Below are 358,508 nucleotides of genomic sequence, written 5' to 3'. Positions count from 1 at the left end.
CGCGAAGCGATTGCCCTCCACATGGGCGATGATCGCCTTGGTGATGGTCCGGTAATTGAGCGCGTGATCGATGTCGTTGTCACGCACCGCTTCCTGAGCGGCGTACAGAATGGTCAGGTTGATCAGCACATCCTGCTTGTTGAGGATTTCGTCTTCGTTGATGCCGATGAAGGTCCGCAGGCACAGGTCCTTGACCCGGATGCGTGCCGTTCCTGGTTGAAGTTGTGGCATTGCTACTTGCTCCGTCCAATCAATTGCAGGAACTCCTGGCGGGTGTTGCTCGACTCGCGGAAGGCGCCGAGCATCACCGAGGTGTTCATGGTCGAATTCTGCTTCTCGACGCCGCGCATCATCATGCACATGTGCTTGGCTTCGATGACCACCGCGACACCTGCCGCGCCGGTCACTTGCTGCACTGCATCGGCGATTTGCCGGGTGAGGTTTTCCTGGATTTGCAGCGACGGGCGAACATGTCCACCAACCGCGCAATCTTCGACAGGCCCAGCACCTTGCCGGTCGGAATATAAGCACATGCGCCTTGCCGATGAAGGGCAACATATGATGTTCGCAGAGTGAGTACAGCTCGATGTTGTCGACGATGATCATTTCATCGTTGTCGGACGCGAACAACGCGCCGTTGACGATCTCTTCGACACTTTGCTCATAGCCATGGCAGAGGTACTGCATGGCCTTGGCCGCGCGAGTCGGGGTGTCTTGCAGTCCTTCGCGGTCGGGGTTTCACCGAGGCCGATGAGGATCTCGCGATAGCTCTGGGACAGGGCATTCTGGTGCAGGGATAACGTCATGGAACATCCTCGCGGGGCCGCTTATTTGATGTGCCGCCCGCCGTTGACGGTCAGGGTCGTGCCGGTGACATAAGGGTTGTCGAGCAAATATCGCAGGCTCTGGTAGATCACGTCGCCGCCGGGCTGATGCCCAGCGCGGATTTGGCCAGCGCCTTGGCGCGGTACGGCCGCGTCATCGTCGGGATTGAACATTAGCAGGGCCGGCGCAATGCCGTTGACCTTGATTGTCCGGCGCGTATTCGCGGCGAAGGACAAGGTCAGGCTATCGAGCCCGGCTTTGCTGGCGCAGTAGCCGATATGTTTGCTGCTGCCCTTGCGGGTCACGTCATCGCTGATGTGCACGATGTCGGCCGGGCTTGAGCTTGAAGCAAGTCAGCACAGTGCAGATTGATCAGGTAAGGCGCCAGCATGTGCACGCTGAACATGCGGGTAAATGCTTCGGCATCGGTGTCAGGGGTTTCAGCCAGCCATTCGGAAGCGTTATGAACGATCGCGCGAAGGACGTCGGTGTGGGTTTTCAGTTCGCTGATGAACGCGAGGATTCCCGCGGTGCTGGAGAAGTCGGCAAACACCGCGATCGCGCCCAGGTCGCGTAATGCCTGCACGCCGGGGCGTTCGCTCGGTAGCTGAAGATCACCGGATGGCCATCTTCGAGCAACCGCTGTGCGCAGTGCAGGCCGATACGCTGGCCGGCACCGGTGATGAGGATCGGAGCTGCGGAAGAGGTCATGAACGGCTCGCGTCGCGGTGAGAGCAAAACTATACCAGCGACGGGAGTCGTACACCTACGTGCCTTTGCAGGAGCGGGCGGTCAGGGGTTTTGAGTGGCGGCAACTTGGCCGGCAGTGGACGTGCCGGTGTGCTGTTCAGCCAGTTGGCCAGCAGTCGGGTCGACAGTGGAATAAAGAAGTAGACCATCAGTGGCGTAAGGCACAAGGTGCTGATGAGCACCCGAGGCAGCAGGCTCAGTTCGCCAAGCAATGGCCCCAGCACAAAGTTGAACAGCAATGACACCGGGAAAAACGCCAGCCAGATCGCCACCGCCTGTTTCCAGCGAGGCGGGGCGTTGGCCGACTGCGCCGAACCAGCCTTCGATGCCGCTGACGCGATGCTCTTTAGGGTGCGCAAACAAATCGCTGCCACGTGCCAGCCATGCCGTGCGCGAAGCAGAATGCCCCAGGCGTGCAGGGTGTGCTCGTTGGCAAAGCGGAAAATGATCTGGAATTCGTTATCGTCGGGTGGCGGAGCGAGCACGCCAGAGCCGAGGTAACCGGGAAAGTCAGTCGCCAGTTGTTCGCCTTCGCGCAACCAGACCATCAGGTCCTGATAACGTCCATCGGCGACGCGGCGTGCAACCATCAAGGTGACGGGGGAAGTAGACATTGTGTATCTCCGTATAACGATCGCGGCCCTCCGGATAGGAGTTTCGCCAGGCGCAGCGCCGGGGTGATGGGCTGCGTCTTGAGACAAGCAAGGATTATTCCTGATTGTGTGGATGACACCAATGACATTCGTCGTTTATTAATGAGTTGAATAGTGACAGGGCAGGAGAGTTAGAATGGGATCCAATTTTAACGCGGACGTCGACTATCAATGCCTGTACTGACTGACGTTGGCTCTGCCTCACAGGCGGATCTTTCCCTTCAGCGGGAGGATCTCTTTCCTATTCGTGAGGTGGCGCGCCTGACGGGGATAAACCCGGTCACGTTGCGCGCTTGGGAGCGACGGTACGGGTTGATCCAGCCCACGCGCACCGAAAGCGGGCATCGGCTGTACTCGATGGCCGATATCGAGAAAGTTCGCAGCATCCTGGACTGGATCGATCGCGGCGTCGCCGTCAGCAAGGTCGGCAAGATACTGGCCAAGAGCGAGCCTCTTCAGGTCTTGTCGCATCTAATCCCCAAGGATCTTGTTCAGGCCGACTACATCCAGTGGCAGCAGCAAGTCCAGGCGGCGGTCACGGCCTTTGACGAGGTGCAACTGGAGCACGTCTATGGGCAGATTTTTTCCAGCTATCCCCTGACGGTCGTATTCCAGGACATTTTGCTGGTGGTCTGGAAACATTTGCTTCAACGCCATGAAACGTTCGGGCAAGCCAGTGAATGGCTTTTTCTCGACGGTTTTCTGCGCTCCAGGGTGTTGCAACGATTGCTGTTGGTGCGTGTCATGCAACCGCGACAGATCATCGTCTGTGCCTTGGCCGATCAAGCCCGTGAGCTGGAAATACTGATCACGGCCCTGTACCTGTGCAGCGTCGATTCGGCGATTCAGTTGTTGGCTATCGGCCAGCCATTCGACGAGTTGGCCCTGGTTTGCCAGCGGATCAAGCCCAAGGCACTGGTGCTGGTGTCCAATCATGCGCCGGCAGCCGAGTTGCCTCGACGTTTGAATCGGCTGGCTATGAGTCTGGACTGTCAGCTATTGCTGGCTGGCGACGCGTCGGACCTGGCACAGGAAAGCCTGGCCGGATCGTCGATCGGATGTCTGGGTAATGAGGGGACGGTGATGCGCCAGCGCATGAAACAGTTCCTGGCAGGAAACCTGGATACCTGAGTTTCAGATGTGCAGCGCAGGGTGTGTCAGACGATGCTGTTGAAGGATGTACTGGCGCAGGCGCTCGGTCTCGTCCTTGTCGGTCTGGCTTAGTTCGTAGGCGTAAAACCCTTGTTCTGTTTCACGCTCGAAGGTGCCGCGCAACGCAATGCGTTCATAGCCTGAAGGGCTGAACCACAACGCAAAGTGCTTGGGCGGTTTGGTCTTGTTACGGACCTCCAGCAACACCCCTTTGAACGATATTTCGTGCACCCACATCGTACCGGGTTGGCCCTTGGCATTCTCAAGCGCAACCGGCTCTTCGAGCGTCAGGCGCCACGGACGGATCATCGGCCCGTCTTCGTAAATACTCGGCACCCCCAGGCGTAAATGCAGCGCATGAAACTCGTCTTCCACCAGGTGCAGCGGAAAGGTCATTTGCTGGTTTTCGAAGTTGGCCTGGATGGTGACCTGCTCATGTGCCGCGAGGCGCGTGAGCAAATCACGGATTTGCGAACCACCGTTAACGAGCAGGCTCGACGTCGCATCCCGCACATTGAGCTGCGGGTTGTGTTGCATGGTCTGGATAAAATCCAGCTCATCCTGGGTCAGGAGTGCGTCGCGATGCATGGCTTGCTCGAAAGAAAAAGATACAAATTCATCGGTGATTGTAGTTAATGACACTTAATTCGCCGTTTTGTTTTTACCGTTCGTCGCTTTTTAACGCGGCTAGTTCGGCCTGCAACTGCGCCACTTGCGCTTCCAATTGCGTAACTCGCTGCTGTGCCTTGACCTGAACGGTGACATCTTTCTGTACGCCGACAAAGTAAGTCTGTCCGTCGCTCGGATTTTTCATTGTAGAAAGGGACAGTTCGTTCCAGAACGGCGTGCCGTCCTTGCGGTAGTTCCTCAGAATCTCCCGGCAGGATCCGCCGCTGCTCACTGCCTCGCGAATCGTCGCCAAGGCGTCTTGATCCCGGTCACCTGACTGCAGAAAGCGGCAATCCTGGTAGAGGATTTCTTCGCTCGTGTAACCCGTGAGGCGTTCGAATGCAGGATTCACGTAAATCAGGATGGTGTCCTGGTCGCCCTCTTTTTCGGCAATCACGATGCCGTCATTGGAAGCGTTGATCACCATTTGCAGCAGTTGAGCGTTGATCATCGGAGAATCCTTTCCGTATTGATATGGATTTGCATTCTAAAAGATCAAACGAGCCTGTGCTGTTAATATCTGTGTTTTTACTCTGCTTCAGGATCGATTGATGAAAGTTGCCATCATTTCCGGCTCGGTGTACGGCACGGCTGAAGAAGTTGCCCGCCACGCCGCGGCTATTTTGAATGCCGCGGGTTTTGAGACCTGGCACAACCCGCGCGCGACGATCGCCGAAGTCCAGGCTTTCGGCCCGCAAGCGTTTTTGGCGGTGACCTCAACCACCGGCATGGGCGAGTTGCCGGACAACCTGCAACCCTTGTATTCAACGATCCGTGACCAGTTGCCTGCCGCCTGGCGCGGTTTGCCCGGCGCAGTCATCGGCCTGGGCGATGCGAGTTATGGCGATACCTTCTGCGGTGGCGGCGAGCAGATGCGTGAATTGTTCAGTGAACTTGGCGTGCGCGAAGTGCTGCCCATGCTGCGTCTGGACGCCAGTGAAAGCGTCACCCCGGAAACCGACGCCGAACCTTGGCTGGCTGAGTTCGTCAGCGCGCTGCGGAGCTGACTGGCCGCTCGCGCAACAGGGCGAGCCAGGCTTGCGCGGCTTTGGACAAGTACGCACCCTCACGCCAGATAAAGGCGATGTCCCAGCGCAAATAGCTCGGGGCCTTCAAGGTCAGGCGCACCACGCCTGGCCGCACCAGCCCGCGCGCCACCACGCTGGGCAACAACACCACGCCTTGACCTGCGGCCACCAATGCCGCCAAAAAATCCGCCTGACCGCTGCGCCCGCCTTCCTTGGGGGTAAATCCCAGTTGATGGCAGGCCTGGAGCAATCGGTCGTTGAGCACGAAGCTGCGCTGATACAGCAGAAACGGGGTGTCGGCCAATTCCTCCAATCCGATCACGGTCTTTGTCGCTAGCGGATGATCGGCCGGTAGCAATGCGTCCAGCGGTTCATCGCAGAAGGGTTGAAAGGCAAACTGCGGATCCTTGGGCAAAAGACTGCCGCCGAGCTCCAGCTCACCGCTCAGTACCGCCTGTTCGATGTTCAGGCTGCCGCCCTCAAGCAACTGAATGCTGATGTTCGGATAGCGACGCCGGTACTCGGCAAACAACTCGGCAAACAGCGCATCGCTGCCCAGTAGCGGCAGCCCCAGACGCAGTTCCCCACGTGCCAGTTGGCTTAAGTCATCCAGTTCGCTGAGCAACTCGTTGCGCAGCCGAAGCATGCCTTCAGCCCGTTGCAGGACCACGCTGCCAGCGGCGGTCAGGCGCAACTGCGATCCCAGGCGCTCGAGCAGCGGGGTGCCCAGGCTCTGTTCCAGTTGCGCGACTTGCTTGCTCACCGCGGATTGGCTGAGGTGCAGGGTTTTGGCGGCTTGAGTGAACCCCCCTTGATGCATCACTTCGACGAAGCTGCGTAGCTGTTTGAATTCCATGGGCCTGATTCCTGATTCCAGATTGGAATGGTATCGAGTCTAACAATTCGTTTTGGTGATGGGGGTATGCTCCGTAAAATGAGCCCTTGAGAGGACCGACATCATGCATGCATCAACCCTGAAAAAACTGGCTCGACTGGTGACTGAATTGGCCGTGCTGCTTGGCATTTATCTGCTCGGCTGCGCAATCAGCGCATGGTTTTCCTGGCCGATCCCGGGCGGCGTCATTGGCATGGCATTGTTGCTGCTGGCCTTCGCCATAGGCGGGGTCAAACCGGCGATGTTGCAAATGGGTGCAGGTTTGTTGATGGCCGAGATGCTGTTGTTCTTTATTCCAGCGCTGATGAGCCTTCTCGATTATGGCGGCCTGATGCGCAATGACGGCTGGCGGATTCTGCTGGTGATCGGCATGAGTACGCTGATGGTGATGCTCGTGACGGCGTTTACCGTGGAAGCGGTAGTGCGTTTGAGGAGGCCCCATGAAGCTTGAGCTGATGCCGATGTTCTGGCTGGCCTTCACGCTGCTGGCTTATGTGTTCAGTCGCTGGATCTATCGACGCACCGGGCGTTATCTGTTATCGCCGCTGATTCTGGTTCCGGCGCTGCTGATGGCGCTCGCGGTACCGCTGCATACCGCCTATTCCGAATATTCGAGCGACACCCATTGGCTGATGTGGGTGCTGGGCCCGGTGACTGTCGCGTTTGCCGTGCCGATCTGGCAACAGCGGCAAATGCTGATGCGGCATTGGTCGGCGTTGCTGCTTGGCATGCTGGCGGGCAGTGCGGCGTCCATCGGCACTTCATTCGGTCTGGCCAAGGCGCTGGCGCTGGACAGTTCCGTGACCCTGTCACTGGTGCCACGCTCAATCACCACGCCGTTTGCCATGCCCCTGGCTCATGAGCTCGGCGGTGTTCCGGAACTGACGGCGGTGTTCGTGATGTTCACCGGCGTATTCGGGGCGATGCTCGGCGGCATACTGCTCAAGTGGCTGCCGCTGCGCAGCGCCTTGGCACGGGGCGCGCTGTTTGGCGTTGGCGCGCACGGTGCCGGTGTCAGCCGGGCCCATGAAGTCGGCGGTGAAGAAGGTTCGGTGGCGGGACTTGTCATGGTGCTGACGGGCCTGCTGAATTTGTTTTGCGCACCATTACTGGCGGCAATCCTTTGACATGGATCCAGGTCTTGGCCTGAACTGACTCGTTGGGCCATCAAGCTGGCTGCCAATGCAACTACACGAAATCCCGGGGCTGACTAGACTGCTGAGACGACAGTAAAACAATAAGAACAGGAGGTCCTTGCCGTGAATGTTGCCCCCGTCCAATCACCCCACAATGTCAAAAACCAGGTCAGTGCCGCCGAGTGGCAGACCCGCGTCGACCTGGCTGCCTGCTACCGTCTGGTTGCCGCGCATGGCTGGGATGATCTGATCTTTACGCACATCTCGGCCAAGGTGCCGGGCACCGAAGATTTCCTGATCAACCCGTTCGGGTTGATGTTTCACGAGATCACCGCCTCAAGCCTGGTCAAGGTCGATCAGGCCGGCAACAAGCTGATGGACAGCCCTTACGAAATCAACCCGGCCGGTTACACCATTCACAGCGCCGTGCATGAAGTGCGTCACGATGTGGTCTGTGTACTGCACACCCACACGGCGTCGGGCGTCGCGGTATCGGCGCAAAAACAGGGCATTCTGCCGATCAGTCAGCAGTCGTTGTTTGTGCTGTCCAGCCTGGCGTACCACGCGTACGAAGGCGTTGCGCTGAACCACGAAGAGAAGGCGCGCCTGCAAGCCGACCTTGGCCAAAACAACTTCCTGATGTTGCATAACCACGGTCTGCTGACCTGTGGCGGCACCATCGCCGATACGTTCCTGATGATGTTCACCTTCCAGCGCGCCTGCGATATCCAGGTCATGGCGCAGGGTGGTGGCGCTGAACTGATTGCCATCGAACCGCAGATTCTGGCGGGCGCCAAGGCGATGATCGCCGGCGTTACTAAAAGTGCTCAAGGAATGGGTGGCGCGCTGGCCTGGCCTGCGCTGCTGCGCAAACTCGATCAACAAGACCCGGGTTATAAACTCTAATGCAACTCGCCGAGATCCCCCTGTGTGTCTGGCGTAAACGCGGCCAGACGTTTGTATTTCGTGGCCAGACCATTCGTTACTGGACAGCGGGGCAGGGTGAGCCGCTGTTGCTCATTCATGGCTTCCCGACAGCCAGTTGGGACTGGCATTACCTGTGGCAGCCGCTGGCGCAGCGCTATCGAGTGATTGCCTGCGACATGCTTGGCTTTGGCGATTCCGCCAAACCGGCCAACCATGAATACAGCTTGCTGGAGCAGGCCGATCTGCAGCAGGCCTTGCTCGCACACTTGAATGTCGAACGGCCGGTGCACCTGTTGGCCCATGATTATGGCGACAGCGTGGCCCAGGAGTTGTTGGCGCGGCATTACGAGACCCGCGTGGATATCGCCAGTTGTGTGTTCCTCAACGGTGGCCTGTTTCCTGAAACCCATCGTCCGGTGCTGATGCAAAAACTCTTGCTCAGCCCCTTGGGCTGGATGATCGGGCGAGCCTTTACCCGCGACGGGCTGGTAAAGAGTTTCCGGCAGATATTCGGCTCGAAAACACACCCCAGCGAAAGTGAGATGGATGATTTCTGGAGCTTGATCGACAGCAATCACGGCCCACGAATCATGCACAAACTCATCGCCTACATTCCCGAGCGGCGTGTCCAGCGCGAGCGCTGGGTCGGCGCCATGCAGCGTGGTGAAGTGCCGTTGCGAGTGATTGACGGTGAGGTCGATCCCATTTCCGGTGCGCACATGGTCAAGCGCTATCGGGAACTGATCCCGGACCCGGACACGGTCCTGTTGCCCGACATCGGTCATTACCCGCAATCGGAGGCCCCGGCCCTGGTACTCAAACATTACCTCGAGTTTCGTGATCGGCTGGTTTCACCACCGCTCAAAGTGGCCTGTTCCTGATTATCCCCCAGCCTTATCGAGCACCATTCAGCCCCACCCTTGTTCATTGTGAGCCGCAGCGCCGTGCCTGACACTCGGGCTTATTGTCCTTGGCCTGCTGGAGTTTCCCCATGAATGAGTCTGTGCGCTTCGAAGATAAAGTCGTGATCGTCACCGGTGCAGGCGGCGGCCTGGGCCGTGCGCACGCGCTGCTGTTCGCCAAACAGGGCGCCAGAGTGCTGGTCAACGATCTGGGCGGCTCGGCGCAAGGTGAAGGCGCCAACGCTTCGGCGGCAGACCGCGTCGTGGCAGAAATTCGCGAGGCCGGCGGTATCGCCGAGGCCAACCACGACTCCGTCACCGACGGCGACAAGATCGTCCAGCACGCCCTCGATGCCTTCGGCCGCATCGATGTGGTGGTCAACAACGCCGGGATCCTGCGCGACAAGACCTTCCACAAAATGGATGACGCCGATTGGGACCTGGTTTACCGCGTCCACGTCGAAGGTGCCTACAAAGTCACCCGCGCCGCCTGGCCGCACATGCGCGAGCAAAACTATGGCCGCGTGATCTTTACCGCCTCGACCTCGGGCATCTATGGCAACTTCGGCCAATCCAACTACGGCATGGCCAAACTCGGCCTCTACGGCCTGACCCGCACACTCGCCATCGAAGGCCGCAAGAACAACATCCTGGTCAATGCCATCGCCCCAACCGGCGGCACCCGCATGACCGAAGGCCTGATTCCGCCGCAAGTGTTCGAGCAACTCAAGCCAGAACTGGTGAGCCCGTTGGTGGTGTACTTGGCCAGCGAAACCTGCCAGGAGACTTCCGGGCTGTTTGAAGTCGGCGGCGGCTGGATGGGCAAAGTGCGTTGGGAGCGTAGCCTGGGCGCCGGGTTTGATCCGCGGGAGGGGTTCTCGCCGGAGGATGTGGCGGCGCATTGGCAGCAGATTTGTGATTTCGAAGGCGCAGCGCATCCGAAGGACAACATCGAGGCGCTGAAGGAAATGATGGCGAATTTGCAGAAGTATTCGATTTGACGTTGATGTGTTGCGCAGGGATTTTCAGAGCCCTGCCATGCCCCGGATTGTTCCCCTCGCCACAAAACCATCGCCCATAAAAAAGGCCGCTGCAAACGCAGCGGCCAAAGCAAGACGTTGAATCAAGGAGCTACAAATCAACGTCAGTGTACTCAGGGCGATCAATCGATAAGCATCGATTCATCTGGATTCTGTCAGCGATGATGTGGATTGATCACACGTCATCGCTGCGTGCTTTCTGGCGGTTCACCTTCAAAGCCCGGCAAGAATAAGCCGTTGAGCCCTAAGGAAAAATAGCGATTCGCGACATGCAGTGTTGCAGCCTGAGCAACAGTCCAAACTTTCCCCCCTTCTTTGTAGCAGCCTTTGGTAGTGACTACAGATCAGCGTCCGATCCGTTCATGCATCTGGCTGATAACCCTCCATCCAGCCCATCCATACCCGGCGCAAACCCGCGTCCCATCTGGGCATTCATACTTAAGAGGTACACCGCGAATACCTCCTTGGTGCGCTTATCGCTCCCAACGTGCGGCAGTAGGGTGGGGCCTTCTGTCACTCACCGGGGAAGACGCATGACAAAAACAACAATGCGCGCCATCTTCACGCCGCAAGCGCTGGCCGCTGCGGTTGCCTTGGGTTGCTGTGCCCAGGCGCAGGCTGTTTCATTCAACATTGGCGAAATCGAGGGGTCGTTTGACTCCTCGCTGTCCGTCGGCGCGAGTTGGGGCATGCGCGATGCTGATAAGTCGTTGGTGGGCACTGTCAACGGCGGGACCGGTCAGTCTTCGACCGGTGACGACGGCCGGCTGAACTTCAAGAAGGGCGAAACCTTCTCCAAGATCTTCAAGGGCCTGCATGACCTCGAACTGAAATATGGCGATACCGGCGTGTTCGTCCGCGGCAAGTACTGGTACGACTTCGAGCTCAAGGACGAAGACCGCGAGTTCAAGCCGATCAGTGACAGTGGCCGCAAGGAAGGCGCCAAGTCTTCCGGGGCGGAGCTTCTCGATGCCTTCGTTTATCACAACTATTCCATCGCCGATTTGCCGGGCACCGTGCGCGCGGGCAAGCAGGTGGTCAGTTGGGGTGAAAGTACCTTCATCGGCAACTCGATCAACAGCATCAACCCGATCGACGTCTCCGCGTTCCGTCGGCCAGGTGCCGAGATCAAGGAAGGGCTGATTCCGGTCAACATGCTGTTCGCCTCCCAAGGCCTGACCGATCAGCTCTCGGTGGAAGGTTTCTATCAACTGGAATGGGACCAGACCGTCGTCGACAACTGCGGCACCTTCTTCGGCAACGACGTGGTGGCGGACGGTTGCAACAACAACTACACGGTCGGCAGTCCGGCGATTGCCCCGTTGGCGCCTTTGGCATCGGCCTTCGGTCAACCGATCCAGGTAACCCGCGAAGGCGTGGTCGTTCCCCGTGGCGGCGACCGCGATGCGCGGGATTCCGGGCAGTGGGGCACGGCGTTGCGCTGGCTCGGTGATGACACCGAGTACGGCCTGTACTTCATGAACTACCACAGCCGCACACCGACGGTCGGCACCACCACTGCCAGCCTGTCGACGCTGGCCAGCCTGCCGGGCATGGTGAGTGTGGCCAACCGTCTGGCGCCGGGCAGCGGTTCGGGGCTGGCGCAAAGCGTGATGCTCGGCCGCGGTCAGTACTACCTCGAATACCCGGAAGACATTCGTCTCTACGGCGCGAGTTTCTCCACCACCTTGCCGACCGGCACCGCGTGGAGCGGCGAGATCAGTTATCGCCCGAATGCTCCGGTGCAGGTCAACACCAACGACCTGACCCTGGCCATGGTCAACCCGATTGCCGGCGGCGCCGCGTCACCGATTGCCACCACGCCTGGCGCTGACAACAAAGGCTATCGCCGCAAGGAAATCACCCAGGTCCAGAGCACCCTCACACAGTTCTTCGATCAGGTGTTGGGCGCTCAGCGCTTGACGCTGGTGGGCGAAGCGGCGGTGGTTCACGTCGGTGGTCTGGAACCGTGTAGCCGTCTGCGTTACGGCCGCGACTCGGTCTACGGCCAATACGGTTTTGGCGGCGATACCGACGGTTTCGTCACCTCGACCTCCTGGGGTTACCGCGCCCGGGCGATTCTCGACTATGCCGACGTCTTTGCCGGCGTCAACCTCAAACCCAACCTGTCCTGGTCCCATGACGTCGCGGGCTATGGCCCCAACGGACTGTTCAACGAAGGCGCCAAGGCGGTCAGCGTCGGCGTCGATGCCGACTACCGCAACACCTATACCGCGAGCCTGAGTTACACCGATTTCTTTGGCGGTAACTACAACACCCTGGAAGACCGTGACTTCCTGGCACTGAGCTTCGGCGTGAACTTCTGATTTGGCTGAGAAGGATGAATTCAATGCGCAAGATGATTCTGCAATGCGGCGCCCTGGCCTTGAGCCTGCTGGCTGCCAACGTGATGGCGGCGGTATCGCCGGAAGAAGCGAACAAACTCGGCACCACGCTCACCCCGCTGGGCGCCGAGAAGGCCGGTAACGCTGACGGCTCGATCCCGGCGTGGACCGGTGGTATCCCGAAAAACGCGGGCGCGGTCGACAGCAAAGGCTTCCTGGCTGACCCTTTCGCCAGCGAAAAACCGCTGTTCGTGATCACTCCCGCCAACGTCGACAAGTACAAGGACGAACTCTCGGAAGGCCAGGTTGCGATGTTCAAGCGCTACCCGGAAACCTACAAGATCCCGGTCTACCCGACTCACCGCACCGTGGCCGTACCGCCGGAAATTTACGAATCGGCCAAACGCAGTGCGCTGAACGTGAACAGCATCAACGACGGTAACGGCCTGGCCAACTTCACCGGTAACCGCTACTACGCGTTTCCAATCCCGAAGAATGGCGTGGAAGTGTTGTGGAACCACATCACCCGTTATCACGGCGGCAACCTGCGCCGCATCATCACTCAGGTGACGCCGCAGACCAACGGCAGCTACACGCCGATCCGCTTCGAAGAAGAGATCGCCGTACCGCAACTGATGAAAGACCTGGACCCGGAGAAGGCCGCCAACGTGCTGACCTTCTTCAAGCAGTCGGTGACCGCGCCGGCGCGTCTGGCCGGTAACGTGCTGCTGGTGCACGAAACCCTCGATCAGGTGAAAGAGCCACGCCTGGCCTGGATCTACAATGCCGGACAACGTCGTGTGCGTCGCGCGCCGCAAGTGGCCTACGACGGGCCGGGCACCGCCGCTGATGGTCTGCGCACCTCCGATAACTTCGACATGTTCTCCGGAGCACCGGATCGCTACGACTGGAAACTGGTCGGCAAGAAGGAAATGTACATCCCGTACAACAGTTACAAACTCGATTCGCCGAGCCTCAAGTACGACGACATCGTCAAGGCCGGCCACATCAACCAGGACCTGACCCGCTACGAACTGCACCGCGTCTGGGAGGTGATCGGCACAGTGAAGCCGAGCGAGCGCCACATCTACGCCAAGCGCCACATGTACCTCGACGAAGACAGCTGGCAAGTCGCGCTGGCTGACCATTACGACGGTCGTGGCCAACTGTGGCGAGTGGCCGAAGGTCACGCCCAGTATTACTACGATCACCAAACTCAGGCCTACACGCTTGAAGCGCTCTACGACATCATCGCCGGTCGCTACATTGCGCTGGGGATGAAGAACGAAGAGAAACACAGTTTCGAGTTCGGCTTTGAGGCCAAGTCTGCCGATTACACGCCATCGGCACTGCGGGCGGAGGGCGTCCGGTAAAGGACTTGATTCACTGGCAATGCAAAAGGTGACCCATGGGTCGCCTTTTTTATGGCTGCCAATCCGCGCCCTGAATACTTCTCAACAAGTGGGCTTCAGAGGGCTAGGGTTGTCGGACAATTATAAATAGGCACGCCGCAATGACCGCCATGACCCCGTGTCTGGACCGTCCTGGATTTCTGCCCCGTCTGTCTTCGCATCACCTGTCGCGTGATCGATTGACCCAGCCTTTGCTGGCTTCGGCGGCGCGGGTGAAATTACTGTGCGCGCCCGCCGGCAGCGGCAAGACGGCGCTGCTCACCGACTGCCTGCTACAGGCACCACCACATTGTCGGGTGTGTTGGCTGCCGCTGTCAGGCGTGGCATTGAGTCCCGCGGATTTTTGCCAGCGTCTGGCGCAGACATTGGGGCTGGCGTCTGCGCAGGAGTCGGACGTGCTCGGTGCGCTGGCTCGATTGCAGGCGCCGACCTGGCTGTTTGTCGATGACTATTGCCGCGTTCCGAATCCGGAACTCGATCACCTGTTGGACCGCATGCTGGCCGCCAGCAGCCCGATGCTGACCTGGTGGCTGGGTGGCCGACGGCGCCCGCAATGCAACTGGCCACGATTGCTGCTTGATGACGAGTTGTACGAATGCGAGCGCGCCACGCTGGCGTTCAATCAAACGGAAATCGCCTCGCTGTTGCGTCACCTGTCACCGGTCGATGCCAGCACCGCTGCCAGCAAAATCATCCAGCGCAGTGGCGGCTGGTGCGCCGGTGTCCGTGTTGCGCTGCTGCAAAAATGCGATTGGTCGCGCAGCGATCCGCAGCACAGTAGACCGGACACGTTACTCGATTACCTCGAACACGAACTGTTCACCAGCCTGACCCCGGAACTGGCGGAAGTCTGGCGGGTGCTCGCGCATTTTCCGCGATTCAATGCACGCCTGTGCGATCACCTGTTTGGGGCGGGTGAAGGTGCGCAGTTTTTGAAAACGTTGCAAGAGTTGGGGTGTTTTATCGAGCCCTGGAGGGAAACGGATGACTGGTTGCAGATATTCCCACCGCTCACGCAATTGATGCGCGCTGAACAATGGCCGGCAGGGCGCTCATGGCATCGTCGTGCCTGCCAGTGGTTTGCGGCCGAACTCGATTGGAAAGCGGCCTTCGAACATGCCTTGCTGGCTGAAGAGTTCGAGGTCGCGGTCAGTCTGTTGCAGCATTTCAATTTCGAGCACTTGTTCGAGGAACAGACGGTCGTGCTGCTGTTGCATTTACATGAACAACAGGGCGAAGAGCTGATGCTCGGGTCATCGCAACTGGTCGGGCTGATCACCGCTGCCTTGTTGTTTGCCGGTCGATTCGGGCAAGCCGCTGATTGCATCGAGCATCTGTCTCGATTCACTCCTCAGCCGTCGGCATTCCTTCAGCGGCAATTGATTGCGCGCTGGCAGGCCCAGCAAGGCTGGCTACTGCATTTGCAGGGGCACATGGAGGGCGCGCGAGCGCACTTTGTCGATGCACTGAGCGTGCTCGGTCCTGACCTATGGCCCGTGCGCTTGATGTGCCTGTCGGGTTTGACGCAACAGGCCTTGCTGCGGGGTGAGCTTGATGTCGCGCAGGCCATCAACCGCGATGCGTTGTGCCTGGCGCGAGCACAAGGCTCGCTGGTGTTCGAAGGGCTGCTGGAACTCGATCACGCGCAATTGCTGGAGCAACGCGGAGCCCCACAACGTGCCGAAAGTTTGCTCGCCAACATCCATGGCCTGCTCACCCGGCAGCATCGAAAAGCTGAGCCTTTGCTGGGGCGGATTGCCTTGCATCGTGGCCGGTTGAGTTTGACTCAGGGCCTGGATGCCGTGGCTGCCGAGTATTTCGAAGCAGGGCTACAGATCTGCCTGCGCAACCATGACAAACGGGTGCTTTATGGCTTCCTTGGATTGGCGCAGTTAGCAGCCAATAAGCGTGACTATGCTCAAGCGTTTGTTCATCTGCGCGATGCCGAACGCTTGATGCAGCAACGGCAGATTCCCGACACCGTTTATCGCGGTGCGTTGTTGCAGGTCAGCAGTCAACTCTGGCTACAGCAGGGGCGCCCCGAACTGGCCCATGAAGCGCTTAGCCGGGTGCTGCGCCACTACCGTAGTCCGTTGGCGCGACAGGCTCCGCCGGCAACATTAATGTTGATTGCACGGAATGAATACTTGCTGGTATTGGCGCAGGTTTATCTTCACCAGTCCAAGGACCCGATGAGTCAACTCGCCCCGCTGCTCGAACAGTCGCAACGGTCGGCCATGTTGGCGCTGGAAGTCGAATTGCTGTTCGCCGGGGCTGAAGTTGCATGGCTGAGCGGTGATTGCGTTATGGCCAGAGAGTCTTTGCAAAGGGGCTTGACCCTGGTTGATCGTTGCGGCCTCCGACAGGCGTTCTGCGAGTTGCAACTGCGTCAGCCCGATCTTCTATCAACGTTGGGCGTTTCCGGCATCTGTCTTGAAAACACAGTACTCGCTAGTGAAGTAAACCCGCTCAGTCAGCGTGAAGTTGAAGTGCTCAAGTTGATTGCGATGGGTAATTCCAATCAGCAGATTGCAGAGCAACTGTTTATTTCGTTACATACAGTCAAAACTCATTCTCGGCGTATCCATGGAAAGTTAGGTGTCGAGCGCAGAACTCAGGCCGTTGCAAAGGCCAAGCGACTGGGTTTGCTGGATTAAAGTCGGGTGTTGGTTTGTTACGGCGCTTTTGTTTTTTTATTGCGATTAAACGTGTGTTGGGTGTAGTTGGGTTGTGCGGTGAGGCCTGTTTAATATGCGGAAAAAAGTTTGATGTTTTTATCTTGGAAAATGAGCATTAGTGTTTGTTGGTAGAGCAATTGGCATAGTGCCATTGATGTTATCAACAAGGATGATTTCGTGAGTTTTAATAACAGCGTGCCTAGTAAGCGAGATAGGCGACTGGATTACTGGCGTCAGAGTTTTTCCGCGCAAAACGTTCAGCATTTTCTGGGGCTTGAAGCAGCGTTGGTTGAAAGTGAAAAGAGTCTGAATGAAGCGTTGGGCCCACGCGCTTCTCTAAAGGCTTATGCACTGAACCGTGCCCGTTCATGGGCACGCAGAGTCGCAGGTGTCGAGTGTGAGCCCGACCAGATTATCGTGACGTCCCGACATACGCTCCGCGTTGCTGGCAAGGAGATCATTCAGGAAGATAAAAGATCGCTGACCGAGTTTGCGATCTTTGGTTTGCAAATTTCGACGCTCCAGGAATTGAGTTTTGCAGGTCCGGTTTTCCCGGGACTTACCAGCACGGGTCTTCAACAATGGCTTTCGTCGGTCGACATTCGTTCTGACTTCGCCGCGATGATGACGACCGATGCAACCGGGGCGATCAATGAAGCGATGCAAGAGCATTTGGCCAGGCAGATAGAATTCACTCTTTTTTGCGCGAGTGTCGAGCGAGCTCACGAACGTCTGGACGACCGCTTGGTGCTGCGATACCTGGCGGGTGATCCGGCCTTGTTTGTCCGTGGTGTGGTGTTGCCGGGCACGGGAGCGGCAATGAAAGATCTGTTTGTCATCAGCGATAGAGGGAATCCGCAGGGGCGCAACATCCTGTATGCACCTGGTGCGCCGGATGAGAAGGTCTGGCACAGTTTTAACAGTGTCGTCGAGATGGGTAACTCAGTCGGTGACTGGGCCAGCAAGTCTTCGGATTTCATTGATGATCAAGTTGATAGCCGTTATCGGGATTCGGCTCACTTGTTTTTTCGTGAACTCGCGGTGAATAAACGCTTCTGGAAAAACGACGATGTAAAACTGCGTGAATTTATCGAGCCAAAGGCGGGGCAGCCTTTGTTTGGTGTGGTGTCTGAAAGAATTCGTCGAGACAAAATTGAAGCCAATGAATTGGCTTCGGCAAATTATCGGAATGCGCCTGTCTTCTGGCGCGAGCAGTTTGCTCGACTCAATACCGAACTCAAGGCGTTGTATACCGTTGAGGCGCGGGATCATACGTTGATCTCGTATCATCAGTTTGCGTATGACTTGATTAAGTACCAAGTCGAGCAGGTGCTGAAATCTCGAGGGGAACATGTCTCAGTTGATCCGGATTTAATCATTATCGAGTTAAGTCCTTCGGAACAATTGTCACTCACTTCCGTAATTGTCAATGAGCGTGTTTTCGACGCCAAGAATGAAGGCGATGCGAAACCTTCGTACTACCCAAGATTCAGCCTGGCGGCGGGACAACCTGAATTCAAGAAACTGGACATATACGAGTTGTCATCGTGGTCCAAGGTATTACGTCCAGGTGAGCAATATATCGATATGCTGCGCTCGGTTTATCTGGACGCTTCCGAGTTGAGTTATGCGTTCAGGCGCGGTGTCCATCAACAGCGTCAGCTGGCGGAAATGAATCGGGCTGCGCTGTCAGAATACTTTCAACAGCGAATGACCTACGCGCAACTCAATGGTCTTTTAAATTTGATCAGTTCACTGGAGCGTGCGCAGACTCGTGATCCGCTGGGCGATTACCCCGCGATGGAAAACAGTGTTTACCAGCTCTCTTGGTCGGCTTCGCCCGGTGGAGGGGGTCTATGTATTCCGGCTCGTGGCCGCGGGCAAAAACGAGGATTGGTTGTATACGCCGCAAGCTCCAGACGGTTTATGGTTTCGCCCGTTCAGTCATTTTGATGCGTCGGTTCGTATCAAAGGATTGAGGGAGTACTACTCCACGCGTGTTCACTTCACCGATCGCCTCGCGGTCAGTAATTACTTTGATGGACTTGAGGCCTCGACGCGTAGCCTGCCTCCGCCTGCATTGGAGCACAACAGTCGGGTCCGAGACTTTGTCAGGTCTTACGACGCCATGGTCTGGCGCGTCATCAGGGATGTGGACGCGCAGACGACCAGTCTGGCCGAGATCATTGCGGGCTTGACGTACAACGCTGTCATCACTGCCGCACAGGTCATCAGCCTGGTTATTCCTCCTCTAGGGCTCGCGGTCGCCGGGATACAAATCACCAAAAACATTCTTGAAGGTGCGCAGGCCTATCACGATGGGGACAAAAACAAAGCCATCACCCATTTCAAGGACGCATTGATTGATCTGGCCTCGTTGGGCTATGGCAAATACAAGGAGCTGGGCAAGGGCGCAATTACCGCCGCGCAAAAAACGCTGATCGACCTCGCGGGTGATGCAAAGACAGTTGCAGGTCTGGTTTCGGCAGCCATTGGGCAAGAGGTTCCGCACAAGGTACTGCTGCAAATTGTTCAGGATGTATTGGCTGACACCCAGGCACGGGGCAGCAAAACCATCGTCCGTTAACCCTGCTGATCAATCGTTGATCGGATTCGCTGCACGGACGGGCTCATGACCCATCCGCCAACTCACGGCCCGCGTCGCCGCCAGCAATCGCTGCGCCGCCGGGCCGTTTTCGTCGGCGTGAAATAACGAGGTCGGGCCGACAATGGTCATGACCGCCGCGACATTCCCTACCGCGTTGAACACCGGTGCAGACAAGGCGTCCACCCCCGGCATGAGCAAACCATGCACATGATGCAGGCCGCGCTCGCGGATCTGTTCGCACAAGGCCGCATAGGCCTGATCGTCCGCCAAGATGTGGTCAGTGGCGTTTTGCAGTTCCTGATCGCGCAGGTCCACGGTTTCGCGCTTCGGTAGATACGCGCCAAACACCAGGCCAGTGGACGAGCTGAGCAACGGCAGCACCGAGCCCAGTTGCGTCACCACCGTCACCGCGCGTACGGCCGGTTCGATGTGCACCACGGTCGCACCCTGATTGCCCCACACCGCCAAAAAACAGGTTTCATTCAGTTCATCGCGCAACTCGGCCAGGGGCAGGGCGCCGACTTTCAGCACGTCCATACTGTTGAGTGCGGCAAGGCCTACGCGCAGTGCTTCACGACCGAGTCCGTAATGGTTGGTGGCCGTGTTCTGCTCGGCAAAACCGCTGGCAATCAAGGCCTGCAAGTAACGATGAACTTTGCTTGCCGGCATCTGCACGTGTTCGGCCAGACGCGACAACGAGGTCGAAGGTGACAACTCGGCCAGCGCCTTGAGGATGTCGGTGCCGACCTCGGCCGAGCGGACTTTCTGTTTATCGTTGTTGCGCGGCGTTTCCATGAAGGCGGTCTGATCCCGGGACGAATGGGCGTCTTTATAGCTTGACGGTCAATACCAATCAAATTACGTTAAGCGTAATCGAATTACGATAAAAATAACCCTGGCGTGCCTAGACTCTCTTGATCGGAGTAACAGGCCATGCCTACTCCCTGTTCAGGAGGCTCCATGAACCTCGATTCAACGACGCCAGCGCTGGCTTATCAGTCAGGCTTCGGCAACGAATTCAGCAGTGAAGCGTTGCCCGGCGCATTGCCCGTCGGCCAGAACTCCCCGCAAAAAGCCCCTTATGGCCTCTACACCGAGCTGTTCTCCGGCACCGCGTTCACCATGGCTCGCAGCGAAGCGCGGCGCACTTGGATGTACCGCATTCAGCCGTCGGCCAATCACCCGGCGTTCGTCAAACTGGATCGGCAACTGGCCGGCGGCCCGCTGGGTGAAGTGACCCCCAATCGCCTGCGCTGGAATCCGTTGGACATCCCGAGCGAGCCGACCGATTTCATCGATGGGCTGGTGAGCATGGCCGCCAACTCGGGCGCGGACAAACCGGCCGGGATCAGCATCTACAGCTACCGCGCCAACCGCTCCATGGAGCGCGTGTTTTTCAATGCCGATGGCGAACTACTGCTGGTGCCTGAGCTTGGACGCCTGCGCATCGCCACCGAACTGGGCGTGCTGGAACTGGAGCCGCTGGAAATCGCCGTGCTGCCGCGCGGATTGAAATTCCGCGTCGAACTGCTCGACCCGCAGGCACGCGGTTACATCGCCGAAAACCACGGCGCGCCGCTGCGCCTGCCAGACCTGGGGCCAATCGGCAGCAACGGTCTGGCCAATGCGCGGGACTTCCTGACGCCGGTCGCGCATTACGAAAACCTCAAGCAACCGACCACCCTGGTGCAGAAATTCCTCGGCCAGTTGTGGGGCTGCGAGCTCGATCATTCACCGCTGAACGTGGTCGCCTGGCACGGCAATAACGTGCCGTACAAATATGACCTGCGCCGTTTCAACACCATCGGCACGGTCAGTTTCGATCATCCGGACCCGTCGATTTTCACCGTTCTGACGTCGCCGACCAGTGTCCACGGCCTGGCCAATCTGGACTTCGTGATCTTCCCGCCGCGCTGGATGGTCGCCGAGAAAACCTTCCGTCCACCCTGGTTCCACCGCAACCTGATGAACGAATTCATGGGCCTGATCAAGGGCGAGTACGACGCCAAGGCCGAAGGTTTCGTGCCCGGCGGCGCGTCGTTGCACAGCTGCATGAGCGCTCACGGCCCGGATGGTGAGACCTGCACCAAAGCGATCAACGCTGAGCTCGCACCGACGAAAATCGACAACACCATGGCCTTCATGTTCGAGACCAGCCAGGTACTGCGCCCGAGCCGGTTCGCCCTTGAGTGCCCGCAACTGCAACCCAACTACGATGCTTGCTGGGCCACGCTGCCCGCCACTTTCGACCCGACCCGGAGATAACCCATGACTCAGACTTCCATCACTCGTAGCTGGGTTGCTTCCGCCAACGGCCACACGGATTTTCCGCTGCAAAACCTGCCGCTGGGTGTGTTCAGCGTAAACGGCTCGGCACCGCGCAGCGGCGTGGCCATTGGCGAGCATATCTTTGATCTGGAAGCGGCACTGGACGCGGGCCTGTTCGACGGCGCCGCTCGTACCGCCGTCGAAGCCACCCGTGGCGGTCAGCTCAATGGGTTTTTCGAACTGGGCCGCGAGGCTCGCGTAGCGCTGCGCGAACGTCTGCTGGAACTGTTCGCCGAAGGCAGCACGCTGCGCGGCAAGATCGAAGCCCAGGGCGCAAAACTGCTGCCTCTGGCAGCGGATTGCGCGATGCACCTGCCGGCGAAAATCAATGACTACACCGACTTCTACGTCGGCATCGAGCACGCGCAAAACGTCGGCAAGCTGTTCCGCCCCGACAACCCGTTGCTGCCCAACTACAAGTACGTGCCGATCGGTTATCACGGCCGTGCCTCGACCATTCGCCCGTCCGGCACCGATGTTCGCCGTCCGAAGGGCCAGACCTTGCCAGCCGGGCAGACCGAGCCAACTTTTGGCCCGTGTGCGCGCCTGGATTACGAACTGGAGCTGGGCATCTGGATCGGTCCGGGCAACGAGATGGGCGAGTCAATCGCCATCGGTGATGCCGCCGATCATATCGCCGGTTTCTGCCTGCTCAACGACTGGTCGGCGCGCGACATCCAGGCCTGGGAATACCAGCCGCTGGGCCCGTTCCTGTCGAAGAGTTTCATCACCAGCATCTCGCCTTGGGTGGTGACGGCCGAAGCGCTGGAGCCATTCCGCCGTGCTCAGCCTGCGCGTCCTGAAGGCGATCCGCAGCCGCTGCCGTATCTGTTCGACAAGCGCGATCAAGCGACGGGCGCATTCGATATCGAACTGGAAGTCCTGCTGCTGACCGAAGGCCTGCGCGAGCAAAAATTGCCCGCCCATCGCCTGACCCTGAGTAACACCCAACACATGTACTGGACCGTGGCGCAAATGGTCGCGCACCACAGCGTCAACGGCTGTCAGTTGCAGTCCGGTGACCTGTTCGGTTCGGGCACGCTGTCGGGGCCAGAGAACGGTCAGTTCGGCAGCCTGCTGGAAATCACCGAAGGCGGGAAAAAGCCGATTGAGCTGGCCTCGGGCGAGGTGCGTAAATTCCTCGAAGACGGCGACGAAATCATCCTGCGTGCCCGTTGCAGCCGTGACGGTTTTGCGTCCATCGGCTTCGGCGAATGCCGTGGCAAAGTCGTGGCGGCGCGCTAAGAGGATCGGGTCATGGAACTCTATACCTATTACCGTTCGACCTCGTCTTACCGGGTGCGCATCGCGTTGGCGCTCAAGGGCCTGGACTATCAGGCGCTGCCGATCAACCTGATCGCGCCGCCAGGCGGTGAACATCGTCAGCCGCGGTACCTGGCCATCAATCCGCAAGGCCGCGTACCGGCCTTGCGCACGGATGAGGGCGAATTGCTGATCCAGTCACCGGCCATCATCGAGTACCTGGAGGAGCGTTATCCACAGGTGCCGCTGCTGTCCAAAGACCTCGCTGCCCGCGCTCATGAGCGCGGTGTGGCGGCGTTGATCGGTTGCGACGTGCATCCGCTGCACAACGTCAGCGTGCTCAACAAGCTGCGGCAATTGGGACACGATGAGCCACAGGTGGTGGAGTGGATCGGCCTCTGGATCAGCCAGGGGCTGGCGGCGGTGGAACAATTGATTGGCGAGGCGGGGTTTTGCCTTGGCGATCATCCGGGGCTGGCGGACGTCTACCTGATCCCGCAACTGTACGCAGCCGAACGCTTCAATATTTCACTTGAAGCGTATCCACGGATCCGCCGAGTGGCGGCGCTGGCGGCGACGCATCCAGCGTTCATAAAAGCTCACCCGGCCAACCAGCCGGACACCCCTTAAACAGCAAGATCTTTTGCTTTTAATGGACGATTGCGTTGGGCGGTAGATGCCCCAGTCGTTCGGTCAGGCGAATCCGCTGGATCGGGTCATCACTGAGCAGCAACGCATGCTCCAGGTCAAAGCGCTCGGCGTTCGGGCAGTCCAGCCGTTGGTAGAGGCTGGCCCGGGCCAGGTAATCGGAGGCGTTGGCGTTGCCCAGCTCAAGCACTCGCTCGGCGTCGATCAATGCGCCGATGTAGTCATCGTGGGAGAGGTGCAACTGGCGCAAGTTGCGCGACAGGCGCTGCAGCATTTGCACCGGGTCCGCGGTCAGCAAGTGGTCGGCGCCGAGTTGCATGTTCGGTCCGTACTGGCGTTGCAGCAGTTCACGGCAATCGTTGGGGTACAACCGACGCCCGCCACACGGGTCCAGCAAGTGATCGGCGCCCGGTACACGTAGCAGGAAATGCCCAGGGAAATTGACCCCAACCAAAGGAATCTCCAGGCGTCTGGCCAACTCCAGGGCAATCAGTCCCAGGGACAACGGCTGGCCGCGTCGCAGTTCCAGCACCTTATGAAGCAACGCCACTTGCGGGCGCAGTGGCGTGAAGTCGTCCTGGGCGAACCCCAGGTCATTCATCCGCCGAAGCAGCGGTTGGGCCAGTTCGCTCACGGGTAACATCGGCAAGCCATAGCTGACCCGCTGTTGCAGGTCGTTGAAGTCTGCCAGGACTTTTTCCGGGTTCAGCGCCTTGTCGTGCTCGGCCGCCATCCACAGCGCCGCCTCGAACAGCGCGGGCGGTGATCGTTGCAGGCAGGCAAAGAAACATTGGCGGGGCGTCATCTAAATCTCCGGGCAATGCCTCGTTTTAGCCCCGTCTCCAGCATTCGTCCAGTGCTGCACACGGGCGGCTTCAGGTTATGTCTGAAAGCGCTGCATCGCAACGCTGCTTATTCCGGCGCGCTCCTGCAATTTTTGGGCGCAAGCCTATACTGGCGACTACAAGAAGTGATTCGGGAGCCTTACGATGTTCGCTCTCATGCAAAGCACTCGCCTTGAATCGCTGCATCTGAGCGTCGACCCGGTGACCGGGTTGAAGGCGGTCATTGCCATTCATAACAGCCGCCTGGGGCCTGCCCTGGGTGGATGTCGTTACCTTGCCTACCCCAGCGACGAGTCAGCGGTCGAGGATGCCATTCGCCTTGCCCAAGGCATGAGTTACAAGGCCGCGCTTGCCGGCCTGGCTCAGGGTGGAGGGGTAGCCGTCATTGTTCGCCCCGCCCACGTGGAAAACCGCGCCGCGTTGTTCGAAGCGTTCGGGCGCTGCATCAATCAGCTCGACGGCCGCTATATCACCGCCATCGACAGCGGCACCTCGGTGGCGGACATGGATTGCATCGCCCAACAGACCCAACACGTCACCAGCACCACCTCGGCGGGCGACCCTGCGCCTCACGCCGCCATGGGCGTCTTCACTGGCATTCGCGCCACCGCGATGGCCCGCCTGGGTAGCGACAACCTCGAAGGCTTGCGAGTGGCCATCCAAGGTCTGGGCAACGTCGGTTATGCCCTGGCGGAACAACTGCACGCCGCCGGCGCCGAACTGCTGGTCAGCGACATCGACCACGGCAAGGTGCAACTGGCGATGGAGCAATTGGGCGCTCATCCAATCGCCAACGATGCGTTGCTCAGTACGCCTTGCGACATTCTCGCGCCCTGCGGCCTGGGCGGCGTGCTCAACAGTCACAGCGTGACGCAATTGCGCTGCTCGGCAGTGGCGGGTTCCGCGAACAATCAGCTGACTCACCTGGAGGTCGCCGATCAACTGGAGCGGCGGGGCATTTTGTATGCCCCGGATTACGTGATCAATTCCGGCGGGCTGATCTACGTGTCGCTCAAACACCGGGGTGAGGAGCTCACGACCATTACTGCGCACCTGTCGAAAATCGCCTCACGGCTGACCGAAGTATTCGCCCATGCGCAGGCGGAAAAACGCTCACCGGCGCGGGTGGCGGACGAGTTGGCGGAGAAAGTCTTGTATCGATAAAGGGGCGAGGGCCTACCCGGCAAACTTGCTCCACAGGCCCGGCGCCACAAGCGTCGGGCCGGTTAACCGCACGCCGACCCCGCGTGCCAGGAGCCCTGTGATGCTTCACAAGGTTGAGCTGCCCTACACCCGGTTTTTATCCCCTGACGGCCAGTTGCTCGGTGAACTTCCAGCCTGGGCCGACGATTTCAATTTGCTGACGCGCCTCTATCGGCAAATGGTCCTGACCCGCCTCTTCGATCAGAAAGCCGTCGCCCTGCAACGCACCGGGCGCATCGGCACCTATGCACCCACCTTGGGCCAGGAAGCCATCGGCGTGGCGATCGGCAGCGCGATGCACGCCGAAGACGTGCTGGTGCCGTATTACCGCGACACCGCCGTGCAATTGATGCGCGGGGTGCGCATGGAAGAAATCCTGTTGTACTGGGGCGGCGATGAGCGCGGCAGCGATTTTGCTGAACCGGCGGTGGCTGAGGACTTTCCGATCTGCGTGCCCATCGCCACGCAAGCCTTGCATGCCTGCGGCGTCGCCAGCGCTTTCAAGATCCGTGGCGAGCATCGGGTCGCGGTCACCACATGCGGCGACGGCGCGACCAGCAAAGGCGATTTCCTCGAAGCCCTCAATGTCGCTGGCGCCTGGCAGTTGCCCGTGGTGTTCGTGGTCAACAACAACCAATGGGCGATCTCGGTTCCGCGACGGATTCAGTGCGGCGCCCCGACCCTGGCGCAGAAAGCCATCGGCGCCGGGTTCCACGGTGAACAGGTCGACGGCAATGACCTGCTCGCCGTTTACGACCGAGTGCAAGCGGCCCTCGAACGCGCGCGCCACGGCAAAGGCCCGGTGTTGCTCGAATGCTTGAGTTATCGCCTGGGCGATCACACCACCGCGGACGACGCCACGCGTTACCGGTCGGCGGAGGAGGTCAGGCACGCCTGGCTCGAAGAACCGGTCAAACGCCTGCAGCGTTTCATGGTCGGGCAAGGCGTGTGGGACGAAGGCCGGGAGCAGGCGTTGATCAGTGAATGCCAGGACCGGGTGCAGCGCGCTGTGGATAACTTCGAAGCGGCGGGTATTCAGGCCCCTGAATCGGTGATGGATCACGTCTACGCGACCTGGCCGGATGCCTTGGCCGAGCAGCGTGACTGGTTGCTTGAGCGGGCGGCGCGGCGGGCAGGAGGTCCGGGCCATGAGTAACGGCAAGTTCACGCTGCTGGAAGCGGTGAATCTCGCCCTGCACCGGGCCATGAGTGAAGACGACAACGTCATCGTTCTGGGCGAGGACGTCGGGGTCAACGGTGGCGTGTTTCGCGCCACCCAAGGGCTGCGCGACAGCTTCGGTTTCAAGCGGGTGATCGACTCGCCGCTGGCCGAAACCATGCTCGGCGGGCTGGTGATCGGCATGGCGGCACAAGGCTTGAAACCGGTGGTGGAAATTCAGTTCATGGGCTTCATCTACGCCGCCATGGAGCACCTGGTGTCCCACGCCAGCCGCATGCGCAATCGCACGCGGGGGCGGATCACCTGCCCGATGGTCATGCGCACGCCGATGGGCGCGGGGATTCGCGCGCCGGAGCATCACAGCGAAAGCACCGAAGCGCTGTTCGCACACATTCCGGGGCTGCGGGTGGTCATTCCATCGTCCCCTGCCCGGGCCTATGGCTTGCTGTTGGCGGCCATCGATAACCCGGACCCGGTGGTGTTTCTGGAGCCGACCCGGCTCTATCGGATGAACCCGCAAACCCTGGTGGACGATGGCAAACGCTTGCCGCTGGACAGCTGTTTCACCCTGCGCGAAGGCAGCGACATCACCCTCATCAGTTGGGGCGCCAGCGTCATGGAAACCCTGCAAGCTGCCACTGCGCTGGCCGAACGGGGTGTCTCGGCGGAGGTGATCGATGTTGCCTGCATCAAACCGCTGGACCTCGACACCCTGGAAGCCTCGGTGCGCAAGACCGGTCGTTGCGTGATCGTCCACGAAGCACCGCGCTCCTGTGGCGTCGGCGCGGAAATCGCCGCAAGCCTTTATGAGCGTGCGTTGCTTGAATTGCAGGCACCGATCCAGCGCGTCACCGCGCCGGACATTCCGCCGCCGTTGTATCGGCTGGAATCGCTGTACATGCCCAACGTCGACGACATTCTTCTGGCTTGCGACAACGTCTTGCTACACCACTTCTAATAAGTCGCCTGACCCCAAGGAGGCCGCGATGAAATATTTCAAACTGCCGGATCTGGGCGAAGGCTTGCAGGAGGCGGAGATCGTCCGCTGGCATGTCAACGTTGGCGACACCGTCAAGACCGATCAACTGCTGGTGTCGGTGGAAACCGCCAAGGCCCTTGTGGACATTCCCGCGCCCTATGACGGCGTGGTGGCAAAACTGTATGGCGGCGAAGGCGACATTATTCACGTCGGAGAACCGCTGCTCGGTTACGAAGGCGAAGCGGACGCGGGCACCGTGGTCGGGCGGCTCGAGGGCGGCGCCAGCAGTCAGGAGGATTCTTTTTTTATCGGCGCGGCACCTTCGACCCGAGAGCATTTGGCGATTCGAGCCACCCCGGCCGTGCGTCAACTGGCCCGGCAACTGGGTGTGGAACTGAGCGAGTTGAAAGGATCCGGCAACGATGGACTGATCATCCGCAGCGATGTGGAAAGCGCTGCCCAGAACGATCGTGAACGGGTCGGCGGTGAGAAGCTGCGCGGCGTACGACGCAGCATGGCGCTGAACATGGCCCGTTCCCACGCCGAAGTGGTGCCGGTGACCATTTTCGGTGACGCCGACCTGCATCGCTGGGGCCAGGCACGGGAGCCGCTGATTCGACTGGCCAAGGCCATGGCGGCGGCTTGCGCGGTGGAACCGGTGCTCAACAGCGCGTTCGACGGCAAGACCCTGTCGCTTAAACAACACGAACGGCTTGACCTCGGCATCGCCGTCGACACCCCGGACGGTTTGTTTGTACCGGTGCTACGTGATGTCGGCCAGCGCTCGGCGGCGGACTTGAAAGAAGGCGTCATGCGTTTGCGCGCCGACGTGCAGGCACGCTCGATTCCGCCCAAGGAAATGATGGGCGCCACCCTGACCCTGTCGAATTTCGGCACATTGTTCGGCCGCTACGCCAACCCGGTGGTGGTGCCGCCCCAAGTGGCAATCCTCGCCGCTGGCGCGATTCGCGACGAGCCGGTGGCCGTCGATGGCGATGTAGTGGTACATCCGGTGTTGCCGCTGTCGCTGACCTTCGATCATCGCGTGGTGACCGGCGGTGAGGCGGCGCGGTTCTTCAAGGCGCTGGTCGATGCCCTGGAGCAACCCGACGCCTGATTTTTCGCCGGCATGAAAAAGGCCCTGAGCCATTTGACTCAGGGCCTATTCAATTCGGGCGTTGCTTACTTTGTTGCCTTGGCCGCTTTGGCGGGCTTGGCGGGTGCAGCTTCTGCTACTTCAACCGGTGCAGGCGCTTCAACCGGTGCAGCCTTTTCAATCACTTCAGCCGGCGCGTTCAGCAGTTCGGACAGTGCGTCCGGCTGGCTCTTGAACGCTTTGGCAAACACATCGCGATTCTTCGCCATGTAGATGCCGGCTTCTTCCACTTGCTGCTCGCTCAGGGACGGAACGGCTTTTTGCAACACTTCAGCCAGCAATTCGGCCAGTTCGAGCATTTTGTCATGACGGTCAGCTTCGGCTTTATCCATGAACAAGCGCTCCAGATCTCGGCTGCTGCGGTATACCACTTCGACGGCCATTCACCACCTCACATGCCTTCACATTAGTTGTCTGTTTCGACCACTGTATTTATATACAGCGAAAAGGATAAGCGAATCCCTGCGCTTTGGGTAGTGGCTTTTTAATGTAGACCGAAATCAGGGTTTGTCAGCTAAACCGTGGTGTTCCCATCGCGGGCAAGCCCGCTCCCACAAAGTCAGCGTTAACCCTGTGGGAGCGGGCTCGCCCGCGATGGCGCCGGTCCAGGCACCACAAAAGTGTCCAGTAGCAGCCCATCGCCATCTCACCCAACAGCCTCTGGCCTTTTTTCTGCATGCAGAACAACCGTCACGTCCAATCCGCATTATCCGGTCGAACCGACCTAAGGAAGCATCATCGTGAAAATCAACTGGGCCGAGAACCTGCGGCAGAACGTGCATCAACTGGCCGAGTCACTGGGTAACCTGTTCGTCGAGACCTTCCATTACATGGCGCTGTTCGCCATTGGTGCCGTGACCGCATGGGCGGCGGTGATGGAGTTTTTGGGGATGATCGAGGCAGGGCACATCAAGATCGATGACATCCTGCTGCTGTTCATCTACCTGGAACTGGGCGCGATGGTCGGGATTTACTTCAAGACCAACCACATGCCGGTGCGTTTCCTGATCTACGTGGCGATCACGGCGCTGACGCGACTGCTGATCTCCAACGTCTCGCACCATAATCCGCCGGACATCGGCATCATCTACCTGTGCGGCGGGATTTTGCTGCTGGCGTTCTCGATTCTGGTGGTGCGCTACGCGTCGTCGCAGTTTCCTTCAGTGAAGATCGCACACCCGCAGCGCAAGATTGGTGCGGGGTCCGGTGAACATCCCGAAGTCGAGAAGGGCGAGCTTTAAAGCCTACTGGCGGGGCGAGCCTGGCCTTTGACGGAGGGCGGCGGCAGGTTGCGATTGTCGCCGTCGGTCATGGCTTCGAGGATGGTCATGGCGCTGTGACCCTGTTCGATGGCGATGCCAAACTGAATGCTTTGCACCAGGCGCTTGAGGCGCTTGGGATCATTGCGCTGCTCGGCGCTGATCATCCGTTTGGCGACAACACGACCGCTATTGGAAAGGGTCAGCATGATGCTGCCGTCCAGACCTTGAATGCTCAAATTGATCTGATAGTCCGGCGCAAAGGCATCGGTAATGAGCTGAAAGGGGTTGTCCATGATGCGTCACCGCCTGATTGAACGTGCAGTAGTTGACCGGCCATGATCGGGTTGGTTCGCCCCACCAGACCATTGGCAGATTGCTCGCCGAGGTTTCAAAAATCCTTTTGCCTCGCAGGTGATGTAGCAAGGGGCATGCCGGAAAAATTGTCGAACAATAAACCCGGCAAAAAACAGGCGGGCACTGAGGCCCGCCTTCTTTTTGCCTGCCCGTTTCAGGGCATGAACGAGTAGATGATCGCTGACAGTGCAATCAAACCGATCAACACCACGAACACATTCGAGGCCTGCCCCGAGTACTGGCGCAAGGCTGGCACACGGCGGATGGCGTACATCGGCATCAGGAACAACAGGCACGCGATGATCGGTCCGCCGAGGGTTTCGATCATGCCCAGGATGCTCGGGTTGAACGTTGCCACGGCCCAGCAACTGAGGATCATGAACAGCGCGGTAATGCGGTTCAGCCAACTGTTCGACATCACCCGGCCACGGCCGCGCAGGCTTTTCACGATCAGGCCCTGGAAGCCTTCGCTGGCGCCGATGTAATGGCCGAGGAAGGATTTGGTGATCGCCACCAGCGCAATCAGTGGCGCGGCATAAGCGATGACCGGGGTCTGGAAGTGGTTGGCCAGGTACGACAGGATCGAAATGTTCTGCGCCTTGGCCGCCGCCAGGTCCGTCGGGGACAGCGCCAGCACGCAGCTGAAGCAGAAGAACATCACCGTCACCACCATCATCGCGTGGGCGATGGCGAGGATGCCGCTGCTCTTGCGCTCAGCCTGCTCGCCATATCGTTGTTTCTGATCGACGGCGAAGGCAGAGATGATCGGCGAGTGATTGAACGAGAACACCATCACCGGGATCGCCAGCCACAGCGTCTTGAAGAACAACGGCAGCGGCATGCCTTCGCTGGCGGTGGCGAAGAATGCCCCGTTCCAGTTCGGGATCAGGCTGAGGCCCAGCAGCAGCAACGCCGCGACGAAGGGGTAAACCAGCACGCTCATGCATTTGACGATCACGCCCTGGCCGCAACGGACGATAGCCATCAGACCGAGGATCAGCACCAGCGACAGGATCGCCCGGGGTGGCGGGGCGATGTGCAACTGATGTTCCATGAAGCTGCTCAGGGTGTTGGTCAGCGCCACGCTGTACACCAGCAGAATCGGAAAGATCGCAAAGAAATACAGGAGCGTGATCAGTTTGCCGGCGCCGATGCCGAAGTGTTCTTCCACCACTTCGGTGATGTCTCCGGAACGACCCGACAGCACGAAGCGGGTCAGGCCTCGGTGAGCAAAGTAGGTCATTGGAAACGCCAGCACGGCCAGAATCAGTAATGGCCAGAAACCGCCCACGCCGGCGTTGATCGGCAGGAACAGCGTGCCCGCCCCAATCGCCGTGCCGTAGAGGCCGAGCATCCAGGTGGTGTCGTGTTTACTCCAGCCCTTGTGGGCAATTTCGGTATGGCGTGTCAGGTCTACAGCGGGATTATCGGCAGCAGGTGTACGTACATCGGTCATCGTTATTGGCCTCGTTATTATTCTTGCTCGGGCTCACGTATTGCGGACGGTCTGGGAGTGCTACTCAGCACTCCACCCAGCTCACCGCCAGGCCGCCCCGTGAAGTCTCTTTGTATTTGTCATGCATATCGGCGCCGGTATCGCGCATGGTGCGGATGACCCGGTCCAGGGAAATGAAGTGTTTGCCGTCGCCGCGCAGGGCCATTTGCGTGGCGTTGATTGCCTTCACGGCGGCAATCGCGTTGCGCTCGATGCACGGCACCTGGACCAGGCCGCCGACCGGATCGCAGGTCAGGCCAAGGTTGTGTTCCAGGCCGATTTCTGCGGCGTTTTCCAGTTGTTCCGGCGTGGCGCCGAGCACATCGGCCAGACCGGCGGCGGCCATCGCGCAGGCGGAACCGACCTCGCCCTGACAGCCCACTTCGGCGCCGGAGATGGATGCGTTTTTCTTGCAGAGAATGCCGACGGCCGCCGCGCCCAGGAAGAACGCCACGACGTCGTCGTCCGACGCATCCGGGTTGAATTTCATGTAGTAGTGCAGCACCGCCGGAATGATCCCTGCCGCACCGTTGGTAGGCGCGGTGACCATTCGTCCGCCGGCCGCGTTTTCTTCGTTCACGGCGAGGGCAAACAGGTTGACCCATTCCATGGCCGACAGGGTGGAGGTGATGACATTGGGCTTGCCGATTTCCAGCAGGCTGCGGTGCAATTTCGCCGCGCGGCGTGGAACATTCAGACCGCCGGGCAGGATGCCTTCGTGGCGCAGGCCTTGCTCGACGCACTCGCGCATCACCGACCAGATGTGCAGCAGGCCCTGACGAATTTCCGCTTCACTGCGCCAGGCCAGTTCGTTGGCCATCATCAGTTCTGAAACCCGCAGGCCGTGCTGATTGCAGAGCTTAAGCAATTCGGCGGCGCTGGAAAAATCGTACGGCAGCACCACGTCGCTGGTCGGCGCGATACCGGACTCGGCTTCGGCTGCTTCAATGATGAAACCGCCGCCGATCGAATAGTAGGTTTGTTCGGACAACTCGCCGTTTTCACCAAAGGCTGTCAGGGACATGGCGTTGGGGTGGTAGGGCAGGCTCTCGTCGAGCAGCAGGAGATCGCGTTGCCAGTTGAAGGCAATGGTGGTTTTGCCGGCCAGAGACAATTCGCCGGTTTCGCGCAGGGCCTGAATTCGGCTTTCGATGGTGATCGGGTCGATGCTGTCCGGCCATTCGCCCATCAGGCCCATGATGCAGGCGCGGTCGGTGGCGTGACCGACGCCTGTGGCCGACAACGAACCGTAGAGACGGATTTCTACCCGACGTACGGCGTCCAGCAAATGCTGGTCAATCAGCGCTTGGGCGAAGGTCGCCGCGGCGCGCATCGGGCCGACGGTGTGGGAGCTGGACGGACCGATGCCGACTTTGAAGAGATCGAAAACACTGATAGCCATGCTAAAGCCTATACAAGCAATGGAAGAGGAATCGCTGCCATTTTTTCTAGGACAAGCGCAATGTCGGCGATACTGCCTCCCTCGGTCCTACGTGACCAACGAAACTTCCTAAGACAGCCTTTAGCAGGACTAAACAATGAGCCGCCAATTGCACGCCCAGACTTACGTCTGGCTGCACGTGTTTTCCTGTGCCGCGCGGCACTTGTCGTTCACCCGCTGCGCCGAAGAACTGCACATCACGCCGGGTGCAGTCAGTCAGCAAATCCGCCAACTGGAAGAGCGGCTGGGTTTTCGACTGTTTCACCGTCGCGCTCGGGGCGTGGAGTTGAGCGCAGAAGGCCAGCGACTGGCCATCACGGTGAATGAGGCTTACGGCAGCATCGATGCGGAATTGCGACGACTGGACGCGGGAATGATCAGCGGAATTCTGCGGCTGCGCTCGATTCCCTCCTTCCTGAGCAAATGGCTGACGCCGCGATTGCCGCGCTTGCAGCAGCGCTTTCCGGACATTCAATTACGTCTGGTGGCCGAGGACAGCAGCGTGCCGCTGCACGAGGGTGATTTCGACCTGGCCATCGATCTGAATGACGGCAGTTACCCCGGCTTGTTATCCACAACCCTGCTCGACGAGCAGATCTTTCCGGTCTGTGCCCCGAGCCTGCTGCGTGGCCGGCCGCCCCTGCACGGCCCGGCGGATCTGGTGCACTTTCCGTTGTTGCACGACATCACCGCCTGGCGCGGCAGTTACGAGTACGCGGAATGGGAGTTTTACCTCAACGCCATCGGTTTCGAGGGCGCGGACGTGCGGCGCGGCCACACCTTCAACCGCAATCACCTGACCATCGAAGCGGCGATTGCCGGGATGGGCGTAGCGATTGCGCGAAGAACACTGCTCAACGATGAGCTGGAGCGGGGGACATTGATTGTGCCGTTTGGCCTGGCGGTGCCCAACCACAAGCGCTACGTGCTGCTCTATGCGCCGGGGGCGCTGAGCCATCCGGGCGTGCGTGCGGTGCATGACTGGCTGGTAGAAGAGGCGGCGGTTTTTCGCAGCTTGCATCCACTGGCGGAGCGGCAGATGTGAGCAATTATGACAAACGAGCGTTGCGACCCAACTCCCGACCTTAACAGCGCTTTTACTCCTTGTCCGGCTTTTTCTGCGAATCCAGAATTATCTTTTTTTAGGGGTTGAAATGTTCTGCGAGCAGACCGATTGTGTAACCAAGAGGTCACGGTGATGACGCCCAAGGGCTAGCCGAAGGGCCTCTCGCGAGCTAGCTGAAATAAGGGAAGAACTATGCAAATCCAAGTCAACAGTGATAACCATATTCAAAGCAGCATCCGACTGGAGGAGTGGGTACGTACTACCATTGAGAGCACGCTCGAACGTTATGAAGAGGACCTGACACGCGTCGAGGTTCATCTGCGGGACGAAAACGGCGACAAGCCTGGTCCCCATGACATGCGCTGCCAGCTGGAAGCGCGGCCAAAAGGCCACCAACCGATTTCTGTCACTCATAAAGCCGACACCCTGGAGCAAGCAATCGACGGTGCGGCCGAAAAACTGGAACATGCGCTGGAACACCTGTTTGGCAAACTGCGGGGCAAACCACGTGCCGCTGTAGTGCCGTTCGAAAGAGCCGCAGCCGATGCGCTGCTGGAAGACGAATTTCTCGAAAACGAACAGGCTGCACAAAACGGCTGAGTCCTGAGTCACCATCTACCTTTCAACTGACAAACGGGTCTGCTTATGCAGGCCCGTTTTTATTTGTGTCGAGAACGATCAGAGGTGCTGCGCAGTACCTTTTGCATTTTGGAGACGCAGGCCGGCATCCGGCAGTTGAATCAGTTTTTGCGCATGAGAAGTTTTATCATTAGTATTGCGGCCTTGTTGACCGTGTGACGTTCACGCGGTCTCACCGTTTCAAGGTCGAAGCATGAAAGGCAAGATCAGCGCGCTATCTGTTTCCTACCGACTGGTCGTCACTTGCCGGGTGCTGGGCGGCTATGGCGTTACGCAGTTGCCGAGCCGATGATCACCAGCCCCCCGGAATTGCGCGACGATGAACACCGGGGTGCCCGCGCGCATTTTCTTCAGGTGTTCCTGTCCCAGCGCTCGCAAATGGAAGCGCTGGTGAACCGGCGTGTCGGCTGCCAGGCGACTGCCGCTGATCTGGTGCAGGACTTGTTCCTGCGCTTCTGGCGTCGACCTTTGGTGCAAGTCGAGGAGCTCAGCACGTACCTGCTGCGGTGCGCCGGCAACATCGCTATCGATCATTTGCGCAGCGAAGGCACGCGGGTGCGGGTCAATGAAGGCTGGGCACCGGACCCACCAGACAGCCAGGGCAGTGAGCCGCAAGCCGCCCTGGAGGCGGGCAACGATTTGCGTCATGTCGAAGCGGCGTTGCGCGCGCTGCCTGAGCGCACCCGGCAGATCTTTCTGCTCAATCGCATCCACGGTCGCAAATACGCCGAGATCGCCAAGGCCATGGGCCTGTCCCAAAGCGCCGTGGAAAAACACATGATGCGCGCTCTCGATGCCTGCAAGGCCAGCCTGCGGGAACCGCCCGCGCGCACGCCAGGGAAAGCACCGTGAACCCATTCGACCGCGTCACTCCGACGCCCGCGCAAGAGCAGGCCGCGTTGGCCTGGCTGTGCCTGCTGCACGACCAGCCCAGCAGCGGCGACCAGCTCACGTTCAGTCATTGGCTGCAAGCCGACCCTGCGCATGCCGAGGCTTATGCTCAGGCGCAAGTACTGTGGGAACTCAGTGAAGGGCCGGCACGAACCCTGGCCGATGAAGACGCGTTTGCCTTGCAGGGTTACCTCAATGCCATTGATTCCTCTCGCCGCAACAACGTGCGGCGCTGGTCGGGGGCGTTGGCCGTGGCGGCGTGTCTGTTGCTGATGATCGGTTTCGGCGTTGGATGGCAGCCGTCGCGTTGGGTCGATGATCTGGGAGCCGACTATGTCTCGGCACCGGGGCAAATCAAAACCGTGACGTTAGCCGATCAGTCGCAAGTCACGCTGGATGCCGACAGCGCCATCGCCGTGGATTTCAGTCGCGGCGAGCGTCACGTTCAATTACGCCGTGGTGCCGGTTTTTTTAGCGTGACGCACACCGGCGATCCATTTGTGGTTGAAGCCGAAAAGGGTCAGGCGCGGGTGTTGGGCACGCAGTTTGAAGTGCGTCTGCAAGCGCACGGCGCGCGGGTCACAGTGCTGTCCGGACGTGTCGGCGTGACCGCGGACAAGCACGCCGAGCCGCAAATCCTGACCGCCGGCCAGCAAGTGGCGTACGGCGAGGGCTCGGCGGAAAAACTGCACGCCGTCGACAGCGAAGCGCAGTTGGCCTGGCGTCAGGGCTGGCTCAATTACTACAAGGCCACGCTGGCCGAGGTGGTGCAGGATCTGCAGCGTTATTACCCGGGACGAATCGTGTTGCTCAACGATGAGCTGGCAGCGCGGCGGCTCAGTGGCAGTTTCCCGAGCAAGGACCCGCAAGCGGTGTTGAATTCGTTGCAGGGCGTGGTGGGGTTTGAGCAGCACAGCGCTTTGGGGCATCTGATTATTTTGCGCTGAGGTGGCTATCCTCATCGCGGGCAAGCCCGGCTCCCACAGAGATTTGTGGTGATCACAAAAAATGTGGCTCAACTCTGATCTCCTGTGGGAGCGGGCTTGCCCGCGATGACGGCAGACCAGACACCACATCTTCCCAGGCAAAAATTATTTTCAACATTTTGATGAGGTAAACCCGAGCCCCATCCGTGTAGTGACTGAAACTGCGAGTCATTCGCATTCCGTAGGTTCTACACAGGTCATTGAGCAATGAAGTCCAGGGCAAAATCGGGTTCGGTCAAACAATGGTTGGGTGCCTCTGCACTGAGCTTTTCGGCGTTGGCATTGCTGCCGTTGAGCATCGCGTCGGCCGCTGAGGCTGCCGGCACGCAGCAGCGCACGCCGTTCAGCTTCGCCATCGCCGCCAAACCGCTGCCCCAGGCCCTGAGCGATTTCAGCCGCCTCACCGGCATCAGCGTCGTCTACACCGATGAAGCGCCTTACGGCCTTACCGCGCCGGCGATCAATGGCCCATTGAGCGCCGAGCAGGCCATGCAGCGTTTGCTCAGCGGTTCGGGTTTGACCTTCCGTCCTACCGATGCTCGCACCTTCGTACTGGAACCGGTGCCCACCGCCGGCACGTTGAATCTGGGCGCGACGACCATTACCTCGGTGGCCGATCAATCCACAAGCTACCAACCGCCGCCGACCAGTTCGGTGATGCGCTCATCGGCCTTGCTCCAGGAAATCCCCCAGACCGTCAACGTGATCCCGGCCCAGGTCATTCGCGATCAGGCGCCGCGCAATCTCGATGATGCGCTGGCCAACGTCAGCGGCATCACTCAGGGCAATACGCTGGCGAGTACCCAGGACTCTGTGATGACTCGCGGTTTCGGCGACAACCGCAACGGCTCGATCATGCGCGACGGCATGCCGATCGTGCAGGGCCGTGGCATGAACGCCAGCGTCGACCGCGTCGAAGTGCTCAAGGGGCCGGCCTCGCTGCTGTATGGCATTCAAGACCCGGGCGGCGTGGTCAACATGGTCAGCAAGAAACCCGAACTCGAGCAATACAACGCCCTGAACTTGCGCGGTTCGACGTACGGCGACGGCAAGAACGGCAGCGGTGGCGGTCTCGACAGCACCGGCGCGCTCGGCACTTCAGGCCTCGCTTACCGCATGGTGCTGGACCATGAAGACGAAGATTACTGGCGCAACTTCGGCACCCACCGCGAGACGCTGGTGGCACCGTCACTGGCCTGGTTCGGCGACAGCACCACGCTGTTGTTCGCCTACGAACACCGTGAGTTCCTGACCCCGTTCGACCGTGGCACCGTCATCGATCCGCGCACCAACCACCCGTTGGACATCTCGCGCAACGAGCGCCTGGACGAGCCGTTCAACAACATGGAGGGCCGTTCGGACTTGTATCACTTCGAAGCCGACCATGAACTCAATGACAACTGGAAAGCCCACTTCGGCTACAGCTGGAACCGTGAAACCTACGACGCCAGTCAGGTGCGCATCACGGCCATCGACACTACAAAAGGCACGCTGACCCGCAGCATGGACGGCACGCAGAATGCGGTCAGCACCGACCGTTTCACCACCGCCAGCCTCGAAGGCAACGTCAATGTGCTGGGCTTGCAACACGACGTGGTGGTCGGCATCGATGACGAATACCGCAAGATTTACCGCGAAGACCTGATCCGCCAGAAAAGCCTGAGCACCTTCAGCTACGTCAACCCGGTCTATGGCCGCGAAGTCGCCGGGACCACTGTCAGCCCGGCCGACAGCGCGCAGACCGATCAGCTGCGCAGCGACTCGATCTTCCTTCAAGACTCGATCCACCTGACGGATCAATGGATTCTGGTGGCTGGCGGGCGCTTCCAGGAATACGACCAGTACGCCGGCAAAGGCGTGCCGTTCCAGGCCAACACCGACGGCAACGGGCAGAAGTGGGTGCCGCGTGCCGGCCTGGTCTATCGCTTCACCGATGAACTGTCGTTCTACGGCAGCTATACCGAATCGTTCAAACCTAACTCGACCATCGCACCGTTGAGCGGGAGCAGCACCGTGCTCGACGGCAGCATCGCGCCGGAAGAAGCCAAGTCCTGGGAAATCGGGGCCAAGCTCGACATGCCAGGGCGCATCACCGGCGACATCGCGCTGTTCGACATCAAGAAACGCAACGTGCTGGTGGCCAACTCCGAAGGCCCGGTGACGATTTACAGCGCCGCCGGTGAAGTGCGTTCCCGTGGTCTGGAAGTGGATGTGAGCGGCCAGCTCAGTGATCGATGGAGCATGATCGGCAGCTATGCCTACACCGACGCCGAAGTCACTGAAGACCCGCTCTACAAGGGCAAGCAATTGCAAAACGTCGCCAAGAACAGTGGCTCGCTGTCGGCGGTCTATGACTTCGGAACGATTGTGGGCGGCGATCAGTTGCGGGTCGGCGCGGGTGCGCGTTATGTCGGTGAGCGAGCAGGTAACGCAGTCAACGATTTCGACCTGCCGAGCTACACCGTGGCCGACGCGTTCGCCACTTACGACACCAAGGTCGAAGGGCAGAAGGTCAAGTTTCAGCTCAACGTGAAGAACCTGTTTGATCGCACTTACTACACGTCTGCGGCGAGCCGGTTCTTTGTGTCGATGGGGGATTCGCGGCAGATTTCACTGTCCAGCACGCTGGAGTTCTGATCGCAGACCGCGTCATCGTTCATCGCGGGCAAGCCCGCTCCCACAGGATTTATGAGCACCACAGATCCCATGTGGGAGCGGGCTTGCCCGCGATGGCGGCCTGACATTCGCTGCAAATTTGAGGGTTACCGCAAAAACGCCTGTCGGTATTCCCCAGGCGTCCCGCCCAAAACCTGCCGAAACCGGTTGGTGAAATGACTCGCACTGGCAAACCCGCACGCCAGTGCAATCTCTCCCAACGGTTGAGACGTTGAGCGCAATAACTCCCGCGCCCGGCTCAGCCTGCGCGCCAAAACATACTGATGCGGCGGCAAGCCAAAGCTTTCTCGAAACATCCGCGCAAAGTGGTATTCGGACAACGCGCACAACGCCGCCAATTGTCCCAGGCTGATGGCCTCGGCCAATTGAGTGTCGATGAACTCCACCAACTGCCGCCGCTGATGCGCCGCCAATCCACCCTTGAGGCGCAACCCCTCGCGCATGCCGACCTGACCGAGCAAGACGTGGCTGAGCATTTCATGGGCCAGGCTGCTGGTGAGCAGGCGTTCGCCGGGTTCGTCCCAGTTGAGTGTGAGCATGTGCCGAAAACGCCGGGCCTGCACCGGATCGTCGAGGAACGTGGCTTCGCGCAATTGCAGTTCGCGCGGTTCGCGGTCCAGCAGCGTGACGCAGCCGAGGGCGAATTGTTCGGGGCTGAAATACAGGTGGGCCAGGCGAATGTCGCCATTGATCACCCAGCCCGATTGATGCTCGGCCGGCAGAATACACAGCTTGTCCGGACCGCCCTTGGTGCCGGGCTGGTCGCGGCGAAATGTTCCGGTGCCGCCTGCGATGTAACAGGACAAGGTGTGATGGCTCGGAGCTTCGTAATCCTGGGCATCGTGATGGTTGTTCCACAAGGCTGCAGCCATGCCGTCACCGAGCTCAGCGCTGTGCTCAAGGCGAGCATTTGGCGAGCGGTTCAGGGCTTGAAAGACTTGCAGTGATTCCAGTGCGGGCATGATCGCTTCTCTCCAACGCCTTGCATCCTACTCCGTAGGCCTTGGCGTGCCAGCCTCCCGGCCGACAAAAGCGCAAGTTTATGCAAGTGCGAAAAAGTCTGGCGCAGGACACTGAACGCCTATTGAGGAGTGTTTGCCATGAACCTGTCGTTGTACTTGCTGACTGTGCTGATCTGGGGTACCACCTGGATTGCCCTGAAATGGCAGTTGGGGGTGGTGGCGATTCCGGTGTCGATCGTCTATCGCTTTGGCCTTGCGGCGTTGGTGCTGTTCGTGATGTTGCTGCTCAGTCGTCGCCTGCAAGTGATGAACCGTCGCGGACACCTGATCTGCCTGGCGCAGGGCTTGTGCCTGTTCTGCGTCAACTTCATGTGCTTCCTGACCGCCAGCCAGTGGATTCCCAGTGGCTTGGTCGCCGTGGTGTTTTCTACCGCGACCCTGTGGAATGCCTTGAATGCGCGGGTGTTCTTCGGTCAGAAAATCGCCCGTAACGTATTGATGGGCGGAGCGCTGGGGTTGTTCGGGTTGGGGCTGTTGTTCTGGCCTGAGCTGGCCGGCCATACCGCCAGCCCGCAAACCTTGCTCGGGCTGGGCCTGGCATTGCTCGGCACCCTGTGTTTCTCGGCCGGCAACATGCTGTCGAGTTTGCAGCAGAAAGCCGGTCTGAAACCGCTGACCACCAACGCCTGGGGCATGGCCTATGGCGCGGCGATGTTGTCGGTGTGGTGCCTGGTCAAAGGCATCCCGTTCGACATCGAATGGAGCGCGCGGTATGTCGGTTCGCTGCTGTACCTGGTGATCCCGGGCTCGGTGATCGGTTTCACCGCTTACCTGACACTGGTCGGGCGCATGGGGCCGGAGCGTGCGGCGTATTGCACCGTGCTTTTCCCGATCGTGGCGCTGAATGTGTCAGCGTTTGCCGAAGGCTACCAATGGACCGCGCCGGCATTGGTGGGGCTGGTGCTGGTGATGCTGGGCAACGTGCTGGTGTTTCGTAAACCCAAGGCACCGCTGGTGCAGGGCAACGGCAAGCTTGCTTGAAGGCTCGGGTCGAGCGCGAAGTTTCAGCGCTCGATCCTCACGGCGATAAATATTAACAATGGAAAGGTGAAATCAACGATATGCCGGGCCCAGTCCTTGGCGTTCCATACTGTTGATTGGTCCATGTTGAACCATTCGACGCCAATAACCTGCAGGCAGATGTAATAGACAAACAGGGCGATCATTAAACCGATGAGTGCAAACTTTTTTGCCTCGTGGAAGTCTTCGGCAGAGCCGTTTAGTTGTCGATAAAGGTGATAGGTGCCTATCAGGCAAAACCCTGTAAAGGTCACTTCCAGGGTCAGGATCAGCCAGTAGATCCGGTGGTGGAGCATGGGCGAAGTGATTGCCCTGTAGCTCAGTTTCAGGTTGTCCCGGATGGTGTCCATGCTCAGGACATGAGCGACGTATTCATAGTTGGATGCATAGTCGGTGAAGTTGCTGTACATCACCAGCAGGCCGAAAAAGCTTATATACATCATTAGCGTGACTTTGATGTATCTGATGAGTCTGTCAGTTGTCAGGTTGTTCAAAGTTAGTGCTCTCCCTCGCTGTTTTTCCGTTGGGTCGGATAAGTGGCGGGGAGTTTATAGCGGTTAACGTATTTAAAGTGGCGGCACTGAATTGCAAGTTGTGTAACTGCCGGGCAGACGTTTAAAAACATCTGCCCGTATTAATCAGCCTTTCCAGACTTGCGGGTTCACCAGGTCTTGCGGTTGCTCGCCCAACAAGGCGCTGCGCAGGTTGGCCAGGGCGCGGTTGGCCATGGCTTCGCGGGTTTCGTGGGTGGCGGAGCCGATGTGCGGCAATGTCACGGCGTTTTTCAGTTGGAACAATGGCGACTCGGCCAGCGGTTCCTTTTCGTAGACGTCGAGGCCGGCGCCGCGAATCCGGTTGTTTTGCAGCGCTTCGATCAATGCGGGTTCGTCCACGACCGGACCGCGGGCGATGTTGACCAGGATGGCGCTGGGTTTCATCAGTGCCAGTTCGCGGTGGCTGATCAGGTGTCGGGTTTTTTCGCTGAGCGGGACGACAAGGCAGACGAAATCGGCTTCGGCCAGGAGTTGGTCGAGTGTGCGGAACTGGGCGCCGAGTTCTTGTTCCAGTTCGGTCTTGCGGCTGTTGCCGCTGTAGATAATCGGCATGTTGAAGCCCAGTCGACCGCGACGGGCGATGGCGGCGCCGATGTTGCCCATGCCGACGATGCCGAGGGTTTTGCCGTGTACGTCGCAACCGAACAGGGGGGCGCCGACGGTGGCTTGCCATTGGCCGGCCTTGGTCCAGGCGTCCAGTTCGGCGACGCGGCGTGCGCTGCTCATGAGTAGGGTGAAGGCGAGGTCGGCGGTGCTTTCGGTGAGGACGTCGGGGGTGTTGGTGAGCATGATGCCGCGTTCGTTGAAGTAGGCGACGTCGTAGTTGTCGTAGCCGACCGAGACGCTGGAGACGACTTCGAGTTGGGTGGCGTTTTGGAGTTGTTCGCGTCCGAGTTTGCGGCCGACGCCGATGAGGCCGTGGGCGTGGGGCAGGGCTTCGTTGAATTGGGCGTTGATGTCGCCGTTTTTCGGGTTGGGGACGATGACGTTGAAGTCTTGTTTTAGGCGCTCGACCATTTCGGGGGTGACGCGGCTGAAGGCTAGGACGGTCTTTTTCATGAGGGGGCTCGTCGGGGCTTTTTTGAATGCTTGGCACGCTAGCATTCTTCTTCGCTTTTGTGCGAGTGGTTGGGGTTGTGTGCGTGGCGGCCTTTGGGCCGACCATGTTTTGGTTTGATTGGGTGTATATCCGTTGCTGCGGTAACGGCGGCTTAGGGTTTCGCCCTTACGGCGACTCACTTTTTTTGACAAACGCCTCAAAAAAAGTAAGCAAAAAAAAGGCTCGCCCCGGCGTCCGGCCCCTCGCTAGGGCTCGGTGTTCCTTCGCTCCGGCATTCATCTGGGGGCATCGCCTCCGGTCTGCTTCGCGACGACCTCCTCTCGATGTGTGCGGCTTCGCCGCACGGCGCTACGCGCCCACCCCCAGATGAACGCCTCCACTCAGCCTTCCGAAGGGGCGGGTAGATCAAAAGCCAGATCAAGATCAAGAGCTGCAGGCGAGCTACCGCTCGGCCTGTTGAGTGGTGAGGGGCGGGCGGTACACCCGATTTACTGTGGGAGCTGGCCTGCCAGCGATGGCGGCCCGCCAGCCGACCAATCTCTTCCTGCCGCCACTTGATCGTTCCCTACGCTCCGCGTGGGAATGCAGCCAGGGACGCTCCGCGTTCCGAAGGGGCGGGTGGATCAAGATCAAGAGCTGCAGGCGAGCTACCGCTCGGCCTGTTGAGTGGTGAGGAGCGAAGCGTGTACGCCGATCTATTGTGGGAGCTGGCTTGCCAGCGATGGCGGCCCGCCAGCCGACCAATCTCTTCCTGCCGCCACTTGATCGTTCCCTACGCTCCGCGTGGGAATGCAGCCAGGGACGCTCCGCGTTCCGAAGGGGCGGGTGGATCAAGATCAAGAGCTGCAGGCGAGCTACCGCTCGGCCTGTTGAGTGGTGAGGAGCGAAGCGTGTACGCCGATCTATTGTGGGAGCTGGCTTGCCAGCGATGGCGCCCCGCCAGCCGACCAGTCTCTTCCTGCCGCCACTTGATCGTTCCCTACGCTCCGCGTGGGAATGCAGCCAGGGACGCTCCGCGTTCCGAAGGGGCGGGTGGATCAAGATCAAGAGCTGCAGGCGAGCTACCGCTCGGCCTGTTGAGTGGTGAGGAGCGAAGCGTGTACGCCGATCTATTGTGGGAGCTGGCTTGCCAGCGATGGCGGCCCGCCAGCCGACCAATCTCTTCCTGCCGCCACTTGATCGTTCCCTACGCTCCGCGTGGGAATGCAGCCAGGGACGCTCTGCGTTCCGAAGGGGCGGGTGGATCAAGATCAAGAGCTGCAGGCGAGCTACCGCTCGGCCTGTTGAGTGGTGAGGAGCGAAGCGTGTACGCCGATCTATTGTGGGAGCTGGCTTGCCAGCGATGGCGGCCCGCCAGCCGACCAATCTCTTCCTGCCGCCACTTGATCGTTCCCTACGCTCCGCGTGGGAATGCAGCCAGGGACGCTCTGCGTTCCGATGGGGCGGGTGGATCAAGATCAAGAGCTGCAGGCGAGCTACAGCTCGGCCTGTTGAGTGGTGAGGGGCGGGCGGTACACCCGATTTACTGTGGGAGCTGGCCTGCCAGCGATGGCGGTGTGTCAGTCAGCATCAATGCTGGATGTCGGACCGCCATCGTCGGAACGCCGCCCGGAGCAGGCATGCTCCCACAAGGGATTAGCGGTTTAGCGCGGGTTTCGGCAGTTCGACGTTATCGAGCATTCGGTTCACCGCCAGTTCGGCCAGCATCACTATCTGCTGAATCGCCATCGCCGTGTGCCGATGCGGGCCTTCCAGATAGCCGGCGAAGTCACTGGCCATGACACTGGCCTGGGCCAGCGACTCGCAGGTGTGGGCCAGCAGGTCTTCGTCTTTGATATCCGGCGCAATCAGGAACATGGTGCTTGGTTTGCGGTTAGCAGGTGATTTGAGGGCGGCGGGTTTGAGGTAGTGATCCAGCGCGCGTTCGGCGGCGTCGTTGAATTTTTTGGAGTCGGCGGATTCGTAGGGGGAAACGTCGTCGGCTTCCGGGGGATTTGGAGTTTCTTTAATCATTGGCAAAGATCCTTAGAGTCGAGGAGCTGCCACTTTTCGTTTTCCAGACGAAGAGGTGGCAGCTGTACGCGGACTGGAAAAACCGAGAAAGGATCAAACCCGGCAGACCCGAAGGTCTCCCACGCACAGCCGCCATAACTCAAATTGCGGAGCTGAAAAAGCGCCGCATTATGTCATGTGCCGTGATCCTTATTCGGGTTTTCCAGACCCGATCGCTGAAAAGCCAGCGACCCACAAAGCCTACCCATTTCCCGTCTGACCCAACAACCGACAGAGTTCGTCGGAAACATCCCGCAAATTCACCGCGTCTGTAGGACCGTGAGATCAGTTCGCCAGCCGAGCCCCACTCAACGTCCCACTCAATTCATACGCCGCCAGTTCCGCTTGATGCGCCGCGAGGATTTCCGGCAACGAACCGCGCAGATACTCGACCCAGGTTTTGATCTTCGCATCCAGGTACTGCCGCGATGGGTAGATCGCGTACAGATTCAATTCCTGCGAGCGGTAGTTCGGCATTACCCGCACCAGTGTGCCGTTGCGCAGGCCTTCAATCGCCGCATACACCGGCAACACGCCCACTCCCATGCCGCTAGTGATGGCCGTTTTCATGGCGTCGGCCGAGTTCACCAGGAACGGTGAGCTGTTAATGGTAACCATCTCCTGGCCTTCAGGTCCGTCGAAGGTCCATTTCTCCAGGGGGATCACCGGGCTCACCAGGCGCAGGCACATGTGATTGAGCAAATCGCTGGGCTTTTGCGCGCAGCCGTTGGCTTTCACGTACGCCGGTGAGGCGCAGACGATGCTGTAGGTGATGCCCAGGCGCTGGGACACGAACCCCGAGTCCGGCAGTTCGCTGGCGAGCACGATGGACACGTCGTAGCCTTCATCGAGCAGGTCCGGCACGCGGTTGGCCATGGTCAGGTCGAAGGTCACGTCGGGATGGGTTTTGCGGTAGCGGGCGATGGCGTCGATCACGAAGTGCTGGCCGATGCCGGTCATGGTGTGCACTTTGAGCTGCCCGGCCGGGCGGGCGTGGGCGTCGCTGGCTTCGGCTTCGGCTTCTTCGACGTAGGCCAGGATCTGCTCGCAGCGCAACAGGTAGCGCTTGCCGGCCTCGGTCAGGGCGATGCGGCGGGTGGTGCGGTTGAGCAGGCGGGTTTGCAGATGGGCTTCCAGATTGGAGACCGCGCGCGAAACGTTGGCCGTGGTGGTGTCCAGTTGCACGGCCGCGGCAGTGAAGCTGCCGGCCTCGGCCACGTAACTGAAGGCGCGCATGTTTTGCAAAGTGTCCATGGGGTGCTCTCGGGTGCGATGGCAAATTGTGACACGAAGTTACGGGGGCGGTGACCCCGACCAACGGATTATCGCGTTAACGGTAACAAAGATTCACAGGATTCCCAGCTTATCGCCAACAAAGCCCACCCCTAGAATTGCGCAACCTCTGTAGGAGCTGTCGAGTGAAACGAGGCTGCGATCTTTTGACGTTGTTTTTAAAGACAGGATCAAAGGATCGCAGCCTCGTTTCACTCGACAGCTCCTACAGGGGATCAAATCTCACCTCAGGAATTTTCAGCAGTGCCGCGTCGCATCAGCAGAGCGCTTCAGACGCTCAGTGTTCTGGCTTTAACCCTGACCATCAGCGGCTGCATCGGAACCGGAGGTATTGCCCCGCAGGGCAAGGCACTGGAGGCCAATTCACTGGCCACCGACGAAGCTATCCAGAGCGCCGCGCAGGACGCTCACTGGCCCACCGCCCGATGGTGGCAGGCCTATGGCGACTCGCAACTCAACCACTGGATCGACCTCGCCGTGCAAGGCAGCCCGAGCATGGCCATGGCCGCCGCTCGTGTGCGTCAGGCCAAGGCCATGGCGGGTGTCGCCGAGTCTGCTGAATCATTGCAGATCAATGGCGAGTCGACTCTCAAGCGCCACCACTGGCCCACCGATCAGTTCTACGGGCCGGGCGAGTTGGCCAACACCACGACCTGGGACAACAACGCCGCGCTGGGCTTCAGCTATGTCCTTGACCTCTGGGGTCGCGAAAGCAACACCACCGAGCGCGCTGTGGACATGGCGCACATGAGCGCCGCCGAAGCGCGCCTGGCCCAGCTCGAATTGCAGAACAACATCGTGCGCTCCTACATCGAACTCTCGTTGCATTACGCACAACGGGACATCGTCGAGGCCACCCTGAAGCAGCAAGAGCAAATCCTCGACCTGGCACAGAAACGCCTGAATGGTGGCATCGGCACCCATTTCGAGGTCAGTAAGGCGCAGGCGCCACTGCCAGAAACCCACCGTCAGATTGACGCCCTGGACGAAGAAATCGCCCTGAGCCGCAATCAACTCGCCGCGTTGGCGGGCAAGGGGCCGGGGGAGGGCGCGCAGTTGCAACGCCCGACGTTGTCGTTGGCCGCGCCGCTGAAACTGCCGTCGTCGTTGCCCGCGCAATTGCTCGGTCAACGTCCGGATGTGGTCGCCAGTCGCTGGCAAGTGGCGGCTCAGGCTCGTGGGATTGACGTCGCTCATGCCGGTTTTTATCCCAACGTCGATCTGGTCGGCAGCCTTGGCTACATGGCCACCGGCGGCGGGGCGCTGGAGTTTTTGACCGGCAAGAAACTCAGCTACAGCGTCGGCCCAGCGATCTCGTTGCCGATTTTTGATGGCGGCCGTTTGCGTTCGGAACTGGGTGAAGCCTCGGCCGGGTTTGATATCGCTGTCGCCAAGTACAACCAGACCCTGGTCAATGCGCTGAAAAACATCTCGGACCAGTTGATCCGTCGCGAATCCATGGACAAGCAGCAAGCCTTCGCCGCCGAGTCGGTGGCGATGGCGCAGAAGACCTACGACATCGCGATGATCGCCTATCAACGCGGGCTCACTGATTACCTCAACGTGCTCAACGCTCAGACCTTGTTGTTCAAGCAGCAGCAAGTCCAGCAGCAGGTGCAGGCCGCTCGGTTGAGCGCCCATGCCGAACTGGTGACGGCGCTCGGCGGTGGACTGGGTGCGGGCGACGATGTGCCCAAGGACAGCCAGACCGTTGCTCCCAAAACCCCGATGCTTCTCAAGTGAACACAAAACCTGTGGGAGCGGGCTTGCCCGCGATGGCGGTGTGTCAGACGCCGTCAATGGTGGATGTGCTGACGCTATCGCGGGCAAGCCCGCTCCTACAGGATCTAGGTTGTAACCGAATATCAATGAGCAGGATTTCATGACCCCCTTGCCCGCACCTTTGCGCTGGCTGTACTCCCTTGAATGGCGCCGGGGTTTGTTCGACTGGGCACGCAGCGACGGCGTGACCTGGGTGTACATTTTCAAGGTGTTGTTCGCCGCGTTCCTGACGCTGTGGCTGGCCATGCGCCTGGAATTGCCGCAGCCGCGCACGGCGATGATCACCGTGTTCATCGTCATGCAGCCGCAAAGCGGCCAGGTGTTCGCCAAGAGTTTCTATCGTTTCCTCGGCACCCTGACCGGGTCGGCGGTGATGGTCGCGCTGATTGCCCTGTTTGCGCAGAACACTGAGCTGTTCCTCGGTTCGCTGGCGATCTGGGTCGGCATCTGCACGGCCGGCGCCGCGCGCTATCGCAACTTTCGCGCCTATGGTTTTGTGCTGGCCGGGTACACCGCCGCGATGGTCGGTCTGCCGGCGCTGGCGCACCCGGATGGCGCGTTCATGGCGGCGGTCTGGCGGGTGCTGGAAATCTCTCTGGGGATTCTCTGCGCCACGGTTGTCAGCGCCGCGATCCTGCCGCAAACCGCCAGCGCGGCGATGCGCAACGCGTTGTATCAACGCTTCGGCGTGTTCGCCTTGTTCGTCACCGATGGCTTGCGCGGTCGCAGTAAACCGGAGGCTTTTGAAGCGAGCAACGTACGCTTTATCGCCGAGGCCGTCGGGCTCGAAGGACTGCGCAGCGTCACCGTATTCGAAGACCCGCACATGCGTCGGCGCAATGGCCGGCTCAGTCGCTTGAACAGCGAATTCATGGGCATCACCACGCGGTTCAACGCCTTGCATCAATTGCTCGAGCGCTTGCGTGGAAGTGGCGCCGATCATGTGGTCGCGGCGATCAAGCCGGGGCTGCAGGACCTCGCCGAGTTACTCGACGGCTTCAGCGGTCGCGCCTTGACCAGCCCCGACGCCGCACGCCTGACGAACGCCTTGGCGAGCTATAAGGAAAACCTGCCGGCCCGGGTCCGCCGCCTGCGGGCGACGTTTCAGGAGAGCGAGCCAAGCGACGCCGAGCAGCTCGATTTCCACACCGCGTACGAGTTGCTCTATCGCTTCGTCGATGAGTTGCACAGTTATGCACAGACCCACGCTTCGCTGGCCGATCACAGCCATGCGCGTGAGCAATGGGACGAGCCGTTCACCCCGCAAACCAACTGGATGGCCTCGGCCGCGTCGGGCATTCGGGCGACGTTCATTCTGGTGGTGCTGGGCAGCTATTGGGTGGCGACGGCGTGGCCGAGCGGGGCGACCATGACCCTGATCGCCGCAGCCACCGTGGGCCTTTCAGCGGCAACGCCGAACCCCAAGCGCATGGCGTTTCAAATGGCATGCGGGACGTTTCTCGGGGCGCTGATCGGCTTCTTCGAGATGTTTTTCATCTTCCCGTTGATCGATGGTTTCCCACTGCTGTGCGTGATGCTCGCGCCAGTGATCGTGCTCGGGTCGTTCCTCACTTCACGGCCGCAATACGTCGGTGTCGGCCTCGGTTTGCTGATCTTCTTCAGCACCGGTTCGGTGCCGGACAATCTCACGGTCTACAACCCTTACGCGTTCATCAACGACTACATCGCCATGGTGATGGGCATGCTGGTGTGCGCGGCGGCCGGGGCGATCATCCTCCCGCCGAACAGCCGCTGGTTGTGGCGGCGACTGGAGCAGGACCTGCGCGGGCAAGTGGTGTACGCCATCAGCGGCAAACTCAAGGGTTTGGCGTCGGGTTTTGAGAGCAGTACGCGGGACTTGTTGCACCAGGCCTACGGTCTCGCGGCGGGACAGCCGCAGGTGCAGCGAAACCTGCTGCGCTGGATGTTCGTGGTGCTGGAAGTCGGTCACGCGATCATCGAGTTGCGCAAGGAGCAAGCGATCCTGCCGGTGCATCCGGCCTATGCCGAATCCCAGCCGTGGCGCCAGTCGATCCGCGTGATGGGGCGCTCGCTGGTGCGGCTGTTCCTGCAGCCGAGCCAGAGCAATCTGGAGCGCGGATTGATCGCGGTCGACCATGCGATCAGCCGCGTGCAAGCCACCGACGAGCCGTTCGCCCCGCACTTCGACACCTCGGCCTTGCGTCGGGTGAAGAGCTACCTGCACTTCATCCGCACCTCGCTGCTCGACCCGCAATCACCGCTCGCCGGCTACCTGAAGGCCAGCGCCACCGCCAAGCCCCAAGGACTTGAACATGCCTCGTGAAATCGCCTTCCACGGCGTGTACATGCCGACCATGACGCTGATGTTTTTCATCGCCGCGGCGCTGGCCTGGGCGCTGGACCGGTTCCTGTCGGGGTTCGACCTGTACCGCTTCTTCTGGCACCCGGCACTGTTGCGCCTGAGTCTGTTTACCTGTCTGTTCGGCGCCCTGGCGTTGACTGTCTATCACTGACTTTTTATCACTGAAGAAGGCCCTGATGAAAAAGCTTTTCAGCCTGCTCGCCACCCTGCTGGTACTGGCCCTCGCGCTATGGATCGGCCGGACCCTGTGGGTGCATTACATGAACACGCCGTGGACCCGCGACGGTCGGGTGCGCGCCGACATCATCAACGTCGCCGCCGACGTCACCGGTGAAGTGGTGGACGTTCCGGTGCGCGACAACCAACAGGTGAAGAAGGGCGATTTGCTGATGCAGATCGACCCCGAGCATTACCGCATCGCGGTCAAACAAGCGCAGGCGCTGGTGGCTTCACGCAAGTCGACGTGGGAGATGCGCAAAGTCAACGCCCATCGCCGCGCCGACATGGACGCCTTGGTGATCTCCAAGGAAAACCGCGACGACGCCAGTAACATCGCCGACTCGGCGCTGGCCGATTATCAGCACGCGCAGGCACAACTTGAAGCGGCCGAACTGAACCTCAAACGCACCGAAGTCCGCGCGGCGGTGGACGGTTACGTCACCAACCTGAACGTGCATCGCGGCGACTACGCGCGCATCGGCGAAGCGAAAATGGCCGTGGTCGATATGAACTCGTTCTGGGTGTATGGCTTCTTCGAAGAAACCAAACTGCCGCATGTGCGGGTGGGCGACAAGGCCGATATGCAGTTGATGAGCGGCGAAGTGTTGAAGGGGCATGTGGAGAGCATTTCACGCGGTATCTATGACCGCGATAACCCGGAAAGTCGCGAGCTGATTGCCGACGTGAACCCGACGTTCAACTGGGTGCGCCTGGCGCAGCGAGTACCGGTGCGGATTCACATTGATGAAGTACCGGAAGGGGTGCTGTTGGCGGCGGGGATCACGTGCACGGTGGTGGTTAACTAGACGTTGGGCCGAGTCGCCGCAATCGCGAGCAGGCTCGCTCCCACAGGCTTTTGTGGTGTTTGCAGAATCTGCGGCGGGCTCGATCAATGTGGGAGCGAGCCTGCTCGCGATCGGCGCGACGCGGTCTTACCCTTTGCAAAACGTCTCATGCAAATGCCGCCAAAGCACTTTGCCGTCGACCTGCTTCTCGAACACCACCGTCGAGCGTCGATCAGAATGCAGGCCGGTTGCATCGGTCTGCTGCTCGCGATAACTCACCACCGCGCCACTGTCGTAGAGCGCAATGCCGCGCAGCTCGCTGAGCTCAATCCTGAACCCGAGTTTCCTGCCGCCCGCCAGCATGAACAACTCGCTCAACGCCTCGAAATCCAGCACCCGGCCCAACGGTGAGATCATGGAAAATTGCGGCGAAAAACGCGTCAGCAGTTGTTCAAGCACAGACTCGTCCAGTTCCAGGGCCAACCATTTTTCGATAGCTATGTGGGCCTGGATGACTTCGTCAAAATATTCGCTGTAGTCGGTCATGTTTTTTCCAGAAATTTTGCTGCGTCTGGTTTGACGTCTTCGCGGGCAAGCCCTCCTACAGAGAGCGCCGCGAAACCTGTGGGAGCGAGCCTGCTCGCGATGGCGTCGACTCGGTTTAAAGTTGCCCCTTCAACCCAAACCGCTTCATCAATCCCGCCTCCAGCAACCCTTTGGGCAACAACCCGGCCAACAGCGGCAAGGCCCGGCTGCCATTGCCCAGGCGAATCAGGCGCGGCGGGTTGCTGTGTTGCACGGCCTTGAGTAAGCCTTCGGCAAATTCCCTGGCCGGCGTCGGTTTGTCCTGAGAGGCCTTGGCGCGTGCGCGAATGCCTTCACGCAGTGGAAACCACGGTGATTGTTCGGTGATCAATTGTTCAGCTTCATGGCCGGCATTCTTGGCGAAACTGGATTCGATGGCGCCCGGCTGGACCTCCATCACGCGAACCCCGAACGGCGCCAGTTCCATGCGCAACGCATCGCTCAATGCATGCACCGCTGCTTTAGAGGCGCAATACGCGCCGGCGAACGGGGTGACCAACACCCCGGAAACACTCCCGATGTTTACCACCAGGCCTTTGGCGCGGCGCAGCACCGGGAACATCGCCCGGGTCACGCCGACAATGGCAAAGACGTTGGTTTCAAACTGCCGCTGCATCGCCGGTACACCGCCGTCGAGCAAGGGACCCATGGCGCCGTAACCGGCGTTGTTGATCAGCACGTCAAGGCCGCCACGTTGTTGATTGATCTGCTCGCTCAGCTGTTCAAGCGCAGCGGCGTCGTTGACGTCCAGTTGCACGGCTGTGAAACCGGCAGCGGCCAGCGCCGCGACGTCATCAGCCTTGCGCGCACTGGCCCAGACTTCGTATCCGGCACTTTTGAACACATCGGCCAGGGCGCGGCCAATGCCGCTGGAACAACCGGTAATCAACGCAACAGGCATGGCGCGGTCCTTGTGCAATAGAAAAAAGGGAAGATTAGTCTGAGAAACTACCTTGCAAATGTTCGGCGCGAAACTCCAGGGTTTGCGGGCGATAACCGGGGCGTAGCGGCGGCAATGGCAGACAGTCTTCCCAATTGGCGCCAGCCTGCAGTTCGCCGGGGCCGCGATAGCGTGGGGCGGCGTATTGATTGTCGGCCAGGTTGACCGTATCGCCCGGGGCATAAGCGGCGATGCGCCAGCGAAGCTCGGTGAGCGGCACGTCGTTGCCGTTGTTCATTTTCAGTTGCAAGGGGCGGTCGGCCGGGCATTGCTCGGGGGCGTAGGTAATGCGCAGTTCAAGAGGCGCCAGTTGCTTGACCTCGCGGTTGTCCATCCAGATCACCCACGTGGCCACCAGGCCCAGCCCGATGGCGGCCGCCACAGAGACCGGCAACGCTTTGGCCGGATAGCGCAGCAACAGGATCAGCCAGGTAATGACCAGCAAGACGCCGATGAACATGTTTTAACGCTCCTTGAACTCATGACCACCATCCTACCGAAGGGCCGCGGGAATGGACATTCGCGGTTCAAGGGGCATCTACCGCTGGTCGCTACTGTAATTTCTGACAGTAGCCACGCCATCTCCGCGACGATTAGATGGCCATTGGCAAAAAAAGGACATCCAGGGCATGCCGGCCTCGACGATGGGAATGCACTACAACACACCCAAAGTGTCTGTCATTGATCCGCGAGGATTGCCCGTCTGTTCGGTTGATTATTGGCGTGAGGTTGAAAACATCTCCGCTCAGGCGCGATTCAATCGCACGCTCTACGATGCCGCGGGTTTCCCGATAAAGCAGTGGGACCCTCGGCTGTGGGAGTTACACAAGGACGACCCCGCGGTTCCCGCCAATCTCACGACACTGCATTCGCTGCTCGGCCATCCCGTTTGCACGAACAGTGTCGATGCCGGCTCGACAGTCAGTCTGTTTGGCCTGGCCGATCAGGTGCTGTTCAGCTGGGACAGTCGCGGGATACGACGCGAGGTTGAATACGACGACTTGCTTCGGCCCTTGGCGGTGTTCGAACACCTGGCCACCGAACCTCGACGTTGTGCTGAACGCATGGAATATGGTCGTGCCGAACCGAGCGCCCAGGATCGTAACCAATGCGGGCAATTGATTCGCCAGGATGGCCCGGGCGGGACCTCGCTGTTTGAGTCGTTCGCGATCACTGGCCCGTGCACAAGGCAGGTTCAACACTTCACGTTGGAGGCCGTTGCACCTGATTGGCCCGAGCCGATTGTCGAGCGTGAGGCATTGGTGGAGCCGGGTGAGGGCGCGATTTCGACGTGGCGCTACAGCCAGCAGGGTAACGTGCTGGAAATGGTCGATGCCCGGCAGAACACCCAGAGGTTTGACTTCACCGTTGATGGTCGGTTGCGCCAGAGCGAACTCAAACTGGCCGGCAAGCTCACGTGGCAAACGCTCGTCCGCGACATCGAGTACAACGCCCAGGGGAAGATCACTCACGAGGTGTCGGGTAAAAACATAAGCACCGCCCTAAAATATGGTCCTGAAGACGGTCGCCTGATGGAGCGGTGCACGCACGGCGAACACACCAACGTGCTGCAACATCTGGTCTACGCCTATGACCGCATGGGCAATGTTCTGAGTATCGAAGACAAGGCGCTGGCAGTGCGGTTTTTCAACAACCAGCGTATTGAGGCTGTCAGTCGTTTTATCTACGACAGCCTTGGCCGATTGATCGAATCGATTGGCTGGGAGGCGGGTGCTCCCAACCAAGGGCCGGCGTCGGTGGGGCGCAACGATCCAGCGGCGCTCAGTAACTACCGCCAGACCTACTGCTATGACAAGGGCGACAACTTGCTGAAGCTGACACACGTCGGCGCACAAAGCCCGGGGCGTCAGCTAGAAGCTGCCCGGCACAGCAATCGCTGTCTTCCCTGGCGCAACGGCGTGCGGCCGTCCGAGGACGACATCGCGGCGGCATTCGATGCCCGGGGTAATTTACTGGAGCTGGATCAGGGGCGGTTTTTGACGTGGGACCTGCGCAATCAATTGCACTCGGTCAGCCCGGTGGAACGCGCCTCACGCAATGACAGCGAATGTTATTTTTATGATGGCACTGGTCAGCGGGTGCGCAAGATTCGTTCATTGCAGACCAATGCCCGAACCGTGAAAGCCGAAGTGCGTTACCTGCCAGGGCTGGAACTGCGCACTGACAGTGGCACTGGAGAAGTGCTGCACGTCATCACCGCGCAGGCCGGACTCAATACGGTTCGGGTGTTGCACTGGGAAAGCGACCCACCGTCCGGGGTCAACGATCAATACCGGTACAGCCTGGTCGATCACCTGAAGTCCTGCACCATGGAACTGGCCGACGATGCACACATCATCAGCCAGGAAGTCTTCTATCCCTTCGGCGAAACTGCATGGTTTACCGGTTCGGACGTCGACTATAAAACCATTCGCTATTCGGGTAAGGAACGCGATGCGACGGGGCTCTATTACTACGGTTTCAGGTACTTCATATCGTGGTTGCAGCGTTGGCTCAGTCCCGATCCGGCAGGCAGTGTGGATGGTTTTAACTATTACGCAATGGTTGCAAACAGCCCGGTTACTTTCATGGATATTGACGGGTATGCCAAGGGAGATGCCAACGATGATGAAACAGAGGCAAGTAGAGTTTCGGTAAGAAGTAGGGCTGCCCTGTTTGGAGGGAGTAGCGTTGCCCCCGTAAATAATGGTCGCAACGTTACGGCAAAGCCGATAGGGAATGTTTTGTCTCCTGCTAATAAACCTGTCCTCCCCGCTGTGGCTGCAAAAAGTTCGCTCAAACAGGTGAGAGAAACAGGCGATACGCAGGAAAGAGATGCACGGGAAACCAGCGAAAACGTAATGCCGGGTGGCAGTGGACTATCCACAAGTGACGTTTCCATGAGTTTCAAAGAAGTGAAGGTTATGAGGAACAGAGAAGAAAAGAACCTGACACGATTGGTCGTGGTTTTTCACCGGCCATTTGATTTGGTCGAAGGAAAGAACGTGCCCAAATGGCCTGAAGGTCACGAAATAGTCCCTAGCCAAGACTGGATCAATAAAGAAGGTATTGAAGAGTATGGAAAATTCAATTCATTGACAGATGTCGAGCGTGAAAAAGCCATTTCTGCAATTAAAGCCAAAGATCCTGCAGCACTTAAAATCGGCTTGGGATCCCCGGTTTTTGCAATCAACAGTGAGGCAAAAATAATTACCCTTCAGGATGGGCATCATCGTTTCATCGCCGCTGCGAAAAGCGGTGGAACCGTCGAGCTTAATAAAGCACAGGGACCCACTTCAATGCTGAAGTGGAGGGATCTGAAATACAGTGGCAAAAGACCGCTGAAGGTCTGACTTATAAAAAAAAGTCCAACCGACTACGGATGGGGATCGCAGTCGGTCGGACGGGGGTTGCTTGTGTTACCGATCAATCACTGCGCGATGGTTTTCACCGACACGCCGCGTTCGACCGGGGTCGAGCGACCGTAGATATCTTCAAAGCGCTCGATATCGTCTTCACCCAGATAGCTGCCCGATTGCACTTCGATGATCTCGAGTGGAATCTTGCCCGGGTTGCGCAGACGGTGAACCGAAGCGATCGGGATGTAGGTCGACTGGTTTTCGCAGAGCAGGAACACGTTTTCGTCGCAGGTCACTTCAGCGGTGCCGCTGACCACGATCCAGTGTTCGGCGCGGTGGTGGTGCATTTGCAGCGACAGGCACGCGCCCGGTTTGACCGAGATGTGCTTGACCTGGAAGCGGCCGCCCATGTCGACCGAATCGTAGGAGCCCCACGGACGATAGACTTCGCAGTGGTTCTGGGTTTCGCTGCGGCCCTGCTCGTTGAGGGTGTTGACCATTTGTTTCACGCCTTGGACCGAGTCCTTGTGGGCGATCATCATGGCGTCCTTGGTTTCGACGACGACGATGTTTTCCAGGCCGATCACCGACACCAGTTTGCCGTTGCCGTGGATCATGCAGTTTTTGCTGTCCTGGATGACCACGTCGCCTTTGGTCACGTTGCCGTTGGCATCTTTTTCATTCACTTCCCACAGCGACGCCCAGCAACCGACATCGCTCCAGCCGGCGGTCAGTGGCACGACGCAGGCGCGCTGGGTTTTTTCCATCACCGAGTAGTCGATGGAATTGTCCGGGCAGCAGGCGAAGGTGGCTTCGTCGATGGTGATGGTGTCGGCATCCTGTTCGCTGCGCTCAAGGGTCAGCAGGCAGGTGTCGTAGATGTCCGGATCGTGCTTTTTCAGTTCTTCCAGGAAGCGGCTGGCGCGGAACAGGAACATGCCGCTGTTCCAGAAGTAGCCGCCGGACTGGACGAATTCGGTGGCGCGTTTGACGTCTGGTTTTTCGACGAAATGCGAGACACGGCTGACGCCTTCCGGCAGCAGCGAATCATTGGTCGACTTGATGTAGCCGTAACCGGTTTCCGGTTTGGTGGCCGGTACGCCGAACAGCACCATTTCGCCGTTTTCGGCAGCGACAGTGGCCAGGGCCAGGGCGCGTTGCAGGGCTTTCTGGTCTTCCAGCACGTGGTCGGCCGGCAGCACCAGCATCAACTCGTCACGGCCTTCATTGATCAGCATCATCGCGGTCAGGGCCACGGCCGGCGCGGTGTTGCGGCCAAACGGTTCCATCAGGATGCGCTGGGTTTCCAGCTTGCGGTTGGTCAGTTGCTCGTTGACGATGAAGCGGTGGTCCTTGTTGCAGACCACGATCGGGGTGTCCATGCCTTCGAACACCAAGCGTTCCAGGGTTTGCTGGAACAGTGTGTGCTCGCCAGTCAAGGCCAGGAATTGCTTAGGAAACTGTTTACGGGAAAGCGGCCAAAGACGTGAGCCACTACCACCTGACAAGATCACTGGAATCATGTTGTTACTCCTTGAAAATCGTATGGGTCAGAGCTACTGCGTTCTGTCGTTTCACTCTTGTTCTTATTCCGTGTCCCGACTGACACCTCTCTCCCGCAGGGAACAGTGTCAGTCGGGCAAAATGCTTAGCGCGTCGAGACCGGGCGTTTTACCCAGACTGGCGACAGGCTGCTGCCGCTGCCGGTGACGTACAGCACGGCGGCTTCACCGCGTTCCAGGGCAACCGGCTTCACGTCGCCGACTTTGGTCGCGCCGTCATACAGCGCCAGGCTGACTTTCACCGGGTTGATTTCACGCTCGCCACGGCTCTTGGCTGCAACGGAGGGAACCACTTCGGTCTTGCCGTCGGCAGTTTTCAGGGTCAGGGCCTTGTCGCTCAGGTTCTGCACGCGAACCAGGGATTTCTGCTTGTTCTTGAACTGCGGTTCTTCGATCAGTTGTGGCGCGCCGCTGGCGTTGTTGACCAGGGTGTAATAGTGATCGCCGGCCAGTTTCACCGGCAGGGTCTGGCTGCCGACCTTGGCGCTGTAGTCGCCGCCCGGCATGAAGCTGAAGTCGCTGCTGGACAACGGCGCGACATCGCTCAGGTTGGTGGTGCCGACGGTGGCGCTGACTTCAGCGTTACCGGCGTTGTAGATACGCACGAAGCTCGAACCTTTCGGTGCGGTCGGGCCGTAGAGTGCGGAGTCGCCACCGGCGAAAGCCTGCATGGACAGCACGCTCATGCCAGCAACCAGAGCAAGAGTCTTGGCGAGACGGCGAGGAGTAGTAGTGAAAGTCATGGTAGTACCTCTCTTTCAGTTTTGCGCCCGGTCGGGCGTCTCGGATTTAGTGTTTGCAGCCAGGTTTTGTTGGCGAACGCCAGCTTCTTTGAGCTCTGCGACCCACTGCGGGTCGGCGTCACCGATTTCGTTGTTCACAGGCAGATAACGTTCAGGAAACTCCCAGATCAGCACCTGAGGCGGGCTGTTCTTGAAAGCGTCGCTTTTCAGATAGCTGAGCATCGGCAGAATCGGGCCGTGGCCGTCTTCGGCGTAATTGACCACGTCGCTGTGCAGCGCTTGTTTCAGCGCACCGACGAAGTTCCAGTTAGGGTTGGCGCTGTAGCTGGTGCCGATCAGGGCCACCGGCACGTCGGTGTTGGCAAACAGCGCATCGTCGCCGGCAGGCTGTGCATCAACTGCAACGGTGTTGCGTTTTTGCAGCGGTTCTTGCGCCGGCATCATGTTTTCGAACAACGGATCCAGTGGCAGGAACAAGCGCAGGTCGCCCTTATGCGTCACGTTCTCCGCAGGTGTCGTCACGAAATTTTGCGGCTCGCCGTTGAGCGGGGCTTTTTCGGTAATCGTTTTGGCCAGGGTCTCGGCGGCGATTTGCGCGCCTTGCGGGGTCCAGTGGGTGTCGGTGCGCAGGAACACTTGCTGACCATCCAGCTTGGCTCTGAGCATCGGGCCAAAGAGGTCGGGCGCGAGGATCTTGTCGGCTGCCACACGAGCGTGGAAGTCTTCATAGAGGTTGGCGTGGATGCTCGAAGGCTTCACTTCACCCAGGTGTTCCGGGTACAGGCGAGTCTTGGCCGGCACAATCGCCATGACCAGTTTCACGCCCTTGGCTTTCAGTTCCTGGCGCACGCCTTCTACGAGTGCGTAGTTGCCTTGCAGGTTCAACTCTTCGTTGACGATCGGGTTGAATTCTTCATCGCTGTACAACCACTGATCGCGACCGAGCACAACGCCCGGACGACCTTCGTTGAACAGTTTGAAATCCAGTGCGGCCCAGAGGTTGGTGCCAAGACGCTTGATCGGGAACTCGGCGTCGTAGTGAGTCTCGACGGCTTTGGTCCAGCGACCGTTGAGCACAGTGGTTTCGGCGGAAGTATTGAAGCCGAAGAAACTGCGCGTGGACCACACGCCCAGCACCAGCAATGTCAACAGGAACAGGGCGATGTAGAGGATGCGTAATGAGCGGGTCATGGTCAGATCCCTCAGAACTGGAAGTAAAGGAACGGCGAGAAGCTTTGCGCCGAGAGTTTGAAAATCGAAGCGATGAACAGCACCAGTACCAGCGTGCGCATCACGTAGCGTGACCAGTCCGCGGTCCAGTAGGCCGGTTGCACAGTCGCTTCAACACCGACGGTGTAGCCAGGCTCGTGGATGCTCGCCGGGTTCTCGCCCGGTGCCGCTTTGATCATTCCAGGTGTCGCGGTGGCCGGGCCGTCGGCCTCGACGTTCACAACAGGCTTGGTCTTCTCAGGCGGCCGATTGGTGTAGAAATCACGGATGCCGAAGAACGCCAGGGTCACGTACGCCACCACCAGGGTTGCGACTTGCAGACCGGTGAGGCTGGCCTGGTTGAGTTCCGACAGCGACCATTCGCCGAAGCTGAACATCGCGCCGTACATGCGACCGGCAACGTGCAGGTTTTCCGAGCGGAAGATCACCCAGCCCATTACCACGAGCAGGAACGTCAGTGCCCAGCGGATGGGGTTGATGCTGCGCGGCGAAGTGTTCAGGCCCAGGGCCTTCTCGATCGCCAGCCACATGCCGTGCCACGCACCCCAGACGATGTAGGTGATGTTCGCGCCGTGCCACAGACCACCGAGAAGCATGGTCAGGAACAGGTTGCGATAGGTCATCAGCGTGCCTTTGCGATTGCCGCCCAGCGTGATGTACAGGTAGTCACGCAACCAGGTGGACAGGCTGATGTGCCAGCGACGCCAGAACTCGGTAATCGACTGGCTGATGTACGGCTGCTTGAAGTTTTCCATGAAGCGGAAACCCATCATCAAGCCCAGGCCGATGGCCATGTCGCTGTAACCGGAGAAGTCGAAATACAGCTGCGCGGTGTAGGCCAGCGCGCCGAGCCAGGCATCGCCCGTGGTCGGGTGTTGCAAGGCGAAGCAATGGTCAGCCACCACCGCGAGGGTGTCGGCGATGAAGACCTTCTTGATGAAACCCTGCATGAACCGCGTGCAGCCCTCGGAGAACTTGTCGAGGGTGTGGGTGCGGTTGTTGAACTGGTCGGCGAGGTCGCGGAAACGCAGGACCGGGCCGGCGATCAGGTGCGGGAAGATCGCCACGAAAGCGGCAAAGTCGATCAGGTTGCGAGTGGCCGGGGTGTCGCCACGGTAAACGTCGATGATGTAGCTGATGGACTCGAAGATGTAGAACGAGATCCCGATCGGCAACAGCACATGGGTCAGGATGAACGGCGACAGACCGACCGAAGTCATCATCGCGTTGATGCTGTCGACGCCGAAGTTGGCGTACTTGAAGTAGCCCAGGATGCACAAGTCGACTGCCACGCCGAGCAGCAGCCAGCGTTGGGCCGGTTTGGTCCGAACGCCCGCGGCACCGACTTTGAGGCCGATCCAGTAGTTCCACAGCGTGACGGCGGCGAACAGCGCAAGGAAGTCCACGCGCCACCAGGCATAGAACACATAGCTGGCGATCAGCAGCAGCAGGTTGCGATAGCGTATTCCGCTCAGATAGTACAAGCCGAGAAAGATCGGCAAGAACAAAAACAGGAATACGTTGGATGAAAATACCATCCCGATCTCTCCGTGTTTAACCAACAGTCAAGGGCCGCAGCCCCCCCAAACCCCCCACCGAAATCCGGAGGGCGTAACACACAAAACTCAAACTTGACGCTGAACCTGTGGGAGCGGGCTTGCCCGCGATAGCGGTGGGTCAGTCGACATCAATGTTGAATGTCAGACCGCCATCGCGGGCAAGCCCACTCCCACAGGTTTTGTATTTTTCCTAGGAACCTTTGTTGCCTTTTTCATTGGCCGGGTCGTAGACCTTGGTCAAGTCACCCCCGAGGCGGAAGGTCTTGAACGGCTGCATCTTGTGCTTCTGTTCCAGCACATCGGCCGGGCAGGTGTAGAGCGTGCAGAACGGTTCGAGCCAGGCAAATTTCGAGTCGATCTTGAGATCGGTCATGTCCTGTTCCTTGCCGTTTTTCTTCTCGAATTCGTCCGGGTCTTTAACCCCGGCCAGCACTCGATCACCCAAGCGTTTCAATGCGCCATTGTTTTCCTGACGCAAGTCCACACCGTTGACCTGGGCGAAACTGGCGATCATCGCCAGCGGCGGCAAGGCATAGTTGTGATAGGCGAGGGCGCGTTGCTGACGCTTGAGTTCGTTGGGCAGGAAACCTTGGGCGTCGATTTGATTGGCGCCGACCTTGAATTCCTTCACCGACCAGTCGAACAGGTCTCGGCGGTTGGTGGCGACCGAAGTTGCCATCACCGACCAGGCAGCCCAGTACGAGTGGTTGTTGGTTTTATCCAGCGGCAGGTTGTCCCAGTCGCTGACCACCTGATCGGCCATTTTGCTGAACCAGGCTTCGATCAACTGAGACTCTTGCTGATGAGTCTCCAACGGATGCGAGTCGGAGAACTTCAGGCGAATGTACGCAGACGCCATGCTGCCCAACGCCCACTTGCGCATGGATTTGCCGGTGTGGTTGAAGTCCTTGGACATCAACGCGTCGGCCTTGGCCCAGGACGTCAGCCAGTTCAGTGTGCATTCGAGCTGTTCCGGGCGACCGTCACGCATGAACTGCATTACGCGCTTGCTGGTGCCGCGCTCCAGTTTGGTGATGTCGGCGGTGCTGTCGCGGAAGGCTTTTTCCGAGACCTCGTTCAGGGTCGAACGGGCCTTGTCGGAGCCTTCGTACTTGCTGCGAAATTGCAGCGAGCCGGTGTACGGCGTCGGCATGGCATCACAGCCTTCGCTCTTGTCGCCGGTTTTGACTTTTTCAATCGGCGCGAAGTAACCCTGTGGCGGACGCAGCGGCGCGGCGGCCTGAGTGGCGCCGGCAAACATCGCCAGTGTCAGCAGGGACGGCGCGAGTAATTTTTTCAAAGTTCGGGTTTGCATATGGACCTCATTGCCCAACCTGAGCGGTACGCTGCCCAGTGCCAGGGAACACGTTGCGTTTGCAGATTTTCGTTTCGACTTTCTGTGGCGCGGTACCTGCTTCAGGGCCCTGGACTTCGATGGCCAGCAGATTCTGCGAGGCCCAGTCATCGTCCGTGCGCAACTCAAAGGCGAAACGCCCGTCGGTGTCGGAGGTTTCCGGTTTTTCGATTTTGATGTCCTCGTGGCGACCGTTCATGTACCAGAGGGTGGCTTGCAGCTTTTTCACCGATGGATCGGCGAAACGGATATCAACCTGGTGACCGCTGTTTTGCAGGTTCAGGTTCGTGCTGTTGACCAACAATTCGTTCTTGCCCGGTTTCAATGTGGTGCTGGCGGTCATCTGTGCATCCTTTCCTTCGCAACCGTTGTCCAGCAGCGCCATCATCTGGCGGTAGATGGTTTCCTGGTCAAGGCGATAGAGCGGCGAGAATTCCCAGATCAGAATCTTGGGTGGCTTGGTCTGGAACTCTTCGCTGCCCAGGTACTGCAGCATCGAACCTTCCAGGCCACCGCCGGGGAACGCCACGTTGAGGATGTCGGCGCCGATGGCCTCTTCGAGGAAACCGGCGAAGTTGTAGTTCTTGCCACTGTGGCTGGTGCCGACCAGGGTGATCTCCGGATTTCCGGAGTCTCCGAACAGGTCGCCATCCGCTGCTTCACCCTTTGGCTCGGTGGTGAATTGATCCATGTACTGGATCGCGTAGCTAGTGCCACAGAGTTGACCGGCCATGTTGTGTAACGTTCCGGTCTTGCCCATGCGACCCGACCTGTGGCTCTCGAATTCGCGTTTTGGAATGCCCGCAAATTCAGGCATTTGCTTGATTTTCTCGCCGACGATTTTTGCCGTGCGTTGGGCGCCATACGGCGTCCAGTGCTGGTCGCCGCGGAAGTAGAAGTCGTGGGCGGGCAAGGTGTCAGGCAGCGACTCGTTGGTCAGCGGCGACAGGTCCGGCACCACGTAGCCCATGGCGGCGAAACGCCCCAGCATGGTCTTGTAGTTCTTCAGGGCCTTGTCGAAATCGTATTTGGCTTTTTCTTCCGGGTTCAGTTTGTTGCGGTTCACCAAGCCACGCGTGGGTTGATAAACAACAACGAGTTCCACGCCTTTGCTCTTGAACGCATCGTGCAGTTCTTTCATGCGTTTGTAGCCGGCGGGGGAGGTGTCGAACTCGGTGCGCAAGTCTTCTTGAGTACGGAACAGCCAATCGCCCTGCGCCTGCACCAGCGTGGTGAAGTTCTGCTGGTAACGCGTGGTGTAGTTTTTCGCGTCGTGGGCTTCAGGGCACAGGTTGCAGCACGGTTCTGCGCTGAACTTCGGTGCCTGGACGTCTTCGGCGCGAACACCGCCACTGGCCGCGAGAATGCCGGCGGTCAGGGCCGACAGGCTGAGTAATTTGATCAAGTGTGAGTGCATAAAATTATCCTCAGTCCCGCATTTCAGTCTGGCGTTCGACAGGGTCGATCAGCACGGCTTTCTGCTGGCGCACCAGCAGGTCGAGAATTTCATCCTGACGCTCGCCGAGAATCCCGTTGAAGCTGATGCCGCTGGATTTGGTCGGTGCGAGCATGGACACGCGATACAACTCGACGCTCAGCGGCGAGTCGATGGACAGCGGGCCACTGCCGTTGCCGGCCAGTTCGCCGCCGACGATGATCAACGACACCTGGGCGTCGAACGGATCGAGCTTGATGTCGCGGTCGGTGTCGCTCAGGTCTTTGATGTGGCCGTAGACGCCGGTCAGGCCGTTGGCCATCGACAGGTTTTCGTAGAGGCGGATGTTCACGCTGTTACGAACCCGGATGCCGTGGCGACGGTTGCTGATCACCTTGTTGCCCCACAGCAGATTGTCGGCACTCTCGTAGAGGGTGATGCCGTCTGTGTGGTTCTTGTAGATCTCGTTGTAGGCGATCAGGTTGTTGACGCTGTTACGGTCGATCACCAGGCCCGAGAGCTTGTTGTCGTAGCTGCGGTTGTTGAAGATGAAGCTGTCGTTGACCTCACGGGAAATGATGATCCCGTGCTTCTTCTTCGTGCCGTGCACCGTGTTGTCGGCAATGATCAGACCGTGGGAACGGTCATGCGGGTCAATGCCGTAGACGATGTTGTCCTTGTAGGTGTTGCCCTTGACCACGAAGTCGCGGGTTTCGTAGCAGTAGAAGCCGTACCACATGTCCGAGAACTCGGAACCGACGATCCAGCCAGTCGGCTCGGGACGCTTGAGCACCTTGGCCATGTTCGGCGTGTACTGGGAAATACTCACGCCGTAGGACTTACTGTTGGCGTAACCGAAACTGGCGATCTTGCTGTTGGCGATGTAGGTCTCGGTGCCGCCCCAGGACAGCAGGAACGGACGGAATTCCTTGGGCGAATTGAACGTCGCCGGACCATTGTCCTTCTCGCGCCAGCCAGTGATTTTGGTGTCGCGCACAAACAGCTGGCCGTCGTTGACCAGGAACGAACCGGCCTCTTGGGACAGGCGCAACTCCTGGGTCTGTTTGTCGATTTCGAGGATGCCGTGACGGCCGACCACGATCGGCAATTTCGCCAGGAACACGCCCGGGGACGTTTCGCTGAAGTACTGTTTAGGCAGCTTCTTCGTCAGGTCCTTGAGGTTCATGTAGCCGTCGTCGATAAAGATCGCCTGCGGGATGCCGTGCTGACGCACCACCCACTCGGCCATCTTGTTGTCGCCACCGATGAAGTCCTTCAAGGTGTCTTCTTGCATCATCCGGCGCACGCTGATCTTGCCGGCCTTGGTGCGCACGATTTTCTTGGCGATCGCTTCGGCGGTGTAGCCGGAAGTGTCCGGCAGTGTCGGTTTAGCCAGCTCCAGCGGCGCGGTTGGCGCGCTGCTGACGGTATAGGTCCTGGCCTGTTGCAGACCTTTGGCCGTTGTGGCCGGTTTCACCACCGGTTCGACGGTGGCGAAGGCTGCGGCGCTGGCCAGCAGCATTGCGCCGGCCAGTAGCGTCAGCGAACCTCGCTTTGCACTGTTCATGTCGGGCACTCCCTTCGCGGTTTGCATCAGAAGCGCCAGATCACGTCGATGAATGCGCGGTGCATGTAGGAATCGACTTCTTTGCCATAGGCATCGCCCGGCTTGAACACGCCGCCACGGAAGCGCACGAGGGCCGATGGCTCATCGATCGACTGGCTCAACGCGGCAGGCAGCAAGCCTTGCTTGAAGTACTTGGTGACGACCAGGTCCATCTCCTGACCGAGGTCTTTTTCGCCATCGTTCAGCGGCAGGGACGTGGTGGAGAGAATCGCGCCGGTAGGGTCGGTGTTGTCCTCGACCGCATTGATGCCGTTGCTGCCAACCGGCTTGTTGCCGTCGACGCGCCAGAATTTGTGGTAGATCAGGCTGGCGTCGTATTCGTCGTTGAGCATCCACGAACCAAACAGGGTGGCGGTCTGCATGTTCTGCATTTCGCCACGGAAGGCTTCGCCGAAACGGTGAACCCGTGAGCGGGTACCGGTGTAGTTCGAGCGGTTGCTTTCCAGGCCGTTCTGTTCGTACTCGGCGCTGGCGCGGGCATAGGCTGCACCGACTTGCCATTGCGGATCGAGGCGCAGACGCACGCCGACATCCGTGGCCCAGCCATTGAGGTCTTGACCACGTTTGGCTTCGGTCGGAGGCGTGCCGTTGGCGTTCAGCGGGTTGACCGTGTCGGTGTCGCCGCTCATGCCGGTGATGCTGCCCCAGTAATTGACGGTGTTGGTGTTGCGCCAGTTGTAGGCGTCACTGTCGGCGGTCAGGCCCAGCCAGGTGAGATCGCCGTTCTGTTTCTTGTCCAGCGAATCGGTGGGTACGCCCGGTTCCGGGTAGTCGAGCTTGCCGTCATCGTGGGTGTGATGAGCGCGAACGCCCGCCCAGTTGCCCGGTGTCCACTGATACTCGGCATCGGCGTAGACGTGCAGGCGATCCTTGTCTTTTGGAGCCAGCTCCGTTAGGTCGGTGCGGTACTCGCTGAAGCGTTCGGCGACACCCATGTTGGCGCGCAACAGGGTGGTGTCGAAGGTCCAGTTCAGGGCTTCGATGTTGGTGTCGCGCCATTGGCCGTCGGCGTTGTGCAGGCGTTGACGGCCGAGCTTCAGCATCTCGCCGGGATACGGCGTGAGGCCGCTGTAGCCGACCCAGAATTCACGCATCGCCAGGTAGTTTTTCTTGGTCTTGCGATCACCGCTGGTGGTCGGCGTGGTGCCGTCGCTGGCGGTCCCTTGCAAGGTGTCCGTTTCGATGATGTCGGTGGCGGTCACGGCCTGGCCCATGGCGTAGGCGCTCCACGCGCCGCTCTCGCCATAGATCCATGGACGCAGGTCGAGGCCGACGCCGTTGACGTCGCCGCCGCTCTGGGTGCCGAGGTCGCTGTCAGCTTCGGACTGGCCGGTAACTTTCACTTCGAGGCCGAAGTTTTTGGTTTCAGTGATCGCGGCCAGTGTCGGGCAAGACCAGATCAGCGCGAACGTCAGGCCGATGCCGGCCTTCATGAATGGATTCAACTTCATAGGGATTCCTCGCCGTCTTCTTCTTGCAGGGCATGCATTTCCAGCGTGTTCTGACTCAAGGAACCACGAACGGCCTGTTCTTGTTTCAACAGGCGTTGGGCCTCGGCGAGCTGGGCAGGCGGCAGTTGGGCTTCAAGTGTTGTTGCAAGCTCGGTGGCTTGCGGGGTGTCCTGAGCCTTGGCCAATTGGCTGAAGACATAGGCGTTAAGCGGGTTGGGCTTGGTGCCACGGCCTTGGGAGAACAATTGGGCAATGGCGAAATCGGCGCTGTTCTGGCCGTTACGCGCGGCCTTGAGCAGGTGGTCCAGCGCTTTTTGCGAATAGACCTTGCCCAGGTAACCACGACGGTAGATCTGGCCGAGGTAGTAATCGGCGGCCACTTCTTTGTCGACGGCTTTCTGGAAATGTTCTTCGGCGACTTTGGCGTCGGCCGGGACCCATTTGCCTTCGTAGTACAACTTGCCGAGCAGCAATTCGGCGCGCGGCTGGTCGGCGGCACGGCCGTTGTTCAGGTACTTCATCATCGTGTCGACGTCGCCCAGTTCCGGGAAGTCGTAAAGCAATTGCGCCAGGCTGACCCAGGAAGCGGGGTAGCCCGGAGCAATGCCTTCGAGCAGCGACTGAGCGGTTTTTTCGTCGGTCTTGCCCAGGGTTGTATCGCCGAGCACGCGAGCGACGCTGTCGACGCGCTGAGCGGAAACGGTGCCATGGGCATGAGCCGCTTGCATCTGCTTGATCAGCTCGGCTTGCTTCTCTGGCTTGGCCTGTTTCTGGTAAACGGTGGCCAGTTCGACGTAGCAGATGTCGGTGGTGTTCAACGCGGCTTTGCAGATGCTTTCGACTTCGTCCAGGTGCTGGTCGTAAGTGCCTTGGGTGCGATAGAGCAGCACTTGGGCCAGACCCGCTTCCGGCTTGCCTTCGGCGCGCCATTGGCTGATCTGCTTTTGTGCGTTGACGTTCGGGAAACTGTGCGGGTATTGCAGGTACAGCATGGCCAGCGGGATCAGCGTATTGCCTTCGCCATTGGCCGAAGCTTTTTTCAACAGGCCTTCGGCTTCGTGCTGTTCGGCCTCGGTGGAACCGGGCTTGGCCACCAGCAGACGGCCGAGGCGAGCCTGGGCCCGCGGCGAGACATCGGCCGCGGCGCGATAAGTCGCCTCGGCCAGCTTGATCTGCGCCGGGTCATGGCTGTCGACCTGGATATCGGCGAGGCCTACTTGAGCTTCGCTGTAGCCCAGGTCGGCCAGTTGCTTGTAGTTCTGCTGCGCCAGCGCGGTGTCGCCGCGCTTGAGGGCTTCATTGGCCAGACGCTGGTCGGGCAGGCCGGCGCAACCGGCCAGGCTCACGGCCAGAGCGATTGCGCACAGTGAACCCATGTGGGAGCGAAGGCCACGGCTCGGTGCATCAGACAAACCGAGGCGACCCTTCCACTGGGTTTGCGGTGTTGTGAGGATAGTCGGAGTCGTCACGGGCATGTCCTCTGCTTAAAGACCGGAAGCCATGGCTTTGTCGATCAGCCAGTTCAGGTTCGGGCCACGATCGCTGTTCACTTCAACCGGGCGACCGGCGAACTTGCTGTCCAGCGGCTCGTCAGGCTGAATCAGGACGCGAATGTCGGACGACAGGTCGGCGCTTTTCAGGCTGGTGCTGCTGACGATCTTGCCGGTGCGGGACTTGTTTTCGCCGGCGATCTGGAAGCGCACCGAGCTGCCTGGCAGCACGTCGCCGAACTGGCGATAGGAGAAGCGGGCTTCTACGTTGGCTTCGCTGTTACGCGGCACCAGTTGGAAGATCACGTCGCCTTTGCTGGCGTACTGACCGTTGGCGACCATTTGTTGCGCCACGGTGCAATCGCACGGCGAGGTCAGGGTGCCGGTCATTTGCTTGCCGAACAGCTCTTCAACCTTGGCCGGTTGCAGCTGGTCTTCGTCCAGATGGCCTTTGAGTACGTCGAGCATGCTGGTGCTGAAGGTCGCCAGTGGCGCGCCTTTGGCAGCAACACCGTCAGCCTTGATCAGGCTTTGCACGGTGCCGTCACGCGGCATGGTGATGTTCATGCCCTGCACGCTGACAAGGCCTGCCTGTGCGTGGCTGATGAAGTACATGCCATACACCGACTTGAAGATGAAACCGAACGCTGCCAGACCGACGAGGAAAATCGCCAGGCTGAAGGTCACTGCACGCAGACGACCGAACGCGGTCATGCCGTGGCCGCCATCCTTGACCTTGCGCGCCTTGGTGAAGTTATCGCGCTGCAGGGTCGCCAGCACTTCACCCATGCTGACGATGTCGCCGGCCAGGTGAGAGGTGATCAGGTGGCGCAGGGTCGAGATGTCTTGCGGTTCCAGGTTCTGGAACTGGCAACCGACACGGCCGGTCGGGCGGTCGATGGAGCGCACTTGCAGCTCCACGTCCATGGCCAGGCCGAGGTTGTCGATGACGAATTGCAGGCGAGCCTTGTACACGTCGCCGATCTTCAGTGGCAGCTGACCGGCGTTGAAAGCCAGGCCGCCAGCGGAGAGGTCGATCACTCGAGCTTCCATCGGGGTCCGGTCAGGACCGAAGAAGCGCAGCTTGGCCGGAATTTTCACTCGGGCGTGTTGGCGCTGGGCTTCTGACTCATGCACTACGTTGGCGTTGACGGCGGTATTCATATGGGCGATTTCCTAGTTAATTCAGGCGAGTTCGGTCAGACCATCATCAGCAGCACGGCAACAAAAATGCTGCCGGCGGAGAAGGTCATGGTCCGAGACGACCAGGTGTTGAACCAACGTTGAAAGCTGGCGAGATCACGGGTCAATTTGGTGTCCTGGCGGGTCCAGGATTGTTGGTCGAGGCGGAAGAACACGTAGATCTTCACCAGTGCGCCGACGATCTGGTTGTAATAGAGAATGGCCGGGTAGGCCGGGCCGATCCGGTGACCGGAGCAGGACAGCAGCAGGGTCAGGATCAGGCGCGTAATGCCGATCCACAGCAGGTAAACCAGGATGAACGCGGTGCCGTACTTGAAGCTGGCAATGATCGCCACCGTCAGGCCCAGCAGCGAGGTCCACATCGACACGCGCTGATCGAACAGCACCACCGAGGTGAACAGGCCGAGACGTTTCATACCCAGGCCCAAGGCGCGGGAGTTCTGGCGCAGGTTGTTGCCGTACCAGCGGAACATCAATTTGCGACTGGCCTTGATGAAGCTTTTTTCCGGCGGGTGTTCCACGGTGTGGATCGCGGCATCCGGCACGTAGAACGTGTCGTAGCCCAGACGCATCAAGCTGAACCAGCTCGACTTGTCGTCACCGGTCAGGAACTTGAAGCGGCCCAGGCGCCAGTGTTGCAGCGAGTCGCTTTCCACGTCGGCGATGAAGTCCGGGTCGGTAACGACCGTCGCGCGAAATACCGACATCCGGCCGGTCATCGTCAGTACGCGTTTGGACAGGGCCATCGAGCACATGTTGATGTGGCGCTGGGCGAATCGCAGTTTGTGCCATTCGGCCATGACGTAGCCGCCGCGCACTTCGCAGAACTCGTTGGTGGTCAGGCCGCCGACGTTGCCGAACAGCTGGAACCACGGCACGGTCTTGAGCACAACGCCGGGGGCGAGCACGGTGTCGCCATCGATCACGGCCACTACAGCGCGGTCATCCGGCAAGTGGCGGGAGATAGCGCGGAAACCGTAGGCCAGGCCATCGCGTTTGCCGGTGCCGGGAATGCGCACGAAATCGAGCTTGACCCGATCCGGTGGATTCATCCGGGCCCAAAGGCTTTTCACCAACAGCTCATCGGACATTTCGACGATGGAGCAGACCATGGTGGCGGGCAGGCCGCAGTCAATCGCTTCGCGGATAACCGAGCTGTACACCTGCGCCGTGGTCAGCGCGTCGATGCGAAAACTGGTCACCATCAAATAGACATGAGACGGGTTTGCCGCTGCACCCAGCTTGCGCACTTTGCGCCGCAGGTGCGGATAAACCACGTACAGAAACAGCATCCCGCGCAGAAAGTGCGTGGCACCCATCGAGTAACGCCAGATCCCGATGAAGCCGATCAGGAAGATAAAGTCCTTCGACTCGGAGTCGAACGTGGACGTAGGCAACACCATGGCGATGCCCATCAGTAAACTTAGGTAAAACAGCCAACCGGCGGCCTGAAGTAGGCCGTGCTTTAGCCTGTGCATAATCTGCATCCGTCTCTATCTCGGGCGAGCCTGTGGGGTGGCCCGATGGGGTTAAGGCAGGCGAAAAAGCCGGGAGGGTTTGCAGTCTCGTCGAGCGCCGCAAACCCTCCCGATACCGCTTGTTACCAGCAGATGCCTTCAGTCCGGCCACTCACGCTGGTGGCTTTGGACATGAAACCGACCAGGTCGACCACTTGCTTGCCGTGTGGAGCTTCCAGCGCCAGGGCGCGGAATTTCTCGTCACGGTTGCCAAGGATGATCACGTCGGAGTTGGCGATCACATCGTCGAAGTCCGAGTTGAGCAAGGACGAGACGTGAGGGATCTTCGACTCGATGTAATCCTTGTTCGCGCCGTGTACACGGGCGTATTCGACGTTGCTGTCGTAGATGCTCAGGTCGTAACCCTTGCCGATCAGCATTTCCGCCAGATCAACCAGCGGGCTTTCGCGCAGGTCATCGGTGCCGGCCTTGAAGCTCAAGCCGAGCAGGGCGACTTTGCGTTTGTCGTGGCTGGAAACGATGTCGAAGGCGTTCTGCACCTGGGACTCGTTACTGCGCATCAGCGAGTTGAGCAGCGGCGATTCCACGTCCAGGGCACCGGCGCGGTAGGTCAGGGCGCGCACGTCTTTGGGCAGGCACGAACCGCCGAACGCGAAACCTGGGCGCATGTAGTACTGGGACAGGTTCAGAGTTTTGTCCTGGCAGACCACTTCCATCACTTCGCGACCGTCGACGCCGCACGCCTTGGCGATGTTGCCGATCTCGTTGGCAAAGGTCACCTTGGTGGCGTGCCACACGTTGCAGGTGTACTTGATCATCTCGGCGACAGCGATGTCCTTGCGGATGATCGGTGCGTCGAGCTCTTCGTACAGCGATTGCAGGACGTCGCCCGAAGCTTTGTCGAACTCGCCGATGACGGTCATTGGCGGCAGGTCGTAGTCGGCGATCGCGGTGCTTTCACGCAGGAACTCAGGGTTCACTGCAACACCGAAGTCGACACCGGCTTTTTTGCCGGAGCAATCTTCGAGGATCGGGATGACAACGTTTGCGACAGTGCCCGGCAGTACGGTGCTGCGAACCACAATGGTGTGGCGGGTGGTTTTGTCACGCAGGACAAAACCGATCTCGCGGCACACGGCTTCGATGTAGTTCAGTTCCAGGTCGCCGTTCTTCTTGCTCGGCGTACCGACGCAGATCATCGACAGGTCGGTGTCACGAATCGCTTCGGCGAAGTTGGTCGTGCCGCGCAGTTTGCCTGTCGCGATACCCTTCTGCAGAAGTTCGCCCAGACCCGGTTCAACGATGGGCGATTTGCCAGCGTTGATCATATCGATTTTGTCTTTGGCAACATCGACGCCAATGACGTCATGGCCCCGTGCAGACAGGCAACCGGCACAGACTGCGCCGACGTAACCCAAACCAAATATGCTGATGCGCATCGCAATTACCTCAGTGTTTTATCAAGCCATTACATGGCCGGAGTTAATGGTGTTCAGCGGTCATAGTGCACGCGCAAGTGCGGCTTATAGGCGCCACAATGCCGCGTGCAGGCATACAAAGTTCCGAGTGTCTAAATAAGAGCACTCAAAGTGTGCGCAACTAGGCCTTATTATTCTGATGTGCCCTGTTATGCAGCCGGTCTTCCAGTCAGAAGACAATGTGCAAAGGTCTTGCGCGCTCAATGCCAGGCTGTGAGGCCCGTAAATCAAGCGGTTGAGTGCTCAGGCGAGCACGTTTATAGGGGCGCAGCCTTGGCCTTGAAAGGGGATAGTCATATGCGTATCTCCTGTCCTTAATACGTTGCTCAAATCAGAGATCAGCCTGCAGAAGTTAATATGACAACTTCGCTACGTGGATCTCTTCTCTGCGTAAGTTATCTCGTACACGTCTTGAGATAATCGTTACCGGTGGTATGAGCTACGCATTTGGACATAGTTCCTGTCCGCCCATCACGATTTCTGAAATTTCTTGAAATATTGAAAAAGATGGCACTGCTTTCACACTGATATCAATGTCGGTTTGGCCCTTTATATATTGGCTAATTCTAGGGTCTGGTAGTTTTGTGCCACTACTGAAAAAAAATTTCAGTGCCACTACTGAAAAAAATCATTGAAGTCGAGTGAAACAAAAGTTAGAAAAGGAAGTGTTGGTTTTTTGGCGTCAAGAGGTCGACGAATAAGGCGGGGGATTGTTAGACGATCAAGCATCGGCGCACGACTGTTTTGCAAGTCGTGCACCGATCAAGTGCTTACTCTGAAGCGTGGTTGCGCAGGAATACCAGATTGTCCGGTTTAGACTGTTCGGCGCTGTACCGATAGCCTTCAATATCAAACTGTTTCAGGTCTGCTGGATCGTTGATCCGCTCTTCAATGACGAAACGGCTCATCATGCCGCGCGCCTTTTTCGCATAGAAGCTGATGATCTTGTATTGGCCGTTCTTCCAGTCCTTGAACTCGGTATTGACGATGCGCGCGTTCAGGGCGCTGCGCTTGACCGCCGAGAAGTACTCGTTGGAGGCCAGGTTCAGCAGCACGTCATCGTCCTGATCGGCCAGGGCTTCGTTCAGCCATTCGCTGATTCGCGTGCCCCAGAAGGCATACAAGTCCTTGCCGCGGGCATTCGCCAGTTTGGTGCCCATTTCCAGACGATACGGTTGCATCAGGTCCAGCGGGCGCAGCAGGCCGTAGAGGCCGGACAACATGCGCAAATGCTGTTGGGCGTAATCGAAATCGGCTTCGCTGAAGGTTTGTGCGTTCAACCCGGTGTAAACATCACCCTTGAAGGCCAGCAATGCCTGTTTGGCGTTGTCCGGGGTGAAGGCCGGGGTCCAGCTGCCGAAACGCGCTGCGTTGAGCCCACCGATCTTGTCGGAGACGTGCATCAACTCGCTGATCTGTGCGGGCGTCAGGTCGCGCAGTTGCAAAATCAGCTCCTGGGAATGATCGAGGTATTGCGGTTGGGTGAAACGCTGGGTGGCCGGCGGTGTTTCGTAATCGAGGGTCTTGGCGGGGGAAATCACCATCAGCATGAAGTCGTCTCCTTTAATCGTGGGGGCGATTCTAGGGGGTTGGGCCGGTTGACTCCAGCTATGGGTGTCATAGGTGATCGGTGGTGTCATGGGACAAGATCGCAGCCTCGTTGCACTCGACAGCTCCTACATGGGGCGGTGTAAGCCTGTAGGAGCTGTCGAGTGCAACGAGGCTGCGATCTTTTGATCCTCCCGCGATATAGTGCCGCGCGGGTTTTGTTATGGAGACATCCCATTGCGTATCGTTTTTCTATTCTCGGCCTGGCTCTTGAGTTTCGGCGCCATGGCGGCACCAGGCGACGTGGCGACACTTGATCGCAGCACCTGGCCTGAACAGCTCAACAACCCGACGCTGTTCGATGTCGCTTCGCGCGCTGAGATCCTCATGTTTGCGCGCGTGCTGCTGGCCAGCGAATCGCTGGATGAACCGGCGCTGGCCCAGCGCCTGGGGCTGCGCACGGTCAACCTCGAATCGGTCAACAACCTGCGCCAGCGCCTGTGGCAGCGCCTGCTCGCCAACTACAACTTCGCCCAGCGCAGTTGCGATCAGGATGCCTCGTTCTGTTTCCTGGTCGAAGACATGGACACCCTGCGCCAGCAAGCGGCCAAGTTCCAGGTCAGCGATGATAGCTATTACATCAAGTGGTCCGAGCCGAGCCGGTTGTTCCATGCCCAGTACCTTGACGAACAGTTGCGCAAGGCGGCGCTGTTCCCACAGGTCAGCAGTGAAGTCGATCGTTTTGGCGACTATGAGCGAAACGGCGACGAGATGCATGATCGCCTGTTTTTGCTGACGTTCGACAGTGCCGCCAATGTCATGCCGGACAACACCGACTGGGTTGCGCAATACCTGCGCAAGGCGAACATGAGCGGTACGTTCTTCGTGCTGGGCAAGGATATTCAGACCCGTCTGGCCGAGCGCTCGGTGGCCGGTCTGCAAGCGACGTACTCCACGCAGTGCATCGGTGTGCAAGGCTGGGAGTTTCGCTCCCACAGCCATTGGCAGGACTGGCAGGATTCCGTGCGTCGTAGCGTCGAACTGGTCAAAAGCAAACTGCCGGAAAACTATGTACCGCTATTCCGCCCACCCGAGGGACAGCGGCGTTCGGATGCCGAAAGCTTCTTCAAGGCTCAGGGCTTGCAGGTGGCCTTATGGGATATCGATGCCCAGGACGGCGCCGGCAAGCTCAAGGGCAGCGCGAGCGCGCAACGCGTGTTGACGCTGATGCTGTTGTGGCGGCACGGGGTGATTAATTTCAATGTGAAGCAGGATGCAGTGAAAACGGCGATGCCCTGGCTCATCACGCAAACGGCGCAGAGCGGGATCGGTTGGGAGGACTGTCAGGACGCGTTTCGCTGAAACCGTAAAAAGCCCGCAATCATTGGGGAAGAGGGCCGGGCGGGGTAAATTTCGAGAAGATTTCGATGCAGGCGGACTTCCGACTTTAACGGGGTGATGGCAATCCGCCTAGTGCTATTGGTCACTCTGAAAAATAAACTTCAAAAAAACGTCAAAGTACTTTTTTCTGTCATGGGTTTTGGAGTATTACGAAGACAGACCGCCGAAACCTGCAGACAGGTGGCGTCTTCCAAGACCCCCATTTGTGTGCAGTTCACTTGAATCCTCGCAGGTGAATTCGGTGGCCACTTCGAGGCGCAGCACTGTCAAGGTATTGCGTCGACTGGCTCCCACAAAGGTGACCGAGTATGGATGATCACGGACGTAGTTCTTCCTCCAACCAGCCTATCCTTTATGTACTCGATACCAACGTATTGATTCACGATCCAAACGCCCTGCTTAACTTCGAAGAACACCACGTTGCCATCCCGATGACCGTGCTTGAGGAGCTGGACAAGCTCAAGAGCGGGCATCACAGCGTGGCCGCGGAATGCCGTCAGGCGATTCGCCTGATCGACAAGACGCTGGGTGATGCCAGCCCTGAAGACGTCGAACTGGGTGTGCCGATTCAGCGTGGCAAAAGTGGGCCCAAGGGTTTGCTGTCAATTCTGATGAGCAAGCGTGCCGAGCCAAACATCATTCTTCCGGAACACCTGAACGACAACATCATCATCAACCAGTTGATTGACCTGCACGCGCGTGAGCCCAATCTGCCCGTGGTGCTGGTCACCAAAGACATCAACATGCGCCTCAAGGCCCGGGCGTGCGGGATCGCGGCCGAGGACTACAGCACCGACCAACTGGTCGACGACGTATCGTTGCTGCCCAATGGTTATCACAACATGGACGGCTCCTTCTGGGATCGCGTGAAGAATGTCGAAACCCGTCAGGACCATGGTCGCACCTGGCATCAGGTGCAGCTGACCGACAACCTGCCGGCTGTGCATATCAATGAGTTCATTATCGACGAACAGGGGTTTGTCGGCTGGATCAAGGAGATTGAAGAAGACCGGCTGCTGATCCTCGACCTGCACCAGGAACCCCTGTTGCATCAGGAAGCCTGGGGCCTGAAACCGCGTGACATCTATCAAAGCCTGGCGCTGTATGCCTTGCTCGATCCGGATATCCACCTGGTCAACCTGACCGGTGCAGCAGGTTCCGGTAAAACCATCCTGGCCCTGGCGGCGGCGATTGAGCAGACCATGGTCAGTAAGCGCTACCGCCGGATCATCGCGACCCGTAGCGTGCAGGGCCTGGACCAGGAGATCGGTTTCCTGCCGGGCACCGAAGCGGAAAAAATGGAGCCTTGGTTGGGCGCCATCACCGATAACCTCGAAGCCTTGCACATGGATGACGAAAACACCCATGGCAGCGTCGATTACATCCTCAGCAAAGTGCCGTTGCAGTTCAAATCCCTCAACTACATTCGAGGACGCAGCTTCCAGCAAAGCCTGATTTTGATCGATGAATGCCAGAACCTGACGCCGCACCAGATGAAAACCATCATCACCCGTGCCGGCGCCGGTTCCAAAGTGGTGTGCCTGGGCAACCTGGCGCAAATCGACACCCCTTACCTGTCCGCGACCAGTTCCGGGCTGACGTACCTGACCGAGCGCTTCAAAGACTTCCCCAACGGTGTCCACATCACCCTGCAAGGGGTGCCTCGTTCGATTCTGGCCGAATACGCAGAGTCACACCTCTGAGCTGTAAGCTTTAAGCTGTAAGCCGCAAGTTTCAAGCGAACCAAGTGAACCTCACTTAGCGCTTGAAGCCTGCGGCTTTTGGCTGCTTAAATGCTTCATTCCATACCCGCAGCTAACGCGCTTTTAACTTGCCGCTTGTTGCTTGCCGCTTGCTGCTGCCTCAAGGAGGCCTAGTGCTGACTCATCTCGATTCCCAAGGTCGCGCCAATATGGTCGACGTCACCGAAAAAGCCGTGACGTTCCGTGAAGCGACGGCCCAAGCGCTGGTGCGCATGCTGCCCGCAACCCTGCAAATGATCGTCAGCGGCGGTCACCCCAAGGGCGATGTGTTCGCCGTGGCGCGCATCGCCGGCATCCAGGCTGCGAAGAAAACCAGCGATCTGATTCCCCTGTGCCATCCGCTGATGCTGACCGGCGTCAAAGTCGAACTCAGTGCCGAAGGCGACGACACCGTGCGCATCGTCGCGCGCTGCAAGTTGTCCGGGCAGACCGGCGTCGAGATGGAAGCGCTGACCGCTGCCAGCGTCGCCGCACTGACGATCTACGACATGTGCAAGGCTGTCGACCGGGGCATGACCATCGAGAGCGTGCGGCTGCTGGAAAAACTCGGCGGCAAGAGCGGCCATTTCCAGGCGGATCAGCCATGAACCTCACCGTGAAGTTTTTTGCCCGTTATCGCGAAGCGCTCGGCGTGGATTCGGTAAAGGTTGAAGGCGATTTCGCCACGGTCGACGACGTGCGCGCATTACTGGCCCAGCGTGACGGTGCCGAGGTGCTGAGCGAGCAGAACCTGATGTGCGCCCGTAACGAGGACCTCTGCCAGCTCGATGAACCGGTGGCTGACGGTGATGAAGTGGCGTTCTTTCCGACCGTGACCGGGGGCTGATCATGGCAATTCGCGTGCAGTCCACGGCATTCGATCCGGGTGCTGAAGTCAATGCGATGCACGCCGCCAATGTCGGCGTCGGCGCGGTGGTGAGTTTTGTCGGTTACGTGCGCGACTTCAATGACGGGCTCGACGTGGCCGGGATGTTCCTTGAGCACTACCCGGGCATGACCGAAAGGGCACTCGCCAAGATTGCCCTTGAGGCCGAGCAGCGTTGGCCGTTGCTCAAGCTTGAAGTGCTGCACCGGATCGGCGCCCTGGAGCCGGGCGAGCCGATCGTCTTCGTCGGCGCCGCCAGCGCCCACCGCCAGGCCGCGTTCGATGCCTGCGCCTTTGTCATGGACTACCTGAAAACCCGTGCGCCGTTCTGGAAGAAAGAAAACACCAGCGATGGCCCGCGTTGGGTTGAGGGGCGTGACAGCGATCATGCGGCAGCGGATCGCTGGAAGCAGTGATTCCTGCGGTGCCTGCAAGTACGTCTTCGCGGGCAAGCCCGCTCCCACAGATTATGTGAACAACGTAAAACCTGTGGGAGCGAGGCTTGCCCGCGAAGAGGCCATCACCAACACCAAACATCCCGATGACCCACCGCCCGACCACCGCCCGACCACCGGCCGGCACATCTTCATTTGCCCCAATTGACGACTTATACATAAAAGTCCAGTATGGAATTATAAGTACAAAAAAGGCATTTCCCGTTTCTGCTCTTTCTTCTGTCTTGCCAAACCAACAACAACCCGCGAGAGAACGAACATGAAGAAATTCCCCCTCATCACCGGTCTGGCGCTGAGTCTGTTGGCGTGCAGCTCTGTGTTCGCCGCTGACAAAACCCTGCGCATCGGCATCGAAGCCGCCTATCCGCCATTTGCCTCCAAAACCGACAAAGGCGAGATCGTGGGTTTCGACTATGACATCGGCAACGCCCTGTGCGCGCAGATGAAGGTCAAATGCGTGTGGGTCGAAGGCGAGTTCGACGGCCTGATTCCTTCGCTGAAAGTGAAGAAAATCGACATGGCGCTGTCGTCCATGACCATCAACGAAGACCGCAAGAAGTCGGTGGATTTCACCCACAAGTACTACTTCACTTCATCGCGCCTGGTGATGAAGGACGGCGCGGTTGTCGATGATCAATACGCCAGCCTCAAAGGCAAGACAGTGGGCGTTCAGCGTGCAACCACCACCGATCGTTACGCGACCGAGGTTTTCGAACCGAAGGGCATCAACGTCAAGCGCTACGGTAACAACGAAGAAATCTACATGGACCTGGCAGCAGGGCGCCTCGACGCCATTTTTGCCGACACCATTCCATTGAGTGACTTCCTGGCGATGCCGCGTGGCAAGGGCTATGCCTTTGTCGGGCCGGAACTCAAGGACCCGAAATACGTCGGTGAAGGTGCGGGGATTGCGGTACGCAAGGGCAATACCGAGTTGGTCAGTGAGCTGAACACCGCCATCGACGGCATTCGCGCGAGTGGTGAATACCAGAAGATTTCCGAGAAGTACTTCAAGTCCGACATCTACGGCGACTGATCAAAAAAGATCGCCGCCTCGCTTCACTCGACAGCTCCTAACAGCTGATGCGGCCCCTGTAGGAGCTGTCGAGTGAAGCGAGGCTGTGATCGTTTGATCTTCAGCCCTTCAATTCCTTCAAATGCTTGTAAACAGTCGCCCGCCCCATGTTCAGCACATTGGCCACATAGTTCGATGCGCTTTTCCCCTTGAAGGCCCCTTCGGCGTGCAGTGCCAGCACCAGTTCGCGTTTGTGGTCGCGTGTCAGCACGTTCAGGCTCAGCTGACGCTCGCGCAGCCAGGCGTGCAGGAACGTATTGATCCGCTCCTGCCAGTCATCGCGAAACAGTGAGTCCGGTTGCGGGATCAGCTTGCTTGGCGACAGGAACAGATCCAGCGCCGCTTTCGCGTTTTCGAACAGCGAAATATTCAGATTGATGCACAGCACCGCCAGCGGATGACCTTCGCTGTCGCGCAGCACGCTGCTCAGACTGCGAATCTTCTGACCATCCCAATTGAGCTTTTCGTACGGCCCGATGTTTCGTTCGCTGATGTCGTCGCTGAGCATGTCTTCCAGCGCGGCGTCATCGCCGACTTCCCGCTTGGACAGGTTGTTGGCGATGTAGTCGATCTTTTGCGTGCGCAGGTCGTGCAGCACCACCTCGGCATGGGGGAAGAACAGGGTGGCGATGGCATCGGCGATCGCCCGGTAATTGTCCAGGGCCAGGTCTTTTTCAGGTGCATTCATACGGTGGAGCTCCAGGCAGCGTCAGCGCCCTGCAAAAAGGGCGCTGGAAGTTTGCCGCAATCGTGCCGGCACGTCACCTGAGGCAAAGATTAGCCCAGGCGAGCGGGGGATAGCATCTGGGCATTCAGACCGAAACGAGCGAGCTGCTCGGGCAAGGCTTCGCCGCGTACCAGCGCCGCGCTGGCCTGGCCCATGGCCGGTGAAGTCTGGATGCCGTAACCGCCTTGTGCCGCAACCCAGAACAGCCCCGGCACTTGCGGATCGAAGCCGCTGATCAAATCGCCATCGCTGACGAAGCTGCGCAGGCCGGCCCAGGTGCGGGTCGGGCGGCGGATGGTCAAGGTGGTGGCTTCTTCGATCTGATAGATGCCCATGGCGATGTCCAGCTCTTCAGGCTGCACGTCGTGGGGCTCGACCGGGTCGGCATTGGCTGGCGAGCCGAGGAACATCCCGGCGTCGGGTTTCATGTAGAAGGATTCATCGAGGCTGACCAGCATCGGCCAATGGTGGATGTCCACGCCCTCGGGACCGGCGAAGATGAACGCCGCGCGCCGTTTCGGTTGCAGGCCCAACGGTTTGGCGCCGGCCAGCTCACCGATCTTGTCGGCCCACGCACCTGCGGCATTGATGATCATCGGCGCGGTGAAGGTCGTGCCGTTGGTTTGAACCTGCCACAGACCTGCAGCATCACGGCTCAGCCCCAGCACTTCGATGTCGGTGTGGACTTCGCCTTTGTTGCGACGGATGCCACGCAGATAACCCTGGTGCAGGGCATCGGTGTCGATGTCGCTGGCGGTCGGGTCGTAAATGGCACCGTGGACTTTTTCCCGGCGCAGGATCGGCAGGCGCGCGCAGGCTTCGTCGGCGTCAAGCAGTTGCATCTCCGGCACCGTGGCTTTGGCGCTCAGGTATTGATTGTTCAGTTCGGCCGGATCGCCGGTGAAGTCCACGGTCATTTCGCCGCGCGGGGTCAGCAGCGGGTGTTCGCAGAACCCGGTCGGCGGCGCGTCGAAGAACTCGCGACTGGCCTGGGTCAGCGCCCGCACCTGCGGAGTGCCATAGGCTGCGGTATAGAGTGCGGCGGAGCGTCCGGTGGAGTGATAGGCCGGGTGGGATTCGCGCTCGAGCACAATCACGCGGGCGTGCTGCGACAACCAGAAACCGGTGGAAGCACCGGCAATCCCGCCGCCGATGATGATGAAGTCTGCCTGGCTCATAAACGTCTCCTGTGGGGCGCAAATGCCAATGATAAAGAGGAACCCTGTGGGAGCCGGGCTTGCCCGCGATTGCATCACCGCGGTTGTGCCTGACAGACCGCGGCGCCTGAATCGCGGGCAAGCCCGCTCCCACAGGGATGGTGTCAGTGCTGTAGACGGTAAATGGCATTCGCCAGCGCGATGTCTTCCAGGCCCAGGCCGATGGAGCGGAAGAACACATGGCGATCGTAGTCGGGGCGTTGCACTTTTTCACTGAGCAAATCGGGCAAGTCGCCGATGATCAAGCGTTTGTCCCAGCCATGTTGTTCGCCGGCGATCAGCATTTCACCCGCCGAGCCTGGGGTGGTCAGGCGATAGTCGCAGAACACCTGCATGTCATTGAGGCTCTGCGGTGGCACTTCATGGGCTCGCGGCGCATTGGTGCTGATGGACGTGATCAGCGCTGGTTTGCTCAGGCTTGCCGGGTCGATCACCGGACCTGCGGACGAGGTGCAGAGCATGATGACATCCGCATCGTGAATGGCGGCTTCACGACTCTCGACGAGGGTGAGGCGTGGATCGAGGTTTTTGAGCTGTGCCAGTGCCTCGGAATCCAGTTCGCTCAATCCTGGCGAATAGAGGCTGATGCTCTGCCATTCACGCAGATCCTTGACGTAGTGCAGATGTGCCTGAGCCACCTTGCCGCTGCCGATAATCGCCAGGCGTTGTGCTTGCAGTGGGGCGAGAGCGTCGATGGCGACGGCGGTCGTCGCGGCCGTGCGAGCGGTGGTCAGCTCACCGGCATCGCACAGCAGCAGGGGTTGACCGGTCTGCATCGACATCAACAACGTCCAGGCAGTCACCAGCGAGCCCTGCTCGCGGACGATGTAAGGCGAAGTCTTGACCCCGTAGACGCCATCTTCGGCCAACACGCCCAAGTAGTTGATGAAATCACCGGCGCCTTGGGGGAACTCCACCAGTTGTTGTGCCGGTTGCACGGCTTGCCCGGCGGCCAGGTCGCGAAACAGTTTGCGCAGGATCTTCGGCACGTCCACCTGTGCCAACAGCTCGCGGGCTTGGGATTGGTTGATCACGTAGGGCGTACTGGACATGGTCGGCTCCGGGCTAAAGTAAACTAATTTGTCCATTATGGACTTTTAGTTGTCTTGAGCAACATCGAGGCGAAAAAAAAGCGCAGTCCGTTTCCGGCTGCGCCTCTTTCGGTAAAGGCCGTGTTATGGGCGCTTACGCTCAACCGCCCGCAATAGATGCGTCGGCGGCGTTTCACAGCTGATTTTGCGCCCCAGCAACGCCTCGATGGACGGTAGCTGGTAGGAGTCATCTTCACCGGCAAAACTGATGGACACGCCATCAGCGCCTGCGCGACCGGTACGACCGATGCGGTGCACGTAATCGTCCGGGACTTCCGGCAGCGTGAAGTTGATCACGTGGCTGATGCCATCGATGTGGATACCGCGACCGGCGACATCGGTGGCGACCAGGACGCGGATCTTGCCTTCGCGGAAACCTTCCAGGGTCTTGATGCGTTTGTGCTGCGGCACATCGCCAGACAGTTGCGCGGCGTTGACGCCATCACGCACCAGGCGTTCTTCAATGCGCCGCACTTCGTCCTTGCGGTTGGCGAAGACCATCACCCGCTCCCAGCCGTTGTCGTTGACCAGGTTGTAGAGCAGTTTGTATTTGTCGGCGCCGGCCACGGCGTAGATGTGTTGCTCGACGTTTTCGCTGGCCACGTTCTGCGACTCGATCTCGACGATCGACGGGTCGGTGGTCCATTGCTTGGCCAGGTTCATCACGTCTTCGGTGAACGTCGCGGAGAACAGCAGCGTCTGACGCTCGTTCTTCGGTGGCGTCTGGCGAATGATCTGACGCACTTGCGGGATGAAACCCATGTCGAGCATCCGGTCGGCTTCGTCGAGCACCATCACTTCGACCATGTCCAGATGCACGTCGCCGCGCTGGTTGAAGTCGAGCAGACGGCCCGGCGTGGCCACGAGGATGTCGCAATGGCGGGCTTCAAGGTGCTTGAGCTGCTTGTCGAAGTCCATGCCACCGACAAACGTCATGACGTTGAGGCCGGTGTACTTGGTCAGGTCGGCGGCGTCCTTGGCGATCTGCACCACCAGTTCCCGGGTGGGCGCGATGATCAACGCGCGGGGCTCACCCATGTAGCGTTCTTTGGGCGGCGGGGTTTCCAGCAGCTGGGTGATGATCGAAATCAGGAACGCAGCGGTTTTGCCGGTGCCGGTCTGGGCGCGACCGATGGCGTCTTTGCCCGCGAGGGTGAAGCCAAGCACCTGTGCCTGGATCGGCGTGCAGTACGGGAAGCCCAGGTCCTGGATGGCGTGCATCAGTTCCGGGGCGAGTTTGAAATCGTGGAAGCGGGTTTTGCCTTCCAGGGGTTCGACGGCGAAGTCTTCGAGTTTCCACGGGATAACCGGTGCCTTTGGCTTGGGTTCGCGACGTGGTTTCGCAGGTTTCTGGACTTCGCTGCTCGGCTGCTCAGAGGCAACGGCCGGGGCGGATGGGGTGGCCGGTGTGGTCATCGGCTCGTGTTTCGGTGCCGCTACGGTTGCGGTCTGGCCAGGCTGAATACCGTCGGTGCGGTGGCTGGGGATGTGAGACGGAGCGCTGGAGACTGGCGCGAGCTGCTCAGCCTCGCTCTTACCGAACATTTTCTTGAGTGCTTTGAGCACGGTCATCTCATCAATTGGTTAAGGAATGTACGCCGGCCAGTGTAATGCAAGAATCGGGCGCGGCGTAGTGGGATGATCAATGGGCGGTTTTTAACGTCAAGGGTTAACGCAAGCGCTCGGCAAGCCAGACGCCGATGTCGCGAATTTCTTCGGGTAACACTTCGTGACCCATTGGGTATTCCTGCCATGTCACGGTGACACCATGTTGCTTCAAATACTCGTAGGCGGTGCGACCCATGGAGTTTTGCACCACGTCATCGTACTGGCCGTGCAAAGACAGCACGGGAATGCGCTGCTGGCTGGCCGAAAGCTCCAGTTCATCGCTGAAGCTCGGCGCATACGTCGAGAGCGCCAGTACGCCGCCCAACGGTCCCTGCCATTTCAGGAAGGCTGCGTGCAATACCACGGCGCCGCCCTGGGAAAATCCGGCGAGAAAGATCCGCGAAGCGTCTATTCCGCAGGCCTTCTGCTCCTCAATCAAATCAATGACCCGTTGCGCGGACTCTTCCAGCTGCTCGCGACTGATCGCGCGTGCCGGGCTCATGGCCAATATGTCGTACCAGCTGGGCATCTCGTAGCCACCATTAATAGTGACAGCGCGGGTCGGTGCCTGAGGCAGAACGAAACGGGTGCTCAGCAAATTTTCCTGCAGCGCTTCGGCCACGGGCAGGAAGTCGTAGCGGTCGGCGCCCAGGCCGTGCAGCCAGATTACGCAGGCGTCTGCGGGCTTGACGGGTTGAAGAATCAAGGGCTCGGTCATGGCTGCTCCAATAGTGTGCATGCGCTCTCATTGAGTGCGAGATGTGAGTGCGCGTCAGGTTGATCAGTTACGAAGATGTCGCAAGGCTACAAGTTTTGCTATTGACCTGTCGCTGAATCGCTTTAGCGAGCGGTCTGGTACGGGCTTTGCTATGGGAAGCCTGTACTAAAAATCCCACGCCTGTCGGTAACACTATCAGGCCATTGTTAGTGGTGGGATAGCAAAAAATCCGGTGATGGATGTTCGCCAGTGGCCGCTACGGGCTTCGCGAACGTGAAAGGGCTACCGCCCGTTCGGCCGATTGGTGAGAAGTGAGTGGTCCATGATGTGGATTTTCTCCTACTAGACTCATAGCGCAGGTCCTACGTCGGTTGACCCCAAAAAAAACCAACACGGGTCAATTACGCCTCATAAGGGTGCGACTGGACTCAAGCTCCGACACAACAAGAGCAAAACTGGAGGTTTGAATGAAGATGTTGAAATCCACCCTGGCTATCGTGACTGCTGCTGCAGTGCTTGGTGTCAGTGGGTTCGCTCAGGCGGGTGCAACCCTGGATGCAGTGCAGAAAAAAGGTTTCGTACAGTGCGGTGTCAGTGATGGTCTGCCGGGCTTCTCGGTTCCAGACGCTACCGGCAAGATTCTGGGGATCGACGCAGACTTCTGCCGCGCCGTGGCCGCAGCCGTTTTCGGCGACGCGACCAAGGTCAAGTTCAGTCAGTTGAACGCCAAGGAGCGCTTCACCGCGCTGCAGTCTGGCGAAATCGACATCCTGTCGCGCAACACCACCATGACCAGCTCCCGTGATGCGGGTATGGGCCTGAAGTTTCCAGGCTTCATCACTTACTATGACGGCATCGGCTTCCTGGTAAACAACAAGCTGGGCGTCAAAAGTGCCAAGGAACTGGACGGTGCAACCATCTGCATCCAGGCCGGTACCACCACCGAGCTGAACGTTTCCGACTACTTCCGCGGCAACGGTCTGAAGTACACCCCGATCACCTTCGACACCTCCGATGAAAGCGCCAAGTCGCTGGAATCCGGTCGTTGCGACGTACTGACCTCCGACAAATCCCAACTGTTCGCCCAGCGCAGCAAGCTGGCGTCGCCGAAGGACTACGTTGTTCTGCCGGAAACCATTTCCAAGGAACCACTGGGCCCGGTCGTGCGTAATGGCGACGACGAGTGGCTGGCCATCGTGCGCTGGACTGGCTACGCCATGCTCAACGCTGAAGAAGCCGGCATCACTTCGAAGAACGTCGAAGCCGAAGCCAAAGCCACCAAAAACCCTGACGTTGCTCGTCTGCTGGGCACTGACGGCGAATACGGCAAAGACCTGAAAGTGAAGAAAGACTGGGTCGTGCAAATCGTCAAGCAAGTCGGTAACTACGGCGAAGTGTTCGATAGAAACCTGGGCAAGAGCACTCCGCTGGAAATCGACCGCGGGCTGAACGCTCTGTGGAACAACGGCGGCATTCAATACGCACCACCAGTGCGCTGATGGTTCTATCACCCGGTGGGCCAACCACCGGGTGATGTTCTGTTCCATTACATCCGGGGCACTTCATGCAAAATTCAATCGGCGCACCAAAGCAGAGGCTCAGCCTCAGCGATCCCAAAGTGCGTGCGTGGCTGTTTCAGATCATCACCGTTGTGGCGGTGGTCTCGATGGGCTGGTATCTGTTCGACAACACGCAGACCAACCTTCAACACCGGGGCATTACTTCCGGTTTCAGCTTTCTGGAGCGCAGTGCCGGATTCGGCATCGCTCAACACCTGATCGACTACACCGAATCGGACACCTATGCCCGAGTGTTTGTCATCGGCCTGCTCAACACGCTGCTGGTGACCTTTATCGGCGTGATCCTGGCGACGATCCTCGGGTTCATCGTTGGCGTTTCACGGTTGTCGAAGAACTGGATCATCAACAAGCTGGCGACTGTCTATGTGGAAGTCTTCCGCAATATTCCGCCGCTGCTGCAAATCCTGTTCTGGTACTTCGCGGTGTTCCTGACCATGCCGGGGCCCCGCAACAGCCACAACTTCGGTGACACCTTCTTCGTCAGCAGCCGTGGCCTGAACATGCCCGCGGCGTTGGTGGCGGACGGTTTCTGGCCGTTTGTGGCCAGCGTCGTCGTGGCCATTGTCGCCATCGTGCTGATGAGTCGCTGGGCCACCAAGCGCTTCGAAGCAACCGGCGTACCGTTCCATAAATTCTGGGTCGGTCTGGCGCTGTTCCTGGTGATCCCGACGCTGTGCGCGCTGATCTTCGGCGCACCCCTGCATTGGGAAATGCCCAAGCTGCAAGGCTTCAACTTTGTCGGTGGCTGGGTACTGATCCCCGAACTGCTGGCGCTGACCCTGGCCCTGACGGTGTACACCGCGGCGTTTATCGCCGAGATCGTGCGCTCGGGCATCAAGTCGGTCAGCCACGGCCAGACCGAAGCGGCGCACTCGCTGGGTTTGCGCAACGGCCCGACCCTGCGCAAGGTGATCATCCCGCAAGCCCTGCGCGTGATCATCCCGCCGCTGACCAGCCAATACCTGAACCTGGCGAAGAACTCCTCGCTGGCGGCCGGTATCGGTTATCCGGAGATGGTGTCGTTGTTTGCCGGCACGGTGCTGAACCAGACCGGGCAGGCGATCGAAGTCATTGCCATCACCATGAGCGTGTACCTGGCGATCAGTATCAGCATTTCCCTGCTGATGAACTGGTACAACAAGCGCATTGCGCTGATCGAGCGGTAAGGAAAAGCGCATGAGTACTCATACTTTCAAGCCTGATATGCCGCCACCGAGCAAAGTCTTCGGGCCGGTGGCGTGGATGCGCGCGAACATGTTCTCCAGCTGGCTCAACACCCTGCTGACCCTGTTCGCGTTCTATCTGATTTACCTGGTGGTTCCGCCGATCCTGCATTGGGCGATCCTGGACGCCAACTGGGTTGGCACCACCCGCGCCGACTGCACGAAGGAGGGCGCCTGCTGGGTGTTCATCGAGCAGCGCTTCGGCCAGTTCATGTACGGCTACTACCCGCCGGAACTGCGCTGGCGCGTGGACCTGACCGTGTGGCTGGCGGTCATCGGCATCGCACCACTGTTCATCTCGCGTTTTCACCGTAAAGCGGTGTACGGGCTGAGCTTCCTGGTGCTGTACCCGATCATTGCCTACTTCCTGTTGCATGGCGGCATCTTTGGTTTGACCAACGTTGCGACCAGCCAATGGGGCGGCTTGATGCTGACCTTGGTGATCGCCACCGTCGGTATTGCCGGTGCATTGCCACTGGGGATCGTCCTGGCCCTGGGCCGTCGTTCGAACATGCCGGCGATTCGAGTGGTCTGCGTGACCTTCATCGAATTCTGGCGCGGCGTGCCGTTGATCACGGTGCTGTTCATGTCCTCGGTAATGCTGCCGCTGTTCCTGCCCGAAGGCATGAACTTCGACAAACTGCTGCGGGCGCTGATCGGCGTGATCCTGTTCCAGTCGGCCTACGTCGCCGAAGTGGTGCGTGGCGGTCTGCAAGCGATCCCCAAAGGTCAGTACGAAGCGGCCGCCGCGATGGGCCTTGGTTACTGGCGCAGCATGGGCCTGGTGATTCTGCCGCAAGCCCTGAAGCTGGTGATCCCTGGCATCGTCAACACCTTCATTGCGCTGTTCAAGGACACAAGCCTGGTGATCATCATCGGCCTGTTCGACCTGCTCAACAGCGTCAAACAAGCCGCCGCCGACCCGAAATGGTTGGGCATGGCCACTGAAGGCTACGTGTTCGCGGCCCTGGTGTTCTGGATTTTCTGTTTTGGTATGTCCCGCTATTCCATGCATTTGGAACGCAAGCTGGACACTGGCCACAAGCGTTAGGAGTTTTGTCATGAGTGAAGCGATCAAAAAGCCTGTGAGCCCTGAAGGCATTATCCAGATGCAGGGCGTGAACAAGTGGTACGGCCAGTTCCACGTGTTGAAAGACATCAACCTGAACGTCAAGCAGGGCGAGCGTATCGTGCTGTGCGGCCCGTCGGGTTCGGGCAAGTCCACCACCATTCGTTGCCTCAACCGTCTGGAAGAACACCAGCAGGGCCGCATCGTGGTCGATGGCGTGGAGCTGACCAACGACCTCAAGCAGATCGAAGCGATCCGCCGTGAAGTCGGCATGGTGTTCCAGCACTTCAACCTGTTCCCGCACCTGACCATCCTGCAGAACTGCACGCTGGCGCCAATGTGGGTGCGCAAGATGCCCAAGCGCCAGGCGGAAGAAATCGCTATGCATTACCTGGAGCGCGTACGCATTCCGGAGCAGGCGCATAAATTCCCGGGGCAACTGTCCGGTGGTCAGCAGCAGCGTGTGGCGATTGCCCGTGCGCTGTGCATGAAACCGAAAATCATGCTGTTCGATGAACCGACTTCAGCACTCGATCCCGAGATGGTGAAAGAGGTGCTCGACACCATGATCGGCCTGGCCGAAGACGGCATGACCATGCTCTGCGTAACCCACGAAATGGGCTTTGCCCGCACCGTGGCCAACCGCGTGATCTTCATGGACAAGGGTGAAATTGTTGAACAGGCTGCGCCGAACGACTTCTTTGACAATCCGCAGAATGAGCGGACGAAGTTGTTCTTGAGCCAGATTTTGCATTGATACCCTGTTGACTGGTTAAACAAACCCGGCCTCGTGCCGGGTTTTTTACGGGTTGTTGGGTACATATCCGTTTCTGCGGTTATGGCGGCTATTGGTTCCGCTTTTACAGCGGGTCACTTGGAGAAGCGCCAAGTAACCAAGCGCTTTTGCCCCTGACGTTCGGTGCCTCGCTAAGGCTCGGCATGCCCTCGCTCCGGTCCTGCTCCGTGGGCCCGCCGCCATCGGCCATCCATGGCCGGGGGCGGCTAACCCGGCATCCATGCCGGGTTGCCCACTGCGCAGAACCTCCACTCGGCCTTACGAGGGGGCGTGCACCGCCAAAGCAAAACGAGGCGGCCTACGGGCCGACCTGTTTGCTCAACGCTTGCGCGTAGTGGTTACTGATCGTTCCCATGCTCCGCGTGGGAGTGCATCCCGTGACGCTCCGCGTCACCTTGCGCAAGACTCAAGCCTGGTGTCGACAGCGGAACGCAGAGCGTCCCCGGCGGCATTCCCACGCGAAGCGTGGGAACGATCAACAGCACCAGCACCAGCACCAGCAACAGCATCGCGAGCAGGCTCACTCCCACATAAAGCAGAGCAGACCGGCGCGCAGCTTTTGCTCCTCACCACTCATCAGGTCGAGCGTTAGCTCGCCTTTAGCTTTTGATCTTGATCTTGATCTGCCCCGTCGGAAGGCCGAACGCAGGTTCTGCGTAGTGGGTAACCCGGCATGGATGCCGGGTTAGCCGCCCCCGGCCATGGATGGCCGATGGCGGCGGGCCCACGGAGCAGGACCGGAGTGAGGGAATGCCGAGCCTAGGCGAGGCACCGTACGTCAGGGGCGCAAGCGCTTGGTTACTTGGCGCTTTTCCAAGTAACCCGCCGTCAGGGCGGAACCAATAGCCGCCGTTACCCCAAAAACGGATATGTACCCAACCCCAACCCCAACCCCAACCAGCCCAACCCCAAAAGTGAACAACATCACGCTCCACTACCGCTTTTTCACCGTAGTCGGTTGCCGTCCCAAGCGAAGCTGACTAACATGTCAGAAAATTCATCCTATGATTGGATGAAAGGGCGAATTCCATGTCAGACATTTCACCATTAGTTAAGCGATCCCTGGTCGATCAAGCGCTGGACCTACTGCGCCGGCGCATCAATGAAGGCATCTGGGTAGTTGGCCAACGCTTGCCCACCGAACCAGAGCTGTCCGCCGAATTGGGCATCAGCCGCAACACCGTGCGTGAAGCCATGCGCGTGTTGGCGTTTTCCGGTTTGATCGAGATCCGCCAGGGCGACGGCAGCTACTTGCGGGCAGTGGTCGATCCGCTGGACACCCTGAAAGCTCTGTCCCGTTGCTCCCATGAGCAGGCCCGTGAAACTCGGCACATCCTCGAAGTCGAAGCCATCGGTCTCGCCGCGCTACGCAGAACTGATGAAGACCTGGTGGCGTTGCGTGAAGCGCTGGGCATCAGTGGCAGTCATTACCACGGCGATCTCGACAGTTACATCGCCTGCGACCTGGTGTTTCACCGTCGCCTGGTGGACGCCGCGCACAACCCGGCCCTCAGCGAACTGTATCGCTATTTCTCCAGCATCATCGGCGCGCAGTTGCGCCAGACACTGAACATCACTCCTCGACGCCAAGAGGTGTTCGACCTTCATATCGAACTGCTTGATGCGGTCGAACAACGCGACCCGGAACGGGCCAAAGCCTTGTCGAGGCAGTTGATCAATGAACCTTGAAACCGAGAATCCCATGTCCAGCCGCAACAGCAACATTCCTGCGCCCAAGCGCACCGCGGAGCTCGAAGAGCTGCTGATCGACTGCGAGGCCGACGACGAAGCGGTCCAGCAAAGTCACCCGATCCTGCGTCGTCCGTGGCTGTTGCTACTGGGGTTGATTCTGGTGGCGCTGAACCTGCGTCCGGCACTGTCGAGCATGGCGCCGATGCTCAGCGAGGTCTCGAAGACCCTCGGTCTATCGGCGGCCCAGGCCGGTTTGCTGACGACGTTGCCCGTGCTGTGTCTGGGCTTGTTTGCTCCGCTGGCACCCTTGCTCGCGCGGCGTTTTGGCGCCGAACGAGTGGTGTTGGGGATTCTGTTGATGCTGGCCGGCGGGATCATCCTGCGCAGTTCGTTCGGTGAGACCGGCCTGTTTGCCGGCAGTGTGTTAGCGGGCGCTAGCATCGGTGTCATCGGCGTTCTGTTGCCGGGCATCGTCAAGCGCGATTTCCCGAAACAGGCCGGGGCCATGACCGGTGTCTACACCATGGCACTGTGCCTGGGCGCTGCGATGGCGGCAGGCGCGACAGTGCCGCTGAGTGAGCATTTCGACAAGAGCTGGGCCTTGGGTCTCGGATTCTGGGTGGTGCCCGCGTTGGTCGCGGCGATTTTCTGGCTGCCGCAAGTGGGTCAAAAACACGGTTCGCACAACGTTGCATATCGGGTCCGCGGGCTGTTGCGTGATCCGTTGGCCTGGCAAGTGACGCTGTATATGGGCCTGCAATCGTCACTGGCCTACATCGTGTTCGGCTGGTTGCCGTCGATCCTGATCGGTCGCGGCCTGACCCCGACACAGGCGGGCCTGGTGTTGTCGGGTTCGGTCATCATCCAGCTGGCCAGTTCACTGGCGGCGCCTTGGCTGGCTACGCGTGGCAAGGATCAACGGCTGGCGATTGTGGTGGTCATGCTGCTGACGCTCGGTGGACTGTTCGGTTGTCTCTACGCGCCGATCGAAGGCCTGTGGGGCTGGGCGATTCTGCTCGGTCTGGGGCAGGGCGGTGCGTTCAGCCTGGCGCTGACCCTGATTGTGCTGCGCTCACGGGATTCTCACGTCGCGGCCAACCTGTCGAGCATGGCTCAGGGCTTCGGCTACACCCTGGCATCGATGGGGCCGTTCGCGGTCGGTATCGTGCATGACTGGACTGGTGGCTGGACGGCCCTGGGCTGGATCTTCGGCGTCATCGGCCTTGGCGCGATCGTCGCCGGCCTCGGTGCCGGGCGCTCGTTGTACGTTCAGGTCGAAAGCGAAAGGATCTGACCGGCATGCACTGTCGGTATTCCGCCCACGAATGCCGATAGTGTTCCGCGCATTTGTTGATTATCGTGCAGGCAATCCTGCAATCGTTCGGAGCTTGTCCATGAGTGATGCCCACAGCGCATTGATCACCCGATTCTACCAAGCCTTCCAGAGGCTGGATGCCGAGGCCATGAGCGCCTGCTATACCGACGACGTGGTGTTCAGTGATCCGGCATTCGGCGAACTTCGCGGTCGTGATGCTGGTGACATGTGGCGCATGCTCACCACCCGGGCGAAAGATTTTTCGCTGACCTTTGATAATGTGCGAGCCGATGATCGCTCCGGCGGCGCGCACTGGGTCGCGACATACCTGTTCAGCCAGACCGGCAACATCGTGGTCAACGATATTCAGGCGCGCTTCGTTTTTCGCGATGGCAAGATCTGCGAACACCATGACAGTTTCGATATGTGGGCCTGGTCCCGGCAAGCGCTGGGGTTCAAGGGATTGCTGCTGGGCTGGACGCCAGCGGTGAGAAACGCCGTTCGCGCCCAGGCCTTGAAGGGGCTGAAGGCATTCCAGGCCAGTCGCTGATAAGATCGCGGCTTGTTTCCTTTCAAGCCTTGATCGTCACGTGAACACCCTCAGCGAAATCCCTGTCGATGCCGATGCGCCGGTGAGCAAACCCTGGTTCGTCTACCTCGTTCGCGCCGCCAATGGTTCGCTCTACTGCGGGATCAGCGATGATCCCGTGCGTCGATTCGCGACCCATCAACGTGGCAAAGGGGCACGATTCTTCCTCTCCAGTCCTGCCGTGGCCCTGGTTTATACCGAGGTCTGCCGTGACAAAAGCGAAGCGTTGCGTCAGGAACGCTTGATAAAAAAACTCAAGAAAAGCGCCAAGGAATGCCTGGTCGCGAGCGCTGCCACTGGCTTATCAACCTGACTGATAAGTTCCCATCAGGCAGATCTGTAGGCTGCCTGCCGATTGCGCGCTAAGCTGCGGATTCCCTATCCGTGCGGCGGAGCCGAGCATGTCCGAGCTGATTCTTCACAATTACCCGACGTCCCCTTTTGCTGAAAAGGCGCGCTTGTTGCTGGGCTTCAAAGGCCTGTCCTGGCGGTCGGTAAAGATCTCGCCGGTGATGCCGAAACCCGATCTGACCGCATTGACCGGTGGCTACCGCAAGACGCCGGTGCTGCAGATTGGCGCGGATATTTATTGCGACACTTCGTTGATCGCCCGTCGACTGGAGCAGGAAAAAGCCTTGCCGGCATTCTTTCCCGAAGGCCAGGAAATGATTGTCGCGAGCTTCGCTGCCTGGGCCGATTCGGTGGTCTTCCAGCACGCGGTGAGCCTGGTGTTTCAGCCGGAATCGGTCGCCGTGCGCTTCGGCCATTTGCCGCCGGAGGCGATCAAGGCGTTCATCGCCGATCGCGCCGGACTGTTCAGCGGCGGTAGCTCTACGAGGTTGTCCGCCGAGCAAGCCAGACACCAATGGCCGACCCTCATGGCGCGTCTGGAGCAGCAGCTTCAGCGCGAGGAGGGCGACTTCCTGTTTGGCGAGCCGTCGATTGCTGACTTTGCCCTGGCTCATCCATTGTGGTTCCTCAAAGCCACGCACGTGACAGCACCCTTGGTTGATGCGTATCCAGCGGTGTCGGCGTGGTTCGGGCGTGTGATGGGTTTCGGGCACGGCGCGTTCAGCGAGATGACTTCCGAGGAAGCATTGGCCGTGGCGCGCGATGCCACGCCAGCTGCGTTACCGGAGGAGCAATTTGATGAGCCCAATGGTTTTGAAGTGGGTCAACAAGTGGTGATTGCCGCAACCGATTACGGGGTTGACCCTGTGACGGGAGAGCTGTTGTTTGCGGGCCGCGAGGAATTGATTTTGCGCCGTGAAGACGAGCGCGCCGGTGTGGTGCATGTGCACTTTCCGCGTTTTGGCTTCCGCATCGAAAAACACTGACGTACGAAAGGTGGGAGCGAGACTGCTCCCGCCGTTATTTCAGTGCGGCGAGAATTTCGTCCGGGTCATAGCCGCGAATCAACGTGCCATTCACATCGATCAGCGGAATCCCGCGTCCGCCCAGCGCTTCATAGGCCTTGCGTGCCTCGGCGTCCTTCTCGATGTCGAACTCCTTGTACGGAATGCCTTTCTGATCGAGAAAACGCCGGGTCAGTTTGCAGTAGCCACACCAGTCGGTGGCGTAGAGCACGACATTGGCCTTGGCCTGGGTCTGCTCGGACACAACCTGCGAAGGATGGAACACCCGCTCGATCTTGCCCCAGTTCTGATAGACCACGACCACCAGCAGGATCAGCAGGAATTTCTTCAGCACGCCGCCCAACATCAGTTGCGTCGCTTGAGCTGGTCGGTCAGCTGCGTCGGCAAGCCTTTGATGATCAGCGTGCCGGCTTCTTCGTCGTATTCGATCTTCGAGCCCAGCAAGTGCGCTTCGAAGCTGATAGACAGGCCTTCAGCGCGCCCGGTGAAGCGACGGAACTGGTTCAGGGTGCGCTTATCTGCCGGAATCTCCGGGGACAGGCCGTAATCCTTGTTGCGGATGTGATCGTAGAAGGCCTTCGGGCGTTCTTCGTCGATCAATTCCGAGAGCTCTTCCAGGCCCATAGGCTCGCCAAGCTTGGCCTGGCTGCTGGCGTAATCGACCAGGGTCTTGGTCTTCTCGCGAGCCGATTCTTCCGGCAAATCTTCGCTTTCGACGAAATCGCTGAAAGCCTTGAGCAGCGTGCGGGTTTCACCGGGGCCGTCGACCCCTTCCTGGCACCCGATAAAGTCCCGGAAATACTCTGAAACTTTTTTCCCGTTCTTGCCTTTGATGAACGAAATGTACTGCTTGGACTGCTTGTTGTTCTGCCACTCGGACACGTTGATCCGTGCCGCCAGGTGCAACTGGCCCAGGTCGAGGTGCCGGGACGGCGTCACGTCCAGCTGATCGGTCACTGCAACGCCTTCACTGTGGTGCAGCAGGGCGATCGCCAGATAGTCGGTCATGCCCTGTTGGTAGTGTGCAAACAGCACGTGGCCGCCCACAGAGAGGTTCGACTCTTCCATCAGCTTTTGCAGATGCTCGACCGCCACCCGACTGAAGGCGGTGAAATCCTTGCCGCCTTCGAAGTATTCCTTCAGCCAGCCACTGAACGGGTGCGCGCCGGATTCGGCGTGGAAGAAACCCCAGGCCTTGCCTTGTTTGGCGTTATAGCTTTCGTTGAGATCGGCAAGCATGTTCTCGATGGCGCTCGACTCGGCCAGTTCCGAGTCGCGAGCATGGAGAACTGCAGGTGTGCCGTCGGGTTTTTTGTCGATCAGGTGGACGATGCAATGACGGATCGGCATGGGCTTCTCGGCTGATTGAAGCGGCTGGTTGGGGAGAGCAGGGCAGGCTCCCGAAAAAGTGCCAAGTGTACCGCAACCACTGGTTTGGCGCGGCGCGAAGGGCAATTCCCGGGTGTCCAGCGGCGCTTATGCAGTTTTTTGCCGTTTTAGAGCAATAAAGCTGACCAAATGGGTAGCTAGAGGCGGATATTTCCCCGTCTCTGTGCTAGTTTTGCCCGGTCTTACGCGAAGTCACTGCGTTAAGCGTGCATTCAGCATTTGTCAGGTCGAACCAAACCCTGATTTCGGTATCTATAACCCCGATCCCGTGGTTATTGGCCGAGGGTGCCAGATCCAGAAGATCGGGCTCGATGGCTGACACTGCACTCTGCAATCCATATGAATTTGATAGGGAAGGAACACTACATGGCTCTTACTAAAGACCAACTGATCGCCGACATCGCTGAAGCTATCGACGCGCCAAAAACCACCGCGCGTAACGCTCTGGACCAACTGGGCCAAATCGTTGCCGATCAGCTGGAAAACGGCGGCGAAATCACTCTGCCAGGTATCGGCAAGCTGAAAGTGACTGAGCGTCCTGCCCGTACCGGCCGTAACCCTTCGACTGGCGCTGCCATCGAAATCGCTGCCAAAAAAGTTATCAAGCTGGTTGTGGCCAAAGGCCTGACCGACGCTGTTAACAAGTAAGACTTGTTAAAAAAAACCGTGCTCCGGAGCGATCCGGGCACGGTTTTTTTGTGTCTGCGATTCAGTGATTGACCTGCAATGCCCCTAAGTCAATGTGGGAGTGAGCCGACTCACTCCCACAGTTGATCTGCGCCGGTCAGTGACTCAGCTTTTTTTAACCCAGCGCTCGCGCCACACTTGCTGCTCGGACTTGGTCTGGAAAGTCCAGGCGACGAAGCGGCTTTGCTTCTGGCCCTGGGACATTTCCACCACCTGGCTTTCCAGCACGCCGGCCTTTTTCAGCGCGGTCTGGATGGCTGGCAGGTTGGAAGCCTTCGACACCAGAGTGCTGAACCACAGCACTTTGTGTTGGAAGTGCGCGCTCTCGGCGATCAATTGCGTGACAAAGCGTGCTTCGCCACCCTCACACCACAGTTCTGCCGATTGGCCACCAAAATTCAGCACCGGCAGTTTGCGTTTCGGGTCGGCGCGGCCCAGTGCGCGCCATTTACGCTCGCTACCCTTGGTCGCTTCGTCCATCGAGGCGTGGAACGGCGGGTTGCACATGGTCAGGTCAAAGCGTTCGCCGGGTTCAAGCAGGCCCAGCAAGATGTGCTTGGGGTTGCTTTGCTGGCGCAACTGGATGGCTTTGTTCAAACCGTTGGACTGCACAATGGCTTTGGCGGCGGCGACGGCTGTCGGGTCGATCTCCGAGCCGAGGAAGTGCCAGCGGTAGTCGCTGTAGCCGATCAACGGATAGACGCAGTTGGCGCCCATGCCGATGTCGAGGACCTTGACCGGCGCGCCACGCGGGATTTCGCCGTCGTTGACGCTGGCCAGCAAGTCGGCCAGGAAGTGCACGTAGTCGGCACGGCCCGGCACCGGTGGGCACAGGTAATCGGCCGGGATGTCCCAATGGGCAATGCCATAAAACGACTTGAGCAACGCCCGGTTGAACACGCGCACCGCGTCGGGGCTGGCGAAGTCGATGCTTTCCTTGCCGTACGGGTTGATGATCACGAACTTCGCCAGTTCCGGCGTGGTTTTGATCAGCGCCGGGAAGTCGTAGCGACCCTGGTGGCGATTGCGCGGGTGCAGGCTGGCCTTTTCACGCGGTTCCACGGCTTTGGCCGGGGTGGCGGGGACAGGCTTCTTACGCGCAGGTTTTGGTGTGCGGGGGGCGTTCATGGGCGTGGTCGATTCGGGTATGGCTAAAAGTGGCGGGTATTGTCCCACATCCAGTCCATGAGCACCCGGTCGCAAGGATTTTCCTTGTAGGAGCTGTCGAGTGAAACGAGGCTGCGATCTTTTGACGTTGTTTTTTAAAGACAGGATCAAAAGATCGCAGCCTCGTTTCACTCGACAGCTCCTACGGGGAAGTTCGAGTGTCTAGTCCTGAAATAGGTTTACACCTGTTTCACCCTAACGCCCGATGCATCGCCTCGGGCGTTTTGTATTTCAACGACAGGTGCGGACGCTCGCGGTTGTAGATCGATACCGACTCGCTCACCATCTTCTTCGCCTGCGTTAAATCCTGTGGTCGCTGGAGCAAAAGCTCCGTCTTCAATATCCCGTTGACCCGCTCTGCCAAGGCATTTTGGTAGCAGTCATAGCCGTCCGTCATCGAACACCTGATGCCGTGTTTCGCGTGCAGTTCCTGGTACATTCCCGAGCAATACTGGCTGCCTCTGTCCGAGTGATGAACCAGTGGCTGCTCCGTTCGACGGTGCTTCACCGCCCGGCGCAGCGCTTGCGCGACCGACTCGGTGTGCAGGCTTTCATGGACGTGATAGCCCACGATCTTTCGCGAAAAAGCATCCGTCACAAGGCTCAGATAGGCCACGCCTTCCTGAGTGGGCAGATAGGTGATGTCAGCCACCCAAACCTGTTCCGGGCCGCTGGGAACAACCTGTTCAGGCCCCGGTTTGAGCAGGTTCGGATGGCGTCGAAAGCGATGATGACTGTCGGTTGTCTTGTGATACGCCCGCTTTCGCGCTACCAATAAACGCCGTTCGCGCAGAATCGAAAACAGGCGATCTCGCCCTACTTGCAGCTCAAGCAGCGGCTGACATTGCAGCAGGTAATGCAGCTTTCTAGTGCCCAACCGCGGCTGCCGCAGGCGCTTTTGCTGAACGAAATCGGCAACTTTCTGATCCAGAATCAGACGAGCAGCATCGGCGCGATTGCGTTTGTAGTAAGCCTGTCGGCTTATCCCCATGAACTGGCAAGCCCTGCTGATGCTCAGGTTTTGGATTCGTTTTTGCGCGAGGACTTGCCGGGACGCTTTTTTACGACAGAGAGACCGTAGTCATTTTTCAAGACGTCCACGACGGCCTCGAAAAACTGCGCTTTCTGATTGGACAGCGCCAACTGCTCTTCAAGCTCTTTGATGCGCTGCTCTGGCGTTAATGGTCGGTTTTTGTCGGGCATAGACCCCATCCTCGGCGAGCCAATGTAGGTGCCGGGGCTCCAATCTTGACGACCGTGCTTGCGTAACCATGTCAGAACGGTCGTTTTGCCTTGAATCCCGTAGCGCTCCTGAGCCTCTTTATAACTCAGCTCGCCTTTTTCGACCTGGTCGACGACCGACAATTTAAAGGTCAGCGTGTAGTCTCGCTGACTACGCCTTTTTGCGGATTCCATTACGTCCTCCTGAAAAACAGATCAGAAGGTGTAAACCTTATTCAGGACGGGACAGAGGCATGAAAAAGGGAGGCCATGTGGCCTCCCTTTTTCATTGCGATGTGCCGTTACAAACTGGCAATCCGCGCATGTTGCTCGGCCAACTTGCCCAAGGCCTGTTCGGCTTCAGCCAGTTTGGCGCGTTCCTTGTCGATGACTTCGGCCGGGGCCTTGTCAACGAACGCGGCGTTGGACAGCTTGCCGCCGACGCGTTGCACTTCGCCTTGCAGACGCAGGATTTCCTTGTCCAGGCGTGCCAGTTCGGCGTCTTTGTCGATCAGGCCGGCCATCGGCACCAGCACTTCCATCTCGCCAACCAGTGCGGTGGCGGACAGCGGTGCTTCTTCGCCGGCAGCCAACACAGTGATCGACTCGAGCTTGGCCAGTTTTTTCAGAAGGGCGTCGTTCTCGGTGAGGCGACGCTGATCTTCGGCACTGACGTTTTTCAGGAACAGGGTCAGGGGCTTGCCCGGGCCGATGTTCATTTCGCCACGAATGTTACGTGTGCCGAGCATCAGGCCTTTGAGCCATTCGATGTCGTTTTCGGCCGCCGGGTCGATGCGTGCTTCATTGGCCACAGGCCAAGGTTGCAGCATGATCGTCTTGCCTTCGATACCGGCCAGCGGCGCGAGGCGCTGCCAGATTTCTTCGGTGATGAATGGCATGAACGGGTGCGCCAGGCGCAGCGCGACTTCCAGCACCCGAACCAGCGTGCGACGGGTGCCACGCTGACGCTCTACCGGGGCGTTTTCGTCCCACAGCACAGGCTTGGACAGTTCCAGGTACCAGTCGCAATACTGGTTCCAGATGAACTCGTACAAGGCTTGCGCCGCCAGGTCGAAGCGGAACTGGTCGAGTTGACGGGTCACTTCGGCTTCGGTGCGTTGCAGCTGCGAAATGATCCAGCGATCCGCCAGTGACAGCTCGTACGCCTCGCCGTTCTGACCGCAGTCTTCGCCCTTGTCCAGAACATAACGCGCGGCGTTCCAGATCTTGTTGCAGAAGTTGCGATAGCCTTCGACGCGGCCCATGTCGAACTTGATGTCGCGGCCGGTGGAGGCCAGCGAGCAGAAGGTGAAGCGCAGGGCGTCGGTGCCATAGCTGGCGATGCCGTCGGCGAACTCGTCGCGGGTCTGCTTCTCGATCTTCTTCGCCAGTTTCGGCTGCATCATGCCGGAGGTGCGTTTCTGCACCAGCTCTTCCAGTTCGATGCCGTCGATGATGTCCAGCGGATCCAGGACGTTGCCCTTGGACTTGGACATCTTCTGGCCCTGGCCATCACGCACCAGACCGTGAACATAAACGGTCTTGAACGGAACCTGCGGCGTGCCGTCTTCGTTTTTCACCAAATGCATGGTGAGCATGATCATCCGGGCGACCCAGAAGAAAATGATGTCGAAGCCGGTCACCAGCACGTCGGTGGAGTGGAACTTCTTCAGAAATTCAGTCTGCTCCGGCCAGCCGAGCGTGGAGAACGTCCACAGCCCCGAACTGAACCAGGTGTCGAGAACGTCATTGTCTTGTTGCAGCGCGACGTCCGGGCCAAGGTTGTTCTTGACGCGTACTTCGGCTTCGTCGCGACCGACATAGACCTTGCCCGACTCGTCGTACCAGGCCGGGATCCGGTGGCCCCACCACAGCTGACGGCTGATGCACCAGTCCTGGATGTCGCGCATCCACGAGAAGTACATGTTTTCGTACTGCTTTGGCACGAACTGGATGCGTCCGTCTTCAACGGCGGCAATCGCAGGTTCGGCCAATGGCTTGGTCGACACGTACCACTGGTCGGTCAGCCAAGGCTCGATGATGGTGCCGGAGCGGTCGCCTTTCGGTACTTTCAGGGCGTGATCGTCGACGCTGACCAGCAGGCCGGCGGCGTCGAACGCGGCAACGATCTGCTTGCGTGCTTCGAAGCGGTCCAGACCGGCGTATTCGGCCGGCAGCTTGCCGTCGATGCTTTCGTTCAGCTTGCCGTCGAGGTTGAACACCTGGGCGGCCGGCAGAATGTGGGCGTTCTTGTCGAAGATGTTCAGCAGCGGCAGGTTATGGCGCTTGCCGACTTCGTAGTCGTTGAAATCGTGGGCCGGGGTGATTTTCACGCAGCCGGTGCCAAACTCGGGGTCGCAGTAATCGTCGGCGATGATCGGGATGCGGCGGCCGACCAGCGGCAGCTCGACAAACTTGCCGACCAGGGCTTTGTAGCGTTCATCGTTCGGGTTCACGGCGACGGCGGCGTCGCCGAGCATGGTTTCCGGGCGAGTGGTCGCGACGATCAGGTAATCCTTGCCTTCAGCGGTCTTGGCGCCGTCGGCCAGCGGGTACTTGAGGTTCCACAGGAAACCTTTCTCGTCGTGGTTTTCCACTTCGAGGTCGGAAATCGCCGTGTGCAGCTTGGTGTCCCAGTTGACCAGGCGCTTGCCGCGATAGATCAGGCCGTCTTCGTGCAAACGAACGAAGGCTTCTTTCACGGCTTCCGAGAGGCCGTCGTCCATGGTGAAGCGCTCACGGCTCCAGTCCACGGACGAGCCGAGGCGACGGATCTGACGGCTGATGTTACCGCCGGACTGATCCTTCCATTCCCAGACCTTCTCAAGGAATTGCTCGCGGCCCAGGTCGTGACGACTCTGGCCCTGGGCTTCAAGTTGGCGCTCCACCAGCATCTGTGTGGCGATACCGGCGTGGTCAGTGCCTGGCTGCCACAGGGTGTTGCGACCCTGCATGCGACGGAAACGGATCAGGGCGTCCATGATCGCGTTATTGAAGCCGTGACCCATGTGCAGGCTGCCGGTGACGTTCGGCGGCGGGATCATGATGGTGTAGGACTCGCCCGCGCCTTGCGGGGCGAAGTAGTTCTCTGACTCCCAGGTGTTGTACCAGGAAGTTTCAATGGCGTGCGGCTGGTAGGTCTTATCCATGCGCGGCGGGACCCTATTGGCATTTATTCAGGAAAAGCCGGGAAGTATAGCCTCGGGGGCAGCGGCAAGCTACCAGCCACAAGCTGCAAGAAGGGCGTGGCTGGCTTGGCTTTTGCTTTGCTTGCGACTTAAAGCTTGCCGCTTGTAGCTGCGGCGAGCAGCCGTTCCATCCGCGCATCAAGCCGACGCTTGATCTCGGTTTCGATGTGCGGGGCGAAGTCGTCGATCACGTCTTGCATGATCAATAGCGCAGCGGCACGCAGTTCGCTGTCCAGGTGCAGCAATGCGTCGGGGCCTTTGCTGGCAGCCGTTTGCGGTGCAGTTGCCGGGGCCGGCGGTGGTGTCGATGCGACCGGCTGCGGCGCGGGGCCGGCAGGTTCGAACAACATCGGAATCTGTTCCTGATCACCATCAATGACCGTGTCGGTCAGCAGCGGTGGTTGCAGGTTGTCGTCGCCAAGCAGTTGGCGGATCGACTCAAGGTCGTCCAACAGGTGCGTGGACTTTTGTTGCGGTTTCGGAGTGTCCATCGGAATGCTCAGAGTCGCTGTAAACGGTGATCTTGCAGAGGATAGCCCTGTTCACGGTAGAAACGGAAACTCTCCCGCGCAGCCGCACGAATCGTCGGATCTTCCACCACCACCTCCGCCACGCGGGCGAATTTGTTGGCGAAGGCCGGCACTTTCAGGTCAAGGTTGACCAGCAGGTCCTGATGCGGACCGCAGTCATCGCCCAGTCCCAGAACAATCAAGCTATCCGGTTCGCTTTCGGCGTGGCCGTGGGGCACAAAGCTTTCGCCCTTGAAGGCCCACAACCGTGCATCGAGGTCATCACGCTGGGCGGCATCGCTGCAATGCAGGTAGATGCGGTGGCCCATGCGCCAGGCCTTTTCGGTGAGCTTGCAGGCGAAATCCAGCCGCGCTGACGGATCGGCGCTGGGCAGGATATAGAAGTCGACTTTGGTCATTGCGGTTCCTGAGCCTCGGGCGGCGTCACCGGAAAGTGACGCAGCCCAGGGTCATCGGTTTCAGGCTTTGGCGCGGTCCAGCAGGTATTGGGTCAGCAGCGGAACCGGACGGCCAGTGGCGCCCTTGTCCTTGCCGCCGCTGGTCCATGCGGTGCCAGCGATGTCCAGGTGTGCCCAGTTCAGGTTCTTGGTGAAGCGCGACAGGAAGCAGGCTGCGGTGATGGTGCCGGCTTTCGGCCCGCCAATGTTGGCGATGTCGGCGAACGGGCTGTCCAGCTGTTCTTGATACTCATCGAACAGCGGCAATTGCCAGGCGCGGTCGTCGGCAGCCTTGCCGGCGCTCAGCAGTTGGCCAATCAGCTCGTCGTTGTTGCCCAGCAGGCCGGACGTGTGGGCGCCCAGCGCGACGACGCAAGCGCCGGTCAGGGTCGCGATGTCGATCACGGCTTGCGGCTTGAAGCGTTCGGAGTAGGTCAGGGCATCGCACAGCACCAAGCGGCCTTCGGCGTCGGTGTTGAGGATCTCCACGGTCTGGCCGCTCATGGTGGTGACAATGTCGCCCGGGCGCGAAGCGTTGCCGCTCGGCATGTTCTCGGCGCACGCCAGGATGCACACCAGGTTGATCGGCAGTTTCAGTTCGAGCACGGCACGCAGGGTGCCGAACACGCTGGCTGCGCCGCCCATGTCGTACTTCATCTCATCCATGCCGGCGCCCGGTTTCAGGCTGATGCCGCCAGTGTCAAAGGTGATGCCCTTGCCGACCAGTGCGTATGGCTTCTCGGATTTCTTGCCGCCGTTGTATTGCATGACGATCAAGCGCGGTGGCTGGGCGCTGCCCTGGCCGACGGCGTAGAACGAGCCCATGCCCAGGTCCTTGATCTTCTTCTCATCAAGGACTTCGACTTTCAGGCTTTTGAATTCCTTGCCCAGGCCCTTGGCCTGTTCGCCGAGGAATGTCGGGTGGCAGATATTCGGTGGCAGGTTGCCCAGGTTACGGGTGAAGGCCATGCCGTTGGCGATGGCAGTAGCGTGAGCCACTGCGCGTTCGACTTCAGCCTGTGCTGCCTTGATGGTCACCAAGGTGATTTTCTTCAGGGCGCGCGGCTCGGCTTTCTGGCTCTTGAACTGATCGAACGTGTATTCGCCGTCCACCAGGGTTTCAGCCAGCAGGCGGGTCTTGCCGTAGCTGTCGCGGCCTTTGACCACGATTTCGTCCAGGGCCAGCACGGCATCGCCGCCGCCCAGGCCTTTGAGGGTATTAAGGAGGCCAGCGACGATTTTACGGAACGGGCGATCGCCCAGTTCTTCGTCCTTGCCTACGCCCACCAGCAAAACGCGTTCGGCTTTGAGGTTGGGCAGGCTGTGCAGCAACAGGCTCTGACCGACTTTGCCAGCCAGATCGCCGCGCTTGAGTACAGCGCTGATGGCGCCGCCGCTCAGGTCATCGAGTTGTTTTGCAGCGGCGCCGAGCTTGCGGCCTTCGCCGACGGCGACCACCAGAGTGGCGGTCTTCAACGTTTCTGGGCTAACGCTTTTTACAACCAGTTCCATGTCCGGGTCCCTGAATTAATGGTCAACGTGCGCGGGCAAAATGGCGGCGCACAGACGCTTGCTTATAAATAGAAAGACGCAGGTCACGGCCCGCGACAAAGGCCGCAGTTTGAACCTCGCTCCCTGCGCCTGACAACCCTCGGTCGTACGATCTTCAACGCATTAACCGCCTGCTTGAGCGTGCGCAGTGACAGGCGCACCCAATCACAGGATAATGCGCCAACTTTTTCGGCGGCCCTGCCTTGCGGGCTGTCTGATACGTTTGCTTGTTTGGCCGCCTTAGCCTGACAACCCTGGAGTGTCTGGTTTGATTGTCTTCCGTTATCTGTCCCGCGAAGTCCTGTTGACCTTGAGCGCCGTCAGCGCCGTGCTGTTGGTCATCATCATGAGCGGTCGCTTCATCAAATACCTTGCCCAGGCGGCCTCGGGCCTGCTGGATCCGGGCTCGCTGTTCCTGATCATGGGTTTTCGCCTGCCTGGCTTTCTGCAACTGATCCTGCCACTGGGCCTGTTTCTCGGGATCCTGCTGGCCTACGGTCGCCTGTACCTCGAAAGCGAAATGACCGTATTGTCGGCTACCGGCATGAGCCAGCAGCGTCTGTTTGTCATGACCCTGTTTCCGGCCACGCTGGTGGCGCTGATCGTGGCCTGGCTGAGTCTGAGCCTGGCGCCACAAGGTGCCAATCAGTTCCAGCTGCTGTTGAACAAGCAGGACGCGCTGACCGAGTTCGATACCCTGGAGCCGGGGCGCTTCCAGGCCCTGCGCGACGGCACCCGGGTGACCTACACCGAGCAACTGTCGGATGACCGCATCAATCTGGGCGGGGTGTTCATTTCGCAAAAGAACGTCAGTTCCGATGAGAAGGATCGCGGGATTACCGTGCTGGTGGCCGAAAAGGGCCGCCAGGAAATCCGCCCTGACGGCAACCGCTACCTGATTCTCGACAACGGCTATCGCTACGACGGTAACCCGGGGCAGGCCGACTATCGGGCCATCAAGTACGACGAGTACGGCGTCTTGCTGCCCAAGCCGGATGTCAGCGACGAAGTCACCGACCGTGACGCCATGACTACCAGTTCCCTGATCGGCAGCGACGACCTGCGCCTTCGTGCCGAATTGCAATGGCGTCTGTCCCTGCCGCTACTGGTATTCATCGTGAGCCTGATGGCGGTGCCGCTGTCGCGGGTCAACCCACGTCAGGGCCGTTTCCTCAAGCTGCTGCCGGCGATTCTTCTTTATATGGCTTACCTGACTATCCTGATTGCCGCTCGCGGTGCCCTCGACAAGGGCAAGATCCCGCCAGCGTTGGGGTTGTGGTGGGTCCACGCGCTTTTCCTGGTCATTGGCCTGGGTCTGCTCTACTGGGAGCCGCTTCGCTTGAAGATGGCGAGTCGCCGCAGTGCGCTGGAGGTGGCCCGTGGTTAAGCTCGATCGCTACATCGGTAGCAGCGTATTCGTAGCCATCCTCGCGGTACTGGGGATTATTCTCGGGCTGGCGACGCTGTTTGCCTTCATCGATGAGATGAGTGAAGTCAGCGACACCTACACCCTGATGGACGTGCTCAGCTACGTCTTGCTGACGGCACCGCGGCGTCTTTACGACATGCTGCCGATGGCGGCGCTGATCGGCTGTCTGATCGGCCTCGGCAGCCTCGCCAGCCACAGTGAACTGACCATCATGCGCGCCGCCGGTGTGTCGATTGGCCGGATCGTCTGGGCGGTCATGAAGCCGATGCTGGTCTTGATGGTGGTGGGTGTGCTGATCGGCGAATACATCGCGCCGGCCACCGAAGTGACCGCGCAGGCCAATCGCTCGCTGGCCCAGGGCAGTGGTGATGCGCAAAGCGCCAAACATGGCCTGTGGCACCGCCAGGGGGAGGAGTTCATTCACGTCAACTCCGTGCAACCCAATGGCCTGCTGTATGGCGTGACCCGTTATCGTTTCGACGATCAACGCCACATGCTGTCCTCAAGCTTCGCCAAGCGTGCAGAGTTCGACAAGGATCACTGGCAGCTTACCGACGTCACCACCACGCTGTTCCATGACAAGAGCACGGAAGTAGTGACCGCGCAGGACGAGCGCTGGGAAATTGCCCTGAGCCCTCAACTGCTGGATACCGTGGTGATGTCGCCTGATTCGCTGTCGATCAGCGGTCTGTGGGGCTACATCCACTACCTGGCTGACCAGGGATTGAGCAATGGCCGTTACTGGCTGGCATTTTGGGTCAAGGTGTTGCAGCCGTTGGTGACCGCCGCGCTGGTACTGATGGCGATTTCCTTTATTTTCGGCCCGTTGCGCTCGGTGACCCTCGGTCAGCGGGTCTTCACTGGCGTGCTGGTCGGCTTCAGCTTCCGTATCGTCCAGGATTTGCTGGGACCTTCGAGTCTGGTATTCGGTTTCTCGCCGCTGTTTGCTGTGCTGATTCCGGCCGGTGTCTGTGCCATTGCCGGTGTCTTTTTGTTGCGTCGGGCTGGCTGATCCGGGGTTTTTCCTGATCTTGCAGGCAAAAAAAACGCCTCGGTCGCAAGACCGGGGCGTTTTTGTAAGCGCCGTCTGACCTGCGAACGTGACGCTTGCGCCGAGGATCAGGTACAATTCCCGGCTATTTTTCGGCGGGCTATGCCTGCAGCCTTTTTGAGTGTTGATCCGTGAGTGATTTGAGTCATATCCGCAATTTCTCCATCATCGCCCACATTGACCATGGCAAGTCGACGCTGGCCGATCGCTTCATCCAGATGTGCGGCGGCCTTGCCGAGCGCGAAATGGAAGCCCAGGTACTGGACTCCATGGACCTGGAACGTGAACGCGGGATCACCATCAAGGCCCACAGCGTCACCCTTTATTACACCGCCCGCGATGGCATCAAGTACCAGCTGAACTTCATTGACACCCCCGGCCACGTTGACTTTACCTATGAAGTCAGCCGGTCGCTTGCGGCTTGTGAAGGTGCGTTGCTGGTGGTTGACGCCGGTCAGGGTGTTGAAGCGCAGTCCGTTGCCAACTGCTACACGGCCATCGAGCAGGGCCTTGAAGTCATGCCGGTGCTGAACAAGATCGACCTGCCTCAGGCCGATCCGGACCGCGTAAAAGAAGAAATCGAAAAAATCATCGGCATCGACGCCACCGACGCGGTCGAGTGCAGTGCCAAGACCGGCCTGGGCGTCGACGAAGTGCTCGAGCGCCTGGTTCACACCATTCCTGCGCCGACCGGCAACTACGAAGATCCGCTGCAAGCGTTGATCATCGACTCCTGGTTCGACAACTACCTGGGTGTTGTTTCCCTGGTTCGCGTGCGTCACGGTCGGGTGAAGAAGGGCGACAAGATCCTGGTCAAGTCCACCGGCAAGATCCACCTGGTGGACAGCGTCGGTGTCTTCAACCCGAAACACACCGCCACCGTTGACCTGAAAGCCGGCGAAGTGGGCTTCATCATCGCCGGTATCAAGGACATTCATGGTGCACCGGTCGGTGACACCCTGACCTTGAGCTCGACGCCTGATGTAGACGTGCTGCCAGGCTTCAAGCGCATTCAGCCACAGGTTTACGCCGGTCTGTTCCCGGTCAGCTCCGACGACTTCGAAGATTTCCGTGAAGCCCTGCAAAAGCTCACGCTCAACGACTCGTCCCTGCAGTACACCCCGGAAAGCTCCGACGCCCTGGGCTTCGGCTTCCGTTGCGGGTTCCTCGGCATGCTGCACATGGAAATCATCCAGGAGCGCCTGGAGCGCGAGTACGACCTGGACCTGATCACCACAGCGCCAACGGTAATTTTCGAGCTGTTGCTGAAAACCGGTGAAACGATTTACGTCGATAACCCGTCGAAGCTCCCGGACGTGTCTTCGATCGAAGACATGCGCGAGCCGATCGTGCGGGCCAATATTCTTGTGCCGCAAGAGCACCTGGGCAACGTCATTACCCTGTGTATCGAGAAGCGTGGCGTGCAGCACGACATGCTGTTCCTCGGGTCCCAGGTCCAGGTGACCTACGATATTCCGATGAACGAAGTGGTCCTGGACTTCTTCGACCGTCTGAAGTCCACCAGTCGCGGCTATGCTTCGCTGGACTACCATTTTGATCGTTACCAATCGGCTAGTCTGGTGAAGCTGGATGTGCTGATCAACGGTGACAAGGTCGATGCCCTGGCGCTGATCGTGCACCGTGACAATGCGCACTACAAAGGTCGCCAGTTGACCGAGAAGATGAAAGAACTGATTCCGCGCCAGATGTTCGACGTCGCGATCCAGGCCGCCATTGGCGGGCAGATCATTGCGCGAACCTCCGTCAAGGCACTCAGAAAGAACGTATTGGCCAAATGCTACGGCGGCGACGTCAGCCGCAAGCGCAAGCTGTTGGAAAAGCAAAAGGCCGGTAAGAAACGCATGAAGCAAGTTGGCAACGTGGAAATTCCACAAGAAGCCTTCCTTGCAGTGCTCAGGTTGGATAGTTAGGTCCTATGTCACTAAATTTCCCGCTGTTGCTGGTCATCGCCGTGTTCGTCTGCGGCCTGTTGGCGTTGCTCGATCTGCTTTTTCTGGCGCCGCGTCGGCGCGCTGCCATTGCCTCCTATCAGGGCAGCGTCAGCCAGCCTGATGTGGTGGTGGTCGAGAAACTGAACAAAGAGCCGCTGCTGGTCGAATACGGCAAGTCGTTCTTCCCGGTTTTGTTCATCGTGCTGGTGCTGCGTTCGTTCCTGGTGGAACCGTTCCAGATTCCGTCCGGCTCGATGAAACCGACCCTGGACGTCGGCGACTTCATTTTGGTGAGCAAGTTTTCTTACGGGATCCGCCTGCCGGTGATCGACACGAAAGTCATCGAAGTGGGTAATCCGCAGCGTGGCGATGTGATGGTGTTCCGCTATCCGAGCGATCCGAACGTCAACTACATCAAGCGTGTAGTCGGCCTGCCGGGTGACCAGATTCGCTATACCGCCGACAAACATCTGTTCGTCAACGGTGAATCAATCGCCGAGCAACTGGTCGGCTCCGAGCCGGGCACGCTGGGCAGTGCCGAGCTCTACAAGGAAAAACTCGGCGCCGCCGAGCACCTGATCCGCAAGGAAATGAGCCGCTACCGCGCGACGCCGGACCATACTTGGACCGTGCCTGCCGGGCACTACTTCATGATGGGCGACAACCGCGACAACTCCAACGACAGTCGCTACTGGGATGATCCGAGCATTCCCAAGGATCTGCTGGGCATGGTTCCCGACAAGAATATCGTCGGCAAGGCCTTCGCAGTCTGGATGAGCTGGCCGGAACCTAAACTCAGTCACCTGCCGAATTTCTCGCGGGTTGGCCTGATCAAGTAATCACAACGGCGCTGTTGAACACAGCGCCGAATGCATTTCTGGAGTCGGCACAATCGGCGGCAGAAGCATGAAAACAATGATATTCAGGACGTTATTTTTGAACACAGCGTTAATTGTCCCAAGCCTGCGCCGTCTTTCAGCCAAGGCAGTGGAATCCAGCCACGAACTCAGCGTGGGTAAACCGTGAGCGTTTCTTTAAGCCGTCTAGAGCGTCAGCTCGGCTACACCTTCAAGGATCAGGAACTGATGGTCCTGGCCCTGACCCACCGCAGCTTTGCCGGGCGCAACAACGAACGCCTGGAATTCCTCGGTGATGCCATCCTCAACTTCGTTGCTGGCGAAGCGCTGTTTGATCGCTTCCCGCTGGCCCGCGAAGGCCAGTTGTCGCGTTTGCGCGCACGCCTGGTGAAAGGTGAGACGCTTGCCGTACTGGCCCGCGGTTTCGACCTCGGCGACTACCTGCGCCTTGGCTCGGGTGAATTGAAAAGCGGCGGTTTCCGTCGCGAGTCGATTCTGGCCGATGCCCTGGAAGCCTTGATTGGTGCGATTTACCTGGACGCCGGCATGGACATGGCGCGCGAGCGCGTTCTCGCCTGGCTGGCCGGCGAGTTCGAAGGCCTGACGCTGGTCGACACCAACAAAGATCCAAAGACCCGCCTGCAGGAATTCCTGCAATCGCGTGGTTGTGAGCTGCCGCGTTACGAAGTGGTGGATATCCAGGGTGAGCCGCATTGCCGGACGTTCTTCGTCGAATGTGAAATCACCTTACTGAATGAAAAAAGCCGAGGTCAGGGTGTGAGTCGTCGTATTGCCGAACAGGTAGCGGCCGCTGCAGCACTGATTGCCCTGGGCGTGGAGAATGGCCATGACTGATTCAACCGCAACACGCTGTGGCTATGTTGCCATCGTCGGCCGTCCGAACGTGGGCAAGTCCACGCTGCTGAACCACATTCTGGGTCAGAAACTGGCGATCACCTCGCGCAAGCCGCAAACCACCCGCCACAACATGCTGGGCATCAAGACCGAAGGCGCCGTGCAGGCGATCTACGTCGATACCCCGGGCATGCACAAGGGCGGCGAAAAGGCCCTGAACCGCTACATGAACAAGACTGCTTCGGCGGCGTTGAAAGACGTCGACGTGGTGATCTTCGTGGTTGACCGCACCAAGTGGACCGATGAAGACCAGATGGTCCTCGAGCGCGTCCAGTACGTGACCGGCCCGCTGATCGTGGCGCTCAACAAGACCGATCGCATCGAAGACAAAGCCGAGTTGATGCCGCACCTGACCTGGTTGCAGGAACAGCTGCCGAACGCGCAGATCATGCCGATTTCGGCCCAGCACGGGCATAACCTGGAAACCCTGGAACGCGTGATTGCCGGTTACTTGCCGGAAAACGATCACTTCTTCCCGGAAGACCAGATCACCGACCGCAGCAGCCGCTTCCTCGCCGCTGAACTGGTGCGTGAGAAAATCATGCGCCAGATGGGCGCCGAGCTGCCGTACCAGATCACCGTCGAAATCGAAGAGTTCAAGCAGCAGGGCAAAACCCTGCACATCCACGCGCTGATCCTCGTCGAACGTGACGGCCAGAAGAAAATCATCATCGGCGACAAGGGCGAGCGCATCAAACGCATCGGCACCGAGGCGCGCAAGGACATGGAGCTGCTGTTCGACTCCAAGATCATGCTCAACCTGTGGGTCAAAGTGAAAGGCGGCTGGTCCGACGACGAGCGAGCCCTGCGTTCGCTGGGTTACGGCGACCTGTAACACCCGGTTCCAGATACACCGGAAAAACCTGTGGGAGCGGGCTTGCCCGCGAAGAGGATGTAACATTCAGCATTAATGTTGACTGTCACACCGTATTCGCGAGCAAGCCCGCTCCCACATTGGTTTTAGGGTGTTTGTAAAACTGCGCTTTGTCATTGAGAACTCTATGTCCCAGCCCCTCGGCCAACCCGCCTACGTCCTCCACTCCCGCGCTTACCGCGAAACCAGTGCCTTGGTGGATTTCCTCACGCCGCAAGGTCGGCTGCGGGCGGTGTTGCGCAGCGCGCGGGGCAAGGCTGGAACGTTGGCGCGGCCGTTCGTGCCGCTGGAAGTCGAATTCCGCGGTCGTGGCGAGTTGAAGAATGTCGGGCGCATGGAAAGTGCCGGTGTTTCAACCTGGCTCAATGGCGAGGCGCTGTTCAGCGGTCTCTACCTTAATGAGCTGTTGATTCGGCTGTTGCCCTCCGAAGACCCGCATCCCGCGGTGTTCGATCACTACGCCGCGACTCTGCTGGCCCTGGCTGAAGGGCGTCCGCTGGAGCCGTTGCTGCGCTCCTTTGAATGGCGCCTGCTGGATGATCTTGGATACGGCTTTGCGCTGAACACCGACATCCACGGCGAGCCCATCGCCCCGGACGGTCTCTACCGTTTGCAAGTGGACGCCGGCCTGGAGCGGGTCTACTTGCTCCAACCCGGTCTGTTCAACGGCACCGAACTGTTGGCCATGGCCGAAGCCGACTGGTCGGCACCGGGTGCGTTGTCCGCTGCCAAGCGCCTGATGCGTCAGGCGCTGGCCGTGCATCTGGGCGGTCGACCGCTGGTTTCCAGAGAGTTGTTTCGAAAGCCGTAAATTCTCCCTGTATGCTGTGCACCGAACTTTCCCCTCTTCAGGAGCGCTTCCGTGACCACCAGCAATCGCATTCTTCTTGGCGTGAACATCGACCACGTTGCCACCCTGCGTCAGGCCCGGGGCACTCGCTATCCGGACCCGGTCAAGGCCGCACTGGACGCGGAAGAGGCGGGCGCTGACGGCATCACCGTGCATTTGCGTGAAGATCGTCGACACATCCAGGAGCGCGACGTGTTGCTGCTCAAGGACGTGCTGCAAACCCGCATGAATTTCGAAATGGGCGTCACCGAGGAAATGATGGCGTTCGCCGAGCGCATTCGTCCGGCGCACATTTGCCTGGTGCCGGAAACCCGTCAGGAACTGACCACCGAAGGTGGCCTGGACGTCGCTGGGCAGGAAGCGCGGATCAAGGCCGCGGTGGATCGGTTGGCGAAGATCGGTTGTGAAGTGTCGCTGTTCATCGACGCGGACGAGCGGCAGATCGAAGCGTCACGTCGCGTCGGCGCCCCAGCCATCGAATTGCACACTGGCCGTTACGCCGATGCCGAGACGCCTACCGAAGTGGCTGAAGAGCTCAAGCGGGTCGCTGACGGTGTGGCCTTTGGTTTGGCCCAGGGGTTGATCGTCAACGCCGGTCACGGTCTGCACTATCACAACGTTGAAGCGGTGGCCGCGATCAAGGGCATTAACGAACTGAACATCGGCCATGCGCTGGTGGCTCATGCGTTGTTTGTCGGGTTCAAGTCGGCAGTGTCGGAAATGAAAGCTCTGATCCTGGCCGCTGCTGCCAAGGCCTGATACAACACAAGACCCTGTGGGAGCGGGCTTGCCCGCGATGGTATAGGTGCATTCGACATCAATGTGTCAGTCACACCGCCATCGCGGGCAAGCCCGCTCCCACATTGGATTTGTATTGGGATTTAAAGCGGCGGGTTTTCCACATTTGGCTTGGTCTTGTCGACCCCAGGCACGTGCAGGTTGCCCTCTGCCACCTGATTGCCTTCAAGCTGCGGCTGTGTGACCCACGTCAGGATGTCGTAGTAGCGACGGATGTTCGCCACGAAGTGCACCGGCTCGCCGCCCCGGGCGTAGCCGTAACGCGTCTTGCTGTACCACTTTTTCTCTGACAGGCGCGGCAGGATCTTCTTCACGTCCAGCCACTTGTCCGGATTCAGTCCTTCCTTGGCCGCCAGTTTGCGCGCGTCATCCAGGTGGCCGCTGCCGACGTTGTAGGCCGCTAGTGCAAACCAGGTGCGATCCGGTTCCTGGATCGATTCATCCAGCTGATCCTTCATGTAGCTCAGGTATTTCGCGCCGCCCATGATGCTTTGTTTAGGGTCGAGGCGATTGGACACGCCCATGGCTTGCGCCGTGTTCTGGGTCAGCATCATCAGCCCGCGCACGCCGGTCTTGGACGTGACTGCCGCTTGCCATAGCGATTCCTGATAACCAATTGCCGCCAGCAGGCGCCAGTCGACTTTCTCTTTCTTGGCGTAGGCCTTGAAGTGCTGTTCGTATTTCGGCAGCCGCTGCTGCAAGTGTTGGGCGAAGGTGGTGGCGCCCATGTAGCCGAGGACGTCGACATGGCCGTAGTAACGGTCCTTGAGGCGTTGCAGGGTGCCGTTTTCCTTCACCTTGTCGAGGTAGGCGTTGATTTCGTTGAGCAGGCTGTTGTCATCGCCGGCCGCCACTGCCCAGCTCTGATTGCTGGCGTCGCCGAGGTCGAAGGCCACGCGCACATTGGGGAAGTAGACCTGGTTCATCGCCACTTCGTTGGAGTCGACCAGGGTCAGGTCGATCTGACCTTCGTCCACCATGCGCAGCAGGTCGACGACTTCAACCGCGTCGGACTCTTCGTATTCAATGCCGGGGAATTTCTTTTTCAGCTGTGCCAGTTGCTCGGCGTGGGTGCTGCCCTTGAGCACCATGATCTTCTTGCCGACCAGGTCTCCCGCATCGGTCGGCCGCGATTGGCCGTTGCGGTAGATGACCTGAGGGGTGACTTCCAGATAAGGGTGGGAAAACCGCACCTGCTTTTTGCGTTCTTCGCTGCTGACCAGGCCGGCAGCGGCGAGCACCGGCCCGTTGGGCTTGCCTACCTGACTGAACAGGTCGTCGAGGTTGTCGGCGGTCTCGATCTTGAGTTTCACCCCCAGATCGTCGGCGAAACGCTTCACCAGCTCGTATTCGAAGCCGGTTTCACCGTTGCGATCCTGAAAGTAGGTGGCGGGGCTGTTTCGGGTAATTACCCGCAGCACGCCATCCTCCTTTACGCGCTCCAGCGTGTTGGGTTTATCAACACAGCCACTGAGCATCAGGAAGAGTCCGGTTGCGATCAGCCATTTGGCGTACCGCGGACGCAAAGCCGTTGGGGAAAACATTTGCGCAGTATACGCAAAGGACCACGAGCGCCATATCTCGACAGAGAAGGGCTTGTCTGATAGGGAGTGAAAAACCCGCTTGGAGCCCACAGGAATGGGCTTCAAGCGTTTTTTGTGACAGCAAAAATATCCGTTGCCAGCCCCCGAATTCAGGTCGGAATACCCGGCCCGACGTTCGGGTACGGCCGTGCGTACCGTTTCGGGTGATGTCGCGGGCGGTTTAGGCTAGAATGCACGGCCTCAAAGCACACCCCTTCCCGAGGCTGTCCCGAAGATGTTGATCCTGCGCGGCGCTCCTGCCCTTTCTGCCTTTCGCCACAGCAAACTCCTTGAGCAACTGAGCCAGAAGGTCCCGGCTGTCAGCGGCTTGTATGCTGAATTCGCTCACTTCGCCGAAGTTACCGGCGTCCTGACCGGCGACGAACAGCAGGTGCTTGCGCGCCTTCTGAAGTACGGCCCAAGTGTTCCGGTACAAGAGCCAGCCGGTCGTCTGTTCCTGGTGTTGCCGCGTTTCGGCACCATTTCGCCGTGGTCCAGCAAGGCCAGCGACATCGCTCGCAACTGCGGCCTGACCAAGATCCAGCGCCTGGAGCGCGGCATCGCGTTCTACGTTGCCGGTCAGTTCAGCGACGCCCAGGCGCAGCTGATCTCGGATGTGCTGCATGACCGCATGACCCAGATCGTCCTTGGCAACCTTGAGCAGGCCGCCGGCCTCTTCAGCCACGCCACGCCGAAGCCGCTGACCGCGATCGACGTGCTCGGTGGCGGCCGCGCCGCGCTGGAAAAAGCCAACACCGAGCTGGGCCTGGCCCTGGCCGAAGACGAGATCGATTACCTGGTCAACGCCTTCATCGGCTTGAAGCGCAACCCGCATGACATCGAACTGATGATGTTCGCCCAGGCGAACTCCGAGCACTGCCGTCACAAGATCTTCAACGCCAGTTGGGACATCGACGGTCAGAGCCAGGAAAAAAGCCTGTTCGGCATGATCAAGAACACCTACGTGATGCACAGCGAAGGCGTTCTGTCGGCTTACAAGGACAACGCTTCGGTGATCGTCGGTAACGTCGCCGGCCGTTTCTTCCCGGACCCTGAAACCCGCCAGTACGGCGCGGTGCAGGAACCGGTGCACATCCTGATGAAAGTCGAAACCCACAACCACCCGACCGCGATTGCCCCGTTCCCGGGCGCATCCACTGGTTCCGGTGGCGAGATTCGTGACGAAGGCGCAACCGGTCGCGGTGCCAAGCCAAAGGCCGGCCTGACCGGTTTCACCGTGTCCAACCTGCAAATCCCGGGCTTTGAACAGCCGTGGGAAGTGCCGTACGGCAAGCCTGAGCGCATCGTTACCGCGCTGGACATCATGATCGAAGGCCCACTGGGTGGCGCCGCGTTCAACAATGAATTCGGTCGTCCGGCCCTGACCGGTTACTTCCGTACCTTCGAACAGTCGATCACCACCCCGCGTGGCGATGAAGTTCGTGGTTACCACAAGCCGATCATGCTGGCCGGCGGCATGGGTAACATCCGTGCCGAACACGTACAGAAAGGCGAGATTACCGTCGGCTCCAAGCTGATCGTCCTCGGCGGCCCTGCGATGCTGATCGGTCTGGGCGGCGGCGCGGCTTCCTCCATGGCCACCGGCACCAGTTCGGCAGACCTGGACTTCGCCTCGGTTCAGCGTGAAAACCCTGAGATGGAACGCCGCTGCCAGGAAGTCATCGACCGTTGCTGGCAACTGGGTGACAAGAACCCGATCAGCTTCATCCACGACGTCGGCGCGGGCGGTCTGTCCAACGCCTTCCCGGAACTGGTCAACGACGGCAACCGTGGTGGTCGCTTCGAACTGCGCAACATTCCAAACGACGAGCCGGGCATGGCCCCGCACGAAATCTGGAGTAACGAATCCCAGGAACGCTACGTTCTGGCGGTCGGCCCGGCCGACTTCGAACGCTTCCAGGCCATCTGCGAACGTGAGCGTTGCCCGTTCGCCGTGGTCGGCGAAGCCACTGCCGAGCCGCAACTGACGGTCACCGACAGCCACTTCGGCAACAGCCCGGTGGACATGCCGCTCGAAGTGCTGCTGGGCAAAGCCCCGCGCATGCACCGTTCGGCCGTTCGTGAAAACGAACTGGGCGACGACTTCGATCCGTCGACACTGGACATTGCCGACTGCGTCGAGCGCGTTCTGCATCACCCGGCCGTCGCGAGCAAAAGCTTCCTGATCACCATCGGCGACCGCACCATCACCGGCCTCGTGGCCCGTGACCAAATGGTCGGTCCGTGGCAGGTTCCGGTGGCCGACGTTGCCGTCACCGCCACCAGCTTCGACGTCTACACCGGTGAAGCCATGGCGATGGGCGAGCGTACTCCGCTGGCACTGCTGGACGCTCCGGCGTCGGGCCGCATGGCCATCGGCGAAACCCTGACCAACATTGCCGCCTCGCGCATCAACAAGATCTCCGACATCAAACTGTCGGCGAACTGGATGTCCGCAGCCGGTCACCCGGGTGAAGACGCGCGTCTGTACGACACCGTGAAAGCGGTCGGCATGGAATTGTGCCCGGACTTGGGCATCACCATTCCGGTGGGCAAGGACTCGATGTCCATGGCCACACGCTGGAACGACGAAGGCGTCGACAAGACCGTGACCTCGCCGATGTCCCTGATCGTGACCGGTTTCGCGCCAGTGGCTGACATCCGTCAGACCCTGACTCCGGAACTGCGCATGGACAAGGGCACCACCGACCTGATCCTGATCGACCTGGGCCGTGGCCAGAACCGCATGGGCGCCTCGATCCTGGCTCAGGTTCACGGAAAGCTCGGCTCGCAAGCGCCGGACGTCGATGATGCCGAAGACCTCAAGGCGTTCTTCGCCGTGATCCAGGGCCTCAACGCTGACGGTCACCTGCTGGCGTACCACGACCGTTCCGACGGTGGTTTGCTGACCAGCACCGTGGAAATGGCCTTCGCCGGCCATTGCGGCCTGAGCCTGAACCTCGACGGGCTGGCAGAAACTTCCGCCGACATCGCCGCGATCCTGTTCAACGAAGAACTGGGCGCCGTGATCCAGGTTCGTCAAGACGCGACCCCGGACATCCTCGCGCAGTTCAGCGCTGCCGGTTTGGGCGAGTGCGTGTCGGTGATCGGTCAGCCAATCAACAATGGCCAGATCAACATCACCTTCAACGGCGAAACCGTGTTTGAAGGTCAGCGTCGTCTGCTGCAACGTACTTGGGCTGAAACCAGCTATCAGATCCAGCGTCTGCGTGACAACGCCGACTGTGCCGAACAAGAGTTCGACGTGTTGCTGGAAGAAGACAATCCGGGCCTGAGCGTCAAGCTCAGCTACGACGTCAACCAGGACGTCGCCGCGCCTTACATCAAGAAAGGCATCCGCCCACAGGTTGCCGTGCTGCGTGAGCAGGGCGTCAACGGTCAGGTGGAAATGGCGGCTGCGTTCGACCGCGCCGGTTTCAACGCAATCGACGTGCACATGAGTGACATTCTGGCCGGCCGTGTCGACCTGAACGAATTCAAGGGTCTGGTCGCTTGCGGTGGTTTCTCCTATGGCGACGTACTCGGCGCCGGTGAAGGCTGGGCCAAGTCCGCGCTGTTCAACAGCCGTGCTCGCGATGCGTTCCAGGGTTTCTTCGAACGTAACGACAGCTTCACCCTCGGCGTGTGCAACGGTTGCCAGATGATGTCCAACCTGCACGAGCTGATCCCGGGCAGCGAGTTCTGGCCGCACTTTGTGCGCAACCGTTCCGAGCAGTTCGAAGCGCGTGTGGCGATGGTTCAGGTTCAGGAGTCGAATTCGATCTTCCTGCAGGGCATGGCCGGTTCGCGTATGCCGATCGCTATCGCTCACGGTGAAGGGCATGCCGAGTTCGCCAGTGAAGAAGCGTTGCTGGAAGCTGATCTGTCGGGTTGTGTAGCGATGCGTTTTGTCGACAACCACGGCAAGGTCACTGAAAACTATCCGGCCAACCCGAACGGCTCGCCGCGTGGGATTACTGGTTTGACCAGTCGCGACGGTCGCGTGACGATCATGATGCCGCACCCGGAACGTGTGTTCCGTGCGGTGCAGAACTCGTGGCGTTCGGAAGACTGGAACGAGGACGCACCTTGGATGCGTATGTTCCGTAACGCACGCGTCTGGGTTAACTAAGCGTCGTGTACAAGCTCTGCTTTTTTGTTCCGGCCAGTCATGTGGAGCAGGTCAAGAGTGCTGTGTTCGCTGCGGGTGGTGGGCGGATCGGTGCTTATGACCATTGCGCGTGGCAGGTGCTTGGGCTTGGTCAGTTTCGCCCACTGGATGGCAGTCAGCCGTTCATTGGTGAGGCGGGGCAGGTCGAGCAGGTTGAGGAATGGAAGGTTGAGCTTGTGGTGGCGGATGAGTTGATTCGTTCTGTGGTGATGGCTCTGAAGCAGAGTCATCCCTATGAGACGCCGGCTTATGAGGTGTGGCGGTTGGAGGATTTTTGATCTTACCGACCGCTGAATGAGAAACCCGTTGAATTAGCGTTCAGCGGGTTTTTTATTGGCCGGGATTTGAGGCTGCCTGGCTCTTTTTGATCGAGTACATATCCGTTGCTGCGGTAACGGCCACCTAGGGTTTCGCCCTTACGGCGACTCACTTTTTTTACAAGCGCCTAAAAAAAGTAAGCAAAAAAACGCTCGCCCCGAGCGTCCGGCCCCTCGCTAGGGCTCGGTGTTCCTTCGCTCCGGCATTCATCTGGGGCATCGCCTCCGGTCTGCTTCGCGACGACCTCCTCTCGATGTGTTCGACTTCGTCGAACGGCGCTGCGCGCCTGCCCCCAGATGAATGCCTCCACTCAGCCTCCCGAAGGGGCGGGTGGATCAAGATCAAAAGCTGCAGGCGAGCTACCGCTCGGCCTGTTGAGTGGTGAAGAGCGAAGCGTGTACGCCGATCTATTGTGGGAGCTGGCCTGCCAGCGATGGCGTCCTGAAAGCCGACGAATCTCTTGCAGGTGCACACCGAACCCTGTGGGAGCTGGCTTGCCAGCGAAGGCGGCCTGCCAGCCGACCAGTCTCTTGCTCGTGTACATCCAACCCTGTGGGAGTGAGCCTGCTCGCGATGACTGCCCCCCAGTCGCCAAACCTCTATACCTTGGCACTCACTTCGCTGCGATTGACCAGCAATTCCAGCGCCTCGCTCAAACTATGTGCTTTTTCACCAATCAATAAATGCCAAACCCCTCCATCGAGTTGGCTGACACCCTGGCAACCCAGCGCCTTCAAATCACATTCCGACAATGCCTTGCCATCTGCCAGTTGCAGGCGGATTCGGGTCATGGCGATGCAGTCCATCTGTAATACGTTTTCGCCGCCACCCAATGCCTTCAGCCATTTATGCGTTTCTGAATGCGTCATTGCTTCTGGTTCAGGCGCTTCGATAACAGCAGGAGGGGAGGACACGAGTGCGCGTCCCAACGCAGGCATCGCCAGTCGAATTTCATCGGCGATGCTGTCCGCCATCGGCCCGACCACTACTTGCAGACTTCCGCCCTTGCCTGGGCGCACCACCGCCATCGCTCCCAGGGCTTTCAGTTCTGCATCGTTTGCCTTATTGCGATCCACCATGTCCAGTCGCAACCGTGTCGTGCATGCCCCCACGGTAATCAGGTTCTGGGCGCCGCCCAGTGCTTTGATGTAAGCCCCGGCACGTTCGTTTTCGGCGATCACGACTTTGTCACCCGTGGGCACTTCTTCACGTCCCGGTGTCTTGAGGTTGAAGCGGCGGATGCAGAAATCGAACACCGCGTAGTAGATCACCGCATACGCAAGCCCGACTGGCACGACCAACCAGCCGTTGGTGGATTTGCCCCAGCCGAGAATCATGTCGATGAAGCCGCCGGAAAAGGTGAAGCCCAAATGGATGTTCAGCGCGTTGGTGATTGCCATCGACAATCCCGTCAACAGCGCATGCACCAGATACAGCAGGGGTGCGAGGAACATGAAGGCGAATTCGATGGGCTCGGTGACGCCGGTCAAGAAGGAGGTCAGCGCCATCGACAGGAAGATCCCGCCCATGACCTTGCGCCGTTCCGGCAGGGCGTTGCGGTACATCGCCAGGCAGGCGGCCGGGAGGCCGAAGATCATCATCGGGAACATCCCGGTCATGAACTGGCCACCTTTCGGGTCGCCGGCGAAGTAGCGCGAGAGGTCGCCGGTGACGATGGCGCCTGTGGTCGGGTCGGTGAAGTTGCCGAAGACGAACCACGCCATATTGTTGAGGATGTGGTGCAGACCGGTGACGATCAGCAGGCGGTTGAATACGCCGAAGACGAAGGCGCCGAAGCTGCCACTTTCCATCATCAACGAACCGAAATCGTTGATGCCGTGCTGGATCGGCGGCCAGATGAAACCGAACACCACGCCCAGGCCGACGGCAGCGAATCCTGTGACGATCGGCACGAAGCGCCGGCCGCCGAAGAAGGCCAAGTACTCCGGCAACTTGATGTCCTTGAAGCGGTTGTACAGCGCGCCGGCCATCAAGCCGCTGACGATCCCGGCGAGCATGCCCATGTTGATGCTCGCATCCAGCACCTTGAGGGTGGAGATCATTACCAGATAACCAATCACGCCCGCGAGGCCTGCGGTGCCGTTGTTGTCCTTGGCGAAGCCGACTGCGATGCCGATGGCGAAGATCATCGCCAGGTTGGCGAAGATGACTTGGCCGGCGTCGTGGATGATCGCGATATTCAGCAGGTCGGTATCGCCCAGGCGCAGCAGCAACCCTGCAATCGGCAGGATCGCGATGGGCAGCATCAGTGCGCGGCCGAGGCGTTGCAGGCCTTCGATGAAGTATTGGTACATGGCGTTTCTCCCTGCGTTCTTTTTGTTTTAGAGCTGTTGTTGTTCAGCTCAGAGGCCAATGCTGGTGACAGGCGTGACGCACCGCGCCGGCGCTGCTCAGCTTGAGCAGGTCGTGGCTGATGCGCCGGCATTGCGCGGCGTCGAGGTGGCGTACGCGGTCTTTGATTTCGCCGATCTGCACCGGGCTCACCGACAGTTCGCTGACGCCCAGGCCGATCAGTACCGGCGTGGCCAGCGGATCGGAGGCGAGTGCGCCGCAGACGCCGACCCAACGGTCATGCACTGCCGCACCGGCACAGGTCTGGGCAATCAGGCGCAGCAGGGCCGGGTGCATCGCATCGACGCGGGAGGCGAGACCGGCGTGGTCGCGGTCCATGGCCAGGGTGTACTGGGATAAATCGTTGGTGCCGATGGACAGGAAATCCGCATGCTCTGCCAGTTGTTCGGCGAGCAAAGCGGCGGCCGGAACTTCGATCATCACCCCCAGCTCCGGGCGTTCACTGACACCGAGTTCAATGCACAGGGCATCAAGACGCTGGCGGATGTGCAGCAGCTCATCGACCTCAGTGACCATCGGCAGCAGGATCCGGCAACGCGACAGCGGGCTGGTGTGCAGCAGTGCGCGCAGTTGCTGATCGAGAATTTCCGGACGCAGCTGAGCCAGGCGAATACCGCGCAGACCGAGCACCGGGTTGGCCTCGACCGGCAATGGCAGGTAATCGAGTTGCTTGTCGCCGCCGACGTCGATGGTGCGGATGATCACCGGCTTGTCGCCCATTGCATCGAGCACAGCTTGATAGGCGAGGCGTTGTTCCTGTTCATCCGGCGCGGTATGGCGGTCCACAAACAGGAATTCGGTGCGCAGCAGGCCCACGCCATCGGCGCCATTGGCATGCGCATCGGCCGCTTCGGCGCTGGAGGCGACATTGGCGGCGACTTCGATGTGCACGCCATCGCGCGTCAGTGCCGGGGTGTGCGCCTGAGATTGCTGAAGCGCGCGACGTTGCTGATTGTCGAGTTGCGCTTGATGCACCTCGGCCAGGCGTTCGGGGGTTGGCACGAGTTCGAGACGACCACCTTCGGCATCCAGCACCACCGCATGGCCTTGCTCCTGATCCAGCAGCGCCGACCCCAGCGCAACCAGACATGGCAGGCCTTTGCCCCGAGCGAGAATCGCCACGTGGGACGTCGCGCCACCTTCGGCCATGCACAAACCGGCCACGCCTTGCTGGCTCAGTTGCAGAAGGTCCGACGGCGTCAGCTCATGGGCGGCGACGATGGCGCCGGCCGGCACATCGTAGTGCCAGGCTTCGCCGAGCAAGGCGCGCAACACGCGTTGCTTGAGGTCGCGCAGATCGTTGGCGCGTTCGGCCAGCAACGGGCTGCCGAGTTGCTGGAGAACCTCGCATTGAGCGTCGATCGATTGGCTCCAGGCGTGGGTCGCCGCTGTGCCCTGTTCGATGGAAGCTTGCGCCGCGTCCAGCAGCGCCGGGTCTTCGAGCAAGGCAAGGTGCGCGGCGAAGATCGCTTCTTCGTCCGTGTTCCTGTGCTTTTGGGCTTGGCAAAGTGTGTGGTCGATTTCGCTGCGCACCACGCTCAACGCGGCATCGAGCGCCTGCAGTTGTTGCAGCGGATCGTGGTGCCCGGCATCCACCGGCAGGCTGATGGCGCTCAAGCGAAACAACGGCCCGGCCACCAAACCGGGTGCTGCGCAAACGCCGTGCAGCACGCCCGCTTCAGCTGCCCGATGGTGCCGGTTCATGGGGGGCGGCGCGGCGGCGTGGTTGTCCTCGGCCAGCGCTGTGGATAACGCAATCAGCAATGCTTGCAGCGCCGCTTCGGCATCCGGCCCCTGGCAAGTGACCTGAACGTCGTCCTGCTCGCCAATGGCCAGGCCCATTAGCCCGATCAGGCTGTTACAGGTGGCCGACTTGCCGGCGAAATGCAGCTGCGATTTGCTCTTGAAGCCTTGCGCGGTCTGGCGAATCAGCGCTGCCGGTCGCGCGTGCAGGCCTCCACGGTGGGCGACACGAACGTGGCCGACACGTTCCTCCCCTGAAAGCTCTACTTCGGCCTGCGCCCCCGAGCCCTGGCGACGAATGATGTGCAGCAATGGATCGCCGACCTTTACCGACTTCAGCGTGATGGGCCGCGCCTGAAAGTCCTGGCTGTTGGTCAGGATCATCAGGCTGACCAGGCTTTTGCATTGCTGCGCCACCTTGTCCAGGTCGTAGCGCAACAGCGGCTGACCATTGCTGACGCGCGCGCCTTCCTTGACCAGGATCGAGAAGCCTTCACCCTGCAATTCGACCGTATCCAGGCCCAGGTGCAACAGTAATTCGGCGCCGTTATCGGCGCGCAAGGTGACGGCGTGACCGGTACGGGCGACGTGCACCACGACCCCCGCGCACGGTGCATGGAGCGTGTCGTTGAGCGGGTCAATGGCGATCCCGTCGCCCATTGCGCCGCTGGCGAACACCGGGTCCGGAACTTTGGCGAGCGTCAGCACCGGGCCGCTGAGCGGGGCGCTGAGGGTCAGCTCTTTATTATTGTTGTGCATGGCTCGGTCTCATCAGAAAAACTACGGTTCGGATCAACTCGCCTCTGTAGGAGCTGTCGAGTGAAACGAGGCTGCGATCTTTTGATCTGGTTTCTTAAAATCTAAAGTCAAAAGATCGCAGCCTCGTTTCACTCGACAGCTCCTACAGGGGGGGCGACTTAATGGGTGCGCGTTACCTTGCTCAAATGGCGCGGCTGATCCGGGTCCAGGCCACGGGCCACCGCCAATCCGGCGGCCATGACGTAGAAACTCTGGATCGCCAGAATTGGATCAAGGGCCGGGTGTTCGGCGCGGGTCAGGGTGAGGTCGCGTTCGGCGATGTCATCCGGCGCGGCGAGCAGAACCCGGGCGCCGCGCTGGCGCATGTCGGCGGCGAGACTCAGCAAACCTGCTTGCTCGGCACCGCGTGGGGCGAAGATCAGCAGCGGGTAGTTTTTGTCGATCAGCGCCATCGGACCATGACGGACCTCAGCGCTGCTGAACGCTTCGGCCTGAATCGCCGAGGTTTCCTTGAACTTCAGCGCCGCCTCCTGGGCGATGGCGAAACCGGCGCCACGGCCGATCACCATCAAGCGTTGGCAATCGCGCAGAGCATCGATGGCCAGGCTCCAGTCCTGTTTCGCCGCCTCGCGCAAACCTTCGGGCAAGGCATCGCCGGCGTCCAGTAACTCCCTATCGTCTTTCCAATGAGCGATCAACCGGGCACTGGCGCTGAGGGTGGCGATAAAACTCTTGGTGGCGGCGACGCTGCTTTCGGTGCCAGCCAGCAGGGGCAAGCTGAATTCACAGGCGGCTTCCAGCGGTGAACTCTCGGCGTTGACCATCGAGATGCTCAGGGCGCCACGCTTGCGCAGCAAACGCAGGCTGTTCACCAGATCGGGGCTTTGTCCGGATTGCGAGAAGGCGAAGGCCACCTGGCCGCTGACCTTCAACGGCGCTTGCAGCATGGTCACCACCGACATTGGCAACGACGCCACCGGAAATCCCAATTGCTGCATGGTCAGGTAGGCGAAGTAACTGGCGGCATGATCGGAGCTCCCGCGAGCGACAGTCATCACCACTTGCGGTGGCTGGCGACGCAGGCGTCCGGCGATCTCGATCATCTGCGGGTCGAGTTGTTGCAGTTGGGCTTGCACGGCCTCGAACGAGGACAGCGCCTCTTCAAGCATTTTTGAAGTCAATGTCTTCTCCTTCGACCATGACGGCGGTCAGTGTGAGTGAGCGATCCAGCCGCACGCAGTCGGCCCAGCTGCCTGGCGCAAGGCGGCCACGCTCTTGAAGGCCGAGGTAGTCGGCGGGGAATTGCGAAAGACGTTGCGAGGCATCGGCCACCGACAACCCGACTTTCACCAGATTGCGCAACGCCTGATCCATGGTCAGCGTGCTGCCGGCCAGCGTGCCATCGGGCAAACGCACGCCACCCAGGCACTTGGTGACCGTGTGGCTGCCGAGCTTGTATTCACCGTCCGGCATGCCGGCGGCAGCGGTGGAATCGGTGACGCAATACAGGCAGGGAATGGCGCGCAGGGCGACGCGGATGGCGCCGGGATGCACGTGCAGCAAGTCCGGGATCAGCTCGGCGTACTTGGCGTGCGCCAGTGCGGCGCCGACGATGCCAGGCTCGCGGTGATGTAATGGACTCATGGCGTTGTAGAGGTGAGTGAAACTACTCGCGCCGGCCGCCAGCGCGGCAACGCCTTCCTCATAACTGCCGAGGGTGTGGCCGATTTGCATGCGGATACCGCGCGCACTGAGGTCGCGGATCAAGGCGTCGTGGCCGGCGATTTCCGGGGCGATGGTGATCACCCGGATCGGCGCCAGGGCCAGATATTCTTCGACTTCGGCCATCAGTGCGGTGTGGGCGAAATTCGGTTGGGCGCCGAGTTTTCCGGGGTTGATGTAGGGACCTTCCAGGTGCACGCCGAGCACGCGGGCGCAGCCTTTCGGACGTTGCTCACAAAACTCGCCGACGGCCTTGAGCACGCTGGAAATCTCTTCGCTCGGCGCAGTCATGGTGGTGGCCAGCAGCGCAGTGGTGCCGAAACGTACGTGGGTTTTGCTGATGGTTTCGAAGGCGCTTGCGCCTTCCATGATGTCTTTGCCGCCACCGCCGTGAACGTGCAGGTCGATGAAGCCGGGCAGCAGGTAGGGCAGGTCGTTGTCGGCCGGATCGCACGGCACGCCTTCAATGGACACGACCTTGCCATGTTCGTGAATCAGCCGGCCGCGAACCCAGCCGTGGGCGGTGAGGATGTTGTCTTCGGACATGATCGGTTCTCGTTGCTCGATGAGCGGCAAAGCCTTTAGCGGCGAAGCCCTTTATCTACGAAGCTCTGCGACAAAGTCGTAGTAGTCGTTGCGGCAATAGGTGTCGGTGACTTCAATCGGCGTGTTGTCTTCCAGGTAGCCGACCCGGGTCATCAGCAGCATGGCGGTGCCGGGGGCGATGCCGACCAGGGCGGCGAATTCGTCCGAGGCGTTGATCGCCTGGATGTGTTGCAGGGCGCGGACGATCGGTTTGCCGATGCCGTCGAGGTATTCGTAGAGGGAGTCGCCCACCGCTTGTGGTTTGGGAATGATCGAGGCGGGCAGGGTGCTCATCTCGATCGCCATGACGGTGTCGTCGGCTTTGCGCAGGCGTTTGAGCCGCGCGACCTTGTCGTTCGGTGAAAGGCCGAGGCGGATCAGTTCTTCGTGGGTCGGCGGGGTGATTTCGCGCTCCAGCCATTGCGAACCGGGGACGAAGCCCTTGAGGCGCAGCATCTCGCTGAACCCGGAAAGACGCGACAGCGGTTGTTCGAGGCGTGGCGTGATGAACGTGCCGGAGCCTTGATTCCGGCGGATCAGGCCTTGCTCGAACAGCACTTCCAGCGCCTTGCGCGCGGTGACCCGCGAAATGCCTAGCACTTCGCTGAGATTGCGCTCTGACGGCATGGCCTGTTCGGCTTTCCACTGACCGGCATGAATCGCCGTTTCCAGATTGCGCGCCAGTTGCAAGTACAGCGGCGTTGGCTGGGTGTCGTCGGGGCGCAAGGCCTGGAGGTCATTCATGTAGGGATGTCCGATGCGGATATTGGAGTGTTGTTTCCCGCGAATGGCCGAAAATTAATACCACTTGAATACCATGTCAATGCCAGTACTTTGCTGCAGGCGCCGCAAAGCCTGGCCTGCCGGATAAGCTGGAGGCTGTTAGGTTTGAAGTGGTATTAGCGGTGGGGATTTTGAATGCAAAGATCGCAGCCTGCGGCAGCGGTTACAGGGGGAATTGGTATCTCCCCGTCAGGCGCTGATGCAGGCTACGATCTTTTGAATTTATTTTTCGAGGGGCGACGGAAGGTCGTCGTTACGGGCGAATCTCGATCATCGTGCCATCGGGCACCAGGCCCCAGACTTCGCGCATGTCCATGTTGCGCATGGCGATGCAGCCGTCGGTCCAGTCCAGCGTGTGGAACAGGTCTTCGGGAGTGTCTTCGGTGTCTGGCGTGCCATGGATCATGATCATGCTCCCCGGCGCGACACCTTCACGCCGGGCGCGGGCAGAGTCGCTAATGTTCGGGTAGGAAATGTGCATCGCCAGATTGAATTTGTCGCTGACCTTGCGCCAGTCCAGCCAATAGAAGCCTTCAGGCGTGCGTTTGTCGCCTTCCATCAACTTCGGCCCCCTGGGGCTTTTGCCCAGGGAGATGCGATAGGTCTTGATCGGCTTGCCGTCGTTGATCAGCTGCAATTGGTGGGCGGATTTCAAAACCAGAACTTTCTCGATGACTCTGCCGTTCAGGGTCTCCGCAACGGAAGCCTGTGACAGGGCAACGAACGACAAACAAAACACGGCAAGCAACCAGCGCATTGAAACGATATCCCTGAAAGGTGTCGCGACTATTTAGTTAGTTATAGGTGATTTTGGAGCCAGGAGCTTTAGGTGTTGGCAGGCTGAGCAAGCGGCGGGATCGATTCGGACCGCACAGGGTAAACCTCTGTCCGCCGGTCAGCGAAGAAGCATTCTAGGGTACGGCCCACCGTGCGGAAAGCCAGCTCGGACCACGGGATGTCGGCTTCGTCGAAAAGCTGCACTTCCAGGCTCTCGGGACCCGCGGAAAAATCCAGGTCCACCAGTTCGGCGCGAAAGAATACATGCACCTGGCTGATGTGCGGTACATCGATCAACGTGTAGATGCTCAGGTTGCGCACCCGTGCGCAGGCCTCTTCGGCCGTTTCGCGAACAGCTGCCTGCTCGATGGTCTCACCGTTCTCCATAAACCCGGCGGGGAGGGTCCAGTATCCGAGCCGAGGCTCGATGGCGCGTCGGCACAGCAACACTTTCGAGCCCCAGGTCGCTACACAGCCGGCAACGATGTTGGGGTTTTGATAGTGAATCGCCTGACAGCTGTCGCAGACGAAACGCAGGCGCGAATCGCCTTCGGGAATGCGCTGGGTGACCGGGTTGCCGCACTGACTGCAAAATTTCATGCTTGGGTTCCTGAATGCTGCGCCTATCTTGGCGTGCGTCGGTGTCTGTCGGCAAGTTGTCGTTTAGCGACATGCAGTGGTTATGGGGTTGGGCGACAGGTTCGATTGGTGCATGATGCAAGGTAGCGAACAAGTCGAGAAGTCTCATGCTGGACGAGCTACTGCATCGAGTAAGCAACCACATCCCACGCACACTGGAAACCGACAAGCGTTTCCCCGAGGCCGCGGTATTGGTGCCCATCACTCGCAGTGACGAACCGGAACTGGTTCTGACCCTGCGCGCCAGCGGGCTCTCGACCCATGGCGGTGAAGTGGCCTTTCCCGGCGGTCGTCGCGACCCCGAAGACCCCGACCTGATTTTCACCGCACTGCGCGAAGCCGAAGAAGAAATCGGCCTGCCGCCAGGGCTGGTCGAAGTCATTGGCCCGTTAAGCCCGTTGATTTCCCTGCATGGCATCAAGGTCACACCGTATGTCGGTGTCATTCCGGACTTTGTCGAATACCTGGCCAACGATGCCGAAATCGCAGCGGTGTTCAGTGTGCCGCTGGAGTTCTTCCGCGAAGATCCTCGGGAACACACTCACCGCATCGATTACCAGGGGCGCAGCTGGTACGTGCCGAGTTATCGTTATGGTGAGTACAAGATCTGGGGCCTGACCGCGATCATGATCGTAGAGTTGATCAACCTGCTTTATGACGCTGACATCAGCCTGCATCACCCACCCAAAAGTTTTATCAATAGTTGAAGCCATCGTTCGTATGGCGAGAAACGCGGCTGCCTGAGCCTTGAGGAAAACAAGATGAAATATCGCCTGGGCGATGCCCGCGTCGAAACCCATCCGCAGAGCTGGGTCGCACCCAATGCCGTGCTGGTGGGCAAGGTCAAGCTGGAAGAGGGCGCCAACGTCTGGTTCAACGCTGTGTTGCGTGGCGACAACGAATTGATCCTGATCGGCAAAAACAGCAACGTCCAGGACGGCACGGTGATGCACACCGACATGGGCTACCCGCTGACCATCGGCACCGGCGTGACCATTGGCCACAACGCCATGCTTCACGGCTGCACCGTGGGCGATTACAGCCTGATCGGCATTAACGCGGTGATTCTCAACGGCGCGAAGATCGGCAAGAACTGCATCATCGGCGCCAACTCGCTGATCGGTGAGGGCAAGGAGATTCCGGACGGCTCGCTGGTCATGGGCTCGCCGGGCAAGGTGGTTCGTGAATTGACCGAGCCGCAGAAAAAGATGCTGGAGGCCAGTGCCGCGCACTATGTGCATAACTCGCAGCGCTATGCCCGTGATCTGGTCGAGCAGGACGAATGAGCGCTAGCGAACGACCGGTCCTGTCGCCCTGCGTGAACATTTGCGCGCTGGACGAGGATGATATTTGCACCGGGTGCCAGCGCACGGTGGAGGAAATCACCCGTTGGAGCCGGATGGACAACGAAGAGCGCCGCAAAGTGTTGGGCTTGTGTAATGAGCGGGCCAAATCCAGCGGCCTGCTCTGGATGCTGGGCAAAACGCCAGACCTGTAGGAGCTGTGTAGCAGCTGTGTAGGAGCTGTCGAGTAAAACGAGGCTGCGATCTTTTGACTTTGTTTTTTACAAGACAAGATCAAAAGATCGCAGCCTCGTTGCACTCCTCAGCTCCTACGCTACTCTGTGCGCCAAATTGACAGGTATCCCACGTTCCCATGTTCTTCCTTATCGCCTACATCAGCAGTGTTGTGCTGATCAACTACGCCTTTTCCACCGCCCCGCACCTGGACATCATCTGGTCGGCCTGGGGCGGGTTGGTGTTTGTCTTGCGCGACATGGTGCAAACCCGCTTCGGCCACGGCGCTCTTGCTGCAATGCTCGCGGCACTGGTCCTGTCATACGTTACGTCCGATCCGTCCATTGCATTGGCCAGCGCCACGGCGTTCGCGGTGTCCGAGTGCATTGACTGGCTGGTATTCAGCATCACCAAGCGGCCCTTGCACGATCGCCTGTGGATAAGTTCGGCCCTGAGCATTCCCCTCGATACCTTCATCTTCTTCGGCATGATCGACGCGTTCACGCCGGGCGTGATCCTCACCGCCATGGCCTCGAAGTTCGCTGGTGTCACGGCCGTGTGGCTGATCATGGCCTGGCGCCTGCGCAAACAGGCCGTCGTCAGCTGAAGCCAAACCCTGCGGTTCATGTAAAATGCCGCGCTTTGGGGACGCGCGCACGTTGCTGCCTCCCTCGATGATCCGCTTCTTGAGGACCTGAGATGACCCGTATCGGAACTCCATTGTCGCCAACCGCGACCCGCGTATTGCTGTGTGGCTGTGGTGAGTTGGGCAAGGAAGTGGTGATCGAGCTGCAACGCCTGGGCGTTGAAGTGATTGCCGTGGATCGCTACGCCAATGCGCCGGCCATGCAGGTCGCGCATCGCAGCCACGTGATCAACATGCTCGACGGCGCCGCCCTGCGTGCGGTGATCGAAGCCGAGAAGCCGCACTTCATCGTGCCGGAAATCGAAGCCATCGCCACCGCGACCCTCGTGGAACTGGAAGCCGAAGGCTTCACCGTGATCCCGACTGCGCGTGCCGCACAGCTGACCATGAACCGCGAAGGCATCCGTCGCCTGGCCGCCGAAGAGCTGGACCTGCCGACCTCGCCTTATCACTTCGCCGACACCTTCGAGGATTACAGCAAGGCCGTCGAGGATCTGGGCTTCCCGTGCGTGGTCAAGCCGGTGATGAGTTCGTCGGGTAAAGGCCAGAGCCTGCTGCGCAGCGCCGATGACGTGAAAACCGCTTGGGATTACGCGCAGGAAGGTGGTCGTGCCGGTAAAGGCCGCGTGATCATCGAAGGCTTCATCGATTTCGATTACGAAATCACCTTGCTGACCGTGCGTCACATTGGCGGCACGACGTTCTGTGCGCCAGTCGGCCATCGTCAGGAGAAGGGCGACTATCAGGAATCCTGGCAGCCACAAGCCATGAGCCCGATTGCCTTGGCTGAATCCGAGCGCGTTGCCAAAGCGGTCACCGAAGCCTTGGGCGGTCGCGGTCTGTTTGGTGTCGAGCTGTTCATCAAAGGTGATCAGGTGTGGTTCAGCGAAGTGTCGCCGCGTCCACATGACACCGGTCTGGTGACCTTGATTTCTCAGGATCTGTCGCAGTTCGCGCTGCACGCACGGGCAATTCTCGGCCTGCCGATTCCGTTGGTCCGTCAGTTCGGACCTTCGGCTTCGGCGGTGATTCTGGTGGAGGGGCAATCGACCCAGACCGCGTTTGCCAATCTGGGGGCTGCATTGAGCGAGCCGGATACGGCGTTGCGCCTGTTCGGCAAGCCTGAAGTGAATGGTCAGCGCCGGATGGGCGTGGCGTTGGCGCGGGATGAGTCGATTGAGGCCGCTCGTGCTAAAGCGACCCGCGCGTCCCAGGCTGTCGTCGTCGAGCTGTAAACGAGGCGCGCCTTTCGCGGGCAAGCCCGCTCCCACATTGGTTTTGCGGTATGCACACAATCTGTGACTAACCGAGAACCCTGTGGGAGCGGGCTTGCCCGCGATGGCGGTCTATCAGGCCACCCGATTCAAATCGTTATTGCGCGTCTCTTTCAGGCACAGCACGGCAATCAAGCTCAGCACCGCCGCCCCCGATACATACCCGCCGACATAACTCAAACCACCCATTGCCACCAGTTTCTGTGCGAAGAACGGCGCCGCCGAGGCTCCGACGATGCCGCCCAGGTTGTAGGCCGCCGATGCACCGGTATAGCGAACGTGGGTCGGAAACAGCTCCGGCAGCAGCGCGCCCATCGGTGCGAACGTCACACCCATCAGAAACAGCTCGATGCACAGGAACAGCGCCACGCCCCAGGTCGAACCCTGAGTCAGCAGCGGTTCCATCAAAAATCCGGACAGAATCGCCAGCACGCCGCCGATGATCAGCACCGGTTTGCGTCCGTAGCGGTCACTGGCCCAGGCCGATAACGGTGTTGCCGCCGCCATGAACAGGACGGCGAAGCACAGCAGGGCGAGAAACGTTTCCCGCGTGTAACCAAGCGTCAACACGCCATAACTCAACGAAAACACCGTCGAGATGTAGAACAGCGCGTAGCACACCACCATCGAACCGGCACCCAGCAGCATCGGCGCCCAGTACTGGCTGAACAACTCGACCAACGGGATTTTCACCCGTTCCTGACGAGCCATGGCGTTGGCGAACACCGGGGTCTCGTGGAGTTTGAGGCGCACGTACAAGCCCACCATCACCAGCACGGCGCTGAGCAGGAACGGAATCCGCCAGCCCCACGAGCGGAACTGCTCGTCATTCAAGGTCATGGCCAATGTCAGGAACAGACCGTTGGCGGCCAGAAAGCCGATGGAAGGGCCGAGCTGCGGAAACATGCCGAACCAGGCACGTTTACCTTTGGGCGCATTCTCCGTCGCCAGCAACGCCGCGCCGCCCCATTCGCCACCGAGCCCAAGGCCTTGGCCAAAACGCAGTACGCACAACAGGATCGGCGCCCAGGCGCCAATGCTGTCGTAACCCGGCAACACGCCGATCAACGTGGTGCACACGCCCATCAACAGCAGGGAGGCAACCAGTGTCGATTTACGTCCGATACGGTCACCGAAGTGACCAAACAGGGCTGAACCCAGCGGTCGGGCAAGAAAAGCGATACCAAAGGTGAGAAATGCCGAGAGCATTTGCGCGGTGCCGGAGGTCTGCGGAAAGAACACCGGACCGATCACCAGCGCAGCGGCTGTGGCGTAAACGTAGAAGTCGTAGAACTCGATGGCAGTGCCGATAAAACTCGCCGTCGCGACGCGGGTGGCGGAGTTGGTCGGTTGCGCAGGCGTGGTGTCGCTGAAAGCGGTGCTGGTCGTCATGCGGTGATCCCTGACAGTCATGCTCCAGTGGAGCGAATTATTATGGTTGAACACCCAGGGATGTGGGTTTAGAGCGATGTGCGGGTAGCACGGGGGTAGGGCGGGGCTTGGGTAAGCGGCTCGATTATAGGAAGGCGCCTAACGATTCAACAAGGGGCTTGGGGCGCAAGCGCGCGCTCACTGGTTCCGGGCCTTGAACAACGGGATTGTGTCAGACCTGGGGGAGGGCCAGAACCGAACTGTTATGCCAGATCAGCACGCGCGTGACGCGGTTGTCCTCGGTTTCCAGAATCTCCAGGCGATAGCGCCCGATTTTCAGGCACACCGCGCAGTCGGGAATCGTCTCCAGCGCTTCGGTGACCAAGCCGTTAAGGGTTTTCGGCCCGTCGCTGGGCAGGTGCCAGCCCAGGGTCTTGTTCAGTTCGCGAATCGACGCCGCGCCTTCGATAACCAGACGCCCGTCAGGCTGCGGATGGATGTGAGGGTTGTCCAGGCTGTGCTGGCTCTCGAACTCACCGACGATTTCTTCAAGAATATCTTCAAGCGTCACGATGCCCAGCACTTCGCCGTATTCGTCGACCACCATGCCCAGGCGCCGTTGCTGCTTGTGGAAATTCAGGAGTTGCAGTTGCAGCGGCGTGCTTTCAGGCACGAAGTACGGTTCGTGACTGGCGGCCAGCAGCGCCTCGAAAGTCAGGCTGCCATCGGGTAGCAAGTGCCGGATCTGTCGGGTATTCAGCACTGCTTCGACCTGGTTGATGTCGCTGTGGAACACCGGCAGGCGCGTGCGCTTGTTATTGCGCAGTTGTTCGATGATTTCTTCAATCGGGTCGTCGAGGTTGATCCCGTCGACGTCACTGCGCGGCACCAGGATGTCGTTGACCGTGATGTTGTCGAGCGCGTGGATGCCCGCGAGCGGGTGTGGGCGGCAGACGGGTTGCTCGTGGTTGTCGTGCCGTTCGTTCGGCAACTCGTCTTCGCTCTGCTGCACGACTTTGGGTTTGCGGCCAAACGGTCGCATCAGCAACTGGGCGATGGCATTGAGCAGCCAGGCGGCCGGGTAGATGATTTTCAACGGCATGCCGAGCAGCGTGTTGCCCAAGGCCAGGATGGCGTCCGGATACCGCACTGCCAGGGTGCGCGGCAGGTAATCGGCGAACACCAGAAGCGCGGCGCCGGCGCCTGTGCAGGCAATCCAGGGGCCGTTTTGCGCCCAGGTGAAGATCGCCAGCAATGTACTGATGACCATGACCAGCGCACGGCACAGCGTATTGCACAAAATCAGGCTATTGATCGGGAAGCTCAGCTTCGCCACCGGTTTGTCGCTCGAGCGCGAGGCGGTGCGCTGGGCCAGCAGGTGTTGGTGTGCCGTTTCGATGGCGGTAAACAACCCAGACCACAAAATCAGCAGGGCCAATACCGCGAGCATCGGCCCTATGGGCAAGTCGTCCATTATTGCCGCCCGTCAGATGTGCAAAATGTATTCACGGACCAGTTTGCTGCCGAAATACGCCAGCATCAGCAGGCAGAAACCGGCTAGGGTCCAGCGAATGGCCTTGTGTCCGCGCCAGCCGAGACGGTTACGGCCCCAGAGCAGCACGCTGAAAACGATCCAGGCCAGGCAGGCCAGCAAGGTTTTGTGCACCAGATGCTGGGCGAACAGGTTCTCGACGAACAGCCAGCCAGAGATCAGCGACAGCGAGAGCAGGGTCCAGCCGGCCCAGAGAAAACCGAACAGCAGGCTTTCCATGGTTTGCAGCGGCGGGAAGTTCTTGATCAGGCCGGACGGATGCTTGTGTTTGAGCTGGTGATCTTGCACCAGCAACAGCAACGCCTGGAACACGGCGATGGTGAACATGCCGTAAGCGAGGATCGACAAGAGGATATGGGCAAGAATGCCCGGCTCTTCGTCGATGATTTGCACCGTGCCAGCAGGGGCGAACTGTGCCAGCAGTACCGTGGCGGCACCGAGCGGGAACAGCAATACGAGCAGGTTCTCCACCGGGATCCGCGAGCAGGCCAGCAGCGTCAGGGCGATGACCGCCGCGGCGATCAGGCTGGCGGCACTGAAAAAGTCCAGGCCCAGGCCAATTGGCGTCAACAGGTGGGTGAACAGGCTGGCGCTGTGAGCCAGCACGGCCAGAACGCCGAGCGTGACCAGCAGACGCTTGTTCGCCTTGGCGCCAGTGGCCAGGCGAGTGCCTTGATAGAGGGTCGCAGCGGCATACAAGCAGGCGGCGGCGAGGGTAGTGAGCAAACTGGGTGACAAGGGGAGCATAAATCCTGTTAGGCAAGCCCGAAAGGCGCTGAGTTTGGCATAGAACCCCCGCAGCACGAAAGTGCGAGGTGTCCGCCAGACGCAGTCTTCGCTATAATCCGCGACCTGCCCACGCCGCAGGCTCGCCGAGCACATGTTTATTCCGGTCTGGGCCGCCATTATCCCGGTCTACACAGGGCCTGAAAGGATCGCGCAATGTTTGAAAACTTAACCGACCGTCTCTCGCAGACGCTGCGCCATGTCACCGGCAAAGCCAAGCTGACCGAGGACAACATCAAAGACACCCTGCGTGAAGTGCGCATGGCGTTGCTCGAGGCCGATGTCGCCTTGCCGGTGGTCAAAGACTTCGTCAATTCGGTCAAGGAACGTGCCGTCGGCACCGAGGTGTCGCGCAGCCTGACGCCGGGCCAGGCCTTCGTGAAGATCGTCCAGGCCGAACTCGAAAGCCTGATGGGCGCGGCCAACGAAGATTTGAACCTGAGCGCCGTTCCGCCTGCCGTCGTACTGATGGCCGGTCTGCAGGGCGCGGGTAAAACCACCACCGCCGGCAAACTCGCGCGCTTCCTTAAAGAACGCAAGAAGAAGTCGGTCATGGTCGTGTCGGCGGACGTTTACCGTCCAGCGGCGATCAAACAGCTGGAAATGCTGGCAGGTGAAGTCGGTGTTACCTTCTTCCCGTCCGACCTGAGCCAGAAGCCGGTCGACATCGCGCAAGCGGCTATTAAAGAAGCAAAACTGAAATTCATCGACGTGGTCATCGTCGATACCGCCGGTCGTCTGCACATCGACGAAGAGATGATGGGCGAAATCAAGGCGCTGCACGCCGCGATCAACCCGGTCGAAACACTGTTCGTGGTTGACGCCATGACCGGCCAGGACGCCGCCAACACGGCCAAGGCCTTTGGCGATGCGCTGCCGCTGACCGGTGTGATTCTGACCAAGGTCGACGGCGACGCCCGTGGTGGTGCCGCATTGTCGGTCCGTGCCATTACCGGCAAGCCGATCAAGTTCATCGGTATGGGCGAGAAGAGCGAAGCGCTCGAGCCGTTCCACCCTGAGCGTATTGCTTCGCGCATCCTCGGCATGGGCGATGTGCTCAGTCTGATCGAACAGGCCGAAGCGACTCTCGACAAGGACAAGGCCGACAAACTGGCCAAGAAGCTGAAGAAGGGCAAGGGCTTCGACCTCGAAGACTTCCGCGATCAGCTGCAACAGATGAAGAACATGGGCGGCCTTGGCGGCCTCATGGACAAACTGCCGAACATCGGCGGTGTGAACCTGGCGCAAATGGGCAACGCCCAGGGTGCGGCAGAGAAACAATTCAAACAGATGGAAGCCATCATCAACTCCATGACCCCGGCCGAGCGCCGCGACCCTGAGCTGATCAGCGGTTCGCGCAAACGCCGGATCGCCATGGGTTCGGGCACTCAGGTGCAGGACATCGGTCGCTTGATCAAGCAACACAAGCAGATGCAGAAGATGATGAAGAAATTCTCCGCCAAAGGCGGGATGGCCAAAATGATGCGCGGCATGGGCGGTATGTTGCCCGGCGGCGGCATGCCGAAAATGTAAAGAATTCGCGCAAGGGCTTGCCCTTGCGCAGCCCACACGGAAGTGGGATCTCCAGCAAACCCGCACTTGGCGGGAGCTGACTGGCCGTTTTCAACGACGGCTCTATAGCAAATCTTGATGGCGGCCGAAAGACCGTCGGAAAAAGTCATTTGCAAAAGTCCGGATATTCCTTAGAATATGCGGCCTTTCGGGCACCTATGCCCGCTGTGCCTTTAGATTTGCAGCACCGACTACAGGAACGATGTTCACATGCTAACAATCCGTCTTGCCCTTGGCGGCTCCAAAAAGCGCCCGTTTTACCACTTGACCGTAACCGACAGCCGCAACCCGCGCGACGGTTCGCACAAGGAACAGGTTGGTTTCTTCAACCCTGTTGCTCGTGGTCAAGAAGTCCGTCTGTCCGTGAACCAAGAGCGCGTAGCCTACTGGCTGAGCGTTGGTGCACAGCCTTCTGAGCGTGTTGCTCAGTTGTTGAAGGACGCTTCTAAGGCTGCGGCCTGAGCAATATGAACGCGACGCCAGCTGTTGCTGATGATTTGATCGTTATCGGCAAGATTTATTCTGTTCATGGCGTTCGCGGCGAAGTGAAGGTTTATTCCTTTACTGATCCGACTGAAAACCTGTTGCAGTACAAAACCTGGACGCTCAAGCGCGAAGGCAATGTGAAACAGGTCGAGCTGGTCAGCGGACGTGGGAACGACAAGTTCCTGGTCGCAAAGCTCAAGGGTCTTGATGATCGTGAAGAAGCTCGTCTTCTGGCCGGTTATGAGATCTGCGTGCCGCGCAACCTGTTCCCTGAATTGACCGACGGCGAGTACTACTGGTACCAGCTGGAAGGTCTGAAGGTTATTGATCAACTCGGGCAACTGCTCGGGAAAATCGACCACCTTCTGGAAACCGGCGCCAATGATGTAATGGTGGTCAAGCCTTGCGCTGGCAGCCTGGATGATCGCGAACGCCTGTTGCCCTATACGGAGCAATGCGTGTTGGCTGTCGACCTTGCCGCAGGCGAGATGAAGGTGGATTGGGACGCGGACTTCTAAGCGTGGCTAACTTGCGCGTAGAAGTGATCAGTTTGTTTCCCGAGATGTTCTCCGCCATCAGCGAGTACGGCATCACCAGTCGTGCGGTGAAACAGGGGCTCTTGCAGCTCACCTGTTGGAATCCGCGAGACTACACGACGGATCGACATCACACTGTGGACGATCGCCCATTTGGCGGTGGCCCGGGCATGGTGATGAAGATCAAGCCCCTGGAAGATGCTCTGGTTCAGGCCAAGGCAGCAGCCGGGGAGGCGGCGAAGGTGATTTACCTGTCCCCCCAAGGCCGTCAACTGAATCAGTCGGCGGTACGCGAGTTGGCGAATCTGGATGCATTGATCCTGATTGCCGGTCGTTATGAAGGCATTGACGAGCGTTTTATTGAAGCTCATGTCGATGAAGAGTGGTCGATTGGCGACTATGTACTGTCTGGCGGCGAGCTGCCGGCGATGGTCCTGATCGATGCGGTTACACGACTGCTGCCTGGAGCTTTAGGGCATGCGGACTCCGCCGAGGAAGATTCCTTTACGGATGGTTTGCTGGATTGCCCGCACTACACCCGACCGGAGGTGTATGCGGATCAGCGTGTTCCCGACGTATTGCTAAGTGGCAATCACGCGCATATCCGGCGTTGGCGTTTACAGCAGTCCCTTGGTAGGACCTTTGAACGACGCGCCGATCTTCTGGAAAGCCGCTCGCTTTCTGGAGAAGAGAAGAAGCTGCTCGAGGAATACATCCGCGAGCGGGACGATAGTTAACAACGTATCGATGGTAAGTCCGTTGATTTACCTTAGGAGCACAGCATGACTAACAAAATCATCCTTGCACTCGAAGCAGAGCAGATGACCAAAGAGATCCCTACCTTTGCCCCGGGCGACACTATTGTCGTTCAGGTGAAAGTGAAGGAAGGCGACCGTTCGCGTCTGCAAGCGTTCGAAGGTGTTGTTATCGCCAAGCGTAACCGCGGCGTAAACAGTGCTTTCACCGTTCGTAAAATCTCCAACGGTGTTGGCGTAGAGCGTACTTTCCAGACCTACAGCCCGCAAATCGACAGCATGGCCGTTAAACGTCGCGGTGACGTACGTAAAGCCAAGCTGTACTACCTGCGTGACCTGTCCGGTAAAGCAGCTCGCATCAAGGAAAAACTGGCTTAAGTCCAGCTTCCGATGCAGAAAAAAGCAGCCTACGGGCTGCTTTTTTGTTGCCTGCGATTTATACGTGCAATGGTTCCGCAGCTGGGCGGGCTATGAAAGACTGTCCCATCGTTACTTGTCTTGCCTGAGCCTTTATGCCCGCCATCGATCACCCGCTGATAGACCAATTCCTTGATGTCCTCTGGCTGGAAAAAGGTCTTTCCGACAATACCCGCGATGCCTATCGCAGCGACCTGGCTTTATTCAATGGCTGGTTGCAGGAAAAAGGCCTGGAGCTGATCAACGCCGGTCGCGAACTGATCCTCGATCATCTGGCCTGGCGTCTGGAGCAAAACTACAAACCCCGATCCACTGCGCGTTTTCTCTCTGGCGTGCGTGGCTTTTATCGTTATTTGCTGCGGGAAAAGCTGATCGCCGTCGATCCGACGTTGCGCGTCGACATGCCCCAGCTCGGTAGGCCGTTGCCCAAATCTTTGTCCGAAGCGGATGTGGAAGCGCTGTTGAAGGCGCCGGACTTGAGCGAAGCCATCGGCCAGCGTGATCGCGCCATGCTTGAGGTGCTTTACGCCTGTGGCTTGCGCGTGACGGAGTTGATCAGCCTGACGCTGGAGCAGGTCAACCTGCGCCAGGGCGTATTGCGAGTGATGGGCAAGGGCAGCAAGGAGCGACTGGTGCCGATGGGGGAGGAGGCGATTGTCTGGGTCGAGCGTTACATGCGCGATGCGCGTGGTGAACTGCTCGGTGGGCGGCCCAGTGATGTGCTGTTCCCCAGCCTGCGGGGGGAGCAGATGACCCGCCAGACCTTCTGGCACCGCATCAAGCACCAGGCCAAGGTCGCCGGGATCGGCAAGTCGCTGTCGCCGCATACCCTGCGTCACGCTTTCGCCACGCACCTGCTCAACCATGGCGCCGACCTGCGCGTGGTGCAAATGCTGCTGGGCCACAGCGATCTTTCGACCACCCAGATCTACACTCACGTTGCCCGCGCACGTTTGCAAGACCTGCACGCCAAGCATCACCCGCGCGGCTGACCGCTCCCACATAAAGCCTGCGATGTCTTGCGTCAGGCGCATTCGGCCACGCGGGCCTTATGTGGTAGGCTTTGCCGGTTTGCACGATGGGCGATTATGACCCGGTGTTTTGGCACTGGCGTTCTGACCGTCCCATTTGTCCGCCTTCAGGAGTTCTCATGCGTCTGACCCAGATTTTCGCCGCCGCAGCCATTGCGTTGGTCAGCACCTTTGCCGTCGCCGATGACGCGGCCGACAAAGCCATCCGTAAAAGCCTGGAAAACCTCCAGCTCGACGTGCCCGTCGAAACCATCACCGCCAGCCCGCTGCCGGGCCTGTACGAAGTCAAACTCAAAGGCAGCCGCGTGCTTTACGCCAGCGCCGACGGCCAGTACGTGGTTCAGGGCTACATGTTCCAGCTCAAGGACGGCAAGCCGGTCAACCTGACCGAGAAGACCGAACGCCTGGGCGTATCCAAACTGATCAATGAGATTCCGGTCGCTGAAACCGTGGTCTATCCGGCCATCGGCGAAACCAAGTCGCACATCACCGTGTTCACCGACACCACGTGCCCGTATTGCCACAAACTGCACGCCGAAGTGCCTGAGCTGAACAAGCGCGGCATCGAAGTACGTTACGTCGCGTTCCCGCGCCAGGGCCTGGGCTCGCCGGGTGACGAACAGCTGCAAGCGGTCTGGTGCTCGAAAGACAAGAAAGCCGCCATGGACAAAATGGTCGATGGCAAGGAAATCAAGGCCGCCAAATGCGATAACCCGGTTTCCAAGCAGTTTGCCCTCGGTCAGTCGATTGGCGTGAACGGCACACCGGCCATCGTTTTGGCTGACGGTCAGGTCATTCCGGGCTACCAGCCTGCGCCACAAGTCGCCAAACTGGCGCTGGGCGCGAAGTAAATTCGCATCGTCACGGCCAGCCTTTGACGATCATGGTCCGGCAGCAACATTTACCGGGTCATTAATAGAGAGCCGCGAACGTGCGGCTGTTTTCACGGCCGGCCTTGAGTCGGCCGTTTTATGGGGAGTTCACAGTGAAACCGGTCAAAGTAGGCATCTGTGGGTTAGGGACCGTCGGTGGCGGTACCTTCAACGTACTTCAGCGTAACGCCGAGGAAATTGCTCGTCGTGCCGGGCGTGGAATCGAAGTGGCACAAATTGCCATGCGCACGCCAAAGCCTCAGTTCCAAACGACCGGTATTGCGATTACCAACGATGTCTTCGAAGTGGCCACGAACCCTGAGATCGACATCGTCATAGAGCTGATGGGCGGCTACACCGTTGCCCGCGAGCTGGTACTCAAGGCCATCGAGAATGGCAAGCATGTGGTCACCGCGAACAAGGCACTGATCGCCGTTCACGGTAATGAGATTTTCGCCAAGGCTCGCGAGAAAGGCGTGATTGTGGCGTTCGAAGCGGCTGTTGCTGGCGGCATTCCGGTGATCAAGGCGATCCGTGAAGGCCTGTCTGCCAACCGTATCAACTGGGTTGCCGGGATCATCAACGGCACCGGCAACTTCATCCTCACCGAGATGCGCGAGAAGGGTCGCACCTTCGAAGACGTACTCGCCGAGGCGCAGGCCCTGGGTTACGCCGAAGCCGATCCGACCTTCGACGTTGAAGGCATCGATGCGGCCCACAAGCTGACGATCCTGGCGTCCATCGCCTTTGGCATCCCGCTGCAGTTCGACAAGGCTTACACCGAAGGCATCACCAAGCTGACTACCGCTGACGTGAACTACGCCGAAGCGCTGGGCTATCGCATCAAGCACCTCGGTGTCGCTCGCAGCACGGCAGCAGGCATCGAACTGCGCGTACACCCGACGCTGATCCCGGCTGATCGCCTGATCGCCAACGTCAACGGCGTGATGAACGCGGTGATGGTCAACGGTGACGCCGCCGGTTCGACGCTGTTCTACGGCGCTGGCGCTGGCATGGAGCCAACGGCTTCGTCGGTGATCGCCGACCTGGTGGACGTGGTTCGCGCCATGACCTCCGACCCGGAAAACCGCGTGCCGCACCTGGCCTTCCAGCCGGATTCGCTGTCGGCGCACCCGATTCTTCCGATCGAAGCCTGCGAAAGCGCGTACTACCTGCGCATCCAGGCCAAGGACCATCCGGGCGTATTGGCCCAGGTGGCGAGCATCCTGTCGGAGCGTGGCATCAACATCGAATCGATCATGCAGAAAGAAGTCGAAGAACATGACGGACTGGTGCCGATGATCCTGCTGACGCACCGTGTGCTGGAACAGCACATGAACGATGCGATCGCCGCTCTGGAAGCCCTGACGGGTGTGGTCGGTCCGGTTGTACGGATCCGAGTCGAACACCTGAATTAACAGCAGCTGCAAGCTTCAGGCTTCAAGCTGCAAGTGAGAGCAAAGCGCCGTTCACTTGTAGCTTGTAGCTTGCGGCTTGAAGCCAAAACCGAAGGTTTGCTCTTATGCGTTATATCAGTACCCGCGGCCAGGCACCGGCCCTGAATTTCGAAGACGTCCTGCTGGCCGGTCTGGCCACTGACGGCGGCCTGTACGTGCCGGAAAACCTGCCACGCTTCACCCAGGAAGAAATCGCTTCCTGGGCCGGCCTGCCGTACCACGAGCTGGCCTTCCGGGTGATGCGCCCGTTCGTGACCGGCAGCATTCCTGACGCCGACTTCAAAAAGATTCTGGAAGAAACCTACGGCGTGTTCTCGCACAACGCCATCGCTCCGTTGCGTCAGCTGAACGGCAATGAATGGGTGCTGGAGCTGTTCCACGGCCCGACCCTGGCGTTCAAGGACTTCGCCCTGCAACTGCTCGGTCGTCTGCTTGACTACGTGCTGGCTAAACGCGGTGAGCGCGTGGTGATCGTTGGCGCTACATCCGGCGATACCGGTTCGGCCGCCATCGAAGGCTGCAAGCACTGCGAAAACGTCGACATCTTCATCCTGCACCCGCACAACCGCGTGTCCGAAGTGCAGCGTCGTCAGATGACCACCATCTTCGGCGAGAACATCCACAACATCGCCATCGAAGGCAACTTCGATGACTGCCAGGAAATGGTCAAGAACAGCTTCGCCGACCAGAGCTTCCTCAAAGGCACGCGTCTGGTCGCGGTGAACTCGATCAACTGGGCGCGGATCATGGCCCAGATCGTTTACTACTTCCACGCAGCCCTGCAGTTGGGTGGCCCGGCGCGCTCGGTGTCGTTCTCGGTGCCGACCGGCAACTTCGGCGACATCTTCGCCGGTTACCTGGCGCGCAACATGGGCCTGCCGATCAACCAGTTGATCGTCGCCACCAACCGCAACGACATCCTGCACCGCTTCATGAGCGGCAACCAGTACGTCAAGGAAACCCTGCACGCCACGCTGTCGCCGTCGATGGACATCATGGTGTCGTCGAACTTCGAACGCCTGCTGTTCGATCTGCACGGTCGCAACGGCGCAGCCATTGCCGGCCTGATGGACACCTTCAAGCAGGGCGGCGGTTTCAGCGTTGAACAGGAACGCTGGACCGAAGCACGCAAGTTGTTCGATTCGCTGGCCGTGGACGACGCGCAAACCTGCGAAACCATCGCTGAAGTCTACGAACAAACCGGTGAGCTGCTGGATCCGCACACCGCCATCGGCGTGAAAGCAGCGCGCGAATGCCGCCGCAGCCTGGATATTCCAATGGTGATCCTGGGCACCGCCCATCCGGTCAAATTCCCGGATGCAGTGGAGAAAGCTGGTGTAGGAAAAGCGCTTGAGCTACCTGCACATCTTTCTGATTTGTTTGAGCGAGACGAGCGTTGCACCGTGTTGCCGAACGATCTGAAAGCCGTGCAGGCCTTTGTCAGCCAGCATGGCAACCGCGGCAAGCCTCTGTAACCGGTAAACGCTGTCACATTTTGAAGCCCGTCTGCTGACGGGCTTTCTCATTTCTGCATGCCACACTTGTCGGGTTTTCGCCCCAGGAAGGACGGGCGATTTGATCGCGAAGGAAGTGGCAATGCTGTTTTTCAGAGGGTTCAAACCAGCCGCGTGCTGGATGTTTTTGATCGCTGCCCTGAGCTTTGCTCATGGGGCGGCGGCAGCGCAACTTACGACTGCCGAGCCCAAGGGCGCGAGAGTCGGTGCAACCATCGAGCTGGATGCCGATGAATTGGCATGGCTCGCCGAGCACCCGCAAGTCATCGTCGCATCGGTGCAGTATCCGTTGTATCTGTTCAAGGATGAGCACGGTCGATGGAGTGGTCTGAACAACGATTTGCTTAATCACATCACGGCCATGACAGGCTTGCGGTTTGTACACGAAGAATCGTTTTCTACTGATCAGATGCTCGGGCGTCTGGAAAGTGGCGAAGCGGACATGAGTACAACCCTGGCAATGAATGACGATCGCAAGACTTTTCTGGATTTCAGTCATGCCTTCGGTGGCGCCGGGTGGGTATTTGTCGGGCGGGCCGATGCGCCAGTCGTGCGTTCGCTCGATCAGTTGACGGAAAAAGTGTTGGTGCTACCCGCGCGCCATGCACTCGAAGACACTATTCGCCGCGACTACCCGGCGATCGAATTGCGCTCGGTCAAAACCTACGCCGAAGCCAGGGCGCTGGTTGAAAGCGGTGACGCTTACGCCACCATCGAAAATGAAATCGGTGCGCAGCTCTATCCCTTGGGGCAACTGAAGGTCGGGCGTGCGGTAGAGGGTAAGTGGGAGGCTGATCACCTTGCGGTCCGCCAGGGTCAGCCGCTGTTGTTGAGCATTCTCAACAAGGCACTTGAGGCGTTTCCTGCGGCCGAATTGCGCGCCATTCGCCTCAAATGGCTTAGAGGGGTAGCCCCCGTCGAGCCTGCCTCTCGCTGGCCGCAGATGTCTCAATGGTTCTGTTGGGGCATGTTCGTCATCAGCCTGTTCGGCCTGCTTTCCTTGCTCTGGAATCGCCGGCTCGCGGCGCTGATCAAACAGCGTACCGTCGCGGAAAAAAACCTCGGTGATCAACTGTCTTTCCAGAATGCCTTGATGGACGCAATGCCCGATCCGATGTTCGTGCGTGATCTGGAAGGGCGTTTGATCATGTGCAACAAGAGCTACGAGGAAGGGCTCGGTACTCGTTTCGATCAGATTCAGGGAAGGCAACTGATTGAACTCGATGTCTTGCCCAAGGCAACCGCAGCGCTGTTGCACGCCGAGTTCATGGCCCAGCTTGAGAATCGAAAGCCGCGCTTCAGTGAGCGCAAATTGATGTTCAACAACGGGGTTCGCGATATTTACCAGTGGACGGTGCCGTTCTATGGCGCCGACGGCCAACTGCGCGGGTTGCTGGGGGGGTGGACCGATATCGGTCGGCGCACGACATCAATGTGACGCGTTGTTTTTGCTCTGTCATCTTTGACGTGCATGCTCTTTCGACCAGAGACGCCGATGCGCCTGCAGTTGGAATTCAGAACTTTCTTCTCGGGCCAGTGGTCACTTATTGTAGACAGGCCCCAGGCACTTTGTTTTCGGACTATTGAGTGGTGATCGAGATGGAAAGTATCAGTCTATTGCTTGGTGAGGCGCTGAGCCCGTATCAGGTCACGCTGACTCCCTCGGGCGTGCATGGCGAATGCCTGGTGACGCTGAAGAGTACGACCGGCGCGATCATGGTCGAACGGCTGTTCAACCAGGCCCAGTTGGCCGATAAACGCCAGCTGACCGATGTGGTCGATGGTTTGCACCGCGATCTGCTGATTGCCGAGGGGCGGCTGGAGCCCTGTGTAATCGCGGCATTGCGCAATGCGGCTCAGGACAAGATCCTGGCCAGCCGCAATTGAATTGTTTTTTTGTGGGAACCTTCCTGCGCTGAGGTCGTCAGACCATGTAACAGCAGGATCAAGCATTGTGCTCCGGTGCTTGTAGCTTGCTGCCACTGGTCTTTATGTAGGCCACGTTTAACCCCGAGTCGTCTCCCCACTTCTCGGGGTTTCTTTTGCCTGCGATTTGTCACTCCCCGGCTTGATGTTCGAAAAACGCCTTGGTTTCCTCCAGGTAATCCTTACGCCTTTGCGGATCGAGCCAGTCGGCATACAACCGGTCCAGTCCCTCGTGAGGCAAGGTGCGCAACAGCTGATTTATTTCGCTGATAGCCTTGCGGCCCTGGGGGGTACTGGAGCAACCGATGTACCCGGACAGGTACTTGCCAGTGCCCTTGATCGGATAAAACGCCAGCTCGTCATCGGCGATGTTCGCTTGATGGGCCTGGTAGCGGATTTCTGGCCAGTAACCCAGCACCACCTGCAATCGGCCCAGACGCTGCATCTGCAACAGACTGCCCAGGGCGTCGTTGCCGTAGTGAGGCGTCAGGGCGCCGTCCGGTGCCTGTTTGAGCAGTGTGTCGAGCACCTCACCGTAACTGCGCTCGGCCACCACGCCGACTTTCTTTTGCCCATTGACCAGCAGCGCCGCCAGATCGACTTCTCCATCTATCAAAAACGGCTCAAGCACAGATCGATCTTCCTTGCGCACGACAAGCCCGTTACTCACGGCACGGAAGGCCGGAATCGAGAACGTAATCCATTGTTCCCGCTCCTTGGTCCAGACCAGGGAGGGATCGCAGGTAAACGATTCTTCGTGGAGCATTTGCATGGCCCGGGCGCGATTGACCCGCATCAGCGTGTGCTCGTATTGCGGCATGCCGGCGATCAACAGCGGCAACATATGATCGATGATCCCCTGACCTTTTTTCGGCCCTTCAAGGATCATCGTTGGCGGCAAATCGCGCAGCAACCAGATCAGCGTCTCTTTAGGCTGTGCCCAGACCGGGGATGCCAACCCGGCCGATAGCCCGACAACCGCCACTGCGCACCAGTGGCGGGTGTTGTGACTGGCTGATGAAAGCAGGCGCTTCAGCTTAGATGGCCCCGTCTTCACGCAGCCTTGCGATCTGTTCCTCGTCATAACCAAGATCGTTCAGTACCTGCGCATTGTGTTCGCCCAACTGCGGCCCGACCCATTCCGATGTGCCGGGTGTCTCTGAGAGTTTCGGCACGATCCCCGGCATCTTGAAGTCTTTGCCATCCGGCAGCTTGGCCTGAAGGAACATTTCACGGGCCAGGTATTGCGGGTCGCTGAACATGTCTTCTGCGCTGAAGATCCGGCTGGCCGGCACATCGGCCTGATTCAACTGGGCAAGTACCGTGTCCAGTGGCAACGAATTGACCCAGCGATCGATCACGCCATAAATCTCGTCACGACGACTGTCGCGCCCGTCATTGCTGGCCAGCACCGGGTCATTGGCCAGGTCTTCACGACCGATGATCAGCATGAAGCGCTTGAAGATTGCGTCGCCATTGGCGCCGATCTGCACATGTTTGCCGTCGGCGCTGGTGTGGATCGAGGAGGGCGTGATGCCCGGCATGATGTTGCCGGTGCGCTCACGGATAAAGCCGAAGACGTCAAACTCCGGGACCATGCTTTCCATCATGGCAAAGATCGCTTCATACAACGCAACGTCGACCACTTGGCCCTCGCCACCGTTAACCTCGCGATGACGCAAGGCCATCAGCGCGCCAATGACGCCCCACAGCGCGGCAATCGAGTCACCGATGGAAATCCCGGTGCGCACCGGTGGCCGGTCTTCGAAACCGGTGATGTAGCGCAGACCGCCCATGGATTCACCGACAGCACCAAAACCCGGCTGGTCTTTCATCGGGCCGGTCTGGCCGAAGCCCGAGAGCCGCACCATCACCAGTTTCGGGTTCAGCGCGTGCAAGACTTCCCAGCCCAAGCCGAGTTTTTCCAACACGCCAGGGCGGAAATTCTCGATGAGGATGTCCGCTTCGCTCAGCAGCTTTTTCAGAATCGCCAGACCGTCCGGGTGTTTCAGGTTGAGCGTCAGCGACTTCTTGTTGCGTGCCTGGACAAACCACCACAACGAGGTGCCTTCATACAGCTTGCGCCATTTGCGCAACGGATCACCGCCGTCGGGAGACTCGATCTTGATCACCTCGGCGCCAAACTCACCGCAGATGCGCGAGGCGAAAGGCCCGGCGATCAAGGTGCCCAATTCAATGACTTTAAGACCTGAAAGCGGTTTGTCGGTGAACGGCATGCTGGATCCTGTAGGACAAACGGTAAAGGGATATAGCCTTTTAACATAGCCCAACGTCAGACAAGCAAGGTTGATCGCCTTCAATTCGTTGATTGCCTACTGCATCGGTTAGACTTGCCGCCTTTCCTCGTATCAAGAAGCCCGTTCATGGCCCAGCCGTCCACGACCTACAAGTTTGAACTGAACCTCACCGACCTGGACCGTAGCGTCTACGAGTCTGTGAAGCAGACCATTGCCCGTCACCCGTCGGAAACCGAAGAGCGCATGACCGTGCGGCTGCTGGCTTACGCCTTCTGGTACAACGAGCAGCTGTCGTTCGGTCGCGGTCTGTCGGACGTGGATGAACCAGCCTTGTGGGAAAAAAGCCTGGATGACCGTGTCCTGCACTGGATCGAAGTCGGTCAACCAGACGCCGATCGCCTGACCTGGTGCTCGCGCCGTACCGAGCGCACCAGTCTGCTGGCCTACGGCAGCTTGCGTGTCTGGGAAACCAAAGTGATCCCGGCGATCAAAAACCTGAAAAACGTGCACATCGCCGCTGTGCCGCAAGACGTGCTGGAAACCCTGGCCAAAGACATGCCGCGCGTTATCAAGTGGGACGTGATGATCAGCGAAGGGACGATTTTCGTCACTGACGACCGTGGTCAGCACGAAGTCCAGTTGCAGTGGCTGAGCGGCGAACGCGGCTGATTATTCGTCGCTGGTCCGCTTTGTCCGGTTTTATCCTACGTATTCAAGAGAAGCACCTGTCACCCCATGCGCATCGAACCTCGCCTGTTGCCCGACACCCTGCCATTCCTCGGTGATCTGCCGCCGCTGCTGACCCGCTTGTACGCGGCGCGTGGCGTGCAGTCGGAGGCTGAACTGGACAAAAGCCTGGCGCGGCTGATCCCGTTCCAGCAGCTCAAAGGCATCGATGCAGCGGTCGATTTGCTGGTCGTGGCGCTGGAACAACGTCAGCGGATTCTGATCGTCGGCGACTTTGACGCCGATGGCGCCACCGCCAGTACGGTGGGCGTTTTGGGGTTGCGTCTGCTGGGCGCGGCGCGTGTCGATTACCTGGTGCCGAACCGGTTTGAATATGGCTACGGCCTGACCCCGGAAATCGTCGAAGTCGCGCTGACACGCACGCCACAGTTGCTGATCACCGTGGACAACGGCATTTCCAGTGTCGAAGGCGTCGCGGCGGCGAAAAAGGCCGGGCTCAAGGTGCTGGTCACCGACCACCACTTGCCCGGCGATGAGCTGCCGCTGGCCGATGCCATCGTCAATCCGAACCAGCCCGGCTGCGAATTTCCGAGCAAGGCACTGGCTGGCGTCGGGGTGATTTTCTATGTGTTGATGGCGCTGCGCGCGCGTTTGCGCAGCCTTGGCTGGTACGAGAGCAAACCGCAGCCGAACATCGGCGAATTGCTGGACCTGGTAGCGCTGGGCAGCGTGGCCGACGTGGTGCCGCTGGATGCCAACAACCGGATTCTGGTGCACCAGGGCCTGGAGCGCATTCGTGCCGGGCGAGCGCGGCCGGGGATCAAGGCGATTCTCGAAGTGGCCAAGCGTGAACCTGCGCGCATTACATCGACCGATCTGGGCTTCATTGTCGGCCCGCGCCTGAATGCGGCGGGGCGCCTGGATGACATGAGCCTGGGCATCGAATGCCTGCTCACCGACGACGCAGGATTGGCGCGGGAAATGGCCGTGCAGCTCGACGGCATGAACCAGGACCGCAAATCCATCGAGCAGGGCATGCAGCGTGAAGCGCTGGCTCAGCTCAAGGATTTGCCGGTCGAGTCGATGCCGTTTGGCTTGTGCCTGTTCGATCCAGAATGGCACCAAGGTGTCATCGGAATCCTCGCCTCGCGTATGAAAGAGCGCTATTTCCGTCCGACAATTGCCTTTGCCGATGCGGGAGATGGCATGCTCAAAGGCTCGGGACGTTCGGTCCAGGGTTTCCATATTCGCGACGCCCTGAGTGTGGTGGCGGCGCAGCATCCGAACCTGATCAGCAAATACGGCGGCCACGCGATGGCGGCCGGGTTGACGCTGCCGGAAGCGAATTTTCCGTTGTTCGCCGAGGCCTTTGACGCCGAAGTGCGTAGGCAATTGCGCGAAGAAGACCTGACCGGACGGCTGCTGTCGGACGGGGTGTTGGCGGTCGAAGAGTTCCACCTCGAACTGGCCCGCGCGCTACGCCATGCGGGACCTTGGGGGCAGCACTTTCCAGAACCGCTGTTTCATGGCGTGTTTCAATTGGTCGAGCAGCGCGTTGTCGGCGAGCGGCACCTCAAAGTGGTGCTGAAAAGCGAATGCGGCTCGGTGAAACTCGATGGCATTGCATTTGGTATCGACCGTGATATCTGGCCGAATCCGACCATCAAGTGGGTCGAGCTGGCGTACAAACTCGACCTTAACGAGTTTCGTGGGAACGAGACGGTGCAATTGATGATTGCCCATATCGAACCCCGTTGACTTCGTCGCGGGCAAACCCTGTGAAAGCGGGCTTGCCTGCGATAGCGATCTACCTGACGCCAAATATCCCCGGAACCCTCCCTCATCCCTCGATGTCGACTAGGCTCTAAGCACTGCTTGATAATCCTTGTGACGTCTTGTCGAATTTTTTGCCCGCGGGGGCGGGTGCTCTACCTTTTTCCTGTCACTCGTCGACTTTTCAAACAGAACCCTGGAGCCTGCCCACTGATTCGAGAGGTGCCCCATGAGTCTGCTGCTTGAACCCTATACCCTTCGTCAATTGACCCTGCTCAACCGCATCGCGGTATCGCCAATGTGCCAGTACTCCAGCGTCGATGGACTGGCCAATGACTGGCACCTGGTCCACCTTGGTAGCCGCGCTGTCGGCGGCGCCGGGCTGGTGTTCACCGAAGCCACGGCGGTCACGGCCGACGGGCGCATCACCGCCGAAGACCTCGGTCTTTGGAACGATGACCAAATCGAACCGTTGCAACGCATCACCCGCTTCATCACCGCTCAAGGCGCGGTGGCCGGTATTCAATTGGCGCACGCCGGACGCAAGGCCAGCACCCATCGGCCGTGGCTCGGCAAGCATGGCAGCGTCAAACCCGACGAAGGTGGCTGGGTGCCGGTCGGTCCTTCGCCGATTGCTTTCGACCCACAGCACACACCGCCCAAGCAACTCGATGACAGCCAGATTGCTGAGGTCATCCAGGCCTTTGTCGCCTCGGCCAAGCGAGCGTTGACCGCCGGTTTCAAAGTCGTCGAAATCCATGCTGCCCACGGTTACCTGTTGCATCAGTTTCTTTCGCCGCTGAGCAATCAGCGACGCGACCAGTATGGCGGTTCGTTCGAGAACCGGATCCGGCTGGTGCTGCAAGTCACCGAAGCGGTGCGTGCGGTATGGCCTGAAGAACTGCCGTTGTTCGTACGGGTGTCGGCCACCGACTGGGTGGAAGACGGCTGGAACCCGGATGAGACCGTCGAGCTGGCGCGGCGTCTCAAGGATCTGGGCGTGGACTTGATCGATGTGTCGTCAGGTGGCACTGCGGCCAATGCCGAGATTCCTACGGGACCTGGTTATCAGACACGCTTCGCCGAACGGGTGCGCAAGGAGTCAGGCATTGCCACCGGCACGGTAGGAATGATTACCGAGCCCGCGCAGGCCGAGCACATTCTGCGTACCTGCCAGGCCGACATCATCTTCCTCGCGCGTGAGCTGTTGCGCGACCCGTACTGGCCGCTGCATGCAGATGATGACCTGGGGGGCCGCAAGGCCACCTGGCCGGCGCAGTATCAGCGGGCAACGCATCGCGATCAGCCGATTCATGAGTCTGATTTGCGTGACTGAGTGATGCTATAAAAGCAAAAAAGCCCCGATCGAGTTGATCGGGGCTTTTGCGTATCTGGAGCGGGGGTTTGTCGCCTGTCAGGCCCTGACCATCAGGTGTACTTGCGCTTATCCGGTGCCGGCGGGAAATACTGGTACAACCAGGTCTCACTCAACGTCCGGTCATTGGTGCGAATGAACAACCGCAGTTCCACCGGTGCCACGCTGTCGTTGGTCGGGTACCAGTCGAAAGTGATCCGGTAACCCTTGATGTCATCGAGCTGCAGCACGTTGAAGTCCTTGACCTCGCCGTTGGAGCACGTCACCACCGGCTCGATCCCCGCGCCCTCCGGCAAGCGGTCCAGGCCGCCGCCTGTGAAGTCCACGGCAAACCGGCGCGCCCAGACCTCAGGGTAATGCTCGCCCGGCGCCCAGCCCTCGGTGAAGCCGCCCATGCCCGAACGGGTCGCGTTGACCCGCGCCAGCGGTGTGCCGACCGGCGGCAACGCGCTCCAGTAGAGCTTGTAGCCGTAGTTGAGGGAATCACCGGCAGCGACCGGCTTTTTCGGGGTCCAGAACGCGACGATGTTGTCCAGGGTTTCGCCGGTTGTAGGAATTTCCAACAGATCGATAGAGCCTTCGCCCCACGCCGTCGTAGGTTCTACCCACAGGCTCGGGCGCTTGCTGTACCAGTCGACGGTGTCTTGGTAGCTGGCGAACTCGTGATCGGTCTGCACCAGGCCGAAACCTTTCGGGTCGGTGTCGGCGAAGGCATTGAATTGCAGGGTCGCCGGGTTGTTCAGTGGACGGCAGATCCACTCGCCGTTGCCACGCCACATCGCCAGGCGATCCGAATCGTGGATCTGCGGGTGAATGGTGTCGCACATGCGGCGCTCGTGGGTGCCGCAGCTGAACATACTGGTCATCGGTGCGATGCCCAATTGTTCGATGGCGGTCCGCGCATTGATGTGCGCGTCGATGCCCATGACCACCTGGCTGGCCTGGCAGTCAATGTCAAAACGGTATGCGCCGGTGGCACTTGGCGAATCCAGCAGGGCGTAGACCACGAAGCGGGTACTGTCCTTGTCCGGCGTCTCGAACCAGAATTTGGTGAAGTCCGGGAATTCCTCACGCTTCTTGGCGTAGGTATCGACCGCCAGTCCGCGGGCCGACAAACCGTACTGGCCGGAGGCATCTACCGCTCGGAAATAGCTGGCGCCGAGGAAGGACAGCACGTCGTGTTGGTCCAGTTCCGGTGCCTTGAACAACTTGAAACCGGAAAACCCCAGATCGCCCGTGAGCTGTTTGGTGTCGACCGTGGTTTTTTCGTAGTTGAACAGGGAAGGGCGGAAATGCACTTCACGGGCCTGGCGCGTCTTGGGATCGACGCTGTACATGCGCACCGGCTGTTTGAAACCCATGCCGACATGGAAAAACTGCACGTCCAGCTGACCGTTCAAGTCTTTCCACAACGAGTGGTTGCCGTCGTAGCGGATCGCATTGAAATTCTGCGGCGTCATGGTCGCCAGTGTCGGTGGCAGAACTTGCTTGGTGTCCTGATAGCGGTTGCCAGCGAGTTGCTTGGCCTGGACCTTCAGCGCCTCGAAATCGAACGCCTGGGCGTCGCCATCAGCGGTGCCATTGCTTGCCCAGGCACGCGCGGCCATCAGGCCAGAGGCCGATAAACCGGTGTAAGCCGCAATGGCCATGGACGCTTTGAGCAAATTCCTGCGATGCATAAGTACAACCTGTCGTGAACAATCCCGCGCCGTTCCTGGCACGTGCTGGATCAAAAATATCGGTTCGGACATGCCTTCGGCCAAACGCAACGGACGTTAAACAGATAACAAATAGCTTAAACCGTTCGGTTGCCGAGAAAAAATGATTGGTAGCACTTTGGACACGCGGCAATGAAACAAGAGATGTCGGTGAAGTTTTCCCACAGTACTTTCTGATTCATAGGGCATTTCTGCTTTTTTTGACTAATTACTCTAAAAACCGCTTTTCAGCGCCGCGAATCTTCCTATTCTGTGTTCATGACCGGTTTCTGCCCTTCAGGCCGGCGACAAACAAAAAGGAGAGGGCGATGCGGTTTTTGAAGTTTTCTCGGACGTATAAAAGGACATCGTCGATGACAAAAGTACAAGGCATCACCGAAATGTTAGGAATTCTTCCTTGCCTGGCAAGCGGCCGGCGAAGGCGCCGACTCAGCCCGGACGAAATGAAGCTGCTGGAGCGGTATCGAGAGCTGTCGGAGAGCGACCGGATTGCGATGCGGTATCTGGTGGACGCGATGCGGACTGTTTCGCGGTTTTGAGCGCCAAACCAAAGGGGCGGACTGTGAAGTCCTCCCCTTTTTCATTATTTACCCTGCCTTCAACTGCAAGTGCCCATGATCGTGAACGGTCGCTGTGCCTGCATCAGATCAGGCATGTCCCGCCACTTGATCCAGGCCTGATGCTGCCAATGCAGCAGCGGCACCGAGATGCCGGCCCACTGCAATGAACTCAGGCTTGGAATGTTATCCACAGGCGTTGCTTTCGATTCGCGCAGCGTGGGTATGACTTCATTACTCAGCCACTGACGCAGATTTCGGTTTTCCGGGACGAAATGGTGAACCAGCAGGGCATACATCCCTGATTCGCTGACCATCAGCGATTCGACGGTTTTGCCGTCCTTCAGCAACCAGACGTATCGGCGTTGATCGGGATCGAGTTTCAGGGTGAGGCGTTGGTCCAGCGGACGGCCCATCAAGCGACCGAGATCCTGGACGCAGAACCAGGCTTGGTTGTCTTGAATGAACGCGTGGAGGAAGCGGTTGTGGCGGGTGAAGACGGTAGGGATGAAATGAGGACGGGTTTCAGACGGATTTAGCGTGTGCTTGAGCATTTTTCGACTCCATGTTGAAAAGGGAGCCGCCACTAATCCTTCGACAGATTATGGGTGGCGGACCGTGCGGCGTTCGAAGTCGGAACATTCTCGATCAACACGGAAAAGCCGAGAGGCCCGCGCCACACGGCCCACCATAAAGTGAAGCTGAAAGGCAAAAAAATGCCCCAGTTCTTATGGGGGCGCGGATGCGCCATGTTGATGATTTACCGGCTTCGACCCCGGGTCGCTGATTTGGCAGCGACGAGGTAAAGCCTATCGTTCAGGCGCTCGCGGCGCCAAGTCTACTCTGGCGCCGCGTGTTGTAGGAATTGGTGCCTTTATCGGAAGGCTCGATCTGTAGGAATTTCCTGTTTTTGCTTGAAGTGCAGTGAAGCAGCGTTCCAGTCTTGGTTTTTCCTATAGTTTTTTCCGTATTCAGGAACGAACTGCAGGTTTGCTACATGTTGATTGAGTTTTCAGTTTCCAATTATCGCTCCTTCCGTGACAGGCAAACCCTGTCAATGGCTGCTACACCGCGCTTGAGCAAAAAGCGCAACATTTTCAAGTCGGTGGCAAATGGAGAGAAGCTGCCGGACTTGCTGAAGGTGGCCGCGATATATGGGCCGAACGCGTCGGGTAAATCTTCGTTGATCCGGGCGATGGGCGTCATGGGGACGCTGCTGGCTTCACCGCCAACCTCAAATGATGAACCCCTACCAGTCTCACCGTTTCGGTTTGATCCGCAACTTCATGACGAGCCGAGCTGTTTCGAATACAACTTTATTCAAGGCTCACTTCGATATCGGTTTGTGTTGCGCATGACCGCACAACGAATACTTGAGGAGCACCTCGTTTCATACCCGAAAGGGAAGGAAACACTGTTGTATCGGCGTTTTTTGAGTAAGGACGGCGAGCAGTATGTTTTTGGCTCAAGCCTTGAGGGAGGCATAGAGGTTCACAATGCCTGGCGGCGTTTAACCAGCCCCAAGATGTTGTTCATTGCGCAGGCCGTTGCGAACAGCAGTGAAGAGCTGACGCAACTGCGACAGCCATTTGCCTGGTTTCAGTCTGGCCTTCTCGTTATTGAGCAGAACAATATGATGGGGTTGTCGGCGGCATCGATCAGGTTTCTTCAGATGGCATCCGACTATACAAACGACTTGAGAGACTTTCTAAAGGCCGTTGATATTCCAGTCTCGCAAATTCAGCTCAATACGGATGCGGACGTTTTACCAATCAGTAAAAAACTGACGCTTAAAGAGTTCTTCGCCGCAGCGCAAAAAGACAAGATAACCCTGACGCATACGAGTCATTTGGGGCGAGCGGAGTTTGATTTTTCAGAGGAGTCCGGGGGTACGAAAAACCTGATCGGATTCTGGCTTCCCTGGTTCATGATCAATCACACCGATGGTAGCGGGATACTGTCTGTCGATGAATTGGACAGTAGCCTTCATCCAACCATAGTCGCCGATTTGATTGAAAAACATTTGGACAGTGGGCTGAACACTCAGCTGATCTTTACGACTCACGATACACATCTAATGAACGCTCAAGCGCTGCGGCGCGATCAGTTCTGGATCACTGAACGTGATGCCAACGGCGCAACGTGCCTTTTTTCCGTTCACGACTTTGAAGGCCGCGAGGGTGAGGATGTTGAAAAGCGCTACTTCGAAGGCCGTTATCGTGGTTTGCCGCTGATCAAGAGGGCGGGGTCATTGCCACATCTCGCCCCGGTGTTACAACCAACACCGGGGCGAAACTCAATTACCGACTAACCTTCCAAGCATCCCCCGCAGGCGCCTTACCGTGGTCATACGGTTTGGCAATCCACATGTAGATCAACCCCAGCCCGATAACGATCGCAGTACTCAACACCATCGCGTAGTTGATGTACCACGCCGCATCCGGTGTACGTGGCCAGGCCATGTTGATGATCGCGCCGACGCCGTAGACCAGCGCGCCGATATTCACTACCCAACCCCAGGCGCCGAGGGTGAATTTGCCGCTGGGTTTCCAGCCTTTCAGGCGCGCATACAGTGCTGCGAGAACGATCATCTGGAATGCCAGGTAGATGCCGATCGCTGCGAAGCTGACGATGGTCGCTACGGCATCTTGCAGGAAGAAGCCCAGGATAATGATCAGCGCCGGCAGGACGCCGGAGACGAACAGTGCCGCTACCGGAACCTGGGTCGTAGGAGAAATCTTCTTGAGCAGTGAGCTACCGATGACCATTTCGTCGCGAGCGTAGGAGTAGAGCAGACGACTCGCCGCCGCTTGCAGGCTGATGACGCAGGAGATGAACGAAATCATCACGACGCCCATCACCACTTTCGAACCGACCGGGCCGAAAGCGTTGTTGAGGATGGTGGTGACCGGGTCCTTGTCGGTGCCGTTGATCACGGCTTGCATGTCCGGTACGGCGAGGATCAGTGCCAGGCAGGCGAACATCGCCGCGATGCCGCCGATGTAGATGGTCATGCGCATGGCCACCGGAATCTGCTTGCTCGGATTCGGAGTTTCTTCAGCGACATCGCCGCAGGCCTCGAAGCCGTAGTACAGGAACATCCCCGCCAGCGAGGCGGTGAGGAAGGCTGGCAGATACGAGCCATCAACGCTGATATCGAAGGTGTTGAACAGCACGCTGATCGATTGGTGACGCTCGAAGACCAGCAGGTAAACACCGACGATCACCGCGCCGACCAGCTCGCAGATAAAGCCGAACATGGCGATCCGCGCGAGCATTTTGGTGCCGCTGAGGTTGACCAGGGTGGCGAACAACGTCAGGAACAGCGCGATGACGATGTTGGTGTTGTTGCTCGGCTCAAAGCCCATCATCGCGGCCAGGTAAGGACCGGCACCGACGGCAACGGCCGCAATGGTCACGCACAGGGCGATGGAGTAGATCCAGCCGACCATCCACGCCCAGCGTTTGCCCACCAAGCGGCGAGCCCATGGGTAGACGCCGCCGGAAATCGGGAATTGCGAAACCACTTCACCGAAGATCAGGCAGACCAGCAACTGGCCGCAACCGACCAGCAAATAGGCCCAGAACATCGGTGGACCGCCGGCGGCCAGGCACAGGCCGAAGAGGGTATACACCCCCACGACGGGGGAGAGGTAAGTGAAGCCCAGGGCGAAGTTTTCCCACAGGCTCATGCTGCGATTGAAGTTTGAGGTGTAACCCAGTTTGCGTAGCTGCTCGGCATCGCTGTCGGCGACGGCAGCAGAGAGTTCGGGTAGTGCACTCATGGTGTGTAAGCTCCGGAAAATCGGCAGATTTCGGATGTCCGAAACCGTGGCGGGGCCGTGAGGCGCTGCCCGGATCGGTGGTTATTGTTTTGGTTTCTTTGGCGTGTGACCTGGTGGTGCTTGTGCCGGTTTCTTCCTTGATATTGCGGTGTCGCCATCGCGAGCAGGCTCGCTCCCACAGAGACTGCGGTGAACCTGCCCGCGATGCGTTTAGTGCTTGAACATCACATGCCGAACGACGGTGTAGTCCTCCAGCCCGTACATCGACATGTCCTTCCCATAACCGGACAGTTTCTGACCGCCGTGGGGCATTTCACTGACCAGCATGAAGTGCGTATTTACCCAGGTGCAGCCGTACTGCAAGCGGGCCGAGAGGCGATGCGCGCGGCCGACATCCGAGGTCCAGACTGACGACGCCAGGCCGTAGTCCGAATCGTTGGCCCAACCCAGCACCTGCGCTTCATCGGTGAATTTGGTCACCGAAACCACCGGCCCGAATACTTCGCGGCGTACGATTTCGTCGTCCTGGTGGGCGTCGGCCAGCACTGTCGGCTCGAAGAAAAAACCATTGCCGTCGACAGCCTTGCCGCCAGTGATCAAGCGGATGTGCGGTTGAGCCACGGCGCGCTCGACAAAACCGGCCACGCGGTCGCGATGTTGCGCAGTGATCAGCGGGCCCAACTCGGTCGACGGATCATCCTGCAAACCGTACTTGATGCTGCTAACGGCCTCGCCAAGCTTCTCGACGAACTTGTCGTAGATGCCTTCCTGCGCGTAGATGCGGCAGGCGGCGGTGCAGTCCTGGCCGGCGTTGTAGAAGCCGAAGGTGCGAATGCCTTCCACGGCGGCGTCGATGTCGGCGTCGTCGAAGATGATCACCGGAGCCTTGCCGCCCAGCTCCATGTGCATGCGTTTGACGCTGTCGGCGGTGCTGGAAATGATGTTCGAACCCGTGGCGATAGAACCGGTGAGCGAGACCATGCGCACCTTCGGATGGGTGACCAGTGGACTGCCGACGGATGGTCCACGGCCAAACACCAGGTTAAGCACACCGGCGGGGAAAATCTCCGAAGCCAGTTCGGCCAGGCGCAACGCGGTCAGCGGGGTTTGTTCCGATGGCTTGAGCACCACGGTATTACCGGCGGCCAAGGCAGGAGCGATTTTCCACGCGACCATCATCAGCGGGTAATTCCACGGTGCAATCGAGGCGATCACGCCGACCGGGTCGCGGCGAATCATCGAGGTGTGGCCGGGCAGGTATTCGCCGCCTGCCGAACCGCTCATGCAGCGGCTGGCCCCGGCGAAGAAACGGAACACGTCGGCAATCGCCGGGATCTCGTCATTGAGTGCCGCGCTGTAAGGCTTGCCGCAGTTGTCCGATTCCAGCTTGGCCAGTTCTTCACCGTGGGCTTCGATGGCGTCGGCGAGTTTGAGCAGCAGCAGCGAGCGCTCTTTCGGCGTGGTTTGAGACCAGCTATCGAACGCATTGTCGGCGGCCCGCACGGCGGCATCGACCTGGGCTTCGCTGGCTTCGTTGATTTCCACCAGCACACGACCCAGCGCCGGATTGAATACGGGTTGGGCGGGGCCGTCGCCGTCGATCAGTTGGCCGTTGATCAAGAGTTTGGTTTGCATTGTCCTGTCCTCATTGACGCTTTTATTGTTCTGTCGAAACCGCCCCCCTGTGGGAGCGGGCTTGCCCGCGATGGCAGTGTGTCAGCCAACATCAATGTCGAATTTGATGGCCTCATCGCGGGCAAGCCCGCTCCCACAGGGAATCGGTTCCCACATTGGGAAATGAGTTGTTGTTACTTACCGCCACTGCCCGCCACGCTTTCACCGCCACGGGTCAGGTAATAGGCGCCGAGAATCGGCAGCATGGTCACCATCATCACCAGCATCGCGACGACGTTGGTTACCGGCACGTCCCGTGGGCGGCTGAGCTGGTTGAGCAGCCACAGCGGCAGGGTGCGTTCATGGCCGGCGGTGAAGGTGGTGACGATGATTTCGTCGAACGACAGGGCAAAGGCGAGCATGCCCCCGGCCAGCAGCGCCGAGCCGAGGTTCGGCAGGACGATGTAGCGAAAGGTCTGCCAGCCATCCGCGCCAAGGTCCATCGATGCTTCGATCAGGCTGTGGGACGTGCGGCGCAAACGGGCGATGACGTTGTTGTAGACGATCACCACGCAGAAGGTCGCGTGACCGACGATGATGGTGAACATCCCTGGCTCGATCCCCAGCGTCTTGAAGGTCGCCAGCAACGCGATCCCGGTGATGATCCCGGGCAACGCAATCGGCAGGATCAGCATCAGCGAGATGCCTTGCTTGCCGAAGAAATCACGTCGGTACAACGCCGCTGACGCCAGCGTGCCGAGGACCAGCGCAATCATGGTTGCGACGGCCGCAATCTGCAGCGACAACTTGATCGCTTCCAGTACGTCGGGTCGCGCGAACGCCACGCCGATCCACTTCAGGGTGAAACCCTTGGGCGGAAAACTGAAGGCCGCGTCTTCGGTGTTGAAGGCGTACATGAAGATGATCAAGATCGGGAAGTGCAGAAACACCAAGCCGCCCCACGCTGCGATCCGCAGGCCCAGTGAAGCTTGCTCCCCCTGCTTTTCCGGCTTTTGTTTTTTCACATCAGAGCGCATCGAAGGCCCCCAGTCGTTTGACGATGGTCAGGTAGATGGCGATCAACACGATCGGCACCAACGTGAAGGCCGCGGCCATCGGCATGTTGCCGATCGCGCCTTGCTGGGCATACACCATGCTTCCGACGAAGTAACCCGGTGGGCCCACCAGTTGCGGCACGATGAAGTCGCCCAGGGTCAGGGAAAAGGTAAAAATCGAACCTGCGGCAATGCCCGGAATCGACAACGGCAGAATCACCTGCATGAAGGTCTGGCGCGGTTTCGCGCCGAGGTCGGCAGACGCTTGCAGCAGCGACGGCGGCAAGCGTTCGAGAGACGCCTGGATTGGCAGGATCATGAACGGCAGCCAGATGTAGACGAACACCATGAAACGGCCCAGGTGCGAGGTCGACAACGTGCTGCCGCCCACGCCTGGAATGCCCAGCACGAACTGCAACACCGGCTCCAGGCCAAGGTGTTGAACGAACCACTGCGCCACGCCGCCCTTGGCTAGCAGCAAGGTCCAGGCATACGCCTTGACGATGTAACTGGCCCACATCGGCATCATTACCGCGATGTAGAAAAACGCTTTGGTTTTGCCCGTGGTGTAACGCGCCATGTAATACGCAATCGGGAACGCGACGACGGCACTGGCGATGGACACGACAATCGCCATGCTCAAGGTGCGCAGAATGATGTCGAAGTTTGACGGCTGGAACAGCGCAGCAAAGTTTGCCAAGGTCAGGTCGGGGGTGACCGCCATGGTGAAGTCATCGAAGGTGTAGAAACCCTGCCACAGCAACACCAGCAGCGAGCCGAGGTAGATCGCGCCGAACCATAGCAACGGCGGCACCAGCAGCAACGACAGATAAAAGTTCGGCCGGCGATACAGCAGGTTGGAAAACCTGCGCAACGGCGAGCCGCTGGCCGGGGTTTGAGGGATAGCCACGCTGGTCATCTCACACCCCGCCGACAACGGTGTCGTGCAGCGGGATCATCGCTTCGCGCGCCCAGCGAGCATTGATGCGCTGCCCGGTCTGGTGCTGGGCGCTGACGTCCAGCCACTGCACGTTGGCCTGACTGATATTGAGTGTCTGGCCGTTTTCCAGCTTCAGTTCATAGCGCGTGGCGCTTCCCTGGTATTGAATGTCGTGCAGCACGCCGCTGACTTCGATCTCGTGACTGGCCAGCGGACCTTCGGCGAAACGCACGTGTTCCGGGCGAATCGAAAACGGCTGTGGATTGCCGCTCAGTTGCTTCGCCAGATCCCCGCGAATCACGTTGGAGGTGCCGACGAATTCCGCGACGAAGGTGGTCGCCGGTTTCATGTACAGGTTGCGCGGTGTGTCGACCTGTTCAATGCGGCCCTTGTTGAACACGGCCACGCGGTCTGACATCGACAGCGCTTCGGTCTGGTCGTGGGTGACGAAAATGAAGGTGATGCCCAGTTGGCGTTGCAGCTTTTTCAGTTCGCTCTGCATTTGTTCGCGCAGCTTCAAATCGAGCGCGCCCAACGGCTCGTCGAGCAGTAGCACGCGGGGGCGATTGACCAGGGCGCGGGCCAGTGCCACACGCTGGCGTTGACCGCCGGACAATTGCACCGGTTTGCGCTCGCCGTAGCCGCCGAGGGCAACCATGTCGAGGGCTTCTTCGGCGCGTTTCTGGCGTTCGGCTTTGCCAACGCCTTTGACTTTCAAACCGTAGGCGACGTTGTCGAGCACGTTCATGTGCGGGAACAGAGCGTAATCCTGAAACACCGTGTTGACGTCACGCTCATACGGCGGCAAGCCAGCGGCTTCTTCGCCGTGGATTCGGATGGAGCCTGCGCTCGGTTGTTCAAACCCGGCGATCAGGCGCAAGCAGGTGGTTTTGCCTGAACCGGAAGGGCCCAGCATGGAAAAAAACTCGCCGTCCTGGATGTCGATGGAAACCCGGTCTACGGCTTTCACTTCGCCGAATAGACGGGAAACGTTGGTGAACTGGACTGCAAGCGTCATGGTGCGGAACTCCGAAAATCTGAAACTGATGATCGTTCCCACGCTCAGCGTGGGAATGCAGCCCGTGACGCTCTGCGTCACCTTGTGCGAGTGGACGCGGAGCGTCCGGTGATACGTTCCCACGCAGACGGTTCGACGCCTCGACGTGGGAACGATGATTACGAGTGTGTTAGCGACCGCCCATGATCGCGATGTAGTCCTGGGTCCAGCGGCTGTACGGCACGAACTTGCCGCCTTCAGCTTGCGGGGTTTTCCAGAAGGCCAGGTTTTCAAACTGAGCGTAACCGTTGGATGCACACCCCTCTGCGCCCAGCAGTTCACTGGCTTTGCAGCCTTCAGGCACGGCTGGCAGCGCGCCGAACCACGCCGATACGTCGCCTTGCACTTTCGGTTGCAGCGACCAGTCCATCCACTTGTAAGCGCAATTCGGATGCTTGGCTTCGACGTGCATCATGGTGGTGTCCACCCAACCCGTCGCACCTTCCTTGGGAATGACAGAGGCAACCGGCTGCTTGTCTGCAACCAGACCATTGACCATGTAGCCCCAGGTACTGGACGCCACCACGCCTTCGTTTTTGACGTCACTCATCTGGACGGTTGCGTCGTGCCAGTAGCGGTGGATCAAGGGGTGCTGTTTGCGAAGCAGATCCAGCGCGGCCTTGTACTGTTCTTCGTTCAACTCATACGGGTTTTTGATGCCCAGTTCCGGACGTTTCGATTTGAGATAGAGCGCAGCATCAGCGATGTAGATCGGGCCGTCGTAGGCTTGCACGCGTCCCTTGTTGGATTTGCCGTCAGGCAAGGTTTGCTCTTCGAACACCACGCTCCAGCTGTCCGGCGCAGTCTTGAACACATTGGTGTTGTACATCAGCACGTTCGGGCCCCACTGGTACGGGGTGCCATAGGTCTGTTTATTGACGACGTACCAAGGACCATCCTTGAGGCGAGGGTCAATGTTCTTCCAGTTCGGGATCAACGCCGTATTGATCGGCTGCACACGCTTGCCGCCGATCAACCGCAACGAGGCGTCGCCCGAGGCGGTCACCAGGTCGTAACCACCCTTGGCCATCAGGCTGACCATCTCATCGGAAGTCGCCGCGGTTTTCACGTTGACCTTGCAGCCGGTTTCCTTCTCGAAACCGGTCACCCAATCGTAAGCCTTGTCGCTTTCGCCACGTTCGATGTAGCCGGGCCATGCCACGATATCCAGCTGGCCTTCACCGGCGCCGACGGCTTTCAGCGGTTCGGCGGCCTGGAGACTGGCGCTGGCCAACAGCGCGGTGGTGATTGCACTGAGCAGTGCGGTCTTGTGCACGAACATGGGGATTCCCTCTTCTTTAATTATGGTCGGGGCAGTTGTGAACGTGGTGAAGCATGCCGTTAGCGGCTTGTTATTAGCGTAGTCAGAGATGCTGTCCGTGGCGCGCCATGATGTGCCGCACCACGCTGTAGTCCTGGAGCGAATCGCTGGATAAGTCTTTGCCGTAACCCGAACGCTTCAGGCCGCCGTGGGGCATTTCGCTGACCAGCATGAAATGGCTGTTGATCCAGGTGCAGCCATACTGCAACCGCGCCGCGACCTGCATCGCCTTGTCCAGGTTCTGGGTCCAGATGGAGGAGGCGAGGCCGTATTCGGAGTCGTTGGCCCAGTCCACCGCTTGTTCGAGTTCGTCGAAACGGGTGACGGTAACCACCGGCCCGAACACTTCGCGCTGGACGATTTCATCGCTCTGTTTGCAACCGGCGAGCAGGGTGGGCTGGTAATAGAAGCCGGCACCGGAATGCACCGCCGCGCCGGTCACCCGTTCAATGTGCGGTTGGCCGAGGGCGCGTTCGACAAAACTGGCCACGCGGTCGCGCTGGCGGGTGCTGATCAGCGGACCGATCTCGTTGTCGGCATCGCGTTTGCCGGCAAAGCGCAGGCTGCTGACCGCCGCGCCGAGTTCGGCCACCAGGCGGTCGTGAATCCCGGCCTGTGCATAAATCCGGCAGGCAGCGGTGCAATCCTGGCCGGCGTTGTAATAGCCGTAAGTGCGCACGCCTTCGACCACTGCCTGAATGTCTGCATCGTTGCAGACGATCACCGGCGCTTTGCCGCCGAGCTCAAGGTGGGTGCGTTTAAGGGTTTTCGCAGCGGCCTGGAGGATTTTCTGCCCGGTAACGATATCGCCGGTCAAGGAGACCATGCGTACTTTGGGATGACTGACCAAATGGCTGCCAACACCTTCACCGCCGCCGCAGACGATGTTGATCACCCCGCGCGGCAGGATTTCGGCCAGCGCGGGCGCCAGGGCCAGAATCGACAGTGGCGTGTGTTCCGACGGCTTGAACACCAGCGTGTTACCCGCGGCGAGGGCCGGGGCGATTTTCCACGCGGCCATCATGATCGGGTAATTCCATGGCGCAATCGATGCGACCACGCCAATCGGATCGCGACGGACCATGCTGGTGTAGCCCGGCAGATACTCGCCGCTGAGCTGGCCCGTCTGGCACCGCACGGCACCGGCGAAGAAGCGGAACACGTCGACCGTCGCGCTCAAGTCATCTTGGCGAGCAAGGTGCAATGGCTTACCGCAGTTCAGGGATTCGAGGCGGGCGAGGAGGTCGGCTTGTTTTTCGATGGCGTTGGCGATGTCCAGCAACAGGTTCGAACGCTGCTGCGGTGTGGTCCTTGACCACCCGGCGAACGCACGATGGGCGGCAAGGATCGCGGCTTCGACTTGCTCGGTGCTGGCTTCGGCAATGTGCGTCAGCACTTCACCAGTGGCCGGGTTGAGGATCGGTTCGACAAAACCCTGGCCCGCGACCAATTCGCCATCGATCAACAACGCGGTGAACAACGGGGTCTGCGCGCCAGCCATTTTTCGGGTTCTCTTTTCTTGTGTGGCCATGCTGCTCCCTGTGACTGGGGCGCGGCCGTCTTATAGATGTACCAAGACTAGTGCGCGGGCCCGAGGTCGACAAATTCTAAATACTGAAGGTGGCGTTCGATTAAATAGATGGCTTGCGCCCGCCATGGGGTTGTTCACGGGCGACTGTCAGGAACGGGTCTACCAACGCCGGTCGCGCGGTGCCGCGACGCCACGCCAGACCGACGTCGAGGGTCTGGCTCAGGTCGGCAATCGGCCGCGCTTCGATGATGTCGCCCTCCAGCGACCAAGGGCGGTAGGTCATGTCGGGCTGGATCGACACACCCAGACCGGCTGCCACCAGACTTCGCACGGCCTCCGTCGACGCTGTTCTCAGGGTGATGCGTGGCTGCAGCGAGGCCGCCGACCACATGCGCTGGGCATTGCGGTCCATTTCATCGACGTTCAGCTGAATCAGCGGCTCACGGGCCACATCGGCGAGGTTGATGCTGTCGTGTTCCAGCAACGGATGCTGGGCCGGCAGCCATAGCCGATGGGGTGAGTGGGTGAGGACTTCAGTCTGCAAGGCATGGCGGTCTTCGAGGTTGGAGAGGATCAACACGCCAACATCGATCTCACCGCTGACCAGCAAATGCTCGATGTAAGGTCGCTCGTCTTCCATCACGCGGATCTCGACGTTGGGGTAGGCGCGCTGGAAGCGGGTGAGCAAATCCGCGAGGTAGTAACCGGCCACCAGGCTGGTTACGCCGATGATCAATTGGCCGGCGACCTGATCGGTGCTCTGTTGCAGGCTGCGTTTGGCGTTGTCCACGGTGGCCAGAATCAAGTGCGCCTGGCGCAGGAACTGATGGCCCTGGTGGGTCAGGCTCATGCCTTTGGCGTGTCGGTTAAACAGGCTGACGCCAATCTCCTCTTCCAGTTGCTGGATCGCCAGGGTCAAGGTCGATTGGGAAATGAACGCGGTTTGCGCCGCGGCGGAGATCGAGCCGGTCTCGGCCACAGCAATGAAATGGCGGATTTGACGCAGGGTCATCATGGGCAATACCCGGTGGGCGGTTTTTATAGATTTAATCGAGTGTATATCTTTTTAATCGATAGCCACTTTTGACAAGGCAACATCCAGAAGCACTCTCGTCGGCAGAGACGGGGCACTTTCGATCTAGGCTGATGGCCTCAAGTGTCCGGTTAACCCGTTTCGTGGAGGCGGCAAAAATGAATACGCGTGGATTGCTCGATCAACTGCTCAAGTCCGGTCAGGACCTGTTGCAGAACAAGGCCGGAGGCGCACAGAACAAGGCAACCAGCGGCGGCCTGGGCGGATTGCTCGGTGGCAACGGTGGTTCGGGCGGCCTCGGCAGCTTGCTCTCGGGTGCGGGCGGCGGGGCATTGGCGGCCGGCGCCATGGGGCTTCTGCTGGGTAACAAGAAGGTCCGCAAAGTTGGCGGCAAAGTCGCCATTTACGGCGGCCTCGCGGCCTTGGGCGTGATTGCCTACAAGGCGTATGGCAACTGGCAGGCCCAGCAGGGCACAACCCCTCAAACCGAACCGCAAACGCTTGATCGTTTGCCGGCCGCACAAGTCGAACAGCACAGTCAGGCAATTCTCAAAGCGTTAGTGGCCGCCGCCAAAGCCGATGGCCATGTCGATGAGCGCGAACGTGCGTTGATCGAAGGCGAATTCACCAAACTCGACAACGATCAGCAATTACAACAGTGGCTGCATGCCGAACTCAGTAAACCACTCGACCCGGCGGAAGTCGCCCGTGCTGCCAGCACGCCGGAAATGGCCGCCGAGATGTACATCGCCAGTGTGATGCTGGTGGATGAAGAGAGCTTCATGGAGAAGTCCTACCTCGATGAATTGGCGCGGCAGTTGAAGCTTGATCCGGGGTTGAAGGCTGAACTGGAGAAGCAGGTGCGTCAGGCGTTGACGTGAACCTTGTGGGTTTGCGGGCGCAACGGCCGACAACGGGGCCTGATCGGGCTTTCGTCAGGTTGAGCAGTGGCATGACACCTGTCTTATAAACGCAACACCCTCGGCTATACTGCGCAGCATTTGAATCGCTCCGAGGACTGACTGTGAAGAACTGGACGTTGCGCCAACGCATCTTGGCGAGCTTTGCGGTAATCATCGCCATCATGCTGTTGATGGTCGTCGTCTCGTATTCGCGGCTGTTGAAGATCGAAGCCAGCGAGGCCAGTGTTCGTGATGACGCACTGCCCGGTTTGTATTACAGCTCGATGGTTCGCAGTGCTTGGGTCGACACCTACCTTCGAACCCAGGAAATGCTCGGTTTGAAGGAAGGGCAGGGCTATAGCACTGAAGAAGCCGAGAACTTCAAAAACTTCGATACGCGTCTGCAGGAGCAGATGAAGAACTACCAGGACACTGTCACCACGGACGAAGACAAGGTTGAGTACGCCGCTTTTGAAAAGCTCCATGCCGATTACAACAAGGTCCTGGCCGCGGTGCTCGACTTGCGCAAGCGCAATCAGGACGCTGACGCGATCAAGATGTTCAACGAGCAACTGACCCCGGCCTGGACCGCAGGTCGCATGAAACTCAATGACATCATTCGGGAAAACAAAGTGGTGGCCGACCAGGACATCGCCAACATCGATGACGCAGTGGTCACCGCAAAAGTCATCATGGGCATTTCCCTGTTGGTCGCGGTTCTGGCGGCGGGCTTCTGCGGGTTGCTGTTGATGCGCGCGATCATGGCGCCGATGAACCGGATCGTGCAGATCCTTGAAATCATGCGCACCGGCGACCTCAGTGGCCGTCTCAACCTGGAGCGCAAAGACGAATTCGGTGCGGTGGAAACCGGCTTCAACGACATGATGACCGAGCTCACCTCGCTCGTGTCCCAGGCCCAGCGCTCGTCGGTGCAAGTCACTACCTCGGTGACGGAAATCGCTGCCACCTCCAAACAACAGCAAGCCACCGCCACCGAAACGGCCGCCACCACCACTGAAATCGGTGCGACGTCCCGTGAAATCGCGGCCACTTCCCGTGACCTGGTGCGCACCATGACCGAAGTCTCCACCGCCGCCGATCAGGCTTCGGTGGCGGCCGGTTCCGGGCAGCAAGGGTTGGCTCGCATGGAAGAAACCATGCACGCGGTGATGGGCGCGGCGGATCTGGTCAACGCCAAACTGGCGATCCTCAATGAGAAGGCCGGCAACATCAATCAGGTGGTCGTGACCATCGTCAAAGTCGCTGACCAGACCAATCTGCTGTCCCTGAACGCCGCCATCGAAGCCGAGAAGGCCGGTGAATACGGTCGCGGGTTTGCCGTGGTCGCCACTGAAGTGCGGCGACTGGCGGACCAGACCGCCGTTGCCACGTACGACATCGAACAGATGGTGCGTGAGATTCAGTCGGCGGTGTCGGCCGGGGTCATGGGCATGGACAAGTTCTCCGAGGAAGTGCGGCGCGGCATGTTTGAAGTACAGCAGGTCGGCGAGCAGCTGTCGCAGATCATCCATCAGGTCCAGGCGCTGGCGCCGCGGGTGTTGATGGTCAACGAAGGCATGCAGGCGCAGGCCACCGGCGCCGAACAGATCAACCATGCGCTGGTGCAGTTGGGCGATGCCAGCAGCCAGACCGTCGAGTCCCTGCGTCAGGCCAGTTTCGCGATCGATGAATTGAGCCAGGTCGCCATTGGGCTGCGTGGCGGCGTTTCGCGATTCAAAGTCTGATGAGCGAACTGACGCTCAAGCGTGGCGCGGTGATGCCCGCGAAGCAGGTGTTGTTCCTGGTGTTTCGCATCGCCGGCGAGCGTTTTGCCTTGCAGGCGATCGAGGTGGCGGAAGTGTTGCCGCGCCTGCCATTGAAACCGATTGCCAAAGCGCCCGCCTGGGTCGCCGGGGTCTTTGCCTATCGCGGCGCAGTGGTGCCAGTGATCGACCTCAGTGCGCTGACGTTTGGCCAACCGGCGCAGCCCCGTACCAGCACGCGGTTGGTACTGGTGCACTATCGGCCGGACGATGTGACGCCTTCGACCTTGCTCGGGCTGATTCTGGAGCAGGCCACCGATACCTTGCGCTGCAACTCGGCGGACTTTAAGCCTTATGGCCTGGACAATCGTCAGGCTCCCTATCTGGGGCCGGTTCGTGAAGACGCGCAGGGTTTGCTGCAGTGGGTGCGGGTGGCCGATTTGCTCGATGAGCAGGTGCGCGCGCTGTTGTTTCCCTCGCCACCGCTGGACCTGGCGTTGCTTGAGGAGCGGCCATGAGCAGCGACCAGCGCTTTTTCGACTTCCTCAAAGAACGAATTGGCCTGGATGTGACGTCGGTGGGTCCGGCGATCATCGAGCGCGCGGTACGCCAGCGCTGCACCGCGTCCCGGGCGCTGACGGCCGACGATTACTGGCACACGCTGCAAGGTTCGCAAGATGAGCAGCAGGCGCTGATCGAAGCCGTGATCGTCCCCGAGACCTGGTTTTTCCGTTACCCGGAATCCTTCGCCACGTTGGCGAAACTCGCGATCAAGCGGTTGGTCGAGATCAACCACATGCGCGCGCTGCGGATTCTCAGCCTGCCATGTTCCTCCGGCGAAGAACCGTATTCGATCGCCATGGCCCTGCTCGATGCCGGGCTAAAACCGCATCAATTCAAAGTTGAAGGCATGGACGTCAGTCCGCTGTCAGTGGAAAAGGCCAAACGCGCGCTGTACGGTAAAAATTCGTTTCGTGGTCATGACCTCGCGTTTCGCGAGCGGCATTTCACCGAGGAAAGCGACGGTTATCGCCTCAGCGAGCGCGTGCTGGAACAGGTCCGTCTGCAAGTCGGCAACCTGCTCGATCCGGCGTTGCTGGCCAGCGAGCCGCCCTATGATTTTGTGTTCTGCCGAAACCTGCTGATCTATTTCGATCAAGCGACCCAGCAGCAAGTCTTTGAAGTCCTCAAACGCCTGACCCATGTCGATGGCGTGCTGTTTATCGGACCGGCCGAGGGCGGTTTGCTGGGGCGTTTTGGCATGCGCTCGATTGGCATTGCGCAGTCTTTTGCGTTCAGTCGCCAAAGCGCGCCGGTTCCGGAGTCACTGCCCGTCTTTGTTCCGACGCCGTTGCCGGTGCGCCAAGCGGTACGCAGCGTGCCGCCCACGCCGGTGCGCAATCGTCCGTTCACCACCCTCACGCCGCCGACCGCCACCCCGAAAGCCCCGGAAGCAGCCGCGTTGCTGGCGAACATCGCCACCCTGGCCAACGAAGGCAAAAGCGCCGACGCCCGTGCTGCCTGTGAACGCTATCTGGATGATCATGAACCCGTGGCCCAGGTGTTTTACTGGTTGGGGCTGCTCAGCGATGTCGCCGGTAAAGGCCTGGAGGCCCAAGGGTTTTATCGCAAAGCGTTGTACCTCGAACCGCAACATCCCGACGCGTTGATGCACCTGGGTGCCTTGCTGCAGTCATTGGGCGACACGGCGGGTGCCCGACGATTGCAGGACCGCGCCGCCAGAAACGGACGCGCCGACAGTGAGCGTAAACGATGAGCGCCTCCGACACCTTGAGCCTCACCCATGAAGATGCCCAGGCCATCGACGACTGCTGGAACCGCATCGGTATCCACGGTGACAAGTCCTGCCCGCTACTGATCGAACACATTCACTGCCGTAATTGCGCGGTGTATTCCTCCGCGGCCACCCGCTTGCTGGATCGCTACGCCTTGCAGCAGAACGACCTTGAGCAGGTCCGGGCAGTGGTCGAAACCGACGTGAAAACCCGCTCGCTGTTGATGTTTCGTCTCGGTGAAGAATGGCTGGGCCTGGCCACGCGCACGCTGGTGGAAGTCGCGCCGCTGCAAGCGATTCACTCCTTGCCACACCAGCGCTCCCGAGCGTTGCTCGGCGTGGCAAATGTGCGCGGCGCGTTGGTCGCGTGCTTGTCGCTGGTGGAGTTGCTGGGGCTCGACGGCACCGGCATCGTCAACGTGGCGTCCGGAACGCGGGTGATGCCAAGGATGCTGATCATTGCCGCTCACGGCGGGCCCGTTGTGGTGCCAGTGGATGAAGTGGACGGGATTCACGCCATCGACGAGCGCATCCTTGATGCCGCGTCGCAGTCCGGCACCCAGGCCAGCGGCAAATACACTCGGGGCGTGTTGCCATTCAAGGGGCGCAGCCTGCGTTGGCTGGATGAAGAACAGCTGTTGTCCGCCGTGACCCGGAGCCTCGCATGACCCCCGAGCAAATGCGTGATTCCTCTTTGCTGGAATTGTTCAGCCTCGAAGCTGAGGCCCAGACCCAGGTATTGAGCGCTGGCCTGTTGGCGCTTGAACGCGATCCGACCCAGGCCGATCACCTTGAGTCGTGCATGCGCGCCGCCCACTCCCTCAAAGGCGCGGCGCGGATTGTCGGCGTCGATGCCGGGGTCAGCGTCGCCCATGTGATGGAGGATTGTCTGGTCAGTGCGCAGGAAGGGCGCCTGTACTTGCGCCCCGAGCACATTGACGCCTTGCTGCAAGGCACCGATTTACTGATGCGGATTGCGACACCGGCCCAGGCGCCCACCCCAGTGGAAATCGACGCGTATGTGGCGCTGATGACGAAACTGCTGGATCCGCTGGCACTGGCCGCGCCCATGAGCACGCCGATCGCACCGTTCATGGCCGCGCCTGAACCGCAAGCGGCCGCCGTCGAGGAGTTTGTTCCGGTCCTCGAGCCTGCCCCCGTCGAACCGCCGCGCAAAAACAGGCGCCTCACTGACAATGGCGAGCGCGTGCTTCGGGTCACGGCGGAGCGCTTGAACAGCCTGCTCGACCTGTCGAGCAAATCCCTGGTCGAAACCCAGCGGCTCAAGCCGCATCTGGCGACGATGCAGCGCCTCAAGCGTCTGCAGAACAACGGCCTGCGCGCCCTGGAAAGCCTGAATGTGCATCTCAAGGAACATTCCTTGAGCCTCCAGGCCCAGGAAGCCTTGGATGATGCCCGTCGACTACTGGCCGAGTCCCAGCAATTGCTGGTGGAAAAAAACGCCGAGCTGGATGAGTTCGCCTGGCAGGCCAGTCAACGCGCGCAGGTGCTGTACGACACCGCGCTGGCCTGTCGCATGCGGCCCTTTGCCGACGTGTTGAGCGGGCAAGTGCGCATGGTTCGCGACCTTGGACGCAGTCTCGGCAAGCAAGTACGGCTGGAGATCGAGGGCGAGAAAACCCAGGTTGACCGTGACGTGCTGGAAAAGCTCGAAGCGCCGCTGACGCATCTGCTGCGCAACGCCGTCGACCACGGCATCGAATCTCCCGAGCAACGCCTGCTGGCCGGTAAGCCGCCAGAAGGTTTGATTCGTCTGCGCGCCTCCCATCAAGCCGGTCTGTTGGTGCTGGAATTGAGCGACGACGGTCACGGCGTCGATCTGGAGAAGGTCCGGCGCAGCATCATCGAGCGTCAGCTATCTCCCGCTGAAACCGCCGCGCAGCTGAGCGAGGAAGAGCTGCTGACGTTCCTCTTCCTGCCGGGTTTCAGCCTGCGCGACACGGTCACCGAAGTGTCCGGGCGCGGCGTTGGCCTGGACGCGGTTCAGCACATGGTCCGTCAGCTACGCGGCGCGGTGGTGCTGGAACAGACCGCGGGCGAGGGCAGCCGTTTTCACCTTGAAGTGCCATTGACGTTGTCGGTGGTGCGCAGTCTGGTGGTGGAAGTCGGCGATGAGGCCTACGCATTTCCGCTGGCACACATCGAACGCATGTGCGACCTGGAGCCTTCGGACATTGTTCAAATCGAGGGGCGCCAGCATTTTTGGCATGACGGTCGGCACGTCGGGCTGGTCGCGGCCAGTCAACTGCTGCAGCGCCCGGCGAACCAAAACAGTCAGCAGACCCTCAAAGTGGTAGTGATTCGCGAGCGCGATGCGATTTACGGTGTGGCGGTCGAACGGTTCATTGGCGAGCGGACATTGGTTGTACTGCCGCTGGATGAGCGTCTGGGCAAGGTGCAGGACATTTCCGCCGGCGCCTTGCTGGATGACGGGTCGGTGGTGCTGATCGTCGATGTCGAGGACATGTTGCGTTCGGTGGACAAACTGCTCAACACCGGGCGTCTGGAGCGTATTGCCCGCCACGGCAGTCAAGCTGTCGAAGCGGCACGCAAACGGATTCTGGTGGTCGACGATTCGCTGACCGTTCGCGAGTTGCAGCGCAAGCTGTTGCTCAATCGTGGATACGACGTGGCCGTGGCGGTCGACGGTATGGATGGCTGGAACGCCTTGCGTTCGGAGGATTTCGATCTGCTGATCACCGACATTGACATGCCACGCATGGACGGCATCGAACTGGTGTCTTTGCTGCGCCGGGATAACCGTCTGCAATCGCTGCCAGTGATGGTGGTGTCGTACAAAGATCGAGAAGAGGACCGTCGTCGTGGACTGGACGCCGGAGCCGACTATTATCTAGCCAAAGCCAGTTTTCATGACGACGCCCTGCTTGATGCGGTGGTTGAGCTCATCGGAGGAGCGCGGGCATGAAAATAGCCATCGTTAACGACATGCCCATGGCCGTAGAGGCCCTGCGTCGGGCCTTGGCATTTGAACCGGCGCACGAGGTGGTGTGGGTCGCCAGCAACGGAGCGGAAGCGGTGCAGCGTTGCGCCGAGAATACCCCTGACCTGATTCTGATGGACCTGATCATGCCAGTCATGGACGGCGTCGAGGCCACACGGCAAATCATGGCGCAGACCCCGTGCGCCATCGTCATCGTCACGGTCGACCGCCAGCAGAACGTCCACCGGGTGTTCGAGGCCATGGGCCACGGCGCGCTGGACGTGGTCGACACCCCGGCCCTCGGCGCCGGCAATGCGCAAGATGCGGCGGCCCCGTTGTTGCGCAAGATCATGAACATTGGCTGGCTGATTGGTGACAAGGGCAATCGGGAGCGATCGGCTCCGAGCCCGTTGCGCGGTTCCGCCTCCCGCAAGCGCCTGATTGCCATCGGCTCGTCCGCTGGCGGGCCGGCAGCGCTGGAAGTGTTGCTCAAGGGCTTGCCGCGCGATTTTCCGGCGGCGATTGTCCTGGTCCAGCACGTTGACCAGGTGTTTGCCACCGGCATGGCCGAGTGGCTCGGCAGTGCCAGCGGCCTGAACGTCCGCCTGGCCCAGGAAGGTGAGCCGCCGCAGACCGGCACCGTACTGCTGGCCGGCACCAACCACCATATCCGCTTGTTGAAAAACGGCACGCTGGCCTACACCGCTGAACCGGTCAACGAGATCTATCGCCCCTCGATCGATGTGTTTTTCGAGAGTGTTGCCAATTACTGGAATGGTGACGCCGTAGGCGTTTTGCTGACCGGAATGGGGCGCGACGGCGCACAAGGGCTTAAACTCATGCGCCAACAGGGTTACCTGACTATCGCTCAGGACCAGAACAGCAGTGCGGTGTACGGGATGCCGAAGGCGGCAGCGGCCATCGAGGCGGCGATGGAAATTCGCCCACTGGAAAAGATAGCGCCCCGATTGCTGGAGATTTTCTCGAAATGACGGCTTTTCACAGCAATCCTGGCTCAGGTAGTAATCAGGTGACTGCACATGACTGACTTACAGCTCGACGACTTCAAAACCGACGAAAACGCCGCCATGGTGCTGTTGGTGGACGATCAGGCGATGATCGGTGAGGCGGTGCGCCGAGGGTTGTCGAGCGAGGACAATATCGACTTCCACTTCTGCGCCGACCCGCATCAGGCCGTCTCGCAGGCGATCCGCATCAAGCCGACGGTGATTCTGCAGGATCTGGTGATGCCCGGCCTCGACGGCCTGAGCCTGGTGCGCGAATACCGCAATCACCCGGCGACCAAGGACATTCCGATCATTGTCCTGTCGACCAAGGAAGACCCGCTGATCAAAAGCGCCGCCTTTGCCGCCGGTGCCAATGATTACCTGGTCAAGCTACCGGACAACATCGAGCTGGTGGCGCGTATCCGCTATCACTCGCGCTCCTACATGATGTTGTTGCAGCGTGACGCGGCTTACCGCGCGCTGCGGGTCAGCCAGCAGCAGTTGCTCGACACCAATCTGGTGTTGCAGCGGTTGATGAACTCCGACGGCCTGACCGGGCTGTCAAACCGCCGGCACTTCGATGAATACCTGGAACTGGAATGGCGCCGTTCGCTGCGCGACCAGACGCAACTGTCGTTGCTGATGATCGACGTCGACTATTTCAAGTCCTACAACGATAGCTTTGGCCACCTGGATGGCGACGAGGCCTTGCGTCAAGTCGCCACGGCGATCCGCGATGCCAGTGCGCGACCTTCGGACCTGCCGGCGCGTTATGGGGGTGAAGAGTTCGCCCTGGTGCTGCCCAATACCACGCCGGGCGGTGCGCGACTGGTGGCGGAAAAACTGCGCCTGACCGTGGCCGCGCTGAAGATTCCACACATTGCCCCCACCGAAGGCTCAAGCCTGACTATCAGCATCGGCTTGTCGACCATGATCCCGCAGCCGGGCAGCGATTGCCGGCAACTGATTTCGGCGGCGGACAAGGGGCTGTATCGGGCCAAGAACAATGGGCGTAATCAGGTGGGGATCGAGTAGCGGGCGACTTCGGTTGCCACAGGGCTGTACAGAAAATCCCATTCGCCCCTAAAGCCGCCAGGCGGGCTGCTGTTACAGCCTGATTACGTTATACTCGCCGGCTTTCAAAAGTTCGCCAACGAGTGCTGCCCGCCATGGAAATCAACCCGATCCTTAACAGTATCAAGGACCTGTCCGAGCGCTCCGAAACTATTCGGGGGTATCTTTGACTACGATCAAAAGCATGAGCGTCTGACTGAAGTCAATCGCGAGCTTGAAGATCCGTCTGTCTGGAACAACCCGTCGTACGCTCAGGAACTGGGCCGCGAGCGATCGCTGCTGGCTCAGATCGTCGAAACCCTCGACGAAATGCATTCAGGCCTGGCCGACGCCAAAGACCTGCTGCTGATGTCCGCCGAAGAAGAAGACCAGGCCGCCGTCGATGACGTCGCCGCCGAAGTCGAGCGCCTGCGCGAGTCGCTGGAAAAGCTCGAATTCCGTCGCATGTTCAGCGGTGAAATGGACGCCAACAACGCCTACCTGGACATCCAGGCCGGCTCCGGCGGCACCGAGGCCCAGGACTGGGCCAACATCCTGCTGCGCATGTACCTGCGCTGGGCTGACAAACGCGGTTTCGACGCCACCATCATGGAGCTGTCGGCCGGTGAAGTCGCCGGGATCAAGGGCGCCACGGTGCACATCAAGGGCGAATACGCCTTTGGCTGGTTGCGCACCGAGATCGGCGTGCACCGTCTGGTGCGCAAGAGCCCGTTCGACTCCGGCAACCGCCGCCACACCTCGTTCTCGGCCGTGTTCGTATCGCCGGAAATCGATGACAACATCGAAATCGATATCAACCCGTCGGACCTGCGCATCGACACCTACCGCTCCTCCGGTGCCGGTGGTCAGCACGTAAACACCACCGACTCGGCCGTACGTATCACCCACGTACCGACCAACACCGTGGTCAGCTGCCAGAACGAACGCTCCCAGCACGCCAACAAAGACACCGCGATGAAAATGTTGCGGGCGCGCTTGTACGAGCAGGAAGTGCAGAAACGCAACGCCGCCTCCCAGGCCCTGGAAGACACCAAGTCGGACATCGGCTGGGGTCACCAGATTCGCTCTTACGTGCTCGATGCGTCGCGAATCAAGGATTTGCGCACTAACATCGAACGCAGTGACTGCGACAAGGTGCTCGACGGCGACATTGACGAATACCTGGTGGCCAGCCTGAAACAAGGCCTGTAAACCGCCAGTCAAGACCTCAAGTCCCCTGCCACCGGTGGGGGCAACGAACCTGTGATGGAATTTTTAAAGACATGAGCGACCTAGAACTCGACCCGCAAGCCCTGCAACAGGAAGAAAACTCCCTGATCGCCCTGCGCAAGGAAAAGCTTGCTGCCGAGCGCGCCAAGGGCAATGCCTTCCCCAACGACTTCCGCCGCGAAAACTACTGCAATGACTTGCAGAAACAGTACGCGGACAAGACCAAGGAAGAGCTGGCAGAGGCTGCAATTCCGGTCAAGGTTGCCGGTCGCATCATGCTCAACCGTGGCTCGTTCATGGTGATCCAGGACATGACCGGTCGCATCCAGGTCTACGTCAACCGTAAAACCCTGTCCGAAGAAACCCTGGCCGCGGTGAAAACCTGGGACATGGGCGACATCATTGCAGCCGTTGGCACCTTGGCCCGTTCCGGCAAGGGCGACCTGTACGTTGAAATGACCGAAGTGCGCCTGCTGACCAAGTCGCTGCGCCCGCTGCCGGACAAGCACCACGGCCTGACCGACACCGAACAGCGCTATCGCCAGCGCTACGTTGACCTGATCGTCAACGAAGACGTGCGCCAGACGTTCCGCGTGCGTTCGCAAGTGATTGCGCACATCCGCAGCTTCCTGATGAAGCGCGACTTCCTCGAAGTCGAAACGCCGATGCTGCAAACCATTCCGGGCGGCGCTGCGGCCAAGCCATTCGAAACTCACCACAACGCGCTGGACATGGAAATGTTCCTGCGTATCGCGCCTGAGCTGTACCTCAAGCGTCTGGTTGTCGGCGGCTTCGAGAAAGTGTTCGAGATCAACCGCAACTTCCGTAACGAAGGTGTCTCGACGCGGCACAACCCTGAATTCACCATGTTGGAGTTCTACCAGGCTTACGCCGACTACGAAGACAACATGGACCTGACCGAAGAGCTGTTCCGCGAGCTGGCGCAGCTGGTGCTGGGCAGCACCGACGTGCCTTACGGCGACAAGGTGTTCCATTTCGGCGAACCGTTCGTGCGTCTGTCGGTGTTCGACTCGATCCTCAAGTACAACCCCGAGCTGACCGCTGACGACCTGACCGACATCGAGAAGGCGCGTGCCATCGCCAAGAAGGCCGGTGCCAAGGTGCTGGGCTTCGAAGGTCTGGGCAAGTTGCAGGTGATGATTTTCGAAGAACTGGTCGAGCACAAGCTGGAACAGCCGCACTTCATTACCCAGTACCCGTTCGAAGTCTCGCCGCTGGCCCGTCGTAACGACGAAAACCCAAGCGTCACCGACCGTTTCGAACTGTTCATCGGCGGCCGTGAAATCGCCAACGCCTATTCCGAGTTGAACGACGCGGAAGACCAGGCCGAGCGCTTCATGGCGCAGGTGGCGGACAAGGACGCCGGCGACGACGAAGCCATGCACTACGACGCCGACTTCGTTCGCGCGCTGGAGTACGGCATGCCGCCAACAGCGGGTGAAGGCATCGGCATCGATCGCCTGGTGATGTTGTTGACCAACTCACCGTCGATCCGCGACGTGATCCTGTTCCCGCACATGCGGCCGCAAGCGTAAACGTTTCATTTAAAAAGCCGCCTAAAACAGGCGGCTTTTTATTGCCTGTCTGGTACAAACGTATCAAATGGTTACTTTTGAAATAAGTGAGGAAGACCTGTCGTGAACCGTGCAATGGCTCAAGAGGGTGCAGCGGATGTCGCCACTGCAGTCGCTGAAAGTGTTCAGTACCAAGGCCGCAAGGCCAGCCGACAGGGCAGCGAGCAGCGTCGACAGGAGATTCTCGATGCGGCGATGCGCATTGTCGTGCGCGATGGCGTGCGGGCTGTGCGTCACCGCGCGGTGGCGGCCGAGGCCAATGTGCCGTTGTCGGCCACCACTTACTACTTCAAGGATATCGATGACTTGCTCACCGATACCTTCGCGCAATACGTGGAACGCAGCGCCGCGTTCATGGCCAAGCTGTGGGTGAACAATGAAGGCCTGCTGCGTGAGATGGTGGTCAGCGGCGACGGCAGCCCCGAGTCTCGCTCGCAATTGGCGGACGACATCGCAGGGTTGATGGCGGACTATGTTCACCGGCAACTGATCAATCGTCGCGAACACTTGATGGCCGAGCAGGCATTCCGCCAGGAAGCGCTGCTGAACCCACGCCTGGCGCTGTTGGTGCGCTCGCATCAGCAAATTCTGCTGCAGGGAACGTGTCAGCTTTTCGAAGTATTGGGTTCCCGTGAGCCACAACAGGATGCCAAAGTGTTGACGGCCATTATCGGACGGATGGAATATCAGGGCCTGCTCAACGACGCCGAGCCTGTGGCCGAAGCCGAAATGCTCGGTATCCTGACCCGCTACATGCACCTGGTGTTGGCGTCGGTGTAATTCCTGAGTGGAGGCGAATCCCCTGTGGGAGCGAGCCTGCTCGCGATTACGGTCTGACATTCAACATCTCTGTTGCCTGACAATCCGCCATCGCGAGCAGGCTCGCTCCCACAAGGTTGGTGGCCACTTGAGGGCGATGTGTGTTCATAGGGAGTGTTGAATGAAAGCCTGGCGCGTCGTAGTGATCGCCTTGTCGTTCCTGCTGCTCAGTGGCTGCCTGGTGACCTTCAAGGAGCCTCTGCCCACGAGCGACCCCGCGCCCAAAGGATTACTCGGCAAATGGACCAGCACCAACGCCTGGGGCGAGCCGATGAATCTGGAACTGACGCGCCTGGGCGACAATCGCTATCAGGCGGTCAGCTATTTCAAGGCCAAACCCAGCGAGCGCGAAGCCTATCCCTTCACGGTGTCGCGCCATGGCAGTCGCTGGTACCTGTCGGCGAAGGTCCCGGCGCAGTTCGGCGGTCATTTCACTATTGCGGGTTTCGAGCTCAACGATAAGCACGAACTGGTGGTCTATAACCTCGACCTCGAGCAGATCAACCAGGCACTCGGACAAAAAGTCCTGAGTGGCGAAGGCTTTCAGACTGACGACGGCGACGGCGTGTTGATCAACAACAGCATGGACCAGGTCTTTGCTTACCTCGATGATCCGGCCAATTCCGATGTGTTCGTCGAGGCCGTGCGCTATCAGCGCCTGGCCAAAGCCAAATAAATCCAGCACGTAACGGTTTTTCTACAGGAGTTTCGGGTGGACGATTACCAGCAGACGATACGCATTTTGTCCGATCGCATTGTGCTGGCGCAGACGCCGATTCGCGTCCTCGATGCGGTGAAATGGGATGACAGCATCCGCAAGGGTTTCCTCAAGGCCAAGGGCAAGGAAATGCCGGCCGTGGATCGCGACTATTACCTCAACCGACCGCTGACATTCGATTCCAGCAAAGTGAAACTGGAATTCCAGAACATCGAACGCGACATCACCCGCCAGCTTGGCCAGTTCAACCCGGTCGGCCAGATCATGCGTCGCATGTGCAAGGAATACCGGATGGTGGTGCGTATGCTCGAAGCGCGCGGCACCGAGGATTTCGGCCTGATTTCACAGGAGTTGTACGGCGCTGCATCCGACGCGTTCCACGCCGGTGATCCGACGCTGTCCGACCTCGGCCTGATGCTCTCCGACTACCTGAACAACATCGATGGCCGGGGCGACCTTAAGGATGAGCCGAAAATCCTCACCGCCAAGGATGCCGTGAATTTACTGCAAACCCGGTTGAGCAAGGTGTTTGGCGAGGCCGAGGAAACCATTCGGGTGTTCGAGTCCGATGGCATTGTTGCTGACGCGGCGGCTGGCGCCGACTACATCAAGATCCGCACCGACGCGATGTTCAACGAACGTGACGTGCGCGCCCTGGAGGTTCACGAAGGGCTGGTGCATGTCGGCACGACGCTCAACGGACTGAACCAGCCGATCTGTACGTTCCTGTCCAAGGGCCCGCCGTCATCGACGGTGACCCAGGAAGGCCTGGCGATCCTGATGGAAATCATCACCTTCGCTTCTTACCCGAGTCGCCTGCGCAAGCTGACCAACCGCACCCGCGCCATTCACATGGTGGAGGAGGGCGCGGACTTTCTGCAGGTCTACGAGTTCTTCCGCGAGCAAGGCTTCGAAATGCCCGAAAGCTACGGCAACGCCAGCCGGGTGTTCCGTGGTTCGGTGCCCAATGGGCTGCCATTTACCAAAGACTTGTCCTACCTCAAGGGCTTTATCATGGTTTACAACTACATTCAGTTGGCCGTGCGTAAAGGCAAGCTTGAGCAGATTCCGCTGCTGTTTTGCGGCAAGACTACGCTGGAAGACATGCGCACCTTGCGTCAGTTGGTGGATGAAGGGCTGGTGGTGCCGCCGAAGTATTTGCCGGAGCAGTTCCGCGACATGAACGCGCTGTCGGCGTGGATGTGCTTCTCCAACTTCCTCAACCACCTGAGCCTGGACCGGATCGAAGCGGATTACTCGAACATTCTCTAGGTCAGAAGTTATCTCCTGTGGGAGCGGGCTTGCCCGCGATAGCGATGTCACAGCCAACACGAATGTTGAATGTTAAGCCGCCATCGCGGGCAAGCCCGCTCCCACAGGGGGTTGTATTTCAATCCCTGTATTCGCGAGGTTTCAACGGATGAGAATCCTCGGCATTGTCTGCCTTATTCTGACCTTGAGCGGTTGCAGCTCCTTGCTGTTCTACCCCGAACCCGGTCAGCTGTTTACTCCGGAAAAAGCCAAGCTCGACTACCGCGAAGTGACCCTGACCACGGCTGATGGCCTCAAGCTGAACGCTTGGTGGCTGCCGGCGAAAAAAGGTGTCGAGGTCAAGGGCACCGTGCTGCATCTGCACGGCAACGGCGGCAATCTGCCGATGCATTTGGGCGGGAGCTGGTGGTTGCCCAAACAAGGCTATCAAGTGCTGCTGGTGGACTATCGCGGCTATGGTTTGTCCGAAGGGAAACCGAGCTTGCCAGAGATCTATGAGGACATCGATGCCGCGTTCAAATGGCTCGATCAGGCACCGGAGGTTAAAGGCAAGCCGCTGATCCTGCTCGGCCAGAGCCTCGGTGGTTCGATGGCCGTGCACTATCTGGTCCAGCATCCCGAACGCCAGAAACAACTCAAGGCCTTGGTCCTGGATGGCGTTCCCGCCAGTTATCGCAGTATTGGCCAATACGCCCTGAGCAACTCCTGGCTGACCTGGGCCTTCCAGGTGCCGTTGTCCTGGCTGGTGCCTGACGGTGACAGCGCGATCAACTCGGTGGCGCAGCTCAATGGCGTACCAAAACTGATCTACCACAGCATCGACGATCCGATCGTGCCCCTTTCCAATGGCATCCGTCTGTATCAAGCTGCGCCGCCGCCGCGAGTGCTGCAGCTGACCCGTGGCGGTCATGTGCAGACGTTCGCAGACCCGGTCTGGCGCAAAGTCATGCTGCGCTATCTTGACGACCCGCAGCATTTCAACGGCCTGCGCCGCCTGGGTGAAGTTCCCAATTACCCGGCACCCCCGAATTCAGAAGATGAACCACCAGAGAGTCCGCAATGAGTGAAGAACGTAACGCCATCCCGCTGATCATCACCGGCATCTGCAGCATCCTCGGCACCGTCGGGGCCTTGTGGTTCTACGGTTACCTGCACTTCGCCAAACCCGAAGATGCGTTGCTGCTCAGCGATTTCACCATGCTCAAGACCGTGCCGGGCGAAGACTACAAAGTCTCCCTGGAGCCAGCGTCGCAAGTGGCCCAGTGCATCGATGGCGTGCTGGTGATGTTTGATACCGAACAGAAAGGCCTGACTGGCGTACTGGTCAACAATCAGAAAAAAGCCGTGCGCTGCATGGGCCAGGAAACGCCGCAGAAGTTAGAGCCGTAGCGCGCTGGAAAAGATCGCAGCCTCGTTTCACTCGACAGCTCCTACAGAAACACACGGTCCCTGTAGGAGCTGTCGAGTAAAACGAGGCTGCGATCCCTTGATCTAAAAAAAAAAGCCCCGCCTGATCGACTCAGGCGGGGCTTTTGTGTTTCAGCGGGTGACGCTTAGTTCGAGCTGACTGCCGAACGCGGGATCACTGGCTGGTTGTCGTTGGAAATGGTCACTTCCACCCGACGGTTCATCGCACGACCCGAGGTGCTATCGTTTTCAGCAACCGGGTATTCCTTGCCATAACCCTGGGCAACGATGCGCGCTGGATCAACGCCCATTTTCACCAGTGCCATGCGCACGGAACCGGCACGACGTTCGGACAGCGACTGGTTGTGGCTCGCGGTGCCGGTGCTGTCGGTGTAACCCTCGACGATCACTTTGCGATCAGGATTTTCCGAGAGGAACTGCGCCAGTTTGTTGATATTCACCAGACCGCTGGATTTCAGGTCAGCCCGGTCGGTGGCAAACAGCACGTCACCGAAGGTCACCACGGTGCCGCGATCGGTTTGCTTGGCGTTCAGGCTGTCCTGCAACTGCTTGATTTGCGCATCGCGGGCATCCAGGCGGGCCTGGGCGCGTTGGGCCGATGCGTTTTTCAAGTTGGCTTCAGCGGTGCGCAGGGCGATGGTCTGCTTGGCCACTTCAACACGCTGGTTGGTCAGGTAAGCCAGTTGGTCAACCTTGGCCTGGTCTTGCTTGTCCTGATAAGCCTTGTCGGCCTTATCCAGGTAGTCGCTGGCGTCTTTGGTTTCCAGTGCCGCAACTTTGCTCGCTTGCGGATTGGCTTGCAGGCCGCTGTAGTTGGTACGGGCCTGTTCCAGATTCGCGTTAGGCGGGGTGGAGCAGGCAGCCAGTGCAACGCTTGCGGCCAGGAGAGCGGGGATCATCAGTTGCTTACGCATAATCATTCGTCCTTTTCTATCGATAAGAGCTTCAGTCTTTGGTCCGGATGCGCGCTTATTGCACAGTGCGCTGACTTTCCTGACGCAGTTCCTGAACGCCTTTCTGAGAGTCCTTCACAGCTTGATCGGCTTTGATCGCCTGGGCTTTGCGTTCGGCTACACGAGCGTCCCACTCAGCCTGTTCGGCCAGAATTCTGGCTTCTTCATACTTTTTGTCGTGCATGGCGATTTCGGATTGTTTGAGCTTGTCTTGCGCGGATTTCATTTCCACGGCCGCGAACTCGGTGCCGCCGGCGCTGACCGCGCTATTCACAGCGGATTGCGTCACAGCGAATTGCTCGGTCGGTGGATTGCCGGCGCAGCCAGCCAGAACGAAGCTGGTGCCGATTGCCAGGGCAGCCAGTTTCAGACTGCGCAAATGATTGAACGAGGACTTGGCAGTGCTGATCTTCATGGTCTTCAACTCCATTGGTAAAACTCCTGAAAAACTGAAATATCCATGCTGGGCAAGGAGCCGTAACCGTCAATTTCCGGGGTGTTTTGAAACGGCCGTCCCAGGCGTGGTTAATGGGTGTGACCCGAGTGGTTTTTTTAAAGTTCAGAAAAGATGGCCAATTGCCGAAAAAAACTTTGACCGATCGGACAAGGCTCTAAGTCGGGAACTTTGGTGAGACACAGGGGTATCCCCGACCGTTTGGTAGCCTGGGAATACTCAATTTCGGGAGGGGATTACAACTCATGTGGGAGCAAATGTGCTCCCACATGTTCGGCGTAAAACTCAGTGCTTCTGCTTCTCGCTACCGGCCGATAAATCGTGCAGGTGCCGACGTGACAGCGCGAGGAAGCGCGGGGTCGGACCAATGTCTTCGTACAGCGGATCACCCTCTTCGTCAGTGGCGACCACGGTCGAGCCTTTCACGTAGGGAAAGCTCTTTTCCAACTCTTCCAGCGCGGCGCCGATCAGCTCGCCAAGCAGTTCTTCGGGTTGGCGTTTGGGGTACATCTCGACAATTGCCGCCAGCCGTGCGGCGGCCTCCATATCCAGATGGATTCTATAACCGGTATCGGTCAGTCGCCCTTTGGCGTTTTCTTCCCAATGCTGAGCCAGTTCACGGATTTTCATAAAAACCTCATTGCGCTCCTGCTCGTGGCAGGCGGTGTGAGTGTCCGGCAAAGGCCGGCCGAAGCCGTTGTGCGGCTTACACTTGAGACTAGCTTCTACACCCAAGGTTTAAAGTCCCTTCGTCGTTTGCTTGTAAGAACCGCTTTAGAGCGGCACTCTTTAGGTTCTAGGCCGCCCGGAATTTTTGCTGGAGAACTGCTGATGACCGATATTGATGCACGCTTGCGCGAGGACGTTCACCTGCTGGGTGAGCTGTTGGGCAACACCATTCGTGACCAGTACGGGGACGGTTTTCTCGACAAGATCGAGCAGATTCGCAAAGGCGCCAAAGCCGACCGTCGCGGCTCGATGGACGCTGAACTGAGCGCCAGTCTCAACCAGTTGAGCGAAGCAGAGTTGCTGCCGGTGGCGCGAGCGTTCAACCAGTTCCTCAACCTGGCCAATATCGCCGAGCAATATCAGCTGATTCACCGCCGCGAAGAGTCGCAACCGGCACCGTTCGAAGCGCGCGTGTTGCCGGAATTACTCGCTCGCCTGCGAGCCGAAGGCCACAGCGCCGAATCCCTGGCCCGTCAGTTGGGACGGCTGGAAATCGAACTGGTCCTCACCGCGCACCCGACCGAAGTGGCGCGGCGCACGCTGATCCAGAAATACGACGCCATCGCCGCGCAACTGGCTGCCCAGGACCACCGCGACCTGACCACCGCCGAGCGCGAGCAGATCAAGGCGAAGTTACAGCGCCTGATTGCCGAGGCGTGGCACACCGAAGAAATCCGCCGCACCCGGCCGACGCCCGTGGACGAGGCCAAATGGGGTTTCGCGGTGATCGAGCATTCACTGTGGCAGGCGATCCCCAATTATTTGCGCAAGGCCGATAAAGCCCTGCATGACGCCACCGGCCTGCATCTGCCGCTGGAAGGTGCACCGATTCGATTCGCCTCCTGGATGGGCGGCGACCGCGACGGCAACCCGAATGTGACGGCCGCCGTGACCCGTGAAGTCTTGCTGCTGGCGCGCTGGATGGCGGCCGATTTGTATCTGCGCGACGTCGATCATCTTGCTGCGGAATTGTCGATGCAGCAGGCCAGCGATGCTCTGAAAGCCAAGGCCGGGGACAGCGCCGAACCTTACCGCGCGGTGCTCAAACAATTGCGCGAACGTCTGCGCGCGACGCGTAACTGGGCTCACGCCTCCTTGACCGCGACAACGCCTGCTCCCGCCGATGTACTGCAAAACAACCGCGACCTGCTCGATCCTCTGGAGCTTTGCTACCACTCGCTGCATGAGTGCGGAATGGGTGTGATTGCTGACGGCCCCTTGCTCGATTGCCTGCGCCGGGCGGTGACGTTCGGGTTGTTCCTGGTGCGCCTGGACGTGCGTCAGGACTCGTCGCGGCACACCGCCGCCATGACGGAAATCACCGATTACCTGGGGCTTGGTCGTTACGAAGACTGGAGTGAGGAAGAGCGCATCACCTTCTTGATGAATGAGTTGAATAACCGTCGGCCGCTGCTGCCGGCGTACTTCAAACCGTCGGCCGACACCGCGGAAGTACTGGCGACCTGCCGGGAAATCGCTGCCGCACCGGGCGCTTCCCTTGGCTCTTATGTGATCTCCATGGCTGGTGCTGCTTCCGATGTATTAGCTGTGCAACTGCTGCTCAAAGAGTCCGGCGTGCTGCGGCCGATGCGTGTCGTGCCGCTGTTCGAAACCCTCGCCGACCTGGACAACGCCGGGCCGGTGATCGAAAAGCTGTTGCTGCTGCCGGGTTATCGCTCGCGCCTGCAAGGGCCGCAGGAAGTGATGATCGGCTATTCCGACTCGGCCAAGGACGCCGGCACCACTGCCGCGGCCTGGGCGCAATATCGGGCGCAGGAACGCCTGGTCGATATCTGCCGCGAGCAGCAAGTGGAGCTGCTGCTGTTCCACGGTCGTGGTGGCACCGTGGGGCGCGGCGGCGGCCCGGCACACGCGGCGATCCTGTCGCAACCACCGGGTTCTGTGGCGGGGCGTTTCCGCACCACCGAGCAGGGGGAAATGATTCGTTTCAAATTCGGCCTGCCGGACATCGCCGAGCAAAACCTCAATCTGTACCTGGCGGCAGTGCTGGAAGCGACATTGTTGCCGCCACCACCACCGGAGCCGGCCTGGCGCCATCTGATGGACGAACTGGCTGCGGACGGGGTCAAGGCATACCGTGCCGTGGTGCGGGAAAATCCCCAGTTCGTCGAGTACTTCCGCCAATCCACTCCGGAGCAGGAATTGGGCCGTTTGCCGCTGGGCAGTCGCCCGGCCAAGCGCCGCGCGGGCGGTATCGAGAGCCTGCGCGCCATTCCGTGGATCTTCGGCTGGACCCAGACGCGCCTGATGTTACCGGCCTGGCTGGGCTGGGAAGCGGCGCTGAGCAAGGCGCTGGAGCGCGGCGAAGGCGAACTGCTGGGGCAGATGCGCGAACAGTGGCCATTCTTTCGCACGCGCATCGATATGCTGGAAATGGTCCTGGCCAAAGCCGATGCCGACATCGCCCGGTCCTACGATGAACGTCTGGTCGAGCCGGATTTGCTTCCTTTAGGTGCGCATTTACGCGACCTATTGTCGCAGGCATGCGCTGTTGTCCTTGGGCTGACCGGTCAGTCTCAGCTACTGGCACATAGCCCAGACACCCTGGAATTCATCCGCTTGCGCAACACCTACCTCGACCCGCTTCATCTATTGCAGGCCGAACTGTTGGCGCGCTCGCGGCAACAGGACGTGGCCCAGGGCAGCCCGGTAGAACAGGCGCTGCTGGTGTCTGTGGCGGGGATTGCCGCCGGTTTGCGAAATACCGGCTAAGGTTTTCGTCGTGGGGCGTGGCCCTCGGCGCGAGCGTCGAGGGCCTGTGGGCGAGGGGCAAAAACGTGCGGCCAGGCGACAGTTAGTGACGGGGTTGCGACTTGGGCCACCCCGTCTATGGGGCACGTTGGGCGGGGGTTTCTCCGACTTTCGGCGGCTTGTGTGGTCCGGGCCTGCTGTGTATCTTGATCAGCCTTTGGCCGTTTGGGCGGCCACGACCCTATTTTTGAGATTGGCCCCACGAGGCGAATCTGACGTTATCCATATAAAAAATTGAGGAGCACATCGATGCGCGTCATTCTGCTGGGAGCTCCCGGGGCCGGTAAAGGTACTCAGGCTAAGTTCATCACCGAGAAATTCGGCATTCCGCAAATCTCCACTGGCGACATGCTGCGTGCAGCGGTTAAGGCCGGCACCGAGCTGGGCCTGATCGCCAAGAGCATCATGGACAGCGGTGGTCTGGTTTCCGATGACCTGATCATCAATCTGGTCAAGGAACGGATTAGCCAAGCCGATTGCGCCAACGGTTTCCTGTTCGACGGTTTCCCGCGCACCATTCCCCAGGCTGAAGCCCTGGTGAAAGCCGGCGTTGAGCTGGACCACGTGTTGGAAATCGACGTTAAAGACGAAGACATCGTTCAGCGTATCGCTGGCCGTCGTGTTCACGAGGCCAGCGGTCGCGTGTACCACATCGTCTACAACCCGCCGAAAATTGCCGGTAAAGACGACATCACCGGTGAAGAGCTGGTGCAGCGCAAAGACGACACCGAAGAAACCGTGCGTCATCGTCTGTCGGTCTACCACGCCCAGACCGAGCCTCTGGTGAAGTTTTACCAGGAGCTGTCCGCCGCTCAAGGCAAGCCGAAGTACAGCCACGTCGAAGGTGTTGGCTCGGTTGAAGCGATCACCGGCAAGGTGCTTGAAGCGCTGAGCTGAAAAGTCTGAATCGCTTCATCTTCTACGGCCCGCTTGCGGGCCGTAGTTGTTTATACTGGCGCACTTTTTCTGACCTCTCTTACGGAAACATCGATGAGTACCTTGCTGGCCCTGGACACCGCGACTGAAGCTTGCTCCGTTGCCTTGCTGCATGAAGGCAAAGTCACGAGCCATTACGAGGTGATCCCGCGCCTGCATGCGCAGAAGTTGCTGCCGATGATCCAGCAACTGCTGGCCGATGCCGGGACCACTTTGCAAGCGGTCGATGCCATTGCTTTCGGTCGTGGGCCAGGCGCATTCACTGGTGTGAGGATCGCCATTGGCGTGGTGCAAGGCCTGGCGTTTGCGCTGGATCGACCGGTGCTGCCGGTGTCCAACCTGGCGGTGCTGGCGCAGCGGGCGTATCGCGAACACGGCGTGAGCCAGGTCGCGGCCGCCATCGATGCTCGGATGGACGAGGTGTATTGGGGTTGCTACCGCGAAACGGCGGGGGAGATGCGCCTGGTCGGCAAGGAAGCGGTGTTGGCGCCAGAAGCGGCGGCCTTGCCTGCCGACGCCAGCGGCGATTGGTTTGGCGCGGGCACCGGTTGGGGTTATGCCGAGCGCATCGCCGTCAATCTGACCGGGCAAGACGCGGGCATGCTGCCTCACGCCGAAGACCTGCTGACGCTGGCGCGGTTTGCCTGGGAACGCGGTGAAGCGATTGTGGCGGATGAGGCGCAGCCGGTTTATTTGCGCGATAAAGTGGCGACGCCAAAGGCGCGTTAATCTCTGAGATCGGGTCGGTCCCATCGCGAGCAGGCTCGCTCCCACAGGACCTGCGCTAACCCCCTGTGGGAGCGAGCCTGCTCGCGATGGCGATCTGCGTAACTCAGCCAATCGTCGATTTTCCCTCCGGCTTTTAAACCTTTTTGTTTTTATGTGTTCTAGTTATCACTCGGCGGTTTGCGAAGTGGGTCATGCGCCACTAAACTGCCATCACTGATACCGGACATGTACTCATGCGTATAGACGGCCTTTCCTCCCAGTCGTACCCCATCAAGCGCAAGCCCCGCAAAGGGCCTGTGGCAGATGACGACTCCGTCGATATCGACGGCGAGCTGGAGATTCCGACCGAAGAGCAACTGGCCGCCCGTGCTGCCAAAGCCTCCGCGCAACGTCTGAGCAATCTCCCGGCTCGTCAGCAAGACATGATCTATCACCGCGCCATGAGCAAAAGCGTTGCCATGGCACTCGCCAGCTACCTGAGCACCGCCGGGTTTGTCGATTGGGATTCAGGTGTGCTGGGCCTCGACCTCTACATCTGATGCTGCTGCCTTACTACCTCGGCTGCCCGTCCTGGAGTGAAAACGCCTGGCGCGACTATCTCTATCCGCCCGACGCCAAACCCGCCGAGTTTTTGAATCTTTATTCCCAAGTATTTAACGCCGTAGAAGGCAACACGACCTTCTACGCGAGCCCGGCTGCCACCACCGTGCAGCGTTGGGCCGAAATACTGCCCGAACATTTTCGCTTCACCGCCAAGTTCCCCGGCGACATTAGCCACGGCGGTGACCTGCGCGAACAACTGACCGCCACCGAAACCTTCCTGCAATTGCTCAGCCCCTTGGGTGAGCGGGTTTCTCCGCTGTGGCTGCAATTATCGAAAAGCTTCACGCCGCAACGATTGCCCGAACTCGCCGCTTTCATCGATGCCGTGGAGCGACCGTTGGCGGTAGAAGTGCGCCACAGCGAATTTTTCGCCAAAGGTGACAGTGAGCGAATGCTCAACCGCCTGTTGCGCGACCGTGGCGTCGAGCGTATTTGCCTTGATCCGCGTGCGCTGTTCAGCTGCACCTCAACCGATCCCTCAGTGCTTCACGCGCAATCGAAAAAGCCCAACGTACCGCCGCGTCCGGCAGCGTTCACCCAATTCCCGCAGGTGCGCTTCATCGGCCATCCGCAGCTTGAGGCCAACGATCCGTTCCTGGTGCCGTGGGTCGAGAAAATCGCCCTGTGGATCGAAGAGGGCCGTACGCCCTACATCTTCCTGCACACCGCCGATAACCTGCTGGCGGCCAAGCTGGCGCAACGTTTTCATGCACAACTGATGTTGCGTTTGCCTGGCTTGGCGCCGCTGCCTGAGCTATACAGAGAACCCGCCGCCGAGCAACTTGGCCTGCTCTGAGGCGGATTCGTTCCCCTTTTCAGGAGCCTGCCAATGGATGCGCAAACCCTTCGAGCCCAGGCGTTCAAAGCACTGCACGAACGCGAGGGCGCTTTTGTCATTCCCAACCCGTGGGACGCCGGCTCGGCGAAAATGCTCGCCAGCCTGGGTTTCGAGGCGCTGGCAACCACCAGTGCCGGTTATGCCTTTTCCAATGCACGCCCAGATGGCGGATTGTCGCTGGAGGACACCCTGGCGAATGTTCGGGCGATTGTCGCGGCGACGGATCTGCCAGTAGCAGTGGACCTGGAAAACGGCTTCGCGGACGACCCGGCCGAATGCGCGCAGAGCATTTTGCGGGCAGCCGAGGCCGGTGCCGTCGGTGGCTCGATCGAAGACGCCACGGGCCGCGAAGAGGCGCCTATCTACTGCTTCGAACATGCCGTGGCGCGTATCGAAGCGGCTGTCGCCGCAGCGCGCAGCTTGCCTTTCCCGTTCATGCTGACCGCTCGTGCGGAGAACTTCCTGCACGGCAATCCTGATCTCGCCGACACCATTCGCCGCTTGCAGGCTTTCGCCGAGGCAGGCGCCGACGTTTTGTATGCGCCGGGTTTGCGCAGTGCTGAGGACGTATTGGCGGTGGTTCGCGCCGTGGCACCGAAACCGGTCAATGTGTTGATGTCCGGCGGGCTCAAGCTGACAGTCGAGCAGTTGCGCGAAATGGGCGTAAAACGCATCAGCGTCGGTTCGGCGCTGGCGTTGGCTGCCTATGGCGAGTTTTTCCGCGCTGCCGAAGAGATCAAGACGTCGGGTACATTCGGGTTCACGTCGCGGTCCATGCCGTACGCGAAGGCCAATCAATTGTTCAAAGGCTGACGATGCGGTTTCGGTGGTGGCTGTTGCTGGTGCTGTTGATCATCGGTGCGGCCGCCGCGAGCGTCTGGCGCGGCTGGATATCCGTATCGCCCCAGTGGAACCCTTGGGCCCCGCTGGATGTAAGAGCCGCCCCGAACCTGCTGACGCGCTACAAACTGATGCGCCTGCGCGATGACCCACAATTGTGTGACCAGGCCTTGAGCACCTCGGGATTGCGCGTCACGCCTCAAGCCGACAGTCCCGATGCCGCGTGTCCATTGCTCAACACCTTGCGCGTACAGGGTGGCAATGTGGCGCTGAGCAGCAGCTTCCTCGCCAGTTGCCCACTGGCAGTAGCGTTTGCCCTGTTCGAACACCATGCGCTGCAACCCGCCGCACAAGCGGTCTACGGACAGGCTGTCAGCCGTGTCGACCATCTGGGCAGTTTCGCCTGTCGCAATGTCTACGGGCGTGAGAACGGTCGGCGCAGCCAACATGCCAGCGCCGATGCACTGGACATTGCCGGTTTTCGCCTGGCCGATGGCCGTTCCATCAATGTGCTCAAGGATTGGCCGAAGGATAATCAGGATGCACACTTTTTACGCCAGGTCCGCGATGGCGCCTGCGATATGTTCAGTGTGGTGTTGAGCCCGGACTACAACGCCGCCCATCGCAATCACTTTCATGTCGATGTCGGGCCGTGGTGGGTGTGTCGCTAAGAGCCTGTCAGTGACAGTCAGGCGGCGATGCGCAGGTTCTGCAGCACGATCGGGCGAGCCCAGCCGATATCGAAATCGAAGTTTTTTTGTTGATCGGCCAATTCTTCGGGCGAGAACGGCGGGAATGGCTTGTCCAGCAGGTCCATCTCGAATTCGGCGATCGGCAAGTGCAGCGGACGCGGTTGTGGCGCCGGGCCGGCTTCCGGGGCTTGCTGGCCGGCGGTGAGCACGATCTGACGAACCCAGCCGCTTTCGAAGTCTTGCTGTTTTTGCTGGGCGGCGATTTCTTCCGGCGGGAACGGTGGGAAAGGCTTGTCAGCCAGGTCCATCTCGAACTCGGCAATCGGCAGGAACAGCGGCTCGGGTGGCTTGACCTCGGTTTCTTTCACATCGCATTCGCGCTGGCTGACGATGTGCGCCAGCAGCTCGCTGCCGACGGTCGGCTCGACCGGGCTCTCGAGGTCAACCGGTGGAAAGGTGCCACATGCCGGCACCACATCACTCGACTGATCGGCCAGGGCCTGGGCAAAAAAATCCTGCCACAGGTGACTGACGCCGCTCAGTGCTTGAGAGTTTCGCAGACCATAATCGCCATGACGCGAAATGTAGCCTACGGATGTGGATTGAATGCCTGACATTTTTCTCGGTCGACGCTCAGCTCTGGCAAAATGCTCGTTAGTTTTGTTATCGGCCGTTTTTGCCGATCATTAATTTTTTGAGCGTGTTTTCCCATGATTGAGCAACCTGCGGTCTGCCGCATCCATGTCGAGGCCTCGGCCCCGGCATTTCAGCCACAAGCCGAGCAATGGGCCGAACGCCTGGGCCTGCCTTTGCAAGTGGATGACGGCGAGTTTGCCTTGCAGGTGGGCGAACAGGGATTGCAGCTGCAACAGCTCGGGCCGGACGCGCCGGGGCCGGTGCGGGTGGACTTCGTTGAAGGTGGCGCCGCGCATCGGCGGTTGTTCGGTGGAGGCACCGGACAGATGATCGCCAAGGCGGTTGGCATCGCGCAGGGCGTGCGTCCGCGGGTGCTGGATGCCACGGCGGGGCTTGGCAAGGATGCGTTTGTGCTGGCGAGCCTGGGCTGCGAGATGAGCCTGATCGAGCGCCAGCCGCTGATTGGTGCGTTGCTGGAAGACGGTCTGGCTCGTGGCGCGGAAGATTTCGACGTGGCACCGATCGTGGCGCGGATGAAGTTGCTCAAGGGCAACTCGATCGAGGTGATGCGCAATTGGGAAGGGGAGCCGCCCCAGGTGATCTACCTCGACCCGATGTTTCCGCACCGTGAGAAAACGGCGTTGGTGAAGAAGGAAATGCGCCTGTTCCGGCCGTTGGTGGGCGATGACCCGGATGCGCCGGCACTGCTGGAAGCCGCATTGGCACTGGCCAGCCATCGGGTGGTGGTCAAGCGTCCGCGCAAGGCACCGTGCATTGAGGGGCCGAAACCGAGCCATGCGCTGGATGGCAAATCAAGCCGGTATGACATTTACCCGAAGAAAGCACTCAAACCCTGATTCAACACTGATCGTTCCCGCGCACTGCGTGGGGACGATCATCGCTAGGGTCGATAAGCCCGCATAAACAACCCCACCACTTCCTGCACATGTTCCTCGGCCGCATCCCCGGTCAACGGCTCGCCGCAGCCATACAACAACCGAAAATTCGCCGCGCCCTTGAGCAGGCAGAAAAAGTGCTCGGCCGCATTGCGCGCTTTATCGATACGCAACGCGCCGCTCTGATCAACCTTGGTCAGTAACCGCTCCATGCCATGCAGCATGCGCTGCGGCCCGGCTTCGAAAAAGATCAGCGAGAGTTTCGGGTCCTGACTGCCCAGGGCCATCATCAGCCGATGCAGGTTCACCGATTCATCGCTGTTGATCAGCTGATGAAAACCGCGCGCGATATTCAACAGCACCGTTTCCACGGCGATGCCATCCGGCAATTCGAAAAACAGCGTCGGCAACTGCTCTTCGCATTTGGCCATCACGGCGGCGGAGAACAACGTCTCCTTGTCGTTGAAATGGCTGTAGACCGTCAGTTTGGACACGCCGGCCTCAGCCGCCACGGCGTCCATGCTGGTATTGGCGTAGCCCTTGCTCAGGAACAGAATTTTCGCCGCATCGAGGATGGCCTGGCGTTTGGCCAGATCCTTGGGGCGGCCCGGACCGTTGGGTGCTGAAAGATTGTTCGACATTCTTCGCTTTAATACTGGACTGGTGAGTTTGCTATTAATAACATACTGGCAAGTATAATTATTCCAAGCACCATTAGCGAAAGGTCCTTCACCATGTTCCGCTATGCCTTGCCCCTCGCGTTGCCAGTCGCTTTGGCGTTTTTATTGTCTGCGTGTGGCCATGAAGAGGCGCCTCAAGTCACCATTCGCCCGGCCATGGTGGTGCAGCCAGAGCCTTCGGCCCAAGCAATGGAAAGCTATCCGGGTGAAGTGCGGGCTCGTTACGAGCCGGACCTGGCGTTTCGCATTGGCGGCAAAGTCAGCCGACGACTGGTCGAAGAGGGCCAGCGAGTCAAGGCCGATCAGCCTTTGGCAGAACTCGATCCGCAGGACGTACGCCTGCAACTGGAAGCCACCCGTGCCCAGGTCGCCGCCGCCGAGGCCAATCTGAACATGGTGCGTGCCGAGCGTGATCGCTACAAAACGCTGATGGACCGCCAGATGGTCAGTCGCTCGCAGTACGACAATGCCGAAAACCTTTACCGATCCGGTGAAGCACGCCTCAAGCAAATCAAAGCCGAATTCAACGTGTCGACCAATCAGGCCAGTTACGCGGTGCTGCGTGCGCCTCAGGATGGCGTGGTGGCCAAGCGCGCGGTGGAAGTCGGGCAAGTGGTGGCCGCCGGGCAAACCGTATTTACCCTTGCTACCGATGGGGAGCGTGAAGTGTCGATCAGCCTGCCGGAGCAGAGCTTTGGTCGCTTCAAGGTCGGTCAGCCGGTATCGGTTGAGCTCTGGACCCAGCCTGATCAGCGTTTCGCCGGACGCATCCGTGAACTGTCGCCAGCTGCCGATCCGAAATCGCGCACCTTCGCTGCGCGCATCGCGTTCACAGCCGGTAAGGTCCCCGCCGAACTGGGCCAGAGTGCCCGGGTGTTTATCCAGACCGCCGAGGCGGTATCGCTGTCGGTCCCGCTGTCTGCTGTCACCGCTGAAAACGGTGCGACATACGTTTGGGTGCTCGGCGCCAACAATACCTTGAAAAAAGCCCCGGTCCGGGTCGGCGCATTCGGTGAGAAAACCGTGCCGGTCCTCGAAGGCCTGAACGCCAGTGATTGGGTGGTGGCCGCCGGTGTCCATGTGCTTCATGACGGGCAGCAGGTGCGCCCGGTGGATCGCTCCAACCGCGTGGTCAATCTGGCGGACAAGGAGTAATCCCCGATGGGTTTCAATCTTTCCGAATGGGCGCTGCGTAATCGCCAGATCGTACTGTTCCTGATGATCCTGCTGGCGGTCGTTGGCGCACTTTCCTACACCAAGCTCGGCCAAAGCGAAGATCCGCCGTTCACCTTCAAAGCCATGGTCATTCGGACCAACTGGCCGGGCGCCACCGCGCAGGAAGTTTCGCGCCAGGTCACCGAACGCATTGAAAAGAAACTGATGGAAACCGGTGAGTACGAACGCATCGTCTCGTTCTCCCGTCCGGGTGAATCCCAGGTCACTTTCGTTGCTCGCGATTCCATGCATTCGGCGCAAATACCGGATCTCTGGTATCAGGTTCGCAAGAAGATCAGCGACATTCGCCAGACCTTGCCGCCCGGTATTCAAGGGCCGTTTTTCAACGATGAGTTCGGCACCACCTTCGGCAATATCTACGCGCTGACTGGCGACGGTTTTGATTACGCGGTGCTCAAGGATTACGCCGACCGCATCCAGATCCAGCTGCAACGGGTCAAGGATGTCGGCAAGGTCGACCTGCTCGGATTGCAGGACGAGAAGATCTGGATCGAGCTATCCAACGTCAAGCTCGCGACCCTCGGATTACCATTGGCTGCGGTGCAGCAAGCGCTCGAAGAGCAGAATGCGGTGTCCACGGCCGGTTTCTTTGAAACCACCAGCGAGCGATTGCAGCTACGGGTTTCAGGGAATTTTCAGACAGTCGACGAGATCAAGAACTTCCCGATCCGCGTAGGAGATCGCACCTTCCGCATTTCCGATGTCGCCGATGTGCGTCGCGGGTTCAACGATCCACCGGCACCGCGCATGCGTTTCATGGCGGAAAACGCCATTGGTCTGGCCGTGGCGATGAAGGACGGCGGCGATATTCTGGTGCTGGGCAAGGCGCTGGAAATCGAGTTCGACCGCATCCAGAAAAACCTCCCGGCCGGCATGCAGCTACGCAAGGTTTCCGATCAGCCCGCCGCGGTGAAAACCGGGGTCGGCGAGTTCGTTCAGGTGCTGGTGGAAGCCCTGGCGATTGTGTTGCTGGTGAGTTTTTTCTCACTCGGTGTGCGCACCGGCATGGTGGTGGCGCTGGCGATTCCGCTGGTGTTGGCGATGACTTTCGCCTGCATGTATTACCTGGGTATCGGCCTGCACAAGATTTCCCTCGGCGCGTTGGTGCTGGCGTTGGGCTTGCTGGTGGACGACGCGATCATCGCCGTGGAAATGATGGCGATCAAAATGGAGCAGGGCTTCGACCGCATCAAGGCGGCCAGTTATGCCTGGACCAGCACCGCGTTCCCGATGCTCACCGGCACACTGATCACCGCCGCCGGATTCTTGCCGATCGCTACCGCGCAATCGGGCACCGGCGAATACACCCGATCGATCTTTCAGGTGGTGACCATTGCACTGTTGGCGTCATGGATTGCCGCAGTGGTTTTTGTGCCATACCTGGGGGAAAAACTCCTGCCGGATCTGGCTAAGATTCATGCCGCCAAACATGGCACCGATCAACCTGATCCCTACGGCACACCGTTTTATCAGCGTGTCAGACGCCTGGTGGAGTGGTGCGTGCGTCGGCGCAAAACAGTGATCGTCCTGACCGTGGTGATGTTTGTCGCATCGGTGGTGCTGTTCCGTTTTGTGCCACAACAGTTTTTCCCGGCCTCGGGCCGACTGGAATTGATGGTCGACCTGAAACTTGCGGAAGGCGCGTCACTGAGCAACACCGCCGACGAGGTTAAACGCCTTGAAGGCTTGTTGAAGGATCACGCCGGCATCGATAACTACGTGGCCTACGTCGGCACCGGATCGCCGCGCTTTTACCTGCCGCTGGATCAGCAATTGCCGGCGGCGAGCTTCGCCCAGTTTGTCGTCCTGGCCAAGACCATCGAGGAGCGCGAAACCCTGCGCACCTGGCTGATCGAAACCCTCAACGAACAATTCCCGGCCCTGCGCACGCGGGTCACGCGTCTTGAAAACGGCCCGCCGGTTGGCTATCCGGTGCAGTTCCGGGTGACCGGTGAACACATCGAGGAAGTCCGGGCATTGGCTCGTAAAGTGGCGGCCAAGGTCCGTGAGAATCCGCACGTGGCCAACGTCCATCTGGACTGGGAAGAGCCGAGCAAAGTCGTTTATCTGAACGTTGATCAGGACCGCGCCCGGGCGCTGGGCGTGAGCACGGCGAACCTGTCGAAGTTCCTGCAAAGCTCCCTCACCGGTTCCAGCGTCAGCCAGTTTCGCGAAGACAACGAATTGATCGAGATTCTGTTGCGCGGCACCGTGCATGAACGCACCGAACTGTCATTGCTGCCAAGCCTGGCGGTGCCGACCGACAACGGCCGCAGCGTGGCGCTGTCGCAGATTGCGACCCTTGAATACGGTTTCGAAGAAGGCATTATCTGGCACCGAAATCGCCTGCCGAACGTGACCGTTCGCGCCGACATCTATGGCAAGGAACAACCGGCGACCCTGGTGCAACAAATCCTGCCGACCCTCGATCCGGTGCGTGCTGAATTACCCGACGGCTACTTGCTGGAAGTCGGCGGCACGGTGGAAGACTCGGCCCGCGGTCAGAACTCGGTGAAGGCCGGCGTGCCGTTGTTCATCGTGGTGGTGCTGACTTTGCTGATGCTGCAACTGCGCAGTTTCTCACGCACGGTGATGGTGTTTCTGACAGCACCGCTGGGCCTGATCGGCGTGACGCTGTTCCTGATGGTGTTTCGTCAGCCGTTCGGTTTCGTGGCGATGCTTGGGACCATCGCGTTGTCCGGCATGATCATGCGCAACTCGGTGATTCTGGTGGACCAGATCGAGCAGGACATCGCGGCCGGGCTCAAGCCGTGGCAGGCGATCATCGAAGCCACGGTGCGGCGCTTCCGGCCGATTGTGCTGACGGCACTCGCGGCGGTGCTGGCGATGATCCCGTTATCGCGCAGCGTATTCTTCGGTCCGATGGCGGTGGCGATCATGGGCGGGTTGATCGTGGCGACAGCGCTGACGTTGCTGTTTTTGCCGGCGTTGTATGCGGCCTGGTTCAGGGTCAAGAAAGAGCCGGTCTGATTTCCTACGATAATCTCGGACCTCTCTGATATTGAGTCAGCGAGGTCTGAGTGCTGTACTCAAGACTCGGTTTTATGAGTGCTTGAGACATCAATGATGAAAAAACCACCCGTGCTGACAGGGAGGTCGGACCGGGTATTCGACCTGTTGGCACAAACACCCCATAGAGAGCGCCTCTGTGACTACCTCGCCTTGCTCAAACCGCTGGATGATCAGGGACGGTATCTTCCATTCGACGAGTTACGCTACCGCTGGGCGCCAGGAATGGATCCGGGGCTGTGCTGGGCGCTGGTGAAGAAGGCCCGGACCGCACAGTATTCAAGCCTTCTTCCACTTGGCGAGCCAGCACAGTGGGGCAACTTTGTGCTGACGCCCTTGGCGCAAAAAACCATTTCGGCCGTCGATCGACAAGCCACAACGGCTTCGCTGGAGTACATGACCAGCCAGATTGTCGAGCATGCGCATTTCAGTTATCTGCTCAATGACCTGATCGAAGACGAAGCCATCAGTAGCAGTCAGCTTGAAGGTGCGGCAACCACCACTCGGGTGGCCAAGGACATGCTTAAGCGCAAACGCCAACCGCGCACTCCAGATGAGCGAATGGTCGTAGGCAACTACAAAATGATGAACTTCGCTTGGGAAAAGCGCTACGAGCCGTTAAGTGCTGAGTTGATGACGGCAATGCACAGGGTCGGTGTCGAAGGTATCGACGATGCGCAGTACTCTCCGGGGGCGTTCAGAACCAATGACGATGTGGTCGTGCAGGACGGAGAAGGCAACACAGTTCATACGCCGCCACCTGCGGCTGGGCTGGGGGCGCGATTACAAGTGCTGGCGAACTGGCTCAACCGGTCGCACGACGATCCCGAACGCGAGGGCTACGTCCATCCTTTGATCAAAGGCATCGCACTGCATTTCGCTCTGGGTTATGAGCATCCTTTTCGTGATGGCAACGGCCGAGTCGCGCGGGCGCTGTTCTACTGGTTCATGTTCAAGAATGATTTTTCGGCGTTTCGCTACATCGCGATCAGCATTTTGCTACGCAATGCGCCGGTGAAGTATGGCCGGTCTTATCTCAATACCGAGGCTGATGATTTGGACCTGACGTATTTCATCGACTTTCAGTGTTCAGTGATTTTGCGCGCTGTCAGTGGTTTTACTGAGGCCTATCGGAAAAGTCTGGCGTATACGGAGCTTTTTGATCGCTGGCTGACAGAATCCGGATTTTTCGATCGATTGACCGAAAAGCAGCGCGCTATTTACCACGTAGCCAAAAGCGGGATGGCGAAGGAGTTTACGGCCTTCAACGTGAAGGAAAATCTGGACTGCTCGTACGGCACAGCGTCAGCCACGTTAAACGGGCTGGTTGAGTTGAACGTGTTCGAGAAAAGGAAGATGGGACGCGAGTGGGTTTTCTTTCTACGTGCTGCATCGACGACCTGATTTCTGCGGGAGCAGGCTCGTTCCCACAGGATCAGGGTTGAAGGTTAAAGCGTACCAAACACCTTCTTCGCCAAACTCGTCGCTGCAGCAGCCGGGTTCTGGCGGATGGTTTGTTCCTGTTTGCCGATCATCTCGAACAAGCCGTTCAATGCCTGCTCGGTGACGTAGCTCTCGATGTTGGCGTTCTTGGTATCCAGCACGCCCATGGTCGCTGCCTGACCGGCAAACGTGTTGTATTGCTTGGCCAGGCCAACCTGATCGGTGGCTTGCTTCACGATCGGCAGGAACTTGAGGCGGATCTGTTCGCGGCTGGTTTTGCTCAGGTACTGAGTTGCCGAGTCGTTACCGCCGCTGAGAATGCCTTTGGCATCGTCGACACTCATCTTCTTGACCGCATCCACAAGGATCGGCTGCGCCTGGGTCACAGCGGTTTCAGCGGCTTTGTTCATGCTGGTTTCCAGCTCAGTGACCTGATCGCCCATACCGAACTGCTTCATTTTACTGGCGACTTTGCCCAGTTTGCCCGGCAGTTCGATTTTCACGTCCGGGTTGTTGCTGAACCCGCCCGGTGTACCGAGTTGTTTGACGGCCAGTTGCGCACCTTGAGTCAAGGCATCCTTGAGACCGCCGGTGGCGTCTTTTTGCGACAGGTCAGTGAGCGACAGCGCCAGCGCGCTGGCGGAGATCATCAAGCCTGCACAGAGGCTGGCAAAGCGAAGGGTAGGGCGGAGCATGGCAGCTTCCTTGTACAAAAGAGGAAATTAACGGACGGCATCGACGCGAATTATCAGTGGTCACGGGGCGCTGCCGTCAAGCTGTACGGCATGGAGGTTTTAATACAACGTCACGAGGGTAGACCTCGATCGTATTGCGATAGTGGTTTTCAATGCCGGTCAGGGTATAGCGTTTTCCGGGGATAACGGTGTCCGGATCGTATTCCAGGTAAAACGACTCAGCCATCTGTTCGCTGATATGTATTCGGGTCAGTTGCGCATTCGTGTCGTCGTGCTCATGCGCCACAATGGTCACCGCTTGTTCAGGCTTAACTACCTGCGGCGTTTGCGCCTGAATGTAAAGGCGCCCGACTGGGCTCAGATGCACGATTTGTCGGTGCGGCGCAGCATGGACGATCACGAAGTAATCCAGGTCAATCAACAGTGGGATACCGTTATGAGTCATGTTGACAGTGATTAGGTATTTAACGCTGATATCGGAATAATTATGTGCAAAATAAAAGTTCCAGCGTCCGCTGTGCAAGACGGGGATGTTTGATGTTGTCACGTTGATCGGCGGCGTAGTGTTCGCGGTATAGACGCTAATCCGCGTTTCGCCTTCACCCCCTTCAGGAGGTAAATAGTCGTCGGGTAAACTAAATGTCAGCGTGACATATCGATCCGTGCTTTTGGCAGTATTCATCGCGATGTCCTTATCGTGATTGTTTTAAGTGGGTTTGTATTAGTTCATGCCTTAACAACTAAAAGAACACCACTGTTCTTTTAGTTGTTGTCTGGAAGTTGCAGGCGGATTAACTAAGCCTGATCCGCCGCATCTTCGCTGCGGTGCAGCGCCACTTGACGGATCGACAATCGAATCTCCGCTGGAAGTACCCGTTTGGCCACCCCTTCAGCCAGTTCACCCAGCAGTTCGTGATAGCTCAACTTGCCCGCTTCGTCACGCTTGAGCACATCAAGGTCCAGCATCGTTTGGATGAAGTGTCTGAACAGGCTTTTGTCGAAGAACTCCGGGGCGTTCAAGCCATGCAGGATCGACAGGCGCTGGGCCATGACGGTGCACAGGTCTTCCAGTTCTTCGGCGCTGATGCTGTTCTGGCCGCTGTTGAGCAACAGCGAAACCGTCATGTAGAAACGCTGCAAGGTCTGGGCGATGCTTTTCGACAGCAAGGTCAACAACACGAAATGTCGCGAGCTTGGCGCCGGACGCAGGTAGACGTCGTTCTCGAAACGCAGCAGGCCTTGTTCGACGAACGCTTGCAGCCATTGATCGATCACGCCATCCAGTTCGTCCAGCGACCAGCGAATGAACAGTTCCGATTGCAGGTATGGATAGAGCGCGCGGGTGTAGCGCAGGATTTGCTCGCGGCTCATGCGCGACGCGCTCTGGAAGAAACTCGCCAGTAGCGACGGCAGGGCGAAGATGTGCAGCACGTTGTTGCGGTAGTAGGTCATCAGGACGGCGTTCTGCTCGCCCAGATACAGGATTTTGCCCAAGGCATCACTCTGTTCCGACAGCAGGTCCATGTCCTTCACATGCTCGATCAGCGCGCGACCATCACCTTCCGGCAACGTGGTGTGCGGCGAATAAGGGACTTTGCGCAACAGCGCCAGATACAGATCGAGCACCCGCGCCATGGCGCGATCATCCAGCGCCAGGCGGCTGGTGGACAGCAAGGCCAGCGCCACAAGGTTGACCGGGTTGATCGCCGCCGCTTCGTTCAGGTGCTGCGCGACTTTCTCGCCGAGGCGATTGGTGGTTTCGGTGAGCCACGCCGGTTTGAACTGCGGACCCAGTTCCTGTTGGCGCCAGTCTGGCTGTTCGCTGTCGAGGAATTCCGCCAGTTTGATCGGCTCGCCGAAGTTCACCGCCACTTGGCCGAACCGCTGCTTGAGGGCGCCGATAACTTTGAAAATATCGAAGATCGATTCTTTCTTCTTGGTCGCCCCACGCAGTTCGCCGAGGTAAGTCCGGCCTTCGAGTACTCGTTCGTAGCCGATGTACACCGGAATGAACACGATCGGCATGCGCGACGAACGCAGGAAGCTGCGCAGGGTGATCGCCAGCATCCCGGTTTTCGGTTGCAGCATGCGCCCGGTGCGCGAACGGCCGCCCTCGACGAAATATTCGACCGGGAAACCTTTGGTGAACAACGTGTGCAGGTATTCGTTGAACACCGAGGTGTACAGCGGGTTGCCCTTGAATGTGCGGCGCATGAAGAACGCACCGCCACGGCGCAACAGGCTGCCGATCACCGGCATGTTGAGGTTGATCCCGGCGGCGACGTGCGGCGGGGTCAGGCCGTTGCGGAACAGCAGGTACGAGAGCAGCAAGTAGTCGATGTGGCTGCGGTGACACGGCACGTAGATCACTTCGTGACCCTGGGCGACGTTCTGCACCCCTTCGATGTGATTGACCTTGATGCCGTCGTAGATCTTGTTCCAGAACCAGCTCAGCACCACTTCCAGGAAGCGGATCGCGGTGTAGGTGTAGTCCGAGGCAATCTCGTTGCCATAGCGCAAAGCCTGGGCCTTGGCTTTGTCCAGGGAGATGTTTTCGCGCTCGGCTTCTTCGAGGATCGCCTGCTTGACCAACGGTTGATTGAGCAGGCCTTTGACCAGGTTGCGACGGTGGGAAATGTCCGGGCCGATCACCGCGGCTTTGAGGTTGCGGAAGTGCACCCGCAGGATCCGCTGGGCCATGCGCACGGTGCGCTCGTGGCCCTTGTTGTGATCGATCAGCTCACGCAGGTGAATCGGTGCGGAGAACTGCACGCGAGTCTTGCGTCCCAGGACGATGATGCTGAGCAACCGACGCAGGCGACCGGTCACGGCCCAGCTATCGGCGAACAGCAGTTTCCACGGGCTCGATTCGCTGTCCGGCGACTGGCCCCAGAACACGCTGACCGGAATGATCTGTGCGTCTTCGGCCGCGTTCTGGCTCAGGGCGCTGACCAGTCGGGTCAAGGTCGGAGGGGCGCCGCGTTTGTCCTGGCGGCCGAGCCAGTCGGGCTCCGGTGTCAGGTAAAAGAACGCGCCGGGTTCCACCAGGTTGCCCACCGAGACCGGCAGTACCGGGCGAGGCAGGCCCGCCTTGGTGCATTCGGTGTCGACCACGGCCAGGTCGGTCAGCGAAGGGTTTTGCAGGACGTAGAACACCGGACGGCTGCGGTCGAGGTTGAGGGTGAACGACGACTGATTGATCGTCTCCGAGCGAACCCAGAGGTACAGCAGTCGGCGCAAGGTGCCAAACACAAGACGGCGGAACGGGGAGCGGGTCATACGGCTTCTGCTTGAGTGAGTAAAACCGAGCAATTGCTCGGGCGGCCGATAGTGTGCCGTATTCGCTTAAAATCGGCAAAAAAGCGGCTAAGTAAACTTGAGTTGAGAGTTTTGGCGGCTGTCATATACTCGGCCGTTCAAAATAAAAACAAGGGGGTACTGAAATGGCAACGCGCGAAACCGGCAATGTGAAGTGGTTCAACGACGCCAAGGGTTATGGGTTTATTCAACGCGAGGACGGGGTGGACGTGTTCGTGCATTACCGCGCGATCCGCGGCGAAGGGCATCGTTCGCTGGCTGAAGGTCAGCAGGTTGAATATGGCGTGGTGACCGGCGAGAAGGGCTTGCAGGCTGAGGATGTGGTGGGGCTGTAACCTATTAAGGATCGTTCCCACGCTCTGCGTGGGAATGCAGCCCGGGACGCTCCGCGTCCCAGAAGCAATGGGATGGACTCCTCCTCACCTCGGCATCTTGAGTGCCAGACTGAAGGTGCGAACCACAGTCAACAGTGAGAAGGAGTCCACACATGAAGCTTATGCGCATTGGGGTCGACCTGGCCAAGAACGTGTTTCAGATTCACGGAGTGGATCGTCATGAGCAGCCCATCTGGCGGCAGCGTTTATCTCGCGATCGCTGGCTACAAACGGTGCTGGAAAAGATCGAACCCGGCTGCGAGATCGGCATGGAAAGTTGTGGCGGTGCGCACCATTGGGCGCGGCAGCTACAGGCACGCGGATTTCGAGTGAGGCTGATCGCGCCGCAGTTCGTCAAGCCGTACGTCAAGAGCAACAAAAACGATGCCAACGATGCTGAGGCAATCTGTGAGGCGATGAGCCGTCCCAGCATGCGCTTCGTCGCCGTCAAGACCATCGAGCAACAGGATATCCAAGCGACGCATCGCATCCGGGCCGGCTTAATCGAACAACGGACGGCCAAAGCCAATCAGATTCGTGGGCTGGTCGCCGAGTACGGCCTCGTAGCGCCGAAGGAGTTACTGATGCTGCGTCGTGCAATACCGTGCTGGCTAGAAGATGCCGATAATGGTTTGACGGCACGCTTTCGTCGTCTGCTGAACGGTTTGTGGGACGACCTGCGAGCACTTGATGACCGCGTGAGAGAACTCGATGGCGAGATATCAGCGATCGCGGCAAGTGACCCAGCGGCCGCCCGTTTGCAACAGCTGCGTGGCGTCGGCCCGATGATTTCCACCGCACTTGTTGCTGCCATCGGTGATGCCAGCCAGTTTGACAATGGCCGACAACTGGCCGCCTCGCTAGGGCTGACGCCAAAGCAACACAGCTCTGGCGGCAAGGATCGACTGCTTGGCATTAGCAAACGCGGGGATGCTTATCTGCGAACTCTGATGATCCACGGTGCGCGCTCGGCACTGCGCACAGCCAAATTCAAAGACGATCGACTTAGCCAGTGGGCTGTCCGTTTAGCCGAGCGCTCACATCCCAACGTGGCCGCTATCGCACTGGCTAACAAAACTGCACGCATGGCTTGGGCGATGCTGCGCAACGGCACTGATTACCAACCGGATCGAGCAGTAGCCTGACCTATTCATCCCGGGAGAAGCACCCTACACCACGATTGCGAAGCAACCCGAGCAATGGCAAACCGGTCGAACCGGCGTCGGCAAAACCCTCAAGTGTCCAGGTGCGCAAAGCACGTAGAAGCGATTGGGAGCCGACGCGCGAATAGCCCATCATGGCCCTGCATCGAATCGATGCCAAAGTCAGAGGCCGAATATACGTGTGCAGTCGGCACGGGCGCCAAAGTAAAGGAGGCTTGCAACGAGGAGGAGTCCATATACGGACGCAGAGCGTCCGTTGAAGCATTCCCACGCAGAGCGTGGGAATGATCAGTGTCAGGTGGTTTTCCAGGTGATTTCTTCTTCACCATCGGCGCTGATGCGCATCCAGCGGTCCGCCGTTTCTTCACCTTCTTCCTCGATCCACGTCCCCGGCGCGCAGCGCACTTCAACGTTCAGTGCAGCAAAGGCTGCGCGGGCGCAGGCGATGTCGTCGTCCCACGGCGTTTGATCGCTTTCCAGGTACAGGCTGTTCCATTTACCTACTGCCTTTGGCAGCCAAGTGACGGGCACGTTGCCGGCCTTGCACTTGTAAGTCTGACCTTTCTGGACCCAGTCGGTGCACGGGCCCAAGGCCTCGCCGAGCCAGGCCGCAATGGCCTTGTAGTCGACGTCGGCGTCTTTCAGGTAAATCTCGATATCGGGTTGGCGCATGGATGTCCTCACTGCGGTCTTGAAAAATCCATTCGCGGATTTAGCCGGCCTCGAGCGTTTGCTCGACACCAAAAATTATTGAAGTACGAAATAATCGTAGCGCATCGAAACAGTGACCTCGAACGGCTCGGCCTGTTCGATCACCGCCGCCCGGCGTTCGGCACTGGCGCGCCAGCCGTGAGGCGTCATGGCCAACAGGTTCGCCCGGTCCTGACCCTTTTCCAGCGTCAGTTTGAACTCCAGGGTTTCGCTGTGTTGCAGCGTCATGCCTTCGGGAACCAAGGCCAGGTGCTTGTCGTCGGTGTACTCGCGGACTTCGTCGTAAAGCCGCTCGCGCAACTCCATCAGATGACCGCTGGTGGGCCCGACTTTCATCAAGCCGCCACCCGGGCTGAGCAAGCGCTTGGCTTCTTCCCAGTCCAACGGGCTGAAGACACTGGCCAGAAACTGGCAACTGCCGGACGCCAACGGCACCCGCGCCATACTGGCAATCAACCAGGTCAGTTGCGGATTGCGCTTGCAGGCGCGTTTGACCGCTTCCCGGGAAATATCCAGCGCGTAACCGTCAGCGTTCGGCAAAGCCTCGGCGATTTGTGCGGTGTAGTAACCCTCGCCACAACCGATGTCGAGCCAGCGCTGCGGCGCGTACTGCGCCGCCAGTTCCGCCAGACGCTTGGCCACCGGCGCGTAATGGCCGGCGTTCAGGAAGTCGCGGCGCGCTTCGACCATCGCCAGGTTATCCCCAGGGTCGCGGCTGTTTTTGTGCTGCACCGGCAACAGGTTCAGGTAACCCTGGCGCGCACGGTCGAAACGGTGCCCGGCGGGGCAGGCCACGCCGTTGTCCACCGCGTTCAGCGGTTCGTTGCAGATCGGGCAGGCCAGCATCAGGCGAGCAACTTGATCAGGGTCTGGTAGTAGATTTCGGTCAGCACGTCGAGGTCGGCGGCCAGTACACGTTCGTTGACCTGGTGAATCGTCGCGTTGACCGGGCCCAGTTCAACCACTTGTGTGCCCATGGTCGCAATGAAGCGCCCGTCGGAAGTGCCACCGCTGGTGGAAGCCTTGGTTTCGCGACCGGTGACATCCTTGATGCTCGAGGCCACGGCATCGAGCAGCGCGCCCGGCTCGGTCAGGAACGGAAGGCCGGACAGCGCCCAGTCGATGTGCCAGTCCAGGCCATGTTTGTCGAGGATGTCGGCAACGCGCTTTTGCAGGCCTTCAACGGTGGATTCGGTGGAGAAGCGGAAGTTGAACACCGCCACCAGGTCGCCCGGGATGACGTTGGTCGCGCCGGTGCCGGAATTGACGTTGGAGATCTGGAAGCTGGTCGGCGGGAAGAAATCGTTACCGTGATCCCAGTGCTCGACAGCCAGTTCGGCCAGCGCCGGAGCCGCGAGGTGGATCGGGTTCTTGGCGAGGTGAGGGTACGCCACGTGACCTTGCACGCCGCGTACGGTCAGCTTGGCGCCGAGGGAGCCACGACGACCGTTCTTGACCACATCGCCCACCAGCGTGGTGCTCGACGGTTCGCCGACGATGCACCAGTCCAGACGCTCCTTGCGCGCCGCGAGGCGCTCGACCACAGCCTTGGTGCCGTGGTGCGCCGGGCCTTCTTCGTCGCTGGTGATCAGGAATGCGACCTTGCCTTTGTGATCCGGGTAGTCGGCGACAAAGCGCTCGGCTGCCACGGTCATCGAGGCCAGGCTGCCTTTCATGTCCGCGGCGCCACGGCCGCAGAGCATGCCGTGTTCATCGATCAGAGCGTCGAACGGGTCGATCTGCCAGGCGGTCACCGGGCCGGTCGGCACCACGTCGGTGTGGCCGGCGAAGCACAATACCGGGCCGTCGTGTTTGCCGTGGGTCGCCCAGAAGTTATCCACATCTTCGATGCGCATCGGTTCCAGATTGAAACCGGCATCGCCCAGGCGCTGCATCATCTGCTTCTGGCAATCGGCGTCGACCGGGGTCACGGACGGACGGCGGATCAGGTCGATGGCGAGTTGAAGGGTCGGCGAAAGGTCGGCGTGGGCCGTCATGGAAAACTCCGGAAGCTTTTAATGTGGGAGCGAGCCTGCTCGCGATGAACGATGACACGGTCCGTATGACAAACCTCATCGCCTGCATCGCGATCAGGCTCGCTCCCACCGGTATTGGGGCAGGCCATTGGGCGCAAGGGCTGCAAAATGGCGGTTATCTTAAAGCAAAACGGCGGCCATTGGCCGCCGTTTAGTGCATCTGCAAAGATTTAGACCGCTGGCGCCGTCTCTGCTTCGACCGCCGGTTTGGGCAGCGAAGACAGGAACGCCATGATCAGCGCCGCCAGGTACGGCAGCGATTGCACCAGCAACATGGTCACCCAGAAACGCATGTCGTTGCTCGGCAACCCGTTCACCAGGAAGATCCCCAGTGCCGCGCCCCACAACAGCAGCATGATGAACACCTCTTCACGCGCTTCCGAAATCGCCACCCAGAAGCCGTGGTTATCGGCGTTTTTCGGTGTGCGGAAGAACGGAATGCTGCTGGTGAAGAAGCCGTACAGCACCGCTTTGGCGATGGTGTGCGACAACGCCAGCCCGGCCAGTGCCGCGCAGAACGCATCCTTGAGGTTGACCCCGACCGCGCGACGGTAGAGGAAGATGATCTTGCCGACCTTGAACACGAACAGCGCCAATGGCGGGATCGCGAAAATCAGCAACGGCGGATCGACCCGCTGCGGCACGATGATCATCGCCGCCGACCACAACAACGCGCCGACAGTGAAGAAGATGTTCATGCCGTCCGCGACCCACGGCAACCAGCCCGCGAGGAAGTGGTAACGCTGGCCACGGGTCAGTTCGGTACCCTTGCCGCGCAGCAAGCTGGCGGTGTGACGCTTGATGATCTGAATCGCACCATAGGCCCAGCGGAAACGCTGTTTCTTGAAGTCGATAAAGGTATCGGGCATCAGGCCTTTGCCGTAGCTGGTGTGGTAATACGCCGCCGACAGGCCTTTCTCGAACACGCGCAGACCCAACTCGGCATCTTCACAGATGCACCAGTCGGCCCAGCCGAGTTCTTCGAGCACCGAGCGCCGGGTCATGGTCATGGTGCCGTGCTGGATGATCGCGTCACGGTCGTTGCGGGTGACCATGCCGATGTGGAAGAAGCCTTTGTATTCCGCGTAGCAGAGCTTTTTGAAGGTGCTTTCGTTCTGGTCGCGATAATCCTGTGGCGACTGCACCACGGCGATTTTCGGGTCGGCGAAGTGCGGCACCATGTGCTTGAGCCAGTTCGGGTCGACGCAGTAGTCCGAGTCGATCACCGCGATGACTTCGGCATCCTTGGCGGTGTGCGGAATCAGGTAATTGAGCGCGCCACCCTTGAAACCGGCCAGCGGTGCAACGTGGAAGAACTTGAAGCGCGGGCCGAGGGTTTCGCAGTAATCGCGCACCGGTTCCCAGACCGCCGGGTCCTTGGTGTTGTTGTCGATGATCAGGACTTCGAAATCCGGATAGTCGAGATTGGCCAGGGCGTTGAGGGTCTGTTTGACCATCTCCGGCGGCTCGTTGTAGCACGGCACATGAATCGAGACTTTCGGTCGGTAGTCCGAATCGCCCACCACCGGCAGGAATTCGCGCCGACGCTTGTGGGTCCAGACCGCTTCGGCCAGCTCATGCGCCTCGGTCAGCAGAACGATAAAGACCCCAAGTGCGCCGAGGGCGAGCAGGAAACCCACCGTCAGGCTGAACCAGGTGCTGTATTGCTGGCTGTAGTCGTAACCGATCCACACCAATACCGAACCGCAAAGGAACGCGATAAAGGTAAGAAAGGTGCGACCGCGTTGACGCAGTGCCGAGCCGTCAATCATCAGCAACGTCAGGGACAGCAAGGCCAACACCGCCGAACCGATGGCCAGCACGCGCCATTGCGGGATCGCGACCACCGGGCCTTCGAAGTTGAATTTCTGCTGGCGGGCCGCGTTGAACACGCCCCAATAAGCGCCCACAGAACCTTCGTCGCTGGCTTTCCACGGCTGGTCAAACGCTTCGATCACGAAGTAGTTGAAGCCCTGGCGATTGAGTTTGTTGACCAATGTGCGCAGGTAGATCGCCTGATCCGCCGGGCTCGCATCGGTGCCGCCACGCATGCGGCCGTTGCTCGGCCAGCCAACCTCCGAGAGCAGCAGCGGTTTTTTCGGGAACATTTTTTTCAGGTCGCGAGCGCGGTCGAGAACGAATTGGCCGGCCTTGTCCACCGGGACAAATTCCCAGTAGGGCAGTACGTGGGCGGCGATCAGGTCGACGTGCTTGGCCAGTTCCGGGTGTTCTTCCCAGACGTGCCACTGCTCGGACGTAGTCACCGGCACCTTCACGGCTGCGCGGACGCGATCGAGGATCACGCTAAGGTCCTTGGCGGTGATTTCCTTACGGAAGATCGCCTCGTTACCGACCACCACGCGAACCACGCTGCGGGAGGAGTTGGCAATTTCGATAGCGCGGGTGATCTCGCGTTCGTTGCGTTCCTGGTCCGGGCTGATCCAGATCCCCAGCGTTACCCGCAAGCCGAACTCTTCGGCCAGTTTGGGAATGTCTTGCAGGGTGCCGTCAACCGAGTAAGTACGGATGTTATCCGTCAGCTTGCTCATGATCTCCAGGTCACGACGCATTTCATCGTCGGTCGGGTATTGGTCTTTCTGTGGGTACTGGCCTTGTTGGAACGGCGAGTACGAAAAACCGGAGATCTGTTCGGGCCAGTTGGGGGCGGTGACCGGGCGGTTGATCAGCGCCCAGAAGCCGGTAAACAAGGCTGCGATGGCGAGCACCACGACCAGGTTGAGTCCAAATTTACGCGATGACATAGCTATTTCAGGTTCCAAAGGCAGTGGAACGAAGGAACGGTCGGCTGTTGGCCAAGGGGCGCGCATCCTACACCGTGCTTTCACTTACCGTACAGCAGGCAGGGAAAAGCCTGACGTTGGGCAACCGGCTTTCACATAAGTTCTTACACTTGTCGCTTGTAGCTTAGAACTTGTGGCTGCGTAGCCCTATAATGCGCGCCGGTTTTTGGGGTAATGGTCATGAGTACAGAAGATCCGCGGTTTGCCGGCATCGCCCGCTTGTATGGCATCGAAGGCCTTGAGCGCCTGCGCGCCGCCCATGTGGCGATTGTCGGCGTCGGTGGCGTCGGTTCCTGGGCGGCAGAAGCGGTTGCGCGGTGCGGCGTTGGCGAGATTTCACTGTTTGACCTGGACGACGTTTGCGTCAGCAACGCCAACCGTCAGCTGCACGCGCTGGACAGCACCGTCGGCAAGCCCAAGGTCGAGGTGATGGCCGAGCGTTTGCGTGGGATCAACCCAGATTGCACGGTGCACGCGGTGGCCGATTTCGTCACCCGCGAGACCATGGCCGAGTACATCACGCCGAACATCGATTGCGTGATCGACTGCATCGACAGTGTGAATGCCAAGGCCGCGCTGATTGCCTGGTGCAAGCGCCGCAAGATTCAGATCATCACTACCGGTGGCGCGGGCGGTCAGATCGACCCGACGCTGATCCAGGTCTGCGACTTGAACCGCACGTTCAACGATCCGCTGGCCTCGAAAGTGCGCTCGACGTTGCGCCGCGACTACAACTTCTCCCGCACCGTGACGCGCCATTACAGCGTGCCGTGCGTGTTTTCCACCGAACAACTGCGCTACCCGAAACCTGACGGCAGCATCTGTTTGCAGAAGAGTTTTGTCGGAGACGGCGTGAAGCTCGACTGTGCAGGCGGGTTTGGTGCGGTGATGATGGTGACGGCGACGTTTGGCATGGTCGCGGCGACCAAGGCTGTGGATAAGATTGTGGCGGGTGTGCGGCGCCCTTCGGATCGGATCAAACCTCAGGTTTAATGTAGCTGCTGACGGCCTCTTCGCGGGCAAGCCCGCTCCCACAGGATTCGGGTCGTACACGCCTCTTGAGTACACCTCCGACCCTGTGGGAGCGGGCTTGGCCCGCGATGGCGATTAACCAGCCAACTCATTCATCCGCTGAAGCACGGCATTGAGGCCATTGCTGCGCGAAGGCGAGAGTTGCCGCGAAAGCCCAAGCTGATTGAACCACTCCGGCAAATCCACCTGCCGCAGCTCAGCCGCCGACAAACCGTTGACCCTCGCCAGCAGCAACGCCACCAACCCGCGAATCAGCCGCGCATCGCTGCTCGCCGCGAACTGCCAGTGACCGTCCTCCAACGAGCCCACCAGCCACACCTGGCTTTCACAGCCATGCACACGATTGGCGTCGACTTTATCCACCGCGCTCAACGCCGGCAGGCGCTCGCCCCATTGCATCAGCAATCGCGCGCGTTGCTCCCAGCTGGAGGCATTCTGAAAAGTCTCCAGCGCCGTAACGGCCTCGGCGGGCAAGCTCATCGCAGCAACTCCAGGGCCTGATCCAGCGCCTCGAAAAACCGTTCCAGGTCTTCGGAATCGTTGTACAGCGCCAACGACACCCGGATCGCCCCGGCCAGCTCAAAGCTTTTCAGTAGCGGCATGGCGCAGTGATGACCGGCGCGAACGGCGATCCCCTGTTCCGTGAGCAAATGCGCCAGATCAGAGTTATGCACACCCTCGACGACAAAACTGGCCAATGCCAGCTGCGGCTTGCCGAGCAGTCGAATGCCTTTGCGGGCTTCAAGACCTTTCAATAAATAGTCATGCAGCGCCGCTTCATGGGCGCACACCGCGTCCTGATCGAGCCCCGCCAGATAATCCAGCGTCGCCCCCAGGCCAATCACACTGGCAATCGGCGGCGTCCCGGCCTCGAAACCCAGCGGGGCAGGGCGAAAGCGTGCGCTCTGGTAATCCGCATCCATCACCATTTCGCCGCCAAACTGCCAGTGACGCAGTTGTTTAAGCGCATCATTGCGCCCGAACAACACGCCTAAACCGTCAGGGCCATACAGCTTGTGGCTGGAAAACACATAGAAGTCGCAACCCAGCGCCTGCACGTCATGGCGGCCATGAACCACGCCTTGAGCACCGTCGATCACGGTCAAGGCGTCATGTGCCTTGGCCATCGCCAGCAGCGCCGGCAACGGCTGCCAGGCGCCGAGCACGTTGGACAGCTGACTGACTGCGAGCAAGCGGGTACGTGGATTGATCAATTGCGTGGCGGCATCGAGGTCAATCAAACCGTCGCCGTCCAGAGGCAGAATCACCAGTTTCAAATCGCGACGGTGCGCCAGTTGCTGCCACGGCAGCAGGTTGGCGTGATGCTCCAGGGCGCTGATGACAATTTCATCGCCTGGATTGAATAAGTGCTCGAGGCCATAAGCCAGGAGGTTCAGCGCGGAAGTCGCGCCGTGGGTGAAGATGATTTGCCCGCAGTCGCCGGCATTCAGCCAGTGGGCGACCTTGCTGCGGCTGGCCTCGAACGCCTGGGTGGCGTGGGCGCCGGGCAAATGTTGCGCCCGATGCACGTTGGCCGCGCCATTGGCGTAGTAATGCGCCAGGGCATCCAGCAGGGCTTGAGGTTTTTGCGTGGTGGCGGCGTTGTCCAGATACGTCTGGTCTTGCCGTTGCAGAGCGGCGATGGCCGGGAAATCGGCGCGCCAGGGAGAGCGAATCAACATGCTATCGGGCCCTGTTAAACATGGGCGGATGTACGCCAAACCCTGTGGGAGCGAGCCTGGTCGCTCCCACATTGGGTCATTCGACGCTTAGTTGTGAGCGTGCAGCGCTTCGTTCAGTTCGATCGCCGATTTGTGGGTTTTGCATTCCACTGCGCCGGTTTCCGAGTTGCGGCGGAACAGCAGGTCAGGTTGACCGGCCAGTTCACGGGCCTTCACGACCTTGACCAGCTGATTTTTTTCGTCCAGCAGTGCCACTTTGGTGCCAGCGGTCACGTACAGGCCCGACTCAACGGTGTTGCGATCGCCCAACGGGATGCCGATACCGGCGTTGGCGCCGATCAGGCAGCCTTCGCCGACCTTGATCACGATATTGCCGCCGCCCGACAGGGTGCCCATGGTCGAGCAACCGCCGCCCAGGTCCGAACCCTTGCCGACGAACACGCCAGCCGATACACGGCCTTCGATCATGCCCGGGCCTTCGGTGCCTGCGTTGAAGTTGACGAAACCTTCGTGCATCACGGTGGTGCCTTCGCCCACGTATGCGCCCAGACGAATACGCGCCGCGTCAGCGATACGCACGCCGGCCGGTACCACGTAGTCGGTCATTTTCGGGAACTTGTCCACCGAGAACACTTCCAGCAGCTCGCCGCGCAGGCGGGCTTCCAGTTGATGCTCGGCCAGTTCGGCCAGGTCGATCGCGCCCTGGCTGGTCCAGGCCACGTTCGGCAGCAGCGGGAACACACCGGCCAGGTTCAGGCCGTGCGGCTTGACCAGACGATGGGACAGCAGGTGCAGCTTGAGGTAAGCCTCAGGCGTGGAGGTCAGTTGAGCATCTTCGGCCAGGATAGTGGCGACCAGCGGCTTGTGGCTCTCGGCCAGACGGGTCAGCAGCGCGGCTTGTGCAGCGTCGACGCTTTTGAGCGCTTCGGCCAGTTGCGAGGCCTGGGCAGTGCTGAATGCGATGGCCTGGTTGCCTTCGGTGTAACCCAGGACCGGTGCGATCGCAGCGACCAGTTCAGCCGATGGATTGAGCAGCGGCTGCGCGTAAAACACTTCCAGCCATGCGCCTTGACGGTTTTGAGTGCCGACACCAAAGGCCAGGCTGAACGGAGTAGTGGACATGTTGATACCTCTAACAAAATGGAACGGGCTGCTTACTTGAGCGCTGCCGCGTAGATATCTGGCTTGAAGCCAATCAGGGTTCGGTCACCGAGATCAAGCACCGGGCGCTTGATCATCGAGGGTTGTGCGAGCATCAGTTCGATGGCTTTGCGCTGGTCGAGATCGGCTTTGCGTTCGTCGTCGAGCTTGCGAAAGGTCGTGCCTGCACGGTTCAACACCACTTGCCAACCGTGCTCGTCGCACCATTGGGTCAGGTGTTCACGGTCGATTCCGGCCGTCTTGTAATCATGAAAGTCATAGCTGACAGCGTGTTCATCGAGCCAGGTGCGCGCCTTTTTCATGGTGTCGCAGGCTTTGATGCCGAAAAGGTGCAACGTTTTGCTTGAAACGGTCAAGGAATTGCCCCCTTTGCAGGTGCTGGAAATTAAAGGTGACGGATTATGCCATGACCCTTGAGTTAAAACCCAAAACCCTGTGGCCGCGAGCTTGCTGCCGCAGGGTGTAATGTCGGTCGCGAGAGCGTGCGACATTAGTGCAACGGCCAGCCCGCAGTCTAAGCGGCTAATATGGCACTTCAATGCTGTCGATTGCCTGGGAACCCGCGCTTTATGCAAACCGCCTACACCGTCCTGATCCTGTTGATGCTGGTCGGCGTTTCACGCCTGATCGGACGGGTGATCCCGCTGCCATTGCCGCTGGTACAGATTGGCGCGGGTGCCTTGCTGGCCTGGCCGACGCTGGGTCTGCATGTGGCCTTGGATCCCGAGCTGTTCCTCTTCCTGTTTCTGCCGCCGCTGTTGTTTTCCGATGGCTGGCGGATGCCCAAGCGTGAGCTTTGGCGCCTGCGCGGGCCGATCCTGACACTGGCGGTGGGGCTGGTGCTGTTCACCGTGGTTGGCGCCGGCTACTTCATTCACTGGTTGTTACCCAGCATTCCGTTGCCGGTGGCGTTTGCCTTGGCGGCGGTGTTGTCGCCCACGGATGCCGTGGCCGTCTCGGCCATCTCCCGGGATCGTCTGCCGACGCCGCTGATGCACATGTTGCAGGGCGAGGCGTTGATGAACGATGCCTCGGGCCTGGTGACGTTCAAATTTGCGTTGGCGGCAGCGGTTACAGGCGTTTTCTCGCTGGCCAACGCCAGCGTGACCTTCGTGTTGGTGGCGGTCGGCGGCCTGGCCGTCGGCGTCGCATTGAGCTGGCTGGTGGGACAACTGCGCTCATGGATGATCGCTCGCGGCTGGGATGATCCAGCGACTCATGTGGTGTTCATGTTGCTGCTGCCGTTCGCCGCTTATGTGGTGGCTGAACGTCTCGGCGCATCCGGCATTCTGTCCGCCGTGGCGGCGGGGATGATGCAGAGCTGGCTCGACCTGCTGCCACGCCAGACCAGCACCCGATTGCTCAATCGCAGCGTATGGTCGCTGCTGGAGTTTGCCTTCAACGGTTTGATCTTCCTGCTGCTGGGCTTGCAACTGCCGGACATCATCAAGGCCGTGGCCAGTCATGAAACGTCATTGTGGCCGACGCTGCTCTACCGTTGCCTGGACGTGGTCGCCATCTTTCTGGTGCTGCTGGTGTTGCGCTTCGTCTGGGTGCAGAGCATCTGGCGCTTGTCTGTTCTGCTGCGACGCTGGCGCGGCAGGGGCGAGATGACACAAGTGCCGACCGCGCGATCCTGCTGGCTGCTGACGGTCGGTGGGGTACGCGGGGCCGTGACGCTGGCGGGCATACTGTCGGTACCGTTGCTGTTGGAAGGCAATGCGTTTCCCGAGCGCGATCTGCTGATCTTCATCGCCGCCGGCGTGATTCTGCTGTCGCTGGTTTCCGCGTGCATCGCCTTGCCCCTGTTGCTGCGTGGCATAGAGAAAAGCCCCGACGACAAACGCCGTAACGAAGTGCGTGACGCCTGGCGCAAGACTGCCGAAGCGGCGATCCATGCGCTGGAAATCGAGGAAGCCAAGCCTGTGGATGCGGCAGAGGCGGCGCTGGCTGCGGAACTGAAAGCGCGAATCATGTCCGAGTATCGGCATCAGCTGGAAGTGTTCAACGATTCGGCGGAAGCCCAGGCGCTGGCGTTTCAGATGGACCTGCTGGAGCGGCGGTTGCGCTTGAAGGCGCTGCGGGCGCAACGCCTTGAACTGTACAGCCTGAGCCGTCATCACCAGATTGGTGATGACGTGCTGCGCGAAGTGCTGGGGGAACTGGATTTGAGTGAGGCCAATCTGGGATCGGTCAAGTAGGCTTTCATGGCGAATGGTAGCGTCACCAGAAGGTGCTCAGCCTGTGAGTTCGTGGGACTCAGTCAGCGTCGATCGATCGGTTTTTTGGGTAGGCTTTGCGCATGACTCGCCTGTCCAGCATGCTGATTTTGGTGTTGATGCCCACTTCCCAATCCTGTGTTGTCAGTTCGTTTGGAACGGGGTAATGCATGATCGAATCCTTGTCGTAGCTGCCCCATAAATGGTCGCTGCCTCCAAGGGAGGTCAGGACGTTATGGTCCGTGTCTTTCTCGGTCCACCCAAAGTGGGTTTTATAAAATTCGTAAACCTTTGGTTTGTCCCAGGGAATGTTCGCTTTGGGATGCAGATGCTCGTGCTTAAGGCCCAACGCGTGACCGAACTCATGCAGTACAGTTGCTTCAAATTCCGGATGGTCCATTTCAACATTCAAATTCAGCGTCGGTACATGTTGTTCGTACAACAACGCATCCGTTCCTACTGCGGAGTCGTTTTTTGCGCTTGAGGTTGAAATCCTGATCTCGCTTTCACCTTGTTCAATAAATTCGAAGTGCAGGTTTACCGAGGGTTGCCATTGCTTGATCAACGCTTCGATGGCAAGCCTTTTCGTTGGAGTTGGTGTATCAACGAACGCGATTCTTAACGTCCGGCCATTTCCCCAGAATTTGCTCCATGTACCAATGGCGCGCTTGGAGCGTCGGCCCGTGGAAGAGCGTTGGGCGTTGTCGGGGTTTTCCAGGATGGCCGCGTCGTAAGAGGCGAGTTCGTCAACTGCGTGGATCATTTTGCAGGGAATATTAATGTTCATGATTTATTTACTTGTAGTGTGCGTGTAGCCGTTCTGATATCGGCAATGCTCGTCCGTTAGCTTCAATGACGATGCCCATGTTCTCGATCATTAAAAAGAATATAGTTTTAGCGCTTGGGGTAGAGCAGTTTCATCAAGCGCTTGTCTTTTTTACTGATCTTGCGATTGATTGGATTTTCCCAATCACCCAATGTCAGGGCGTTCGCCACGGGGTGGTGCATGATCGACTTTCTGTCGTAGGGCGTATAAATCGCTTCGATGGTATCGAAGGGCTGAAACAGGTTTTTATCGACTTGTTCTTTGGCCAGTGGATTCATTTCCCGATTCTGGTAGAACGCATACACCTTCGGTTTATCCCAGGGAATATTGGCCTCAGGGTGTTGGTGTTCATGCATGGCGCCTAAAACATGTCCAAACTCATGAGTCACGATCACGTCGAAGTCTGCATGTTCAGGTTTGACACCCAGATCCATGGTTTGCCAGTCAGGATGAATCAACAGCGCATCGGTGCTGAGCATTGAACTGTTGGCATTGTTTTTTGTAGCAATGCGGATATCACCTTCAAGTCCATCGACAAAATCGAAGCTCAGGTTGATATAGGGCAGCCACTGGCTGGCAGCGTCGATGATCTTCTGTTTGTGCACATCATCAGGGCCGTCGATAAAGGCGATTTTGAGCGTTCGTCCATTAGCCCACAGCTTGGAGTAATTGATCAGCGAACGCTTGCGGCGAGTACTGGTGGAGGCGTTTGCATTTGCGGGGTTTTCGTTGACGGCAGCATCGTAGGATTGCTGATCATCAGGCCATTGAATAAGAGAACAATTTTCAATGCAGTTCATTCGTTACTTCTTCCGTGAAGTGGATGCATAGGTTTATTAGTGTGCACAACTATGTGCTGCATGAGAGTAGGGGAACTCTGCAGTGCGGTGAACTTTAATTGTGAATGAAATGTAACTGGCTATATAAAATTGCCTGCACTGCGTTGCACAGTGCAGGCAGGAATACTTACTTGTTGCGGATAATAAAGTCGCGAATTCTCTTGGCCGCTTCTACACATTCAGCCAACGGCGCAACCAATGCCATGCGCACGCGCCCGGCGCCCGGATTGAAGCCATCAACTTCGCGAGACAGGTAAGAACCCGGCACCACGGTCACGTGTTCCTCTACAAACAGATCACGGCAAAACGCTTCATCGTCGCCTTCAACGTTTGGCCACAGGTAGAAACCGCCATCCGGACGCTGCACATCCATCACTGGGCCAAGGATTTCCAGCACCGCATCGTATTTCTCGCGATACAGCGCGCGGTTGGCGCGCACATGCACTTCGTCATTCCACGCAGCGACGCTGGCCAGTTGCGTCTGAACCGGCATTGCGCAGCCATGGTAGGTGCGATAGAGCAGGAAGCCCTTGAGGATCTCGGCATCACCGGCCACGAAGCCCGAACGCAGGCCTGGCAGGTTGGAGCGCTTGGACAGGCTGTGAAACACCACGCAACGCTTGAAATCCTTGCGGCCCAGCTCGACGCAGGCGCTGAGCAAGCCGGCCGGCGGCGTTTGCTCGTCGAAGTACAGTTCGCTGTAGCACTCATCCGCCGCGATGACGAAGTCGTATTCGTCGGCCAGGGCGATCAGCTTCTTCAAGGTGTCGACCGGAATCAGTGCGCCGGTCGGATTGCCCGGGGAGCACAGGAACAGGATCTGGCAGCGTTTCCAGATGTCTGGCGATACGGCATCGAAATCGGGGTTGAAACCGTTTTCGTCCAGGCACGGCAGGTAGTGCGGCTTGGCCCCGGCGAGGAACGCAGCGCCTTCATAGATCTGATAGAACGGATTCGGGCTGACCACCAGGGCGTCGTCGCCACGGTTGACCACGGTCTGGGTGAAGGCGAACAGCGCTTCGCGGGTGCCATTGACCGGCAGCACGTTGCGCGCCGGGTCAAGCCAGCCGCTCGGAACGCTGAAACGGCGTTCGCACCAGGCAGCAATGGCTTCGCGCAGAGCGGGAATGCCAAGAGTGGTCGGGTACACGGCCATCTGATCCAGATTGCTGGCCAGGGCTTCGGCGACAAAGCTAGGCGAACGGTGCTTCGGCTCGCCAATGGACAGCGCGATGGCGCGCTTGTCCGGGTTTGGCGTGACGCTGCCGAGCAGGGCGCGGAGCTTTTCGAACGGGTAGGGCTGCAACTGGTTCAAAGCGTTGTTCATGCGGGGCCTCGTTCAATGTGGGAGCGAGCTTTGTGTGGGAGTCGGGCTTGCCCGCGATTCAGGCGCCTCGGTGTGTCAGATGCACCGAGGTGATGCTATCGCAGGCAAGCCCGCTCCCACAGGGGCTCGTTCCCACAGGGGGAAATTTGTTAATTCAGATACTGAGACGTGACAGCTTGATCTCGGGTTCGTTACTGACGGTCAGCTGTTCAACGATTGCATCCTGCAAACGGGTGCACAGCAGCGGGTCTGACAACGGCTGGTTGTGCGCGTCGGTGATGAAGAACACGTCTTCCACCCGCTCGCCAAGGGTCGCAATCTTGGCGTTTTGCAGCGACAGATCGAACTCCAGGAAGATCGTGCCAATGCGCGCCAGCAAGCCCGGGCGGTCGGGTGCGCTGAGCTCCAGCACGGTCACCGGACGTTGGGCGTCGTTATGGATCGTCACCTGTGGCGCGAACGCGAAATGCTTGAGCTGGCGCGGTACGCGGCGCTGGATGATTGTCGGGTAATCGTCGGGGTTGCGCAGGGCTTCGGTCAGGCCTTCACGGATCTGTTTGACCCGCGCCGGGTTGTCGCCGATCGAGTCGCCGTCGGTATCGAGCACGATGTAGGTGTCGAGGGTGAACTGGCTGCTGGACGTAATAACCCGAGCGTCGTGAATGTTCAGGTTGAGCTGGTCCATTGCGGCCACGGTCACGGCGAAGAAGTCGTGTTGATCGGGGGCATAAATGAAGATCTGTGTGCCACCCTCGAATTCGCGCTGGGTGGTTTCCTTGATCAGCACCAGCGGCCCGCCGCCAGCGGGTTGCTGGAGGATCGCGTCGGTATGCCAGGCTACGTCGCCGGCGGTGTGACGCAGGAAGTAGTCGTCGCCCAGTTGCGACCACAGCTGTTCGACATCGTCCGGATCGGTCCCGCCGCGCACCAGGATGTCCAGGGCGGCGCTCTGGGTTTGGCGGATCTGCATTTCCCGATCCACGGGGTTTTCCAGGCCACGGCGCAAGGCGCGCTTGGTTTCGGTGTAGAGCTGGCGCAAAAGGCTGGCGCGCCAGGAATTCCACAAGGTCGGGTTGGTGGCGTTGATGTCGGCGACGGTCAGCACATACAGGTAATCAAGACGGGTTTCGTCGCCAACGATCTGGGCGAAGTCATGGATGACCTGCGGGTCGGACAAGTCCTTGCGCTGGGCGGTGGTCGACATCACCAGGTGGTTCTGCACCAGCCAGACGATCAGGCGGCTGTCCCACACGGGCAACTGATGGCGTTGGCAAAAAGCTTCGGCATCCACCGCGCCGATTTCCGAGTGATCGCCATGCCGGCCCTTGCCGATGTCGTGGTAAAGGCCGGCGAGGTAAATCAGCTCGGGCTTGGGCAATTTGCCCATGAGCTTGCTGGCCAGCGGGAATTTTTCCGACACCTGTGTGTACTGCAACTTACGCAGGTGCTTGATCAGATTCAGGGTGTGAGCGTCGACCGTATAGATGTGGAACAGGTCGTGCTGCATCTGCCCGACGATGAAGCCGAACTCCGGCAGATAACGGCCGAGAATGCCGTAACGGTTCATCCGGCGCAGGTTGCGGTGGATACCGATCTTGCACTTGAACAGCTCGATGAACAGGCTGGTATTGCGAATGTCGTTGCGGAAATTGTCGTCGATCAGGTGGCGATGTTCGCGCAGCAGGCGAATGGTGTCGGCGCGCACACCTTTGATTTCCGGCTGCTGGGCCATCAGCACGAAAATCTCGAGCATGGCGAACGGCGTGCGGCGGAATACGTTGTCGTTACGCGCTTCGATGTAACCGTCGTGCAGCTGGAATCGCGAGTTGATCGGCTGCGGTGGCGCTTGATCTTCCGGGGCGAGAATGACTTCTTCGAAGTGCTGGATGATCAGGTCGCTGAGCTGGGCAATGCTCATGACCACCCGGTAATACTGCTGCATGAAGTTTTCGATGGCTTGCTTGGCGTCATCGCCTTCGAAACCCAACAGCCCGGCGATCGAACGCTGGTGGTCGAACAGCAAGCGGTCTTCGGAGCGGCCGGCAAGCATGTGCAGCGCGTAGCGAACCTTCCACAAGAATTCCTGGGACGAGGCCAGCAGGGCGTTTTCACTCTCCACCAGGAAGCCTTCGCCTGCCAGGGCTCGCAGGTTCAGAGTGCCGTACTCGCGACGGGCCACCCACAGAATCGTCTGGATATCGCGCAGGCCGCCGGGTGAACCTTTGACGTTGGGTTCCAGGTTGTATTCGGTGTCGTTGTATTTGTGGTGACGGGCCTTTTGCTCGGCGCGTTTTGCCAGGAAGAAGTCCTTGCTTGGCCACATGTGCGCGGTGCTGGTGACGTCGAGCATGCGCTGGCGCAAACGTTCCGGACCGCAGATGGTGCGGCTTTCCATCAGGTTGGTGACCACCGTCAGGTCGGCCCGGGCCTCAACGGCGCATTCGTCCACGGAACGAACGCTCTGACCGACCTCCAGGCCGATGTCCCACAACAGCGTCAGGAAACGCTCGATGGAATCACGGAAGATTTCGTGATCGGCGCTGTCGAGCAGGATCAGCAGGTCGATGTCGGAATAAGGGTGCAACTCGCCACGACCGTAGCCGCCGACCGCGACCAGCGCGATGTCGGCGTCTTCGCTCCAGTTGAACTGCTCCCAGGCCTTTTGCAGGATGTTATCGACGAACCAGGCGCGATCCTCGATCAACCGGCGAATGTCGCGGCCGCTGCGAAAGCGCCCGTCGAGCACCTCGCGGGCCTGACGAATCGCCTTCTTGAAGGCCGCGATCGGGCTTGCCTTCAGGGCCAGTTCAGCCTGGAACTGGCCGCGGTCGAAGAGTTCGGGATCCACCTGCGGCATCGATTGGCATTCCTGTCTATAAAGCTGAGAACTGCGCGGTTCGGATCAGGCCGAAACGCGCGGGATGGTGTCGTCGGCGCGCAGGGTGAAGATCTCGTAACCGGTTTCGGTTACCAGCAGGGTGTGTTCCCACTGCGCGGAGAGCTTGCGATCCTTGGTGATCGCGGTCCAGCCGTCGCCCAGCACCTTGGTGTCCGCCTTGCCCTGGTTGATCATCGGCTCGATGGTGAAGGTCATGCCCGCTTTGAGCTCCATGCCGGTGCCGGCGCGGCCGTAGTGTAGGATCTGCGGCTCTTCGTGGAAGACTTTGCCGATGCCGTGGCCGCAGAACTCGCGAACCACCGAGAAACCGTTCTTTTCAGCGTGTTTCTGAATGACTTCGCCAATGTCGCCCAGGCGGCAGCCAGGCTTGACCAGTTCGATCGCCTTGTACATGCATTCCTGGGTGACCTGCGACAGACGCTCGGCCCAGACCGGCACGGTGCCGACGTGGAACATTCGGCTGGTGTCGCCGTGGTAGCCGTCTTTGATAACGGTGACATCGATGTTCAGCGTGTCACCATCTTTGAGCGGCTTGTCGTTCGGGATGCCATGGCAGACGACATGGTTGATCGAGGTGCAGATCGACTTGGGGAAGCCTTTGTAGTTGAGCGGGGCAGGGATGGCTTTCTGCTCGTTGACGATATAGTCGTGGCAGATGCGGTCCAGTTCGTCGGTGGTGATGCCCGGCTTGACATGTTCGGCAATCATTTCCAGCACATCGGCGGCCAGTTTGCCGGCGACACGCATCTTTGCAATGTCCTCGGGGGTTTTGAGGGTGACGGTCATACAGGCTCTCTCTGCGCTCGATGGCGCTCGCTAAAACGAAATGGGCAATGCGCGATCGATCTTCGCGACCCTTAAAAACGCGATTCTAACAGACGATCAGCGCAAATCTGAGCCTCTGTACGTCGCTTCTCTCTATAGTTTGGTGCAATCTTGAGCGATTCCAAGGGCGCGCATGAAGGTGCGTGTCACGAATTGAGAATCCGGGTTCCGTTTTTTGCATCCCTGTGATATAAAATGCGCCGCTTTCCGGGGATACCCCGAAAGGCTTAAATCCACACACGTGTCGACACGATGACCTGGGTGCCTTCAGCTGATGCTGCTGGTTGGTCATTGGGATACGTGGAGGCCAAACCCGACTTATTAAGGAACTATCATGTCCCAAGTCAACATGCGCGATATGCTGAAGGCCGGTGTGCACTTCGGTCACCAGACCCGTTACTGGAACCCGAAAATGGGTAAGTACATTTTCGGCGCTCGTAACAAGATTCACATCATCAACCTTGAAAAAACCCTGCCAATGTTCAACGAAGCTCTGACTTTCGTAGAGCGCCTGGCCCAGGGCAAAAACAAGATTCTGTTCGTCGGCACCAAGCGTTCCGCTGGCAAGATCGTTGCTGAAGAAGCAGCACGTTGCGGTTCGCCGTACGTCGATCACCGCTGGTTGGGCGGCATGCTGACCAACTTCAAAACCATCCGTGCTTCCATCAAGCGTCTGCGTGACCTTGAAGTGCAAGCCGAAGACGGTACTTTCGCCAAGCTGACCAAGAAAGAAGCGCTGATGCGCACTCGCGATCTTGAGAAGCTCGATCGTTCCCTGGGTGGTATCAAGGACATGGGCGGTCTGCCAGACGCACTGTTCGTTATCGACGTTGATCACGAGCGCATCGCGATCACCGAAGCCAACAAGCTGGGTATCCCGGTTATCGGCGTAGTCGATACCAACAGCAGCCCGGAAGGCGTTGACTACATCATCCCAGGCAACGATGACGCAATCCGCGCTATCCAGCTGTACATGGGTTCGATGGCTGACGCTGTTATCCGCGGTCGCAACCACGTTGCTGGTGGCACCGAGCAGTTCGCTGAAGAAGCTCCGGCAGCTGCAGCTGAGTAATTAGCGCCTAGGCGTTGACTCAGTAAGCAAAAAGGGGGCTTGGCCCCCTTTTTGCCACCTCGAAAACCGTTTGTCGGTAGCGCAGCTACAGCTTCTGTAACGTGCAGCGGCTTACAACGGTGGTTCGGGAAGAATTGATCGCCCGTTCGATCGGGTGGAATGGTTGAAAACCTATCCAAGAGGATTTTGAAAATGGCAGCAATTACTGCAGCGTTGGTTAAAGAACTGCGTGAGCGTACCGGCGAAGGCATGATGGATTGCAAGAAAGCCCTGGAAAAGGCTGACGGCGACATCGAAAAAGCCATTGATGATATGCGTGCTTCCGGCGCCATCAAGGCTGCCAAGAAAGCAGGCAACGTGGCTGCTGAAGGCGCTATCGCTCTGAAAGAAGACGGCAAATCTGCTGTTCTGCTGGAAGTAAACTCGCAGACTGACTTCCTGGCCCTGCAGGACGACTTCAAGGCATTTGTTGCTGCTAGCGTTGAAAAAGCGTTCGTCGACAAACTGACTGACGTCGCTCCGCTGATCGCCGCACAAGAGGCTGATCGCCTGGTACTGGTTGGCAAGGTTGGCGAAAACGTCAACATCCGTCGCCTGGTACGCGTTGAAGGTGACGTTGTTGGTGGTTACCTGCACGGCAACAAAATCGGTGTTGCAGTTGTCCTGAAAGGCGGCAACGTTGAACTGGCCAAAGACATCGCTATGCACGTAGCGGCCAGCAACCCTGAGTTCCTGCTGCCTTCGGAAGTTTCGGCTGAAGCGATCGAGCGTGAAAAAGCTGTGTTCCTGCAGCTGAACGAAGAAAAAATCAAAGGCAAGCCAGAAAACATTGTTGAGAACATGGTCAAAGGCCGTATCAGCAAGTTCCTGGCCGAAGCAAGCCTGGTTGAGCAGGCGTTCGTCAAGAACCCTGAAATCAAGGTTGGCGAACTGGCCAAGAAGGCCGGTGCAGAAATCGTTTCTTTCACCTACTTCAAAGTAGGCGAAGGCATCGAGAAGCCGGTCGACAACTTCGCTGAAGAAGTTGCTGCCCAGCTGGCTGCCGCCAAGCAATAAGACAGTTTTCAACTGTCGCCCTGAAGAGGCTGCCCGCTTACGCGCGCAGCCTCTTTTCAGATGGGGCACCAATTTTTAATTGGTTTCCGTTTGGAACTGGCTTACAAAGCCATGTTCCGATGGCGCTGAAGCAGCGCCAAGCTAGAGTGAACGCCAGCTGTAAACAGCTCGCAAAGAATTTTTAAAATACGCCGCAGGAGAGATTCGCAATGGCTCAGCAGGGCAGTGGTTATCAGGCTCGCTATAAACGCATTCTACTCAAGCTTAGCGGCGAGGCCCTGATGGGGTCCGAAGAGTTCGGGATCGATCCCAAGGTTCTGGATCGCATGGCGCTTGAAGTCGGCCAACTGGTCGGTATCGGTGTTCAGGTCGGCCTGGTGATTGGCGGCGGCAACCTGTTTCGCGGTGCAGCGCTGAGCGCGGCCGGCATGGATCGGGTGACTGGCGACCACATGGGCATGCTGGCCACTGTGATGAACGCCCTGGCCATGCGCGATGCGCTGGAACGTGCCAATATCTCGGCCATCGTGATGTCGGCCATTTCCATGGTGGGTGTGACGGATCACTATGATCGCCGCAAAGCGATGCGCCACTTGAACGCCAAAGAGGTTGTTATCTTCGCGGCCGGTACTGGCAATCCGTTCTTTACTACGGATTCGGCAGCCTGTCTGCGTGCAATCGAAATCGACGCCGATGTTGTGCTCAAGGCGACCAAGGTCGATGGCGTTTACACTGCAGATCCATTCAAAGACCCGCATGCCGAGAAGTTCGATCATCTGACTTACGATGAAGTGCTGGATCGCAAGCTGGGCGTGATGGATCTGACGGCCATTTGCCTGTGCCGCGACCACAAGATGCCGTTGCGCGTCTTTAACATGAACAAGCCCGGCGCCCTGCTGAACATCGTGCATGGCGGCGCTGAAGGGACCCTGATCGAGGAAGGCCAACAATGATCAATGAAATCAAGAAAGACGCTCAAGAGCGTATGAAGAAATCCGTCGAGTCGCTGCTGCACAACTTCGGCCGCATTCGTACCGGCCAGGCGCACCCAAGCATTCTTGAAGGCGTGATGGTGCCGTATTACGGTTCCGACACCCCGATCAAGCAAGTGGCGAACATCACCGTCAAGGACGCCCGTACCCTGCAAGTCGTTGCCTTTGAACGCAACATGCTGGGTGCCGTCGACAAGGCCATCGGTAGCGCCGGTCTGAACCTCAACCCGACCAACCTGGGCGAGTTGTTGCTGATCTCCATGCCAGCCCTGACTGAGGAAACCCGCAAGGGCTTCACCAAGCAGGCGCGTGATGTTGCAGAAGACGCCCGTGTCGCTGTGCGCAACATCCGTCGCGATGCGAACAGCTCGCTGAAAGATCTGGTCAAGGAAAAGGAAATCAGCGAAGACGAAGAGCGTCGTGCTGCTGGCGAGATCGACGATTTGACCAAGAAGTATGTGGCTGAAATCGACGCGAATCTGGCGCAGAAAGAAAAAGACCTGATGGCCGTATAAGGGTCGCGTTTTCATGGAAAAGACTAAGCAGACTGCACCGTCCGCGGTGCCGCGCCATGTCGCGATCATCATGGATGGGAACAATCGCTGGGCGAAAAAACGCTTTATGCCCGGTGTCGCCGGTCATAAAGCGGGCGTGGATGCCGTTCGTGCGGTGATTGAGGTGTGCGCCGAGGCCAAGGTCGAGGTGTTGACCCTGTTCGCCTTCTCCAGCGAGAACTGGCAGCGCCCCGCCGATGAAGTCAGTGCCTTGATGGATTTGTTCTTCAAGGCGTTGCGTCGCGAGGCCAAGCGCCTCAACGACAACAACATCAGTCTGCGCATCATTGGTGATCGCTCGCGTTTCCATCCCGAGCTTCAGGCTGCCATGCGTGAAGCCGAAGCGATGACCGCCGGTACCAACCGCTTCGTCTTGCAGATCGCCGCCAACTACGGCGGTCAGTGGGACATTGCGCAAGCTGCGCAGCGTCTGGCGCGCGAGGTTCAGGCCGGGCATCTGCGCCCGGAGGATATCACTCCCGAGTTGTTGCAGACCTGTCTGGCTACCGGCGACCTGCCGTTGCCGGACTTGTGCATCCGCACCGGGGGCGAACACCGCATCAGTAACTTCCTGCTGTGGCAACTGGCCTACGCCGAGTTGTATTTCTCCGACCTGTTCTGGCCGGACTTCAAACACGACGCCATGCGTAACGCACTGGCCGATTACGCTTCTCGCCAGCGCCGCTTCGGTAAAACGAGCGAGCAGGTCGAGGCTGGGGCCCGCGTTTAATGCTTAAACAACGAATCATCACCGCGCTGATCCTGCTGCCGATCGCTTTGTGCGGGTTTTTCCTGCTCGAAGGCACAGGCTTTGCGCTGTTCATCGGGCTGGTCGTGACCCTCGGTGCGTGGGAATGGGCTCGCCTGGCAGGTTTCACCGCCCAGCCGGTTCGCGTCGCCTACGCGGCTGTGGTCGCATTCATGCTGGTTATCATGCACATCCTGCCGGGGCTCGCGCCTTGGGTGCTGGGCGCTTCGGTGCTTTGGTGGGGTGTGGCGACGTACCTGGTGCTGACTTACCCGCGTTCCAGCGAGCACTGGGCCAGTGCCGCCTGCAAACTGGTGATCGGTATGTTGATCCTGTTGCCGGCCTGGCAAGGTCTGGTCCAGATCAAGCAGGAGCCTTTGGGTAACTGGCTGATCATGGCAGTGATGGTGCTCGTTTGGGGGGCTGATATCGGCGCGTACTTCTCCGGTCGGGCCTTCGGCAAGCGCAAGCTGGCGCCGCAGGTCAGTCCCGGCAAGAGCTGGGAAGGCGTGTACGGTGGCTTGCTGCTGAGTCTGGTGCTTGCGGCGATCGTAGGCGTGGCGCGTGACTGGAGTTTCGTACAGATACTGATGGGTCTTATCGGTGCGGCGGTGATCGTGTTCATCTCGGTGGTGGGTGATCTCACCGAGAGCATGTTCAAGCGTCAATCAGGGATCAAGGACAGCAGTAATCTGCTGCCAGGGCACGGCGGCGTGCTGGATCGAATCGACAGCCTGACGGCGGCGATCCCGGTATTCGCCGTGCTGTTGTGGATGGCTGTACCGTGAGCCGCCCGCAACAGATTACCGTTCTGGGGGCTACAGGCTCGATTGGTCTGAGCACGCTTGATGTGATCGCTCGCCATCCGGAGCGCTATCAGGTTTTCGCCTTGAGCGGGTTCTCCCGCCTGAGTGAGCTGCTGGCCTTGTGCGTGCGTCACACGCCGAGATTTGCCGTTGTGCCGCAAGTGGACGTTGCCCGGACCCTGCAGGACGACTTGCGCGCTGCAGGTCTGTCGACCCGCGTGCTGGTAGGGGAGGAAGGCCTGTGTCAGGTCGCTGCCGATCCCGAGGTTGATGCGGTCATGGCGGCTATCGTCGGTGCGGCTGGCTTGCGCCCGACCCTGGCGGCGGTCGAGGCGGGCAAGAAGATCCTGCTGGCCAACAAAGAAGCGCTGGTGATGTCCGGTGCGTTGTTCATGCAGGCTGTGCGCAAAAGCGGTTCTGTGTTGCTGCCGATCGACAGTGAGCACAACGCGATTTTCCAGTGCATGCCGCAGGATTTCGCCCGTGGGCTTGGCGCGGTCGGTGTACGTCGGATTCTGCTGACAGCTTCTGGTGGCCCATTCCGACAGACACCGTTGGCCGAACTGACACACGTTACCCCTGAGCAAGCGTGCGCCCACCCGAACTGGTCCATGGGGCGCAAGATTTCGGTTGATTCGGCCAGCATGATGAACAAAGGGCTCGAATTGATCGAAGCCTGCTGGTTGTTTGATGCCAAGCCATCCCAGGTAGAGGTCGTCATTCATCCCCAAAGCGTGATTCATTCGCTGGTCGACTATATCGATGGTTCGGTGCTGGCGCAGTTGGGCAACCCGGACATGCGCACACCGATTGCCAACGCCCTGGCCTGGCCTGAGCGGATCGATTCGGGTGTAGCGCCGCTGGATCTGTTTGCCATCGCTCGCCTGGACTTCCAGGCCCCCGATGAAGAGCGGTTCCCCTGCCTGCGCCTTGCGCGTCAGGCGGCCGAGGCTGGCAACAGCGCGCCGGCCATGCTTAATGCCGCCAATGAAGTAGCTGTGGCGGCGTTTCTCGACGGACGGGTTCGCTATCCGGAAATCGCGAGTATCATCGAAGAAGTGTTGAACCTCGAACCTGTTGTGGCGGTGAATGATCTCGAGGCAGTGTTCACGGCGGACGCGAAAGCGCGAGAACTCGCCGGGCAATGGTTGAGTCGTCACGGGCGGTAAGTGCTGAAATACGTTGCCCCATGCAGCACTGGATAGGATTGCGGAGAAAGTAGATGAGCGCGCTCTATATGATTGTCGGCACCCTGGTAGCTTTGGGCGTGCTGGTCACCTTCCACGAGTTCGGCCATTTCTGGGTCGCGCGTCGCTGTGGGGTCAAAGTGCTGCGTTTCTCCGTGGGTTTTGGCCTGCCACTGCTGCGCTGGCACGACAAGAAGGGCACTGAGTTCGTGTTGGCCGCCATTCCTCTGGGCGGCTACGTCAAGATGCTCGACGAGCGCGAAGGCGAAGTGCCGGCCGACCAGCTCGATCAAGCTTTCAATCGCAAATCCGTCCGTCAACGTATCGCCATCGTAGCGGCGGGGCCGATTGCCAACTTCTTGCTGGCAATGGTGTTTTTCTGGGTGCTGGCCATGCTCGGCAGCCAGCAGGTGCGTCCGGTCATTGGCGCGGTCGAGTCAGGCAGCATTGCCGCTCAGGCCGGTTTGAGCGCGGGTCAGGAAATCATTGCCATCGACGGCGAGCCGACTTCCGGCTGGGCTGCGGTGAATCTGCAACTGGTTCGTCGTCTGGGCGAAAGCGGTTCTCTTCAATTATTGGTGCGCGAGCAGGGCTCCACGGCGGATTCGCCTCGTGAGCTGATGCTGAATAAATGGCTCAAGGGCGCAGACGAGCCGGATCCCATCCGCTCGTTGGGTATTCGTCCTTGGCGTCCGGCGTTGCCGCCGGTGTTGGCCGAGCTGGATCCGAAAGGACCGGCGCAGGCAGCGGGCCTGAAAACCGGTGATCGGTTGCTGAGTCTTGATGGCAAGGCGCTCGATGACTGGCAGCAAGTGGTTGATACGGTGCGTATGCATCCTGATACCAAAATCATGCTGCGCGTCGAGCGCGATGGTGCTCAAATCGACGTCCCAGTGACTCTGGCCGCTCGCGGCGAGAGCAAGGCGCCCACCGGTTATATGGGGGCCGGGGTGAAAGCAGTCGATTGGCCACCAGAGATGATCCGCGAAGTCAGCTTCGGTCCTGTGGCCGCGATTGGGGAGGGGGCTCGACGTACCTGGACCATGAGCGTACTGACCCTCGATTCACTCAAGAAAATGTTGTTCGGTGAGCTCTCGGTAAAAAACTTGAGTGGACCGATAACCATTGCTAAAGTGGCGGGCGCTTCTGCCCAGTCGGGTGTCGCTGATTTCCTGAATTTCCTTGCTTATCTGAGTATTAGCCTGGGGGTTCTGAATTTGTTGCCTATTCCTGTACTGGATGGGGGGCATTTGTTGTTTTATCTGATCGAGTGGGCGCGTGGTCGTCCCTTGTCGGATCGGGTGCAGGGTTGGGGGATACAGATCGGTATCAGCTTAGTGGTCGGGGTGATGTTGCTTGCTCTGGTCAATGATTTGGGCCGTCTGTAACACTTCGCTGAATTGCGAATCTGCCGCATTTTGCGGCAGTTTGTTTATTGCCAGTTGGAATAAGAAAGGACTTCATGAAACGTCTGCTGCTAACTGCGGTTCTCACCGTATTGATGATCGCCGAAGTTCACGCCGAGTCCTTCACTATCTCTGATATTCGCGTCAATGGCCTCCAGCGGGTCTCCGCGGGTAGCGTCTTTGGTGCTTTGCCGTTAAACGTCGGTGAACAGGCGGATGATCGTCGCCTGGTGGAATCCACTCGTGCGCTGTTCAAAACCGGGTTCTTTCAAGATATCCAGCTGGGCCGTGAAGGTAACGTCCTGGTCATCACTGTAGTCGAGCGTCCGTCGGTCGCCAGTATCGAGATCGACGGTAACAAGGCGATCTCCACTGAAGACCTGATGAAGGGCCTCAAACAATCCGGTCTGGCCGAAGGCGAGATCTTCCAGCGAGCCACCCTTGAAGGTGTCCGTAACGAGCTGCAGCGCCAATACGTCGCCCAGGGTCGCTACTCGGCCACCGTCGACACCGAAGTGGTGCCGCAGCCGCGTAACCGCGTTGCCTTGAAGGTCAACATCAACGAAGGCACCGTTGCTGCTATCCAGCACATCAACGTGGTGGGTAACACGGTCTTCCCTGATGAAGACCTGATCGACTTGTTCGAACTCAAGACCACCAACTGGCTGTCGTTCTTCAAGAACGACGACAAGTACGCTCGTGAAAAACTCTCCGGTGACCTGGAGCGTCTGCGCTCCTACTACCTGGACCGTGGCTATATCAACATGGATATCGCTTCGACCCAGGTGTCGATCACTCCGGACAAGAAACACGTCTATATCACTGTCAACGTCAACGAAGGCGAGAAATACACCGTTCGTGACGTCAAGCTGAGCGGCGACCTGAAAGTCCCTGAAGACCAGGTCAAGTCGCTGTTGCTGGTTCAGAAAGGCCAGGTGTTCTCGCGCAAGCTGATGACCACCACGTCCGAACTGATCACCCGTCGTCTGGGTAACGAGGGCTACACTTTCGCCAACGTCAGCGGCGTGCCTCAGCCTCACGATGAAGACCACACAGTTGACATCACTTTCGCTGTCGATCCGGGCAAGCGTGCTTACGTCAACCGTATCAACTTCCGTGGCAACACCAAGTCCGAAGACGAAGTGCTGCGTCGCGAAATGCGTCAGATGGAAGGCGGCTGGGCTTCGACCTACCTGATCGACCAATCCAAGACCCGTCTTGAACGCTTGGGCTTCTTCAAGGAAGTCAACGTCGAAACCCCGGCCGTACCGGGCGTTGATGACCAGGTTGACGTGAACTACGCCGTTGAAGAGCAAGCTTCCGGTTCGATCACTGCCAGCGTCGGTTTTGCCCAGAGCGCCGGTCTGATCCTCGGCGGCTCGATCACCCAGAACAACTTCCTCGGTACGGGTAACAAGGTCAGCATCGGCTTGACCCGCAGCCAATACCAAAGCCGTTATAACTTCGGTTATGTCGACCCGTACTGGACTGCCGATGGCGTCAGCCTGGGTTACAACGCGTTCTATCGCACCACCGACTACAAAGACCTCGATGTCAACGTAGCCAGCTACGCCGTAGACAGCCTGGGTGCAGGTGTCAGCGTCGGTTACCCGATCAGCGAGACGTCGCGTCTGACGTTTGGTTTGTCTGCGCAACAAGACAAGATCAAGACTGGCCTTTACACCGTCGACGAAATCTTCGACTTCGTTAACCAGCAAGGTGATCAGTACCTCAACTTCAAGGCTTCGGCCGGTTGGTCTGAATCCACCTTGAACAAAGGTGTACTGGCAACACGTGGTCACTCCCAGAGCTTGACCGCGGAAGCCACGACGCCGGGCAGCGACTTGTCGTTCTTCAAACTCGACTACCGTGGTCAGTTGTTCCAGCCACTGTCCGAAAACTACACCATGCGCCTCCACACCGAGCTGGGTTACGGCGATGGTTATGGTTCGACCGACGGCTTGCCGTTCTATGAAAACTACTATGCTGGTGGTTTCAACTCGGTTCGTGGCTTCAAGGACAGCACCCTGGGTCCTCGTAGTACGCCGAGCCGTGGCGTGAACCCGGGCACCGCAGTCGACCCGGACCAGGACCCACTGCCGTTTGGTGGTAACGTTCTGATTCAAGGTGGTGTAGAAGTTCTGTTCCCGATGCCGTTCGTGAAAGATCAGCGTTCCTTGCGCACTTCGGTATTCTGGGACGTAGGTAACGTGTTCGATTCGACTTGCAAGCAGAGCACGAACGCCGATGGCTCGAAGTCCAACACTCAGTGTAATGACGTCAGCTTGAGCAATATGGCCAGTTCGGTGGGCGTCGGTGTGACTTGGGTTACCGCCCTTGGTCCGTTGAGCTTCGCCTTGGCGATGCCAGTCAAGAAGCCGGACAGCAATGCCGAGACTCAAGTGTTCCAATTCTCCCTCGGCCAGACGTTCTAAGCGTCTGACCCAAGATAACGACAATGGATTTTGTAGGAGTGCATCGTGCGTAAGTTGACTCAATTGGTTCTCCTGGCAACCGTATTGGTAGCAGGGCCGGCTTTTGCCGACATGAAAATCGCCGTTCTGAACTATCAGATGGCGCTGCTGGAATCCGATGCGGCCAAGAAATACGCCGTGGATGCCGAAAAGAAGTTTGGCCCGCAACTGACCAAGCTCAAGACTCTGGAAAGCAGTGCCAAAGGCATTCAGGACCGTCTGCTGGCCGGTGGCGACAAGATGCAGCAAGGCGAACGTGAACGCCTTGAACTCGAGTTCAAGCAAAAGGCCCGTGATTTCCAGTTCCAGTCCAAGGAGCTGAACGAAGCCAAAGCCGTTGCCGACCGTGAAATGCTGAAGCAGCTCAAGCCGAAACTGGACAGCGCTGTGGAAGAAGTCATCAAGAAAGGTGCTTTTGACCTGGTCTTCGAGCGTGGCGCAGTGATTGATGTCAAACCTCAGTACGACATCACTCGCCAGGTTATCGAGCGCATGAATCAGCTGAAATAATCCATGACAGCGACTATAAAGCTCGGCCAGTTGGCCGAGTTCCTTGGCGCCACGCTACGTGGCGACCCGGAGAAAGAAATTACTGGGCTAGCCACTTTGCAAGAGGCTGGCCCAGCTCAGTTGAGCTTTCTGGCAAATCCCCAATACCGTAAATACCTGGTGGACTGCCGGGCCGCAGCCCTGTTGTTGAAGGCCGCTGACGCAGAAGGTTTTGTCGGCGATGCCCTGGTGGTGCCTGATCCGTATCTGGCATACGCGCGAATTTCCCATCTGTTCGATCCCAAGCCCAAGGCGCCTGCCGGTATTCACCCGACAGCCGTCGTGGCAATGGACGCAGTGGTTGATCCGGCGGCGAGCATCGGTGCTTTTGCCGTAATCGAAAGCCAGGCGCGTATTGCTGCAGGTGTGACCATCGGTGCCCATTGCTTCATTGGTGCTCGTTGCGAAATTGGCGAGGGCGGCTGGCTGGCTCCACGGGTCACGCTGTACCACGACGTTCGTATCGGAAAGCGGGTGGTGATTCAGTCCGGTGCCGTGCTCGGTGGCGAAGGTTTCGGTTTTGCCAACGAAAAAGGTGTCTGGCAGAAAATCGCGCAGATTGGCGGCGTTCTGGTCGGTGATGACGTGGAAATTGGCGTGAATACCGCTATCGACCGTGGCGCACTGGCCGATACCGTTCTGGGTAATGGCGTGAAGCTCGATAACCAGATTCAGATCGCCCACAACGTGCAAGTGGGTGATCACACCGCGATGGCGGCGTGCGTCGGGATATCCGGCAGCACCAAAATCGGCAAGCATTGCATGCTCGCTGGTGGCGTTGGGCTGGTGGGGCATATCGAAATTTGCGACAACGTTTTTATCACCGGGATGACCATGGTGACCCACTCGATTACCGAAAAGGGTTCCTATTCTTCCGGTACGGCGATGCAACCAGCGGCCGAATGGCGCAAAAGCGCGGCCCGTATCCGTCAGCTCGATGACATCGCGCGACGTTTGCGACAGCTGGAAAAGCGTGTGGGGGAAGTGACCCCTGACGGTAATGCTTCATCAGATGGCTGATACCATTTCCATATCAAGTGTGCACAGCCGCTAGACTGCCTCCTTGATTTGCTAGAGGGGCGCGCGTCAGTCGCGCGCTTCCAATCTTTACATAGGCTTCCCCCCGAAATGATGGACATCAACGAGATTCGCGAATACCTGCCCCACCGTTACCCGTTCCTGCTGGTGGACCGAGTCGTGGAACTGGATGTGGAAGGCAAGCGCATTCGCGCCTACAAGAATGTCAGCATCAACGAACCGTTCTTCAATGGTCACTTTCCTGCGCATCCAATCATGCCGGGCGTGTTGATCATCGAAGCGATGGCTCAGGCTGCCGGTATCCTTGGCTTCAAAATGCTCGATGTGAAGCCCGCCGACGGCACGCTTTACTACTTCGTCGGCTCCGACAAGCTGCGTTTTCGCCAGCCCGTCACCCCAGGCGATCAGTTGATCCTTGAAGCCCGCTTCATCAGCTGCAAGCGTCAGATCTGGAAGTTCGAGTGCCAGGCTTCGGTCGATGGCAAGCCAGTCTGCTCCGCTGAAATCATCTGCGCGGAACGCAAACTATGAGTTTGATTGACCCTCGCGCAATCATCGATCCGACGGCCATTCTGGCCGACGACGTTGAGGTCGGCCCTTGGTCGATCGTCGGCGCAGGTGTGGAAATCGGCGAGGGTACGGTGATCGGGCCGCATGTAATTCTCAAAGGCCCGACCCGAATCGGTAAGCACAACCGCATCTACCAGTTTTCTTCGGTAGGTGAGGACACGCCCGATTTGAAATACAAAGGTGAAGAAACCCGCCTGGTCATCGGTGACCACAACGTCATCCGTGAAGGCGTGACGATTCACCGCGGGACCATCCAGGACCGCTCGGAAACGACACTGGGTGATCACAACCTGATCATGGCCTATGCCCACATCGGCCACGACAGCGTTATCGGCAATCACTGCATCCTGGTCAACAACACCGCGTTGGCAGGTCATGTGCACGTCGAAGACTGGGCGATCCTGTCCGGTTTTACCCTGGTTCACCAGTATTGCCACATTGGCGCCCACAGCTTTTCCGGCATGGGCACCGCCATTGGCAAGGACGTTCCCGCCTATGTCACGGTGTTCGGCAACCCGGCCGAAGCCCGCAGCATGAACTTCGAAGGCATGCGCCGTCGCGGTTTCAGCGAAGACGCGATCCATGCCCTGCGTCGTGCCTACAAGGTGGTTTACCGCCAGGGCCTGACGGTCGAGCAGGCGCTCGCCGAACTGGCCGAGCCTTCGGATCAGTTCCCGGAAGTCGCGGTGTTCCGTGATTCCATCCAGTCTTCGACCCGCGGCATCACTCGTTAATCATGGCCAATCTGCGTATTGCACTGGTGGCGGGTGAGGCTTCCGGTGACATTCTGGGCGCCGGTCTCATGCGCGCACTCAAAGCTCGGCATCCGGCCGTGGAATTCATCGGTGTCGGTGGTCCGCTGATGCAGGCCGAAGGCCTGATCTCGTATTTCCCGATGGAACGGCTTTCGGTCATGGGGCTGGTGGAAGTGCTGGGTCGGCTTCGCGAGCTGCTCAAGCGTCGCAAGCAGCTGATCGCCGACCTGATCGCCGAAAAACCGGATGTGTTCATCGGTATCGATGCCCCGGATTTCAACCTCAATATCGAATTCAAGCTGCGTCAGGCCGGGATCAAGACCGTGCATTACGTCAGCCCGTCGGTCTGGGCCTGGCGGCAGAAGCGGGTGCTGAAGATTCGCGAAGGTTGCGACCTGATGCTGACGCTGTTTCCTTTCGAAGCGAAATTCTACGAAGAGAAGGGCGTGCCGGTGCGGTTTGTCGGGCATTCGCTCGCCGACGCCATCCCGCTGCAAGCCGATCGCACCGCCGCACGGGCAGAACTCGGTCTGCCGGACGGGCCGCTGGTCGCGTTGATGCCGGGCAGCCGTGGCGGTGAGGTTGGCCGTCTCGGTGCGTTGTTCCTCGATACCGCCCAGCGCCTGCGTGCGATGCGTCCCGGCGTACGGTTCGTCATGCCGTGCGCCAGTCCAGAACGCCGCGCGCAACTTGAAGCGTTGCTGGTCGGCCGCGATCTGCCATTGACCTTGCTTGACGGCAAATCCCATCTGGCCCTGGCCGCCTGCGATGCGGTGTTGATCGCCTCCGGAACCGCGACCCTTGAAGCGTTGTTGTACAAGCGGCCGATGGTGGTTGCCTATCGACTGGCGCCGCTGACGTTCTGGATTCTCAAGCGCATGGTCAAAAGCCCTTACGTTTCCCTACCGAACTTGCTGGCCCAGCGTCTGTTGGTACCCGAGTTGTTGCAGGACGACGCGACGGTCGAGGCGTTGGCCCAGACCCTTTCGCCATTGATCGACGGCGGTGAAGAGCAGACGCGTGGCTTCGACGAAATTCACCGGACCTTGCGTCTGGATGCCTCCAACCAGGCTGCGGACGCAGTGCTGAAACTGATCGGCCAAGTACAATGAGTAAGACAAGTATGCAGATGGGGCTGGATTTCACCTTGGTCGCTGAAGTGGAAGATTTGGTTGCCGGTGTCGACGAAGTCGGTCGCGGTCCGCTCTGCGGTGCCGTGGTCACGGCTGCGGTGATTCTCGATCCGAATCGGCCGATCCTCGGCTTGAACGATTCGAAGAAGCTCACCGAAGCCCGCCGCGAAAAGCTCTACGACGAGATCTGCGAAAAAGCCCTGAGCTGGTGCATCGCCCGGGCCGAAGTCGAAGAAATCGACGAGTTGAATATCCTCCACGCCACCATGCTGGCCATGCAGCGCGCTATCGAAGGCCTGCACATTCAGCCCAAGCTGGCGATGATCGATGGCAACCGTTGCCCGAAACTGTCCATGCGCGCCGAAGCGGTGGTGCAGGGCGACGGCAAGGTCCCGGCCATCGCGGCGGCATCGATTCTGGCCAAGGTCAGCCGCGACCGTGAAATGGCGGCGTTCGAACTGATTTACCCGGGTTACGGGATCGGCGGTCATAAAGGCTACCCGACGCCCGTTCATCTGGAAGCGCTGGCCCGACTGGGGCCGACGCCGATTCACCGTCGTTCGTTCGCCCCGGTGCGCCTGGCGTACGAAGCTCGTGAAAACCTGATCGAGAGTTAGTCGCAAGGCTGATGTTTTTGCCAAGGCCCGGTACAATCCGGGCCTTGTTGTTTTCATGACTTAACGCAGGATCACTATGCCGGCTTCATTCGTTCATCTACGCCTGCACACTGAATACTCCCTGGTCGACGGTCTGGTGCGGATCAAACCGCTGGTCAAGACCCTGGTCGGCATGAACATGCCCGCCGTAGCGGTCACCGACCAGAACAACATGTGTTCCCTGGTCAAATTCTACAAAGCAGCCATGGGCGCCGGCATCAAGCCGATTTGCGGCGCCGACCTGTGGCTGTCGAACAAGGATCCGGACAATGCTCTGAGCCGGATCAGCCTGTTGGCGATGAACGCGGTCGGCTACCGCAATCTCACCGAACTGATCTCCCGTGGCTTCATCGATGGCCAACGCAATGGCTCGGTCATCATCGAGCGCGAATGGGTGGCCGAAGCCAGTGAAGGCTTGATCATGCTGTCGGCGGCAAAGGAAGGCGAGATCGGTCTGGCCATGCTCAGCGGCAATCCGGCTGAAGCGGAAAACCTGGCGCGCGAATGGATGGCGGTGTTCCCGGATCGTTTCTACCTGGAGATCCAGCGCACCAATCGCCCCAACGATGAAGAACAGTTGCACGGCGCCGTGGCCCTGGCCGCGAAGATTGGTGCGCCGCTGGTGGCGACCAACGATGTGCGCTTCATCAAGCAGGAAGACTTTGCCGCTCACGAAACCCGCGTGTGCATCGGTGAGGGCCGCGCCCTCGACGATCCGCGGCGTTCGAAGAACTACAGCGATCAGCAATACCTCAAAAGCGCCGAGGAAATGGCCGAGCTGTTCAGCGACATTCCCGAGGCGCTGGAAAACACCGTCGAGATCGCCAAGCGCTGCAACATCGAAGTGAAGCTGGGCACTCACTTCCTGCCCAACTTCCCGATCCCTGATGGCATGACCATCGACGAGTATTTCCGCAAGGTTTCGTTCGATGGTCTGGAAGATCGTCTCAGCGTTCTGCTGCCCAAAGACACCACCGAAGACTACGAAGCCAAACGTCAGGTCTACGTTGACCGGCTGAATTTCGAACTGGATATCATCATCCAGATGGGCTTCCCCGGTTACTTCCTGATCGTGATGGACTTTATCCAGTGGGCCAAGAGCAATGGCGTGCCGGTGGGTCCTGGCCGGGGGTCGGGTGCCGGCTCGCTGGTGGCCTATGTGCAGAAGATCACCGACCTCGACCCGCTCGAATATGACCTGCTCTTCGAACGTTTCCTTAACCCGGAACGGGTATCCATGCCCGACTTCGACGTCGACTTCTGCATGGACGGTCGCGACCGCGTGATCGACTACGTGGCCGAGAAATACGGTCGCAACGCGGTAAGCCAGATCATCACCTTCGGTTCCATGGCCGCCAAGGCTGTGGTCCGAGACGTGGCGCGGGTGCAGGGCAAGTCCTACGGGTTGGCGGATCGTCTGTCGAAGATGATTCCGTTCGAAGTCGGCATGACCCTGGAAAAGGCCTATGAGCAGGAAGAGATCCTGCGTGACTTCATCAAGGTCGATGAAGAAGCCGCCGAAATCTGGGAAATGGCGCGCAAGCTGGAAGGCGTGGTGCGTAACGTCGGTAAACACGCCGGTGGCGTGGTTATCGCGCCGACCAAGCTGACGGACTTCTCGCCGATTTATTGCGATGAGGCCGGTGACGGCCTGGTGACCCAATTCGACAAGGACGACGTTGAGGCTGCCGGTCTGGTGAAGTTCGACTTCCTCGGGCTGCGGACCCTGACGGTCATCGACTGGGCACTCAAAACCATTAACCGCGATCGCGCCAAGGTGGATGAGCCGCCACTGGACATCGCGTTCATCCCGCTGGATGACAAACCGACTTATCAACTGCTGCAAAAAGCTGAAACAACCGCGGTGTTCCAGCTCGAGTCGCGCGGCATGAAAGAGCTGATCAAAAAGCTCAAGCCCGACTGCCTGGAAGACTTGATTGCACTGGTGGCCCTGTTCCGTCCGGGCCCGTTGCAATCGGGCATGGTGGACGACTTCATCAACCGTAAGCACGGTCGCGCCGAACTCGCGTACCCGCACTCGGACTACCAGTACGAAGGCCTCAAGCCGGTTCTGGCACCGACTTACGGCATCATCCTGTATCAGGAACAGGTGATGCAGATTGCCCAGGTCATGGCCGGCTACACCCTCGGCGGCGCGGACATGCTGCGTCGAGCCATGGGTAAGAAAAAACCGGAAGAAATGGCCAAGCAGCGCGGCGGTTTCATTGAAGGGTGCGCGACCAACAATATCGACGCCGACCTTGCCGGTAACATTTTCGACCTGGTAGAGAAATTCGCCGGTTACGGCTTCAACAAGTCCCACTCCGCCGCTTACGGCCTGGTGTCGTACCAGACGGCATGGCTGAAAACGCACTACCCGGCGCCGTTCATGGCCGCGGTGCTTTCTGCGGATATGCACAACACCGACAAGGTCGTGACCTTGATCGAAGAAATTCGCACCATGAAGCTGCGTCTCGACGCGCCGGATGTGAATACCTCGGAGTTCAAGTTCACGGTGAACGACGAAGGTCGCATCATTTACGGCCTCGGCGCGATCAAGGGTGTGGGTGAAGGGCCGGTCGAGGCGATCACCGAAGCGCGTCAGGACGGGCCGTTCAAGGACCTGTTCGATTTCTGCGCCCGTGTCGACCTCAAGCGGATCAACAAGCGCACGCTGGACGGTTTGATTCGTAGCGGCGCACTTGATCGTCTGGGCCCGTGCTTCCACGACGAACCCAAAGCCTATCAAGCCAGCATCGATCAGAACCGCGCGATTCTGCTGACTGCAATGGAAGGGGCGATCAAGGCCGCCGAACAAACCGCTCGCACCCACGACAGCGGCCATGCCGACCTGTTTGGCGGGCTGTTTGTCGAGGAAGACGCCGACGTCTACGCCAGTCACCGCAAGGCCAAGGAGTTGACGCTCAAGGAACGCCTGAAAGGGGAGAAAGACACCCTGGGCCTGTACCTGACCGGTCACCCGATCGACGAATACGAAGGCGAAATCCGCCGCTTCGCCCGTCAGCGCATCATTGACCTGAAGCCGGCTCGCGATACACAGACTGTCGCGGGGATGATCATCGCCCTGCGGGTGATGAAGAACAAAAAGGGCGACAAGATGGGGTTCATCACCCTTGATGACCGCTCCGGGCGAATCGAAGCTTCGCTGTTCGCCGACGCGTTCCATTCGGCGCAATCGCTGTTGCAGACCGATGCGATGGTGGTGGTCGAGGGCGAGGTCAGCAACGACGACTTTTCCGGTGGCTTGCGCCTGCGGGTCAAGCGGGTGATGAGCATGGAAGATGCGCGCACCAACCTCGCCGAAAGCTTGCGCCTGAAGCTGCAGACCAAGGATTTGAAGGGCGATCAGCTACGCTGGCTGGGTGAGCTGTTCAAGCGTCACCGCGGTGCGTGCCCGATCACCATGGAGTACACGAGCCCCGATGCGAAGGCCTTGCTGCAGTTCGGCGAGACCTGGCGAATCGATCCGGCGGATGCGTTGATTCAAGCCTTGCGTGACCAGTTCGGGCGAGACAACGTCTTCCTCCAATACCGTTGACGGTCAGGTGCCGCTCTTACGAAAAGGAGCAGTCCTGATCTCGACCTGAATTTTTAATCTCGACCTGAACGCGCCTGTCCCTTAAGGTAGGGCGCGAATAGACAACCGGCCGGCCCAAGCTCACTTGGACGTCGACCCAAGACGGACGCCTATGAACCCGAATTTTCTAGATTTCGAACAGCCGATCGCCGACCTGCAAGCCAAGATCGAAGAGTTGCGCTTGGTCGGTAACGACAATTCGCTGAATATCGGCGATGAGATCTCCCGCCTGCAGGACAAAAGCAGCACGCTGACCGAAGACATTTTCGGCAAGCTGACCAGCTGGCAGATCGCACGTCTGGCGCGTCACCCGAAACGTCCATATACCCTGGACTACATCGAACACATTTTCACCGAGTTCGACGAATTGCACGGCGACCGTCACTTTTCCGACGACGCTGCAATCGTGGGCGGCATTGCCCGTCTGGACGACCAGCCGGTGATGATCATCGGTCACCAGAAAGGCCGTGAAGTGCGCGAGAAGGTCCGCCGCAACTTCGGCATGCCGCGTCCGGAAGGCTACCGCAAGGCGTGCCGCCTGATGGAAATGGCTGAGCGCTTCAAAATGCCGATCCTGACCTTCATCGACACCCCGGGTGCCTATCCTGGTATCGACGCTGAAGAGCGCAACCAGAGCGAAGCGATTGCCTGGAACCTGCGCGTCATGGCTCGCCTGAAAACCCCAATCATCGCCACCGTGATCGGTGAAGGTGGTTCTGGTGGCGCTCTGGCGATCGGCGTTTGCGACCAGCTGAACATGCTGCAGTATTCGACCTACGCGGTGATCTCGCCGGAAGGTTGCGCCTCGATTCTGTGGAAAACCGCAGAGAAGGCGCCGGATGCAGCGGAAGCGATGGGCATCACCGCCGAACGCCTGAAAGGCCTGGGCATCGTGGACAAAGTGATCGGCGAACCTCTGGGCGGTGCGCACCGCGACCCAGCCGCCGCTGCTGCATCGATCCGTGCCGAGCTGAGCTCGCAACTGGCTATGTTGAAGAAGTTCGACAACGAAGCGCTGCTGGCCCGTCGTTACGAGCGTCTGATGAGCTACGGTCTCTAAGCCGAGCGCGCAATACCCATGTGGGAGCGAGCCTGCTCGCGATGAGGGTTTAACATTCAACGAATCAGTTGGCCGTTAAACCGCAATCGCGAGCAGGCTCGCTCCCACATTTGATTTGTGCAAAGGGATAGATATGGATCAGCCCTCAAATGATTTGCCTTCCCGGCTGCTGCTGAATCTAGCCCCTTGGCGCAACGCCCTGGCCTGGCGCATCGCCTTCTCCGGCGGCCTCGACTCTACTGTCCTGCTGCACCTGCTCGCCCATCTCGCCAAATCTCAATCCCTGCCGGCGCTCAGCGCCCTCCATGTCCACCACGGCCTTCAGGCTGCGGCTGATGCGTGGCCGCAACATTGCCAGTCAGTCTGTGATGCCTTGGGGGTGTCGTTACAGGTGGTTCATGTTCAGGTTCAACACGGTGCCAGTCTCGAGCGCGCCGCGCGGGAGGCGCGATATGGCGCGTTCCAGGGGGCTACTCAAGCCAATGAGGTGCTGCTGACCGCTCAGCATCGTGACGATCAGGCGGAAACCCTGTTGTTCCGGCTGTTACGCGGGGCAGGGGTGAGAGGTTTGTCGGGGATGCCTCGCGAACGCGTCCTGGGTCGCGGGCATCTTGTCCGTCCGTTGCTGGATGTGACACGCGCCGAGCTTGAGGCTTACGCGACCGAGCATCGACTGAGCTGGATCGAGGACCCTTCGAATCTGGATCGGCAGTTCTCGCGCAATTACCTGCGGCATCAGGTGTTCCCGGTATTGACCGAGCGCTGGCCGCAAGCGGTGACAACGATGGCGCGCAGCGCTGCGCACTTGAGAGAAGCACAGGGCTTGCTCGATGAGTTGGCGAACATTGACCTGGCCAGCGCCAGTTCGGTCAGCGATTTCGATTGGCTGGGTTTACCGTCTCTGGAGTTGGAAGCGCTTGCCGCACTGTCCGCCGCGCGCCAGCGCAATGCCCTGAGCCACTGGCTTGCCGCGCTCACGCCGATGCCGGATAGCGACCATTGGTCGGGTTGGGCAATTTTGCGCGATGCGACTGGTGATGCGTGTCCGGTCTGGCGGCTGGGGCAGGGTGAATTGCATCGGTCCGGCGGGCGGATCTGGTGGCTATCGGGCTGCTGGCTTGGCCGTCCGTCCTCTGCGGTCGAGTGGACTGATCCTTCAGTGGCGATGAATTTGCCGGATAACGGAGTGGTGACGTTCACCGGCCAGAGCCCCGATGGCCCGCTGCAAATCCGCTATCGTGAAGGAGGTGAGGTCATGCACCTGCCCGAGCGTGGGCACCGCGATCTCAAGCGTTTGCTCAATGAACGGGGGATTCCGGCCTTCGTCCGTGGCAGATTGCCGCTGGTCTTTCGCGCCGGGCAATTGCTGGCGGTGGCCGGTGTGCCGGGCTTGAGTGGCAGTGTGCACGGCGGCTGGAATTTGCATTGGCAGCCACCGCACGAAGATCAAGGTTTGAGCTGAAAGGGGCTTTCCGGTAGACTACGCTCCCTTCTTGATACAACTTCTGTGGATTCGCCTGAATTGCAGGAGTTGCCGATTACCAAGCAGTCTTTGCTGGGCGATTCCAAAAAATGTGTAGCGAGCAACGTACCGGTGTTTCATCTGCCGGTCTGTCCCAACGCGGCGGTTTTTTTGAAAGGTGCACTGTGATTAATGCAGGTGATCGGGGGCTTCGGCCTTCCTTCGCTTTCCCCGGCGGCTCGGACCGCTTTAACGCAGACTTCTAGGGTTTTTCATGACGCGCTACATATTCGTCACGGGCGGTGTTGTTTCTTCATTGGGGAAAGGCATTGCCTCGGCTTCATTGGCGGCCATCCTGGAGGCGCGGGGACTTAAGGTCACCATGCTGAAGCTGGACCCGTACATCAACGTTGACCCGGGCACCATGAGCCCGTTCCAGCACGGTGAAGTGTTCGTCACCCACGACGGCGCCGAGACCGACCTGGACCTGGGCCACTACGAGCGGTTCATCCGCACGACCATGACCCAGAACAACAACTTCACCACTGGCCGTGTCTACGAACACGTCCTGCGCAAAGAGCGCCGTGGTGATTACCTGGGCGCCACCATTCAGGTGATCCCGCACATCACCGACGAAATCAAGCGCCGGATCATCAAGGGCGCCGGCGATGCCGACGTGGCCATGGTCGAGATCGGTGGCACCGTGGGTGACATCGAGTCGCAACCGTTCCTCGAAGCGATCCGCCAATTGCGTTTCGAAGTCGGTGCCAAGCGCGCAATGCTGATGCACCTGACACTGGTGCCGTACATCGCCACTGCCGGCGAAACCAAGACCAAGCCGACTCAGCATTCGGTCAAGGAACTGCGTTCCATTGGCCTGCAGCCTGACGTGCTGGTGTGCCGTTCCGATCACCCGATCGACATCTCCTCGCGTCGCAAGATCGCGCAATTCACCAACGTTGAAGAACGTGCGGTGATCGCGCTGGAAGACGCCGACACCATCTACAAGATCCCGGGCATCCTGCATTCCCAGGGCCTGGATGATTTCGTCGTCGAGCGTTTCGGCCTGCAATGCGGTAGCGCCGATCTGTCCGAGTGGGAAGCTGTGGTTGACGCCAAGCTGAACCCGGAACACGAAGTCACCATCGCGATGGTCGGCAAGTACATGGAACTGCTGGACGCCTACAAGTCGCTGATCGAAGCGATGAGTCACGCCGGCATCAGCAACCGCACCAAGGTCAACCTGCGCTACATCGATTCCGAAGACATCGAAAACCAGGGCACCGCGCTGCTGGAAGGTGTTGACGCGATCCTCGTACCGGGCGGCTTCGGTCTGCGTGGCGTGGAAGGCAAGATCACCGCCGTTCAATACGCTCGCGAAAACAAGGTTCCGTACCTGGGCATCTGCCTGGGCATGCAAGTGGCCGTGATCGAGTTCGCTCGTAACGTGCTGGGCTGGAAAGACGCCAACTCCACCGAGTTCGATCGTGCCAGCGGTCACCCGGTCGTGGGTCTGATCACCGAGTGGGAAGATGCCACCGGCGCCGTCGAGATCCGTACCGAATCGTCCGACCTTGGCGGCACCATGCGCCTCGGCGCACAGGATTGCCTGCTTGAACAGGGCTCTCTGGTGCACGATTGCTACGCCAAGGACGTGATCGTCGAACGTCACCGTCACCGCTACGAAGTGAACAACAACCTGCTGCCGCAGATCATGGCTGCCGGTCTGAAGATCTCCGGTCGTTCCGGCGATGGTGCGTTGGTAGAAGTGGTTGAAGCACCGGATCATCCATGGTTCGTCGCTTGCCAGTTCCACCCTGAGTTCACTTCGACACCTCGTGACGGTCACCCGTTGTTCAGCGGTTTCGTTAAAGCAGCTTTGGTTCAACACCAGAAGAAGGCGTAAATACGATGGCGCAGAAGATCATCCGTGTAGGCGATATCGAGATTGCCAACGACAAGCCAATGGTGCTGTTCGGTGGCATGAACGTGCTGGAAAGCCGCGACATGGCGATGCAGGTCTGCGAAGAGTACGTAAAGGTTACCGAGAAACTCGGTATCCCTTATGTGTTCAAGGCCAGCTTCGACAAGGCCAACCGTTCCTCCGTGACCTCTTACCGTGGCCCCGGCCTGGAAGAGGGCATGCGGATCTTCCAGGACATCAAGCAAGCCTTCGGCGTGCCGATCATCACCGACGTCCACGAGCCTCACCAGGCCGCGGTCGTCGCTGAAGTCTGCGACATCATCCAGCTGCCGGCCTTCCTGTCGCGCCAGACCGACCTCGTGGTCGCGATGGCCAAGACTGGCGCAGTGATCAACATCAAGAAAGCCCAGTTCCTCGCGCCTCAGGAAATGAAACACATCCTGAACAAGTGCGTGGAAGCGGGTAACGATCAGTTGATCCTCTGCGAACGCGGTTCGAGCTTCGGCTACAACAACCTGGTCGTCGACATGCTTGGCTTCGGCATCATGAAGCAGTTCGAATACCCGGTATTCTTCGACGTGACCCACGCGCTACAAATGCCCGGCGGTCGCTCCGATTCCGCTGGCGGCCGTCGCGCCCAGGTCCTCGATCTGGCCAAGGCTGGCATGAGCCAGTCGCTGGCCGGTCTGTTTCTCGAAGCGCACCCGGACCCGGACAACGCCAAATGCGACGGCCCATGCGCCTTGCGTCTGGACAAACTGGAGCCATTCCTGGCCCAGCTCAAAGCTCTGGACGAACTGGTGAAGAGTTTTCCGACGGTAGAGACCGCGTAAACCTCATTTCTCCGGTAAAGTACCGCACGATTTGTTGCTCAGGCCCTCGGGCCTGAGCCTTATCGTCCGCAAGTCTGCCCGCTGCACACCACTTGCCGACGGTAAAAGATTTCCTCTAGCTGCGTCGTTTTCGTCAACTTTGGAGTGTTTACAACAATGGCAAAAATCGTCGACATCAAAGGTCGTGAAGTTCTCGACTCCCGTGGCAATCCCACCGTGGAAGCGGACGTGCTTCTCGATAACGGCATCATCGGTAGCGCTTGCGCGCCGTCCGGTGCTTCCACTGGCTCGCGTGAAGCACTCGAGCTGCGTGATGGCGACAAGAGCCGTTACCTGGGCAAAGGCGTGCTCAAAGCCGTCGCCAACATCAACGGTCCGATCCGTGACCTGTTGAAAGGTACAGACCCAAGCGACCAGAAAGCGCTGGATCACGCGATGATCAAGCTCGACGGTACTGAAAACAAAGGTTCCCTGGGCGCCAACGCGATCCTCGCCGTTTCCCTGGCCGCGGCCAAGGCAGCAGCACAGGACCAGGACCTGCCGCTGTACGCGCACATCGCCAACCTGAACGGCACCCCGGGTGTCTACTCGATGCCGGTTCCGATGATGAACATCATCAACGGTGGCGAGCACGCCGATAACAACGTCGATATCCAGGAATTCATGGTTCAGCCGGTTGGCGCCAAGTCTTTCTCGGAAGGTCTGCGCATGGGTACCGAGATTTTCCATCACCTCAAAGCTGTGCTGAAGGCCCGTGGCCTGAGCACTGCAGTTGGCGACGAAGGCGGTTTCGCACCGAACCTGGCTTCCAACGAAGACGCTTTGAAAGTTATTTCCGAAGCAGTGGCCAACGCTGGTTACAAGCTGGGCACCGACGTGACCCTGGCACTGGACTGCGCGGCGAGCGAGTTCTACGAAGACGGTAAATACAACCTGTCCGGCGAAGGCCAGGTGTTCACCGCTGAAGGTTTCGCCGACTACCTCAAAGGCCTGACCGAGCGTTACCCGATCATCTCCATCGAAGATGGCCTGGACGAGTCCGACTGGGCTGGCTGGAAAATCCTCACCGACAAGATCGGCGAGAAGACCCAGCTGGTGGGCGACGACCTGTTCGTGACCAACACCAAGATCCTGAAAGAAGGCATCGATAAAAAGATCGCCAACTCGATCCTGATCAAGTTCAACCAGATCGGCACCCTGACCGAAACCCTGGAAGCCATCCAGATGGCCAAGGCCGCTGGTTACACTGCCGTCATCTCGCACCGCTCCGGCGAAACCGAAGATTCGACCATTGCCGACCTGGCCGTGGGCACCTCGGCAGGCCAGATCAAGACCGGCTCTCTGTGCCGTTCCGACCGCGTTTCCAAGTACAACCAACTGCTGCGTATCGAAGAGCAGTTGCAGGGTAAAGCCAAGTACAACGGCCGCAGCGAGTTCCGCGGTTAATTGCTACATGGTAAAAAGACAAAGGATTGTGTCGGAAATATCGCGACAGCGATGGATTTGCCACTAATCTGATGCCTTAAGAGCACAAGCCTGGTTCTTCCAGGCTTCGTGCTATCAGACGCTTCAAAGTTTTGGCATGGCTGTCTTTTTTCACTGGATACCCGATATTCGATGCGCAGTCCCAATTGGTTGTTCCTCGTCTTGCTCCTGCTGCTGGCTGGCCTGCAATACCGCCTGTGGGTGGGTAATGGCAGTCTGGCGCAAGTGGCCGAGCTGACTCAGCAGATCGCGGATCAACACGCTGAGAACGAAGGCTTGCTGGAACGCAATCGGGTCATGGACGCCGAAGTCAGTGAGTTGAAAAAAGGCATGGAGACCGTTGAAGAGCGGGCCCGCCATGAGTTGGGCATGGTCAAGGACGGTGAAACCCTTTACCAGTTGGCTCAATGAACACGTCGTTACCGGCCTTCTGGGCCGTGATTCCTGCCGCGGGTGTTGGTGCCCGTATGGCCGCGGACCGACCCAAGCAATACTTGCAACTGGGCGGGCGCACTATTCTCGAACACAGCCTTGGCTGTTTCCTTGATCATCCTTGCCTCAAGGGCTTGGTGGTCAGTCTTGCTGTCGATGATCCTTACTGGCCGAACCTGGCGTGTGCTACCGATTCGCGCATTCAGCGTGTCGACGGCGGCGACGAGCGTTCCGGATCGGTACTCAATGCGTTGTTGCATTTGAACGCATTGGGCGCTGACGATGACGATTGGGTGCTGGTGCACGATGCGGCGCGGCCGAATCTTTCCCGTGATGATCTGGATAAATTGCTGCATGAGTTAGCGGACGATCCTGTTGGCGGACTGCTGGCAGTGCCTGCCCGCGATACGCTCAAGCGGGTAGACAAGCATGGTCGTGTCGTCGAAACCGTGGATCGCAGCGTGATCTGGCAGGCCTATACACCGCAGATGTTTCGCCTTGGCGCGCTGCATCGTGCGCTGGCTGACAGCCTGGTGGCCGACGCGGTCATCACTGACGAAGCATCGGCGATGGAGTGGGCGGGTCTTGCGCCGCGTCTGATCGAAGGTCGTTCCGATAACCTTAAAGTTACGCGCCCTGAAGATCTGGAATGGCTTCGTCAGCGTTGGGTTAACCGCCACTAAAAGATCGCAGCCTCGTTTCACTCGACAGCTCCTACATTGGCAGTAGCTTGTAGGAGCTGTCGAGTGAAACGAGGCTGCGATCTTTTGATCTTCAAACGCTGTACTCAGGTCTCAACGCCAACCCCTCTTTCAAATAGTCCACCAATTTGCGCACCTTGGGCGACAGATGCCGCTGCTGTGGATAAAGCGCCCATACGGCCGTGTTCGGCGGTTGGTGGGCTTCCAGCAACGAAATCAGCTCGCCGTTTTTCAAGTACTCCAGCACGTAATAGTCCGGCAGTTGGCATAAACCGACCCCCTGCAACGCCGCGTCCAGTACCGCTTGCCCACTGTTGCAGCGCCAGTTTCCCTGGACCCGCTGAGAAAATTCCCGTCCGTTCTGTTCCAGTTGCCACATGTCCGAACTGCCGATGAGGCAGTTGTGGCGGCTGAGCTCCGACAGACTGTGTGGGCGACCATACCGTTCGATGTAGGACGGAGATGCACACAGATACATGCGGCGTGGGGCCAGACGTGTGGCGACCAACCTTGAATCCTGCAAGCGACCAAGACGGATCGCCAGATCCAGGCCTTCATGCACCAGGTCCAGCGGGCGGTTGCTCAGTTCAATGTCGACGCGAAGTTGCGGATAGAGCCCCATGAAGCGCGTGACCAGCGGCACGATGAAGCGCTCGCCATAGGCCACGGCGCAGGTCATGCGCAGCATGCCTTTGGGTTCGCTGGTCAGGTCGCCCACCGCACGCAAGGCTTCTTCGCGGCCATCCTGCAAACGCTGGCAATGTTGCAGAAAGGTCTGCCCGGCTTCGGTCAGCGTGACCCGACGGGTGCTGCGGTACAGCAGTCGCGTCTGAAGTCGCTCTTCGAGGCGTACAATTTGTCGACTGATATGTGAGGACGAGACCCCGAGTCGTTCCGCGGCGGCGGTGAATTGGCTGCATTCGGCGACGGCGACGAATTCGTCTATACCTTCCCAACGGTTCTCGGACATCGATGATTATCCCTGTACAGCAATAATGTTTTGCTTTTGTCCGGATTATTCACCGTCAAGCGGTGTATTACACTCCCTGTCTCGTTTTTATTCACTGGAGAATCCACATGATCAAGTCGCGCGCTGCCGTAGCCTTCGAGGCCAAGAAACCCCTCGAGATCGTTGAAGTCGATGTCGCCATGCCCAAGGCCGGTGAAGTGTTGTTGCGAGTGGTGGCTTCCGGTGTCTGTCATACGGATGCCTACACGCTGTCGGGCGCTGACCCGGAAGGCATCTTTCCGTCGATCCTCGGTCACGAAGGCGGTGCGGTGGTCGAAGCGATCGGCGAAGGCGTGACCTCTGTCGCCGTCGGCGACCATGTGATCCCGCTGTACACGCCGGAATGCCGTAAATGCAAATTCTGCCTCTCGGGCAAAACCAACCTATGCCAGGCGATTCGCGCGACGCAAGGTAAAGGCCTGATGCCAGATGGCACCACGCGTTTTTCCTACAAGGGCCAGCCGATTTTCCACTACATGGGCACCTCGACCTTTTCGGAGTACACCGTGTTGCCGGAAATCTCCGTTGCGAAGATTCCTAAAGAAGCGCCACTGGAAAAAGTCTGCCTGCTAGGCTGCGGTGTCACCACCGGGATTGGGGCGGTCCTCAATACCGCCAAGGTAAAACCCGGTGATACCGTGGCCATTTTCGGCCTTGGCGGCATCGGTTTGTCAGCCATCATCGGTGCGGTCAAGGCCAAGGCCGGTCGCATCATCGCCATCGACATCAACCCTGCCAAATTCGAAATCGCCAAGCAGCTGGGTGCAACCGATTGTGTGAACCCGAAAGATTTCGATCGTCCGATCCAGGAAGTCATCGTCGACATGACGGATGGCGGCGTCGACTTTTCCTTCGAGTGCATCGGCAACGTCCAGTTGATGCGTGCCGCGCTTGAGTGCTGCCACAAGGGCTGGGGCGAGTCGGTCATCATCGGCGTCGCCGGTGCCGGACAGGAAATTTCGACCCGTCCGTTCCAGCTGGTCACCGGTCGCGTCTGGCGCGGTTCGGCGTTCGGTGGCGTGCGTGGCCGCACCGAATTGCCAAGCTACGTCGAAATGGCCGAAACCGGCGAAATCCCGCTGGATACCTTCATCACCCACACCATGGGTCTGGAAGATATCAACAAGGCTTTCGACCTGATGCATGAAGGCAAAAGCATCCGCAGCGTCATTCATTTTTGAGGTCGCTCATGAGCCTGGAAAATATCTCCTGCCAGAAAAGCTTCGGCGGCTGGCACAAACGCTACAAGCACCGCTCCGACGTGCTCGGCTGCGACATGGTGTTCGCCGTGTACTTGCCACCGCAAGCGGAGCAGGGCGGCAAGCTGCCAGTGCTGTATTGGTTGTCCGGCCTGACCTGCACCGATGAAAACTTCATGCACAAGGCCGGCGCCCTGCGCATGGCCGCCGAGCTGGGGTTGATCATCGTCGCACCGGACACCAGCCCTCGCGGTCCTGACGTGCCGGGTGATCCAGAGGGTGCCTGGGACTTCGGCCTCGGCGCCGGGTTTTACCTGAATGCCTCGCAGGAACCGTGGTCGCGGCACTATCGGATGCATGACTATGTCGTGCAGGAATTGCCGGCATTGGTCGAAGCTCATTTCCCGGCTTCGGACAAACGCGGTATCAGCGGCCACTCCATGGGTGGTCATGGGGCGCTGGTCTGCGCCTTGCGCAACCCGGGGCGCTATCAGTCGGTGTCGGCGTTCTCGCCGATCAACAATCCGATGGATTGCCCGTGGGGCCAAAAAGCCTTTTCCCGGTACCTGGGCGAAGACCGTTCGAAATGGCGCGAATGGGATGCCTGTGCATTGATCGCCGAGGCCGATGAGAAATTGCCGCTGCTGGTCGACCAAGGTGATCGAGATGATTTCCTCGCCACGCAGCTCAAGCCGGAGGCGTTGCAACAGGCGGCCAAACTGGCCGGTCATCCGCTGACGTTGCGCCTGCAACCGGGCTACGATCACAGCTATTTCTTCATTGCCAGCTTCATTGACGACCACTTGCAGCATCATGGGCGTGCTCTAAGCGCCTAATGTCTGACAAAGCAGGTAGAATCACGCCCTGACAAAAATCGGGGCGTTTTTTTATGCGTATTGGCCACGGCTATGATGTGCATCGTTTCGCTGAAGGCGATTTCATTACTCTAGGCGGCGTGCGTATTGCACACGGCTTCGGGCTGCTCGCTCACTCCGACGGTGACGTCCTGCTGCACGCCTTGAGCGATGCCTTGCTCGGCGCGGCTGCGCTGGGTGATATCGGCAAGCACTTCCCGGACACCGACCCGACCTACAAGGGCGCCGACAGCCGGGTGCTGTTGCGTCATGTCGTCGCACTGATCCATGCCAAGGGCTGGAAGGTCGGCAATGTCGATAACACCATTGTTGCCCAGGCGCCGAAAATGGCCCCGCATATCGAATCGATGCGCGCGCTGATTGCCGCCGATCTTCAAGTTGAGTTGGATCAAGTGAACGTGAAAGCTACCACCACCGAAAAGCTCGGCTTTGTCGGTCGCGAAGAAGGCATCGCCGTGCATTCCGTTGCCTTGTTGCTGCGCGCATGAACGAAGTGCAATTGCTCGGCCCGCGGGCTTACGGTGATGCTCTCGGCACCGCGGTATTGAAAGCCACGGCAGAAGACTTTCAGGTCGATGAGGTGCTCAACATCCCCCTCAGCGGCGATGGCGAACACCTGTGGATCTGGGTGGAAAAGCGTGGCCTGAATACCGAAGAAGCGGCCCGGCGGATTGCCAAGGCCGCGGGCGTGCCATTGCGCACCGTCAGTTATGCGGGCTTGAAGGATCGTCAGGCGCTGACTCGCCAGTGGTTCAGCGTGCAGCTGCCGGGCAAGGCCGATCCTGATCTGGCGGCGGCAGAAAACGACACACTGAAAATCCTCAAGACCGGTCGACACAAACGCAAGTTGCAACGCGGTGCTCACTCGGCCAATGGCTTCACGTTGCGCCTGACGCAATTCGCGGGTGATAAAGACGCAATCGACGCGCGGCTGCAACTGATCGCCAAACAAGGCGTTCCCAATTATTTCGGCACCCAGCGTTTCGGCTTTGATGGTGGTAACGTCGTCGATGCCCGCGCCTGGGCTGCCCGTAAGGCCTTGCCGGAGCAGCGCAATGTGCGTTCGCGCCTGCTGTCCACTGCGCGCAGTTTTCTGTTTAACCAAGTGTTGGCGGCGCGCGTGGCCGATGGTAGCTGGCAGCGTGCTCAGGTCGGCGATCTGCTGGCCTTCACCGACAGTCGCAGCTTTTTTCCGGCTGGTGAAGCTGAATGCAGCGATCCGCGCCTGGCGATTCTCGACCTGCACCCGACCGGTCCTCAATGGGGCGAAGGTGACTCGCCGGCGACCGGCGCTGTCCATGTACTGGAGCAGGCAATCGCCGAGCGCGAAGCGGATCTGCGCGATTGGTTGATTAACGCCGGAATGAGCCACGAACGTCGCATCCTGCGGCTGCCCATTGGTGGGTTGACGTGGCATTATCCCGAGCCTGACATTCTGCAACTGGAATTCGTCCTCCCGGCCGGATGCTTCGCCACTGTATTGGTGCGCGAGCTTGTTGATCTGGTGCCGGTGGGGCAGACGGACAGCCCATGCGTATTCTGATTTCTAACGACGATGGGGTAGCCGCACCCGGTCTCGCCGCGCTTTATGCTGCGCTGGCGAATTACACCGAGTGCGTGGTTATCGCCCCGGACCAGGACAAAAGTGGCGCCAGCAGTTCGCTGACGCTCGACCGTCCGTTGCACCCGCAAACCCTGGCCAACGGCTTTATCAGCCTGAACGGCACACCCACCGATTGCGTGCACCTGGGCCTTAACGGCTTGCTGGAGTGCGAGCCGGACATGGTGGTTTCCGGTATCAACCTGGGCGCTAACCTGGGGGACGACGTGTTGTATTCCGGCACCGTCGCGGCGGCCCTCGAGGGGCGATTCCTTGAGCGTCCTTCGTTCGCCTTTTCGTTGGTCTCACGGCAAGTGGAGAACCTTCCCACAGCCGCTTACTTTGCGCGCAAACTGGTCGAAGCCCACGCTGACCTCGATCTGCCGCCGCGCACGGTATTGAACGTGAACATTCCCAATCTGCCGCTGGATCACATTCGCGGCATTCAGCTGACCCGCCTGGGACACCGCGCACGCGCTGCGGCGCCGATGAAGGTGGTCGACCCGCGCGGCAAATCCGGTTACTGGATCGCTGCGGCGGGCGACGCTGAAGACGGCGGCCCGGGCACTGATTTCCATGCGGTGATGCAAGGCTATGTATCCATCACGCCGCTGCAACTGGATCGCACCTTCAATGATGCCTTTAGAAGTCTCGATGGCTGGCTGGAGGGGTTGCGCTAATGGGTCGTGAACAAGACGATATTTTGCGTCGCGGCATCGGGATGACCTCTCAACGCACTCGCGAACGCCTTATTCAGCGCCTGTATGAAGAGGGCGTTTCCAACGCCAAGGTGCTTGAAGTCATCCGCCGTACACCGCGTCATCTGTTCGTCGACGAGGCGCTGGCCCACCGCGCTTATGAAGACACTGCACTGCCGATCGGACACAACCAGACCATCTCCCAGCCTTATATGGTGGCGCGCATGAGCGAGCTGCTGCTTGAGGCAGGGCCGCTCGACAAGGTGATGGAAATCGGCACCGGCTCCGGCTACCAGACAGCGGTACTGTCGCAACTGGTCGAGCGGGTGTTCTCCGTGGAGCGCATCAAGGTTTTGCAGGACCGGGCCAAGGAACGCCTGGTCGAGCTGAACCTACGCAACGTGGTTTTTCGCTGGGGTGACGGTTGGGAAGGCTGGCCGGCGCTGGCACCGTATAACGGCATTATCGTTACGGCGGTAGCTACCGATGTTCCGCAGGCATTGCTCGATCAATTGGCGCCGGGCGGAAGACTGGTCATACCGGTCGGTTCGGGTGAGGTGCAGCAATTGATGCTGATCATCCGTGAAGAAAACGGCTTTTCCCGACGCGTTTTGGGGTCGGTGCGCTTCGTACCGTTGCTCAATGGGCCACTGGCCTGAGCATTTATTCAGGAGCGCTGAATTCTCTTCGATTGTCCGGGTCTTACAGCGGCATCGAAGTGTTAAACGGAATTCATCGGCAGGCAGCAAACGTGTGCGCGAAGCCATTTCGCTTCATTAAAGGTAAAGCCTGTCGGGCCCGTTATACTTGCGACATTTCGTGCCGGAACACGGCAATCCACATTTTCAGCCACCACAAAGGGAGCGGCGGGTGAGTCTCACAGTCATTGCGCAGCGTATGGGTACAAAGAGCTTTCAGCGCCTGGTGACTGGCCTCGTCTTGAGCACCTTGCTGGTCGGTTGCTCCAGTTCCAAAACGAGTGATGTTCGCGTGGTCGATCGCAACAACGCCGCTCCTCAGCGTCCGGCAGTGACCACGGGGCAGTACGTCGTTCGACCGAAAGACACGCTGTTCTCGATCGCTTTTCGCTACGGTTGGGACTACAAAGCCCTCGCCGCACGGAACAACATTCCTACGCCGTACACGATCCACCCGGGTCAGACAATTCGCTTTGATGGTCGCACCGGTTCAACACCAGCGCCGGTGGAGAGTGCAACCGATTCAACGCCTTCTTCGTCACTGAAAACCACGGTAATCCGGCGTCAGGCTAATGGCACAACGACCAGTAGCTCAGTGGTTGCACCGTCCTTCGCCAACAAGCCGGCCCCCGCTCCGATGCCTCCTGCCGGCCCGGCCCCGACCGGCTGGGGATGGCCATCTAATGGCATTCTGATTGGAAAGTTCTCCTCAAACGGTAGTTTGAATAAAGGAATTGATATCGCCGGAGATTTGGGACAGCCTGTTTTAGCTGCGTCTGATGGGACGGTGGTATACGCCGGGAGTGGCTTAAGGGGCTACGGCGAATTAGTCATCATCAAACACAGCGACACCTACGTCAGTGCCTACGGACATAACCGCAGGCTGTTGGTTCGGGAGGGGCAGCAGGTCAAGGTCGGACAGACAATTGCCGAAATGGGGTCAACGGGTACAGACCGGGTGAAGCTGCATTTTGAGATTCGCCGACAAGGTAAACCTGTAGATCCGCTGCAGTTCCTGCCACGCCGTTGATTTGTTGCCAGCCTGTTCCGTCACGTAGAGGGGACAGGCTCCAGCGTTGCCAAGGATAAAGGCGCCGCTTGAGCTTGGGGTCGAACTCACCAAAGGACTATAACAATGGCTCTCAGTAAAGAAGTGCCGGAGTTTGACATCGACGATGAGGTTCTCCTTATGGAGACCGGCATCGGTACGGATTCGATGTCGAATGATGAAGGGGCTGCTCCACCTTCCGTTCGTGCCAAATCCAAACACTCCGCTTCGTTAAAGCAACACAAGTACATCGATTACACTCGGGCACTCGATGCCACGCAGCTGTACCTCAACGAAATCGGCTTTTCCCCATTGCTCTCTCCGGAAGAAGAAGTTCATTTTGCGCGCTTGTCGCAAAGTGGCGATCCGGCGGGGCGCAAGCGCATGATTGAAAGTAACCTGCGACTGGTGGTGAAAATCGCCCGCCGCTATGTCAATCGTGGGCTGTCACTGCTGGACCTGATCGAAGAGGGCAACCTCGGTCTGATCCGCGCAGTGGAGAAGTTCGACCCTGAGCGAGGCTTCCGCTTTTCGACCTACGCAACCTGGTGGATTCGTCAGACCATCGAGCGCGCGATCATGAATCAGACCCGGACCATCCGGTTACCGATCCATGTGGTCAAAGAGCTCAATGTGTACCTGCGGGCTGCACGGGAGCTGACCCAAAAGCTCGACCATGAACCCTCACCCGAAGAAATCGCCAACCTGCTGGAAAAACCAGTGGCAGAGGTCAAGCGCATGCTCGGCTTGAACGAGCGGGTTTCTTCGGTCGACGTCTCGCTGGGTCCGGATTCGGATAAAACCCTGCTGGACACCCTTACCGATGATCGTCCAACCGATCCATGTGAACTGCTGCAGGACGACGACCTGTCTCAGAGCATCGATCAATGGCTTTCGGAGCTGACCGACAAGCAACGTGAAGTGGTGGTCCGTCGCTTCGGCTTGCGTGGCCACGAGAGCAGCACGCTTGAAGACGTAGGCCTGGAGATTGGCCTGACCCGGGAGCGGGTCAGACAGATTCAGGTGGAAGGCCTCAAGCGTCTTCGTGAGATTCTTGAGAAGAACGGCTTGTCGAGCGAGTCGCTGTTTCAATAAGCCATTTGTTCAGACGGTCATAAAAGGCCCCGACTGGCTCGGGGTTTTTTATTGCCTGAAAGATGAGGGTGATCGTCTCGGCTTTGTAGTATCGCGCTGTAAGTTTTCGCTTACTCTTTCGTAAGTGTTCACTATTTTTACAGGTTGGTAGTTGTAGTGGTCTAATGAAACCGGACACCCATTTAGGCGAGAATGCTCGCCAGATCGAGGTGTCAGATGACCAAACAACGCCGCTCCTTTACTCCTGAATTCAAGCGCGAGGCTGCCGACCTTGTGCTCAAACAAAACTACAGCTACATCGAAGCCAGCCGTTCACTCGGCATTGGTGAATCGGCATTGCGCCGCTGGGTTGACCAGATTCAGAAAGAACATAAAGGCGTCACCCCGCAGAGCAAGGCACTGACTCCGGAACAGCAAAAAATTCAGGAGCTGGAAGCCCGGATTGCTCGGCTTGAGCGAGAGAAATCAATACTAAAAAAGGCTACTGCGCTCTTGATGTCGGAAGATCACGAGCGTTCGCGCTGATTGACCAGTTGAGCGCCCATGAGCCGGTTGATTGGCTGTGCAAGGTGTTTGACGTCACTCGCTCGTGTTACTACGCCCAGCGCCTGCGGCGCCGCACGCCGGATGTTGAACGGCTTCGATTGCGTAGTCGCGTCAGTGAGCTGTTCTCGCAAAGTCGCAGCTCTGCGGGCAGTCGCAGCATCCTGTCACTGATGCGTGAAGACGGTGAGCAACTCGGTCGATTCAAAGTGCGTAGCTTGATGCGCGAGCTTGATTTAGTCAGCAAACAACCCGGCTCCCATGCCTACAAACGAGCAACAGTAGAAAGACTGGATATCCCGAACACATTGAACCGCGAGTTCGACGTGCCAGCGCCCAATCAAGTCTGGTGCGGCGATATCACCTACATTTGGGCACAAGGAAAGTGGCATTACCTGGCTGTCGTCCTGGATCTTTGTACGCGTCGGATCGTGGGCTGGGCGCTGTCGGAAAAGCCAGACGCTGAGCTGGTGATCAAAGCGCTGGATATGGCTTACGAGCAGCGTGGCAGGCCTTCGGATCTGCTATTCCACTCAGACCAGGGATCGCAATATGCAAGCCGACTCTTTCGCCAGCGGTTGTGGCGATACCGCATGCGCCAAAGCATGAGTCGACGAGGAAACTGCTGGGATAACGCACCGATGGAGCGCGTATTTCGCAGCTTGAAAACAGAATGGATACCGACCGTGGGCTATCGAACTGCGCAGGAAGCACAGCGCGATATCAGCCATTTTTTGATGCATCGCTACAACTGGATTCGGCCTCACCAATTCAACGATGGGTTGGCGCCAGCGCGGGCCGAGGAAAAACTTAACGTCGTGTCCGGGATTAGTTGACCACTACATAGTCGCCCATACCCTATGTGCGCATTGCTTATCTATTTGATTTATATTGATAATTTATTGTGTTAACAGCATATGACAAACGTTTTTAGCGATCTGGGTCAATTGCGCTTGGTAGGGATTTCTCTAGTATCTGAACTGTGTCGACGGATCGACACGCCCTTCAAGGAAGGGGGGAATGGACATCGCAGGAAGCGATTCATCAGGACGATGAAAAGGAATACAGGGAATAGGGAAAAATGTGGGCGGGTCAAACCGCCCCTTTTTTTTGCCTGCAGAAAAGCAAAAAGGCCCACGAGGGGCCTTTTCCAGAACGCGTGGGAAGATCAGCGTTCGAGTTCTTTGATCTTGCCTTTCTTGCCATCCCACTCTTCAGCGTCTGGCAGCGGATCTTTCTTCTCGGTGATGTTGGGCCATATTTCGGCCAACTCAACGTTCAGCTGAATGAATTGCTGCATGTCTTCCGGGACTTCATCTTCGGAGAAGATGGCCACGGCAGGGCACTCTGGTTCGCACAGTGCGCAGTCGATGCACTCATCCGGGTGAATCACCAGGAAGTTCGGGCCTTCGTAAAAGCAGTCCACCGGACAGACTTCTACGCAGTCGGTGTACTTGCACTTGATGCAGTTGTCGGTGACGACGAAGGTCATTCTAATTTTCTCCTCAGGCGGCGGCAGCGGAGCCCCTTCACGTTGGGGTCGCCAGGTTTGGGAGCGATAATCTGCAGGCCAGGCTATTAGCCAGCAGCATCCCAAACCGCGCGAGATTCTAACAGCTTGCAGGCAAGTGCGTTAGACCCGTGTCTTTAGTGTATAGAGCATTTCTAGCGCGCGACGCGGCGTCATGTCGTCCAGATCAAGTTTTGCCAGTTCATCGAGCACCGGATGCGGCAGGCTGGCGAACATATCGCTCTGCTGCGGCACGGCCGGTTTGCCTTTGGCGGGCTTGGGCACTTCATGGGGCAGTGCAGTGGCCTCCAGGCGGCCCAAATGCTCACGAGCGCGCACAATCACTTCACTTGGCACGCCTGCCAACTGCGCAACCGCCAAGCCGTAGCTCTGGCTGGCAGGGCCGGGCAGGACGTGGTGCAGGAACACGATGCGCTCGTTGTGCTCGGTGGCATTGAGGTGAACGTTAGCCACCAGCGGTTGCGCCTCCGGTAGCACCGTCAGCTCGAAGTAGTGGGTGGCGAACAGTGTGTAAGCGCGCAGATACGCCAGACGTTCCGCCGCGGCCCAGGCCAGCGACAGGCCGTCGAAGGTGCTGGTGCCGCGACCGACTTCGTCCATCAGCACCAGGCTGCGTTCGGTGGCGTTGTGCAGAATGTTCGCGGTTTCGCTCATTTCGACCATGAAGGTCGACCGGCCACCGGCCAGGTCATCACTGGAACCGATCCGGGTAAAGATCCGGTCCACCAGGGACAATTCGCAACTGGCTGCCGGCACGAAACTGCCGATATGCGCCAGCAACACGATCAACGCGGTCTGGCGCATGTAGGTGGATTTACCGCCCATGTTCGGACCGGTAATCACCAGCATGCGCGTGTTGTCGTCGAGGCTCAGGTCGTTGGCCACGAACGGCGTGGTCAGTACTTGCTCGACCACCGGGTGACGACCCTGGGTGATACGCATGCACGGCTCGTCAACGAAGCGCGGGCAGTTCAGGTCCAGGTTCAGCGCACGCTCGGCCAGGTTGCTCAGCACGTCCAGTTCGGCCAGCGCCGCGGCGGTGTCCTGCAGCGGAGGCAGTTGGGCGATCAGGTCTTCGAGCAGCGCTTCGTACAACATCTTCTCGCGGGCCAAGGCACGGCTCTTGGCCGACAGCGCCTTGTCCTCGAACGCTTTCAGTTCCGGCGTGATGAAACGCTCGGCGCCTTTGAGCGTCTGGCGACGAATGTAATCGGCCGGTGCCGACTCGGCTTGCTTGCTCGGCAGCTCGATGAAATAGCCGTGAATGCGGTTGTAACCGACCTTCAAGTGCGACAGACCGGTGCGAGCCTTTTCCCGTGCTTCCAGATCAATCAGGAACTGCCCGGCGTTCTCGCTGAGCGATTGCAGATCGTCGAGTTCGCTGTCGTAACCGGTCTTCAACACGCCGCCGTCACGGATGACTGCAGGCGGGTTGTCGATGATGGCTTTTTCCAGCAGCGCCGCGAGTTCCGGGTAGGTGCTGGTGGTCTTCGCCAGTTGAATGATGTGCGGCGCTTCGAGCTCGGTCATCGCCGCTTGCAGCTCAGGCAGCGCACCGAGTGCATCGCGCAGACGCGCCAGGTCACGAGGACGGGCGTTGCGCAGGCCGATCCGCGCCAGAATCCGCTCGATGTCACCGATTTCCTTGAGCTGCGGTTGCAGTTTTTCGAAACGGTAACCGTCGAGCAGGCAGGTGATCGACGTCTGGCGCGCCAGCAATACAGTGAGATCGCGCAGCGGACGGTTCAGCCAGCGAGTCAGCAAACGACTGCCCATGGCCGTCTGGCAGCGATCGACCACCGATTGCAGCGTATTGTCGCGACCACCGGCCAGGTTGGTGTCCAGCTCCAGGTTGCGACGGCTCGCGCCGTCCAGCACCACGGTATCATCCAGGCGTTCATGGCGCAGGCTGCGCAAGTGGGGCAGGGCGGTGCGCTGGGTTTCCTTGGCGTAACTGAGCAGGCAACCGGCCGCACCGATGGCCAGGGTCAGGTTCTCGCAACCGAAGCCTTTCAGGTCCTGGGTGGAGAACTGCTGGCAAAGACTTTTCAGCGCCGAGTCGCGCTCGAAATCCCACGGCGCACGGCGACGAACCCCACGACGTTTTTCCGCCGGCAAATCCTTCGGCCAATCATCCGGGATCATCAGTTCTACCGGATTGACCCGCTCCAGCTCCGCCAGCAGGTTTTCCCAGCCTTTGATCTCCAGCACCGTGAAGTTGCCGCTGGTGATATCGAGCACAGCCAGGCCGAAAAGACGCTCGTCACCCAGCACCGCCGCAATCAGGTTATCCCGGCGCTCGTCGAGCAGCGCTTCATCACTGACCGTACCCGGCGTGATGATCCGCACTACCTGGCGATCCACCGGCCCTTTGCTGGTGGCCGGGTCGCCGACCTGCTCGCAGATCACCACCGACTCGCCCAGTTTGACCAGTTTCGCCAGGTAACCTTCAGCAGAGTGGTAAGGAATCCCACACATCGGAATCGCCTGACCCGCCGATTGCCCACGGGCCGTCAGGGTGATGTCCAGCAACTTGGCGGCCTTCTTCGCGTCTTCGTAGAAGATCTCGTAGAAGTCGCCCATGCGGTAGAACATCAGCTGGTCGGGGTGCTGGTTCTTCAGGCGCCAGTATTGCTGCATCATTGGCGTGTGGGAGGACAGGTCGGAGAGGGCTTTATTCATCGGGAATTCAGGAAAACTCGTTCAAAGGTGTAGGGCAAAGGAAGGGGCATCGGCCGGCTTTTGCGCAATGGGCGCAAGATTAACATGGGCAGTCCGCTCGACGCAGGCATGAACGCCTCACCGGTCTTTTCTGCTGTCTATGCATGATTTATGCAAAACAGCATTTGTCTTCGTAAAAAAGATCAAGCACTATGCGCGTTATGCAAAAACGCAATGTTTCTACCGTCCTAAGAGCGCTGCTCGATCAGCACGGGATCTCCCCCACGGAGCTTCACCGTCGCACCGGCGTGCCTCAATCCACGCTCTCGCGGATCCTCGGCGGGAAGATCGTCGATCCTTCGGATAAACACATCTCGAAAATCGCCGAGTACTTCGCCGTGAGCACCGATCAGTTGCGCGGGCGCGTCGATGTCGCGACCACCGCCACTGCCGGGCGCGATCAATTGCATTCCGAACTCAAGGATATAAGTCTGTGGGACGACGACACCCCCGTCGATGACGACGAAGTGTCCGTCCCCTTTCTTCGCGAGGTTGAATTGGCTGCTGGATCAGGAAGATTCGTCATCGAAGAGAGCGAGCGCTCTAGCCTGCGCTTCGGCAAGCGAAGTCTGCGCCACAACGGTGTGCAGTTCGACCAGGCCAAATGCGTGACAGTACGTGGCAACAGTATGCTGCCGGTGTTGCGCGATGGTGCCACTGTCGGGGTGAATGCCGGCAAGTGCGCGATTGGCGACATCGTCGATGGCGATCTTTATGCCATCAACCATAACGGCCAGTTGCGGGTTAAACAGCTGTATCGCCTGCCGACTGGCATTCGCCTGCGCAGCTTCAATCGCGATGAACACCCGGACGAGGACTACACCTTCCAGGAAATCCAGGAAGAGCAAATCGTCATCCTCGGTCACGTCTTCTGGTGGGGCATGTACGCCCGTTAACCTCATCACTGTCAGATAAAAACCCGCCCTCGAGCGGGTTTTTTTTCGTCTTGCGAAAACCGCCAGCGCCTTTGTCTGCGGGGCTTTCATGCGTCAGTGCAATTCAGATGCATAAATAAATGCATTTGTGCATTGACTGTATATGCATCCATGCATATTCTTTGTCTCAAGCCGCTCAACAAAGCAGCTCGAAACGAAGCTCTTTAGTTCCACCACAAAGGCAGCGATGAACCGGCCTCAACGGTTCAGAGGGTTGGCAACTGACCCGGGTGTGCAGCGTAAAGCACCAGAAGCAGTTATCCGGCGGGCAGGGACCGCGGTCGGAAAAACAATCTGAATGGACTCGTACCGCGCCAGTAGCGCCGAAAGGTCAGCGGGACCGTATTACTGAAAAGCCCGGAGTAATACCGGGCTTTTTGGAATGCCTACCTGTCGCCGATTCCTCAATCGGCACCGGTTCAAACACAAACACATCACTCATCAATCACCCCAGGAGGCGTGACATGACAAACGAGCAACAAGCGTTGCTGGACATGCCTATCTGGCTTGTCATCGTCCTCGCCTTGGTGGGCGGGGTGTCCGGCGAAATGTGGCGCGCTGACAAGGACGGCGCCCGTGGCTGGGCGCTGCTGCGGCGCCTGGCGCTGCGTTCCGGGGCCTGCGTCATCTGCGGGGTCTCGGCAATCATGCTGCTGTACGCCGCCGGCGTGTCGATCTGGGCCGCCTGCGCGTTTGGTTGCCTGACGGCGATGGCCGGGGCGGACGTTGCGATTGGCCTTTATGAGCGCTGGGCGGCCAAGCGGATTGGTGTTTGCGAAGTGCCGCCGCGCGACGCCAGTCAGGATCGCTGAAACTCCAAGACCAATGGATTGGCGAACAGCGGTGCCGACCGGCACCCGACCCGCAAGGATGCGGGTTTTCCAAGGCCAGTACCTTTCCTTCAAACCCGCCTAGGCGGGTTTTTTATCGCCTGGTGAAAAACCATGAAGATCACTCCATTGATCGTGCAACTGCGTGATTACTGCCCAACGCTTGCCAGCCGGGTGGCTGCCGGTATCGACCTTGCTACGTTGCAAGCTGAAAACCTGCTGCAAACCCCTTGCGCCTACGTCATTACGCTTGCTGATCTGGTAAGCAATAGCCTTGCCCAAAATCTGACCCAGCAACCTATCCGGGACCGCTTTGAAGTGACTCTGGTGCTTGAAGCAACCGACGCTACAAAAGCGCTGGATCTGTTGCACGACTTGCGGGCAGAACTGTGGCGCGCACTGGTGGGTTTCAAACCCGGCAGCGACTACGCCGCCATCGAATATGACGGTGGCGAACTGGTTTCCCTCAACAGCAGTCGCGTGTTGTATCGCCTGCGCTTTTTTGCCGAGTTCCAGCTCGGCCGCAATCTGCCTGGTCAGCCTGCGGAGAGCTGGCACGAACGTGAACTGGACGGCTTGACGTCCTTTACCGGGGCCACTGTGCGGGTCGATGCGATCGATCCGGCGGACCCCAATCTGAAACGCCCGGGCCCCGACGGGCGCCTGGAACTGACTTTCTCTGGAGACGTAACCCCATGAGCAAACGCATCACCGTGCTGCCGGCCCCAGGTCGCGCCGTGCCCGACCCGGAAGCGGGCGATCTGTTGCCCCTCGAGGGCCGTGAAGTGCCGGACAACGCCTGGTGGCGTCGGCGTCTGGCCGATGGCGATATCACTACCAAAGCCGTGAAAGCGGAAAAACCACAGGGAGCCAAATAATGGCGATCGGATTCAGCAACATCCCCTCGGACATTCGTGTCCCGCTGTTCTACGCCGAGATGGACAATTCGGCGGCCAATAGCGCGTCGTCGGCCATGCGCCGTTTGATCGTCGCTCAGGTCAACGACAACATTGCGCCAGCCGACACTGGAAAACTGGTGTTGGTGTCCAGCGTGGCGCTGGCTAAAAGCATTGGCGGCCAGGGCTCGATGCTTGCCTCGATGTATGAAACCTGGCGCAAGACCGACCCGATCGGCGAGATCTGGTGCCTGCCGCTGCACAACACTGAAGGCAGCATCGCCAAGGGCGTGTTGACCCTGACCGGCGCGGCCACTCAAAGCGGTGTGCTCAACCTGTACGTCGGCGGCGTTCGCGTTCAAGCGGCCATCGTCAACGGCGCCACGGCAGCTCAAGCTGCTACCGCACTGTCGCTGAAAATCAACGCCTCGGCAGATCTGCCGGTCAGCGCTGCGGCCGTTGAAGGCATCGTGACCCTGAGCGCCAAATGGACTGGCGACAGCGGTAACGACATCAGCCTGCAATTCAATCGCCTGGGCAAGAGTAACGGCGAAGAATCTCCGGCCGGTCTGACCACGGCCATCACCGCCATGACCGGCGGTGCCGGTGTGCCGGATCAGGTCGCAGCGGTAGCGGCGCTGGGCGATGAACCGTTCGAGTTCATCTGCATGCCATTCTCGGATTTGAGCACCCTCAACACCTGGCAAGCCGTCATGGATGACAGCACCGGTCGTTGGTCGTGGGCCAAGCAATTGTTCGGTCATGTCTACAGCGCCAAGCGCGGCACCCTTGGGACTTTGGTCGCTGCCGGCCAAGCGCGTAATGACCAGCACATGACCCTTCAGGCGCTGGAGCCAGGCGTACCACAACCATTCTGGGTTCAGGCCGCCGCACTCGCTGCGCGCACGTCGATGTTCATCTCCGCCGACGCCAGCCGTCCGACACAAAGCGGTAGCCTGCCAGGTCTGGACCCGGCACCCGCCAGTGAGCGTTTCACCCTGACCGAGCGTCAGTCGCTGCTCAACTACGGGATCGCCACCGCGTACTACGAAGGCGGCTACGTGCGCATTCAGCGCTCGATTACCACCTATCAGAAGAACGCCTACGGCCAGGCAGACAACTCCTACCTGGACAGCGAAACCATGCACCAGTCGGCCTTCATCGTGCGTCGTCTGCAAAGCGTAATTACGAGCAAATACGGTCGCCACAAACTGGCCTCTGACGGCACCCGTTTCGGCGCCGGCCAGCCGATCGTGACCCCGAGCACTATCCGCGGCGAGCTGATCGCCCAGTACGCCAAGCTCGAACTGGAAGGCCACGTCGAAAACGCCGAGCTGTTTGCCGAGCACTTGATCGTCGAGCGCGACGTGCAGGACCCGAGCCGGGTCAACGTGCTGTTCCCGCCGGATTACATCAACGGCCTGCGCGTGTTTGCGCTGCTCAACCAATTCCGTCTGCAGTACGACGACGCAGCCTGATCGCTGCCTTTGACTGTGTGATTTCAGCCCACCTCGCGTGGGCTTTTTATTGAAGGGAGTAACACCATGGGTCAACTGATTGCGGGCACCTGCTACGTCAAAGTGGACGGTGCTCAACTGACTATCAATGGCGGCTGCGAAGCGCCGTTGATGGCTGTGAAACGGGAAACCGTCGTACCGGGTTTCTACAAGGAAACCGACATTTCCCCATCGTTCAAAGTGACGGCGCTGCACACCGCTGACTTCCCGCTCAAGCAACTGATCGCAGGCGCCGACATGACCGTCACCTGTGAATTCAGCAACGGCAAAGTCTACGTACTGGCCGGCGCTTACTTGGTTGAAGAGCCTGTCTCCAAAGGTGATGACGCCACCATCGAACTGAAATTCGAAGGCATCAAGGGGACCTGGCAATGACTGGCGCCGTGAAGCTTCAGGTTGCGATCGAAGCTCACGGCGAGCCCTTGACCGAACTCAATCTGCGCCGCCCAACGGTGCAGGAAGTTCGAGCGATCAAGGCGCTGCCGTACAAGATCGACAAAAGCGAAGAAGTCAGCCTCGACATGGACGTCGCGGCCAAATACATCGCCGTGTGCGCCGGCATCCCGCCGTCGTCGGTCAACCAGTTGGATCTGGCTGACCTCAACGCGCTTAGCTGGGCTGTCGCGAGTTTTTTCATGAGTGCGGCGTCGGAGCCATCACCGACCTGATTTCAGTCGCCTATGACCTGGCCTGGTTCTGGAAGGTTGACCCCGAACAGATGATGGCCAGGCCACTGGATGTGCTCCGCGAATCACTGGAGCACGCGCAACGGATCAATGCGATGCAGCAGGTGCAGTGATGGCGAATACACAGATAAACATGAACCAGCCGAATATCCAGGCCACGGTGAACATGATTGTGGTGATGCAGGGCGTCAAGAAGCTGGACGCCGAGCTGAAGGGCATTCGTGGCAAGGTCGCAGCGTTTAAAAAGATCATGGAGGACAGCGGTCTCAAGCCGCTGGATCTCTCTGGATTCATTTCCGGCGGCGGTTTGCTGAAGCCGTTTCAAGACAGCATCAAAAAAGCGATCGCGTCTCAGGATGAGTTGGCGAAAAAGGCCAGCAATCTCAAAGGGCTCAAAGCCCCGAAAGTCATCCTGGGGGAAACGTCCGCCAAGCTCGCCAAATTCAACAAGGCGCTGGATGACATTTCGTTGAAAATCGGCCAGGCACTGCTGCCGGCCCTTAATAGCATCGTCACTGCGCTCGCGCCGGTGATGACCACTATCGGCCAGTTTGTGGCGGACAACCCTTATCTGGTGGAAGGATTGGCCGCCGCCGCGGTGGCATTCACCGTTGTCACGGTGGCAGCGATGGGCCTGGCCACGGTGATGGGCATACTGACCTCGCCGATTGGCGTGATTGCCGCTGCTGTCGCGGCGGTCGTCGCGGTCCTCGTTATCGGCGCCCGATTGATAATGGACAACTGGCAGCCGATTTCAGGATTTTTCACCGGGCTCTGGCAACGCATTTCAAATGCGACCGACGCTGCGCTTACCCAGGTCAAGGAACTGTTCGACTGGAAGCCGGGTGAGGTTGTGAAGAAACACTGGAATGAAGCAAGCGACTATATGTCCGGCGCCATAGACAGGGGCGCCGCCTCCACCCGCAAATCACTGGATGAGGTGAAGTCTGCCTTCTTAAAAGCCGGTATCGGCGTCACCACCACGGTTGCCGGATGGGTGGGCACAATCAAACCATACTTTGACTGGTCGCCAAAAGAGCAGGTCGACAAGGCGGTTGGAGCGGTCGTTAGTATTTACAACGATGTCTGTAACAACGTGATCAACACAGTTGCCGGATGGCAGGACACACTCAAATCGTACTTCGACTGGTCGCCCAAGGCGCTAATTGAAGAAACCTGGCAACCGGTGGCGGGTGTTTTTGCCGCGCTATGGGATGTCATTTGGGCAATGAGCGCGCCGGTGGCGGACCTGCTCAAAGGCTTGTTCGATTGGTCGGCGCACGAACGGGTCCGCGTTTGCTGGGAAGGAGTGGAAGGTTACTTTGCTGGTTTGTGGGAGTCCTTGACTGGCCCGCTACAGGCAGTAAAAGACCTGTTCCAGTCTCTATTCGGTTGGTCGCCCAAGGACCAATTCACAACAAACTGGGAACCGCTACTGGGGTGGTTCAGCGATTTGTCGGCGAAACTCCAGGCTGTGATAGGGCCAATCAGAACGTTGCTGGATGGCAACCTTTCCGGTTTTGTCGCGACAATCACCGGTAACGTCGACAGTGTCACCGAGCAGAATGGCAAGCCCGGTACTGACGGCGAAAATGGCCTGGCGCCTTCGTTCTTCCGCAAGAGCACGCTGGCCCCGCAGGCGACTTCAGTGTTGCCCGGCAATCTCCCACAAAACTCCAGTGCCCTGATCCAGCAAACCGCCACCAACAACCGCACACAACTCGAAGGCGGCCTGACCGTGCGCTTCGAAAATGCGCCGGCCGGCATGCGCACCGATCAACCACAAACCAATCAACCGGCGCTGATGCTCAATTCGCGCATCGGCTACCGCTCACTTTCCCTTGGAGGTTCCAATGAGCTGGCGTGATCGTTTGATGCCGGCGTCCTTTCGGGGTGTCGGATTCTGGGTTGACCAGGCGAAATCCCCGGTCGGTCAAAAAGGCCAGCTGCATGAGTATCCGCAGCGAGACCTGCCGTATTTCGAAGGCCTTGGCCAACAGTCGAAGGTCTACGATCTGACGGCGTTCATCGTCGGCCCCGATTGCCTGGAGCAGCGCGACAAGTTGCTCAAGGCGCTGGAACAGGGCAATGGCGAGCTGGTCCATCCGTGGCTTGGGCGACTTCAAGTCAAGGTCGGCGAATGCGACATGACCCACACCCGCCAGGACGGCGGGCTGGTGACGTTTACCCTGAAGTTCTACCCGGATGTGCCGGTGCCGTTTCCGGTCGCGGCGGTCAGTACACAGAAACTGTTGCTGGCGTCGGCCGACACTTTTCTGGGCTCGGCGGTGGCGCGCTTCGAAGATGCGATGAGCCTGATCCAGGCGGCGCGGATCGGCATTGCCGACCTGCGCAACAGCATCAAGGACATCTACGGAGTGATTCAGCAGCAACTGCAGCCGCTGATCGACCAGTACCGGCAGATCAGTGACCTGGTCAAAGCGGTGAAGGAACTGCCCAAGGAAGTCGCCGCAGAGTTCAAGGGGTTGCTCAGTGATATCAAAGAGCTCAAGGACTTCGCCCGTGAGGGATACCGTGGCGTGATTGCCAACGTCTCCCAGCAGGTCGAAGCGATCCGCAAGGCAGATGCGCCGAAGCTGACCACCGGAAAAGACACTATGGCCGCCGCTCAGGCGCTGACCAATCTGGTGCAGGATGCCCTGGTGGTACAGGTCGCCAAATGGGTGGCCTTGTTGCCGATTGCGACGTTGCCAGTGAAAGTTTCTCCGCCACCGCTGGATCTGCAGGTAGAGCAGCCGGTCACCCGTCCGGAGGTGCCTGTGATTGATGATGTGCAAAGGGCGCTCAAAGAAATTGAAGAGGCAATCAAACTGGTCGAGGACAAGGCCAATCCTGCGCACTATCAGGCAGCGGCCGATCTGCGCCAAAAGTTGAAGGCGCACCTCAAGGCTGTTGCATCGTCGGGTATCAGGTTGGTGAGCAAGTCGTTCCAGGACAGCCTGCCGGCACTGGTAGCGATTTATAAACAGGTGGCTGATGCTACCCGGGCTCTGGAAGTAACTCAGAGCAACAGTGTTGTCCATCCTGGCTTTCTCCCGCTGCGTGAACTGAAAATCTCCGGGGAATAGCCATGAGCGATCAGGATAACCGCGTCACCCTGACTGTCGACAATCTGGAATATGGCGGTTGGAAAAGCGTAGAAATCACGGCGGACCTGGAACGTCAGTTCCGCACCTTCAAACTTGACATCACTTGGCAATGGCCGGGGCAAACCGAGGTGCGCCGGATTCAACCCGGTGCGCCGTGCGAAGTGCGCATCGGCAATGATCTGGTGCTCACCGGGTATGTGTTCAAAGCACCGATCAGCTATGACGGGCAGCGCATCAGCCTGAGCATCGAAGGCAGTTCGAAAACCCAGGACCTGGTGGATTGCGCCGCGACCAACAAACCCAACCAGTGGCACCAGCAGTCGATACTGCGGATCGTTGAGGACCTTGCCTCATCCTATGGCGGCTATGTCGTCAGCGAGATTGCGGAGACAGCCCGCCTCGGTAGCCACACCATCGTCCCGGGGGAAACGGTCTTCCAGTCCATCGACCGGTTGCTGACGTTGTTCCGGGTGTTTTCCACCGATGATGCGCAAGGTCGGATCGTGCTGGCCCGGCCGGGCAGCGGTGGGCGGGCCAGTGAAGCACTGGAGTTGGGCAAGAATATTCTTTCGGCCAGTGCGCCGATGGACTACAGCCAGGTGTTCTCCGAATACCGGGTGATCGGGCAGCAGAAGGGCAGCGACCAGAAAAACGGGGTAGCGGTCAGTGAGGTCGAGGCGGTTTCTACTGACCTGGGCTTCAAGCGACGGCGGAACACTGTGATCAATGAAGGCATGCAGATTACGCCCGAACTGGCCCTGCAAAGGGCCAACTGGGAAAGCGCAACCCGCATGGGTAAAGCCCTGGCCACGAGCTATCAAGTGCAAGGCTGGCGCCAAGCGAACGGCGATTTGTGGCGACATAACACACTGGTACGGGTCAAGGATCCGGTGCTGGAAGTGGATGGCGACATGCTGATTTCCAGGGTCACTTACTCGCTTTCGCAGCAGGGCTCGATCACAACCCTGCAAGTCGCGCCACCTCACACGTTCGACGCCAACCCCACGCCGCCGAAGAAAACCTGAGGGTTCACGCTAAACCTGTGGGAGCGGGCTTGCCCGCGAAGGCGGCAGTTGATTCGACAGTTATCTAACAGATCCACCGCCATCGCAGGCAAGCCTGCTCCCACAGGTGTTCTGTGTTTGCCCCGACTCCTGAGGAAACCCAATGAGCCTACTGACACGCCTCCTGGCGCGCGGCACTGTCGTGCTCGCCAACTCGGCCACCAAGCTTCAATCGCTGCAAATGCGCCTCACCGCCGGCGAAGTTAACGATGACATGGAACACTTCGAACCCTACGGTTTCACCAGCAATCCGCTGGCCGGCGCTGAAGGCATCGCCACGTTTCTGGGCGGTGACCGTTCTCACGCCGTGGTGCTGGTGGTCGCCGACCGCCGTTATCGCCTCAAGGCCCTGGCCCAGGGCGAAGTGGCGATTTACACCGACGAAGGCGACAAGATCCATTTCAGGCGCGGGCGGATCATCGACATTGAAACTTCGACCTTGAACATCCGCGCCAGCACCGCTGTGAATATCGACACGCCAGTCATCAATCAGACCGGCAAGATCGTCTCTACCGGCGATCAGGTTGCGGGCAGCATCAGCCAGATCAAACACGTGCACGTCGGTGTGCAGGCGGGCAACGGTCAGACCGGCGTACCGGCAGGAGGGCAGTGATGTTTATCAGCCAAAACCTTCACGCCGCACTGACCCGCTCCGTGCTGATCAGCCTGTTCACTTGGCGCCGCGCCGCCGATGACGATGCTCTCGACGACGAGGAGCGTTTCGGCTGGTGGGGCGACTCTTTTCCTACTATTGCAGACGATCGTATCGGCTCGCGGCTGTGGCTGCTGCGCCGGGTCAAGTTGACCCGTCAGACCCAGATGGACGCCGAGTTCTATGCCCGAGAAGCCCTGCAGTGGCTGCTCGATGACGGCCACTGCAGGGCCATCGACATCATCAGCGAACGCCTTGACGCCCAGCGCCTGAACCTGCGCACGGTCCTGACCCTGGCCGACGGCGAGCGCCTGGACATCAACCCTGATAACAGTTGGCAGGTGATCTATGCCGTTTGAAACTCCTTCGCTGCCGGTGCTGATCAAACGCGCCCAAAGCGACCTGGCCAGCGATTCGCTGCGCCAGTCCGATGCGCAAGTGCTGGCCCGCACCCTCGGCGGCGCCGCCTATGGCCTGTATGGCTATCTGAACTGGATCGCTGAGCAGATCCTTCCGGACAAGGCCGATGAATCGACCCTTGAGCGGATCGCCGCACTGCGTCTTAACCAACCGCGTAAAGCCGCGCAAGCGGCGACCGGCAGTGTCAGTTTTATCGCTAGTGCCGGTGCTGTGCTTGATGTGGATACCTTGCTGCAATCAAGCGATGGTCGCACCTATAAAGTCACTGCTTCACGCACCACCAGCAGTGGTCTCAACAGCACCACCATCGCCGCCCTCGATGCCGGCAGCCTTGGAAATGCCGATGCCGGCATGACCCTGATTCCGGTGCAGCCGATTCTGGGCATTATCGGCAACAGCTTCACAGTGCTGGCGCCGGGGTTGACCGGCGGAATCGCTCTGGAAAGTCTGGAGTCCCTGCGATCCCGGGTGATTCGTTCTTACCGGATCATTCCTCACGGCGGTTCGGCGCAAGACTACGAAACCTGGGCACTCGAATGTCCGGGGGTGACCCGTGCCTGGTGTCGCGGCAATTATCTGGGGGCAGGGACTGTCGCATTGTTCGTGATGCGTGACGACGATCCGCAACCGATCCCGGACGCAGCTCAACTGGCAGAAGTTCAAGCCTACATAGAACCACTGCGCCAGGTTACCGCCGAGTTGCACGTACTGCCTCCGGTGCCGTTGCCGGTGACCTACAGCCTGAGCCTGACTCCGGACACCACCGCTGTACGCGCGGCTGTCGAGGCGCAGTTGCGTGATTTACACAACCGCGAGGCGGGGCTGGGGGAAACCTTGTTGGTAAGCCACATTCGCGAAGCAATCAGCAGCACCGCCGGGGAAAGTGACCACAAACTCATGTCGCCAACCGCTGATGTCGAGGCTGCAGCTAACCAGTTGCTGACTTTCGGAGGTTGCGTATGGCAGTGATAAGAACTGCCGAGCAATACCAGGCCCAACTGCGCAACCTGCTGCCCAGCGGTCCTGCGTGGGATCCCGAGCGGGTCCCGGAACTCGAAGATGTCCTTGAAGGCGTCGCCCAGGAACTGGCCCGCCTCGACGCTCGTGCCGCTGACCTGCTCAATGAAATGGACCCGGCTGGCGTCAGCGAGCTGGTGCCCGACTGGGAACGGGTGATGAACCTGCCGGATCCGTGCCTGGGCGCCACCCCTCTGTTCGAAGATCGCCGTCTCGCCGTACGCCGGCGCCTGCTCGCGGTCGGCAGCCAGACCATCAGCTATTTCATCGAGATTGCCCGCACTCAAGGCTACCCGAACGCCACCATCACCGAACTCAGGGCGCCGCGTATGGGGCGCTCGCGTTTTGGTGCGGCGCATTTCGGTACCTCGCAGGCGCAGTTCATGTGGACCCTCAACACCGGCGGCCGCCTGCTGCTTGGGCGGCGTTTCGGCGCCAGCTACTGGGGCGAGCGCTTTGGCATGAACCCGGGCAATGCCTTGGAATGTTTGATACACCGCAGTGCACCAGCGCATACGCTGGTTTACATCAATTATGACTAGAGGATAGAAAAGTGGATTATCCAAAGAGTGTGCCCGGCGTCGGGCTAGGGAATGGACGGTTTGTGGATGAGAACCTGGTCACCGGAACGCCGGGATCTTTGATTCCGTCGACATGGGGCAACGCAGTCACGAGCGAGATGTTGAATGTGATTGCAGCGGCGGGAATGGCCCCCAGTGAGGTTGACCTGACGCAGTTGCTGAAAGCCATCGGTACCCTTGGCCAATCTGCTGCAAGCAGCTTTGCCATCGACACCGGCACGGCCAATAACTACGTCTGCAACTTCACGCCGGCGATCACCGCCCGCGTCGAAGGCCAACCCCTGCGCTTCAAGGTCAAGACGGCGAACACCGGCGCCTGCACGATCAACGACGGCCTAGGGGCCGTCGCTATGGTTGGGGGTGCCCATTCCGCCCTTCGAGGTGGCGAGCTGGTCGCCAACGGTGACGCATGGGTGCAGTGGAACACCTCTATCGGCGGCGGCTCTTACATTCTGCTGTTCTGCACTGGCGCGGCTGAGCAAATCGCTCCAGCAACGCAAAGCCAGCACGCGGCCCAACTGGGCCAGATAACCGGTAGTGTCACCAGCATCAGTGCGGATACCACGCTGACCGCCGCGCAGAAGGGGTTGGTCATTATTGACGCGACGGCGTCTAACCGGACGATCACGCTACCTGCCGTCAACACTGCACTTGGCGTGACTGACTTCATTGTTCGTCGCTTGGATAACACTACCAATACCCTTGTTGTCACTGCGTCAGGGACCGACAAAATCAAATTTCACACCCACCTGAATGCGGCTGGATATTCATTCCTGGTCCTGATGGGGGCGTGCGATTACTGGCATTTGCGCAGTGATGGCGCGGGCAGCTGGTGGCCGGTAAGTCGTTATGACGGTACCCCGCTGGGTCGGTCGGTGCTTGAAACCACGTCCTCGTTGAGTCCCGGTGGTTACGGCGCCATGAACGGCTCGCTGTTCACGCGGGCCGCTTTCCCCTGGTTGTGGGACCACGCGCAACAGTCAGGAATGCTGACCACGGAAGCCGCTCGCGCCGGCATGGAGGGTGGATGGACTTCTGGCGACGGTGCCACCACGTTCCGTTGTCCAGATGTCCGTGGTCGATTCCAGCGCTCCGCTGATGAGACTGCCGCAATTGACGCGAATCGTGCGGCGGGTAGCTCGCAGGCCAGCCAACTAGGATCTCACAACCACTCCCTGCCGGGTGGAGGTACGTTTGGCACGACAATGATGGGTGGTGGTACTAACAATTACGCGCAGTGGGTTGCCGGGGCCTCGGGGTACTCCGGAGGTTCTGAGACTCGTCCGATAAACATTGCCTACCCGGCCCGAATTAAATTGATCTGAGGTGTTATATGTCCATTTACGTGTTTGATGCACTGGGTGTCTTGGTTGGCCCGGTTTCTCTTCCCGAAGTTCCCGGCCTGGGCTTTCAGTTGCCGAGCAATGCCGTCGAGCTGGCCGACTTGTTGCCGACGCCTGATCCGGGCAATGTTTGGGTACTCGTCAACTCTACGCCGGTTCAACTCGCCGATCATCGCGGGCCGGTGTACAGCGTGACCACCGGGGCAGCGCAGGAGTGGTCCGAGCTTGGCGAGCTCCCAAGCGAATATACGTTGCTCCCTTGTCCCGGTGCTTACTACGTCTGGAGCGGTTCTGAGTGGCTGCTTGATGCCGCTGCGGTCGCTCAGGCTCAGTGCAATGCGCTAATGTCGGCGGCCAATCAAGTCACTGCCGGCATGGTTAACGCCTACATTGCCGGGTTGCTCGATGCAGCGGATACGGCGACCTTCAAGGCCTACGCGGCCTACCAGTTAGCGCTGAAAAAGATTGATCAGCAACCAGGTTACCCAACCAATATTGTGTGGCCGACCTCTCCATAGCCGAGAGCGCAATTCCGATGCCCGCCAAGCCGGATTATTTTTTCCCGGAGAAAAGTATGCCCATCACCCAGCAGCAGTTGCTGCAGATCCTCCCGAACGCCGGCCCAGTTGCCGGCGTTTTTGTTCCTGTCCTGAATACAGCCATGGTCCGGTTTCAGATCATCACGGCTAAGCGAATCGCGGCCTTCATCGCGCAGATAGGACATGAGTCCGGGCAACTCACCCGCGTCGTCGAGAACTTGAACTACGACGCGCCGAGTCTGATGGCGACGTGGCCAAGCCGGTTCCCGGCTGATCTGGCTGCTGCGCGCGCACGTCAGCCGGAGAAGATCGCGAACATTGCCTATGCCTCGCGCATGGGTAATGGCAATGCCGCGAGCAGTGATGGGTGGACATATCGCGGTCGCGGCCTGATCCAGATCACCGGCCGAGCAAACTATCAGGAGTGCGGTGATGACCTCGGTATTGACCTTATCGGCAATCCAGATCTCCTGATACAACCGCAGTACGCCGCGCTGTCTGCGGCGTGGTTCTGGGAACTGAATGGTTTGAATGAACTGGCCGACCGCGACCAGTTCAACACCATCACTCGTCGCATCAACGGTGGGCTTAACGGCCTGCAAGATCGTCTGTTGTTGTGGGCGCGGGCGAGGACGGTGCTATGCCAGTCTTCAGTCTGATGCCGGTTTCCTGCCGGGCAATTGCGCTTGTTGTATTTCTGGCTGTGTTGGCCGGAAGTTCGGCGGCACTGGCCTGGCACTTCCAGGATTGGCGGTATGGCCGGCAATTGGCGGAACAGGCCCGCGTGCACGCCGAGGCGTTGAATCGGCTGGCGCTGGCGGCGGCAACGCAGCAACAGGCCGAGCAGGACAAGCGTCAGGCGCTTGAACAGCGTCTTTCAACCAGTGAACAAACCCATTTTCGAGCGCTTAGCGATGCCCAACGTGATCAAGGTCGCTTGCGCGATCGTCTTGCCACTACTGATGTGCGCTTGTCAGTCCTCCTCGATGCCGATGACGCCACCTCGGGTTGTTCAATGCCAGCCACCTCCAGCGCCGGCGGCGTGGATCATGGAGTTGCGCGAGCCCGACTTGACCCGGCGCATGCTCAACGAATTATCGCCATTACCGATGCCGGCGACAGCGGACTGATAGCCTTGCAGGCGTGTCAGGCTTATATCAGAGCCGTCACTCGCTAACATTTTGATCAATCCTGCGCCTTGCAAGCGCGATCTGCTCGTGTACGGTAGTTCTCATTCCGCTCGATCAGGAGAAGCCCGTGAAAGAAATCACCCAGCTGGCCGCTGAGCTTGGCAGGCGCATGCAGGTTCTCAATGCCCATGTCACCACCGCCGAGTCCTGCACAGGCGGTGGGATCGCCGAGGCGATCACCCGTATTCCGGGGAGCTCGGCGTGGTTCGAGGCCGGTTATGTGACGTACTCCAATCGCCAGAAAACCCAGCAGTTGAATGTACCGGCCGAGTTGTTCACGACGGTCGGTGCGGTCAGTCGCGAGGTGGTCGAGGCGATGGTTCGCGGTGCACAGGACAAAAGCCAGGCGCGTTTTGCCGTGGCGGTCAGCGGCGTGGCAGGGCCGGATGGCGGTTCTCCGAGTAAACCGGTGGGCACGGTGTGGCTGGCCTGGGGCGTTGGCGAGCGGGTCTTCAGCGAGGAGCAACACTTTGCCGGTAACCGCGATGAGGTCCGCCGACAAACGGTTAAGGCCGCGCTAGAGGGGCTGCTGCGCCATGCCGCTGGAGAAATCTCAAATCAGGGGTAGGCGATCCTGAAACGCTGTGGAATAATACTGGCTACTTATACAGGTGTTGGCCGTCAGGCCTTATTGATTACGTGAGGACTTTAATGGACGACAACAAGAAGAAAGCCTTGGCTGCGGCCCTGGGTCAGATCGAACGTCAATTCGGCAAGGGTGCCGTAATGCGTATGGGCGATCAGGACCGTCAGGCGATCCCGGCTATCTCCACTGGCTCTCTGGGTCTGGACATCGCGCTCGGCATTGGCGGTCTGCCAAAAGGTCGTATCGTTGAAATCTACGGTCCTGAATCCTCCGGTAAAACCACGCTGACGCTGTCGGTGATCGCCCAGGCTCAAAAAGCCGGCGCGACCTGCGCATTCGTCGACGCCGAACACGCACTCGACCCTGAATACGCCGGCAAACTGGGCGTCAACGTCGACGACCTGCTGGTCTCCCAGCCGGACACCGGCGAGCAAGCCCTGGAAATCACCGACATGCTGGTGCGTTCCAACGCGGTTGACGTGATCATCGTCGACTCCGTGGCCGCACTGGTTCCGAAGGCTGAAATCGAAGGCGAAATGGGCGACATGCACGTGGGCCTGCAAGCCCGCCTGATGTCCCAGGCGCTGCGTAAAATCACCGGTAACATCAAGAACGCCAACTGCCTGGTGATCTTCATCAACCAGATCCGTATGAAGATCGGCGTGATGTTCGGCAGCCCGGAAACCACCACTGGTGGTAACGCGCTGAAGTTCTACGCCTCGGTACGTCTGGATATCCGTCGTACTGGCGCGGTGAAAGAAGGTGATGAAGTCGTCGGTAGCGAAACCCGCGTCAAAGTCGTGAAGAACAAGGTGGCTTCGCCGTTCCGTCAGGCCGAGTTCCAGATTCTCTACGGCAAGGGTATCTACCTCAATGGCGAGATGATCGACCTGGGTGTGCTGCACGGTTTCGTTGAGAAGTCCGGCGCCTGGTATGCCTATGAAGGAACCAAGATCGGTCAGGGCAAGGCCAACTCGGCCAAGTTCCTGGCAGACAATCCGGAAATCGCCGCCAAGCTCGAGAAGCAACTGCGTGACAAGTTGCTGACCCCAGCGCCAGACGTCAAAGCATCGCCTGTCAAAGAGACTGCTGATGACCTGGCTGACGCTGATATCTGATTGATCCGATGACCGCCGTACTCGATACACTCGTCGCGGTGCGGCGAACCGCAATGGACCTGCTCGCGCGACGCGAGCACGGTCGAGTCGAGCTGACGCGTAAGTTGCGTCAGCGCGGCGCTCTCCCTGAAATGATCGACACCGCACTCGATCGTTTGACGGAAGAGGGTCTGCTGTCCGAATCCCGTTACCTCGAGAGTTTCGTTTCCTACCGCGCCCGTTCTGGCTACGGCCCTTTGCGTATTCGCGAAGAACTCAGCCAGCGCGGCCTGCAACGTGCAGATATTGAACTCGCTTTGCGCGAAAGCGGTATCAACTGGCAGGAGCAACTGGAAGATACCTGGCGGCGCAAATTTGCCGGGCATCTACCGATAGACGCCCGGGAACGTGCCAAACAAGGGCGTTTCCTCAGTTATCGGGGATACTCCATGGAAATGATCAGCCGCTTGTTCAGTGGTCGAGGAATGGATGATTAATAAAACGGCCCGCTATTTCGATAGCGGGCCGTTTTTTTGCCTCACGTCACCTTGGACGGTTCGCGCGTGCGCTGTTGCGGCTGGGGTTTTGAATGGGCCCAGTTTTCCGGCAGGTTGATGTAATCCACCAGTGCCCGCAGGCGGCCATGATCCCGGGCATTGAAGTTGAAGGCCAGTCTCGCCAGATGACTGAACTGCGCTTCGTCATGCTCCTCGCCGTTATAAGCGTGCTGATGGAAATGATCGCTCAGGCACAGGTCGGCGAAGGCTTCCTGCATGTGTTCGAGCGCTCGGTCGCTGAGCTTGTGGTTCATGCGAATCACGAACTGATGCTTGAGCCAGCGGCTGGAGTGGAAGTTGCTGTAGAACTGGTTGATATGCTCCACCGCTTCGTCAGCGCTGTAGACCAGGCTCACCAGCTTCATGTCGGTAGGCAGGATGTAGCGATTTTCCTCCAGTTGATGGTGAATGAAGTCCAGCGCGCCTTGCCAGAACGTACCACCGGGCGTGTCCAGCAGCACCACGGGCACCAGTGGGCTTTTACCGGTCTGAATCAGCGTCAACACTTCGAGCGCTTCATCCAGGGTGCCAAAACCACCGGGGCACAGGACCAGCGCATCGGCCTCTTTGACGAAGAATAACTTTCGGGTAAAGAAAAAGTGGAACGGCAGCAGGTTGGCGGTGCCCTGGACAGTGGGGTTGGCGTGCTGCTCGAAGGGCAGGGTGATATTGAATCCCAGACTGTGTTCCAGGCCCGCACCTTCGTGGGCGGCGGCCATGATGCCGCCCCCTGCACCAGTAATGACCATCAGGTCCGAGCGCGCGAGTGCCGCGCCGAGTTCCCGGGCCAAGCCATACAGTGGATGTTCGATCGGTGTACGGGCCGAGCCAAAAACGGTGACCTTGCGTCGTCCCCGAAACTGCTCGAGCACCCGGAAAGCGTGTTCCAGTTCGCGCAGGGTTTGCAGGGTGATCTTGGCATTCCAGCGGTTGTGGTCTTCCTGGGCCATGCGCAGCACGGTCAGGATCATGTCGCGGTAAATCGGGGTGTTGGGGCTGTTGGGTGAAACCAGGTTGAGTTGTTCTTCGACCTTGCTGATGAGGTCGTGGCCGATTTCTTCGAAATGACGGCTCAGGAGGTCATTCGGTTGGTAAGGCATTCAACTTCTCCTTCCGTACAGGCTTTGTTGTTCCCTTGGAGAAAGAAACATTCGCACAATTTAGACGTAGGTCGGGCAGCCCCTTTTCTGCCACAAAAGATGATCGTGAACACTCTGAATCTAGACCCTTGAAGAGATTCTCGCTGGCTTGATGATTGCGCCGTAAAGTCTTTCCTGGCAACCGCTTATTGAGGATTTGCAAGGTGATTTCACCGTTCGTCTGAACGCAAGCCAAGCGTCTGGCGCTCTGATTTACTAAATTACAGGCGTGACACGACAGCTTTGCGTCAAAGGCGCGACGCATAGGTTGATGCAGTTCAGGGATTTTTCGCTCGAAGGGCGAGGTGCAGGGAGGCGGGAAGCAATGGCCAGAGTCATTCTGGAGATCGATACGCAACTGTATCGATTGTTGAAGGCATCCGCCGAGACCAATCATTTGAGTCTCGAGGAAGAGTGCTGTCGGCGTCTGGAGGGGGCCGATCGGCGCTCACGTTATCTGCAAGCGCTGTTGGCAGAACTGCGCGCCGAGGATGAACAGCGGCGCGCCAATTCCCGATGATTACTTCTTCTTGGCCGGAGTCGCTTTCGGGCAGTCCGATTCCTGATAGCTGGCGGAGCCGACGGAGCGGTTAGTCTTCACCTCAGTGAAGTCGTAACGCATTATTGCGCCCTTGGCCATCAGTTTGCGGTACGACGGGTTGTTGCACACTGAGGCGCCAAGCTGGAAATACACAGCTTTGGGATCGGCACGCATCTTTTCCGCATGGCTGCTTTGCACGCTCAAGTGATTGATCAGCGTCTTGCCTTCAACGGTGTAGCCCTGATCAAGAATGTCTTCGTTGATCGCCCGTGGAGTGCCAACACTGCTTTGTACGGCGACATTTTGCAGCTCTCTGTTGAGGTTCTGCTCACTCAAGGATGCAGCCTGAGCGCTAAAGGACGACGCCAGCAAAATGGCAGCGGTAGGAACGATAAGGCGCAGCATGAAACTCTCCTGGTTCAGTGACTGGTGGTTCGACCCGTCACATGACTGTGCGTTCAGTGGCGGCGAATTATAGGGGAGGAGCTCTGGGCGGTACAGGCTTGCACCGGCTGCTCTGATAAACTGCCGCGACTTTTTGCCCTTGCGAGTGTTTTTCGTGTCGATTTTCCATCCCCAGCGGTGCCGCCTGCGATGAACCCTGTCACCCCGCGCTTTGCCGCAAATGCCGTCGCCCGCTTGCGCGATCAGCGAGAAGAGGAGGGCATCAAGCCGATCCAGGCCCGTGGCTGGAGGGCGCCGCGATGCCGTGATTGCCGCGTGATTGAAAGTCATTGTTTGTGTGCCTGGCGCCCGTTGGTCGAGGCCCGCTCGGGCGTGTGCCTGATCATGACCAACAAAGAAGTGTTCAAGCCAAGCAACACCGGTTGGCTGATTGCCGATGTGGTGCGCGATAACCATGCGTTCATCTGGTCGCGTACCGAAGTCGATCAGCAACTGTTGGCGCTGTTGTCCGATCCGCAATGGCAGCCGTATCTGGTCTTTCCGGGCGAATACGTTGAGCCCGAGCGCGTCACCAACAGCGTCGAGACCGATAGCGGCAAGCGTCCGCTGTTCATTCTGCTGGACGCGACCTGGACCGAAGCCCGGAAGATCTTTCGCAAGAGCCCATATTTTGATCGCTTGCCGATCTTGAGCCTGCTGCCCGAGAAGCTGTCACGTTATCGACTGCGCCGTTCGACCCGCAGCGAACATTTGTGCACTGCTGAAGTGGCTGCGCTGTGTCTCGATCTGGCCGGTGATACCGAGGCCGCGTCAGCGCTGGACGCTTATTTCGACGTGTTCAGTCAGCATTATCTGGACGCGAAAAACCAGCTGGACATGAACCTCGCCACACCGGCCCACGCCGAGCTGATGCCATTTGTTCATAACGACGTCCCCGTCATGTCCTGATTGTCGCCCATACTGCAAAGAACTGTACCGGTTATGTATCTTGACCACCCCGGTTTCGCTGGGCATGCTTGGCGCCGATTGGGGCGCGGCCATTGTTTGATACGCCGTATTTTTACGTGACTAGCCATGTGATTGGCGTTGAACGTGCCCTGTTGGTGCATCTGCGTGGCTGCACCTAGAGTTGTTTGAAAAACAGGATCATTTGAAAAATGGCCACATACGAAATCCTGATTGCCGATGATCACCCTCTTTTTCGTAGCGCGCTGCATCAAGCGTTGACCCTGGGCCTTGGCCCGGATGCCCGTCTGGTGGAAGTGGCAAGCATTGCCGAGCTGGAAACCCGTCTGGACGAAAAGGCCGATTGGGATCTTGTGCTGCTGGACCTCAACATGCCGGGGGCTTATGGTTTTTCCGGGCTGGTGCTGTTGCGCGGCCAGTACCCGCAGATTCCGGTGGTCATGGTTTCGGCCCAGGAAGAGGCCTCGATCATGGTGAAGTCCCGCGAATTTGGCGCCAGTGGCTTCATTCCCAAGTCCAGTGACCTGAGTGTCATCCAGAAAGCCGTTCGCGCGGTACTCGACGGTGATGTGTTCTGGCCGCCTCAAGCCTTCGAAGCGGTCAGTGTTTCCGCTGAAGCCAAGGCTGCCAGTGAAGGCCTTGCCAGCCTGACGCCCCAGCAGTTCCGGGTGTTGACCATGGTCTGTGAGGGCTTGCTGAACAAGCAGATTGCTTACGAGCTGAGCGTTTCCGAAGCGACGATCAAGGCGCATGTCACGGCGATTTTTCGTAAGCTGAATGTGCGTACTCGCACCCAGGCTGCATTGCTTCTGCAACAACTTGAGTCAATTTCGAGCCACTGAGTATTGGCTTATTCACGCTTTTTTGACTTTGGTTGATCTAGCTTTCCCACTCTTTTTTGGTCAGTTGCCCACTCTATGTCACCTTTCAAAGGCCAAACCGGCCTAAAACGTATCCTTAACGCCTCCGGTTACTCACTGGACGGCCTGCGCGCAGCCTTTACCGGCGAAGCGGCTTTTCGGCAACTGGTGCTGCTGAATGTCATCCTGATCCCGCTTTCGTTCTTTCTGAACGTCAGCCGTGTCGAGCAGGCGTTGCTGATCGCGGTCTGCCTGTTGGCGTTGATTGTCGAATTGCTCAATTCGGCCGTGGAAGCGGCCATCGACCGCATTTCCCTTGAGTTGCACCCGCTGTCCAAGAACGCCAAGGACATGGGCAGTGCCGCTCAGCTCGTGGCGCTGAGCATGATCGCGCTGGTGTGGGCAGTGATTCTGCTTTAAGCGATGGTGGGCAGGACGATCTCGTCGCTGCGCTGCACCCCGGCGGTGAAAGCGCGGCACAGGTCGAGAAACTCGCGCATCGCCGAAGTCTGATATTTCTGTTTGTGCCAGATGAAATAGAACTGTCGCGCCAGGTCCAGATCTGGCGTTTCCACCGGCACCAGACTGCCGCGGCGGAAGGCATCGCGCAGTGCCAATCTCGAAATACAGCCAATCCCCAATCCTGACTCTACCGCGCGTTTGATCGCTTCGGTGTGTTCCAGCTCGAGTCGGATATTGAGCGCGCTGCGATGGTGACGCATCGCCTGATCGAAGGTCAGCCGTGTGCCAGAGCCTTGCTCGCGCAGGATCCACGCCTCGTGGGTCAGCTCCTCCATGCTCGCCTTCCCGCGCTTGGCCAGTGGATGCTGAGGCGCACAAAACACCACCAGTTCATCCTCGACCCAACTTTGCACTTCGATGTCCGGGTGGCTGCAGTCGCCTTCGATTAGACCCAGATCAATTTCGTAGTGGGCGACTTGTTGCACGATATTGGCTGTGTTCTGTACATGCAGCTTCACCTGGCTTTCGGGATGGAGCTGCATGAAGCTGCCGATCAGCAACGTCGCCAGGTAATTGCCGATGGTCAGGGTCGCGCCGACTGCCAGGGAGCCGAAACCGGACTTGCCGTTGAGCAGGTCTTCGATTTCCTTGGCCTGATCGAGCAGCGCCACAGCTTGCGGCAATAGCTGTTTGCCCAAGGCGTTAAGGCTCAGCCGTTTGCCGGCGCGGTCGAACAGCTGGCAGCTGGACTGGCGCTCTAGCTCGGTGATCGAGGTGCTCGCCGCCGATTGCGAGAGGTTGAGCAAGCCCGCGGCACGGGATACGCTTTCCTGCTGGGCGACGGCGACGAATACTTGAAGTTGACGGAGAGTAAATCGCATATCTATATAACCGATAACCCTTATCTTAATAATCCATTTAACAGATATTGTCGCTGCCATTAGAATGCGATGCAATTGCGCACATCATCGGCGCAGGCAAATCTCCAGGAGTCCCACGTACATGAGCAACATGAACCACGAGCGTGTCCTCAGTGTTCACCACTGGAACGACACTCTGTTCAGCTTCAAGTGCACCCGCGATCCGGGCCTGCGCTTCGAGAACGGTCAGTTCGTGATGATCGGCCTGCAGCAGCCCAACGGCCGGCCACTCATGCGCGCGTACTCGATTGCCAGCCCGAACTGGGAAGAGCATCTCGAGTTCTTCAGCATCAAGGTGCCTGATGGCCCGCTGACCTCCCAGTTGCAGCATCTGAAGGAAGGCGACGAGATCATCATCAGCAAGAAGCCTACCGGCACGCTGGTGCTGGATGACTTGAAGCCTGGCAAACATTTGTACCTGCTCAGCACCGGTACCGGTCTGGCGCCGTTCATGAGCGTCATCCAGGACCCGGAAACCTACGAGCGTTTCGAAAAAGTGATCCTGTGCCACGGCGTACGGTACGTCAATGAAGTCGCTTACCGCGAGTTCATCACCGAGCACCTGCCGCAGAACGAGTTCTTCGGCGAAGCGCTGCGTGACAAGTTGATCTACTACCCGACCGTGACCCGCGAGCCGTTCGAGAACGAAGGTCGCCTGACCGACCTTATGCGCAGCGGCAAGCTGTTCAGCGACATCGGTCTGCCACCGATCAACCCGCAGGACGACCGCGCCATGCTGTGCGGCAGCCCGAGCATGCTCGACGAGACCAGCGAAGTACTGAACAGCTTCGGTTTGAAGGTTTCGCCGCGGATGCGCGAGCCGGGTGACTACCTGATCGAGCGTGCGTTCGTCGAGAAGTAAGCACACCTGAAAACCCCCATTGCCCTTGCAGGCAATGGGGGTTTTTTATGCCCGTCACAAACCTTGCGGGAGCTATGTAGGAGCTGTCGAGTGAAACGAGGCTGCGATCTTTTGATCTTGTCTTTTTGAAAAACAAGATCAAAAGATCGCAGCCTCGTTTCACTCGACAGCTCCTACGGAGGCGGGGATGACTTCAAGGACGCGGATTACGCCAGCCTCGGGATAATGCCAGCGCACATCCAGATCCCAGAATTGCGCCCCGTATTCGCGCTCTGGCGCAGGAATCTGGTACGCCGGCCGTGGGTCTTGTGCCAGGCATTGCTCGATCAGTGCCACCAATGGCTCTTCAAGACGCTGAGCATGGCTATGAGCCTGTTGCAGCGCTGAGTCCGTCCAAAGCACGGGAATCAACGATGGCGCAGCGCTGGCGATGCTATTGGAGGCCGTGTCGATGATGTCCGCGTAAGGTACATACGGTTTGATGTCGAGAATCGGCGTGCCGTCGAGCAGGTCTATTCCCGAGATCCACAACCGATTGGCTTCGACCTTGTCCAGCTTCACCACGGATTGACCGATGCCATTGGGCCGATGCGTCGCGCGGGTGGCAAATACGCCCATGGATTTGTTGCCGCCCAGACGAGGCGGGCGGACTTTCAGGCGTGGTTTTTCTTCAAGGGCTTGATGAAACAGGAACAACAGCCAGACATGGCTGACCTGCTCCAGACCTTGCACCGCGTCACCTTGATCGAACGGTGCCACCAACTCCAGCACGCCGCGAGCGGCCGGGGCCAGTTGCGGTTGGCGCGGTATGGCGAATTTCTCCTTGAAGCAGGAGCGCACGAAGCCGATGGGGGAAACGCTGTAGGTCATGGTCTGGGGTCGAAGCGGGTAAGAGGCGGGCATGATAACCCACCCTAAGATCGTTCCCACGCTCTGTGTGGGAATGCTTCAATGGACGCTCTGCGTCCGCTTTTGGGACGCGGAGCGTCCCGGGCTGCATTCCCACGCAGAGCATGGGAACGATCAGTGTGGGAACGATCATGCGGATCAGAGGCTAAAGCCACCGTCCAGCGGAATGATATTCCCGGTCATATACGCGCCCGCCGTGCTCGCCAGGCTGATCGCCAGCGCCGCCATCTCTTCTTCCCGGCCCCAGCGCTTCATCGGAATCAGTGCCGTATCGTTCGCCAGTGCCTGCTCATCATTGCCGATGTGCTGGGTCATCTTGCTCGGGAAACGGCCCGGCGCAATGACGTTGACGTTGATGTGCTGGCTCACCAGTTCCCGGGCCAGGATTCGCGACAGTTGATGCAGGGCAGCTTTACTCGGGCCATAGGCATACGCCTCTTCACCAAAGGAAGAAATCCCGGCCACCGAACCGATATTGATGATCCGTGCCGGATTCGCTGGTGAACCGGCCTTTCGCAGCAACGGCAAAAACTGCTGGATGCAGTTGAACACTGACGTCACGTTGAGCTGCATGACTTTCTCCCAGCCCTTGACCGGGTAACTCTCAAGCGGCGCGCCCCATGTGGTGCCAGCATTGTTCACCAGAATGTCCAGTTGACCGATCTGTTCACTCAGGTGCGCCGCCAATTGCTGGACGCCTTCCTCATGAGCCAGATTGGCAGCCACCGCATGACAAACCCCAAAGGCGCTCAATTCATCGGCGGTTTGCCGGCAGGCGTCGGCATCACGGGCACATACATAAACGCTGGCGCCAGCCTCGACGTAGGCCTTGGCGATCATCTTGCCGATACCGCGGGTGCCGCCGGTCACCAGAGCGGTGCGGCCTTGCAGGGAAAAGTACGGGTGCATGGCGAATCCTGAGAGCTGAGGGTCATTACACCCTAGTCGTCAGCCGCTGGAAGCGGAGCCACTATTTTTGCGAGGAATGGGGGGCCATTCGGCCCAGCTGCACGTTTCAAGCTGCAAGCTGCAAGCAGACACGATCCGCTTGCAGCTTGCAGCTGCCTTTACGCTCTCACTCGAAGAGTGAGCCCCTTGAGGAAGTTGCGCAGCAACTGGTCGCCGCACGCCCGGTAATTGCTGTGGCCGACCTTGCGGAACAGCGCACTCAGCTCGGGCTTGGACACCGGAAACTCGGACGCCTTGAGGATGGCGTGCATATCGTCTTCTTTGAGTTCGAAGGCCACGCGCAGTTTTTTCAGGATGATGTTGTTGGTCACCGGCACTTCAATCGGCTGCGGTGGACGGCTCTCGTCCTTGCCGCGCTTGAAGATCACCAGGCCGTCGAGGAAATGCGCCATGACTTCGTCCGGGCAACGCACGAAGCCTTCTTCGTCTTCCTCTTTCTTGTCCAGGTAGGTCAGCAGGTCTGCCAGGGTGACGTCCATGCCGCCGAGCTTGATGATCTCGATGACTTTCTTGTCGCTGATGTCGAGCATGTAGCGCACGCTGCGCAGTACGTCGTTATGGATCATGGTGTGCAGTCCTGATATTCAGCAGTGGGCGCCGCATAAACAGCGGCGCCGAAATGTATGGCGGCGTGAAAAGTCTTAGAACTTTTCTTTGCCGGACAGGTAGCGCCATTGCCCCAGCGGCACTTTACCGATGGACACTCCGCCAATGCGGATGCGGCGGATGGCGACGACCTTCAGGCCGACGGCTTGGCAAAACAGGGCGATCACGCCCGGTTGTGGGTTCTTCATCGCAAAGCGCAGGCGATTTTCGTTCTGCCAGCTGGCCTTGACCGGCGGCAGTTCCTTGCCCTTGTAAGTCAGGCCATGGTTCAGGCGGTTGAGGCCGTGAGCCACCATGTCGCCTTCAACCTCGACCACATACTCTTGCTCGATCTTGGCGGAATCGGCAGTCAGTTTGCGCAAGATCTTCCAGTCCTGGGTGAACACCAGCAGACCGCTGGCGTTGGCTTGCAGGTCGGTGCTGGCGGTCAGCCGCAGGAAGTGGCCCTTGAGCGGACGTTTGCTGAAGCGGTGTTCTTCGCTCAGGGTCTCGGCGCTGATGGTTGCCATCGCCGTTTCCGCGTCCATCCCGGCCGGTACGTTGAACAGAATGGTCACCGGCTCCGGCGCGGTGGCCTTGGCCTCCGGGTCGAGCTCGACTTTCTGAGTGTCGACCTTGAACTGAGGCTCGTCGATGACTTCGCCGTCCACGGTGACCCAGCCGCCCTCGATGAACAGCTCAGCCTCCCGACGGGAACAGCCGACGAGTTCGATGAGGCGTTTGGAGAGACGAATCGGGTCAGTCATGACAGGGCCGTAACAAAAAAGGGGTGGGCATTGTACCTGCGTGGCGCCGGTTAATCCCGGCTCCATTTGCCGCATGTGCTTTTAATGTGGGAGCTGGCTCCCACATTGTTCGATGTTGTGTCAGCCATTGCGCGTCAATGGGTGCGCCTGGCGCAAGCGCATATGCAACAACGGATAGGGCTGGCCCATGCCATCGAATTCCGAACGACCAATCACCTCAAAGCCTTGTTTGAAGTAGAAACCCAGCGCCTGCGGGTTCTGTTCGTTGACGTCCAGCTCATCGGCGTTCAAATTTTCCATGGCATAGCGCAGCAACTGCTTGCCCAAACCCTGGCCGCGATGGGCCGGGTCAATGAAGAGCATTTCGATCTTGCCCGCGGCGACCCCGGCAAACCCGGTGATGCGCTGGCGCGTGTCCTTGGTGCAGATCAGCATCACTGCATCGAGGTAGCGGGTCAGTACCAGGTTCCTCAGCAGTTCGATGTAGCTGTTCGGCAGGAAGTCATGGGTGGCGCGCACCGAGGCTTCCCATACACGGGTGAGTTCTTCGTAGTCGCTCTGTTTCGGCGTGTGGATGACCGAGTGTTGGCGCATGGCCGGCTGCCCCTTTTACCGTTGATTGTGCGAGTCCTTTCTCCACAAAACGATAGACGTAAAAAAGCCCCGCATCTCGTCAAAAGAGCGGGGCTGTGTGTATTTTTTGCGTTTAGATCTGTTCAGCCCACAGGTCGTATTCGTCGGCGTCGGTGACTTTGCACCAGACCTTGTCACCCGGCTTGAGGTTGCTGCCGTTGTCGATGAACACGTTGCCGTCGATTTCCGGGGCATCGAAGAAGCAGCGGCCGACCGCGCCTTGCTCGTCGACTTCATCGACCAGCACTTCGATCTCGCGGCCGATGCGCAGTTGCAGGCGCGCCGAGCTGATGGCTTGCTGGTGCGCCATGAAGCGGTCCCAACGGTCTTGCTTGACGTCGTCCGGCACGATGGCCGCGTCCAGCAGGTTGGCCGGGGCGCCTTCGACCGGCGAGTACTGGAAGCAGCCGACGCGGTCCAGCTGCGCTTCGGTCAGCCAGTCCAGCAGGTACTGGAAGTCTTCTTCGGTTTCGCCGGGGAAGCCGACGATGAAGGTCGAACGGATGATCAGGTCCGGGCAGATCTCGCGCCAGTTCTTGATGCGCGCCAGGGTCTTGTCTTCGAAGGCCGGGCGTTTCATCGCTTTCAGGACTTTCGGGCTGGCGTGCTGGAACGGGATGTCCAGGTACGGCAGGATTTTACCGGCGGCCATCAGCGGGATCAGCTCGTCGACGTGCGGGTACGGGTAAACGTAGTGCAGGCGAACCCAGACGCCGAGGGTGCTCAGGGCTTCGCAGAGTTCGGTCATGCGGGTTTTCACCGGCGCGCCGTTCCAGAAGCCGGTGCGGTATTTCACGTCGACGCCGTAGGCGCTGGTGTCTTGCGAGATCACCAACAGCTCTTTGACGCCAGCCTTGACCAGGCGTTGGGCTTCGTCGAGCACGTCACCGACCGGACGGCTGACCAGTTTGCCGCGCATCGAAGGGATGATGCAGAAACTGCAGCTGTGGTTGCAGCCTTCGGAAATCTTCAGATAGGCGTAGTGGCGCGGGGTCAGTTTGATTCCTTGCGGCGGCACCAGGTCGATCAGCGGGTTGTGATCCTGACGCGGCGGCACGGCGTCATGCACCGCGTTGACCACTTGCTCGTACTGCTGCGGACCGGTTACGGCCAGCACGCTTGGGTGTACCTTGCGAATGTTGCCTTCTTCGACGCCCATGCAGCCGGTCACGATGACCTTGCCGTTTTCCTTGATGGCTTCGCCGATGACTTCCAGAGACTCAGCCTTGGCCGAGTCGATGAAACCGCAGGTGTTGACCACCACGACGTCGGCGTCCTCGTAAGTGGACACGACGTCATAGCCTTCCATGCGCAGCTGGGTAAGGATGCGCTCGGAGTCGACCAGTGCTTTGGGGCAACCCAGGGATACGAAGCCAACTTTTGGATTGGCCGGCGCGGGAGTGGTGGACATGTCTAACCTCGGTATTTGGGACGCCTCCAGCCGAAGACGGCAAGGCGACAGACGGGCGCTATGTTGCGCCTCTGGTCAAAAAGTGCGCAATTCTAGCGATGAGAGGCTCACTTGACCAGCTTTATGCAGGGAAATACGACGAGTGCTGCGCTATGCTTCGCGCCGTTACGCTTTACCGAATTTTTACAGTCAATAAATCGTCTGTAACCTTAAGTAAAACAGCGCATGCTGCACGGCAAAGCATAGTGCTTCTTATAAGAAGTCCGGGTCTGAGTAGTAGGAGTTTTGGATGGGGCAGGCAAGTAGTCAGGCTGCAAGCGCTGAGCATTCGGCGGCAAAGCCGATCGGCATGCTGGTCGCGGCGGTGGGTGTGGTTTACGGCGATATCGGCACAAGCCCGCTGTACACCCTCAAGGAAGTGTTCTCCGGCGGCTATGGCGTACCCGTCAACCATGACGGCGTGCTGGGCATCCTGGCGCTGATTTTCTGGTCGCTGATCTGGGTTGTGTCGTTTAAATACATGATGTTCGTGCTGCGCGCCGACAACCAGGGCGAGGGCGGGATCATGGCCTTGACCGCGCTGGCTCGGCGGGCCGCGTCGGGGTATCCGAAACTGCGCACCTTGCTGGTGGTCTGCGGATTGATCGGCGCGGCGCTGTTCTATGGCGACAGTATGATCACCCCGGCGATTTCCGTGCTCTCGGCCATTGAAGGCCTGGGCCTGGCGTTCGATGGCATCGACCATTGGGTGGTGCCGCTGTCGTTGATCGTGCTTGTCGCGCTGTTTCTGATCCAGAGTCACGGCACCGCGCGCATCGGCATTCTGTTCGGGCCGATCATGGTGACGTGGTTTGTGGTGCTGGGTGCCTTGGGCGTCCACGGCATTCTCCAGCACCCGGAAGTGTTGCACGCGATAAACCCGGTTTGGGGCGTGCGCTTCTTCATCGACCACCCGGGCATGGGCGTAGCAATTCTTGGCGCAGTGGTGCTGGCGCTGACCGGCGCCGAGGCCCTGTACGCCGACATGGGCCACTTCGGCCGCAAGCCGATTGCCCGTGCCTGGTTCATCCTGGTGTTGCCGGCGCTGGTGCTGAATTACTTCGGTCAGGGCGCGCTACTGCTGGGTGATCCAGAAGCCGCTCGCAACCCGTTCTACCTGTTGGCACCGAGCTGGGCGTTGATTCCGCTGGTCGGCTTGTCGACCCTGGCCACGGTGATTGCCTCCCAGGCGGTGATTTCCGGTGCGTTCTCCCTGACCCGTCAGGCGATCCAGCTCGGTTACATTCCGCGCATGCACATCCAGCACACTTCCAGTGCCGAACAGGGCCAGATCTACATTGGCGCGGTTAACTGGGCGCTGATGATCGGCGTGATCCTGCTGGTGCTCGGCTTCGAATCCTCCGGTGCCCTGGCTTCGGCCTACGGCGTGGCGGTGACGGGTACGATGCTGATGACCACCGTGCTGGTGTCGGCCGTGATGTTGCTGCTGTGGAAGTGGCCACCAATCATCGCGGTGCCGCTGTCGATCGGTTTCCTGTTGGTCGACGGCCTGTACTTCGCCGCCAACGTGCCGAAAATCGTTCAGGGCGGGGCTTTCCCGGTGATCGCCGGTATCGCGCTGTTCGTGCTGATGACCACCTGGAAACGTGGCAAGCAACTGCTGGTCGAACGTCTCGACGAAGGCGGATTGCCGCTGCCGATCTTCATCAGCAGTATCGCTGTGCAACCGCCGCACCGCGTCCAGGGCACCGCCGTGTTCCTGACTGCGCGCCCGGACGCCGTACCCCACGCGTTGTTGCACAACCTGCTGCATAACCAGGTGCTGCATGAGCAAGTGGTGCTGCTGACGGTGGTGTACGAAGACATCCCGCGGGTGCCGACATCACGGCGTTTTGAGGTCGATTCCTACGGCGAAGGCTTCTTCCGGGTGATCCTGCACTTCGGTTTCGTCGACGAGCCGGACGTGCCGCAAGCGCTGAAACTCTGCCACCTCGACGACCTGGACTTCAGTCCGATGCGCACCACCTACTTCCTCAGCCGCGAAACGGTCATCGCCTCCAAACTCGAAGGCATGGCCCGCTGGCGCGAGGCGTTGTTCGCGTTCATGCTCAAGAACGCCAACGGCAACCTGCGCTTCTTCAATCTGCCGCTGAACCGGGTGATTGAGCTGGGTACACAGGTCGAGATGTAAGCGACATCAAAAAGCCCCCGTTGCCATGAAGGCAGCGGGGGCGTTTTATTGACTGGCATTTGATCTCAACCCAACGAAGAACCCTGTGGGAGCAGGCTTGCCCGCGATAGCGGCAGGTCTGTCACAACAGTGCTGGATCTGCTGCCGTCATTGCGGGCAAGCCGCTCCCACAAGGGATTTTCGGTGTTACTTGCTTTCGGGCGGCTGTTCTTCTGATTCAGTCTTCGTCCGCTCTGGTCGCGGCGTCAGCACCTTCACCACATCATCAATCACGGCCTTGCCCATCGCCGTCAGGTAATGCGCAGCCCAGGCATGGCGGTCGGTGTCTTTTGCGTAGGCGGCGTCCTCGGTAAATGATTTGGCGAGGAACAGCAGGTCGGAGGCTTGTGACAAGGCATCAACGATGGGCACGCCGGCGCGGACGTTGAATAACGCCTCATCCTGGCAGTAGATGAGGGGGGTGAAGCCGATGGTTTTTAGTTCTGAAATTGCGGATTGATCTGTTTTTGTCATGGTCTTTCTCCAGGGTTCGAGGAGTCGCCACGTTCGTTTCCAAGCGAATAGGTGGCGGCTGTACGCAGGTTGGAAAACCGGGAACCATGGAACCGGCACGCCCAAAGGCGTCCCACGCACAGCCGCCATAACTCAGGATCGCAGTCTTGAAAACCTCTGCAGTCATGATGGGGCGCTGGTGCGCTACGATTCGACGGGTTTCCAAGCCCGATCGCTGAAAGGTCAGCGACGTCCGGAGACTATCCCGTCGAAGAAACGCGCAACAAGGCGGCAAAGTGCCCAAACACGAGATTCGGAGTTTGCCTACAAGGTCTGCGGGCGTCATCTGATATTGCTACACCAGAAGTAAACGATACGTTGAGCTGTGTGCTCAAATTTGCACGATTGTGAAGAGGGATGAATGTGAAGACATCACTAGCGTGTGCAGACCAGGCAATATCGTCGGCTGCAATGGTCAGGGGCTTCAGAGCGCGACTCAAGGAGATCTCCAGCCGTGCCACTGAGCGTTTGGTCATTTTCAAAAATAATCAGCCCGCAGCGGTCATTATCAATGTCGATGCCTATCAGGAAATGCTCAACGAACTTGGGGATCTTCGCGTTGAAGCGGCGGCTGCGGAGCGTTTGACCGGTTTTGATCAGGGCAGGCTAGTTAGTCACGACGACCTGCGGACACGGTACGCCGGTAAAGACTAAGAGCAGGCTCGCTCCCACAAGGATTATGCTGAGTTGGCTGGAATGAAAAAGCCCCCGTTACTGTGAGGTAACGGGGGCTTTTTGTGGGCGGTTCAGATCACTCCTGAGCCGTCGCTCCGTCCTTGGCCTGCCGCTTGACGATGATGTCCACCAACCGCTGGGCCAGCGCCGGGTAGTTCTCGTCGAAGTGATGGCCGCCAGGCAGTTTCATCGCTTCGCCCACGGCGGTCTTGTCGGTGCAGCCGCTTTCGTCGACTTCTTCTGCACCGTAGATGCACACCACTTTCTCCGGCGGCAGCTTGGCCATTTCCGGGCCAGTGGCGGCTTCTTTGCCGGCGTTGCCCAGCCAGCCTTCGACTTCGATCTCGAAGCTGCCGGTGCGGGCGAAGGCCAGCAGGATGATTGCGTCGACGCGCTGCTGTTCCGATTCGGCCAAGCGGTTGTAGATCGCCGGCAGGACGTCGGCGCCGAACGAATAACCGGTCAGGATGAAGCGCTTGGTGCCCCATTTCTGCCGGTAGTGTTGCATCAGTTCGGCGAGGTCCAGCGCGCTTTGCTCCGGGCTCTTGTGCTGCCAGTAGTAGCGCAGGGTGTCGATGCCAACGACCGGGTAACCGATCTTGGCCATTTCGCCCGCGACGTCGCGGTCCAGGTCGCGCCAGCCACCGTCACCGGAGAGGAACAGGGTGACGGTGTCCTTGGCCTGACCTGCAGGCACTTCGACCACTGGAATCTGCAAGCCGCCAGAGGCTTTGTCGCCACCGACGAGAATTTTGCGCAGTTCGTTGTTCAGCACTTGCGGCAGGTTGATGTCGTAGTCGCTGATGCTGGTTTCGGCATTGGGTTGGTCGCGCACGAAGCCGGCACTGGTGTCATCCGGGTTGTCGTTCCATGCCACCAGCCAGTGGCCGTGAGCAGCACTTTTGGGCAGCAGGTGCGTGCAACCCGGTTTTTCCAGGGCCAGGTCCACCGAAACGGCCTGGGCCTTGTCGTTCTTCTGTTCGGACAACCAGCGCCAGGCCAGCACGGCACCAGGACCGATACCACTGACCAGGGTCGCCGGGCCTTTGAGTTCTCTAAGGCCCGATTGCAATGCTCGACTTTGCAGCAAGCAGTCCTTGGGCAAAATGACCTGAACAATCTGTGCCGAAGCGGTGCGGCTCAAGGTCAGCAATTGCTGGTCGCTGAGCTTTTGTTCATCGTTGACCGCTACCAACACCTGGGCGCGTGGCGTTTTCCCTGGGATGACCCGCGTGATCGCGGCGCCATCGGCGGGCGTCAGCCGTTCGAGGGTCGGTTCCGGCGCCGGACGTTTCAGGTACCAGTAACCGCCACCCAGAATCAGGGCCAGCACTACCAGTGTGGCCAGTACGTACCGCAAGGAGCGTCGAATCATCAGCGTTTCACCAATCCAGTCAAGCCGCCCGCAATCAGGGCAGCAGTATCGGCCAGGGCAACCAGCGGATCGAGTCCGGCGGGCACGGCCATATAACGGGGTTCCCAGTCAGGCTGGAATTTGTCTTTGAAGCGGCGCAAGCCTTGGAAATTGTAGAGCTGCTCACCACGGCGGAATACCATCGAACCCAGGCGCTGGGTCAGAGGGGCGCCACGCCGGGGTTGCAACCCCGACAGCGGCACCATGCCCAGGCTGAAACGCGCGTATCCATGATTTTTATAATGTTGAATCAAGCCGATCATCATGAATTCCATGGTCAGCTTGGGAGCGTCAGGGTGCGCGCGCATCAGGTCGAGGCTGGCCAGTTCATGGCCGTACGTCTCGAGCAGGTTGGCGAACGCCACCGGGCGCCCTTCGAAACGAATCACCGCCACCCGGAAATGCTCCAGGTAGTCATCGCTGAAGCGGCCGAGCGAGAAACCTTTCTCGCGCACGTTCTTGCCGGTCAGCCAGGCATCGGAAATCACCTTGAGCTCGTCCATCGGCGCTTGCCCCGGCTCGAAGATCTCCAGCGACAGGCCATCACGGGTGCCCCGGTTCCAGGTGTAGCGCAGGTCTTTCATCTCTTTGCCCTTGGCTTCGAGATCAAAGCGCTTGAGATCGACCCGGGCTTCTTCGCCCAGTTTGATCGCGGTCAGGCCGATGTCCATGTAGTAAGGCAGGTTCTCGGCGCGCACTTGATAGAACACGGGGCGCGCGTGGTGCAGGTCGCACAGGTCGCGGAACTGCCAGATCATCTCCGCCCGTTGCTGGGTCGGACCGATCGGGTCGTACAAGGCCACCAGGCTGCGCCCACGGCGGGCGTACATCAGGAACGCCTGGTCGTTAGGGTGAAACAGCAGCGCCTTGTCACCGGTCAGGGCCAGGCCGCCGTCCGGTTGCGCGGAAGCCATGAGGATCTTCACCGCGCGGTCCAGTTCATCCGGTGTCGGCAGATGGATCACCGGACGCGCGGTGCGCAGCAGCCAGGTCAGGGACACCACCACCAGCAGCACCGCCGCGCCGAGCAACGAGCGCAGGCCACGCGGGGCATCGGCGTCGAGGGTGAACTGCCACCAGAGTTGATGGCTGTACGGAACGTCCTGATAGGCAAACAGCAGCAACCAGATCGACGCACCGAGCACGCACAGGCTGGACACCAGGTACAGCGGCGAAAACGGCAGTTCGGTCAGACGGCTCGGGCGATAGAACGAACGGCGAAAGACCCCAAGCAGGCTCGCGATGAGGGTCATCAGGCAAGCTTCTTCCCAGTCGAAACCTTTAAGCAGGGAGAGCAGGGCGCCCACCAGCAATAGAATGGTGGTCAGCATCCATGCGGCTGACAATCGGCGGCGCAGGCCTTGGGCCAGCAATAGGCAGAGAACACCGACCAGGCTGGCGCCGAAGTGCGAGGCGTCGACCAGTCGGTGCGGAATCAGAAAGCCGATATGTTCCAGGCGGGTGTCGATTTCCGGCGTCACGCCGGAGAACAGCAACACCACGCCCGACAGGAACACCAGCACCGACAGGATCGGCGCGGCCAGGCCGGACGCGGCCCGCAATGATTGGCGCGTCTGGAACAGGCGCTGACCTTCGTTGATCAGCAGCATCAGGCAAGCCACCAGCAGCGGCAGAATCACATAGATCAAGCGATACAACAGCAGTGCGGCTGCCAGTGGCGCCGCGCCGAGTTTGTCGGCGAAGGCCGCCAGCAGAATCGCTTCGAACACGCCGACGCCGCCGGGTACATGACTGAGCACGCCGGCGGCCAGGGCCAGCAGGTACACCAGCATGAAGGCGCCGAACGGAGGGGCTTCCGGCAGCAACAGATACAGCACGGTTGCGGCGGCGGCTACGTCCAAGGCGGTAATGACAAGTTGCAGGAACGTCAGGCGACGGCCGGGAAGACGCAAAGTGCGCCGGCCGACCTTGACCATCAAGTTGTCGGGATAGGGTTGCTCCGGCAGTCGACGGCGGTAGATGCCGATGGCCAGCACCGAAAAGAGCAGCAATACGGCAGCGGCGATCGTCCCCAGCAATAGTTCGGACAGGCCCAGAGCGGTAGAGGCGGCAGGCAGGTTGCTCAGCGTCGCCAAGGCGGCCAGTGGTGGCAGGGCGCAACCCAGCGAGAGGCTGGCGAACAAGGTCATGTGGGCGACGTCTGAAGCCCCCAGACCATGACGCGCATATAAACGGTAGCGAACCGAGCCACCCGAGAGCATGGACAGGCCAATGGCATTGCCGATGGCGAACGCGGTAAAGCCGCCGAGCGCCAGAATGCGCGGCGCCAATGTCACACCTGCGTAGCGACTGGCCGACCATTCATATCCCAGCAGAATAATGAACCCGGCCACGGTCGCACCCAGTGCCCCAAGCAGTGCAGGCTTGGGAACTTCAAGGATAGAGTCGTGCAAAGCGTACAGGTCGAGCTCGCTCAGCAGATGACGACAGGCAATCAGCGCGATAGCGAACAACAGCAGAGTGACCGCCAAGCCAATGGGCTGACGATATTTGCTGACCAGATCCAGCAAGCGCAGACGCTCGGCCTTGATCGGTTGTGTCGCTGTGACGGTGTCTTGTGGATCAGACGAGTTGGCGCGCATCAATCACCTCTTGGATTGTGCGCGACAGGATGGAGGTATCGAGCCAAGTTACCAATCCCTGTAGAAAAAAATAATCACAAATATTAACGCCTCTCACCGGGTAGCGGTGAGGGCATGTCATCAGTGGTAGAGGGTTCTGTGTGCGATTCAGCATAGTCTGGTCTCAGAGCTTCGTTGATCCGGAACGCTTCACTACACAGTGACAGGTCATTGTTGCGAAAGGACTTTTTCAATAGATACAAAAAAGGCCACTCTTTCGAGCAGCCTTTTTTGATGTTTGGTTGCGGGAGCCGGATTTGAACCGACGACCTTCGGGTTATGAGCCCGACGAGCTACCAGACTGCTCCATCCCGCGTCTGTGTGGCGGCATTCTACAGAGGAACGCTGGGGTGTCAACCGTTAATCCCCAGAAGGGTCAAATAAGCGTAAATGAGCGGCGAACGGTCGCAGCCGAGCCTTAAGTTTCGGAATCAGAACGATTTCTTGGTTTCGCCAGCGAAAGGAGGTTCTGTTCATTAAAGCACTCACTTCACAAAACAGACGCGCACAAAAAAGGCCACTCTTTCGAGTAGCCTTTTTTGATGTTTGGTTGCGGGAGCCGGATTTGAACCGACGACCTTCGGGTTATGAGCCCGACGAGCTACCAGACTGCTCCATCCCGCGTCTGTGTGTCGGCATTCTACAGAGGAACGCTGGGCTGTCAACCTCAATCTGGAAAAAACCTGTTCCTGTTCAATCGCTTAGCGGTCGAACCAGCCAGTTGGATCTGCCCGCAAGTCAGGTATGACAAGGCTTTCAGCTCTATTGGGTGATGCTTTTCGATTGAGAAAATAAATTCACCGGCACTTTTCCTACATGAGGAAAAGAACATTCAGACTACTGGTGCTATATACAGGTGCCAGTGAGATACTGCCGGTCTGACTCGGTAACACTCCATTTCTTCACATGAACACCGCTTTTATATGACGCAGCGAAAAATCATCCACGTCGATTGTGATTGCTTCTACGCCGCCATCGAGATGCGTGACGACCCGCGCCTGGCGGGTAAACCGCTGGCAGTGGGTGGTTCGGCGGATAGACGTGGGGTTATCGCCACCTGCAACTACGAGGCGCGGGCCTATGGCGTGCGCTCGGCGATGTCTTCCGGGCATGCCTTGAAGCTGTGCCCGGACCTGACCATCGTCAAGCCGCGCATGGAGGCTTATAGAGAAGCATCGAAGGAAATTCACACGATCTTTCGTGATTACACCGACCTGATCGAGCCACTTTCCCTCGATGAAGCCTACCTTGACGTGTCGGACAGTGCGCATTTCGGCGGCAGCGCCACACGTATTGCCCAGGACATTCGCCGTCGCGTCTCTAATCAACTGCACATCACCGTGTCGGCGGGCGTGGCACCGAACAAGTTTCTCGCCAAAATTGCCAGTGACTGGAAGAAGCCCAATGGTTTGTTCGTCATTACGCCGGATCAGGTCGAGGATTTTGTCAGCGGTTTGCCAGTCAGCAAGCTGCACGGCGTCGGGAAAGTGACTGCCGACAAGCTGGGCCGACTCGGTATTGTCGATTGTTCACACCTGCGCGAATGGGACAAGTTGGCGCTGGTGCGTGAATTCGGCAGTTTCGGCGAACGACTCTGGAACCTGGCCCGTGGGATCGACGACCGGCTGGTGCATAACGACAGTCGTCGACAGTCGATCAGTGTTGAAAACACCTACGACGTGGATCTCCCGGATCTGGTGAGTTGCCTGGACAAGCTGCCCGAGCTGCTGGAAACCCTGGCGGGTCGCATGGCGCGAATCGATAGCAGCTATCGGCCCGGCAAGCCGTTCGTCAAAGTGAAATTCCACGATTTTACCCAGACGACCCTGGAGCAGGCCGGGGCAGGGCGGAGTTTGGGGAGTTATCAGTTGCTGCTGACGCAGGCGTTCAATCGCGGCGGCAAACCGGTTCGATTACTGGGGGTTGGGGTGAGGCTGGAGGATTTGCGGGGCGGGTTCGAGCAGATGGAGTTGTTTGAGCGTTGAGACCTGAAAGCAAAAGATCGCCCCTGCGGACGATCTTTTAAGGGGGCTTAATTCGGTCCCGGATCCGCCACCAATCGTCCGGCATCCTTGGTCAAAGACTTGAGGAATTCGTTCTGCAGCTCGGGATCGTTGCGAGTCAGTTCGATCAGGCTTTGTTCCAGTTCGCTGGCTTCCTCTTCCAGGCCCAGTTCCGACAGGCGTTTGACCCGGTGTACCCACTGGCTCACTTCGTCGTCTTCCAGGTCGTCGTAAATCAACCCGTGGGCTTCGAGCAACTTGCCACGCAAGCCGCTGCTGACTGCCAGCGACGAGTCGGTGTGCACATCGTCCTGACCGTCTTCGACACTAATCAGCAGTCGAGTCAGATGATTGATGTCATGTTCGGCGAACGGAGTGTCCAGCAGGTTCAGGCGTAAAACACCGTTTTTATCGGTGGTCAGCTCGAACGTTTCCTTGCCGGCCTTGACCTGCACCGGGCGCTCGCTCCACGGAAGGCTCGAGTATTCAGTGCGCTTGTCGCGCTGAACCTCGTCGATGCCCGCCAGGTTCTGCTGCGCTCGACCATGGGATGGCATGTTCATGAACGGGTTGAGCCCGGCGATACCGTAGCTCAGCCAGTCTTTCGTCACGCTGTCCGGTAGATTGCCGAGGGCGAACACGTTGACCACATTCGCGCCGACGCCAGCCACCACGGCCACCGCGCCCAGCGGAATTTCGTAAACCTCCCGCCAGGGTTGATAAGGCGTATAGCGATCGTAGTGGCGCGTGACTTCGAACTCCGTGACTTCGAACGTCTTCTGCTCGTGGATTTTCACCCGACGTTGCGGCAATTCGAGCACCTTGGGCTCGCCGACATCGATCTGCAGGCTGTGATCGAGCAATTTGCGCTCGACACGTTCCTCGTGCTCGCTGCGTTGTGACATGTGATTGGCACAGCCACTGACCAGCAGGGTGCCGCACAGGGCGGCACCACCGAGGCCTAAGGTGTTTCGCTTGAACATGACTTCTCTATCTGGTGTCAGCGGCGGATGCGGGCCTGGAGGAACGACAGCACGTCAGCGACCGGCAGCGCTTGCGCTTCAGGTTCGGTGCGGCTCTTGTATTCCAGATTGCCTTCGGCGAGGCCGCGGTCACTGACCACGATCCGGTGAGGAATGCCGATCAGCTCCATGTCCGCGAACTTGATGCCCGGGCTGGTTTTCTTGTCGCGGTCGTCGAGCAGCACTTCGAAGCCTGCGCCAGTCAGCTCTGCATACAGCTTGTCGGTGGCTTCGCGAACCTGTTCGGTTTCGTAGCGCAGTGGCACCAGAGCAACCTGGAACGGGGCCAGGGTGTCGCTCCAGATGATCCCGTTGGCGTCGTTGTTCTGCTCGATGGCCGCAGCCACCACGCGGGAAACGCCAATGCCGTAGCAACCCATTTCCAGGGTGACCGGCTTGCCGTTCTCGCCCAGCACTTCGCACTTCATCGCCTTGCTGTACTTGTTGCCCAGCTGGAAGATGTGCCCGACTTCGATGCCGCGCTTGATTTCCAGGGTGCCCTTGCCGTCCGGGCTTGGGTCGCCAGCGACAACGTTGCGCAGGTCGGCAACGGTCGGAACGGGCAGATCGCGCTCCCAGTTCACGCCGAAGTAGTGCTTGTCGTCGATGTTGGCGCCGATGCCGAAGTCGCTCATCAGTTCGACGGAGCGGTCGATGATGATCGGCAGTGGCAGGTTCAGCGGGCCGAGGGAGCCGGCGCCGGCGCCAATGGCGTCGCGCAGTTCGCTTTCGGAGGCCATGACCAGCGGGCTGGCTACGCCAGGCTGGTTGGCGGCCTTGATTTCGTTCAGTTCGTGGTCGCCGCGGATGATCAGGGCAATCAGCTTGCCTTTCTCTTCAGCGTGAACCACCAGGGTCTTGATGGTTTTCTCGATCGGCAGGTTGAAGCCTTCGACCAGTTGCGCGATGGTTTTGGCGTTCGGTGTGTCGACCAGGCGCAGCTCTTCGGCTGGCGCAGGGCGAGACGTTTCACGCGGTACGGCTTCTGCTTTCTCGATGTTCGCGGCGTAGTCGGAACCGTTGCTGAAGACGATATCGTCTTCACCGGAATCGGCCAGTACGTGGAACTCGTGGGAGCCGGCACCACCGATCGAACCGTTGTCGGCTTCAACCGGGCGGAATTTCAGGCCCAGGCGGGTGAACACGTTGCAGTACGCTTGGTGCATGCGGTCGTAGGTGACCTGCAGCGATGCCTGGTCGGCGTGGAACGAGTACGCATCCTTCATGATGAATTCGCGGCCGCGCATCAAGCCGAAACGTGGGCGGATTTCATCGCGGAACTTGGTCTGGATTTGATACAGGTTGATTGGCAGCTGTTTGTAGCTGCTCAATTCATTGCGCATCAGATCGGTGATCACTTCTTCGTGAGTCGGGCCGGCGCAGAAATCGCGGCCGTGGCGATCCTTGAAACGCAGCAATTCAGGGCCGTACTCTTCCCAGCGACCGGATTCCTGCCACAGCTCAGCCGGTTGGGTGCTCGGCATCAACACTTCGAGAGAGCCGGCTGCGTTCATTTCTTCACGAACGATGGCTTCGACCTTGCGCATCACTCGCAAGCCCATCGGCAGCCAGGTGTAGAGGCCCGAGGCGAGTTTGCGGATCATGCCGGCGCGCAGCATCAGCTGATGGCTGACTACAACCGCGTCGGAAGGCGTTTCTTTCTGTGTGGCGAGCAAAAATTGACTGGTGCGCATGGTTGGCCGTTGTCGGTTGCTGATGACGAGAAATGACGGAGCATTGTACGGGCGAGATCCGCTGGCGTACAGGCGTGCGGTCGGCGGTGTGGCAGGAGGGCGGGTTTCGCCGCGCCCTCTGCGAAATGTCTTACGATTCTTCGGCGACCTGGGTCGGCACCGGTTCGGGTGTCGGTGTCGGACCTGCGCGGCGGCTCTCCTGGAACCAGTGCAGGGCGATCAACAGCACCGTCGGCACGCCGAGGAGGGCGGTGATCATGAAGAAATTGTGATAGCCGAATTTCTCTACCATGACGCCTGAGTAACCGCCGATCAGGCGAGGCAGCAGCAACATGATCGAGCTGAGCAGGGCGTACTGGGTGGCGGAGAATTTCAGGTTGGTCAGGCTCGACAGGTAGGCGACGAACGCTGAGGTCGCCAGGCCCGAGCTGAAGTTATCCAGGGAAATAGTGAAGATCAGCATGTTCAGATTCGCGCCCATGTCGGCGAGCATCAGGAACAGCAGGTTGGTCCCGGCCGAGGTGATACCGCCGATGAGCAGGATTGGCAAGATACCGAAGCGCACGATCAGCAGGCCGCCCATCCCGGCGCCGAGTAGCGTCATGATCAGGCCAAAGACCTTACTGACGCTGGCAATCTGGTCTTTGGTGAAACCCTGGTCGATGTAGAACACGTTGGCCATCACGCCCATGACCGTATCGGACATCCGATAGGTGGCGATCAGCCCGAGCAGCAGGAACGCTTGCCAGCGGTAACGCAAAATGAAGTCGTTGACTGGGGTCAGTACCGGCGCCAGACCGCGCCGACCCATGGCTGACAGGCACATCATCGTCAGGGTGGTGTAGAGGATTGCCCGCAGGAATGCGCGATCTTCAAGCAGCAGGTCGAGCAGGCTTACGCCTTTGAACAGCACGCTGGCGAAGTCGGTGTTGTAGAGTTGGGTGAACATGGCCGGTACCGAGACCAGCAACACAATCAGCACGAACACCGACACCAGTTGATGCACAAAGCTGTAGCGCCCGGCCTGGAGTTGGGTGCGCAGTGGCACGGGTGGCTCACGCATGAACAGGCTGGTCAGCAAGGCCGGAATCATCAGGGCGCCAAACAGTACGTAAGTGCCGGTCCAGGCTGAGTGCTTGTAGTTGAAGCCGGTGGAGCCGAAGCCTTCAGCGAAGAACAGTGCGCCGGCCGTGGCCAGCAGCGCGGCAATCCGGTAGCCAGACATATAGCTGGCAGCGAGCGCGGCCTGGCGAGTGTCGTCGGCGATTTCCAGGCGATAGGCGTCAACCGCGATGTCTTGTGTCGCCGAGGCGAAGGCGACGACCACGGCGATAGCGATCAGCCAGGACAGGTGTTTTTGCGGATCGCAGAAACCCATCCCGATCAAGCCGAGGATGACCAGCGTCTGGGACAGTACCAGCCAGGAGCGTCGTCGACCGAGTTTGCCGAGAAATGGCAGGCGCCATTGGTCCAGCAGCGGAGACCACACCCATTTGAAGGCATAGGCCAAGCCGATCAGGCTTGCATAGCCAATGGTTTCGCGGGCTACACCGGCCTCACGCAGCCAGACGGAAAGCGTCGAAAACACCAGCATGTAGGGCATGCCGGCGGCGAAACCAAGCAACAACAACACGAGCGTCGAGGGGCTGGCATAGGCGGCGAGCGCGGCGCGCCAGGTTTTACGGGGCATGGGCTGGAGTCTGCCTCAAGAGTTACGGAAACAAAGCGCGCACTCTAACCGCTGTGCTCTACCGGACGCCAGCCATGGCGCAGAATATCAACACGATTATTCAGGACACTAATGCCTTCGGAGCGCAATCGCGCCCGCTGCTCATCCCCTGAAGGACTGCCCACGGGCAAGCTGATCCGACCACCGGCACCGAGCACGCGATGCCAGGGCAACTTCGTGTCGCCGGGCAATTGGCTCAGTGTGCGTCCAACCCAGCGTGCGGCTCGGCCCAATCCGGCCAGCTCGGCCAATTGACCATAGCTCACCACTTTGCCCTCCGGTACCTGTGCAAGGGTCAGGTAGAGCGCCGTGCGTCGGATTTGCGCCGGGCTTTCGGTTTCAGTGGTGGAGTCGGTCACGTCCGCAGTTCCTGAAAAAGTTCGCATTACCGGCTGTAGAGTAAGTCCTGGATCCCCTGTTGAGAAATGAACTCAGGAGAAATAGTTGGGTCAGTCGTTGTCAGGGTCTTATTCCCACGGATAATGCCGACTTTTTTTCGCAATCTTGAGCCTATCTCTGCTTATGGTGTCCAGAACCCTGTTGTGCCTTGCTGTCATGAGTGCTTCCACTCCCTTGCTCGCCGATACCGTCTGGTTGAAAAACGGTGACAAGTTGAGCGGCAAGATTTCGCTGTTCGACGGCGGCAAATTGCTGATCCAGACCGAGTACGCCGGCGCGGTGCCGATCGACTGGAAACAGGTCAAAACCCTGGAAAGTGATCAGGAGTTGTTGGTCAAGCAAGATGCCTACACCGGCGAAAAGGCCAAGTCGTTGCATCCGGCGGACGATGGCAAGGTGACGCTGGAAAATGGCGAGGCGCCCAAGACTGTGGAGCTGGCCAGCATCCAGCAGATCCTCAAGCCCAAGCCGGTCGTCGAAGACCTGGTGTGGAAGGGCAATATCGATGCGGCGCTGGATTACCAGCGGGCGGAAAAAGACACCGATGACTACGACATCGACTTCAAGACCACCGCGCGTCATGGCAGATGGCGCCACATCGCGGAAGGCGAGTACAACCGCGAATTTCAGGATGACGTGGTCACCACCGACAACTGGCGCGCCGAATACTCGCTCGACCGCTTCCTGACCGAGAAATGGTTCTGGCAAGGTCGAGCAGTCTATAAGCGTGACAAGGTCGAAGACCTCTCTCGTCAGCGCACGGTCGGTACCGGTCCGGGTTACCAGTTCTGGGATGACGAGTTGGGCGCATTCTCCCTGGGTTCACTGGTTAACCGCACGGACTATGAGTTCTCCGACGGCAGCAAGGAGAACTTCTATTCCTTGGCGATGAAGTGGGACTACAACCGCTACCTGATCGGCAAGAAGGTGGAGTTCTTCACCAATGGCGAAGTGGGCAAGCCGTTGTCGGGCGTTGCCGATTATGCACTCGATGCCGAAATGGGCTTGCGCTACAAAGTCACGGAGTGGGCATCGCTCAATCTGAAGGCTGAGCGAGACATCATCAGCGGTACCGACGAGGCTGATCTGGACAAGACGCGCTACACCGCAGGGTTTGGCGTGGCCTGGTAAGGCATAAAAAAATCGCAGCCACTGGCTGCGATTTTTTTTGCCTGCAAAACAGCCAGGCACAAAAAAGCCCCGCTTTTGAGGGCGGGGCTTTTTACTAAAGCAAGTACAAGTTAGATAACTTGAACTTCTTCAGCTTGCATGCCTTTCTGACCGCGGGTAGCGATGAAAGAAACCTGTTGGCCTTCTTTCAGGCTTTTGAAGCCGTCGGATTGGATAGCTTTGAAGTGAACGAACAGGTCGTCACCGGATTGTGGGGTGATGAAGCCGAAGCCTTTTTCATCGTTGAACCACTTAACGGTACCGGTTTGGCGATTAGACATGGTGTAACTCCTTGAACAAAGATAACTGCGACGCAGGAAGAACCCTGGCCGAGACTGAGTGCAAAGAGCAGGAAAAATTCTTGTAGATGGTTGGATCGAAATTCAACATATCGTGTAGAGATTCTCAGTGACACAAGCAGCACAGTGGCGCCACCTTAACCCTTTTTACAGAACGTGCCAATGCTTCTTGCGAAGGTTTCTCTGTTTTCATGACTGACGGTGCAGCGTATTAACGCCAAAGCCCAATATTTACAGGGGATCGGCGAGAATTGTGCCCCGGACTTTGAACCCGGAGCGCGCGCCCGGTAAGATGCCGGACAGAATTTTTCCACCTCGCTATTCAGGACACCCGCCATGAGCATCAAATCGGACAAGTGGATTCGCCGCATGGCGCAAGAGCACGGCATGATCGAGCCCTTCGTTGAGCGCCAGATGCGCGGTGAAGGCGCCGAGCGCGTCATTTCCTACGGTGTTTCGAGCTATGGCTACGACGTTCGCTGCGCCGACGAATTCAAGGTGTTCACCAACATCAACTCGGCGACCGTCGATCCGAAGAACTTCGATGAGAAGAGCTTCGTCGACGTTAAAAGCGATGTCTGCATCATTCCGCCGAACTCCTTCGCCCTGGCACGCACCGTGGAATTTTTCCGCATTCCGCGCAACGTGCTGACCATTTGCCTGGGTAAAAGCACCTACGCGCGTTGCGGCATTATCGTCAACGTGACGCCGCTTGAGCCCGAGTGGGAAGGCCACGTGACCCTGGAGTTCTCCAACACCACGACCTTGCCGGCGAAAATCTACGCCAACGAAGGCGTGGCGCAGATGCTGTTTTTCGAATCCGACGAAGAGTGCGAAGTCTCCTACAAGGACCGTGGCGGCAAGTATCAGGGCCAGCTCGGCGTCACCCTCCCACGCACTTGATCCATTCATCTGGCAGGTAGCGGGAATTCTTGAGCGGGTAGACACTCTATTGGGTGTACTGCCCGGTTCGCGCACAGCGAACGGGGCCTTCGCTCAGGAGTGCTATATGAAGATCGATCCGCGAATAAGTGCCGAACTGGCAAGGCTTGAGCCCAATCAGGTTGGCGTTTTGGCCTGGTCATTGTTGGCACATCCGCCCGTCAGCATGGCAGGGGGCATCCCCGGCCAGCCTGATCCCGATACCCCCAATGAACAACCGACAGAACCCGGTGAGCCCACTTTGCCGGACGAGCCGCCTCCCGCGCCTGTCGCCTGACCTGCTGCTGAAACATGAATGGCCAGTCAGCTGATGTCCCTGAAGACGTCAGCTGACTGGCCATATTTCGTTGTCGCCAATGACAAAAATCCTGCAGCGCTCGTCTTGCTCGACCTGATACCCGCCGGTAAACGCGCCAAAGGCCGGTAACAGGCTTACATCCACGCCCAGCTTGAAGCAGGCCAGTCGCAAGGTCTGCCGACCTCTGCCATTAAGTCGGTACACCGGATGTACGTGTCCGGCGAGCACGTGCCGGTCAGGATGTGGCTCCGGTTCGTGCTGCAAGGCGAACGGCCCCATCAGTAACGGCTCCGGCACGACCCGAATGTTTAACGAGGCCGGCGGGTCCCCCGCGCGTTTGTCGTGGTTGCCACGAATCAGCGTCATCGGCAAATCAGGGTGGCGCATTCGCCATTCGGCCAGGGCGCTCAGGGTGGCCGTTGCGTGAGAGCCGGGCCCGTGTAGAAAATCCCCGAGGAAAATCAGCTGACGGCAGGGCAAGGCTGTCAGCAGCCCGTCCAGCACCGCGATATTGCTCGCGGTGGTGCCGTGAGGCACTGGCTGGCCAAGGCTGCGATAGGCCGCCGCCTTGCCGAAATGCACATCAGCGATCAGCAGCGCTTGTTGGGCTGGCCAATAGATAGCCTTTTCGGGCAGCAGCCACAGTTCCTCACCCGCCAGTCGTATCGGATAGGGCGTGTTCATCAGCGTTTCCCGGTTTCGGCGGTTTTCTCAAGGTCGCTGACCATGCGGCGGATGCGATCGGCGAGTTTTTCCGAACTCATGCTTTCCCGCATGCGCTCGACCAGCAGCGGAAACCCGAGTGGTGTAGGACGTTTGATCTGATGCAGGTCCACTTTCAGCCGGTTGATGCGCTCCAGCGACTCCTCCAGGCGATGAATATCCAGTTCTTCACGCAGAACTTCTTCCCCTGCCTGCGCCAGCAGCAAATTGCCGGCGTCGTATTGTTTGAATACTTCGAAGAACAACCCGCTCGACGCTTGAACCTGGCGCGTGCTTTTCGGTGCGCCGGGGTAGCCGGCGAAGACCAGCCCGGCGATCCGCGCGATTTCCCGAAACCGGCGACGTGCAAGTTCACCGGCATTCAAACTGGCGAGCACGTCTTGCAACAAATTGCCGGGACTCAGTAATTCGGCGTTCAGCACCTGTGACCAATCCATGTGAGTGGCACTGAGCAATTCCAGCCCATAGTCGTTTACCGCAATGGAAAACGTCACTGGCTGTTGTTGGCTGACGCGCCAGGCCAGCAGACTGGCGAGCCCCAAATGCACTTGGCGCCCGGCAAAGGGATAAAGAAACAGGTGCCAGCCTTCGCGGGATTTCAGGGCCTCAGCCAGCAACTTCGTCGAGGTTGGCAGGCCGGACCAACGTTGTTGCACCTCAAGCAGAGGCTGCAATGCCTGCATTTCCGGGCCGACGAACTCACCGTGCGCGGCCGCACTGAAACGCTCGACCACCGCCTGTGCCAGCTCGTTGGAGAGGGGCATCCGGCCGCCATTCCAGCGCGGCACCGCCGCTTTTTTCACGGTGCTGCGTTTGACATAAGCGGTCATGTTTTCCACCCGGACCAGTTCCAACAGACGCCCCGCAAACAGAAAACCGTCACCCGGTTTGAGTCGCGCGATAAACCCTTCCTCGACACTGCCCAATTGTTTGCCACCGCCGCCCTTGCTCCAGAACTTCAGCTGGATGCTCGCGTCGCTGACGATGGTGCCGATGCTCATGCGATGGCGCCGCGCGAGTCGCGCATCCGGCACGCGCCACACGCCGTGTTCATCCGGTTCGACCCTGCGGTAGTCCGGGTAAGCCGTCAGAGAAAGTCCGCCATGGCGTACGAAAGCCAGTGCCCAGGTCCAGTCCGCCTGGGTGAGATCGCGATACGCCCAGGCGCCGCGGACTTCTTCATACAACTCATCGGGCAAAAAACCACCGCCCAGCGCCATGCTGACCAGGTGCTGAACCAACACATCCAGCGGTTTATGCGGTGACTCTCGAGGTTCAATGCGTTGCGCCGCCACGGCGTCTTGCGCAGCGGCCGCTTCGATCAATTCCAGACTGTGAGTGGGCACCAGGGTCACCCGTGAAACCCGTCCCGGCGCGTGACCTGAGCGACCTGCGCGTTGCATCAGCCGCGCCACGCCCTTGGCCGAGCCGATTTGCAGCACCCGTTCCACTGGCAGGAAGTCCACGCCCAAATCCAGGCTGGACGTGCAAACCACCGCTTTGAGCTGACCGTCTTTCAATGCCCGCTCAACCCAGTCGCGGGTTTCTCTCGACAGTGAGCTGTGATGCAAAGCGATTAACCCGGCCCAATCGGGGCGTGCCTCCAGCAAGGCTTGATACCAGATCTCCGATTGCGCGCGGGTATTGGTGAACACCAGGCTGCTGGGGCTGGAATCCAGTTCCACGACGACTTGCGGCAACATCTTCAAACCGATATGTCCGGCCCATGGAAACCGTTCGATGGCGGGGGGTAACAATGTGTCGACGAGCAATGACTTGGAGGTCTGGCCCTGCACACTGATGCCGCCACCTTGTGGGATCAATACCTGTTCAGCGTGGGCCTGATTACCCAGCGTCGCGGAAACGCCCCACACGATCAGCTCCGGGGTCCACCGCCGCAAGCGCGCCAGGGCCAGTTGCAGTTGCACGCCGCGTTTGTTGCCGAGCAGTTCATGCCATTCGTCGACCACCACCATGCGCAGGGTCGCCAGCGCCGTGCGCGCATCGGCACGGGCGAGCATCAGGGTCAGGCTTTCGGGGGTGGTGATCAGGGTGGTGGGCAGGCGTCGACTCTGACGGGCGCGCTCGCTGCTGCTGGTGTCGCCGGTACGCAGTCCGACGCTCCACGGAATATGCAAATCAAGCAGCGGCGCTTCCAGGGCTCGGGCCGTGTCGGCCGCCAGAGCGCGCATGGGCGTGATCCACAACACGGTCAGTGGTTGGGCGAGCGGTTTTCGTTTGCGTGGTGTTTCAACAGGCGCAACGAATGAGGCGAAACGATTGAGCGCGGCAAACCAGAGCGCGTAGGTTTTACCGGCGCCGGTGCTGGCGTGCAGCAATCCGGACTCACCGCGTTTAACCGCCATCCACACCTGTTTCTGAAAGGCGAATGGCTTCCAGCCGCGGGCGGTGAACCATTGTTTAGCGAAGTCGGGGGAGGTTCCCATACCGGCGATGTGCGCTCTGAAAGTGTTCTTTCAGTGACCGCGCCGCCATGGCAAAGGTTTAATGACACTGAGCAATCTGAGCGACCGGACCCTACTGTAGGAGCTGTCGAGTGAAACGAGGCTGCGATCTTTTGATCCTGATCTTTAAAAAAACAAGATCAAAAGATCGCAGCCTCGTTTCTCTCGACAGCTCCTACGGGGTTATGTGTCCTGCCGTCGGTTATTTGAGGTTGCCGCTGAGGAACTGCTTCAACCGTTCACTTTTCGGATTGCCCAGCACGTCTTCCGGCGCGCCTTCCTCTTCCACCAGGCCCTGGTGCAAGAACAACACCTGGTTCGAGACCTTGCGGGCGAAGCTCATTTCGTGGGTCACCATGATCATGGTCCGGCCTTCCTCGGCCAGGCCCTGGATCACTCGGAGCACTTCGCCGACCAGTTCCGGGTCGAGTGCCGACGTCGGCTCGTCGAACAGCATGACTTCCGGCTCCATCGCCAACGCGCGGGCAATGGCGACCCGTTGCTGCTGGCCGCCGGACAGGAATGCCGGGTACTGATCCGCCACACGAGCGGCCAGGCCGACCTTGTCGAGGTAACGTCGAGCGCGGTCTTCGGCTTCCTCTTTGCTGCAACCCAGCACCCGGCGTGGCGCCATGGTGATGTTTTCCAGCACGGTCATGTGGCTCCACAGGTTGAAATGCTGGAACACCATGGCCAGGCGTGTGCGGATCTTTTGCAGTTCATTGGCGTCGGCCACGTGCATGCCGTGGCGATCCTTGATCATGCGGATGTTCTGGCCGTCCAGGGTCATCGCACCGTCGTTGGGTTGCTCCAGAAAGTTGATGCAACGCAGGAAGGTACTTTTGCCCGAGCCGCTGGCGCCGATCAGGCTGATGACGTCGCCCGTGTTGGCCTTGAGTGAAACGCCTTTGAGCACATGATGATCGCCATAGCTTTTATGCAGGCCTTCAATGGTCAGTTTGTACATGGGGCATGCATCCTCAAGGCGAAAGTAGGTAGCCGCTGCGATAGGCTTCGGCGCCCGCGACGTGCGCGATCACCATGCCGGCAGTGGCCATGCGTCGCAGCGAACGGGCGTACATCAGCCCGGCGGCGGTGCAATGAACGGGAGTGACGAGATCGCTGATCGGGTCAATGATTTCAGCGATCATCTGCCCGGCTTCGAGGTATTCCCCCGGGAGCGCGGTGAACACCAGCAGCCCGCCGACCGGCGTAGACACCGGTTCGACGCCTGCCAGCGGCGTGGCGGGGTAGGGCAGCGCGGGCAGTGGCGCCGGTTCGCCGGAAATGGCCCCGAAGTGGATCAGGTAATCGATCAGCGCCTGGCAATCGAGACTGGCCAGCGGGTGATTGACGTCACCCTGGCCGCGCAATTCGACGGTGACCGAAAAGCTGCCCAACGGAATGTCGAAATGCTCGCCGAAGCGTTCTTTCAACTGCCACCAGAGCAGAGTGAAGCATTCATCAAACGACTGACCGCCGGAATCGGTGGCCAGCAGGCTCGCTTCGGCACCGATGTAACGGGCCAGCGGCTCGACCTGCGGCCAGGCTTCGGGCGTGGTGTAGAGGTGCGCCACGGCTTCGAAATCGCAATGCAGGTCCAGCACCATGTCCGCATCGCAGGCTAGCCGTTGCAGGGTCAGGCGCTGGGATTGCAGTTGCGTGCCGGCGGTCTGCGCCGCCAGCGCATTGCGCAGGCTGCTGCGGATCAGTTCGAGGTTGTGCTGCGGATCATCGCCAAGCTGGCCTTCGATCTCGTTACCGACGGCCTCGCTCAAATCGACGAACCAGCGGTTGAAGTTCTGGCCGCTTTCGAGCTCGTAGCGGCCCAGCGGCACGTCCATCAACACTTGTTCCAGGCCGACCGGGTTGGCCACCGGCACCAGCACGATCTCACTGCGCAGGTGGCCGGCGGCTTCGAGTTCCGCCAGGCGCTGCTTGAGGTGCCAGGCCACCAGCATGCCGGGCAATTCATCGGCGTGCAGGGACGACTGGATGTAAATCTTGCCTTTGGCCGACGAGGGGCCGAAGTGGAAACTGTGAATCTGTCGCGCGGTCCCCGGCAGCGGGGCCAGCAGGTCATGAATCTGGTGGCGCATGTTTGTCTCTTTATCCCTAAAGCGGGTCCTAGTGGGTAGGCCCGAGGAAGGCCAGCCAGCGGCGTTCGGCGAGGCGGAACAGGCCGACGAGCGCGAAGGTCACGGTCAGGTAGATCAGCGCGGCTATGCCGAACGACTGGAAGGTCAGGAAGGTTGCCGAGTTGGCGTCCCGCGCGACTTTCAGGATGTCCGGGATGGTCGCCGTGAACGCCACGGTGGTCGAGTGCAGCATCAGAATCACTTCGTTGCTGTAGTAAGGCAACGAGCGACGCAGGGCTGACGGCATGATCACGTACGCATACAGCTTCCAGCCTGTCAGGCCATAAGCCTTGGCCGCTTCGACTTCACCGTGGTTCATGCTGCGGATCGCCCCGGCGAAAATCTCCGTGGTGTAGGCGCAGGTGTTCAGGGCGAATGCCAGGATGGTGCAGTTCATTGCATCGCGAAAGAATGCATCGAGCACCGGTTGGGCGCGCACGGCGGCCAGGCTGTAGATCCCGGTGTAGCAGATCAGCAGCTGGATATACAGCGGCGTGCCACGGAACAGGTAGGTGTAGAACTGCACCGGCCAGCGGACGTAGAAATGCGGCGACACCCGGGCGATGGACAGCGGGATCGACACCAGGAAACCAAAGAAGATCGAGGCGCTGAGCAACCACAGGGTCATGGCCAGGCCGGTGATGTTCTGGCCGTCGGTATAAAGGAAAGGTTTCCAGTATTCCTGCAAGAGTTCGATCATCGTACGGCCTCCCGGGAACCAGCGGCGTAACGGCGTTCGAGCCAGCGCAGGACGAAGTTGGAGGCGCTGGTAATCAGCAGGTAAATCACCGCGGCCAGCACCAGGAAATAGAACAGTTGATAGGTGCTTTTGCCGGCGTCCTGAGCGGCTTTGACCAGGTCGGCGAGGCCGATGATCGACACCAGCGCAGTGGCCTTGAGCATCACCATCCAGTTATTGCCGATCCCCGGCAGGGCAAAACGCATCATTTGCGGGAACACCACGATCCAGAAACGCTGGCCACGCTTGAGGCCATACGCGGTGGCGGCTTCGACCTGACCACGCGGGACTGCGAGTATCGCGCCACGGAAGGTCTCGGTGAAGTACGCGCCATAGATGAAGCCCAGGGTGATGACCCCGGCGCTGAACGGGTTGATCTCGATGTATTCCCATTCCATGAAGTCGGTAAACGACGTCAGCCAAGTTTGCAGGCTGTAGAAAATCAACAGCATCAGCACCAGGTCCGGCACGCCGCGAATCAGCGTGGTGTAGACCTGCGCCGGCACGCGCACCAGTTTGACTTTGGACAGCTTGGCGCTGGCGCCCAGCAAGCCGAGCAAGACGGCCACCAAGAGCGACAACGCCGATAATTTGATGGTCATCCAGGTGCCTTCCATCAGCAACGGACCGAAGCCCTTGAGGCTGAAGGCTGAGAGCCCCAGATTTTGTAATAGGTTTTCGAACATAAATCAGCAACCTGATCGGATAAAAAAAGCGCCCATCGCGAGATGGGCGCCGGGCATTATTTGCCGCTGTACAGATTCAGATCGCCAAAGTGTTTCTTTTGAATCTCGGCGTATTTGCCATCATCGTGTAACGCTTTGATACCTTTATCCAAAAGCGCTTTCAGCTCGGTGTTACCTTTCTTAATACCGACAGCCGTTTTAGCCGGCAGCAAATGGTCGTCGACCGGCTTGCTGACATCATAGTCGGCGCCTTGTGGCGACTTCAGGAAGCCCAGTTCGGCTTGCAGCATGTCCTGAATCCCTGCGTCGAGACGACCGGAAGTCAAGTCGGCATAGACCTGATCCTGGTTGGCGTAGGCCTGGGTTTTAACGCCGGCCTTGTCCAAAACGGCTTTGGCATAGGCTTCCTGGATGGTGCCTTGTTCGTAGCCGACGGTCTTGCCCTTGAGCGAAGCGACGTCTGCGGTGACGCCAGAACCTTTCTTCGACACGTAAGCGGTTGGGCCGGAGAACAGCTCGCTGGAGAAGTCGATGACTTTTTCGCGGGCTTCGGTGACGGTCATCGAAGAGATCACACCGTCGAATTTATTGGCCTTCAGGCCCGGAATCATGCCGTCGAAATCGCTTTCGACCCATTTGCACTTGACCTTCAGTTCGGCGCAGATCGCGTTCCCCAGATCGATGTCGAAGCCCACCAGGCTTCCGTCAGCCGCTTTGGACTCGAACGGAGCATAAGAAGGGTCAACGCCAAAACGCAGTTCTTTGTATTCCTTTGCCATGGCGGAACCAGCAGCCATGCACAACGCCAGTGCAGAAAGGGTCAGCAATGCTTTTTTCATTATTCAATCCCTAAGAACCAATATGAGCGCTTGTGGCGCAGAATTATTGTTACTGGAAAGCGTAAGACCTAGTGAAAGTAGCAATTTCCGAACCAGAGTCCCGAACAAGCGTTTTAAAAGGTGATTCAAGAAATGGCAACAGGAGATTTATGCACGAAATCGGGCGCGGGGAAATAGCTGCACCAAGTTAGTTCGGATTGGCTCAAAAACCTGTGGGAGTGAGCCTGCTCGCGATAGCGTTGGTTCAGTGACATTTATGTCGACTGACACACCGCAACCGCGAGCAGGCTCACTCCCACAGGGGATAGGGGTTAGCCCAGCAGGTTCTGCAAGGTAGCGAGGTTGTCGGCCTCTTCGACGGACTTGTCCTGACGCCAGCGCAGCATCCTGGGAAACCGCACGGCGATCCCGCTCTTGTGGCGTTTGGACAGGGCAATGCCCTCGAACCCCAGTTCAAACACCAGGCTCGGCCTGACGCTGCTGACCGGCCCGAATTTCTCCACCGTGGTCTTGCGAACAATGCTGTCGACCTGGCGCATTTCCTCGTCGGTCAGCCCTGAATAGGCTTTGGCGAAAGGCACCAGCGTCCGTTCGCTGGCGTCGGGCGGGCCGTCCCAGACCGCGAAGGTGTAATCACTGTAGAGACTGGCCCGGCGGCCATGGCCGCGTTGCGCGTAAATCAGCACCGCATCGACACTGAACGGGTCGACTTTCCATTTCCACCAAGTACCCATGTCCTTGGTCCGGCCGACGCCATACAGCGCATCCCGTGCCTTGAGCATCATGCCTTCGACGCCGAGGCTGCGCGAAGACTCGCGTTGGCGGGCGAGGTCAAACCAGTCTTCGCCGGTGAGCACCGGCGAGGCGAGCAATACCGGGTTGCTGCAGGTGGCGATGACTTGCTCAAGCTGAGTCCGGCGCTTGTCCTGCGGCTGATTACGCCAATCATCGCCGGCCCATTCCAGCAGGTCGTAGGCGAGGATGACCACCGGCACCTCTTCGAGGATTTTCCTGTCGAGGGTTTTGCGACCAATCCGCTGTTGCAGCAGGGCGAAAGGTTGCACCGCAGGTGAGGCGGGTGATTGAGGATTGAAGGCATCCTGTGTGCCGGATTGCTCGGGTTTCCAGACAACGATTTCACCGTCGATGACCGTGCCGTCCGGCAGGCCATGTACCAGGCTATCGAATTCGGGAAAACGCTCGGTGACCAGCTCTTCGCCTCGGGACCAGATCCACAGGCGCCCCTCGCGCTTAACCACTTGGGCACGAATCCCGTCCCACTTCCATTCCACCTGCCAGTTGCTGGCGGGACCCAGCAGGTCTTCGAATTGCTCGACCGGTTGCGACAAGGCATGCGCCAGGAAAAACGGATACGGCTGACCGCCCCGTTGGGAATGTTCGTCGCTGGATTCGGCCGCGATCAGTTTCAGGTAACTGCCAGCATTCGGACGATTGGACAGATCGGTGTAACCGACCAGCCGCTGGGCCACGCGTTTACTGTCGAGCCCGGCCATGGATGCCAAGGCACGAGTGACTAGCAGCTTGGACACGCCGACGCGCAAGCTGCCGGTGATGAGCTTGATGCAGAGCATCAGGCTATGGCGGTCCAGCTGCGCCCATAGCGCAGGCAGGCGCTGTGCGAGAACCTCCGGCGATTCGCCGCGCAGCGGCAGCAGTTTGTCTTCGATCCACACCGCCAGCCCGTCGGTGGAGCTGTGCACGGCTTCAGGCAGGACCAGCGAAATGGTTTCTGCCAGGTCGCCAACCGCCTGGTAACTTTCTTCGAACAGCCAGGGCTGGAGGCCGGAAAACTCCACCGCCAGCTCTCGCAGCACCCGCACTGGCACCAATTGGCGAGGCCGTCCGCCGGACAGGAAATATACCGCCCATGCTGCATCTTGTGGCGCAGCCTGGGCGAAGTAGGATTGCATCACGGCCAGTTTGGCGTTGCTAGACGTGGTCGCGTCGAGTTCCGTATACAGCTCGGCGAAGTCTTTCATGGCTGCACCTCGGCGGTGTCGGGTTCAGTGAGCGCAGCGTCTTCCTCATCGTCGCCGTACTCGGTGCTGAAGCTTTGAGCGTCCAGGCCCTGTTCGCGCAGATGACGCACCAGCACGCCAACCGAACCGTGGGTGACCATCACCCGTTCAGCCCCGGTCTGTTCGATGGCCCAGAGCAGGCCGGGCCAGTCGGCGTGGTCGGACAATACAAAGCCACGGTCTACACCGCGTCGCCGACGCGTGCCGCGCAAACGCATCCAGCCGCTGGCGAAGCCGTCGCTGTAGTCGCCAAAACGCCGCATCCAGGTGCTGGCACCCGCCGATGGCGGGGCGATGACCAGCGCCTTGCGCATTATCGGGTCGCTTTTTTTAACGTCGCCGGCATAGATCGTTGGCGGTATGTAGACGCCGCTCTCGCGATAAACCCGGTTCAACGGCTCGACCGCGCCGTGCACCAGAATGGGGCCGATGCTGGCGTCGATGCCGTGCAAAATTCGCTGGGCCTTGCCGAAGGAGTAGCACAACAGCACGCTGGTTCTGTCGGCTGCCGCATTGGCTTGCCACCACTGATTGATCTCGGAAAAAACCTGTGCCTGGGGCTGCCAGCGATAAATCGGCAGGCCGAAAGTCGATTCGGTGATGAATGTGTGGCAACGCACCGGTTCGAACGGCTCACAGGTGCCATCGGGTTCGATCTTGTAATCCCCGGAAGCGACCCAGACTTCACCGCCGTATTCCAGACGCACCTGTGCCGAACCGAGCACATGGCCTGCCGGGTGAAAACTCAAGGTGACACCGTGATGCAGTAACCGCTGGCCATAGGGCAGGGTTTGCAGGTTGATGTCCTGCCCCAGTCGCGCACGCAATATCCCTTCGCCGGGCGCGGCCGCCAGATAATGCTGATTGCCACCTCGGGCGTGGTCGCCGTGGGCATGGGTGATGACGGAACGCTCGACTGGCCGCCACGGGTCGATATAGAAATCGCCGGCGGGGCAGTACAAACCTTCAGGACGCGCGATAACAAGATCCATGTTGTTACCAAAATGGAGGGACTTGTTAGCTATGAGGTTTGCACGAAGCCAGAAGTTCTATCAATTTTCAGGGATCAAAAACAAAAGATCGCAGCCTCGTTGCACTCGACAGCTCCTACAGGTGATTGCGTAGATCTGTAGGAACTGTCGAGTGCAACGAGGCTGCGATCTTTTGACCTTGCCTTTTGCCTTACTTGCCGGGCGTCAGGGTCAACCGTGTCTTGCCGTAAACCTTGTCAAAGTTCTGCGGCTGCATCGGCAGGCTCATGTATTGCCCCTTGAGCCAAGGATCAACGCTGTTCAGGTAATTCGGGCTCGCCGGGTTGCCGGATTGCCCCGTGCCGTTCTGCCCCATCAATGGTTCGGCCTGGGCGAAATCGACGATAAAGCGCATGGCGGGCGCCAGCGTCGTGTTGAAATCCTGGCCCCAGGCGAACGCCGATGTGTTCAGCGTGGTGTGATCGCCACCCGCTGCGAGAGGACCGCGTACGGTCTGGCCGCCGGCATTCTTCCATTCATAGCGGTGCAATTTGCCCCATTGCCAGGCCTTGTGATCGCCACCCAGTTGACTGTCACCGGCGCTGATCGCCGCTGCCAGACTGCGGGCGAGGATGGTCGGCTTGTCTTCTTTTTGCGGCGTGCGCACGTCATCCCAGAACGGACTGTCTTCACGGCCCAGCAGGTGATCGGCCTGTGCCGCGTAGGACAACTTGCCGTTGGCGATAAAGGCTTTCCACGCCGGGCTGGTTTCCGGGCCCAGTTCGTCGAGGAAGGTCTGTTTGGCGCTTTCCTGCAGGAACAACTCGTAAATCGCCGCGTCGGCGGAGGTCGGGCTGAGTTTGCCGTCGAACGCCATCAAGCGCGTGTACGCCTCGTGCGCCTTGGCGCGATCGGCAACGGGCAACGCTTCGATGGCCTGTTTGAGCGGCTGGGCCATGCCCGGGGCTTCAAACATCTTTTTCAGTTTGGCAGCGAAGGTGGTGGTCTGGTCGTATTGCATCGCGATCATGCTGCGCGTGTCGTGTTTGCCCACACCGGCCAGTTCGGCCATACGTTCGCCACGCTCCGGTGCCGACCATGAATTGGACAGCTGCATGCCGTAGCCATGGGGAATGACCCGCTGGTTGGCGGTGCCGAGCCAGCCTTGGGCCGGGTCCTGATCATACGGGTGCAGCATCGGGTCGGCGTAACCGTCCCAGTCGTAACGGCCTTCCCAGCCCGGCGACGGCAGCAGGCCTTCGCCTTCGCGACGGTTCGGGTAGCGACCGGTGACCTGCCAGCCGATGTTGCTGGCATCGGCGAACACCAGGTTCAGGGCGATGGCCCGGATTTCCCGACTGGCGTCCGAGGCTTTCTCGACGGTTTGGGCGCGGGACAGGTCGAAAAATGCGTCCAGGGTCTTGTCGTCAGTGAAGCTTGGCGTCTGCAGGGCCAGGCCCAGACCATTGGCCAGCGTTGTGCCTTGGGCGCTGTTGAGCAACGGCCCGTGGCGGGTTTCATACACCGCTTCGCGAATCGGCCGCTGGCCTTTGACGAAGTAGGTTTCGTTACGCACGACCACTGGCTGCCATTTGCCGTTCACCTCATAGGTGAGGCCATTGCCCTGACGTTTGATTTTTTCCAGGAACAGGTCCTGGTTGTCACCCATGACCGCCGTCATGCTCCACGCCACTTTGCCGTTGAAACCGCCGAGAACCATCGGCAAACCGGCAACGGTCACGCCAGAGGCCTGGTATTTAGGGGCGCGAATCTGCACGTAGCTAAACAATGACGGCACGCCCAGCGGACCATGAATGTCGCTGGCCAGCAGGCTTTTGCCACTGCGGCTGCGTTGCGGGCCGATGGCCCAGTTGTTCGACGAGGCGGCGCCCAGCAGGTTCAGGTCGGACAGTTGGCCGGTGGCTTTGCTGATCTCGGTCAGCCCTGGAATGGCGCCGTTGAGTTTGATGCCTTGAAGTTTTTCGGCTTCGGCGACCGGCAGTTTTTCATCGGGCGCGGACGGCGTCAGCCACGGGAGTTTGTCAGTGGTGACCGTCTGGGCCAACACCAGCGAGGCGATTTCTTCTGGCAGGTTGGCGGACTGGCTGAAATTCAGCAGGCAGAAAATCAGCGCCGAATCTTCCGGTTTCCAGTACTCAGGCTTGTAGCCCGTGGCAGCGAGGTCGGCCGGCAGCTTGTCGCGGTAGCGGAACAGGTAGGCGTTGACACCGCGGGCATAGACTTCAAAGAAGCGTTTCAGGCGCGGCGAAGAAGCCTTGTACAACTCACCAGCGCTTTTCTTCAGATTGACGGCACGCATGTAGCGGTCGGCATCGAGCAGGTCTGCACCGGACATTTCTGTCAGACGGCCTTCGGCCAGCAGGCGCAAGGTGACCATCTGCGTGATGCGGTCGCTGGCGTGGACATAACCGAGGGTGAACAGCGCGTCGTGGAAGCTGTTGCTTTCGATCAGCGGCATGCCCATGGCATTGCGGCGCACCGAGACGTTCTGCGCCAGACCCTTGAGCGGTTGCACGCCAGTGGTCGGCGGGAGGGTGTCTTGAGTGTTCCAGGTCTGACAACCGGTCAGGCTCAGAACACTGGCTACTGCTGCGGCAACGCCGAACCGGGGAATGAAATGTGTAAGGGCTGGCGAGGCCATGGCAAAGCTCCTGCGGGGGTAGAGGCGCAATAAAGCCGCTACGTTAGTGAGCAGGAGGGGACCGCGCAAGCGGGGTATCAGGTTATTTCAGGATTTGTCTGTGGAATGCAAATGATCGCAGCCTCGTTTCACTCGACAGCTCCTACACGGTTTGGCATTTCCGTAGGAGCTGTCGAGTGAAACGAGGCCGCGATCTTTTGATCTTTCATCAGGATTTAGGCGGGTTGACCTTGGCCGCGAGGGCGTAGGCCTTCACCGTCGCCGGACGACTCTGAATATGGTTGAACCAGCGCAACACATTCGGGAAGTCCTCCAGGTTCTGGCTCTGCCACTTGTGGGAAACGATCCAGGGGTAGATCGCCATGTCGGCAATGCTGTATTCGCTGCCGGCGACAAACGCGTTGTTCGCCAGTTGCTTGTCCAGAACGCCATACAGGCGGGCGGTTTCGTCTATGTAGCGCTTGATCGCGTAGGGGATTTTCTCCGGGGCGAACTGGCTGAAGTGATGATTTTGCCCGGCCATCGGCCCCAGGCCGCCCATTTGCCAGAACAACCACTGCAGCGCTAGCTGGCGACCACGCAGGTCTTTGGGCAGGAACTGACCGGTTTTCTCCGCCAGGTACAACAAAATCGCTCCCGATTCGAACACCGACAGCGGTTCGCCGCCATCGACTGGCTCATGGTCGACGATGGCGGGGATTTTGTTGTTCGGGGAAATCTTCAGGAAATCGGGTTTGAACTGGTCATTCTGGCTGATGTTGATCGGGTGCACGTTGTACGGCAGGCCGGCTTCTTCCAGGAACATCGAGATTTTGTGGCCGTTGGGGGTGGTCCAGTAATACAAGTCGATCATGCAGTACTCCAAATCAAGGGACGTCATTAGGGTCGGACAGCGACCGCGGGCATCAGGTCGTCCTGTTTGCGTTCGAGGGCTTGCCTGTAAGAGGAGGTGATGCTCAAGTGCGTGAAATTCAATGACCTTGTGTGAGAAAAGTCGGCATGGAGCTCAAGACCAACGCAGCACTGATCATCATCGACCAGCAAAAAGGCATCCTGCAGCCCAGATTGGGTCGTCGAAATAATCTTCAGGCGGAGGACCGAATTGTTGATTTGTTGGCGTATTGGCGGCGCACCGGGCGTCCGGTGATTCATGTGCAGCACCTGTCCCGTTCACCGGATTCAGTGTTCTGGCCTCAGCAATCGGGCGTGGAGTTTCAGGAGCGGTTCACCCCTCAGACTGGCGAGCAACTGATTCAGAAGCAGGTGCCGGACGCGTTTTGTGCCACCGGGCTTGCGGCGAGTTTGCGCGAGGCGGGGATCGATCAGTTGGTGATTGTCGGTGTTGCAACCAACAACTCGGTCGAATCCACGGCACGAACGGCCGGTAACCTGGGGTTCGACGCTTGGGTGGCGGAGGATGCGTGCTTCACGTTCGACAAGGCGGATTATTTTGGCCAGCTGCGTTCCGCCGAGGAAGTGCATGCTATGTCGCTGGGGAATTTGCACGGGGAATATGCGACGGTCGTCAGCAGCGCGCAGATGTTGAAGGCTGACTGAAAACCTGTGGGAGCGAGCCTGCTCGCGATGGCGGTGTAACTGCCACATTGATAGTGGGTGTGCCGACGTCATCGCGAGCAGGCTGAACTGGCCTAATGATTTTGGACACCTCAATCGGGCGCTATGATGGCGCCCAAATCTGAGGTGTTTGGATATGCGTAAATCTTATTCAAGTGAGTTCAAACTCAAGGCTGCCAGCATGGTGCTGGACGAGGGGCAGTCGGTTCCCGAGGTCTGTGCCAGTTTGGATATTGGCCCTACGGCCTTGCGCCGCTGGGTCGATCAAGTTCGCAAGGAACGCTTGGGCTCGACTCCGGTGGGAGCCAAGGCGATTACCGCGGATCAGCGAGAGATTCAGGAACTTAAAGCCTTGCTCAGGCAAAGAGACCGGGATATCGAAATCCTAAAAAAGGCCAGTGCTCTCCTGCTTTTGGACGCCAAAGATCACTCTCGTTGATCTGTGAGCTGGGCGAGCAGTACGGCGTTAACGATTGCTGTCGTGTGTTCGGAATAAACCGCAGTAGCTTTTACGCATGGCGTCAGCGCCAAGGCAAAGTGAGCCCTAAGCGAGAGAAGCTCAAGGCCATACTGGTCAAGCACCACAGGGCGTCGAGAGAGTCTGCGGGCGCTCGTACCTTGGCTAAACAGCTGCAAGCCGGCGGGCATGATGTCGGGCGGTTCATGGCTCGCAGCTTGATGCGAGAAGCAGGCATTGTCAGTCGTCAACGCCGGCGCCATAAGTACAAGTCACCCGGCGTGGAAGCTTTGGTGGCACCGCATGTGCTCAAACGCAAGTTTGATGTTACGGCGGTCAATCAGGTGTGGTGTGGGGACGTGACGTACATCAAAGTCGGCAAGCGTTGGCTGTATTTCGCGGCGGTTCTGGACTTGTTCGCTCGCCGGATCGTGGGCTGGTCGTTTTCGATGATCTCCGATGCCACGCTGACCTGCGAAGCCCTGCGGATGGCGATTGAACTGCGTGGTCGCCCAAAAGACGTACTGTTTCACTCCGACCAAGGTTGCCAGTACACCAGCCATAAATTCAGAAATGAACTGCTGGAACATGGACTCCGGCAGAGCATGAGCCGTAAAGGCGAATGCTGGGACAACGCTCCGATGGAGCGTTTCTTTGGAAGTTTGAAATCAGAGTGGGTGCCAGAAGCAGGCTACGGATCGGAACATGAGGCCCGAGCGGATGTGCAGCGCTATGTATCGCGCTACAACATCACCAGGCCGCATAGCTACAACGACTATCGGTCACCAGTCGCCAGGGAGAAGTTGGCGGCGTGAAACCTTAATCGGTGTCCAAGATTACTTGACCAGTTCAGCCTGCCAGCGATGGCGGCCTGACAGCCGACCAGTCTCTTGCAGGTGCACACCGAACCCCTGTGGGAGCTGGCCTGCCAGCGATGGCGGCCTGACAGCCGACCAATCTCTTGCAGGTGCACACCGAACCCTGTGGGAGCGGGCTTGCACGCGATGGAGGCCTGATAGCTGACCATTCTCTTCCTGCTGCCCCTTGATCGTTCCCTACGCTCCGCATGGGAATGCAGCCAGGGACGCTCCGCGTTCCATTTTTGTGTTTAACGATGTGTAAGAAACACAGAGCTTTCCCACGCATTTTTCAGGTTGCCGGGTAGGAAGCCATGTCTCTAACCTCTGGCGGTCGCTGAAACCTCAGCGACCGGGTGTGAGAACCCGGAACAGATAGGTATGAATCTAGCGCCAGCATCACCATAATTGCCGCCAGCTATTCGCTGCCTGCGATGCTCTATGGCGGCTGTGTGCGGGCGGACTTCGGTCCGGCCGGTTCTCTGTTCCCGGTTTTCTCACCCTGCACATAGCTGCCACCACTTTCCGTGTGAGAAACGAAAAGTGATGGCTCCAAAAAATGAACAGGGAAATCAAATGAGCAAAATTGTCCCCGATCCACCCGTCAACGCCACTGCCCCCAACACCGAAGCCACCGAAGCCGAAGCACTCATCAAAGACCGCGAAGCCATAAACCGCGCCCTCGATTACTACCTCGATCCCCCCGAACCCTACAGCGTCAAAACTCGACGCCCGAGCACGATGTTCATGATCGCTCCCGACACGGACACCGAAAGTCTGCTCGCCCAGGCCTGTGAGTCATTGGCTTCTGCCAGTGTCATGGCCAGCGATTTCGCCACTCAGCTGATCGGTCCTCAGCGCAATACGGTGCTGGCGATTCAGCAGATCGTCATGCTGGCGGAGTTGGCCGTGAACCGGGCCTTGGATAACGTGGATCCGGCGTAGTATTTCAAGGACCGCGTCATCGTTCATGGCGGACAAGCCCGAATATTCGACACATTTCTCCAGGCAATAAAAAATCCGTAATGCTGTTCACTTAAGCGGAGCAGCCTTACGGTCCACCGGAAGCCGGGTCTTTGAAATCTTCACCGTCCTTGGCCTCGAAGGCCTCGGACGGTGATCCAGAAACATCCCTCCCACACCCGCCCTTAGCGCTGCCAACCGTCTTCCCGTTGCTGAAATCGGATTTGCCGCAGTCATACGTTCAGTTGAACGGCGATGTATTGGCAGGCTGGCATGAAGCGGATGTCCGACGGTACTCGTCCAAAAGCCACTGCGGCTTGACTAGCTTCCCTGCGACTCACGTTGTAGGCCGGCAACAATCCCAAGACCTCTTGGTAAACCAGGTCGATCTTCTTGCTGCGCAAGGTCATTGCGTTCTGCTGCATTGAACTTTTGATATCCCTGAAGCCCAGCTCGATTTCCCAGCGCTGCTGGTAAAGCTCGGCGACGGCCATAGTGCTGTAGGTGCTAACCGGCACCGATGTCATGACGGTTTTCAACTTACCCTGGACTTCATAGCTGCCTTCGCGCATTACCCAGTGAGTTGGGAGGCTCGGAGGTCGCTTCTTCGCCTGCGGCGAGATCATCATGCGTACCAGGCGCTCATGCTTGCCATAACGGGCGATTTCTTCAATGACATCGGCGGATGGATGCCTGCGCAAAAAGCAGCGCTGAGGCTACCCATCTAACAGGATTGTTTTGAGTGAAGGTACTCAGATCAGAGAACTTGAAAAGGTCGCGGAGGTCGAGCAGGTGTTGTTGAAAGACATAAAAAATCCGATACCAAAGGTTTGACATCGGATTTTCCAGGAAGCCCCGCGTGAGCTCAAATGCTTAAGTGAACTGCATTACGCAGTGATGCGGCTTTTTGAATGATGTATTTAATGGAGCTGTAGTTTATGCCTGTATTTACATTGCGGGTTGACCAGGACCAGGAGGCGTACCAAACCAACTTGTATGGTCTTTATTAGAAAGGTCCTTGTAAAACAATGTGAATATTTTGTTGTTTGCGTCGGATAACGGTGTTCTTGTTGACTTGAAAGTTTCAAGTTCTGGCGTGCCATCGCTGTGGAACTCAGCCCACAGATCCCATGTGTCCGTAGACGTACAAAAATTAATGCGTGTCTGTTTTTCTGTTTTGTCAAAACGGAACTTTCCATTAAAGTTTTCACCCTTGTCACCTTCCGTTTGACTGCTCATATTTCCGGTAAGCGTCCCATTTGCCTTGTTTGCGCTTGTTATTGTCAAGCAGTAACCGCGTGGGTCAGAGTTGTAAGTTGCCGAGCGTGACATTTTTATCTCCAGTATATATAAACCACGAGTGTGCGAGTTTAGGTTCTGAATGGCTTCTTGTTGCTTCGTATATGAAGATAGATCGTGAGTTGCGCCTTGGCACCTGTAAAATCCGACAGTTTTTTATATGTTTTCGCTATAAATGGTAGAAGGTAAGAGGCCCGTGGGGACAGATCTAATGTTGTTCGGGGTATTAATCATATAAGTGTCGGTTGCCGGGTAGGAAGCACTACCTCTAACCTCTGGCTGTCGCTGAATAACTCAGCGACCGGGTGTGAGAACCCGTGAACAGATATGTATGAATCTAGCGTCAGTATCACCATAATTGCCGCCAGCTATTTGCTGCCTGCAATGCTCTGCTGTGTGCCGGCGGACTTCGGTCCGGCCGGGTGTCCATAACCGGTCTTCTCACCTCGCACATAGCTGCCACCTCTTCGCCGTGTGAGAAGCGGCAAGTGGAGGCTCCAACGCTGGAGAAATACAATGGACAAATTGATTCCCTACCCACCCTTCAACACCACCACCCCAACGCCGAAGACACCCAATCCGAAGTACTCCTGCGAGACCGCAAAGCCATAAAACGCGCCCTCGATTACTACCTCGACCCGCCAGACCAATACCTCGAAAAACCCCGTCGCCCCAGCACGATGTTCATGATCGCCCCCAGCATGGACTCCGAAAGTCTCCTGGCCCAAGCCTGCGAGTCCCTGGCCTCGGCGAGTGTCATGGCCAGCGATTTCGCCACAAACCTGATCGGCCCGCAGCGCAACACGGTGTTGGCAATCCAGCAGATCATCATGCTGGCGGAGTTGGCGGCGAACCGGGCATTGGATAATGTCGATCCGCAAGGGGCGTGACTTTTTCCAGGCCATAAAAAACCCGGCATAAAGCCGGGTTTTTTTGACTGGCGTCGATCTTAAGCGGTGAAGGTTTTGCCTTCGAACTGCTCAGCCACGAATTTCCAGTTGACCAGGTTCCAGAACGCTTCGACGTATTTCGGACGAAGGTTGCGGTAGTCGATGTAGTAAGCGTGTTCCCAGACGTCGCAGGTCAGCAGCGGGGTGTCGCCGCTGGTCAGCGGGTTGCCGGCGCCGATGGTGCTGGCCAGGGCCAGGGAACCGTCAGCCTTTTTCACCAGCCAGCCCCAGCCGGAACCGAAGGTGCCGATCGAGGTTTTGCTGAATTCTTCTTTGAACTTGTCGAACGAACCGAAGGAAGCGTTGATGGCTTCAGCCAGCGCGCCGGTTGGTTGACCGCCAGCGTTTGGCGCCAGGCAGTTCCAGTAGAAAGTGTGGTTCCAGACCTGAGCGGCGTTGTTGAAGATGCCACCCGAGGAAGTCTTGACGATTTGTTCCAGGGTCTTGCCTTCGAACTCGGTGCCTGGCACCAGGTTGTTCAGGTTCACGACGTAGGTGTTGTGGTGCTTGTCGTGGTGGTATTCCAGAGTTTCCTTGGAAATGTGCGGCTGCAGGGCATCGTGTGCGTAAGGCAGCGGCGGCAATTCGAAAGCCATGATGATTCTCCTAATCAGGTCAGTTGCGGTGAGCGCAAGGCCGATCACGGGCGGCCAGACAAGCGCCGGGGAGTTTGTACTCTTTGCGGCGCATCGGATCGGATCATAGCACCGGGGGTGCGGCATAACCACGCAACAACTGTGTGGGATAGAGGTTCCAGAGCCTTTTGGAATAATCAGGGGGTGACGATTAATTGAAAGGCCACCGCAAACATCATTACCGCCACCAGCAGATCGAGAATCCGCCAGGTGCTGGGCCGTGCCAGCCACGGTGCCAACCAGGCGGCGCCCAGGGCCAGGGTGAAGAACCACAGCAACGACGCACTGGCCGCGCCGACGACATAGGCGCCGGGCTCGGTTTGTTGGGCGCCGAGTGAGCCGATCAACAAAACCGTATCCAGGTAAACGTGCGGGTTGAGCAAGGTCACCGCCAAGGCGCTGAGCATCACCGCGCGCAGTGAACGAACGGTTTGATTCTCACCTTGTTGCAGGCTTTGTTTCGAACAGGCCCGACGCAGCGCCTGGCTGCCATACCAGATCAGAAACACCGCGCCACCCCACCGCGCGACTGCCAACAGGGTTGGATTTTGCGCGAGTACGGTTGCCAGGCCGAATACGCCCGCGGCAACCAATAATGCATCGCACGCCACACACAGCGCCGCCACCGGCAGGTGATGTTCGCGGCGAAGGCTTTGCGCCAGTACAAACGCATTCTGGGTGCCGATCGCCATGATCAATCCGGCGGCCACCAACAGGCCGTTCACATAACTTTGCCACATAGGTTTTACTCCGCGTTGGCTGCCAGGTCGCGCAGCACTTGCAGTGCGCGTTGGGCGTCGGCCTGACCGACGAATAAATGGTCGTGGTAGTAACCGGCGATCACGTTGCAACTGATGCCGGCCTGGCCCAGGGCCGTGGCGAACGCGGCCGTCAGGCCGACGGCTTCGAGGGCCGAGTGCACGTTCAGGGTGATCCAGGCCGCGACGTAGTCGAAGCTGAAACCGGCCTTTTCCGCGTGGGAACGTTCCAGAATCACCGTCAGGCCTTCCTGCTCGCGGAAGCTGCCGATGATCTCAAGTCCTGCCGGTAACGTGCTGTCGCGCAGGGTGCAGAACACGTATTCGCCGTCGTTGAGTTGCGGGCTCATGCTGCGCAGCAAGGTGGCCAATGAAGTTTCGCCAGCCATGTCGATGTTCCTTGTGAAAGAGTGCTTGCCGGGCATTCTCCGCTGCTAACCTGTATAAGAAAAACCAATCATGCTGATCGCTCATTAGGAAAACTGATGTTCGACTATAAATTGCTTTCCGCCTTGGCCGCCGTGGTCGAGCAGGCTGGATTTGAACGCGCCGCGCAGGTGCTGGGGTTGTCCCAGTCGGCAATTTCCCAACGGATCAAACTGCTGGAGGCGCGAGTCGGCCAGCCGGTGTTGGTGCGGATCACTCCTCCGGCGCCGACCGAGATTGGTCGGCGCCTGCTCAACCACGTCCAGCAGGTGCGTTTGCTTGAGCGGGATCTACAGACGCTGGTCCCGGCGCTGGACGAAGAAGGTCTGCCGGAACGCCTGCGAATCGCCTTGAATGCCGACAGCCTCGCCACATGGTGGGCCGCTGCCGTCAGTGACTTCTGCGCCGAGCAGCACTTGCTGCTGGATCTGGTCGTCGAAGACCAGACGGTCGGCCTCAAACGTATGCGCGCAGGCGAAGTGGCCGCATGCATTTGTGCCAGTGAACGGCCAGTAGCCGGTGCGCGCAGCGTGTTATTGGGCGCCATGCGTTATCGGGCGTTGGCCAGCCCGGCGTTCATTGAACGGCATTTTCCTGAAGGGGTTCGGGCTGATCTGCTGGCGAAAACCCCTGCACTGGTCTTCGGCCCGGACGATTTCCTCCAGCATCGCTACCTTGCTTCGTTGGGTGTCGAGGGTGGTTTCGAGCACCATTTATGCCCGTCATCCGAAGGCTTCATCCGCTTGACCGAGGCCGGTCTCGGCTGGGGGCTGGTGCCGGAATTACAGGTGCGCGAGCAACTGGATCGCGGCGTTTTGGTCGAGCTTTTGCCAGATAAGCCCATCGATGTGCCGCTGTACTGGCATCATTGGCGCAATGGCGGTCAGCTTCTGGGGTTGTTGACCGATCAATTGGTGCGTTCGTCGAAGCAATGGCTGGTGCCCTGGAAGCAGCCATAAGCGTCAAGCTGCAAGCCGCAAGTGAAGCGCTTGCGGAACGTTTTTAACTTGCAGCGTGTAGCTTGAGGCTCACTGCTGCATTTGTTGGAGCTCTACATGAAAATTCTGGTCACCGGCGCAAGCGGCTTCATTGGCGGACGCTTTGCGCGTTTTGCCCTGGAGCAAGGCCTGGACGTGCGGGTCAACGGTCGCCGGGCCGAAAGCGTTGAACACCTGGTGCGCCGTGGCGCCGAGTTTATCCAGGGCGACTTGAGCGACCCGGAACTGGCGCGCGAGCTGTGTTCAGATGTCGAGGCCGTGGTCCATTGCGCTGGCGCGGTCGGGTTGTGGGGGCGTTATCAGGACTTTCATCAAGGCAACGTGCAGGTCACCGAAAACGTGGTCGAGGCCTGCCTGAAGCAGCGCGTTCGGCGCCTGGTGCATTTGTCGTCGCCGTCGATCTACTTCGATGGCCGCGATCATCTGGGGCTGACCGAAGAACAGGTGCCTAAACGCTTCAAGCACCCTTACGCGGCCACCAAGTTTCTGGCCGAGCAGAAGGTCTTTGGCGCCCAGGAATTCGGTCTCGAAACCATCGCCCTGCGCCCGCGTTTCGTGACCGGGGCCGGTGACATGAGCATCTTCCCGCGTCTGCTGAAGATGCAGCGCAAGGGCCGGCTGGCGATCATTGGCAACGGCCTGAACAAAGTCGATTTCACCAGCGTGCACAACCTCAACGAAGCATTGCTCAGCAGTTTGCTGGCCAGCGGTTCGGCCTTGGGCAAGGTCTACAACATCAGCAACGGCGCGCCGGTGCCGTTGTGGGATGTGGTCAATTACGTCATGCGCAAGATGGATGTCCCACAGGTGACGCGCTACCGTTCCTATGGATTGGCCTACAGCGTTGCCGCGCTCAACGAAGGGGTGTGCAAGCTGTGGCCGGGCCGTCCCGAGCCGACGCTGTCGCGACTGGGCATGCAAGTCATGAACAAAAATTTCACCCTGGACATCAGTCGCGCCCGGCATTATCTGGACTACGATCCGAAGGTCAGTCTCTGGACGGCCCTCGACGAATTCTGCGGCTGGTGGAAGGCTCAGGACCTTCGCTGACTGCCCGGTTGCCCGTCTGCCAGCAATGAACCGAGTTTGCGGTTGAGGGTCAATCGGTCGGCAGTGGGGTTTATACTCGCCGCATAAAGCCATCACCGCGTTCCACAAAGGTTGACTCAATGTCCATGCGTAACGATGCCAACGACGACTTCGACGATGTCCCAAGCCTGCGTGCCGACGTCCTCGACGATGATTTTCCGACCACGGCGCGCACTTCCGTGCATTCGCGGCCGGTGCCTGTCGTCAAAGTCAAAAGCGCCAGCACCGGCCCGTTGTGGGCATTGGTCGGCGCTCTGTTTTTTGCCTTTGCAGGCCTTGCCTGGTGGAGCTTCCAGCAGATTTCGCTGATGGAACAGCAACTGGTGGCGACCCAGGAAAGTTTCGCGCGCATCAGTGAGGAAGCGGCGGGGCGCTTGCAGGATATTTCCGGCAAGGTGGTCGCCAGCCAGACCAACGTCAATAGCGACAGCGAAGCCTTGAAGCTGCAAATCAAGCAACTGGAAAGCAAACTCCAGGACCAGAGCCAACAGCAGCAAGGCGTTGTCGGCCAGACCTCGGAACTGGACAAACGCCTGGCACAGATGACCGCGCAAACCGCCGATCTGGACAAGCGCCTGGCGCAAATGACCGCCCAGAACACCGAGCACCAGACCGCCAACACGCAATTGCAGGCGCAGGTCAAAGCCCTGAGCAGCGATTTGGCCGCGCTGAAAAGTGCCCCGGATGACAACAAATTCGACGCACAGCTTAAAAGCCTCGGTGCCGACATTGTCGCGCTGAAGAAACAAGGCAACCCGAGCGCCGCCATCGAGCGTCTGGAACAAGAAATGATCGTGCTCAAAAGTGAGCAGGACAACCGCCCGGCCGTTGCGCAAGGCGCCACCAATATCGCCGAGTTCGACGCCTTCCGCGGCCAGACCACCCGCAACATCAACACCCTGCAGGCGCAGATCCAGAATCTGCAACAGCAACTGCGCGCCCGGCAGTGAGGCCTGAATCATTCCCGGGCAGTCCGGGAATGATTTCCTTACACACTGCGATTCGCTGAATATTCATACATATCCCATTGCCGTCTACGCTCTTGAAACACTGACAAGAACGGGGGATGGACTATGGGGGTTCTGCACAAGTTGGCGGGGCTGGGCGCGATGCTGTTGCTGTGCCTGGGGCAGGTTCATGCCGCCACGGCCCAAAAGGATGACAGTCAGGCCGCCAAGGCCTTGCTGGAAAAAGCATTGGCTTACTACCACGACAACGGCGACAAGGCGTTCGCCGCCTTCAGTCGTCAGGGCGAATTTGTCGACAAGGATCGCTATGTCTTCGTGGTCGACACCAAAGGCGTGATGCTCGCCAGCGGTGGACCGTCTTCGGCATTGATCGGGCGTGATGTGTCCGAAACCCTCGGGCCGGATTTGCAGAAAGCATTCAAGGACGCCTTGAGCGTGCCGGAAGGCAATGGCATTCAACAGGCGGAATATCGCTGGCAGAACTGGTCCGACGGCAAGGTCGAACGCAAGCATGTGTTCTACCAGCGCGTTGGCCAGCGGATTCTGGCGGTGGGTTATTACCTGCCACGAGCCTCAGCGGAACAGGCGATGGCCTTGCTGAACAAAGCGGCGACCGATCTGGCCAAGGACGAAAAGGACACGCTGAATGCGATCAATTCGCTCAAGGGCGGTTACTTGCAGGATGACCTGTATGTGTTTGTCGTCGACCTCAATTCCCAGCGCTACGTCGCGCACGGCACCAACCTGCGACTGATCAATACCGACTTCGGCAAGATCAAGGACCCGGAAGGCAAACCGGTGGGCGAGCCGATCCTGGATTTGATTGCCAAGCAGGATTACGGCGAATACGAATACCGCTGGAAAAACCCGGTGACCGGCAAGGTTGAAGACAAGCATGCGTACCTGAAGAAGGTCGGGCATTTCCTGGTGGCGGTCGGGTATTACAGCCCTTGAAGATCAAAAGATCGCAGCCTCGTTTTACTCGACAGCTCCTACAGGATATACGCGTTCCTTTGTAGGAGCTGTCGAGTGAAACGAGGCTGCGATCTTCTGCTTTTAGCGGACCTTATCCTCGCGTCCACGCAACACCATGTTCGGCATGACAATCGCCGCCGCCAGCCCCAGCAACGACACCGCCGCACTGACCATCAGCAAATGCCGGAAGGTCAGCAGCAATTCCGCGCGCAGGGCGTTCTGCGCATCACCAGGTGCGGCATTCAAACCATCGAGCAACACATTCCCCGAGTGGCCTTCGCCAATCATCGACGAGCCGGCCAGGTGGGCAAAGCTTGAATCCTGCAACAACGCCAGCAGCAACGCCGACATCAATGCCACACCCACCGCGCCACCCAAGGAGCGAAACAGATTGGTGGTGCTTGTTGCGACGCCGATATCGCGCTGATCCACCGAGTTCTGTGTGCCGACCAATGACGTCGGGAATTGCATGCCGCTGGCGATCCCGCTGAGCAACATAAACAGACTGCTCAACAGAAAAGCCTGCGGTGGGCTGAAGGCCATGCCGAGAATCGAGAACGGCATCAGCACCGCCCCGGTCAGGATCATCGGTTTGTAGCGCCCGGTCACCGACGTGCGGCGCCCGGCGAAATACGCGCCAATCGGCAAGCCCATGGCCAGCGGCAACAAGTGCAGCGCGGCGCTGTCGGCCCCCGCGCCCGTGACGCTCTGAAAGCGCAGCGGCATCAGGACGATCAGCGAGATGGCCTGGAAACTGGTGAAGAAGATCGTGCACCAGCACAGGAGCGCATTGCGGTTGGCGAACAGATGCATCGGCAACAACGGCTCACGCGCCCGGCGCTCATGCCAGACAAACAGCGCCAGCACCAACACCGAACATACGAGCAGGCTCAACACTTCGGCACTGCGCCACGAATGGCCTTGCCCGACCTGAGTGATGCCCAGCAACAAAGCAGTCAAGCCGATGATCATCAGCAAGGTGCCGAGGTAATCGATGATTGGTTTACGTTGCGGCACCGGCAGCCCGACCAGTGTGCGATTGGCCACCAGCCAGGCACCGAGGCCCAGTGGCAGGTTGATCAGAAACACCCAGCGCCAGGACAAGTACTCGGTCATGTAACCGCCCAGCACCGGGCCTGCGACGCTGGCCACCGCGTACATGCTGCTGAAATACCCCTGATAACGACCACGTTCGCGGGGCGGGACGATGTCGCCGATGATCGCCTGGCTGACCGAAATCATTCCGCCCGCGCCGATGCCCTGGAGAATCCGCGCCAGCACCAGTTGCTCCATGCTCTGGGCCATGCCGCAAAACAGCGAGGCGATCGTGAACAGGCCCATGCCGAACAGCATCAACTTGCGCCGGCCATACAAATCGCCGAGCTTGCCGTAGATCGGCACCGCCACGGTCATCGCTACCATGTAGCCGGAAATCACCCAGGCCAGCAGGCTGACGTCCTTGAATTGTGCAGAAATGGCCGGCATCGAAACGGCGACGATGGTTTGGTCCAGCGCGCCGAGGAAAATCGCCAGCATCAGGGCGATCAACACGCTGCGGATGGCCGGTTTAGGCGATTCAGGCTGGTTTAGATTGGTCACGGGTAAAGGCCTGCGGGCAGTGATTGACCCGCAGGGGCGAGGCGAGCGGGGATGTTCGCCAGTGTAAATCGGTAGCAGGCTATTCGATAGCCTCATAAGGAAGACCGACGTAATTTTCTGCAATGGTTTTGCGACCGGCCTCGGAGTCGACGAAGTAGTCCAGCTCCGACTCGCTGATGCGCTGGCTGAACGCGTCGTGATCGTCAAAGCGGTGCAGCATCGAGGTCATCCACCACGAGAACCTTTCGGCTTTCCACACCCGACGCAGGCAGATTTCGGAGTACTTCTCCAGCAAATCCAGGCGTCCCTCACGATAGACCTTGAGCAAGATCTTGAACAAGGTGCTGACGTCGCTGGCCGCCAGGTTCAAGCCTTTGGCGCCGGTGGGCGGGACAATATGCGCGGCGTCGCCAACCAGGAACATCCGTCCGTACTGCATCGGTTCAACCACAAAGCTGCGCAGCGGCGCGATGCTTTTTTCGATGGACGGCCCGGTCACCAGGGCGTTGGCCAATTCGGACGGCAGGCGCGTTTTAAGCTCATCCCAGAAACGCTGATCCGACCAGTCCTCAACCTTTGCCTCAGCTGGCACTTGAAGGTAATAACGCGTGCGGGTGGTCGAGCGCATGCTGCACAAGGCAAACCCGCGCTCGTGGCGGGCATAGACCAGCTCTTCATGGACCGGCGGCGTATCGGCCAGGATGCCGAGCCAGCCAAACGGATAAACCCGCTCGAAGACGTTCAGGCAATCAGCAGGAATCGACTGCCGGGCCACGCCATGGAAACCGTCGCAACCGGCGATGTAGTCGCAATCGAGGCGATAGGTCTCGCCATCCTTTTCAAACGTCACAAACGGTTCGGCGGTTTTCATCCCGTGCGGCACGACGTTGGCGGCTTGGTAAATCGTCTGCGCGCCAGCCTCCCGACGAGCGGCCATGAGGTCGCGGGTGACCTCGGTCTGACCATAGATCATCACGGTTTTGCCAGCGGTCAGGGCGTGCAGATCGATATGCACCCGACGGCCGTCGAGGGCCAGTTCGAACCCTCCGTGGATCAGCCCTTCGGCATCCATGCGCTGTCCCACGCCGGCCTCACGCAACAGCTCTACCATGCCTTGTTCAAGGACCCCGGCGCGGATTCGTCCGAGCACGTAATCCGGGGTCTGGCGTTCGAGAATAAGGGTGTCGATGCCGGCGTTGTGCAGCAATTGGCCGAGCAATAAACCGGCGGGGCCGGCGCCGATGATGGCGATTTGAGTTTTCAGCGTTTTCATTGTTTTTATGACTCGCAAGCTTTACACGGCTCAGGCCGGTAAATGATTTTTATGGATCGAGTGCTTGCATTTTTCCCTTGCGGGTCTGTCAATTGAAGGTGAAAACTGAGCCGATACCTGTACATTCTGCCAATCGGTGCGATTATCGCCCGTAACCCTCTGAGGCCTGGATTGAAGTGATGAACAAGCCTGACCTGCCTTCGATTCCAGTGTTCAAGCTCTACGGTGAAAGCCTGGACTGGCCGACCCCCGACTTGCTGCACTGTGAAACCATTTCCAAACGTAGCCGCGAACATCAATGGGAAATCAAACCCCATCGTCACGCCGATTTGTGTCAGTTTCTCTTCGTTTTCAAAGGTCAGGCAGAGCTTGAAATCGAAGGCAAACGCACGCAGTTGACTGAGCCGACCGTTCTGGTTTTGCCGCCTTTATCGGTACACGGTTATCGTTTTTCCGAAGACGTCGAAGGGTTTGTGGTGACGCTGGCCGCACCGCTGGTGGCCCATCTTCAGGCGCAATTGGGCAGCTCGGTGAGCACGCTCACCCAAGCCGAAAGTTATCCGGCGGGCAAGGACAGCGATTACCTCAACAGCCTGTTTTCGGCGCTGCAAGAGGAGTACACCGGTCACCAACCGGCACGCGAGATGCTGATGCATTCGCTGGTCAGCGTGATCATGGTCTGGGTCAGCCGCCAGGTGATTTCGCGTCGCAACGCCAGCCAGCGTCCGCAACGGGCCCGGGAATACCTCAACGGCTTTATTCAACTGGTGGAAGAAACCTACCGCCAGCACGTCAAGGTCGAGGACCTGGCGCATCGGCTGGGGATTTCCGTGTCCCACCTCAACGGCACCTGCCGAGAGCTGGCGGGGCAACCGGCTTTGCAGATCATGCACGAGCGGCAATTGCTGGAGGCCAAGCGTTTGCTGACCTACACCAGCATGACTATTTACGAAATGTCCGACGTGTTGGGGTTTTCCGATCCGACCAACTTCACCCGTCTGTTCCGACGTCGAGTGGGGATCTCGCCCAAGGCGTTTCGCGACCGCTTGAAGGCCGATCAGGACAACGAGGCCTGACCGCTTTCGTCACCGAAGGGCGTTGAGGGTCGCGTTGTGGGGGATGCAGCGCTCGAAGTTACAGCTCGCATAGTCGCGGGGCAGTTGTCGCAACTGCTCGACGCGCCAGGCGGCGGTGCCATACAGCGCCAGCGTCGCCGCGCAGGTGATGAAAATGGCGAGGTATCTTCTTGTTCTGGTGTTCATGGTGTTGACCTCTGAACGAATACCCTTGGGTATTACTTTGAGCATAGGTCAGCGTCAGTGAGTTGCCAGCGACGGCGCTTTCGCATTTACCCCGATATTCAGAACACTGATATCCCCTGCGGGAGCGAGCCTCTCAAAGTCCCACATCCCACTCCGGTTCTTGCGGAAATCTGAGCACCAGAAAATCCAGCAGGCTGCGCAGCGCCGCCGGCATGTGCTTGCGTGAGGCGTACACCGCGTAAATGTTCATCTGTCGTGGCTCGGCATCGGGCAGCAGTCGCACCAGTTCGCCGTTGTGGATATTCACACCGGCCTGATAAGTCGGCAGCATCGCCACGCCCGCTCCTGCGAGGGTGAGGCGCAACAGCGTGCTGGCTTCGTTGGCGCTGATGTTGCCTTGCACGGGCACCGACACCGGTTCGCCATCCTGATCGAAGTGCCAGAGGCTTTTGCCGAAGTAGGAGTGCGTCAGGCAGTTGTGCTGACTCAAGTCCTCGACCCGGTGCGGCGTCGGGTGTTGGCTCAGGTAAGCGGGGGAGGCGCAGATCACCGAGCGGCAGACCGTCAACCGCCGGGCGATCAGGTTCGGGTCCAGGTCGTTGCTGGTGCGTATGGCCAGGTCGATGCGTTCATCCACCAGGTTCACGGTGCGGTCGAGCATCTGCAGGTCGATGCTGACGCCGGGGTAGCGTTGGACATACGCCGCCATCGCCTCTGCCAGTTGTGCCTGGCCGAACGAGGTGCTGACGCTGATCCGCAACAGGCCGCGTGGCGCTTCATCCGGCTCGCTGACAGCGGCTTGCATGTCCGTGGACAGGTCGAGCATCTGCCGGCAGCGCGGCAGGATTTCGCTGCCGGCAGCGGTCAGGCTCAATTTGCGCGTGGTGCGGTGCATCAGGCGTGCGCCGACCCAATCTTCCAACTCAGCCAGATAACGCGACACGACCGGCCGTGACAGGTCCAGATGATCGGCGGCGGCCGACTGGCTGCCCAGGTCAACCACCGTGACGAACACGCGCATTGCTTGAAGACGATCCATGATTTGCCCGATTTTAGAAACAAACTATGTTCAAGCATCGCATTTTTTGTACTGAGTTACGCAACTAAGCTCTGTTCCTATCGGGCCATGTAGGCGCTGACGAGTGAAACGAGGCTGCGATCTTTTGATCTTGCTATTAAAGATCAAGATCAAAAGATCCCAGCCTCGTTTCACTCGTCAGCTCCTACAGGACCATCGCCAAACATGGCATTCGGAAAATGGAGCAGCAGATGATCGGTTTTACCACCCTTAAACGCGTTTTACTGGCCACCGCCACCCTGGGTTTCGCGGCCCACGCCGCTGCGGCGTCGACCCTGACCCTGGACGTCTACAACCCGGGTGAGAAAGCGATCTTCCCGGTCACCTCGGTGCTGGTCAGCGGCGAGAAAGACGCCATTTTGGTCGATGCGCAGTTCGGCAAGTCCCAGGCCGAACAGGTGGTGGAAAAAATCCGCGCCAGTGGCAAACAACTGACCACCATTTACATCAGCCACGGTGACCCGGATTACTACTTCGGCCTCGACACCCTGACCGCCGCTTTCCCGAACGCCAAAGTGCTTGCTTCGCAGCCGACCGTGGATCACATCAAGAAAACCGTCGACGGCAAACTGGCGTTCTGGGGTCCGAAAATGGGCGCCGACGTGCCTGCCAAGACCATCGTGCCGGGCGTGCTCAAGGGCGACAGCCTGATGCTCGAAGGGCAGAAGTTGCAGGTGGTGGGTCTGGACGGCAAGCAGCCGGATCGCACCTTCGTCTGGATACCGTCGATCAAGGCTGTGGTCGGTGGCGTGGTCGTCGCTGAAAACATTCATGTGTGGATGGCGGACACCCAGACCGCGCAGTCCCACGCCGATTGGTTGACTACGCTGAAGGCCATCGAAACCCTCAAGCCGAACACCATCGTGCCGGGTCACTACCTCGGTGAAAGCAAGCGTTCGCTAGCCGCCGTGCAGTTCACCGCCGATTACATCAAGGCCTTCGACGAAGAAACCGCCAAGGCCAAGGATTCCGCTGCGTTGATCAGCGCGATGAAAAAACGCTTCCCGACACTGGGTGAAGAAAGCTCGCTGGAGCTGAGCGCCAAAGTCGCCAAGGGCGAGATGAAGTGGTAACGACCACGTTGTATTGAATTCACGTGACCCTGTGTAGGAGCTGTCGAGTGCAACGAGGCTGCGATCTTTTGATCTTTGGCTGGCTCCGCAAACTTTAAGATCAAAAGATCGCAGCCTCGTTGCACTCGACAGCTCCTACACGGGGATTTCATGAGCAAGTTAACGGATACACCCACGCCAACTGGAGAACGTCATGAGCAAGATCGCAATCATCGGTGCCACCGGTCGCGCCGGTAGCCAACTGCTGGAAGAAGCCCTGCGTCGCGGTCACAGCGTCACTGCCATTGCCCGCGACACCTCGAAGATCGCCCTGCGTGCCGGGGTGGTCACCCGGAATGTCGACGCGCTTGATGCCCAAGCCTTGCAAGCGGCCATCGCGGGCCATGACGTGGTGATCAGTGCCGCGCACTTTGCAACCTTGCCTGCCAGCGCCGTTATCGGCCCGGTGAAAAAAGCCGGGGTGAAACGTCTGCTGGTGGTCGGCGGTGCCGGTTCGTTGTTGTTGCCGGACGGCACTCGCGTCATCGACAGCAAGGGCTTCCCGGCGGAGTACAAGGCTGAGGCCAGTGCCGGTGGGCAATTCCTGCAACACCTGCGTGAAGAAAAAGACCTGGACTGGACCTTCCTGTCGCCGTCAGCGGAGTTTGTCGAAGGTGAGCGCACCGGGACGTTCCGGATCGGCCAGGATGATTTGCTGGTGAGCAGTGCAGGGCGCAGCTGGATCACGTTTGCCGATTTTGCGATTGCGATGCTCGATGAGGTGGAAACACCGAAGCATTCACGTCAGCGGTTCACCGTCGGGTACTGATTCCGAGTAACTGATCGTTCCCACGCTCTGCGTGGGAATGCCTCAACGGACGCTCCGCGTTCGGCTCCGAATGGGACGCGGAGCGTCCCGGGCTGCATTCCCACGCAGAGCGTGGGAACGATCAATCTGGCTCACCGCGCCTGAGCCTGCTCCACCAACCACCCCATTAATTCGCGCAATTTCGGCGAAGGTCCAGGTTTGTCGGGGAATACCAGGTAGTACGCCAACCCCGTTTTCACTTTCAATTCAAACGGCATGACCAGCCGCCCGGCGCTCAGGTCATCGCCAATCAACGACCAATCCCCAATCGCCACGCCCGTCCCTTGGGACGCCATCGACATCGCCAGGTCCAGCGTTTCGAAGTGCTGACCCTTGCCGACATTGCTCAAGCGAACATTCGCGCTGGTCAGCCAGGCCTTCCAGTCCCGTTCATCGCGAGTCGGGTGCAGCAGCATGTGTTGTTCCAGATCCTCGGGCTTTTGCAGCGGCACCGGACCTTCGAGCAGCGGCTTGGAACAGACCGGTGTCAGTTGTTCATCAAACAGCCGATGGGAGTCCAGTGAGGTATCCGGCGGCACGCCATACACCACCGCCGCATCGAACTGCTCGCGATGAAAGTCCACGCCGTGCTTGACCGTGGTGGTCAATTCCACCGGCACGTCCGGACGCTCCCGCTGCCACTGCAACAGACGCGGCAGCAGCCAGCGCATCACGCACGTCGGGGCTTTGAGTTGCAGGGTTTCGCGCTTCTTGCCGATCTGCTCCACCGCCTCGTCGATCAGCCCGAAAATCTGCTGCACCCGTGGCAACCACTCGCGTCCTTCGGCGGTCATGGTCAGGCCCCGGGCCTGGCGAATGAACAGCTCATAACCCAGATGTTCTTCCAGCCCGGCGATCTGCCGACTCACTGCGCCTTGGGTGATGTACAGCTGTTCGGCGGCGCGCGTGAAGTTGCAGCACTGCGCGGTGATCAGAAAAGTGTGCAGCGCCGGCAAGGGAGGCAATCGTTTCATTTGGATCCAAGGTATGACGTAAGGACATGGCTAGTATGACTTTTTATCCATTGTTGCGGCTATGTGTCGCCCGTTCCAATGAGGCCATCCCTGGACCTGCCAACTCATCATAAACACTGCGCAGGCCCGGCGTCTCAAACGAACAAAAAGGGCAATGACATGGCGACGTGCGGCGAAGTATTGGTCAAGTTACTCGAAGATTACGGGGTCGAGCAGGTGTTCGGCATTCCCGGGGTTCATACCGTGGAGCTGTATCGCGGCCTGGCCCGTTCGAGCATCAACCACGTCACTCCGCGTCACGAACAGGGCGCTGGTTTCATGGCCGACGGTTATGCACGCACCAGCGGCAAACCGGGCGTGTGCTTCATCATCACCGGCCCGGGCATGACCAACATCACCACCGCGATGGGCCAGGCTTACGCCGACTCGATCCCGATGCTGGTGATCTCCAGCGTGCAATCGCGCAGCCAGTTGGGTGGCGGTCGCGGCAAGCTGCACGAGCTGCCGAACCAGAGCGCCCTGGTGGGCGGCGTGGCGGCGTTCTCCCACACCCTGATGTCGGCAGCTGAATTGCCAGGCGTGCTGGCCCGCGCGTTTGCGCTGTTCCAGGCCGGTCGTCCGCGTCCAGTGCACATCGAGATTCCGTTGGACGTGCTGGTCGAAGAAGCCGATGACTTGCTCGCCAGCGTTCCGGTGAACATCGACCGTGCCGGTGCCGCGCCGAGCGCCGTTGCCCGCATGACCGCGCTGCTGGCCGGCGCCAAGCGTCCGTTGATTCTGGCCGGTGGTGGCGCTATCGACGCTGCTGCCGAGCTGACTGAACTGGCTGAGCTGCTGGACGCGCCAGTGGCCCTGACCATTAATGCCAAAGGCATGCTCGAATCCAGTCACCCGTTGCTGATCGGCTCGACCCAAAGCCTGGTCGCGACCCGTGCCCTGGTGGCCGAGGCCGACGTGGTGCTGGCCATCGGCACTGAGCTTGCCGAGACCGATTATGACGTGACCTTCGCCGGCGGCTTCGAGATTCCTGGCGTGCTGCTGCGGGTGGACATCGACCCTGACCAGACCGTGCGCAACTACCCGCCGAAAGTCGCCCTGGTGGCCGACTCGCGCAACGCCGCCCAGGCCTTGCTCAGCGAGCTGTCCCATCACTCGCTGGCCGAGCGCCGCAACGATTGGGGCCAGGTCCGCGCCGCACGTCTGCGCGAAGACCTCGCCGCCACGTGGGATGCCCCGACCCTGGCCCAGACCCGTTTCCTGGAAACCGTGCTGCACGAACTGCCAGACGCGGTCTTCGTCGGCGATTCGACCCAACCGGTCTACACCGGCAACCTGACATTCAACCCGGAACGCCCGCGTCGCTGGTTCAACTCGTCCACCGGTTACGGCACCCTCGGTTATGCCTTGCCGGCGGCGATTGGCGCCTGGCTCGGTGGCAGCGTCGAGGGCGGTTCGCGTCCTCCAGTGGTGTGCCTGATCGGTGACGGCGGCCTGCAATTCACCTTGCCGGAACTGGCCAGCGCCGTTGAAGCGCGCACCCCGGTGATCGTGCTGCTGTGGAATAACCAGGGTTACGAAGAGATCAAGAAATACATGGTCAACCGCGCCATCGAGCCGGTGGGCGTGGACATCTACACCCCGGACTTCATCGGTGTCGCCAAGGCGCTGGGCTGTGCAGCCGAAGCGGTCAACAGTGTCGAGAAACTGCGCAGCGCATTGCGCCACGCCGCTGATCGTCAGGGCCCGACCCTGATTGAAATCGATCAGACCCAGTGGATGAAGGCGGTGTCGAAATGACTTTGCGCATGACGTTCCCAACGGCCCTCGACGGCCTGTACATCAACGGCCAATGGTCGGCGGGCAGCGAACACCTGCGCGTGATCAACCCGGCGACCGAAGCCCTGTTGACCACCGTCAATGGTGGCGATGAGCGCTCTGTCGAACTCGCCGTCACGGCCGCGACCGACGCCTTTGCCGACTGGTCGAAAACCACCGGCGCCGAGCGCGGCGCGATCCTGCGCAAAATTGCCGCCGGCGTTCAGGCCGGCCGCGAACAACTGATGAACTTGCAGTCGAGCAACAACGGCAAGCCGCTGTTCGAAGCCGCCATCGACGTCGATGACGTGATCGCGACCTTCGAGTATTACGCAGGGCTGGCCGAAGGCCTCGATGCCAAACAAGACAGCAATGTCGAGCTGCCTACCGACGACTTCAGCGCCCGCGTGCGGCGTGAACCGTGCGGCGTGGTCGGCCTGATCGTGCCGTGGAATTTTCCGATGGTCACCACGGCGTGGAAACTCGCTCCGGCCCTGGCCGCCGGTTGCTGCGTGGTGCTCAAACCGTCGGAAGTGACGCCGTTACCCGAACTGCAACTGGCGGCCATCATCGCCGAGGCCGGTCTGCCCAAGGGCGTGTTCAACCTGGTCTGCGGCACGGGCCTGGCGGTTGGTGCGCCGATGTCGGCGGACCCGCGCATCGCCAAGATTTCCTTTACCGGTAGCAATGCGGTCGGCGTACAGGTTATGCAGCGCGCGGCTGAAACCGTGAAAGGCGTGAGCCTGGAACTGGGCGGTAAATCCTCGCTGCTGGTGCTCAAGGACGCTGACCTAGAACTGGCCGTGGACGTGGCCTGCGGCGGCGGTTTCTTCAACGCCGGGCAAATGTGCTCCGCCACCAGCCGCGTGCTGGTCGCCGATGAACTGGCGGATGAATTCCTCCTGCGCCTCAAAGCCCGCGCTGAAGCCATTCGCGTCGCCGACCCGTTCGACCCGGACGTGGAAATGGGCGCGCTGGTCAATCAGGCGCAATACCAGCGTGTGCTCGGTCACATCGATCGTGGTTTGAGCGCCGGCGCCAAGCTGGTGTGCGGCGGCAATCGCCCCGCAAACCTGTCGCGCGGTTATTTTTTGCAGCCGACGATCTTCACCGAAGTGCCCCAGGGCAGTGCGTTGTGGTGTGAAGAGATTTTCGGTCCGGTGATCTGCGTGCGCAGTTTTGCCTCTGAAGCCGAGGCAATTGCCCTGGCCAACGACAGCCAGTTCGGTCTGGTCGCCAGCGTGGTGACCCGTGACGCCGAAGCGGCGGATCGGGTCGCCAATGCTTTGCAGGCGGGGCTGGTGTGGATCAACGCGCCGCAAGTGATCTTTCCGCAGACCGCCTGGGGCGGCTACAAGCAGAGCAGTATCGGCCGCGAATTGGGGCCGTGGGGCTTGCAGGCTTTCCAGGAAATCAAACACGTGATTCGTGCCGTCTGAAGGCACGAAAAAGGTGAGCGCATGCCTCGATACGAGGCATGCGTTGGCGTCATGGCTTCAATGAATTTTTATCGATAGTCAGGTGTTTTGCACGACCTCAGGATGAAGCGGTCGGCTCAGCTCAAGCCCTTTGAAACCGGGGGTTTAAGCGGATCCGATCGCGCGGATGCAACGGTTGCGACCAACCTCATACTTAAAAAAACAAAGGGAGTCCTTCATGGGCGAGCATGATCTAAACAGACGTCAATTCATCAAGACCGTAGGCGTGGCCTCGGTTGCAGCTGCGGCCATGAGCATGCCGTTCATCAAGGCCAATGCCAGCGACACGCGCTTTCAGGGCAAAACCCTGCGCTTGCTGACCTGGTCCGATGACACCGGCCTCGCAGCACTGCGCAACATTGCCGCAACCTTCGAAGACAAGTACGGCTGCAAGGTCATCGCTGACCGCACCGGCAGTACCTCGGAAATGGTCGCCAAACTCAAGGCAGGCGGTGATCGTCCGCAGTACGACGTCATCACCCTGGCTGGCGTCGGCGCCGAAGGCCTGGCGGCGGCCAACCTGCTGGAAAAACCCGACCTGAACCGCATTCCCAACCTGGTCGACGTGCCGGAAAAATACCGCACCGGCGCCAATGGCCACGGTATCGGTTACCTGCTCTGGTGCAACAGCCTGGTCTACAGCACCCGCACCATCAAGGAAGCGCCGGACAGCTACGCCTCGATGTGGGACGCTGACCTGGCACCGAACATCTTCCTGCCGCCGCCGAACTGGACCGAAGCGATGGACCTGATCATCATCGCCGCCAAACTGGCCGGTGGTGACGAGCACAACATCGAGCCTGGCTTCAAGAAACTCGCCGAGCTCAAAAGCCGCGTGGTCACCCTGGGTGAAAACCCGAACCAGATCGCCGAACTGTTCCGCACCGGCTCCCTGGACATGGGTGGTTTGTACGCACCGGCGTTCTTCCCGAAACAAATTCGCGACCCGGCCTACGGCCTGGGTGCTACGTTCGGCATGAAGGAAGGGTTCTACACCGACCTGATGCTGTCGGTGATGCCGAAGAATCGTCCGGGCGATACCGACCTGGCCTACGCCTTCATCAACCACTCTCTGGACCCGCTGGTTCAGGGCAAGATGGCTGAGGACATCTACAACGGTCCGGTCAACGCCAAGGCAATCATCTCTGCCGAAGCGCGCAAGAGCCCGTACATCCTCACGCCGGAGCAGATTGCCGAGAAGGCGATCATGCACGACAACGCCTTCCTGGCCACCGTGCATGACCAATGGATTCGTCGCTACACGGAAATCTTTTCTTCCTGATCGAGTGACGAACACAAGCTTTTGAACACTGCTAAACCCCTGTGGGAGCGGGCTTGCCCGCGATGACGGCCTACCTGTCGATAATGATGTGACTGACAGATCGCTATCGCGGGCAAGCCCGCTCCCACAAGGTTTACGGTGTTTTGAAGGCTGTGTTTTGTCAGCTGCTTTCCATTGACGAGACCCTTGCTATGGAACACCAACCTCTGACTCATCCGGTCGCCGCCGCTGCATCGCGCACCAATCGGGGTGTTTCGCCGACGACGCGCGCCTGGTTTTTCCTCTCGCCGTCGATGCTGTTTCTGGGCGTATTGATCGCCGCCAGCCTGCTGGTCTTGCGCATGAGCGTGGGCACCAAAGGCGCGGAATGGACCGGGTTCAGCCTGGCCAGTTACGCCCAGTTGCTGGAACCGTATTACCTCAAATCCTTGCTGCTGACCCTGCGCCTGGCGCTGATCAGCGCCGTGATCGCGGTCATCCTGGCGATCCCGGTGGCCTACACCATGTCGCGCCTGACCTCACCGTTTGTGCGACGGATTTTCCTTGCAGCCGTGTTGCTGCCCCTGCTGGTCAACCTGTTGCTGCAAAGCTACGGCTGGCTGGTGATTCTCGGTCCTGGCGGCATGCTCAATCAGGCGCTGATGGGCCTGGGCCTGATCAAGCGGCCGATCATGCTGCTCTACAACCAGAACGGCGTCTTGATGGGCCTGGTGCAAACCGCGTTCCCATTGGCCGTGCTGCCGATTGCCAGCGCCATGCGCGGCGTCGCCCGTACGTATGAAGAAGCCGCTGCGACCCTGGGCGCCAGTCGCTTTCAGGTGTTTCGCCAAGTGGTGTTGCCGATGAGCATGCCGGGGATCATCACCGGTGCGACGTTGGTATTTGCCTACAACGCCAGCAGCTTCGTGGTGCCTTTGCTGCTCGGTGGCCGTCGCGTGCCGATGCTGGCGGTGATGGTGCACGACCAGATCGCCCCGCTGATGAACTGGCCCGCCGCGTCCGCTGCCGGTGTGGTGTTGATTGTCACCACACTCGCGATCATGACCTTGTCCGAATTCATCACTGGCCGTCGTCGGCGCATGCTGGAGGCTTCCCAATGAGCACCCTGACCAAGAAACGTTATGGGCTGCTGCCCGGCGAGACCGGCAAGTTTGCCGGCATCCTCTCGGGCTTCATCCTGCTGCTGGCGGTGTTGCCGATCCTGACCATGATCGTGATGTCGTTCAGCGGTGCGTCGAACCTCGACTTCCCGCCGAGCAGCTACAGCCTGCAATGGTACAAAGCCGCCTGGCATACGTTCGTGTCGCCCGATTCCAGTGATGTGCTGAGCCTGGGCAAAGCCATGACCACCAGCCTGATGGTGGCGTGCCTGACCATGGTTTTCGCGACCATTGTGGCGGTGCCAGCGGCTTACGCGCTGACCCGTTGCGAGTTCCGCGGCAAAGCCGTGGCGCTGCAATTGATGTCGTTGCCACTGGTGTTTCCGATGGTGGTGTTGGGGCTGGCGCTGCTGTTGGTGTTCGACAGCCTGCCATTCCAGATCACTACCTCACGGCTGGTGATCGCCCATGTGATTCTGGCCTTGCCGTTCGTGGTGAAGAACTGCACCGCCGCCATGCTTTCCATCGGCAGCGAAGTCGAGGAGGCCGCGCAAATGCTCGGCGCTTCACCGCTGCGCGCGATTGTCGATGTGGTGGTGCCGTTGATGAAGTCGGGGATCCTGGCGGGCATGCTGCTGGCGTTCATCGTCTCGTTCAACGAATTCACCGTGACCTATTTCCTCTACACCATCGACGTCATGACCGTGCCGATCTGGATGTACAGCCGCACTGTGTCTTCGCTCGACCCAACCGTATTTTCGTTTGCCGTGCTGATCGTGCTGATCGACTTCGTCCTGATCTGGGCGTTGGAGAAGCTGGTTGGTGAAGGTGGCGTTTCGTTCTGATTTCTTGAGGTGCAACATGACTGGTCTGATTCTGGAAAACGTCGAGAAACATTACGGCTCGGCCTGCGCGGTAAAGGATGTGAACCTGCATTTGCCGGAAGGCAAACTGGTGTGTTTCCTCGGCCCGTCGGGCTGCGGTAAAACCACGTTGCTGCGCATGATCGCCGGGCTTGAAACCCTGAGCGGCGGTGAGATTCGCCTGGACGGTGAAGACATCGGCCACACGCCGGCGCATCAGCGCAATTTCGGCATGGTGTTTCAATCCCTGGCGCTGTTTCCGCACATGACAGTGGGCGAGAACATCGCCTATCCGCTGAAACTGCGTGGCGTCAGCAAGGCTGATCAGCAGGCGCGAGTGGTGGAATTGCTGGAGCTGATTCAGCTGAGCGAGATGATTGATCGCCCGGTGGCGAAGCTGTCTGGCGGTCAACGCCAGCGTGTGGCGATTGCCCGGGCGATTGCCAACCACCCGAAAATCCTCCTGCTGGACGAACCGCTGTCGGCGCTGGACGCCAAGCTGCGCGAGTCGATGCAGGTAGAAATCCGTCAACTGCAACAGCGTCTGAACATCACCACGATCATGGTGACCCACGATCAACGTGAAGCCATGACCATGGCCGATATCGTCGTTGTACTGGGCGAGCATCGGGTGCAGCAAGTCGGTTCGCCGATTGAAATCTACCGACACCCGGCCAACGAATTTGTCGCGGACTTTATCGGCTCCGGCAACATCTTCCCGGCCACCGCACTGGGCAACGGCAAAGTCGGCTTGCCTGGTGGCGACGCGCTGGAAGTGCCGATCTGCAGCAGCATTGTGGTCGGTGAGAAAGTGAAGATGCTGATCCGCCCTGAAGACCTGCAACTGTCGCACCCGCAGGCAACGGCGGGTAACCGGTTGCTGGGCAAGGTGACGTTCGTGCGCGACATCGGCGCGACGATTGAAACGACCGTGGAGTGCTCCGGGGTATCGTTTACGGCGTTGAGCACGCCGTGCCAGGGTTTCGGATTGAGCATTGGCAACCCGGTGTCGGTGACCTTGCCGGCCGAGGCTTGCCGCGTGCTTGGGGCCTGACTCTAAAGACTGGCTGGATTCACTGGCCTCATCGCGGGCAAGCCCGCTCCCACATTGGATCTGTGTCGTTCACAAATCCCATGTGGGAGCGGGCTTGCCCGCGATGAGGGCATCAGCTGCACAACAAATACCGGGTCAAACCGTCAACCGCAACCGCGCCAAATCCCGCAACGGGGGCGCCCCAAACAACCGGCTGTACTCACGGCTGAACTGCGAAGGGCTTTCATACCCGACCCGATACCCCGCCGCCGACGCTTCCAGCCCTTCGGCCAGCATCAACCGCCGCGCTTCCTGCAACCGCAGCTGCTTCTGATATTGCAGCGGACTCATCGCCGTCATCGCCTTGAACCGGTGGTGCAACGTCGACACGCTCAGGTTCACTTCCTTGGCCAGATCATCGATGCGCAATGGTTGCTCATAGTTGCCGTTGAGCCACTTGATCGCCTGGCTGATGCGATGGCTCTGGCTATTGGCGATGGCAATCTCATACAGCCGGTGGCCTTGCTGACTGCGCAACAGCCGATAAAGAATCTCCCTTCGAATCAGTGGCGCGAGCATGGCGATGTCTTTCGGGGTATCGAGCAAACGCGTCAAGCGCAGCACGGCGTCGAGCATCGCGGAATCGATACGTTCGACATACAAGCCGCGCCCCGTGGGACGTGTGGGAACTCCGAGAGGACCGGCGTCGGCAATCAGCGCGGTAATCTCTGCCGGGTCGATGTCCAGCCGCACGGCGAGGATCGGCTCTTCAGAGGTGACATTCACCACTCGTCCGCTCAAGGGCATCGAGACGGACACCACCAGGTAATTCAGCGGATCGTAATTGAAGTACTCGTCAGCCAACCGGACCTCTTTGCGGCCCTGCGCCATGATGCACAACGCCGGTTGCGCCAGCACCGGGGCAAAGTCATGGGACTGGCTGTGTTTGGACATGAACAGTGAGCCGATGGCAGTCGCATAATTGCCATCCTCCATCGTGTTGCGACGGATGATCGCGGCCAGTTCTGCGCGCTGTTTCTCCATGTCCGCATCCAGCGGGGCTTGAAAACGATCGAGCGACGACATGCAAGGCATCCTCGGATGAGCATTGGTAATGGGCTGAGCTTATGTTTGTGCAAGGACCGGCGGTAGACACATCCTGCCTCAACCTTGCCTGATTCTGCACGGAGTTAATAAACGGTGGCTCTATGGCTACGTCACGTTGGGGAAACTTGCTTGAATGCCGTGTCCGATTGGTATGAACGCATTTACAGGTAGATACAGGTTGTTCGAGACGCCGCGCAGGATTGTGCAAGACGACGGCAGGAATCGACTAACCGAGCTTTAAGCGGCGCGTTTAACCTTGGATCCTGTGGCAGCCCGTCCCACGGCTGCAACCGGACTACCTGGGAGGGTTGAACATGTCTACGCAGATCCCCGTCAGTCATATGGCTTTTGTCCGCGCCCGCGCCGGGCGTTCGGCGGAACTCGGTGCGCGCCTGAGCGCCTTGATCGAGCCGTCCCGCAACGCACCGGGTTGCCTGAGCTTTGCCCTGCAGCATTCGCAATGTGATCCGGAGTTGTGGCTGGTGTCCGGTTTCTGGACGAATCAGCAGGCCATGACCGCGTACTTCGGCACCCCGGCCATGGAGGTTTTTGCCCGGTTGGTGCAGGACCTGGTTGTCAACAGCCTGGATTTTCACACCTTCAAGGACGTGTCGGCCGCCCAGGCGCAGGGCCAGTCCGAGTCATGGGTACACAAAATGGCGGGTTGAGGGTTTAATGGTGCAACTCTCAATTAACCAGGATTCGCGACATGGCACGCAAAGCCTTTGATCATTTTGAAGCTGTATCCGCTGTAGTCCCACGCGAAGGCGGCTACTACGCGGCAATTGCCACCAAGCCGATCGGTGGTTCAGGTGCACCACGCTTCAACAAGTTGCTGGAAGACCAGACCTTCAAGACCGCCAAAGAAGCGGACGAGGCTGCCGCGTTGCGGCTGACTCACCTCAAGGGCGTCAAAGAAGACGGCGACCTGATCTGGTAAGTTATTTCTTCGCCCCAGGGCGATACATCTTGAACAACGCCTCTGGCCCCAGCTGGAAATAATCCGCTGGCCCGCCGCCGCGCAGAATCGGTTCTGCTGCGGCGGTGTCGTACACCCCATCCTTCAACAGCCATTTGGCGATATGCACGGCGACCACTTCGCCGAGAATCAGCCAGCTTGGCACCACGTTTCCATCCGCTCGCTGCAACTGAATGATTTGCGTGACCTTGCACTCGAAGGACACCGGGCTTTCAGCGACGCGCGGCACCTGGATGATTTTCGACGCAACCGGTGTCAGCCCCGACAGCTCGAACTCGTTGACCTCCGGGGGGACCATGGCGCAGCTCTGGTTCATCTGCTCGGCCAGTGGCCGGGTCGCCAGGTTCCAGGCGAATTCGCCGGTCTGTTCGATGTTATTCAGGCTGTCCTTACGGCCAATGCTGGAAAAACCGATGATCGGCGGAATGTAGTTAAAGGCGTTGAAGAAGCTGTAAGGCGCCAGGTTCAGGTGGCCGTTGGCGTCCTGGGAGGAAATCCAGCCGATGGGCCGTGGGCCGACGATGGCGTTGAACGGATCATGCGGGAGGCCGTGGCCGTTGGCGGGTTCGTAGAAGTGGATGTCGTCAGCCATGGCGCAAATTCCTGGGTTCTCGATAGGCGGTCATGGTGCAAGGACGAGCGGATAATTTCCAGCGACGTGATCAAAATGTGGGGGCGAGCCTGCTCGCAATCTCCACTCATTGGCGTGTGTGACAGATTTTTCATAAAGCACTTACCTATTTTTCACCGGTCCGCCGTCAGTCTGCGCCCCGACTATTACCTGTGAAAAACGGTCGACATGACCAATGGAGTTCTACCCTCGATGAATAAACTTCCGCAAATTACCCTGGCATTCTGGGTAATGAAAATCTGCGCGACGACCCTGGGAGAAACCGCTGGGGATTTACTGTCGATGACCTTGAACGTCGGTTACGCCATCAGCTCGCTGATTTTGATCAGCGTGTTCGTACTGACCCTGGTTGCACAGTTACTGTCGAAAACCTACAAGCCGATGCTGTACTGGATCGTGATCCTGTCGACCAGCACGGCGGGCACGACCATGTCGGACTTCATGGACCGCACGCTTGAACTCGGCTACGCCACGGGGTCGATGATCCTGATCGCGATTCTGCTGGGGATATTTGCTGCCTGGCGCATGAGCGGTGATTCGCTGAACGTCACCAAGGTCCAGACCTTTCGCGGCGAGATGTTCTACTGGATGGCGATTCTGTTTTCCAACACCTTGGGCACGGCGCTGGGCGATTACCTGGCGGACGACTCAGGCCTGGGCTTTGCCGGTGGCGCGCTGTTGATCGGCTCGGCCATTGCGGTGGTGGTGCTGCTCAAATACTTCACGAAGATTTCGTCGGTCGTGTTGTTCTGGGTAGCGTTCGTATTGACGCGCCCGTTCGGCGCAACGCTGGGTGATTTCCTGACCAAGCCTCATGCAAAGGGCGGCCTGGATTTCGGCACCATCGGGTCGTCGCTGGTGTTGGCGGGGGTTCTGGTGGTGATGATCGCCGGGGCTTCTTACGCACAGAACAAGTACGCGAAGCCTGCGGTTGCCGAGTTGACTTGATGCCGATGTAAGGCTATCGCGGGCAAGCCCGCTCCCACAGAGAACGCATTCCACCTGTGGGAGCGGGCTTGCCCGCGATGAGGCCAGTTAAGCCACTATCAATCTAAAGGTCAGTCGGTCTCGATCCGCGAATGCTTGCGGGTGTCTTTCATGGTCACGTACACCAGCAACGACACCGCGATGCACGCCGTGACATACCAGTAGTAACCGGTTTCCATGCCGATGCTCTTGAACCACAGCGCGATGTATTCAGCGGTACCGCCGAAGATCGACACGGTCAGCGCATACGGCAAACCAACGCCCAGTGCGCGGATTTCGGTCGGGAACAGTTCGGCTTTGACCACGGCATTGATCGAGGTGTAGCCGCTGACAATGATCAGTGCCGCCATGATCAGGAAGAACGCGCCCCACCAGGATTGAACGGTGTGCAGGGTGGTCAGGATCGGTACGGTGAACAGCGTCCCCAGAATGCCGAAGGCAATCAGGATCGGACGTCGACCGACTTTATCCGACAACGCGCCAACGATCGGTTGCAGGCACATGAACAGGAACAGCGTGGCCGCCGAAATGGTGGTCGAGTCGGAAATGCTCATACCGACGGTGTTCACCAGGTATTTCTGCATGTACGTGGTGTAGGTGTAGAACGCCAGGGTGCCGCCCATGGTCAGGCCGACCACGGTCATCAGTTCCTTGGGGTGGCGCATCAAGGTGCGCATGGCGCTTTCCTTGGACTTTTCCTTCTTGGTGAACGACTCGGTTTCTTCCATGCCACGACGCAAGTACAGCGCGACCACGGCACACAGCGCGCCGATGGCGAACGGGATGCGCCAGCCCCAGGCGTACAACTCTTCAGTGGTCAGCACCTGTTGCAACACGATCAGCACCGCCAACGCGATGAGCTGGCCGGAGATCAGGGTCACGTACTGGAAGCTGGAGTAGAAGCCGCGACGTTCCTTGGTCGCCATCTCGCTGAGGTAAGTCGCCGAGGTGCCGTATTCGCCGCCGACCGACAAACCTTGCAGCAGACGCGCGAACACCAGCAGGATCGGTGCGCCGATGCCGATGGTTTCATAACCCGGGCTCAGGGCGATCAGCAATGAACCGAAGCACATCAGGTAGACCGACGCCATGAGCGCGGCTTTACGACCCGCCTTGTCCGCGTAGAGGCCCATCAGCCAGCCGCCGATCGGGCGCATCAGGAAGCCCACGGCAAAGATCGCTGCGGTGTTCAACAGTTGCGCGGTGGTGTCGCCCTTGGGGAAAAAGGCCTTGGCGAAATAGAGGGAGAAGGCGGCGTAGACGTACCAGTCGTACCACTCGACCATGTTGCCGACAGAGCCGCTGAAGATCGACTTGATGCGGCTGGCAGTGGTTCTGGTTTTGGCGGGCGCGGCAGCCGACCCAAGGGGCAGGGCGTTGGAGTTATCCATTGAAGGATCCTTCATTTAATTGTTTTTGTGGAGCGCGTTGAAACGCAGCCTGTGGGGGCTATAGCAGAAGGTGTGCCAGATCGGGGAGGGCCGGTTTAGAGGGGTTTTGAAGTTTGAATGAGCGGAAATCCGCTTATTTATAGTTAGTGGTGAGCGGGAAATCGCTCATCTGGTTTTGGAGTTGTGGCGTCAATGTGGTCCTCATCGCGGGCAAGCCCGCTCCCACAGTAATCAGTGTCGTACACGAAATCTGAGTTCAACTCGGTCCCTGTGGGAGCGGGCTTGCCCGCGATGAGGCCTGCCCATGCACGGCAAAAATCAGCTGTCTTGCAGGAACATCTCGCGGGTCAGGCCATGCCGCTGCATCTTTTCATTGAAGGTCCGGCGCGGCAGTTGCAGTTCTTCAAGCACTGCTTTCACATCGCCCTTGTGCCGGGTCAACGCCGCGCGCAGGCAGTGCGCTTCGAACGCTTCCGCCTGCGCCGCCAGCGACTGCCCGGGATCGATGCCCATCGGTTGCGGCTCACCCAGCCCCAGCACTTGTCGCTCGGCGACGTTCGCCAGTTCACGCACATTGCCCGGCCAGTCATGACTCAACAGGTGGCTCAGCTGCGCACCGCTCAACGGTGGAAAAGTCCGTCCCAGACGCTCGGCGGCATTCTGCGCAAACGTTTCGAACAGCAACGGAATGTCTTCGCGCCGCTCGCGCAACGGCGGCAGCCGTAATTCGGCGACATTCAGTCGATAGGCCAGATCCTCACGAAAACGCCCGGCCCGCGCCTCATCCAGCAGATCAGGTTTGGTGGCCGCGATGATCCGCAAGTCCACGCGAATGCTCTGGTTCGAGCCCAGTCGCTCAAGCTTCTGCTCTTGCAGCACCCGCAGCAGTTTCACCTGTTGCGCCAGCGGCATGCTTTCGATTTCATCGAGAAACAGCGTGCCGCCATCGGCATATTCAAGCTTGCCGATGCGTTTGCCCGCAGCGCCAGTGAACGCGCCGCTCTCATGGCCAAACAATTCAGCCTCGAACAACTGCTCGGGAATCGCAGCGCAGTTGAGCGCCACAAACGGCTTGTCCGCCCGCGGCCCGAAGTCGTGCAGGCAGCGGGCGACCAGCTCTTTGCCGCTGCCGGTTTCACCACGGATCAACACGTTGACCGGCAGCGCCGCCAGATCCAGCACCTGCCGGCGTAACGTCTGCAAACCACGGGACACGCCCAGCAGCGTTGCGTCGAGCTTGGCGCGGTTGTCCGCCAACTCATGCAAGGCGCGGTTTTCCAGCACCAGCCGGCGCTTGTCCAGCGCCCTGCGCAAACTGCTGAGCAAGGTTTCCGGGCTGAAGGGTTTTTCGAGGAAGTCATAGGCGCCATCGCGCATCGCTTCGACCGCCATCGGCACATCGCCGTGGCCGGTCAGCAGAATCACCGGCAAGTCGGCATCGCGGCGCTGAACTTCGGCCAGTAACTCAAGACCTGTCATGCCGGGCATGCGCACGTCGCTGAGGATCACTCCGGGGAAGTGGCCGGGTAATTTTGCCAGGCACTCATCGGCGCGGCTGAACAGCTGGACGTCAAAACCCGACAGGCTCAGCCATTGTTCGACGGCGCTGCGAATACTGCTCTCGTCGTCGACCACCATCACTGAGTTCAGCATGGGCTGTGAACCTCCAGGTCGATGGGCAAGGTCAG

322 protein-coding genes, 2 tRNA genes and 8 pseudogenes (1 of these 332 cut by a window edge) are annotated in these 358,508 nt (G+C 59.2%); 192 read left to right on the top strand and 140 right to left on the bottom strand.

The features are described from left to right. The 5 genes and pseudogenes from BLQ41_RS30390 to BLQ41_RS30375 all read right to left on the bottom strand — a co-directional run. A partial coding sequence (locus BLQ41_RS30390; protein ID WP_157695060.1) for a FolB domain-containing protein occupies positions 1 to 231 on the bottom strand: 231 nt, incomplete at its 3' end. A 2-nt stretch (positions 232 to 233) separates the two neighbouring features. After that, a pseudogene (folE, locus tag BLQ41_RS30385) lies at positions 234 to 806 on the bottom strand (GTP cyclohydrolase I FolE). Positions 807 to 827: 21 nt separating this feature from the next. Further along, a complete protein-coding gene (locus tag BLQ41_RS31535; RefSeq protein ID WP_408003489.1) occupies positions 828 to 1,148 on the bottom strand; it encodes an SDR family oxidoreductase in 321 nt (106 codons plus the stop codon). Further along, on the bottom strand, positions 1,127 to 1,411 hold the full coding sequence (locus BLQ41_RS31530; protein WP_408003488.1) for a Rossmann-fold NAD(P)-binding domain-containing protein: 285 nt from the start codon (positions 1,409 to 1,411) through the stop codon (positions 1,127 to 1,129). The genes BLQ41_RS31535 and BLQ41_RS31530 overlap by 22 nt, the downstream gene beginning before the upstream one ends. Before the next feature lie 154 nt (positions 1,412 to 1,565). Then, positions 1,566 to 2,189: pseudogene (locus tag BLQ41_RS30375) on the bottom strand (antibiotic biosynthesis monooxygenase). Positions 2,190 to 2,399: 210 nt separating this feature from the next. Between BLQ41_RS30375 and BLQ41_RS30370 the strand changes: the two are divergent. Continuing rightward, positions 2,400 to 3,359 carry a MerR family transcriptional regulator gene (locus BLQ41_RS30370; protein ID WP_090175402.1) on the top strand — a complete coding sequence of 320 codons (960 nt, stop codon included), beginning with the start codon at positions 2,400 to 2,402 and terminating at the stop codon, positions 3,357 to 3,359. 3 nt (positions 3,360 to 3,362) lie between these two features. Here BLQ41_RS30370 and BLQ41_RS30365 read toward each other — a convergent pair whose 3' ends face one another. Then, positions 3,363 to 3,968: a hypothetical protein gene (locus BLQ41_RS30365; protein ID WP_090175400.1), complete on the bottom strand. Its 606-nt coding sequence runs from the start codon at positions 3,966 to 3,968 to the stop codon at positions 3,363 to 3,365. A 54-nt stretch (positions 3,969 to 4,022) separates the two neighbouring features. Further along, positions 4,023 to 4,500 (bottom strand): annotated as a pseudogene (locus BLQ41_RS30360) (PAS domain-containing protein). A gap of 100 nt (positions 4,501 to 4,600) precedes the next feature. Here BLQ41_RS30360 and BLQ41_RS30355 point away from each other — a divergent pair. Beyond that, on the top strand, positions 4,601 to 5,056 hold the full coding sequence (locus BLQ41_RS30355) for a flavodoxin (RefSeq protein WP_090175399.1): 456 nt from the start codon (positions 4,601 to 4,603) through the stop codon (positions 5,054 to 5,056). On the opposite strand, the gene BLQ41_RS30350 is transcribed toward BLQ41_RS30355, so the two are convergent. Next, a complete protein-coding gene (locus tag BLQ41_RS30350) occupies positions 5,037 to 5,933 on the bottom strand; it encodes a LysR family transcriptional regulator (RefSeq protein WP_090175398.1) in 897 nt (298 codons plus the stop codon). The genes BLQ41_RS30355 and BLQ41_RS30350 overlap by 20 nt on opposite strands. Positions 5,934 to 6,036: 103 nt before the next feature. On the opposite strand from BLQ41_RS30350, the gene BLQ41_RS30345 reads away from it, so the two are divergent. The 10 genes from BLQ41_RS30345 (at position 6,037) to BLQ41_RS30300 (ending at position 18,999) form a co-directional block, all read left to right on the top strand. Beyond that, entirely contained in the window at positions 6,037 to 6,423 is a 387-nt protein-coding gene (locus tag BLQ41_RS30345) for a CidA/LrgA family protein (RefSeq protein ID WP_090175393.1), read from the top strand. After that, entirely contained in the window at positions 6,413 to 7,099 is a 687-nt protein-coding gene (locus BLQ41_RS30340) for an LrgB family protein (protein WP_090175391.1), read from the top strand. The genes BLQ41_RS30345 and BLQ41_RS30340 overlap by 11 nt, the downstream gene beginning before the upstream one ends. Positions 7,100 to 7,231: 132 nt before the next feature. Further along, the gene (locus BLQ41_RS30335; protein ID WP_090175389.1) at positions 7,232 to 8,014 is read left to right on the top strand and encodes a class II aldolase/adducin family protein; all 783 of its coding nucleotides are present in this window, start codon (positions 7,232 to 7,234) and stop codon (positions 8,012 to 8,014) included. Continuing rightward, on the top strand, positions 8,014 to 8,916 hold the full coding sequence (locus BLQ41_RS30330; RefSeq protein ID WP_090188300.1) for an alpha/beta fold hydrolase: 903 nt from the start codon (positions 8,014 to 8,016) through the stop codon (positions 8,914 to 8,916). Before BLQ41_RS30335 ends, BLQ41_RS30330 begins: the two co-directional genes overlap by 1 nt. 110 nt (positions 8,917 to 9,026) lie before the next feature. Continuing rightward, positions 9,027 to 9,938 (top strand): SDR family oxidoreductase, encoded by a 912-nt coding sequence (locus BLQ41_RS30325; RefSeq protein ID WP_090188297.1) that lies wholly within the window; start codon positions 9,027 to 9,029, stop codon positions 9,936 to 9,938. A 572-nt stretch (positions 9,939 to 10,510) separates the two neighbouring features. Further along, the gene (locus BLQ41_RS30320; RefSeq protein ID WP_090188294.1) at positions 10,511 to 12,304 is read left to right on the top strand and encodes a DUF1302 domain-containing protein; all 1,794 of its coding nucleotides are present in this window, start codon (positions 10,511 to 10,513) and stop codon (positions 12,302 to 12,304) included. 23 nt (positions 12,305 to 12,327) lie between these two features. Further along, on the top strand, positions 12,328 to 13,695 hold the full coding sequence (locus tag BLQ41_RS30315) for a DUF1329 domain-containing protein (RefSeq protein ID WP_090188291.1): 1,368 nt from the start codon (positions 12,328 to 12,330) through the stop codon (positions 13,693 to 13,695). A gap of 140 nt (positions 13,696 to 13,835) precedes the next feature. After that, positions 13,836 to 16,391, top strand: a complete 2,556-nt coding sequence (locus BLQ41_RS30310; RefSeq protein ID WP_090188288.1) for a LuxR C-terminal-related transcriptional regulator — start codon at positions 13,836 to 13,838, stop codon at positions 16,389 to 16,391. 198 nt (positions 16,392 to 16,589) lie between these two features. Beyond that, on the top strand, positions 16,590 to 18,365 hold the full coding sequence (locus tag BLQ41_RS30305; protein ID WP_090188285.1) for a dermonecrotic toxin domain-containing protein: 1,776 nt from the start codon (positions 16,590 to 16,592) through the stop codon (positions 18,363 to 18,365). After that, positions 18,310 to 18,999 carry a hypothetical protein gene (locus BLQ41_RS30300; protein WP_157695055.1) on the top strand — a complete coding sequence of 230 codons (690 nt, stop codon included), beginning with the start codon at positions 18,310 to 18,312 and terminating at the stop codon, positions 18,997 to 18,999. Before BLQ41_RS30305 ends, BLQ41_RS30300 begins: the two co-directional genes overlap by 56 nt. Before the next feature lie 9 nt (positions 19,000 to 19,008). Here BLQ41_RS30300 and BLQ41_RS30295 read toward each other — a convergent pair whose 3' ends face one another. Beyond that, positions 19,009 to 19,815: an IclR family transcriptional regulator gene (locus tag BLQ41_RS30295; RefSeq protein WP_090188279.1), complete on the bottom strand. Its 807-nt coding sequence runs from the start codon at positions 19,813 to 19,815 to the stop codon at positions 19,009 to 19,011. Positions 19,816 to 19,980: 165 nt separating this feature from the next. On the opposite strand from BLQ41_RS30295, the gene hmgA reads away from it, so the two are divergent. From hmgA to maiA, 3 genes are read left to right on the top strand one after another with little or no spacing between them, the layout of a single operon-like run. Further along, on the top strand, positions 19,981 to 21,285 hold the full coding sequence (gene hmgA, locus BLQ41_RS30290) for a homogentisate 1,2-dioxygenase (RefSeq protein ID WP_090188276.1): 1,305 nt from the start codon (positions 19,981 to 19,983) through the stop codon (positions 21,283 to 21,285). Between the two features lie 3 nt (positions 21,286 to 21,288). Then, positions 21,289 to 22,593: a fumarylacetoacetase gene (fahA, locus tag BLQ41_RS30285; protein WP_090188274.1), complete on the top strand. Its 1,305-nt coding sequence runs from the start codon at positions 21,289 to 21,291 to the stop codon at positions 22,591 to 22,593. Between the two features lie 12 nt (positions 22,594 to 22,605). Next, positions 22,606 to 23,241 carry a maleylacetoacetate isomerase gene (maiA, locus tag BLQ41_RS30280; RefSeq protein ID WP_090188271.1) on the top strand — a complete coding sequence of 212 codons (636 nt, stop codon included), beginning with the start codon at positions 22,606 to 22,608 and terminating at the stop codon, positions 23,239 to 23,241. Positions 23,242 to 23,260: 19 nt separating this feature from the next. On the opposite strand, the gene BLQ41_RS30275 is transcribed toward maiA, so the two are convergent. Beyond that, on the bottom strand, positions 23,261 to 24,064 hold the full coding sequence (locus BLQ41_RS30275) for a SirB1 family protein (RefSeq protein WP_090188270.1): 804 nt from the start codon (positions 24,062 to 24,064) through the stop codon (positions 23,261 to 23,263). 184 nt (positions 24,065 to 24,248) lie between these two features. Here BLQ41_RS30275 and BLQ41_RS30270 point away from each other — a divergent pair, with 184 nt between their 5' ends. From BLQ41_RS30270 to BLQ41_RS30255, 4 genes are all read left to right on the top strand, one after another. Further along, positions 24,249 to 25,268 carry a Glu/Leu/Phe/Val dehydrogenase family protein gene (locus BLQ41_RS30270; protein ID WP_090188268.1) on the top strand — a complete coding sequence of 340 codons (1,020 nt, stop codon included), beginning with the start codon at positions 24,249 to 24,251 and terminating at the stop codon, positions 25,266 to 25,268. Positions 25,269 to 25,368: 100 nt separating this feature from the next. Continuing rightward, complete coding sequence (pdhA, locus tag BLQ41_RS30265; protein ID WP_090188265.1) at positions 25,369 to 26,463, top strand: pyruvate dehydrogenase (acetyl-transferring) E1 component subunit alpha; 1,095 nt, start codon at positions 25,369 to 25,371, stop codon at positions 26,461 to 26,463. Further along, positions 26,456 to 27,445, top strand: coding sequence for an alpha-ketoacid dehydrogenase subunit beta (locus BLQ41_RS30260; RefSeq protein WP_090188263.1), 990 nt, complete (start codon positions 26,456 to 26,458; stop codon positions 27,443 to 27,445). Before pdhA ends, BLQ41_RS30260 begins: the two co-directional genes overlap by 8 nt. A 28-nt stretch (positions 27,446 to 27,473) precedes the next feature. After that, positions 27,474 to 28,583, top strand: a complete 1,110-nt coding sequence (locus BLQ41_RS30255) for a dihydrolipoamide acetyltransferase family protein (RefSeq protein ID WP_090188260.1) — start codon at positions 27,474 to 27,476, stop codon at positions 28,581 to 28,583. A gap of 167 nt (positions 28,584 to 28,750) precedes the next feature. Here BLQ41_RS30255 and BLQ41_RS30250 read toward each other — a convergent pair. Then, positions 28,751 to 29,005, bottom strand: a pseudogene (locus tag BLQ41_RS30250) (YebG family protein); the annotation flags it as partial. Between the two features lie 357 nt (positions 29,006 to 29,362). Between BLQ41_RS30250 and BLQ41_RS30245 the strand changes: the two are divergent. Next, positions 29,363 to 29,863 (top strand): phosphate-starvation-inducible protein PsiE, encoded by a 501-nt coding sequence (locus BLQ41_RS30245; protein WP_090188255.1) that lies wholly within the window; start codon positions 29,363 to 29,365, stop codon positions 29,861 to 29,863. Here BLQ41_RS30245 and BLQ41_RS30240 read toward each other — a convergent pair. The 3 genes from BLQ41_RS30240 to BLQ41_RS30230 form a co-directional block, all read right to left on the bottom strand. Beyond that, positions 29,860 to 30,177, bottom strand: a complete 318-nt coding sequence (locus BLQ41_RS30240; RefSeq protein ID WP_090188252.1) for a DUF3509 domain-containing protein — start codon at positions 30,175 to 30,177, stop codon at positions 29,860 to 29,862. The genes BLQ41_RS30245 and BLQ41_RS30240 overlap by 4 nt on opposite strands. 215 nt (positions 30,178 to 30,392) lie before the next feature. Continuing rightward, positions 30,393 to 31,694, bottom strand: coding sequence for a serine/threonine transporter (locus tag BLQ41_RS30235; protein ID WP_090188249.1), 1,302 nt, complete (start codon positions 31,692 to 31,694; stop codon positions 30,393 to 30,395). 64 nt (positions 31,695 to 31,758) lie between these two features. Next, the gene (locus BLQ41_RS30230; protein ID WP_090188246.1) at positions 31,759 to 33,135 is read right to left on the bottom strand and encodes an L-serine ammonia-lyase; all 1,377 of its coding nucleotides are present in this window, start codon (positions 33,133 to 33,135) and stop codon (positions 31,759 to 31,761) included. Positions 33,136 to 33,271: 136 nt separating this feature from the next. Between BLQ41_RS30230 and BLQ41_RS30225 the strand changes: the two genes are divergently transcribed. From BLQ41_RS30225 to BLQ41_RS30205, 5 genes are all read left to right on the top strand, one after another. Beyond that, complete coding sequence (locus tag BLQ41_RS30225; protein WP_090188243.1) at positions 33,272 to 34,219, top strand: LysR substrate-binding domain-containing protein; 948 nt, start codon at positions 33,272 to 33,274, stop codon at positions 34,217 to 34,219. Between the two features lie 213 nt (positions 34,220 to 34,432). Further along, positions 34,433 to 34,840 carry an HPF/RaiA family ribosome-associated protein gene (locus BLQ41_RS30220; RefSeq protein WP_090188240.1) on the top strand — a complete coding sequence of 136 codons (408 nt, stop codon included), beginning with the start codon at positions 34,433 to 34,435 and terminating at the stop codon, positions 34,838 to 34,840. 327 nt (positions 34,841 to 35,167) lie between these two features. Next, complete coding sequence (locus tag BLQ41_RS30215; RefSeq protein WP_090188237.1) at positions 35,168 to 35,731, top strand: RNA polymerase sigma factor; 564 nt, start codon at positions 35,168 to 35,170, stop codon at positions 35,729 to 35,731. Continuing rightward, the gene (locus BLQ41_RS30210; RefSeq protein ID WP_090188234.1) at positions 35,728 to 36,717 is read left to right on the top strand and encodes a FecR family protein; all 990 of its coding nucleotides are present in this window, start codon (positions 35,728 to 35,730) and stop codon (positions 36,715 to 36,717) included. Before BLQ41_RS30215 ends, BLQ41_RS30210 begins: the two co-directional genes overlap by 4 nt. Before the next feature lie 246 nt (positions 36,718 to 36,963). Further along, complete coding sequence (locus BLQ41_RS30205) at positions 36,964 to 39,393, top strand: TonB-dependent siderophore receptor (protein ID WP_090188232.1); 2,430 nt, start codon at positions 36,964 to 36,966, stop codon at positions 39,391 to 39,393. A 125-nt stretch (positions 39,394 to 39,518) separates the two neighbouring features. Here the strand turns inward: BLQ41_RS30205 and BLQ41_RS30200 are convergent, their stop codons facing one another. Next, positions 39,519 to 40,394 (bottom strand): helix-turn-helix domain-containing protein, encoded by an 876-nt coding sequence (locus tag BLQ41_RS30200; protein WP_090188228.1) that lies wholly within the window; start codon positions 40,392 to 40,394, stop codon positions 39,519 to 39,521. Between the two features lie 138 nt (positions 40,395 to 40,532). Here BLQ41_RS30200 and BLQ41_RS30195 point away from each other — a divergent pair, with 138 nt between their 5' ends. After that, positions 40,533 to 41,435, top strand: a complete 903-nt coding sequence (locus tag BLQ41_RS30195; protein ID WP_090188225.1) for a DMT family transporter — start codon at positions 40,533 to 40,535, stop codon at positions 41,433 to 41,435. A 23-nt stretch (positions 41,436 to 41,458) separates the two neighbouring features. Here the strand turns inward: BLQ41_RS30195 and BLQ41_RS30190 are convergent, their stop codons facing one another. The 4 genes from BLQ41_RS30190 to BLQ41_RS30175 form a co-directional block, all read right to left on the bottom strand. Beyond that, on the bottom strand, positions 41,459 to 41,968 hold the full coding sequence (locus BLQ41_RS30190; protein WP_090188222.1) for a DUF2165 domain-containing protein: 510 nt from the start codon (positions 41,966 to 41,968) through the stop codon (positions 41,459 to 41,461). Between the two features lie 144 nt (positions 41,969 to 42,112). After that, positions 42,113 to 43,087, bottom strand: coding sequence for a 2-hydroxyacid dehydrogenase (locus BLQ41_RS30185; protein WP_090188220.1), 975 nt, complete (start codon positions 43,085 to 43,087; stop codon positions 42,113 to 42,115). Between the two features lie 1,636 nt (positions 43,088 to 44,723). Then, entirely contained in the window at positions 44,724 to 45,101 is a 378-nt protein-coding gene (locus tag BLQ41_RS30180) for a DUF6124 family protein (protein WP_090188217.1), read from the bottom strand. Between the two features lie 324 nt (positions 45,102 to 45,425). Then, positions 45,426 to 46,394 carry a LysR family transcriptional regulator gene (locus BLQ41_RS30175; protein ID WP_090188214.1) on the bottom strand — a complete coding sequence of 323 codons (969 nt, stop codon included), beginning with the start codon at positions 46,392 to 46,394 and terminating at the stop codon, positions 45,426 to 45,428. Between the two features lie 282 nt (positions 46,395 to 46,676). Here BLQ41_RS30175 and BLQ41_RS30170 point away from each other — a divergent pair, with 282 nt between their 5' ends. From BLQ41_RS30170 to BLQ41_RS30155, 4 genes are all read left to right on the top strand, one after another. Continuing rightward, positions 46,677 to 48,176 carry an efflux transporter outer membrane subunit gene (locus BLQ41_RS30170; RefSeq protein ID WP_090188211.1) on the top strand — a complete coding sequence of 500 codons (1,500 nt, stop codon included), beginning with the start codon at positions 46,677 to 46,679 and terminating at the stop codon, positions 48,174 to 48,176. Between the two features lie 139 nt (positions 48,177 to 48,315). After that, the gene (locus BLQ41_RS30165; RefSeq protein WP_090188209.1) at positions 48,316 to 50,520 is read left to right on the top strand and encodes an FUSC family protein; all 2,205 of its coding nucleotides are present in this window, start codon (positions 48,316 to 48,318) and stop codon (positions 50,518 to 50,520) included. Next, on the top strand, positions 50,510 to 50,710 hold the full coding sequence (locus BLQ41_RS30160) for a DUF1656 domain-containing protein (RefSeq protein ID WP_008153498.1): 201 nt from the start codon (positions 50,510 to 50,512) through the stop codon (positions 50,708 to 50,710). Before BLQ41_RS30165 ends, BLQ41_RS30160 begins: the two co-directional genes overlap by 11 nt. 25 nt (positions 50,711 to 50,735) lie before the next feature. After that, on the top strand, positions 50,736 to 51,584 hold the full coding sequence (locus BLQ41_RS30155) for an efflux RND transporter periplasmic adaptor subunit (protein WP_090188206.1): 849 nt from the start codon (positions 50,736 to 50,738) through the stop codon (positions 51,582 to 51,584). 126 nt (positions 51,585 to 51,710) lie between these two features. On the opposite strand, the gene BLQ41_RS30150 is transcribed toward BLQ41_RS30155, so the two are convergent. From BLQ41_RS30150 to BLQ41_RS30140, 3 genes are all read right to left on the bottom strand, one after another. After that, positions 51,711 to 52,109 carry a DUF4440 domain-containing protein gene (locus BLQ41_RS30150; RefSeq protein WP_090188204.1) on the bottom strand — a complete coding sequence of 133 codons (399 nt, stop codon included), beginning with the start codon at positions 52,107 to 52,109 and terminating at the stop codon, positions 51,711 to 51,713. 115 nt (positions 52,110 to 52,224) lie between these two features. Further along, positions 52,225 to 53,049, bottom strand: a complete 825-nt coding sequence (locus BLQ41_RS30145) for an SDR family oxidoreductase (RefSeq protein WP_090188201.1) — start codon at positions 53,047 to 53,049, stop codon at positions 52,225 to 52,227. Between the two features lie 34 nt (positions 53,050 to 53,083). After that, positions 53,084 to 53,548 carry a multidrug transporter gene (locus BLQ41_RS30140; RefSeq protein ID WP_090188198.1) on the bottom strand — a complete coding sequence of 155 codons (465 nt, stop codon included), beginning with the start codon at positions 53,546 to 53,548 and terminating at the stop codon, positions 53,084 to 53,086. Positions 53,549 to 53,717: 169 nt separating this feature from the next. Here BLQ41_RS30140 and BLQ41_RS30135 point away from each other — a divergent pair, with 169 nt between their 5' ends. Then, positions 53,718 to 56,441, top strand: coding sequence for an RHS repeat domain-containing protein (locus tag BLQ41_RS30135; RefSeq protein ID WP_090188195.1), 2,724 nt, complete (start codon positions 53,718 to 53,720; stop codon positions 56,439 to 56,441). Between the two features lie 77 nt (positions 56,442 to 56,518). Here the strand turns inward: BLQ41_RS30135 and BLQ41_RS30130 are convergent, their stop codons facing one another. From BLQ41_RS30130 to yaaA, 13 genes are all read right to left on the bottom strand, one after another. Next, on the bottom strand, positions 56,519 to 57,970 hold the full coding sequence (locus BLQ41_RS30130; protein ID WP_090188192.1) for a mannose-1-phosphate guanylyltransferase/mannose-6-phosphate isomerase: 1,452 nt from the start codon (positions 57,968 to 57,970) through the stop codon (positions 56,519 to 56,521). 125 nt (positions 57,971 to 58,095) lie between these two features. Continuing rightward, positions 58,096 to 58,752 carry an alginate O-acetyltransferase AlgF gene (locus BLQ41_RS30125; protein ID WP_090188188.1) on the bottom strand — a complete coding sequence of 219 codons (657 nt, stop codon included), beginning with the start codon at positions 58,750 to 58,752 and terminating at the stop codon, positions 58,096 to 58,098. 15 nt (positions 58,753 to 58,767) lie between these two features. Next, complete coding sequence (locus tag BLQ41_RS30120; RefSeq protein WP_090188185.1) at positions 58,768 to 59,943, bottom strand: alginate O-acetyltransferase; 1,176 nt, start codon at positions 59,941 to 59,943, stop codon at positions 58,768 to 58,770. An 11-nt stretch (positions 59,944 to 59,954) separates the two neighbouring features. Further along, positions 59,955 to 61,520, bottom strand: coding sequence for an MBOAT family O-acyltransferase (locus BLQ41_RS30115; protein WP_090188182.1), 1,566 nt, complete (start codon positions 61,518 to 61,520; stop codon positions 59,955 to 59,957). A gap of 211 nt (positions 61,521 to 61,731) precedes the next feature. After that, positions 61,732 to 62,856, bottom strand: coding sequence for a mannuronate-specific alginate lyase (locus tag BLQ41_RS30110; protein ID WP_090188177.1), 1,125 nt, complete (start codon positions 62,854 to 62,856; stop codon positions 61,732 to 61,734). A gap of 7 nt (positions 62,857 to 62,863) precedes the next feature. Next, a complete protein-coding gene (locus tag BLQ41_RS30105; RefSeq protein WP_090188175.1) occupies positions 62,864 to 64,312 on the bottom strand; it encodes an alginate O-acetyltransferase in 1,449 nt (482 codons plus the stop codon). 10 nt (positions 64,313 to 64,322) lie between these two features. After that, the gene (gene algG / locus BLQ41_RS30100; protein ID WP_090188172.1) at positions 64,323 to 65,897 is read right to left on the bottom strand and encodes a mannuronan 5-epimerase AlgG; all 1,575 of its coding nucleotides are present in this window, start codon (positions 65,895 to 65,897) and stop codon (positions 64,323 to 64,325) included. A 26-nt stretch (positions 65,898 to 65,923) separates the two neighbouring features. Continuing rightward, complete coding sequence (locus BLQ41_RS30095) at positions 65,924 to 67,408, bottom strand: alginate export family protein (protein ID WP_090188169.1); 1,485 nt, start codon at positions 67,406 to 67,408, stop codon at positions 65,924 to 65,926. After that, entirely contained in the window at positions 67,405 to 68,883 is a 1,479-nt protein-coding gene (algK, locus tag BLQ41_RS30090) for an alginate biosynthesis TPR repeat lipoprotein AlgK (protein ID WP_269458070.1), read from the bottom strand. Before algK ends, BLQ41_RS30095 begins: the two co-directional genes overlap by 4 nt. Before the next feature lie 9 nt (positions 68,884 to 68,892). After that, complete coding sequence (locus tag BLQ41_RS30085) at positions 68,893 to 70,062, bottom strand: alginate biosynthesis protein Alg44 (RefSeq protein WP_090188165.1); 1,170 nt, start codon at positions 70,060 to 70,062, stop codon at positions 68,893 to 68,895. 35 nt (positions 70,063 to 70,097) lie between these two features. Next, entirely contained in the window at positions 70,098 to 71,579 is a 1,482-nt protein-coding gene (gene alg8 / locus BLQ41_RS30080; RefSeq protein WP_408003487.1) for a mannuronan synthase, read from the bottom strand. A 122-nt stretch (positions 71,580 to 71,701) separates the two neighbouring features. Then, positions 71,702 to 73,018: a nucleotide sugar dehydrogenase gene (locus BLQ41_RS30075; protein WP_090188160.1), complete on the bottom strand. Its 1,317-nt coding sequence runs from the start codon at positions 73,016 to 73,018 to the stop codon at positions 71,702 to 71,704. 809 nt (positions 73,019 to 73,827) lie between these two features. Next, positions 73,828 to 74,607, bottom strand: coding sequence for a peroxide stress protein YaaA (yaaA, locus tag BLQ41_RS30070; RefSeq protein ID WP_090188157.1), 780 nt, complete (start codon positions 74,605 to 74,607; stop codon positions 73,828 to 73,830). Between the two features lie 235 nt (positions 74,608 to 74,842). Here yaaA and BLQ41_RS30065 point away from each other — a divergent pair, with 235 nt between their 5' ends. From BLQ41_RS30065 to BLQ41_RS30040, 6 genes are all read left to right on the top strand, one after another. After that, positions 74,843 to 75,967: a polysaccharide deacetylase family protein gene (locus tag BLQ41_RS30065; RefSeq protein ID WP_090188154.1), complete on the top strand. Its 1,125-nt coding sequence runs from the start codon at positions 74,843 to 74,845 to the stop codon at positions 75,965 to 75,967. Between the two features lie 347 nt (positions 75,968 to 76,314). After that, positions 76,315 to 77,709 (top strand): PhoH family protein, encoded by a 1,395-nt coding sequence (locus tag BLQ41_RS30060; protein ID WP_090188150.1) that lies wholly within the window; start codon positions 76,315 to 76,317, stop codon positions 77,707 to 77,709. A 173-nt stretch (positions 77,710 to 77,882) separates the two neighbouring features. Next, on the top strand, positions 77,883 to 78,356 hold the full coding sequence (gene moaC / locus BLQ41_RS30055) for a cyclic pyranopterin monophosphate synthase MoaC (RefSeq protein WP_090188147.1): 474 nt from the start codon (positions 77,883 to 77,885) through the stop codon (positions 78,354 to 78,356). Next, positions 78,353 to 78,595 carry a molybdopterin converting factor subunit 1 gene (gene moaD / locus BLQ41_RS30050; RefSeq protein WP_090188144.1) on the top strand — a complete coding sequence of 81 codons (243 nt, stop codon included), beginning with the start codon at positions 78,353 to 78,355 and terminating at the stop codon, positions 78,593 to 78,595. The genes moaC and moaD overlap by 4 nt, the downstream gene beginning before the upstream one ends. Before the next feature lie 2 nt (positions 78,596 to 78,597). Next, on the top strand, positions 78,598 to 79,050 hold the full coding sequence (moaE, locus tag BLQ41_RS30045; RefSeq protein ID WP_090188141.1) for a molybdopterin synthase catalytic subunit MoaE: 453 nt from the start codon (positions 78,598 to 78,600) through the stop codon (positions 79,048 to 79,050). Between the two features lie 298 nt (positions 79,051 to 79,348). Further along, positions 79,349 to 80,125: an ABC transporter substrate-binding protein gene (locus BLQ41_RS30040; RefSeq protein WP_090188137.1), complete on the top strand. Its 777-nt coding sequence runs from the start codon at positions 79,349 to 79,351 to the stop codon at positions 80,123 to 80,125. 100 nt (positions 80,126 to 80,225) lie between these two features. On the opposite strand, the gene BLQ41_RS30035 is transcribed toward BLQ41_RS30040, so the two are convergent. From BLQ41_RS30035 to BLQ41_RS30015, 5 genes are all read right to left on the bottom strand, one after another. Continuing rightward, positions 80,226 to 80,852: a helix-turn-helix transcriptional regulator gene (locus tag BLQ41_RS30035; protein ID WP_090188135.1), complete on the bottom strand. Its 627-nt coding sequence runs from the start codon at positions 80,850 to 80,852 to the stop codon at positions 80,226 to 80,228. Positions 80,853 to 80,941: 89 nt separating this feature from the next. Further along, positions 80,942 to 82,069 (bottom strand): NAD(P)/FAD-dependent oxidoreductase, encoded by a 1,128-nt coding sequence (locus BLQ41_RS30030; protein WP_090188133.1) that lies wholly within the window; start codon positions 82,067 to 82,069, stop codon positions 80,942 to 80,944. 143 nt (positions 82,070 to 82,212) lie between these two features. Beyond that, positions 82,213 to 83,160, bottom strand: a complete 948-nt coding sequence (locus BLQ41_RS30025) for an ornithine cyclodeaminase family protein (RefSeq protein ID WP_090188130.1) — start codon at positions 83,158 to 83,160, stop codon at positions 82,213 to 82,215. 123 nt (positions 83,161 to 83,283) lie between these two features. Beyond that, positions 83,284 to 84,771: an ATP-dependent RNA helicase RhlB gene (gene rhlB / locus BLQ41_RS30020; RefSeq protein WP_090188127.1), complete on the bottom strand. Its 1,488-nt coding sequence runs from the start codon at positions 84,769 to 84,771 to the stop codon at positions 83,284 to 83,286. 97 nt (positions 84,772 to 84,868) lie between these two features. Then, complete coding sequence (locus BLQ41_RS30015; RefSeq protein ID WP_090188125.1) at positions 84,869 to 85,525, bottom strand: alpha/beta hydrolase; 657 nt, start codon at positions 85,523 to 85,525, stop codon at positions 84,869 to 84,871. 467 nt (positions 85,526 to 85,992) lie between these two features. Between BLQ41_RS30015 and BLQ41_RS30010 the strand changes: the two genes are divergently transcribed. The 9 genes from BLQ41_RS30010 (at position 85,993) to BLQ41_RS29970 (ending at position 95,126) form a co-directional block, all read left to right on the top strand. Continuing rightward, complete coding sequence (locus tag BLQ41_RS30010) at positions 85,993 to 87,024, top strand: amino acid ABC transporter substrate-binding protein (RefSeq protein WP_090188122.1); 1,032 nt, start codon at positions 85,993 to 85,995, stop codon at positions 87,022 to 87,024. Between the two features lie 65 nt (positions 87,025 to 87,089). Further along, entirely contained in the window at positions 87,090 to 88,271 is a 1,182-nt protein-coding gene (locus BLQ41_RS30005) for an amino acid ABC transporter permease (protein WP_090188119.1), read from the top strand. A 10-nt stretch (positions 88,272 to 88,281) separates the two neighbouring features. Further along, positions 88,282 to 89,379 (top strand): amino acid ABC transporter permease, encoded by a 1,098-nt coding sequence (locus tag BLQ41_RS30000; protein WP_090188116.1) that lies wholly within the window; start codon positions 88,282 to 88,284, stop codon positions 89,377 to 89,379. Positions 89,380 to 89,389: 10 nt separating this feature from the next. Then, complete coding sequence (locus BLQ41_RS29995) at positions 89,390 to 90,154, top strand: amino acid ABC transporter ATP-binding protein (RefSeq protein ID WP_090188113.1); 765 nt, start codon at positions 89,390 to 89,392, stop codon at positions 90,152 to 90,154. A 1,068-nt stretch (positions 90,155 to 91,222) separates the two neighbouring features. Beyond that, entirely contained in the window at positions 91,223 to 91,882 is a 660-nt protein-coding gene (locus BLQ41_RS29990) for a FadR/GntR family transcriptional regulator (RefSeq protein ID WP_090188111.1), read from the top strand. Continuing rightward, on the top strand, positions 91,872 to 93,179 hold the full coding sequence (locus BLQ41_RS29985; protein ID WP_090188108.1) for a CynX/NimT family MFS transporter: 1,308 nt from the start codon (positions 91,872 to 91,874) through the stop codon (positions 93,177 to 93,179). The genes BLQ41_RS29990 and BLQ41_RS29985 overlap by 11 nt, the downstream gene beginning before the upstream one ends. Positions 93,180 to 93,279: 100 nt before the next feature. Continuing rightward, complete coding sequence (locus BLQ41_RS29980) at positions 93,280 to 93,750, top strand: nuclear transport factor 2 family protein (protein WP_090188106.1); 471 nt, start codon at positions 93,280 to 93,282, stop codon at positions 93,748 to 93,750. A gap of 40 nt (positions 93,751 to 93,790) precedes the next feature. Beyond that, on the top strand, positions 93,791 to 94,102 hold the full coding sequence (locus BLQ41_RS29975) for a GIY-YIG nuclease family protein (protein WP_090188103.1): 312 nt from the start codon (positions 93,791 to 93,793) through the stop codon (positions 94,100 to 94,102). Between the two features lie 88 nt (positions 94,103 to 94,190). Further along, the gene (locus BLQ41_RS29970; RefSeq protein ID WP_090188101.1) at positions 94,191 to 95,126 is read left to right on the top strand and encodes a glutathione S-transferase family protein; all 936 of its coding nucleotides are present in this window, start codon (positions 94,191 to 94,193) and stop codon (positions 95,124 to 95,126) included. 34 nt (positions 95,127 to 95,160) lie between these two features. On the opposite strand, the gene BLQ41_RS29965 is transcribed toward BLQ41_RS29970, so the two are convergent. Continuing rightward, entirely contained in the window at positions 95,161 to 95,511 is a 351-nt protein-coding gene (locus BLQ41_RS29965; protein WP_090188099.1) for a glutaredoxin family protein, read from the bottom strand. Beyond that, the gene (gene yejK, locus BLQ41_RS29960; RefSeq protein WP_007944833.1) at positions 95,511 to 96,515 is read right to left on the bottom strand and encodes a nucleoid-associated protein YejK; all 1,005 of its coding nucleotides are present in this window, start codon (positions 96,513 to 96,515) and stop codon (positions 95,511 to 95,513) included. The genes BLQ41_RS29965 and yejK overlap by 1 nt, the downstream gene beginning before the upstream one ends. A 405-nt stretch (positions 96,516 to 96,920) precedes the next feature. On the opposite strand from yejK, the gene BLQ41_RS29955 reads away from it, so the two are divergent. Further along, positions 96,921 to 97,202 (top strand): HU family DNA-binding protein, encoded by a 282-nt coding sequence (locus tag BLQ41_RS29955; protein WP_007905514.1) that lies wholly within the window; start codon positions 96,921 to 96,923, stop codon positions 97,200 to 97,202. Positions 97,203 to 97,346: 144 nt separating this feature from the next. On the opposite strand, the gene rlmF is transcribed toward BLQ41_RS29955, so the two are convergent. From rlmF to BLQ41_RS29925, 6 genes and pseudogenes are all read right to left on the bottom strand, one after another. Next, positions 97,347 to 98,369 carry a 23S rRNA (adenine(1618)-N(6))-methyltransferase RlmF gene (gene rlmF / locus BLQ41_RS29950; protein ID WP_090188096.1) on the bottom strand — a complete coding sequence of 341 codons (1,023 nt, stop codon included), beginning with the start codon at positions 98,367 to 98,369 and terminating at the stop codon, positions 97,347 to 97,349. A 201-nt stretch (positions 98,370 to 98,570) separates the two neighbouring features. Continuing rightward, positions 98,571 to 99,824, bottom strand: a pseudogene (locus BLQ41_RS29945) (IS3 family transposase). 107 nt (positions 99,825 to 99,931) lie between these two features. Next, entirely contained in the window at positions 99,932 to 102,778 is a 2,847-nt protein-coding gene (locus tag BLQ41_RS29940) for a valine--tRNA ligase (RefSeq protein WP_090188094.1), read from the bottom strand. A gap of 128 nt (positions 102,779 to 102,906) precedes the next feature. Then, positions 102,907 to 103,308, bottom strand: coding sequence for a DNA polymerase III subunit chi (locus tag BLQ41_RS29935; RefSeq protein WP_090188090.1), 402 nt, complete (start codon positions 103,306 to 103,308; stop codon positions 102,907 to 102,909). Between the two features lie 8 nt (positions 103,309 to 103,316). Further along, the gene (locus BLQ41_RS29930) at positions 103,317 to 103,745 is read right to left on the bottom strand and encodes a DNA polymerase III subunit chi (RefSeq protein ID WP_090188087.1); all 429 of its coding nucleotides are present in this window, start codon (positions 103,743 to 103,745) and stop codon (positions 103,317 to 103,319) included. A 60-nt stretch (positions 103,746 to 103,805) separates the two neighbouring features. Next, positions 103,806 to 105,296, bottom strand: coding sequence for a leucyl aminopeptidase (locus BLQ41_RS29925; protein WP_090188085.1), 1,491 nt, complete (start codon positions 105,294 to 105,296; stop codon positions 103,806 to 103,808). Positions 105,297 to 105,603: 307 nt separating this feature from the next. Between BLQ41_RS29925 and lptF the strand changes: the two genes are divergently transcribed. The 8 genes from lptF to pdxJ all read left to right on the top strand — a co-directional run bounded on the left by lptF (position 105,604) and on the right by pdxJ (position 114,022). Continuing rightward, positions 105,604 to 106,722 (top strand): LPS export ABC transporter permease LptF, encoded by a 1,119-nt coding sequence (gene lptF / locus BLQ41_RS29920; RefSeq protein ID WP_090188082.1) that lies wholly within the window; start codon positions 105,604 to 105,606, stop codon positions 106,720 to 106,722. After that, the gene (gene lptG / locus BLQ41_RS29915) at positions 106,715 to 107,776 is read left to right on the top strand and encodes an LPS export ABC transporter permease LptG (RefSeq protein WP_090188079.1); all 1,062 of its coding nucleotides are present in this window, start codon (positions 106,715 to 106,717) and stop codon (positions 107,774 to 107,776) included. The genes lptF and lptG overlap by 8 nt, the downstream gene beginning before the upstream one ends. A 170-nt stretch (positions 107,777 to 107,946) precedes the next feature. After that, positions 107,947 to 109,746 carry a translation elongation factor 4 gene (lepA, locus tag BLQ41_RS29910; protein ID WP_090188076.1) on the top strand — a complete coding sequence of 600 codons (1,800 nt, stop codon included), beginning with the start codon at positions 107,947 to 107,949 and terminating at the stop codon, positions 109,744 to 109,746. Between the two features lie 5 nt (positions 109,747 to 109,751). Next, complete coding sequence (gene lepB / locus BLQ41_RS29905) at positions 109,752 to 110,606, top strand: signal peptidase I (protein ID WP_090188073.1); 855 nt, start codon at positions 109,752 to 109,754, stop codon at positions 110,604 to 110,606. Between the two features lie 183 nt (positions 110,607 to 110,789). Beyond that, positions 110,790 to 111,479, top strand: a complete 690-nt coding sequence (gene rnc, locus BLQ41_RS29900; RefSeq protein WP_059403405.1) for a ribonuclease III — start codon at positions 110,790 to 110,792, stop codon at positions 111,477 to 111,479. Further along, complete coding sequence (gene era / locus BLQ41_RS29895) at positions 111,472 to 112,374, top strand: GTPase Era (RefSeq protein WP_008151577.1); 903 nt, start codon at positions 111,472 to 111,474, stop codon at positions 112,372 to 112,374. The genes rnc and era overlap by 8 nt, the downstream gene beginning before the upstream one ends. 166 nt (positions 112,375 to 112,540) lie before the next feature. After that, entirely contained in the window at positions 112,541 to 113,224 is a 684-nt protein-coding gene (recO, locus tag BLQ41_RS29890; protein ID WP_090188070.1) for a DNA repair protein RecO, read from the top strand. A gap of 51 nt (positions 113,225 to 113,275) precedes the next feature. After that, positions 113,276 to 114,022 (top strand): pyridoxine 5'-phosphate synthase, encoded by a 747-nt coding sequence (pdxJ, locus tag BLQ41_RS29885; protein ID WP_090188067.1) that lies wholly within the window; start codon positions 113,276 to 113,278, stop codon positions 114,020 to 114,022. A gap of 122 nt (positions 114,023 to 114,144) precedes the next feature. On the opposite strand, the gene mltF is transcribed toward pdxJ, so the two are convergent. After that, entirely contained in the window at positions 114,145 to 115,605 is a 1,461-nt protein-coding gene (gene mltF, locus BLQ41_RS29880; RefSeq protein WP_090188064.1) for a membrane-bound lytic murein transglycosylase MltF, read from the bottom strand. A gap of 274 nt (positions 115,606 to 115,879) precedes the next feature. On the opposite strand from mltF, the gene purL reads away from it, so the two are divergent. Both purL and BLQ41_RS29870 read left to right on the top strand, forming a co-directional pair. Further along, positions 115,880 to 119,776, top strand: a complete 3,897-nt coding sequence (gene purL / locus BLQ41_RS29875) for a phosphoribosylformylglycinamidine synthase (protein ID WP_090188061.1) — start codon at positions 115,880 to 115,882, stop codon at positions 119,774 to 119,776. 5 nt (positions 119,777 to 119,781) lie between these two features. Then, positions 119,782 to 120,093, top strand: coding sequence for a Nif3-like dinuclear metal center hexameric protein (locus BLQ41_RS29870; RefSeq protein ID WP_090188058.1), 312 nt, complete (start codon positions 119,782 to 119,784; stop codon positions 120,091 to 120,093). Positions 120,094 to 120,732: 639 nt separating this feature from the next. Here BLQ41_RS29870 and nagE read toward each other — a convergent pair. From nagE to BLQ41_RS29835, 7 genes are all read right to left on the bottom strand, one after another. Continuing rightward, positions 120,733 to 122,448 (bottom strand): N-acetylglucosamine-specific PTS transporter subunit IIBC, encoded by a 1,716-nt coding sequence (gene nagE, locus BLQ41_RS29865; RefSeq protein WP_090188055.1) that lies wholly within the window; start codon positions 122,446 to 122,448, stop codon positions 120,733 to 120,735. 43 nt (positions 122,449 to 122,491) lie between these two features. Then, a complete protein-coding gene (ptsP, locus tag BLQ41_RS29860) occupies positions 122,492 to 125,008 on the bottom strand; it encodes a phosphoenolpyruvate--protein phosphotransferase (protein WP_090188053.1) in 2,517 nt (838 codons plus the stop codon). Positions 125,009 to 125,166: 158 nt separating this feature from the next. Beyond that, positions 125,167 to 126,189, bottom strand: coding sequence for an SIS domain-containing protein (locus tag BLQ41_RS29855; protein WP_090188050.1), 1,023 nt, complete (start codon positions 126,187 to 126,189; stop codon positions 125,167 to 125,169). Then, the gene (gene nagA, locus BLQ41_RS29850; protein ID WP_090188047.1) at positions 126,170 to 127,276 is read right to left on the bottom strand and encodes an N-acetylglucosamine-6-phosphate deacetylase; all 1,107 of its coding nucleotides are present in this window, start codon (positions 127,274 to 127,276) and stop codon (positions 126,170 to 126,172) included. The genes BLQ41_RS29855 and nagA overlap by 20 nt, the downstream gene beginning before the upstream one ends. Before the next feature lie 51 nt (positions 127,277 to 127,327). After that, positions 127,328 to 128,059 carry a GntR family transcriptional regulator gene (locus tag BLQ41_RS29845; protein WP_090188044.1) on the bottom strand — a complete coding sequence of 244 codons (732 nt, stop codon included), beginning with the start codon at positions 128,057 to 128,059 and terminating at the stop codon, positions 127,328 to 127,330. A 292-nt stretch (positions 128,060 to 128,351) separates the two neighbouring features. Further along, entirely contained in the window at positions 128,352 to 128,855 is a 504-nt protein-coding gene (locus tag BLQ41_RS29840; protein WP_090188041.1) for a L,D-transpeptidase family protein, read from the bottom strand. Positions 128,856 to 128,923: 68 nt separating this feature from the next. Beyond that, the gene (locus BLQ41_RS29835; protein WP_090188039.1) at positions 128,924 to 129,475 is read right to left on the bottom strand and encodes an NUDIX hydrolase; all 552 of its coding nucleotides are present in this window, start codon (positions 129,473 to 129,475) and stop codon (positions 128,924 to 128,926) included. Between the two features lie 146 nt (positions 129,476 to 129,621). On the opposite strand from BLQ41_RS29835, the gene BLQ41_RS29830 reads away from it, so the two are divergent. The 5 genes from BLQ41_RS29830 (at position 129,622) to purT (ending at position 132,912) form a co-directional block, all read left to right on the top strand. Next, positions 129,622 to 130,221: a CoA pyrophosphatase gene (locus BLQ41_RS29830; RefSeq protein ID WP_090188037.1), complete on the top strand. Its 600-nt coding sequence runs from the start codon at positions 129,622 to 129,624 to the stop codon at positions 130,219 to 130,221. Between the two features lie 54 nt (positions 130,222 to 130,275). Next, positions 130,276 to 130,800 carry a gamma carbonic anhydrase family protein gene (locus BLQ41_RS29825; protein ID WP_090188034.1) on the top strand — a complete coding sequence of 175 codons (525 nt, stop codon included), beginning with the start codon at positions 130,276 to 130,278 and terminating at the stop codon, positions 130,798 to 130,800. Then, complete coding sequence (locus BLQ41_RS29820) at positions 130,797 to 131,012, top strand: DUF1289 domain-containing protein (protein WP_090188032.1); 216 nt, start codon at positions 130,797 to 130,799, stop codon at positions 131,010 to 131,012. The genes BLQ41_RS29825 and BLQ41_RS29820 overlap by 4 nt, the downstream gene beginning before the upstream one ends. A gap of 158 nt (positions 131,013 to 131,170) precedes the next feature. After that, the gene (locus tag BLQ41_RS29815; protein WP_090188029.1) at positions 131,171 to 131,638 is read left to right on the top strand and encodes a VUT family protein; all 468 of its coding nucleotides are present in this window, start codon (positions 131,171 to 131,173) and stop codon (positions 131,636 to 131,638) included. A 92-nt stretch (positions 131,639 to 131,730) separates the two neighbouring features. Further along, on the top strand, positions 131,731 to 132,912 hold the full coding sequence (gene purT, locus BLQ41_RS29810; RefSeq protein ID WP_090188026.1) for a formate-dependent phosphoribosylglycinamide formyltransferase: 1,182 nt from the start codon (positions 131,731 to 131,733) through the stop codon (positions 132,910 to 132,912). Positions 132,913 to 133,026: 114 nt separating this feature from the next. On the opposite strand, the gene BLQ41_RS29805 is transcribed toward purT, so the two are convergent. From BLQ41_RS29805 to BLQ41_RS29795, 3 genes are all read right to left on the bottom strand, one after another. Continuing rightward, entirely contained in the window at positions 133,027 to 134,343 is a 1,317-nt protein-coding gene (locus tag BLQ41_RS29805; protein ID WP_090188024.1) for an MFS transporter, read from the bottom strand. Positions 134,344 to 134,554: 211 nt separating this feature from the next. Then, the gene (locus BLQ41_RS29800) at positions 134,555 to 135,796 is read right to left on the bottom strand and encodes an HlyC/CorC family transporter (protein ID WP_090188021.1); all 1,242 of its coding nucleotides are present in this window, start codon (positions 135,794 to 135,796) and stop codon (positions 134,555 to 134,557) included. A gap of 12 nt (positions 135,797 to 135,808) precedes the next feature. After that, on the bottom strand, positions 135,809 to 136,621 hold the full coding sequence (locus BLQ41_RS29795) for a cytochrome C assembly family protein (protein ID WP_090188018.1): 813 nt from the start codon (positions 136,619 to 136,621) through the stop codon (positions 135,809 to 135,811). A 195-nt stretch (positions 136,622 to 136,816) separates the two neighbouring features. Here BLQ41_RS29795 and ffh point away from each other — a divergent pair, with 195 nt between their 5' ends. The 11 genes from ffh (at position 136,817) to BLQ41_RS29740 (ending at position 147,187) form a co-directional block, all read left to right on the top strand. Next, the gene (gene ffh / locus BLQ41_RS29790; RefSeq protein WP_003209589.1) at positions 136,817 to 138,193 is read left to right on the top strand and encodes a signal recognition particle protein; all 1,377 of its coding nucleotides are present in this window, start codon (positions 136,817 to 136,819) and stop codon (positions 138,191 to 138,193) included. Between the two features lie 249 nt (positions 138,194 to 138,442). After that, positions 138,443 to 138,694, top strand: a complete 252-nt coding sequence (gene rpsP, locus BLQ41_RS29785) for a 30S ribosomal protein S16 (protein ID WP_010463010.1) — start codon at positions 138,443 to 138,445, stop codon at positions 138,692 to 138,694. Positions 138,695 to 138,699: 5 nt separating this feature from the next. After that, entirely contained in the window at positions 138,700 to 139,236 is a 537-nt protein-coding gene (gene rimM, locus BLQ41_RS29780; protein WP_007944873.1) for a ribosome maturation factor RimM, read from the top strand. 2 nt (positions 139,237 to 139,238) lie between these two features. Next, positions 139,239 to 139,991, top strand: coding sequence for a tRNA (guanosine(37)-N1)-methyltransferase TrmD (trmD, locus tag BLQ41_RS29775; RefSeq protein ID WP_090188015.1), 753 nt, complete (start codon positions 139,239 to 139,241; stop codon positions 139,989 to 139,991). Positions 139,992 to 140,036: 45 nt separating this feature from the next. Next, positions 140,037 to 140,387 (top strand): 50S ribosomal protein L19, encoded by a 351-nt coding sequence (rplS, locus tag BLQ41_RS29770; RefSeq protein WP_003175895.1) that lies wholly within the window; start codon positions 140,037 to 140,039, stop codon positions 140,385 to 140,387. A gap of 134 nt (positions 140,388 to 140,521) precedes the next feature. Beyond that, positions 140,522 to 141,418, top strand: a complete 897-nt coding sequence (xerD, locus tag BLQ41_RS29765; protein ID WP_090188011.1) for a site-specific tyrosine recombinase XerD — start codon at positions 140,522 to 140,524, stop codon at positions 141,416 to 141,418. A 158-nt stretch (positions 141,419 to 141,576) separates the two neighbouring features. Next, positions 141,577 to 142,308: a bifunctional protein-disulfide isomerase/oxidoreductase DsbC gene (gene dsbC / locus BLQ41_RS29760; protein WP_090188009.1), complete on the top strand. Its 732-nt coding sequence runs from the start codon at positions 141,577 to 141,579 to the stop codon at positions 142,306 to 142,308. A gap of 134 nt (positions 142,309 to 142,442) precedes the next feature. Next, positions 142,443 to 143,747, top strand: coding sequence for a homoserine dehydrogenase (locus BLQ41_RS29755; protein WP_027924910.1), 1,305 nt, complete (start codon positions 142,443 to 142,445; stop codon positions 143,745 to 143,747). A 104-nt stretch (positions 143,748 to 143,851) separates the two neighbouring features. Next, positions 143,852 to 145,261 (top strand): threonine synthase, encoded by a 1,410-nt coding sequence (gene thrC, locus BLQ41_RS29750; protein ID WP_090188006.1) that lies wholly within the window; start codon positions 143,852 to 143,854, stop codon positions 145,259 to 145,261. Positions 145,262 to 145,382: 121 nt separating this feature from the next. Beyond that, complete coding sequence (locus BLQ41_RS29745; protein WP_090188004.1) at positions 145,383 to 146,738, top strand: transporter substrate-binding domain-containing protein; 1,356 nt, start codon at positions 145,383 to 145,385, stop codon at positions 146,736 to 146,738. A gap of 161 nt (positions 146,739 to 146,899) precedes the next feature. Beyond that, positions 146,900 to 147,187, top strand: a complete 288-nt coding sequence (locus BLQ41_RS29740; RefSeq protein ID WP_090188001.1) for a DUF3509 domain-containing protein — start codon at positions 146,900 to 146,902, stop codon at positions 147,185 to 147,187. 169 nt (positions 147,188 to 147,356) lie between these two features. Here the strand turns inward: BLQ41_RS29740 and BLQ41_RS29735 are convergent, their stop codons facing one another. Further along, entirely contained in the window at positions 147,357 to 148,283 is a 927-nt protein-coding gene (locus BLQ41_RS29735; RefSeq protein WP_090187998.1) for a TIGR02285 family protein, read from the bottom strand. Next, complete coding sequence (locus BLQ41_RS29730) at positions 148,264 to 149,463, bottom strand: CaiB/BaiF CoA transferase family protein (RefSeq protein ID WP_090187996.1); 1,200 nt, start codon at positions 149,461 to 149,463, stop codon at positions 148,264 to 148,266. The genes BLQ41_RS29735 and BLQ41_RS29730 overlap by 20 nt, the downstream gene beginning before the upstream one ends. Before the next feature lie 147 nt (positions 149,464 to 149,610). On the opposite strand from BLQ41_RS29730, the gene BLQ41_RS29725 reads away from it, so the two are divergent. From BLQ41_RS29725 to BLQ41_RS29715, 3 genes are all read left to right on the top strand, one after another. Next, entirely contained in the window at positions 149,611 to 150,153 is a 543-nt protein-coding gene (locus BLQ41_RS29725; RefSeq protein WP_008151638.1) for a YaeQ family protein, read from the top strand. Positions 150,154 to 150,219: 66 nt separating this feature from the next. Further along, positions 150,220 to 151,929 (top strand): single-stranded-DNA-specific exonuclease RecJ, encoded by a 1,710-nt coding sequence (gene recJ, locus BLQ41_RS29720; RefSeq protein ID WP_090187993.1) that lies wholly within the window; start codon positions 150,220 to 150,222, stop codon positions 151,927 to 151,929. Between the two features lie 244 nt (positions 151,930 to 152,173). Beyond that, positions 152,174 to 153,280, top strand: coding sequence for an NADH:flavin oxidoreductase/NADH oxidase (locus BLQ41_RS29715; RefSeq protein WP_090187991.1), 1,107 nt, complete (start codon positions 152,174 to 152,176; stop codon positions 153,278 to 153,280). 92 nt (positions 153,281 to 153,372) lie between these two features. Here the strand turns inward: BLQ41_RS29715 and BLQ41_RS29710 are convergent, their stop codons facing one another. Continuing rightward, positions 153,373 to 154,998, bottom strand: coding sequence for a glucan biosynthesis protein D (locus tag BLQ41_RS29710; protein ID WP_090187988.1), 1,626 nt, complete (start codon positions 154,996 to 154,998; stop codon positions 153,373 to 153,375). A gap of 392 nt (positions 154,999 to 155,390) precedes the next feature. On the opposite strand from BLQ41_RS29710, the gene BLQ41_RS29705 reads away from it, so the two are divergent. Continuing rightward, entirely contained in the window at positions 155,391 to 155,576 is a 186-nt protein-coding gene (locus BLQ41_RS29705) for a hypothetical protein (RefSeq protein ID WP_027924920.1), read from the top strand. A 59-nt stretch (positions 155,577 to 155,635) separates the two neighbouring features. On the opposite strand, the gene BLQ41_RS29700 is transcribed toward BLQ41_RS29705, so the two are convergent. Beyond that, the gene (locus tag BLQ41_RS29700; RefSeq protein WP_090187985.1) at positions 155,636 to 156,148 is read right to left on the bottom strand and encodes a BRO-N domain-containing protein; all 513 of its coding nucleotides are present in this window, start codon (positions 156,146 to 156,148) and stop codon (positions 155,636 to 155,638) included. 443 nt (positions 156,149 to 156,591) lie between these two features. Between BLQ41_RS29700 and BLQ41_RS29695 the strand changes: the two genes are divergently transcribed. Then, a complete protein-coding gene (locus BLQ41_RS29695) occupies positions 156,592 to 157,905 on the top strand; it encodes an AAA family ATPase (RefSeq protein ID WP_090187983.1) in 1,314 nt (437 codons plus the stop codon). On the opposite strand, the gene BLQ41_RS29690 is transcribed toward BLQ41_RS29695, so the two are convergent. From BLQ41_RS29690 to BLQ41_RS29655, 8 genes are all read right to left on the bottom strand, one after another. Continuing rightward, positions 157,895 to 159,379: an APC family permease gene (locus BLQ41_RS29690; RefSeq protein ID WP_090187979.1), complete on the bottom strand. Its 1,485-nt coding sequence runs from the start codon at positions 159,377 to 159,379 to the stop codon at positions 157,895 to 157,897. The genes BLQ41_RS29695 and BLQ41_RS29690 overlap by 11 nt on opposite strands. A gap of 210 nt (positions 159,380 to 159,589) precedes the next feature. Next, positions 159,590 to 161,014, bottom strand: coding sequence for a gamma-aminobutyraldehyde dehydrogenase (locus tag BLQ41_RS29685; RefSeq protein WP_090187977.1), 1,425 nt, complete (start codon positions 161,012 to 161,014; stop codon positions 159,590 to 159,592). 173 nt (positions 161,015 to 161,187) lie between these two features. Continuing rightward, on the bottom strand, positions 161,188 to 162,030 hold the full coding sequence (locus tag BLQ41_RS29680) for an ABC transporter permease (RefSeq protein ID WP_090187975.1): 843 nt from the start codon (positions 162,028 to 162,030) through the stop codon (positions 161,188 to 161,190). Next, positions 162,020 to 162,967, bottom strand: coding sequence for an ABC transporter permease (locus BLQ41_RS29675; protein ID WP_090187973.1), 948 nt, complete (start codon positions 162,965 to 162,967; stop codon positions 162,020 to 162,022). Before BLQ41_RS29675 ends, BLQ41_RS29680 begins: the two co-directional genes overlap by 11 nt. A gap of 1 nt (position 162,968) precedes the next feature. Beyond that, positions 162,969 to 164,006 carry an ABC transporter ATP-binding protein gene (locus BLQ41_RS29670; protein WP_090187970.1) on the bottom strand — a complete coding sequence of 346 codons (1,038 nt, stop codon included), beginning with the start codon at positions 164,004 to 164,006 and terminating at the stop codon, positions 162,969 to 162,971. Positions 164,007 to 164,175: 169 nt separating this feature from the next. Then, entirely contained in the window at positions 164,176 to 165,327 is a 1,152-nt protein-coding gene (ydcS, locus tag BLQ41_RS29665) for a putative ABC transporter substrate-binding protein YdcS (protein ID WP_090187967.1), read from the bottom strand. An 82-nt stretch (positions 165,328 to 165,409) separates the two neighbouring features. After that, positions 165,410 to 166,897, bottom strand: coding sequence for a gamma-aminobutyraldehyde dehydrogenase (locus tag BLQ41_RS29660; RefSeq protein ID WP_090187964.1), 1,488 nt, complete (start codon positions 166,895 to 166,897; stop codon positions 165,410 to 165,412). A gap of 100 nt (positions 166,898 to 166,997) precedes the next feature. After that, positions 166,998 to 167,912, bottom strand: a complete 915-nt coding sequence (locus BLQ41_RS29655; protein WP_090187962.1) for a LysR family transcriptional regulator — start codon at positions 167,910 to 167,912, stop codon at positions 166,998 to 167,000. Between the two features lie 176 nt (positions 167,913 to 168,088). Here BLQ41_RS29655 and BLQ41_RS29650 point away from each other — a divergent pair, with 176 nt between their 5' ends. The 15 genes from BLQ41_RS29650 (at position 168,089) to BLQ41_RS29580 (ending at position 184,435) form a co-directional block, all read left to right on the top strand. Beyond that, on the top strand, positions 168,089 to 168,811 hold the full coding sequence (locus BLQ41_RS29650; RefSeq protein ID WP_090187959.1) for a tellurite resistance TerB family protein: 723 nt from the start codon (positions 168,089 to 168,091) through the stop codon (positions 168,809 to 168,811). A 143-nt stretch (positions 168,812 to 168,954) separates the two neighbouring features. Beyond that, positions 168,955 to 170,577: a methyl-accepting chemotaxis protein gene (locus BLQ41_RS29645; RefSeq protein WP_090187956.1), complete on the top strand. Its 1,623-nt coding sequence runs from the start codon at positions 168,955 to 168,957 to the stop codon at positions 170,575 to 170,577. After that, on the top strand, positions 170,577 to 171,113 hold the full coding sequence (locus BLQ41_RS29640) for a chemotaxis protein CheW (RefSeq protein ID WP_090187953.1): 537 nt from the start codon (positions 170,577 to 170,579) through the stop codon (positions 171,111 to 171,113). The genes BLQ41_RS29645 and BLQ41_RS29640 overlap by 1 nt, the downstream gene beginning before the upstream one ends. After that, positions 171,110 to 172,372 carry a CheR family methyltransferase gene (locus BLQ41_RS29635; protein WP_090187950.1) on the top strand — a complete coding sequence of 421 codons (1,263 nt, stop codon included), beginning with the start codon at positions 171,110 to 171,112 and terminating at the stop codon, positions 172,370 to 172,372. Before BLQ41_RS29640 ends, BLQ41_RS29635 begins: the two co-directional genes overlap by 4 nt. Then, positions 172,369 to 173,058 (top strand): chemotaxis protein CheW, encoded by a 690-nt coding sequence (locus BLQ41_RS29630; protein ID WP_090187947.1) that lies wholly within the window; start codon positions 172,369 to 172,371, stop codon positions 173,056 to 173,058. The genes BLQ41_RS29635 and BLQ41_RS29630 overlap by 4 nt, the downstream gene beginning before the upstream one ends. Beyond that, positions 173,055 to 175,337, top strand: coding sequence for a hybrid sensor histidine kinase/response regulator (locus BLQ41_RS29625; protein ID WP_090187944.1), 2,283 nt, complete (start codon positions 173,055 to 173,057; stop codon positions 175,335 to 175,337). The genes BLQ41_RS29630 and BLQ41_RS29625 overlap by 4 nt, the downstream gene beginning before the upstream one ends. After that, complete coding sequence (cheB, locus tag BLQ41_RS29620) at positions 175,334 to 176,344, top strand: chemotaxis response regulator protein-glutamate methylesterase (protein WP_090187940.1); 1,011 nt, start codon at positions 175,334 to 175,336, stop codon at positions 176,342 to 176,344. The genes BLQ41_RS29625 and cheB overlap by 4 nt, the downstream gene beginning before the upstream one ends. A 48-nt stretch (positions 176,345 to 176,392) precedes the next feature. Then, the gene (locus tag BLQ41_RS29615) at positions 176,393 to 177,394 is read left to right on the top strand and encodes a diguanylate cyclase domain-containing protein (RefSeq protein WP_090187937.1); all 1,002 of its coding nucleotides are present in this window, start codon (positions 176,393 to 176,395) and stop codon (positions 177,392 to 177,394) included. Positions 177,395 to 177,528: 134 nt separating this feature from the next. After that, positions 177,529 to 178,624 (top strand): peptide chain release factor 2 gene (gene prfB, locus BLQ41_RS29610; RefSeq protein WP_095920368.1). Its coding sequence is split into 2 segments (ribosomal slippage): positions 177,529 to 177,600 and positions 177,602 to 178,624, totalling 1,095 coding nucleotides; the frame shifts between segments, so codons are not numbered across the junction. 71 nt (positions 178,625 to 178,695) lie between these two features. Beyond that, entirely contained in the window at positions 178,696 to 180,198 is a 1,503-nt protein-coding gene (gene lysS / locus BLQ41_RS29605; protein WP_090187934.1) for a lysine--tRNA ligase, read from the top strand. Between the two features lie 102 nt (positions 180,199 to 180,300). Continuing rightward, positions 180,301 to 181,017, top strand: a complete 717-nt coding sequence (locus BLQ41_RS29600) for a TetR/AcrR family transcriptional regulator (protein ID WP_167360515.1) — start codon at positions 180,301 to 180,303, stop codon at positions 181,015 to 181,017. A gap of 160 nt (positions 181,018 to 181,177) precedes the next feature. Then, entirely contained in the window at positions 181,178 to 181,732 is a 555-nt protein-coding gene (locus BLQ41_RS29595; protein ID WP_090187930.1) for a hypothetical protein, read from the top strand. Positions 181,733 to 181,768: 36 nt separating this feature from the next. Continuing rightward, a complete protein-coding gene (locus BLQ41_RS29590; RefSeq protein ID WP_090187928.1) occupies positions 181,769 to 183,046 on the top strand; it encodes a flavohemoglobin expression-modulating QEGLA motif protein in 1,278 nt (425 codons plus the stop codon). A gap of 148 nt (positions 183,047 to 183,194) precedes the next feature. Next, the gene (locus tag BLQ41_RS29585; RefSeq protein ID WP_090187926.1) at positions 183,195 to 184,109 is read left to right on the top strand and encodes an alpha/beta hydrolase; all 915 of its coding nucleotides are present in this window, start codon (positions 183,195 to 183,197) and stop codon (positions 184,107 to 184,109) included. Further along, the gene (locus BLQ41_RS29580; RefSeq protein ID WP_090187923.1) at positions 184,106 to 184,435 is read left to right on the top strand and encodes a hypothetical protein; all 330 of its coding nucleotides are present in this window, start codon (positions 184,106 to 184,108) and stop codon (positions 184,433 to 184,435) included. The genes BLQ41_RS29585 and BLQ41_RS29580 overlap by 4 nt, the downstream gene beginning before the upstream one ends. A gap of 164 nt (positions 184,436 to 184,599) precedes the next feature. On the opposite strand, the gene BLQ41_RS29575 is transcribed toward BLQ41_RS29580, so the two are convergent. The 3 genes from BLQ41_RS29575 to BLQ41_RS29565 form a co-directional block, all read right to left on the bottom strand. Beyond that, on the bottom strand, positions 184,600 to 185,388 hold the full coding sequence (locus tag BLQ41_RS29575) for an OmpA family protein (protein ID WP_090188911.1): 789 nt from the start codon (positions 185,386 to 185,388) through the stop codon (positions 184,600 to 184,602). A 55-nt stretch (positions 185,389 to 185,443) separates the two neighbouring features. Beyond that, a complete protein-coding gene (locus BLQ41_RS29570; protein ID WP_090187921.1) occupies positions 185,444 to 185,857 on the bottom strand; it encodes a DUF4398 domain-containing protein in 414 nt (137 codons plus the stop codon). Between the two features lie 309 nt (positions 185,858 to 186,166). Next, complete coding sequence (locus BLQ41_RS29565; RefSeq protein WP_090187918.1) at positions 186,167 to 186,511, bottom strand: pilin assembly protein; 345 nt, start codon at positions 186,509 to 186,511, stop codon at positions 186,167 to 186,169. 201 nt (positions 186,512 to 186,712) lie between these two features. Between BLQ41_RS29565 and ppc the strand changes: the two genes are divergently transcribed. The 7 genes from ppc to BLQ41_RS29530 all read left to right on the top strand — a co-directional run bounded on the left by ppc (position 186,713) and on the right by BLQ41_RS29530 (position 193,999). Then, a complete protein-coding gene (gene ppc, locus BLQ41_RS29560) occupies positions 186,713 to 189,343 on the top strand; it encodes a phosphoenolpyruvate carboxylase (protein WP_090187916.1) in 2,631 nt (876 codons plus the stop codon). A gap of 288 nt (positions 189,344 to 189,631) precedes the next feature. After that, positions 189,632 to 190,279, top strand: a complete 648-nt coding sequence (gene adk, locus BLQ41_RS29555; RefSeq protein ID WP_090187913.1) for an adenylate kinase — start codon at positions 189,632 to 189,634, stop codon at positions 190,277 to 190,279. Between the two features lie 93 nt (positions 190,280 to 190,372). Continuing rightward, complete coding sequence (gene tsaB, locus BLQ41_RS29550) at positions 190,373 to 191,047, top strand: tRNA (adenosine(37)-N6)-threonylcarbamoyltransferase complex dimerization subunit type 1 TsaB (RefSeq protein ID WP_090187910.1); 675 nt, start codon at positions 190,373 to 190,375, stop codon at positions 191,045 to 191,047. Positions 191,048 to 191,280: 233 nt separating this feature from the next. Continuing rightward, positions 191,281 to 191,586, top strand: coding sequence for a hypothetical protein (locus tag BLQ41_RS29545; RefSeq protein ID WP_090187907.1), 306 nt, complete (start codon positions 191,281 to 191,283; stop codon positions 191,584 to 191,586). Then, positions 191,586 to 192,446: a DUF72 domain-containing protein gene (locus BLQ41_RS29540; RefSeq protein ID WP_090187905.1), complete on the top strand. Its 861-nt coding sequence runs from the start codon at positions 191,586 to 191,588 to the stop codon at positions 192,444 to 192,446. The genes BLQ41_RS29545 and BLQ41_RS29540 overlap by 1 nt, the downstream gene beginning before the upstream one ends. 33 nt (positions 192,447 to 192,479) lie before the next feature. Further along, positions 192,480 to 193,301: an isocitrate lyase/PEP mutase family protein gene (locus tag BLQ41_RS29535; protein WP_090187902.1), complete on the top strand. Its 822-nt coding sequence runs from the start codon at positions 192,480 to 192,482 to the stop codon at positions 193,299 to 193,301. Positions 193,302 to 193,303: 2 nt separating this feature from the next. Next, entirely contained in the window at positions 193,304 to 193,999 is a 696-nt protein-coding gene (locus BLQ41_RS29530; protein ID WP_090187900.1) for an extensin-like domain-containing protein, read from the top strand. A gap of 17 nt (positions 194,000 to 194,016) precedes the next feature. Here the strand turns inward: BLQ41_RS29530 and BLQ41_RS29525 are convergent, their stop codons facing one another. Further along, positions 194,017 to 194,637 carry an energy transducer TonB gene (locus BLQ41_RS29525; RefSeq protein ID WP_090187897.1) on the bottom strand — a complete coding sequence of 207 codons (621 nt, stop codon included), beginning with the start codon at positions 194,635 to 194,637 and terminating at the stop codon, positions 194,017 to 194,019. Positions 194,638 to 194,730: 93 nt separating this feature from the next. On the opposite strand from BLQ41_RS29525, the gene BLQ41_RS29520 reads away from it, so the two are divergent. Further along, positions 194,731 to 195,513 carry a class I SAM-dependent methyltransferase gene (locus BLQ41_RS29520; protein ID WP_090187895.1) on the top strand — a complete coding sequence of 261 codons (783 nt, stop codon included), beginning with the start codon at positions 194,731 to 194,733 and terminating at the stop codon, positions 195,511 to 195,513. Positions 195,514 to 195,557: 44 nt separating this feature from the next. On the opposite strand, the gene BLQ41_RS29515 is transcribed toward BLQ41_RS29520, so the two are convergent. Then, a complete protein-coding gene (locus tag BLQ41_RS29515; RefSeq protein WP_090187892.1) occupies positions 195,558 to 196,193 on the bottom strand; it encodes a TetR/AcrR family transcriptional regulator in 636 nt (211 codons plus the stop codon). 93 nt (positions 196,194 to 196,286) lie between these two features. Here BLQ41_RS29515 and BLQ41_RS29510 point away from each other — a divergent pair, with 93 nt between their 5' ends. From BLQ41_RS29510 to BLQ41_RS29500, 3 genes are all read left to right on the top strand, one after another. Beyond that, positions 196,287 to 197,387 carry an efflux RND transporter periplasmic adaptor subunit gene (locus BLQ41_RS29510; protein ID WP_090187890.1) on the top strand — a complete coding sequence of 367 codons (1,101 nt, stop codon included), beginning with the start codon at positions 196,287 to 196,289 and terminating at the stop codon, positions 197,385 to 197,387. Positions 197,388 to 197,393: 6 nt separating this feature from the next. Further along, on the top strand, positions 197,394 to 200,459 hold the full coding sequence (locus BLQ41_RS29505) for an efflux RND transporter permease subunit (protein WP_090187887.1): 3,066 nt from the start codon (positions 197,394 to 197,396) through the stop codon (positions 200,457 to 200,459). A 96-nt stretch (positions 200,460 to 200,555) separates the two neighbouring features. After that, complete coding sequence (locus BLQ41_RS29500) at positions 200,556 to 201,902, top strand: Fic family protein (protein ID WP_090188908.1); 1,347 nt, start codon at positions 200,556 to 200,558, stop codon at positions 201,900 to 201,902. A 44-nt stretch (positions 201,903 to 201,946) separates the two neighbouring features. Here the strand turns inward: BLQ41_RS29500 and BLQ41_RS29495 are convergent, their stop codons facing one another. The 3 genes from BLQ41_RS29495 to plsB form a co-directional block, all read right to left on the bottom strand. Beyond that, a complete protein-coding gene (locus BLQ41_RS29495) occupies positions 201,947 to 202,636 on the bottom strand; it encodes a DUF4197 domain-containing protein (RefSeq protein ID WP_090187885.1) in 690 nt (229 codons plus the stop codon). Positions 202,637 to 202,712: 76 nt separating this feature from the next. After that, a complete protein-coding gene (locus BLQ41_RS29490) occupies positions 202,713 to 203,318 on the bottom strand; it encodes a hypothetical protein (protein WP_090187882.1) in 606 nt (201 codons plus the stop codon). A 113-nt stretch (positions 203,319 to 203,431) separates the two neighbouring features. After that, positions 203,432 to 205,915: a glycerol-3-phosphate 1-O-acyltransferase PlsB gene (gene plsB, locus BLQ41_RS29485; protein ID WP_090187879.1), complete on the bottom strand. Its 2,484-nt coding sequence runs from the start codon at positions 205,913 to 205,915 to the stop codon at positions 203,432 to 203,434. A gap of 164 nt (positions 205,916 to 206,079) precedes the next feature. Here plsB and BLQ41_RS29480 point away from each other — a divergent pair, with 164 nt between their 5' ends. Then, on the top strand, positions 206,080 to 206,289 hold the full coding sequence (locus tag BLQ41_RS29480) for a cold-shock protein (protein ID WP_008146705.1): 210 nt from the start codon (positions 206,080 to 206,082) through the stop codon (positions 206,287 to 206,289). Positions 206,290 to 206,441: 152 nt separating this feature from the next. Further along, positions 206,442 to 207,473 (top strand): IS110 family RNA-guided transposase, encoded by a 1,032-nt coding sequence (locus tag BLQ41_RS29475; protein WP_090187875.1) that lies wholly within the window; start codon positions 206,442 to 206,444, stop codon positions 207,471 to 207,473. 312 nt (positions 207,474 to 207,785) lie between these two features. On the opposite strand, the gene BLQ41_RS29470 is transcribed toward BLQ41_RS29475, so the two are convergent. The 4 genes from BLQ41_RS29470 to BLQ41_RS29455 form a co-directional block, all read right to left on the bottom strand. Next, a complete protein-coding gene (locus tag BLQ41_RS29470) occupies positions 207,786 to 208,163 on the bottom strand; it encodes a hypothetical protein (protein ID WP_090187872.1) in 378 nt (125 codons plus the stop codon). A gap of 75 nt (positions 208,164 to 208,238) precedes the next feature. Next, positions 208,239 to 209,048: a putative RNA methyltransferase gene (locus BLQ41_RS29465; protein WP_090187870.1), complete on the bottom strand. Its 810-nt coding sequence runs from the start codon at positions 209,046 to 209,048 to the stop codon at positions 208,239 to 208,241. Beyond that, entirely contained in the window at positions 209,048 to 210,199 is a 1,152-nt protein-coding gene (dapE, locus tag BLQ41_RS29460) for a succinyl-diaminopimelate desuccinylase (RefSeq protein WP_090187867.1), read from the bottom strand. The genes BLQ41_RS29465 and dapE overlap by 1 nt, the downstream gene beginning before the upstream one ends. Positions 210,200 to 210,408: 209 nt before the next feature. Then, positions 210,409 to 213,000, bottom strand: a complete 2,592-nt coding sequence (locus BLQ41_RS29455; RefSeq protein ID WP_090187865.1) for a glycosyltransferase — start codon at positions 212,998 to 213,000, stop codon at positions 210,409 to 210,411. A gap of 213 nt (positions 213,001 to 213,213) precedes the next feature. Here BLQ41_RS29455 and tcdA point away from each other — a divergent pair, with 213 nt between their 5' ends. Further along, positions 213,214 to 214,032 carry a tRNA cyclic N6-threonylcarbamoyladenosine(37) synthase TcdA gene (gene tcdA / locus BLQ41_RS29450; RefSeq protein ID WP_090187862.1) on the top strand — a complete coding sequence of 273 codons (819 nt, stop codon included), beginning with the start codon at positions 213,214 to 213,216 and terminating at the stop codon, positions 214,030 to 214,032. Between the two features lie 114 nt (positions 214,033 to 214,146). Here tcdA and BLQ41_RS29445 read toward each other — a convergent pair whose 3' ends face one another. The 4 genes from BLQ41_RS29445 to BLQ41_RS29430 all read right to left on the bottom strand — a co-directional run bounded on the left by BLQ41_RS29445 (position 214,147) and on the right by BLQ41_RS29430 (position 217,270). Continuing rightward, positions 214,147 to 214,551, bottom strand: coding sequence for a SufE family protein (locus BLQ41_RS29445; protein ID WP_090187859.1), 405 nt, complete (start codon positions 214,549 to 214,551; stop codon positions 214,147 to 214,149). After that, entirely contained in the window at positions 214,548 to 215,753 is a 1,206-nt protein-coding gene (locus BLQ41_RS29440; protein WP_090187857.1) for an aminotransferase class V-fold PLP-dependent enzyme, read from the bottom strand. The genes BLQ41_RS29445 and BLQ41_RS29440 overlap by 4 nt, the downstream gene beginning before the upstream one ends. 87 nt (positions 215,754 to 215,840) lie before the next feature. Continuing rightward, positions 215,841 to 216,875 (bottom strand): 2,3,4,5-tetrahydropyridine-2,6-dicarboxylate N-succinyltransferase, encoded by a 1,035-nt coding sequence (dapD, locus tag BLQ41_RS29435; RefSeq protein WP_090187854.1) that lies wholly within the window; start codon positions 216,873 to 216,875, stop codon positions 215,841 to 215,843. A 32-nt stretch (positions 216,876 to 216,907) separates the two neighbouring features. Further along, positions 216,908 to 217,270, bottom strand: a complete 363-nt coding sequence (locus BLQ41_RS29430) for an ArsC family reductase (protein WP_064676097.1) — start codon at positions 217,268 to 217,270, stop codon at positions 216,908 to 216,910. A 213-nt stretch (positions 217,271 to 217,483) separates the two neighbouring features. Between BLQ41_RS29430 and BLQ41_RS29425 the strand changes: the two genes are divergently transcribed. After that, positions 217,484 to 219,115 (top strand): Na+/H+ antiporter, encoded by a 1,632-nt coding sequence (locus BLQ41_RS29425; RefSeq protein WP_090187851.1) that lies wholly within the window; start codon positions 217,484 to 217,486, stop codon positions 219,113 to 219,115. A 58-nt stretch (positions 219,116 to 219,173) separates the two neighbouring features. On the opposite strand, the gene BLQ41_RS29420 is transcribed toward BLQ41_RS29425, so the two are convergent. The 5 genes from BLQ41_RS29420 to map all read right to left on the bottom strand — a co-directional run bounded on the left by BLQ41_RS29420 (position 219,174) and on the right by map (position 225,810). Next, positions 219,174 to 219,920 (bottom strand): M12 family metallopeptidase, encoded by a 747-nt coding sequence (locus BLQ41_RS29420; RefSeq protein ID WP_090187848.1) that lies wholly within the window; start codon positions 219,918 to 219,920, stop codon positions 219,174 to 219,176. Positions 219,921 to 220,027: 107 nt separating this feature from the next. Continuing rightward, positions 220,028 to 220,759: a M12 family metallopeptidase gene (locus tag BLQ41_RS29415; RefSeq protein ID WP_090187846.1), complete on the bottom strand. Its 732-nt coding sequence runs from the start codon at positions 220,757 to 220,759 to the stop codon at positions 220,028 to 220,030. A 166-nt stretch (positions 220,760 to 220,925) separates the two neighbouring features. After that, complete coding sequence (gene dapC, locus BLQ41_RS29410; protein WP_090187843.1) at positions 220,926 to 222,125, bottom strand: succinyldiaminopimelate transaminase; 1,200 nt, start codon at positions 222,123 to 222,125, stop codon at positions 220,926 to 220,928. A 154-nt stretch (positions 222,126 to 222,279) separates the two neighbouring features. Continuing rightward, complete coding sequence (locus BLQ41_RS29405) at positions 222,280 to 224,982, bottom strand: [protein-PII] uridylyltransferase (protein ID WP_090187840.1); 2,703 nt, start codon at positions 224,980 to 224,982, stop codon at positions 222,280 to 222,282. Between the two features lie 45 nt (positions 224,983 to 225,027). After that, positions 225,028 to 225,810 (bottom strand): type I methionyl aminopeptidase, encoded by a 783-nt coding sequence (gene map / locus BLQ41_RS29400; RefSeq protein WP_090187838.1) that lies wholly within the window; start codon positions 225,808 to 225,810, stop codon positions 225,028 to 225,030. A 373-nt stretch (positions 225,811 to 226,183) separates the two neighbouring features. Here map and rpsB point away from each other — a divergent pair, with 373 nt between their 5' ends. The 23 genes from rpsB (at position 226,184) to ispD (ending at position 252,322) form a co-directional block, all read left to right on the top strand. After that, the gene (gene rpsB, locus BLQ41_RS29395; RefSeq protein ID WP_090187835.1) at positions 226,184 to 226,921 is read left to right on the top strand and encodes a 30S ribosomal protein S2; all 738 of its coding nucleotides are present in this window, start codon (positions 226,184 to 226,186) and stop codon (positions 226,919 to 226,921) included. Positions 226,922 to 227,113: 192 nt separating this feature from the next. Next, positions 227,114 to 227,977 (top strand): translation elongation factor Ts, encoded by an 864-nt coding sequence (gene tsf / locus BLQ41_RS29390; RefSeq protein ID WP_090187832.1) that lies wholly within the window; start codon positions 227,114 to 227,116, stop codon positions 227,975 to 227,977. Positions 227,978 to 228,186: 209 nt separating this feature from the next. Then, positions 228,187 to 228,930: a UMP kinase gene (gene pyrH / locus BLQ41_RS29385; protein WP_003172271.1), complete on the top strand. Its 744-nt coding sequence runs from the start codon at positions 228,187 to 228,189 to the stop codon at positions 228,928 to 228,930. Next, positions 228,927 to 229,484 carry a ribosome recycling factor gene (gene frr / locus BLQ41_RS29380; protein WP_090187830.1) on the top strand — a complete coding sequence of 186 codons (558 nt, stop codon included), beginning with the start codon at positions 228,927 to 228,929 and terminating at the stop codon, positions 229,482 to 229,484. The genes pyrH and frr overlap by 4 nt, the downstream gene beginning before the upstream one ends. Before the next feature lie 13 nt (positions 229,485 to 229,497). Further along, on the top strand, positions 229,498 to 230,253 hold the full coding sequence (gene uppS / locus BLQ41_RS29375) for a polyprenyl diphosphate synthase (RefSeq protein WP_090187827.1): 756 nt from the start codon (positions 229,498 to 229,500) through the stop codon (positions 230,251 to 230,253). Beyond that, a complete protein-coding gene (locus BLQ41_RS29370; protein ID WP_090187824.1) occupies positions 230,253 to 231,059 on the top strand; it encodes a phosphatidate cytidylyltransferase in 807 nt (268 codons plus the stop codon). The genes uppS and BLQ41_RS29370 overlap by 1 nt, the downstream gene beginning before the upstream one ends. Beyond that, positions 231,056 to 232,246: a 1-deoxy-D-xylulose-5-phosphate reductoisomerase gene (ispC, locus tag BLQ41_RS29365; protein ID WP_090187821.1), complete on the top strand. Its 1,191-nt coding sequence runs from the start codon at positions 231,056 to 231,058 to the stop codon at positions 232,244 to 232,246. Before BLQ41_RS29370 ends, ispC begins: the two co-directional genes overlap by 4 nt. 53 nt (positions 232,247 to 232,299) lie before the next feature. Next, entirely contained in the window at positions 232,300 to 233,652 is a 1,353-nt protein-coding gene (gene rseP, locus BLQ41_RS29360) for a sigma E protease regulator RseP (RefSeq protein ID WP_090187818.1), read from the top strand. A gap of 74 nt (positions 233,653 to 233,726) precedes the next feature. Then, positions 233,727 to 236,105: an outer membrane protein assembly factor BamA gene (gene bamA / locus BLQ41_RS29355; protein WP_090187814.1), complete on the top strand. Its 2,379-nt coding sequence runs from the start codon at positions 233,727 to 233,729 to the stop codon at positions 236,103 to 236,105. Positions 236,106 to 236,150: 45 nt separating this feature from the next. Next, positions 236,151 to 236,654: an OmpH family outer membrane protein gene (locus tag BLQ41_RS29350; protein ID WP_090187812.1), complete on the top strand. Its 504-nt coding sequence runs from the start codon at positions 236,151 to 236,153 to the stop codon at positions 236,652 to 236,654. A 3-nt stretch (positions 236,655 to 236,657) separates the two neighbouring features. Continuing rightward, on the top strand, positions 236,658 to 237,713 hold the full coding sequence (gene lpxD / locus BLQ41_RS29345) for a UDP-3-O-(3-hydroxymyristoyl)glucosamine N-acyltransferase (protein ID WP_090187809.1): 1,056 nt from the start codon (positions 236,658 to 236,660) through the stop codon (positions 237,711 to 237,713). 108 nt (positions 237,714 to 237,821) lie between these two features. Then, on the top strand, positions 237,822 to 238,262 hold the full coding sequence (fabZ, locus tag BLQ41_RS29340) for a 3-hydroxyacyl-ACP dehydratase FabZ (protein ID WP_017336708.1): 441 nt from the start codon (positions 237,822 to 237,824) through the stop codon (positions 238,260 to 238,262). Further along, positions 238,259 to 239,035, top strand: a complete 777-nt coding sequence (gene lpxA, locus BLQ41_RS29335) for an acyl-ACP--UDP-N-acetylglucosamine O-acyltransferase (protein ID WP_090187807.1) — start codon at positions 238,259 to 238,261, stop codon at positions 239,033 to 239,035. Before fabZ ends, lpxA begins: the two co-directional genes overlap by 4 nt. 2 nt (positions 239,036 to 239,037) lie before the next feature. Further along, positions 239,038 to 240,168, top strand: a complete 1,131-nt coding sequence (gene lpxB / locus BLQ41_RS29330) for a lipid-A-disaccharide synthase (protein WP_090187804.1) — start codon at positions 239,038 to 239,040, stop codon at positions 240,166 to 240,168. Between the two features lie 11 nt (positions 240,169 to 240,179). Further along, the gene (rnhB, locus tag BLQ41_RS29325; protein WP_010462803.1) at positions 240,180 to 240,806 is read left to right on the top strand and encodes a ribonuclease HII; all 627 of its coding nucleotides are present in this window, start codon (positions 240,180 to 240,182) and stop codon (positions 240,804 to 240,806) included. Between the two features lie 76 nt (positions 240,807 to 240,882). Continuing rightward, positions 240,883 to 244,404, top strand: coding sequence for a DNA polymerase III subunit alpha (dnaE, locus tag BLQ41_RS29320; protein ID WP_090187801.1), 3,522 nt, complete (start codon positions 240,883 to 240,885; stop codon positions 244,402 to 244,404). Between the two features lie 151 nt (positions 244,405 to 244,555). Continuing rightward, a complete protein-coding gene (locus BLQ41_RS29315) occupies positions 244,556 to 245,503 on the top strand; it encodes an acetyl-CoA carboxylase carboxyltransferase subunit alpha (RefSeq protein ID WP_010462799.1) in 948 nt (315 codons plus the stop codon). A gap of 133 nt (positions 245,504 to 245,636) precedes the next feature. Continuing rightward, the gene (gene tilS / locus BLQ41_RS29310; RefSeq protein ID WP_090187798.1) at positions 245,637 to 246,965 is read left to right on the top strand and encodes a tRNA lysidine(34) synthetase TilS; all 1,329 of its coding nucleotides are present in this window, start codon (positions 245,637 to 245,639) and stop codon (positions 246,963 to 246,965) included. A 274-nt stretch (positions 246,966 to 247,239) separates the two neighbouring features. Continuing rightward, complete coding sequence (locus BLQ41_RS29305; RefSeq protein WP_090187796.1) at positions 247,240 to 248,871, top strand: CTP synthase; 1,632 nt, start codon at positions 247,240 to 247,242, stop codon at positions 248,869 to 248,871. Between the two features lie 5 nt (positions 248,872 to 248,876). Next, positions 248,877 to 249,722, top strand: a complete 846-nt coding sequence (gene kdsA / locus BLQ41_RS29300; protein WP_090187794.1) for a 3-deoxy-8-phosphooctulonate synthase — start codon at positions 248,877 to 248,879, stop codon at positions 249,720 to 249,722. 156 nt (positions 249,723 to 249,878) lie between these two features. Next, positions 249,879 to 251,168: a phosphopyruvate hydratase gene (gene eno / locus BLQ41_RS29295; protein ID WP_090187791.1), complete on the top strand. Its 1,290-nt coding sequence runs from the start codon at positions 249,879 to 249,881 to the stop codon at positions 251,166 to 251,168. A 171-nt stretch (positions 251,169 to 251,339) separates the two neighbouring features. Then, complete coding sequence (gene ftsB / locus BLQ41_RS29290) at positions 251,340 to 251,618, top strand: cell division protein FtsB (protein WP_008028992.1); 279 nt, start codon at positions 251,340 to 251,342, stop codon at positions 251,616 to 251,618. Next, positions 251,615 to 252,322, top strand: a complete 708-nt coding sequence (ispD, locus tag BLQ41_RS29285; RefSeq protein ID WP_090187788.1) for a 2-C-methyl-D-erythritol 4-phosphate cytidylyltransferase — start codon at positions 251,615 to 251,617, stop codon at positions 252,320 to 252,322. Before ftsB ends, ispD begins: the two co-directional genes overlap by 4 nt. Before the next feature lie 91 nt (positions 252,323 to 252,413). Here ispD and BLQ41_RS29280 read toward each other — a convergent pair whose 3' ends face one another. Continuing rightward, positions 252,414 to 253,310, bottom strand: coding sequence for a LysR substrate-binding domain-containing protein (locus BLQ41_RS29280; protein ID WP_090187784.1), 897 nt, complete (start codon positions 253,308 to 253,310; stop codon positions 252,414 to 252,416). A gap of 107 nt (positions 253,311 to 253,417) precedes the next feature. On the opposite strand from BLQ41_RS29280, the gene BLQ41_RS29275 reads away from it, so the two are divergent. The 9 genes from BLQ41_RS29275 (at position 253,418) to BLQ41_RS29235 (ending at position 261,941) form a co-directional block, all read left to right on the top strand. Further along, complete coding sequence (locus BLQ41_RS29275) at positions 253,418 to 254,530, top strand: S-(hydroxymethyl)glutathione dehydrogenase/class III alcohol dehydrogenase (protein ID WP_090187781.1); 1,113 nt, start codon at positions 253,418 to 253,420, stop codon at positions 254,528 to 254,530. Positions 254,531 to 254,538: 8 nt separating this feature from the next. After that, entirely contained in the window at positions 254,539 to 255,384 is an 846-nt protein-coding gene (gene fghA, locus BLQ41_RS29270; RefSeq protein WP_090187778.1) for an S-formylglutathione hydrolase, read from the top strand. A gap of 53 nt (positions 255,385 to 255,437) precedes the next feature. Next, entirely contained in the window at positions 255,438 to 255,911 is a 474-nt protein-coding gene (gene ispF / locus BLQ41_RS29265) for a 2-C-methyl-D-erythritol 2,4-cyclodiphosphate synthase (protein ID WP_008154023.1), read from the top strand. Beyond that, positions 255,908 to 256,966, top strand: a complete 1,059-nt coding sequence (gene truD / locus BLQ41_RS29260) for a tRNA pseudouridine(13) synthase TruD (RefSeq protein ID WP_090187776.1) — start codon at positions 255,908 to 255,910, stop codon at positions 256,964 to 256,966. The genes ispF and truD overlap by 4 nt, the downstream gene beginning before the upstream one ends. Further along, positions 256,954 to 257,703, top strand: coding sequence for a 5'/3'-nucleotidase SurE (gene surE / locus BLQ41_RS29255; protein WP_090187773.1), 750 nt, complete (start codon positions 256,954 to 256,956; stop codon positions 257,701 to 257,703). Before truD ends, surE begins: the two co-directional genes overlap by 13 nt. A gap of 41 nt (positions 257,704 to 257,744) precedes the next feature. Next, the gene (locus BLQ41_RS29250; protein ID WP_197678969.1) at positions 257,745 to 258,380 is read left to right on the top strand and encodes a protein-L-isoaspartate(D-aspartate) O-methyltransferase; all 636 of its coding nucleotides are present in this window, start codon (positions 257,745 to 257,747) and stop codon (positions 258,378 to 258,380) included. A 211-nt stretch (positions 258,381 to 258,591) separates the two neighbouring features. Continuing rightward, entirely contained in the window at positions 258,592 to 259,449 is an 858-nt protein-coding gene (locus BLQ41_RS29245) for a peptidoglycan DD-metalloendopeptidase family protein (RefSeq protein WP_090187768.1), read from the top strand. Positions 259,450 to 259,554: 105 nt separating this feature from the next. Further along, complete coding sequence (gene rpoS / locus BLQ41_RS29240) at positions 259,555 to 260,562, top strand: RNA polymerase sigma factor RpoS (protein ID WP_056856224.1); 1,008 nt, start codon at positions 259,555 to 259,557, stop codon at positions 260,560 to 260,562. Positions 260,563 to 260,778: 216 nt separating this feature from the next. Further along, positions 260,779 to 261,941, top strand: a protein-coding gene (locus tag BLQ41_RS29235) for an IS3 family transposase (protein ID WP_090175779.1) whose coding sequence is annotated in 2 segments (ribosomal slippage) — positions 260,779 to 261,034 and positions 261,034 to 261,941 — 1,164 coding nt in all. Because the reading frame shifts where the segments join, the coding sequence is not laid out codon by codon here. A gap of 332 nt (positions 261,942 to 262,273) precedes the next feature. On the opposite strand, the gene fdxA is transcribed toward BLQ41_RS29235, so the two are convergent. Then, on the bottom strand, positions 262,274 to 262,597 hold the full coding sequence (fdxA, locus tag BLQ41_RS29230) for a ferredoxin FdxA (RefSeq protein WP_090187765.1): 324 nt from the start codon (positions 262,595 to 262,597) through the stop codon (positions 262,274 to 262,276). 141 nt (positions 262,598 to 262,738) lie between these two features. Further along, entirely contained in the window at positions 262,739 to 265,318 is a 2,580-nt protein-coding gene (gene mutS, locus BLQ41_RS29225; protein ID WP_090187763.1) for a DNA mismatch repair protein MutS, read from the bottom strand. A 200-nt stretch (positions 265,319 to 265,518) separates the two neighbouring features. On the opposite strand from mutS, the gene BLQ41_RS29220 reads away from it, so the two are divergent. From BLQ41_RS29220 to recX, 21 genes are all read left to right on the top strand, one after another. Beyond that, a complete protein-coding gene (locus tag BLQ41_RS29220) occupies positions 265,519 to 266,253 on the top strand; it encodes an XRE family transcriptional regulator (protein WP_090188906.1) in 735 nt (244 codons plus the stop codon). 503 nt (positions 266,254 to 266,756) lie between these two features. Beyond that, positions 266,757 to 267,104 (top strand): phage holin family protein, encoded by a 348-nt coding sequence (locus BLQ41_RS29215; RefSeq protein ID WP_090187760.1) that lies wholly within the window; start codon positions 266,757 to 266,759, stop codon positions 267,102 to 267,104. A gap of 132 nt (positions 267,105 to 267,236) precedes the next feature. Next, positions 267,237 to 267,821, top strand: a complete 585-nt coding sequence (locus tag BLQ41_RS29210) for a phage tail terminator protein (protein ID WP_090187756.1) — start codon at positions 267,237 to 267,239, stop codon at positions 267,819 to 267,821. Beyond that, entirely contained in the window at positions 267,818 to 268,000 is a 183-nt protein-coding gene (locus BLQ41_RS29205; RefSeq protein WP_090187753.1) for a DUF2635 domain-containing protein, read from the top strand. The genes BLQ41_RS29210 and BLQ41_RS29205 overlap by 4 nt, the downstream gene beginning before the upstream one ends. Next, complete coding sequence (locus BLQ41_RS29200) at positions 268,000 to 269,496, top strand: phage tail sheath subtilisin-like domain-containing protein (RefSeq protein WP_090187750.1); 1,497 nt, start codon at positions 268,000 to 268,002, stop codon at positions 269,494 to 269,496. The genes BLQ41_RS29205 and BLQ41_RS29200 overlap by 1 nt, the downstream gene beginning before the upstream one ends. Positions 269,497 to 269,562: 66 nt before the next feature. Next, entirely contained in the window at positions 269,563 to 269,910 is a 348-nt protein-coding gene (locus BLQ41_RS29195) for a phage tail tube protein (protein ID WP_046054587.1), read from the top strand. Beyond that, positions 269,907 to 270,203, top strand: coding sequence for a phage tail assembly protein (locus BLQ41_RS29190; RefSeq protein ID WP_046054588.1), 297 nt, complete (start codon positions 269,907 to 269,909; stop codon positions 270,201 to 270,203). The genes BLQ41_RS29195 and BLQ41_RS29190 overlap by 4 nt, the downstream gene beginning before the upstream one ends. 130 nt (positions 270,204 to 270,333) lie before the next feature. Continuing rightward, positions 270,334 to 272,088, top strand: a complete 1,755-nt coding sequence (locus tag BLQ41_RS29185) for a phage tail tape measure protein (RefSeq protein ID WP_090187748.1) — start codon at positions 270,334 to 270,336, stop codon at positions 272,086 to 272,088. Next, positions 272,075 to 273,310, top strand: a complete 1,236-nt coding sequence (locus BLQ41_RS29180) for a DNA circularization protein (protein WP_090187745.1) — start codon at positions 272,075 to 272,077, stop codon at positions 273,308 to 273,310. Before BLQ41_RS29185 ends, BLQ41_RS29180 begins: the two co-directional genes overlap by 14 nt. Positions 273,311 to 273,312: 2 nt before the next feature. After that, positions 273,313 to 274,356, top strand: coding sequence for a phage baseplate assembly protein (locus BLQ41_RS29175; RefSeq protein WP_090187743.1), 1,044 nt, complete (start codon positions 273,313 to 273,315; stop codon positions 274,354 to 274,356). A 142-nt stretch (positions 274,357 to 274,498) separates the two neighbouring features. Next, entirely contained in the window at positions 274,499 to 275,008 is a 510-nt protein-coding gene (locus BLQ41_RS29170) for a phage baseplate assembly protein V (protein ID WP_090187741.1), read from the top strand. Further along, positions 275,008 to 275,406 carry a phage GP46 family protein gene (locus BLQ41_RS29165; protein WP_090187738.1) on the top strand — a complete coding sequence of 133 codons (399 nt, stop codon included), beginning with the start codon at positions 275,008 to 275,010 and terminating at the stop codon, positions 275,404 to 275,406. Before BLQ41_RS29170 ends, BLQ41_RS29165 begins: the two co-directional genes overlap by 1 nt. Beyond that, positions 275,396 to 276,436 (top strand): baseplate J/gp47 family protein, encoded by a 1,041-nt coding sequence (locus tag BLQ41_RS29160; protein ID WP_090187736.1) that lies wholly within the window; start codon positions 275,396 to 275,398, stop codon positions 276,434 to 276,436. Before BLQ41_RS29165 ends, BLQ41_RS29160 begins: the two co-directional genes overlap by 11 nt. Next, the gene (locus tag BLQ41_RS29155; RefSeq protein WP_090187733.1) at positions 276,427 to 277,026 is read left to right on the top strand and encodes a YmfQ family protein; all 600 of its coding nucleotides are present in this window, start codon (positions 276,427 to 276,429) and stop codon (positions 277,024 to 277,026) included. The genes BLQ41_RS29160 and BLQ41_RS29155 overlap by 10 nt, the downstream gene beginning before the upstream one ends. Positions 277,027 to 277,037: 11 nt before the next feature. Beyond that, a complete protein-coding gene (locus BLQ41_RS29150) occupies positions 277,038 to 278,390 on the top strand; it encodes a phage tail protein (RefSeq protein ID WP_090187731.1) in 1,353 nt (450 codons plus the stop codon). An 8-nt stretch (positions 278,391 to 278,398) separates the two neighbouring features. Beyond that, the gene (locus BLQ41_RS29145) at positions 278,399 to 278,926 is read left to right on the top strand and encodes a tail fiber assembly protein (protein WP_090187728.1); all 528 of its coding nucleotides are present in this window, start codon (positions 278,399 to 278,401) and stop codon (positions 278,924 to 278,926) included. 56 nt (positions 278,927 to 278,982) lie between these two features. After that, positions 278,983 to 279,606, top strand: coding sequence for a glycoside hydrolase family 19 protein (locus tag BLQ41_RS29140; protein ID WP_090187726.1), 624 nt, complete (start codon positions 278,983 to 278,985; stop codon positions 279,604 to 279,606). After that, complete coding sequence (locus BLQ41_RS29135; RefSeq protein WP_090187723.1) at positions 279,588 to 280,124, top strand: lysis system i-spanin subunit Rz; 537 nt, start codon at positions 279,588 to 279,590, stop codon at positions 280,122 to 280,124. The genes BLQ41_RS29140 and BLQ41_RS29135 overlap by 19 nt, the downstream gene beginning before the upstream one ends. An 80-nt stretch (positions 280,125 to 280,204) precedes the next feature. Continuing rightward, positions 280,205 to 280,705 (top strand): CinA family protein, encoded by a 501-nt coding sequence (locus BLQ41_RS29130; protein WP_090187720.1) that lies wholly within the window; start codon positions 280,205 to 280,207, stop codon positions 280,703 to 280,705. An 83-nt stretch (positions 280,706 to 280,788) separates the two neighbouring features. After that, positions 280,789 to 281,841, top strand: a complete 1,053-nt coding sequence (recA, locus tag BLQ41_RS29125) for a recombinase RecA (protein ID WP_007907270.1) — start codon at positions 280,789 to 280,791, stop codon at positions 281,839 to 281,841. A gap of 8 nt (positions 281,842 to 281,849) precedes the next feature. Beyond that, positions 281,850 to 282,317, top strand: coding sequence for a recombination regulator RecX (recX, locus tag BLQ41_RS29120; RefSeq protein ID WP_090187716.1), 468 nt, complete (start codon positions 281,850 to 281,852; stop codon positions 282,315 to 282,317). A 41-nt stretch (positions 282,318 to 282,358) separates the two neighbouring features. Here the strand turns inward: recX and BLQ41_RS29115 are convergent, their stop codons facing one another. After that, positions 282,359 to 283,477: an LOG family protein gene (locus BLQ41_RS29115; RefSeq protein WP_090187713.1), complete on the bottom strand. Its 1,119-nt coding sequence runs from the start codon at positions 283,475 to 283,477 to the stop codon at positions 282,359 to 282,361. A gap of 364 nt (positions 283,478 to 283,841) precedes the next feature. On the opposite strand from BLQ41_RS29115, the gene BLQ41_RS29110 reads away from it, so the two are divergent. Next, on the top strand, positions 283,842 to 284,036 hold the full coding sequence (locus tag BLQ41_RS29110; protein ID WP_090187710.1) for a hypothetical protein: 195 nt from the start codon (positions 283,842 to 283,844) through the stop codon (positions 284,034 to 284,036). On the opposite strand, the gene BLQ41_RS29105 is transcribed toward BLQ41_RS29110, so the two are convergent. Further along, positions 284,037 to 284,462, bottom strand: coding sequence for a PA3611 family quorum-sensing-regulated virulence factor (locus tag BLQ41_RS29105; RefSeq protein ID WP_090187706.1), 426 nt, complete (start codon positions 284,460 to 284,462; stop codon positions 284,037 to 284,039). A gap of 189 nt (positions 284,463 to 284,651) precedes the next feature. Here BLQ41_RS29105 and BLQ41_RS29100 point away from each other — a divergent pair, with 189 nt between their 5' ends. The 3 genes from BLQ41_RS29100 to BLQ41_RS29090 all read left to right on the top strand — a co-directional run bounded on the left by BLQ41_RS29100 (position 284,652) and on the right by BLQ41_RS29090 (position 286,708). Then, positions 284,652 to 285,410, top strand: a complete 759-nt coding sequence (locus BLQ41_RS29100) for a tRNA-uridine aminocarboxypropyltransferase (RefSeq protein WP_090187704.1) — start codon at positions 284,652 to 284,654, stop codon at positions 285,408 to 285,410. Between the two features lie 209 nt (positions 285,411 to 285,619). Further along, positions 285,620 to 286,270 (top strand): response regulator transcription factor ErdR, encoded by a 651-nt coding sequence (gene erdR / locus BLQ41_RS29095; protein ID WP_090187701.1) that lies wholly within the window; start codon positions 285,620 to 285,622, stop codon positions 286,268 to 286,270. Positions 286,271 to 286,345: 75 nt separating this feature from the next. After that, complete coding sequence (locus BLQ41_RS29090) at positions 286,346 to 286,708, top strand: diacylglycerol kinase (protein WP_008153979.1); 363 nt, start codon at positions 286,346 to 286,348, stop codon at positions 286,706 to 286,708. On the opposite strand, the gene BLQ41_RS29085 is transcribed toward BLQ41_RS29090, so the two are convergent. Beyond that, the gene (locus BLQ41_RS29085) at positions 286,705 to 287,631 is read right to left on the bottom strand and encodes a LysR family transcriptional regulator (RefSeq protein ID WP_090187698.1); all 927 of its coding nucleotides are present in this window, start codon (positions 287,629 to 287,631) and stop codon (positions 286,705 to 286,707) included. The genes BLQ41_RS29090 and BLQ41_RS29085 overlap by 4 nt on opposite strands. Positions 287,632 to 287,752: 121 nt before the next feature. Between BLQ41_RS29085 and fpr the strand changes: the two genes are divergently transcribed. After that, positions 287,753 to 288,532, top strand: a complete 780-nt coding sequence (gene fpr, locus BLQ41_RS29080) for a ferredoxin-NADP reductase (protein ID WP_003443014.1) — start codon at positions 287,753 to 287,755, stop codon at positions 288,530 to 288,532. 159 nt (positions 288,533 to 288,691) lie between these two features. Here the strand turns inward: fpr and tsaA are convergent, their stop codons facing one another. The 6 genes from tsaA to rimO form a co-directional block, all read right to left on the bottom strand. Continuing rightward, entirely contained in the window at positions 288,692 to 289,402 is a 711-nt protein-coding gene (gene tsaA / locus BLQ41_RS29075; RefSeq protein WP_090187694.1) for a tRNA (N6-threonylcarbamoyladenosine(37)-N6)-methyltransferase TrmO, read from the bottom strand. Positions 289,403 to 289,579: 177 nt separating this feature from the next. After that, positions 289,580 to 290,350: an SDR family oxidoreductase gene (locus BLQ41_RS29070; protein ID WP_090187690.1), complete on the bottom strand. Its 771-nt coding sequence runs from the start codon at positions 290,348 to 290,350 to the stop codon at positions 289,580 to 289,582. A 158-nt stretch (positions 290,351 to 290,508) separates the two neighbouring features. Beyond that, the gene (locus tag BLQ41_RS29065) at positions 290,509 to 290,976 is read right to left on the bottom strand and encodes a YehS family protein (RefSeq protein WP_090187687.1); all 468 of its coding nucleotides are present in this window, start codon (positions 290,974 to 290,976) and stop codon (positions 290,509 to 290,511) included. 75 nt (positions 290,977 to 291,051) lie between these two features. Next, positions 291,052 to 291,762: an rRNA pseudouridine synthase gene (locus tag BLQ41_RS29060; protein WP_090187685.1), complete on the bottom strand. Its 711-nt coding sequence runs from the start codon at positions 291,760 to 291,762 to the stop codon at positions 291,052 to 291,054. 120 nt (positions 291,763 to 291,882) lie between these two features. Beyond that, entirely contained in the window at positions 291,883 to 292,356 is a 474-nt protein-coding gene (locus tag BLQ41_RS29055; RefSeq protein WP_090187682.1) for a GNAT family N-acetyltransferase, read from the bottom strand. Positions 292,357 to 292,468: 112 nt separating this feature from the next. Beyond that, entirely contained in the window at positions 292,469 to 293,806 is a 1,338-nt protein-coding gene (gene rimO, locus BLQ41_RS29050) for a 30S ribosomal protein S12 methylthiotransferase RimO (RefSeq protein ID WP_059181533.1), read from the bottom strand. 289 nt (positions 293,807 to 294,095) lie between these two features. Here rimO and BLQ41_RS29045 point away from each other — a divergent pair, with 289 nt between their 5' ends. After that, a complete protein-coding gene (locus BLQ41_RS29045; RefSeq protein WP_090187679.1) occupies positions 294,096 to 295,997 on the top strand; it encodes a potassium transporter Kup in 1,902 nt (633 codons plus the stop codon). A gap of 186 nt (positions 295,998 to 296,183) precedes the next feature. On the opposite strand, the gene BLQ41_RS29040 is transcribed toward BLQ41_RS29045, so the two are convergent. Next, positions 296,184 to 296,510 carry a DUF3077 domain-containing protein gene (locus BLQ41_RS29040; protein ID WP_090187676.1) on the bottom strand — a complete coding sequence of 109 codons (327 nt, stop codon included), beginning with the start codon at positions 296,508 to 296,510 and terminating at the stop codon, positions 296,184 to 296,186. Positions 296,511 to 296,906: 396 nt separating this feature from the next. Between BLQ41_RS29040 and BLQ41_RS29035 the strand changes: the two genes are divergently transcribed. Next, positions 296,907 to 297,203, top strand: coding sequence for a type II toxin-antitoxin system Phd/YefM family antitoxin (locus BLQ41_RS29035; protein ID WP_090187673.1), 297 nt, complete (start codon positions 296,907 to 296,909; stop codon positions 297,201 to 297,203). Positions 297,204 to 297,300: 97 nt separating this feature from the next. Here BLQ41_RS29035 and BLQ41_RS29030 read toward each other — a convergent pair whose 3' ends face one another. From BLQ41_RS29030 to BLQ41_RS29015, 4 genes are all read right to left on the bottom strand, one after another. Then, on the bottom strand, positions 297,301 to 298,599 hold the full coding sequence (locus BLQ41_RS29030) for a virulence factor family protein (protein ID WP_090187671.1): 1,299 nt from the start codon (positions 298,597 to 298,599) through the stop codon (positions 297,301 to 297,303). After that, positions 298,599 to 301,241 carry a bifunctional lysylphosphatidylglycerol flippase/synthetase MprF gene (gene mprF, locus BLQ41_RS29025; protein WP_090187668.1) on the bottom strand — a complete coding sequence of 881 codons (2,643 nt, stop codon included), beginning with the start codon at positions 301,239 to 301,241 and terminating at the stop codon, positions 298,599 to 298,601. The genes BLQ41_RS29030 and mprF overlap by 1 nt, the downstream gene beginning before the upstream one ends. Positions 301,242 to 301,519: 278 nt before the next feature. Then, positions 301,520 to 301,596: transfer RNA gene (locus BLQ41_RS29020), tRNA-Met, on the bottom strand. 231 nt (positions 301,597 to 301,827) lie between these two features. Continuing rightward, a tRNA-Met gene (locus BLQ41_RS29015) sits at positions 301,828 to 301,904 on the bottom strand. 299 nt (positions 301,905 to 302,203) lie between these two features. Between BLQ41_RS29015 and dinB the strand changes: the two genes are divergently transcribed. Beyond that, complete coding sequence (dinB, locus tag BLQ41_RS29010; protein ID WP_090187665.1) at positions 302,204 to 303,265, top strand: DNA polymerase IV; 1,062 nt, start codon at positions 302,204 to 302,206, stop codon at positions 303,263 to 303,265. A gap of 47 nt (positions 303,266 to 303,312) precedes the next feature. Here the strand turns inward: dinB and BLQ41_RS29005 are convergent, their stop codons facing one another. From BLQ41_RS29005 to BLQ41_RS28990, 4 genes are all read right to left on the bottom strand, one after another. Next, positions 303,313 to 304,266, bottom strand: a complete 954-nt coding sequence (locus BLQ41_RS29005) for a hypothetical protein (protein ID WP_090187663.1) — start codon at positions 304,264 to 304,266, stop codon at positions 303,313 to 303,315. 17 nt (positions 304,267 to 304,283) lie between these two features. Continuing rightward, complete coding sequence (locus tag BLQ41_RS29000; RefSeq protein WP_090187660.1) at positions 304,284 to 305,999, bottom strand: proline--tRNA ligase; 1,716 nt, start codon at positions 305,997 to 305,999, stop codon at positions 304,284 to 304,286. Between the two features lie 130 nt (positions 306,000 to 306,129). Then, complete coding sequence (locus tag BLQ41_RS28995) at positions 306,130 to 307,689, bottom strand: AmpG family muropeptide MFS transporter (RefSeq protein WP_090187657.1); 1,560 nt, start codon at positions 307,687 to 307,689, stop codon at positions 306,130 to 306,132. Between the two features lie 44 nt (positions 307,690 to 307,733). Further along, positions 307,734 to 308,114: an MGMT family protein gene (locus tag BLQ41_RS28990; RefSeq protein ID WP_231997080.1), complete on the bottom strand. Its 381-nt coding sequence runs from the start codon at positions 308,112 to 308,114 to the stop codon at positions 307,734 to 307,736. A 136-nt stretch (positions 308,115 to 308,250) separates the two neighbouring features. On the opposite strand from BLQ41_RS28990, the gene BLQ41_RS28985 reads away from it, so the two are divergent. Then, positions 308,251 to 309,258 carry a DUF481 domain-containing protein gene (locus BLQ41_RS28985; protein ID WP_090187652.1) on the top strand — a complete coding sequence of 336 codons (1,008 nt, stop codon included), beginning with the start codon at positions 308,251 to 308,253 and terminating at the stop codon, positions 309,256 to 309,258. Between the two features lie 110 nt (positions 309,259 to 309,368). Here BLQ41_RS28985 and BLQ41_RS28980 read toward each other — a convergent pair whose 3' ends face one another. Next, on the bottom strand, positions 309,369 to 309,578 hold the full coding sequence (locus tag BLQ41_RS28980; protein ID WP_002554837.1) for a cold-shock protein: 210 nt from the start codon (positions 309,576 to 309,578) through the stop codon (positions 309,369 to 309,371). Positions 309,579 to 309,932: 354 nt separating this feature from the next. Between BLQ41_RS28980 and dcd the strand changes: the two genes are divergently transcribed. Further along, complete coding sequence (gene dcd, locus BLQ41_RS28975; RefSeq protein ID WP_090187649.1) at positions 309,933 to 310,499, top strand: dCTP deaminase; 567 nt, start codon at positions 309,933 to 309,935, stop codon at positions 310,497 to 310,499. 106 nt (positions 310,500 to 310,605) lie between these two features. Next, positions 310,606 to 310,815, top strand: coding sequence for a hypothetical protein (locus tag BLQ41_RS28970; protein ID WP_008060697.1), 210 nt, complete (start codon positions 310,606 to 310,608; stop codon positions 310,813 to 310,815). 48 nt (positions 310,816 to 310,863) lie between these two features. Here BLQ41_RS28970 and pdeM read toward each other — a convergent pair whose 3' ends face one another. The 11 genes from pdeM to BLQ41_RS28915 all read right to left on the bottom strand — a co-directional run bounded on the left by pdeM (position 310,864) and on the right by BLQ41_RS28915 (position 324,951). Beyond that, positions 310,864 to 311,520, bottom strand: coding sequence for a ligase-associated DNA damage response endonuclease PdeM (pdeM, locus tag BLQ41_RS28965; RefSeq protein WP_090187647.1), 657 nt, complete (start codon positions 311,518 to 311,520; stop codon positions 310,864 to 310,866). Beyond that, the gene (locus tag BLQ41_RS28960; RefSeq protein ID WP_090187644.1) at positions 311,520 to 314,006 is read right to left on the bottom strand and encodes a ligase-associated DNA damage response DEXH box helicase; all 2,487 of its coding nucleotides are present in this window, start codon (positions 314,004 to 314,006) and stop codon (positions 311,520 to 311,522) included. The genes pdeM and BLQ41_RS28960 overlap by 1 nt, the downstream gene beginning before the upstream one ends. 220 nt (positions 314,007 to 314,226) lie before the next feature. Further along, the gene (locus tag BLQ41_RS28955; protein WP_090187642.1) at positions 314,227 to 314,991 is read right to left on the bottom strand and encodes an ABC transporter ATP-binding protein; all 765 of its coding nucleotides are present in this window, start codon (positions 314,989 to 314,991) and stop codon (positions 314,227 to 314,229) included. Positions 314,992 to 315,004: 13 nt separating this feature from the next. After that, on the bottom strand, positions 315,005 to 316,123 hold the full coding sequence (locus tag BLQ41_RS28950; RefSeq protein WP_090187639.1) for a succinylglutamate desuccinylase/aspartoacylase family protein: 1,119 nt from the start codon (positions 316,121 to 316,123) through the stop codon (positions 315,005 to 315,007). 28 nt (positions 316,124 to 316,151) lie between these two features. Then, entirely contained in the window at positions 316,152 to 316,862 is a 711-nt protein-coding gene (locus tag BLQ41_RS28945) for an ABC transporter permease (RefSeq protein ID WP_090187637.1), read from the bottom strand. Further along, positions 316,859 to 317,587: an ABC transporter permease gene (locus BLQ41_RS28940; RefSeq protein WP_033058975.1), complete on the bottom strand. Its 729-nt coding sequence runs from the start codon at positions 317,585 to 317,587 to the stop codon at positions 316,859 to 316,861. Before BLQ41_RS28940 ends, BLQ41_RS28945 begins: the two co-directional genes overlap by 4 nt. 56 nt (positions 317,588 to 317,643) lie before the next feature. Beyond that, positions 317,644 to 318,426, bottom strand: a complete 783-nt coding sequence (locus BLQ41_RS28935; RefSeq protein WP_090187634.1) for a transporter substrate-binding domain-containing protein — start codon at positions 318,424 to 318,426, stop codon at positions 317,644 to 317,646. A 311-nt stretch (positions 318,427 to 318,737) separates the two neighbouring features. Next, the gene (locus BLQ41_RS28930) at positions 318,738 to 320,426 is read right to left on the bottom strand and encodes an ATP-dependent DNA ligase (RefSeq protein ID WP_090187631.1); all 1,689 of its coding nucleotides are present in this window, start codon (positions 320,424 to 320,426) and stop codon (positions 318,738 to 318,740) included. Then, positions 320,423 to 321,457, bottom strand: a complete 1,035-nt coding sequence (locus tag BLQ41_RS28925) for a ligase-associated DNA damage response exonuclease (protein ID WP_090187629.1) — start codon at positions 321,455 to 321,457, stop codon at positions 320,423 to 320,425. Before BLQ41_RS28925 ends, BLQ41_RS28930 begins: the two co-directional genes overlap by 4 nt. Before the next feature lie 190 nt (positions 321,458 to 321,647). After that, on the bottom strand, positions 321,648 to 324,098 hold the full coding sequence (locus BLQ41_RS28920) for a penicillin acylase family protein (RefSeq protein WP_090187627.1): 2,451 nt from the start codon (positions 324,096 to 324,098) through the stop codon (positions 321,648 to 321,650). A 208-nt stretch (positions 324,099 to 324,306) separates the two neighbouring features. Then, on the bottom strand, positions 324,307 to 324,951 hold the full coding sequence (locus BLQ41_RS28915) for a glutathione binding-like protein (protein WP_090187624.1): 645 nt from the start codon (positions 324,949 to 324,951) through the stop codon (positions 324,307 to 324,309). 146 nt (positions 324,952 to 325,097) lie between these two features. Between BLQ41_RS28915 and BLQ41_RS28910 the strand changes: the two genes are divergently transcribed. The 3 genes and pseudogenes from BLQ41_RS28910 (at position 325,098) to BLQ41_RS28900 (ending at position 327,932) form a co-directional block, all read left to right on the top strand. After that, on the top strand, positions 325,098 to 325,655 hold the full coding sequence (locus BLQ41_RS28910; RefSeq protein ID WP_090187621.1) for a cysteine hydrolase family protein: 558 nt from the start codon (positions 325,098 to 325,100) through the stop codon (positions 325,653 to 325,655). Positions 325,656 to 325,809: 154 nt separating this feature from the next. Continuing rightward, a pseudogene (locus BLQ41_RS28905) lies at positions 325,810 to 326,945 on the top strand (IS3 family transposase). Between the two features lie 618 nt (positions 326,946 to 327,563). After that, entirely contained in the window at positions 327,564 to 327,932 is a 369-nt protein-coding gene (locus BLQ41_RS28900; protein ID WP_090187619.1) for a DUF6124 family protein, read from the top strand. A gap of 87 nt (positions 327,933 to 328,019) precedes the next feature. On the opposite strand, the pseudogene BLQ41_RS28895 reads toward BLQ41_RS28900, so the two are convergent. After that, positions 328,020 to 328,627, bottom strand: a pseudogene (locus BLQ41_RS28895) (transposase); the annotation flags it as partial. 271 nt (positions 328,628 to 328,898) lie between these two features. Beyond that, positions 328,899 to 329,282: a hypothetical protein gene (locus BLQ41_RS30605; protein ID WP_157695054.1), complete on the bottom strand. Its 384-nt coding sequence runs from the start codon at positions 329,280 to 329,282 to the stop codon at positions 328,899 to 328,901. A 483-nt stretch (positions 329,283 to 329,765) separates the two neighbouring features. On the opposite strand from BLQ41_RS30605, the pseudogene BLQ41_RS28890 reads away from it, so the two are divergent. Then, a pseudogene (locus BLQ41_RS28890) lies at positions 329,766 to 330,139 on the top strand (DUF6124 family protein). 59 nt (positions 330,140 to 330,198) lie between these two features. On the opposite strand, the gene BLQ41_RS28885 reads toward BLQ41_RS28890, so the two are convergent. The 3 genes from BLQ41_RS28885 to BLQ41_RS28875 form a co-directional block, all read right to left on the bottom strand. Further along, a complete protein-coding gene (locus BLQ41_RS28885; protein WP_090187617.1) occupies positions 330,199 to 330,795 on the bottom strand; it encodes a superoxide dismutase in 597 nt (198 codons plus the stop codon). A gap of 176 nt (positions 330,796 to 330,971) precedes the next feature. Then, positions 330,972 to 331,574, bottom strand: coding sequence for a LysE/ArgO family amino acid transporter (locus BLQ41_RS28880; RefSeq protein ID WP_090187615.1), 603 nt, complete (start codon positions 331,572 to 331,574; stop codon positions 330,972 to 330,974). Positions 331,575 to 331,579: 5 nt separating this feature from the next. Next, the gene (locus BLQ41_RS28875) at positions 331,580 to 331,981 is read right to left on the bottom strand and encodes an ACT domain-containing protein (RefSeq protein ID WP_090187612.1); all 402 of its coding nucleotides are present in this window, start codon (positions 331,979 to 331,981) and stop codon (positions 331,580 to 331,582) included. Between the two features lie 96 nt (positions 331,982 to 332,077). On the opposite strand from BLQ41_RS28875, the gene BLQ41_RS28870 reads away from it, so the two are divergent. The 4 genes from BLQ41_RS28870 (at position 332,078) to BLQ41_RS28855 (ending at position 336,027) form a co-directional block, all read left to right on the top strand. Continuing rightward, complete coding sequence (locus BLQ41_RS28870) at positions 332,078 to 332,977, top strand: LysR family transcriptional regulator ArgP (protein ID WP_090187609.1); 900 nt, start codon at positions 332,078 to 332,080, stop codon at positions 332,975 to 332,977. Positions 332,978 to 333,073: 96 nt separating this feature from the next. Next, entirely contained in the window at positions 333,074 to 334,066 is a 993-nt protein-coding gene (locus BLQ41_RS28865; RefSeq protein WP_090187606.1) for an NAD-dependent epimerase/dehydratase family protein, read from the top strand. A 119-nt stretch (positions 334,067 to 334,185) separates the two neighbouring features. After that, positions 334,186 to 335,055: an ATPase gene (locus BLQ41_RS28860; protein WP_090187603.1), complete on the top strand. Its 870-nt coding sequence runs from the start codon at positions 334,186 to 334,188 to the stop codon at positions 335,053 to 335,055. Between the two features lie 123 nt (positions 335,056 to 335,178). Beyond that, positions 335,179 to 336,027, top strand: a complete 849-nt coding sequence (locus BLQ41_RS28855; RefSeq protein WP_090187600.1) for a cache domain-containing protein — start codon at positions 335,179 to 335,181, stop codon at positions 336,025 to 336,027. Positions 336,028 to 336,129: 102 nt separating this feature from the next. Here the strand turns inward: BLQ41_RS28855 and BLQ41_RS28850 are convergent, their stop codons facing one another. Both BLQ41_RS28850 and pobA read right to left on the bottom strand, forming a co-directional pair. Further along, a complete protein-coding gene (locus BLQ41_RS28850) occupies positions 336,130 to 337,647 on the bottom strand; it encodes an MDR family MFS transporter (protein WP_090187598.1) in 1,518 nt (505 codons plus the stop codon). Positions 337,648 to 337,726: 79 nt separating this feature from the next. Beyond that, positions 337,727 to 338,911, bottom strand: coding sequence for a 4-hydroxybenzoate 3-monooxygenase (gene pobA / locus BLQ41_RS28845; RefSeq protein ID WP_197678967.1), 1,185 nt, complete (start codon positions 338,909 to 338,911; stop codon positions 337,727 to 337,729). 188 nt (positions 338,912 to 339,099) lie between these two features. On the opposite strand from pobA, the gene BLQ41_RS28840 reads away from it, so the two are divergent. Continuing rightward, complete coding sequence (locus BLQ41_RS28840) at positions 339,100 to 339,996, top strand: helix-turn-helix domain-containing protein (protein ID WP_090187593.1); 897 nt, start codon at positions 339,100 to 339,102, stop codon at positions 339,994 to 339,996. Between the two features lie 9 nt (positions 339,997 to 340,005). Here BLQ41_RS28840 and BLQ41_RS30765 read toward each other — a convergent pair whose 3' ends face one another. Both BLQ41_RS30765 and BLQ41_RS28830 read right to left on the bottom strand, forming a co-directional pair. Beyond that, positions 340,006 to 340,182: a hypothetical protein gene (locus BLQ41_RS30765; protein ID WP_167360513.1), complete on the bottom strand. Its 177-nt coding sequence runs from the start codon at positions 340,180 to 340,182 to the stop codon at positions 340,006 to 340,008. A gap of 133 nt (positions 340,183 to 340,315) precedes the next feature. Next, positions 340,316 to 341,221 (bottom strand): LysR family transcriptional regulator, encoded by a 906-nt coding sequence (locus BLQ41_RS28830; protein WP_231997077.1) that lies wholly within the window; start codon positions 341,219 to 341,221, stop codon positions 340,316 to 340,318. A 230-nt stretch (positions 341,222 to 341,451) separates the two neighbouring features. Here BLQ41_RS28830 and BLQ41_RS28825 point away from each other — a divergent pair, with 230 nt between their 5' ends. Continuing rightward, positions 341,452 to 342,333: an MBL fold metallo-hydrolase gene (locus BLQ41_RS28825; RefSeq protein WP_090187584.1), complete on the top strand. Its 882-nt coding sequence runs from the start codon at positions 341,452 to 341,454 to the stop codon at positions 342,331 to 342,333. Between the two features lie 193 nt (positions 342,334 to 342,526). Continuing rightward, positions 342,527 to 343,141 (top strand): NAD(P)-dependent oxidoreductase, encoded by a 615-nt coding sequence (locus tag BLQ41_RS28820; protein WP_090187581.1) that lies wholly within the window; start codon positions 342,527 to 342,529, stop codon positions 343,139 to 343,141. 131 nt (positions 343,142 to 343,272) lie between these two features. Here the strand turns inward: BLQ41_RS28820 and BLQ41_RS28815 are convergent, their stop codons facing one another. Next, positions 343,273 to 344,154, bottom strand: a complete 882-nt coding sequence (locus tag BLQ41_RS28815; RefSeq protein ID WP_090187579.1) for a LysR substrate-binding domain-containing protein — start codon at positions 344,152 to 344,154, stop codon at positions 343,273 to 343,275. 159 nt (positions 344,155 to 344,313) lie between these two features. Between BLQ41_RS28815 and BLQ41_RS28810 the strand changes: the two genes are divergently transcribed. From BLQ41_RS28810 to BLQ41_RS28785, 6 genes are all read left to right on the top strand, one after another. Further along, positions 344,314 to 345,951: a 5-guanidino-2-oxopentanoate decarboxylase gene (locus BLQ41_RS28810; RefSeq protein WP_090187576.1), complete on the top strand. Its 1,638-nt coding sequence runs from the start codon at positions 344,314 to 344,316 to the stop codon at positions 345,949 to 345,951. Positions 345,952 to 345,959: 8 nt separating this feature from the next. Continuing rightward, positions 345,960 to 347,408: an aldehyde dehydrogenase family protein gene (locus BLQ41_RS28805; RefSeq protein ID WP_090188903.1), complete on the top strand. Its 1,449-nt coding sequence runs from the start codon at positions 345,960 to 345,962 to the stop codon at positions 347,406 to 347,408. Positions 347,409 to 347,625: 217 nt separating this feature from the next. After that, a complete protein-coding gene (locus BLQ41_RS28800; protein WP_090187574.1) occupies positions 347,626 to 348,729 on the top strand; it encodes an ABC transporter substrate-binding protein in 1,104 nt (367 codons plus the stop codon). 191 nt (positions 348,730 to 348,920) lie between these two features. After that, positions 348,921 to 349,829, top strand: a complete 909-nt coding sequence (locus BLQ41_RS28795; RefSeq protein ID WP_090187571.1) for an ABC transporter permease — start codon at positions 348,921 to 348,923, stop codon at positions 349,827 to 349,829. Beyond that, the gene (locus tag BLQ41_RS28790; RefSeq protein WP_090187568.1) at positions 349,826 to 350,674 is read left to right on the top strand and encodes an ABC transporter permease; all 849 of its coding nucleotides are present in this window, start codon (positions 349,826 to 349,828) and stop codon (positions 350,672 to 350,674) included. The genes BLQ41_RS28795 and BLQ41_RS28790 overlap by 4 nt, the downstream gene beginning before the upstream one ends. A gap of 16 nt (positions 350,675 to 350,690) precedes the next feature. After that, a complete protein-coding gene (locus BLQ41_RS28785; RefSeq protein WP_090187566.1) occupies positions 350,691 to 351,746 on the top strand; it encodes an ABC transporter ATP-binding protein in 1,056 nt (351 codons plus the stop codon). A gap of 135 nt (positions 351,747 to 351,881) precedes the next feature. Here BLQ41_RS28785 and BLQ41_RS28780 read toward each other — a convergent pair whose 3' ends face one another. Then, the gene (locus tag BLQ41_RS28780) at positions 351,882 to 352,811 is read right to left on the bottom strand and encodes an AraC family transcriptional regulator (protein ID WP_090187563.1); all 930 of its coding nucleotides are present in this window, start codon (positions 352,809 to 352,811) and stop codon (positions 351,882 to 351,884) included. Positions 352,812 to 353,146: 335 nt separating this feature from the next. Between BLQ41_RS28780 and BLQ41_RS28775 the strand changes: the two genes are divergently transcribed. Further along, positions 353,147 to 353,500 (top strand): putative quinol monooxygenase, encoded by a 354-nt coding sequence (locus tag BLQ41_RS28775; RefSeq protein WP_090187561.1) that lies wholly within the window; start codon positions 353,147 to 353,149, stop codon positions 353,498 to 353,500. Between the two features lie 41 nt (positions 353,501 to 353,541). Continuing rightward, entirely contained in the window at positions 353,542 to 353,772 is a 231-nt protein-coding gene (locus tag BLQ41_RS28770) for a hypothetical protein (RefSeq protein ID WP_090187558.1), read from the top strand. Between the two features lies 1 nt (position 353,773). On the opposite strand, the gene BLQ41_RS28765 is transcribed toward BLQ41_RS28770, so the two are convergent. Continuing rightward, positions 353,774 to 354,403 (bottom strand): flavin reductase family protein, encoded by a 630-nt coding sequence (locus tag BLQ41_RS28765; protein WP_090187556.1) that lies wholly within the window; start codon positions 354,401 to 354,403, stop codon positions 353,774 to 353,776. Positions 354,404 to 354,634: 231 nt separating this feature from the next. On the opposite strand from BLQ41_RS28765, the gene BLQ41_RS28760 reads away from it, so the two are divergent. Continuing rightward, positions 354,635 to 355,390 carry a COG4705 family protein gene (locus BLQ41_RS28760; protein ID WP_090187554.1) on the top strand — a complete coding sequence of 252 codons (756 nt, stop codon included), beginning with the start codon at positions 354,635 to 354,637 and terminating at the stop codon, positions 355,388 to 355,390. Positions 355,391 to 355,500: 110 nt separating this feature from the next. On the opposite strand, the gene BLQ41_RS28755 is transcribed toward BLQ41_RS28760, so the two are convergent. The 3 genes from BLQ41_RS28755 to BLQ41_RS28745 form a co-directional block, all read right to left on the bottom strand. After that, a complete protein-coding gene (locus BLQ41_RS28755; protein ID WP_090187551.1) occupies positions 355,501 to 356,820 on the bottom strand; it encodes an MFS transporter in 1,320 nt (439 codons plus the stop codon). 318 nt (positions 356,821 to 357,138) lie between these two features. After that, a complete protein-coding gene (locus BLQ41_RS28750) occupies positions 357,139 to 358,473 on the bottom strand; it encodes a sigma-54-dependent transcriptional regulator (protein WP_090187544.1) in 1,335 nt (444 codons plus the stop codon). Then, on the bottom strand, positions 358,467 to 358,508 hold the end of the coding sequence (locus BLQ41_RS28745) for a sensor histidine kinase (protein WP_090187541.1). Its footprint extends 1,725 nt past the window's final position; the window shows 42 of its 1,767 coding nt (coding positions 1,726–1,767); its start codon lies beyond the right edge, outside the window; its stop codon occupies positions 358,467 to 358,469. The genes BLQ41_RS28750 and BLQ41_RS28745 overlap by 7 nt, the downstream gene beginning before the upstream one ends.

Origin of the sequence: Pseudomonas arsenicoxydans, from assembly GCF_900103875.1 — a bacterium.
Classification (GTDB): domain Bacteria; phylum Pseudomonadota; class Gammaproteobacteria; order Pseudomonadales; family Pseudomonadaceae; genus Aquipseudomonas; species Aquipseudomonas arsenicoxydans.
The sequence above is the reverse complement of the archived record's forward strand: the minus strand, read 5'-3'. Positions and strand labels throughout refer to the sequence as shown.

Bases quoted from the DNA above. Each gene is read 5' to 3' on its own strand.
- mutS (WP_090187763.1), bottom strand. From the start codon at position 265,318: ATGAATAAAGCCCTCTCCGACCTGTCCTCCCACACGCCAATGATGCAG.
- BLQ41_RS29670 (WP_090187970.1), bottom strand. From the start codon at position 164,006: ATGACGCTTGCAGTCCAGTTCACCAACGTTTCCCGTCTATTCGGCGAA.
- BLQ41_RS29475 (WP_090187875.1), top strand. From the start codon at position 206,442: ATGAAGCTTATGCGCATTGGGGTCGACCTGGCCAAGAACGTGTTTCAG.
- BLQ41_RS28760 (WP_090187554.1), top strand. From the start codon at position 354,635: ATGAATAAACTTCCGCAAATTACCCTGGCATTCTGGGTAATGAAAATC.
- BLQ41_RS30240 (WP_090188252.1), bottom strand. From the start codon at position 30,177: ATGGACAACCCCTTTCAGCTCATTACCGATGCCTTTGCGCCGGACTAT.
- BLQ41_RS30605 (WP_157695054.1), bottom strand. From the start codon at position 329,282: ATGTCACGCTCGGCAACTTACAACTCTGACCCACGCGGTTACTGCTTG.
- BLQ41_RS28860 (WP_090187603.1), top strand. From the start codon at position 334,186: ATGTCCATGCGTAACGATGCCAACGACGACTTCGACGATGTCCCAAGC.
- BLQ41_RS30075 (WP_090188160.1), bottom strand. From the start codon at position 73,018: ATGCGCATCAGCATATTTGGTTTGGGTTACGTCGGCGCAGTCTGTGCC.
- nagA (WP_090188047.1), bottom strand. From the start codon at position 127,276: ATGTCCGAAGACAACATCCTCACCGCCCACGGCTGGGTTCGCGGCCGG.
- BLQ41_RS28885 (WP_090187617.1), bottom strand. From the start codon at position 330,795: ATGGCTTTCGAATTGCCGCCGCTGCCTTACGCACACGATGCCCTGCAG.
- rhlB (WP_090188127.1), bottom strand. From the start codon at position 84,771: ATGACCGTGCTCAAAGCACTCAAGAAAATGTTCGGTAAGAGCGAGGCT.
- BLQ41_RS28990 (WP_231997080.1), bottom strand. From the start codon at position 308,114: ATGCGAACTTTTTCAGGAACTGCGGACGTGACCGACTCCACCACTGAA.
- fahA (WP_090188274.1), top strand. From the start codon at position 21,289: ATGACTCAGACTTCCATCACTCGTAGCTGGGTTGCTTCCGCCAACGGC.
- BLQ41_RS29805 (WP_090188024.1), bottom strand. From the start codon at position 134,343: ATGACGACCAGCACCGCTTTCAGCGACACCACGCCTGCGCAACCGACC.
- BLQ41_RS30000 (WP_090188116.1), top strand. From the start codon at position 88,282: ATGAGTACTCATACTTTCAAGCCTGATATGCCGCCACCGAGCAAAGTC.
- BLQ41_RS28830 (WP_231997077.1), bottom strand. From the start codon at position 341,221: ATGGATCGTCTTCAAGCAATGCGCGTGTTCGTCACGGTGGTTGACCTG.
- BLQ41_RS29630 (WP_090187947.1), top strand. From the start codon at position 172,369: ATGAGCGCCTCCGACACCTTGAGCCTCACCCATGAAGATGCCCAGGCC.
- BLQ41_RS29210 (WP_090187756.1), top strand. From the start codon at position 267,237: ATGAAGATCACTCCATTGATCGTGCAACTGCGTGATTACTGCCCAACG.
- BLQ41_RS30270 (WP_090188268.1), top strand. From the start codon at position 24,249: ATGTTCGCTCTCATGCAAAGCACTCGCCTTGAATCGCTGCATCTGAGC.
- BLQ41_RS28840 (WP_090187593.1), top strand. From the start codon at position 339,100: ATGAACAAGCCTGACCTGCCTTCGATTCCAGTGTTCAAGCTCTACGGT.
- pdeM (WP_090187647.1), bottom strand. From the start codon at position 311,520: ATGAACACGCCCTATCCGATACGACTGGCGGGTGAGGAACTGTGGCTG.
- BLQ41_RS30135 (WP_090188195.1), top strand. From the start codon at position 53,718: ATGCCGGCCTCGACGATGGGAATGCACTACAACACACCCAAAGTGTCT.
- BLQ41_RS28810 (WP_090187576.1), top strand. From the start codon at position 344,314: ATGGCGACGTGCGGCGAAGTATTGGTCAAGTTACTCGAAGATTACGGG.
- ftsB (WP_008028992.1), top strand. From the start codon at position 251,340: ATGCGCAGTCCCAATTGGTTGTTCCTCGTCTTGCTCCTGCTGCTGGCT.
- BLQ41_RS29575 (WP_090188911.1), bottom strand. From the start codon at position 185,388: ATGCGTAAGCAACTGATGATCCCCGCTCTCCTGGCCGCAAGCGTTGCA.
- yaaA (WP_090188157.1), bottom strand. From the start codon at position 74,607: ATGCTGATGGTGATTTCCCCCGCCAAGACCCTCGATTACGAAACACCG.
- BLQ41_RS28750 (WP_090187544.1), bottom strand. From the start codon at position 358,473: ATGCTGAACTCAGTGATGGTGGTCGACGACGAGAGCAGTATTCGCAGC.
- ppc (WP_090187916.1), top strand. From the start codon at position 186,713: ATGACCGATATTGATGCACGCTTGCGCGAGGACGTTCACCTGCTGGGT.
- BLQ41_RS28780 (WP_090187563.1), bottom strand. From the start codon at position 352,811: ATGTCGTCGCTCGATCGTTTTCAAGCCCCGCTGGATGCGGACATGGAG.
- BLQ41_RS29305 (WP_090187796.1), top strand. From the start codon at position 247,240: ATGACGCGCTACATATTCGTCACGGGCGGTGTTGTTTCTTCATTGGGG.
- BLQ41_RS29175 (WP_090187743.1), top strand. From the start codon at position 273,313: ATGAGCGATCAGGATAACCGCGTCACCCTGACTGTCGACAATCTGGAA.
- BLQ41_RS29820 (WP_090188032.1), top strand. From the start codon at position 130,797: ATGAGCGCTAGCGAACGACCGGTCCTGTCGCCCTGCGTGAACATTTGC.
- yejK (WP_007944833.1), bottom strand. From the start codon at position 96,515: ATGCCGATCCGTCATTGCATCGTCCACCTGATCGACAAAAAACCCGAC.
- BLQ41_RS30160 (WP_008153498.1), top strand. From the start codon at position 50,510: ATGCCTCGTGAAATCGCCTTCCACGGCGTGTACATGCCGACCATGACG.
- adk (WP_090187913.1), top strand. From the start codon at position 189,632: ATGCGCGTCATTCTGCTGGGAGCTCCCGGGGCCGGTAAAGGTACTCAG.
- BLQ41_RS30010 (WP_090188122.1), top strand. From the start codon at position 85,993: ATGAAGATGTTGAAATCCACCCTGGCTATCGTGACTGCTGCTGCAGTG.
- dinB (WP_090187665.1), top strand. From the start codon at position 302,204: ATGACGCAGCGAAAAATCATCCACGTCGATTGTGATTGCTTCTACGCC.
- BLQ41_RS30315 (WP_090188291.1), top strand. From the start codon at position 12,328: ATGCGCAAGATGATTCTGCAATGCGGCGCCCTGGCCTTGAGCCTGCTG.
- BLQ41_RS29955 (WP_007905514.1), top strand. From the start codon at position 96,921: ATGGCTCTTACTAAAGACCAACTGATCGCCGACATCGCTGAAGCTATC.
- BLQ41_RS28960 (WP_090187644.1), bottom strand. From the start codon at position 314,006: ATGGGAACCTCCCCCGACTTCGCTAAACAATGGTTCACCGCCCGCGGC.
- BLQ41_RS29085 (WP_090187698.1), bottom strand. From the start codon at position 287,631: ATGCGATTTACTCTCCGTCAACTTCAAGTATTCGTCGCCGTCGCCCAG.
- BLQ41_RS30235 (WP_090188249.1), bottom strand. From the start codon at position 31,694: ATGACCGATGTACGTACACCTGCTGCCGATAATCCCGCTGTAGACCTG.
- BLQ41_RS30220 (WP_090188240.1), top strand. From the start codon at position 34,433: ATGCAAATCCAAGTCAACAGTGATAACCATATTCAAAGCAGCATCCGA.
- BLQ41_RS29980 (WP_090188106.1), top strand. From the start codon at position 93,280: ATGAGTGATGCCCACAGCGCATTGATCACCCGATTCTACCAAGCCTTC.
- BLQ41_RS30155 (WP_090188206.1), top strand. From the start codon at position 50,736: ATGAAAAAGCTTTTCAGCCTGCTCGCCACCCTGCTGGTACTGGCCCTC.
- BLQ41_RS29965 (WP_090188099.1), bottom strand. From the start codon at position 95,511: ATGTTGGGCGGCGTGCTGAAGAAATTCCTGCTGATCCTGCTGGTGGTC.
- BLQ41_RS29505 (WP_090187887.1), top strand. From the start codon at position 197,394: ATGGGTTTCAATCTTTCCGAATGGGCGCTGCGTAATCGCCAGATCGTA.
- BLQ41_RS30030 (WP_090188133.1), bottom strand. From the start codon at position 82,069: ATGAGCCAGGCAGACTTCATCATCATCGGCGGCGGGATTGCCGGTGCT.
- BLQ41_RS29180 (WP_090187745.1), top strand. From the start codon at position 272,075: ATGAGCTGGCGTGATCGTTTGATGCCGGCGTCCTTTCGGGGTGTCGGA.
- purL (WP_090188061.1), top strand. From the start codon at position 115,880: ATGTTGATCCTGCGCGGCGCTCCTGCCCTTTCTGCCTTTCGCCACAGC.
- BLQ41_RS30370 (WP_090175402.1), top strand. From the start codon at position 2,400: ATGCCTGTACTGACTGACGTTGGCTCTGCCTCACAGGCGGATCTTTCC.
- ffh (WP_003209589.1), top strand. From the start codon at position 136,817: ATGTTTGAAAACTTAACCGACCGTCTCTCGCAGACGCTGCGCCATGTC.
- BLQ41_RS29205 (WP_090187753.1), top strand. From the start codon at position 267,818: ATGAGCAAACGCATCACCGTGCTGCCGGCCCCAGGTCGCGCCGTGCCC.
- BLQ41_RS29370 (WP_090187824.1), top strand. From the start codon at position 230,253: ATGCTTAAACAACGAATCATCACCGCGCTGATCCTGCTGCCGATCGCT.
- BLQ41_RS28805 (WP_090188903.1), top strand. From the start codon at position 345,960: ATGACGTTCCCAACGGCCCTCGACGGCCTGTACATCAACGGCCAATGG.
- BLQ41_RS28755 (WP_090187551.1), bottom strand. From the start codon at position 356,820: ATGGATAACTCCAACGCCCTGCCCCTTGGGTCGGCTGCCGCGCCCGCC.
- BLQ41_RS30340 (WP_090175391.1), top strand. From the start codon at position 6,413: ATGAAGCTTGAGCTGATGCCGATGTTCTGGCTGGCCTTCACGCTGCTG.
- rlmF (WP_090188096.1), bottom strand. From the start codon at position 98,369: ATGAACGCCCCCCGCACACCAAAACCTGCGCGTAAGAAGCCTGTCCCC.
- BLQ41_RS29615 (WP_090187937.1), top strand. From the start codon at position 176,393: ATGACTGACTTACAGCTCGACGACTTCAAAACCGACGAAAACGCCGCC.
- BLQ41_RS29740 (WP_090188001.1), top strand. From the start codon at position 146,900: ATGGAAAGTATCAGTCTATTGCTTGGTGAGGCGCTGAGCCCGTATCAG.
- pdhA (WP_090188265.1), top strand. From the start codon at position 25,369: ATGCTTCACAAGGTTGAGCTGCCCTACACCCGGTTTTTATCCCCTGAC.
- BLQ41_RS29705 (WP_027924920.1), top strand. From the start codon at position 155,391: ATGACAAAAGTACAAGGCATCACCGAAATGTTAGGAATTCTTCCTTGC.
- BLQ41_RS28775 (WP_090187561.1), top strand. From the start codon at position 353,147: ATGTCTACGCAGATCCCCGTCAGTCATATGGCTTTTGTCCGCGCCCGC.
- BLQ41_RS29420 (WP_090187848.1), bottom strand. From the start codon at position 219,920: ATGAACATTAATATTCCCTGCAAAATGATCCACGCAGTTGACGAACTC.
- plsB (WP_090187879.1), bottom strand. From the start codon at position 205,915: ATGACCCGCTCCCCGTTCCGCCGTCTTGTGTTTGGCACCTTGCGCCGA.
- tsaA (WP_090187694.1), bottom strand. From the start codon at position 289,402: ATGACCTACAGCGTTTCCCCCATCGGCTTCGTGCGCTCCTGCTTCAAG.
- BLQ41_RS28940 (WP_033058975.1), bottom strand. From the start codon at position 317,587: ATGTTCGAAAACCTATTACAAAATCTGGGGCTCTCAGCCTTCAGCCTC.
- BLQ41_RS29195 (WP_046054587.1), top strand. From the start codon at position 269,563: ATGGGTCAACTGATTGCGGGCACCTGCTACGTCAAAGTGGACGGTGCT.
- fabZ (WP_017336708.1), top strand. From the start codon at position 237,822: ATGATGGACATCAACGAGATTCGCGAATACCTGCCCCACCGTTACCCG.
- pyrH (WP_003172271.1), top strand. From the start codon at position 228,187: ATGGCTCAGCAGGGCAGTGGTTATCAGGCTCGCTATAAACGCATTCTA.
- BLQ41_RS29490 (WP_090187882.1), bottom strand. From the start codon at position 203,318: ATGAATACTGCCAAAAGCACGGATCGATATGTCACGCTGACATTTAGT.
- BLQ41_RS28855 (WP_090187600.1), top strand. From the start codon at position 335,179: ATGGGGGTTCTGCACAAGTTGGCGGGGCTGGGCGCGATGCTGTTGCTG.
- uppS (WP_090187827.1), top strand. From the start codon at position 229,498: ATGGAAAAGACTAAGCAGACTGCACCGTCCGCGGTGCCGCGCCATGTC.
- BLQ41_RS29250 (WP_197678969.1), top strand. From the start codon at position 257,745: ATGACCTCTCAACGCACTCGCGAACGCCTTATTCAGCGCCTGTATGAA.
- BLQ41_RS30200 (WP_090188228.1), bottom strand. From the start codon at position 40,394: ATGCCCGCACTGGAATCACTGCAAGTCTTTCAAGCCCTGAACCGCTCG.
- ptsP (WP_090188053.1), bottom strand. From the start codon at position 125,008: ATGCACAACAATAATAAAGAGCTGACCCTCAGCGCCCCGCTCAGCGGC.
- purT (WP_090188026.1), top strand. From the start codon at position 131,731: ATGACCCGTATCGGAACTCCATTGTCGCCAACCGCGACCCGCGTATTG.
- fdxA (WP_090187765.1), bottom strand. From the start codon at position 262,597: ATGACCTTCGTCGTCACCGACAACTGCATCAAGTGCAAGTACACCGAC.
- BLQ41_RS28955 (WP_090187642.1), bottom strand. From the start codon at position 314,991: ATGTACAAACTGACCATTGAAGGCCTGCATAAAAGCTATGGCGATCAT.
- eno (WP_090187791.1), top strand. From the start codon at position 249,879: ATGGCAAAAATCGTCGACATCAAAGGTCGTGAAGTTCTCGACTCCCGT.
- BLQ41_RS29730 (WP_090187996.1), bottom strand. From the start codon at position 149,463: ATGCCGTTCACCGACAAACCGCTTTCAGGTCTTAAAGTCATTGAATTG.
- BLQ41_RS29825 (WP_090188034.1), top strand. From the start codon at position 130,276: ATGAAATATCGCCTGGGCGATGCCCGCGTCGAAACCCATCCGCAGAGC.
- BLQ41_RS29925 (WP_090188085.1), bottom strand. From the start codon at position 105,296: ATGGAACTGGTTGTAAAAAGCGTTAGCCCAGAAACGTTGAAGACCGCC.
- recJ (WP_090187993.1), top strand. From the start codon at position 150,220: ATGCGCATCGAACCTCGCCTGTTGCCCGACACCCTGCCATTCCTCGGT.
- BLQ41_RS30105 (WP_090188175.1), bottom strand. From the start codon at position 64,312: ATGCACTCACACTTGATCAAATTACTCAGCCTGTCGGCCCTGACCGCC.
- BLQ41_RS29515 (WP_090187892.1), bottom strand. From the start codon at position 196,193: ATGTCGAACAATCTTTCAGCACCCAACGGTCCGGGCCGCCCCAAGGAT.
- tcdA (WP_090187862.1), top strand. From the start codon at position 213,214: ATGGTCATGAGTACAGAAGATCCGCGGTTTGCCGGCATCGCCCGCTTG.
- moaD (WP_090188144.1), top strand. From the start codon at position 78,353: ATGAACCTCACCGTGAAGTTTTTTGCCCGTTATCGCGAAGCGCTCGGC.
- BLQ41_RS30115 (WP_090188182.1), bottom strand. From the start codon at position 61,520: ATGGTATTTTCATCCAACGTATTCCTGTTTTTGTTCTTGCCGATCTTT.
- BLQ41_RS29090 (WP_008153979.1), top strand. From the start codon at position 286,346: ATGTCACCTTTCAAAGGCCAAACCGGCCTAAAACGTATCCTTAACGCC.
- BLQ41_RS30150 (WP_090188204.1), bottom strand. From the start codon at position 52,109: ATGACCGACTACAGCGAATATTTTGACGAAGTCATCCAGGCCCACATA.
- thrC (WP_090188006.1), top strand. From the start codon at position 143,852: ATGCGTTATATCAGTACCCGCGGCCAGGCACCGGCCCTGAATTTCGAA.
- BLQ41_RS29995 (WP_090188113.1), top strand. From the start codon at position 89,390: ATGAGTGAAGCGATCAAAAAGCCTGTGAGCCCTGAAGGCATTATCCAG.
- BLQ41_RS28880 (WP_090187615.1), bottom strand. From the start codon at position 331,574: ATGTGGCAAAGTTATGTGAACGGCCTGTTGGTGGCCGCCGGATTGATC.
- bamA (WP_090187814.1), top strand. From the start codon at position 233,727: ATGAAACGTCTGCTGCTAACTGCGGTTCTCACCGTATTGATGATCGCC.
- BLQ41_RS30140 (WP_090188198.1), bottom strand. From the start codon at position 53,548: ATGTTCATCGGCGTCTTGCTGGTCATTACCTGGCTGATCCTGTTGCTG.
- ydcS (WP_090187967.1), bottom strand. From the start codon at position 165,327: ATGTTCGTGCACAAGACCGCACTGCTCAGTGCAATCACCACCGCGCTG.
- BLQ41_RS28925 (WP_090187629.1), bottom strand. From the start codon at position 321,457: ATGGATCTTGTTATCGCGCGTCCTGAAGGTTTGTACTGCCCCGCCGGC.
- BLQ41_RS30215 (WP_090188237.1), top strand. From the start codon at position 35,168: ATGATCACCAGCCCCCCGGAATTGCGCGACGATGAACACCGGGGTGCC.
- BLQ41_RS30320 (WP_090188294.1), top strand. From the start codon at position 10,511: ATGACAAAAACAACAATGCGCGCCATCTTCACGCCGCAAGCGCTGGCC.
- BLQ41_RS29060 (WP_090187685.1), bottom strand. From the start codon at position 291,762: ATGACTGACCCGATTCGTCTCTCCAAACGCCTCATCGAACTCGTCGGC.
- BLQ41_RS30165 (WP_090188209.1), top strand. From the start codon at position 48,316: ATGACCCCCTTGCCCGCACCTTTGCGCTGGCTGTACTCCCTTGAATGG.
- BLQ41_RS30180 (WP_090188217.1), bottom strand. From the start codon at position 45,101: ATGATTAAAGAAACTCCAAATCCCCCGGAAGCCGACGACGTTTCCCCC.
- dapD (WP_090187854.1), bottom strand. From the start codon at position 216,875: ATGTCCACTACTCCGTTCAGCCTGGCCTTTGGTGTCGGCACTCAAAAC.
- BLQ41_RS30365 (WP_090175400.1), bottom strand. From the start codon at position 3,968: ATGCATCGCGACGCACTCCTGACCCAGGATGAGCTGGATTTTATCCAG.
- rseP (WP_090187818.1), top strand. From the start codon at position 232,300: ATGAGCGCGCTCTATATGATTGTCGGCACCCTGGTAGCTTTGGGCGTG.
- BLQ41_RS29935 (WP_090188090.1), bottom strand. From the start codon at position 103,308: ATGGACACTCCGAAACCGCAACAAAAGTCCACGCACCTGTTGGACGAC.
- BLQ41_RS28820 (WP_090187581.1), top strand. From the start codon at position 342,527: ATGAGCAAGATCGCAATCATCGGTGCCACCGGTCGCGCCGGTAGCCAA.
- BLQ41_RS28920 (WP_090187627.1), bottom strand. From the start codon at position 324,098: ATGGCCTCGCCAGCCCTTACACATTTCATTCCCCGGTTCGGCGTTGCC.
- BLQ41_RS29065 (WP_090187687.1), bottom strand. From the start codon at position 290,976: ATGATCCATAACGACGTACTGCGCAGCGTGCGCTACATGCTCGACATC.
- nagE (WP_090188055.1), bottom strand. From the start codon at position 122,448: ATGTACCAATACTTCATCGAAGGCCTGCAACGCCTCGGCCGCGCACTG.
- BLQ41_RS29160 (WP_090187736.1), top strand. From the start codon at position 275,396: ATGCCGTTTGAAACTCCTTCGCTGCCGGTGCTGATCAAACGCGCCCAA.
- BLQ41_RS29035 (WP_090187673.1), top strand. From the start codon at position 296,907: ATGAATGTGAAGACATCACTAGCGTGTGCAGACCAGGCAATATCGTCG.
- erdR (WP_090187701.1), top strand. From the start codon at position 285,620: ATGGCCACATACGAAATCCTGATTGCCGATGATCACCCTCTTTTTCGT.
- BLQ41_RS29970 (WP_090188101.1), top strand. From the start codon at position 94,191: ATGTCCGAGCTGATTCTTCACAATTACCCGACGTCCCCTTTTGCTGAA.
- BLQ41_RS29525 (WP_090187897.1), bottom strand. From the start codon at position 194,637: ATGTCAGGCATTCAATCCACATCCGTAGGCTACATTTCGCGTCATGGC.
- BLQ41_RS30120 (WP_090188185.1), bottom strand. From the start codon at position 59,943: ATGACCCGCTCATTACGCATCCTCTACATCGCCCTGTTCCTGTTGACA.
- BLQ41_RS29695 (WP_090187983.1), top strand. From the start codon at position 156,592: ATGTTGATTGAGTTTTCAGTTTCCAATTATCGCTCCTTCCGTGACAGG.
- BLQ41_RS29710 (WP_090187988.1), bottom strand. From the start codon at position 154,998: ATGCATCGCAGGAATTTGCTCAAAGCGTCCATGGCCATTGCGGCTTAC.
- BLQ41_RS29650 (WP_090187959.1), top strand. From the start codon at position 168,089: ATGAATACGCGTGGATTGCTCGATCAACTGCTCAAGTCCGGTCAGGAC.
- BLQ41_RS29580 (WP_090187923.1), top strand. From the start codon at position 184,106: ATGAGTGAAGAACGTAACGCCATCCCGCTGATCATCACCGGCATCTGC.
- cheB (WP_090187940.1), top strand. From the start codon at position 175,334: ATGAAAATAGCCATCGTTAACGACATGCCCATGGCCGTAGAGGCCCTG.
- BLQ41_RS29440 (WP_090187857.1), bottom strand. From the start codon at position 215,753: ATGTTGATTCGCTCTCCCTGGCGCGCCGATTTCCCGGCCATCGCCGCT.
- BLQ41_RS30130 (WP_090188192.1), bottom strand. From the start codon at position 57,970: ATGATTCCAGTGATCTTGTCAGGTGGTAGTGGCTCACGTCTTTGGCCG.
- BLQ41_RS30110 (WP_090188177.1), bottom strand. From the start codon at position 62,856: ATGCAAACCCGAACTTTGAAAAAATTACTCGCGCCGTCCCTGCTGACA.
- BLQ41_RS29110 (WP_090187710.1), top strand. From the start codon at position 283,842: ATGGCCAGAGTCATTCTGGAGATCGATACGCAACTGTATCGATTGTTG.
- BLQ41_RS30060 (WP_090188150.1), top strand. From the start codon at position 76,315: ATGGATGATCACGGACGTAGTTCTTCCTCCAACCAGCCTATCCTTTAT.
- BLQ41_RS30035 (WP_090188135.1), bottom strand. From the start codon at position 80,852: ATGAATGCACCTGAAAAAGACCTGGCCCTGGACAATTACCGGGCGATC.
- BLQ41_RS29675 (WP_090187973.1), bottom strand. From the start codon at position 162,967: ATGACCAGCGTGGCTATCCCTCAAACCCCGGCCAGCGGCTCGCCGTTG.
- rpsP (WP_010463010.1), top strand. From the start codon at position 138,443: ATGCTAACAATCCGTCTTGCCCTTGGCGGCTCCAAAAAGCGCCCGTTT.
- algK (WP_269458070.1), bottom strand. From the start codon at position 68,883: ATGCCCGTGACGACTCCGACTATCCTCACAACACCGCAAACCCAGTGG.
- BLQ41_RS29640 (WP_090187953.1), top strand. From the start codon at position 170,577: ATGAGCGAACTGACGCTCAAGCGTGGCGCGGTGATGCCCGCGAAGCAG.
- BLQ41_RS29185 (WP_090187748.1), top strand. From the start codon at position 270,334: ATGGCGAATACACAGATAAACATGAACCAGCCGAATATCCAGGCCACG.
- BLQ41_RS30125 (WP_090188188.1), bottom strand. From the start codon at position 58,752: ATGACTTTCACTACTACTCCTCGCCGTCTCGCCAAGACTCTTGCTCTG.
- maiA (WP_090188271.1), top strand. From the start codon at position 22,606: ATGGAACTCTATACCTATTACCGTTCGACCTCGTCTTACCGGGTGCGC.
- fpr (WP_003443014.1), top strand. From the start codon at position 287,753: ATGAGCAACATGAACCACGAGCGTGTCCTCAGTGTTCACCACTGGAAC.
- BLQ41_RS28770 (WP_090187558.1), top strand. From the start codon at position 353,542: ATGGCACGCAAAGCCTTTGATCATTTTGAAGCTGTATCCGCTGTAGTC.
- BLQ41_RS29070 (WP_090187690.1), bottom strand. From the start codon at position 290,350: ATGCACCCGTACTTTTCCCTGCAAGGCCGCACCGCTCTGGTGACCGGC.
- BLQ41_RS28815 (WP_090187579.1), bottom strand. From the start codon at position 344,154: ATGAAACGATTGCCTCCCTTGCCGGCGCTGCACACTTTTCTGATCACC.
- BLQ41_RS28985 (WP_090187652.1), top strand. From the start codon at position 308,251: ATGGTGTCCAGAACCCTGTTGTGCCTTGCTGTCATGAGTGCTTCCACT.
- BLQ41_RS30295 (WP_090188279.1), bottom strand. From the start codon at position 19,815: ATGGAAACGCCGCGCAACAACGATAAACAGAAAGTCCGCTCGGCCGAG.
- BLQ41_RS30185 (WP_090188220.1), bottom strand. From the start codon at position 43,087: ATGAAAAAGACCGTCCTAGCCTTCAGCCGCGTCACCCCCGAAATGGTC.
- BLQ41_RS30345 (WP_090175393.1), top strand. From the start codon at position 6,037: ATGCATGCATCAACCCTGAAAAAACTGGCTCGACTGGTGACTGAATTG.
- tsf (WP_090187832.1), top strand. From the start codon at position 227,114: ATGGCAGCAATTACTGCAGCGTTGGTTAAAGAACTGCGTGAGCGTACC.
- BLQ41_RS30765 (WP_167360513.1), bottom strand. From the start codon at position 340,182: ATGAACACCAGAACAAGAAGATACCTCGCCATTTTCATCACCTGCGCG.
- lepB (WP_090188073.1), top strand. From the start codon at position 109,752: ATGTCACTAAATTTCCCGCTGTTGCTGGTCATCGCCGTGTTCGTCTGC.
- rplS (WP_003175895.1), top strand. From the start codon at position 140,037: ATGACTAACAAAATCATCCTTGCACTCGAAGCAGAGCAGATGACCAAA.
- BLQ41_RS29845 (WP_090188044.1), bottom strand. From the start codon at position 128,059: ATGAATGACCTCCAGGCCTTGCGCCCCGACGACACCCAGCCAACGCCG.
- BLQ41_RS28865 (WP_090187606.1), top strand. From the start codon at position 333,074: ATGAAAATTCTGGTCACCGGCGCAAGCGGCTTCATTGGCGGACGCTTT.
- BLQ41_RS29415 (WP_090187846.1), bottom strand. From the start codon at position 220,759: ATGAACTGCATTGAAAATTGTTCTCTTATTCAATGGCCTGATGATCAG.
- BLQ41_RS30255 (WP_090188260.1), top strand. From the start codon at position 27,474: ATGAAATATTTCAAACTGCCGGATCTGGGCGAAGGCTTGCAGGAGGCG.
- BLQ41_RS29220 (WP_090188906.1), top strand. From the start codon at position 265,519: ATGCAAAAACGCAATGTTTCTACCGTCCTAAGAGCGCTGCTCGATCAG.
- era (WP_008151577.1), top strand. From the start codon at position 111,472: ATGACTGATTCAACCGCAACACGCTGTGGCTATGTTGCCATCGTCGGC.
- BLQ41_RS29660 (WP_090187964.1), bottom strand. From the start codon at position 166,897: ATGGCCACACAAGAAAAGAGAACCCGAAAAATGGCTGGCGCGCAGACC.
- BLQ41_RS29940 (WP_090188094.1), bottom strand. From the start codon at position 102,778: ATGGATAAGACCTACCAGCCGCACGCCATTGAAACTTCCTGGTACAAC.
- BLQ41_RS29535 (WP_090187902.1), top strand. From the start codon at position 192,480: ATGGATGCGCAAACCCTTCGAGCCCAGGCGTTCAAAGCACTGCACGAA.
- BLQ41_RS29480 (WP_008146705.1), top strand. From the start codon at position 206,080: ATGGCAACGCGCGAAACCGGCAATGTGAAGTGGTTCAACGACGCCAAG.
- truD (WP_090187776.1), top strand. From the start codon at position 255,908: ATGAACGAAGTGCAATTGCTCGGCCCGCGGGCTTACGGTGATGCTCTC.
- kdsA (WP_090187794.1), top strand. From the start codon at position 248,877: ATGGCGCAGAAGATCATCCGTGTAGGCGATATCGAGATTGCCAACGAC.
- BLQ41_RS28900 (WP_090187619.1), top strand. From the start codon at position 327,564: ATGAGCAAAATTGTCCCCGATCCACCCGTCAACGCCACTGCCCCCAAC.
- BLQ41_RS29565 (WP_090187918.1), bottom strand. From the start codon at position 186,511: ATGAAAATCCGTGAACTGGCTCAGCATTGGGAAGAAAACGCCAAAGGG.
- BLQ41_RS29680 (WP_090187975.1), bottom strand. From the start codon at position 162,030: ATGCGCTCTGATGTGAAAAAACAAAAGCCGGAAAAGCAGGGGGAGCAA.
- BLQ41_RS29465 (WP_090187870.1), bottom strand. From the start codon at position 209,048: ATGCTGGCCTGCCCGATCTGCAACGAACCGCTGAACGCGGTGGACAAC.
- fghA (WP_090187778.1), top strand. From the start codon at position 254,539: ATGAGCCTGGAAAATATCTCCTGCCAGAAAAGCTTCGGCGGCTGGCAC.
- BLQ41_RS29715 (WP_090187991.1), top strand. From the start codon at position 152,174: ATGAGTCTGCTGCTTGAACCCTATACCCTTCGTCAATTGACCCTGCTC.
- BLQ41_RS30275 (WP_090188270.1), bottom strand. From the start codon at position 24,064: ATGACGCCCCGCCAATGTTTCTTTGCCTGCCTGCAACGATCACCGCCC.
- BLQ41_RS29275 (WP_090187781.1), top strand. From the start codon at position 253,418: ATGATCAAGTCGCGCGCTGCCGTAGCCTTCGAGGCCAAGAAACCCCTC.
- BLQ41_RS29540 (WP_090187905.1), top strand. From the start codon at position 191,586: ATGCTGCTGCCTTACTACCTCGGCTGCCCGTCCTGGAGTGAAAACGCC.
- BLQ41_RS28765 (WP_090187556.1), bottom strand. From the start codon at position 354,403: ATGGCTGACGACATCCACTTCTACGAACCCGCCAACGGCCACGGCCTC.
- BLQ41_RS29170 (WP_090187741.1), top strand. From the start codon at position 274,499: ATGAGCCTACTGACACGCCTCCTGGCGCGCGGCACTGTCGTGCTCGCC.
- BLQ41_RS29045 (WP_090187679.1), top strand. From the start codon at position 294,096: ATGGGGCAGGCAAGTAGTCAGGCTGCAAGCGCTGAGCATTCGGCGGCA.
- BLQ41_RS29500 (WP_090188908.1), top strand. From the start codon at position 200,556: ATGAAAAAACCACCCGTGCTGACAGGGAGGTCGGACCGGGTATTCGAC.
- lpxB (WP_090187804.1), top strand. From the start codon at position 239,038: ATGGCCAATCTGCGTATTGCACTGGTGGCGGGTGAGGCTTCCGGTGAC.
- BLQ41_RS28800 (WP_090187574.1), top strand. From the start codon at position 347,626: ATGGGCGAGCATGATCTAAACAGACGTCAATTCATCAAGACCGTAGGC.
- BLQ41_RS29545 (WP_090187907.1), top strand. From the start codon at position 191,281: ATGCGTATAGACGGCCTTTCCTCCCAGTCGTACCCCATCAAGCGCAAG.
- lysS (WP_090187934.1), top strand. From the start codon at position 178,696: ATGAGCGACCTAGAACTCGACCCGCAAGCCCTGCAACAGGAAGAAAAC.
- BLQ41_RS29135 (WP_090187723.1), top strand. From the start codon at position 279,588: ATGCCAGTCTTCAGTCTGATGCCGGTTTCCTGCCGGGCAATTGCGCTT.
- surE (WP_090187773.1), top strand. From the start codon at position 256,954: ATGCGTATTCTGATTTCTAACGACGATGGGGTAGCCGCACCCGGTCTC.
- BLQ41_RS29215 (WP_090187760.1), top strand. From the start codon at position 266,757: ATGACAAACGAGCAACAAGCGTTGCTGGACATGCCTATCTGGCTTGTC.
- xerD (WP_090188011.1), top strand. From the start codon at position 140,522: ATGCCCGCCATCGATCACCCGCTGATAGACCAATTCCTTGATGTCCTC.
- BLQ41_RS28825 (WP_090187584.1), top strand. From the start codon at position 341,452: ATGATCGGTTTTACCACCCTTAAACGCGTTTTACTGGCCACCGCCACC.
- BLQ41_RS28875 (WP_090187612.1), bottom strand. From the start codon at position 331,981: ATGGCTGGCGAAACTTCATTGGCCACCTTGCTGCGCAGCATGAGCCCG.
- BLQ41_RS29800 (WP_090188021.1), bottom strand. From the start codon at position 135,796: ATGGACGACTTGCCCATAGGGCCGATGCTCGCGGTATTGGCCCTGCTG.
- hmgA (WP_090188276.1), top strand. From the start codon at position 19,981: ATGAACCTCGATTCAACGACGCCAGCGCTGGCTTATCAGTCAGGCTTC.
- BLQ41_RS29105 (WP_090187706.1), bottom strand. From the start codon at position 284,462: ATGCTGCGCCTTATCGTTCCTACCGCTGCCATTTTGCTGGCGTCGTCC.
- BLQ41_RS29745 (WP_090188004.1), top strand. From the start codon at position 145,383: ATGCTGTTTTTCAGAGGGTTCAAACCAGCCGCGTGCTGGATGTTTTTG.
- BLQ41_RS29495 (WP_090187885.1), bottom strand. From the start codon at position 202,636: ATGCTCCGCCCTACCCTTCGCTTTGCCAGCCTCTGTGCAGGCTTGATG.
- BLQ41_RS29155 (WP_090187733.1), top strand. From the start codon at position 276,427: ATGGCAGTGATAAGAACTGCCGAGCAATACCAGGCCCAACTGCGCAAC.
- BLQ41_RS28915 (WP_090187624.1), bottom strand. From the start codon at position 324,951: ATGATCGACTTGTATTACTGGACCACCCCCAACGGCCACAAAATCTCG.
- BLQ41_RS29425 (WP_090187851.1), top strand. From the start codon at position 217,484: ATGCAAACCGCCTACACCGTCCTGATCCTGTTGATGCTGGTCGGCGTT.
- BLQ41_RS29405 (WP_090187840.1), bottom strand. From the start codon at position 224,982: ATGCCGCAGGTGGATCCCGAACTCTTCGACCGCGGCCAGTTCCAGGCT.
- BLQ41_RS29700 (WP_090187985.1), bottom strand. From the start codon at position 156,148: ATGCTCAAGCACACGCTAAATCCGTCTGAAACCCGTCCTCATTTCATC.
- BLQ41_RS29140 (WP_090187726.1), top strand. From the start codon at position 278,983: ATGCCCATCACCCAGCAGCAGTTGCTGCAGATCCTCCCGAACGCCGGC.
- BLQ41_RS30195 (WP_090188225.1), top strand. From the start codon at position 40,533: ATGAACCTGTCGTTGTACTTGCTGACTGTGCTGATCTGGGGTACCACC.
- BLQ41_RS28930 (WP_090187631.1), bottom strand. From the start codon at position 320,426: ATGAAAGACTTCGCCGAGCTGTATACGGAACTCGACGCGACCACGTCT.
- BLQ41_RS30040 (WP_090188137.1), top strand. From the start codon at position 79,349: ATGAAGAAATTCCCCCTCATCACCGGTCTGGCGCTGAGTCTGTTGGCG.
- recO (WP_090188070.1), top strand. From the start codon at position 112,541: ATGTCCCAGCCCCTCGGCCAACCCGCCTACGTCCTCCACTCCCGCGCT.
- recX (WP_090187716.1), top strand. From the start codon at position 281,850: ATGACCGCCGTACTCGATACACTCGTCGCGGTGCGGCGAACCGCAATG.
- ispF (WP_008154023.1), top strand. From the start codon at position 255,438: ATGCGTATTGGCCACGGCTATGATGTGCATCGTTTCGCTGAAGGCGAT.
- BLQ41_RS30225 (WP_090188243.1), top strand. From the start codon at position 33,272: ATGAGCCGCCAATTGCACGCCCAGACTTACGTCTGGCTGCACGTGTTT.
- BLQ41_RS29115 (WP_090187713.1), bottom strand. From the start codon at position 283,477: ATGCCTTACCAACCGAATGACCTCCTGAGCCGTCATTTCGAAGAAATC.
- BLQ41_RS29655 (WP_090187962.1), bottom strand. From the start codon at position 167,912: ATGATGACCCTGCGTCAAATCCGCCATTTCATTGCTGTGGCCGAGACC.
- BLQ41_RS29690 (WP_090187979.1), bottom strand. From the start codon at position 159,379: ATGAGTGCACTACCCGAACTCTCTGCTGCCGTCGCCGACAGCGATGCC.
- dapC (WP_090187843.1), bottom strand. From the start codon at position 222,125: ATGAACAACGCTTTGAACCAGTTGCAGCCCTACCCGTTCGAAAAGCTC.
- BLQ41_RS28950 (WP_090187639.1), bottom strand. From the start codon at position 316,123: ATGCGCCACCAGATTCATGACCTGCTGGCCCCGCTGCCGGGGACCGCG.
- alg8 (WP_408003487.1), bottom strand. From the start codon at position 71,579: ATGCACAGGCTAAAGCACGGCCTACTTCAGGCCGCCGGTTGGCTGTTT.
- BLQ41_RS29510 (WP_090187890.1), top strand. From the start codon at position 196,287: ATGTTCCGCTATGCCTTGCCCCTCGCGTTGCCAGTCGCTTTGGCGTTT.
- BLQ41_RS30325 (WP_090188297.1), top strand. From the start codon at position 9,027: ATGAATGAGTCTGTGCGCTTCGAAGATAAAGTCGTGATCGTCACCGGT.
- BLQ41_RS30260 (WP_090188263.1), top strand. From the start codon at position 26,456: ATGAGTAACGGCAAGTTCACGCTGCTGGAAGCGGTGAATCTCGCCCTG.
- BLQ41_RS29985 (WP_090188108.1), top strand. From the start codon at position 91,872: ATGAACCTTGAAACCGAGAATCCCATGTCCAGCCGCAACAGCAACATT.
- BLQ41_RS29840 (WP_090188041.1), bottom strand. From the start codon at position 128,855: ATGCGCTGGTTGCTTGCCGTGTTTTGTTTGTCGTTCGTTGCCCTGTCA.
- BLQ41_RS29145 (WP_090187728.1), top strand. From the start codon at position 278,399: ATGTCCATTTACGTGTTTGATGCACTGGGTGTCTTGGTTGGCCCGGTT.
- BLQ41_RS29570 (WP_090187921.1), bottom strand. From the start codon at position 185,857: ATGGAGTTGAAGACCATGAAGATCAGCACTGCCAAGTCCTCGTTCAAT.
- BLQ41_RS28785 (WP_090187566.1), top strand. From the start codon at position 350,691: ATGACTGGTCTGATTCTGGAAAACGTCGAGAAACATTACGGCTCGGCC.
- BLQ41_RS29190 (WP_046054588.1), top strand. From the start codon at position 269,907: ATGACTGGCGCCGTGAAGCTTCAGGTTGCGATCGAAGCTCACGGCGAG.
- tsaB (WP_090187910.1), top strand. From the start codon at position 190,373: ATGAGTACCTTGCTGGCCCTGGACACCGCGACTGAAGCTTGCTCCGTT.
- BLQ41_RS30205 (WP_090188232.1), top strand. From the start codon at position 36,964: ATGAAGTCCAGGGCAAAATCGGGTTCGGTCAAACAATGGTTGGGTGCC.
- BLQ41_RS29530 (WP_090187900.1), top strand. From the start codon at position 193,304: ATGCGGTTTCGGTGGTGGCTGTTGCTGGTGCTGTTGATCATCGGTGCG.
- BLQ41_RS28910 (WP_090187621.1), top strand. From the start codon at position 325,098: ATGGAGCTCAAGACCAACGCAGCACTGATCATCATCGACCAGCAAAAA.
- BLQ41_RS29040 (WP_090187676.1), bottom strand. From the start codon at position 296,510: ATGACAAAAACAGATCAATCCGCAATTTCAGAACTAAAAACCATCGGC.
- mprF (WP_090187668.1), bottom strand. From the start codon at position 301,241: ATGCGCGCCAACTCGTCTGATCCACAAGACACCGTCACAGCGACACAA.
- frr (WP_090187830.1), top strand. From the start codon at position 228,927: ATGATCAATGAAATCAAGAAAGACGCTCAAGAGCGTATGAAGAAATCC.
- BLQ41_RS29635 (WP_090187950.1), top strand. From the start codon at position 171,110: ATGAGCAGCGACCAGCGCTTTTTCGACTTCCTCAAAGAACGAATTGGC.
- BLQ41_RS29815 (WP_090188029.1), top strand. From the start codon at position 131,171: ATGTTCTTCCTTATCGCCTACATCAGCAGTGTTGTGCTGATCAACTAC.
- lpxD (WP_090187809.1), top strand. From the start codon at position 236,658: ATGACAGCGACTATAAAGCTCGGCCAGTTGGCCGAGTTCCTTGGCGCC.
- rimO (WP_059181533.1), bottom strand. From the start codon at position 293,806: ATGTCCACCACTCCCGCGCCGGCCAATCCAAAAGTTGGCTTCGTATCC.
- BLQ41_RS29455 (WP_090187865.1), bottom strand. From the start codon at position 213,000: ATGTCATCGCGTAAATTTGGACTCAACCTGGTCGTGGTGCTCGCCATC.
- BLQ41_RS30095 (WP_090188169.1), bottom strand. From the start codon at position 67,408: ATGAAGTTGAATCCATTCATGAAGGCCGGCATCGGCCTGACGTTCGCG.
- BLQ41_RS28970 (WP_008060697.1), top strand. From the start codon at position 310,606: ATGAAGATCGATCCGCGAATAAGTGCCGAACTGGCAAGGCTTGAGCCC.
- BLQ41_RS29520 (WP_090187895.1), top strand. From the start codon at position 194,731: ATGATTGAGCAACCTGCGGTCTGCCGCATCCATGTCGAGGCCTCGGCC.
- lpxA (WP_090187807.1), top strand. From the start codon at position 238,259: ATGAGTTTGATTGACCCTCGCGCAATCATCGATCCGACGGCCATTCTG.
- BLQ41_RS29000 (WP_090187660.1), bottom strand. From the start codon at position 305,999: ATGCGCACCAGTCAATTTTTGCTCGCCACACAGAAAGAAACGCCTTCC.
- dcd (WP_090187649.1), top strand. From the start codon at position 309,933: ATGAGCATCAAATCGGACAAGTGGATTCGCCGCATGGCGCAAGAGCAC.
- BLQ41_RS29165 (WP_090187738.1), top strand. From the start codon at position 275,008: ATGTTTATCAGCCAAAACCTTCACGCCGCACTGACCCGCTCCGTGCTG.
- BLQ41_RS30145 (WP_090188201.1), bottom strand. From the start codon at position 53,049: ATGCCTGTTGCGTTGATTACCGGTTGTTCCAGCGGCATTGGCCGCGCC.
- BLQ41_RS29835 (WP_090188039.1), bottom strand. From the start codon at position 129,475: ATGAAATTTTGCAGTCAGTGCGGCAACCCGGTCACCCAGCGCATTCCC.
- BLQ41_RS29595 (WP_090187930.1), top strand. From the start codon at position 181,178: ATGAAAGCCTGGCGCGTCGTAGTGATCGCCTTGTCGTTCCTGCTGCTC.
- ispD (WP_090187788.1), top strand. From the start codon at position 251,615: ATGAACACGTCGTTACCGGCCTTCTGGGCCGTGATTCCTGCCGCGGGT.
- BLQ41_RS29685 (WP_090187977.1), bottom strand. From the start codon at position 161,014: ATGCAAACCAAACTCTTGATCAACGGCCAACTGATCGACGGCGACGGC.
- rpsB (WP_090187835.1), top strand. From the start codon at position 226,184: ATGTCCCAAGTCAACATGCGCGATATGCTGAAGGCCGGTGTGCACTTC.
- BLQ41_RS29445 (WP_090187859.1), bottom strand. From the start codon at position 214,551: ATGAGCTTGCCCGCCGAGGCCGTTACGGCGCTGGAGACTTTTCAGAAT.
- BLQ41_RS28795 (WP_090187571.1), top strand. From the start codon at position 348,921: ATGGAACACCAACCTCTGACTCATCCGGTCGCCGCCGCTGCATCGCGC.
- rnhB (WP_010462803.1), top strand. From the start codon at position 240,180: ATGCAGATGGGGCTGGATTTCACCTTGGTCGCTGAAGTGGAAGATTTG.
- BLQ41_RS30355 (WP_090175399.1), top strand. From the start codon at position 4,601: ATGAAAGTTGCCATCATTTCCGGCTCGGTGTACGGCACGGCTGAAGAA.
- BLQ41_RS28980 (WP_002554837.1), bottom strand. From the start codon at position 309,578: ATGTCTAATCGCCAAACCGGTACCGTTAAGTGGTTCAACGATGAAAAA.
- dnaE (WP_090187801.1), top strand. From the start codon at position 240,883: ATGCCGGCTTCATTCGTTCATCTACGCCTGCACACTGAATACTCCCTG.
- BLQ41_RS30085 (WP_090188165.1), bottom strand. From the start codon at position 70,062: ATGAATACCGCCGTCAACGCCAACGTAGTGCATGAGTCAGAAGCCCAG.
- BLQ41_RS29055 (WP_090187682.1), bottom strand. From the start codon at position 292,356: ATGCGCCAACACTCGGTCATCCACACGCCGAAACAGAGCGACTACGAA.
- BLQ41_RS29030 (WP_090187671.1), bottom strand. From the start codon at position 298,599: ATGATTCGACGCTCCTTGCGGTACGTACTGGCCACACTGGTAGTGCTG.
- BLQ41_RS29100 (WP_090187704.1), top strand. From the start codon at position 284,652: ATGAACCCTGTCACCCCGCGCTTTGCCGCAAATGCCGTCGCCCGCTTG.
- map (WP_090187838.1), bottom strand. From the start codon at position 225,810: ATGACCGTCACCCTCAAAACCCCCGAGGACATTGCAAAGATGCGTGTC.
- BLQ41_RS29005 (WP_090187663.1), bottom strand. From the start codon at position 304,266: ATGTTCAAGCGAAACACCTTAGGCCTCGGTGGTGCCGCCCTGTGCGGC.
- BLQ41_RS29470 (WP_090187872.1), bottom strand. From the start codon at position 208,163: ATGCGCCAACCCGATATCGAGATTTACCTGAAAGACGCCGACGTCGAC.
- rpoS (WP_056856224.1), top strand. From the start codon at position 259,555: ATGGCTCTCAGTAAAGAAGTGCCGGAGTTTGACATCGACGATGAGGTT.
- BLQ41_RS30310 (WP_090188288.1), top strand. From the start codon at position 13,836: ATGACCGCCATGACCCCGTGTCTGGACCGTCCTGGATTTCTGCCCCGT.
- BLQ41_RS28870 (WP_090187609.1), top strand. From the start codon at position 332,078: ATGTTCGACTATAAATTGCTTTCCGCCTTGGCCGCCGTGGTCGAGCAG.
- BLQ41_RS30350 (WP_090175398.1), bottom strand. From the start codon at position 5,933: ATGGAATTCAAACAGCTACGCAGCTTCGTCGAAGTGATGCATCAAGGG.
- BLQ41_RS29200 (WP_090187750.1), top strand. From the start codon at position 268,000: ATGGCGATCGGATTCAGCAACATCCCCTCGGACATTCGTGTCCCGCTG.
- BLQ41_RS29585 (WP_090187926.1), top strand. From the start codon at position 183,195: ATGAGAATCCTCGGCATTGTCTGCCTTATTCTGACCTTGAGCGGTTGC.
- BLQ41_RS29830 (WP_090188037.1), top strand. From the start codon at position 129,622: ATGCTGGACGAGCTACTGCATCGAGTAAGCAACCACATCCCACGCACA.
- BLQ41_RS28995 (WP_090187657.1), bottom strand. From the start codon at position 307,689: ATGCCCCGTAAAACCTGGCGCGCCGCGCTCGCCGCCTATGCCAGCCCC.
- moaE (WP_090188141.1), top strand. From the start codon at position 78,598: ATGGCAATTCGCGTGCAGTCCACGGCATTCGATCCGGGTGCTGAAGTC.
- BLQ41_RS29795 (WP_090188018.1), bottom strand. From the start codon at position 136,621: ATGCTCCCCTTGTCACCCAGTTTGCTCACTACCCTCGCCGCCGCCTGC.
- BLQ41_RS30230 (WP_090188246.1), bottom strand. From the start codon at position 33,135: ATGGCTATCAGTGTTTTCGATCTCTTCAAAGTCGGCATCGGTCCGTCC.
- mltF (WP_090188064.1), bottom strand. From the start codon at position 115,605: ATGTTTTCCCCAACGGCTTTGCGTCCGCGGTACGCCAAATGGCTGATC.
- algG (WP_090188172.1), bottom strand. From the start codon at position 65,897: ATGAACAGTGCAAAGCGAGGTTCGCTGACGCTACTGGCCGGCGCAATG.
- BLQ41_RS30175 (WP_090188214.1), bottom strand. From the start codon at position 46,394: ATGGACACTTTGCAAAACATGCGCGCCTTCAGTTACGTGGCCGAGGCC.
- BLQ41_RS28790 (WP_090187568.1), top strand. From the start codon at position 349,826: ATGAGCACCCTGACCAAGAAACGTTATGGGCTGCTGCCCGGCGAGACC.
- tilS (WP_090187798.1), top strand. From the start codon at position 245,637: ATGGATCAGCCCTCAAATGATTTGCCTTCCCGGCTGCTGCTGAATCTA.
- BLQ41_RS28945 (WP_090187637.1), bottom strand. From the start codon at position 316,862: ATGATCGAACTCTTGCAGGAATACTGGAAACCTTTCCTTTATACCGAC.
- dsbC (WP_090188009.1), top strand. From the start codon at position 141,577: ATGCGTCTGACCCAGATTTTCGCCGCCGCAGCCATTGCGTTGGTCAGC.
- BLQ41_RS29280 (WP_090187784.1), bottom strand. From the start codon at position 253,310: ATGTCCGAGAACCGTTGGGAAGGTATAGACGAATTCGTCGCCGTCGCC.
- BLQ41_RS29990 (WP_090188111.1), top strand. From the start codon at position 91,223: ATGTCAGACATTTCACCATTAGTTAAGCGATCCCTGGTCGATCAAGCG.
- BLQ41_RS30005 (WP_090188119.1), top strand. From the start codon at position 87,090: ATGCAAAATTCAATCGGCGCACCAAAGCAGAGGCTCAGCCTCAGCGAT.
- BLQ41_RS28935 (WP_090187634.1), bottom strand. From the start codon at position 318,426: ATGAAAAAAGCATTGCTGACCCTTTCTGCACTGGCGTTGTGCATGGCT.
- BLQ41_RS29315 (WP_010462799.1), top strand. From the start codon at position 244,556: ATGAACCCGAATTTTCTAGATTTCGAACAGCCGATCGCCGACCTGCAA.
- BLQ41_RS30025 (WP_090188130.1), bottom strand. From the start codon at position 83,160: ATGTCCAGTACGCCCTACGTGATCAACCAATCCCAAGCCCGCGAGCTG.
- BLQ41_RS30015 (WP_090188125.1), bottom strand. From the start codon at position 85,525: ATGACCGAGCCCTTGATTCTTCAACCCGTCAAGCCCGCAGACGCCTGC.
- BLQ41_RS30330 (WP_090188300.1), top strand. From the start codon at position 8,014: ATGCAACTCGCCGAGATCCCCCTGTGTGTCTGGCGTAAACGCGGCCAG.
- BLQ41_RS29930 (WP_090188087.1), bottom strand. From the start codon at position 103,745: ATGACCAAAGTCGACTTCTATATCCTGCCCAGCGCCGATCCGTCAGCG.
- dapE (WP_090187867.1), bottom strand. From the start codon at position 210,199: ATGACGGCCCACGCCGACCTTTCGCCGACCCTTCAACTCGCCATCGAC.
- recA (WP_007907270.1), top strand. From the start codon at position 280,789: ATGGACGACAACAAGAAGAAAGCCTTGGCTGCGGCCCTGGGTCAGATC.
- BLQ41_RS29725 (WP_008151638.1), top strand. From the start codon at position 149,611: ATGGCCCAGCCGTCCACGACCTACAAGTTTGAACTGAACCTCACCGAC.
- BLQ41_RS29625 (WP_090187944.1), top strand. From the start codon at position 173,055: ATGACCCCCGAGCAAATGCGTGATTCCTCTTTGCTGGAATTGTTCAGC.
- rimM (WP_007944873.1), top strand. From the start codon at position 138,700: ATGAACGCGACGCCAGCTGTTGCTGATGATTTGATCGTTATCGGCAAG.